At 62.8% G+C, this 455,377-nt stretch carries 400 protein-coding genes, 6 tRNA genes, 1 other RNA gene and 7 pseudogenes (2 of these 414 cut by a window edge); 209 read left to right on the top strand and 205 right to left on the bottom strand.

The window, feature by feature from the left end; all coding sequences use genetic code 11:
* From hflC to CDO35_RS23190, 6 genes and pseudogenes are all read left to right on the top strand, one after another.
* Positions 1–448, top strand: the 3' portion of a protein-coding gene (hflC, locus tag CDO35_RS04210; RefSeq protein WP_099522709.1) for a protease modulator HflC. It extends 422 nt beyond the left edge of the window; only the last 448 of its 870 coding nucleotides appear in the window; its start codon lies off the left edge, out of view; its stop codon occupies positions 446–448.
* Positions 449–553: 105 nt separating this feature from the next.
* Positions 554–739 (top strand): DUF2065 domain-containing protein, encoded by a 186-nt coding sequence (locus CDO35_RS04205; RefSeq protein ID WP_003459207.1) that lies wholly within the window; start codon positions 554–556, stop codon positions 737–739.
* Positions 740–776: 37 nt separating this feature from the next.
* Entirely contained in the window at positions 777–1,964 is a 1,188-nt protein-coding gene (locus CDO35_RS04200) for an ATP phosphoribosyltransferase regulatory subunit (RefSeq protein ID WP_099522708.1), read from the top strand.
* A 56-nt stretch (positions 1,965–2,020) separates the two neighbouring features.
* A complete protein-coding gene (locus CDO35_RS04195; protein ID WP_099522707.1) occupies positions 2,021–3,316 on the top strand; it encodes an adenylosuccinate synthase in 1,296 nt (431 codons plus the stop codon).
* 178 nt (positions 3,317–3,494) lie between these two features.
* Positions 3,495–4,553 (top strand): annotated as a pseudogene (locus tag CDO35_RS23195) (HAMP domain-containing protein); the annotation flags it as partial.
* Positions 4,527–5,411 (top strand): methyl-accepting chemotaxis protein, encoded by an 885-nt coding sequence (locus CDO35_RS23190; RefSeq protein WP_371916930.1) that lies wholly within the window; start codon positions 4,527–4,529, stop codon positions 5,409–5,411. The pseudogene CDO35_RS23195 and the gene CDO35_RS23190, both read left to right, overlap by 27 nt.
* A gap of 112 nt (positions 5,412–5,523) precedes the next feature.
* Here the strand turns inward: CDO35_RS23190 and CDO35_RS04185 are convergent.
* Both CDO35_RS04185 and CDO35_RS04180 read right to left on the bottom strand, forming a co-directional pair.
* A tRNA-Leu gene (locus CDO35_RS04185) sits at positions 5,524–5,610 on the bottom strand.
* An 83-nt stretch (positions 5,611–5,693) separates the two neighbouring features.
* A tRNA-Leu gene (locus tag CDO35_RS04180) sits at positions 5,694–5,780 on the bottom strand.
* 207 nt (positions 5,781–5,987) lie between these two features.
* Between CDO35_RS04180 and rnr the strand changes: the two genes are divergently transcribed.
* The 8 genes from rnr (at position 5,988) to alr (ending at position 14,200) form a co-directional block, all read left to right on the top strand.
* Entirely contained in the window at positions 5,988–8,495 is a 2,508-nt protein-coding gene (rnr, locus tag CDO35_RS04175; protein WP_099522705.1) for a ribonuclease R, read from the top strand.
* Positions 8,492–9,244 carry a 23S rRNA (guanosine(2251)-2'-O)-methyltransferase RlmB gene (rlmB, locus tag CDO35_RS04170; RefSeq protein ID WP_099522704.1) on the top strand — a complete coding sequence of 251 codons (753 nt, stop codon included), beginning with the start codon at positions 8,492–8,494 and terminating at the stop codon, positions 9,242–9,244. The genes rnr and rlmB overlap by 4 nt, the downstream gene beginning before the upstream one ends.
* Positions 9,245–9,418: 174 nt before the next feature.
* A complete protein-coding gene (rpsF, locus tag CDO35_RS04165; RefSeq protein ID WP_099522703.1) occupies positions 9,419–9,841 on the top strand; it encodes a 30S ribosomal protein S6 in 423 nt (140 codons plus the stop codon).
* Between the two features lie 28 nt (positions 9,842–9,869).
* Positions 9,870–10,100, top strand: coding sequence for a 30S ribosomal protein S18 (gene rpsR, locus CDO35_RS04160; protein WP_003246847.1), 231 nt, complete (start codon positions 9,870–9,872; stop codon positions 10,098–10,100).
* Positions 10,101–10,136: 36 nt separating this feature from the next.
* Positions 10,137–11,030 (top strand): YybS family protein, encoded by an 894-nt coding sequence (locus CDO35_RS04155; protein ID WP_099522702.1) that lies wholly within the window; start codon positions 10,137–10,139, stop codon positions 11,028–11,030.
* 21 nt (positions 11,031–11,051) lie between these two features.
* Entirely contained in the window at positions 11,052–11,498 is a 447-nt protein-coding gene (rplI, locus tag CDO35_RS04150) for a 50S ribosomal protein L9 (protein ID WP_017678673.1), read from the top strand.
* Between the two features lie 117 nt (positions 11,499–11,615).
* Positions 11,616–13,010 (top strand): replicative DNA helicase, encoded by a 1,395-nt coding sequence (dnaB, locus tag CDO35_RS04145; protein ID WP_099522701.1) that lies wholly within the window; start codon positions 11,616–11,618, stop codon positions 13,008–13,010.
* 113 nt (positions 13,011–13,123) lie between these two features.
* Positions 13,124–14,200, top strand: a complete 1,077-nt coding sequence (gene alr, locus CDO35_RS04140) for an alanine racemase (RefSeq protein ID WP_099522700.1) — start codon at positions 13,124–13,126, stop codon at positions 14,198–14,200.
* 68 nt (positions 14,201–14,268) lie between these two features.
* Here alr and CDO35_RS04135 read toward each other — a convergent pair whose 3' ends face one another.
* A complete protein-coding gene (locus CDO35_RS04135) occupies positions 14,269–16,176 on the bottom strand; it encodes a diguanylate cyclase (protein ID WP_099522699.1) in 1,908 nt (635 codons plus the stop codon).
* 289 nt (positions 16,177–16,465) lie between these two features.
* Here CDO35_RS04135 and CDO35_RS04130 point away from each other — a divergent pair, with 289 nt between their 5' ends.
* The gene (locus tag CDO35_RS04130; protein ID WP_099522698.1) at positions 16,466–18,763 is read left to right on the top strand and encodes a YgiQ family radical SAM protein; all 2,298 of its coding nucleotides are present in this window, start codon (positions 16,466–16,468) and stop codon (positions 18,761–18,763) included.
* Positions 18,764–18,882: 119 nt separating this feature from the next.
* Here the strand turns inward: CDO35_RS04130 and CDO35_RS04125 are convergent, their stop codons facing one another.
* Complete coding sequence (locus tag CDO35_RS04125) at positions 18,883–19,611, bottom strand: class I SAM-dependent methyltransferase (protein ID WP_099522697.1); 729 nt, start codon at positions 19,609–19,611, stop codon at positions 18,883–18,885.
* A gap of 178 nt (positions 19,612–19,789) precedes the next feature.
* Here CDO35_RS04125 and CDO35_RS04120 point away from each other — a divergent pair, with 178 nt between their 5' ends.
* Positions 19,790–21,031: a parallel beta-helix domain-containing protein gene (locus CDO35_RS04120; protein WP_099522696.1), complete on the top strand. Its 1,242-nt coding sequence runs from the start codon at positions 19,790–19,792 to the stop codon at positions 21,029–21,031.
* A 2-nt stretch (positions 21,032–21,033) separates the two neighbouring features.
* Positions 21,034–22,140, top strand: a complete 1,107-nt coding sequence (locus tag CDO35_RS04115; RefSeq protein WP_099522695.1) for an SO2930 family diheme c-type cytochrome — start codon at positions 21,034–21,036, stop codon at positions 22,138–22,140.
* Positions 22,141–22,144: 4 nt separating this feature from the next.
* On the opposite strand, the gene CDO35_RS04110 is transcribed toward CDO35_RS04115, so the two are convergent.
* From CDO35_RS04110 to CDO35_RS04090, 6 genes and pseudogenes are all read right to left on the bottom strand, one after another.
* Entirely contained in the window at positions 22,145–23,629 is a 1,485-nt protein-coding gene (locus tag CDO35_RS04110) for a TolC family protein (protein WP_099522694.1), read from the bottom strand.
* A 1,172-nt stretch (positions 23,630–24,801) separates the two neighbouring features.
* A pseudogene (locus CDO35_RS23185) lies at positions 24,802–29,139 on the bottom strand (beta strand repeat-containing protein); the annotation flags it as partial.
* A 627-nt stretch (positions 29,140–29,766) separates the two neighbouring features.
* Positions 29,767–30,225: pseudogene (locus CDO35_RS23180) on the bottom strand (DUF4347 domain-containing protein); the annotation flags it as partial.
* 314 nt (positions 30,226–30,539) lie between these two features.
* A complete protein-coding gene (locus CDO35_RS04100; protein ID WP_099522692.1) occupies positions 30,540–32,633 on the bottom strand; it encodes a site-2 protease family protein in 2,094 nt (697 codons plus the stop codon).
* Entirely contained in the window at positions 32,633–33,952 is a 1,320-nt protein-coding gene (locus tag CDO35_RS04095; protein WP_099522691.1) for an efflux RND transporter periplasmic adaptor subunit, read from the bottom strand. The genes CDO35_RS04100 and CDO35_RS04095 overlap by 1 nt, the downstream gene beginning before the upstream one ends.
* Positions 33,949–34,731 (bottom strand): efflux RND transporter periplasmic adaptor subunit, encoded by a 783-nt coding sequence (locus CDO35_RS04090; RefSeq protein ID WP_099522690.1) that lies wholly within the window; start codon positions 34,729–34,731, stop codon positions 33,949–33,951. The genes CDO35_RS04095 and CDO35_RS04090 overlap by 4 nt, the downstream gene beginning before the upstream one ends.
* A 222-nt stretch (positions 34,732–34,953) precedes the next feature.
* On the opposite strand from CDO35_RS04090, the gene CDO35_RS04085 reads away from it, so the two are divergent.
* From CDO35_RS04085 to CDO35_RS04075, 3 genes are all read left to right on the top strand, one after another.
* Complete coding sequence (locus CDO35_RS04085) at positions 34,954–38,247, top strand: transglutaminase family protein (protein WP_099522689.1); 3,294 nt, start codon at positions 34,954–34,956, stop codon at positions 38,245–38,247.
* Positions 38,248–38,354: 107 nt separating this feature from the next.
* Positions 38,355–40,841: a circularly permuted type 2 ATP-grasp protein gene (locus tag CDO35_RS04080; protein ID WP_099522688.1), complete on the top strand. Its 2,487-nt coding sequence runs from the start codon at positions 38,355–38,357 to the stop codon at positions 40,839–40,841.
* Entirely contained in the window at positions 40,838–41,734 is an 897-nt protein-coding gene (locus CDO35_RS04075; RefSeq protein ID WP_099522687.1) for a transglutaminase family protein, read from the top strand. The genes CDO35_RS04080 and CDO35_RS04075 overlap by 4 nt, the downstream gene beginning before the upstream one ends.
* Positions 41,735–42,054: 320 nt before the next feature.
* On the opposite strand, the gene CDO35_RS04070 is transcribed toward CDO35_RS04075, so the two are convergent.
* The 9 genes from CDO35_RS04070 to fabR all read right to left on the bottom strand — a co-directional run bounded on the left by CDO35_RS04070 (position 42,055) and on the right by fabR (position 49,488).
* Positions 42,055–42,990, bottom strand: coding sequence for a DUF808 domain-containing protein (locus CDO35_RS04070; protein WP_099522686.1), 936 nt, complete (start codon positions 42,988–42,990; stop codon positions 42,055–42,057).
* A gap of 207 nt (positions 42,991–43,197) precedes the next feature.
* The gene (locus CDO35_RS04065) at positions 43,198–43,785 is read right to left on the bottom strand and encodes an LOG family protein (RefSeq protein ID WP_041976613.1); all 588 of its coding nucleotides are present in this window, start codon (positions 43,783–43,785) and stop codon (positions 43,198–43,200) included.
* Between the two features lie 236 nt (positions 43,786–44,021).
* On the bottom strand, positions 44,022–44,636 hold the full coding sequence (locus CDO35_RS04060; protein ID WP_099522685.1) for a LysE family transporter: 615 nt from the start codon (positions 44,634–44,636) through the stop codon (positions 44,022–44,024).
* Positions 44,637–45,150: 514 nt separating this feature from the next.
* Positions 45,151–46,065, bottom strand: coding sequence for a glycerophosphodiester phosphodiesterase family protein (locus CDO35_RS04055; RefSeq protein WP_099522684.1), 915 nt, complete (start codon positions 46,063–46,065; stop codon positions 45,151–45,153).
* Between the two features lie 190 nt (positions 46,066–46,255).
* Complete coding sequence (locus CDO35_RS04050; protein WP_099522683.1) at positions 46,256–46,828, bottom strand: HupE/UreJ family protein; 573 nt, start codon at positions 46,826–46,828, stop codon at positions 46,256–46,258.
* Between the two features lie 20 nt (positions 46,829–46,848).
* Complete coding sequence (gene ureG / locus CDO35_RS04045; protein ID WP_013713893.1) at positions 46,849–47,463, bottom strand: urease accessory protein UreG; 615 nt, start codon at positions 47,461–47,463, stop codon at positions 46,849–46,851.
* 16 nt (positions 47,464–47,479) lie between these two features.
* Positions 47,480–48,154 (bottom strand): urease accessory protein UreF, encoded by a 675-nt coding sequence (locus tag CDO35_RS04040; RefSeq protein WP_099522682.1) that lies wholly within the window; start codon positions 48,152–48,154, stop codon positions 47,480–47,482.
* A 34-nt stretch (positions 48,155–48,188) separates the two neighbouring features.
* On the bottom strand, positions 48,189–48,689 hold the full coding sequence (gene ureE, locus CDO35_RS04035; RefSeq protein WP_099522681.1) for an urease accessory protein UreE: 501 nt from the start codon (positions 48,687–48,689) through the stop codon (positions 48,189–48,191).
* A gap of 163 nt (positions 48,690–48,852) precedes the next feature.
* Positions 48,853–49,488 (bottom strand): HTH-type transcriptional repressor FabR, encoded by a 636-nt coding sequence (gene fabR / locus CDO35_RS04030; protein ID WP_099522680.1) that lies wholly within the window; start codon positions 49,486–49,488, stop codon positions 48,853–48,855.
* Between the two features lie 147 nt (positions 49,489–49,635).
* Between fabR and CDO35_RS04025 the strand changes: the two genes are divergently transcribed.
* Together CDO35_RS04025 and CDO35_RS04020 are read left to right on the top strand one after the other, a co-directional pair.
* Complete coding sequence (locus CDO35_RS04025) at positions 49,636–50,721, top strand: ferredoxin reductase (RefSeq protein WP_099522679.1); 1,086 nt, start codon at positions 49,636–49,638, stop codon at positions 50,719–50,721.
* A complete protein-coding gene (locus tag CDO35_RS04020) occupies positions 50,679–51,800 on the top strand; it encodes a fatty acid desaturase family protein (RefSeq protein WP_166432377.1) in 1,122 nt (373 codons plus the stop codon). Before CDO35_RS04025 ends, CDO35_RS04020 begins: the two co-directional genes overlap by 43 nt.
* Positions 51,801–51,887: 87 nt before the next feature.
* Here the strand turns inward: CDO35_RS04020 and CDO35_RS04015 are convergent, their stop codons facing one another.
* On the bottom strand, positions 51,888–52,271 hold the full coding sequence (locus CDO35_RS04015) for a hypothetical protein (protein WP_099522677.1): 384 nt from the start codon (positions 52,269–52,271) through the stop codon (positions 51,888–51,890).
* A 273-nt stretch (positions 52,272–52,544) separates the two neighbouring features.
* On the opposite strand from CDO35_RS04015, the gene CDO35_RS04010 reads away from it, so the two are divergent.
* The 5 genes from CDO35_RS04010 (at position 52,545) to CDO35_RS03990 (ending at position 57,637) form a co-directional block, all read left to right on the top strand.
* Positions 52,545–53,444 (top strand): AEC family transporter, encoded by a 900-nt coding sequence (locus CDO35_RS04010; RefSeq protein WP_099522676.1) that lies wholly within the window; start codon positions 52,545–52,547, stop codon positions 53,442–53,444.
* 92 nt (positions 53,445–53,536) lie between these two features.
* Complete coding sequence (locus tag CDO35_RS04005; protein ID WP_099522675.1) at positions 53,537–54,484, top strand: alpha/beta fold hydrolase; 948 nt, start codon at positions 53,537–53,539, stop codon at positions 54,482–54,484.
* Positions 54,485–54,642: 158 nt separating this feature from the next.
* Positions 54,643–55,149 carry a TRAP transporter small permease subunit gene (locus CDO35_RS04000; RefSeq protein WP_099522674.1) on the top strand — a complete coding sequence of 169 codons (507 nt, stop codon included), beginning with the start codon at positions 54,643–54,645 and terminating at the stop codon, positions 55,147–55,149.
* The gene (locus tag CDO35_RS03995) at positions 55,149–56,474 is read left to right on the top strand and encodes a TRAP transporter large permease (RefSeq protein ID WP_099522673.1); all 1,326 of its coding nucleotides are present in this window, start codon (positions 55,149–55,151) and stop codon (positions 56,472–56,474) included. The genes CDO35_RS04000 and CDO35_RS03995 overlap by 1 nt, the downstream gene beginning before the upstream one ends.
* Positions 56,475–56,599: 125 nt before the next feature.
* Positions 56,600–57,637 carry a TRAP transporter substrate-binding protein gene (locus CDO35_RS03990; RefSeq protein WP_037005790.1) on the top strand — a complete coding sequence of 346 codons (1,038 nt, stop codon included), beginning with the start codon at positions 56,600–56,602 and terminating at the stop codon, positions 57,635–57,637.
* A gap of 29 nt (positions 57,638–57,666) precedes the next feature.
* Here the strand turns inward: CDO35_RS03990 and CDO35_RS03985 are convergent, their stop codons facing one another.
* Positions 57,667–58,584: a LysR substrate-binding domain-containing protein gene (locus CDO35_RS03985; RefSeq protein WP_099522672.1), complete on the bottom strand. Its 918-nt coding sequence runs from the start codon at positions 58,582–58,584 to the stop codon at positions 57,667–57,669.
* Between the two features lie 116 nt (positions 58,585–58,700).
* On the opposite strand from CDO35_RS03985, the gene CDO35_RS03980 reads away from it, so the two are divergent.
* The 5 genes from CDO35_RS03980 (at position 58,701) to CDO35_RS03960 (ending at position 64,072) form a co-directional block, all read left to right on the top strand.
* Positions 58,701–59,030, top strand: a complete 330-nt coding sequence (locus CDO35_RS03980; RefSeq protein ID WP_099522671.1) for a nuclear transport factor 2 family protein — start codon at positions 58,701–58,703, stop codon at positions 59,028–59,030.
* Positions 59,027–59,803, top strand: a complete 777-nt coding sequence (locus CDO35_RS03975) for an SDR family oxidoreductase (protein ID WP_099522670.1) — start codon at positions 59,027–59,029, stop codon at positions 59,801–59,803. Before CDO35_RS03980 ends, CDO35_RS03975 begins: the two co-directional genes overlap by 4 nt.
* Before the next feature lie 231 nt (positions 59,804–60,034).
* Complete coding sequence (locus tag CDO35_RS03970; protein WP_099522669.1) at positions 60,035–61,408, top strand: glutamine synthetase family protein; 1,374 nt, start codon at positions 60,035–60,037, stop codon at positions 61,406–61,408.
* A 95-nt stretch (positions 61,409–61,503) separates the two neighbouring features.
* On the top strand, positions 61,504–62,892 hold the full coding sequence (locus tag CDO35_RS03965) for an aldehyde dehydrogenase family protein (protein WP_099522668.1): 1,389 nt from the start codon (positions 61,504–61,506) through the stop codon (positions 62,890–62,892).
* 10 nt (positions 62,893–62,902) lie between these two features.
* Positions 62,903–64,072: an iron-containing alcohol dehydrogenase gene (locus CDO35_RS03960; RefSeq protein ID WP_099522667.1), complete on the top strand. Its 1,170-nt coding sequence runs from the start codon at positions 62,903–62,905 to the stop codon at positions 64,070–64,072.
* Between the two features lie 75 nt (positions 64,073–64,147).
* Here the strand turns inward: CDO35_RS03960 and CDO35_RS03955 are convergent, their stop codons facing one another.
* From CDO35_RS03955 to CDO35_RS03930, 6 genes are all read right to left on the bottom strand, one after another.
* Positions 64,148–64,567 (bottom strand): bleomycin resistance protein, encoded by a 420-nt coding sequence (locus tag CDO35_RS03955; RefSeq protein ID WP_099522973.1) that lies wholly within the window; start codon positions 64,565–64,567, stop codon positions 64,148–64,150.
* Positions 64,568–64,572: 5 nt separating this feature from the next.
* Entirely contained in the window at positions 64,573–65,106 is a 534-nt protein-coding gene (locus CDO35_RS03950; protein ID WP_099522666.1) for a hypothetical protein, read from the bottom strand.
* A 184-nt stretch (positions 65,107–65,290) separates the two neighbouring features.
* On the bottom strand, positions 65,291–66,556 hold the full coding sequence (locus tag CDO35_RS03945; protein WP_099522665.1) for an Hsp70 family protein: 1,266 nt from the start codon (positions 66,554–66,556) through the stop codon (positions 65,291–65,293).
* 62 nt (positions 66,557–66,618) lie between these two features.
* On the bottom strand, positions 66,619–67,596 hold the full coding sequence (locus CDO35_RS03940) for a lysylphosphatidylglycerol synthase transmembrane domain-containing protein (RefSeq protein WP_099522664.1): 978 nt from the start codon (positions 67,594–67,596) through the stop codon (positions 66,619–66,621).
* Between the two features lie 212 nt (positions 67,597–67,808).
* A complete protein-coding gene (locus CDO35_RS03935; RefSeq protein ID WP_099522972.1) occupies positions 67,809–68,246 on the bottom strand; it encodes a YqaA family protein in 438 nt (145 codons plus the stop codon).
* 33 nt (positions 68,247–68,279) lie between these two features.
* Positions 68,280–69,008, bottom strand: coding sequence for a VC0807 family protein (locus tag CDO35_RS03930; protein WP_099522663.1), 729 nt, complete (start codon positions 69,006–69,008; stop codon positions 68,280–68,282).
* Positions 69,009–69,174: 166 nt separating this feature from the next.
* On the opposite strand from CDO35_RS03930, the gene CDO35_RS03925 reads away from it, so the two are divergent.
* The 8 genes from CDO35_RS03925 (at position 69,175) to CDO35_RS03890 (ending at position 75,311) form a co-directional block, all read left to right on the top strand.
* Positions 69,175–70,074: a substrate-binding domain-containing protein gene (locus tag CDO35_RS03925; protein WP_099522662.1), complete on the top strand. Its 900-nt coding sequence runs from the start codon at positions 69,175–69,177 to the stop codon at positions 70,072–70,074.
* A gap of 88 nt (positions 70,075–70,162) precedes the next feature.
* A complete protein-coding gene (locus CDO35_RS03920) occupies positions 70,163–70,936 on the top strand; it encodes a substrate-binding periplasmic protein (protein ID WP_099522661.1) in 774 nt (257 codons plus the stop codon).
* 53 nt (positions 70,937–70,989) lie between these two features.
* Positions 70,990–71,745, top strand: coding sequence for a substrate-binding periplasmic protein (locus CDO35_RS03915; protein WP_243699040.1), 756 nt, complete (start codon positions 70,990–70,992; stop codon positions 71,743–71,745).
* A gap of 53 nt (positions 71,746–71,798) precedes the next feature.
* Positions 71,799–72,800, top strand: coding sequence for a type II secretion system F family protein (locus CDO35_RS03910; protein WP_099522659.1), 1,002 nt, complete (start codon positions 71,799–71,801; stop codon positions 72,798–72,800).
* Between the two features lie 137 nt (positions 72,801–72,937).
* The gene (locus CDO35_RS03905; RefSeq protein ID WP_099522971.1) at positions 72,938–73,801 is read left to right on the top strand and encodes an isocitrate lyase/PEP mutase family protein; all 864 of its coding nucleotides are present in this window, start codon (positions 72,938–72,940) and stop codon (positions 73,799–73,801) included.
* A gap of 76 nt (positions 73,802–73,877) precedes the next feature.
* Positions 73,878–74,144, top strand: a complete 267-nt coding sequence (locus CDO35_RS03900) for a DksA/TraR family C4-type zinc finger protein (RefSeq protein WP_099522658.1) — start codon at positions 73,878–73,880, stop codon at positions 74,142–74,144.
* Between the two features lie 75 nt (positions 74,145–74,219).
* Positions 74,220–74,663 (top strand): hemerythrin domain-containing protein, encoded by a 444-nt coding sequence (locus CDO35_RS03895; RefSeq protein WP_021487915.1) that lies wholly within the window; start codon positions 74,220–74,222, stop codon positions 74,661–74,663.
* 102 nt (positions 74,664–74,765) lie between these two features.
* Positions 74,766–75,311 (top strand): REP-associated tyrosine transposase, encoded by a 546-nt coding sequence (locus CDO35_RS03890; protein ID WP_099522657.1) that lies wholly within the window; start codon positions 74,766–74,768, stop codon positions 75,309–75,311.
* Positions 75,312–75,421: 110 nt separating this feature from the next.
* On the opposite strand, the gene ureC is transcribed toward CDO35_RS03890, so the two are convergent.
* The 6 genes from ureC to CDO35_RS03860 all read right to left on the bottom strand — a co-directional run bounded on the left by ureC (position 75,422) and on the right by CDO35_RS03860 (position 79,928).
* Positions 75,422–77,122, bottom strand: coding sequence for an urease subunit alpha (gene ureC / locus CDO35_RS03885; protein ID WP_055984174.1), 1,701 nt, complete (start codon positions 77,120–77,122; stop codon positions 75,422–75,424).
* An 87-nt stretch (positions 77,123–77,209) separates the two neighbouring features.
* Positions 77,210–77,515 (bottom strand): urease subunit beta, encoded by a 306-nt coding sequence (locus CDO35_RS03880; RefSeq protein WP_099522656.1) that lies wholly within the window; start codon positions 77,513–77,515, stop codon positions 77,210–77,212.
* Positions 77,512–78,045 carry a GNAT family N-acetyltransferase gene (locus CDO35_RS03875; protein ID WP_099522655.1) on the bottom strand — a complete coding sequence of 178 codons (534 nt, stop codon included), beginning with the start codon at positions 78,043–78,045 and terminating at the stop codon, positions 77,512–77,514. Before CDO35_RS03875 ends, CDO35_RS03880 begins: the two co-directional genes overlap by 4 nt.
* A gap of 4 nt (positions 78,046–78,049) precedes the next feature.
* Positions 78,050–78,559, bottom strand: a complete 510-nt coding sequence (locus CDO35_RS03870; protein WP_099522654.1) for a GNAT family N-acetyltransferase — start codon at positions 78,557–78,559, stop codon at positions 78,050–78,052.
* Positions 78,560–78,706: 147 nt separating this feature from the next.
* Complete coding sequence (gene ureA / locus CDO35_RS03865; RefSeq protein WP_004425162.1) at positions 78,707–79,009, bottom strand: urease subunit gamma; 303 nt, start codon at positions 79,007–79,009, stop codon at positions 78,707–78,709.
* 82 nt (positions 79,010–79,091) lie between these two features.
* Positions 79,092–79,928: an urease accessory protein UreD gene (locus CDO35_RS03860; RefSeq protein ID WP_099522653.1), complete on the bottom strand. Its 837-nt coding sequence runs from the start codon at positions 79,926–79,928 to the stop codon at positions 79,092–79,094.
* A 178-nt stretch (positions 79,929–80,106) separates the two neighbouring features.
* Here CDO35_RS03860 and CDO35_RS03855 point away from each other — a divergent pair, with 178 nt between their 5' ends.
* Positions 80,107–80,817 (top strand): sulfite exporter TauE/SafE family protein, encoded by a 711-nt coding sequence (locus tag CDO35_RS03855; RefSeq protein ID WP_099522652.1) that lies wholly within the window; start codon positions 80,107–80,109, stop codon positions 80,815–80,817.
* Between the two features lie 66 nt (positions 80,818–80,883).
* On the opposite strand, the gene CDO35_RS03850 is transcribed toward CDO35_RS03855, so the two are convergent.
* The 5 genes from CDO35_RS03850 to CDO35_RS03830 form a co-directional block, all read right to left on the bottom strand.
* Positions 80,884–81,642 carry an SDR family NAD(P)-dependent oxidoreductase gene (locus tag CDO35_RS03850; protein WP_099522651.1) on the bottom strand — a complete coding sequence of 253 codons (759 nt, stop codon included), beginning with the start codon at positions 81,640–81,642 and terminating at the stop codon, positions 80,884–80,886.
* Between the two features lie 281 nt (positions 81,643–81,923).
* Entirely contained in the window at positions 81,924–82,682 is a 759-nt protein-coding gene (locus CDO35_RS03845) for an amino acid ABC transporter ATP-binding protein (protein ID WP_099522650.1), read from the bottom strand.
* Positions 82,675–83,337: an amino acid ABC transporter permease gene (locus CDO35_RS03840; RefSeq protein WP_099522649.1), complete on the bottom strand. Its 663-nt coding sequence runs from the start codon at positions 83,335–83,337 to the stop codon at positions 82,675–82,677. The genes CDO35_RS03845 and CDO35_RS03840 overlap by 8 nt, the downstream gene beginning before the upstream one ends.
* A 10-nt stretch (positions 83,338–83,347) precedes the next feature.
* On the bottom strand, positions 83,348–83,989 hold the full coding sequence (locus CDO35_RS03835) for an amino acid ABC transporter permease (protein WP_017678737.1): 642 nt from the start codon (positions 83,987–83,989) through the stop codon (positions 83,348–83,350).
* Between the two features lie 187 nt (positions 83,990–84,176).
* Positions 84,177–85,058 (bottom strand): transporter substrate-binding domain-containing protein, encoded by an 882-nt coding sequence (locus CDO35_RS03830; protein ID WP_208019931.1) that lies wholly within the window; start codon positions 85,056–85,058, stop codon positions 84,177–84,179.
* Between the two features lie 176 nt (positions 85,059–85,234).
* Between CDO35_RS03830 and pdxR (CDO35_RS03825) the strand changes: the two genes are divergently transcribed.
* On the top strand, positions 85,235–86,728 hold the full coding sequence (gene pdxR, locus CDO35_RS03825) for a MocR-like pyridoxine biosynthesis transcription factor PdxR (protein ID WP_099522648.1): 1,494 nt from the start codon (positions 85,235–85,237) through the stop codon (positions 86,726–86,728).
* 74 nt (positions 86,729–86,802) lie between these two features.
* On the opposite strand, the gene CDO35_RS03820 is transcribed toward pdxR (CDO35_RS03825), so the two are convergent.
* On the bottom strand, positions 86,803–88,122 hold the full coding sequence (locus CDO35_RS03820) for an aspartate aminotransferase family protein (protein WP_099522647.1): 1,320 nt from the start codon (positions 88,120–88,122) through the stop codon (positions 86,803–86,805).
* Between the two features lie 182 nt (positions 88,123–88,304).
* Between CDO35_RS03820 and CDO35_RS03815 the strand changes: the two genes are divergently transcribed.
* Entirely contained in the window at positions 88,305–89,090 is a 786-nt protein-coding gene (locus CDO35_RS03815; RefSeq protein WP_099522646.1) for an aldolase, read from the top strand.
* Positions 89,091–89,170: 80 nt separating this feature from the next.
* Here the strand turns inward: CDO35_RS03815 and urtE (CDO35_RS03810) are convergent, their stop codons facing one another.
* The 22 genes from urtE (CDO35_RS03810) to CDO35_RS03705 all read right to left on the bottom strand — a co-directional run bounded on the left by urtE (CDO35_RS03810) (position 89,171) and on the right by CDO35_RS03705 (position 120,148).
* Entirely contained in the window at positions 89,171–89,869 is a 699-nt protein-coding gene (urtE, locus tag CDO35_RS03810; RefSeq protein ID WP_099522645.1) for an urea ABC transporter ATP-binding subunit UrtE, read from the bottom strand.
* A gap of 84 nt (positions 89,870–89,953) precedes the next feature.
* Positions 89,954–90,796, bottom strand: coding sequence for an urea ABC transporter ATP-binding protein UrtD (gene urtD, locus CDO35_RS03805; protein WP_099522644.1), 843 nt, complete (start codon positions 90,794–90,796; stop codon positions 89,954–89,956).
* The gene (gene urtC, locus CDO35_RS03800; protein WP_099522643.1) at positions 90,793–91,884 is read right to left on the bottom strand and encodes an urea ABC transporter permease subunit UrtC; all 1,092 of its coding nucleotides are present in this window, start codon (positions 91,882–91,884) and stop codon (positions 90,793–90,795) included. The genes urtD (CDO35_RS03805) and urtC (CDO35_RS03800) overlap by 4 nt, the downstream gene beginning before the upstream one ends.
* Positions 91,884–93,452, bottom strand: a complete 1,569-nt coding sequence (gene urtB, locus CDO35_RS03795) for an urea ABC transporter permease subunit UrtB (protein WP_099522642.1) — start codon at positions 93,450–93,452, stop codon at positions 91,884–91,886. The genes urtC (CDO35_RS03800) and urtB (CDO35_RS03795) overlap by 1 nt, the downstream gene beginning before the upstream one ends.
* 155 nt (positions 93,453–93,607) lie before the next feature.
* Positions 93,608–94,873, bottom strand: a complete 1,266-nt coding sequence (urtA, locus tag CDO35_RS03790; RefSeq protein WP_037005742.1) for an urea ABC transporter substrate-binding protein — start codon at positions 94,871–94,873, stop codon at positions 93,608–93,610.
* A gap of 75 nt (positions 94,874–94,948) precedes the next feature.
* Positions 94,949–95,671 (bottom strand): GntR family transcriptional regulator, encoded by a 723-nt coding sequence (locus CDO35_RS03785; RefSeq protein ID WP_099522641.1) that lies wholly within the window; start codon positions 95,669–95,671, stop codon positions 94,949–94,951.
* Position 95,672: 1 nt separating this feature from the next.
* Entirely contained in the window at positions 95,673–99,302 is a 3,630-nt protein-coding gene (uca, locus tag CDO35_RS03780; RefSeq protein WP_099522640.1) for an urea carboxylase, read from the bottom strand.
* A 9-nt stretch (positions 99,303–99,311) separates the two neighbouring features.
* Positions 99,312–101,126, bottom strand: coding sequence for an allophanate hydrolase (gene atzF, locus CDO35_RS03775; protein WP_208019930.1), 1,815 nt, complete (start codon positions 101,124–101,126; stop codon positions 99,312–99,314).
* Between the two features lie 251 nt (positions 101,127–101,377).
* Entirely contained in the window at positions 101,378–101,974 is a 597-nt protein-coding gene (locus CDO35_RS03770; protein ID WP_074936284.1) for a MarC family protein, read from the bottom strand.
* A 42-nt stretch (positions 101,975–102,016) separates the two neighbouring features.
* Positions 102,017–104,803 carry a hybrid sensor histidine kinase/response regulator gene (locus tag CDO35_RS03765; RefSeq protein ID WP_099522638.1) on the bottom strand — a complete coding sequence of 929 codons (2,787 nt, stop codon included), beginning with the start codon at positions 104,801–104,803 and terminating at the stop codon, positions 102,017–102,019.
* A gap of 110 nt (positions 104,804–104,913) precedes the next feature.
* Positions 104,914–106,203, bottom strand: a complete 1,290-nt coding sequence (gene purD / locus CDO35_RS03760) for a phosphoribosylamine--glycine ligase (protein WP_099522637.1) — start codon at positions 106,201–106,203, stop codon at positions 104,914–104,916.
* A 128-nt stretch (positions 106,204–106,331) separates the two neighbouring features.
* Positions 106,332–107,939, bottom strand: coding sequence for a bifunctional phosphoribosylaminoimidazolecarboxamide formyltransferase/IMP cyclohydrolase (gene purH / locus CDO35_RS03755; RefSeq protein WP_099522636.1), 1,608 nt, complete (start codon positions 107,937–107,939; stop codon positions 106,332–106,334).
* Between the two features lie 74 nt (positions 107,940–108,013).
* Positions 108,014–108,334, bottom strand: a complete 321-nt coding sequence (gene fis, locus CDO35_RS03750; protein ID WP_003242613.1) for a DNA-binding transcriptional regulator Fis — start codon at positions 108,332–108,334, stop codon at positions 108,014–108,016.
* Positions 108,331–109,329 carry a tRNA dihydrouridine synthase DusB gene (dusB, locus tag CDO35_RS03745; RefSeq protein ID WP_099522635.1) on the bottom strand — a complete coding sequence of 333 codons (999 nt, stop codon included), beginning with the start codon at positions 109,327–109,329 and terminating at the stop codon, positions 108,331–108,333. The genes fis and dusB overlap by 4 nt, the downstream gene beginning before the upstream one ends.
* Positions 109,330–109,558: 229 nt before the next feature.
* On the bottom strand, positions 109,559–110,830 hold the full coding sequence (locus tag CDO35_RS03740) for a DUF3426 domain-containing protein (protein ID WP_099522634.1): 1,272 nt from the start codon (positions 110,828–110,830) through the stop codon (positions 109,559–109,561).
* Positions 110,831–110,883: 53 nt separating this feature from the next.
* Positions 110,884–111,762: a 50S ribosomal protein L11 methyltransferase gene (gene prmA / locus CDO35_RS03735; RefSeq protein WP_099522633.1), complete on the bottom strand. Its 879-nt coding sequence runs from the start codon at positions 111,760–111,762 to the stop codon at positions 110,884–110,886.
* A 255-nt stretch (positions 111,763–112,017) separates the two neighbouring features.
* The gene (gene accC / locus CDO35_RS03730; protein WP_099522632.1) at positions 112,018–113,373 is read right to left on the bottom strand and encodes an acetyl-CoA carboxylase biotin carboxylase subunit; all 1,356 of its coding nucleotides are present in this window, start codon (positions 113,371–113,373) and stop codon (positions 112,018–112,020) included.
* A 17-nt stretch (positions 113,374–113,390) separates the two neighbouring features.
* The gene (gene accB / locus CDO35_RS03725; protein WP_099522631.1) at positions 113,391–113,852 is read right to left on the bottom strand and encodes an acetyl-CoA carboxylase biotin carboxyl carrier protein; all 462 of its coding nucleotides are present in this window, start codon (positions 113,850–113,852) and stop codon (positions 113,391–113,393) included.
* Positions 113,853–113,902: 50 nt separating this feature from the next.
* Entirely contained in the window at positions 113,903–114,349 is a 447-nt protein-coding gene (aroQ, locus tag CDO35_RS03720; RefSeq protein WP_024306841.1) for a type II 3-dehydroquinate dehydratase, read from the bottom strand.
* Positions 114,350–114,517: 168 nt separating this feature from the next.
* The gene (dsbD, locus tag CDO35_RS03715; protein WP_099522630.1) at positions 114,518–116,305 is read right to left on the bottom strand and encodes a protein-disulfide reductase DsbD; all 1,788 of its coding nucleotides are present in this window, start codon (positions 116,303–116,305) and stop codon (positions 114,518–114,520) included.
* 168 nt (positions 116,306–116,473) lie between these two features.
* Positions 116,474–117,517 carry a methyl-accepting chemotaxis protein gene (locus CDO35_RS23175; RefSeq protein ID WP_425048524.1) on the bottom strand — a complete coding sequence of 348 codons (1,044 nt, stop codon included), beginning with the start codon at positions 117,515–117,517 and terminating at the stop codon, positions 116,474–116,476.
* A gap of 1,017 nt (positions 117,518–118,534) precedes the next feature.
* On the bottom strand, positions 118,535–120,148 hold the full coding sequence (locus CDO35_RS03705) for a response regulator (protein WP_099522628.1): 1,614 nt from the start codon (positions 120,146–120,148) through the stop codon (positions 118,535–118,537).
* A 258-nt stretch (positions 120,149–120,406) separates the two neighbouring features.
* On the opposite strand from CDO35_RS03705, the gene CDO35_RS03700 reads away from it, so the two are divergent.
* The 4 genes from CDO35_RS03700 to speA all read left to right on the top strand — a co-directional run bounded on the left by CDO35_RS03700 (position 120,407) and on the right by speA (position 124,767).
* Positions 120,407–121,468, top strand: a complete 1,062-nt coding sequence (locus CDO35_RS03700; protein ID WP_099522627.1) for a DUF2333 family protein — start codon at positions 120,407–120,409, stop codon at positions 121,466–121,468.
* A complete protein-coding gene (locus tag CDO35_RS03695; RefSeq protein ID WP_099522626.1) occupies positions 121,468–122,019 on the top strand; it encodes an NUDIX hydrolase in 552 nt (183 codons plus the stop codon). The genes CDO35_RS03700 and CDO35_RS03695 overlap by 1 nt, the downstream gene beginning before the upstream one ends.
* A gap of 341 nt (positions 122,020–122,360) precedes the next feature.
* The gene (locus CDO35_RS03690) at positions 122,361–122,732 is read left to right on the top strand and encodes a translation initiation factor Sui1 (RefSeq protein ID WP_099522625.1); all 372 of its coding nucleotides are present in this window, start codon (positions 122,361–122,363) and stop codon (positions 122,730–122,732) included.
* 121 nt (positions 122,733–122,853) lie between these two features.
* Positions 122,854–124,767: an arginine decarboxylase gene (speA, locus tag CDO35_RS03685; RefSeq protein ID WP_099522624.1), complete on the top strand. Its 1,914-nt coding sequence runs from the start codon at positions 122,854–122,856 to the stop codon at positions 124,765–124,767.
* 3 nt (positions 124,768–124,770) lie between these two features.
* Here speA and pdxR (CDO35_RS03680) read toward each other — a convergent pair whose 3' ends face one another.
* Positions 124,771–126,183 (bottom strand): MocR-like pyridoxine biosynthesis transcription factor PdxR, encoded by a 1,413-nt coding sequence (gene pdxR / locus CDO35_RS03680; RefSeq protein ID WP_099522969.1) that lies wholly within the window; start codon positions 126,181–126,183, stop codon positions 124,771–124,773.
* A gap of 90 nt (positions 126,184–126,273) precedes the next feature.
* Here pdxR (CDO35_RS03680) and CDO35_RS03675 point away from each other — a divergent pair, with 90 nt between their 5' ends.
* The 3 genes from CDO35_RS03675 to CDO35_RS03665 are packed head-to-tail and all read left to right on the top strand — an operon-like array spanning position 126,274 to position 127,764.
* Positions 126,274–126,711, top strand: a complete 438-nt coding sequence (locus CDO35_RS03675; protein WP_099522623.1) for a GNAT family N-acetyltransferase — start codon at positions 126,274–126,276, stop codon at positions 126,709–126,711.
* A gap of 1 nt (position 126,712) precedes the next feature.
* Positions 126,713–127,336 (top strand): FMN-dependent NADH-azoreductase, encoded by a 624-nt coding sequence (locus CDO35_RS03670; protein ID WP_099522622.1) that lies wholly within the window; start codon positions 126,713–126,715, stop codon positions 127,334–127,336.
* On the top strand, positions 127,333–127,764 hold the full coding sequence (locus tag CDO35_RS03665) for a carboxymuconolactone decarboxylase family protein (RefSeq protein WP_099522621.1): 432 nt from the start codon (positions 127,333–127,335) through the stop codon (positions 127,762–127,764). The genes CDO35_RS03670 and CDO35_RS03665 overlap by 4 nt, the downstream gene beginning before the upstream one ends.
* 3 nt (positions 127,765–127,767) lie before the next feature.
* On the opposite strand, the gene CDO35_RS03660 is transcribed toward CDO35_RS03665, so the two are convergent.
* Genes CDO35_RS03660 through CDO35_RS03650 form a run of 3 tightly spaced genes read right to left on the bottom strand, consistent with a single transcriptional unit; the run spans position 127,768 to position 130,640 of the window.
* On the bottom strand, positions 127,768–128,229 hold the full coding sequence (locus CDO35_RS03660) for a DUF2214 family protein (RefSeq protein ID WP_099522620.1): 462 nt from the start codon (positions 128,227–128,229) through the stop codon (positions 127,768–127,770).
* A 12-nt stretch (positions 128,230–128,241) separates the two neighbouring features.
* Positions 128,242–129,279, bottom strand: a complete 1,038-nt coding sequence (locus CDO35_RS03655) for a GGDEF domain-containing protein (protein WP_099522619.1) — start codon at positions 129,277–129,279, stop codon at positions 128,242–128,244.
* Positions 129,280–129,293: 14 nt separating this feature from the next.
* Positions 129,294–130,640, bottom strand: coding sequence for an MATE family efflux transporter (locus tag CDO35_RS03650; protein WP_099522618.1), 1,347 nt, complete (start codon positions 130,638–130,640; stop codon positions 129,294–129,296).
* Between the two features lie 145 nt (positions 130,641–130,785).
* On the opposite strand from CDO35_RS03650, the gene CDO35_RS03645 reads away from it, so the two are divergent.
* The 5 genes and pseudogenes from CDO35_RS03645 (at position 130,786) to CDO35_RS23165 (ending at position 140,742) form a co-directional block, all read left to right on the top strand.
* Positions 130,786–135,684: an alpha-2-macroglobulin family protein gene (locus CDO35_RS03645; protein WP_099522617.1), complete on the top strand. Its 4,899-nt coding sequence runs from the start codon at positions 130,786–130,788 to the stop codon at positions 135,682–135,684.
* A gap of 176 nt (positions 135,685–135,860) precedes the next feature.
* A complete protein-coding gene (locus CDO35_RS03640; RefSeq protein WP_208019929.1) occupies positions 135,861–136,205 on the top strand; it encodes an endonuclease domain-containing protein in 345 nt (114 codons plus the stop codon).
* An 81-nt stretch (positions 136,206–136,286) separates the two neighbouring features.
* Complete coding sequence (gene pbpC, locus CDO35_RS03635; protein ID WP_099522616.1) at positions 136,287–138,608, top strand: peptidoglycan glycosyltransferase PbpC; 2,322 nt, start codon at positions 136,287–136,289, stop codon at positions 138,606–138,608.
* A 202-nt stretch (positions 138,609–138,810) separates the two neighbouring features.
* Positions 138,811–139,878: pseudogene (locus tag CDO35_RS23170) on the top strand (HAMP domain-containing protein); the annotation flags it as partial.
* A gap of 126 nt (positions 139,879–140,004) precedes the next feature.
* The gene (locus CDO35_RS23165) at positions 140,005–140,742 is read left to right on the top strand and encodes a methyl-accepting chemotaxis protein (protein WP_420713135.1); all 738 of its coding nucleotides are present in this window, start codon (positions 140,005–140,007) and stop codon (positions 140,740–140,742) included.
* 3 nt (positions 140,743–140,745) lie between these two features.
* Here CDO35_RS23165 and CDO35_RS03625 read toward each other — a convergent pair whose 3' ends face one another.
* Entirely contained in the window at positions 140,746–141,873 is a 1,128-nt protein-coding gene (locus tag CDO35_RS03625) for a GGDEF domain-containing protein (RefSeq protein WP_099522614.1), read from the bottom strand.
* Positions 141,874–142,033: 160 nt separating this feature from the next.
* Positions 142,034–142,483 carry a DMT family transporter gene (locus CDO35_RS03620; protein WP_099522613.1) on the bottom strand — a complete coding sequence of 150 codons (450 nt, stop codon included), beginning with the start codon at positions 142,481–142,483 and terminating at the stop codon, positions 142,034–142,036.
* Positions 142,484–142,734: 251 nt separating this feature from the next.
* Here CDO35_RS03620 and CDO35_RS03615 point away from each other — a divergent pair, with 251 nt between their 5' ends.
* Complete coding sequence (locus CDO35_RS03615; protein ID WP_099522612.1) at positions 142,735–143,445, top strand: hypothetical protein; 711 nt, start codon at positions 142,735–142,737, stop codon at positions 143,443–143,445.
* Positions 143,446–143,447: 2 nt separating this feature from the next.
* The gene (locus CDO35_RS03610) at positions 143,448–144,344 is read left to right on the top strand and encodes a hypothetical protein (protein WP_143507302.1); all 897 of its coding nucleotides are present in this window, start codon (positions 143,448–143,450) and stop codon (positions 144,342–144,344) included.
* 33 nt (positions 144,345–144,377) lie between these two features.
* On the opposite strand, the gene CDO35_RS03605 is transcribed toward CDO35_RS03610, so the two are convergent.
* The 6 genes from CDO35_RS03605 to CDO35_RS03580 form a co-directional block, all read right to left on the bottom strand.
* Positions 144,378–144,860, bottom strand: coding sequence for a GNAT family N-acetyltransferase (locus CDO35_RS03605; protein ID WP_099522610.1), 483 nt, complete (start codon positions 144,858–144,860; stop codon positions 144,378–144,380).
* Positions 144,861–144,876: 16 nt separating this feature from the next.
* Complete coding sequence (locus CDO35_RS03600; protein WP_099522609.1) at positions 144,877–145,431, bottom strand: DUF4136 domain-containing protein; 555 nt, start codon at positions 145,429–145,431, stop codon at positions 144,877–144,879.
* 21 nt (positions 145,432–145,452) lie between these two features.
* Positions 145,453–146,034, bottom strand: a complete 582-nt coding sequence (locus tag CDO35_RS03595) for a DUF4136 domain-containing protein (protein ID WP_099522608.1) — start codon at positions 146,032–146,034, stop codon at positions 145,453–145,455.
* A 75-nt stretch (positions 146,035–146,109) separates the two neighbouring features.
* The gene (locus CDO35_RS03590) at positions 146,110–146,859 is read right to left on the bottom strand and encodes a methyltransferase (RefSeq protein WP_099522607.1); all 750 of its coding nucleotides are present in this window, start codon (positions 146,857–146,859) and stop codon (positions 146,110–146,112) included.
* Positions 146,856–147,161, bottom strand: a complete 306-nt coding sequence (locus CDO35_RS03585; protein ID WP_099522606.1) for a nucleotide pyrophosphohydrolase — start codon at positions 147,159–147,161, stop codon at positions 146,856–146,858. The genes CDO35_RS03590 and CDO35_RS03585 overlap by 4 nt, the downstream gene beginning before the upstream one ends.
* A 223-nt stretch (positions 147,162–147,384) precedes the next feature.
* A complete protein-coding gene (locus CDO35_RS03580; RefSeq protein WP_099522605.1) occupies positions 147,385–148,242 on the bottom strand; it encodes a MaoC family dehydratase in 858 nt (285 codons plus the stop codon).
* A gap of 190 nt (positions 148,243–148,432) precedes the next feature.
* Between CDO35_RS03580 and CDO35_RS03575 the strand changes: the two genes are divergently transcribed.
* Positions 148,433–149,425: an AraC family transcriptional regulator gene (locus CDO35_RS03575; protein ID WP_099522604.1), complete on the top strand. Its 993-nt coding sequence runs from the start codon at positions 148,433–148,435 to the stop codon at positions 149,423–149,425.
* A gap of 127 nt (positions 149,426–149,552) precedes the next feature.
* Here the strand turns inward: CDO35_RS03575 and CDO35_RS03570 are convergent, their stop codons facing one another.
* On the bottom strand, positions 149,553–150,908 hold the full coding sequence (locus CDO35_RS03570) for a 3-oxoacyl-ACP reductase (RefSeq protein ID WP_099522603.1): 1,356 nt from the start codon (positions 150,906–150,908) through the stop codon (positions 149,553–149,555).
* A gap of 231 nt (positions 150,909–151,139) precedes the next feature.
* Here CDO35_RS03570 and CDO35_RS03565 point away from each other — a divergent pair, with 231 nt between their 5' ends.
* The 6 genes from CDO35_RS03565 (at position 151,140) to CDO35_RS03540 (ending at position 158,252) form a co-directional block, all read left to right on the top strand.
* Positions 151,140–152,417, top strand: a complete 1,278-nt coding sequence (locus CDO35_RS03565) for an acetyl-CoA C-acetyltransferase (protein WP_099522602.1) — start codon at positions 151,140–151,142, stop codon at positions 152,415–152,417.
* A gap of 393 nt (positions 152,418–152,810) precedes the next feature.
* Positions 152,811–154,250, top strand: coding sequence for a cytochrome ubiquinol oxidase subunit I (locus CDO35_RS03560; protein ID WP_099522601.1), 1,440 nt, complete (start codon positions 152,811–152,813; stop codon positions 154,248–154,250).
* Between the two features lie 2 nt (positions 154,251–154,252).
* Positions 154,253–155,260 carry a cytochrome d ubiquinol oxidase subunit II gene (gene cydB / locus CDO35_RS03555; RefSeq protein WP_099522600.1) on the top strand — a complete coding sequence of 336 codons (1,008 nt, stop codon included), beginning with the start codon at positions 154,253–154,255 and terminating at the stop codon, positions 155,258–155,260.
* Between the two features lie 10 nt (positions 155,261–155,270).
* Positions 155,271–155,420 (top strand): DUF2474 domain-containing protein, encoded by a 150-nt coding sequence (locus CDO35_RS03550; RefSeq protein ID WP_099522599.1) that lies wholly within the window; start codon positions 155,271–155,273, stop codon positions 155,418–155,420.
* A gap of 70 nt (positions 155,421–155,490) precedes the next feature.
* Positions 155,491–156,933 (top strand): TldD/PmbA family protein, encoded by a 1,443-nt coding sequence (locus tag CDO35_RS03545; RefSeq protein ID WP_099522598.1) that lies wholly within the window; start codon positions 155,491–155,493, stop codon positions 156,931–156,933.
* Positions 156,933–158,252, top strand: coding sequence for a TldD/PmbA family protein (locus CDO35_RS03540; protein WP_099522597.1), 1,320 nt, complete (start codon positions 156,933–156,935; stop codon positions 158,250–158,252). The genes CDO35_RS03545 and CDO35_RS03540 overlap by 1 nt, the downstream gene beginning before the upstream one ends.
* Positions 158,253–158,257: 5 nt before the next feature.
* On the opposite strand, the gene CDO35_RS03535 is transcribed toward CDO35_RS03540, so the two are convergent.
* Entirely contained in the window at positions 158,258–159,382 is a 1,125-nt protein-coding gene (locus tag CDO35_RS03535; RefSeq protein WP_099522596.1) for a methyltransferase, read from the bottom strand.
* Between the two features lie 226 nt (positions 159,383–159,608).
* Between CDO35_RS03535 and CDO35_RS03530 the strand changes: the two genes are divergently transcribed.
* The 7 genes from CDO35_RS03530 to CDO35_RS03500 all read left to right on the top strand — a co-directional run bounded on the left by CDO35_RS03530 (position 159,609) and on the right by CDO35_RS03500 (position 165,699).
* The gene (locus CDO35_RS03530) at positions 159,609–160,268 is read left to right on the top strand and encodes a GntR family transcriptional regulator (protein ID WP_243699039.1); all 660 of its coding nucleotides are present in this window, start codon (positions 159,609–159,611) and stop codon (positions 160,266–160,268) included.
* Positions 160,269–160,503: 235 nt separating this feature from the next.
* Complete coding sequence (locus CDO35_RS03525; protein ID WP_099522594.1) at positions 160,504–161,403, top strand: transporter substrate-binding domain-containing protein; 900 nt, start codon at positions 160,504–160,506, stop codon at positions 161,401–161,403.
* A 69-nt stretch (positions 161,404–161,472) separates the two neighbouring features.
* Positions 161,473–162,210, top strand: a complete 738-nt coding sequence (locus tag CDO35_RS03520) for an amino acid ABC transporter permease (RefSeq protein WP_099522593.1) — start codon at positions 161,473–161,475, stop codon at positions 162,208–162,210.
* Between the two features lie 2 nt (positions 162,211–162,212).
* On the top strand, positions 162,213–162,905 hold the full coding sequence (locus CDO35_RS03515; RefSeq protein WP_099522592.1) for an amino acid ABC transporter permease: 693 nt from the start codon (positions 162,213–162,215) through the stop codon (positions 162,903–162,905).
* A gap of 12 nt (positions 162,906–162,917) precedes the next feature.
* Positions 162,918–163,652: an amino acid ABC transporter ATP-binding protein gene (locus CDO35_RS03510; protein ID WP_017361410.1), complete on the top strand. Its 735-nt coding sequence runs from the start codon at positions 162,918–162,920 to the stop codon at positions 163,650–163,652.
* A 15-nt stretch (positions 163,653–163,667) separates the two neighbouring features.
* Positions 163,668–164,846, top strand: coding sequence for a PLP-dependent transferase (locus CDO35_RS03505; protein WP_099522591.1), 1,179 nt, complete (start codon positions 163,668–163,670; stop codon positions 164,844–164,846).
* A 76-nt stretch (positions 164,847–164,922) separates the two neighbouring features.
* On the top strand, positions 164,923–165,699 hold the full coding sequence (locus CDO35_RS03500) for a ferredoxin--NADP reductase (RefSeq protein ID WP_099522590.1): 777 nt from the start codon (positions 164,923–164,925) through the stop codon (positions 165,697–165,699).
* Here the strand turns inward: CDO35_RS03500 and CDO35_RS03495 are convergent, their stop codons facing one another.
* Positions 165,700–166,725 (bottom strand): CNNM domain-containing protein, encoded by a 1,026-nt coding sequence (locus CDO35_RS03495; RefSeq protein ID WP_099522589.1) that lies wholly within the window; start codon positions 166,723–166,725, stop codon positions 165,700–165,702.
* Between the two features lie 196 nt (positions 166,726–166,921).
* Here CDO35_RS03495 and CDO35_RS03490 point away from each other — a divergent pair, with 196 nt between their 5' ends.
* Together CDO35_RS03490 and CDO35_RS03485 are read left to right on the top strand one after the other, a co-directional pair.
* Positions 166,922–167,170 carry an HP1242/YdcH family protein gene (locus tag CDO35_RS03490; RefSeq protein ID WP_099522588.1) on the top strand — a complete coding sequence of 83 codons (249 nt, stop codon included), beginning with the start codon at positions 166,922–166,924 and terminating at the stop codon, positions 167,168–167,170.
* A 68-nt stretch (positions 167,171–167,238) separates the two neighbouring features.
* The gene (locus CDO35_RS03485; RefSeq protein ID WP_099522587.1) at positions 167,239–167,517 is read left to right on the top strand and encodes an HP1242/YdcH family protein; all 279 of its coding nucleotides are present in this window, start codon (positions 167,239–167,241) and stop codon (positions 167,515–167,517) included.
* A 75-nt stretch (positions 167,518–167,592) separates the two neighbouring features.
* Here the strand turns inward: CDO35_RS03485 and CDO35_RS03480 are convergent, their stop codons facing one another.
* Entirely contained in the window at positions 167,593–168,087 is a 495-nt protein-coding gene (locus tag CDO35_RS03480) for a GNAT family N-acetyltransferase (RefSeq protein ID WP_099522586.1), read from the bottom strand.
* A 97-nt stretch (positions 168,088–168,184) separates the two neighbouring features.
* Between CDO35_RS03480 and radA the strand changes: the two genes are divergently transcribed.
* Together radA and CDO35_RS22925 are read left to right on the top strand one after the other, a co-directional pair.
* On the top strand, positions 168,185–169,543 hold the full coding sequence (radA, locus tag CDO35_RS03475; RefSeq protein ID WP_099522585.1) for a DNA repair protein RadA: 1,359 nt from the start codon (positions 168,185–168,187) through the stop codon (positions 169,541–169,543).
* A gap of 183 nt (positions 169,544–169,726) precedes the next feature.
* A complete protein-coding gene (locus CDO35_RS22925) occupies positions 169,727–169,873 on the top strand; it encodes a hypothetical protein (RefSeq protein WP_166432376.1) in 147 nt (48 codons plus the stop codon).
* 161 nt (positions 169,874–170,034) lie between these two features.
* Here CDO35_RS22925 and CDO35_RS03470 read toward each other — a convergent pair whose 3' ends face one another.
* The gene (locus CDO35_RS03470) at positions 170,035–170,406 is read right to left on the bottom strand and encodes a PilZ domain-containing protein (protein ID WP_099522584.1); all 372 of its coding nucleotides are present in this window, start codon (positions 170,404–170,406) and stop codon (positions 170,035–170,037) included.
* 165 nt (positions 170,407–170,571) lie between these two features.
* Between CDO35_RS03470 and CDO35_RS03465 the strand changes: the two genes are divergently transcribed.
* Complete coding sequence (locus tag CDO35_RS03465) at positions 170,572–171,078, top strand: DUF3015 domain-containing protein (protein ID WP_099522583.1); 507 nt, start codon at positions 170,572–170,574, stop codon at positions 171,076–171,078.
* 204 nt (positions 171,079–171,282) lie between these two features.
* Here CDO35_RS03465 and glyA read toward each other — a convergent pair whose 3' ends face one another.
* A complete protein-coding gene (gene glyA / locus CDO35_RS03460; RefSeq protein WP_099522582.1) occupies positions 171,283–172,536 on the bottom strand; it encodes a serine hydroxymethyltransferase in 1,254 nt (417 codons plus the stop codon).
* A gap of 146 nt (positions 172,537–172,682) precedes the next feature.
* Entirely contained in the window at positions 172,683–176,903 is a 4,221-nt protein-coding gene (locus tag CDO35_RS03455) for an EAL domain-containing protein (RefSeq protein WP_208019928.1), read from the bottom strand.
* A gap of 401 nt (positions 176,904–177,304) precedes the next feature.
* Here CDO35_RS03455 and ettA point away from each other — a divergent pair, with 401 nt between their 5' ends.
* A complete protein-coding gene (ettA, locus tag CDO35_RS03450) occupies positions 177,305–178,972 on the top strand; it encodes an energy-dependent translational throttle protein EttA (RefSeq protein ID WP_099522581.1) in 1,668 nt (555 codons plus the stop codon).
* A gap of 64 nt (positions 178,973–179,036) precedes the next feature.
* Here the strand turns inward: ettA and CDO35_RS03445 are convergent, their stop codons facing one another.
* Entirely contained in the window at positions 179,037–179,369 is a 333-nt protein-coding gene (locus CDO35_RS03445) for a PilZ domain-containing protein (protein WP_099522580.1), read from the bottom strand.
* A gap of 9 nt (positions 179,370–179,378) precedes the next feature.
* Positions 179,379–181,703, bottom strand: coding sequence for a DUF1631 domain-containing protein (locus CDO35_RS03440; RefSeq protein ID WP_099522579.1), 2,325 nt, complete (start codon positions 181,701–181,703; stop codon positions 179,379–179,381).
* Positions 181,704–181,909: 206 nt separating this feature from the next.
* Between CDO35_RS03440 and CDO35_RS03435 the strand changes: the two genes are divergently transcribed.
* The 3 genes from CDO35_RS03435 to CDO35_RS03425 all read left to right on the top strand — a co-directional run bounded on the left by CDO35_RS03435 (position 181,910) and on the right by CDO35_RS03425 (position 182,152).
* Positions 181,910–181,985 (top strand) — tRNA-Asn (locus CDO35_RS03435).
* Between the two features lie 9 nt (positions 181,986–181,994).
* Positions 181,995–182,071 (top strand) — tRNA-Pro (locus tag CDO35_RS03430).
* Between the two features lie 5 nt (positions 182,072–182,076).
* A tRNA-Lys gene (locus tag CDO35_RS03425) sits at positions 182,077–182,152 on the top strand.
* A 46-nt stretch (positions 182,153–182,198) separates the two neighbouring features.
* Here the strand turns inward: CDO35_RS03425 and CDO35_RS03420 are convergent.
* From CDO35_RS03420 to CDO35_RS03400, 5 genes are all read right to left on the bottom strand, one after another.
* Positions 182,199–184,079, bottom strand: a complete 1,881-nt coding sequence (locus CDO35_RS03420; protein WP_099522578.1) for a potassium transporter Kup — start codon at positions 184,077–184,079, stop codon at positions 182,199–182,201.
* A 187-nt stretch (positions 184,080–184,266) separates the two neighbouring features.
* Positions 184,267–185,568 carry an NAD(P)/FAD-dependent oxidoreductase gene (locus CDO35_RS03415; protein WP_099522577.1) on the bottom strand — a complete coding sequence of 434 codons (1,302 nt, stop codon included), beginning with the start codon at positions 185,566–185,568 and terminating at the stop codon, positions 184,267–184,269.
* A gap of 63 nt (positions 185,569–185,631) precedes the next feature.
* Entirely contained in the window at positions 185,632–185,805 is a 174-nt protein-coding gene (locus CDO35_RS03410) for a DUF3094 family protein (protein WP_099522576.1), read from the bottom strand.
* 24 nt (positions 185,806–185,829) lie between these two features.
* Entirely contained in the window at positions 185,830–186,378 is a 549-nt protein-coding gene (locus tag CDO35_RS03405; protein ID WP_099522575.1) for an MOSC domain-containing protein, read from the bottom strand.
* Positions 186,375–187,004 (bottom strand): DUF1780 domain-containing protein, encoded by a 630-nt coding sequence (locus CDO35_RS03400; RefSeq protein WP_099522574.1) that lies wholly within the window; start codon positions 187,002–187,004, stop codon positions 186,375–186,377. The genes CDO35_RS03405 and CDO35_RS03400 overlap by 4 nt, the downstream gene beginning before the upstream one ends.
* 197 nt (positions 187,005–187,201) lie before the next feature.
* Between CDO35_RS03400 and CDO35_RS03395 the strand changes: the two genes are divergently transcribed.
* Entirely contained in the window at positions 187,202–187,891 is a 690-nt protein-coding gene (locus CDO35_RS03395; RefSeq protein ID WP_099522573.1) for an energy-coupling factor ABC transporter permease, read from the top strand.
* A gap of 106 nt (positions 187,892–187,997) precedes the next feature.
* Positions 187,998–188,213, top strand: coding sequence for a hypothetical protein (locus CDO35_RS03390; protein ID WP_099522572.1), 216 nt, complete (start codon positions 187,998–188,000; stop codon positions 188,211–188,213).
* Between the two features lie 66 nt (positions 188,214–188,279).
* Here the strand turns inward: CDO35_RS03390 and yacG are convergent, their stop codons facing one another.
* From yacG to pilB, 5 genes are all read right to left on the bottom strand, one after another.
* Positions 188,280–188,474, bottom strand: a complete 195-nt coding sequence (gene yacG, locus CDO35_RS03385) for a DNA gyrase inhibitor YacG (protein ID WP_099522571.1) — start codon at positions 188,472–188,474, stop codon at positions 188,280–188,282.
* Positions 188,471–189,079, bottom strand: coding sequence for a dephospho-CoA kinase (coaE, locus tag CDO35_RS03380; RefSeq protein WP_099522570.1), 609 nt, complete (start codon positions 189,077–189,079; stop codon positions 188,471–188,473). The genes yacG and coaE overlap by 4 nt, the downstream gene beginning before the upstream one ends.
* A 177-nt stretch (positions 189,080–189,256) precedes the next feature.
* Complete coding sequence (locus tag CDO35_RS03375) at positions 189,257–190,126, bottom strand: prepilin peptidase (RefSeq protein WP_143507300.1); 870 nt, start codon at positions 190,124–190,126, stop codon at positions 189,257–189,259.
* Positions 190,127–191,344 (bottom strand): type II secretion system F family protein, encoded by a 1,218-nt coding sequence (locus tag CDO35_RS03370; RefSeq protein WP_099522569.1) that lies wholly within the window; start codon positions 191,342–191,344, stop codon positions 190,127–190,129.
* Between the two features lie 2 nt (positions 191,345–191,346).
* Positions 191,347–193,050 (bottom strand): type IV-A pilus assembly ATPase PilB, encoded by a 1,704-nt coding sequence (gene pilB, locus CDO35_RS03365; RefSeq protein ID WP_099522568.1) that lies wholly within the window; start codon positions 193,048–193,050, stop codon positions 191,347–191,349.
* Between the two features lie 225 nt (positions 193,051–193,275).
* On the opposite strand from pilB, the gene CDO35_RS03360 reads away from it, so the two are divergent.
* Entirely contained in the window at positions 193,276–193,749 is a 474-nt protein-coding gene (locus tag CDO35_RS03360) for a pilin (protein ID WP_099522567.1), read from the top strand.
* A gap of 151 nt (positions 193,750–193,900) precedes the next feature.
* Complete coding sequence (locus tag CDO35_RS23160) at positions 193,901–194,419, top strand: pilin (RefSeq protein ID WP_425048523.1); 519 nt, start codon at positions 193,901–193,903, stop codon at positions 194,417–194,419.
* A gap of 184 nt (positions 194,420–194,603) precedes the next feature.
* Here the strand turns inward: CDO35_RS23160 and nadC are convergent, their stop codons facing one another.
* Positions 194,604–195,452, bottom strand: a complete 849-nt coding sequence (gene nadC, locus CDO35_RS03350) for a carboxylating nicotinate-nucleotide diphosphorylase (RefSeq protein ID WP_099522565.1) — start codon at positions 195,450–195,452, stop codon at positions 194,604–194,606.
* Positions 195,453–195,874: 422 nt separating this feature from the next.
* Here nadC and CDO35_RS03345 point away from each other — a divergent pair, with 422 nt between their 5' ends.
* The 5 genes and pseudogenes from CDO35_RS03345 to CDO35_RS23150 all read left to right on the top strand — a co-directional run bounded on the left by CDO35_RS03345 (position 195,875) and on the right by CDO35_RS23150 (position 202,179).
* Positions 195,875–198,178 carry a DUF1631 domain-containing protein gene (locus CDO35_RS03345; RefSeq protein WP_099522564.1) on the top strand — a complete coding sequence of 768 codons (2,304 nt, stop codon included), beginning with the start codon at positions 195,875–195,877 and terminating at the stop codon, positions 198,176–198,178.
* A gap of 226 nt (positions 198,179–198,404) precedes the next feature.
* Positions 198,405–198,956, top strand: coding sequence for a 1,6-anhydro-N-acetylmuramyl-L-alanine amidase AmpD (gene ampD, locus CDO35_RS03340; RefSeq protein ID WP_099522563.1), 552 nt, complete (start codon positions 198,405–198,407; stop codon positions 198,954–198,956).
* A gap of 2 nt (positions 198,957–198,958) precedes the next feature.
* Positions 198,959–199,792: a regulatory signaling modulator protein AmpE gene (ampE, locus tag CDO35_RS03335; protein WP_099522562.1), complete on the top strand. Its 834-nt coding sequence runs from the start codon at positions 198,959–198,961 to the stop codon at positions 199,790–199,792.
* A 389-nt stretch (positions 199,793–200,181) separates the two neighbouring features.
* Positions 200,182–201,324 (top strand): annotated as a pseudogene (locus CDO35_RS23155) (HAMP domain-containing protein); the annotation flags it as partial.
* 141 nt (positions 201,325–201,465) lie between these two features.
* Positions 201,466–202,179 (top strand): methyl-accepting chemotaxis protein, encoded by a 714-nt coding sequence (locus tag CDO35_RS23150; protein ID WP_372237955.1) that lies wholly within the window; start codon positions 201,466–201,468, stop codon positions 202,177–202,179.
* Positions 202,180–202,260: 81 nt separating this feature from the next.
* On the opposite strand, the gene CDO35_RS03325 is transcribed toward CDO35_RS23150, so the two are convergent.
* The gene (locus CDO35_RS03325) at positions 202,261–203,040 is read right to left on the bottom strand and encodes a TatD family hydrolase (protein ID WP_099522560.1); all 780 of its coding nucleotides are present in this window, start codon (positions 203,038–203,040) and stop codon (positions 202,261–202,263) included.
* Positions 203,041–203,176: 136 nt separating this feature from the next.
* On the opposite strand from CDO35_RS03325, the gene CDO35_RS03320 reads away from it, so the two are divergent.
* The gene (locus CDO35_RS03320; RefSeq protein ID WP_099522559.1) at positions 203,177–205,231 is read left to right on the top strand and encodes an AsmA family protein; all 2,055 of its coding nucleotides are present in this window, start codon (positions 203,177–203,179) and stop codon (positions 205,229–205,231) included.
* Positions 205,232–205,313: 82 nt separating this feature from the next.
* On the opposite strand, the gene cra is transcribed toward CDO35_RS03320, so the two are convergent.
* Entirely contained in the window at positions 205,314–206,300 is a 987-nt protein-coding gene (gene cra, locus CDO35_RS03315) for a catabolite repressor/activator (protein WP_099522558.1), read from the bottom strand.
* A 182-nt stretch (positions 206,301–206,482) separates the two neighbouring features.
* Here cra and ptsP point away from each other — a divergent pair, with 182 nt between their 5' ends.
* From ptsP to CDO35_RS03295, 4 genes are all read left to right on the top strand, one after another.
* The gene (gene ptsP / locus CDO35_RS03310) at positions 206,483–209,344 is read left to right on the top strand and encodes a phosphoenolpyruvate--protein phosphotransferase (protein ID WP_099522557.1); all 2,862 of its coding nucleotides are present in this window, start codon (positions 206,483–206,485) and stop codon (positions 209,342–209,344) included.
* Entirely contained in the window at positions 209,344–210,264 is a 921-nt protein-coding gene (gene pfkB, locus CDO35_RS03305; RefSeq protein WP_099522556.1) for a 1-phosphofructokinase, read from the top strand. Before ptsP ends, pfkB begins: the two co-directional genes overlap by 1 nt.
* 12 nt (positions 210,265–210,276) lie before the next feature.
* On the top strand, positions 210,277–211,998 hold the full coding sequence (locus CDO35_RS03300) for a fructose-specific PTS transporter subunit EIIC (RefSeq protein WP_099522555.1): 1,722 nt from the start codon (positions 210,277–210,279) through the stop codon (positions 211,996–211,998).
* A gap of 146 nt (positions 211,999–212,144) precedes the next feature.
* The gene (locus CDO35_RS03295; protein WP_099522554.1) at positions 212,145–214,325 is read left to right on the top strand and encodes a hypothetical protein; all 2,181 of its coding nucleotides are present in this window, start codon (positions 212,145–212,147) and stop codon (positions 214,323–214,325) included.
* 159 nt (positions 214,326–214,484) lie between these two features.
* Here CDO35_RS03295 and cobB read toward each other — a convergent pair whose 3' ends face one another.
* The 3 genes from cobB to CDO35_RS03280 form a co-directional block, all read right to left on the bottom strand.
* Entirely contained in the window at positions 214,485–215,192 is a 708-nt protein-coding gene (cobB, locus tag CDO35_RS03290) for a Sir2 family NAD+-dependent deacetylase (protein ID WP_099522553.1), read from the bottom strand.
* A 186-nt stretch (positions 215,193–215,378) separates the two neighbouring features.
* Positions 215,379–216,086, bottom strand: a complete 708-nt coding sequence (locus tag CDO35_RS03285) for a response regulator (protein WP_099522552.1) — start codon at positions 216,084–216,086, stop codon at positions 215,379–215,381.
* The gene (locus CDO35_RS03280; RefSeq protein ID WP_099522551.1) at positions 216,061–219,456 is read right to left on the bottom strand and encodes an ATP-binding protein; all 3,396 of its coding nucleotides are present in this window, start codon (positions 219,454–219,456) and stop codon (positions 216,061–216,063) included. Before CDO35_RS03280 ends, CDO35_RS03285 begins: the two co-directional genes overlap by 26 nt.
* A gap of 358 nt (positions 219,457–219,814) precedes the next feature.
* On the opposite strand from CDO35_RS03280, the gene urtA (CDO35_RS03275) reads away from it, so the two are divergent.
* The 10 genes from urtA (CDO35_RS03275) to CDO35_RS03230 all read left to right on the top strand — a co-directional run bounded on the left by urtA (CDO35_RS03275) (position 219,815) and on the right by CDO35_RS03230 (position 231,734).
* Positions 219,815–221,047, top strand: a complete 1,233-nt coding sequence (gene urtA / locus CDO35_RS03275) for an urea ABC transporter substrate-binding protein (RefSeq protein WP_099522550.1) — start codon at positions 219,815–219,817, stop codon at positions 221,045–221,047.
* 98 nt (positions 221,048–221,145) lie between these two features.
* Positions 221,146–222,063: an urea ABC transporter permease subunit UrtB gene (gene urtB / locus CDO35_RS03270; protein ID WP_021488012.1), complete on the top strand. Its 918-nt coding sequence runs from the start codon at positions 221,146–221,148 to the stop codon at positions 222,061–222,063.
* Between the two features lie 95 nt (positions 222,064–222,158).
* A complete protein-coding gene (gene urtC, locus CDO35_RS03265) occupies positions 222,159–223,328 on the top strand; it encodes an urea ABC transporter permease subunit UrtC (protein WP_099522549.1) in 1,170 nt (389 codons plus the stop codon).
* Positions 223,325–224,086, top strand: coding sequence for an urea ABC transporter ATP-binding protein UrtD (gene urtD, locus CDO35_RS03260; protein ID WP_064494018.1), 762 nt, complete (start codon positions 223,325–223,327; stop codon positions 224,084–224,086). Before urtC (CDO35_RS03265) ends, urtD (CDO35_RS03260) begins: the two co-directional genes overlap by 4 nt.
* Positions 224,087–224,183: 97 nt before the next feature.
* Positions 224,184–224,873: an urea ABC transporter ATP-binding subunit UrtE gene (gene urtE / locus CDO35_RS03255; protein WP_099522548.1), complete on the top strand. Its 690-nt coding sequence runs from the start codon at positions 224,184–224,186 to the stop codon at positions 224,871–224,873.
* 275 nt (positions 224,874–225,148) lie between these two features.
* A complete protein-coding gene (gene fmdA, locus CDO35_RS03250) occupies positions 225,149–226,378 on the top strand; it encodes a formamidase (RefSeq protein ID WP_045734081.1) in 1,230 nt (409 codons plus the stop codon).
* 65 nt (positions 226,379–226,443) lie between these two features.
* Entirely contained in the window at positions 226,444–226,791 is a 348-nt protein-coding gene (locus CDO35_RS03245; RefSeq protein ID WP_017678856.1) for an FmdB family zinc ribbon protein, read from the top strand.
* Between the two features lie 205 nt (positions 226,792–226,996).
* A complete protein-coding gene (locus CDO35_RS03240) occupies positions 226,997–228,037 on the top strand; it encodes an aliphatic amidase (RefSeq protein WP_099522547.1) in 1,041 nt (346 codons plus the stop codon).
* Positions 228,038–228,131: 94 nt separating this feature from the next.
* The gene (locus CDO35_RS03235; RefSeq protein ID WP_099522546.1) at positions 228,132–229,154 is read left to right on the top strand and encodes an AAA family ATPase; all 1,023 of its coding nucleotides are present in this window, start codon (positions 228,132–228,134) and stop codon (positions 229,152–229,154) included.
* A gap of 162 nt (positions 229,155–229,316) precedes the next feature.
* A complete protein-coding gene (locus tag CDO35_RS03230) occupies positions 229,317–231,734 on the top strand; it encodes a membrane-bound PQQ-dependent dehydrogenase, glucose/quinate/shikimate family (protein WP_099522545.1) in 2,418 nt (805 codons plus the stop codon).
* Between the two features lie 38 nt (positions 231,735–231,772).
* Here the strand turns inward: CDO35_RS03230 and CDO35_RS03225 are convergent, their stop codons facing one another.
* On the bottom strand, positions 231,773–233,356 hold the full coding sequence (locus CDO35_RS03225; RefSeq protein ID WP_099522544.1) for a peptide chain release factor 3: 1,584 nt from the start codon (positions 233,354–233,356) through the stop codon (positions 231,773–231,775).
* A 237-nt stretch (positions 233,357–233,593) separates the two neighbouring features.
* Between CDO35_RS03225 and CDO35_RS03220 the strand changes: the two genes are divergently transcribed.
* From CDO35_RS03220 to CDO35_RS03200, 5 genes are all read left to right on the top strand, one after another.
* The gene (locus CDO35_RS03220; protein ID WP_099522965.1) at positions 233,594–236,122 is read left to right on the top strand and encodes a PepSY domain-containing protein; all 2,529 of its coding nucleotides are present in this window, start codon (positions 233,594–233,596) and stop codon (positions 236,120–236,122) included.
* Positions 236,123–236,558: 436 nt separating this feature from the next.
* Positions 236,559–237,722, top strand: a complete 1,164-nt coding sequence (locus CDO35_RS03215; protein WP_017678861.1) for a type III PLP-dependent enzyme — start codon at positions 236,559–236,561, stop codon at positions 237,720–237,722.
* Between the two features lie 234 nt (positions 237,723–237,956).
* Complete coding sequence (locus CDO35_RS03210) at positions 237,957–240,260, top strand: TonB-dependent receptor (protein ID WP_099522543.1); 2,304 nt, start codon at positions 237,957–237,959, stop codon at positions 240,258–240,260.
* A 142-nt stretch (positions 240,261–240,402) separates the two neighbouring features.
* On the top strand, positions 240,403–241,071 hold the full coding sequence (locus CDO35_RS03205; RefSeq protein WP_099522542.1) for a Fe2+-dependent dioxygenase: 669 nt from the start codon (positions 240,403–240,405) through the stop codon (positions 241,069–241,071).
* 60 nt (positions 241,072–241,131) lie between these two features.
* Positions 241,132–242,244: an alpha-hydroxy acid oxidase gene (locus CDO35_RS03200; RefSeq protein WP_099522541.1), complete on the top strand. Its 1,113-nt coding sequence runs from the start codon at positions 241,132–241,134 to the stop codon at positions 242,242–242,244.
* Between the two features lie 163 nt (positions 242,245–242,407).
* On the opposite strand, the gene CDO35_RS03195 is transcribed toward CDO35_RS03200, so the two are convergent.
* The gene (locus tag CDO35_RS03195) at positions 242,408–244,639 is read right to left on the bottom strand and encodes a TonB-dependent receptor domain-containing protein (protein ID WP_099522540.1); all 2,232 of its coding nucleotides are present in this window, start codon (positions 244,637–244,639) and stop codon (positions 242,408–242,410) included.
* Positions 244,640–244,867: 228 nt separating this feature from the next.
* On the opposite strand from CDO35_RS03195, the gene CDO35_RS03190 reads away from it, so the two are divergent.
* Positions 244,868–245,611, top strand: coding sequence for a 5-oxoprolinase subunit PxpA (locus CDO35_RS03190; RefSeq protein ID WP_099522539.1), 744 nt, complete (start codon positions 244,868–244,870; stop codon positions 245,609–245,611).
* A gap of 4 nt (positions 245,612–245,615) precedes the next feature.
* On the opposite strand, the gene CDO35_RS03185 is transcribed toward CDO35_RS03190, so the two are convergent.
* Together CDO35_RS03185 and CDO35_RS03180 are read right to left on the bottom strand one after the other, a co-directional pair.
* On the bottom strand, positions 245,616–245,906 hold the full coding sequence (locus tag CDO35_RS03185) for a DUF2218 domain-containing protein (RefSeq protein WP_099522538.1): 291 nt from the start codon (positions 245,904–245,906) through the stop codon (positions 245,616–245,618).
* A 55-nt stretch (positions 245,907–245,961) separates the two neighbouring features.
* The gene (locus tag CDO35_RS03180) at positions 245,962–246,603 is read right to left on the bottom strand and encodes an NAD(P)-dependent oxidoreductase (RefSeq protein ID WP_099522537.1); all 642 of its coding nucleotides are present in this window, start codon (positions 246,601–246,603) and stop codon (positions 245,962–245,964) included.
* A 100-nt stretch (positions 246,604–246,703) separates the two neighbouring features.
* Here CDO35_RS03180 and CDO35_RS03175 point away from each other — a divergent pair, with 100 nt between their 5' ends.
* On the top strand, positions 246,704–247,591 hold the full coding sequence (locus CDO35_RS03175; RefSeq protein WP_099522536.1) for a LysR family transcriptional regulator: 888 nt from the start codon (positions 246,704–246,706) through the stop codon (positions 247,589–247,591).
* Between the two features lie 88 nt (positions 247,592–247,679).
* Complete coding sequence (locus CDO35_RS03170; RefSeq protein WP_099522535.1) at positions 247,680–248,567, top strand: PA4780 family RIO1-like protein kinase; 888 nt, start codon at positions 247,680–247,682, stop codon at positions 248,565–248,567.
* Positions 248,568–248,719: 152 nt separating this feature from the next.
* On the opposite strand, the gene cueR is transcribed toward CDO35_RS03170, so the two are convergent.
* The 7 genes from cueR to CDO35_RS03135 all read right to left on the bottom strand — a co-directional run bounded on the left by cueR (position 248,720) and on the right by CDO35_RS03135 (position 259,219).
* The gene (gene cueR / locus CDO35_RS03165; RefSeq protein WP_099522534.1) at positions 248,720–249,151 is read right to left on the bottom strand and encodes a Cu(I)-responsive transcriptional regulator; all 432 of its coding nucleotides are present in this window, start codon (positions 249,149–249,151) and stop codon (positions 248,720–248,722) included.
* Positions 249,152–249,213: 62 nt separating this feature from the next.
* Positions 249,214–250,188, bottom strand: a complete 975-nt coding sequence (locus CDO35_RS03160; protein WP_099522533.1) for a tetratricopeptide repeat protein — start codon at positions 250,186–250,188, stop codon at positions 249,214–249,216.
* 17 nt (positions 250,189–250,205) lie between these two features.
* Complete coding sequence (locus CDO35_RS03155) at positions 250,206–253,277, bottom strand: hypothetical protein (protein ID WP_143507298.1); 3,072 nt, start codon at positions 253,275–253,277, stop codon at positions 250,206–250,208.
* Positions 253,278–253,411: 134 nt separating this feature from the next.
* On the bottom strand, positions 253,412–254,248 hold the full coding sequence (locus tag CDO35_RS03150; protein ID WP_099522964.1) for a DUF4123 domain-containing protein: 837 nt from the start codon (positions 254,246–254,248) through the stop codon (positions 253,412–253,414).
* Positions 254,233–256,281 (bottom strand): type VI secretion system Vgr family protein, encoded by a 2,049-nt coding sequence (locus CDO35_RS03145; protein ID WP_099522531.1) that lies wholly within the window; start codon positions 256,279–256,281, stop codon positions 254,233–254,235. The genes CDO35_RS03150 and CDO35_RS03145 overlap by 16 nt, the downstream gene beginning before the upstream one ends.
* 108 nt (positions 256,282–256,389) lie before the next feature.
* Positions 256,390–258,762, bottom strand: a complete 2,373-nt coding sequence (locus CDO35_RS03140; protein ID WP_099522530.1) for a heavy metal translocating P-type ATPase — start codon at positions 258,760–258,762, stop codon at positions 256,390–256,392.
* 64 nt (positions 258,763–258,826) lie between these two features.
* Entirely contained in the window at positions 258,827–259,219 is a 393-nt protein-coding gene (locus CDO35_RS03135) for a hypothetical protein (RefSeq protein WP_099522529.1), read from the bottom strand.
* 112 nt (positions 259,220–259,331) lie between these two features.
* Here CDO35_RS03135 and CDO35_RS03130 point away from each other — a divergent pair, with 112 nt between their 5' ends.
* Positions 259,332–259,529 (top strand): heavy-metal-associated domain-containing protein, encoded by a 198-nt coding sequence (locus CDO35_RS03130; RefSeq protein WP_099522528.1) that lies wholly within the window; start codon positions 259,332–259,334, stop codon positions 259,527–259,529.
* 12 nt (positions 259,530–259,541) lie between these two features.
* On the opposite strand, the gene CDO35_RS03125 is transcribed toward CDO35_RS03130, so the two are convergent.
* Complete coding sequence (locus tag CDO35_RS03125) at positions 259,542–260,162, bottom strand: TetR family transcriptional regulator (RefSeq protein WP_099522527.1); 621 nt, start codon at positions 260,160–260,162, stop codon at positions 259,542–259,544.
* A gap of 124 nt (positions 260,163–260,286) precedes the next feature.
* On the opposite strand from CDO35_RS03125, the gene CDO35_RS03120 reads away from it, so the two are divergent.
* The 3 genes and pseudogenes from CDO35_RS03120 (at position 260,287) to CDO35_RS03110 (ending at position 265,844) form a co-directional block, all read left to right on the top strand.
* Entirely contained in the window at positions 260,287–261,438 is a 1,152-nt protein-coding gene (locus CDO35_RS03120; protein WP_099522526.1) for an efflux RND transporter periplasmic adaptor subunit, read from the top strand.
* A 7-nt stretch (positions 261,439–261,445) separates the two neighbouring features.
* On the top strand, positions 261,446–264,583 hold the full coding sequence (locus CDO35_RS03115; protein WP_099522525.1) for an efflux RND transporter permease subunit: 3,138 nt from the start codon (positions 261,446–261,448) through the stop codon (positions 264,581–264,583).
* A 90-nt stretch (positions 264,584–264,673) separates the two neighbouring features.
* Positions 264,674–265,844, top strand: a pseudogene (locus tag CDO35_RS03110) (Bcr/CflA family multidrug efflux MFS transporter).
* A 9-nt stretch (positions 265,845–265,853) separates the two neighbouring features.
* Here CDO35_RS03110 and ypfJ read toward each other — a convergent pair.
* Positions 265,854–266,714, bottom strand: a complete 861-nt coding sequence (gene ypfJ / locus CDO35_RS03105; protein WP_099522524.1) for a KPN_02809 family neutral zinc metallopeptidase — start codon at positions 266,712–266,714, stop codon at positions 265,854–265,856.
* 52 nt (positions 266,715–266,766) lie between these two features.
* On the bottom strand, positions 266,767–267,201 hold the full coding sequence (locus CDO35_RS03100) for a DUF411 domain-containing protein (protein ID WP_099522523.1): 435 nt from the start codon (positions 267,199–267,201) through the stop codon (positions 266,767–266,769).
* Positions 267,202–267,331: 130 nt separating this feature from the next.
* On the opposite strand from CDO35_RS03100, the gene CDO35_RS03095 reads away from it, so the two are divergent.
* The gene (locus tag CDO35_RS03095; protein WP_099522522.1) at positions 267,332–267,715 is read left to right on the top strand and encodes a DUF4345 family protein; all 384 of its coding nucleotides are present in this window, start codon (positions 267,332–267,334) and stop codon (positions 267,713–267,715) included.
* Between the two features lie 24 nt (positions 267,716–267,739).
* Here CDO35_RS03095 and trmA read toward each other — a convergent pair whose 3' ends face one another.
* On the bottom strand, positions 267,740–268,828 hold the full coding sequence (trmA, locus tag CDO35_RS03090) for a tRNA (uridine(54)-C5)-methyltransferase TrmA (RefSeq protein ID WP_099522521.1): 1,089 nt from the start codon (positions 268,826–268,828) through the stop codon (positions 267,740–267,742).
* A gap of 222 nt (positions 268,829–269,050) precedes the next feature.
* The gene (locus tag CDO35_RS03085) at positions 269,051–270,343 is read right to left on the bottom strand and encodes an NCS2 family permease (protein ID WP_099522520.1); all 1,293 of its coding nucleotides are present in this window, start codon (positions 270,341–270,343) and stop codon (positions 269,051–269,053) included.
* A 199-nt stretch (positions 270,344–270,542) separates the two neighbouring features.
* Here CDO35_RS03085 and CDO35_RS03080 point away from each other — a divergent pair, with 199 nt between their 5' ends.
* Positions 270,543–271,094 (top strand): DJ-1 family glyoxalase III, encoded by a 552-nt coding sequence (locus CDO35_RS03080; RefSeq protein WP_099522519.1) that lies wholly within the window; start codon positions 270,543–270,545, stop codon positions 271,092–271,094.
* 62 nt (positions 271,095–271,156) lie between these two features.
* Here the strand turns inward: CDO35_RS03080 and ada are convergent, their stop codons facing one another.
* The gene (gene ada, locus CDO35_RS03075) at positions 271,157–272,179 is read right to left on the bottom strand and encodes a bifunctional DNA-binding transcriptional regulator/O6-methylguanine-DNA methyltransferase Ada (protein ID WP_099522518.1); all 1,023 of its coding nucleotides are present in this window, start codon (positions 272,177–272,179) and stop codon (positions 271,157–271,159) included.
* 171 nt (positions 272,180–272,350) lie between these two features.
* Between ada and CDO35_RS03070 the strand changes: the two genes are divergently transcribed.
* Positions 272,351–273,523: an HD-GYP domain-containing protein gene (locus CDO35_RS03070; RefSeq protein ID WP_099522517.1), complete on the top strand. Its 1,173-nt coding sequence runs from the start codon at positions 272,351–272,353 to the stop codon at positions 273,521–273,523.
* Positions 273,524–273,699: 176 nt separating this feature from the next.
* Here the strand turns inward: CDO35_RS03070 and CDO35_RS03065 are convergent, their stop codons facing one another.
* From CDO35_RS03065 to CDO35_RS03040, 6 genes are all read right to left on the bottom strand, one after another.
* Positions 273,700–274,671 (bottom strand): peptide ABC transporter ATP-binding protein, encoded by a 972-nt coding sequence (locus CDO35_RS03065; RefSeq protein ID WP_099522516.1) that lies wholly within the window; start codon positions 274,669–274,671, stop codon positions 273,700–273,702.
* The gene (locus CDO35_RS03060; protein WP_099522515.1) at positions 274,671–275,627 is read right to left on the bottom strand and encodes an ABC transporter ATP-binding protein; all 957 of its coding nucleotides are present in this window, start codon (positions 275,625–275,627) and stop codon (positions 274,671–274,673) included. Before CDO35_RS03060 ends, CDO35_RS03065 begins: the two co-directional genes overlap by 1 nt.
* Before the next feature lie 10 nt (positions 275,628–275,637).
* Positions 275,638–276,540 carry an ABC transporter permease subunit gene (locus CDO35_RS03055; RefSeq protein ID WP_099522514.1) on the bottom strand — a complete coding sequence of 301 codons (903 nt, stop codon included), beginning with the start codon at positions 276,538–276,540 and terminating at the stop codon, positions 275,638–275,640.
* A gap of 117 nt (positions 276,541–276,657) precedes the next feature.
* Positions 276,658–277,668 (bottom strand): ABC transporter permease subunit, encoded by a 1,011-nt coding sequence (locus tag CDO35_RS03050; RefSeq protein WP_099522513.1) that lies wholly within the window; start codon positions 277,666–277,668, stop codon positions 276,658–276,660.
* Positions 277,669–277,845: 177 nt separating this feature from the next.
* On the bottom strand, positions 277,846–279,435 hold the full coding sequence (locus CDO35_RS03045) for an ABC transporter substrate-binding protein (RefSeq protein WP_425048522.1): 1,590 nt from the start codon (positions 279,433–279,435) through the stop codon (positions 277,846–277,848).
* 177 nt (positions 279,436–279,612) lie between these two features.
* Entirely contained in the window at positions 279,613–280,179 is a 567-nt protein-coding gene (locus tag CDO35_RS03040; protein ID WP_099522511.1) for a cupin domain-containing protein, read from the bottom strand.
* A gap of 188 nt (positions 280,180–280,367) precedes the next feature.
* Here CDO35_RS03040 and CDO35_RS03035 point away from each other — a divergent pair, with 188 nt between their 5' ends.
* Entirely contained in the window at positions 280,368–281,597 is a 1,230-nt protein-coding gene (locus CDO35_RS03035; protein WP_099522510.1) for a M24 family metallopeptidase, read from the top strand.
* A gap of 53 nt (positions 281,598–281,650) precedes the next feature.
* Here CDO35_RS03035 and CDO35_RS03030 read toward each other — a convergent pair whose 3' ends face one another.
* The 3 genes from CDO35_RS03030 to CDO35_RS03020 form a co-directional block, all read right to left on the bottom strand.
* Positions 281,651–283,246 carry an ABC transporter substrate-binding protein gene (locus tag CDO35_RS03030; protein ID WP_099522509.1) on the bottom strand — a complete coding sequence of 532 codons (1,596 nt, stop codon included), beginning with the start codon at positions 283,244–283,246 and terminating at the stop codon, positions 281,651–281,653.
* A 60-nt stretch (positions 283,247–283,306) separates the two neighbouring features.
* Entirely contained in the window at positions 283,307–284,905 is a 1,599-nt protein-coding gene (locus CDO35_RS03025; RefSeq protein WP_099522963.1) for an ABC transporter substrate-binding protein, read from the bottom strand.
* Between the two features lie 225 nt (positions 284,906–285,130).
* Entirely contained in the window at positions 285,131–285,844 is a 714-nt protein-coding gene (locus CDO35_RS03020) for an SIMPL domain-containing protein (RefSeq protein ID WP_099522508.1), read from the bottom strand.
* 197 nt (positions 285,845–286,041) lie between these two features.
* On the opposite strand from CDO35_RS03020, the gene CDO35_RS03015 reads away from it, so the two are divergent.
* From CDO35_RS03015 to CDO35_RS03005, 3 genes are all read left to right on the top strand, one after another.
* Positions 286,042–287,295: an ATP-binding protein gene (locus CDO35_RS03015; RefSeq protein ID WP_099522507.1), complete on the top strand. Its 1,254-nt coding sequence runs from the start codon at positions 286,042–286,044 to the stop codon at positions 287,293–287,295.
* A gap of 15 nt (positions 287,296–287,310) precedes the next feature.
* The gene (locus CDO35_RS03010; RefSeq protein ID WP_099522506.1) at positions 287,311–287,871 is read left to right on the top strand and encodes a response regulator transcription factor; all 561 of its coding nucleotides are present in this window, start codon (positions 287,311–287,313) and stop codon (positions 287,869–287,871) included.
* Positions 287,872–288,010: 139 nt separating this feature from the next.
* A complete protein-coding gene (locus CDO35_RS03005) occupies positions 288,011–288,952 on the top strand; it encodes an AEC family transporter (RefSeq protein ID WP_099522505.1) in 942 nt (313 codons plus the stop codon).
* A gap of 57 nt (positions 288,953–289,009) precedes the next feature.
* Here the strand turns inward: CDO35_RS03005 and CDO35_RS03000 are convergent, their stop codons facing one another.
* The 6 genes from CDO35_RS03000 to gatC form a co-directional block, all read right to left on the bottom strand.
* Entirely contained in the window at positions 289,010–289,396 is a 387-nt protein-coding gene (locus CDO35_RS03000; protein WP_099522504.1) for a carboxymuconolactone decarboxylase family protein, read from the bottom strand.
* A 2-nt stretch (positions 289,397–289,398) separates the two neighbouring features.
* The gene (locus CDO35_RS02995; RefSeq protein WP_099522503.1) at positions 289,399–290,493 is read right to left on the bottom strand and encodes a calcium/sodium antiporter; all 1,095 of its coding nucleotides are present in this window, start codon (positions 290,491–290,493) and stop codon (positions 289,399–289,401) included.
* A gap of 91 nt (positions 290,494–290,584) precedes the next feature.
* Positions 290,585–291,007 carry a septal ring lytic transglycosylase RlpA family protein gene (locus tag CDO35_RS02990; protein WP_099522502.1) on the bottom strand — a complete coding sequence of 141 codons (423 nt, stop codon included), beginning with the start codon at positions 291,005–291,007 and terminating at the stop codon, positions 290,585–290,587.
* Positions 291,008–291,079: 72 nt separating this feature from the next.
* Positions 291,080–292,528 (bottom strand): Asp-tRNA(Asn)/Glu-tRNA(Gln) amidotransferase subunit GatB, encoded by a 1,449-nt coding sequence (gene gatB, locus CDO35_RS02985; RefSeq protein WP_099522501.1) that lies wholly within the window; start codon positions 292,526–292,528, stop codon positions 291,080–291,082.
* Positions 292,529–292,539: 11 nt separating this feature from the next.
* The gene (gene gatA, locus CDO35_RS02980) at positions 292,540–293,991 is read right to left on the bottom strand and encodes an Asp-tRNA(Asn)/Glu-tRNA(Gln) amidotransferase subunit GatA (protein WP_099522500.1); all 1,452 of its coding nucleotides are present in this window, start codon (positions 293,989–293,991) and stop codon (positions 292,540–292,542) included.
* A gap of 16 nt (positions 293,992–294,007) precedes the next feature.
* Positions 294,008–294,295 (bottom strand): Asp-tRNA(Asn)/Glu-tRNA(Gln) amidotransferase subunit GatC, encoded by a 288-nt coding sequence (gene gatC / locus CDO35_RS02975; protein ID WP_021488054.1) that lies wholly within the window; start codon positions 294,293–294,295, stop codon positions 294,008–294,010.
* Between the two features lie 239 nt (positions 294,296–294,534).
* Between gatC and mreB the strand changes: the two genes are divergently transcribed.
* From mreB to tldD, 8 genes are all read left to right on the top strand, one after another.
* A complete protein-coding gene (gene mreB, locus CDO35_RS02970; protein ID WP_013714086.1) occupies positions 294,535–295,572 on the top strand; it encodes a rod shape-determining protein MreB in 1,038 nt (345 codons plus the stop codon).
* A 152-nt stretch (positions 295,573–295,724) separates the two neighbouring features.
* Positions 295,725–296,714, top strand: coding sequence for a rod shape-determining protein MreC (mreC, locus tag CDO35_RS02965; RefSeq protein ID WP_279432776.1), 990 nt, complete (start codon positions 295,725–295,727; stop codon positions 296,712–296,714).
* Positions 296,714–297,202 carry a rod shape-determining protein MreD gene (mreD, locus tag CDO35_RS02960; RefSeq protein WP_099522498.1) on the top strand — a complete coding sequence of 163 codons (489 nt, stop codon included), beginning with the start codon at positions 296,714–296,716 and terminating at the stop codon, positions 297,200–297,202. The genes mreC and mreD overlap by 1 nt, the downstream gene beginning before the upstream one ends.
* A 49-nt stretch (positions 297,203–297,251) precedes the next feature.
* The gene (locus CDO35_RS02955) at positions 297,252–297,854 is read left to right on the top strand and encodes a Maf family protein (protein WP_099522497.1); all 603 of its coding nucleotides are present in this window, start codon (positions 297,252–297,254) and stop codon (positions 297,852–297,854) included.
* A gap of 104 nt (positions 297,855–297,958) precedes the next feature.
* Positions 297,959–299,416 carry a ribonuclease G gene (gene rng / locus CDO35_RS02950; RefSeq protein WP_099522496.1) on the top strand — a complete coding sequence of 486 codons (1,458 nt, stop codon included), beginning with the start codon at positions 297,959–297,961 and terminating at the stop codon, positions 299,414–299,416.
* A 17-nt stretch (positions 299,417–299,433) separates the two neighbouring features.
* Positions 299,434–303,255, top strand: coding sequence for a YhdP family protein (locus CDO35_RS02945; protein WP_099522495.1), 3,822 nt, complete (start codon positions 299,434–299,436; stop codon positions 303,253–303,255).
* A 49-nt stretch (positions 303,256–303,304) separates the two neighbouring features.
* Positions 303,305–304,153, top strand: a complete 849-nt coding sequence (locus tag CDO35_RS02940; RefSeq protein ID WP_099522494.1) for a carbon-nitrogen hydrolase family protein — start codon at positions 303,305–303,307, stop codon at positions 304,151–304,153.
* 2 nt (positions 304,154–304,155) lie between these two features.
* Complete coding sequence (gene tldD, locus CDO35_RS02935) at positions 304,156–305,598, top strand: metalloprotease TldD (protein WP_099522493.1); 1,443 nt, start codon at positions 304,156–304,158, stop codon at positions 305,596–305,598.
* A gap of 12 nt (positions 305,599–305,610) precedes the next feature.
* On the opposite strand, the gene yjgA is transcribed toward tldD, so the two are convergent.
* On the bottom strand, positions 305,611–306,129 hold the full coding sequence (yjgA, locus tag CDO35_RS02930) for a ribosome biogenesis factor YjgA (protein WP_055983985.1): 519 nt from the start codon (positions 306,127–306,129) through the stop codon (positions 305,611–305,613).
* Between the two features lie 129 nt (positions 306,130–306,258).
* Here yjgA and pmbA point away from each other — a divergent pair, with 129 nt between their 5' ends.
* Positions 306,259–307,605, top strand: coding sequence for a metalloprotease PmbA (gene pmbA, locus CDO35_RS02925; RefSeq protein ID WP_099522492.1), 1,347 nt, complete (start codon positions 306,259–306,261; stop codon positions 307,603–307,605).
* Between the two features lie 58 nt (positions 307,606–307,663).
* Here the strand turns inward: pmbA and CDO35_RS02920 are convergent, their stop codons facing one another.
* From CDO35_RS02920 to CDO35_RS02875, 10 genes are all read right to left on the bottom strand, one after another.
* Positions 307,664–307,936, bottom strand: a complete 273-nt coding sequence (locus tag CDO35_RS02920; RefSeq protein ID WP_099522491.1) for an HPr family phosphocarrier protein — start codon at positions 307,934–307,936, stop codon at positions 307,664–307,666.
* 14 nt (positions 307,937–307,950) lie between these two features.
* Positions 307,951–308,808: an RNase adapter RapZ gene (gene rapZ / locus CDO35_RS02915; protein WP_017678919.1), complete on the bottom strand. Its 858-nt coding sequence runs from the start codon at positions 308,806–308,808 to the stop codon at positions 307,951–307,953.
* A 2-nt stretch (positions 308,809–308,810) separates the two neighbouring features.
* Complete coding sequence (gene ptsN / locus CDO35_RS02910) at positions 308,811–309,275, bottom strand: PTS IIA-like nitrogen regulatory protein PtsN (RefSeq protein ID WP_099522490.1); 465 nt, start codon at positions 309,273–309,275, stop codon at positions 308,811–308,813.
* 12 nt (positions 309,276–309,287) lie between these two features.
* Positions 309,288–309,596 (bottom strand): ribosome hibernation-promoting factor, HPF/YfiA family, encoded by a 309-nt coding sequence (gene hpf / locus CDO35_RS02905; RefSeq protein ID WP_003459233.1) that lies wholly within the window; start codon positions 309,594–309,596, stop codon positions 309,288–309,290.
* Positions 309,597–309,689: 93 nt separating this feature from the next.
* Entirely contained in the window at positions 309,690–311,183 is a 1,494-nt protein-coding gene (locus CDO35_RS02900; RefSeq protein ID WP_099522489.1) for an RNA polymerase factor sigma-54, read from the bottom strand.
* 136 nt (positions 311,184–311,319) lie between these two features.
* A complete protein-coding gene (gene lptB, locus CDO35_RS02895) occupies positions 311,320–312,045 on the bottom strand; it encodes an LPS export ABC transporter ATP-binding protein (protein WP_013714100.1) in 726 nt (241 codons plus the stop codon).
* A complete protein-coding gene (gene lptA, locus CDO35_RS02890; protein ID WP_021488070.1) occupies positions 312,045–312,584 on the bottom strand; it encodes a lipopolysaccharide transport periplasmic protein LptA in 540 nt (179 codons plus the stop codon). The genes lptB and lptA overlap by 1 nt, the downstream gene beginning before the upstream one ends.
* Positions 312,571–313,137 carry an LPS export ABC transporter periplasmic protein LptC gene (gene lptC, locus CDO35_RS02885; RefSeq protein ID WP_099522488.1) on the bottom strand — a complete coding sequence of 189 codons (567 nt, stop codon included), beginning with the start codon at positions 313,135–313,137 and terminating at the stop codon, positions 312,571–312,573. The genes lptA and lptC overlap by 14 nt, the downstream gene beginning before the upstream one ends.
* 8 nt (positions 313,138–313,145) lie before the next feature.
* A complete protein-coding gene (locus CDO35_RS02880; protein ID WP_099522487.1) occupies positions 313,146–313,667 on the bottom strand; it encodes a KdsC family phosphatase in 522 nt (173 codons plus the stop codon).
* A complete protein-coding gene (locus CDO35_RS02875) occupies positions 313,667–314,641 on the bottom strand; it encodes a KpsF/GutQ family sugar-phosphate isomerase (RefSeq protein WP_099522486.1) in 975 nt (324 codons plus the stop codon). The genes CDO35_RS02880 and CDO35_RS02875 overlap by 1 nt, the downstream gene beginning before the upstream one ends.
* 243 nt (positions 314,642–314,884) lie before the next feature.
* Between CDO35_RS02875 and CDO35_RS02870 the strand changes: the two genes are divergently transcribed.
* The 10 genes from CDO35_RS02870 to hisC all read left to right on the top strand — a co-directional run bounded on the left by CDO35_RS02870 (position 314,885) and on the right by hisC (position 322,990).
* A complete protein-coding gene (locus CDO35_RS02870) occupies positions 314,885–315,694 on the top strand; it encodes an ATP-binding cassette domain-containing protein (protein ID WP_099522485.1) in 810 nt (269 codons plus the stop codon).
* Complete coding sequence (gene mlaE / locus CDO35_RS02865; RefSeq protein ID WP_099522484.1) at positions 315,694–316,491, top strand: lipid asymmetry maintenance ABC transporter permease subunit MlaE; 798 nt, start codon at positions 315,694–315,696, stop codon at positions 316,489–316,491. Before CDO35_RS02870 ends, mlaE begins: the two co-directional genes overlap by 1 nt.
* A complete protein-coding gene (gene mlaD / locus CDO35_RS02860; RefSeq protein WP_017678927.1) occupies positions 316,491–316,961 on the top strand; it encodes an outer membrane lipid asymmetry maintenance protein MlaD in 471 nt (156 codons plus the stop codon). Before mlaE ends, mlaD begins: the two co-directional genes overlap by 1 nt.
* 14 nt (positions 316,962–316,975) lie before the next feature.
* On the top strand, positions 316,976–317,608 hold the full coding sequence (locus tag CDO35_RS02855) for an MlaC/ttg2D family ABC transporter substrate-binding protein (protein WP_099522483.1): 633 nt from the start codon (positions 316,976–316,978) through the stop codon (positions 317,606–317,608).
* Entirely contained in the window at positions 317,605–317,913 is a 309-nt protein-coding gene (locus CDO35_RS02850; RefSeq protein ID WP_099522482.1) for an STAS domain-containing protein, read from the top strand. Before CDO35_RS02855 ends, CDO35_RS02850 begins: the two co-directional genes overlap by 4 nt.
* A 117-nt stretch (positions 317,914–318,030) precedes the next feature.
* A complete protein-coding gene (locus CDO35_RS02845) occupies positions 318,031–318,270 on the top strand; it encodes a BolA family protein (protein ID WP_003459267.1) in 240 nt (79 codons plus the stop codon).
* A 22-nt stretch (positions 318,271–318,292) separates the two neighbouring features.
* On the top strand, positions 318,293–319,558 hold the full coding sequence (murA, locus tag CDO35_RS02840) for a UDP-N-acetylglucosamine 1-carboxyvinyltransferase (RefSeq protein ID WP_099522481.1): 1,266 nt from the start codon (positions 318,293–318,295) through the stop codon (positions 319,556–319,558).
* A gap of 176 nt (positions 319,559–319,734) precedes the next feature.
* Complete coding sequence (hisG, locus tag CDO35_RS02835) at positions 319,735–320,370, top strand: ATP phosphoribosyltransferase (protein WP_099522480.1); 636 nt, start codon at positions 319,735–319,737, stop codon at positions 320,368–320,370.
* 125 nt (positions 320,371–320,495) lie between these two features.
* Positions 320,496–321,806 carry a histidinol dehydrogenase gene (gene hisD, locus CDO35_RS02830; RefSeq protein ID WP_099522479.1) on the top strand — a complete coding sequence of 437 codons (1,311 nt, stop codon included), beginning with the start codon at positions 320,496–320,498 and terminating at the stop codon, positions 321,804–321,806.
* A gap of 131 nt (positions 321,807–321,937) precedes the next feature.
* Complete coding sequence (hisC, locus tag CDO35_RS02825; RefSeq protein ID WP_099522478.1) at positions 321,938–322,990, top strand: histidinol-phosphate transaminase; 1,053 nt, start codon at positions 321,938–321,940, stop codon at positions 322,988–322,990.
* A 77-nt stretch (positions 322,991–323,067) separates the two neighbouring features.
* Here hisC and CDO35_RS02820 read toward each other — a convergent pair whose 3' ends face one another.
* The 3 genes from CDO35_RS02820 to algW form a co-directional block, all read right to left on the bottom strand.
* On the bottom strand, positions 323,068–323,787 hold the full coding sequence (locus CDO35_RS02820; RefSeq protein WP_099522477.1) for a DUF4198 domain-containing protein: 720 nt from the start codon (positions 323,785–323,787) through the stop codon (positions 323,068–323,070).
* Between the two features lie 13 nt (positions 323,788–323,800).
* Positions 323,801–325,882 carry a TonB-dependent siderophore receptor gene (locus CDO35_RS02815; protein WP_099522476.1) on the bottom strand — a complete coding sequence of 694 codons (2,082 nt, stop codon included), beginning with the start codon at positions 325,880–325,882 and terminating at the stop codon, positions 323,801–323,803.
* 87 nt (positions 325,883–325,969) lie between these two features.
* Positions 325,970–327,112, bottom strand: coding sequence for a Do family serine endopeptidase AlgW (algW, locus tag CDO35_RS02810; RefSeq protein ID WP_099522475.1), 1,143 nt, complete (start codon positions 327,110–327,112; stop codon positions 325,970–325,972).
* A gap of 110 nt (positions 327,113–327,222) precedes the next feature.
* Here algW and CDO35_RS02805 point away from each other — a divergent pair, with 110 nt between their 5' ends.
* From CDO35_RS02805 to cysN, 3 genes are all read left to right on the top strand, one after another.
* Positions 327,223–327,981, top strand: coding sequence for a Nif3-like dinuclear metal center hexameric protein (locus CDO35_RS02805; RefSeq protein ID WP_099522474.1), 759 nt, complete (start codon positions 327,223–327,225; stop codon positions 327,979–327,981).
* A 132-nt stretch (positions 327,982–328,113) separates the two neighbouring features.
* On the top strand, positions 328,114–329,031 hold the full coding sequence (gene cysD, locus CDO35_RS02800; RefSeq protein WP_099522473.1) for a sulfate adenylyltransferase subunit CysD: 918 nt from the start codon (positions 328,114–328,116) through the stop codon (positions 329,029–329,031).
* Positions 329,032–329,043: 12 nt separating this feature from the next.
* The gene (gene cysN / locus CDO35_RS02795; protein ID WP_099522472.1) at positions 329,044–330,939 is read left to right on the top strand and encodes a sulfate adenylyltransferase subunit CysN; all 1,896 of its coding nucleotides are present in this window, start codon (positions 329,044–329,046) and stop codon (positions 330,937–330,939) included.
* A gap of 199 nt (positions 330,940–331,138) precedes the next feature.
* On the opposite strand, the gene CDO35_RS02790 is transcribed toward cysN, so the two are convergent.
* Complete coding sequence (locus CDO35_RS02790) at positions 331,139–331,570, bottom strand: Z-ring associated ZapG family protein (RefSeq protein ID WP_099522471.1); 432 nt, start codon at positions 331,568–331,570, stop codon at positions 331,139–331,141.
* A gap of 121 nt (positions 331,571–331,691) precedes the next feature.
* On the opposite strand from CDO35_RS02790, the gene CDO35_RS02785 reads away from it, so the two are divergent.
* The 3 genes from CDO35_RS02785 (at position 331,692) to zapE (ending at position 334,992) form a co-directional block, all read left to right on the top strand.
* Positions 331,692–332,321 carry an alpha/beta hydrolase gene (locus CDO35_RS02785; RefSeq protein WP_099522470.1) on the top strand — a complete coding sequence of 210 codons (630 nt, stop codon included), beginning with the start codon at positions 331,692–331,694 and terminating at the stop codon, positions 332,319–332,321.
* Between the two features lie 121 nt (positions 332,322–332,442).
* On the top strand, positions 332,443–333,789 hold the full coding sequence (locus CDO35_RS02780) for a tryptophan--tRNA ligase (RefSeq protein ID WP_099522469.1): 1,347 nt from the start codon (positions 332,443–332,445) through the stop codon (positions 333,787–333,789).
* Between the two features lie 108 nt (positions 333,790–333,897).
* A complete protein-coding gene (zapE, locus tag CDO35_RS02775; RefSeq protein ID WP_099522468.1) occupies positions 333,898–334,992 on the top strand; it encodes a cell division protein ZapE in 1,095 nt (364 codons plus the stop codon).
* A gap of 146 nt (positions 334,993–335,138) precedes the next feature.
* On the opposite strand, the gene CDO35_RS02770 is transcribed toward zapE, so the two are convergent.
* A complete protein-coding gene (locus CDO35_RS02770) occupies positions 335,139–336,101 on the bottom strand; it encodes a hypothetical protein (protein WP_099522961.1) in 963 nt (320 codons plus the stop codon).
* A 132-nt stretch (positions 336,102–336,233) separates the two neighbouring features.
* Positions 336,234–337,139, bottom strand: a complete 906-nt coding sequence (locus tag CDO35_RS02765; RefSeq protein ID WP_166432382.1) for a GlxA family transcriptional regulator — start codon at positions 337,137–337,139, stop codon at positions 336,234–336,236.
* Positions 337,140–337,386: 247 nt separating this feature from the next.
* Between CDO35_RS02765 and CDO35_RS02760 the strand changes: the two genes are divergently transcribed.
* Positions 337,387–338,526 carry an acyl-CoA dehydrogenase family protein gene (locus CDO35_RS02760; protein WP_099522466.1) on the top strand — a complete coding sequence of 380 codons (1,140 nt, stop codon included), beginning with the start codon at positions 337,387–337,389 and terminating at the stop codon, positions 338,524–338,526.
* Between the two features lie 59 nt (positions 338,527–338,585).
* On the opposite strand, the gene CDO35_RS02755 is transcribed toward CDO35_RS02760, so the two are convergent.
* Positions 338,586–339,623: an NADP(H)-dependent aldo-keto reductase gene (locus CDO35_RS02755; protein WP_099522465.1), complete on the bottom strand. Its 1,038-nt coding sequence runs from the start codon at positions 339,621–339,623 to the stop codon at positions 338,586–338,588.
* Positions 339,624–339,870: 247 nt separating this feature from the next.
* Here CDO35_RS02755 and rplM point away from each other — a divergent pair, with 247 nt between their 5' ends.
* From rplM to CDO35_RS02720, 7 genes are all read left to right on the top strand, one after another.
* Positions 339,871–340,299 (top strand): 50S ribosomal protein L13, encoded by a 429-nt coding sequence (gene rplM, locus CDO35_RS02750; protein WP_099522464.1) that lies wholly within the window; start codon positions 339,871–339,873, stop codon positions 340,297–340,299.
* 14 nt (positions 340,300–340,313) lie between these two features.
* Positions 340,314–340,706 (top strand): 30S ribosomal protein S9, encoded by a 393-nt coding sequence (gene rpsI, locus CDO35_RS02745; protein WP_003459292.1) that lies wholly within the window; start codon positions 340,314–340,316, stop codon positions 340,704–340,706.
* A gap of 254 nt (positions 340,707–340,960) precedes the next feature.
* Positions 340,961–341,554, top strand: coding sequence for a ubiquinol-cytochrome c reductase iron-sulfur subunit (gene petA, locus CDO35_RS02740; protein ID WP_099522463.1), 594 nt, complete (start codon positions 340,961–340,963; stop codon positions 341,552–341,554).
* A complete protein-coding gene (locus tag CDO35_RS02735) occupies positions 341,554–342,765 on the top strand; it encodes a cytochrome b (protein WP_099522462.1) in 1,212 nt (403 codons plus the stop codon). The genes petA and CDO35_RS02735 overlap by 1 nt, the downstream gene beginning before the upstream one ends.
* A complete protein-coding gene (locus CDO35_RS02730) occupies positions 342,765–343,544 on the top strand; it encodes a cytochrome c1 (protein WP_099522461.1) in 780 nt (259 codons plus the stop codon). The genes CDO35_RS02735 and CDO35_RS02730 overlap by 1 nt, the downstream gene beginning before the upstream one ends.
* 165 nt (positions 343,545–343,709) lie before the next feature.
* Positions 343,710–344,327 carry a glutathione S-transferase N-terminal domain-containing protein gene (locus CDO35_RS02725; protein ID WP_099522460.1) on the top strand — a complete coding sequence of 206 codons (618 nt, stop codon included), beginning with the start codon at positions 343,710–343,712 and terminating at the stop codon, positions 344,325–344,327.
* Positions 344,328–344,340: 13 nt separating this feature from the next.
* On the top strand, positions 344,341–344,754 hold the full coding sequence (locus tag CDO35_RS02720) for a ClpXP protease specificity-enhancing factor (RefSeq protein ID WP_099522459.1): 414 nt from the start codon (positions 344,341–344,343) through the stop codon (positions 344,752–344,754).
* Positions 344,755–344,802: 48 nt separating this feature from the next.
* On the opposite strand, the gene CDO35_RS02715 is transcribed toward CDO35_RS02720, so the two are convergent.
* From CDO35_RS02715 to CDO35_RS02700, 4 genes are read right to left on the bottom strand one after another with little or no spacing between them, the layout of a single operon-like run.
* Entirely contained in the window at positions 344,803–345,336 is a 534-nt protein-coding gene (locus tag CDO35_RS02715) for a BON domain-containing protein (protein WP_099522458.1), read from the bottom strand.
* Positions 345,333–345,926: a phosphoheptose isomerase gene (locus tag CDO35_RS02710; protein WP_099522457.1), complete on the bottom strand. Its 594-nt coding sequence runs from the start codon at positions 345,924–345,926 to the stop codon at positions 345,333–345,335. Before CDO35_RS02710 ends, CDO35_RS02715 begins: the two co-directional genes overlap by 4 nt.
* Before the next feature lie 25 nt (positions 345,927–345,951).
* Positions 345,952–346,311 (bottom strand): YraN family protein, encoded by a 360-nt coding sequence (locus CDO35_RS02705; protein WP_099522456.1) that lies wholly within the window; start codon positions 346,309–346,311, stop codon positions 345,952–345,954.
* Positions 346,308–348,116: a penicillin-binding protein activator gene (locus CDO35_RS02700; RefSeq protein WP_099522455.1), complete on the bottom strand. Its 1,809-nt coding sequence runs from the start codon at positions 348,114–348,116 to the stop codon at positions 346,308–346,310. The genes CDO35_RS02705 and CDO35_RS02700 overlap by 4 nt, the downstream gene beginning before the upstream one ends.
* A gap of 89 nt (positions 348,117–348,205) precedes the next feature.
* Here CDO35_RS02700 and rsmI point away from each other — a divergent pair, with 89 nt between their 5' ends.
* From rsmI to lpxC, 18 genes are all read left to right on the top strand, one after another.
* Positions 348,206–349,105, top strand: a complete 900-nt coding sequence (gene rsmI / locus CDO35_RS02695) for a 16S rRNA (cytidine(1402)-2'-O)-methyltransferase (RefSeq protein ID WP_099522454.1) — start codon at positions 348,206–348,208, stop codon at positions 349,103–349,105.
* A 59-nt stretch (positions 349,106–349,164) separates the two neighbouring features.
* An RNA gene (rnpB, locus tag CDO35_RS02690) (RNase P RNA component class A) lies at positions 349,165–349,512 on the top strand.
* Positions 349,513–349,820: 308 nt separating this feature from the next.
* Positions 349,821–350,276, top strand: a complete 456-nt coding sequence (mraZ, locus tag CDO35_RS02685; protein WP_003459315.1) for a division/cell wall cluster transcriptional repressor MraZ — start codon at positions 349,821–349,823, stop codon at positions 350,274–350,276.
* A 2-nt stretch (positions 350,277–350,278) separates the two neighbouring features.
* Complete coding sequence (gene rsmH / locus CDO35_RS02680; protein ID WP_099522453.1) at positions 350,279–351,223, top strand: 16S rRNA (cytosine(1402)-N(4))-methyltransferase RsmH; 945 nt, start codon at positions 350,279–350,281, stop codon at positions 351,221–351,223.
* A complete protein-coding gene (gene ftsL, locus CDO35_RS02675; RefSeq protein ID WP_099522452.1) occupies positions 351,220–351,513 on the top strand; it encodes a cell division protein FtsL in 294 nt (97 codons plus the stop codon). Before rsmH ends, ftsL begins: the two co-directional genes overlap by 4 nt.
* On the top strand, positions 351,510–353,237 hold the full coding sequence (locus CDO35_RS02670) for a peptidoglycan D,D-transpeptidase FtsI family protein (RefSeq protein WP_099522451.1): 1,728 nt from the start codon (positions 351,510–351,512) through the stop codon (positions 353,235–353,237). Before ftsL ends, CDO35_RS02670 begins: the two co-directional genes overlap by 4 nt.
* On the top strand, positions 353,237–354,700 hold the full coding sequence (locus CDO35_RS02665) for a UDP-N-acetylmuramoyl-L-alanyl-D-glutamate--2,6-diaminopimelate ligase (RefSeq protein WP_099522450.1): 1,464 nt from the start codon (positions 353,237–353,239) through the stop codon (positions 354,698–354,700). Before CDO35_RS02670 ends, CDO35_RS02665 begins: the two co-directional genes overlap by 1 nt.
* Complete coding sequence (locus CDO35_RS02660; RefSeq protein ID WP_099522449.1) at positions 354,693–356,063, top strand: UDP-N-acetylmuramoyl-tripeptide--D-alanyl-D-alanine ligase; 1,371 nt, start codon at positions 354,693–354,695, stop codon at positions 356,061–356,063. The genes CDO35_RS02665 and CDO35_RS02660 overlap by 8 nt, the downstream gene beginning before the upstream one ends.
* Positions 356,064–357,146, top strand: a complete 1,083-nt coding sequence (gene mraY / locus CDO35_RS02655) for a phospho-N-acetylmuramoyl-pentapeptide-transferase (protein ID WP_099522448.1) — start codon at positions 356,064–356,066, stop codon at positions 357,144–357,146.
* Positions 357,147–357,151: 5 nt separating this feature from the next.
* On the top strand, positions 357,152–358,498 hold the full coding sequence (gene murD / locus CDO35_RS02650) for a UDP-N-acetylmuramoyl-L-alanine--D-glutamate ligase (RefSeq protein ID WP_099522960.1): 1,347 nt from the start codon (positions 357,152–357,154) through the stop codon (positions 358,496–358,498).
* On the top strand, positions 358,498–359,715 hold the full coding sequence (gene ftsW, locus CDO35_RS02645) for a putative lipid II flippase FtsW (RefSeq protein ID WP_099522447.1): 1,218 nt from the start codon (positions 358,498–358,500) through the stop codon (positions 359,713–359,715). Before murD ends, ftsW begins: the two co-directional genes overlap by 1 nt.
* Positions 359,705–360,775 (top strand): undecaprenyldiphospho-muramoylpentapeptide beta-N-acetylglucosaminyltransferase, encoded by a 1,071-nt coding sequence (gene murG / locus CDO35_RS02640; RefSeq protein WP_099522446.1) that lies wholly within the window; start codon positions 359,705–359,707, stop codon positions 360,773–360,775. Before ftsW ends, murG begins: the two co-directional genes overlap by 11 nt.
* 34 nt (positions 360,776–360,809) lie before the next feature.
* The gene (murC, locus tag CDO35_RS02635) at positions 360,810–362,210 is read left to right on the top strand and encodes a UDP-N-acetylmuramate--L-alanine ligase (RefSeq protein ID WP_243699048.1); all 1,401 of its coding nucleotides are present in this window, start codon (positions 360,810–360,812) and stop codon (positions 362,208–362,210) included.
* Positions 362,207–363,148 carry a D-alanine--D-alanine ligase gene (locus CDO35_RS02630; protein ID WP_099522444.1) on the top strand — a complete coding sequence of 314 codons (942 nt, stop codon included), beginning with the start codon at positions 362,207–362,209 and terminating at the stop codon, positions 363,146–363,148. The genes murC and CDO35_RS02630 overlap by 4 nt, the downstream gene beginning before the upstream one ends.
* 3 nt (positions 363,149–363,151) lie before the next feature.
* A complete protein-coding gene (locus CDO35_RS02625; protein WP_099522443.1) occupies positions 363,152–364,018 on the top strand; it encodes a cell division protein FtsQ/DivIB in 867 nt (288 codons plus the stop codon).
* Between the two features lie 15 nt (positions 364,019–364,033).
* Positions 364,034–365,281: a cell division protein FtsA gene (gene ftsA / locus CDO35_RS02620; RefSeq protein WP_017678973.1), complete on the top strand. Its 1,248-nt coding sequence runs from the start codon at positions 364,034–364,036 to the stop codon at positions 365,279–365,281.
* Positions 365,282–365,323: 42 nt separating this feature from the next.
* Positions 365,324–366,517 carry a cell division protein FtsZ gene (ftsZ, locus tag CDO35_RS02615; protein WP_021488111.1) on the top strand — a complete coding sequence of 398 codons (1,194 nt, stop codon included), beginning with the start codon at positions 365,324–365,326 and terminating at the stop codon, positions 366,515–366,517.
* Between the two features lie 111 nt (positions 366,518–366,628).
* Positions 366,629–367,540 carry a UDP-3-O-acyl-N-acetylglucosamine deacetylase gene (gene lpxC / locus CDO35_RS02610; protein ID WP_092380093.1) on the top strand — a complete coding sequence of 304 codons (912 nt, stop codon included), beginning with the start codon at positions 366,629–366,631 and terminating at the stop codon, positions 367,538–367,540.
* Between the two features lie 154 nt (positions 367,541–367,694).
* On the opposite strand, the gene CDO35_RS02605 is transcribed toward lpxC, so the two are convergent.
* Positions 367,695–368,150, bottom strand: a complete 456-nt coding sequence (locus CDO35_RS02605) for a DUF721 domain-containing protein (protein ID WP_099522442.1) — start codon at positions 368,148–368,150, stop codon at positions 367,695–367,697.
* Positions 368,151–368,227: 77 nt separating this feature from the next.
* Here CDO35_RS02605 and CDO35_RS02600 point away from each other — a divergent pair, with 77 nt between their 5' ends.
* The 6 genes from CDO35_RS02600 to CDO35_RS02575 all read left to right on the top strand — a co-directional run bounded on the left by CDO35_RS02600 (position 368,228) and on the right by CDO35_RS02575 (position 375,734).
* On the top strand, positions 368,228–369,148 hold the full coding sequence (locus CDO35_RS02600; RefSeq protein ID WP_099522959.1) for a M23 family metallopeptidase: 921 nt from the start codon (positions 368,228–368,230) through the stop codon (positions 369,146–369,148).
* Positions 369,149–369,386: 238 nt separating this feature from the next.
* The gene (gene secA / locus CDO35_RS02595; RefSeq protein ID WP_099522441.1) at positions 369,387–372,122 is read left to right on the top strand and encodes a preprotein translocase subunit SecA; all 2,736 of its coding nucleotides are present in this window, start codon (positions 369,387–369,389) and stop codon (positions 372,120–372,122) included.
* Between the two features lie 140 nt (positions 372,123–372,262).
* Positions 372,263–373,480: a bifunctional glutamate N-acetyltransferase/amino-acid acetyltransferase ArgJ gene (gene argJ, locus CDO35_RS02590; RefSeq protein WP_099522440.1), complete on the top strand. Its 1,218-nt coding sequence runs from the start codon at positions 372,263–372,265 to the stop codon at positions 373,478–373,480.
* A gap of 114 nt (positions 373,481–373,594) precedes the next feature.
* Positions 373,595–374,227 carry a glutathione S-transferase family protein gene (locus CDO35_RS02585; RefSeq protein WP_099522439.1) on the top strand — a complete coding sequence of 211 codons (633 nt, stop codon included), beginning with the start codon at positions 373,595–373,597 and terminating at the stop codon, positions 374,225–374,227.
* Positions 374,224–375,174, top strand: coding sequence for a Nudix family hydrolase (locus CDO35_RS02580; RefSeq protein WP_099522438.1), 951 nt, complete (start codon positions 374,224–374,226; stop codon positions 375,172–375,174). Before CDO35_RS02585 ends, CDO35_RS02580 begins: the two co-directional genes overlap by 4 nt.
* Positions 375,175–375,278: 104 nt before the next feature.
* A complete protein-coding gene (locus CDO35_RS02575) occupies positions 375,279–375,734 on the top strand; it encodes an REP-associated tyrosine transposase (protein ID WP_099522437.1) in 456 nt (151 codons plus the stop codon).
* A gap of 104 nt (positions 375,735–375,838) precedes the next feature.
* On the opposite strand, the gene CDO35_RS02570 is transcribed toward CDO35_RS02575, so the two are convergent.
* From CDO35_RS02570 to CDO35_RS02555, 4 genes and pseudogenes are all read right to left on the bottom strand, one after another.
* The gene (locus CDO35_RS02570) at positions 375,839–376,414 is read right to left on the bottom strand and encodes a cob(I)yrinic acid a,c-diamide adenosyltransferase (RefSeq protein WP_099522436.1); all 576 of its coding nucleotides are present in this window, start codon (positions 376,412–376,414) and stop codon (positions 375,839–375,841) included.
* 3 nt (positions 376,415–376,417) lie between these two features.
* Positions 376,418–378,436 (bottom strand): ATP-binding protein, encoded by a 2,019-nt coding sequence (locus CDO35_RS02565; RefSeq protein ID WP_099522435.1) that lies wholly within the window; start codon positions 378,434–378,436, stop codon positions 376,418–376,420.
* Positions 378,437–378,507: 71 nt separating this feature from the next.
* A complete protein-coding gene (locus tag CDO35_RS02560) occupies positions 378,508–379,419 on the bottom strand; it encodes a putative 2-dehydropantoate 2-reductase (protein ID WP_099522434.1) in 912 nt (303 codons plus the stop codon).
* A pseudogene (locus CDO35_RS02555) lies at positions 379,416–380,381 on the bottom strand (GGDEF domain-containing response regulator); the annotation flags it as partial. The pseudogene CDO35_RS02555 and the gene CDO35_RS02560, both read right to left, overlap by 4 nt.
* A 135-nt stretch (positions 380,382–380,516) precedes the next feature.
* On the opposite strand from CDO35_RS02555, the gene CDO35_RS02550 reads away from it, so the two are divergent.
* Both CDO35_RS02550 and CDO35_RS02545 read left to right on the top strand, forming a co-directional pair.
* Positions 380,517–380,996 carry a YajQ family cyclic di-GMP-binding protein gene (locus tag CDO35_RS02550; protein ID WP_099522432.1) on the top strand — a complete coding sequence of 160 codons (480 nt, stop codon included), beginning with the start codon at positions 380,517–380,519 and terminating at the stop codon, positions 380,994–380,996.
* 103 nt (positions 380,997–381,099) lie between these two features.
* Complete coding sequence (locus CDO35_RS02545; protein ID WP_099522431.1) at positions 381,100–381,927, top strand: mechanosensitive ion channel family protein; 828 nt, start codon at positions 381,100–381,102, stop codon at positions 381,925–381,927.
* A 55-nt stretch (positions 381,928–381,982) separates the two neighbouring features.
* On the opposite strand, the gene CDO35_RS02540 is transcribed toward CDO35_RS02545, so the two are convergent.
* Positions 381,983–383,779, bottom strand: coding sequence for an AmpG family muropeptide MFS transporter (locus tag CDO35_RS02540; RefSeq protein ID WP_099522430.1), 1,797 nt, complete (start codon positions 383,777–383,779; stop codon positions 381,983–381,985).
* Positions 383,780–383,822: 43 nt separating this feature from the next.
* Positions 383,823–384,197, bottom strand: a complete 375-nt coding sequence (locus CDO35_RS02535) for an MGMT family protein (protein ID WP_099522429.1) — start codon at positions 384,195–384,197, stop codon at positions 383,823–383,825.
* A gap of 16 nt (positions 384,198–384,213) precedes the next feature.
* Here CDO35_RS02535 and CDO35_RS02530 point away from each other — a divergent pair, with 16 nt between their 5' ends.
* Both CDO35_RS02530 and CDO35_RS02525 read left to right on the top strand, forming a co-directional pair.
* On the top strand, positions 384,214–385,206 hold the full coding sequence (locus CDO35_RS02530; RefSeq protein ID WP_099522428.1) for a DUF481 domain-containing protein: 993 nt from the start codon (positions 384,214–384,216) through the stop codon (positions 385,204–385,206).
* A gap of 144 nt (positions 385,207–385,350) precedes the next feature.
* Positions 385,351–386,364 (top strand): DUF481 domain-containing protein, encoded by a 1,014-nt coding sequence (locus tag CDO35_RS02525; protein WP_099522427.1) that lies wholly within the window; start codon positions 385,351–385,353, stop codon positions 386,362–386,364.
* Positions 386,365–386,418: 54 nt separating this feature from the next.
* On the opposite strand, the gene CDO35_RS02520 is transcribed toward CDO35_RS02525, so the two are convergent.
* Positions 386,419–387,681 (bottom strand): uracil-xanthine permease family protein, encoded by a 1,263-nt coding sequence (locus CDO35_RS02520; RefSeq protein WP_099522426.1) that lies wholly within the window; start codon positions 387,679–387,681, stop codon positions 386,419–386,421.
* Position 387,682: 1 nt separating this feature from the next.
* Positions 387,683–388,321 carry a uracil phosphoribosyltransferase gene (gene upp / locus CDO35_RS02515; RefSeq protein ID WP_099522425.1) on the bottom strand — a complete coding sequence of 213 codons (639 nt, stop codon included), beginning with the start codon at positions 388,319–388,321 and terminating at the stop codon, positions 387,683–387,685.
* A 238-nt stretch (positions 388,322–388,559) separates the two neighbouring features.
* On the opposite strand from upp, the gene CDO35_RS02510 reads away from it, so the two are divergent.
* The gene (locus CDO35_RS02510) at positions 388,560–389,117 is read left to right on the top strand and encodes a hypoxanthine-guanine phosphoribosyltransferase (RefSeq protein ID WP_092380116.1); all 558 of its coding nucleotides are present in this window, start codon (positions 388,560–388,562) and stop codon (positions 389,115–389,117) included.
* A gap of 60 nt (positions 389,118–389,177) precedes the next feature.
* Here CDO35_RS02510 and dauA read toward each other — a convergent pair whose 3' ends face one another.
* The gene (gene dauA / locus CDO35_RS02505; RefSeq protein ID WP_099522424.1) at positions 389,178–390,917 is read right to left on the bottom strand and encodes a C4-dicarboxylic acid transporter DauA; all 1,740 of its coding nucleotides are present in this window, start codon (positions 390,915–390,917) and stop codon (positions 389,178–389,180) included.
* A 172-nt stretch (positions 390,918–391,089) separates the two neighbouring features.
* Here dauA and CDO35_RS02500 point away from each other — a divergent pair, with 172 nt between their 5' ends.
* Positions 391,090–391,377, top strand: coding sequence for a PA4642 family protein (locus CDO35_RS02500; RefSeq protein WP_092380120.1), 288 nt, complete (start codon positions 391,090–391,092; stop codon positions 391,375–391,377).
* Positions 391,378–391,579: 202 nt separating this feature from the next.
* Here the strand turns inward: CDO35_RS02500 and rpsT are convergent, their stop codons facing one another.
* Positions 391,580–391,858, bottom strand: a complete 279-nt coding sequence (rpsT, locus tag CDO35_RS02490; RefSeq protein WP_003243036.1) for a 30S ribosomal protein S20 — start codon at positions 391,856–391,858, stop codon at positions 391,580–391,582.
* A 191-nt stretch (positions 391,859–392,049) separates the two neighbouring features.
* Here rpsT and murJ point away from each other — a divergent pair, with 191 nt between their 5' ends.
* The 6 genes from murJ (at position 392,050) to ispH (ending at position 399,468) form a co-directional block, all read left to right on the top strand.
* Positions 392,050–393,591 carry a murein biosynthesis integral membrane protein MurJ gene (murJ, locus tag CDO35_RS02485; protein WP_099522422.1) on the top strand — a complete coding sequence of 514 codons (1,542 nt, stop codon included), beginning with the start codon at positions 392,050–392,052 and terminating at the stop codon, positions 393,589–393,591.
* Positions 393,592–393,670: 79 nt separating this feature from the next.
* Positions 393,671–394,621 (top strand): bifunctional riboflavin kinase/FAD synthetase, encoded by a 951-nt coding sequence (gene ribF / locus CDO35_RS02480; protein WP_099522421.1) that lies wholly within the window; start codon positions 393,671–393,673, stop codon positions 394,619–394,621.
* Positions 394,618–397,449, top strand: a complete 2,832-nt coding sequence (ileS, locus tag CDO35_RS02475) for an isoleucine--tRNA ligase (protein WP_099522420.1) — start codon at positions 394,618–394,620, stop codon at positions 397,447–397,449. The genes ribF and ileS overlap by 4 nt, the downstream gene beginning before the upstream one ends.
* Positions 397,442–397,951 (top strand): signal peptidase II, encoded by a 510-nt coding sequence (gene lspA / locus CDO35_RS02470; protein ID WP_099522419.1) that lies wholly within the window; start codon positions 397,442–397,444, stop codon positions 397,949–397,951. The genes ileS and lspA overlap by 8 nt, the downstream gene beginning before the upstream one ends.
* Positions 397,948–398,385: an FKBP-type peptidyl-prolyl cis-trans isomerase gene (locus CDO35_RS02465; protein ID WP_099522418.1), complete on the top strand. Its 438-nt coding sequence runs from the start codon at positions 397,948–397,950 to the stop codon at positions 398,383–398,385. The genes lspA and CDO35_RS02465 overlap by 4 nt, the downstream gene beginning before the upstream one ends.
* Positions 398,386–398,523: 138 nt before the next feature.
* A complete protein-coding gene (gene ispH / locus CDO35_RS02460; protein WP_099522417.1) occupies positions 398,524–399,468 on the top strand; it encodes a 4-hydroxy-3-methylbut-2-enyl diphosphate reductase in 945 nt (314 codons plus the stop codon).
* Between the two features lie 135 nt (positions 399,469–399,603).
* On the opposite strand, the gene CDO35_RS02455 is transcribed toward ispH, so the two are convergent.
* The 7 genes from CDO35_RS02455 to CDO35_RS02425 form a co-directional block, all read right to left on the bottom strand.
* Positions 399,604–400,029 (bottom strand): type IV pilin protein, encoded by a 426-nt coding sequence (locus CDO35_RS02455; RefSeq protein WP_099522416.1) that lies wholly within the window; start codon positions 400,027–400,029, stop codon positions 399,604–399,606.
* 2 nt (positions 400,030–400,031) lie between these two features.
* Positions 400,032–403,706, bottom strand: a complete 3,675-nt coding sequence (locus tag CDO35_RS02450) for a pilus assembly protein (protein ID WP_099522415.1) — start codon at positions 403,704–403,706, stop codon at positions 400,032–400,034.
* An 11-nt stretch (positions 403,707–403,717) separates the two neighbouring features.
* Positions 403,718–404,365, bottom strand: a complete 648-nt coding sequence (locus CDO35_RS02445) for a PilX N-terminal domain-containing pilus assembly protein (RefSeq protein ID WP_099522414.1) — start codon at positions 404,363–404,365, stop codon at positions 403,718–403,720.
* Entirely contained in the window at positions 404,362–405,210 is an 849-nt protein-coding gene (locus tag CDO35_RS02440; RefSeq protein ID WP_099522413.1) for a PilW family protein, read from the bottom strand. Before CDO35_RS02440 ends, CDO35_RS02445 begins: the two co-directional genes overlap by 4 nt.
* Positions 405,207–405,767 carry a type IV pilus modification protein PilV gene (gene pilV, locus CDO35_RS02435; protein ID WP_099522412.1) on the bottom strand — a complete coding sequence of 187 codons (561 nt, stop codon included), beginning with the start codon at positions 405,765–405,767 and terminating at the stop codon, positions 405,207–405,209. Before pilV ends, CDO35_RS02440 begins: the two co-directional genes overlap by 4 nt.
* A gap of 8 nt (positions 405,768–405,775) precedes the next feature.
* Positions 405,776–406,264: a GspH/FimT family pseudopilin gene (locus tag CDO35_RS02430; protein ID WP_099522411.1), complete on the bottom strand. Its 489-nt coding sequence runs from the start codon at positions 406,262–406,264 to the stop codon at positions 405,776–405,778.
* A gap of 141 nt (positions 406,265–406,405) precedes the next feature.
* The gene (locus CDO35_RS02425) at positions 406,406–406,915 is read right to left on the bottom strand and encodes a GspH/FimT family pseudopilin (RefSeq protein ID WP_099522410.1); all 510 of its coding nucleotides are present in this window, start codon (positions 406,913–406,915) and stop codon (positions 406,406–406,408) included.
* Positions 406,916–407,004: 89 nt separating this feature from the next.
* On the opposite strand from CDO35_RS02425, the gene thiO reads away from it, so the two are divergent.
* On the top strand, positions 407,005–408,099 hold the full coding sequence (gene thiO / locus CDO35_RS02420) for a glycine oxidase ThiO (protein ID WP_099522409.1): 1,095 nt from the start codon (positions 407,005–407,007) through the stop codon (positions 408,097–408,099).
* A gap of 101 nt (positions 408,100–408,200) precedes the next feature.
* Here thiO and CDO35_RS02415 read toward each other — a convergent pair whose 3' ends face one another.
* The 4 genes from CDO35_RS02415 to CDO35_RS02400 all read right to left on the bottom strand — a co-directional run bounded on the left by CDO35_RS02415 (position 408,201) and on the right by CDO35_RS02400 (position 412,547).
* Positions 408,201–409,541 (bottom strand): sigma-54-dependent transcriptional regulator, encoded by a 1,341-nt coding sequence (locus tag CDO35_RS02415; RefSeq protein ID WP_099522408.1) that lies wholly within the window; start codon positions 409,539–409,541, stop codon positions 408,201–408,203.
* A gap of 2 nt (positions 409,542–409,543) precedes the next feature.
* On the bottom strand, positions 409,544–411,136 hold the full coding sequence (locus CDO35_RS02410) for a sensor histidine kinase (RefSeq protein WP_099522407.1): 1,593 nt from the start codon (positions 411,134–411,136) through the stop codon (positions 409,544–409,546).
* Complete coding sequence (locus CDO35_RS02405) at positions 411,126–411,362, bottom strand: PP0621 family protein (protein WP_099522406.1); 237 nt, start codon at positions 411,360–411,362, stop codon at positions 411,126–411,128. The genes CDO35_RS02410 and CDO35_RS02405 overlap by 11 nt, the downstream gene beginning before the upstream one ends.
* 192 nt (positions 411,363–411,554) lie before the next feature.
* A complete protein-coding gene (locus tag CDO35_RS02400) occupies positions 411,555–412,547 on the bottom strand; it encodes an outer membrane protein assembly factor BamD (protein WP_099522405.1) in 993 nt (330 codons plus the stop codon).
* Between the two features lie 138 nt (positions 412,548–412,685).
* Between CDO35_RS02400 and rluD the strand changes: the two genes are divergently transcribed.
* From rluD to CDO35_RS02380, 4 genes are all read left to right on the top strand, one after another.
* Positions 412,686–413,660: a 23S rRNA pseudouridine(1911/1915/1917) synthase RluD gene (gene rluD, locus CDO35_RS02395; protein ID WP_099522404.1), complete on the top strand. Its 975-nt coding sequence runs from the start codon at positions 412,686–412,688 to the stop codon at positions 413,658–413,660.
* The gene (pgeF, locus tag CDO35_RS02390; RefSeq protein ID WP_099522403.1) at positions 413,657–414,388 is read left to right on the top strand and encodes a peptidoglycan editing factor PgeF; all 732 of its coding nucleotides are present in this window, start codon (positions 413,657–413,659) and stop codon (positions 414,386–414,388) included. Before rluD ends, pgeF begins: the two co-directional genes overlap by 4 nt.
* Positions 414,389–414,560: 172 nt before the next feature.
* Entirely contained in the window at positions 414,561–415,151 is a 591-nt protein-coding gene (locus CDO35_RS02385) for a TetR/AcrR family transcriptional regulator (protein WP_074675792.1), read from the top strand.
* A 27-nt stretch (positions 415,152–415,178) separates the two neighbouring features.
* A complete protein-coding gene (locus CDO35_RS02380; RefSeq protein ID WP_099522401.1) occupies positions 415,179–416,288 on the top strand; it encodes an NADH:flavin oxidoreductase in 1,110 nt (369 codons plus the stop codon).
* Positions 416,289–416,428: 140 nt separating this feature from the next.
* On the opposite strand, the gene CDO35_RS02375 is transcribed toward CDO35_RS02380, so the two are convergent.
* The gene (locus CDO35_RS02375; RefSeq protein WP_099522400.1) at positions 416,429–417,646 is read right to left on the bottom strand and encodes a glycosyltransferase family 4 protein; all 1,218 of its coding nucleotides are present in this window, start codon (positions 417,644–417,646) and stop codon (positions 416,429–416,431) included.
* Positions 417,647–417,704: 58 nt separating this feature from the next.
* Complete coding sequence (gene bsrA / locus CDO35_RS02370) at positions 417,705–418,607, bottom strand: LysR family transcriptional regulator BsrA (protein WP_099522399.1); 903 nt, start codon at positions 418,605–418,607, stop codon at positions 417,705–417,707.
* A 79-nt stretch (positions 418,608–418,686) separates the two neighbouring features.
* Here bsrA and CDO35_RS02365 point away from each other — a divergent pair, with 79 nt between their 5' ends.
* The gene (locus tag CDO35_RS02365) at positions 418,687–419,796 is read left to right on the top strand and encodes an SRPBCC family protein (protein WP_099522398.1); all 1,110 of its coding nucleotides are present in this window, start codon (positions 418,687–418,689) and stop codon (positions 419,794–419,796) included.
* Here the strand turns inward: CDO35_RS02365 and cysZ are convergent.
* A complete protein-coding gene (gene cysZ, locus CDO35_RS02360; protein WP_099522397.1) occupies positions 419,770–420,534 on the bottom strand; it encodes a sulfate transporter CysZ in 765 nt (254 codons plus the stop codon). The genes CDO35_RS02365 and cysZ overlap by 27 nt on opposite strands.
* Positions 420,535–420,794: 260 nt before the next feature.
* Between cysZ and trxB the strand changes: the two genes are divergently transcribed.
* Positions 420,795–421,742, top strand: coding sequence for a thioredoxin-disulfide reductase (trxB, locus tag CDO35_RS02355; RefSeq protein ID WP_099522396.1), 948 nt, complete (start codon positions 420,795–420,797; stop codon positions 421,740–421,742).
* A 93-nt stretch (positions 421,743–421,835) separates the two neighbouring features.
* On the opposite strand, the gene CDO35_RS02350 is transcribed toward trxB, so the two are convergent.
* From CDO35_RS02350 to yaaA, 17 genes are all read right to left on the bottom strand, one after another.
* Positions 421,836–422,996: an AAA family ATPase gene (locus tag CDO35_RS02350; protein ID WP_099522395.1), complete on the bottom strand. Its 1,161-nt coding sequence runs from the start codon at positions 422,994–422,996 to the stop codon at positions 421,836–421,838.
* Between the two features lie 21 nt (positions 422,997–423,017).
* On the bottom strand, positions 423,018–423,386 hold the full coding sequence (locus tag CDO35_RS02345; protein WP_099522394.1) for a hypothetical protein: 369 nt from the start codon (positions 423,384–423,386) through the stop codon (positions 423,018–423,020).
* Entirely contained in the window at positions 423,383–424,213 is an 831-nt protein-coding gene (locus CDO35_RS02340; protein WP_099522393.1) for an SDR family oxidoreductase, read from the bottom strand. The genes CDO35_RS02345 and CDO35_RS02340 overlap by 4 nt, the downstream gene beginning before the upstream one ends.
* Positions 424,214–424,287: 74 nt before the next feature.
* Positions 424,288–424,752 carry a multidrug transporter gene (locus tag CDO35_RS02335; RefSeq protein ID WP_099522392.1) on the bottom strand — a complete coding sequence of 155 codons (465 nt, stop codon included), beginning with the start codon at positions 424,750–424,752 and terminating at the stop codon, positions 424,288–424,290.
* Between the two features lie 272 nt (positions 424,753–425,024).
* The gene (locus CDO35_RS02330; RefSeq protein ID WP_099522391.1) at positions 425,025–426,461 is read right to left on the bottom strand and encodes a mannose-1-phosphate guanylyltransferase/mannose-6-phosphate isomerase; all 1,437 of its coding nucleotides are present in this window, start codon (positions 426,459–426,461) and stop codon (positions 425,025–425,027) included.
* 97 nt (positions 426,462–426,558) lie between these two features.
* Entirely contained in the window at positions 426,559–427,206 is a 648-nt protein-coding gene (locus CDO35_RS02325; protein WP_099522390.1) for an alginate O-acetyltransferase AlgF, read from the bottom strand.
* A gap of 25 nt (positions 427,207–427,231) precedes the next feature.
* Positions 427,232–428,365, bottom strand: a complete 1,134-nt coding sequence (locus tag CDO35_RS02320; protein WP_099522389.1) for an alginate O-acetyltransferase — start codon at positions 428,363–428,365, stop codon at positions 427,232–427,234.
* Positions 428,366–428,378: 13 nt separating this feature from the next.
* A complete protein-coding gene (locus tag CDO35_RS02315) occupies positions 428,379–429,830 on the bottom strand; it encodes an MBOAT family O-acyltransferase (protein WP_099522388.1) in 1,452 nt (483 codons plus the stop codon).
* Between the two features lie 132 nt (positions 429,831–429,962).
* Positions 429,963–431,036 (bottom strand): mannuronate-specific alginate lyase, encoded by a 1,074-nt coding sequence (locus CDO35_RS02310; RefSeq protein WP_099522387.1) that lies wholly within the window; start codon positions 431,034–431,036, stop codon positions 429,963–429,965.
* A 10-nt stretch (positions 431,037–431,046) separates the two neighbouring features.
* Complete coding sequence (locus CDO35_RS02305; RefSeq protein ID WP_099522386.1) at positions 431,047–432,468, bottom strand: alginate O-acetyltransferase; 1,422 nt, start codon at positions 432,466–432,468, stop codon at positions 431,047–431,049.
* An 11-nt stretch (positions 432,469–432,479) separates the two neighbouring features.
* Positions 432,480–434,015: a mannuronan 5-epimerase AlgG gene (algG, locus tag CDO35_RS02300; RefSeq protein ID WP_099522385.1), complete on the bottom strand. Its 1,536-nt coding sequence runs from the start codon at positions 434,013–434,015 to the stop codon at positions 432,480–432,482.
* Positions 434,016–434,026: 11 nt separating this feature from the next.
* Positions 434,027–435,466: an alginate export family protein gene (locus tag CDO35_RS02295; RefSeq protein WP_099522384.1), complete on the bottom strand. Its 1,440-nt coding sequence runs from the start codon at positions 435,464–435,466 to the stop codon at positions 434,027–434,029.
* Between the two features lie 14 nt (positions 435,467–435,480).
* On the bottom strand, positions 435,481–436,857 hold the full coding sequence (gene algK, locus CDO35_RS02290; RefSeq protein ID WP_099522383.1) for an alginate biosynthesis TPR repeat lipoprotein AlgK: 1,377 nt from the start codon (positions 436,855–436,857) through the stop codon (positions 435,481–435,483).
* Positions 436,858–437,134: 277 nt separating this feature from the next.
* A complete protein-coding gene (locus tag CDO35_RS02285; protein WP_099522382.1) occupies positions 437,135–438,298 on the bottom strand; it encodes an alginate biosynthesis protein Alg44 in 1,164 nt (387 codons plus the stop codon).
* A 26-nt stretch (positions 438,299–438,324) separates the two neighbouring features.
* The gene (gene alg8, locus CDO35_RS02280; RefSeq protein WP_099522381.1) at positions 438,325–439,806 is read right to left on the bottom strand and encodes a mannuronan synthase; all 1,482 of its coding nucleotides are present in this window, start codon (positions 439,804–439,806) and stop codon (positions 438,325–438,327) included.
* 51 nt (positions 439,807–439,857) lie between these two features.
* Complete coding sequence (gene algD / locus CDO35_RS02275) at positions 439,858–441,168, bottom strand: GDP-mannose 6-dehydrogenase (RefSeq protein WP_099522380.1); 1,311 nt, start codon at positions 441,166–441,168, stop codon at positions 439,858–439,860.
* A 707-nt stretch (positions 441,169–441,875) separates the two neighbouring features.
* Positions 441,876–442,655 (bottom strand): peroxide stress protein YaaA, encoded by a 780-nt coding sequence (gene yaaA, locus CDO35_RS02270; RefSeq protein ID WP_099522379.1) that lies wholly within the window; start codon positions 442,653–442,655, stop codon positions 441,876–441,878.
* A gap of 640 nt (positions 442,656–443,295) precedes the next feature.
* On the opposite strand from yaaA, the gene CDO35_RS02265 reads away from it, so the two are divergent.
* The 4 genes from CDO35_RS02265 (at position 443,296) to moaE (ending at position 446,209) form a co-directional block, all read left to right on the top strand.
* On the top strand, positions 443,296–444,687 hold the full coding sequence (locus CDO35_RS02265; RefSeq protein ID WP_037005508.1) for a PhoH family protein: 1,392 nt from the start codon (positions 443,296–443,298) through the stop codon (positions 444,685–444,687).
* Positions 444,688–444,952: 265 nt separating this feature from the next.
* Positions 444,953–445,429, top strand: a complete 477-nt coding sequence (gene moaC, locus CDO35_RS02260) for a cyclic pyranopterin monophosphate synthase MoaC (RefSeq protein ID WP_099522378.1) — start codon at positions 444,953–444,955, stop codon at positions 445,427–445,429.
* Entirely contained in the window at positions 445,426–445,668 is a 243-nt protein-coding gene (locus CDO35_RS02255) for a MoaD/ThiS family protein (protein WP_099522377.1), read from the top strand. Before moaC ends, CDO35_RS02255 begins: the two co-directional genes overlap by 4 nt.
* 85 nt (positions 445,669–445,753) lie before the next feature.
* Positions 445,754–446,209 carry a molybdopterin synthase catalytic subunit MoaE gene (moaE, locus tag CDO35_RS02250; RefSeq protein WP_099522376.1) on the top strand — a complete coding sequence of 152 codons (456 nt, stop codon included), beginning with the start codon at positions 445,754–445,756 and terminating at the stop codon, positions 446,207–446,209.
* A 103-nt stretch (positions 446,210–446,312) separates the two neighbouring features.
* On the opposite strand, the gene CDO35_RS22920 is transcribed toward moaE, so the two are convergent.
* Positions 446,313–446,477 (bottom strand): hypothetical protein, encoded by a 165-nt coding sequence (locus CDO35_RS22920; RefSeq protein WP_003459472.1) that lies wholly within the window; start codon positions 446,475–446,477, stop codon positions 446,313–446,315.
* A gap of 173 nt (positions 446,478–446,650) precedes the next feature.
* Between CDO35_RS22920 and CDO35_RS02245 the strand changes: the two genes are divergently transcribed.
* Both CDO35_RS02245 and CDO35_RS02240 read left to right on the top strand, forming a co-directional pair.
* Positions 446,651–448,576: a bifunctional metallophosphatase/5'-nucleotidase gene (locus CDO35_RS02245; RefSeq protein ID WP_099522375.1), complete on the top strand. Its 1,926-nt coding sequence runs from the start codon at positions 446,651–446,653 to the stop codon at positions 448,574–448,576.
* Between the two features lie 298 nt (positions 448,577–448,874).
* The gene (locus CDO35_RS02240) at positions 448,875–449,789 is read left to right on the top strand and encodes a DMT family transporter (RefSeq protein WP_099522374.1); all 915 of its coding nucleotides are present in this window, start codon (positions 448,875–448,877) and stop codon (positions 449,787–449,789) included.
* A 221-nt stretch (positions 449,790–450,010) separates the two neighbouring features.
* Here CDO35_RS02240 and CDO35_RS02235 read toward each other — a convergent pair whose 3' ends face one another.
* A complete protein-coding gene (locus tag CDO35_RS02235; RefSeq protein WP_099522373.1) occupies positions 450,011–450,457 on the bottom strand; it encodes a hypothetical protein in 447 nt (148 codons plus the stop codon).
* A gap of 25 nt (positions 450,458–450,482) precedes the next feature.
* Complete coding sequence (locus CDO35_RS22915; protein ID WP_099522372.1) at positions 450,483–450,647, bottom strand: hypothetical protein; 165 nt, start codon at positions 450,645–450,647, stop codon at positions 450,483–450,485.
* Positions 450,648–450,783: 136 nt separating this feature from the next.
* Between CDO35_RS22915 and CDO35_RS02225 the strand changes: the two genes are divergently transcribed.
* Entirely contained in the window at positions 450,784–451,140 is a 357-nt protein-coding gene (locus CDO35_RS02225) for an excalibur calcium-binding domain-containing protein (protein WP_099522371.1), read from the top strand.
* A 140-nt stretch (positions 451,141–451,280) separates the two neighbouring features.
* On the opposite strand, the gene CDO35_RS02220 is transcribed toward CDO35_RS02225, so the two are convergent.
* Positions 451,281–451,508, bottom strand: coding sequence for a hypothetical protein (locus CDO35_RS02220; protein WP_099522370.1), 228 nt, complete (start codon positions 451,506–451,508; stop codon positions 451,281–451,283).
* Positions 451,509–451,731: 223 nt separating this feature from the next.
* Between CDO35_RS02220 and CDO35_RS02215 the strand changes: the two genes are divergently transcribed.
* A tRNA-Met gene (locus tag CDO35_RS02215) sits at positions 451,732–451,808 on the top strand.
* A 60-nt stretch (positions 451,809–451,868) separates the two neighbouring features.
* On the opposite strand, the gene CDO35_RS02210 is transcribed toward CDO35_RS02215, so the two are convergent.
* The 7 genes from CDO35_RS02210 to CDO35_RS02175 all read right to left on the bottom strand — a co-directional run bounded on the left by CDO35_RS02210 (position 451,869) and on the right by CDO35_RS02175 (position 454,670).
* Complete coding sequence (locus CDO35_RS02210; RefSeq protein ID WP_099522369.1) at positions 451,869–452,039, bottom strand: YhfG family protein; 171 nt, start codon at positions 452,037–452,039, stop codon at positions 451,869–451,871.
* Positions 452,040–452,077: 38 nt separating this feature from the next.
* Positions 452,078–452,365 (bottom strand): HigA family addiction module antitoxin, encoded by a 288-nt coding sequence (locus tag CDO35_RS02205; RefSeq protein WP_099522368.1) that lies wholly within the window; start codon positions 452,363–452,365, stop codon positions 452,078–452,080.
* Positions 452,366–452,479: 114 nt separating this feature from the next.
* Positions 452,480–452,839 (bottom strand): helix-turn-helix domain-containing protein, encoded by a 360-nt coding sequence (locus CDO35_RS02195; RefSeq protein ID WP_003459491.1) that lies wholly within the window; start codon positions 452,837–452,839, stop codon positions 452,480–452,482.
* The gene (locus tag CDO35_RS02190) at positions 452,839–453,141 is read right to left on the bottom strand and encodes a type II toxin-antitoxin system HigB family toxin (RefSeq protein WP_099522367.1); all 303 of its coding nucleotides are present in this window, start codon (positions 453,139–453,141) and stop codon (positions 452,839–452,841) included. Before CDO35_RS02190 ends, CDO35_RS02195 begins: the two co-directional genes overlap by 1 nt.
* Positions 453,142–453,353: 212 nt before the next feature.
* Entirely contained in the window at positions 453,354–453,668 is a 315-nt protein-coding gene (locus CDO35_RS02185) for a type II toxin-antitoxin system RelE family toxin (protein WP_099522366.1), read from the bottom strand.
* On the bottom strand, positions 453,634–453,906 hold the full coding sequence (locus CDO35_RS02180) for a type II toxin-antitoxin system Phd/YefM family antitoxin (protein WP_208019927.1): 273 nt from the start codon (positions 453,904–453,906) through the stop codon (positions 453,634–453,636). The genes CDO35_RS02185 and CDO35_RS02180 overlap by 35 nt, the downstream gene beginning before the upstream one ends.
* Before the next feature lie 263 nt (positions 453,907–454,169).
* Positions 454,170–454,670 (bottom strand): BRO-N domain-containing protein, encoded by a 501-nt coding sequence (locus CDO35_RS02175; RefSeq protein WP_099522365.1) that lies wholly within the window; start codon positions 454,668–454,670, stop codon positions 454,170–454,172.
* A gap of 251 nt (positions 454,671–454,921) precedes the next feature.
* On the opposite strand from CDO35_RS02175, the gene CDO35_RS02170 reads away from it, so the two are divergent.
* Entirely contained in the window at positions 454,922–455,206 is a 285-nt protein-coding gene (locus CDO35_RS02170) for a DNA-binding protein (RefSeq protein WP_099522364.1), read from the top strand.
* A gap of 57 nt (positions 455,207–455,263) precedes the next feature.
* Positions 455,264–455,377 carry the beginning of a DUF262 domain-containing protein gene (locus CDO35_RS02165; protein WP_099522363.1) on the top strand. The gene runs 939 nt beyond the window's last position, so the window shows 114 of its 1,053 coding nt (coding positions 1–114); the start codon lies at positions 455,264–455,266; the stop codon falls past the right edge of the window.

Raw genomic sequence — 455,377 nt, 5'->3', positions numbered from 1 at the left:
TGCGCTGATGGCCGACGTGACCGCGACCCTCAACCGCGCTGCAGAGCGTGAGCTGGGTATCGAAGTGGTCGACGTGCGGGTCAAGGCTATCGACCTGCCGCGCGAAGTGAATCGCAGCGTGTTCGAGCGGATGAGCACCGAGCGTGAGCGTGAGGCTCGCGAGCATCGCGCCAAGGGTCGCGAGCTGGCCGAAGGTATTCGCGCCGACGCCGATCGTCAGCGCCGCGTACTGCTGGCTGAAGCCTATCGTGAAGCTGAAGAGCTGCGCGGTGACGGTGATGCTCAGGCTGCTTCCATCTATGCCAGCGCCTACGGTCAGGATCAGGAGTTCTACTCCTTCTACCGTAGTCTGCAGGCTTACCGCGAAAGCTTCGCTGACAAGCGTGATGTGCTGGTGCTTGACCCGAGTAGCGATTTCTTCCGCTACCTGGAAAAGTCCAAGCGTTGATCGGTAACCCTGGCGGCGCGATGCGTCGCCAGGGTGACCTCGAAGTAAAACGTGGTATCATGCGGCAGCCGGGAAAATCCCGGCTTTTTTGCGTCTGTGGGAATCATGTGGCAGGAACTCGGCATCGCGTTGTGTCTGGTATTGGTGCTGGAAGGCATCCTGCCCTTCCTCTATCCGCGCCATTGGCGCGGAGCGGTCATGCAGGCAGCTCGTTTGCCCGACCGTCGACTGCGCCTTATGGGGCTGGCCAGCATGCTGCTGGGTACTGCCCTTCTATATCTGCTTCACTGAAGGCTTGTGCCGCCCGGATCGAGAGGGGAATGGCGAAATGGCAACGGTAGACCGCTGGCTGCTGCCAGATGGCATCGAAGAAGTACTGCCGCCGGAAGCGGCACGCATCGAGGCGGCACGCCGTCAGGTGCTGGATCTGTTCCAACGTTGGGGTTACGAGTTCGTCGTCACCCCCCATATCGAGTACCTGGAATCCCTGCTGACTGGCGCCGGCCAGGATCTTGACCTGCGCACTTTCAAGGTCACCGATCCGCTGTCCGGTCGGCAGATGGGCTTTCGTGCAGACATCACCCCGCAGGTGGCGCGTATCGATGCCCACACCTTGCGCCGTGAAGGGCCGAGCCGTCTTTGCTATGCCGGCAGCGTGCTGCATGCGCAGCCGCGTGCCTTGACCACGTCGCGTAGCCCGATCCAGTTGGGCGCCGAGCTCTATGGCGACGCCAGCCCGGCCAGCGATATCGAAGTGATCAGCCTGCTGGTGGAGACCCTCGAGCTGGCTGCGGTGCCGGACGTGCACATGGATCTCGGCCATGTCGGCATCTATCGTGGTCTGGCGCATGCCGCTGGGCTGTCCGGCGAAGCTGAGCAGCAGTTGTTCGATGCGCTGCAGCGCAAGGCGATGGATGAAATCGAAAGCCTGACCGCGGCATTGCCGGCTGGGCTGGGCAGTATGCTGCGCTCGCTTGCCGAGCTATGCGGTGGCCGCGAGGTGCTGGACCTGGCTCAGGCCGTGTTGGTCGAGGCGCCGGATGCGGTGCACGCTGCGCTCGATGAGCTGGTGGCTATCGCCGATGCGCTGGAGCTGCGCTATCCGGAGCTGCCGCTGTACTTCGACCTGGGCGAGTTGCGCGGCTACAACTACCACACCGGTGTGGTGTTCGCGGCGTTCGTACCGGGCGAGGGCGGAGCCATCGCTCAGGGTGGTCGTTACGACGATACCGGCGCGGTATTCGGTCGTGCACGCCCAGCTACTGGCTTCTCTACCGACCTCAAGACCCTGGTAACCCTGGGTGACATGCGTGTGGATGAGACGGTCAGCGGCGTCTGGGCACCGGACAATCATGATCTCTATCTGTGGCAGGCCGTTCGTCGTCTGCGTGGTGAGGGCGAGCGCGTGGTACAGGCGCTGCCCGGGCAGAGCGAGGCCGATGCGCGCGAGGCGGGCTGTGATCGCCTGCTGGCGCTGCGTGATGGACGTTGGCAGGTGGCGCCCCTGGCGTCCTGAATTCATTTTCGCCGGCCCGCGGCCGGCATCGAAGCTTGCGCGAAGAGGACAAGTTTATGGGTAAGAATGTCGTCGTCCTGGGCACCCAGTGGGGTGATGAGGGCAAGGGCAAAATCGTCGACCTGCTCACCGAGCAGGCCGCTGCAGTCGTGCGTTATCAGGGTGGTCACAACGCGGGTCACACCCTGGTGATCAACGGTGAGAAGACCGTCCTGCACCTGATTCCGTCCGGTATCCTGCGTGAAGGCGTCGAGTGCCTGATCGGCAACGGTGTGGTCGTGGCGCCCGACGCCCTGATGCGCGAAATTACCAAGCTGGAAGAGAAGGGTGTGCCGGTGCGTGAGCGCCTGCGTATCAGCCCGGCCTGCCCGCTGATCCTGTCTTACCACGTAGCGCTGGATCAGGCGCGCGAAAAGGCCCGTGGTGACGCCAAGATCGGTACTACCGGTCGCGGTATCGGCCCGGCATACGAAGACAAGGTCGCGCGCCGCGGTCTGCGTGTCGGTGATCTGTTCCATCGCGAGCGTTTCGCCGCCAAGCTGGGCGAGCTGCTGGACTATCACAACTTCCAGCTGGTCAACTTCTACAAAGAGCCGGCCATCGACTTCCAGAAGACCCTGGATGAGTGCATGGAATACGCCGAGCTGCTCAAGCCGATGATGGCTGATGTCACTGCCGTGCTGCATGACCTGCGTCGTGGCGGCAAGGACATCATGTTCGAAGGCGCCCAGGGCTCGCTGCTGGATATCGACCACGGTACTTACCCCTACGTCACCAGCTCCAACACCACTGCTGGCGGTATCGCCACCGGTTCCGGTTTCGGCCCGCTGTACCTGGATTACATCCTCGGCATCACCAAGGCCTACACCACTCGTGTCGGTTCCGGTCCGTTCCCGACCGAACTGTTCGATGACGTCGGTGCCTTCCTGGCCAAGCGTGGTCACGAGTTCGGTGCCACCACTGGCCGCGCCCGCCGTTGCGGCTGGTTCGATGCGGTGATCCTGCGTCGCGCCATCGAGATCAACAGCATCTCCGGCCTGTGCCTGACCAAGCTGGACGTGCTCGACGGCCTGGAAACCATCCGCATCTGCACCGGTTACAAGGATGCCAATGGCCAGGTGCTGGTCGATGCGCCGACCGACGCCGACAGCTACATCGGCCTGCAGCCGGTCTACGAGGAAATGCCGGGCTGGAGCGAATCCACCCTGGGCGCCAAGACCCTGGAAGACTTGCCGGCCGCTGCGCGTGCCTACATCAAGCGTGTGGAAGAGCTGGTCGGTGCGCCGATCGACATCATCTCCACCGGCCCGGACCGCAACGAGACCATCGTGCTGCGTCATCCGTTTGCCTGATCGAGAGATTCTCGAGTCGCATAGGAGCCGCCTTCGGGCGGCTTTTTTGTGCTCGCCCGTACGGGGCTCTGGCAGGGGTGCTGGGCATGCGCTTTGCTTGTATTCAATAAATCCCGGAAGTCGCCGTTATAGCTGTTACGGTCGTTGAGGAGTGTCCCCAGTGTTCGCCATCGTTTCCATGTTGCGTAGCCGTCTGCTGCGTCCGGTGTTCGTTGCGCTTGGTCTGGCCATGTTGGTGCAGGTTGGTTTGGCTGTCTGGCTGATGCGTGCATCGGTCGAGGGCATGGTCGAGGATCTGGCGCAGCGCCTGGGCGGTCAGAGCCAGCGCCTTGGTGAAGAGCTGAACATGGCCGAGCGCGAGATGAGTCAGGGGCTGGCGGCGTTGTCGAGCAGTACCCGCACTCGCCTGGGCGAAGGGCTTTCCACCCAGTTGAAGAGCGAGCAAGCGCAACTGCGCGTGGTGCTCGAGGGTAATCTCAAGCAATCCGGTCAGGCGCTGGCGCAGTTGTTGGCGGGTGTTGCGCCGAAGTCCATCTGGGATCTGGACATTCCTGCGCTGACGGCGCTTACCCGAATCGCCCAGCAGGACCCAGCGGTGCTATTCGCCATCATCTATGACGCCGAAGGCAAGCGCCTGACGCGCAATTTCAATCGCAGTAATGCACAGGTACGCGAGCTGGTCGCTGCCGGGCAGGGTGACTCTCCGCTGGAGAAGCTGGTCGAAGCTGCGTCGCGTGATCCGCGCGTGTACGTGGTTGAGGCGCAAATCAGTCCGATGGGCGCTTCGATCGGCAAGGTGCAGATGGGCCTGTCGCTGGATCTGGTGGAGAAGGAGTTGACTGCGCTGGACGGCCGCTTTGCTGCTTTGGTCAGCGGTGCTGGTGAACTGGTCGATAGCAGTCTGGCCGGCGCTTCCGAAGAGGCGACCGGCGCGCTGCGCGAGCGCCTGCAGTCGGCCGAGCGCTACACCCAGGAAATGGCGCGTAACGGTGGTGAGTCGGTGCGCGTGGCGGCGGATTCGCTGCGTTGGAACATCGCCCTCGGCTTGTTGATCGTGGGGGCGTTGGCAATGGTAATGGTCGCCCTGGTGTTGGGCTGGCGAGTGCTGAGTCGCCTGCGTCTACTCAGTGCCGCGCTCAATGACCTGGCGGCGGGCGAGGGGGACCTGACTCGCCGCGTGAGTATCGACAGTCAGGATGAAGTTGGCGAAATGGCCGATGCGGTCAATCGTTTCATCGCCAAGCTGCAGCCCATCGTGCGTGAGTCTGGCGAGGTGGCGTTGCGCACTGGCGAGCAGATCCGCAGCCTGACTCAGCGCGGGGTGGCGGCCGAGGCCGCTGCTGGTCGTCAGCGCGATGAGGTGGCGGGCAGCCTGCAGGCGTTGGAGCAAATGGCCGACGAGGCGCAGGCGGAAAGCCAGGCCATGCAGGATGCGCTGCAGCGCGTCGACACCATCCGCCAGGCTGCGCATGAAAATGCGGCTATCGCTCAGCGTCTGTCAGTGCTGATCGAAGGCTTGGTGGCGCGGGTGGCCGATGGCTCGGCAGTGATCGAGCGCCTGGCCAAGCAAAGCGAGCAGATCGAGGTGGTGCTGACGGTGATCCAATCAATTGCCGAGCAGACCAACCTGCTCGCGCTCAACGCGGCCATCGAGGCGGCGCGGGCTGGTGAGAGTGGGCGTGGTTTTGCGGTAGTGGCCGACGAGGTGCGGGCGCTGGCGAGCAAGACTCAGCAGTCCACTGGCGATATCCAGACCCATATCGCTGCGCTACAGCGGGGCGCGCAAGAGGCGGTTGCCGCCATCGCCCAGGCAGGCGCGCAAGGCAGTGAAGGGCTGCAGGTGCTGCGTGACAGTGCGCGCCTGCAGCAGTCGGTGCAGCAGTCGGTAGACGAAGTGCATGGTGCCATCAATGCAGCCACTCAGGCGGCGGCACATCAGGCGGACGGTGCGGGAGCGGTACGCGGGCGTGTCGAGACCATTCATGCCGAAGCGCAGCGTGCGGCCGAGGCGGTGACTGCGATTGCCGGCAATGCGCGGGCGTTGGATGAGTTGGCAGCGCAGCTCAAGGCCAGCCTGGGGCAATTCAAGGTGTAGGGTGCGCCGTGCGCACCTCGTCTGGGCGGGTGCGCGTAGCGCGCCCTGCGAGGTGGTCTGCTTTTTTGTGGGCAATAAAAAACCGAGTCGTTCGACTCGGTTTTTTGAATTTTGGTGCCCAGGAGAAGACTCGAACTTCCACGACCGTTAAGTCACTGATACCTGAAACCAGCGCGTCTACCAATTCCGCCACCTGGGCACTGCAGCAATGTTCGTCGTTGCCGACACGGAGCGTTGCATCCGTTTATTTGCAAAGTGGGTTATCAAACCACTTCACGAATTTGGTGCCCAGGAGAAGACTCGAACTTCCACGACCGTTAAGTCACTGATACCTGAAACCAGCGCGTCTACCAATTCCGCCACCTGGGCACAGAAACCGATGAATCATCATCTGCTTCGTGTTACAACGTCTGCTCGACGCTGTGGGCGCGAACTATACGGGCGGGCATTTACCTTGTAAACCCCTGACCCCAAAAAAATTATTGTCACCGGAAAAGCTGCCCCGGATGCCTTTTTCGCGCTTCAATAGGCATATGGCATACACCTTTATACATAAGCACAGGTAATCCTCCTTACATGGCCGATTGGCAATCCCTCGATCCCGAGGCCGCCCGCGAGGCGGAAAAATACGACAACCCCATCCCCAGCCGTGAGCTGATCCTTTCGCACCTGGCCGAGCGCGGCGCGCCTGCCAGTCGTGAACAACTGGTCGAAGAGTTCGGTTTGCATACCGACGATCAGCTCGAAGCGCTGCGCCGCCGTCTGCGCGCCATGGAGCGTGACGGTCAACTCATCTATACCCGCCGCGGCACTTACGCCCCGGTGGACAAGCTCGACCTGATCTGCGGCCGTATCAGTGGTCACCGCGACGGCTTCGGCTTCCTCGTGCCGGATGACGGCAGCGACGACCTGTTCCTCAGCCCGGCGCAGATGCGCCTGGTGTTCGATCGCGATCGCGCGTTGGTGCGGGTCGCGGGCTTCGACCGGCGTGGCCGCCGTGAAGGCGGCATCGTCGAGGTGATCGAACGCGCTCATGAGAGCATCGTTGGCCGTTACTACGAAGAAAACGGCATCGGTTTCGTCGTCGCCGACAATCCCAAGATCCAGCAGGAAGTGCTGGTCACGCCGGGCCGTACTGCCGGTGCGCGCATCGGCCAGTTCGTCGAGATCAAGATCACGCATTGGCCTACCGCGCGCTTCCAGCCGCAGGGCGACATCGTCGAGGTGATCGGCAACTACATGGCGCCGGGCATGGAAATCGACGTGGCGCTGCGCAGCTACGACATCCCGCACGTCTGGCCCGAGGCCGTAGTCAAGGAAGCGCGCAAGCTCAAGCCTGAAGTGGAAGAGAAGGACAAGGAGAAACGCGTCGACCTGCGTCATCTGCCCTTCGTCACCATCGATGGTGAGGACGCGCGTGACTTCGACGACGCCGTTTACTGCGAGAAGAACAGCAGCCGCTGGAAGCTGTTCTCCGGTGGCTGGAAGCTCTACGTGGCCATCGCCGACGTGTCGCACTACGTCAAGGTCGGTTCGGCGCTGGACGCCGAGGCGGTCGAGCGCGGCAACTCGGTGTACTTCCCTGAGCGCGTGGTGCCGATGCTGCCAGAAGAGCTGTCCAACGGCCTGTGCTCGCTCAATCCGCACGTTGATCGCCTGGCCATGGTTTGCGAAATGACCATGTCCAAAAGTGGTCAGATGGTCGACTACAAGTTCTACGAGGCGGTGATCCACTCCCATGCGCGCCTGACCTACAACAAGGTCAGCCTGATGCTGGAAGATCCCAAGAGCAGCGAGGGCAAGTCCCTGCGCAGCGAGTACAAGGAGGTCCTGCCGCACCTCAACCAGCTCTATGCGCTGTACCAGGTGCTGGTCGCTGCTCGTCACGAGCGCGGCGCCATCGATTTCGAAACGCAGGAGACGCGCATCGTCTTCGGTACTGATCGCAAGATCGACGAAATCCGCCCGACCCAGCGTAACGACGCGCACAAGCTGATCGAAGAGTGCATGTTGGCCGCCAACGTGGCCACTGCGCGCTTCATGCAGGATCACGAGATTCCGTCGCTGTACCGCGTGCATGATGGTCCGCCGCTGGAGCGCCTGGAAAAACTCAAGGCCTTCCTCGGCGAGCTGGGGCTTTCGCTGCAGCGCGGCAAGTCCAAGGACGGCCCGTCGCCCAAGGACTATCAGCGACTGCTGGAAAGCATTCGCGAGCGCCCGGACTATCACCTGATCCAGACCGTGATGCTGCGCTCGCTGAGCCAGGCGGTGTACAGCGCGCAGAACGAAGGGCACTTTGGCCTCAATTACGAGGCTTATACTCACTTCACCTCGCCGATCCGTCGCTATCCGGACCTGCTGGTGCACCGCGCCATTCGCAGCGTTGTTCGTTCCAAGCGCGAAACCAAGCACGTCGAGCGTGCAGGTGCGGCGATCATGCCCAAGGCACGCATCTATCCGTACGATGAGGCGACCTTGGAGAAACTCGGCGAGCAGTGCTCGATGACCGAGCGCCGTGCCGATGAGGCGACGCGTGACGTGGTCAACTGGCTCAAGTGCGAGTTCATGCAGGATCGCGTCGGTGAGACCTTCGCCGGTGTGATCACTGCCGTGACCGGTTTCGGCATCTTTGTCGAGCTGCGCGACATCTACGTCGAGGGCCTGGTGCACGTGACCGCGTTGCCGGCCGACTACTACCACTTCGATCCGGTTCACCATCGCCTGTCCGGCGAGCGTAGCGGCCGCAGCTTCCGCCTTGGCGACAGTGTCGAGGTGAAGGTAATGCGCGTCGATCTGGACGAGCGCAAGATCGACTTCGAGCTGAGTCAGGACAAGGCCGGTAAGGGTGATGATGCTCGTCGCGGTGGCAAGCCGAATGGCATGGGCAATACCGACGTGCAGAAAAGCCGGAACGTGAAGAAAGCGTTGTTGGCTGGCGCCAAGGCTGGCAAGGACGCGAGTGGCAAGGGTGCTGCCGGCAAGTCGGCGAGCAAGCCGGCCGGTGGTTCGCGCAAAGGCTCCGGACGAGGCGACAGTGCCCCGCCGCCTGGCGGTAAGCCGCGCAAGCGTAAGGCCAAGTCATGAGTGATCTGGAAAAGATCTACGGCGTACATGCCGTAGAAGCCTTGTTGCGTCATCACCCCAAGCGGGTGAAGCAGGTCTGGCTGGCCGATGGTCGCAGTGATCCTCGAGTGCAACCCTTGCTGGAGCTGGCTGCGCAGTCTCGCGTAAAAGTCGGGCAGTGCGAGCGCCGTGAGATGGATGCCTGGGTCGAGGGCGTGCATCAGGGTGTGATTGCCGACGTCAGCCCCAGCCAGGTCTGGGGCGAGGCGATGCTCGAGGAATTGCTCGATCGCTGCGAAGGCCCGCCTTTGCTATTGGTGCTCGATGGCGTAACCGATCCGCACAACCTGGGGGCCTGCCTGCGTACGGCGGACGCCGCCGGCGCGTTGGCGGTGATCGTGCCCAAGGATAAATCGGCAACCCTCAACGCCACGGTGCGCAAGGTCGCCTGTGGCGCTGCCGAGGTGATTCCGCTGGTGGCGGTGACCAACCTGGCGCGCAGCCTGGAGAAGTTGCAGCAGCGCGGCCTGTGGGTGGTGGGTACGGCCGGCGAGGCCGAGCAGGAGGTCTATGAGCAGGACATGACCGGGCCGACGGTGCTGATCATGGGCGCCGAGGGCAAGGGCATGCGCCGCTTGACCCGAGAGCACTGCGATTATCTGGTCAAGCTGCCCATGGCCGGCAGTGTCAGCAGCCTCAACGTCTCGGTTGCCACTGGGGTCTGCCTGTTCGAAGCGGTGCGCCAGCGTCAGGCCAAGCGCAAGGGCTGACTGCTCAAATAATCGCCAATTCGTCTTGCGTGCGGCAGGGGGCTTCTCTAGAATGGCGCCCCTTGCCGTGACGGCAGGCCTTTTCGCGCCTACCGCCCGGCAAGCTCATCACGAGAAAACCCACTCCTTGCCTGACCACCTTAGTTGGCAGGCTACAACCCGTAAGGAGCATTTATGCGTCATTACGAAATCATCTTTCTGGTTCACCCGGATCAGAGCGAGCAAGTCGGCGGCATGGTCGAGCGTTACACCAAGCTGATCGAAGAAGACGGTGGCAAGATTCACCGCATGGAAGATTGGGGTCGTCGTCAGCTGGCTTACGCCATCAACAACGTCCACAAAGCCCACTACGTGATGCTCAACGTAGAGTGCACCGGCAAGGCCCTGGCCGAGCTGGAAGACAACTTCCGCTACAACGACGCCGTGATCCGTAACCTGGTCATCCGTCGCGACGAGGCCGTCACTGGCCAGTCCGAGATGCTGAAGGCCGAAGAAAACCGCAGTGAGCGCCGCGAGCGTCGTGAACGTCCTGAAAACGCCGAGTCCAACGACGGCGATGACAGCGACAGCAACGACAGCGACAACGCTGACGAGTAATCCACGGATCTATTGAGGAGCCAATCACATGGCACGTTTCTTCCGTCGTCGTAAATTCTGCCGCTTCACCGCTGAAGACGTGAAAGAGATCGATTTCAAAGATCTCAACACCCTGAAAGCCTACATCTCGGAAACCGGCAAAATCGTTCCTAGCCGTATCACCGGTACCAAGGCTCGTTATCAGCGTCAGCTGGCCACCGCTATCAAGCGCGCCCGCTTCCTGGCCCTGCTGCCCTACACCGACAGCCACGGCCGCTGAGACCGGACAGTCGACAAGAGTTAAGGAATAGATCGCATGCGCGCCCTGGCTGAATACATCATGCGCGGCCGTATGCAGGCCACCCTCGTGGTGGTGGGATCGGCAGCAATGCCGCTGTTGTTCTGGTTGAGTGCAGCCGCTGGCAGCCTGGTGCTGCTGCGGCGTGGAGCCAGTGATGCCATCGGCATCCTGGCCTGGGCCCTGCTACCGGCGATTGCCTGGTGGTATTTCGGCGAACCGCGCACCTTGCTGGTGCTGGTCGGTGCGCTGGGGTTGGCGTTGTTGTTGCGCGCCAACTGGACCTGGAACCGCATACTGCTGAGCAGTGTGGCACTGGGCCTGGTGTATGGATTTGTCCTTGGGGCAGTGTTCCGCGAACCCATCGCGGCCATGGCCGGTGAGCTGCAGAAGCTGCTGCCGACCATGTTCGATGGGGCTCACCAGCAGTTGCCGGTGAGTGAACGCGAGCGTCTCGAGGCTTTGATCGCACCGGTGCTGACCGGATTGCTGGCGGCCTTGCTGCAGATTCTGAGCTTGCTGAGCCTGATCCTTGGGCGTTACTGGCAGGCCGTGTTGTACAACCCAGGCGGTTTCGGTCGCGAGTTCCGCGCCCTGAGACTGCCGCTGCCGCAGGCGCTGTTGCTGCTGGCGGGCATGATCCTAGGTCCCAATCTGGGGCCGCAGTTGGCCATGCTCACGCCGCTATGCAGTGTGCCGCTGTTGTTCGCCGGGATCGCCCTGGTGCATGGCTTGGTAGAAAAGGGTGGGCTCGCTCGCTTTTGGCTGGTGGGCATGTACATCACGCTCCTGCTGTTCATGCAGCTGATCTATCCGTTACTGGTGGTCTTGGCCATCGTCGACAGTCTGTTTGATTTTCGCGGTCGCCTGGCGCGCAAGAATGGCCCTGGCTCTGCGAACGGTGAAGGTTAAAAGTTAAGAGGTAAGACCCAAATGGAAGTCATCCTGCTGGAAAAAATCGCCAATCTGGGCAACCTGGGCGACAAAGTGAACGTTAAAGCCGGTTACGGCCGTAACTTCCTGCTGCCGCAAGGCAAAGCCACTGCTGCCACCGAAGCCAACGTTGCTGCTTTCGAAGCACGTCGCGCCGAGCTGGAAAAAGCTGCTGCCGAGAAGAAAGCTTCCGCTGAATCTCGCGCTGCTCAGCTGGCTGAACTGGAAGTCACCATCACCGCCACCGCTGGCGATGAAGGCAAGCTGTTCGGTTCCATCGGCACCCACGACATCGCTGACGCCCTGACCGCCTCCGGCGTTGAAGTGGCCAAGGCTGAAGTTCGTCTGCCGAACGGCACCATTCGCCAGGTTGGCGAATACGACGTAGCTGTGCACCTGCACACCGACGTCGAAGCCACCGTCAAGGTGGTTGTGGTCGCTGCTTAATCAAGTAGCCGCCAAGCGGGCTTGCGCTGTAGCGTAGGTCTGCTGACAATCGGGCACGGTATCGCTCTGCGATCCGTGCCCTTTGTTTTTCTATCGCAGCATTTTCTTCCCGAGCCTATGAACGACATCAGCATTCCCGAGCAATACGACCTGCAGACTGCCGCCCTGAAAGTGCCTCCGCACTCCATCGAGGCGGAACAGTCGGTGCTCGGCGGCCTGATGCTCGACAACAACGCCTGGGAGCGCGTGCTCGATGGTGTGTCGGATGTCGATTTCTATCGCCATGACCACCGGTTGATCTTCCGCGCCATCTTCAAACTGGCCGAGCGTAACGAACCCTTCGACGTGGTGACTCTGTCCGAGCAATTGGACAAGGAAGGGCAGCTGTCGCAAGTCGGTGGCCTGGCTTATCTCGCCGAACTGGCGAAGAACACGCCGTCGGTGGCCAACATCAAGGCCTATGCGCAGATCATTCGTGAGCGCGCCACCTTGCGCAAACTGATCAGCATCAGCAACGACATTGCCGACAGTGCCTACGCCCCAGAGGGGCGCACGGGCGAGGAGATTCTCGACGAAGCCGAGCGTTTGATCTTCCAGATTGCCGAAGACCGCCCCAAGACCGGCGGCCCGGTGGGGATCAACGACATTCTGGTCAAGGCCATCGACCGTATCGACACGCTGTTCAACAACGGCGATGCGATCACCGGTCTGTCGACCGGTTTCGACGATCTGGACAACCTCACCAGCGGCCTGCAGCCGGCCGACATGATCATCGTCGCCGGCCGTCCGTCGATGGGTAAGACCACCTTCGCCATGAACCTGGTGGAAAACGCGCTGATGCGCAGCGACAAGGCGATTCTCGTCTACTCGCTGGAGATGCCGTCGGAGTCCATCGTCATTCGTATGCTCGCCTCGTTGGGGCGCATCGACCAGACCAAGGTACGTGCCGGTCAGCTCGACGACGATGACTGGCCGCGCCTGACCAGTGCGGTCAACCTGCTCAACGATCGCAAGCTGTTCATCGATGATACCGCCGGTATCTCGCCGAGCGAGATGCGTGCGCGTACGCGGCGCCTGGCTCGCGAGCACGGCGAGATCGGCCTGATCATGGTCGACTACCTGCAGCTGATGCAGATTCCTGGCTCCAGCGGCGACAGTCGGGTCAACGAGATTTCCGAGATATCGCGCTCGCTCAAAGGGCTGGCCAAGGAATTCAACTGCCCGGTCATTGCTCTGTCGCAGCTCAACCGTGGCCTGGAGCAGCGCCCGAACAAGCGCCCGATCAACTCCGACCTGCGCGAATCCGGTGCGATCGAGCAGGACGCCGACATCATCCTGTTCGTCTACCGCGATGAGGTGTACCACCCGGAAACCGAGTACAAGGGCGTGGCCGAGATCATCATCGGCAAGCAGCGTAACGGCCCACTGGGTACGGCACGCCTGGCCTTCCTCGGCAAATATTCGCGCTTCGAGAATCTGGCACCGGGTAGCTACCAGTTCGAGGACGAATAGGTCGTTGCTGCGCTCGTCACGGTTTCCAGCGCAACGCGGCAGCGGCACAGATCAATTAAAACGGGCGCCCAGCGGTTAAGATGGGCGCCCGTTTTTCGTTCAGGCCTTCTGTCATGCGTCCGCTTGCCGCCATCGTCGACCTCTCTGCCATCGCTCATAACTACGCCGCGGCCAAGCGTTGTGCGCCCGGGCGCGAGGCCTTTGCCGTGGTCAAGGCCAATGCCTATGGGCATGGCGTGCGTGAGGTAGTCACGGCGTTGCACGAGATTGCCGATGGCTTCGCCGTGGCCTGTCTAGAGGAGGCGGCCGAGGTGCGCGCCATGCACGGTGAGACGCGCATCCTGCTGCTTGAGGGCTGTTTCGAGGCCAGTGAATATGCCATCGCTGCGCAACTGGGGCTGGATCTGGTGTTGCAGAGCGCGGCGCAGGCCGAAGCGCTGATTGCCAGTGAGCTGGTGCGTCCGCTCAACGTCTGGCTCAAGCTCGACTCTGGCATGCACCGCCTCGGTTTCGATGCCGCCAGTCTACGTCAGTGGCATGCGCGGCTCGAAGACGCCGAGCAGGTTGCCGAGCTCAACCTGCTCAGCCATTTCGCCTGTGCCGATGAGCGCGGCCACCCGCTCACCGAACTGCAGGTCGAGCGTTTTCTCGATCTGCTGGATCTGGATTTCAATCATCGTTCCCTGGCCAACTCGGCGGCCGTGCTGACCATTCCCGCTGCGCATATGGATTGGCTGCGCCCCGGCATCATGCTCTACGGCGCCACGCCGTTCGCCGAACTGAGTGCGCGCGAACTGGGGCTGAAACCGGCCATGACCCTGGCTGCGCGGGTGATCGCCGTGCGTGAGGTGGCAGTCGGTGAAAGCGTTGGTTATGGCGCAGCCTGGGTGGCCGAGCGGCCTTCGCGTATTGCCACGGTCAGCTGCGGTTATGCCGATGGTTATCCACGCCATGCTCCCAGTGGTACACCGGTGTTGATCGAGGGGCAGCGCGCCAAGCTGGCGGGCAGGGTGTCGATGGACATGTTGGCGGTGGATATCACGGACCTGCCGGAGGCCGATGTCGACTCGCCGGTGGAGCTGTGGGGCAGCCAGTTGCCGGTGGATGAAGTGGCCACGGCGTGCGGCACCATTGGCTATGAGCTGCTGAGCAAGGTCACTGCTCGAGTGCCGCGGCGCTATATCGGCTAGCAGTATTTCAGGTAGGGTGAGTGCAACCCGCCACCGGTAGCCTGGCGGGTTGCACTCGCCCATGGGGCCTAGGCCAGCCCGCTCGGGACTTTAAGTACGTCCAGCTCCAGGCAGGCCTGTTCGCTCAGTTCGCCATCGTCGCCATGCACGCGTGAACCGGAGCGGCCCAGTTCCTTCACCCGGTAAAGGGCCATGTCTGCCGCCTTGTACAGTCCGGTGAAATTTTTCGCATGGCGCGGATACAGCGCTACGCCGATGCTGATGGTTACGCGCAGGCGCTCGGCGCCGTAGTGCACGGGCTCGGATAGCTCGGCCAGCAAGCGCTCGGCGATCTCTCGAGCCTGGTTTTCGGCATCGCTACCGCAGATCAGTGCGGCGAACTCATCGCCGCCCAGGCGCGCAACCGCATCACCGGCACGAACGTGCTCGCGCAGTCGCATGGCGACTACCTGCAGCATCAAGTCGCCGGCCGCGTGACCGAAACGGTCATTGATCGGCTTGAAATGGTCCAGATCGATCAACAGCAATGCCACGCTTTCATTGTGCCGTTCGGCATGAGCCAGGGCCGACTCGCAGCGCTCGACCAGGTAGCGTCGATTGGGCAGTTCGGTCAGCGAGTCATGGAAGGCGGCATGCTGCAGTTCACGCTCACGTTCACGTAGTTGTTCGTTGGTAGCGGCCAGTTCGGCGGTGCGTGCGGTCACTGCAGCTTGCAGTTCATCGGCACTGGCCTGCAGTTGCGCCAAGCGTGCGGTTTTCTCGCGATCTGCCTGTTGCAAGGCAACGGCGCGCTCCTGCTTGAGGATCTGGATGCGGTAAGCCAGAGCGAAGGAGAACAGGATGGATTCGGCAGCCACTGCCAGAGGGAACACGTAGGCATTCCACTCGGCCGGCTGCAGCACGCCGGTGGTACGCAGCAGCAGAATGGCGACACTGCCCAGGACCAACCCGTAGCCGTACAGATACAGCTGCGCAGGGAAGAAACCCTGGCGCCAGCGGATCACGGCGCTGCCCAGAGCTGCGGGGATGCTGGTCAGCGACAGCAGGGCGATGGCCCAGGCAGCGAGATAGCGCTGGTCGAACAGGGTCAGAGCGATGGCGATCAGGTAGATCACGCAAGCCATGTTCAGCAGGTGATGCGCCCAGCGCACGTAGATACGCGTTTGCAATAGTGTCTGGGTGAAGCGGCTGGCGAACAGGCCCCATAGCGAAGGTAGGGTGATGCGATCGAGCCACGCCGGCACCGCATGGTTTGGCCACAGGTACTGTGCGCCATGGCCGGTCATGCTCATGATGAACAGCAGGGCGAAGGCAGTGGTCAGCACATACCAGAAATAGGCCTTGTCGCGCAGCGAGATGAGGATGAACAGGTTGTACAGCAACAGCGCGAAAACCACGCCATAGATAGCCCCGAGCGCCAGATTCTCGCGGGTGGCCAGTTGCGTGAGGTCTTCGAGTTGCCAGACCCGCAGCGGGAAGGAGTTGCCCGCCGGGTCGAAGGCACGCAAGTAGAAGGTTTTTGGCTGCTCACCCAGGGTCGGTAGGTCGAACACCATGCGGCGGTACGGGTGGTCGCGGTTTTCGCTGAAGGGGACTCGCTCGCCGGACTGACGCAACTGCCAGCCACCCTGGCCGTCAGGGAGATAGAGCTGCAGGTCCAGCTGAGTCACTGAGCCCACCTCCAGTACCCAGTAGGCGGGAGCGTGCATGTCGCGTTGCAGCGTGAGTTTGATCCACCAGGGATTGAGGCTCTGGCCGACACTGGCTCGGCCGTTAGCGGGTTGAAAGCGCGACTGCTGCTCAGGGCTGGCAAGGTCGTCGATAGTCAGGGTGCCCTGGGCGTCTTCCAGCAACTCGATATGCGCATTGAGCGGCATGCCGCTGCTGGCGTCGGTGAGTACCACCGACGCCGCTGCCGGGCCCGTGATCGACAGTCCCAGCAGAAGAGCGAGCAGAAAGGCGAAGCGCTGCGGCATAGATGTCCTGGAGTCGGCTGACCGAGTACTTGAGTATATGCACAGGATTGTTATCGGACGAAAACAAATATGGCGTAAGGCTACTGCAGGAAAATAACTGATTTCTCTATCCTTTCTTTCCCGAGGTCGGCGCTGGGCAAGAGTCAGTAGCCAGGTGAGTGATCTGTGCGCCTGTTTGAGCGTTTGCCGTGGTGCGCGCAGGAGCTATTAAACCCAGCGTATTAGTCTGGTTTGGTCAATTTTTGTGCTATTATCCGCGCCCCTCGTGATAGCCCGCTGATCAAAAAATATGCAAGCCGCCAAGCCGTTGTTCGACTATCCCAAGTATTGGGCCGAGTGTTTCGGGCCTGCACCGTTCCTGCCGATGAGCAGGGAGGAGATGGATCAGCTCGGCTGGGATTCGTGCGACATCATCATCGTCACCGGTGATGCCTACGTCGATCACCCGTCGTTCGGCATGGCGATCATCGGCCGTCTGCTGGAAGCCCAGGGCTTTCGCGTGGGCATCATCGCCCAGCCGAACTGGCAGTCCAAAGACGACTTCATGAAGCTCGGCGAGCCCAACCTGTTCTTCGGCGTGGCGGCCGGCAACATGGACTCGATGATCAACCGTTATACCGCGGACAAGAAGATCCGCTCCGACGACGCCTACACGCCTGGCGGCTTAGCGGGTAAGCGCCCGGACCGCGCCAGCCTGGTGTACAGCCAGCGCTGCAAGGAAGCCTACAGCCACGTGCCGGTGGTGCTTGGCGGCATCGAGGCGTCGCTGCGCCGAATCGCCCACTATGACTACTGGCAGGACAAGGTGCGCCGCTCGATTCTGATGGACGCCACCGCCGACATTCTGCTCTACGGCAACGCCGAGCGCGCGGTGGTCGAAGTGGCTCAGCGTCTGTCCCGCGGCGAGCCGATCGACAGCATCACCGATATTCGCGGCACCGCCTTTATTCGCCGTGACACGCCAGCGGGCTGGTTCGAGCTGGATTCCACGCGCATCGACCGTCCGGGTCGGGTCGACAAGATCATCAACCCCTACGTGAACACCCAGGACACCGAAGCCTGTGCTATCGAGCAGGAAAAGGCTCCCGTCGAAGATCCCAACGAAGCCAAGGTGGTACAGCTGCTGTCGCACCCGCGCCTGGAGCGCGACAAGACGGTGATTCGCCTGCCGTCGTTCGAGAAGGTGCGCAACGATCCGGTGCTCTACGCCCACGCCAACCGCGTGCTGCACCTGGAGACCAACCCGGGCAACGCCCGCGCGCTGGTGCAGAAGCATGGCGAGGTGGACGTGTGGTTCAACCCGCCACCCATTCCCATGACCACCGAGGAGATGGACTACGTGTTCGGCATGCCCTATGCGCGCGTGCCGCATCCGGCGTATGGCAAGGAGAAGATCCCGGCCTACGACATGATCCGTTTCTCGGTGAACATCATGCGTGGCTGCTTCGGCGGCTGCACCTTCTGCTCGATCACCGAGCACGAAGGTCGCATCATCCAGAACCGCTCCCACGAGTCGATCATCCGCGAGATCGAGGAGATGCGCGACAAGGTGCCGGGCTTCACCGGCGTGGTCTCCGACCTCGGCGGGCCGACCGCCAACATGTACCGCATCGCCTGCAAGGACCCGGAGATCGAGAAGCACTGCCGCAAGCCGTCGTGCGTGTTCCCGGGCATCTGCGAGAACCTCAACACCGACCACTCGTCGTTGATCGAGCTGTACCGCAAGGCGCGCGCGCTGCCGGGGGTGAAGAAGATCCTGATCGCTTCGGGCCTGCGCTACGACCTGGCCGTCGAGTCGCCGGAGTACGTCAAGGAGCTGGTCACCCACCACGTCGGTGGCTACCTGAAGATCGCGCCCGAGCACACCGAGCGCGGCCCGCTGGACAAGATGATGAAGCCGGGCATCGGCAGTTACGACACCTTCAAGCGCATGTTCGAGAAGTTCTCGAAGGAAGCGGGCAAGGAGCAGTACCTGATCCCGTACTTCATCGCTGCGCACCCGGGCACCACCGACGAGGACATGATGAACCTCGCTCTGTGGCTCAAGCGCAACGGCTTCCGCGCCGACCAGGTGCAGGCCTTCTACCCGTCGCCGATGGCTACCGCTACGGCCATGTACCACTCGGGCAAGAACCCGCTGCGCAAGGTCACCTACAAGAGCGACGGCGTCGAGATCGTCAAGAGCGAGCAGCAACGTCGCTTGCACAAGGCCTTTCTGCGCTATCACGACCCAAAGGGCTGGCCGCTGCTGCGCGAGGCACTGGAGCGTATGGGGCGCGCCGATCTGATCGGCAACGGCAAGCATCACCTGATCCCGACCTATCAGCCGCAGACCGACGAGTACCAGAGCGCGCGTCGCAAGAACTCGACGCCCGCCGGCAGCAAGAAGGTTGGTAATGCAGGCAAGATCCTGACCCAGCACACCGGCTTGCCGCCTCGCGCCAGCGACGGCAGCAAACCCTGGGACAAGCGCGAGCAGGCCAAAGCAGCGGCCGAGGCGCGTAATCAACAGGCTGCGCGCGAGCGTGCCGGCGCGGGTAAAGGTAAGGGCAAGAAACCGTCGAAGAAGCCAGCAGTACCGCGCTGAATCATCGGTAGCGCTCACGAAAACGCCAGCATTATGCTGGCATTTTCGTTTCAGAGGCTCTGGCCGGTATCTGGTAGGGTGGGCTTCAGCCCACCACTGTCGCGTGAGGTGTGGTCATCTCAGTCAGTGCTGAAACGGCAGGTCAGGTAACGGTTGCTCGGGCCGTAGCGTAGGATCGACCACAAGCGCCTGAACAGATAAAACGGGTGGCTGCGGTAATACGCCAGCACAGTATTGCCGACGCCTTCCGAGCGGTGCTGGCGGGTCTCTTTTTTCTCTGACTTCTTGAACAGCCCCGAGAACTCCCAGCGTTGGATCTGCTCGAAGCGCTCATGCGGGCGCAGGCCATGGCGGCGGAACAGGCGGGCGAAGCTGGCTGGGCTGAAGTCATGCAGGTGATGCGGGTTGCCGTCGAGTGTTGGCGTGGTTGGCACCGAGGCAATGATGCGACCACCTTGGGCCAGCAGTCGTGAGAGGTTGTCTACCAGGCGCACCGGGTCTGGCAGGTGCTCGATGGTCTCCAGGCTGACGATACTGTCGAAGCCTGCGCTGTCGGCGAAGGTTTCGGCGTTGGCGCACTGATAGCGCAGGTTGGGGCGTTGATAATTCGCCTGCGCGTAGGCAACGGCTTCGGGATCGATGTCGATACCGGTGATCTGCTTGTCCGGATGCCGTTCAGCCAACAATGCACTGCCGTAACCACAGCCACACGCCATGTCGAGCACGTGCGAGCCTGCCAGCGAGTCGCTGGCGAATTCATAGCGCTGCATGTGCAGGTCGAGAGTGGCCTGGTCGGCGGCCAGGCGCTCATCCATCTTCAGCGGATAGATGCGTTCGAGGGTGTGCATGGCGGCCTGTCCTTGGGCTATGGGGGAAGAGATGGCCGACGTAGTCTGTTGTTTCCCGGTAAGGGCTGCAAGCGTCTTGCCGGGTTTCATGGCTCGGCTTGTGATGCATGGCGGGCTTGGTTTGTTTTTATATTGGTACTATAGTTCCAGAATATAAAAACAACATCGGAGTCCTACCATGCGCCTTGCTGCTCCCTCTGCCATTGCTCTGTCCTTATTGCTGACTGCATGCGGGGAGAGCGAAGCGCCGCCCGTGGCCAGTCTCGACTTTCAGAAGCAACTGCAGACGCAGCTGATCAAGGCCAAGCCGGGTGAGGTGATCGAGATCCCTGCGGGCACCTGGCAGCTTGACCGTAGCCTGAGTCTCAAGGTCAGTGGTGTGACGTTGCGCGGCGCCGGCATGGATCAGACCATCCTCAACTTCAAAGGGCAGAAGTCGGGGGCCGAAGGGCTGCTGGTGGACGCCTCCGACTTCACTATCGAGGATCTGGCGCTGGAGGACACCAAGGGTGATGCGCTCAAGGTCGTGGGCGGTCAGAACATCATCATCCGCCGCGTACGTACCGAGTGGACCAATGGCCCGGCTACCGAGAATGGTGCCTATGGCATCTACCCGGTGCAGACCGAGAACGTGCTGATCGACGGCGTGGTGGTCATCGGTGCTTCGGACGCCGGCATCTACGTCGGCCAGTCGCGCAACGTAGTGGTGCGCAACAGCCGTGCCGAGCGCAACGTCGCGGGTATCGAAATCGAGAACACCATCGGTGCCGACGTTTACGACAACGTCGCCACTGGCAATACCGGCGGCATCCTGGTGTTCAACATGCCCAATTTGCCGCAGCCAGGTCATACCACACGGGTCTACCGCAACAAGGTCGAGGGCAACAACCACAAGAACTTCGGCCACAAGGGCACGCCGGTCGCCAGTGTGCCGGCGGGCTCTGGCGTGCTGGTCAACTCCAATGACAAGGTGGAAATCTTCGACAACGATATTGGCGACCACCGCACTGCCAACGTCATCGTCAGCAGTTACTTCAGCACCGGTTATACCGATCTTTCCACGACCGATGATTTCGACCCCTACCCGGAAGCCATTCATATCCACGGCAATCGTTTCGGCCCGGGCGGTGACAGCCCTGACAACTTCGAACTCAAGGCCCTGAGGCTGGCCAAGTTCGGGCTCAATGGGCGCCTGCCGGACATCCTCTGGGATGGCTACGTGAACCCTGAAAAACTGGTCGACGGCAACTTGCCGGTGGAGCTGGCCATCTGCATCGACAATGGCGAGGCGGGTATCGTCAATGTCGATGGGCCAGGCGGTTACAAGAACATCAGCACTGATATCGAGCCGCACCGCTGCGAGCTGCCTCGTCTTCCTGCCGTCCAACTGCGTGCAGCCCTGGCCGAGGTTGGTGAGTGAGCATGAAGTACACCTGGCTGTTGATTGCCGCTGTACTGCTCGGCGCCTGTGAGCAGGCACGCACGCCTCTTTATCTGCCCAGCAGCGAGGACTATCCGCAGAAGCTCAGCGCATGGGGTGTGCTGCAGCAGCGTGACGGCCAGTTGCAGCCGGTCGAAGGTGTGCAGCCCTACGATCTGAACACGCCACTGTTCACCGACTACGCGCACAAGCTGCGTACTGTCTGGATGCCCCAGGGTAGCCACGCTCGCTATGCCGAAACACGTTTCGATTACCCCGTTGGCAGCGTGCTGAGCAAAACCTTCTACTACCCGGTCGATGCCGAGGGTCGACTGCTGCGTATCGAGCAGCACAGCGCCGAGGCGGTGGTGCTGAAACGGGTGCGGCTGATCGAGACGCGCATTCTGCTGCACCAGGAGCAGGGCTGGGTCGCATTACCCTATGTCTGGGACGAGGCGCAGCGCGAGGCCACCCTGGAATGGGCAGGCGCCAGTTTCGATCTGCAACTGCATGATGAAGCGGGCGAGGTGCTGTCGGTCGACTATCAGGTGCCCGATGCCAACCAGTGCGCGGGTTGTCACGAGGAGCAAGTGGGCAAGGGTTTACAGCCGCTGGGGCCGAAGGCGCGCCATCTGAACAAGGATTTCGCCTACGCCGATGGTGCGGCCAATCAGTTGCAGCACTGGCAGAAAATCGGCTTCCTGCAAGGTATGCCGGCTGACATGGCAAGCGTGCCACGCAATGCCCTGTGGAGCGCGCCGCGCGAAGGCGAGAGCCTGGAACAACAGGCACGCAGTTATCTGGATGCCAACTGCTCGCACTGCCATAACCCTGAAGGGCCGGGTCGCACCTCGGGTTTGTATCTCGATCCGGCTACGCCGCTCGGCATCGCCTATGGGCTATGTAAACAGCCGGTGGCTGCGGGCAAGGGCTCCGGCGACCGCTTGGTGGACATCCACCCCGGTGCGCCGGAGAAATCGGTGCTGAGCTTCCGCCTGCACAGCACCGATCCCAGCATCATGATGCCCGAGCTTGGGCGCTCAACCTCCCACCGCGAAGGGCTGGAGGTGATCGACCGTTGGATCGCCAGTCTCGATGGCGAGTGCTGACGGGCTAGAGCTGACCCGCCTGCCACTGCGCTTCGCGGCTGGACAGCGCTGCAGCGATGTCCGCAACGCTGTCGGACGCGACGCTCTCCGGCAGTGGGTCGAGGCCGACACTGGCGAATAGCTGGCCATAGCTGTTACGCAGCTCGGCATAGGCCAGGTCACGGCGCAGGTCTGCCTGCAGCGTGTTCAGCTCGCCCTGGATCAGTTCCAGCTCGCCAATGCCCTGGGCCTGGTAGCGATTACGCAGTTGCTCGACGATCTGCCCGTCCAGGCCGGCCAGTTGCTGGCTGGTCTGGAATTGACGTTGGGCTTCGCGGAAGTTGGCGTTGGCAACGTGCAGTTGGGCGAGGATGGCCATCGACATGGCCTGACGCCGCGCATCGGCGACCTCCTGGCCGGCTTTGGCAACATCAATGGCGGCTGGCGCGGAGAGCACGTTGAACAGGTTCCAGGTGACTTTCACGCCGTAGTCTGCCCAGCTCTGGTTCACCAGGAACGAGTTGCTGTCGTAGTGGCCTCCGGCCGAGAACTCCAGGCCAGGTAGCAGGCGGAGCATGGCTTTGCGGGTTTCCGCTGCGCTGATACGTGCCTGATAGTCCTGCTCGCGCAGTTCGGGGCGACTGGCCAGTGCTTCCTGTTCGAGTGTGCCGAGTTCAACCTTGAGCTCCGGCATCTGATAACCGGCATCAGGTGCGAGCTCGACCTGAGTGCCCAGCGGCAGGTTGATCAGAGTGGCCAGTTCGGTCTTGGCCAATGACAGGGCGCGGCGTTGCTCTTCCAGCTGACGGCTCGCCTCGATCAGTGCGCGCTGATAGCTCAGGGCCTGAATCGGGTCGCCGATACGCTGTTCGCTCAGGCGCTGGCTGTTGTCGCGAGCCTGGGCGACGCGTGCCATGAGGCTGTCTATCTGGGTCAATAGACGGTCGGCCGCCACGGCACGCCAGTAGGCGGAGCGCACATCCTGAATGATGGTATGCACTACCTTGCGCCGGCGCTCCTGCACGATCAGCCGCTGGTCGCCCTGTTGCTTGGCGCTGACATAGCTGACACCGAAGTCCAGTACGTTCCACACCATGGTCAGGTCGGCCACGCCGCGATCACGATCCTGCGAGGTGGACGGCTCCAGCGACTGAGTGCCGGTGTTGACGCTCTGGCTGCTGGAGGCGCTGACGTTGTTGCGTCCGGCATAGCCGGCGGACAGCGCCATACGCGGCAGCATGTCGAAGGTCGCCAGGTCGACCTGACGCTGAGCCATGGCTTCTTCCATGACCTTCAGGCGCGCCTCGAGGTTGTACTTCACCGCGCGAGCCATGGCTTCGTGCAAGGTCAGTGGGCCGCTGAGCGGTTCCTGATCCTTGAACATGGTCGCCAGATCCTGCTGCGCGCGTTGTTCGCTTACGCTGCGGTCGATGGGTTGACTGGTCACCGCGCAACCACCAACGGCTAACGCCAGCACACTGATGCTGAAAAATTTCGCTGCTTTGCTCATCCTTGGGCCGCCCCCTAGTACGGCACTCATTCGATTCTTATCTGTTGTGTCGATTACGCTTGTGGCATCTGCAACGGAATTTCTCCCAGCGCCCAGGCAAGGTCTCTTACCTGGCGTTGTTCGCTTTCGCCTATCTCCTGCAGTTGCTGGCTCAGAGTCGGTGCCCCGAGAATTTCTCCCCCACCCAGGCGATTGCCGGTGGAAGTCCCCCAGCGAAGCTGGATTTCGCCTGACTCCAGCGGTACGTCCTTGTTGAACATGCTGGAGAAACTGCTGGTACCGAACACGCCGCCGTCGCCCCCACCAAAGCCGAGGAAACCAATGCCGCTGCCATTGCCGGCACCGCTGTCGCTGCTGGCAAAGACCTGGGCGATGTAGCTGGGCGCCAGCGCACCGTTGTTGATGAAGATGTTGCCCACTGTGGGTACGCCACTACCGAGAGTCGGCTGCTCGAACAGTGGCGGCGGCAACAGTGGCGAGGTGGTGCTGGAGGGTGGCGCGCCGGGCACATTGGGTTGAGGCGGTGCACCAGGCATGGTGGGTACGTTGGGCGTCGGGTTGGCGCGGAACTCCGGGTCACCGGTATTGAGCCCGCCCAGCGTGTAGCCGGCGCTGGAGAAGTTGCTCTGCAAGGTGTTAAAGACGCTATCGACAATGCCGCTGCCAGCGGCCGTGAGCGACAAGCCAAGCGTGCCCTGGCCGGTCACACCGCCGACAGTGATGCGATAGGTGCGTGCATCGATCTGTACCAGCGAGAGGAGGGTACCGCTGGCGCTGCCCGTGGTGGCCAGAGCGAAGTCGGTCAGATCCACGCCGTTGACGTCTTCGCTGAACGTAACGGTGAAGCCGAGGGTGGTATTGGTGGTGGGCGATGTGCCGTCGAGGGCGATGCCGGTCACCTGTGGCGGTGCTGCATCCACCAACACGTCTGCTGTGGAGGGAACGCCATTGAGCGCGGTCTGGGCATCATTGCCGGCGGCATCGCGCAGGGTTGCGCCGTTGCTCTGGAAGTTGGTGCCGACGGCAATGCCGTTGCTGTCCTGCTGGCCATTGGCAACGGTCAGGCGGAACACCAGCGCGTTGCTGCCCGAGCCACTCAGGTAGTTGGCGTAGACGGTGCCGCCGGTATCCAGGGTGATCGCCAGGCGTGGTGTGCCGCCAGTGGTATCAACGGTTACGGCTTCGTCGAAGTTCACCGTGAAGTCGAGGGTGTCACCCGCCGCGTAGGTGCCGTTGGCTGGCGCGCCGACAGAGGTGACGGTCGGTGCCTTGCTGTCGATGGCGTAGTTGTTGGAGTCGGTGGTACCGGTGCCGGTATTGCCGGCGGCATCGGTGTAACCGGTGTTGTCCAGAGTGATCAGGTTGGTTGCGTCGGTGACGTCGGCGTCAGGCGTCAGGGTCGCTGTCCAGGTGATGCCGCCGTCACTACTGCTGAGGTTGCCGAGCGTGCCGTTGGCTACGCTAAAGTCCGCCGTGGTCAGCCCGCTCACCGCCTCGCTGAAGGTGATGGTGACGGTGGTGCCTTGCCCGGCCTTCAGCGCCGTGTCGGTGACCACGATGGTCGCCGTCGGGCGCTGGCTGTCGATGGCGTAGTTGTTGGAGTCGGTGGTGCCGGTGCCGGCGTTGCCGGCAATGTCGGTGTAGCCGGTGTTGTCCAGGGTGATCAGGTTGGTCGGGTCGGTGACGCTGGCGCTCGGCGTGAGGGTCGCGGTCCAGGTGACGCCACCGTCGTTGGAACTGAGGCCGCTCAGGGTGCCGTTGGCCACGCTGAAGTCCGCCGTGGTCAGCCCGCTCACCGCCTCGTTGAAGGTGATGGTGACCGTGGTGGTCTGCCCGGCCTTCAGCAACGTGTCGGTGACCACGACGGTGGCCGTCGGGCGCTGGGTGTCGATGGCGTAGTTACCCGAGTCGGTGGTGCCGCTGCCGACGTTGCCCGCCAGGTCCATCACTCCGGCGTTATTCAGGGTGATGATGTTGGTGGCGTCGCTGACGTTGGCGCTCGGGGTGAAGGTGGCGGTCCAGGTCAGGCCGCCATCGCTGCTGCTCAGGCCCGAGAGCGAGCCGCCGGACACCGTGAAGTCCGCCGTGTCCAGCCCGACCACCCGCTCTGCGAAGGTGATGGTGACGGTGGCGGTCTCGCCGATGCGCAGGGCCGTGTCGCTGAGGGTGATGCTGGTGGCCGCCGGGCGCACGCCGTCCACCACCAGGGCCTTGTTGGCGCCCAGGGAGCCGGCGGCGCCAGGGGCTGCCAGGGTGAGGATGGCGTTCTGGTTGGCGCCGTCCTTGATGGTGCCGCCATTCAGGCTTAGGGCCGAGGTGGAGGTGTAGTCGAGGTCGGCGGAGCTGTCGCCGGCCTGCACGGTGTAGCTGAAGCTCAGGGTGTCGGTGCCCGAGCCGGACACGTAGTTGAGCACCCGGTCGGTGGCGCCGGTCTCCAGGGTCAGGGTCGGGGTGCCGGTCACGTTCACCGCGCTGTCGAAGCGCACGGTGACGGTGATGACGTCGCCGATCTTGTAGGTGCCGTTGGCGGTGCTGGAGGAGACGCTGGTGATGGTCGGGGCGATGGGCGCGGTCAGGGACAGGTCGTTGCCGCTGCCGCCGATGTAGCTGGTGGTCAGCTCGGTGCCGTTGCCGGCGGCGTTGAACTTGCCCCCCTCGCTGACGCCGCTGAAGGTGCCGGTCACGGCATCGGCGGCGTCGTTGACGATCACCGTGTAGCTGTCGCCGCTGCCGGCCGCATAGCCGTGGGTGACCGCCAGGGCGGCGCCGGAGACGTCGACGGTGCCGTTGACCACCACCCGGTCGTAGCCAGTGCCCGCGGTAGCACCGTTGATGTCCAGCGCCAGGGTGCTGCCGAAGTCCAGGGTCAAGTTGCCGTTAATTGTCAGCGTGCCGGCGCCACCGTTGCCTGGGGAGAGGGTGCCGCCGCTCTGTACAGTGACGTCTGAACCCAGGGTGCCGCTGCCGGCCAGCGTCGCGCCGCTGGCCACGGTGGTGGCGCTGTTGGTGCTGCCGTCGACCACCAGGGTGCCGGCGGAAACGGTGGTGGTGCCGAGCTGGGTGTTGCTGCCGGATAGGGTCAGGTTGCTGGCGCCGGTCTTGGTCAGGCTGCCGGTACCACTGATGGTGCTGGACAGGGTAGCGGCGGCGCCGGCATTGACGGTGACCAGGCCGGTCAGCGCCAGGGCGTTGTCGATGGTGGTGGTGCCGGTGATCTGCAGCGTGGTGCCGTTGGCCAGGTTGAGCGCACCGGCGCCCAGGTTGGCGTCGCTGGCGACGCTCAGGGTGCCGGCGTTGACGCTGGTGCTGCCGGTGAAGGTGTTGCTGCCGGTCAGGGTCAGAGTGCTGGCGCCGGATTTGGTCAGGTTGTTGCTGCCACTGATGACGCCGGAGAGCGTGGTGTCGGCACCGGTGTTGACCGTGGCGTTGCCGCTGAGGGTAATGGCGTTGTCGATGGTGGTGGCGCCGGTCACCGCCAGGGTCGAGCCACCGGTCAGGGTAACGGTGCCGCCGCCCAGGTTGCTGTCGCTGGCGACGCTGAGGGTGCCGGCACTGACCGTGGTGGCGCCGTAGGTGTTGGTGCCGGAGAGGGTCAGGGTCGAAGCCCCGGCCTTGGTCAGTGTGAATGCACCGCTGATTACCCCGGACAGGGTGGTGTTGGCCGTCGTGCTGACCGTGGCATCGCCCGCTAGGGCAATGGCGTTGTCGATGGTGGTGGCGCTAGTTACCGCCAGGGTTGTGCCGGCCGCCAGGTTGACGGCACCCGAGCCCAGGTTACCGTCGCTGCTCACGCTCAGGGTGCCGGCATTCACGTAAGTGGCGCCGTAGCTGTTGCTGCCGGACAGGCTCAGGGTGCCGCTGCCGGTTTTCGTCAGGTCGTAGGCACCGCTGATGGCACCGCTGAAGGTGACGGCGTTGCCATTGTCGAGGGTGCTGTTGCCGGTGAGGGTGATGGCATTGTCGATGGTGCTGGTGCCCGAAACATTGAACACGGTGCCATCCGCCAGGTTGACCGCCCCGCTGCCCAGGTTGCTGTCACTGGCAATCGACAGGGCGCCGGCAGAGATGGTGGTGGTGCCGCCATAGGTGTTGCTGCCGGACAGGTTCAGGATGCCGCTGCCCTGCTTGACCAGCGAACCGGTGCCGGAGATGACCCCGGCGACGGTGGCACTCACGTTGTTGCCCCAAGCGGTCAGGGTGTAGCTGCCCAACTGAATGCTGGCATTGGCGTTGTTGCTCGCCAGGCTGCCGATGGTCTGGTTCGACAGCAGCGTCAGGACGCTGTTGCCGTTGACCCGCACGGTGCTGCTGTCGGCCATGGCGGCGTCGCCATTGAGCTTCAGCCAGGCGTAGTTGGCCAGCAGGGTGGCGCCGGTGTAGGTGTTGGTGCCGGAAAACGTGGTCGAGTAGGTGGCGGAACCGCTCTGACTGAACGTCACTCCGCCGGTACCGCTGATGGAGCCGGAGAAGGTGGTGTCCGCCGTCTGGGTGCTGGTCAGGTTGAAGCTGCCCAGGGTCACCGAGCCGGCGCCGGAGAGGTTGCCGAAGGCTTCGTTGCCCGCCAGGGCCAGGGTGGCGCCTGCGGCGACGGATACGTTGGTCGCGGTGGCGAGCGCATCCCCGCCGCTGACCGTCAGGGTGCCCGCACTGATGGTGGTGGCCCCGGAGAAGGTGTTGCCGGCGCCGGCGAGGGTCAGGTTGCCGGCCCCGGTCTTGGTTAGCGCGCCGCTGCCGGCAACGATGCTGTTGATGGCCGCCGTGTCGCCAGCGCCATGGGTGAAGGTCTGGGTGGTGCCACCGCCCAGGGTAATGGTGCCGCCGGTGAGCACCAGGCCGCTAGCCTGGTCCATGTCGAAGGTCAGGCTTTCGTTGATCGACACGGTGTTGAGGTTCAGCGTCTGGCCGGCCAGGTTGCTGGCGAAGACGATGGTCTGGCTGCCGGTGCTGTCGGCCGCGGCGATGGCCACGGCCTCGCTGAAGCTCACGCCGTTGCTGGGGTCGATGGCCGCGGTGTCGATGGCGTTGGTGACGTAGATGGTGTCGCTGGCCACCGTGATGTTTGCGGTGGCACTGCCGCCGGCACCGTCATTGAGGGTGACCTTGACGTTGGCATCGCCGGCCGGCGTGTCGCTGCGGTAGGTGATGCGCTGCGCCACGTCGTTAACCAGCGCCGTGGTGGCGGTGGTAGCGCTGCTGGTGAAGGTGATGGTCAGCACGCCGCCAGTGTTGGTGAAGGTGGCGAAGGTCAGCCCGCCCGACTGCAGGTTGCTGCCGCTGACGGTGAACAGCGCACCGGAGGTATCGAAGCCCAGCACATCGCTGCTCACTGCCGTGCCGTCGCGCTGGATGACGAGGCTGGCACCGGACCAGTTGCCGTTGCCGCCGTTCAGCGCCCCCAGTTCGGCATCGGCCAGGCTGGCGTTGCTGCCCACGTCCAGGCGCACGGTATTACCCACACCAGTCCAGTTGACGCTGTCACCGTTGAGGTTGCCGATAGTGGGCGCTGCATTGGGAAGCACCGCTGGTGCAAAGTTTAGATCGTCAACTGCAACAATGGTGTCATTGCCAGTGATCCTGAATTCATCGATGTATTGCCAGGCACTGGAAAAAGTCAGCGTGCCTCCCGAGCCACCGGGAACAGCATTTTTTGTGTAGGTGATTGAGCCCGTACTGTCTGATGCGCTCGTGTTTACTGTATCGGACGCCACCTCAACGCCATTGAGGTAACCCTTGATTGTCAGGTTCGGACTAGTGCCCATGTTTGTCCCAGTATCGATCTCCATTGATACCAGCTTGAATTCATTGCCATCGGCAGAGGTGATGCGGGCGTCCAGAGGTCCAGGCATGCCTGCATTACCCGTATCCAGATTGAATACGAGGGCTAGGTCATAACCGTAAAGCTTGCCGGGGTCCTGCGGGGTTATGCTGAAATCGTCGGTTGCCGTGATGGTGGAGAAGCCGCCAGCGGGCGATACTAGGGTGTAGGTGACACCATCGATGGTCTGTGAACCAGTAAATGAATACGGAGCGCTACCAGGTGGGGTTTCGAAGTCTTGGTCCACGGGCTCTAACGTATAAAGATAGTTATCCGTTGCTGAGGCTAAAACGGCTGGCGAAGCCTCCACCCTGCCCGTGCTCACTTCTAGAACCCAATTGCCTTGCAAGACACTGTGCCCAGTCAGGTCATTGGAGGCCGCAATGTCGGCATTTGTTGCTGCGGCAAATGCCTGTATGAATTCGGCTCCCGCCCCGTCTACTCCTACGTTGCAGCCGTAAAGCAAAATGTCGCCGTTTTCGCTGAGAGCACTGCCAAGCGCAACGAGCAACTCACTCCGATTTTCGATGCCATTTTTGTCGAGCCAGGTATCACCCAGCAGGATACGGCCGGTATCGCCATGACTGAGTATGTGTATGGCGTCGATGCCCTCTCTGTTTTGCAGATAATCGGCAATCTGCTGCAGCCCATCTTTGTTGCTATCGAGTATGACAATCTCGACGCCTGGCTTTATGCCATCTATCAATAGCTGTTTGTCGCTGACCTTGCCATCGATGAACACAACCTCTTGGCGCTGGTCAGCAGTCGCAGCGAGCGGCATTGGGTTGTCGCTGATTTCGCTCGTACTATGAGCTTGAGTGCCATCGGGGGAGGGCGACGTGTCGGAGGCCGCATCCGAGACAGTTGCCATTACCGCACCGTCGAACAGCATGCGTGGCTCAAGGGAAATGGCTAGCGGTGTTTTGGATGCTGCGATTGGGGAGCTACGCGATGATTCTTTCTTAGTAGTCCAAAACATGGAGTAGCTCCCTTTGATTTCATCATGCCATTATTTGGTCTGGCGGATTAGGACCGCTTCGAGTCTAGCTGTCAATGGTCTCCAGATAGGCGCCTACGGAGCGCTCCGACCAATAACTAAAAACCACTTTCGCGCACACCAAGCGCCGCGATCCGCCGCCAGGCAGCGCCCAGCAGCGACTGCCGCTCTCCGTCCAGTATCACTACGCCGCGCAGAGGATGATCAGGGTGGATGGCGTTATCCAGCAGCGTCAGGCGTACGCCGTACTGTGCTTGCACCGGTTCCGCGCGGCGCTGTGCGTCACGGCGCACGGCGATGGGGCCGCCGTGATCAGAGCTGAGCGCTTCCAGTTCCAGATAGGCGACGCCGGTAGCATCCACTTCGTCCAGGCGCACTTTCACCGCCGGGCGGGCCGGGTCGTCAGTGATGAAGCGTCCTTCGCTACCCGTTTCGATCCGCCAGAGATTTTCTTCGGCCAGATAGCCGCGCAGGCGTAGTCCCGGCTCGACGATGCGTGCAAGTGATTCGGCAGGGTGTAGCCAGCGATTCGCGCTCAGGTCGCGTTGCAGGTCACGTACCACACCGGCCTGCGGTGATCGCAGTTGCAGGCGCTCACGCTGGGCAGCCAGGCCACGGTACTCGGCTACGGCTTCGGCCAGGCGTTGTTCGAGGATGCCCGCATCGGCTGCCGTTTCGCTGCGTGCGGACTGGCGGCGCAGTTGCAGCTGAAGAATTTCGGTCTCGCGCCGGACGATGGCCTGGCGCGAGTCCAGGTCGGGCGAATCCAGCTCCAGCAGCAGATCGCCGGCTGCCACGCTCTGCCCGTCCTGCACATGCACGGCTTTCAAGCGCGCAGCCATTGGCGCATGCAGGGCGCTGGTGCGTGAGGCTTCGAGCACTGCAGGTACTTCCACCGAGCTGCGCCAGGGCACGATCAGCACCAGCATTACCGCGCCAAGGCTCAGGCCGGTGATCAGCACCTTGCGTGAGTCGGCCTGTTCACGGCGTTGCCACCATTCGCCCAGCTCGCGCCAGATGGGTAGGCCAATGAACCAGAGCAGCTCAACCACCATCAGGAAGATGCCGAGTACTTTGAAGAACAGGTGATAGACCGCCAGGGCGATGCCGAGGAACAGGATTGCGCGCCATATCCAGGAGCCGTAGCCCCAGATCAGCAGACGCCGGGTCATGCTGGGTGACCAGGGTTCCGGTGCCTGTTCGCCATAGCCGAACAGGGCTTCGCGCAGGCGCCAGCGGCACAGGGCGAAGGCGCGGTGTTGCAGGTTGTCCACGCCCCACAGGTCGCTGATCAGAAAATAACCATCGAAGCGCATGAAGGGATTGAGGTTGATCACCAACGTGGTGATCCAGGTCGCGCTGGCCAGCATGAAGGCCGAGGTACGCAAGGGGCCGTCCGGCAGCAATGACCAGGCCAGCAATGCCAGCACCGCCAGCAGCAGTTCAGCGAACACGCCGCCTGCACCGATCAGCAGTCGCGAGCGCCGGTCGCGCACGCGCCAGGTATCGCTGACATCGGTGTAGAACATCGGCAGCAGCACCATGAAGGCCAATCCCATGCTCTGTACCCGGCAGCCGGCGCGCTTGGCCATGAAGGCATGGCCGAACTCGTGACAGAGCTTGGCGAAGGTCAGCGCAATACCGAACGCCAGGGCGCCGCCGAGGCTGAACAGATGAGGAAACGTCGAGAGAAAGCGCTGCCAGTCGCGTATCACCAGGAACAAACCCAGCGCGAGGACCAGTGGCAGGCCCCAGCGCAGCAGCCAGGAGCCATGGCGTTCAAGCACAGGCCAGGCGCGATTGAGGAAAGGGTCGGGCCGCCACAGCGGAATGCGAAAGAACAGGTATTGATGCAGTACCCGCTTCCACGGGCTTTGGCGCTGTGCGGCTGCTTTCATCGCGTAGCTGGCACGCTGTTTTTCGTCCAGGGCGGCGATCAGGTCATGGCTGCTGAGAAAGCGCAGCATGTCCTCGAGTTCGGCCGGGCTCAAGGGTACGCCGGGCTCGGCGTTGGCCGCTGCCAGCACCTGTTGCGGCTCACCCAGTGTCCAGTGGCGTAGCAGGCGCACGGCGGCGGCGCCGAGTTTGAAGTAGCGACCGCGTAGTGGGTCGGCCAGCGTCCATTGCGGGGCGCCGTCGAGGCCAGGCGCTGCTGGCGATAGCTGCAGATCGGGGCGCAGGGCGGGCAGCATCAGAAGCCCAGGCTCTGACGTGCCGCCGCCAGGGGCCGGCGCAGTAGGTAATAGGCCAGCGGCGCTCGGTCGCCGAACAGCTTGGCGGTACCACGTAGGCCCACGCGTGGCGGCGCCTCGACGAAGCGCGCATCCAGGCGGTAGGCCAATTGTCCGGCGGCGGTGGTCTGTGCTTCGTAGGCGGAGCGCTCCAACTGGGCTTCATGACGATTGAGCGGGTCGCTGTCGAGAAACAGCGCGACTTCGGCGCCCGGCTGCAGTGTGATGGCGTCACCCACTGGCAGCTCGATGCGCAATTCGGCCTGGCTCGGGTCGGCGATCTGCATCAGCCGCTCACCGGTTTGCACAGGCTTGCCGGTCAGGCGCTCGGCGTCGGCGAAAACGGCGATGCCCGCACGTTCGGCGCGTACCTCGCTGCGCGCCAGCAGTTGCCTGGCATAGTCGCGTTCGGCGCGCTTCTGCTCGACGCGCGCGGCCAGTAGGTCGAGGCGTGCGCTGGACTCTGCATCGGCGAAGGCGCGCTGGCTGTTGGCCTTGAGTTCGGCCTCGGCCACGCCCAGGGCGCGCTCGGCCACATCGGCCTGCGCCTTGAGGCTGGTGGCCTCGAAGCGCACCAGCAGGTCACCGGCGGCGACGCTTTGATTGGGCTTGACCAGAAATTCGGCGATCACGCCATCCAGTGGCGCGGCGACCACCCGGCCGCCCAGGGGGACGACTTCGGCAGGTGCCAGTACTGACTGGCGTACCGGGATCAGCAGCAGGAGCGAGAGCGCCGCCGCGACGGCCAGCAGCTTCTTGCGCGGCCAGCGCATACGCCAGGGCTTGTGCGGTTGCAGCGCCAGCCAGGCGTGAGCATAGGTGTCGGCCAGTTGCCTGAGCAGCGATTGCTCGGCCTCGTTGAAGGGCAGGTCGCGGGCCAGCCATAGACCGCCGAAGGTTTCGCCGCTGCGATTCTTCAGGGGAAGCCAGTAGGCATGTGCCGCGGACAGGTCGTTCATATCGGCGCGCGCCTGTTCGTCCAGATGCGTGGGGTCGACGTTATGACCCTCGTCCAGACGTTCTTGCTTGAGCAAGGTCGCGGTAGCGCGCTCGACGAAGGCGACGAATGGCGCATGCGCTTCCACCACGCTGATACCGGTCAGCGCCTGCACCTTGCCGGCGATCAATAGGGCGGCGTGGCGAAAGCCGAACAGTGCCTGGCCATCATTGACCATGGCGAAGGCCAATTGCTCGGTATTGCCAGCCTTGCGGGCCTGCTGCTCAAGCCCGAGAAAAAGGGCGAAGACTCGCTCGGCTGTTCCGGGCAGTGGTGCGTTCATTCAGTCACCTGGAGTTGCGCAGTACCGCTCATGCCGGCGAGCAGCCCCTTGGTATCGTCCGGCAGGCTGCCGATCAGCAGCAGGGTCTGGCTGCCCTCGTCGATACGCGCACCCAGGCGTTTAACCGTGGCCTTGAGCGGTTTGCCGGTTTCATCGGGAGTGAAATCGAAGGTCTGGCCCGCCTGCAGGCGGCTAAGCCAGTTGGATGGCACCAGCAGGTAGATCTCCAGTGTGCCGTTATCCACGACATCCAGCAGTGGAGTGCCGCTGGCCACGCTTTCGTGGGGTTGGGCGCGGCGCAGAACCACACGGCCATTGAAGGGTGCGGTGACGCTGCAGCGTTTCACCTGCACCTGGTATACCTGGGTTTCCGCCTGGGCTTGAGCCTGCCGGGCCTCGGCCAAAGCTACTTCGAAGCGGCCAACCGAGTTGAGAGCAGCCAGCTGTTTCTTGTGGTTCAGTTCTTCGCGGGTGGCGCGGGTAGCTGCTTGCGCTGCATTGAGTTGCGCTTGATAGGCGCTGCAGTCGAAACGTACCAGAACGTCACCTTTGTTGAAGTCCTGGCCATCGCTGAAGGGCATTTCGATGATGCGGCCAGGCAGTTCACTGGACAGTACGGCCTGATTGCGGGCCCGCAGTACGCCGCGTACCTGGCGCTCGCCGGTTTGCGTGGCGACTGGCGCCAGTGACTCGAGTAACGGGTCGTCGGCCCGTACGAGTGAGCTGAGTGCAAAGATCAGCAGGCCAAAGAGGGAGGGGAGAGGGCTGTGGCGCGGCATGGCATACGTCCTTGCATGGAGTCAGCGCAGTCTACGGTAGAAGTCGATCATGGCAAATTGGCCGTAACGATGCATCGCTATGGTGCATGATGTCGACTCTGGTGCGCGCAAGGCCTGCTTCTGGTGCGCGGGGGTTCATGCCCGCCTAGACGGTGCGTGGTTTGGCCCCTGGCATAAGTCTTGCGCTGCACTGAGTATCGTCCAGGCTAGCAGGAGGCCGCCGTGTCGATTCATGTCGCGCTGCATCATGTCACCCACTACCGCTACGACCGCGCGGTCAATCTCGGGCCGCAGGTCGTGCGCCTGCGCCCGGCACCGCACAGCCGCACGCGCATTCTCTCCTACGCATTGAAAGTCGAGCCGGCCGAATACTTCATCAACTGGCAGCAAGACCCGCAGGGTAATTACCTGGCGCGTCTGGTGTTCCCGGAGAAGACTCGCGAGTTCAAGGTCGAGGTGGACCTGGTCGCCGAGATGGCGGTGTTCAACCCGTTCGACTTCTTCCTTGAGCCCTACGCCGAGCGCATTCCTTTCGCCTACACCGAGGGCGAGCAGCGCGAGCTGGCGCCTTATCTGGTCAAGTTGCCGGCTACGCCGCTGTTCACCAAGTACCTGGCCGGTATTTCTCGCAAACCGGTGCCCAGCATCGATTTTCTGGTCGAGCTGAACCAACGTCTGTCGGCCGACATTCGCTACCTGATCCGCATGGAGCCGGGTGTGCAGACGCCGGAGCAATCGCTCGAACTGGCTGCCGGTTCGTGCCGTGATTCGGCCTGGCTGCTGGTGCAACTGCTGCGTCATCTGGGGCTGGCGGCGCGCTTTGTTTCCGGCTACTTGATCCAGCTCACGGCCGACGTCAAAGCCCTCGACGGGCCCTCCGGTACCGACAAGGACTTCACCGATCTGCATGCCTGGTGCGAGGTGTATTTGCCCGGGGCCGGCTGGGTCGGTCTCGATCCCACTTCAGGCCTGTTCGCCGGCGAAGGCCATATCCCGCTGGCCTGCAGCCCGGAGCCATCCTCGGCGGCGCCGATCACCGGCGGTCTGGACGAGTGCGAGGTGGAATTCGAGCACCTGATGAGCGTCGAGCGTGTGTGGGAAGCACCACGCGTCACCAAGCCCTACAGCGAGGCGCAGTGGCAGGCGATCCAGGCGCTGGGCCAGCAGATCGACGATGACCTGCACAAGCACGACGTGCGGCTGACCATGGGCGGCGAGCCGACCTTCGTCGCTCTCGATTATCCCGATGACGACGAGTGGAACACCGCCGCGCTCGGGCCGAACAAGCGTCGCCTGGCGGCCGACCTGTTCTATCGCCTGCGCAACCACTATGCGCCCAAGGCACTGGTGCATTTCGGTCAGGGCAAGTGGTACCCCGGCGAGCAGTTGCCGCGTTGGTCGCTGAACTGCTTCTGGCGGCGCGATGGTGAACCGCTATGGCACGACCCCAAGCTGCTGGCTGACGAGAAACGTGGCTATGGCGCGACGGCAGAAACTGCCGAGCGTTTCCTGGGGGCGCTGGCTGCGCATCTGGGGGTGGATGCTGGCAACGTTTTCCCAGCCTATGAGGATTGGTTCTATTACCTGTGGCGCGAGCGCAAGCTGCCGGACAACGTCACCCCGGATGACCCGCGCTTGAGTGATCCGCTGGAGCGCGAGCGCCTGCGCAAGGTGTTCGATCAAGGGCTCGACTCGGTGGTTGGCCACGTGTTGCCGTTGGCGCGTCAGGTGGTCGGCGAGGGCTGGCAGAGTGGGCGCTGGTTCCTGCGTGACGAGCATTGCCGTCTGTTGCCTGGCGACTCGGCGCTGGGCTACCGCCTGCCGCTGGATTCCATGCCCTGGGTCAGTCAGGCCGACTACCCCTACGTCAATCCGGTCGACCCTAGCCAGGCGTTGCCGCCGTTGCCCAGCTCGGCGCAGATCCAGCGTCAGCTGCGCGGTGTCTGGCGCGGTGCCAGTGCCGGCCCGCAGAGCGCGCGCCCGGCCAACGGGCAATCGGCTGCCGGCATCGTCCGTACCGCGCTGTGTGCCGAGCCCCGCGACGGCCGCCTGTACCTGTTCATGCCGCCGCTGAGCCATCTCGAAGACTATCTGGAGTTGGTCGCGGCCATCGAGGCCGTGGCTGCCGAGCTTAAATGCCCGGTGCTGCTGGAGGGCTACGAGCCGCCGCTGGACCCGCGCCTGCAGTATTTCCGCGTCACCCCCGACCCGGGCGTGATCGAGGTCAACATCCACCCCGCCGCCAGTTGGGATGAGCTGGTCGAGCGCTGCAAATTTCTCTACGAGGCAGCGCGGCAGTCGCGTCTGTCCAGCGAGAAATTCATGATTGACGGGCGCCACACCGGCACCGGCGGCGGCAACCACTTCGTCCTCGGCGGGGCGACGCCGGCGGATTCACCCTTCCTGCGCCGTCCCGATCTGCTGCGTAGCCTGATCAGCTATTGGCACAACCACCCGTCGCTGTCCTATCTGTTCAGCGGCCTGTTTATCGGCCCGACGTCTCAAGCTCCCAGGGTGGACGAGGCGCGCAACGACGCGCTGTACGAGCTGGAAATCGCCTTCGCGCAGATGCCGGAGCCGGGCCGCGACTGCCCGCCGTGGCTGGTAGATCGTCTGCTGCGCAATCTGCTGGTGGACGTCACCGGCAATACCCACCGCGCCGAGTTCTGCATCGACAAGTTGTACTCGCCAGACTCGGCCACTGGTCGCCTGGGCCTGCTTGAACTGCGCGCCTTCGAGATGCCGCCGCATGCGCAGATGAGCCTGGCTCAACAACTGTTGCTGCGTGCGCTGATCGCCCGCTTCTGGCAGGAGCCCTATCGCCCGGCGAAGCTGGTGCGTTGGGGCACCGAGTTGCACGACCGTTACCTGCTACCGCATTTCATCGAGCAGGACTTCGCCGATGTGTTGCAGGAGCTGGGCGCCTTTGGCTATCGCCTGCGCAGCGAATGGTTCGCCCCGCATCTGGAGTTCCGCTTTCCCAAGGCCGGCGACTTCATGATCAAGGGTATCGACCTGGAAGTGCGCCAGGCACTGGAGCCCTGGCACGTGTTGGGTGAGGAGGGGGCGGTCGGTGGCACTGTACGCTACGTCGACTCGTCCCTGGAGCGGCTGCAGGTGAAGGTGAACGGCATGGCCCCGGATCGCTATGTGTTGACCTGCAACGGCGTGCCGGTGCCGCTGCGGCCGACCGGCAAGGTTGGCGAGTTCGTCGGCGGTGTGCGTTTCCGTGCCTGGCAGCCGGCCAGTTGTCTGCAACCGACCATCGGTGTGCACGCGCCGCTGGTGTTCGACCTGATCGACACCTGGATGCAGCGTTCGCTGGGTGGTTGCCAGTACCATGTCGCGCATCCGGGCGGTCGTAACTACGACAGCCTGCCGGTCAACGCTTACGAGGCGGAAAGCCGGCGTCTGGCGCGCTTCTTCCGCCTGGGTCACAGCCCAGGCAAGCGCCCAGTCACGCAGCCGATAGATAATAATGAACTGCCGATGACCCTGGATCTGCGTCGCGTCTGACGCAATCCAGCAATGTGTGGGAGGCGCTTTAGCGGCGACGGTCGCGGCTAAAGCCCCTCCCACGGTGCTTCAAGGATTTGCACCGCCTTGCCACTGCCGAGCTTGCCATGCACGACCTGTTAGCTGATTATCCGCCTCCTGCCGGGGCCTACCACGAACTGCTCGACGCCAAGGGCAACGTGCGCCCGCATTGGCGCCGCCTTTACGAGCAACTGGCACGCAGCCGCCCGGAACACCTGGCGCAGCGCGAGGCAATGTTGGCGCGGCAGATTCAGGAAAACGGCGTTACCTACAACGTCTACGCCGACCCGGACGGCGCCGACCGCCCGTGGGAACTCGACCTGCTGCCCAATCTGATCCCCGCTGACGAGTGGCAGCAGATCGCCGCTGGCGTGGCCCAGCGCGCGACCTTGCTCAACCGCGTGCTGGCCGATCTGTATGGCCCGCAGAAGCTGATCGCCGAAGGCCTGCTGCCGACCGAACTGGTGTTCGGCCACAACAATTTCCTCTGGCCCTGTCAGGGCATGCAGGCACCGGGTGGTACCTGGCTGCATATGTATGCGGTGGATCTGGCTCGGGCGCCGGACGGGCGCTGGTGGGTCACCGCCGACCGTACCCAGGCGCCCTCCGGTGCCGGTTATGCGCTGGAGAACCGGCAGATCGTCTCGCGCGCCTTCCCCGAGCTGTACCGCGACCTGCGCGTGCAGTACCTGGCCGGTTTCTTCCGCACCCTGCAGGACACCCTGGCTCGTCAGGCCCCGAGTGGCGGCGAGACACCGCTGGTGGTGCTGCTGACGCCGGGGCGCTTCAACGAGAGCTACTTCGAACATCTGTACCTGGCGCGCCAGCTCGGTTATCCACTGGTCGAAGGCAGCGACCTGACCGTGCGCGACGCCACGCTCTACCTCAAGACTCTGGCCGGACTACGCCGCGTACACGCGGTGCTGCGTCGTCTCGACGACGACTACTGCGACCCGCTGGAGCTGCGTACCGATTCCGCCCTTGGCGTACCTGGCCTGCTCGAGGCCGTGCGCCGTGGCCGCGTGCTGGTGGCCAATGCCCTGGGCAGCGGTGTGCTGGAATCCCCCGGCCTGCCTGGCTTTTTGCCGGCGATCAGCGAGCACCTGTTGGGCGAGGAACTGCTGCTGCCATCCATCGCCAGTTGGTGGTGCGGCGAACCGCCGGTGCTGGACGAAGCACTGGAAAAGCTCGACCAGTTGCTGGTGCGTCCGGCCTTCCCCTCGCAGAGCTTCAATCCGGTATTCGGCCGTGATCTGGACGAGGCGCAGCGCGCCAAGCTGGCCGAGCGCCTGCAGGCACGTCCCTACGCCTATGTCGCGCAAGCGCGGGCCAAGCTGTCGCAGGCGCCGGTATGGGACGGCAGCGGTTTGCAGCCGCGGGCCATCGGCATGCGCGTGTTCGCCGTGGCCAGCGCCGATGGCTATCGGGTGATGCCGGGTGGCCTGACTCGCGTGGCCGCCGAGGCCGATGCCGAGGTCGTGTCGATGCAGCGCGGCGGGGCAAGCAAGGATACCTGGGTGCTCGGCACGCGGCAGAGCGGCGGCGAGCCCTGGCAGACGCAACGCACCCTCGGCACCGCCGACCTGGTGCGCAGCGACCCCTTCCTGCCTTCACGCGTGGTGGAGAACCTGTACTGGTTCGGTCGTTACGCCGAGCGCTGCGAGGGCAATGCGCGCCTGCTGCGCATCATGCTGGCGCGCTACGTCGATGACGATGACGACCCACAGGCGCTGCAGAGCGCGCTGGCGCTGGCGCAGGAATTGGGCCTGCTGGCAGAACCCGAAGAGGGCGAGCTGGCGGAGCGTCTGTTGCAGGCGTTGCTCGGCAGCGACTGGCCGGCCAGTCTGCGTTCCAATCTGCAGCGCTTGCAGTGGGCCGCTGGCAGTGTGCGCGGCAAGCTGTCCCAGGCCAACTGGCAGGCGCTGGTGGAACTGCAGTGCGAGGCGCAGTTGCTCGAAGGCCAGCCGGCCGATTTCGGCGAGCTGCTGGATTTTCTCAACCGTCTGCTGATGTCGCTGGCGGCGCTGTCGGGCTTTGCCCTCGATGACATGACGCGCGACGACGGCTGGCGCTTCCTTATGCTCGGTCGTTACATCGAGCGCTTGCAGTTTCTTTGCGATAGTTTCGCCGGCTTCCTGCGTAGCGGCTCGGCCACCGACCAGTCGGCGCTGGAATGGCTGCTGGAACTGGGCAACAGCAGCATCACCTACCGTACTCGTTACCTGGCCTCGGCGCAGTTGATCCCGGTGCTCGACCTGCTGCTGCTCGATGAGCAGAACCCGCACGCCGTGATCTTCCAGATGCGCACCTTGCTGCGCTCACTGGAAGGGCTCAACGAGCGTTTCGAGCTGCCGGCCGAGCGCTACCTGGTCTATCTGGAACAGCAGCTCTCCGCCTTCAGCCTGGCCAGCCTGGAAAACCCGCTGTTTGGCCCTGGCAGCACCCGGGCGGTGCTCGAGGGTCTGGCCGATTTGCTGGTGGCCATCAGCGAAGCTGCCGGCGCGGTCTCCGATCACCTCGGGCTGCGTTTCTTCGCCCATGTCGATGTCAGTCAGCGGACGCAATCCTCATGAGCAGCGCGTTGTATCAGGTTCTCCACGACACCCATTACCGTTACTCGGCGCCGGTTTCCCTGGCCCAGCAACTGGCGCACCTGTGGCCGCGCGAATGCCCCTGGCAGCGCTGTCATGAACAGGAATTGCGTATCGACCCACAGCCCTGCCAGCGTCGTGACGGTCTGGACGTGTTCGGCAACCCCCTGACCCGCCTGGTGTTCGAGCGCCCACATGAGGCGTTGGTCGTCAGCGCTCGGCTGCGCGTCGAAGTGCTGGCGCGGCCAGCGCTGGAGCTGGATGACTCACCAAGCTGGGAGGCTACCAGCGCGGCTCTCAGCTACAGCGGCAAACGGATGGCGCCAGCGTTGCTGGAGGCGGCGCGCTACCGCTTCGAATCGCCCTATGTGCGTCTCAAGCAGGTGTTCGCCGACTACGGCGACGATTGCTTCACGCCGGAGCGCCCGCTGCTACAGGCGTGCCAGGCGCTGATGCAGAAGATCTTCGACGAATTCAGCTTCGATGCTGAAGCCACTCAGGTGGCCACGCCGCTGCTGCAAGTGCTGGAAGAGAAGCGTGGGGTGTGCCAGGACTTCGCCCACCTCATGCTTGCCTGTCTGCGTTCGCGTGGGCTGGCGGCGCGTTACGTCAGCGGCTACCTGCTAACTCAGCCACCGCCCGGCCAGCCTCGGCTGATTGGGGCGGATGCCTCGCATGCCTGGGTCTCGCTGTTTTGCCCGCGTCAGGGCTGGGTGGACTTCGATCCGACCAACAACGTGCGCCCGGCACTGGAGCACATCACCCTGGCTTGGGGGCGGGATTTCTCCGATGTGTCGCCGCTGCGTGGGGTGATTCTGGGGGGCGGCAGCCACGACCCGGAAGTGCAGGTGACCGTGTTGCCGTTGGCGGGATAAATGGTGGCAGCAGTTGTGCACGGAATCTGTGGGTAACTCTGTACACAAATTCTGGAACAACCGCTGCAATCCCGCCGTTTCGGGGCTTTCAGGCCATTGTTCAGCTTTTCGCCAACGCGCTGAAATACACCTATGAACGGTGAAAAACTTCAAGTAAACCAGTGGTTTGCCTTGCGTTGTCACGCATCGATAGTGCGCCCGGAGTGGATTTGGTTTTTATCCCCGAAAAACGTGGAGCAAGCTGTGGATAAGCTTGGGGAGAATCCCCCCCAGGCAGCGCGGGCCAAGGGCCGCAGGCGTTTGCACACGCTTTGATCTTTTCACTCGGCCTTGGCGGGCCGAAGCGACCGCCAGAGGCGACCGCACAGGCTGACCAGCGGCAGCGTCAGCAAGCCAGCGAGGATGCCGAACAGCGCATTGAGCAGGGTGGGGACGAGCAGCGACACTAGGTGCCCGGCATCGCGCGCTACCCAATCCGCTGCATGGTGTACCGCTGCCTCCACCGGCGGCAGGCCGTGGCTGAGAATGCCACCACCGACCATGAACATCGCGGCTGTGCCAACCACTGACAGCGTCTTCATCAACCAGGGCGCCAGGCGCAGGATGCCGCGACCACAGGCCTGGGCGAAGGCACTGGTGCGCTGGCTGAGATAGAGCCCGGCGTCATCCAGTTTGACGATGCCGGCGACCAGCCCATAAACCCCGGCGGTCATCACCAGCGCGATGCCGCTGAGCACCAGCACCTGATTGAGAAAACTGGCAGCGGCGACGGTGCCGAGGGTGATGGCGATGATTTCCGCCGAGAGAATGAAGTCGGTGCGCACGGCGCCACGAATCTTCTCGCGCTCGAATGCCACTAGGTCGACCTCGGGGTCGGCGATGGCATCCAGGTGTGCCTGCTTGTCGTCCTCCCCATGGCGGTGCAGCAGCTTGTGCACCAGTTTCTCGGCGCCCTCGTAGCAGAGGAACAGGCCGCCGAGCATCAGCAGCGGCACAACCAGCCAGGGCGCCACGGCGCTGATCAGCAGGGCGGCCGGCACTAGAATCGCTTTGTTCAGCAGCGAACCCTTGGCGACCGCCCAGACCACCGGTAGCTCGCGGTCTGCACGTACGCCTGTGACCTGCTGGGCATTGAGCGCGAGGTCATCACCGAGCACGCCGGCGGTCTTGCGCGCGGCGATCTTGGTCATGGTGGCGACGTCGTCGAGTACGGTACTGATGTCGTCGATCAGGGCGAGCAGGCTGCTTCCGGCCATGTTGCGGCTTCCGTGGGGGAGAGACCGCAGAGCGTAGCATTGTGTTAGAACCTGTTCACGATCTGCTGCGCGTCGGCCCTACTGCGTTAAAAACAGGCTCGGAATGCTCATTTACAGCTCGTAAACTCCGCTTCCTCGCCTGTGTTTGCCTTGTATGGCTCTAGCTCGCGAGATCGTGAACAGATTCTTACATGTCTGCGTATAGGCTCAGACGGGCGCGCGATCCACCCACTTCGGTGCCGCGCTGGGGCGCCATTCGCTCAGGGCATCGAGCAGGTTTTGCGGGCTATCGGCAATCTGCAGCATCTCGCGGTGCTGAGCACGGACGAAACGCTCGGCAACCAGGTGATCGAGGAAGTCGCCGAGCTTGCTGTAGAAGCCATTCACTTCCAGCAGGCCCAGCGGTTTGGCGTGATAGCCCAATTGGCCCCAGGTCCACACCTCGAACAGTTCTTCCAGGGTGCCGAGGCCGCCGGGCAGGGCGATGAAGGCGTCAGCCAGCTCAGCCATGCGCGCCTTGCGTGCGTGCATGCCATCCACCACTTCCAGGCAGGTCAGACCGCGGTGGCCGATTTCGGCGCGCTCCAGGCTTTGCGGGATGATGCCGATCACTTCGCCACCGGCATTGAGCGCCGCGTCGGCGACCACACCCATCAGGCCGACGGCGCCGCCGCCGTAGATCAGACGAATGCCACGCTCGGCCAGGTGCTGACCCAGCGCTTCGGCGGCTTCGCGGTAGATAGGACTGGCGCCGGGGCTGGCTCCACAGAAGACGCAGACGCTACGCAGGGACATGGACGAACTCCTTGGCTGAATGCGCCAAGGGTAACCAGTCGCTACGCAGCCACCAAGTGTCAGTGCCGCGTATCAATGCCGCAGGTAGCGCAGGCGTAGCTGGCGAGCAGTTGCTTGAGCAGGTCGTTGAGGTACATGGCGCGGCTTCCTGACGCAGGGACATGCTGTTCAGGCTAGTCCCGATGCCGGCGCCGCGCCGTTAGATTGTTTCGATGATGGCGATAGCCGCCGTGCGATCAGACCAGTTCCAGCGCACTCATCCCGGCCAGGCCCAGCAGCACCACGCCGCAGGCTGCATAGGTCAGGCGGTGCCAGAGCAGCGAGGCGGCGCGGCGGAACCAGTCCACCAGGCCGGCGCAGATGAAGCACCAGAGGATCGACGACACCATGAACCCGGCGAAGAACACCGCCAAATGCATGGGTGTTGGCTGGGCGACACCGATGGCGGCCATCGCACCACCCATCGCAGCCCAGTAGACGATGTTCTGCGGGTTGGTCAGCGATAGCGCCGCGCCCGCGGCAAAAGCGCCACCGGCAGCGACCTGGCCATCATCGCTGGGTTGTGGCGGGCGATGGGCGTCGCGTAGCGACTGATAGCCAAGCCAGGCCAGGTAGAGCGCGCTGGCCAGCGTCAGCGGGTAGCGAATCTGTGCGCTGTCGAGCAGCAGCGCCAGGCCGGTGAGGCCGAGTGCGGCCCAGGTGGCGTCGCCCACCAGCGAGCCGATCTGCACCAGCAGCGCAGGTCTGTAGCCGTCACGCAGGCCGCGGCGCAGGGTTTCGCTGAACACGGCACCCGGAGCGGCGTTGAACACGAAACCAAGCAGCATGGCGGCGAGGAAGAAACTGAACATGAAGCGTCCTTACTAGGCAGGGAAACGAAGGCTACTCGCCTAAGCAGGCAGTATGCCAGGTGGGGAAAATAAAGTTTTCCACGAAGCCTGTGGGAATAACTGTGGATAAGCTGGTGGTGCCTGTCTGTGGGGCTTAAATGGCGCCGTTTTCAGGGTGCTGATGAAGATTTGATCAGTGGCATTTTCCCTTTGTACACAGAGACTTGACATGTTTTCGTGAAGCTGTAGCCGAGCTTTGCGTTTGTCCACGAGAGCTGTGGGTGATGTTGTTGATAACTTCTGTAATCCTTGTCGTAGCCCTTTGCTGGCGAAGGCTTCAGCGCTTTGGCGTTTTTTTGATCAGGCCGTTGTGGGCGCCGCGAAGAGGGCAGATTGCGTGCGTTTGTCCAGTGTTTTTTCTGATGATCACTCGCAGGGTGAAGATTATCCCCTGAATCTGTTGATCAGTCTGTGGATAAGCTGGTGATGGCGCGCGCTGGCACACGTCGAGTCAGTGTTTGCCCGCGCTGTGCGCTTAGTCTTCGGTCAACGCACCGAGCTGGGTGGAGCGCCCCAGCAGTTGCAAGGCGCGATCCGGATAGTCGGTGATCAGGCCATTGACGCCCATCTCCAACAGCGCGCGCATGCTGGGTTGCTCGTTGATCGTCCACAGATGTACCTGTAGGCCGCGCGCCTGTGCATTGCGAACCAGCCGCGGTGTCGCCAGGGTCAGGCTGCTGTGCTCGGGCGGTATCTGCAGCACCGGGTAGGAAGGCGACAGCAGGTCGCTCAGTCCCAGCCAGTTGAGCGCCAGTAGCAGGCGCACCGAGACCGGCCCTGCCGCGGTGGCGACCTCCGGGCATAGCTCCCTGAAGCGCTTGAGGCTGCGCTCATGAAAGCTGCCGACAATGACCCGATCGAGTTGGTCGTAAGCCGCCAGCATTTCGCAGAGCACAGCTTCCATACCGACATCGGGCACCTTGATTTCGAGCGCCTTGGGGATCAATGGGAAGCGCTCGAACACCTCTTTCAGTGCGGCAATGCGCGTACCCTGACCACGGTAGGGATAACTCTGACCGCCATCGGCCGTCCATTTGTAGCCGGCATCGAGCGCTTGCAGTTCGGCGAGGCTGAAGTGCGCGACCGGGCCTTGGCCATTGGTGGTGCGTTCCAGGGTGTCATCGTGGATCACCACCAACTTGGCGTCTTGGCTCAGGTGCAGATCCATCTCCAGCATATCGACGCCGAGAGCGGTGGCGCGCTCGAAGGCGAACAGGGTGTTCTCCGGCCACAGCCCCTTGCCACCGCGATGGGCGATCACCAGGGGGCGTTCGCCAAGGTCCTCGAGCACTGCAGGCGTGCTCGCCGGGCGGCTGGTCAGTGTGAGCACCAGCACGACGACGCCGATCAGCAGCAGCGGGACGAGCAGAAATCGGGTGATGCGCAGCATGGGCCGGGTCTCGAAAGCGGTTCGGGACTTTGTGCCCCACTACAGAGGCATTGGCAAGCATTGCGGCTTGCGGGGCGCCGAGCCCATCGCAAGATCCGCAATGGGCAAGCCGGCATCGGTGCGCATGGCGCACCCTACGGGGGTAGGGTGCGCTGCGCGCACCACGGCAGCCGCTATTGGCTGCGGCTCTTCAGCTAGCCAGCAACCAGACACCGGTCGCTGCCGAGGCTGCACCGGCGATACGCACCAACGGCGCCGCCGCTTGCGGCAGGAAGCGCACCAGGGCGAAGCCGATGGCGTGCAGTGCCGCAGTGGCGACGATGAAGCCGATGGCGTAACCGAAGGGGCTGGCCAGATCAGGCAATTCCAGGCCGTGGGCGACGCCGTGGGTGAGGGCGAAGAGCGCGGTCAGGGCAACGGATACCGCCATGGGCAGGCGTGCAGCCACGGCCACCAGCAGGCCGAAGGCCAGAACCGAACCGGCGATGCCGGTCTCCATGAGCGGGATTTCCACACCGGCGAAGCCGAGAAGGCCGCCAACAAGCATGGTGCCAACGAAGGTCACCGGCAGCGCCCAGCGCGCCGCACCACTCTGTTGCGCGGCCCACAGGCCGACGGCGAACATCGCCAGCAGGTGATCCAGGCCAAACACCGGGTGAGCCAGGCCGGCCATCAGCCCGGAGTCGCCGTGCCCGGGGTGAGCAAAGGCCAGCGCCGGGGTGCAGAACAGTGCGATGGCGTAGAGGGTTTTGCGCAGATTCATGAGGTTCTCCTTGAGTGGAATCAGGCCGCGGTGAGCATGCCCTGGCGTTCGATGAAGGCGATGATCTCGTCGAGACCCTGGCCGACTTTCTGGTTGCTGAAGACGAAGGGCTTGTCGCCGCGCATCTTCAGCGTGTCGCGTTCCATTACCTCCAGCGAGGCGCCGACCATGGGCGCGAGGTCGACCTTGTTGATCACCAGCAGGTCGGACTTGCAGATGCCCGGGCCGCCCTTGCGTGGCAGCTTGTCGCCGGCCGATACGTCGATCACGTAGAGGGTCAGGTCGGACAACTCGGGGCTGAAGGTGGCGGACAGGTTGTCACCACCGGATTCGACGATGATCAGGTCCAGGCCGGGGAAACGGCGGTTGAGTTGTTCGACGGCCTCCAGGTTGATCGAGGCGTCTTCGCGGATGGCGGTATGCGGGCAGCCGCCGGTTTCCACGCCGATGATGCGCTCGGGCTCCAGGGCCTCGTTGCGCACCAGGAACTGGGCGTCTTCCTGGGTATAGATGTCGTTGGTGACCACGGCGATGTTGTAGCGCTCGCGCAGGGCGCGGCACAGGGCCAGGGTCAGAGCGGTCTTGCCGGAACCGACCGGGCCGCCGATGCCGACACGCAGGGGTTGGCTGTTCATGTGCTGTTGTTCCTCGTCAGGAGCGGAATAGACGTGAGTACTGGCGCTCGTGCGCCATGCTCGCCAGGGCCAGGCCGAAGGCGGCGCTGCCCCAGTGTTCAGGGGAAAGGTTGGCGGCTTGCTGCTGGGCGGCATCGAGCTGCGGTAGCAGGCGGCTGGTCAGGCGTTGGGCGGCCTGCTGACCCAGCGGCAACACCTTCATCAGCACGGCGAGCTGGTTTTCCAGCCAGCCCCAGAGCCAGGCGGCCAGGGCGTCGTCCGGGCTGATCTGCCAGGCGCGTGCGGCCAGGGCCCAGGCCAGTGCCAGGCCGGGTTCGTCCTGGGCTGCAAGTGCTTCACGCGCCGCCTCGTCCAGTTCGGGCAGGCCTTCGAGCAGTTGCCGCAGCGAGTAACCCATCTGCCTGCTCTCCAGAGCCAGCTCGCGTGTCTCGCGGCTGGCGCGGTGCTGTTCGGCCAGTTGCTGCAGGCACGGCCAGTCGCCCTCGTCGGCGGCGCGGCAGTGAGCCAGTAGCAGCGGTGCTTCGAAGCGGGCGAGGTTGAGCGTCAGTTGATCGGCCAGCCAGCACTCGGCGCTTGCGGCATCAGTGATCAGGCCGCTGTCGATGGCCCATTCCAGGCCTTGCGAGTAGCTGTAGCCGCCAATCGGCAGCTGCGGGCTGGCCAGGCGCAACAATGCCCAGGCAGGTTTCATGGCGTTGCCTTTGTCAGGCTCGATGGGGGCAGCGTCACTTGCGCACCCCGAATTGGTGCAGGCGCGGGCCGTAATTGAATTCTTCATCGCCGTGATGGGAATGGTGATGGCCGCCGCCGTAGGCGCCTTGCTCGGGCTGATAGGGCGCTTCGACGGCTTCGACCGTAGCACCGAGCTGTTCGAGCATGGCCTTGAGCACGTAGTCGTCAGGCAGGCGCAGCCAGCCGTCACCCAGTTGCAGGGCGACATGTCGGTTGCCTAGGTGGTAGGCGGCGCGCATCAGCTCGAAGGGACTGGCGCAGGTAACGTGCAGCAGCGGCTCAGCCTTGGCCCGTACCTTGACGATGCGTCCGTCCTTGGCCAGCAGACACTCACCATCAGCCAGCGCCGGTTGGCCGCGCTCGAGGAACAGGCCTACCTCTTCACCGTCAGTGGTGAAACAGCGCAGGCGGCTCTTGCTGCGGGCTTCGAAGGTCAGTTCCAGTTCAGCGTGGCAGGCGCTCTGCGGCGCGATTCGGGAGTGGATCACCAGCATGCGTATCTATTCCGGGGCAATGTGCCCGGAAATAGTGCAAGTGGCTTGCCAAGGCTGAAGAGTGGCGCAAGGCGGGGCGTTCAAGCCTGTTGTGGATAACTTGGCGAGGCGGTCAGGTTTGATTTGGTGCGTTTTTGTTAGTTATGGGCGATTTTGGTGCGCTCTAGTCGGAGGGCTTGCCCAGCCCCAGCCAATGCTTGCCACCGACCATGATGAAGCGCAGTTGCTGGATGACCTTGGCCTCTGCGGTGAGGTGCGCCGGCAGGGTTTCCGCGGGTGGGTCGATCAGTTCGGGCAGGGTGGCGAATACGGTCTTCACCACCAGGTCCGACACCACGTCGCGCGCTGCATCGTCGAGGTGCGGCATACGGTTCATCAGCTTGAGGTCGGCGGCCAGGTCGCTGGTGATGCGTTCGCGCAGGGCCGCAACGGCCTGGCGCACCGGTTGTGAGCCACCGTACTGCTCGCGGGCGAGGAACAGAAACTGGGCGCGATTGGCGGCCACTTCGGCAAGGAAGATACGCACCGAGGCGTCGATCATGCCGCGCATTTCGAACTCGTGGCGACGCACCTGGCGGATCGCCGCACGGAAGGTTTCACCGACTTCCGCCACCAGCGCCAGACCCAGTTCGTCCATGTCGGCGAAATGGCGATAGAAACCGGTGGGCACGATGCCGGCGACGCGGGTGACCTCGCGCAGGCTCAGGCTGCCAAAGCCGCGCCCGCTCTCCATCAGGGTGAGGGCTGCGTCCATCAGGGACTGGCGAGTCTGCTGCTTCTGTTCGGCGCGTGGCGTCATGCGAAATCGGGTCGTTGAGCGATGCCGCACTCTAGCAAATGCATGGCGCCAGCGTCGAACCGCGCAGATGCAGTTCGGTGAACGACTGTTGACTGAAACACGGGCTATCTGTCAGCCTTGTGCACAAGTGTTCACTGGAATTCTTCGATGGCTTTACTTTCTCTCTCAGGGGCGCGGTGGCTGGCGGCTTACCTACAGCCTCTGCGTCAGCTTTGTGCGAACGGCTGGCTGCGTGAAGCGGATGTCGATCTGTGCCTGCGTCAGTTGCACGCGGCGCTGCGCCTTAATCGTGTGTTCGCTCAGGTCGAGGCGCGCCGCTGGGTCGCCGACGACATGCTGGCACTGCAACTGCGCTGCAATGGCAATGCGCGCGACTGGCGAGCTGGGCAGCATGTCCAGCTGTATCTGGAGCAGGACGGCGTGCGTCACGGACGCAGTTACAGCCTGACTTCGGTGGCAACCGACGGGCACATCGAGATTGCGATCAAACGCCAGCCGGGCGGGCGCCTGTCCAATCTGCTGCTCGATCACCTGGAGGTGGGTGAGGTGATCGAATTGGGTCAGGCATTCGGCGAGTTCGCCTGGCCGCAGAAGCACAACGCCGTGTTGCTACTAGCGGCTGGCAGCGGCATCACCCCGTTGCTCGGCCTGCTGCGTGACGCTCTCGCGCGTGGCTTCGCTGCGCCAGTGACGTTGCTGCATCAGGTTCGTCATCAGGGGCAGCAAGCTTTTGCCGCAGAGCTGCAGGCATTGTCGGCACGTCATGCCAACTTCCAGGTGCAGCGGGTTTTCAGTGGCGAGGGTGATCGCCTGTCGGCCGAACGGCTGGCCGCGTTGCCGGGCGATCACCTGCGGGTCTGTGGCCCGCGTGGTTTTGTCGAGCAGGCGTGTGGCTGGTGGCATGACGCCGAACGCGGCAGCAGCGTGCAATCGGAAAGCTTCAGTCCGCTTCCGCTGCTGGCCGAAACGGAGGCTGGCGAGGTCCGCTTGAGCTTCGCCCGGAGCCGGCAGCAGGTTTCCGGCAGCAGCAACGCGAATCTGCTGGAGCAGGCCGAAGCTGCCGGGCTGCGCCCGGCTCACGGCTGCCGTCAGGGCATCTGTACCAGTTGTACCTGTTTGCTGCTGGCCGGCACGGTGCGTGATCTGCGCAGCGGTGAACTGTTCGCCGAGCCGGGGCAGCCCATCCGTCTATGTGTCAGTGCCCCGCATGGGGATGTGGAGATCGACCTGTGAGCCATCGTCCCGATCGTGAGTTGACCCCTGCCGAGCTCGAAGCCTTCGGCCAGGAGCTGGACGAGTTGCGCCAGCGTACCCTGGCCGACCTGGGCGAGGCCGATGCGCGCTACATTCGCCGTGTGCGTGGGGTGGTGCGCCTGTGCTGCTGGGCTGGCCGTGCGCTGCTGATGTTTGGCTGGTTTCCACCAACCTGGCTGCTCGGTACGTTCTTGCTGGGGCTGGGCAAGATCCTCGAGAACATGGAGCTGGGCCACAACGTGATGCACGGCCAGTACGACTGGATGAACGACCCGGAATTCGCCGGACGCCAGTATGAGTGGGACATCGTCGGCCCCGCGGACTTCTGGCGGCACACCCATAACCATGTGCATCACACCTACACCAACGTGCTGGGCATGGACGATGACGTTGGCTACGGCGTGGTGCGGCTGTTCCCGGAGCAGCGTTGGAAGCCTTTCTACCGCTGGCAGCCGCTGTGGGTGACGATCCAGGCGCTGCTGTTCCAGTACGCGGTGGCGATCCAGCACCTGCGCCTGGACAAACTGGTGAAAGGCCGCATCAGCAAGGAGGAGGTGCGGCCGCTGGCACGTCAGTTCAGTGCCAAGCTGGCGCGGCAGTGGGGCAAGGACTATCTGGCGTTTCCGCTGCTGGCCTTGCTGCTCGGTGCCAATGCCATGGCTGTGCTGACGGGCAATCTGGTGGCCAATCTGCTGCGTAATCTATGGACTTTTCTGGTGATCTTCTGCGGCCATTTCACCGAGAAGGCGGCGGTCTTTGCGCCAGAAATATTGCAAGGGGAGACGCGCGGGCACTGGTATTTGCGGCAACTGCGCGGCTCGAGCAACCTGTCCGGTGGGCCGCTGCTGCATATTCTGACCGGCAACCTCAGCCATCAGATCGAGCATCACCTGTTCCCGGATTTGCCCGCGCGGCGCTATGCCGAACTGGCGCGTGAGGTGCGCCTGATCGCCGAACGTCATGGCCAGCATTACAACTGCGGCACCTTGTGGGGGCAGTTTGCGACTGTGCTGCGACGTATCTGGATCTACCGCTTGCCCTCTGCAGGGACGGCGTGACTCGCAGCGTGCCAGTGCGCGCTCGCCTATAAATCGCAGGCATGAAAAAGCCCGGCCTGTGCCGGGCTTGGGGGGTTGCGATAGCACTTATGCAGTGCGTCCACTTTGCTCGGTCAAGCGATCAGAGCCGCCTTCGGCCAGCTGTACACGCTGTGCGACAGGACTACGTTCGTAACCACCTTCGGCCAACTGAACGCGCTGGGCACCAGGGGTACGCTCATATCCGCCTTCTACCAGCTGGATACGCTGGCTGCCGGGAGTGCGGTCGTAACCATCTTCGGCCAGTTGAATGCGTTGCGCGCCCGGAGTGCGTTCGGAGCCGTTCTCGGCCAGCGGTGCGACGGGTTGTTGTTGGACCTGGCTGTCCTTGGCTTCACCCACCAGAGGGAAGGGCGCGCTGCTCGGGGCGGCGAATACGCTGGTGGTGATCAGACTAAGGGCCAGAGTGGCGAGGGTCAGTTGAGCTTTCATGTCGATGTCTCCTTGAGGAGTAAAAAGTGGCTTCGGAATCAATTCTTAAGGACATGAGCGCAGATAAGAACTTGACTGGCCTGATAGTGAACATCGACCCCCTCAATAATTGATCGAGGGGCTCTATCTCGTGGATTGTGGCCGGGTGTTAAGCGTGGCGGCGAATGTTTGGTGAAGCATCGCGCTGGATGCCGGGCACGCGTATGCTTGGCGCCCTTTGCGGGTCGTGCTCGATCCGTACTCTTTTGCAATTCCCTGGAGGCAGGCTCAGCAATGCTCGCGGCACAGGCAATTTTGCCGATCTTCGCTTTGATCGTTCTCGGCTACGTATTGGGTTGGCGTCAGTGGCTCACCAGCGAGTCGGCGGCTGGCCTGGCCAATATCACCTTCAAGCTGTTCATGCCGACGCTGCTGTTCGCGGGTATCGCCAAGGCATCGCTGGCCGAAGGGCTGTCGCCGATGTTGTTGTTGGCCTATTACCTGCCGGTGCTGCTGGTGTTCGTCGTGGTCAACGCGCTGGCGCACTGGCGGCGCGGTACGGCGACGCCGCTGGGATTGGTGGCGGCGTTCTCCAACAACGTGCTGGTCGGTATCCCGCTGATCGCCAGCCTGATGGGTAATGACGGCCTGCTCTATGTCTTCGCCATTCTGGTGTTTCACAGCCTCACGCTATTTTCCCTGCACAGCTTTTACGCCGCCTTTGGCAGCCAGGAGCGCGTCGACGGCCGTGCACTTCTGAAGAACCTGGCCAACCCGATGATCATCGGTCTGGGCCTGGGGGCCTTGCTTAACCTGTCCGGGTTGCTGGTGCCGGAGAGCCTGTGGCGGGCGATCACTTGGCTGGGCCAGGCTGCGCTGCCCTGCGCGCTGATCGTGCTCGGCGCCAGCCTGTCGCGCTATCGTTTGCGTCCTACCGGTGAAGCCTGGGGTGTGGCGTTGGCCAAACTGCTGCTGCTCCCGGCACTGGTCTGGTGGCTCAGCGGCCAGCTTCCCGGTCTCAACGAGACCGCGCGTAGCGTGCTGGTGTTGCTCGCAGCTTGTCCCAGCGGGGTCAACGTGATGGCGTTTGCCCGTACGGCCGAAGACAGCCGTAGCGTCAGCGCGGCGATTTCCCTGTCCACGCTATTGGCGGCGATTTCCCTGCCGCTGTGGATGCTGCTGGTCGGGTTCTGATTGTTCTGTCTGGCGATTCCCTCTTCCGGGCGATAGGCGCGTTCGCAGTGGCCGACTAGCATCGTGCTTCCGCTGCGTTCAGGACTGCCCAGATGAAACGTCTCGCCCGTGTGCTGCTCGGCCTGTTGCTGGTATTCGGGCTGACTCTCGCCGCTTTCGTCGCCCTCAACTGGGCGCCGGACCGTCCTCTGGACGAGCTCAAGGCCCGCTGGGCGCCACCTCCGTCGCAGTTCGTCGACATCGATGGAATGTCGGTGCACCTTCGTGATCAGGGGCGACGCGATGACCCCGAGCCTATCCTGCTGCTGCACGGAACGTCGGCCAGCCTGCACACCTGGGAAGGCTGGGTGAAGGAACTGGCTCCATGGCGCCGGGTGATTAGTGTGGATCTGCCCGGCTTCGGCCTCACCGGGCCATTCGTCGATGGCGATTACCACGTCGAGCACTACACGGCGTTTCTCCTCGCCCTGCTCGATCATCTACGGGTGAACCGTGTTGTGCTGGTCGGCAACAGTTTCGGTGGCCAGTTGGCCTGGCGCTTTGCCCTGGCCCATCCCGAACGTAGTGCACGTCTGGTGCTGGTGGACGCGGCCGGCTATCCGCGCAACGCCGAGTCTGTACCGATAGGCTTTCGCCTGGCAGGCATCCCGGCCTTGGCGCCGCTGATGAGCCGCTTGTTGCCGCGGAGCATGATCGAGTCGAGCGTGCGCAACGTTTATGGCGATCCGGACAAAGTCGACGATGAACTGGTCGAGCGCTACTACCAACTGACGTTGCGTGAGGGGAACCGCCAGGCCTTGCGCCAGCGCTTCGCTCAGGCCCCCAGCGGCGAGCTGCACGAGCGTATCGGCGAACTGCAATTGCCTACGCTGGTCATCTGGGGCGCGCGTGACCGGCTGATTCCTCCGGACAATGCCGAGCGCTTCGCCGCTGACATCGAGGGCAGCCAGCTGGTGCTGTTCGATGACCTTGGTCATGTGCCCCAAGAAGAGGACGCACAGCGCACCGTTGCAGTGCTGGTTGCCTTTCTGCTGCGCTGAGGCTCTAGCACGGTACTTTCCAAGTGCTTGATTTTGTTCGACGAAAGGCTTGCCGCTAATGGCTGGCGCGTTTCCTGCTATGGCTCGGCGGGGCGGTTGGCTTTGGCGAATCTTCGTCTAGGCTGACGGGATAACGAACAAAAACAGCAGGAAACTGCATGCGCAAGGGCATTAGAGCTTTCGTCCGGGTCGTGGACGCATTCAACCTGAGGGTCGGGCGCTTCGCCATGTACCTGATCTTCGCCATGCTGGCGGTGCTCCTGTACTCCTCCATCAGCAAGACTTTCTTCACGCCATCGATCTGGACCCTGGAAAGCGCCCAATTCCTCATGGTCGCCTATTTCCTGCTCGGCGGTGCCTACTCGATGCAGCTCGACGCCCATGTGCGCATGGACCTGGCCTACAGCAACTGGTCGCCACGCACCCGAGCGGTGGTCGATGCGATCACCGTGTTCATGCTGATCTTCTACCTGGTGATGCTGCTGATCGGTGGCATTTCCTCCACCGAGTACGCCATCGAATACAAGGAGACCAGCTACTCGGCGTGGTCGCCCTACATGGCTCCCATCAAGATCATCATGTGCCTGGGCATTGTCATGATGCTGCTGCAGGCGATCGCCACCTTCTTCAAGGATCTGTACGCGGCCCGTGGGGAGACGCTCTGATGAGCTACGAGCTGATCGCAGTGTTGATGTTCTCCTCGATGATGCTGTTGCTGCTGACCGGTAAGCGGGTCTTCGGCGCCATCGGCTTCGTCGCTGCGGCTGCTGCATTGCTGTTGTGGGGTGATGGCGGCTCGGAGATGGCCTTCAGTGCAGCCATGAAGCTGATGAAGTGGTACCCGCTGCTGACCCTGCCGATGTTCGTGTTCATGGGTTACATGCTCTCCGAGTCGGGCATCGCCGAAGACCTCTACAAGATGTTCCATGTGTGGATGGGTCCGCTGCCGGGCGGCCTGGCCATCGGCACCATCTTTCTCATGGTGGCGATCTCGGCGATGAACGGCCTGAGCGTGGCCGGCATGGCCATCGGCGCCAGCATCGCCTTGCCCGAGCTGCTCAGGCGTGGTTACGACAAGATCATGATCACCGGGGTGATTCAGGCGGGCAGTTCGCTGGGGATTCTGATTCCACCCAGTGTGGTGCTGGTGCTCTACGGCATGATCGCGCGCCAGCCAGTGGGCCAGTTGTGGCTGGCTGGGGCGATTCCCGGACTGATGATGGCCGGCATGTTCATGCTCTACATCGCCATTCGCTGCCGCTTGCAGCCGCAGCTCGGCCCAGCGCTGTCACAGGCCGAGCGCGAGCAGATCAGCATGCAGGAGAAGCTGCGCCTGCTCAGTGCCGGGCTGGTACCGGTGTTCATCTTCCTGTCGATGACCGGGCTGTTCCTGATGGGCTACACCAGCTTGGTGGAAAGCTCGGCAGTCGGCGCAGCGGCAGCGACCCTGGCAGCGCTGTTCAAGGGGCGGCTGAGTGGCAAGGTGATGGAGGAGACGCTGCGCAAGACCCTGGCCATCAGTTGCATGTTCATGTGGATCATTCTCGCCGCGCTGTGCTTCGGCGCGGTGTTCGATGGCCTCGGCGCGGTCAGGGCCATCGAAGGCTTCTTCGTCGACAGCCTGCACCTGGGGCCGTGGCAGATTCTCATCCTGATGCAGATCTCCTTCATCGTGATGGGCATGTTCCTCGACGACACCGCCATGCTGGTGATCGTTGCGCCTCTGTACATTCCGCTGGTCGGTGCCCTGGGCTTCGATCTGATCTGGTACGGCGTGCTCTACACCATCACCTGCCAGATCGCCTACATGACCCCGCCATTCGGCTACAACCTGTTCCTCATGCGGGCCATGGCTCCGCCTGAAGTGTCCCTGCGTGACATCTATGTCTCGGTCATCCCCTTCGTCATCATCATGGTGCTGGCGTTGACCCTGGTGATGGTCTTCCCACAGCTGGCGCTGTGGTTGCCGCAACTGCATTACGGCGGCTGATCAACGGAAATCGGCGCATGCGCGCCAACAGTCGAGCCGGTTCGTCCGGCCACTGGTAAGGCCGTCAGCTCTGGCGGCATTGAGCGGTTGTATTGCATCGGCATCGACACTATGGAGAGACCAGCATGAGTACGAGACGCGATTTCCTGAAAACCGCCGCAGTCGGCACCGCGGCCCTGGGTTCGGCGCATATCTACGCCGCCGAGCCGAAGAAAATCACCTGGCGATTGCAAACCTATGCCGGCGCGGCACTGGCCGAGCACGTGATCAAACCCTCGATCGACGCCTTCAACAAGGCTGCCAATGGCCAGATGGAGATCCAGTTATATTTCGCCGACCAGCTTGTGCCGACCGGCGAGCTATTTCGCGCCATGCAGCGCGGCACTATCGATGCGGTGCAGAGTGATGACGATTCGATTGCCGCGCCTGTGGACGTCTCGGTGTTCGGTGGTTACTTCCCCTTCGCCACCCGCTACAGCCTCGATGTGCCGGTGCTGTTCGAGCAGTACGGGCTCAACGAGATCTGGGCCGAGGCCTACGGTGAGGTCAAGGGCGTTACCTGGCTCGGCGCCGGTGCCTGGGACCCTTGCCACTTCGCCACCGTACAGCCAATCAGAAAGCTCGATGATCTCAAGGGCAAACGCATCTTCACCTTCCCCACCGCCGGCAAATTCCTTTCGCGCTTCGGCGTGATTCCGGTGACCCTGCCCTGGGAGGACGTCGAGGTGGCGATCCAGACCGGCGAGCTGGACGGCATCGCCTGGTCCGGTATCACCGAGGACTACACCGTCGGCTGGGCCAACGTCACCAAGTACTTCCTGACCAACAACATCTCCGGCGCGTGGTGCGGCTCCTACTTCGCCAACTCGGACAAATGGGCCGAGGTACCGGAACATCTCAAGACGTTGTTCAAGCTGTGCATGGACAGCTCAAACTACTACCGCCAGCACTGGTACTGGGGCGGCGAGGCGCAGTTGCGGGTCGAGGGCGGCAAGCTGGAGCTGACCTCAATACCCGCCGAAGAATGGGCCACGGTTGAAGCCGAGGCGCAGAAATTCTGGGACGAAATCGCCAAGACCAGCCCGCGCTGCGCCAAGGTGGTGGATATCTTCAAGAAGTACAACGCATTGATGGCCAAGGCTGGAGCACCTTATCGCGGTTGAGGTCTCCCCCACGACTGCCCGCCCAACGCTCAGCGATGGTGCGGGCAGCGCTGGAGATTCTCTCGGGCCAGGTCAGTGAATGCCTTGAGCGAGGCAGACGGATTGCTCCGACTGGGGTAGTAAAGGCACAGGTCATCTCTGGGTGGCGTCCAGTTCTGCAGCACTCGCAGCAGGTTTCCAGCATCGATCTCCGCTTGGACCTCCTGCTCCAGAAAAAGCCCGAGCGCCACGTTCGCCTGCACGATGGCCTTGGCTACGCTCGGCTCATCCACTGTGAACTGACCCTCGACATCAACCCTGAGCACTTCGCCAGCATGTTCGAAGTACCAGGGATAGATGGCGCCGTTGGGCAGCCGGATGCGTAGGCATTCATGCTGTTTCAGATCGGCAGGTGTTTGCGGCATGCCGTGTTCGGCGAAGTACTTGGCTGTGCCCACCACGGCATAACGCTGTGTCTGGCCGAGTGAGATGGCGATCATGTCACCTGGTATCAGGCTGGATGCGCGCACGCCCAGGTCGAAGCCTTCCGCGACGATGTCCATCAGTCGTTCCTCCGTCACCAGATTGATCTGCACGCGCGGGTAACGGGCGGCAAACTCCAGGACCAGCGGCATGAGTGCTGTGCGTGCCGCGCTGGCAAATGCGTTGATTCTGATCACGCCAGCAGGTTCGGCGTTGTGCGAGCGAACCGTTTCCAGTGCGCCGCGTAGAGCCTGCAGCGTAGGCCCCACCTGCTCCAGATAACGTCGACCTGACTCTGTCAGCGACACGCTGCGTGTGGTGCGATTGAACAGACGCGTCTGCAGCGTCATCTCCAGCTTGGCGATAGTGCTGCTCAGCGCGGTAGTGGAAACATTCAGGTCGATAGCTGCCCGCCGAAACGAGGCACGGCGGGCCACGGCCAGGACGGCCTCCAGCTCATGAAGGGTAAGGCGTGAATCGGACATCGAATAGTCCTGCTATGCGGGATAGGTCATCAGCATTTATCCCAATTGAGCAGATTGTCTCGCGAGAGGCAAGATCGCAGCTCTGCAAGACTGACAACTGTGAGAGGAACTAGCGTATGAGCCTGCAATTGCCGAGTGTCGTTCAAGCCTATTTCGAGATCAGCAACGGCGATGACATCTCACGTATGACGGCGTGTTTCCATGCGGACGCCAGCGTGATCGATGAAAACCGCTGCCATAAGGGGATCGAGGCCATCGAGTCCTGGCAGCAGGCTGCGCGGAAGGCATTCACTTACCGGGTGGAGCCCATCGAGTCGTTTGCCAAGGAGGATCAACTCAGCGTCACGGCAATGGTGAGTGGTGACTTTCCCGGTAGTCCGATTCCACTCAAGCATGTCTTTCGTTTGCGTGACGGGCGGATCAGCTCACTGGAGATTGCGCCATGATGAACCTTGAGTTTGCTGGCAAGCGTGTCCTAGTGACCGGTGGGACCAAAGGTGTGGGACTCGCAGTGGTTCGTCTTTTCCAGGCGGAGGGCGCGCAGGTACTGACCGCTGCGCGACAGGCCGACAGCGCCGTACCGCCAGATCTGTTCGTTCAGGCGGATCTTTGTACCCCAGACGGTTGCGCGGCGCTGGTGGCGGCGACCGAGCAGCGCCTGGGTGGCGTCGACATTCTCGTGCACGTCCTGGGTGGCTCGTCCGCTCCTGGCGGAGGGTTTGCCGCGCTGGATGACGAGCAGTGGCAGCGCGAGCTCGATCTGAACCTGTTCCCTGCGGTTCGCCTCGACCGTGCACTGCTTCCGGGCATGCTGCAGCGTGCAGCGGGCGTGATCATCCATGTGACGTCCATTCAAAGTCGCTTGCCGCTGCCCGAGGCGACCACTGCGTACGCTGCAGCCAAAGCGGCGCTTTCGACTTACAGCAAGAGCCTGTCGAAAGAGGTTTCGCCCAAAGGCGTGCGCGTCGTGAGGGTTGCCCCTGGCTGGATCGAAACCGAGGCATCGGTCGCCTTGGCCAAGCGATTGGCAGAGGAGGCGGGCACCGATTATGACGGAGGCAAGCGCATCATCATGGATGCGCTGGGAGGTATTCCGCTCGGTCGCCCTTCGACGCCGTCGGAAGTCGCTGAACTCATCGCTTTCCTGGCGTCACCTCGGGCGGCCTCCATCACCGGTAGTGAATTCCTGATCGACGGCGGTACGGTGCCGACAGCTTAGTGCGTCGCGGTGGATAGCCTTCGGTTGTCCACCGCCTTGATCGTCATCGCCTATTTTTCTGCCCCGCTCCCTGCCATCCCGGCAATCCTGTACCACACTCTATGAGCCTGAAACGGACGCTGTCACAAGCGTCGTGCTGCGTTCGTGCGTCGTCGGCCTTGCCTGGCCGGTCATGAATGCCCAGCTCTTCGCTTAACCCGCCCGCGATAACAACAAGACACAGGGGTTAGCATGTTCAAACCACGGGATGTAAAGACCCTGGGCGATGCCCGGCGCATCGTCGAGGAGCGTGGCCTGAGCCACGTCAAGGTAGGCCTGTTCGATAACGATGGGGTGATGCGCGGCAAATACATGAGCCGCAGCAAGTTCTTCTCCGCTCTCGAGCACGGCTTTGCCTTCTGCGATGTGGTGCTCGGCTGGGACGTCAAGGATCAGCTCTACGACAATGCCCAGTACACCGGTTGGCACAGCGGCTATCCGGACGCGCCGGTGCGTATCCTGCCGCACACCTGCCGCGAGATTCCCTTCGAGAACGGCATGCTGCTGTTTCTCGCCGAATTCGACCAGCAAGCCGAGGCAGTGTGTCCGCGCGGCACGCTGCGCCGGGTCATCCAGCGCTGCCAGGACATGGGCTTCGAGCCCTTCGCTGCGCTGGAATACGAGTTCTTCATGTTCGATGAAACTCCGGACTCGGCGCGGGCCAAAGGCTTTCGCGATCTCAAGCCGTTCACCCCGGACTGGTTTGGCTACTCGATGATCCGCAACTCGGTGCATGCCGAGCTCTATCACCAGATTCTCGAAATGGGTGAGGCGATGGATTTCCCCATCGAAGGCCTGCACACCGAAACCGGCCCGGGTGTGCTCGAGGCAGCCATTGCCTACGACCATGCCGAAGCCGCAGCGGACAAGGGCGCGCTGTTCAAGACCTTCATGAAGGTACTGGCCCAGCGTAACGGGCTGATGGCCACCTTCATGGCCAAGTGGTCGGGCAAGTACCCAGGGCAGAGCGGTCATATCCATGTGTCGTTGCGTGACCGCAAGACGGACAAGTCGGCGTTCTACGACCCCAGCCAGGCGCACAACATGAGCAAGCTGCAGCGGCATTTTCTCGCCGGGCAGCAGCGTCTGATGCCGGAATTCCTGTGCATGGTGGCGCCGACCCTGAACAGCTATCGCCGTCTTATTCCCGGATTCTGGGCGCCCACCGACGCCACCTGGGGCGTGGAGAACCGCACCGCAGCGCTGCGAGTGATCCCCGGTAGCGACAAGTCGCAGCGCCAGGAGTACCGCCTTGGCGCTGCCGACGGCAATCCGTTCCTGGCGTTGTCGGTGGCCATCGGCTCGGGCCTTTACGGCGTCATGCAGGAGTGGGAACCAACCGATCCTGTCAGCGGCAATGCCTATGCGGTCAAGCACCCCGAGGAGCTGGCGTTACCGCGCACCCTGTGGGACGCCGCGCAACGGCTGAAGGGGTCGCAGGCCGCCCGAGAGATGTTCGGCGATGCCTTCGTCGAGCACTTCGCCGCCAGCCGTGAATGGGAAGAGCGCGAGTACCGTCGCCATGTCAGCGATTGGGAGCTGGATCGCTACTTCGAAATCATCTGATTCCACCGTCCGTAGCCCGGATGCGATCCGGGGCGGTTTCGTCGAGTGTCCCGGATTGCATCCGGGCTACGCGGGCAAGATTTCTGGAGCACCTTATGAGCAAGCTGCAATGCATTTCCCCCATCGACGGCTCGGTCTACGTCGAGCGTCATCTGGCGTCCAATCCTGAAATACTGGTGGCGTTGGCCAAGGCCGAGCTGGCGCAGCAGGCCTGGAAGCAGACGCCACTGCGCGAACGTATCGCCATCGGCCGGCGTGCCATCGAAGCCTTCGCTGCCCGTGAGGCACAGTTGGCCGAAGAGCTGTGCTGGATGATGGGCCGGCCAATCCGTTACGCCGCTGGCGAGATCCGTGGCTTCGTCGAGCGTGCCAGCCATATGGCCGATATCGCCGAGGGCTCGCTGGCCGACATCCGCCTGCCGGAAAAGGCCGGCTTCACCCGTTTCATTCGCCGTGAGCCATTGGGCCTGGCGTTGATCATCGCACCCTGGAACTACCCCTATCTGACCGCCGTCAACGCGGTGATGCCGGCGCTGTTAGCAGGCAATGTGGTGTTGCTCAAGCACTCGGCGCAGACGCCGCTGTGCGCCGAACGCATGGTCGAAGCCTTCGCCGAAGCTGGCCTGCCCGAAGGCGTATTCCAGTACCTGCACCTGAGCCACGGCGAGACCGAAGCCTTGATTCGCTCACCCAGTATCGACCACGTTGCCTTCACCGGTTCGGTGCCCGGCGGAGCCATGGTCGAGCGTGCTGCTGCCGGGCGCTTCATCAGTGTTGGGCTCGAATTGGGTGGCAAGGACCCGGCCTACATCCGTGCTGACGCCGATCTGCAGCACGCGGTGGAAACCGCCATCGACGGCGCCTTTTTCAACTCCGGGCAGTCGTGCTGCGGCATCGAGCGCATCTACGTGCACGCGTCATTGTTCGATGAGTTCGTCGAGCGCGCGGTGGCGCTGGTGCGCCAGTACAAGCTGGGGCGTTCGGATGACCCGGAGACCACCCTGGGCCCGCTGGTGCGCAGCGACGCCGCCGACTTCGTCCGCGCCCAGATCGCCGAGGCGGTCGAGCAGGGTGCCAAGGCACATATCGACCCAGCCGAGTTTCCCCAGGATGCGCCAGGTACGCCTTATCTGGCGCCGCAGGTGCTGACCAACGTCAACCATGAAATGCGCGTGATGACCGAGGAATCCTTCGGCCCGGTGGTGGGCATTCAGAAGGTCGCCAGCGACGAGGAAGCGCTGGCGCTGATGAACGACAGCGAGTTCGGCCTGACCGCAGCCATCTTCAGTCGCGACGTCGACGCCGCCATGGCTTTGGCTGATCGGGTCGAGGCCGGCACGGTGTTTCTCAACCGCTGCGACTACCTCGACCCTGGCCTGGCCTGGACCGGGGTGAAGCACTCCGGGCGCGGCTGCACCCTGTCGCGAGTCGGCTACGAGCAACTGACCCGGCCAAAATCCTTCCACTTCAAGACTCAGCTGTGAGGCGCGCGCCATGGACCTGAATCAGTACCGCATGAACTGGAACTACCCGACCTCGATGCGCGTTGGTGTTGGCCGCATTGCTGAGCTGGCCGAGGCCTGCCGCCTGCTCGGCATGCGCGCGCCGCTGCTGTGCACCGACCCAGGCTTGGCGGCGTTGCCGATGATCGACGCGGCGCTGCGCCAATGTCGTGATGCCGGGCTGAAGGCCGGGCTGTTCTCGGCGATCAAGGGCAACCCCACCAGCAGCAACGTGATGGACGGTGTGGCTGCGTTCAAGGCTGGCGGACATGACGGCGTGATCGCCTTCGGCGGCGGCTCGGCACTGGATGCCGGCAAAGCAATCGCCTTGATGGTCGGTCAGGATCGGCCGCTGTGGGATTTCGAGGACGTCGGCGACAACGCCAGCCGGGTCAAGGTATCCGGCATGGCGCCGGTGGTGGCGGTGCCGACCACTGCCGGCACCGGCTCGGAAGTCGGCCGCGCCTCGGTGATCACCGACGATGCCGCGCATATCAAACGCATCATCTTCCACGCGCGCATGCTGCCTGCTCTGGTGATTCTAGACCCCGAGCTGACCGTCGGCCTGCCGGCGAAAATCACCGCCGCCACTGGCATGGATGCGCTGTCGCACAGCCTGGAGGCGTTCTGCTCGCCACTGTTTCACCCCATGGCCGAGGGCATCGCCCTAGAGGGCATGCGCCTGGTGCAGCAGTACCTGCCGCGTGCGGTGGCGCAGGGCGGTGATGTCGAGGTGCGGCTGCAGATGCTGGTGGCCTCGAGCATGGGCGCCACCGCCTTCCAGCGTGGTCTTGGCGCGATGCATGCGCTGGCCCATCCGCTGGGTGCGCTGTACGACGCTCACCATGGCCTGCTCAACGCGGTTTTGATGCCTTACGTGTTGGTTGCGAACCGCGCCGTGATCGAGCCGCAGATGGAGAAGATGGCGCGCTACCTGGCGCTGCCGGGCGGCGGTTTCGATGCGGTGCTGGAATGGGTGCTGACGCTGCGCAGTGAAGTGGGTATCGCCCACAGCCTGAGCGATATCGGCATCGACGATGCGCGTATCGAGCAGGTCGGGCGTATGGCCGAAGTGGACCCTTCGGCAGGCACCAACCCCATCGCCTATACGGCTGCGCAATACAGCGCATTGTTCGAGAAAGCGTTGCGCGGGACTTTGTAGCCCGGATGTAATCCGGGGGTGGTTGCTGGACTTGCCGAGGATTTTATCCGGGCTACGGGCTGAGCAGTGGGTGCGTCAGCGGTCAAGAACCTGGCTGAAACGCAGCAGGTAACCGTCCGGGTCCTGGACCATCAGCTGGCGCACCCTGATCCAGCTGTCGCCAGTGCGGTACTCCACCGTCTCCGGCGGTAGGCGCAGCGGTACGTCATTGGCGAGCAGTGCCTGGTGCAGCGGTTGCAAATCGACCACGTCGATTTGCAGATTGATGCCGCGCCCCAGCGGGTGATCGAGTGGCAGAATTTTCCAGGGATCGCCTGCTTGTTGATGCGGCTCCATCTGTTCCAGCATCAACGCAGCTTCGCCCAGAGCGATGGCTGCAAAACCATCCTCGGGTCGTTGGTACAGCAGCCTGAAACCCAGCAGCTGTTGGTAGAACCTTAGGCTGGCCTGCAGATCACTGACCTGCAGCTCTGGCGTCAGGGCCGGCAGGCGCATACGGCTCACGCTTGCTCCTGCTCCGCCTGCAAAGCCTCCAGCGCCGGTGCGGCGTAGATGCCCACTTCCACCGCCAGTTCCATCACCCTTGGTAGGTCGCTGGCGTACACGAGCACGGCCTGCAGCTCGTCATCCAGCGGCTCGCTGAAATCTACCAGCACGTAGCCGCCGGTTTCCGGCGACAGCGCCGAGAGCTGCACCTGGATACGGTTGAGTGCTTTCAGTGGCTCGGTCTTGGCCAACTGCTTGGCCTTGAGCACGAACTGCACCTGCGGGCCGAAGGATTCGGTGATGCGCTGGAACAGCTCCTCGTAGCTGTCGGCCTGGAACAGCACCGTTTCCGGCAGGCTGCCGACCACTACCCATTCGCCCAGGGGGATGGGGAATTCGTCGTCGTAGTTGACGTCCGGGTTGGCAGCGAGAAAGGCCGCCGGATCGGCATAGGCCTGCGTGGCCTCGTCAGCGATACGGGCAATCTCGTCCTCGGGCAGGCAGCCGGAGCTTATCTTGGCGATCAGTTCTTCCAGCTGGGCTTTCATTGGGCATGTCCTCGGGGATTAAAGGTTGGCAAGAATATCATCAGGGTGCATGCGGAGCGTTCCGGGTAGGGTGCGCCGTGCGCACGGCGCACCCTACGTTCTTTTGCCGAGAGTTCTTCAGCCGGATTAGTTTGTGCGGGAGGCCAGAATCGCGGCTGAAGCCGCTCCTACAAAAGCGCTGCGCCTAGCCGTAGCGCTTTTTCGCTTCGATGGCCAGGCCGCTGCCGATGCTGCCAAAGGTGTTGCCTTCGACGCTACGCGCATTGGGCAGCATCGCCGCCACGCTCTGGCGCAGCGCCGGTACGCCACTGGAACCGCCGGTGAAGAACAGCGTATCGACCTGGTCGGCCGCCACGCCGGCATCGGCGAGCAATTGCGTGAGGCTGGCACGAATACGTTCGAGCAGGGGCTCGATGGCGTTCTCGAACAAGGGGCGGGTCAGCTCGGCGACCAGGCCCGGCTCGACGCGTGACAGGTCGATGGGACGTGCGTCTTGTTCGCTCAGGGCGATCTTGCTCTCTTCCACCTGCATCGCTAGCCAGTGCCCGGCGCGCTGCTCGATCAGACCGAACAGGCGGTCGATGCCGGTAGCGTCGACGATGTCGTAGCGCATGTTCTGCAGGGCGAGCTGGGTCTTCTGCGCGTACAGCGCGTTGATGGTGTGCCAGGTAGCCAGGTTGAGGTGGTAGCTGGTGGGCATGAAAGCGTCGCTCTTCATCCGGCTGCCATAGCCGAACAACGGCATCACCCCGGCCAGGGACAACTGCTTGTCGAAGTCGGTACCGCCGATATGCACGCCGCCGGTGGCGAGGATGTCGCCCTGGCGCTCGGCCAGGTGATGACGCTCCGGTGCCAGGCGCACCAGGGAGAAGTCCGAGGTACCACCGCCGATGTCGACGATCAGCACCAGTTCCTCGCGATCCAGGTTCGACTCGTAGTCGAAGGCCGCGGCGATGGGCTCGTACTGGAACGACACGTCCTTGAAACCGAGCTTGTGCGCCACGGCTACCAGAGTGTTCTGCGCTTCCTGGTCGGCAGCAGGGTCGTCATCGACGAAGAATACCGGGCGGCCCAGTACCACTTCTTCGAAGGGGCGCTCGGCTTGGGCTTCGGCGCGTTTTTTCAGCTCACCGATGAAGAAGCCGAGCAGATCCTTGAAGGGCAGGGCGCTGCCCAGCACGGTGGTTTCGCTCTTCAGCAGCTTGGAGCCCAGCAGGCTCTTGAGCGAGCGCATCAGGCGGCCTTCGTAGCCTTCCAGGTATTCGTGCAGGGCCAGGCGACCGTAGACCGGGCGGCGCTCCTCTGTGTTGAAGAAGATCACCGAGGGCAGGGTGATCTTGCCGTCTTCGAGTACCAGCAGGCTGTCCTGGCCGGGGCGCAGCCAGCCGACGGTGGAGTTCGAGGTGCCGAAGTCGATGCCGCAGGCGCGGGCGGGAGTGGAGAAAGACATGAAACGCAGGCCATGAAAAACGGCCGCGCATTCTATGTCAGTCGCGCGGCGACGGCGAGCCGTCAGGACGGCAGGTCAAGGCTCTCTTCGCGCTTGCGCTTCCACTGCGTCCATTCGAAGCCCAGCACCACCAGCAGTGACAGTGCGAACGGCAGCAGCAGATAGAACACGCGGAACACGATAAGCGCCGCCAGCACATCGGCAGCGGGAATCTCCGGCAGTGCGGCGAGGAAGGTCACTTCCAGCACGCCCAGGCCGCCAGGTGCATGGGACAGCAGCGCCAGGGAGAAGGAGGCGAGGAACACGCCGAGCACCACCAGATAGCCGGGATGATTGTCGGCCGGCAGGGCGAAATAGATGATCGCCGCGGCGCAGAGCAGTTCCAGTGGCCCGGCCAGCAACTGGCGGCTGACGATGGGCAGGCGTGGATATTCCACATGCAGCTTGCCCAGCGTCCAGGGTTTGAACTGGCGCCAGGAGCCCAGCACGTAGAGGCCGACCAGGCACAGCAAGACACTGCCGATGACTACCGAGGCCAGAGGCGTGACATTGGCGACGCGGTGGATCAGGTCGGGCTGAGCGATCAGCACGCAGCCGCTGGCGAGCAGGGTGCCGAGGGCGAAGGTAAAGGAGCAGAAAACGATGAGGATGCCGATTTCCTGAGGCGTCAGGCCCTTGCTGCGGTAGGCCCGGTAGCGCACCACTGCGCCTGAGAACACCGAGGCGCCGATGTTGTGGGCCAGGGCATAGGTGGTGAAGGAGCACAGGGTGATGAAGCGCCAGGGAATCTTCTTGCCAAGGTGAGCGACGGCGATGCGGTCGTACCAGGCCAGTGCCCAGTACGCGCCGAGGGTGGCCGCTGCGGCAAGCAGCCAGTTCATGTGGGAGATCGCTTCGATGCTGCCCTTGATCTCATCGAGGGAGATATTGCGCAACTCGCGATACAGCAGAAAGCCAGACAGCACCACGGCACTGAGTCCGATCAGCGTCCAGATCAGGTCGCTGCGCTTCAGTTTTGGTTTGGCTTCTACGACAGACACCGCAATTCCTCGCTCGCTGGGCCCCGAGGTAGTGGGGCCGCATGCCTCTGTGGGAGGCTGCTGTTCATCGGCCATCCGGCCATTGTGCAACGGCCGGTGGCGGATCGTGCCCGCGCGGCGCGCTGCGCAGTATCAGGGAGGCGCAGCCTGTACTCAACTGGCAAGCACATTCGCACCCTCTTGTAGTTGTGTCAGCGGTTGTCCTGATACGTTCATATCCATGCCAGCGTCAGCGCCGCCAGCACGGCGTAGCGGCTCGCTTTGGCCAGGGTGACGATGGCCAGAAATACCCACAGGCGCTCGCGCATCACGCCGGCAACCAGCGTCAGTGGGTCGCCAATCACCGGCATCCAGCTCAGCAGCAGCGACCAGCGCCCATAGCGCGCATACCAGCCCTGTGCCTGCTGTAGCCGAGTCTGGCTGACCGGGAACCAGCGGCGCTCGCGATAGTGCTCGATGGAGCGGCCCAGCAGCCAGTTGACCCAGGAGCCCAGCACATTGCCCAGAGTGGCCACCAGCAACAGGGCCCAGAGCGGATGTTGGCCGGCCAGCAGCAAGGCGACCAGCACCGCTTCGGACTGCAGCGGCAACAGCGTCGCCGCGCCAAAGGCGGAGAGAAATAGAGTCGGGTAGGCGGAAAGCCCAAGCATGTTCAGCGCGGCCGACCCGAAGGTCGGCACTGATCAGGGCTTCGACTCCTGACCGGTGTTGGCCATGATTTCTTCCAGGCTCAGGCCGGTCAGGCCGTGAATGGTCTTCCACAGGTAGTAGAAGATGGCCATCAGCATGATCATCGAGGGAATGGCGATCATCGGGTAGCTGAGCAGGGTCATGCGTCCCAGCTCGTCGTTGAACGCCTCGGTACCGGCCGGGCTGACCACAATCCACTTGGCCAGCACATAGTTCATGAATGACGAGAAGAAGAAGGTGCCGCTGAGCCAGTAGGTGGCGCGCATCAGGCGCGTCTCGAAGTGCTCGACATGGCCGCCTTGCTCCAGACGGTCGTGGATCTTGTCGATATTGAGCACGGTCTTGTTGAACAGCAGAGTGCGGATCAGTGGGTAGCGGGTACGGGTCGAAACGAGTACGGCGATGCCGATCAGGCCGGGGATCAGCGCTTCCTTGACTGCCAGCCACTGGGTGTCGAGCTTGAGCAGGCCAATGCCGCCGGTCAACGCGACGCTGATCAGACCGAGCAGGGCGATGAAGTTGAATTTGCGATATTTGATCAGCTCGAACGCGCCCCAGGCCAGCGGGAACGCCAGGGCCAGGATCAGCGCACCATCGGCGCCGAGACGGTGCTCGCCACTGAGCTTCATCAGGATGAACGAGGGAATCAGGATGCTGATGGCCAGATCGATCAGCGGGCGGGGCTTGTGCGTCGGGGTACGGCTGTCAGTAGTGGCGGTCATGGTAGCTGGAGTCTGCGTAGGAAGCCCGATGATCGCCTGCCCGGCGCGTCAGGGCTAGCCCGACCGTCGGTTTTGAATGTGAAAAAGTATGAGTCGACAGCTTGCCGACAGGCGTCGCAGTGCCGCATGGCGATGCTAAAGTGATGGCAGGGGCTGGGAGTTGAACATGCTAAGAATCATCCCTTTCATTTGCCTGTTGCTGACGGCCGCGCCTGCCTGGGCGCGTGACTGCATCGGTATGGTGCCGGCCGGCACGTCGGCGTTCTGGAGCGAACTGGAGGCCGGCGCGAGACGCACCGCTGATGAGCTGCAATTGGAGCTCTACACACGCGCTCCGGTCCAGGAGGGCAGCGTCGAGGTGCAGTTGCAATTGATAGATCGCGTCCTAGCACAGGGTTGCAAAGCGCTGATCATCGCTCCGGCTGGCGACGTTATCGATATTCGGATCACGGCCTTGCGCGCCGAGGGCATCCCCACTGTCTATGTCGACCGCGACATTGCGGGGGACGGCGCTTATGCGTTGGTGGCGACTGACAACTTCCTCGCCGGTCAGTTGGCTGGGCAACAACTGGCCGAGCGTCTCGGGCGAGGTGGCAGAGTTGGGATGTTGCGTTTGCGGCCAGGGCTGCAATCGACCGAGGAGCGTGAGCGCGGCTTTCTGCTGGCGGCGCAGGCGACTGGGTTGCAGGTGGTGTTCGATACCTACTTGGGGGATGACCGCCAGCGCATCGCCGAGGCCCTGAGCCAGCAGTTGCCCAAGCTCGACGGCCTGTTCAGTCCCAATGGCACCAGCAGTCGGGCAACCCTCGCTGCGCTGCGCCAACTGGGCAAGGCCGGTACCTTGGACTTCGTCGGTTTCGACGGTGGCGACCTGCTGTTCGATGCCGTGCGCAAGGGTGAGATTCATGCCCTGTTGCTCCAGCAGCCGCAGGCCATGGGGGATCATGCGGTGCGCCTGGTGCACCGGGCCCTGAGTGGCGAACGCGCCATTTCGCGCCTGCAACTGCTGCTTGAACCGCGTGTAGTGACCGCCAGGGATTTGGCTGAAATGACAGCCCCGCAATAGCCTTGGTGATGGGCCAGGTGCGGGTTTATGATCCTTGTTCTGGCCGTCCTGAATTCGCTGTAGGGCGCGCTCTAGACGGTGGCGTGTGATGAATCTGAAGTGCCCGGTAGCCGTTCTGTTGTTGTTTTGCGGCCTCTGCGCCCATGTGGCGGCTGCCGATTTGCGGCTGTATACCGAAAACTATCGACCCTTCAGCTATCTCGAGAATGGCAAGCCGAGTGGCATGGCTGTGGCCGTGGTCGAGGAGCTGATCCGCCGCACTGGCGAGACGGCGCATATCGAACTGGTGCCCTGGACACGCGGCTATCACCAGGCTCGCCATCAGGCCGACACGGCATTGTTCTCCACCGTACGTACGGCGCAGCGCGAAGCTGAGTTTCAGTGGGTCGGACCGATCGCGCGCGGCTATACGCGTTTCTACACGCACAAGGATGCTGGGCTTCGAGTCGCCAGCCTCGAAGACGTCCGGCGCCTCGGCACCCTGGCGATTCCCAAGCAGTGGTACAGCTACGAACTGTTGCGCGAACAGAACCTGGATAACCTGTATGGCGTGTCGACGCCTCAGGACATGCTGCGCATGTTTCGCCATCGCCGGGTCAAGCTGCTGCTGGCCAACAACCTGACCCTCGACGGCATGCTCGCCGAGCAGGGCATGAATGCCGGGCAGCTGCAGGAGCAGTTCGACCTGATGCCCAACGACTCCTATATCGCCTTTTCCCTGAACACGGATCCGGCGCTGGTGGCACGTTGGCAACAGGCGCTGCAGCAGATGCGCCACGACGGCAGCCTGGAGCGGATCTACCGCCACTGGTTTCCCGCGGCCGATGAGCGCACCTTGGTCGACTTGCTGCGCAGCGAGTGAAGCGGCTGCACGGTGCGCCCCGGCTTGCTAGGCTGCAAGCGGGAGGGGCGATGATGGCCAAGTGTATTGATCGATGGCTATGTGTTCTGCTGCTGGCGCTGTGCGCTCCGGTACAGGCACAGCTGCGTCTGCTCACCGAGGATGCGCCGCCGATGAGCTTCATGCGCGAGGGCGAACCGAGCGGTCTTGCTGTCGAGGTGGTCAGAGCATTGCTGGCGCGTACCGGCGACACTGGACAGATCGAGCTGATGCCCTGGACGCGCGCGCTGTACCTGGCCCAGCAGCAGGAAGATATCGCGCTGTTTTCCACTGTGCGTACAGCCGAGCGTGAGGACCGATTCCAGTGGGTCGGCCCCATTGTGGTCGGCACTACCAGTTTCTACTCGCTCAAGTCCCGCAACCTCGTCATCGACACGTTGGCGCAAGCCGCTGCCAGCGGACCTCTGGCACTGCCCAAGCAGTGGTACACCTTCGAAACCCTCAGCGCGAAGGGCTTCACCAACCTCTATGGCGTACCCAGTTCGAAGCAGATGATGACCATGCTCAAGCATGGCCGGGTCAATCTGATCGCCACTGAGGATTTGACCCTGGCTGGCGAGTTGGCCGCTGTCGACCTCAAGCCGCAGGACGTCACCGCGCACGTGCCGTTCATGCGTTCGGCCTACTACATCGCCTTTTCTCCGCAGACCTCTGTGGTGCGCGTGGTGCGCTGGCAGCGCGCATTACAGCAGATGCATGAGGACGGCAGCCTGGCGGCGATCCTGAAACGCTGGTTGCCGCATGCGCCGATGCCGCCCATCGCTCCGTAGCGCCTCGCGCGGCGACTGGTTAACCTGAGCGCTGCAATCCACCGAGTCTGATCATGTCGCGTCGTCATCTCACCCTCGATCTGCGCAGTCGCGCCGGCTTGTTCGCTCACCTTGGCGCGATGGAGCGGGCGGGCGTGCCCATCGATCGAGCGCTGGCCAGTCTGGATCTCGGTGCGCGCCACGAGGCCGCCGTCAAGCGCCTACGGCAGATGGTCGGCGGCGGACGCGACCTGGCGACTTCCGGCCAGTTGAGTGGCGTGTTCACGCCATTCGAAAGTGGCCTGGTCCGAGCCGCGCAGGAGGCCGGGGCATTGGCGCACATCTACGAGCAATTGGCGCAGCGCTACGACGAACAGGCGCGTTATGCCGCAGAGTTGAAGTCACGTCTGCTGTTGCCGGCCGGGGTTTTGCTGCTGGCGCTGGCGGTCAAACCCTTGCCTGCTTTAGTTGGGGGAAGTCTGAGTGGCGCGGGCTACCTGGCGGCTGTGCTGATGCCGATCTTGTGGTTGTCGGCATTGCTGTTCGGCGTACGAGCGTTGTGGCGACGCTGGCAACAGCGGCGAACCGATCAACCGGGCCCGCTGGACGATCTGCTGCTGGCTCTGCCGGTGTTGGGCAGCCTGCGGCGCCGGGCGGATGTCCGTAATTTCTGCGACAGCCTCGGGCTGCTGCTGGAGGCCGGGATGCCCGTGCTCGACGCCCTGCCGCGCGCCTGCAGTGCAGTGAGCGGCGCGCGGCTGCGGCGGGATTTCGCCAACCTGGCACCACGGGTCGCGGCTGGTCAGTCGTTGGTGCGCGCTTTCGATGGGCTGAGCTTTCACGGCAAAGCCATGCTGATCGGCGTGCTCAATACCGGTGAAGCCACCGGTCGGCCCGGTGAGGCGCTGCTACGTTTCGCCCGCCTGCAGGCGCAACAGCTGGCTGCGAGCCAGCAGATGCTGGCGAGCTGGGCGCCACGCCTGTTCTATTTGGTGGTCGCCATGTGGATGGCATACGGCCTGCTGACCGGTGGTGGCTTCTTCCCGGCGCTGCCGGCGGAGTTGGCTGGCCGATAATTTGCTGGTTATCGACCACGGCGCTTCGTTTGAAAGCTGACAGCAAGTGCCTTGCGCTAGCATTCGTCACGTCTACGCCATTACTAAAAAGAGAAAAAAGCGATTCAACCGACTTTGGAATACGCCCCATGCCCATCCTGCAACGTGCATCCCACCATGAGCTACGCAGCGCCTTTCGTGCCCTGCTGGCTTCCGACCGCTGCTATCACACGGCTTCGGTCTTCGATCCCATGTCCGCCCGCATCGCCGCTGATCTCGACTTCGAGGTCGGTATCCTTGGCGGCTCCGTCGCCTCCCTGCAGGTACTCGGTGCGCCGGACTTCGCCCTGATCACTTTGAGCGAATTCGTCGAGCAGGCGGCGCGTATCGGCCGCGTCTCGCGCTTGCCGGTAATCGCCGATGCCGACCACGGCTACGGCAACGCGCTCAACGTGATGCGCACCGTGGTCGAGCTGGAACGCGCCGGTGTTGCCGCGCTGACCATCGAAGATACCCTGCTGCCGGCCCAGTTCGGCCGCAAGTCCACTGATCTGATTTCCATCGAGGAGGGCGTCGGCAAGATCCTCGCCGCGCTGGAAGCCCGCGTCGATCCGGATCTGGCGATCATCGCCCGTACCCATGCCGGCGTTCTGGAGGTGGACGAAGTGATCCGCCGCACACGCGCCTACGAGGCCGCCGGTGCCGACGGCATCTGCCTGGTCGGGATCAAGGATTTCGCCCACCTGGAGCAGATCGCCGCAGGCCTGAAGGTGCCGCTGATGCTGGTCACCTACGGTAACCCTGAACTGCGCGACAACCAGCGCCTGGCGCGCCTCGGCGTACGCATCGTGGTCAACGGCCACGCTGCCTACTTCGCCGCGATCAAGGCCACCTACGACTGCCTGCGCGAACAGCGCGGTGCGCAGCCGTGCGACCTCAATGCCACCGAGCTGACCCACAAGTACACCATGCCCGAGGACTACATCCTTTGGGCCAAGGAGTTCATGGAAGTCCGCGAGTAGCCTGTGGCGACCGGCTGCACTTGCACTTCGCATTCTCCGGGCGCATATCTGTTCGGAGAGTGCGAGGAGGTCGAATATGGCAGGTGGTTGGGCAAGCGACGACGCAGTGCAGGAACAGATCGACAGCAGCATCGAGGACGCCGTTGCGCGTGCTCGCAGCCAACTGCCGAAAGGCGAGAGCCTGCATCATTGCGAAGAGTGCGACGCGGTGATACCCGAGGCCCGTCGCCAGGCAATTGCTGGTGTGCGCCTGTGCGTGAACTGCCAGGCCGAGCACGACCGCGAAAGCGCGGCGTTCAGCGCCTACAACCGTCGTGGCAGCAAGGACAGTCAGTTGCGCTGAGCAAGCGGTACGGCACCTATTCGCTTCCTGCTGGTCTAGTGCTACTACGACCGTGACTCAGGAAGAGGTGCTTGCATGACGATTTTCGAAGCCTTACGCATCAGCCACGACATCCAGCGCGAACTGGCGCAGAAACTGATCGCTACCCAAGGCGACAGCGCCGAGCGCCACGCCTTGTTCTCTCAGCTCAAGCAGGAACTGGCTGTGCACTCGGTGGCCGAAGAACGCCATTTCTACATTCCCCTGATGCAGCAGGACGCAGGCGTCGACCTGTCGCGCCACGCGATTGCCGAGCATCACCAGATGGACGAAATGATCGAGGACCTGGAAGAGACCGACCCCAGCAGCCCCAGCTGGCTGGCGCAAGCCAAGGCGCTGGCGGAAAAGGTCGAACATCACCTCAAGGAAGAAGAGCACACCTTCTTCCAGATGGCCGGCAAGCTGCTTCGCGACAAGGAGAAGCAGCAACTGGCTGGTGATTACCTGAACGCCTACGACGAGATGAAGCAGGCGTCCTGAATGGGCTAGCCTCAATGGCAACGGCGGGTTTCACCCGCCCTACACATGACCGTAGGGCGGGTGAAACCCGCCACCTATCACATCTGCAACAAGGACGTTGCCATGCCCGACTACCGTCGCGCCGCCATTGCTGGTGGCATCTATTTCTTCACCTTGGTCAGCGAGCGGCGCCAGCCAATCCTCACCCATCCCGATATTCGCCAGGCTTTGCGCGAGGCGATCCAGGTGGTACGCCTGACCCAGCCCTTCGTCATCGACGCCTGGGTATTGTTGCCGGATCACCTGCATGCCATTTGGCGTTTACCGCCCGATGACATGGATTTCTCCAATCGCTGGCGACTGATCAAGCGGCATGTCACCCATGCGTGCGGCAAGACTTACCTACGTGCCGATCTGCTGAGCGAGCGTCGTCAGGCAAAGGGGCAGGGCACGCTTTGGCAGCAACGCTTCTGGGAACACCTGATCCGCGATGAGTGCGACTACGCCCGGCATTTTGATTACCTGCATGGCAACCCGCTCAAGCATGGGTTGGTGACGCGTGTGCAGGATTGGCCCTGGTCGTCGTTTCACCGCTGGGTGAAGCAGGGCGTTTACCCCATCGATTGGGGCGGGGATACGAGCCTTGATGAGCTGGGTGTCGGGGAGTGAACCGGTGAATGAATTGGCGGGTTGCAACCGCCCTACAGGTTTGCGCAGATGATCAATCACCTACCCGTAGGGCGGGTGAAACCCGCCATTTGTCGTTTCAGCCAGGGATGTCAGAACAGGAAATACCGCTGCGCCATCGGTAGCACTTCGGCCGGCTCGCACCAGAGCAACTGGCCGTCGGCCTTGACCTGATAGTTCTGCGGATCGACCTCGATGTTCGGCAGGTAGCCATTGTGGATCAGGTCGGTCTTCTGCACCTCGCGGCAGCCTTTGACCACGCCGATTTTCTTCTGCAGGCCGAGCTGTTCGGGCACGCCCGCTTCGAACGCCGCCTGGCTGATGAAGGTGATACTGGTGGCATGGCGGCTGCCGGCATAGCTGGCGAACATCGGTCGGTAGTGCACCGGTTGCGGCGTCGGGATCGAGGCGTTGGCGTCGCCCATCAGGCTGGCGGCGATGGCGCCACCCTTGAGGATCAGCGTTGGTTTGACGCCGAAGAAGGCCGGGCGCCAGAGCACCAGATCGGCCCACTTGCCTACTTCGATTGAGCCCACTTCATGGCTGATGCCGTGGGTGATCGCCGGGTTGATGGTGTACTTGGCGATGTAGCGCTTGGCGCGGAAGTTGTCGTTACCGGGTACGTCCTCGGGCAGCGGGCCGCGCTGCTGCTTCATCTTGTCAGCGGTCTGCCAGGTACGGGTGATCACCTCGCCGACGCGGCCCATGGCCTGGCTGTCGGAGCTGATCATGGAGAACGCGCCGAGGTCATGCAGGATGTCCTCGGCGGCGATGGTTTCGCGGCGGATACGCGATTCTGCGAAGGCCACGTCCTCGGCGATGCTTGGGTCGAGGTGGTGGCAGACCATGAGCATGTCCAGGTGCTCGTCAATGGTGTTGCGGGTGAACGGGCGTGTCGGGTTGGTCGAGGACGGCAGCACATTGGGGAAGCCGCAGGCCTTGATGATGTCCGGGGCGTGGCCGCCGCCAGCACCCTCGGTGTGATAGGTGTGGATGGTGCGGCCCTTGAACGCGCCGAGGGTGGTTTCGACGAAGCCGGACTCGTTCAGCGTGTCGGTGTGGATCGCCACCTGCACGTCGTACTGGTCGGCCACGGAGAGGCAGTTGTCGATGGCGGCCGGGGTGGTGCCCCAGTCCTCGTGCAGCTTCAGGCCGATGGCGCCGGCCTTGACCTGCTCGATCAGCGGCTCGGGCAGCGAGGCATTGCCCTTGCCGGTAAAGCCCAGGTTCATCGGGAAGGCGTCGGCGGCCTGGAGCATGCGCGCCATGTGCCAGGGCCCGGAGGTGCAGGTGGTGGCGTTGGTGCCGGTGGCCGGCCCGGTGCCGCCGCCGATCATGGTGGTGACGCCGCTCATCAACGCTTCTTCGATCTGCTGCGGGCAGATGAAGTGGATATGGGTGTCGATGCCGCCCGCGGTGAGGATCATGCCTTCACCGGCGATCACCTCGGTGCCCGCGCCGATGGCGATGGTCACGTCCGGCTGGATATCCGGGTTGCCGGCCTTGCCGATGGCAGCGATACGGCCGTCCTTGAGGCCGACGTCGGCTTTGACGATGCCCCAGTGGTCGATGATCAGGGCGTTGGTGATCAGCGTGTCGACCACATCGGCGGCGCACAGCTGGCCCTGGCCCATGCCGTCGCGGATCACCTTGCCGCCGCCGAATTTCACTTCTTCGCCATAGGTGGTGAAGTCCTTCTCCACTTCGATCCACAGGTCGGTGTCGGCCAGGCGCACCTTGTCGCCGACGGTGGGGCCGAACATGTCGGCGTAGGCTTGTCTGCTGATCTTCATTGGCTCGTCCCGTAGGGTGCGCCGTGCGCACCGTCGTTATCCGCGTTGCTCGTGGTGCGCATGGCGCACCCTACGAAAATTTGTATCTCAAAGATCGCCCATTACCCGGCCGGCGAAGCCGAACACCCGGCGCGTGCCGGCCAGATCGACCAGCTCCACGTCACGGCTCTGTCCCGGCTCGAAGCGCACGGCGGTACCAGCCGGGATGTTCAGGCGCATACCGCGAGTGCTGGCGCGGTCGAACAGCAGGGCGTCGTTGGTCTCGAAGAAGTGGTAGTGCGAACCGACCTGGATAGGCCGGTCGCCACTGTTGGCTACGGACAGGGTCAGGGTGCGGCGACCGGCATTGAGCTCGATCTCGCCGTCGGCAATCTGGTATTGGCCGGGAATCATAAGGAAGGCCTCGCAAGCGTCTTGTAGTAGATGGCATTGGCCCGGTAGGTACCGTCTGGGCCGCAGGCGTAATCGGGTAGGCCACCAATGCACTGGTAGCCGAGGTGGCGATAGAGCTGTTCCGCATCGCTGCCGGCCTCGGTGTCGAGGTACAGCAGGCCACGTTTGCGGGCTGCCGCTTCCTGCTCGACGGCTTGCATCAGTAGGCGGGCGACACCCCTGCGACGCGCCGTGCTCAGTACCAGCAGCTTTTGAATCTCTGCGCGATTCAGGCCGTTGGGCTTCTGGCACAGGCTCAGTTGCACGCTGCCCAGTACGCGGCCCTGTTCATGGGCGACCCAGAGCAGCAACGAGCCGTCGGCAATGCCCGCCTGTACCTGAGTGAAATACTCGGCGGCGCCTCGCTCGTCGAGATCGGCGAGAAAGCCCAGCGATGCGCCATCGTTGACCGCATCGAGCAGCAGGACGATCAAGCCTTCGCGGTAGTTGGCGAGGCTGGCGCTGTCGATTCGCTGTAGCGTCACGCTCACTGGGTCACTCCTTGGCGCCGAGGATCAGTTGCATAAAGGTCAGATCCAGCCAGCGGCCGAACTTGCGGCCTACCTGGGGCATCTGCCCGGTGGTGACGAAACCGAGGCGCTGGTGCAGGCGAATCGAGGCGGCATTTTCCGACTCGATGGCGGCGACCATGACGTGCAGGTTGGCGGCGCGGGCGCGCTCGATCAGCGCCTGCATCAGCGCTGGGCCTAGGCCTTGGCCGCGTTGGTCGGTACGTACGTAGACCGAGTGCTCGACGGTCTGACGAAAACCTTCGATGGTGCGCCAGGTGCCGTAGCTGGCGTAGCCGATTACCTCGCCGGCGCCGTCATGGGCGACCAGTACGGGAAAACCCGCTGCAGTGCGCTCGGCCAGCCAGGCGCGGCGGTTTGCGAGATCCACCAGGGTCTCGTTCCAGATTGCCGTTGTGTGCTGCACGGCGTCGTTGTAGATGGCGAGGATGCCGGGCAGGTCGGCTTCACCGGCGTCTTGAATCGAATAGGTCATGACTTGGAGCCTGTTTACGATCTCGCGAGCTAGAGCCATGCAAGGCAAAAGCAGGCGAAAAAGCGGAGTTTACGGGCTGTAAATGAGCATTTTGAGCCTGCTTTTAACGCGGCAGGGCCGACGCGCAGCAGGTCGTAGACGGGTTCCTCAGGCGATCGGTTGGTGTACGGTCACCAGCTTGGTGCCGTCAGGGAAGGTGGCTTCGATCTGGATCTCCGGGATCATCTCCGGTACGCCCTCCATCACCTGGTCGCGGGCCAGCAGGGTGGTGCCGAAATGCATCAATTCGGCGACCGTTTGGCCGTCGCGTGCGCCTTCGAGCAGGGCGGCAGAGATATAGGCCATTGCTTCCGGGTAATTCAGCTTTACTCCGCGCGCAAGGCGGCGCTCGGCGACTAGGCCGGCGGTGAAGATCAGCAGCTTGTCTTTCTCGCGTGGACTCAGATCCATCGTGTTACTCCATTGGGGCGTATGCCTGGCATCGCCGGAATGCGTCGTGGGGTAGGGCGGATGTCACTTTTTACATCCGCCGTCATGTGCTCCAGATACGGGGTGGGCGTGCTTCACGCCCCAGCAACGCCGGGCGCAGTAGGCGCCAGAGCTCGATCAACCAGGCGCGCGCCTTGAGTGCTTCACTGGCCAGGCAGCGCGCTACAAGCAGGCCTGAAATCTGGCTGAGGTCACCGCGTACACCGTCGATCTTCAGCTCCCGGCAGCGTTCCAGTAAATCACTGTCTACATCGGCGCTGATCAGCAGGGTGGCGAATACCGGCTGGCCGTCGAGGCCGATGGGCGAGTCGAGCAGGCCGTCGCCGCCGCTTACGCGCTGGCGTTCGTGCCACAGCAGTTTGCCGTCGCGGCGGATGTCCAGCGCGGCCTGAAAGTGGCCGCTGGTAAAGCGCTCGTCGGCAGCCGGGCGGCCGAGGGCGACGATGTCCCAGTAGAACAGGCGCGCGTCGCCGTGCAACTCGATCTGCGTGTGCAGTTCGGCCTGGGCGCCAGCGTAGATGATGGTTTCCTGCGGCAGCCATTCAAGGGTCGCGCCGGCGTCGACGCGCAGATGCAGATTCTGATGGGCGACGCCCGCGGCGCGATACCACTTGGCTGCGCCTGGGCTGGTGAGTTGCACCCAGGTGTTTTCGCCAGCGTGGGCCGAGATATCCAGAACGTCACCACCGGCAATGCCGCCGGGCGGGTGAACGATGATGTGCTGGCAGACTTCCGGGCCTTCGGCGTACAGGTGCTTCTGCACTCTTAGTGGGCCCAGGTGACGCCTATGCGCTGGGGTGGTGCGTTCGCCGTGGCGCGCGTAGGCCAGCTCCAGCTCGGCAGGCCAGCTTGGCGTGAACAGGGCGGCAGGCAGATTCATGTTGAGGCAGCGGTTCCGCAGGATAGTTGACCGAGTGGGCAAGCAAGAGGCGTGCCCTGAACCAATTCGGTGCGCATTACGCTGGCTGCGACGGTGGCCAGTCGCACTGCCGTATCTGGCTCTGCCTTCTCACACCTGGCCGGCTCTAGAGTGGGGCGTCGATTCGTGCGGAGCACTTATGTTCACCTTTATCGCCTTCGCCGCCGGCCTGGTGCGCGGCTACAGTGGCTTCGGTTTTGCCATGCTGATGGCGCTCGGGCTGATGCTGCGGTTGCCACCTGCGGAAGCGGTGCCGGTGGCGCTGATTCTCGATGTGGCGTGCAGCGTGACACTGTGGTCGGCGGCGTTGCGTGCCGTGCATGGACGCGTGCTGAGGCGTCTGTTGGTCGGCATGCTGCTGGCGGTGCCGCTGGGTGCCTGGCTGCTGCTGTGGCTGCCGGCCCGCATCATGGCGCCGCTGGTGGCGGTGCTTTGTTTGTGCGGGGGCATGCTGGTGTTATGGCGGCCGTCCGTTGCCACACCGGTGAGCCAGGGCATGGCCTGGTTGGCGGGGCTGGCATCCGGCCTGGCGACTACCGTGGCTTCGGCCGGCGGCCCGCCCTTGATGATCTACCTGCTGCGCAGCGGCCTCGACGCGCGCCAGTTGCGCGGCACGGCGGTGCTGTTCTTTCTGGCCAGCAGTTGCGCGGCGCTGATCGGGTTAGGTGTCGCGGGTCTGCTTAGCGGCGCGCAGTGGCGGCTGGCGTTGGAGCTGGCACTGCCGGCATTGGCCGGCAACCTACTCGGACAGTGGCTGCATCCGCGCTGGCAGCCGTTGTCGTTGCGGGTGCTGGTAGGTGGGCTGCTGGTGTTGCTGTCGGTGGGGAGTCTGTTGCGGACGTTGTTGTAGGACGGGGGCATCACCAGACACAAGGGGTCTGGCGGGTTGCACCCGCCCTACGGTGAGTGGCGTCCTTCAATCGCGGTCGATGGCGAAGGGCGACCAGGCCTGGCGGCTGGGCATGATTTCCAGGCGGTTGATGTTGATGTGATCCGGCAGGGTGGCGACGTAGAAGATCTGCTCGGCGATATCTTCGGCGGTCAGCGGAGTGGTGGTGCCGTACAGCGCGTCGGAGGCAGCCTGGTTGCCCTTGGTGCGTACCAGGGTGAACTCGGTTTCGGCCATGCCGGGGGCGATGTCGGTGACGCGCACGCCGGTGGATACCAGGTCGCAACGCAGGTTGAAGCTGAACTGTTTGACGAAGGCCTTGGTGGCGCCGTACACGTGGCCGCCCGGGTAGGGCCATTCGCCTGCCACCGAGCCGATGTTGATGATGCTGGTGCCCTTGCCGATTTCCAGCAGCTTCGGCAGTACCGCATGGGTGACGTTGACCAGGCCGGTGACGTTGGTGTCGATCATGGTGTGCCAGTCTTCCAGGGCAACCTTCTGAGCCGCCTCCGGGGCCAGCGCCAGGCCGGCGTTGTTGACCAGCACGTCGATGCGGTCGAAGGGCGCTTGCAGGCCGTCGACCAGCGCCTTCACCGCCGCCGCATCGCGCACGTCGAGTGCAGCGATGTGTACCGGCACCTTGTCCTGCAGTTCGGCCTTCAGCTCTTCCAGGCGCTCCAGGCGTCGGCCGCTGAGTACCAGCGCCCAGCCGGCCTCAGCGAAACGTCGTGCCGTGGCGCGACCGAAACCGGATGTCGCGCCTGTGATGAATGCCACCTTGCTCATGGATAACCTCGTTTTGCTATCAGGGTTCATGGCCTGCTCCTGCATCCGCTATCGGGGGCAGCTAGAGCAGTCCGATTAGGCGCCTCTAAAAACGTCGGTGAGGCAGTCAGCGCAAGGCAAAAACAGGCGAAAAAGCGCAGTTTACGTGTTGTAAATGAGCATTTTGAGCCTGTTTTAACGCTGCGATGGCAACGCAGGTAGTTTTTAGAGGTGTCCTATTGGGGCTGGGCGCCAGTGTAAGGCGTCCGGCTAAAGGCTTTGCTCCACAGCTAGCCGCGGATTCATGTGGACAGTTCGAGGAACTTGCGCACGCGTTCGGTTTCCGGGTTGGTGAAGAACTTCTCCGGCGCGGATTTCTCGATCAGCAGGCCCTTTTCCAGGAACACCACCTGATCCGACACCGCACGGGCGAATTCCATTTCGTGGGTGACCACGATCATGGTGTAGCCCTCGCTGGAGAGGTTCTTCATCACCGTCAGCACTTCGCCGACCCGCTCCGGGTCGAGTGCCGAGGTCGGCTCGTCGAACAGGATCACCTCCGGGCTCATAGCCAGGGCGCGGGCAATCGCCACGCGCTGCTTCTGTCCACCGGAAAGGGTGTAGGGAAAGGCCTCGGCCTTCTGTTCCATGCCGACTTTTTCCAGCAGCGTTTGGGCGATGGCGCGGGCCTCGTCCTTGCGCATCTTCTTCACCTGCATCGGTGCTTCCATGACGTTCTGCAGCACGTTCAGGTGCGGCCACAGGTTGAAGCTCTGGAACACCATGCCGGTCTTGGCGCGAATCGCCGCCAGGTCGCGATTGTTCATGCGCTTGCCCTGGGCGTCCACGCCGATGCGCTGGCCAGCGATGTGAATACTGCCGCGATCCGGCTCCTCGAGCCAGTTGATGCAGCGCAGCAGGGTGGATTTGCCCGAGCCGGACGAGCCCAGCACGCTGACCACCTCGCCCTTGTTGACGGTCAGCGAGATGTCGCGCAGTACCTCGACGCCGTCGAAGCTCTTGGAAAGATTGTCGATCTGTACCGCAGGTGCCTCAGGCATGTTCGAAACCTCGTTTGGCGCCGAACCGGCTCGCCCACTTGAGCGCCAGTTCCAGGCAGATGCTGATGACCCAGTACAGGGCGATGACCACCACGAACGCCTCGGTGGGGATGAAGTAGGTGGCCTGCACCGAGTTGGCTGCGGCGGTCAGTTCCTGCACGGTGATGATGGTGAGAAAGGCGGTGTCCTTCAGCGCGTAGATCAACTGGTTGCCGAGCAGCGGGCGGGTGCGGATCACCAGTTGCGGCAGGATGATTCGCCAGTACAGCCGACCAGGGCGAAAACCATGGGCCTTGGCCGCCTCCACCTGGCCGAGCGGCAGCACCAGGCGCGCACCGCGCAGAATCTCGGCGAAGTAGGCCGCGTGATAGATGGCCAGCGCCACCAGGCCCGCGCCCCAGGCGCTGGGCTTGATGCCAAGTGCCGGCAGCCCGTAGTAGAGCAGGTAGGCCAGCACCAGGAAGGGCAGCATGCGCATCAGGTTGATCGCCCCGCGCAGCAGGGTCGACAGCCAGTTGCGGCCCTCCAGCAGGTAGACGCTGAAGCAGCCGATGACGAAGGCCGCCAGCACCGACAGGACGAACAGGATCAGCGTGTTGAGTGCGCCGTTGAGGAAGGCGTCGCGCGCCTCCCAGATGATGCTCCATTCGGTCATGGTCGCGTCCTCACATGGCCAGTCGGTTGGCTTTTTTCTCGGCGATGGCCTGCACCTTGAGCAGCACGCCGATGATCAGCATGTACAGCAGGGCAGCGGCGAGAATCGGTGGCAGCGGCTCGTAGGTCACGGCGCTGATGCGGTTGGTCACGCGGGTCAGATCGACGATGCCGATTACCGCGATGGCCGGGCTGCTCTTGATCAGGAAGGACATCTCGTTGACCAGGCCGGGCAGGCTGCTGGTGATCATCTGCGGCAGCATGATGCGGCGGAAGAACACGCCGTTGGTCATGCCGCAGGCCAGCGCCGCTTCCTTCTGCTCGCGGGAAAAACTGATGAAGGCTGTGCGCCACACTTCGGCGTTGAAGGCCGCGGTATTCAGGGTGAGGGCAAGGATCGCTGCCGTGTTGCGATCCATGGCCAGGCCGAAGGTCGGCGCCGAGAGAAAGATGAACAGCACCAGGGTGACCAGCGGTGTGGCGCGCGCAAGGCTCACGTAGAGCACCAGCGCCTGTTCCACGAAGGGAATGCGCGCCATGCGCAGCAGGGCGATACCCAGGCCGATGACGACGCCCAGGGCAATGGCGATCGAGGAGATCCACAGAGTCGTCCAGGCGCCTTCGAGCAGCAATAACCAGGCTTGTCCGTTCATGTCGGGCTCCAGGGAAGGGGATGGGGTGTTGCAAGCAAGGTCAGGGCCAGAGCAGGCCCTGATAGACGGCAGTGCGTTGGCGATGAGCATGTAGGGTGTGCCGTGCGCACCGAGGTGCTGGCACCATTTACGCTGGTGCGCAGCGCACCCTACGCGGCCATGTCAGAGACCTGGCCGCAGCCCGCTGTCACATGCCGGCCAGTTCGTGGAACTGCTCGACCTTGGTGATCGGCTCCTTGGGCATGGCTGGGAAGGCTTCGCCGAACCACTTGGTCTGCAGCTCGGCCAGGCGGCCGCTGTCGCGAACTTCGGTCATGAAGCCGGTGAGGAACTCCAGCAGCTCGGGGCTGTTCTTGGGTACTGGCCAGGCGGCGAAACCATCACCGGACACGGCAATGCCCTTGGCGAAGGTGTCGCCACGGGTCTTGACCAGGTCGTTGACCGAAATCAGCGCGTTGATCACGTAGTCCAGGCGGCCGTTGGCCAGGTCGGCGTAGGCCTCCGGGTAGGACGGGTATTCGGTGACCTTGCCGATCTTGCAACCCTCGGCCTCCATCATCTTCTTCAGCTCCGGCAGGCGCGCGAGCAGAGCGCTGCCGGCCTGCAGGCCGACGGTCTTACCGCACAGGCTGGCGATATCGCTGAGGCTGTCATCGCCTGCGCGCTTGACGTAGAAGTGCTGCGCCGAGGCGAAGGGCGGGGCGAAGTTGAACACGCGCAGGCGGTCGTCGGTGACCAGGGCGCCGGTGAAGGCCATGTCGTACTGGCCGGACGAAACCGAGGCGAGCAGGCCGGTCCAGGGCAGGATTTCCTGCTTCACATCGAAGCCCTGGGCCTTGGCATAGGTCTTCAGGTCTTCGAGCAGCTCCTTGTGGAACCCTTCCGGTTTGCCGTCGACGATGAAGTTGAACGGCGCGTAGTCATCCTCGGTGGCAACAGTCATCACGCCCTTGGACTTGATGTCGTCGAGGTCGGCGTGGGCGCTCAGCGAGGCGCCGACCAGGCAACTGGCCAGGGCCAGCTTGCGCAGCAGGCCGAAGGGTTTGGAATCGGTTTTCGATGGCTTCATGGGCGTGCTCCAGAGGTGTCGACAAGGGTTGTCCAGGCCGCTCGGCGGCGGTTTGGTTTTCACCTTAGAGACGCCTGACGAGCCGGCGATAGGGGCAGTTCCGGCCTTTGTTCTGGCCAGCGACAGTGGCGCGCTACTTGCTACATCACAGGGTTGTTTGGCTGTTGGAGGGCGCCATGATCGATCACTTTTACCATCTTGATTTCGACCGTCAGCGCGGCCTTCAGGAGCAGCTTCGCGAGTCGCTGGTGTCGGCCATTCTTGGCGGCGGTTTCCCGGCCGACGAGCCACTGCCGTCGTGCCGCAAGCTGTCCCAGCAACTGTCGGTCTCGCGCAACACCGTGGCGCTGGTGTATGAGAGCCTGCTCGACAACGGCTACCTGGTCAGCCGCCCGCGCAGCGGCTATTACCTGCACCCCGATTACTGCGGGCAGACCGATGCCGTATTGCGCATGACGCCGCTGCGAAAACCGGAACCGTCCGATGACAGCAGCGCCGCCACTGCCCCGGATTGGGCCGCGCGCTTTCGCATGCAGCCCAGTTTGAAGCACGGCGTGCTGCGCCCAAGTAACTGGAGCCGCTTCACCTACCCCTTCATCTACGGCCAGCCGATCAGCGAGCTGTTCCCACTGGAGCGCTGGCGCGAGGTGTCGCGCAAAAACCTCAGTGGTGAGCGCGACCAGCTGTGGCTGGGCGACCGTTTCGACCGAGACGATGAGCAACTGATCGAGCAGCTGCGCACCCGCGTGCTGCCCAAGCGCGGTATCTGGGCGCGTGCCGACGAAATTCTGGTGACCCTCGGTTCGCAGAACGCGCTCTATCTGCTGGCCAGCCTGCTGATGGCGCGCGGTGTGCGCGTTGGCGTGGAGAACCCTGGCTTTCGCGATGCGGCGAGCATCTTCGACATTCACGGCGCCAAGGTGCACCTGCAGGATGTCGACGATCAGGGCCTGGTGGTGGACCGGCGTCTGGATGACTGCCAGTACCTCTACGTAACGCCGGGGCATCAGGTACCCACCGGCGTGGCGATGAGCGCGGCGCGGCGCGAACAACTGCTGCGGCAGATTCGCGAGCACGACCAGGTGCTGATCGAGGACGACTACGACGCCGAATTCAACCTCGACAACCACCCGCTGCCGGCACTCAAAGCCAGCGACAGCAGCGGCCGGGTGATCTACCTGAGCAGCCTGTCCAAGGCCTTCTCACCTGGGCTGCGGATCGGTTACATGGTGGCCGACGCCGAGCTGATCGACGAACTGCGCGCCCTGCGCCGGCTGATGTACCGCCATCCGCCGTTGAACAACCAGCGCATGCTCGCCGACTTCCTCGCCCAGGGGCATTACGACGCGCACCTGCGGCGCTTTCGCGAGGAACATTGCCGCCGCCGCGAGCTGCTCTACCAGGCGCTGCGCAGTGACCTGAGCGACTGCCAGCCGATGGGCAGCCCAGGTGCCAGCGCCTGCTGGCTGGCCGCGCCACGAGGAGTCGATACTCAGCGCCTGGCCTGGGCGGCGGCGCAGCAGAGCGTGCTGATCGAGTCCGGGGCGCAGTTCTTCCTCGGTGATGGCGAGGCGCCGAAGAATTTCATGCGACTGGGTTTTCACGCCATCGATGCCGAGCGTATTCGGCCGGGCGTGCAGAAGCTGGGGGAGGTATTGGCGGGGTTGTGAAAGACGTTCGCGGCTAGAGCCCCTCGCACAAGTGCTCCGTGACTCTGTGGGAGGGGCTTTAGCCGCGACGGTTATCAGGCAAAGCGCGGCGCGAACAGGGCGAACACTTCATCGAAGATCGCCAGCGCCTCGTTTACCTGCGCGGCGCTGACGATGCACGGTGGCACCACATGGATGCGGTTCTCTACCACGAAGCTGAGCAGCCCGCGCGCGGTCAGCGCCGCCTTCATTTCCTGCATCACTGGCGCCGGCATCGGCGTTTTCTTCTGTACGTCGCTGACGAATTCCAGCGCCCAGAACAGGCCGACGCCACGCGCCTCGCCGATTATCGGGTAGCGCCCGGCCAGCTTCTGCAGGCCCGGGCCGAGTACTTGTGCGCCGATATCACGGGCGTTCTCCACCATACCTTCTTCGCTCATCGCATCCAGGGTGGCGACGATGGCGGCCATGGCCAGCGGGTGCCCGGAGTAGGTCAGGCCGCCGGGGAAGAAGTGGTTGTCGAAGTGCTCGCAGATCGGCTTGGAAATCATCACGCCACCGGCCGGTACGTAGCCGGAGTTGACGCCCTTGGCGAAGACGATCAGGTCCGGCACCACGTCGAAGTGCTCGAGCGCCAACCAACTGCCGGTGCGGCCGAAACCGGCCATCACTTCATCGCAGATCAGCAGAATGCCGAACTCGTCGGCCAACTTGCGCACGCCCTGCATATAGCCCTTTGGCGGTACGAGGATGCCGGCGGTGCCGGGAATGCTCTCCAGCAGGATGGCGGCGATGGCGCCCGGCCCCTCGCATTCGATGACCCGGCGTAGGTGCTGCAGGGCACGCGCGCATTCTTCTTCTTCGTTCGCCGCATTGAACTCGGTGCGGTACAGGTAGGGGTTGAAGAAGTGCACATGGCCACGGGCGTATTCGTTGGGCACACGGCGCGGGTCACCGGTGGCGACGATGGCCGCGCCAGTGCTGCCATGGTAGGAGCGGTAGGCGGAGAGGATCTTGTCGCGACCGGTGTACAGGCGCGCCATGCGCATGGCGTTCTCGTTGGCATCGGCGCCGGCGTTGGTGAAGAACACCTTGGAGAAACCGGCCGGCGCGCGGGCGAGGATGCGCTTGGCCGCTTCGCCACGCATCAGGTTGGCGGTGGCCGGGGCGATGGTCACCAGGCTGCCGGCCTGTTCCTGGATGGCGGCGATCACCTTTGGATGCTGGTGGCCGATGTTGGTGTTGACCAGCTGGCTGCTGAAGTCGAGGTAGCGTTTGCCGTCGTAGTCCCACAGCGTGCAGCCCTCGCCGCCGGCGATCACCAGCGGGTTGAGGGCGCCCTGGGTCGACCAGGAATGGAAGACGTGCTGGCGATCCAGATCGTGGACGTACTGGTTGCTGATCGGTGTGCTCATGATGACCTCGGGCTGGTCGTTGCGGATGGCTGCACCATAGGAACAAAGCGGCCGTGTGCCGTAGGGCCAGATGCCGGAAATGGCCGGGTCAGCGCGTCTGGCTCGCCGACATCGGGCAACTGTCCCTAGGCGCTTGGTGTGTACAGGCTAGGCTGGAGGCATCCGTTTTCAGGAGTGAAACCATGGCCCACGCATTCGAAATCAACACCGCTCCGCTGGCGTCCACAGAGGGCCTGAACAGCGCCGAGATCGTCCAGGCGCGTATCGACCTGGCCGCCTGCTTTCGCATGGCGGCGAGGCTCGGCATGGGCGAGGGCATCTGCAATCATTTTTCCGTGGTGGTGCCGGGGCGGCCGGAGCTGTTTCTGGTCAACCCTTATGGTCTGGCCTTTGCCGAGGTCACGGCCTCGTCGCTGCTGATCTGCGATTTTGACGGGCGCGTGGTGCTGGGCGAGGGCCGCCCGGAGGCCACGGCGTTCTTTATCCACGCCCAGTTGCACCGTCTCAACCCACGCGCCACGGCAGCGTTCCACACCCATATGCCCAACGCCACGGCACTGTGCATGCTGGAGGGCGAGCCCTTCGTCTGGACCGGGCAGACGGCGTTGAAGTTCTATGAGCGTCTGGCGGTGGATGAGGATTATCAGGGCCTTGCCCTGAACTACGCCGAGGGCGAGCGCATCGCCCGTGCGGCAGGTGATGCCGATGTGGTGATGCTGAAGAACCATGGCCCCCTGGTGCTGGGGCCGAGCATTGCCGAAGCTTGGGACGACCTCTACTACCTGGAGCGCGCCGCCGAAGTGCAGCTCAAGGCCATGGCCAGCGGTCGGCCGCTGAAAGCGGTGGCACCGGCGATTGCCAGTGCGGCGTGCCGGCAGATGCTGCAGGGCAACGCCGAAAGTGCGTACCTGCATCTTGAGAGCGTGAAACGCCAGTTGCTGCGCGAGGGTTCGGATTTCGCGGAGTAGGGCAGCGTAGGGTGGGCTTCAGCCCACCAATTGACGCCCCAGGATATTTCTGGCGGGTTACACCCGCCCTACGTTCCGCATCAGATCGCTACCAACCCGCGTACCCCTTCGGTTTCCATGTTCTCGCCACGGCCTTGCTGGACGATCTCGCCACGGCTCATCACCAGGTACTGGTCGGCCAGCTCGGCAGCGAAGTCGTAGAACTGCTCCACCAGCAGGATGGCCATGTCGCCGCGAGCGGCGAGCTTCTTGATCACCACGCCAATCTCCTTGATCACCGAGGGTTGGATACCTTCGGTGGGCTCGTCGAGGATCAACAGGCGCGGCTGGCTGGCCAGGGCGCGACCGATGGCCAGCTGTTGCTGCTGGCCACCGGACAGGTCGCCGCCACGGCGATGCTTCATCTCGCGCAGCACCGGGAACAGCTCGTAGATGAATTCCGGCACGGCCTTGGCCTGGCTGCCGGGAAAACGTGACAGGCCCATCAGCAGGTTCTCTTCCACCGTCAGGCGGCCGAAGATCTCGCGACCCTGGGGCACGTAGGCGATACCAGCGTGTACGCGCTGGTGAGGTTTGAAAGCGGTGATGGGTTTACCTTCCCATTGCACGCTACCGTCCTTGGCCGGAATCAGGCCCATCAGGCATTTGAGTAGAGTGGTCTTGCCCACACCGTTGCGGCCGAGCAAGCAGGTGACTTCGCCGACTTTCACGTCGAACGACAGGCCACGGAGGATGTGGCTGCCGCCGTAATACTGGTGGAGTTGTTGGACTTGTAGCATATCGATGTCCTTAAACATGCGGTGCGCGCGGCGCACCCTACGGGATAAGCCGCGCCGGGTAGGGTGCGCCGTGCGCACCGACTGTCAGCGACCGAGATAAACCTCGATCACCCGCTCGTTGTTCTGTACCTGCTCCAGCGAGCCTTCGGCCAGCACGCCGCCCTGGTGCAGCACGGTGACGTGGTCGGCGATGGAGCCGACGAAGCCCATGTCGTGTTCGACCACCATCAGTGAGTGCTTGCGTGCCAGCGATTTGAACAGCTCGGCGGTGAACTCGGTCTCAGCGTCGGTCATGCCTGCCACTGGCTCGTCGAGCAGCAACAGGTGCGGCTCCTGCATCAGCAGCATGCCGATCTCGAGGAACTGCTTCTGGCCGTGGGAGAGCAGGCCAGCCGGGCGGTTGCGCGAGGCTTCCAGGCGAATGGTGGTCAGCACTTCCTCGATACGATCCTTCTGCTCGCCGTTGAGTCTGGCGCGCAGGCTGGCCCATACCGACTTGTTGGTCTTCTGCGCCAGCTCCAGGTTTTCGAACACCGTCAGCGCTTCGAACACCGTCGGCTTCTGGAACTTGCGGCCAATCCCGGCCTGGGCGATCTGCACTTCGCTCATGGCGGTCAGGTCGTACTGCTCGCCGAAGTAGGCCACGCCGTTGTCCGGGCGGGTCTTGCCGGTGATCACGTCCATCATGGTGGTCTTGCCGGCGCCGTTGGGGCCGATGATGCAGCGCAGCTCACCGACGCCGATGTAAAGGGTCAGGTTGGTCAGCGCCTTGAAGCCGTCGAAGCTGACGTTGATATCTTCCAGCGTGAGGATGGTGCCATGGCGGACGTTGACGCCCTTGCCGACGTTCTTGCCGGTGTCCAGCGCCAGGCCGGTGGGGTCGAAAGCGGCTTCGAGCATGGTTTCAGGTACCGGAGTGGCTTTCATTGATCCTTCTCCTTGCGCAGCAGGCCAACCACGCCGCGTGGCAGGAACAGGGTGACGACGATGAATAGCGCGCCCAGGGCGAACAGCCAGTATTCCGGGAAGGCCACGGTGAACCAGCTCTTCATGCCATTCACCAGCCCGGCACCAAGCAGCGGGCCGATCAGCGTGCCGCGACCGCCCAGGGCGACCCACACGGCGGCTTCGATGGACTGCGTCGGTGCCATTTCGCTGGGGTTGATGATGCCCACCTGCGGCACGTACAGCGCGCCGGCCAGGCCGCACAGCACTGCGCTCAGCACCCAGATGAACAGCTTGTAACCGCGTGGGTCGTAACCGCAGAACATCAGGCGGTTCTCGGCGTCACGCAGGGCCGTGAGCACGCGGCCAAACTTGCTGCGTGCCAGGCGAAAGCCCAGGTACAGGCTGCCCACCAGCAACACCACGGTGGCGAAGAACAGCGCCGCGCGAGTGCTCTGCGCGGTGATGTCGAAGCCGAGGATGCGGGTGAAGCCGGTAAAGCCGTTGTTGCCGCCGAAGCCGGTTTCGTTGCGGAAGAACAGGAGCATGCCGGCGAAGGTCAGCGCCTGGGTCATGATCGAGAAGTACACGCCCTTGATCCGCGAGCGGAAGGCGAAGAAGCCGAACACCAGGGCCAGCAGGCCGGGCGCCAGCACCACCAGGCACATCGCCCAGAGGAAGCTGGAGGTGCCGTACCAGTACCAGGGCAATTCGCTCCAGGCGAGGAAGCTCATGAACGCTGGCAGGCCGTCACCCGCCGACTGGCGCATCAGGTACATGCCCATGGCGTAGCCGCCGAGGGCGAAGAATAGGCCGTGGCCCAGCGACAGCATGCCGGCGTAGCCCCAGACCAGATCCAGCGCCAGGGCGACGATGGCGTAGCAGAGGATCTTGCCCACCAGGGTCAGCGAATAGGCCGAGACGTGCAGGGCATGGTCGGCCGGCAACAGGTGCAGCAGCGGCATGGCCAGCAGCACGGCCAGCACCAGCAGGCCGATGGCCAGCGAAACCTGCGGGCCGAGCTTGGCGCTGGCGCGGGCCAGCAACGTTTGATTGAGTGGCATGGTCATCAGTCGATCACCCGTCCTTTGAGAGCGAAGAGGCCTTGCGGGCGTTTCTGGATGAACAGAATGATCAGCGCGAGGATGAGGATCTTGCCGAGTACGGCACCGATCTGCGGCTCGAGGAATTTGTTCACCACGCCCAGGCCGAAGGCGGCCAGCACGCTACCGGCCAGTTGCCCGACGCCGCCGAGTACCACCACCAGGAAGGAGTCGATGATGTAGCTCTGACCGAGGTCCGGGCCGACGTTGCCGATCTGGCTCAGGGCCACGCCGCCGAGGCCGGCGATGCCCGAGCCGAGACCGAAGGCCATCATGTCCACGCGCCCGGTGGGCACGCCGCAGCAGGCGGCCATGTTGCGGTTCTGGGTTACCGCGCGCACGTTCAGGCCCAGGCGCGTCTTGTTCAACAGCAGCCAGGTCAGGACCACGACGAACAAGGCGAAGCCGATGATGACGATGCGGTTGTACGGCAGCACCAGGTTCGGCAGCACCTGCATGCCGCCAGACAGCCAGGCCGGGTTGGCCACTTCGACGTTCTGCGCACCGAAGGTGACGCGTACCAGCTGGATCAGGATCAGGCTGATTCCCCAGGTGGCCAGCAGGGTTTCCAGCGGGCGACCGTAGAGATGGCGGATCACCGTGCGCTCCAGCGCCATGCCGATGCAGGCGGTGACCAGAAAGGCGATCGGCAACGCAGCCAGTGGGTAGAGCGTGAGGTATTCGGGCGCCAGGCGTTGGAAGCTCAGCTGCACCACGTAGGTGGTGTAGGCGCCCAGCATCAGCATTTCGCCGTGGGCCATGTTGATCACCCCGAGCAAGCCGAAGGTGATGGCCAGGCCCAGCGCTGCGAGCAGCAGGATCGAGCCAAGCGACAGGCCGCTGAAGGCCTGGCCGAGCAGTTCGCCGATCAGCAGTTTGTTCTTCACCTGGGCCAGGCTCTGCTCGGCAGCGGCGCGCACGGTAGCATCGCTTTCTTCGCCATCGAGCAGGCTTTGCAGGCGCGTGCGGGACAGCGGGTCGCCGGTCTTGCCCAGGCGCTCCACGGCAGCCAGGCGCACGGCTGGGTCGCTGGCCTCCAGCTGCAGATTGGCCAGGGCCAGGGTAATGGCGTCACGCACGTTCTCGTCGGCTTCCATGCTCAGGCGGCTTTCCAGCAAGGGCAGCAACGCTGGCGGCGTGTTGCGTTGCAGTTGCTTGGCGGCAGCGAGGCGTACGGCGGCGTCGTGATCGAGCAACTGATGGCTGGCCACGGCGAAGGTGACCAAGCCGCGCAGGCGGTTGTTCAGGCGCAGTTTGCGTGGCGTGCCGTTGGCTTCGGCAGTGCCATCAGCGGCTTGCCAGGTGCCGTCCTGTTCGATGAAGGCACGTTTGTCGGCATCGCTGCCGACGCGGCCCTGCTGCAGAGCTTGCAGCAGTGGCATGCGTTCGGTGCTGGGCGTGGCGGCCCAGTCCTGCAGCAGTTTGGCCTGTTTGCTGGCGTTGGCAGCGACGAAGTCGTCGGCCTCGCCAGCCTGTGCTGCCAGTGGCAGCAACAGCAGCAGGCTCAGGAGAATTCGGGTAAGGGCAGTGGGCATAAGGGTGTCCTTGGCGTAGCGGTCTTCCCGGATTACATCCGGGCCACGGCTGCCCTATCCCCCGCCCCTCTCCCGCAAGCGGGAGAGGGGAGACAAGCGGCACTGCAACTCATTGACGAGCTGTGGTTACCGCATGCGGGAGAGGGGCTTTTGCCTTAGTTCGACTTAACCGGGGTATCGGCTTTCTTGTCGTTGCCTTCGATGTACGGGCTCCACGGCTGGGCGCGGATCGGGCCGTCGGTTTCCCAGACCACGGAGAACTGACCGTCATCCTGAATCTCGCCGATCATTACCGGCTTGTGCAGGTGGTGGTTCTTCTCGTCCATCTTCAGGGTGAAGCCGCTCGGCGCCGCGAATTCCTGGCCAGCCATGGCTTCACGGACCTTGTCGACGTCGGTGGTGCCGGCTTTCTCGACCGCCTGCGCCCACATGTGGATGCCCACGTAGGTGGCTTCCATCGGGTCGTTGGTTACCACGGTGTCGGCGTTCGGCAGCTTCTTGGCCTTGGCGTAGGCTTTCCAGTCGGCGACGAACTTCTCGTTGACCGGGTTCTCCACGGACTGGAAGTAGTTCCAGGCCGCCAGGTGGCCGACCAGCGGCTTGGTGTCGATGCCGCGCAGTTCTTCTTCACCCACGGAGAAGGCCACTACCGGCACTTCGGTGGCTTCCAGGCCTTGGTTGGCCAGTTCCTTGTAGAACGGTACGTTGGAGTCGCCGTTCACAGTGGAGACCACAGCAGTCTTGCCGCCAGCGGAGAATTTCTTGATGTTGGCGACGATGGTTTGATAGTCGCTATGACCGAAGGGGGTGTAGACCTCTTCGATGTCCTTGTCGGCGATGCCCTTGCTGTTGAGGAAGGCGCGCAGGATCTTGTTGGTGGTGCGCGGGTAGACGTAGTCGGTGCCTAGCAGGAAGAAACGCTTGGCGGCGCCGCCGTCTTCGCTGAGCAGGTACTCCACCGCCGGGATCGCCTGCTGGTTTGGCGCTGCACCGGTGTAGAACACGTTCGGCGACATCTCTTCGCCTTCGTACTGCACTGGATAGAACAGCAGGCCGTTGAGCTCTTCATAGACCGGCAGCACGGATTTGCGCGATACCGAGGTCCAGCAGCCGAAGGTCACCGCGACCTTGTCCTGGGTCAGCAACTGACGGCCACGCTCGGCGAACAGAGGCCAGTTCGAAGCCGGGTCGACCACCACTGCTTCGAGTTGCTTGCCGAGTACACCGCCTTTGGCGTTGATCTCGTCGATGGTCATCAGCGCCATGTCTTTCAGCGAAGTTTCGGAAATGGCCATGGTGCCGGACAGCGAGTGCAGGACGCCGACCTTGATGGTCTCGGCGGCCTGGATGGACCAGCTCAGGCCCATGGCGGCGATGGAAGCGGAAAGGGTAAAGGCCTTGATCAGGCTGCGACGTTGCATGGTGCGATCTCCATTCACAATCGTGATTAAGTGGACAGCGTTTTTATTGGTGGCAGTGATTCAAAGGTCATTACGTCACCCTTGCGCCGGCAGTGCCCGTTGCCGGGCGCTGTGCAGCATGTGCAGGGTGATCTTGCGCACTTCCGCTTTGCTGACCTCTATATGGATCTTGAGCAATAGCTGTGCCTCTTCGCAGCGACGCGACAGGATCGCGCCGAGGATGCGTGCGTGTTCCTCATAGGTGAGCTTCACGCGCGGCCCCTGGGTGAAGTCCAGGCGCCTGATAATTCGGATCTTTTCGCTGACTTCGGCATGCAGGCGGGCCATCTCGCGATTGCCGGCGGCTTCCACCAGTTGGCAGTGAAAACGTTCATCCAGACGCGAGACTTCGCGACCGTCCTGCAGGCGCTCCTCCGGTTGCACCATCCAGGTGCGGCGCAGCTGTTCCAGTGCATCCGGCAGCTCCTCATTGGGGCGCTCGCACAGGCGCTTGACCGCCTCCAGTTCGAGGACGATGCGTACCTCGTACAGCTCCTCGAAGTGGGCGAAGTCGAACGGCTTGACCTGCCAGCCACTGCGGAAATACACCTCCAGATAGCCCTCGCGCTCCAGGCGATACAGCGCCTGGCGCACCGGCGTGCGGCTGGCGGCCATGCGCTCGGCGATCTCGCCCTCGCTGAAGCGATCACCGGGCAGCAGGCGGAACTCGAAGATGTCGTCCTTGAGCTGCAGGTAGATGCGCTCGGCGAGATTCTCCGGGCGCTCCTTTCCGCGCTTGGCCGGGCTGACCAGTTGCATCTCAAGCCGCCTCGCTCGGGGTCAGCAGAAGCAGAGCATCGCCCGGCGTCACCGCCTTGCCGGGGGCGCAACGCAGCGACTTGACCGTGCCAGCCACCGGCGCAGTCACCGCCAGCTCCATCTTCATCGCCTCGACCACCAACAGCGGGGTGCCGGCCTCAACATGCTGGCCGGGCTCGACCAGCACCTTCCACACGCTGCCGCTCATCTCGGCGGCGACCAGGTGGCCGTCCAGATCGGCGTCGTCGTCAGCCTTGGCGCTCAGTGCCTGTGCGGCGCTCGGATCGTCGTCCTTCCACAGCTCGACTTCGGTGTCGAAGGCGGCTTTCTGCCGGCTCTGGAAGGCTTCGATATCAGCGGCGTTGTCGGCGATGAAACGGTTGTAGGCGGCAAAGTCGAACTCGCTTTGCTCGATGCGAATCTGCGCGCGGCCCTCGCGGAAGGCTTCGCGGAATTCATCCAGCTCGGCCTCGCTAACCGGATAGAAGCGCACCTGATCGAAGAAGCGCAGCAGCCAGGGCTGGCCATTTTCGAACTGGGCGTTCTTCACGTACTTGTTCCAGATCGGCAGGGTGCGACCGACCAGTTGATAACCGCCGGGCGAGTCCATGCCGTAGATGCACATGTACATGCCGCCGATGCCCACGGTGCCCTCGGCGGTGAAGGTACGCGCCGGGTTGTACTTGGAGCTGAGCAGGCGATGGCGCGGGTCCAGCGGCACGGCGCAGGGCGCGTCGAGGTAGACGTCGCCGAGGCCGAGGATCAGATAGCTGGCGTCGAACAGGATGTCGCGAACTTCCTCGCGGCTTTCCAGGCCATTGGCGCGCTGGATGAAGTCGACGTTATTCGGCAGCCAGGGCGCCTCGCTGCGTACGGTTTCGCGGTAGCGTTCGACGGCGGCCAGCGTTGCGCTGTCCTCGAAGGCCATGGGCAGATGGACGATCCGGGTCGGCACCTTGAGCTCGGCGACATCACCGAGCTGGCGCTCCAGGCGCAGCAGGTGGTCGAGCAGGGTGCGCTGGTGCAGCACGCGGCTGTCGTAGCGCAGTTGCAGCGAACGCACGCCGGGGGCGAGCTCTTCCAGGCCGCGCAGCGGCTCGGCCTTGAGTGCCTCCATCAGCAGATGCACGCGCAGTCGCAGGGCCAGATCCAGCACGTTGTCGCCATATTCCAGCAGGATGTAGGCGTCGCCGGCCTGGCGATACACCGCACGCGGGCGGCTGCCTGCAGCGGACAGCTCGGCCAGCACGGTGGCGGAAACGGTGGCGTCCGGTTGCAGCGACGGCGCCGGCAGGGTCACTGCGCTGATCGCCGCCAGTGCCTCGATGCTGCCCAGTTGCGCCTGCTCCAGGCTCTGCGCCTGCTGGAAACCGATGGGGTGAAAGCGCAGCTTGTCGCCAGGCTTGACCTGACCGACCTTCCACAGCTCGGCTTTGGCGATAGTCACCGGGCAGACGAAGCCGCCGAGGCTGGGGCCGTCCTTGGTCAGGATCACCGGGAAGTCGCCGGTGAAGTTGATCGCACCGATGGCGTATTCGCAGTCATGCACGTTGGACGGATGCAGGCCGGCTTCGCCGCCGTCGGCCCGCGCCCAGCTCGGTTTCGGGCCGCTCAGGCGCACGCCGAGGCGGTTGGAGTTGTAGTGCACCTCCCACTCTGCAGCGAAGAATTCCTCGATGGCGTCAGCGGTGAAGAAGTCCGGTGCGCCGTGCGGGCCATACAGCACGCCGATGTTCCAGGTGGTGCCGTAGCTGGGGATCAGGCTCGGGTGCGCCGCCTGTGGCGGGGCGACCGGCGCAGGCGTGGTGCAGGCCGGCAACTCGGGCTGGGAGATGGCCAGCATGTCGGCGGTACGCAGGGTGCGCCCGGCATGCCCGCCGAACTGGCCGAGGGCGAAGGTGGAGCGGCTGCCCAGGTACAGCGGCACGTCCAGGCCATTGCGCACGGCCAGATAAGTGCGGCAGCCGCTGACGGCGCGGCTCAGCTTGAGCACCTGGCCAGCCTTGACCTCGATTGGTTGCCAGTAGGCCACCGGCGCATCGTCCAGGGTGGCCGGGCAATCGGCGCCGGTCAGGGCGATCAGCGCGTCGCTGTGAAAGCGCAGCGTCGGGCCTTGCAGGGTAAATTCCAGGCCGGCGGCCTCGGCCGCGTTACCGACGATACGGTTGGCCAGGCGGAAGGCGAAATCATCCATCGGCCCGGACGGCGGCACGCCGATATCCCAGTAACCGAGGCGACCAGGATAGTCCTGCACGCTGGAGTAGGTGCCGGGCTCCAGCACTTCGATGACGCTGGCCTTGAAGGTGAAGCTGTCGAGCAGGCGCGTCCACACTTCGCCTTTGGCGAAACGCTCGTCGGCCACCACCTGGCGCAGGTAATCGAGGTTGCTGGCGATGCCGTGCAGGCGGGTTTCGCCCAGGGCTTTCTGCAGCTTGGAGATGGCCTCAGCGCGAGTGCCCGCATGCACGATCAGCTTGGCGATCATCGGGTCGTAGAACGCCGAGACCTCGCTGCCGGTGCTGACCCAGCCGTCGACGCGCACGTCGTCCGGGAAGTGCACGTCGGTGAGCACGCCCGGGCTGGGCTGGAAGTTCTTCAGCGGATCTTCGGCATAGATCCGCACTTCGATGGCGGCGCCTTGCGGGGCGCGGTCGAGCGCGGGCCAATCCAGCGCATCGCCTGCGGCCACGCGCAGCATGCACTCGATCAGATCGAGACCGGTGACCATCTCGGTGACCGGGTGCTCGACCTGCAGGCGGGTGTTCACTTCGAGGAAGTAGAAGTCGTCGCGGGCGGCGTCGTAGATGAATTCCACGGTGCCGGCGCTGCGGTATTTAACCGACTCGCCCAACTGCACGGCTGCGGCGTGCAAGCGTTCGCGGGTGGCCTGCGGCAGGTTCGGCGCTGGGGTTTCCTCGACTACCTTCTGGTTGCGCCGCTGCAGCGAACAGTCGCGCTCGCCGAGGGCGGCAACGCGGCCCTGGCCGTCGCCGAAAATCTGCACCTCGACATGGCGCGCTTGATCGACGAAACGCTCGAGGAATACGCCTGCATCGCTGAAGAACTGCTCGCCCATGCGCTTGACGCTTTCATAGGCGCTTGCCAGGGCGGCGGCGTCGCTGCAGCGGGTCAGGCCGATGCCGCCACCGCCAGCGGTGGTCTTGAGCATCACCGGGTAGCCGATGCTGTCGGCGGCGCTCAGCGCTTCGTCCAGGCTTTGCAGCAGGCCGGTGCCCGGCGCCATCGGCACCTGGGCCTGGGCGGCCAGTTCACGAGCACGGTGCTTGAGGCCGAACTCCCGGATCTGCTCGCCGGTCGGGCCGACGAAGGCGATGCCGGCTGCCTCGCAGGCATCGGCGAACTCGGCGCTTTCCGAGAGAAAACCGTAACCGGGGTAGATCGCCTGGGCGCCGGTTTCTTGCGCGGCCGCAAGAATCTTGTCGATACGCAGGTAGCTGTCGGCCGGCTTGTCGCCGCCCAGGGCAATGGCGATATCGGCGTCGCGTACGTGCTGGGCATTGCGGTCGGCGTCGGAGTAGACGGCCACGCTTTTCACGCCCAGGCGCTTGAGCGTGCGGATGGCGCGGACGGCGATCTCGCCACGGTTGGCGATCAGTACGGTAGCAAACATGCTCTCTCCTTAAGCCTTAGCTGCGTTGGCGTTCTGTGCAGCGATAAACGCCCGCCAACCACCAAAACTGGTGATGTCACGCGCGCCATCCAGCGCGTAGGGCTCGCAGATAAAGCCCTTGACCCAGCGGCCGTCGGCCAGCTCCAGATTGCCGATGCCCAGTGGTGGCGGGATCTCGGCGACGAACTCGCCGAAGCGCGCCTGCGGTACATCCCACAGCTCGACGATGATCGCCGCGCCGTCCTCGGCGACACGCGCCAGGCCTGGCTTGGGCGGCACGGTGCCGGGCAGGGCATAGAGGCGGTAATGCGCGGCGCTGGTGGTCTGCTCCACCAGCACCGCATCGCGAGTGGTGAGCTGGAAGTTCAGCGGCATACCGGTCAGGTGTGCGCCGACCACGGCGACACGGATGCAGCCGGGTGCCGGTTTGTCGCTCGCTGCTTGAGCCGGGAGCGGCTTGCCGGTGGCGCCCAGCGACAGATTGACGGCCTGCTGCCAGCGTTGACCGAAGGCGGCCAGTGCCTGGTCATGCCAGGCCGGGGCGAGCAGGGTGATGCCGGCCGGTAGACCGTCGGCACGCAGCCCTGCCGGCACGGCGAGGGCAGACAGGTCGGCAAGGTTGGTGAAGTTGGTGTAGGTGCCGAACTGGCTGTTGAACAGCACCGGTTCGGCCTCCATCTCGGCCAGGGTGCGGATGGTTGGCGAAGTCGGCACCACCATGGCGTCGAAGCCGGCCAGGGCGTCGTTGATCACGCGGCTCAGCTCGGCGCGAATGTACTCGGCCTTGTAGGCGTCGCAGGCGCTGTACTTGTGGCCGTTTTCGACGATGCCACGCACCACCGGGTTGATGTGTTCGGGGTTCACGCCTTCCACCGCGACGGTGCGTTCGGCGACCCAGGGGCCGTAGTAAAGCTGCTCGGCCAGTTGCTGGAAGGGCGCGAAATCAATCTCCACCAGCTCGGCGCCCAGTTCGCGCAGTTTGCCCAGTGCCGCCTCATAGACGGCCTGGTTCTGGCTGTCGCCGAAGAACTCGGGGTTGGCCGGCACGGCCAGGCGCGGCTTGGCCGGCATGCCGACCTTGGCGCTGTTCGGGTTTTTGCGGCTGTAGGCGTCGGCGGCGTCATAGCCACCGGCGATATTGGCCACGGTCAGGGCGTCGCTGACGGTCAGGGCGAACACCGAGATGCAGTCGATGGTGCGGCAGGCCGGCACCAGGCCGGTATTGGGCAGCCGGCCCTTGGTCGGCTTGAGCCCGACGATATTGTTGAAACCAGCCGGCACTCGGCCCGAACCGGCGGTGTCGGTGCCCAGCGAGAAGGGCACCAGACCGCGCGCGACCACGCTGGCCGAACCGGAGCTGGAACCGCCGCTGACGTAAGCCGGGTTGAAGCTGTTGGGCACCGCGCCGTGAGGCGAACGGGTGCCGACCAGGCCGGTGGCGAACTGGTCGAGGTTGGTCTTGCCGATCAGGATGGCGCCGGCGGCGCGCAGGCGCGCGACCACGGTGGCGTCGACTTCGGCGCTGTAGGAGAACTCGGGGCAGGCGGCCGTGGTAGGCCAGCCGGCGGCGTCGATATTGTCCTTGATGGCGAAGGGCACGCCGTACAGCGGCAGCTTGTTCAGATCACCTGCTGCACTTTCCAGCGCGTTGGCCAGGGCATCGAGCTGGGCATCGAGTTGAGCTTCGCTGGCCAGGGCGATCCAGGCGCTGTCATCGGTGCGCAGTTCCCGGCGCAGGGCGTGCAGCAGCTCGGCAGGGGATTGGCCGTCGCGGTAGGCCTGTTGCCACCGCGCGAGGGTGAAAGCGATAGGTGCGTTGGACATGCTTAGAGATTCCATCTTGTATCCAAGTTGGAATCGCTAGAGCAATGACGGTGCCAGTTTTGCGCAGGCCTTTATTTTCGGGGATTTCAGGGCAGCGGCAGGGGCTTTGGCGAGAGGCGTTGCACCGAGGTGGGGCTGACCTGCAAGCGAATGGTGCAGGCTCTTCGGCGCCGGCGGTGCGCACAGCGCACCCTACGGTATCGAGAGGGGTAGGGTGCGCTGTGCGCACTGAGGGCTCGAAGCTCGGTGTCTTAAGGCACCAGGTAGTTCTTCACCCCGGTGAAGATGATCTGCGCGGCTAGGGCGCAGACGAACAGGCCCATCAAACGGCTGACGATCTGCAGCCCCTGGTCGCCGAGCAGACGCTCGAACTGGTTGGACAGGTACAGCACCACGCCCACGGTGAGGCTGGCGAGGAAGATCGCCGCCACGGCCACCAGCTTGTCGTCCCAGTGCGGCTGGCTGGCGCCCATCAGCAGCAGGGCGCCGATGGTGCCGGGGCCGACGGTCAGGGGGATGGTCAGCGGCACGATGGTCACGTCCTGCTGCACGTTGTCTGTCTGCACCGCCGACTTGCCCTGGGCCATGCCGAGGGCGGAGATGAACAGCACCGATCCCGCGCCGATGCGGAAGGCGTCGATGGTGATGCCGAACAGGGTGAAGATGTGTTTGCCGAACAGGTACAGCAGCACGCTGGCGATCAGCGTCGCCAGCGCCACCTTCCAGGCCAGGCGCTTGCGTTCCTTGAGGGTATAACCGCGGCTGAGGCCGATGAAACAGGAGAGGACGAAGAAGGGGCTGTAGAGCACCAGCATCTTCAGGTACAGACTGAACAACTCGGACGCCATGGTGGCAGGCTCGCAGAAAGGCAGTGAAGGTAAAGAAGACTATCAGTGTGGCAGCGCATCACGCTGGCGACGCAGCTCGCGCTCGGCGATCCAGTGCTCGATCAGCTCGCGCAGTTGCGACAGCTCCACCGGCTTGGACATATGGCCGTCCATGCCGACGGCACGCGCGCGTTCCTTGTGTTCGCTGAGGATATGCGCGGTCAGTGCTACCACCGGTGTACGCGGGCGTTTCTCGCTCTTTTCCCAGGCGCGCAGCTGTTCGGTGGCGGAGAAACCGTCGAGCACCGGCATCTCGCAGTCCATCAGCACCAGGTCGTAAGGCTGCGCCTTCATCGCGCTGAGGGCTTCCTCGCCGTTGCTGGCGGTGTCCGGCTTGAGGTTGAGCTTGCCGAGCATGCCGCGAATCACCTTGGTGGAGATGCTGTTGTCTTCGGCCACCAGAATGCGGAAGTCGGCCGGCACGTTCAGCGGCGTACTGACCGGAGTTGGCGCTGCTTGGGCGGGAGTGTCGTTGGGGCGCTGGGCCAGTTCATCGGCCAGGGTGGTCTTGAGCGTGTAGCCGGCCACCGGCTTGGCCAGGATGCGCTTGATCCCGGCGTTGCGTGCAATCACCTTGCTCGGCGCGTTGCTGATGCCGGTGAGCATGATGATCAGGATGTCGTGGTTGAGGCTCGGATCTTCCTTGATCTTGGCGGCCAGCTGCATGCCGGTCATGCCGGGCATGTCCTGGTCGAGCAGCACCGCATCGAAGTACTCGCGCATGTGCGCCTTGGTGCGCAGCAGGGCCAGAGCCTCCTTGCCGGAGGGCACGGCGCTGACCTGCATGCCCCAGGCGTTGCATTGCTGCATCAGCACCTTGCGGCAGGTGTCGTTGTCGTCCACTACCAGCAGGCGCGCGCCCTGTAGCGGGCTGTCGAGGTCGGCTTCCGGTTGTTCCAGGCGGGCGGCGTCCAGCGGCAGGGTCAGCCATAGGGTTGTGCCCTGGTTGCCGCTGCCCTGGATGCCGAACTCGCCGCCCATCAGACGTACCAACTGGCGCGCGATGATCAGGCCGAGGCGCCCGCCCAGGCGGGTGGCGGAGAGGAAGTCGCGGCTCTGCAGTTCGGCGTTGAGCAGGGCGTCGCGTTCCTCTGGTAGCAGCGGACGACCGCTGTCCTGTACGGCGACGCGCAGACGATGTTGACCGTCGCTGCTGTCGAGGGCGGCGACCAGCAGGATCTCGCCCTCGTCGGTCTGCTTGAAGGCGTTGTCCAGAAGGCTCAGCAATGCCTGACGCAGACGCGTTGGGTCACCGCTGATCACCCGTGGCACCTGTGGCTGGATGAAACTGATCAGCTCCACGCGCTGTTGTTCGGCCTTGGCGCGGAAAATGTCGAGGCAGTCTTCGATCAGCGCGCCGAGGTCGAACTGCACGTCGTCCAGTTCGATCTGCCCGGACTCGAGCTTGGATATGTCGAGGATTTCGTTGATCAGGGTGAGCAGCTCATTGCCCGAGCTGTGGATGGTCTGCACGTAGTCACGCTGCTTGGCCGACAGCGGCGTGCCCAGCAGCAACTCGGTCATACCCAGCACGCCGTTCATCGGCGTACGGATCTCGTGGCTGATCTTGGCCAGGAACTCGGCCTTGGCCTTCAGCTCGGCACTGCTGGCAGCCAGGGCGGTGCTTTCCTGCAGGGTGTCGCGCTGGATCTGCCGCTGCCGCTCGGTCAGCGACACGCTGAGGATCAGGCCGGCCAGAGTGGCAACGCTGAATACGCCCAGCACCAGCCAGCCCGGATTGAGCTGATCGAAGCCGAGCAGCACCGGCACGAAGAAACCGAAGCCCATGTTGAACACCAGCATGCCCAAGGCGATCAGGCGTGCCGGCTGGTAACCGGCGCGCCAGTGCAGGCCGCTCACCAGCAGCAGGTTGATCGCGCTCAGGGCCACTAGCAGGTAGACCAGCGAGCTGTACCAGAACAGACCGGTGACGACGATGCACAGCGCATAGGTAAGGAGCAGTAGGGCATTACCCCGCAGCAGACGGTTCAGGGGGCTGTGCTGTACTGGCGTGCCGTGCATGAAGCTCAGGCCAAAAGCCAGCGCGCTGAAGGCGGCGAACAGGGCAGAGAGGTCGGCGATCAGGGACTGGTTGTAGCCCAGGCTGGGCAGCCATTGGGCGAAGATGCCGAGGTTGGCCGAGGAGCACACGGCCAGGCCGATGTTAACCCCGGCCAGCCACAGACCACTGGCGCTGCGGCTGTAGATGAAGCGAATGAGGTTGTACAGGGTCAGCAGCAGCAGGGCGCCGAACAGCATGCCATAGAGGTAGGCGGGCTTTTCCAGGCTGACCAGCTCGGCCTGATCCATGACCTTGAACCAGGTCATCAGCGGGTGGTTGGAGGTCAGGCGGACATAGGCGACGCGGGCCTGGCCGTCATTCGGCAACGGCATCAGGTAGAAGCGCGACGGCAGCGGTCGCGAATCCAGCGGCATGGCCTCGCCGGTGTGCAGGTTCTGCTCCAGCACACCGTCTCTCAGCAGGTAGTAATCGAGGTACTGCACCCGTGGTGAAAAGATCCACAGCCAGGCAGGTTGCTGCTGCGGTGCTAACTCCGCACGAAGCCAGACAGCGTGATCACTGGGCGGGAAAGTAAAGGACTGTTTGCTGAGGGGTTTGAACTGTTGGCGCTGGGCGCGGACTTCTTCGAGGCCCAGGCGGGCGCTGGCGTCGACCAGATAGGACCAGCTGTGCGTGCCGGTAGGGGCTGTGTTCGCCGTGGCTGTCAGGGCAAGGCCAAGCAACAGCAAGCTGGCGAGTAGTCCGATGGCAATCCTGAGCCGGCGCACGGGCAAAATCCTTCTAAATGAGTGGCCGGATTATAGCCAAGCATTTGCTCGAGCGAATACGGCACAAACAGCGATTTTGCCTTGTTTGTGCCGCATTTTCGCTCAAACGATCAGCTCTCGCCGCGCTCGCGGGCGATGGCCCGATAGCCGATGTCGTTGCGATGGAACATGCCATTCCAACGAATCTTCTCGGCCAGGCGGTAGGCCTGCTGCTGGGCATCGGCGACGCTGGCGCCGATGGCGGTGGCGCACAGAACCCGGCCGCCGGCGGTGACGATCTGGCCGTCCTTCAGCGCGGTGCCGGCGTGGAATACCTTGCCGTCGAGCTTGGCGGCTTCATCCAGGCCTTCGATCACGTCGCCCTTGGCGTAGTCGCCCGGGTAGCCACCGGCAGCCAGTACCACGCCCACGGTCGGACGTGGGTCCCAGGTGGCTTCGACCTTGTCCAGGGCCTTGGCCAGTGCGGCCTCGACCAGCAGCACCAGGGAGCTTTCCAGGCGGCACATGATCGGCTGGGTTTCCGGGTCGCCGAAGCGGCAGTTGAACTCGATGACCTTGGGCTTGCCGGCCTTGTCGATCATCAGACCGGCATAGAGGAAGCCGGTGTAGACGTTGCCTTCGCTGGCCATGCCGCGCACGGTCGGGTAGATCACCTCGTCCATCACCCGCTTGTGCACCTCGGCGGTGACCACCGGCGCAGGCGAGTACGCGCCCATGCCGCCGGTGTTCGGGCCGCTGTCGCCGTCGCCGACGCGCTTGTGGTCCTGGCTGGTGGCCATCGGCAGTACGTTCTCGCCGTCGACCATGACGATGAAGCTGGCTTCTTCGCCGTCGAGGAACTCCTCGATCACCACACGCGAGCCGGCTTCACCGAAGGCGTTACCGGCGAGCATATCGCGCACGGCGTCTTCGGCTTCCTGCAGGGTCATGGCGACGATCACGCCCTTGCCTGCAGCCAGGCCGTCGGCCTTGATCACGATCGGTGCGCCTTTCTCGCGCAGGTAAGCCAGCGCCGGCTCGATTTCGGTGAAGTTCTGGTAGTCAGCGGTGGGGATCTGCTGGCGCGCCAGGAAGTCCTTGGTGAAGGCCTTGGAACCTTCCAGCTGGGCAGCGGCGGCGGTAGGGCCGAAGATGTCCAGTTTGCGGCTACGGAACAGGTCGACCACGCCTTTGACCAACGGCGCTTCCGGGCCGACGATGGTCAGTTGCACGTTCTGCTCGGCGAAGTCGGCCAGCGCCTCGATATTCAGCACGTCGATGGCGACGTTTTCGCATTTGTCTTCAACGGCGGTGCCGGCGTTGCCCGGGGCGACGAAGACTTTCTCGACGCGCTTGTCCTGCGCCACTTTCCAGGCCAGGGCGTGTTCACGACCGCCGCTGCCGATGATCAATACGTTCATGGGGTTCTCCTGAGCGTAGCCCGGATGCAATCCGGGGCTTTCGAATGAGGGCGTTCCCGGATTGCATCCGGGCTACGTTGCCAGCAATGCCGAGCGTGGGTGGATGGCCGAAGCCATCCACCAGCCAATCAATGACGGAAATGGCGCATGCCGGTGAACACCATGGCAATGCCCGCTTCGTCGGCGGCGGCGATCACTTCGTTGTCGCGCATCGAACCGCCCGGCTGGATCACCGCGGTGATGCCGGCCTTGGCAGCGTTGTCGATGCCGTCGCGGAACGGGAAGAAGGCGTCCGAGGCCATCACTGCGCCCGGTACCGGCAGGCCAGCGTGCTCGGCCTTGATGCCAGCGATGCGGGCGGAGTTGACGCGGCTCATCTGGCCGGCGCCGACGCCGACGGTCTGACGGTTCTTGGCGTAGACGATGGCGTTGGATTTGACGAACTTGGCCACTTTCCAGGCGAAGATCAGGTCGTGGATTTCCTGCTCGCTCGGCGCGCGCTGGGTGACGATCTTCAGGTCTTCTGCCTTGATCATGCCGATGTCGCGGCTCTGTACCAGCAGACCGCCATTGACGCGCTTGAAGTCCCAGCCCGCAGCGCGTTCGGCCGGCCATTCGCCGCATTCGAGCAGTCGCACGTTGGCCTTGGCAGCCACCACTTCACGAGCGGCAGCGCTGATTTTCGGGGCGATGATCACTTCGACGAACTGACGCTCGACGATGGCCTGAGCGGTTTCACCGTCCAGTTCGCGGTTGAAGGCGATGATGCCGCCGAACGCCGATTCGGTGTCAGTGGCGTAGGCCAGGTCGTAGGCTTTGCGGATGCCGCCTTCGTCTTCCGGTACCACGGCCACGCCGCACGGGTTGGCGTGCTTGACGATCACGCAGGCCGGCTTGACGAAGCTCTTCACGCATTCCAGCGCGGCGTCGGTATCGGCGACGTTGTTGAACGACAGCTCCTTGCCCTGCAGCTGGATGGCGGTGGAAACGCTGGCCTCACCCTTCTTCGCCTCGACGTAGAACGCCGCGCTCTGGTGCGGGTTCTCGCCGTAACGCATTTCCTGCGCCTTGACGAACTGGCTGTTGAAGGTACGCGGGAAGGCGCCGCGGCCTTCGGTGGACAGGGTGCCAGCCGCCTGGTCGATGGTGCCCAGGTAGTTGGCGATCATGCCGTCATAGGCGGCGGTGTGTTCGAAGGCCTTCAGGGCCAGGTCGAAGCGCTGGGCGTAGCTCAGGCCGCCGGCCTTGAGGGAGGCGACGATACCGGCGTAGTCGCCGGTGTTGACCACGATGGCCACGTCTTTGTGGTTCTTCGCCGCGCTGCGGACCATGGTCGGGCCGCCAATGTCGATGTTCTCGATGGCGTCGGCCAGGTCGCAATCAGGCTTGGCCACGGTGGCTTCGAAGGGATAGAGGTTGACTGCCACCAGGTCGATCGGCTTGATGCCGTGCTCGTCCATCACCGCGCCGTCCAGGGCGCGACGGCCGAGGATGCCGCCGTGAATCTTCGGGTGCAGAGTCTTCACGCGGCCGTCCATCATCTCCGGGAAACCGGTGTAGTCAGCCACTTCCACTGCGGCCACGCCGTTGTCCTTGAGCAGCTTGTAGGTACCACCGGTGGAGAGAATCTCGACACCGAGGGCGGCCAGTTCGCGGGCGAATTCGAGGACGCCAGTCTTGTCGGAAACGCTGATCAGCGCGCGGCGCACGGGCAGAAGGGTGGTCTGGTCGGTCATTTCACTATCCATCAGAGCGGGGATATCAGCAAAAAAGGCGGCTCATGCGGGCCGCCCTTTTCGGGAGTTCGGGGTTACAGCAGATCGTACTGCTTGAGCTTCTTACGCAGCGTGCCACGGTTCAGGCCGAGCAGCTCGGAAGCCTTGGTCTGGTTACCTTTCACGTGATTCATGACGGTTTCCAGCAGCGGCGCTTCGACTTCGGTGAGCACCAGGTTGTACACGTCGGTGACGTCCGCGCCCTCGAGGTGGGCGAAGTAGTTGTGCAGCGCCTTCTCCACGGCGCCGCGCAGGGTCTGACCCTCTTCGCTCGGCGTGTTCAGGTGCTGTTTAAGGCTGGTGTTGTCACTCACGGGTGCAATTCCACTCACTAGGGTCTCTGTCATCAACGTCATGCGGCCACCTCGTTTCCATCGTTATGCCGTTCGCTGAAGAACTCGCGAACGTTGGCGCACTGTGCGTCCGTACTGTCCAGACGGTTGAACTGGGCGCGAAACTCCCTGGCGCCCGGCAGGGTTGCGAGATACCAGCCGACATGCTTGCGGGCGATGCGTACGCCCATCAATTCGCCGTAGAAGGCGTGCAGTGCGGCCAGGTGTTCCAGCAGGATGCGTTCCACTTCGAGCACGCTCGGTGCCGGCAGGGTTTCGCCGGTACGCAGGTAGTGCTCGATTTCACGGAATATCCATGGCCGCCCCTGGGCGGCACGGCCAATCAGCAGGGCGTCGGCGCCGGTGGCGTCGAGCACGGCCTTGGCTTTTTGTGGGGAGTCGATGTCGCCGTTGGCGAACACCGGAATCGATATCGCCTGCTTGATGGCGGCGATGGTGTCGTACTCGGCTTCGCCGGTATACAGGTCGGCGCGGGTACGACCGTGGACGGAAAGCGCAGCAATGCCAGCATCTTCGGCGATCTTCGCTACAGTGATGCCGTTCTTGTTCTGCCGATCCCAGCCAGTGCGAATCTTCAGGGTCACCGGTACGTCCACCGCACCGACTACCGCATCGAGGATTTCACGTACCAGCGGCTCGTCACGCAGCAGCGCGGAGCCGGCGGCCTTGTTGCAGACCTTCTTGGCCGGGCAACCCATGTTGATATCGATGATCTGCGCGCCCAACTCGACGTTCTTGCGCGCCGCGTCGGCCATCATCTGCGGGTCGCCGCCGGCGATCTGTACTGAACGCGGCTCGGGATCACCGGCGTGCATCAAACGCAGGCTGGACTTGCGGCTATTCCACAGGCGCACATCGCTGGTGACCATCTCCGACACCACCAGGCCAGCGCCGAGACGGCGGCACAGCTGGCGGAACGGGCGATCGGTGACGCCGGCCATGGGAGCCAGGATCAACCGATTGGGCAATGTGTAAGGGCCAATACGTGGGGCCGACATGGGGCGTCCCTGCTTGTTGGTGCGCAGTTGAGACAAAGGGCGATCGACACCTGGCCTCCACTGTGTCCTCAGGGGAAACGATGGTGGTTCGGTGCTCGCGAAAGGGTGGGCATGATACCCGCTCTGGATGACCGGATAAAGGTCGTTTTGAACAAATTCTGAACAGCTATGGGCTTATCGCCAGTAGTTAGATAAAGGGCCTGCGACCACGGGTCGCGGCCCCTTCAGGCTACTCGGGGGAATGGAAGCTGAGGCTGTAGTTAACCGCGCGCGTGCCCGGGTCGAGGATGTCCAGGGAGATGTGAATGGGCGTCTGCGGCGGCATTTCGCTCTGCCCGGCCAGCTCGCCAGCAAGGTACTCGCTGGGTTTGAAGCGACGACTGGCGACCAGTTGGCCGCCCAGGTCGGCGAAGCGCATCTCCAGCAGCGGGAAGGGCTGGGCGAAGGAGGCGCGGTTATAGAGGATGGCGTCGACGATCAGCGCGCCGGAGAACTCCGGGTGGCTGCGCACTACCAGGTTGCTGCTGCGAATCTGGCTGATGTCGACTTTCGACGGCAGGCTGCAACCGATGTTCGGGCACAGCTGTTCGAACCAGGGGCGATAACGGTCCTGGCGTGCCAGTTCGTCGAAGTTGTAGGCCGCGTACTGCGCCAGCAGGCCGCCCACCGCCAGCAGATTGAGCAGGCCCCAGCCGAACAGGCGACCCCAGGACGTGCCCTGTGGCTGGCGCCAGTCGAGTTGCAAGGGCTCGTCGTCCAGTTCGAACAGGCGCTCCTCGCGCAGACCCGGCTCGTTACGCGCTACCTTGGGGGCTTCACTTTTCGTGCGCTGATCTTCGTCTTGTCGCTCGGGCTCGTCCTGCTCGTCATCGAGATCACCCAGGCGCGGCTCGTCGGCTTCGTCGAGGTCGTCGGCGATGGGCTGCTGCTTGCGGGGTGTGACGGGGGTGAATTCAATGGCGGCTTTGGGCTCCGGTGCAACTGCGGGCTCTGGCTGTTCCTCGGTAGGCTGCAGTTCGAAGCTGTCGCGCTCGCGCTTGACTGGTTCGTCGCGCAGCAGGGCTTCGGCCCAGGCTTCGTCGTGCGCATCCTCGCGTTCATCTGTCGCGCGGCTGCCGAAGTTCTCGGCATAGCGCGGCGCCTGTTCCAGCGCGAGGAACTGTTGTGACAGCTGTTGTTCCTGCTCTTCCAGTCTGGCCAGTTCCTCATCGAGGTCGAGGCTGTCCAGGTCGAGGTCGTCATGGATCCACAGGGTATCGTCGGCGGGCTTGGTCGCTGGCTGCTTGCTGGTGTCGGGTTGGGTCTTGAGCGGAGCACTTGCCACGTTGGCTGCCGCTGGTGCAGGTGTGCTCGCACGGGGGCCAAACAGTTGCTCGGCAGCGTTGAACACGTGCAGGCAGGCGCCGCAGCGTACGGCACCATGGGCAGCAGCCAGCTGCGCCTGACTGACGCGGAAGCTGGTACGGCAATTGGGGCACTGGGTGACGTGGCTTTCGCTCATGCGCGGGTCCGGAAAATCCAAGCAGCTAGTCTAACGCAACGACTGCGCGCGGTTCAGTGCTTGACGCCGCTGATGCGCACCCAGCCGTCCTTGACGGCCGTTGGGTCGAGGTCGAACGCACCTGTATAGGCGGCGCGGACTTCCTCGGCCTGTTCGGCGAGAATGCCCGACAGCGCCAGGCGTCCACCGCCTTTGACCAGCGCGGTGATCTGAGGTGCCAGGGAAACCAGCGGGCCGGCGAGGATGTTGGCGACGACCACGTCGGCGGGTTGTTGCGGCATGTCGGCGGGCAGATAGACCGGGAAGCGGGTCGGGTCGATACCGTTGCGCGAGGCGTTGTCGCGCGAGGCTTCCAGGGCCTGCGGGTCGATATCGGTACCGACCGCCTGCGGGGCGCCGAGCAACAGGGCTGCGATGGCGAGGATGCCCGAGCCGCAACCGAAGTCGATCACGCTGCAGTTATCTAGTGTCTGGCCGTCGAGCCATTCCAGGCACAGTGCGGTGGTCGGGTGAGTGCCGGTGCCGAAGGCCAGGCCCGGATCGAGCAGCAGGTTCACCGCATCCGGTTCCGGGGCAGCGTGCCAGCTCGGTACGATCCACAGGCGCTGGCCAAAGCGCATCGGCTGGAAGCCATCCATCCAGCTGCGCTCCCAGTCCTGATCCTCGATACGCTCGACATGATGCTCCGGCAGTGCGCCACCACACAGCAGTTGCAGGTGGGCAAGCAGCGCGGTTTCGTCGGTATCAGCTTCGAACAGGGCCAGCAGATGGGTGTTCGACCACAGCGGCGTGGTGCCCAGATCCGGCTCGAAGATCGGCTGATCTTCGGCATCCATGAAGGTTACCGACACGGCGCCGACTTCCAGCAGGGCGTCCTCGTAGGTTTCTGCCTGCTCAGGTGTGATGGCGAGACGGACTTGTAACCAGGGCATGAGAAACCTCGAAAGCATGTGGAACGGTTTGGCCGCGCAGCTTACTTGAACGGATGGCCGGCCGGCCAGTTCGGCTATCGGCCGGAAACGACAAGGGCCGCCCGAGGGCAGCCCTTGTGTAGCACTTCAGTCATGACCTCGCGAGCTAGAGCGAGACAAGGCAAAAACGGTCGAGGGAGCGGAGCTTACATTTGTAAGTGAGCATTCCGAGATCGTTTTTAACGCCGTATCGCCGACGCGCAGCAGGTCATGGACTCAGTGCTTGTCCATACCCAGTTTCTTTTCCAGGTAATGGATGTTGACGCCACCTTTGACGAAACCCTTGTCGCGGGTCAGGTCGCGGTGCAGTGGCACGTTGGTCTTGATGCCGTCGACCACGATCTCGTCCAGGGCATTGCGCATGCGCGCCATGGCTTCGTCGCGGTCCTTGCCGAAGGTGATCAGCTTGCCGATCAGCGAGTCGTAGTGCGGCGGGACGCTGTAGCCGCTGTACAGGTGCGAGTCGACGCGAACGCCATTACCGCCCGGAGCATGGAAATGCTTGACCTTGCCGGGGCTGGGCATGAAGTTGTCCGGGTCTTCGGCGTTGATCCGGCACTCGACCGAGTGACCAAGGATCTTCACGTCTTCCTGCTTGATCGACAGCGGGTTGCCAGCGGCGATGCTGAGCATCTCCTTGACGATGTCGATGCCAGTGACCATCTCGGTGACCGGATGCTCCACCTGTACGCGGGTGTTCATCTCGATGAAGTAGAAACGACCGTCTTCATAGAGGAACTCGAAGGTGCCGGCGCCACGGTAGCCGATCTCGACGCAGGCATCGACGCAGCGCTTGAGCACTTCGGCGCGGGCCTTCTCGTCGATCAGCGGGGCCGGAGCCTCTTCGATCACCTTCTGGTGGCGACGCTGCAGCGAGCAGTCGCGATCGTACAGGTGAATCGCGTTGCCCTGGCCGTCGGACAGCACCTGGACTTCCACGTGACGCGGGTTGCCGAGGAATTTTTCCAGATAGACCATCGGGTTGCCGAACGCTGCACCGGCTTCGGTGCGGGTCAGCTTGGCCGATTTGATCAGGTCTTCTTCCTTGTGTACCACACGCATGCCGCGACCACCGCCGCCGCCAGCGGCCTTGATGATCACCGGGTAGCCCACTTCACGGGCGATGCGCAGGGCTTCTTCCTCGTCTTCCGGCAGCGGACCGTCGGAGCCGGGAACCACCGGTACGCCGGACTTGATCATGGCGTTCTTGGCCGACACCTTGTCGCCCATCAGGCGGATCACGCTGGCGGTCGGGCCGATGAAGGCGAAACCGGAGTTCTCCACCTGTTCGGCGAAGTCGGCGTTCTCAGCGAGGAAGCCGTAGCCCGGGTGGATGCCCGTGGCACCAGTCAGCTCGGCGGCGCTGATGATTGCCGGGATGTTCAGGTAGGACTGTGCCCCAGGTGCCGGGCCAATGCAGACGGACTCGTCGGCCAGGCCCAGGTGCATCAGTTCGCGGTCGGCGGTGGAGTGCACGGCCACCGTCTTGATACCCAGCTCCTTGCAGGCGCGCAGGATACGCAGGGCGATTTCGCCACGGTTGGCGATAAGGACTTTTTCCAGCTTCTGCATTGCAGGCTCCCCGTGCATCAAACGATGGTGAACAGGGGTTGGTCGTACTCAACCGGCTGGCCGTTTTCCACCAGGATAGATTCGATCACACCGCTGGCTTCGGCTTCGATGTGGTTCATCATCTTCATCGCTTCGACGATGCAGAGGATGTCGCCTTTCTTCACGGTCTGACCGACTTCGACGAAGTTGGCAGAGGTCGGCGAAGCGGCGCGGTAGAAGGTGCCGACCATCGGCGAGCGAGCAACGGTGCCGTTCAGCTTCGGTGCGCCGGCCGGAGCGGCTTCAGCGCCCGGAGCGGCTGCGGCGACAGGCGCTGCTACCGGAGCTGGTGCTGGTGCGTACATCGGCTGCGGGGCATAGGCCGGTTGTTTGCTGTGACGGCTGATGCGTACGGACTCTTCGCCCTCTTTGATCTCCAGCTCGTCGATACCGGACTCTTCCAGCAGCTCGATCAGTTTCTTGACTTTACGGATATCCATGAATGGTCAACTCCCAGAGGTGAGGTAGGACTTGTCTACCAGGCTACGCGTCAGGCGCGCCCGGTCAGTTGTTCGAGTGCCGCTTCCAGGGCCAGCCGATAACCGCTGGCGCCAAGGCCGCAGATCACCCCTACTGCAACGTCGGAGAAGTAGGAGTGATGGCGGAAAGGTTCACGCTTGTGCACGTTGGACAGGTGCACTTCGATGAATGGGATGCTCACCGCCAGCAATGCGTCACGTAATGCGACGCTTGTATGGGTAAAAGCGGCAGGATTGATCAGGATAAAGTCGACGCCTTCACCCTTTGCGGCGTGAATGCGGTCGATCAGTTCGTATTCGGCATTGCTCTGCAGGTACAGCAGATGATGGCCAGCCTCGCGTGCGCGCTGCTCCAGATCCTGGTTGATTTCGGCGAGGGTGGTGGCGCCATATTTGTCGGGCTCGCGGGTGCCCAGCAGATTCAGATTGGGGCCGTGTAGCACCAGTAGGGTGGCCATGGTCGCGTTCCTTGTTGTTCGGGCTGCGCAGGACTATGCCGCAGCTGCGCGATGTCAGCAATAGTCGACACGATGCCTGCTGTTTGCGGCAGAAATATGACTATAGCGTTGGTTTCGGTCGTTGCCGGAGCATTTGCAAAGAACGGGCGAGGATCGTGTTGCCAGCGTTCAACGACCTGCCTGGCGGTTGCTGGCCTGATCCAGGCGCCCTGCGAAGGTGGCGGCATTGACCTCACCTACGACACGCAGATCGAGTAATTCGTCACCATTGCCGGCGAACAGCTGGATGGCTGGCGGACCAAACAGCTTGTAACGGTCCAGCAGGGCGCGCTGGGCGGCGTTGCTTTCGGTGATATCGAAGCGGATCAGGCGCCAGCCGGCCAGTTTGCTGCCGACTTCGGCATTGCCGAATACCTCGCGCTCGATGACCTTGCAGCTGATGCACCAGTCGGCATACCAGTCCAGCAGCAGCGGCTGGCCGTTTGCTTTGGCCTCGGCCAGTGCGGCGTCCAGTTCGGCGGGGCTGCTCAGGGATTGCCAGGCACCGCTCTTGGCGCTGCTCTGGCTCGCGCCGGCCTGCAACTGGCCGAGCGGCTTGAGCGGATCGGTCGCACCCTGCAATGCACCTACCCAGGCGGCCAGGGCGTAAACCAACAGTGCCAGGCCCGCGATCTGGCTGAGCTTCTGCCGATGCGTCTTGGGCCCAAACTCCAGCGCCCCGAGGAACACCGCCACGCCGCCCGCCAGCAGACCCCACAGGGCTAGGCTGAGGCTGCCCGGCAGCACGCGTTCGAGCAGCCATACCGAAACGGCCAGCAGCAGTACGCCGAAGGCATTGCGTACCGTGACCATCCAGGTGCCGGTTTTCGGCAGTAGCGCACCACCGCCCACGGCGAACAGCACCAGCGGCGTACCCATACCGAGGCCGAGCGCGAGCAACTTCAGGCCGCCACCCAAGGCATCACCACTGGCGCTTATATAGAGCAGGGCGCCGGCCAGTGGCGCCGAGACGCAGGGGCTGACCAACAGACTCGATAGCACCCCGAGCAAGGCTGCATTCAGATGCGAACCACCGTGAGTCTTGCCGGCCAGACGATCCAGCGGTTCGCTGAGGAAACGGGGCAGACGCAGTTCGAACAGGCCGAACATGGCCAGGGCGAAGAACGCGAAGAAGGCGGCGAAAGGCACCAGTACCCAGGCCGACTGCAGGCGCGCCTGCAGATTGAGACCGGCACCGAACAGGCCCATCAGCGTGCCGAGAATGGCGAAGCAGGCGGCCATCGGCAGGACATAGGCCAGTGACAGGGTCAGGCTGCGTACACCCCCCAGTTGGCCGCGCAGTACTACCCCGGAAAGAATCGGCAGCATTGGCAGGACGCAAGGCGTGAAGGTCAGCGCCAGGCCGCCGAGGAAGAACAATGCCAGCTCTTTCCAGCTCCAGCCGGCTGCCACCGATGCCGCATCGCTGCTGTTGGCAGCAGGCATATCACCGATCTCGATGAACTCTGTTTCTGGCGGGTAGCACAGGCCCTTGTCGGCGCAGCCCTGGTAGCCGACCTGCAGGCGCAGCGGGCGGTTGTCCGGGTTCTCCAGCGGCAGGCGGATATCCAGCACGCCGTAGTACACCTCGACATCGCCGAAGAACTCATCGTGCTTGGCCTCGCCTGGCGGCAATTCGGCGTCGCCAAGCGCCAGATCGGCCGGCTCGACGCTGAAGTTGAGGCGGTGGCGATAAAGGTAATAGCCCTCGGTCGCGACGAAGCGCAGCGTCACTGCCTGTGCATCGCTGCTCACCAGGCTCAGCTTGAAGGCTTCGCGCACCGGTAGGAAGTCGCTGCTGTTATTCAGCGGCGCGCCAAGCGGCGAGGCGGCCGGGCGCTTATCGAAGAGGTTGGCGCTGGCGGGTAGGCTCAGGCAGAGCAGAAGCAGGGGAAGCAGCAGTCGACGCAGTGACATCGGGCGAATATCTCGGCGATAGGTGGCGGCATGATACCGGAAAGCGCCCACCCGCATCGCCGTCGCTGCGCCGGAGCGTCGAATGCCTGGGATGAGCGGAACCTTGGAGACAGCCGGCCTTGTCGAGTTCCCGGGCGGTTGCTGCCTGCGCTGCCATGTCGCAGCCTGCTAAACGCGAAACGCCTGTACGGCGCTATGCAGTTGGCTGCCCAGGTGCAGCAGGCGCTCGCTTTCGTTGCGTCCGCTGGCGATCAGGCCGAGGTTGTCGTCGCCCAGTTGGTGAATGCGTTCACCGTGCTCGCGAATCTCGCTGACCGCATCGCTCTGCTGCGCGGTAGCCTCGGCGATGCGCTCGGCCATGCTGGCGATGGTGCGAATGGCGCTGACGATCTCGTCCAGCGCACCATCCGCGGCCTCGGCCTTGCCTGCGGTCGCTTCGGCATGTTCGACCTGGGCGCGCATGGCCTGTACCGACTGATGCGCAGCCTGTTGCAGGCGACCAATGACGTCCTGGATTTCCGCCGTGGCACTGCCGGTGCGCTGCGACAGTGAGCGCACTTCGTCGGCGACCACGGCGAAGCCACGGCCGGCCTCACCGGCACGAGCGGCCTCGATGGCGGCGTTGAGGGCGAGCAGGTTGGTCTGTTCGGCAATACCGCGAATCACCGTCAGTACACCGCCAATGGTGGCCGTTTCGTCGGCCAGGCGTTCGATGGCCTGGGCGTTGCCCTGAACCTCGGTGACCAGCGCGTGCAACCCCTGTAGGCTCTGGCCGATGACTTGCTGGCCCTGGGCCAGGGCGCGGTCGGCGTCGCGGCTGGCGTCGGCTGTCTGACTGGCGTCCTGGGCGACTTGGCCGATGGTCGCTTCCAGCTCGCCCAGTGCGTCGCGGATCAGCGCGGTATCGCCGGCCTGGCGTTCGGCACCGCCGTGCAGGCCGCCGCTGAGGTCGGCCAGGGTGCGGCTTGAGCCGGCGACATGCTCGGCATGGCCGCGGATGCTGGCGACCAGCTCTACCAGATAGCCGCGCAGGTGATTGAGCGAGTCTTCGATGTCGCGCAACTCGCGGGTGCGGGAGTGGATGCTGATCGGCGTCGCGAAATCACCGCTCGCCCATTGCGACAGCGCCGGTACCAGACGTTCGAGCACCTGTGCCAGGCGCCTTTGGATGCGGTCGATAACCAGGGCGATCAGCAGGATCAGGCCGATCATCAGGCCCTGAATCAGCCTTACCTCGCCCTGAATACGCGCGTACTCACCTTTTACCAGCGGCTCCAGCGCCGCCAGTGCCTGCTGCACCTGGGTCACGCGCTCGGTCGTGGTCACGGCCAATTGCTGGCGTTGCTCAACCAGCTCGCGGGTGCGTTGCAGTTCGCTGGGGTAGCGGCGCACCAGCGTGCCCAGTTCACGTTTCAGGTCGATGCCGCGATCCTGCGCCTGTTGCTCCTGTTGTGCATCATCCAGCCCGAGCAGCGCGGCGAAGCCGACGCTGGCAGAACTGTCGGTTTGTGGCACGCCAAGTAGCGGCAGCTTATCCAGCGTCTCGACCTGCTGAGCAAGGGCCTTGAGTTCGCGCTCGACATCGCCGAGCAGTTCACTGCGCCCCTGGCTGATGAAGCGTTCACGGGCGTGAGCAAGCTTCAGCAGGCGCGAGCTCGCGTCCTGCAGCGGCTGGCGATAGTCGCTGGCTGCCGGGCCGCTGCCGCTGGCTGCGTACTGGTTGAGCTGTTCCAAAGCGGCGAGCATCTCGCGCTCGGCTTGCAGCAGCAGACCCTGCGGATCGCCAGCCAGCTTGCCTGCGGCCAGCAATTGATTGGCGCTGAAGTCGCGCAGTTGTTCCAGGCTGGGACGCAGTTCGGCGGTCAGTTGTTGCGGCAGTTGTTCAATGGATTCGTCGAAGGCGTCGATGGCCTGGGTTGCGGCGCTGTGTTGCATGGCATTGCCGCTGGCCAGATAGGCTTGGATGTTGTCGGCCACCTCGCGCTGAAACTGCTGGGATAGCGTCAGGTAGCGCTCCATCAATTGCACCGGTTGCTGCAGTGCGCGCTGCGACCACCACAAGGTTGCCGCCAGGGCGACACAAACGGTGACCAGCAACAGGGTATTGAGGTTGGTAAGCAGCTTGAGGCGCATGGCAGGCTCGATCGACAACTGAACGATGCCCGCGAGCGTATTGCGATTTGGTTACACCCTGATGACGCCGTGAACGGCGTCACGTTTGGCGGCGCTTTATTCGTCGTCGTACAGCTCTACGCGGTTACGACCACCATGTTTGGCCTTGTACAGCGCTTCGTCGGCGCGTTTGGAGAGTGCGTTGCCGTCCAGGCCAGGTTGCAGCATGGCGATGCCGCAACTGAAGGTGCAGGACAGGTCCTGCGGCTGGGCTGGGTAATGGATTTCGGCGAAGCGCTGGCGAATTTCCTCCAGTACCTTGAGCGCCGATTGTTCGTCAGTGTCGGGCAGCACCACGGCGAATTCCTCGCCGCCATAACGGCCGATATGGTCGGTCTTGCGCAGGCGTTGCTTGAGGAACAGCGCCAGGCTCTTGATCACTCGGTCGCCCATGGGGTGGCCGTAGGTGTCGTTGACCTTCTTGAAGTGGTCGATGTCGAGCATGGCGAAAGCCAGCGGTTGCTCTTCGCGGCGTGCGCGGAAGCAGGCGTCGTCGAGCAGTTGCAGGGTGTGAGTGTGGTTGTACAGGCCGGTCAGGCTGTCACGCACCATGCGCGCCTTGAGGTTGCGCGCACGTGCCGCGCGGTTGCGTACGGTGGCGATCAGGTGGCGTGGTTTGATCGGCTTGGTGAGGAAGTCATCGCCGCCCTCGCTCATGGCATCGAGCTGCTTGTCGAGGTCGTCCTCGGCCGACAGATAGATGATCGGCACGCTGACGTAGCGGTCGTTGTGGCGGATCACCTTGGCCAGTTCGGTGCCGTTGCACTCGGGCATGTACATGTCGAGGATGATCAGATCCGGCTGGAGCTCGGTCAGCGCATCCATCGCCAGGATAGGCTCGGTGAGGGTGTGGGTGAGGATGCCGGCACTGTTGAGTACGCGTTCGGTATGGGTCGCCTGGGCTTTTGAGTCATCGACGATCAGCACCTTGTACGGGTCGTATTGCGAGACGTGAGTCAGCACTTCGATGCGTTCGAGCAGGCTGGATGCATCCAGCGAGCCAGTGAAGAACTCCTGGCCGCCGGCGCGTACGGCGGCCAGGCGTGTCGGGGTGTCGGTGTCGCAGTGGCTGAAGAACAGCAGCGGGATCTTCTGCTCCAAGCCTTCCTGCACCGAGCCTGCCAGCTCCAGCCCGGCGCCGGCGAAGTCGACGTCCATGACGATGGCGGCGGGGTGGCGTTCGGTGATGGCGGCGCGGAAAGCACGTTCATCGCTCAGTGCCTGCGCGGCCAGGCCGAAGAACTCCAGTTGCTGGGCCAGGCGCTCGGCGCGTTGGGCGTCCTGCAGGGCGAGATACACCGGTTTGCGCAGCGGTGGCAGGAAGGTTTGCTCGAAGGCGTCGCTATGGCGCAGGCCGGTACGTGAAAGGCGTTGCATGGCCTGATTGAGGCGAGCGATCAGCGTACTGTTGAGACGGCCGTGATTTTCCACGACCTCGTCGAGGCTGGTGCCAATGCTTTGCGCCAGTTGCGCGTGCTCGATCTGCTCGAAGCGCTCGGCGTAACGCAGCAGGCGCAGGTTGGCTTCGGTCAGCTCGGCCATGCCGGCATCGTTCCATTCGCTGCGCTGCAGGCGCTGCCATACTTCCAGCACCTGGCGCGCCTGATGAATCACGCGCTGGGCGAAGTGATGCTTGAGGCGATCGCGACTGGGGTCCGGGTGCTCGGTCATGGGCCGACTTCTATAGGTGGTTAAGTCAGTGGTGGCTTGATGCTATCACTTGCTGCGGGCGCTGGCATTGCCGTCGATCAATTGACGGCCGTATTTCTGTCGAATAAGCGACAGAAATGTAGTTTTCCCGTACCAGCGGTAAGTTTGCGCCTGCGCCCTGCGTTTTGCAGTGGGCTTGCCTTATAGTGCGGAACAGGTCGCAACCCGTTGGCAAGGTTGTGGTCGAACACTCGAATTCGCTTAAAAAGGGACACTGTCATGCTGGACTGGAAGAATCGCTCGACGAACTCGCAGGGCAGCGCCGATAAGGCCTCAGGGCGCGACCGCAGCGGTGGCAACCTGATCGCTCGATCACTGGGCGGCCTGATCGGTGTCTATCTGCTGATCGCCCTGGTGGTTGGCTGGTACTGGAGTCAGGAGCCGTCTGCGTTTCAGGTGCAGCAGCATGCTCAGAGCGCGGCGCAGCAGGCGCAGCGCCAGATGGTGACCGGTTACACCACGGTGGAAACCCTCAAACAGGTCGCCAGCACGCTGCTCGACAAGCCGGGCGGCTACCTGTCCAACGACCTCGCGCCGCCCGGCCTGTGGCTGGACAACATGCCGAGCTGGGAATACGGCGTACTGGTGCAGGTGCGTGATTTCTCCCGTGCGCTGCGCAAGGATTTCGCCCGCTCGCAGTCGCAGTCGACCGAAGACCCGGACCTGGCCAAGGCCGAGCCGCGTTTCCACTTCGATAACAAGAGCTGGGCATTGCCGGCCTCCGAGTCTGAATACCGCGAGGGCATCAAGTCGCTGGATCGCTACCTGGCTCGTCTGTCTGATACTGGGCAGAAGAATGCGCAGTTCTATGCCCGTGCCGACAACCTCAACAACTGGCTGGGCGATGCCGGCACTCGTCTCGGCTCGCTGTCGCAGCGCCTGTCGGCCAGCGTCGGCCAGGTGCGCCTGAACGAGAACCTGCAGGTGGGCAACGACGCCGAAGAGTCCGGACTGGTAGGGCGAGATGGCGTGTACGAGACGCCGTGGCTGCAGATCGACAACGTGTTCTACGAAGCTCGCGGTCAGGCCTGGGCGCTGGCTCACCTGCTGCGCGCGATCGAGGTCGACTTCGCCGACGTGCTGGCGAAGAAGAACGCCACTGTCAGCGTGCGTCAGATCATTCGTGAGCTGGAAGCAGCGCAAGCCACTCTGTGGAGCCCGATGATCCTCAACGGCAGTGGCTACGGCATCCTCGCCAACCATTCGCTGGTGATGGCCAACTACATCTCCCGTGCCAATGCCGGCATGATCGATCTGCGTCAACTGCTGAGCCAGGGTTGATGGTCGCGATTTCGGCAGCGGAAGCGGCGCATCGCGTCGCTTCCGATCAGGAGCGGGTGGCCTGGGTCGATGAGCATGATCAGCCACTGGGTGGTGTTTCCCGGGCCGAGCTACGCGAGCAGCGCCTGATCGGACGCGGCACCTACATCCTGTTGTTCAATTCGGCTGGGCTGCTGTGCGTGCACCGGCGCACCCTGAGCAAGGCGCTGTATCCCGGCTATTGGGACGTAGCGGCCGGCGGCATGGTACTCGAAGGTGAGGACTATCGGCTCTCTGCCGAGCGTGAGCTGGCCGAGGAGTTGGGTATCGTCGATGCCGAACTGATCGAGCATGCGCACTTTCTTTATGACGCACCGGAAAGCCGTCTGTGGTGCATGGCCTATTCGGCGGTGTCCGATGCACCACTGCAGCTGCAGCCGGAAGAAGTGCTGGAGGCGCGCTTCATCAGCATTGAGCAGGCGCTGGAGGAAACTCACCGCTTACCTTACTGCCCGGACTCGTTGGCGGCGCTGGAACGCTATATGAGCCGGCCGCTTACGGCCTTCCGATGACCCTCTCCCATTTATGGGAGAGGGTGCCCGAAGGGCGGGAGAGGGTGGTTGTATCGAGTTCGTAGGGTGCGCTGTGCGCACCGAAGCTCCGACTCAGATGTAAAGGCGGTGCGCACCCTACGGCGTCGTTGATTCCGAGCGCTCCGTGCACGATGACGAACAGCGTCGCCAAAGTACCGAACAATGACGCAAATTTGGTCTTAGCAAGCCCGGCCTTTGTCGTTAAACTGCGCGGCCTTTTCGGCGGACGTCTGTCCGCCTGCGCTGCCCCTGCCTGAGTGGGGCTTCGCGGCTGAATCCGTTCAGCCAGTCGCTATCCTGACCCCTACGAGGACAAGCCGGTGGTCAAGAAAGCCTCTTCATTCTCCGCCCTGAGCGGTCTCGTCTATTCCACCGATGGTGGTCGCCATTGCCCGGATTGCAACCAGGCGGTGGATGCCTGCATCTGCAAACAGACGCGCATTCCCGATGGCGACGGTATTGCCCGTGTGCGCCGGGAAACCAAGGGCCGTGGCGGCAAGACCGTCACCACCGTCAGCGGCGTGCCGCTGGCCGAGGAGCCGCTCAAGGAGCTGGCCAGCGCGCTGAAGAAGCGTTGTGGCACCGGCGGCGCGCTCAAGGATGGGGTGATCGAGATCCAGGGTGATCACGTCGAGCTGTTGTTGGCCGAGCTGAGTAAGCGCGGGTTTACCGCGAAGAAGTCCGGCGGCTGATAAGCCCTTTTCTAAACTTCGATGACATTACTACGGTCAACCGCCGAGCAAACGTCATCTTGCTTTCATCATTTCTAAACTGGCCGCCAGCAAGGTCAGGCTTTTCTCATGGGAGAACCCGATGTCCGCACGACGCACCCGCAAAGACGACGGCAGCCAATGGACCGTAGCCGATAGCCGCAGTGTCTACGGCATTCGCCACTGGGGCGCCGGCTATTTCTCGATCAACGACGCCGGGCGTATCGAAGTGCGTCCCAACGGCCCGGACAGCCAGCCCATCGATCTCTATCAGCAGGTCGACGAGCTGCGTCAGAGCGGTCTGTCGCTGCCGCTGTTGGTGCGCTTCCCGGACATTCTGCAAGATCGCGTGCGCCGTCTGACCGGAGCCTTCGACGCCAGTATCGAACGCCTGGAATACCAGAGCCGCTACACCGCGCTGTACCCGATCAAGGTCAACCAGCAGGAGGCGGTGATCGAGAACATCATCGCCACGCAGAATGTCTCCATCGGCCTCGAAGCGGGCTCCAAGCCCGAGCTGCTGGCGGTGCTGGCGCTGGCGCCGAAGGGCGGCACCATCGTCTGCAACGGCTACAAGGACCGCGAGTTCATCCGTCTGGCACTGATGGGGCAGAAGCTCGGCCACAACGTATTCATCGTCATCGAGAAGGAATCGGAAGTCGCCCTAGTGATCGAGGAGGCGGCCGAGCTCAAGGTCGCGCCGCAGATTGGCTTGCGCGTGCGCCTGTCCTCGCTGGCGTCCTCGAAGTGGGCCGACACCGGTGGCGAGAAGTCCAAGTTCGGCCTGTCTGCGGCGCAGATCCTTTCGGTGGTCGAGCGTTTCCGCGCGGCCGGGCTGGACCAGGGCATCCGCCTGCTGCACTTCCATATGGGCTCGCAGATCGCCAACATCGCCGACTACCGCAAGGGCTTCCGTGAGGCCATCCGCTACTACGGCGAGCTGCGCGCCATGGGCCTACCGGTCGATCACATCGACGTCGGTGGCGGCCTCGGTGTGGACTACGACGGCACCCACTCGCGTAACGCCAGCTCGATCAACTACGACATGCAGGACTACGCCGATGCCGTGGTCGACATGCTCAAGGAATTCTGCGACCGCCAGGAAATCCCCCATCCGCACATCTTCTCCGAGAGCGGCCGGGCGATGACTGCGCACCACGCCGTGCTGCTGGTGCAGGTGACCGACGTCGAGCGTCACAACGACAAGGTGCCGGAGATCGACGCCAGCGTCGAACAGCCGGAAATCCTCCAGGTGCTGATCGAACTGCTCGACGACAGCGACCCGGAAATGGTCGCGGAAACCTACTGGCGCGCCACCCACTACATCGAGGAAGTGGCGGCTCAGTATTCGTCCGGCAAGCTCAGCCTGGCGCAGAAGGCGCTGGCCGAGCAGTGCTACTTCGCGATCTGCCGCCGCCTGCACAACCAGCTCAAGGCCCGCCAGCGCTCGCACCGTGCTGTGCTCGACGAGCTCAACGACAAGCTCGCCGACAAGTACATCTGTAACTTCTCGGTGTTCCAGAGCCTGCCGGACACCTGGGCCATCGGTCAGATCCTGCCGATCCTGCCGCTGTCGCGCCTGGACGAAGAGCCGCTGCGCCGCGCCGTGCTGCAGGACCTGACCTGCGACTCCGACGGCAAGATCCGTCAGTACGTCGACGAGCAGTCCATCGAGACCAGCCTGCCGGTGCATGAGCTGCGCGAAGGCGAGGATTACGTGCTGGGCATTTTCCTGGTTGGCGCGTACCAGGAGATCCTCGGTGACATGCACAATCTGTTCGGCGACACCGATTCGGTGAATATCTACCAGGCCGCCGATGGCAGCGTGGTGCACGCCGGTATCGAGACCCATGACACCATCGAGGACATGCTGCGCTACGTGCACCTGTCGCCCGAGGAGCTGATGACCCACTACCGCGACAAGGTCGCCAGTGCCAAGATCAGCGCGCGTGAGCGCACGCAGTTCCTCGACGCGTTGCGTCTGGGCCTGACGCGCTCGTCCTACTTGGCGTCCTGATCCTCAGTTGACCGCTGTCGCCAATCGCCGAGCCAGGTGCAACGCCTGCTCGGCGCTGGCGATATTGGTGAAGCCCAGCAGCAGCCCGCTGCCACACGGTTGCTGGCGTGCCCACTGCGACAACGCCATTACAGCCAGCCCCGCGCCTTGTGCGCGGGCCGCCAGGTCGACGTCATTTTCTGATTCGTCGAGCCGCGCCAGCAGGTGAATGCCGCCGGCCTGCAACTCCACCTGCAAACGCGAACCGAATACCGCCTCCAGCGCCGCAGCCAGAAAGCCTCGACGCTGCGCATAGAGCGCGCGCATGCGTTTGAGGTGACGGGCGAAGTGGCCCTGATCGAGAAAGTCTGCGGTGATGGCCTGCGCCAGTGCGGGGCAGCCATGATCGAAGGTGCGCGCGCAGGCGGCGAAGCGTTCCACTTGCGCCGGCGGCACCACCAGGTAGGCAAGGCGCACGCCGGGGAACAGCACCTTGCTGAAGGTGCCGCAGTACAGCACGCGACCGTGGTGATCGAGGCTTTTCAGCGCCGGTAGCGGTCGCCCGACGTAGCGGTATTCGCTGTCGTAATCGTCCTCGACGATCCAGGCCTGGCTGGCTCGAGCCCATTCCAACAGCGCCAGGCGCCGTGGAAGGCTCAGGGACACGCCGAGCGGGCTCTGGTGTGAAGGCGTGACCAGTGCACAACGGGCATCGGTAGCGAGCCTACGTCCTTCGTCCACGCGTAGGCCCTGGTCATCCACCGGCACTGGAATCAGCTGTAGATCGGCACCTTCGAGCGCCTCGCGCGCCTTGAAATAACCCGGGTCTTCGAACCAGCAGGAGTCGCCCGTCTGCAGCAGTGCGTGACGAATCAGCAGCAGTGCGCTGCGATAGCCGGCGGTGATGAACACCTGCTGCGGCTCGCAGGTGATCCCGCGTGATACGCCCAGGTAGCGCACCAGGCTGCGGCGCAAGGCGAGCAGGCCTTGTGGGGCGGGGTAGTCGAGGTCGGCACAGGTCAGCTGGCGCAGATGACGGGCACCGAGACGACTCCACAGCTTGCGTGGGAAGGCGTCCAGCGCCGGCAGGCCGAGCTGGAAGGGTAAAGCATCGGGTGTTCGCCCCTCGCCAGGACGTGACGATTGCTGGGGCATGGCGGCAACGGCCGCACCGCCTGGCGCGTGGGGTAGTTGTGGCGAAACCACGGTACCCGCCGGACCGCGCGGCAGCAGATAACCCTCACCGATCAGCAATTGATAGGCCGCCTCCACCGTGCCGCGCGCCAGATTCAGCTCGCTGGCCAGCGCGCGTACCGACGGCACGCGCTCACCGGGTTGCAGGCGGCCTTCGCCAATGGCTTCGCGCAGGCGCCGGTAGAGCTGCAGATAGATAGGCGTGGCCTGATCGCGCTCGGGCGCGAGGCGAATGCTGTGCATGCTCATGTCCTAGTCGATTGTTAAGGTCTTGGCTCTATCGACTATGCCATGTTCTACCTAGAGTGACGGCATCTTCGCTGGAGAACCGCCATGACCACTACTGACTGTCGTTACGACTGGCTCGCCGCCCCGGACGAGTTACGCGCCTGCTTCCCCCTGATGCGTGTTCTGCGCCCACACCTGAACGACGCCGATGATTTCCTTCAGCGCCTGCAACGTCAGGCCAAGCAAGGTTATCGACTGCTGGCGGCGCGGGTCGGTGATGAGGTGCTGGGCCTGGCCGGCTGCCGCTTGCAGGAGAACCTGCTGCATGGGCGCTTCTTCTATGTTGATGACCTGATCACCCGTGAGGATCTGCGCAGCCAGGGCATTGGTGAACGACTGCTGGCCGAGGCGCGTACAGAAGCATTGCGCCTCGGCTGCGCCAACCTCGTATTGGATACCGCATTGGGTAACGCACGCGGGCAGCGTTTCTACTACCGTCAGGGCTTGCTGGGTATTGGCATGCATTTTCGTCAGGAGCTTTGAGATGCAGCGAATTCTGTTGTTGGAGTGCGGCCCTTATGGGCAGCAGAGTCGTGGTAGTCGCCTGGCTCAGGAGTTGGTCGAGCGTTTGCGTCAGCGTCATCCCGCTGTGCAGGTACTGGAGCGTGACCTGGCCCGCGAGCCCTTGCCGGCGCTGACGGCGGACTATGCCGGAGCGCTGGTGGCGCTAGCGCCGAACGATGATCCGGCGCTGGATATCTCCGAGCGCCTGATCCAGGAGCTGGAAAACAGCGATTGCCTGGTGATCGCTACACCAATGCACAATTTCACGGTGCCGGCCGCGCTCAAGCTGTGGATCGACTACGTGCTGCGCATCGGTCGCAGTTTTGCCGCCACCGAGGCTGGCAAGGTTGGGCTGCTGGCGGATCGACCGACCTTCGTTGTGGTCAGTTCGGGTGGCTACTACCGTGGCGAGCTGGCTCGCCAGCCGGATTTTCTCACCGCCTACCTGCGCCATGTGCTGAGCACTATTGGCATTCACGATCTGGAGTTCATTCACCTGCAAGGACTGGTGCGGGGGCAGGAGCATGCCGAAACGATGCTGGCGCAGGCGCGCGAGCAACTGGCTTTTAACCTCCATCTCGCGCCTCAAGGAGAAGCGTCATGAGCGCATTGCGTCAGCCCTATTACGAATTATCCGCCGAGGCGATGCAGGGCCTGCTTGCCACCAAGGCGGCGCTGGAGCGTGGCCCGCTGGGCAAGGCGCTGGTTGAGTTGCTCTACCTGCGTGTATCGCAGGTCAACGGCTGCGCCTATTGCCTGGAGAAACACAGTGAGTCGCTGCGTGAGGAGGGTGTGCCACAGATCAAGCTGGACAGCCTGGCAGGGTGGCGTGTGAGTCGTCATTTCGACGCGCGGGAGAAGGCGGCACTGGCCTGGGCCGAATCGCTGAGCGAGATCGCCAGCAGCCACGCCGGCGATGATGATTACCGGCCGTTGGAGGCGCACTTTTCGCCCCGGGAAATCTCCGATCTGACCATCGCCGTCGCCCTGATGAGCGGGTTGAACCGGTTGGCCATCGGCATGCGTCTTTGAGCGCTAACCCGTTGCGATCACGCCATAGCCGCGCGCCATCAGCGCGGCTAGCAATGGAATGAACAGCAGCGCCAAGAGTTCCAGGCGAATGCTCCAGGTCACCAGGCGAAGCTGCCGAGCGCTTGGCTCGGGTACCTGGCCAGCTTTCACGGCGCTACGCCATTTGATGAATACCAGCGTGGGCAGGATCGATAGCAGGCCGACAAGGACGAAAAGCCCGACCTTGGCATGGAACAGGCTGTTGCCCATGTAGTAGGCGGCGCCCTTGCCGAACCACAGCACGCGGGCAACACCGGTGGCCAGCACCAGAACGGCGCAGATGCCATAGGCCAGGTCGGTGATCATCAGACTGCGCGCACAGGACAGATCCAGCGGCGTCTTGAACAGCACGTGCTCGATGCTGAGCAAGGCGAACAGGGCGAAGATCGACAGGTAGTGCAGATAGGCGACGAGCGCGGCAGCCATACGTACTTCCTCTCAATGGGGGCAGGGCGCGAACTCGGTGCGATTGCGGCCGCCGTGCTTGGCCCGGTAGAGCGCCTGATCGGCACGCTTGAGCGCATCCGCGCTGCTCTCGTCGGGGCCCTGCAGGGCACAGCCGAGGCTGGCGGTCTGCTGCAGTTGGGCCTGCTCCAGCTGCATGGGCTGGCTGGCGATGGCCAGGCGGATGCGCTCGGCAATCTGCAGCAGTTCCTGCTCATCGTGCACCCGGGTGAGGATGACGAATTCCTCACCGCCATTGCGGGTCACTACATCCTGCGGACGCACCGCACCGCTCATGCGCCGTGCACTCTCCCACAGCACGTGGTCGCCGCCATCGTGGCCATGGGTATCGTTGACCCGCTTGAAATGATCCAGGTCGCAATAGATCAGGCCCAGGCGTAGCTGGCTACGCTCGGCCGCGGCCTGCTCCAGCGGCAGAAAGTGCAGCAGCCCGGCGCGGTTCCAGAGCTGCGTCAGTGGATCGAGCATGCCCTTGCGCTGCTCGCGGCTGAGGGCGTCACGCAGGTCATCGAGCTGCTGCGAGTTCTGCTGCAGTTGCAGGTAGCCTTCGGTCAAGTAGGCCAGGTCGCGCAATTGGGATTTCTCTCGCTCGCTCAACTGGCGTGCTTCAGGGTCGGCCAAACACAGGGTGCCCAGCGGGATACCCTCTGCATCGTGCAGCGGCCAGCCGGCGTAGAAGCGCGCGCCAGGATTGCGCAAGGCCAGCTCGGTACCGGCAAAGCGCACGTCGACGTGGCTGTCCTCGATAAACAGGGGCTCGTCCTGCATCACGGCATGGGAACAGTAGGAGAGGCTACGTGGTGTTTCGGCCAGGTCCAGGCCTTGGCGGCTCTTGAACCACTGGCGGTCACGGTCGACCAGGGTGACCAGCGCCGTTCTGACGCCGAACAGGTCGTGCGCCAGGCGAGTCAGTGTGTCCAGATAAGGGTCGGCAGGGGTGTCGAGTAGTTCCAAGCGATCGAGCGCCTGTTGGCGCAGGGTCTCGTTAACGGGACTCGGGGTATCGAGCATGGGGCGATCTCTCCTTAAGCAGGGGAAGGGAACCACAGGTCGCGACGGCTCAGTTGCCAAGCATAGACAGCCAACACCAGACTGCGCAGCCCCATGAATGCCAGAAATGCCAACCACAGCCCGTGGTTGCCCAGGCTTTGCAGCCACCATGCCAGCGGCAACGCCAGGGCCAGCGCGATGAGCATGGCGTCGCGCATCTCACGGGCGCGTGTAGCGCCTATGAACAGACCGTCGAGCAGGTAACTCCACACCGCCAGCAGCGGCAGCACGGCCAGGTACGGCAGGAAGGTCAGCGCCAGTTCACGTACTTCGGCGATGTTGGTGAGCATGCCGACGAACCAGTGGCCGCCAAACAGGAAGAACAGCGCAAAAACGGCGCTCGCCAACAGCGACCAGCTTCCGGCCACCAGCAGCGAACGGCGCAGCGCATCGCGGTCACGCGCGCCCAGCGCATGGCCGCAAAGGGCCTCGACGGCATGTGCCAGGCCGTCGAGGGCGTAGGCAGTCAGCGTCAGGCCATTGAGCAGCAGTGCGTTGGCCGCCACCGTGGTATCGCCCAGGCGCGTGCCTTTCACGGTGATCAGAAAGAACACCAGTTGCAGTGCCAGGGTGCGGATGAAGATATCGCGGTTGACGGCCAGCAATGGGCGCCAGTTGCTCCAGCGTTTCAGCACGCTGCTGTCGAGGCGGCCGGGATAGCGTGCCAGCGCGCCGCGGGCCAGCCACAGGCCGAGCAGAGCGCCGCTCCACTCGGCAATTACCGAGGCCCAGGCCGCGCCGGCTACGCCCCATTCGAGGCCGAGTACGAATAACAGGTCTAGCGCCACGTTGATCAGGTTGGCAGTCAGCAGAATGGCCAGCGGGCCTCGCGCACTCTGCGTGCCCAGCAGCCAGCCGATCAGGGCATAAGTCGCCAGACTGGCGGGAAGGCCGAACAGGCGGATATGGAAATACTGGCGCGCGAGCTGGTCCAGCTCGGCGGAGGGTTGCATCAGGCTCAGCGCCACACCGCTCAACGGCAGTGCGAGCAGGCCCAGCAGCAAGGCCATGAACACGCCCAGCCCGAGCCCCTGCACCAGCACCTGGCGCAGGGCGCTGCCGTCCTCGCGACCTGCGGCCTGGGCCGCGAAGCCGGTACTGCCCATGCGCAGAAAACCCATCGCCCAGGTCAGCAGGGTATAGAGGCTGCCGCCTACCGCTACGGCCGCCAACTGGTGGGCATGCGGCAAGTGGCCGACCACGGCGGTATCGACCAGCGCCACCATGGGCACTGACAGGTTGGAGAGAATCATCGGGGCGGCCAGGGCCCAGACCTTTCTCTGGGTCGGCGCGTGGCGCCAGGCTTCGAACAGGGTGTACATGGGGGCTTCCGTTCCAGCAAAGCGCCAATTATAGGCACAGGGTGGACTGTGCGCAGCTTGGCGGATTTCGTCGCTTCGCCTCGTCGGCGCTGTAGCCGCTCGGCTATAGTATCGGCCTTCGCGCCCCCACTCTCCGGAGCCCGCAATGCCGAACAAAGGACTGCTTCTGGCCTTGGTGCTGAGCCTGCTCAGCGCTTGTGATTCTTCTGAACCCCCTGCCACGGTGACCCCCGCCGCTCCTGCTGCGCAGCAGCCGCAGGCGCCCAAACCAGCAGTCGATCGCGACGCGCTGGCCAAGCGCTATGCCGGACGCGAGCTGGAAGTGGTCGACGTTTCCGAGGTGCAGCTCGACGGCGCCAGTGCACTGTCGGTGACCTTCTCCATCCCATTGGACCCCGACCAGCCCTTTGCCGAACGCTTGCATCTGGTCGACAGCACTGCCGGCAAGGTCGACGGCGCCTGGGAGCTGACCGACAACCTCAGCGAGCTGCGCCTGCGTCACCTGGAGCCGCAGCGCAAGCTGGTGCTGACCATCGATGCCGGCCTGAAATCGATCAATGGCGGCAAGCTCGCCAAAGAGCAGGTCAGCCGCTTCGAAACCCGCGATCTGCAGGCCAGCGTCGGTTTCGCCAGCCGTGGCTCGCTGCTGCCGACCCGACTGGCCGAAGGCCTGCCGGTGATCGCGCTGAACGTCGACAAGGTCAACGTCGAATTCTTCCGCATCAAGCCCGAGGCGCTGCCGCGCTTCCTGTCCCGCTGGGGCCGGGCCAGCAATCTGGATACCTGGGAGGCGCGCGAACTGCTGCCGATGGCCGATCTGGTCTATGGCGGACGCTTCGACCTCAATCCGGCGCGCAATACCCGTGAAACCTTGCTGCTGCCCATCGCCGGCCTGGAGCCGTTCAAGCAGCCGGGCGTGTACCTGGCAGTGATGCGTGAGGCCGGCAGCTACAGCTATTCGCAGCCGGCGACGCTGTTCTCCCTGAGTGATATCGGCTTGTCCGCGCATCGTTATCGCGACCGTCTCGACGTGTTCACCCAGGCGCTCGAAGGTGGCAAGGCGCAGTCCGGCGTGCAGCTCGAGCTGCTCGATGGTGAAGGCGCGCTGCTGGCTGAAGGCAAGACCGATTCGGCTGGCCATGCACAGCTGCCCTTGCCGGAAAAGGCTCAGGTGCTGGTGGCCAAGCAGGACGAGCAGACCAGCCTGCTGCGCCTGAACACACCGGCGCTGGACCTGGCCGAATTCGACATCACCGGGCCCAAGGCACATGCCCTGCAATTCTTCGTGTTCGGCCCGCGCGATCTGTATCGCCCTGGCGAAACCGTGCTGCTCAATGGCCTGCTGCGTGACGCCGACGGCAGCCCGGTCAAGGCTCAGCCGGTCAGCGTCGAGGTGCGTCGCCCGGATGAGCAGATCAGCCGCAAGTTCGTCTGGAATGCCGGTGATGACGGTCTCTATCAGTATCAGCTGCCACTCGCCGAAGAGGCCCCGACAGGCCGCTGGCAACTGTTGCTCGACCTGGGTGACGGCAACCCGCAGCTCTACGAATTCCTCGTCGAGGACTTCCTGCCCGAGCGCATGGCCCTGGAGCTCAAGGGCCAGGAGCAGCCTTACGCGCCTAGCGACAGTGCCGAGTTCGCCGTGACCGGCCGCTACCTATACGGTGCACCGGCCGCTGGCAACCGCCTGACCGGGCAGCTCTACGTGCGTCCGCTGCGGGAGGCGGTTGCCAGCTTGCCGGGCTATCAGTTCGGCGACATCACCGAGGCCGACCTGAGCCAGGACCAGGAGCTCGACGAGCAGAATCTGGATGACCAGGGCCGCGCCGTGCTGCGCCCGGAAAATCGCTGGAGCGACGCCAAGTCGCCGCTGCGCCTGATCCTCCAGGCCAGCCTGCAAGAGTCCGGTGGCCGCCCGATCACCCGCCGCATCATCCAGCCGGTATGGCCGGCCGAGCGTTTGCCGGGTCTGCGTGGGCTGTTCGACGGCGAGGAAGTCGACGCCGACAGCCTGGCCGAGTTCGAAATCCTCGTGGCCGACGCCGCCGGCAACAAGCTGGCGGCCGACAACCTCAAGGTGCGCCTGGTGCGTGAGCGCCGCGATTACTTCTGGAGCTTCTCCGACGGTGAAGGCTGGCGTAACAACTACAACGAGAAATTCCTCACCCTCAGCGACGAGCCGCTGAAGATCGCTGCCGGTGGGACTGCCAAGGTCAGCTTCCCGGTGGAGTGGGGCCCATACCGGGTCGAGGTTGTAGACAGCCAGACCGGCCTGGTAAGCAGCCTGCGTTTCTGGGCCGGCTACCGCTGGCAAGACAACGCCGACGGCGGCGCAGTGCGCCCGGACCAGGTCAAACTGGCGCTGGACAAGCCTGCCTACGCCGCGGGCGAGGTGGCCAAGATCACCGTCACCCCGCCGGCTGCCGGCAATGGCTACCTGCTGGTCGAGTCCAGCGAGGGGCCGCTGTGGTGGCAGGAAATCAGCGTGCCGGCCGAGGGTAAGACCTTCGAACTGCCCATCGACAAGAAATGGGCGCGTCATGATCTCTATCTCAGTGCTTTGGTAGTTCGCCCCGGCGAGCGCAAGGCACAGGTCACGCCCAAGCGTGCCGTCGGCCTGCTGCACCTGCCGCTGGAGCGCGCTCCGCGCAAGCTGGCAGTCAGCCTGGAAGCACCGGAGAAAATGCGTCCCAAGCAGCCGCTGAAGGTCAAGGTCAGCGCACGCAATGCCGACGGCAGCATCCCTGACAAGGTGCATGTGCTGGTTGCTGCGGTCGACGTGGGCATCCTCAATATCACCAGTTACGCCACCCCCGATCCTTTCGCCACTTTCTTCGGGCGCAAGGCCTATGGCGCTGACCAGCTGGACATCTATGGCCAACTAATCGAAGCGCAGGGGCGTGTCGCCAGCTTGGCCTTCGGCGGTGACGCCGGCCTCGCCGCCGGTGGCAAACGTCCGGATACCAGTGTGCTGATCGTCGCCCTGCAGAGCGATGCGCTGAAGCTGAACGACAAGGGCGAGGGCGAAGTCAGCCTGGATATCCCCGACTTCAACGGTGAGCTGCGCCTGATGGCGCAGGCCTGGACTGACGAGCGCTTCGGCATGGCCGAGGCCAAGACGGTGGTGGCCGCGCCGCTGATCGCCGAACTGTCGATGCCGCGCTTCCTTGCCGGTGGTGACGAAACCACGCTGGCGCTGGATCTGACCAACCTGTCTGGCAGCGAGCAGAAGCTCGACGTACAACTGGGCGTGGAGGGCCAGCTGCGCCTGCTCGGCAAGGGTGAGTCGCCGATCAGTCTGAAGGATGGCCAGCGCACTACCTTGCGCATTCCGGTGCGCGCCGAAGGTGGCTTGGGCCAGGGTCGTATCCATGTCGAGGTGCAGGGCCTGGCTCTGCCGAACGAGGATCTGGCTGACTTCAGCCGCGATTGGACGCTGGGTATTCGCCCGGCCTATCCGGCGCAGCTGCAGCACTTCCGTGCGGTACTGGGGGAGGGAGAGCCGTGGAGCATGCCGGCGGGCACTCTCAATCAGTTCGAACCTGCCGGGCTGGAGGCCGTGCTGGCGCTGTCGAGCCGACCGCCGCTGAACCTCGGTGAGCAGATTCGTGCGCTCAAGGCATACCCCTACGGCTGTCTGGAACAGACCACCAGCGGCCTGTATCCGTCGCTCTACGCTGACGCCGCGAGCCTCAAGCGCCTCGGCCTGGAAGGCGAGCCGGACGAGCAACGGCGCAAGAGCATCGAGCTGGGTATCGAGCGACTGCTCGGCATGCAGCGTCACAGTGGCGGCTTCGGCCTGTGGAGCGCCGAGAGCGAAGAGGAATACTGGCTCACCGCCTATGTCACCGACTTCCTCCTGCGTGCTCGCGAGCAGGGTTTCGGCGTACCGCCAGATGCCCTGAAGAAGGCCAACGACCGCCTGCTGCGCTACCTGCAGCAAAGCAGCCTGATCGAAGCCAGCTACAGCCAGGACTTCGCCCACACCCGCTTCGCCGTGCAGGCCTACGCCGGCTACGTGTTGGCGCGCAGCCAACAGGCGCCGCTGGGTGCCCTGCGCAGCCTGTTCGACCGTCGTAACGACGCCCGTTCCGGTCTACCGCTGGTGCAACTGGCCGCCGCATTGAAGCTGATGGGCGATGCACCGCGTGCCGAGCAGGCGTTGAACCAAGGCTTGATCCAACAACGCGATGGCGAACGCTGGATGGCTGACTATGGCAGCCCGCTACGTGATCAGGCGCTGATTCTCGCCCTGCTGGAAGAGCACGATCTGGCGGCTGGCCAGCGCGAGCAGCGTCTGTTCAACCTGGCGGATGAGCTGGCCGGTCAGCGCTGGTTGTCGACCCAGGAGCGCAACTCGCTGTTCCTCGCCGGTCGCGGCATTCTCGGCAAACCCGAGCAAAGCTGGAGCGCCAAGCTGGCCAGCGGCGCCTTCCAGTTCGACCTGAGCAACCAGCAGCCCGGCATCAAGCTGGAGCGTGGCGAGCTGGCCGAACCGCTGATCGTGAGCAAGGCCGGCAGCGCCACGCTGTATCAGCAGCTGACCCTGTCCGGTTACCCGAGCCAGGCGCCGCGTGCCGGTGGTGAGAACCTCAGCATCGAGCGCGAGTACCTCGGTATGGATGGTCGCCCGCTCGATCTGCAGCGCCTGGGCAGCGGCGAGCTGGTGCTGGTGCACCTGGCCGTGCGGGCCAAGCAGCGCGTGCCGGACGCCCTGGTCGTCGACCTGCTCCCGGCTGGCCTGGAGCTGGAGAACCAGAACCTGGCGCAAAGCGCGGCGAGCCTCGATGACGCTGGCAGCAACGTCAAGGAATGGCGCCGCTCCATGCAGAACGCGCGGATCAAACACCAGGAATATCGTGGCGACCGCTACGTGGCCGCCGTGGATGTGGAGGAGTACGGCACCACCCATCTGCTCTACCTGGCCCGTGCGGTGACGCCGGGCAGCTACCGCGTACCGCCACCGCAGGTCGAATCCATGTACCGGCCGAGCTGGCAGGCACTGGGTAGTGCGCCATCTTCACTGGTGGTGAGGGGGCGTTAAAAGCGGCCTTCTCCCCAACCCTCTCCCATAAATGGGAGAGGGGGCCGATCGTGCCAGCTGTCAGATACGCGTCAGACCGCTTGTAAGGCAGGACGTACTCAGTATCAGGCTTACCTCATATCGCTCCCCTCTCCCGCTTGCGGGAGAGGGGCTGAGGAAAGGTTCAAGGAGGAACCATGGCCTTGCTCGACAACGCCAAACGCCTGCGCCGGCAGATGACCGACGCGGAACAAAGACTCTGGTACTACCTGCGCGCTCATCGCTTCCTAGGCCTGAAGTTCAAACGGCAGAAACCCATTGGCCCCTATATCGTCGACTTCATCTGCACCGAGCGCTGGCTGGTCATCGAGCTGGACGGTGGTCAACATCAGCGGCAGACGGAATACGACCAGAAACGTGAGCATTATCTGGAGAGTCGAGGCTATCGTGTGCTGCGTTTCTGGAATCATCAGGTGCTGGCTGAAACGGAGGCGGTACTTGAACGGGTTCGTCTTGAAATTGGCGAGCAAGATGGGCGGTGAACGTAGCCACAAGTCTTGGCAAAACGCTGATCGGCTCCGCTCTCCCATTTATGGGAGAGGGGCTGGGGGAGAGGGTCTTGCATGCCCCGCCTAACTCGCCGTTGGCTCCTTATCCTCCTGCTCCCCCTGCCCCTGCTCTGGCTAGCCGACCAACTCTTTCCACTACCTCTGCCCGAGGATGATCTGGCGCGGGTGGTGCTGGCCGAGGACGGCACGCCGTTGTGGCGCTTCGCTGACCGTGATGGCGTATGGCGCTATCCGGTGACGCCCGAAGAGGTCTCGCCCTATTACCTGGAAGCGTTGCTGACCTACGAGGACCGCTGGTTTCGCCAGCATCCTGGGGTCAACCCGCTGGCGTTGGGGCGTGCGGCCTGGCAGAACCTCACGGGCGGGCGCGTGGTGTCCGGCGGCAGTACGCTGTCGATGCAGGTGGCGCGGCTGCTCGATCCTCACGGACGCGACCTGCCCGGCAAGCTCAAGCAACTGTGGCGCACGGCGCAGCTGGAGTGGCACCTGTCCAAGGACGAAATCCTCACCCTGTACCTGAACCGTGCGCCTTTCGGTGGCACCCTCGAGGGCGTGGCGGCGGCCAGCTGGAGTTACCTGGGCAAGCCGCCGAGCCAACTGACCCGTGCCGATGCCGCGTTGCTCGCGGTGCTGCCGCAGGCGCCCAGCCGCTTGCGTCCGGACCGCCATCCTGAGCGCGCCCAAGCCGCGCGGGACAAGGTGCTGCGGCGCCTGGGCGAGTTTCAGGTTTGGCCCCAGTCCCAAGTAGAAGAAGCGCTGGAGGAGCCGGTGTTTCTCGCGCCGCGCCGTGAGCCAAGCCTCGCGCCCTTGCTGGCGCGGCGGCTGAACCGTGCCGGCAGCCCGCCGCTGATTCGCACCACCCTCGATGCCGGCTTGCAGCTGCGCCTGGAAGACCTGCTGCTGGGCTGGCGCGCGCGCCTGCCCGAGCGCACTTCGGCTGCGATTCTGGTGGTCGAGCATGAGAGCATGGCGGTGCGTGCCTACCTTGGATCGGTGGATATCGCTGATACCTCGCGCTTCGGTCATGTCGACATGGTCCGCGCCCTGCGTTCGCCCGGCTCGACGCTCAAGCCTTTTCTCTACGGCATGGCCCTGGATAGCGGCCTGATCCATTCCGAGTCGCTGCTGCAGGATGTGCCGCGACACTATGGCAACTACCGGCCCGGCAACTTCGCCGCCGGCTTCATCGGCCCGGTATCAGCCAGCGAGGCGCTGGCCACCTCGCTCAATTTGCCGGCCGTGCAGTTGCTCGAAGCCTACGGGCCGAAACGTTTTGCCGGTGAGCTGCGCAGTGCCGGTGTGCCTATTCGCCTGCCTGCGCTGGCCGAGCCGAACCTGGCACTGATCCTCGGTGGCGGTGGCTCGCGCCTGGAGTCGGTGGTGGCAGGCTACAGCGCCTTCGCGCGCGGTGGCATGGCGGCCAAGCCGCGCCTGCAGCCGAGTGATGAATTGCGCGAGCGGCGCCTGCTGTCACCCGGCTCGGCCTGGATCATCAGGCGCATTCTCAGCGGTCAGGCGCGCCCTGATCGTGACCCGCGCGCCTACCTGGCGCAGCGCCCGACCCTGGCCTGGAAAACCGGCACCAGCTACGGCTTTCGCGATGCCTGGGCCATCGGCGTCGGCCCGCGTCACCTGATCGGTATCTGGATCGGTCGCCCGGACGGCACGCCGGTGCCTGGCCAGTTCGGACTGGCCTCCGCCGCGCCGATGTTGCTGCAGGTTCACGATCTGCTGGTCAACCGCGACAGCCAGCGCGGCATTGCCACACCGCCCGATCCACAACCTGCCGAGGTGGGTGTGGCGGCCATCTGCTGGCCATTGGGGCAGCCGATGAGCAAGGACGACCCCAACTGCCGGCGCCTACGCTTCGCCTGGACGCTCGAAGGCACCACGCCACCCACGCTGCTGGCAGCCGATCAGCCACTGGGGAGCGGTTTGCGCGAGCGCTATTGGGTCAATGCCCAAGGGCTGCGCGTCGGTTCCGGTTGTGCCGGGGCCGAAGCGCGTGAACTGGCCTTGTGGCCGGCACCGCTGGAGCCCTGGTTGCCGCGCCGGGAGCGGCGTACCGCGCGCTTGCCACATATCGATGCGAGCTGCCCGCCACCACAGAGCAGTCAGGTGTCACCGCTGTCCATCGTCGGTGTGCGCAATGGTGATCGCTTGCGTCGGCCGCAAGGCAGTCACGAACCGCTAAGGCTCAATCTTTCGGCCCTGGGCGGCAGCGGTCGGCGCTGGTGGTTCCTCGATGGCCAACCTATTGGGGAGAGCACTCAGGATGCCCCCTTCAACCACGCGTTCGCCAGTGGCCGGCATCAACTGAGTGTGCTCGACGAAGGCGGCCAGACCGCTCGTCTGGAATTCAGCGTCGGGCCCTGAAGGCAATTGGCTACCACTCTGCAGGCGCCGGCAGCTCTGGGCTGAGGGCCTGATCATGGCTACGAATGATCCTTGCTGGAGGTAATAAAGCTTGGCCGTGATCCGCCGATATGAAATCTGGCGGTAACCTGATTGCAATTTGTGTACATTTTTGTATCCAATTGCCTGGCCAAACTCCACACCACCACCAGGAGAAGCCTCCATGCGCCTCTGGCAACGCAGTATTCAGTGGCAATTGATCCTCAGCATGGGCGCCGCCCTGCTGGCCAGCATTCTGATCGTCGTCGGCATCTACTCGGCGGTGGTCAATCGCCTGACCGAGCGCTACCTGATCGAAGAAGCGCTGCCAGCGCGGGTGCTGGCTATCCGTAACGATCTGGAGCGGGTGCTGACTGCGCCGATTACCGCCAACGCCTCGATTGCCGAGAACCGCCTGGTGCAGGACTGGCTGGCCGCTGGTGAGGATGCGGCCCGGCGTGATGAGTTCGCGCGCTACCTGGAAGGCGTGCGTGCCCAGCAGAACGCCATGACCACCTCCATCGTCGCCCTGACCAGTGGCAACTACACCACCGGTGAAGGGCTGATGCGCACCCTCGACCGCAGCCAGGCGGAGAACCAGTGGTTCTACCGCCTGGTCGACAGCGACCGTGACCGAGTGCTGGAAATCGACATCGACAAGACTACGCGGCTGCCCACGCTGTTCATCAACCAACGCATCAAGCAGGGCGGCAAGACCCTTGGTGTGGCCGGGCTAGGCTACAACCTGGCGGATATGTCGAAGATGATCAGCGAGTTCCGTTTCGGCGAGCGCGGCCAGGTGTTTCTCATCGACAGCCAGGGCAACGTCAAGGTGCATCCGCGTTCGGAGCTGAGCGGCACTGGCAAGCTCGGCGAGCTCTTCGGCGCCGATGCCAGCCGTCAGGTGCTTGTGGGCGATAGCCGGGCAGTACGTTTCGAGCGCGATGGCGAGACCTTTCTCGCGGTGGCGCAGAAATTCGCCAGTATCGACTGGCTGCTGGTCAGCGAAGTGCCCGAGGCTGAAGTCTATGCCGAGGCGCGCCAGGCGCTGCTGATGACCAGCCTGATTGGCGTCGCCGTGGCGCTGTTGTTCCTTGGCCTGGTAGTGCTGCTGGCTCGCGGTCTGGTGCGACCGATCCGTCAGGTGACTCAGGCACTGGTGGAAATCGGTGGCGGCGGTGGTGACCTGACGCGCCGTCTGGATGAATCGCGAGCCGATGAATTAGGCGACCTGGCGCGAGGCTTCAACCGTTTTCTCGCCAGTCAGCGCGACCTGATCGGCGATGTGCTGGCCACCAGTGAGCGGCTACGTACGGCGGTCGTTCAGGTAGCGCGGGTGGTGGAAAACACCGCAGGGCGCGCCGGCCAGCAGCAGGAAATGACCGATATGGTGGCCACCGCCGTGCACGAGATGGGCCTGACCGTGCAGGAGATCGCGCGTAACGCCAGCAACGCCGCGCAGTCCTCGCGCAGTGCGCGCGAAGAGGCGCAAACGGCGCGCCAGGTGGTGGGCCAGTCCATCGCCCACATAGAACGCATGTCTGCCGATATTGGCAGCGCGGCCGGAGCGGTGACCGAGCTGGCCGAGCAAGTCGCTTCCATCGACCAGGTGCTGGCGGTGATTCGCGGTATCTCCGAGCAGACCAACCTGCTGGCGCTCAATGCGGCCATCGAGGCCGCACGCGCCGGGGAGATGGGCCGCGGCTTCGCCGTGGTCGCCGATGAGGTGCGTACGCTGGCCAGTCGTACTCAGGCATCGACGGACGAGATCCAGCAGATGATTCAGCGCCTCAAACAGGGCGCGGAAACGGCCGTCAGCTCCATGCACGCGGGGCAGTCGGCCACCGGCACTGGCGTCGAATCCAGTCAGCGCACCGGGCAGTCGCTCGGCGCGATTACCGAGCAGATCGAGCGTATCAGTGACATGAACACTCAAGTGGCTTCGGCGACCGAAGAGCAGAGTTCGGTGACCGAGGAGATCAACCGCAATGTGCAGGGTATCGCCGATCTGGCCCACGCCACGGCCGGCGAGGTGCGCGCCTGCCGTGAGGATTGTCAGACCTTGAGCCGTCTGGCCGATGATCTGGCTGGGCAGATGGGCAAGTTCCGGCTGTAATCCTCAGTGATCTGCCGCAACCAGACGGTTGCGGCCTTCGCGCTTGGCGCGGTATAGCGCACTGTCGACGCGCTTGAAGAAGGCGTCGGCATCAGCGTCATGGCTGTTGCTGAAGCAACCGATGCCAAGACTGGTGGTCAGCTCCAGACGCTGATCGTCCAACTGCAGGCCTTCCACCTCCAGCTCCTGACGAAAGTGCTCGGCCAGATCCCAGGCCTGGGCCAGTGTGGTGCCCGGCAGCAGTACGCCGAACTCCTCGCCACCCAGGCGTAGCAGTGCGTCGGCATCGCGGCGAAACACCTTGCGCATGTGTTCGGCGAAGGCGCTCAGGCAGGCATCGCCACCGGCGTGGCCGTGTTCATCGTTGACCTTCTTGAAGAAGTCGATGTCCATCAGTACCAGCGACAGCGGCTCGCCCTGGCGCACTGCATTGGCCACCAGGCTGGGAAACAGGTTATTGAATTGATAGCGGTTGCCGAGCTGGGTCAGGCTGTCGGTGCGACTGAGTAGATCGAGCTGACGCTGCTGCTCCAGCAGCTTCAGTTCCAGTTCGAGGGTGGCGCGGTACTCACGATGGTTGCGCCCCAACACCAGCACCAGATAGCTGAGGTAGAAGATCAGGGTGACCAGTATCGTGTGTTTCTGCTGCCAGTTCAGCGCCATCACTGCCAGGCCCGGCAGATAGAGCAGGGCCAGCGCCAGGAGTGCGCGGCCGCGGCGCATGGCGAAGTTAAAGGTCATCGCCGTGGCGAAGGCCACCGTGGCCAGGGTGGCGATCATTTCCGAGTCGTTGTAGGCGTTGCTGTATACCGCCAGCGCATGGGCCTGGCCCCAGCACAGCGAGGTCAGGAGAATCAGGCCCCAGTGACGGTCGAGCCAGCGCTGCAACTGCTCGGGGCTTTCGAGGCCATCAGGGCGGTGCAGCAGTCGCGCGGCCAGCAGTGCGGCGAACAGCAGGCAGCCCAGCACCCCGCTGAACATCAGGCTGCCGGGTGCTGCGCTGAAGACCCAGGTCAGCAACCAGGCCAGAAAATAGAAGAAGCCACCCAGGCGCGTGCGGATGCGGGTGTCATCCACTTCACGCCACAGGGCGAAGGTATTGGGTTGGCGCGGTACTTCGGCGTCGGTCATCGTTTTCGGCCTGCCACCGCTGGCGGCCACCTCCGGGCCGTCGCAGGCGACGTCAGAACCTTCTCCAGGGGGCTTTTGTGATCACAGAAACGGCATGCCTGAGCATAGCGCCTTTTCGTGAGCCTTGAAGTGTCCATTTGCCAGTATTTGCGGCCACCCGTCAGCCGCGGCGAATCATCCAGATGCCGGCGACGATCAAGAGCAAGCCTGCCACCTTGCCGACGGTGATAGGGGACTCGCGAAAACCGGCCCATCCGAAATGATCGAGGGTAATGGCCATGGCCAGTTGTCCGGCGATTACCAGCACCATGAACAGCAATGCCCCGACGCGCGGCCCGGCGAAGGCCGCGGTCGCGATGAAGAAAGCACCGAGCAGGCCGCCGCTCCAGTGCCACCAGGTCAATTCCTTGAGCGCACCGAGGCCAGGCATTTCACGCTGGCTCAGGGTCATCAGCAGTAACGCCAGGCTGCCAACAGCAAAGGAAATCAGTGCGGCGGCGAAGACACTGGAGAGGTGACGGGCAAGCTGGCCATTGATCCCGGCCTGCAGAGGCAGCACCGCGCCGGCAAGGAAGGGCAGGGCCAGCAGCCAGCCGCTGATGTGGTTCATGGTGAGCTCCGAGGACTACTAAAGAGCGTAATTATGCGGCGCTCTGTTGCAGGGTGCAGCTGACAACTCTCGGGTATGTCCAGTGACTCTGATTACTACCATCCAGAATTGGCTACTGCAGCACGTATGTGAAAACCATTTGGATTCTGTGTGATGTGTCTGCTTTGCATGGTGGCCAAATAGCATTATCCTTGCGCGCCTCTCTTTGGCCCTTAGCGCCAGGCTCACTTACACAAACATGGATGAACACTATGAAAGGAATTCGTGCCGGTCTGGCTGTTGTATTCGTTGCACTGGCTGCATTGACCGGTTGTGCCACTCCTCAGCCGCCGGTTGCCATGGATCAAGCTTTCTGGGCTGAGAAGCAGGATCGCATCGGCATCGCCATCACCGAGATTCCAGCCCCTTCGGTGCAGATGACCGGGCAGCAGGGGCTGCTGGACGTTGCCGTCAACAAGGGTATGGCCTCAGGACTGACCAAGAAGGTCGAAAGTTGGGACTCCACCAGTCTGCGCGGCTTGCAGCAGAAGGTCGCCGAGCGCCTGCAAGATCAGGGCTATACCGTCAAGCTGCTGGACAAGCCCCACGACTTCAAGAACTTCAAGAAGGCCGAACGCAAGCTCGGGTATGCCGAGCTCGACATGACGCCGCTCAAGGCTCAGGAAGGGATCGATAAAGTGGTGCTGCTCATGCTGGGCGTTAACGGTACGACTCGCAGCTATTACGGCATGATCCCGACCAGCGATCCTGTGTCTGTGGTGACGATGGTTACCACCATTGTCGACCTGGATGACAACCGCCTGATCTACTTCCAGCCCTCGGCTGTAAGTCGTGCAGCGGAAGGCGAGTGGGATGAGTCGCCTGAGTATCCCAATCTGACCAATGCGTTCTACAAGGCGTTGGACGAAGCCGAGCAAAAGATGCTGCTGCCTTTTGACGCGCAGCAGCTATCCAGTAACTAATCGTGCGGCTTGGACTGCTCGGCGCAGGTCTGTTGGGGCTTGCGCTGTCAGGCTGTGCGACCGATGCAAACCTCTCTCCTGCTCGCAGCGACACATTGGAAATGCAGTTGGCACAGGGCTTTCAGCTGGTCATCGAAGCCCCGGAAGATGGTTGGTTGAATGCGGATGTAGTGATCGATGGTTCTCGGCTTTCCGAGGCTGGTGAGCAAACCTCCAGGCACCTCAGCGGTACCATGCAGGGCGTCGCGAACTCCGGTGCTGGAGTGGGTGGTGGTGCAGCCGTCGCAGGCACGGTCATTGGCTCGATGCTACTGGCCAATCTGTCGCAGTCGGCGATCGAGCGGGACGCTCGTCGGGCCGCCAAGGGCCAGATCGATCCTGTTGACCAGGCCCTGAGTGGTCACGACTGGGCCGACTATTACCACCTTGCGTACAGCCGAGAGTTGAGTAAGCAAGGCTATGCGCCGTCCCTGGCCGCAGATATAAGCCTGCGAATCGTCCCACGCGTGCGTTTCAGCGACAGCATGCAGGTGTTGCGTCTGGTGACTGAAGCTAGGCTGACCCAAGGCAACAAAGTTCTCTATGCCGGGCGCATCGAGTCGTTTGCCGAACCGATGCAATGTGAAGATTGCCTGAGCCTTTGGCTGGCGCAGGACGCGGCCCATTTGCATGCCGCTGCCAATGCTGGCGTGGATGACAGCGCCGCATTGTTGGCAAGCGACTGGCGCACGAGCAGATTCTCCGGTATCGCTAGTCAGGAGCAGACGCTGCGCTATCAGCTTGGTACGGCTCGTCATGTCGAACGCGGCCGTTTACTAGCGCTGGGAAACTCCCGCTCGGTTTTTCTTGATCTGCGCGGATGGCTGAAATCCATGCCGGTTGCTGTCGATGCCCGCTAACGAGCCGCCAGCAGGGCAAACCGCCGGCGAGCTCTAGAGTCGTTTTTCCAGCTGCACCAGGGCGACGCGGCTGCCATCTGGGGCGCGGCGTTCGACGATACCGACGGTCTGATAGCCAATACGGGTGTAGAGCAGCAGGCCGCCAGCGTTGGCGTTGAAACAGGACACCTTCATCAGCGGCGCCCTGTAGCGCTCGCGGGCGATCTGCTCCATCACTTCCACCATGTGTTGAGCCACGCCCTGGCTGCGCGCCCAGGGCGCCACCATCAGGTTGCCGAGGGCGCAGAATTCGCCGTGCTGCCATTGGTAGAAATTGGCGAAGCCGGCGACTTTCCCAGCCGTTTCCACCACGGTGCTTTCACGCCGCTCGGCAATGGCGGCAGCGAGCTGGCCAACATTGAGTGGCCAGATGGCCTTGGGGTAGCAGAAGAACAGTTCATCGATGTTCTGCGGGAAGCCGACCACGTCACCGAGGTCGGTGGCCGTGGCCGGGCGGTATTGCAGGTTTGCGTTCAAACGGGGCGGTCCTTGTTCAGCGCGGGGGATACTGAGAGAGCACCTGGGTGACGGTTTCGCGGATCGCCCGTTCGCGCTCTGCCGGTGTCGGTGGCTGGCTGCGCATCACCTGTTCACCGCTGCCGCGCCAGACCAGTTTGCCGTCTTTGCCGTCGTACAGGTCGATCTGCAGCGTCGCGACCTTGTAGTCCACACGGCGCGTTTCGGTGAAGGCCGGGCCGCCCCAGTAACCTCCCCAATAGCCGCCCCAGCCACCGCCGTACTGGGTGGTGATCTGGTCCTGACGCTCGTCGACGATCAGCACGCTCTGCACTTTCAGGTCGCCCTTGCCGTCAGCTGCTTGGCGCAGGCCGCGTTGCTCGAGCTGCTCGGCGACGGCCTGGCTGATTCGCGCTTCGGTGATATCGCTCTTCAGGCGTGCGTCGTCGGGTTGGTAGGCGAGCTTGTCGTCCATCCAGCTCCAGCTGCGGTAGGCGCCGAAGTCGCGACTGGGGTCGAAGTCGCGCTCCAGGCTGACGTTGGCGCAGCCGCTCAGGAGCAGCGCCGCGATCAGGTAGGACAGGTTACGCATGGTGCTCTCCAGGGCTGTCGATCAATAGGGTGGGTAGCCGTTCAGCGCGCTGCGGATGGCCGCACGCATGGCATCGGCCTGCGCCGCCTGGTCCTTGCCGGCCACGGCTTCGCCGCTGCCTGACCAGACCACCTGGCGGTCGCGTGGGTCGATCAGTTCGATGCGCACCACGGCCACTTTCTGTTCGTAGGTGCGCACGATGGGGACGCTGCCGTAGGCGCCGTAGCGGCGGTCCCAGTGGCTGCCGGTGCCGTAGTAGCCACCGACGTTGTCTTGGTATTGGCGCAGACGGGTTTCCTGGCTGATACGGGCGCTGACCAGCACGTCGCCTGGGCCATTGAGCGCCGGGCGCAGGCCATACTGGTCGAGGCCGGCGCTGACGCTGTCGGCCAACTGATCGCCGCCAGGCGCGCGGCCATCCAGCCAGCTCCAGCTGCGGTAGCGGCCGTAGTCACGCGGCGCGGCTGGGTAGGCGCTGCGGTCGAAGGTAGTGGCCGCTTCGGGCGGCGCCGGTGGCATGGGTAGCGACTCGGCCTGGTAAGGGTTCTTGCTCTGACAGGCGGCCAGCAGCGGCAAGATGAATAGGGCTATGGCGGTGCGCATGGTCGTCTCCGTGGTCGCGTGCGGCATCCCCGATGGTTTCAGGCTACGCCGGCCTGCCAGCTTCGTCCAACGCGCTCAGCGTGGTCGGCAGATCCAGTGCAGGTAGCGGCCGAGCCCCTCGAAGCTGGGATGGCGGCGGTGCGCCAGCTCCATTTCCAGCAGGTCGATCAGTTCGGCCTTGGCCTGGAATTGCTGCGGCATGTAATCGTGGAATACGCGTACGCCGCTACGGCTTTCGACCTGCCAGTCGGCGGCGAGTTGCGTGCTCAGCTCGCGCGGGTCGACCGGTTGCTGTGGCGTCAGGCTCTGTTTCTCACCGGCGAAGTGTTCCTTGCGCAGTTTGCGGAAATGCCCCTTGAGCAGGTTGCGGTAGATCAGCGCGTCCTTGTTGTAGAAGGCCAGCGACAGCCAACCGTTCTTGGCCGTCAGCTGGTGGAGCACCGGCAGGATGGCCGCCGGCTCGGCCAGCCATTCCAGCACGGCATGGCACAGCACCAGATCGAAGGGCTCCTGCAACTGGCCGAGCAGATCCTGCCAGGGTGCCTGGAGGAAAGTGGCATTCTGGCCTGCCTCGGCGAAGCGCTGGCGAGCACCTTCTAGCATGGGTTCGGCCGGCTCGGCCAGGGTGATCTGATGGCCACGTTGGGCCAGCCACAGGCTCATGTGGCCCAGGCCGGCGCCGACGTCCAGCACGCGCAGCGGGCGATCCGGTAGCGCTTCAGCGAGGTCAGCCTGCAGCACGGCGAGGCGGATGGCACCCTTGGCGCCGCCGTAGATCTTTTCGGCGAAACGGGTGGCGAGTTCGTCGAAGTGGCGGTCGCTCATTTGAGGAAGCGCCGTTCGTTATCGGCGAGCTTGTCCAGCACCGCCTGATTCATGTCGATACCCAGTTCACTGCACAGCTGCACGAGATACAGCACTACGTCGGCTACTTCCTGCCCGGCGTGGGCGAGCTGGTCGGCAGGCAGCTGGCGCGACTGCTCTTCGCTCAGCCACTGGAAGATCTCCACCAGCTCGGCCATTTCCACGCTGGCGGCCATGGCCAGGTTCTTCGGGCTCTGGTAACGGCGCCAATCGTTGTGATCGCGAATGGCGTGCATGCGGGCGGTGAGTTCAGCGAGGTTCATGGTGTGGCTCCGTTCGAGCCGCATAGCTTCGGCTCGAAAGGAGGCGACCGCAAGTCGTTGGCGGGAAGAGGTCGGCAAAGCAGCGACTTTTGTGGGAGCGAGCTCTGCTCGCGAAGCTTTTCCGCTGGCCAGGTTCGCGAGCAGAGCTCGCTCCTACGGCAACGCAGGATGCAATCCGGGGCGGATGTTCTCGACATAAGCTCCTGGATGACATCGGGCTACGTCAGACAGTCAACGGCTGCCAGCTCCCAGCCATATGCGGGGTGTCACCTTCGCCGATCAGGCGGAACTGGCCGCTGGCGCCAGGCTCGCTGGCTTGCAGGGCAACGTGGGTGGGCAGCAGCACGGGCTTCTGGAAGCGTACGTCCACCACGTAGCCGGCCTGCGGCAGGTGGGCGTGCAAGGCCGCGAGGCTGCGCGCCTTGTTCCACAGACCATGAGCGATGGCGCGCGGGAAGCCGAACAGACGTGCCGTTACGGCGTAGAGGTGGATCGGGTTGTAGTCGCCGGCCACGCGCGCGTAACGCCGGCCTGTATCGGCAGGGGCGGCCCAGTCGGCCAGTGGCGCCAGCTCCAGCGCCGGCTGTTCGGCGCGTAGCGGCGCCTGGCCGTCGAGACGCAGGGCGCGGCAGAGAATGCGGCTGTCACCTTCCCAGAGCAGGCCGAGCTGATCTTCCAGGCGGGTGATCAGGCTGAACGTGGCGCCTTTGTCATGCGGCTGCAGGTCGGTCACCTGCACGCTGATCTGGAACGGTCCGAGCCCGCCCATTGGGCGCAATACGCGGATACGGTTCTCCAGATGTACCAGGCCCAGCAGCGGGAACGGAAAGCGGCGGTCGGTGAGCAATTGCATCTGCAGACCGAAAGCCAGCACATGCGGATAGACCGGTGGCAGGTAGGGACTGTCTGCGATGGCGCAGACCTGGCGATAGCGAGCCAGGTGCTTCGGGTCCACGTCCACGCGGCAGCGCAGGCCGATATTGGGTAGCTGGCGGCCGGTCACCTTGCGACGCAGGGCCGCGCGCAGGAACAGGCCGGGCAGGGCCGGAGGTGTATCGAGGTCGAGCCAGTCGATGGCCATTGGCGAACTCCTTGGCGAATGAATGACAGCAGCTTAACCCTCAGACCTACACTGGCATTGGCTGTTCTGCCCAGCTTGTGTGCAGGCCAGTCAATCCGACCTGCGACGCGGTTTGCGCGCGGTGGCTCGCTGACCCTAAGATGGCGCCGCTCACGAAAAATGCTCACTAATAAGAAGAACAGCAGGAATCATGCGTGATCTGACCGACGATGTGGCGCTGATGCGCCCGGTAATCGATGCCCTGCGTGCCAGCGGAACCGATCCTGACCGCGTGCTGGTGCGCGTTGGCCTGCCTCCTGGTGGGCTGCCGGCTGGCCGCTTTCCTCACGCCGCCCAGGCGCCATTCTGGAAGGCCGCCAGCGAAGAGTGTGGCGAGGAGCATGTCGGCCTGTACCTGGCGCAGCACCTGCCCGCCTTCCATGGCCTGCTGCTGGAATACCTGTTTCTCTCCAGCGAAACCTTTGGCGTTGGCCTGCGCCACGCGCTGCGCTATGTGCGCCTGCTCTCCGACACCCTCAGCGCGCGCCTGGACGTGGAAGGCGACGTGGCCGTGCTGACCCTGGGACTGGAGGCCGATACGCCGCGGCACTTTCCGGAGATGCTGGCAGGGGCGGTGATCCGCCTGTTCGCGGCACTGACCGAAAACGATTTCCGCCCACGTGAAGTGCGCTTCATGCATGCCGAGGGCGCGCCCGCTGAGCGCTACCAGGCGGTCTATGGTTGCCCGGTACGTCTGGGCGCCGAGGACTGTGCACTGCTGTTCGATGCTGCAGTGCTGGACAAGGCCTCGCGCCACGCAGCCCCGGAATTGCTGCGCATGCACGAGTCGCTGGCGCGGCGGCAGTTGGCGGAAGTGGAGAGGCTGGACCTGGTGCGCCAGGTGCGAGAGCTGATTGCCGAACTGCTGGTCGATGGCGGCGCCACCCTGGAACAGGTGGCGGCGCGCTTGAACATGCCGGCGCGGCGCCTGCGTGAGCGTCTGGCCATGGCCGGGGTGCGTTTCAACGACCTGATAACCGATTACCGCTGCCGCCTGGCCAAGGAGCTGTTGCTCAAGACCGACGAGCGTATCGAAGTGATCGTCGAGCGTACCGGCTTCTCCGAACCGAGCACCTTTTACCGCGCGTTCAAGCGCTGGGTCGGGGAAACGCCGGTGGAATTTCGCAAGCGCGGCAAAGCTTGATGCCATCCCGTGGGAGGGGCTTTAGCCGCGAGCGTCGCCGCTAAAGCGCCTCCCACAGATAGTCACTCGCCCATGACCCTAGGGTGGGCCGGGCGGCGATCCGCTTCAGCCCACCCTCGCAACGGTCTCAAGCCCCCAACAAACTTTGCCCGCACACGCGCAGCACCTGCGCAGTCACTGCGCCGGAACCCGGCTGGGCGAACCAGGCCACGGCCTCGGCGACGTCCTGCGGCAGGCCACCCTGACTCATCGAGTTCATCCGTCGCCCGGCCTCGCGGATGCCCAGCGGAATGGCGGCGGTCATCTGGGTTTCGATGAAGCCAGGGGCCACCGCGTTGATGCTGATACCTTTCTTCGCCAGGGCCGGCGCCCAGGCCTGAGCCAGACCGATCACGCCGGCCTTGCTCACCGCGTAGTTGGTTTGACCCATATTGCCGGCGATGCCGCTGATCGAGGCGATCAGCACCACGCGGCCATTGTCGTGCAGCTTGTCGGCGTCCAGCAACGCCTGAGTCAGTACCTGCGGCGCCTTGAGGTTGACGTCGATCACCGAGTTCCAGAACGCGTCGCTCATCTTCGCCAGGGTCTTGTCGCGGGTGATACCGGCGTTGTGCACGACGATGTCGAGGCCGTCGGGCAAGGCTTCGACCAGGCGCTGCGGCGCATCGTCGGCGCAGATATCCAGGGTCACGGCGCGTCCACCCAGGCGCGCCGCCAGCGCCTGCAGCGCATCGGCCGCCTGTGGTACATCGAGCAGCACCACCTCGGCGCCGTCACGGGCGAGCACTTCTGCGATAGAGGCGCCGATGCCGCGCGAGGCGCCGGTGACCAGCGCTTTCTTGCCGGCCAGCGGGCGCGTCCAGTCCCTGACTTGTTCACTGCAGGCGCCGAGCCGCAGCACCTGGCCGGAAACGTAAGCGCTCTTCGGCGAGAGGAAGAAGCGCAGCGCGCCTTCCAGTTGCTGCTCGCCACCCTTGCCGACATACAGCAACTGCACGCTCCCGCCGCGACGAATTTCCTTGCCCAGCGAGCGGGTAAAACCTTCCAGTGAGCGCTGCACGCTGGCGGCGGTTGGGTCTTTGAGCGACTCGGGCGCACGCCCCAGCACTACCACACGAGGGCTGTTGGCCAGCCCCTTGAAGGCGGGCTGGAAGAAGTCGCGTAGCTCGATCAACTGCTCGAAACGGGTCAGGTGGCTGGCGTCGAAGACCAGCGCCTTGAGCTTGGGGCCGTGCTCGGCGGTCCAGCGGGGCAGGTCGCGCTGGCCGTCGCGCGCGGCGAACAACTGATCCGTGAGCTTGCTGGCAAAAGGCTGGATGGCCTTGACCAGGTCGCCTTCACCGCCGAACAGCAGGGCGCCATCGATCGGTCGTACGCGGCCGGCCATCCAGCGTTCCAGGCGCACAGGCGCCGGCAGACCGAGGGCGCCAACCAAACGGCGGCCGGTGGAGGAGTTGGCGAAGGCGAGGTAACGATCAGACATGAAGGGCTCCTGCGGGCGAATCGAAAGTCGTGTCACTGTACGCGGCAGTCGGCAAAGCGCAATTGACTCTGTTGCCTCACGCGCCGGCGAGGCGGCCAATGTTCGCGGCTATTCAAGGTTTAGCCTGTACGACCATAGGGCTAAAGTGTATGTCTCATGTTTCTGGGAGCCGGCTGACGGGCAATAGTTCGCCACAGGCTTCTTCGATTTCTCGACCAGCAAGGAGTCCACATGACCCAGTTGCGCCGGGTCGCCATCGTAGGCGGCAACCGTATTCCGTTCGCCCGTTCCAACACCGTCTACGCCAGGGCGAGCAATCAGGAGATGCTGACCAGCGCCCTCGAAGGGCTGGTGGAGCGCTTCAATCTGCATGGCGAGCGCCTCGGTGAGGTGGTGGCCGGGGCCGTGCTCAAGCACTCGCGGGACTTCAACCTGACCCGTGAATGCGTGCTGGGCTCGCGCCTGGCGCCGGAGACTCCGGCTTACGACCTGCAGCAGGCCTGCGGCACCGGCCTGGAAGCGGCGATTCTGGTGGCCAACAAGATCGCCCTCGGGCAGATCGACTGCGGTATCGCCGGCGGTGTCGACACCACCTCCGATGCGCCCATCGGCGTCAACGAGGGGCTGCGGCAGATCCTGCTGGAGGCCAATCGCAGCAAGAGCACCGGCGACAAGATCAAGAGCCTGCTGAAGATTCGCCCGCGCCACCTGGCTCCGCACATTCCACGCAATGGCGAGCCGCGCACCGGTTTGTCGATGGGCGAGCATTGCGAGCTGATGGCGCAGCGCTGGGCCATCCCGCGTGACGAGCAGGACCAACTGGCGCTGGCCAGTCACCAGAATCTCGCGGCGGCCTACGCCGAGGGTTGGCACGATGACCTGATGACGCCGTTTCTCGGTCTGACTCGCGACCAGAATCTGCGCCCGGACATCAGCGCCGAGAAACTCGCGACCCTCAAACCCTGCTTCGAACGCGGACCGCGCGGCACGCTGACCCCGGCCAACTCCACGCCGCTGACCGATGGCGCCTCGCTGGTGCTGCTGGCCAGCGAGGAATGGGCCAAGGCCCGCGGCCTGCCGGTGCTGGCCTACCTGCGCGATGGTGAAGCGGCAGCGGTGGATTTCGTCCAGGGCAAGGAGGGGCTGCTGATGGCACCGGTCTATGCGGTACCGCGCCTGCTGGCGCGCAACGGCCTGACCCTGCAGGATTTCGACTACTACGAGATTCACGAGGCCTTTGCCGCCCAGGTGCTGTGCACCCTCAAAGCGTGGGAGGACGCCGACTACTGCAAGGAGCGCCTGGGCCTGGACGCGCCGCTGGGCTCCATCGACCGCAGCAAGATGAACGTCAAGGGCAGTTCGCTGGCTGCCGGTCACCCTTTTGCGGCCACCGGCGGGCGTATCGTCGCCAACCTGGCCAAGCTGCTGTCGGTGGCCGGTGAGGGGCGCGGCCTGATCTCCATCTGCGCGGCCGGCGGTCAGGGTGTGACCGCAATCCTCGAGCGGTAATCCAATACGGGTGGTCGTAAGTCATCGCGACCACCCGATGTAAGCAACTCCGTGATTCGAGCGGCCCGTGTAGCGCGTGGCCGCTCTTTTTTGCGCGCCGAACGGCTGTGGGAGGGGCTTCAGCCGCGACAAGCACTCGCAGCGTGCTGTTCTCTGCGAACGCTGCGGTGGCCTGTCGCGCGGCAAATCACCACAGCGCCAGTTATGCCTTTAGCGGCTAGTCTTTTAGTGCGCATTGATCCAGATCAATACGTCTTTTCGCGCTTTACTCAGCAGCTTCTCGGCTGCAGACCACTTCCATAAGAACAATTTCAGCTCGTTTGACTCCAACACCTGGAGTCTATGGATCGGCTTGCGTGCTGGGGCCGAAATAACCCTGAATGAGGATGTGACATGTTCGGCCTAGAGGCGCTCGATCTCGCCCGAATCCAGTTTGCCTTCACCATTTCCTTCCACATCGTCTTCCCGGCCATCACCATCGGTCTGGCCAGTTACCTGGCGGTGCTCGAAGGTCTGTGGCTGAAGAGCGGAAATACCCTGTACCGTGATCTCTACCACTTCTGGTCGAAGATCTTCGCGGTCAACTTCGGCATGGGCGTGGTCTCCGGCCTGGTCATGGCCTATCAGTTCGGCACCAACTGGAGCGCCTTCTCCGACTTTGCCGGGGCGGTCACCGGGCCGCTACTGACCTACGAGGTGCTCACCGCGTTCTTCCTCGAAGCGGGGTTCCTCGGCGTCATGCTGTTCGGCTGGAACCGCGTCGGGCCTGGCCTGCACTTCTTCTCCACGGTGATGGTGGCCATCGGCACGCTGATCTCGACCTTCTGGATTCTCGCCTCCAACAGCTGGATGCATACGCCGCAGGGCTTTGAGATCATCGATGGCCGGGTGATCCCGGTGGACTGGTTCGCCGTGGTGTTCAACCCATCGTTCCCTTATCGCCTGGCGCATATGGCGACCGCGGCGTTTCTCGCCACCGCCTTCTTCGTGGGGGCTTCGGCGGCCTGGCACCTGCTGCGCGGGCGTGACAACCCGGCTATCCGCAAGATGCTCTCGATGGCGCTGTGGATGGCCCTGCTGGTGGCGCCGATACAGGCTTTCATCGGTGACCTGCATGGCCTCAACACCCTCAAGTACCAACCGGCGAAGATCGCCGCCATTGAAGGGCACTGGGAAAACGTCGGTGACGAGCCGACTCCGCTGATCCTCTTCGGCTGGCCGGACATGCAGCGTGAGGAAACCCGTTTCAAGGTGGAAATCCCCGCGCTCGGTAGCCTGATCCTGACCCACAGTCTGGACAAGCAGGTGCCGGCCCTGAAGGACTTCCCGCCGGAAGACCGCGCCAATTCCACCATCGTGTTCTGGACTTTCCGCGTCATGGTCGCCATGGGCCTGATGATGATCCTCACCGGTCTGTGGGGCACCTGGCTGCGCCGCGGCGAGCGGCTGTACACCTGCAGGCCGTTCCTGCATCTGGCGGTATGGATGGGCCCCAGCGGCATCATCGCCATCCTTGCCGGCTGGTACACCACCGAGATCGGTCGTCAGCCGTGGATCATCCATGGGCTGATGCGTACCGCCGATGCTTCGTCAGGGCATAGCGCGGCGCAGTTGGGCTTTACCCTGGCGCTGTTCGTGGTGGTTTATTTCGTGCTGTTCGGTGCGGGGATCGGCTACATGCTGCGCCTGGTGCGCAAGGGGCCGAAGATCGACGAGGGCAAGGAAGCGTCCGAAGGCGGGCCAGGCCAGCCGCGTACGCCAGCGCGTCCGCTGTCGGCGGCTGAAGAAGGCCTGGAAGATGGTGAAACCGACACCTTGCCGGAGAGGAGCTGAACATGGGTATCGACCTTCCGCTGATCTGGGCGGTGATCATCGCCTTTGGCGTAATGATGTACGTGGTGATGGATGGCTTCGACCTGGGTATCGGCATCCTCTTTCCCTTCGTCCGTGACGACGGCGAGCGCGACGTGATGATGAACACTGTCGCGCCGGTCTGGGACGGCAACGAGACCTGGCTGGTACTCGGCGGTGCCGGCCTGTTCGGCGCCTTCCCGCTGGCCTATGCGGTGGTACTCGACGCGCTTTATCTGCCGCTGATCCTGATGTTGCTGGGGCTGATCTTCCGTGGTGTGGCCTTCGAGTTTCGCTTCAAGGCCAAGGCCGCCAAGCGCCATCTGTGGGATAAGGCCTTCATCGGCGGCTCGCTGACTGCCACCTTCTTCCAGGGCGTGGCACTGGGTGCCTATATCGACGGTTTCGAGGTGGTCAATCGCAGTTTCGCCGGCGGTGCGTTCGATTGGCTGACACCCTTCTCGGTGTTCTGCGGCCTGGCGCTGATCGTGGCCTATGCGTTGCTCGGCTGCACCTGGCTGATCATGAAAACCGAAGGTCGCTTGCAACAGCAGATGCATGACATGGCGCGGCCACTGGTGTTCGTGGTGCTGGCGGTGACCGGCATCGTCAGTCTGTGGACGCCGTTCGAGCACCCGGCGATCGCCGAGCGCTGGTTCAGCCTGCCGAACCTGTTCTGGTTTATGCCGGTGCCAGTACTGGTGCTGCTGTGCACATACGCACTGCTGCGTTCGGTGGCCAACAACCGTAACTACTCGCCATTTTTGCTCACCCTGGCGCTGATCTTCCTCGGCTACAGCGGTCTGGGCATCAGCCTGTGGCCGAACGTGATTCCGCCATCGATCAGTATCTGGGAGGCCTCCGCACCGCCGCAGAGTCAGGGCTTCATGCTGGTGGGCGCGTTGTTCATCATTCCCTTCATTCTCATGTACACCGCCTGGAGCTATTACGTGTTCCGCGGCAAGGTGACGGTGGATGATGGCTACCACTGAGGGGCGTGAAATGACCAAGGTCGAGCAGGATAAAAAGCCGCTGTGGCAGCGTTTGGGTTGGCTGGTGCTGATCTGGGCCTGCAGCGTCACCGCGCTGGGCATCGTGGCCTGGCTGTTGCGCCAGTTCATGAGCGCGGCGGGGTTGGGGACGCCGGGCTGAGCACGCGGTTGATCCCGGCGCGTGCTTGTTCCCATACTGGCCTCCTTTCTTCGCACGCCAAGGAGGCCCGATGTTCGCCCTCAGCGACACCCTCAAACGCCGCTTCGCCGCGCTGAAATCGACTGCCGACTACTGGTCTCTGCGCCATGTGCGCGAGAGCAGGGAGTCCTACTGGGTGCGGCGGCGTGTGGCGCAGGCGCCTTCCTTCGTCGACGATGCTGGCGCCATGTTGACCGTACGTATCGCCGGTGTCGAAGCCTATGCGGCCACCAGCGATCTCAGTCAGACTGGCTTGCAGGCTGCACTGGAGCGCGCCGAGCAGATGGCACGTACCTTGGCTGGGCATAACCTGCTGGATCTCGGCAGTCTGCCGTACCCCACCGAACACAACGACGATGTGATGCCAGGCTACGAGCAGCCGCTGGCGGGCGCTGCCCACTGGTTCGAGCTGTTGATGGCAGAGTCGGCATTGATTCCCCAGGATGCGCGTCTGGTCGATAGCCACGTCGGGCTGACGTTCACCTGCCATGAGCAGATATTTCTCAACAGCGCGGGCGCCTGCCTGCGGCGCGCCCAGCGCTATGTATTCCCGCAGGTGGGCGTTACCGCCAGCGACGAACACGACAGCCAGAGTCGCAGCTTCGGCGGCACGCATCTGGCGCGCCAGGGCGGCGCCGAGGTGTTGCAGCAGTTGGGTGTGATCGGCAGCGCTGCGCGCATCGCCGATGAGGCCTTGCAACTGCTGCTGGCGCCCAACACCCCGAACAGTTCGCGCGATCTGTTGCTGATGCCAGACCAGATGATCCTGCAGATTCACGAGTCTATCGGCCATCCGCTGGAGCTGGACCGCATCCTCGGCGATGAGCGCAATTTCGCCGGTACCAGCTTTATCCGTCAGAGCGATTTCGGGCATTACCAATATGGCTCGCCGCTGCTCAATGTCAGCTTCGATCCGGCCGTGCCTGGAGAGTTGTCCAGCTACCGCCATGACGATGACGGCACGCCGGCCGAACGGCAGCTACTGATCCGAGACGGCATCCTTCAGCGTCCGCTCGGCGGCGCGCTGTCGCAATGGCGCAGCGGCTTGCCAGGGGTGGCTAACAGCCGCGCCTGCAGCTGGAACCGGCCGCCCATCGACCGTATGGCCAATCTCAATCTGGAGCCAGGCGATCAGCCGCTGGCCGAACTGATCGGCGGTATCGAACGCGGGATTCTGATGAGCAACAACCGCTCCTGGTCGATCGACGACGCGCGCAACAAATTCCAGTTCGGCTGCGAGTGGGGCCAACTGATCGAAAACGGCGAACTCAAGGACGTGGTGAAGAACCCTAACTACCGAGGCATCAGCTCGCGGTTCTGGCGCAACCTGCGTGCGGTAGGGGACACCAGCACCTTCGAGGTGATGGGCACACCCTATTGCGGCAAGGGTGAACCCAACCAGGTGATTCGCGTGGGGCACGCCTCGCCGGCCTGCGTATTCGCCGATATCGACGTTTTCGGAGGGGCGGTCTGATGGATGCACGTCAGCATTTCAGCGCGTTGTTCGAGCATCTGCAGGCGCAAGTCTTGGGCGAGGAGGGTTTCACCCTGGCCTATGGCGCCGAGGTATCCAGCTTCATCCGGTTCAATCAGGGGCAAGTGCGCCAGGCCGGCGATGTGCAGCAGGTCTACGTCACCCTGTCTCTGTACCTGGGGCAGCGCCATGCCGAGAGCAAACTGGCACTCAGCGGTGTGCTCGATGAGGATTTGCCGCGTCTGCAGCAGATAGTGCAGCGCCTGCGAGGCGTGCTGCCAACCTTGAGTGATGACCCTTATCTGCGCTTGAACCGTGAGGCTTGGCGCAGCGAGGTGGCGAGTGAAGCAGGTTCGCTCGACAGTGCGGTCATGGCGCAGCAGATCGTCGCTGCGGCTGCTGGTCTGGATCTGGTTGGCTTTCTGGCCGTGGGGCCTCAGTACCAGGGCTTCGCCAGTTCCTGGGGCGCATTCGGCTGGTACGCCGCGAGCAGTTTCAACTTCGAATTCAGCCTGTTTCACGGCAACGGCCAGGCAGTGAAAAGCGCCTATGCCGGTGAGCAGTGGGACGCCCAGGCGTTCGCCCGCAAGCTGGACCGCGCGCGGCTACAACTGGAGTTTCTCGGCCGGCCGGCGAAGTCGCTGCTGCCGGGGGGGTATCGCGCATACCTGGCACCGGCTGCGCTGGAAGAACTGGTCAGCCTGTGCTGCTGGGGCTTCGGCGCCCAGGCGCTGGCGTCGGGTGGCAGCCCTTTGCAGCGGCTGTTCAACGGTAAATCCGAACTCAGCTCGTTGGTGACCATGGACGAGCGCATCGACGGCGGCCTGGCGCCGGCCTTTACCGCAGAAGGGCCGCGTCGGCCGTTGCGCCTGATCAGCCAGGGGCGACCCGGCGAGCGCCTGGTCAGCTCGCGCAGTGCCGCGGAATATGGCCTGATCACCAATGGCGCGTGCAGCGGCGAATACCCGCTGTCCTTGGAGATGCATGGTGGTGAGCTGGACGAGCAGGACGCGCTGCAACAGCTCGGCACCGGGCTGTATATCGGCAACCTGTGGTACGGCAATTTCTCCGACCTGCCCGCCGCACGCCTGACCGGCATGACCCGTTTTGCCACCTTCTGGGTCGAGGATGGGCAGATCCAGGCGCCGGTCGACACCATGCGTTTTGACGATTCGCTGTTCGACTTCCTCGGCCTGCAGCTGGAAGCCCTGACCCGCGAGCCGGAGCTGCTGCTGCCGGGCGGGACCTACGGCGCCAGGCAGACCGGCTCGATGGCGTTGCCGGGCGCGCTGCTGTCGCGGTTTACTCTGACCTTGTAGAGAACCTATTTTCTCGCCTTGAGCACCACGAACTTCGGATTGGCCGCCACCTGTTCGACACCGCGGAACAGCCGGGCCAGCTTGGCGTGGTAGCCCAGGTGGCGGTTGCCGACTATCCACAGCTCACCACCGGTGACCAACGCCGCGCGGGCCTGCTGGAACATGCGCCAGGCGAGGAAGTCACCGACCACCTGCTGCTGGTGGAAGGGCGGATTGCACAGCACCAGATCCAGCGAGTCAGCTGGCTGCTCGGCCAGGCCATCGCCAGCGCGTATGGTCACTGGCCGATCACCGAGTGCCGCCCGCCAGTTTTCCTGCGCTGATTGCACGGCCATGTACGACTCGTCCACCAGCGTCAGCTCCGCTTGTGGGCTGCCCAAAGCATAGGCGATGCCGAGCACGCCGTTACCACAACCCAGATCGGCGACGCGGACGCGGCCGAGGTGGCGTGGCAGATGCGGAAGAAAGGCGCGGGTACCGATATCCAGGCCGTCGCGGCAGAACACATTGGCGTGGTTGATCAACTCCAGCGCCGGTTTATCCAGGTTGTAGCGAGTGGGGTAGGGCGAGTGCGGCGGCGCCTTGGTTTCAGGCGTGGCTACGAGCAGCCGGGCTTTCTTCACCGCCAGCGAGGCTTGCACCGGGCCGATGTATTGTTCCAGCAGATCACCGGCAGCGCGCGGCAGGTGTTTGATCATTGCCCCAGCCACCACACGGGCATTCGGCGCCAACTGGTCGTGCAGACGGATCAGTTGTTCCTCGAGCAGCGCCAGGGTCTTCGGCACGCGGATCAGTACCCAGTCGAACGGCCCCTGCGGCGTTTCGCTGGACGTCACAAAGCGGACCGCCTCCACCGCCACACCATTGCGCGCCAGGTTCTTCTGCAATGCCAGATGGCCGAGGTGCGAGTCGCCGCTGCTGGTCACCTGGCAGAGTGTGGCCAGCGAGCAGGCGAGGGCGCCGAAGCCATCGTTGAGCACCAGCACCCGGCTCGTGGCGTCGATGCCCTGCTCGTGCACATGACTCAACAGGTATTCGTCGGCAGCATCGAAGGCCTGCAGAGGTTCGTTCTGCTGTTCGGGCTGGCGAATCAGGTCGAGGTCGGCGAATGGGGTGACGAGTGACGGCATGGCAGGCGTTTTCCGGAGGCGTGTGGAGCTGGCGCATCATAGCCGCTGGCGTCGCTGCACCCCAACATTCCTGAAGGCAGCCTCATGTGCTGCTGGACAAGTGTGTGCGCCAGTGGCTAAGTCTCACCCAGCGGTCTGGCGGGCGATCTGCCGGCAGGCCTTGGTAAGGCATGAGCGAGAGACAAGATTGAGCGTTTCCGAAGCAAGACCCATCCGGCGCCGAACGTTGCACAGTGAAATCGTCGACCATCTGCGTGAGCTGATCGTCAGCGGCGAGCTGGAGCCGGGTCAGAAAATCCCCGAGAAAGCCCTGTGTGAACGCTTCGATATCTCGCGCACCCCGCTGCGTGAAGCGCTCAAGGCGCTAGCGGCCGAAGGCATGATCGAACTGTTGCCGCAGCGTGGGGCCCGCGTGGTCACCATCACCGATGAGGAGTTGCAGGAGCTGTTCCCGATCATCGCCAGCATCGAGGCGCTGGCTGGCGAGCTGGCCTGCGAGAAGATCAGCGACGCGCAGATCGACGCCATCCGCCAGATGCACGAGGACATGATCGAAGCCTATCGGGCGTCACGCTCGTTGGAGTATTCGCGGCTCAATCGAGCCATTCACTTCGCCATTTTCGAGGCGGCCGACAATGCGTCGTTGCTGGCGCTGTACCGCAACCTGGAACTGCGCATTCGCAACATCCGTCACACCGTGCGCCAGGCCCCGCGGGATTGGAAAGAGGCGGTGACCGACCACGAAAAGATCCTTCAGGCCGTCGCTGCCCGTGATGGCAGTCGGCTCGGCAAGATCATGCGTCAGCACGTGATGAACACCGCGCGTACGGTGCGTCATTCCATCGACGAGTTGCAGGACTCGGCGCTCGTCAGCGATCAAGAATAGTCGCTCACCTTCTGCATAAATCCCTCTCTTGCTGGGCTTTTTACGCCCGATATTCGAGCATCTGCGCGAAAAATTGCTCTATCTTCGTGCAATTAAAATGAATTCATTATTTATTATTCTTTTTTGTTGACGGTGCCCTTTACCGTCCCGCAGAGTGGCCTGGCGATGCTTGCTAGGGCACGCCGGCACCACATGAAAGGGAGCCGTTGCGCGATAACAAAACAGGGGGCAAACCATGAAGAAGATTTTTGCGGCTTCGTCGATGATGCTGATGTTCGCAGCAGCGGGAGTGTCGGCACAGGAAGGCACACTGGCTAAGATTGCCGAGCTGGGAGAGATCAGCGTCGGCCACCGTGATGGGGCTGTGCCCTTTTCCTACTACGACGATCAGCAGCGCCCCATCGGCTATGCCATGGACCTGTGCGCGAAGGTCGTCGATGCGATCAAGCTCAAACTCGACGAGCCGGAGCTGAAGGTCAGCTACCTGCCCGTGACCGGCGCCACCCGCATGCCGTTGCTGGCCAACGGCACCATCGACATGGAGTGCGGCACCACCACCAATAATGCCGAGCGCCAGCGTCAGGTGAGTTTCTCCAACACCTATTTCGTTGCTGGCGTACGCATCCTCTCCAAGAAGAGCGCTCCGATCGAAACCATGGCCGATGCCCAGGGCAAGACCGTGGTCACCCTGGCCGGCACTACCAGCGTCAAGGTCATCAGTGAGATCAATGCCGCGCAGAACCTCGGCCTCAACGTGTTGAGCGTGAAGGACCTGGCCGAAGGCATGCTCACCCTGCAGACCGAACGCGCCGTGGCGCTGATCTTCGACGATGTGTCCATTGCTGGCGCCGCCGCGACCTCGAAGAACCCCGGAGACTTCGTCATGTCCGCTGAGCCGCTGTCGGTCGAGCCATACGGCATCATGCTGCGCCGTGGTGACGATGACTTCAAGGAACTGGTCAACGCCACCCTCGACGAGCTGTACGCCAGCGGTGAAATCAACGCCATCTACGACAAGTGGTTCGTTCAGGCGATTCCGCCGCGTGGCATCAACATGAACTTCCCGATGTCCGGCCAGCTGAAGAAGGTCATTGCCGAGCCCACCGACGATCCGAACCCAGAGCTGTATCGCTGATCGAGCGTCGCCGAACCCGGCCGGCATTCGCGCTGGCCGGGCCATGACATGCACTGGATGGGCTAGGCCATGAGCTACAACTGGAACTGGTGGATCTTCTTCGAGCCTTCGCTCGATGGCACCAATACCTACCTGATGACGCTTATCTGGGGCGCCTGCTGGACGGTCGCCACGGCCATCGGCGCTTTCACCATCGCCCTGGTGCTTGGCTCACTGGTCGGCGTGGCACGGACCTCGCCGCTGGCCTGGATGCGCGCGCTGGGCACCGGATTCGTCGAGCTGTTTCGTAACATTCCGCTGCTGGTACAGATGTTCCTCTGGTACTTCGTGCTGCCGGAGCTGCTGCCCACCGACCTGGGGCGCTGGTTCAAGCAACTGCCCAACGCCGCGTTCTACACGGCGGTGATCTGCCTGGGCTGCTACCACGCCGCGCGAATGGCCGAAGTGGTGCGTGCCGGGCTCGAGAGTCTGTCCCGTGGGCAACGCATGGCCGGGCTGGCCATGGGCCTGACGCTGGTGCAGACCTACCGTTATGTGCTGTTGCCAATGGCCTATCGCATCGTCGTGCCGGCCATCACCTCCGAATTTCTCAGTTGCACCAAGAACACCTCCGTCGCCCTGGCCATTGGCCTGATGGAGCTGACCGGCAGCGCCCGTGCGATGCAGGAAAACAGCTTCCAGACGTTCGAGGCGTTCACTGCGGCAACCACCCTGTATCTGGTGCTCAACCTGATCATCGTCTTCGCCATGCGTGCCGTCGAGCGCAAGGCCGCTGTGCCGGGCTACGGCCTGCGGAAGGAGAGCTGAACATGTTTGGCAGTTTCGACCTGGGAGTGGTGGTCGACTCGCTCCCCTATCTGTTCTACACCGGCATGAGCTTCACCCTGACGCTCACGCTGTTCGCCACCATTGGCGGCATCTTCTTCGGCTCGCTGTTAGCGATCATGCGTCTGTCGCGTTACCGCGCGCTGTCGATGTTCGCCGGTGGCTACGTCAACCTGCTGCGTTCGCTGCCGCTGGTGCTGGTGATCTTCTGGTTCTACTTCATGGTGCCCTTCGTGGTGCAGTGGATCACCGGCGCGCCGCGCCCGGTACGCATCGACCCGTTCTGGTCGTCGGTGATCACCTTCACCCTGTTCGAGGCCTGCTACTTCTGCGAGATCATCCGCTCCGGTATTCAGTCGCTGCCCAAGGGCCAGACCCAGGCGTCGATGGCGCTGGGCCTGACCAATCGCCAGAGCCTGTTCTACGTGGTCTTGCCACAAGCACTGCGTAACATGCTGCCGCTGATGCTCACGCAGACCATCGTCTTGTTCCAGGACACCTCGCTGGTCTACATCCTCTCGATCACCGACTTCCTCGGCGCCGCGGCGAAGATCGCCCAGCGTGACGGTCGCCTGCTGGAGATGTACGTCTTCGCTGCGCTCGTCTACTTCGTGATCTCCCTGCTCGCCTCCTATGCCGTACGCCGCCTGCAAAAGCGCGTCGCCATCATTCGTTAAGGGCCCTTCGTCATGATTACGATCAGCGATGTCTGCAAATCCTACGGATCGTTTCAGGTGCTGACGCACTGCTCGACCACCGTTGCCAAGGGCGAGGTGGTAGTGGTGTGCGGGCCTTCCGGTTCCGGAAAGTCCACCTTGATCAAGACGGTCAACGCGCTGGAGCCCATCGACAGCGGTGAAATCACCGTCGATGGCATCAGCGTCACGGCCAAGGACACCAATCTGCCCAAGCTGCGTTCGCGCGTCGGCATGGTGTTCCAGCACTTCGAGCTGTTTCCGCACCTGTCCATCATGGAGAACCTGATGCTGGCGCAGATCAAGGTGCTCGGTCGCAGCAAGGCCGAGGCCGAGAAGAAAGGCCTGCAACTGCTCGAGCGTGTCGGCCTCAAGGAGCACGCGCACAAGCATCCCGGCCAGCTCTCGGGTGGCCAGCAACAGCGCGTCGCCATCGCCCGTGCGCTGGCCATGGATCCGGTGGTGATGCTGTTCGACGAGCCGACTTCGGCGCTCGACCCGGAGATGGTCAACGAGGTGCTCGACGTGATGGTGCAGCTCGCCCACGAGGGCATGACCATGATGTGCGTGACCCACGAGATGGGCTTCGCGCGCAAGGTCGCCGACCGGGTGATCTTCATGGACGCCGGGCAGATCGTCGAGGACTGCCCGAAGGAAGAGTTCTTCGGCGACATCAACGCCCGCTCTGATCGCGCCCAGCAGTTCCTGTCGAAAATTCTCTCTCACTAACGCCGGACGAAAATCATGGAAATGCCCAACGAGCAGCAATTGCTGGCGATGGCGGCTGCGCGCGGCGCGGCGCTGCGTGATGGCCGCGTGGTGCTTTACGCCGGTGCCAACCTGCCCAGCGCCGAGTCGCAGCAGGCCTATGCGCCCGAGCTGAGCGCCTACCCGGCGATGGGACCGAGCTACGCCAAGGAACAGCCGGATACCGATCTGGTCTCTGGCCTCGAAGTGGCCGTGCGCGAGCGCATCTGCAGCCTGTTCGGCGCCGCCTGGGCCGAGCCACGGCTGCCCAGCTGCACCATCGCCAACCTGGCCGTGTTCCACGCCTTCAGCCGGCCGGGTGATCTGCTGCTGGCGCCTGCTGCGGCTCATGGCGGGCACCTGAGCCAGCGCCGTGGCGGTACGCCGGAACTGGCCGGACTACGCGTGGCCGAGCTGCCATTCGACAGCCGCGCCTGCCGTCTGGACGCACAGGCTGCAGCCGAGCAGGTGCGCACATTGCGGCCGAATCTGGTGATGCTCGGTCGTTCGGTGATCATCACCCCCGACGACATCGAGCCGGTGGTAGCTGCTGCCCGCGAAGTGGGCGCCAAGACCATTTTCGATGCGTCGCATGTATCGGGTCTGATCGCCGGAGGCACCTTCCCCAATCCGCTGGCGCTGGGGGTCGACATTCTCACCAGCTCCACCTACAAGACTCTGCCAGGGCGTCCGCACAGCCTGATTGCCGGGCGCAAGGCAGAGGACGGTGAGCGTCTGGCGCGTTTCATCGACCGCGCATTGTTGGCCAACTACGACGCTGGCAAGTTGCCGTCCTTTCTGGTCACCTTGCAGCAGGCCGAAGCCGATGGCGGCGCCTATGCACGGCGCGTCTGCGCGGCCAGCCAGACCTTCGCCAAGGTGTTGCGTGAGCTGAACGTGGCGGTGATTGCGCCGAACCCGGGCGAGGTTTTCACCCATCAGGTGCTGGTGCCGATGAGCGCGGTGAGGGATGCACCTGCCACGATCAAGGCGCTGGAGCAGGAGGGCATTCTGGTCGGCACCTGCAACGACCCGACCACGCCTGGCGGCTATGCCCTGCGTGTTGGTACCCAGTTCATCGCTGCCCAAGGCCAGGACGAGCAAGTGGATAACATCGCCCGCTGGCTGGCCGCTGCCCTGCGTCGTGAGCCGGATGGACGCATGACCGTGGTCTGATGCCCCTGCGATCTGCCGGTTTTTGTCTCACGGCTTTTGCGCGACACTGCCGGCATCATTCGCTCAGGAGCTGCACATGACCATCAGCGATGACAAGTTCACGCGCGAGAGCCTGCTCGACGTACAGACACTGACAGCAAGCCTGTTCACCTTGCGTACCACCCGTGATGCCGGTTTTCGTTTTCGCGCCGGGCAGTTCGTGCGTCTGGGGGTGGAAAAGGCAGACGGTTCGGTGGTCTGGCGGCCCTATTCGCTGGTTTCGGCGCCACATGACGAGTTTCTCGAGTTCTTCTCCATCGTGGTGCCGGATGGCGAGTTCACCAGCGAGTTGAGTCGGCTGCGTGTTGGCGACAGCTTGCTGGTGGAGAAGATGGCTACCGGCTACCTGACCCTGGATCGTTTCGTCGACGGCCGCGAACTCTGGTTGCTCGGCAGCGGCACCGGCATCGCGCCGTTCCTGTCGATCCTGCAGGACTTCGAGGTGTGGCAGCGCTTCGAGCGCATCGTGCTGGTGTACAGCGCAAGAACCTCTGCCGAGCTGGCTTACCAGCCGCTGATCCGGGGGCTTGCCGAGCTGGAGCACCTCGCCGAGTTCGCCGACAAGCTCACCTACCTGCCGGTGGTCACCCGTGAGCAGGCGCCGGATTGCCTGAGCGCGCGCATCACCGATTTGCTCGACAGTGGCGAGCTGGAGCGGGCCGCCGGGCTTGAGCTGACGCCTGAGCATTCGCGAGTGATGATCTGCGGCAACCCACAGATGATCGACGACATTCGCCAACGCCTGAAGGCGCGCGGTCTGAACCTGAGCCTGACCCGGCGCCCGGGTCAGGTGGCAGTCGAAAACTACTGGTGATCAGTCTTCGCGGATCGCCTTGAGTCGGTGCTCCCAGCGGCGCTTGGCAAAGCGGCGCATGTTGGGGATGTCGTCGGTCTCGTCGAGGATCGGCTTGCCGATGATGGTTTCCATGATGTCTTCCAGCGTCACCAGGCCGCGCCAGCTACCGAATTCGTCGTACACCAGGCACATGTGCTGGCGCTCCTGCATCAGCAGGGTCATCAGGTTTTCCACGTTCATGCTTTCCGGCACGACCTTGAGCGGCTTCATGATCTGGGTGATCGGTTCGGCGTCGTTCTCGGCGGCCAGGGCGTCATAACGGAACACCACGCCCAGCGGCGACTCGTCCTCGCCGATCACCGGGTAGCGGGAGAACTGGCTCTCGCGGGCACGGGTTTTGAACGCGGCGATCGATTCATCCGGTGCGGCCGACTCGCAGACGATGCGCGGCGTCATGATGTCGCGCAGGCGAATCTCGTGCAGGTCGAGGATGTTGCTGATCACTCGATGCTCGTCTTCGTCGAGCTTACCCACCTCGCGGCCGAGCAGGGTCAGCGCTTTGATTTCCTGGCGAATGTCGTGCTCCGGCTCCTTGCCGCCAAACAGGCGCATGATCAGGTCAGATAGCACGATGAACGGCTTGAGCAGCAGGATCATCGCCCGCAGCAGGCTCGGCAGGAAGGGGGCCAGGGCGCGCCAGTAACGGGCGCCGATGGTCTTCGGCAGAATCTCCGAGAGCACCAGAATCAGCAGGGTCATGACCGCCGAGGCGATACCCAGGTAACCGTCGCCGAAGACGATTGCCACCTGCGCACCGACACCAGTCGCACCAACGGTGTGCGCCACGGTATTGAGAGTCAGGATGGCCGCCAGCGGCTGGTCGATCTTGTCTTTGAGCTCTTTCAGCCTTTCGTACAGCTGAGGTTTTTCGACCTTCTGCTGAGCGATGTAACTGGGCGTGAGGGAGAGCAGGGCGGCTTCGAGGATGGAGCAGATGAACGAAACCAGAATGGAGAGGACAGCGAACGCTATCAGGAGTGTCATGTAGGGGGATAAGTAGCCAAGGGCCGATGAATTTAGCGCAAGAGCGGTAGGAAAAGCAGAAAAGCTGCAACATTTCATTTCGAAGTGCGGGCACAGGTAGTGCTCGTCGACTGACGGCTGGCTTCCTGATCGCTCATTGGCGGCACGCGGCCCAGCTTCGACTAGGCTAAAGGGACACTCTTTGGGGAGGTCCGCCATGCCGCTTGAACATCACCCGTTGACCCGCGAATTCCCTCAGCAAGGCGATACCATGCGCAAGCTGATGCAAAGTGACCCACACTTCCCTCGCCTGGCTGGAGAGTACGAGGCACTGGACAAGCGCATCTACGAAATAGAGGACGGCCGTGAGGCTGCCGACGACCTGACATTGCAGGGGCTAAAGCTGCAGCGTGTGGGCCTGAAGGACGAGATTGCCGATCTGCTGCGTAAGGCGGGCAGTGCTTGATCCGGATCAAATGAACGGTCGACGTGCAGCGCTAGGCTGGAGCCATCTTTCTTGTCAGAGGCTTCATCATGCACGTCGACCACCATCCGTTGGTTCATGACTTCCCCGAACTGCGCAACGAACTGCAGCGCCTGCGCCAGAGCGACGAACAGTTCTCTCGCCAGGCCGAAGAGTACGAAGCGCTGGACAAGCGCATCTGCCGGATAGAAGACGGTATCGAGTTGCTCGATGACGTCACCCTCAGCGCGCTGAAACTCAACCGTGTTGCGCTCAAGGACGAACTTGCTCGTCAGCTCAAGCGTGCCTCCGGGCAGTGCTGTGGCTGTGGCAACGGTTGCAAGGGTTGAGTGTAGGCGCCGGCTTGCCAGCGATATTTGTGAACGGTTGATCGCCCGCAAGCGGGCTCCTACGGCCAAACTCTTTCAATGCACGGGCGGGTTGATCAGATAAGTCAGCAGCCCCTCTGCCTCATCTTTCGTCCAGACCGCTCTCGGCGGTCTTGGCAACTCGCTCATCAACTGTTGCCAGAAAGCCAGGGCCACCTCGTCCTGGCGGTAGAAGCGCAACAACCAGGTGCTGCCGTCGCCCATCGCCTGTTGCACTAGTGCACGGCCGATACCCAGTCGGCGGTAGCGCTTGAGGATGAACAGATCGGCGAATTCCGGTGCATCGATGGCGGGCAGTTCGCTGCGCTCGACCAGCAGAAAACCGGCAATGAACCCATCAGCCAGGATCAGGCTGGCGCTCCAACCCGGCTCCTGCCAATAGCGCTGCAGGTGCTCCTCATGGATGTAGAAACGACCGTCGACCTCGACGTCCTCCTGCTCCCAGTCCGAGCTGTCGTAGGAGTAGAACTGATAAAGATTGCGGATCAGCGGTAATTGCTCGGCGGTGGTGGGTAGCAGTTCGATCTGCATGGTGTTCCCTGGTGAAGGTCTGTGTCGGTGGTCTGTAAATCTATCCAGTAGTTCGGTATCGTTCCAGCCTTCGCTCAACAGGCAGGACGATTTCCCCATGGCCAAGGCAAAACGCATGTACGGCTGCACCGAGTGTGGCGCCACTTTCCCCAAGTGGGCCGGGCAGTGTGGCGAGTGCGGCGCCTGGAATACCCTGGTGGAAACTGTGATCGAGGGCGCCACGCCCAGCGGTCGCACCGGCTGGGCCGGCGACAAGGCCAATATCAAGACTCTGGCTGAGGTCAGTGTCGAGGAAATTCCGCGTTTTTCCACCGCTTCCGGTGAGCTGGATAGGGTACTTGGCGGTGGCCTGGTCGATGGCTCTGTGGTGCTGATCGGTGGTGACCCAGGCATTGGCAAGTCGACCATCCTGCTGCAGACCCTGTGCAATATCGCCACGCGTTTTCCCGCCCTCTACGTCACCGGCGAGGAGTCGCAGCAGCAGGTGGCGATGCGTGCACGGCGGCTGGACCTGCCGCAGGACAAGCTCAAGGTCATGACCGAGACCTGCATCGAGACGATCATCGCCACCGCGCGCCAGGAAAAACCCAAGGTGATGGTGATCGACTCGATTCAGACCATCTTCACCGAGCAGCTGCAGTCGGCGCCAGGCGGTGTCGCCCAGGTGCGCGAGAGTGCGGCGCTGCTGGTGCGTTTCGCCAAACAGAGCGGTACGGCGATCTTTCTCGTCGGCCACGTGACCAAGGAAGGCGCGCTGGCCGGCCCGCGCGTGCTGGAGCACATGGTCGATACTGTGCTGTATTTCGAGGGTGAGTCCGACGGTCGTCTGCGCCTGCTGCGGGCGGTGAAGAACCGTTTCGGCGCGGTTAACGAGTTGGGTGTGTTCGGCATGACCGACAAGGGCCTGAAGGAAGTCTCCAACCCCTCGGCGATCTTCCTCACTCGTGCTCAGGAGGCGGTGCCCGGCAGTGTGGTGATGGCCACCTGGGAAGGCTCGCGGCCAATGCTGGTGGAGGTGCAGGCGCTGGTCGACACCAGCCATCTGGGCAACCCGCGCCGCGTCACCCTGGGCCTCGATCAGAACCGTCTGGCCATGCTCCTGGCGGTCTTGCATCGCCACGGCGGCATCCCGACCTATGACCAGGACGTGTTTCTCAACGTGGTTGGTGGGGTCAAGGTGCTGGAAACGGCTTCTGACCTGGCGCTGATGGCGGCGGTGATATCCAGCCTGCGCAACCGACCACTTGAGCACGATCTGCTGGTGTTCGGCGAGATCGGCCTGTCTGGCGAGATCCGCCCGGTGCCGAGTGGTCAGGAGCGCCTGAAAGAGGCGGCCAAGCACGGTTTCAAGCGTGCCATCGTGCCCAAGGGCAACGCGCCTAAAGAAGCGCCGCCAGGGCTGCAGGTCGTCGCTGTCACGCGGCTGGAACAGGCGCTGGATGCGCTGTTCGAATAAGCAAATTCGCGGCTAAAACCTTTACCACAGGCGCCATGAATCGGCTGTGGGAGGGGCTACAGCCGCGATCCACGCATGCGGCGTTCTGCCGCGAGTGGGGCGGGGCGAAAACTGACCGAGATCAATAGGTAGCAGGCTATCGGCGCGCAGCATGAAGGCGTATCCACTGAAGGAGATGCCATCATGTTCCTGTTCTTCGATTTCTTTTCCCGGGCTTTCAACTTCGACGCCAAAGCAGTCGAGTCGCGCGATGCACGTCGTGAGGCGCAGCGTATTCAGGTGCGTCGCCAGCGCCGTGAGCAGGCAGAAGCGGCCTGCCTGCGTCACTGACCACTAGGCTCGGTACGAAAAGTGCCTGCGCTCGGTGATGCTTCGCTAAAAACCGGTTCGGAATGCTCATTTACCACTCGTGAACTCGAGTGCGAGCCCAGTCCGTTCCTCACCGGTTTTTGCCTCGCTTGACCTTCGCTCGACGACTTTTCGTATAGAACCTAGTCGTCTTCGCCCAGCGCTGCCAGTTCGCGTTCCAGAAGCTGTTCATCGCCAAGGTTGAGTTCGACCAGGCGGCGCAGGTGGCTGATGGAGTCCAGATCGATATGGCGGCAGACGAAGCCGAGGGACTGCGGCTGGGTGCGCGTCAGCACCACTTCCATCTTTACCTTGGCTTCGTCTCCCAGTTCGATAAGGGCTTCGAAGGGCTGGTTCGGGTCACCGTTCCAGTCACGCGGGGTCTTGATCAGCAGGCCCTTGAGTGAAACATCGTGCAGAGCTGCCGACCATTGCCGCTCACCTTGAGCGATGACGGTGGGGGCGTCGAAGGCGATGCGCTGAAAGCGCCGACGCTCGTTGGCTGATTCACTCATGCCCATACTCCTGAAGGATTTACATCACTATAGCCAAGGCTAGTGAGCCTGTGCCGTATAGCTGTGTCGTGGCGCACAACTGAGCTACATCAGTTTGACAGGTGACCAAGTCTCACCAAAGCTCCTTATGCGGTTTTAATTACTCGATATTGCGGAGTGACAGATATGAGCAAGCGACTGCTAGGCAAAGGTTTGGTCTTTGGCCTGTTGAGCATGGCCAGTGTTGGCGCATTTGCCGACGCTGCGGGTGGCAATGGCTGCGGCTGGGGCAACATGTTGTTCGAAGGGCAGCGTGGCATAGCCCCGCATTTTCTGGCCACCACCACCAATGGTACCTCGGGTAACGCCACCTTCGGCATGACGTCGGGTACCAACGGTTGCGACACCAGCGGCGCTCTGGGCTACAACGGCCGCTCCATGCTGGCGATGAACGGTATGCTCGATTCCATCGCCGAAGACATGGCCATGGGCCAGGGTGAAGCGCTGGACGCCTACGCCACCTTGCTGGGTGTAGAGGCCAAGGATCGTGCGCACTTCGCCAAGGTCACCCACGATAACTTCGGCAGCATCTTCAGCCAAGCCGACGCCACCAGCGAGCAGGTGCTGGCCGCTACCCTCGACGTGATGAGTCGTGATGCGCAACTGGCGCGCTATGTGAAACAACCGGCCTGAGGCAAATCCCAGGCAAAAAGAAGCCCGCCAATTGGCGGGCTTCTTTGTTTCAGGCTGAGCCTTAGAACCTGTTCACGATCTGCTGCGCGTCGGCGCTACTGCGTTAAAAACAAGCTCGGAATGCTCATTTACCACTTGTAAACTCCGCTTCCTCGCTTGTTTTTGCCTTGTATCGCTCTAGCTCGCTAGATCGTGAATAGGTTCTTAGTTGCCGTAAACCGGGAACTGGGCGCACAGGGCTTTGACCTGCTCACGCACGCGGCCTTCGACTTCATCGTTGCCGATGTTGGCCAGTACGTCGCAGATCCAGCCTGCCAGTTGACGGCACTCGTCTTCCTTGAAGCCGCGAGTGGTGACTGCAGGGGTACCGATACGCAGGCCGGAGGTGACGAACGGCGAACGCGGATCGTTCGGGACGCTGTTCTTGTTCACGGTGATGAAGGCGCGGCCCAGGGCTGCGTCGGCATCCTTACCGGTGATGTCCTGCTTGATCAGCGAGAGCAGGAATAGGTGGTTCTCGGTGCCACCGGAAACCACGTCGTAGCCGTTTTGGATGAACACCTGGGCCATGGTCTGGGCGTTCTTGATCACCTGCGCCTGGTAGGTCTTGAACTCAGGCTGCAGCGCTTCCTTGAAGCACACGGCTTTGGCAGCAATGACGTGCTCCAGCGGGCCGCCCTGGCCACCCGGGAATACCGCGGAGTTGAACTTCTTCTCCAGCTCTTCGTTCTTGCGCGCCAGGATCAGGCCGCCGCGCGGGCCGCGCAGGGTCTTGTGCGTGGTGGTGGTAACGACGTCGGCGAACGGCACCGGGTTCGGGTACAGACCGGCGGCGACCAGGCCGGCCACGTGAGCCATGTCGACGAACAGGTAGGCGCCGACCTTGTCAGCGATGGCGCGGAAACGCGGGAAGTCGAGCACCTGCGAGTAGGCGCTGAAGCCGGCGATGATCATCTTCGGCTTGTGCTCGACGGCCAGGCGCTCGACTTCGTCGTAGTCGATCAGGCCTTGATCATTGATGCCGTACTGCACGGCGTTGTAGATCTTGCCGGAGAAGCTGACGCTGGCACCGTGGGTCAGGTGGCCGCCGTGGGCCAGGCTCATGCCCAGTACGGTATCGCCGGCGTTGAGCAGGGCCATGTATACAGCGCTGTTGGCCTGGCTGCCGGAGTGCGGCTGGACGTTGGCGTAGTCGGCGCCGAACAGTTCCTTGGCGCGGTCGATGGCGAGTTGCTCGACCACGTCGACGTACTCGCAGCCACCGTAGTAACGCTTGCCCGGATAGCCTTCAGCGTACTTGTTGGTCAGCACGCTGCCCTGGGCTTCCATCACCGCCGGGCTGGTGTAGTTTTCCGAGGCGATCAGCTCGATGTGCTCTTCCTGGCGCTGAGCTTCTTGCTCCATCGCGGCAAAGAGTTCGGCGTCATAACGAGCGAGGTTCAAATCACGGCTGAACATGGCAATCCCCTGAAAACCAGTTGGGCGGAAGAAATAGGCGGCGGATTCTACCGCAAAGGTCGCATTCAGGCATATGAAGGTCGGTCATGAGCCTGACAAATGGCCTTCATGCTGAGTCGGGCGCAGGGCCTGCTGGTGTTCGCCAGTCAGCTGAGCATGAACAGCGCTGCGCCGCTGAACTGGGCGGTGAGCTGCCGAGCAGGCATCGGTCTACCCAGCAGGTAGCCCTGCACTTCGTCGCAGTCGTGTTCGCGCAGGAAGTCCAGTTGTGCCTGGCTCTCCACGCCCTCGGCGATCACCATCATGTTCAGGCTGTGCGCCATGGCGATGATAGCGCGAGCGATCTGCGCGTCCTGCTCACCATCGGGCAGGCCGTCGACGAAGCTGCGATCAATCTTCAAGACGTCGATGGGGAACTGCTTGAGGTAGTTCAGCGACGAGTAGCCGGTGCCGAAGTCATCCACCGCAATGCACAGTCCCAAACGCTTGAGGTTGCCGAGCGTTTGCATGGCGCTGGCGACGTCACGCATCAATATGCTTTCAGTCAGCTCCAGCTCCAGACAGGCCGGAGCCACGCCGGTTCTGTCCAGAATAGTGGCGATCCGTGCGCTCAGATCACCCTCGGCGAACTGACGGGCCGACAGGTTGACCGAGATCTTGGGGATACGTATCTGCTCTTCTTGCCATGCCTTGAACTGGCGGCAGGCTTCCTCCAGTACCCATTCGCCGACCTGGACCACCAGACCGAGCTCTTCCAGCACCGGAATGAACTCGGTGGGTGATACCAGGCCGCGGCTCGGGTGGTTCCAGCGCAGCAGTGCTTCGGCCCCGGTCAGGCGACTGCCGTCGCCGGAGAACTGCGGCTGATAATGCAGGACGAACTGGCCCTGCTCCTGGGCGTGGCGCAGATCGCTTTCCAGCTCCAGACGCTCCAGGGCGCTGGCGTTCATGTCGGCCTGGTAGAACTGGAAGTTGTTCTTGCCGCGCTCCTTGGCGTGATACATCGCAGTGTCGGCGTTCTTCATCAGTTGGCTCAGTTCGCTACCGTCCTGCGGGGCGAGGGCAATGCCGATACTGGCGGTGACGAAGAACTCGCGGCCTTCGAGCACGAAGGGGCGGGCCAGGCTGCAGAGAATCTGCTCAGCGACATGAATGGCGCGATTCAGTGCGCCCTCGCGGGTGGCGCGCGGCTGCAGCAGCAGGGTGAATTCGTCGCCGCCCATGCGCGCCACGGTGTCGTCGCCATCGACGCAGGCCGACAGGCGCACGGCCACATCCTTGAGCATACGGTCGCCGGCAGCGTGGCCGAGCGAGTCGTTGATCGGCTTGAAGCGGTCGAGGTCGAGGAACATCAACACCACCCATTCATCATGCCGGTCCGCATGTTGCAGGGCATTGTGCAGGCGATCCTGGAACAGGGTGCGGTTGGGCAGGTGGGTCAGGGCGTCGTAGTAGGCCAGGCGGTGGATGCGCTGTTCGCTGGCCTTGCGTTCGCTGATGTCGCTGAAGAAGCACACATAGCTGACCAGGTCACCTTCTTCGTCATGTACCGCGGTGATGCCGACCCAGGCAGGGAAGTTCTCGCCACCCTTGCGCTTGAGCCACACCTCGCCCTCCCAGCTGCCACGCTGGTTGAGTTGGCCGAGGATGTACTGCAGGTGCGCCGCCTGCTGGCGATCGGCGGTGAGCATGCCTGGAAGCTGGTCGAGCACTTGCCCGGCGGAATAACCACTGACGCGGCTGAAGGCCTTGTTGACTTGTACGATGTAACCGGCCGGGTCGGTCACCAGAATCGCTGCGGTGGAGTGTTCGAATACCGTGGCAGCCATGCGCAGGTCTTTTTCCGCGCGACGTTGCTGGCTGACGTCGCGGCCAACGCCGAGGATGCCCTCGAAGCGACCGTTCTCGTCCCACATCAATACCAGGCGCAGTTCCACCGGGATCTTGTGGCCATCGGCGCGCAGGCAGTCGAAGACGAACAGCTGGTCTGGCAGTTCATCGCGCAAGCGGTTGAGTCGATCCTGCTCGCCGAGTGAGTCGCGAATCCGCTCGAGCAGCAGGTAGAGGCTGGCGAGCTGCTGCGGGTTGGCCGCGAGGCCTTGCAGGCCGTTGGTTGTCACCCATTCGGCGTCGTAACCGAGCATGGCTTCGACCGACGGACTGACGTAGTTCAGGTTCAGGCTGTCGTCGGTGGAGACGATCACGTCGCTGATGCTTTCCGCCAGCAGACGGTAGCGTTGCTCGCTGTCACGCAGCGATTGGTTGCGCTCGATCTGCTCGGTAATGTCCTTGGCCACGCCGATCAGGCGGCTGACGCGCCCGCGATCATCGCGCGCCAGGGCCTGTTCGCGGATGCTGAACCAGCGCCACTGGCCGTTGCGGTGACGCCAGCGCAGCACTGATTCGAGCAGCAAACCGTTGCCGACCACTTTCTGCAGGTTGCGGATGCGCCAGTAGTATTCGCTGTCGTCCGGGTGCAGTACCTGCTCCCAGAAGTCCCTGCTCATCGCCTTGAGCTCGCTGACGCTATAGCCCAGCTGCAATCCGAGGCTGTGGTTGCTGAACAGCACCTGCTTGTTCTGCATGTCATGCACGTAGAGCAAGTCGGGAACCGAGCGAACCACTTCGGACCAGAAACGCTCACGCTCAATCAGCGACAGCTCAATGCGCTTGCGGCTTGTGATGTCGCTGATGCTCAGGGTGACTGCCTGATAGTCCTGGAGCATTTCCGGCAGGCGCAGCACCAGCCAGACGTGACGCTGCAAGCCTTGTGCGGTGACCAGCTGGGTTTCCAGCTCCATCAGATTGGGGCCTTCGAGTACGGCCACAGCCAGGCGGTAACACAGGTCGTCCGGCTGTACCGGGCCGTTGTCGATCAGCTGTTGCCAGGCCTGTTCGGTTGACTTCACCCCGAGCAGGTTGAGCGCCACCTGGTTGGCCTCGGTAATGCGCAGTTGCTCGATCAGCAGTTGCTGATGCTCGGCATCGGCTTGCAACCAGCGTTGCAAACCCGCCGCATCGCGCAACTTGTGCTGCAGCAACAGGCTGCGCAGGCCGGAGAGATCGAGCACGCACAGAGCCACGCCGGTGCCATCGAAGATGTCCTGGTAGCGCCTGCGGGTTTCCTGCAGCACGCGCATGGCCTGCTGTTCATCGGTCACATCGCGCAGCACCCAGACATAACCGGCATGGCGCCCGACCTCGCTGATATCGCTACGGGTCACGGCGAACAGGCGCTCGCGCCCCTCGCTTTCGACTCTGATCAGCTCCGCTCCCAGATCACTGCTCAGTTGTGGGCTGTTGAGCAGCAGGGGGTCGAGATCGGGCAGTAGATCAAGCAAATGGAGTTCCCTGGCCACGCCGCTAGGAACCCCGAACAACGCTTCGGCCTGTGGGTTCAGGTAGCGCACTTTGCCGTCGGCCTGAGTAACCAGAATGCGCTCTTCGACGGCGCCCAGGGCACTGGCGGCCTGGCGAAGCGAACGGCGTGTTTCGGTATTCAGGCGCTGCAGACTGCGTTGCTCGCGTTGCAGGCCGTACAGAACCAGTAGGGTAAGCAGGCTGCACAGTGCGAACAGCAAGAACTTGCCGGCCAGGGTCGGCATCAGCTCGTTACCGGCGCGCTCTGCATCGAACAGGGCGCGCAGTTGCCAGTCACTGCCGGGCAGGGTGATCAGCTCCAGGCTCTGCGCCTGTTCTGCCGCGGTAACCGGGGCGATGATGCTGCCTGCCTGTTGCAGGTCGTCGGCGCGCGCTATCACGCGGTGGCTGAGCAGATCTTCAAGTAACCAGTCGTACTCGCTCTGGTGCTGCTCGCGCAGCCAGCCGCGCAGCGCACTGGTGCGCATGCGCAATACTCGGTGACTGTCGTCAGGCTGACGCAGCAGCAAGTAGAGAGCGCCGCCGTCCAGTGCGCTAAACGCGAAGTGATAGGGCTCCGTACCGCTGCGTTGCTGCTGGTTGCGAATGAAACTGAGGTCGCGTGACTCACTGGCGCTGTCGGCCAGCAACTGCCCGTTGGCATCGAGCCAGGCCACGCTGTCGAGGGTCGGGAAAATGCTGCGCAATGAGGCGACCAACGCGCTGCCGTCGCCAGCTCGTGCCGGACTGCCTTGCAATATCGCCTGGCCCGCCTGCGCCTTGAGGCGCATGTTCAGGCTCAGGTGCTTGGCCAGTTGGATGCTGTAACCCTGGCTCAGCTGCTTCTGGCTATCGAGCAACTGTCGATATTCCTGGGTCAGTTGCCAGGACAGCAATCCCAGGATCGACAGCACCAACACGACCAGTGCGCGCCTCAGCGCCATGCGGCTCTTCGGTGCGCGCGACTCGCCCGGGGAGAAGGAAGGCAGGGATGAGGGAGTCGACACGTTCTGAGAACCTGCAGCCAGTGCTGGGCTATTTTAAGCGTTGGGACGCGCGAGCATGCCTGCGCTCGCGAGAGCCGGCTAGCATGCCTGCAAACGTGGCCAAGTGCCAGCTATGCCGACGAACGTAGGTTTGCCCTGTCACGCACATTCCGGTAGTTTTGCGCCGCGCGCGTGAACTGTCCGCGCGGTACTTGGCGTTCGCCTCCGCAGGGGCTAAGGTCTCTGCAAACGCCTCGCTGCAGGCTTGGTAAAACCGGCCTGCAGCCGGTAATACGGCGGCCTGGCCGGTATGCGTCAGATGGTCAGACTGCAGGCGTTGCCGGTTTCGTCACTCGCAACGTTCTCGCAGTGCCTGCAAGGCCCGCCATTTTCAGCCCTCATTCTCACCAGTCAGGTTCTCCATGGCTCAGTACGTCTACAGCATGCATCGGGTCAGCAAGGTCGTCCCGCCGAAGCGTGAAATTCTCAAGGACATCTCCCTGTCATTCTTCCCAGGCGCCAAGATCGGCGTGCTGGGCCTCAATGGTGCCGGTAAGTCCACGCTGCTGCGCATCATGGCCGGTGTCGATACCGAGATCGACGGTGAAGCCCGTCCGATGCCGGGTATCAAGGTCGGCTACCTGCCGCAGGAGCCGCAGCTCGACCCGAGCAAGACGGTACGCGACATCGTCGAAGAGGCCGTAGGCGAGATCAAGCAGGCCCAGGCCCGTCTCGACGAGGTCTACGCCGCCTATGCCGAGCCGGACGCCGACTTCGACGCCCTGGCTGCCGAGCAGGCCAAACTCGAAGCCATTTTGCAGGCTTCCGATGGCCACAACCTGGAGCGCCAGCTGGAAGTCGCCGCCGACGCTCTGCGTCTGCCGGCCTGGGACGCCAAGATCGAGCACCTGTCCGGTGGTGAGAAGCGCCGCGTGGCGCTGTGCCGCCTGCTGCTGTCGGCCCCCGACATGCTGTTGCTGGACGAGCCGACCAACCACCTGGACGCCGACTCGGTGGCCTGGTTGGAGCGCTTCCTGCACGACTTCCCTGGCACCGTGGTGGCAATCACCCACGACCGTTACTTCCTCGACAATGTCGCCGGCTGGATTCTCGAACTCGACCGCGGCCACGGTATTCCCTACGAGGGCAATTACTCCGGCTGGCTGGAGTCCAAGGCCAACCGCCTGGCCCAGGAAGCCAAGGCCGAGGCGTCGCACGCCAAGGCCATGAAGGCCGAACTGGAATGGGTACGCCAGGGTGCCAAGGCGCGCCAGTCGAAATCCAAGGCACGTCTGCAGCGTTTCGAGGAGATGCAATCGCAGGAATTCCAGAAGCGTAGCGAGACCAACGAGATCTACATCCCGGCTGGCCCGCGTCTGGGCGACAAGGTCATCGACTTCGTCAACGTGTCGAAGTCCTTCGGTGACCGTGTGCTGATCGATGGCCTGTCCTTCAGCATCCCCAAAGGCGCCATCGTCGGCGTGATCGGCGGCAACGGTGCGGGTAAGTCGACCCTGCTGCGCATGATCACCGGCAAGGAGCAACCGGACGCCGGCAGCATCGAAATCGGTGAAACCGTGCAGATCGCCAGCGTCGAGCAGAGCCGTGAGGCGCTCGAAGGCAACAAGACCGTATGGGAGCAGATTTCCGACGGTTTCGACATGATCAAGGTCGGCAACTATGAAGTGCCGTCGCGCGGTTATGTCGGTCGCTTCAACTTCAAGGGCGCCGACCAGCAGAAGTTCGTCAAGGACCTCTCCGGTGGTGAGCGCGGTCGTCTGCACATGGCGCTGACCCTGAAGCAGGGCGGCAACGTGCTGCTGCTCGACGAACCGTCCAACGACCTCGACGTGGAAACCCTGCGTGCGCTGGAAGAGGCGCTGCTGGACTTCCCGGGCGCCGCGGTAGTGATTTCCCACGATCGCTGGTTCCTCGACCGTATTGCCACGCATATCCTCTCCTACGAGGACGATGGCAAGGTCAACTTCTTCGAAGGCAACTACACCGAGTTCGAAGCCGATCGCAAGAAACGCCTGGGCGATGCCGCCGCGCAGCCGCACCGCGTGCGTTACAAGAAGCTGGCGCAGTAAGTTCGCCAGATGAAAAAACGGAGCCTTCGGGCTCCGTTTTTCGTTGTGCTGGCGCGTGGCTGGTTCAGAGCCTGGCCAGCAGGCTCTCCAGCGCTTTGGCCTGGTCCTCGGCCAGATCGATGATGTGAAAGCCCGCCCAGCAATGCTGGCCGTCAGCGCCGGGGCGGCTCCACAGGCAATCGGCGCCCAGATGTACTTCCTGTACCGCATCGCTACCTGTGGTGCACACCAGGCGGCATTCCAGCACCGCATCAGCGGTGTGGGGGGTGTCGCTGAACAGCATGAAGCCATCGGCAGACAGGTCGACGATGCGGCCCAGGCGCTGCCCGCTGTTCAGGTCGAAGACCTCCAGCTGCATCTCGGTGCCATGGCGGCTGTGTTGACGACGCTCTTCCATGGAAATTCCTCAGCGGGGTTCGGCTGTGCGCCCAGTGAAGCGCTGCAGCACACGGTAGATGGCAGTCAGCGCGCGATCAACCAGTGGTGTCGCGCGTTCGGGTGTCACGATACGGGCCAGGCCCTTTTCCATCTCACTGGCCAGCAGGGTTAGAGGCTTGATCGCCACGCGCTGGCCACTGTGGTCGACGAACATGTAGTTGTGCGTGGTCGGGCTAAACCAGGAAAGCTTGAGTACGCGGCTCTTGCTGCCATCGACGAACTCGAACCAGGTGCCGAATTCGACGGTGGCCAGTTCCTTGGCCAGGGCTTGTGCGCGCGCCGAGAGCTTGCTGCGCGAAGGTGCCTGGCGAGCCAGGTCGGCATCCTCGCCGAGCATGGCGCCCAACGGACTTTCTGGCAGGGTGGGTTTGAGCTGGGCGGCCAACTGCGGTTGTTTGGCTTGCACCGCATGCTGGCAGGCCACCAGGTCCTGCAGTAGACGACGGATACCGTCTTCGTGATAGCCGCCGAGCAATTCCAGGCCCTTGCGCAGGTCGCTGAGCATCGGCACGCGCTGCTCCTGCAACTGCAGCGCCTCGGTCTCGTTCAGCGGGGTGCCGCTCCAGGCCAACTGCTCGGCCACTTCGCAGGAGCGCTTCCACTCCGTGCTCTGCTCGCCATGGCGCAGCAGGACGAAAACCAGCACATCGGCCCAGGTCAGCTCGAGGAAATTGCGGATGATTGTCGGTAGGTTGCGCTGCCCGATGCAGCGCTGAATCACCTCGAGTGCCTGCTCGCGAGCCCCCAGTAGGCGATCACGGCCCTTGGCTGCCTCGACTGCGCGGCGTTCGCGCAGCTCGACCTTGTGGCGCAGGGTTTCGACGTATTCGTTGAACTCCTCGATCAGGCTGTCAAACAGCCCCAGATCGCCGTTGAAACCGTGAATCACCCGTTCGACCACCCACTGCATCTTGGCCAGCAGGCCGCGTTCGTCGCCCTCGTTGCCATACAGCACGCCGGCTTGGGCCATGGTGTTGAGCAGGCGCCGCGCCGGATGGTGGTGCTGGGTAAACAGCGCCTTGTCTTGCAGCGCGATTTTCAGATAGGGCGTGTGCAGGTGCGACAGCGCTGTCTTGCAGGCGTCCGGCAGGTTCTCGTCATCGAGGATGAAGTCGAACAGCATGCCAACCAGGTCGATCACGTCGGCTTCCTGGTCGGACACCTTGCTATCGCCGGGCAGGCTGCTGTGTGATTCCAGCTGCTGCTGCAGGTCGGCTTTGAGGCCTTCAACGGCCTGCGGTTGATGCAGGCGCTGGGCCAGTTCGTGGGCTGACTGCTGTTGCATGCGGTTGAGCGCAGCGAGCAGTTCGCTGGCGCTGTAGGTGCGGCTGGCCTCACGCGGGGAAAAGCTGATGATGCTTCGTGTGCCACCGAGTAGTGGGGCATCAGGTTGGCTCTGACGGTGCTCGCCGAGCAGGCTGGACAAGCCGCTGAACAACGCGCCCGGCTCGCTGGGCGGTGGTGCGCTGAGGTCCAGGTCGAGCAGTGCCGGCTCTGCGAGCGCAGGGTTTTTACCCGGTCTGCCTGATGTTTGCTGTTGGGGCGTCGGGGCTTCTTTCGTTGGGGCGTCGGGGCGGCTGACGCTTTGAGTGATCTGTGCGCTGTACTTGAGGTTGGGCAGCACGCCGGCATCGATCAGGCGCTGGTTGAGCGCGCCATAGAGTGAATCGAGGCTTTGCATCACATGGCGATCGAAGAGCATGTAGAGGATGGTCTTGATCTGCAGCGGGAAGGGGCAGGGCGCCAGCGCATCGCGAAACGCCTGGGCAATGGCCTGTGGGCCGAAGGGGTTGCTGTCCTCGCCGAGCTTCTGACCGTTGTTGAGCAGTGCCAGGCGCTGCTCCAGGGCAAATAGTGGCTGGGTGCAGCGTGCCTTGACCCGGCTGACCATATTGGTGACCTGCAGGGTTTCTTCGTAATCCTCGTTCTGCACCAGGGCCAATTGCTCGGGGTCGAGTGTGGCCGGTGTCTGGTCCTGCAACTTGCCGTCGAGGAAATCGGAAAAATTGTTGGCGATGGTCTGGTGGTAGCTGCGCTCGATCTGCGGGCGCTGGCGGCGGATCTCGCGCATGTTGTCGAAGAACAGCGTCTGCACCTTGTTGTTCTCGGCCTTCTCGGCGCATTCGAACAGGGTGTCATCGACCTGGCCGAATACACCACTCAGATGCTCCGCCAGGCGATTCATCACCAGTTTGCGGCAGGCTTGTACCAGGTCGCTGAAGCGCGGCTGTATGCCGCGGCTGGCGAGGCTGACCACCTTGGGATGAATGGGGGGCTTGTCCTGGTTGCTCATGGACTGTCCTGGCTGGCGTCTTCGGCTGGCGCGTCCTGCGTCGTGCCACAGTTCGATGAAACATATAGTAGTCCATGGCTTGCCTGCAAAGCATTGTCGTAAAAGCAGTTTGCAGGGGTTGACAGGGAAATTTTGCTACGTAAAATGGCGCGCCTCTGAAGCGGTAAAGCGAAAGCCAAAGCGCAGAAGAGCTGGAAGACCGAAGTTCCGCGATAGCTCAGTCGGTAGAGCAAATGACTGTTAATCATTGGGTCCCTGGTTCGAGTCCAGGTCGCGGAGCCAACTTCCTATCGGGGTATAGCGCAGTCCGGTAGCGCGCTTGCTTTGGGAGCAAGATGTCGGGAGTTCGAATCCCCCTACCCCGACCATTTTTGGGTCGTTAGCTCAGTTGGTAGAGCAGTTGGCTTTTAACCAATTGGTCGTAGGTTCGAATCCTACACGACCCACCATACAACGACGAAGCCCGCCAAGTGCGGGCTTCGTCGTTTCTGCGTTTCAGATTTCCACCTGAGTACCCAGTTCGATCACGCGGTTGAGCGGCAGGTTGAAAAAGCGCAGGCTGCTGTTGGCGTTCTTCAGCATGAAGGAGAAGATCATCTCGCGCCAACGGGCCATGCCAATGCGGCGGGTCGAAACCACCGTTTCCCGGCTGATGAAGTAGGTGGTGTGCATCGGCTCGAAACTCAGCCCGGGAACCTGGCATTGGCTGAGCGCCAACGGCACGTCAGGACGTTCGCTGAAGCCGAAATGCAGCAGAACGCGGTAGAAGCCTTCGCCATGCTCCTGAATTTGCACGCGCTTGCTGGCGGCAACGCGTGGGCTGTCCTCGCTAATCACCGTCAGCAACACCACATGCTCATGCAGCACCTGGTTGTGCAGCAGGTTGTGCAACAGCGCATGCGGCACGCTGTCGGTGCGTGCGGTCAGAAACACCGCAGTGCCTTTGACGCGATGTGGGGGCTGGCGGGCGATGCTGTCGCTGAACACATCGAGTGGTAGGGCATTCTCGCCCAAGCGCTCGAAGACGATCTCCTTGCCGCGCTTCCAGGTGGTCATCAATACGAACAGGACGATCCCGGCGACCAGCGGGAAAGCGCCTCCGGCCAGCACCTTGGGCAGGTTGGCGATGAAGAACAGGCTATCGACCAGCAGGAAACCACCGAGTATCGGCAGGGAAAGCCACTTGGGCAGGTTCCACAACAGCAGCATCACGGCAGCGGCCAGCAGCGTGGTGATCAGCATGGTGCCGGTCACCGCCACGCCATAGGCCGAGGCGAGGGCACTGGATGAGCCGAAACCGAGCACCAGCAGCACGACGCCGATCATCAGCATCCAGTTCACCGTACCGATGTAGATCTGCCCCTGTTCGGTATCCGAAGTGTGCTGGATGAACATGCGCGGGATATAGCCCAGCAGGATGGCCTGGTGGGTCAGCGAGAACGCGCCGGAGATCACAGCCTGGGAGGCGATCACCGTGGCCAGGGTGGACAGGGCCACCATCGGCAGCAGCGCCCAGCCCGGAGTCAGCAGGAAGAAAGGATTGTGTGCGGCGGCCGGGTTGGCGAGGATCAGCGCACCCTGTCCCAGGTAGTTGAGCAACAGGCCCGGCAGCACCAGAAAGAACCAGGCGCGAGCGATGGGCTTGCGACCGAAGTGGCCCATGTCGGCATACAGCGCCTCGGCTCCGGTCAGTGCCAGCACCACGGCGCCAAGGATGGCCAGGCCGATGCCGGGGTGGACGATGAAGAAGTGAATGCACCAGTAAGGGTTCAGCGCCTTGAGCACTTCCGGGTACTGGCTGATGCCATGGACGCCCAGCACTGCAAGCACGCTGAACCAGAGCAGCATGACCGGCCCGAAAAGAATGCCAAGGCGTGCTGTACCGTGTTTCTGGATCAGGAACAGGCTGACCAGGATCACCAGTGCCAGTGGCACGACCCAGCGTTCGATACCGTCGAAGGCGACCTGCAGACCTTCGACCGCCGACAGCACCGAGATTGCCGGGGTGATCATGCTGTCGCCGAAGAACAGCGCCGCGCCGAACAGACCGATCAGCAGCAGCACCTTGCGCAGACGTGGGTAGTTGCGTGCGGCACGTTGAGCCAGCGAGGTCAGGGCCATGACGCCGCCTTCGCCGTCGTTGTCCGCGCGCAGAATGAACAGTACGTACTTGACCGATACCACCCAGATCAATGACCAGATGATCAGCGAGAGAATGCCCAGTACGCCCTCATGGTTGGGCGCTACGCCGTAATTGAACACTTCCTTCAGGGTGTACAGCGGGCTGGTGCCGATGTCGCCGTAGACCACGCCGGTAGCGGCGATCAGCAGTGCAATGGCCGAGGGTTTGGCGGCAGTCGTATTGCTTGGGTGCATCTGCGATGCTCCGTTGCAGGCGGATTCTGGAGTGGGGATGTCAGGTAGTTGCCGAACCTGTGGCGCGGCTGAAGGCGGGGCGTTGCCGTGTCATTGCGTATTCATGCGCGATGCCTCGAATGGGCAGATGTTGGCGAGCAGGACGCTCGCCAACGACTGGGGCGTCCGTGCCCCAGTATAGACAGCTTCAGTGCAGCTTGAGACGTGGCTCGGTACTGCGTCCGATGCGGTCGCTGAGCATCAGCAGCAGGGTACGTGGGACGCCATACAGAGCCATCTGGTGCATGCGGTAGAGCGACACGTAGAACACTCGCGCCAGCCAGCCTTCGAGCATGACGCTGCCGGTCAGGTTGCCCATCAGGTTGCCGACTGCAGAGAAACTCGACAGCGAGATCAGCGAGCCGTAGTCGCGATAGCGGTATTCCGGCAGCGGCTGGGCGCTGATCTTCAAACGTAGCGATTTGGCCAGCAGCGACGCCTGTTGGTGTGCGGCCTGGGCGCGGGGCGGCACGTTGCGGCCCTCGGTGCCCGGCTGCGGGCAGGCTGCGCAGTCGCCAAAGGCGAATACGTCGTCATCGAGGGTCGTTTGCAGGGTCGGACGCACCTGCAGCTGATTGATACGGTTGCTCTCCAGTCCGTCGAGCTCCTTGAGAAAACCGGGGGCGCGAATGCCGGCCGCCCAGACTTTCAGACTGGCCGGGATGAAGTTGCCGTCGGCGGTTTTCAGGCCTTGGGCAGTCACTTCACTGACGGCGGCGCCGGTCAGTACGGTGACGCCGAGCTTCTCCAGGGTCTGATGTACCGGCCGTGCGATGCGCTCGGGCAGGGCTGGCAGTACACGCGGCCCGGCCTCGATCAGGGTGATGCGCATGTCTTCGGGGCGAATGCGATTGAGGCCATAGGCAGCCAGTTGTTTGGCAGCGTGGTGCAGTTCTGCAGCCAGCTCGACACCAGTGGCACCGGCACCGACGATAGCGATATCGATCTTCGAGCCGTCTTCGCTCTCGCTGGCATGCGCGCGCAGGTAGTGGCTGAGCATGCGCCGGTGGAAGCGTTCGGCCTGCGCGCGGGTGTCGAGGAAAATGCAGTGCTCAGCGGCGCCGGGCGTGCCGAAGTCATTGGTGGTGCTGCCGACAGCGATCACCAGGCTGTCATAACTGATGCTGCGCTCAGGCATCAGCACCTGGCCGTCGTCATCCAGCGTCGGTGCCAGGGTGATGCTCTTGCCGGCGCGGTCCAGGCCGGACATGCGGCCGAGCTGAAACTCGAAATGGTTCCACTTGGCCTGGGCCACGTAGTTCAGTTCGTCTTCCGAGGAGTTCAGCGAGCCGGCGGCCACTTCGTGCAGCAGGGGCTTCCAGATGTGGGTGAGGTTGGCGTCGACCAGAATGATCCGGGCAGCGCCACTCTTGCCCAGTTTTCTACCAAGGCGGGTGGCCAGCTCCAAACCGCCGGCGCCGCCGCCGACAATCACGATGCGATGGGACATGGATATTGCTCACAAGGCTTTGAAAAATGCGGTGTGAGTGCGAGAGGGCGAGCGCAAGGCAGCTCATAGCACCAGTCGACTCAGAAGGCGGCTCAGCAGGCCCAGGCCAATGGTCACGACCAGGACCACCGCCAGCAGACGCCAAACACGAAACGGTTGACGTTCGACCTGATGCTGCGGTGCGCTCAGGTATTGGTCGACTTTCTGTTGGTCTTCGGGGCTCAGGCGACTGGTCATGGGTGGGCCTCTGATTGAATGCGGCTATTCTAGGCGTGCCCGCCAGCCTTGGCGAGCGTCGTTGTCCTGCGGGTCAGATATCGTTTCGAGGGTTTCCACGCTCACGGCGTCCTCCAGGCGGATGATGCCGCCCTCGATCACGCGAGCGGTGATACCGCCATGGCCACGCATGGCCTGGAAGGTGCCGCGCCCGAGACGCTCCTCAAGACGGGTGCAGGGTTGGCACCAGCCGGTGGTCTCCAGCAGTGCCGGGCCGATGCGAAAACGCCGGCCCTTGAGGCTGAACAGATTGATGCCGGCAACCGCGATATTGCGGCGCAGCTCGCTGGGTAGCATGGGCGCGTCGCGGCCGAGCAGGGCGGCAACCACGGCCAGGTGCTCCCACTGAATCAGCGTGACCTGCCGCGCATTGCGTGGCCCGGGGCGGCTGTGATCACCCGTCAGGCCGGCGTCGCGTCGGGCTTCCACGGCGTCGACTTCGAGCATCGCCTCGCGCGCCTTGGGGCGAACCCCTATCCAGCGTACCTGGCCGACCTGCGGCACCTCGGCGAGCAATTCCTGCAAGGGGCTCATAGACCGATTCCTATGTCGAACAGCAGGCTGCGCCCGAGGTTGTGCCGCAGAAAATCCGGCGCGTCCGGGTGAGCGAACAGCACGCGGGCGAAGCGCGGGCCAACCAGCGACAGCGAGCGCCAGCCCTGGCGCAGATATTCGGTGGGCGGCGGGAAGTGGCTGTTGCAGTCGAGCACGGAGCGCTTGAGGCTGACGAAGGCGACCAGATCGAGTTCGCCGAGGTCGATGCCACGCTCGCGATAGTTATGCGCCTTCTTGCGCAAGGTCGGCGCCAGACGCGCCTGCATTTCGCTGGCGGGAATGCGTTTGGGGCGCGCTTCGCGGCGTACCAGCTGGCTCAGGGAAAAGGCGCTGCGGCGACGCTCCAGTTCGGCGCGCCACTCGTCATTGAGGCGCCGGCCTTCATCGAGCACGAAAAACACTTCGAAATTGGCATCGCGAAACAGCACGTCCGGTGGCTCCTGGCCACTGGGTGTAAAGTCGTCGCTGTGATGGCGCACGTTCAAGGCCTGCAGCAGGCGCTGACAAACCCAGCGCTCACGCTCCCATTTCTTCGCGTTGGAGAGGAAGGCATTGGCCTGTTCGGCCTGGTGCGTGAGTAAGCGCAGATAATCGGAATCGTCCATGACCACAGCTTAGCCGTAGCGCTTACCCGCATGCCAGTGCTGCAACTCCAGTCGTTCCAGTGAGCGTGGAAATCCAGCAGGGTTTCGTTGGCTGTTGTCGATCAATGGCAGGGCAACTGCTCTGCCGGCAAAATCAAATCCGAGTACCGGTGTAGACTGCCGGGCATGGCGATGAATGAAGGAGAGGGTGTTCGCGCATGATCGCTTCCAACCTGCTGGCGTTCTCCACCTTGTTGGTCGGCTGGCTGGTCTACGGGCTAGCTCTGCTCTGGGCGGTGGCGCGGGCGCCCTGGGTCGAGCTGTTCAGTGATCTACGCCGCCAGCATCTGCTGTTCGGCACCATGCTCGCGCTGTTCCTGCTTTGGCTGGTGCGCCGCGATTTCGACTCCGGGCTTTCCTATCACTTCATCGGTATGACTGCCGTGACCCTGCTACTCGACTGGCCACTTGCCGTGCTGGCCGGCCTGGCGGCGCAGCTTGGCCTGCTGGCTATCGGCCGTATGGACCTGGCTTCGCTCGGCGTCAACGGCGTGTTGCTGGTGCTGACCCCCATCCTGATTACCGAGCTGTGCGCGCTGCGTGTGGAGCGCGCGCAGCCGCGCAACCTGTTCGTCTACATCTTCTTCTGCGGGTTCTTCCCGGCAGCATTGGCGACCCTGATGACCTTGCTCGGCGGTCTCGCGCTGTTGTGGATGGACGGGCTGTTCCCCATGCCGCCCTGGCTGGACGACTTTGCCGGCTACCTGTGGCTGGTGGCGTTCCCCGAAGCCTTCATCAACGGCACCATCGTCACCGCGTTGGTGGTGTTCTACCCGGACTGGTTGGAAACCTTCAACCGCAGCCGCTACCTGCAGGTGCCCTGGAAGGAGAGTGATCGTGGCGAGTGAATGACGCCGTATTGGCCGATTGAATGGCGGCGAGCGGATTGATCCCCGTCAATATCCGAAACGGGCCTGCCGCCATGCTGTGAGAAACGCCTCCGAGGGACTCGATATGAGTGTTCACAGCTGGGCAAGAAACGTTGTTCAGGACGACTTGCATGACGCCGAAGTGCAGGGTCATGAGCCTATCGTGGCATTGCGCGCGCTGCTGTCGGAGGTCGTGCAGCGGAGCAGGGCGCTGCGTGATCCCCAAGAGCTGGCGCACGAACTGCAGTTTCTCGCCGACAACCTCGATGATGACCGCGACTACGCTTTTATGCGCCCCTGAGAACCGTAGGGTGCGCTATGCGTTTCCAGGCGTGACTGCAGGAGCGGCTTTAGCTGCGATTGCTCGTCAATGCGGCCGCGTTGGCAGATCGCCACTGAACATCTCGTCTTCCAGGTCATTGCCGGGAATCGCATGTTCTTCGGCGGCCCAGGCACCCAGGTCGATCAGCTTGCAACGCTCGCAGCAGAACGGACGATAGATGCTCTCGGTTTTCCACTCGACGGGCGCACCGCAGGTGGGACATTGAACGGTCGTGGTCATGGTTGGCCTCCGCGCAGGGTCAGATAGAAGTTGTGCAGGCGCTCGACCTCCGCGTCCAGCCAAACCCTGTCTCGATCATTGACCAGTACGTCGTGGGCATGGCGCAGGCGCTCTTCGCGGCTGGCCTGAGCCTGCATGATGGCGCGAACCTGTTCTTCCGAACTCTGGTCGCGTGCGATGGTGCGCTGCACCTGCAACTCGGCCGGTGTGTCGACGACCAATATACGTTGGGTCATCTGCCGTTGACCGGACTCGACCAGCAGTGGCGACACCAGAATCGCATAGGGCGATTCTGCGCGCGCCAACACCTGCACGATCTCCTGGCCGATCAGTGGGTGCAGCAGGCTTTCCAGCCAGCGGCGCTGCTCGGGGGCGGCAAATATCAGCTTGCGCAGCGCGGCGCGGTCCAGCTCGCCGTTGGCTTGCAGTACACCTGCACCGAAGTGCTCGACGATCCTGGTCAGCGCTGGTCGGCCTGGCTCAACCACCCAGCGCGCAGCATGATCGGCGTCCACCACGTGCACGCCGCGCTCGATAAAGCCTTGCGCCACCGCGCTCTTGCCGCTGCCAATGCCGCCAGTCAGGCCGAGTATCCAGGGTTTCATGACGCCAATGCAGCCTCGTTATTGCTCAAGGCCGCGATTGTAGGGGGGATTGCTGGATGATGCGAACCGCGTGTGCCGCGATCCGTCATCCCCGCGAAGGTGGGGACCCAGCTCGTGGAGTCAGGATAACTCCTGGACTCCCGCCTTCGCGGCAGTGACGAGTGTCGCTGGATTAGCTCAAAACCCAGCGAACTTCAGATAACTGCCGGTAATCACATCGCCCCACAGCAGGGCGATCCACCCGGCAATCGCCAGATAAGGGCCGAAGGGAATCGGTGTGCCGGAATCACTGCCACGCATGCGCAGCATGATTACCCCCAGCACCGCCCCGACCAGCGACGACAGCAGAATGGTCAACGGCAGAATCTGCCAGCCACCCCAGGCACCGAGCATCGCTAGCAGCTTGAAGTCGCCATAACCCATGCCCTCCTTGCCGGTGATCAGCTTGAACAGCCAATACACCGACCACAGGCTCAAATAGCCGGCAATCGCCCCCCACAGGGCATCTTCCAGGCTGGTGAACAACCCTAAGTAATTGACGATCAAGCCCAGCCAAAGCAACGGCAGCACCAGCACATCCGGCAGGATCTGGTGGTCGGCATCGATCAAGCTCATCGCCAGCAGTCCCCAAGCCAGCACCAGCATCGCCCCGGCCTGCCAGGTGAAACCGAAATGCCAGGCGACGTAAGCGGAAAGCAGGCCACAGGCCAGTTCGACGATGGGGTAACGTTTGCTGATAGGGGTTTTGCAGTTCGAACACTTGCCGCGCAGGAACAGATAGCTCATGACTGGGATGTTCTCCCAAGGGCGAATCTCATGGCCACATTGCGGGCAGCAAGAATTGGGCAGGAAAAGGTTGAAGGTTTCTGCTGCTGGTGCTGGCGGCAACTCCAGCACCTCGCGAGCCTGGTTCTGCCAGTCGCGTTGCAGCATCAGAGGTAGACGGTAAACCACGACGTTGAGGAAGCTGCCCACCAGCAAACCTAGCAACAAAGCACACAAAACAAAGGCCAGCACATGGCTGGCCAGAAAGTCGAACGCAAGCATTTAGACGACGGCGCCCAATTGGAAGATTGGCAGGTACATGGCGATGATCAGGCCGCCGACCAGTACGCCCAGAACGGACATGATGATGGGCTCCATCAGGCTGGTTAGGCCGTCGACCATATTGTCCACTTCTTCTTCGTAGAAGCTGGCGACTTTGTCCAGCATCTCATCCAATGAGCCGGACTCTTCACCAATGGCAGTCATTTGTATTGCCATCGACGGGAAGGTGCCCGTGGTGCGCATTGAAAAATTTAGTTGCATGCCGGTAGATACATCGGCCTTGATCTTGTTGGTTGCGTTCTTGAACACTACGTTGCCGGTAGCGCCGGATACCGAGTCGAGAGCGTCTACCAGCGGTACGCCGGCAGCGAACGTTGTTGACAGAGTACGCGCAAAACGGGCTACGGCGGACTTATACAAAATATCGCCGACTATCGGCAGCTTCAGAACTCCACGATCAACCGCATCCCTGAACTTTTGCGAACGCTTAAGGCCTTCCTTGAAGGAGAAACCGATCACCAGCAGAGCGACTAGCACAACAAACCACCATGTCTGAAGTGCTTGTGAAATACCGATAACCATTTGTGTAAAGGCTGGTAGTTCGGCTCCAAAACTGGCAAAGACAGATTCGAATTGCGGAACCACCTTAATCAGCAAAATTGCAGACACGATAACTGCTACCACGATTACCGCGATGGGGTAATTCATCGCTTTCTTGATCTTGGCCTTCAGTGCTTCGGTTTTTTCTTTATAGGTAGCGATCCGGTCCAGTAGGTTTTCCAGGGCGCCGGCTTGCTCGCCGGACTCCACCAGATTGCAGTAGAGCTCATCGAAGTATTCCGGCTTCTTGCGCAGCGAGGTGGCGAAGCTGTTACCTGCTGCCACTTCCTGTTTAACCTCATCGACCAGTTTGCGCATATTGGGGTTGTCAAAGCCCTCGCCGATGATGTCGAAGGACTGTAGTAGCGGTACACCGGCCTTCATCATGGTCGCCATCTGCCGGGTAAACAGGGCGATATCCATGGGCTTGATCTTTTTGCCTTTGCCAAAGGACAGTGAAGACTGCTTGCGTACTTTGGTCGGGTTAATGCCCTGTTTGCGCAGTTGCGCTTTGATCAGCGCCGGGTTTTGCCCATTGATCACGCCGGAGACGACCGCACCGCGTCTGTCTTTACCTTCCCATTTGAATGCGCTGGTTTTTAGAGCTTTTTCGGCCATGGTTAATCCTTGGTCACGCGGTTGACTTCCTCAAGGCTGGTAACCCCTTGCATGGCCTTGAGCAAAGCGGAGGTGCGCAGGTCATTAAAGCCGTCTTTACGCATCTGCGCGGAAATATCGATGGAGTTGCCTTCTTCCATGATAATCCGCTGCAGGTTAGGCGTGTTTTTAACCACTTCATAAATACCGACGCGGCCCTTGTAACCGCCCTTGCAATTTTCACAGCCCACCGGACCATAAATCTTGAAGTTGCCGATCTTGTCTTCGGGGAAGCCTTCGGCCAGCAAGGTCTCACGCGGTACGTTGACTTCCTTCTTGCAACTGCTGCACAGCTTGCGCGCCAGGCGCTGGGCGATGATCAGGTTGACCGAGGTGGCGATGTTGAAGGATGGCACACCCATATTGCGCAGGCGGGTCAGGGTTTCCGCGGCGCTGTTGGTGTGAAGGGTGGACATCACCATATGCCCGGTCTGCGCGGCCTTGACGGCAATGGAGGCCGTGTCCAGGTCTCGGATCTCACCGACCATGATGATATCCGGGTCCTGACGCAGAAAGGCGCGCAGCGCCTGGGTGAAATCCATGCCCTGCTTGGGGTTGACGTTGACCTGGTTGATGCCCTCCAGGTTGATCTCCACCGGGTCTTCCGCGGTGGAGATATTCACATCAGGTGTATTGAGAATGTTAAGGCCGGTATAGAGCGATACGGTTTTGCCCGAGCCGGTGGGGCCTGTGACGAGAATCATGCCCTGGGGCTGTTTGAGGGCAGACATATACAGTTCTTTCTGTTCCTCCTCGTAGCCCAGTGCGTCGATGCCCATCTGGGCGCTGGTAGGGTCGAGAATTCGCATCACGATCTTCTCGCCCCACAGCGTGGGCAGGGTGTTGACGCGAAAATCGATGGCCTTGGTCTTGGAGATCTTCATCTTGATCCGGCCGTCCTGCGGCTTGCGCCGCTCGGAGATATCCAATGCAGCCATGACCTTGAGGCGGGCGGAAATTCTTGGGGCGAGCTGGATGGGAGGGCGTGCCGCCTCATGCAGAATGCCGTCGGTGCGAAAACGCACTCGATAGTTCTTTTCGTAGGGTTCGAAGTGCAGGTCCGATGAGCCTCCCTTGATGGCATCCAGCAGCATCTTGTTGACGAAACGCACTACAGGCGCATCGTCAGCATCGGCGCCACCATCTCCGGTGGGCTTGTCATCGTCCACGGCCTGCACATCCAGGCCGTCGAGATCAACATCGGCCAGGTCTTCCATGCCGCTATTGGCCGAGTCGAAGAACTTGTCGATAGCATCGCCGAGTTTGTCGTCTTCGACCAAGATTGCTTCTGTGGTCAGGCCGGTGCTGAACTGCACATCGGTTACAGCTTGGTGGTTGGAGGGGTCGGAGAGGCCGACGAACAGCTTGTTGCCACGGCGCCATAGCGGCAGCACACGGTGCTGCCTTACCAGTTTCTCGCTGATCAGATCACGTGGCTGGCTTTCCTTGTCGAGGGTGTTGAGGTCGAGAAAGGAAACGCCGAACTGCTCCGAGGCCAGTTCTGCCAGGGCACGGCTCTTTACCAGCTTGTTCTGCACCAGGTAAGTAACCAGCGACAGTTTGTTGCGCTGGGCCTGTAGTTGCGCTTGTTGAGCTGCTTTTTCGTCCAGCAACTCGGCCAGTACCATCTGCTTGGCCAGGCCGGAGAGGGATACGCTTTCGTTCATCGGGGGCTCCACACACAATGCCTGCCTTATAGCCTAGATGCTGTCGCGTGCCAAACCGCGTTTTTTCAGGTGACGAAAAAGGTCAGTTTGTGTCGGTGTAGGTTGTGATCGGGATGACGTTGGTTCGTTGAGTGGCGCTATCTGGTTGGATTGAAAAGGTTGGCACGCTGGCTGCATTGTAGCTCTCAGGTCGCTGGACCTATCCATTTCTAGGAGAGTTAACGAATGAAAGCTCAAGCACAAAAGGGTTTTACCCTGATCGAACTGATGATCGTGGTCGCCATCATCGGTATCCTGGCTGCCATCGCCATCCCGCAGTACCAAACCTACACCGCCAAGTCCCAGGTTTCCCGTGTAATGTCCGAGTCGGGTCAGCTGCGTACCGCTATCGAGGCGTGCATCAATGACGGCCGTCTGACCGTGGGTGATGGTCCGGGTGAGTGTGACCCGGGTGCGACTGGTTCTAACCTGCTGACCGGTGGCAACAGCCAAGTTTCTGGTACTCCGGCTACTGGTACTGGTACCCCGACAGTGCCGGGAACTCTGACTACTACATCGACTATTGAGGCTGAATTCGGCAACAACGCGGCTGCAGCTCTGACCGGTGCTACTCTTACTTGGACTCGTACCGCTGATGGTTCGTGGACTTGCGCGACTGACGTCGAAGATAACTTCAAGCCCGCAGGTTGCACCAACTAATTACAGCTGGGCCCTGTTGCACTGTAGGGATTTGCCCCTAGTGTAAATTCGGGTTTGTGTGTATTTATATAAGGCACCCCGATTTATTCGGGGTGTTTTATTATGTGGTCCTGGTTTTATGAAATAGTGCTTTGGTTTTTTGCTGCTGGTCGTGGTTTGTCAAGAGTGCTCATGGTTGGTGGTGCGCTGCTGCGTTAATTGGTGTTGGTTCGTGGCGGGCGTGAGGAGGTGGGGTGTGAAATGCAGTAAGGGTTTTACTCTCATAGAGGTTATGATTGTTGTTGCGATAATTGGTGTGCTCGCGGCAATAGCAATTCCTCAATATCAAGAGTACGTAATTGGTACTCAAGTGCGAAGGGCATATACAGAGGTGGCGGCTTACAAAGCGCCAGTAGAGGAGTCGTTGGTGCGAGGGCGGAGTATTATAACTAATGCGCAGTTGGGGTATGCGCAGTCAAACCTTACTGAGGCGGCCGTTGGCGATATAGCCAGCTTCTTGGCCGATGGTTCGGGTGTGATTGAGGTGACTCTAGGTGGGAATGTAAATCCTAGAGTGGCGGGGGCGCGCATTTCTATTTTTCGAAGCGCTGAAGGGACGTGGGCTTGTGCGATAGATGGCGCGGCGGCCAGTGGGTGGAAAAATACATATATGCCGCCAGGTTGTTACTAGTTATATATATGTTGTGACTGCTGTTCTGGTTTCATGTGTCATTATTTAATTCGATGGTGCCTTCTTTGGATTTGGATTAACGGATTAAGTGAGTGATTTTCTCTCTTGTGCTGCGGGTGCTTAGTTTAAGAGTGTTTCGCTCAATTTAAATTTTACTAGGGCGAAATTTCGGTCGAGTTGTAGCTTACAACGCCAACCGCATCGACAAATCCACCGCCTTCACATCCTTGGTCAGCGTCCCTAGCGAGATGTAATCCACGCCGGTCTCAGCTATCACACGCAAGGTGCTGTCATTGATCCCGCCCGAGGCTTCGAGCTTGGCGCGGCCGGCGGTGAGTCTTACGGCTTCGCGCATGTCTTCCAGTGATAGTTCGTCGAGCATGACGATATCGGCTCCTGCTTCCAGTGCTTGGCGCAGTTCTTCCAGGCTTTCCACTTCGACTTCCACTGGCTTGCCCGGGGCGATCTGGTGGGCGGTGCTGATGGCCTGGGCGATGCCGCCGCACGCGGCGATGTGGTTTTCCTTTATAAGGAAGGCGTCGTACAAACCGATACGGTGGTTATGGCATCCGCCGCAGGTCACTGCATATTTCTGCGCCAGGCGCAGACCGGGTAGAGTCTTGCGGGTGTCGAGCAGTTTGACCTGGGTGCCTTCCACAATATCGGCGTAGTGGCGGCAGCGGGTCGCGACGGCTGACAGGGTCTGCAGAAAGTTCAGTGCGCTGCGCTCGCCGCTGAGCAGGGCGCGAGCCGGGCCTTCGAGGCGGAACAGGGTCTGGTCGGCGCTGACCTTGTCGCCATCCTTTACCTGCCAATGCACCGCGACACGCGGGTCGAGTTGGCGAAATACCGCATCGACCCATGCCGTGCCGCAGATAACCGCCGCCTCGCGGGTGATGATCCGGGCGCTGGCCAGGCGCTCGGCCGGAATCAGCTGGGCCGTGATGTCGCCGCTGCCAATGTCTTCGGCCAGGGCGCGGCGGACGTTGGCTTCGATTTCACTGCTGAGGTCGGCGAGGGTCAGGTTGGGCATGGTCGGCTCCGGTGTAGTCGAGCCGCGATTATAGAGGCAGGTGGTTGCAGGGCAATGCTCCATCGCGGCGCTGGGCCTTTTGTCGTTCTGCAGAATTGATCAGGCACTTTTATATGTTGCCGCTGCTCTTAATGACGAGAGTGCCCCCTTGGCCCGACTATCGGTGCAGCGCCGAAGGCCTGTCAGAGTTAGGCTGTGGGGGTGCGAATGTGGTGTATTGGTCGTCGTCCGAAGATGGCGTGTGGCTATCTGTGATCTGGGTCATGTCTGTGGGAAAAATTGGCTTGGTATGGCGCGCAGCCTCCCTATAATGGCTTTACTTTTTTCATTATTGACGCCAGGCCTTTGACGTTAGGGACGACGCTCGGTTGACGCTGTGCAGACCAGGAAGCTCGGGTTCGAGCAGTCTGCGGGAGACTAGAATGAAGACCGACGCGAACGTGGTGCACCTGAACAAGGCCACCGCAGAGCAATCGCCAACTTCGCCGGTAGGAAGACTGCCCGTGGCGCTGATTCAGGTGCGTGACAAAGCGGCGCAACAGCTCAAGCAGAACCTGCAGAGCCTGTTCGACAATGCTGACGATACCCTCTTCGAGATGGCGGATCGGGCGACCAGTAATGCCGAGCAGAATGCTTTCTTCGAGGCCATGCGCGACCTGCGGCTCAAGCGTAAGAACATCGAGCGCGGCTTTCTGCAGAAGGTGTTCGAGTCTTTCTCCAATCTCAACCAGTACGAAATTGGCAAACCTCAGCCCACGCTGGATGCCGTGTCGTTCGATAGCCTGAGCCTGGTGCAGAACGACGAACTGGAAGAAACCGTGGCGCTGGACGCCATGGTGGCCAAGGTGATGAGCCGAGACGCTGTTGCGTTGGGCCATCTCACCACACGCCTCAATGCGGTGATCAGCAAGAAGCTGGACGACAAGAGCAACCCGCTCGGCCCGACCCTGCTCAGTGAATACTTCCTCGACGCCTGCAGCAGCCTGGGCGTGGAGATCAAGGTCAAGCTGATCATCCTCAAACTGTTCGAAAAGTACGTGCTCGGCAGCTGCGACATGCTTTATGCCGAGGCCAATCAGGCGCTGGTCAGCGCGGGCGTGTTGCCTGAGCTGAAGTCCGCGCCGCCGCGTCGTCAACAGCGCCCGGCAGCTTCCGCTTACAGCCAGTCCTCCGGCGAGGAAGGCATGCCGTTGCTCGAAGGCGCCGATCAGGGCGTGCAGGAAGTGTTCGGTGCGCTGCAGGATCTGCTCTCGCAAGTACGCGGCACATCAATGCCGCGCCGCACTCAGACAGCCGATGCGCTGCCGATCACCAGCAACGACCTGATGCGCCTGCTATCGCACATGCAGCAGCGTGCTCCGGCACAGGTCAACGTCGAAGATTTCGATCTCCGTGACCAGCTCGAACGATTGCTCGAACGTGCCAGTGCCAAAAGTGGCAAGGCGCGAGTGGTTGGTGAGGTCGATGAAGATGTGATCAATCTGGTGTCGATGCTGTTCGAGTTCATTCTCGATGATCGCACCCTGCCGGATTCGCTCAAGGCACTGATTGGCCGTCTGCAGATCCCGATGCTCAAGGTTGCGGTGCTGGACAAGACTTTCTTCAGCCGTGGCAGCCATCCGGCTCGTCGCTTGCTCAACGAGATCGCCTCTGCCGCGTTGGGTTGGGTCGATCAGGACGATGCCCAGCGTGACAGCCTCTATCAGAAGATCGAGCAGGTGGTTCAGCGCCTGCTGAACGATTTCGCCGATGATCCGGCGATCTTCTCCGAACTGCTGGCCGAGTTCATGGCGTTCACCGGCGATGAGCGCCGTCGCAGCGAGTTGCTCGAACAGCGTACCCGCGATGCCGAGGAAGGCAGCGCTAAGGCCGAGCTGGCCCGCCGCCAGGTCGAGCAGGCACTGAATGAGCGTTTGCTTGGCAAGACGCTGCCGGAAGTGGTGGTGCGGCTGCTGCAGGAAGCCTGGAGCAAGGTGCTGATGCTGACCTGCCTCAAGCACGGCGTGGACTCGGACGAGTGGCAGGCTGCGTTGCAGACCATGGATGATCTGGTCTGGAGTGTCGCCCCGCATGAAGATCCAGAGGCGCGTCTGCGTTTGCTGGAGTTGGTGCCTGGCTTGCTCAAGGCACTGCGCGAAGGCATGGCCAGTGCGGCGTTCGATCCGTTCTCTACCAGCGAATTCTTCAGCCAATTGGAAGTGCTGCATGTACAGGCCTTCCAGCGCTTCAAACGCGCGGCCCCTGAAGCCGAAACGGCCGTGCCCGAAGATGTTGCGCACACCGATCTGAGTGAAGCGGGCGTCGAGTTGCCGCTGCTGGAGCTGCCGGCAGCCGAAGAGAAGGTCGAGGATGCCCCGGCGATGGTCGAGGTGGTCGAAGAGATCATTCTGCTCGCGCCCGGTCAGACCCGTCCGCAGGAGCCGGACGTGGTGCTCCCGGACGACGACGAGGCGCTGCTGCAGGTGGACAGCCTGCGTGTGGGTAGCTGGGTGGAAATTCAGGAAGATGAAGAGCACAAGTTGCGCTGCAAGCTGGCGGCCATCATCAAGCCCACTGGCAAGTACGTGTTCGTCAATCGCACTGGCATGAAGGTGCTGGAGAAGACGCGCAACGCGCTGGCGGTGGAATTCCGCCGCAACGCTGTGCGCCTGCTCGACGATGCGTTGCTGTTCGACCGTGCCCTGGAGTCGGTCATCGGTAACTTGCGCAAGCTCAAGCACAGCTGATTCGTTGCCAGGAGCGTTCGCCCCTGGCAACGGCTTGATTTGTAGGAGCCCCGCCCCGGGGCGAAGCTTTACAAGTCTTCCGATGTGTTCGCTATCGATTCGCCGTGAGGCGCGACTCCTACAGTCGTGATTCTCGATTTTCCCGCCTTTGCACATCCTGTTGCGGCCTCGCGCTTGGCCGCCGTAGCCACCTGCTCTAGAGTGGTGGCTCGTTCAGGAGCATTCCATGCAGCTCGACCCCTCAACCGGCTGGTTTCAGGGCATCCCTCACTGCCCATCGCCGAATTTCAATGTTCGCCCCAGTGGCGAAATTTCCCTGTTGGTGGTGCACAACATCAGCCTGCCACCCGGGCAGTTCGGTACTGGTAAGGTGCAGGCGTTCTTTCAGAACCGCTTGCCGGTGGATGAACATCCTTTCTTCGCCGAGATCGCGTCCTTACAGGTTTCCGCGCATTTCTTCATCGAGCGTGATGGCGGGCTGACGCAGTTCGTCTCCTGTCTGGATCGTGCCTGGCACGCCGGGGTTTCCTGGTTCGAGGGGCGCGACAACTGCAACGATTTTTCGCTGGGTGTGGAGCTGGAAGGGACGGATGATCTGCCTTATACCGACGCTCAATACGCCAGGTTGGCCGAGCTGACGCGGCAGTTGCTGGACGCTTACCCCGCGCTGTCGACGCAGCGCATCCGCGGCCACAACGATATCGCGCCTGGGCGCAAGACTGATCCGGGGGCCGCGTTCGACTGGGCGCGTCTGCACGCCGAATTGAAGGAGAGGTAGCAATGAGTTTTCTGGTGATTCTGCTGGTGCTGTGGGTCGAGAAGTTTTCCGCCTGGCGTCTGCGCATCCAGCAGGACGGCCCCTGGTTGGCGCAACTGCAGCGCCTGCAGCAAGGCGGCCTTCAGCAGGCTCCGTGGCTGTGCTTGGCCGTTCTGGTGCTGTTGCCGGTGTTGGCGTTGGGCCTGGTATTGCTGATCCTCAAACCGCTGGCATACGGCTGGCTGGCTTTGCCGGTGCATTTGCTGGTGCTGATTTACAGCCTGGGGCGTGGTGATCTGCTCGCAGCCCTGGGGCCGTTTCGCGACGCCTGGCGGCGCGGTGATGGTCAGGCCGCTTACCACGTGGCCGAACGTGACCTTTCGTTGCAGCCGGAGGAGGGCACCGAGCTACTGCAACAGGTCCAGGGGCATCTGCTGTGGCAGGCCTATCAAAGCTTCTTTGCGGTGATCTTCTGGTATCTGCTGTTGGGCCCCATGGCCGCGCTGGCCTATCGCCTGTTGGCGATGAGTGCAGAGCATGCGCAGCAACCGGCTCTGCGTGAGCGCGCCGTGCAACTGCGCCACGCTTTCGATTGGCTGCCGGCGCGGGTGCTGGCTTCCAGTTTCGCCCTAGTCGGCAATTTTGTCGCTGTCAGCCGCGCCTTGCTGCATGAGCTGCTGAGCTGGGACATTTCTGCCGCGCAACTGGTGGTCAAGGCTGGGCGAGCCGCTGGTGAGATGCCGCCGCCAGTGATGGGTGAGGAGGGTGTCGATACCCTGGATCAGCTGTGGCAACTGCTGATCCGCGCTGCGGTGGTCTGGTATGCCGGTTACGCGGTTTGGGTGTTATTCATCTAGAGATCGTACCCACGCGGTTTACAGGGCGGGGGCAACCTGCTGTCACGCACAGTGGCGGGTTGCTCCCGCCCTTTGTCCTTCTGTAATTCCAGTGACGAACTACGCTTACTCTTGAGCAGGGAGTTAAGGGTGCTGCGCGCGTTTAACCTTAAGTTACAGAGACGCGTGTCGATAAGGCGTATAAGGAGGCGGTAGTCGACCCTGTTTGGTGATTTTCGTCACATTTGTCTGCCTGTATTTGCCGCATAGCTCGGCGAACCCAGGTCGGTCGACACAGGGCGCCGTGATCAGTCCGTAAGAGGCTCGGCGGCGATCCAAGCAATACCTATAACAATAATGGCAACTGGAGACGTCTAGTGAAGACCGTGTTGTATCCGGCCATCGCGCTGATGAATCGCCTCAGCTTCGGTATGAAGTTCAGCCTGATCAGCGTTCTATTCTTCCTGCCCATGCTCGTCACCAACTTCTATCTGGTGCGCGACTCCTATCGACAGTTCGTTGGTACCCAGACCGCCCTGGAAAGCCTCGAGCTACTTGGCAGCAGCTTGCAGCTGCGGCGTGATCTTGAAAGCCTCAATGATCTGGTCCAGATCAACTCGATGATTGGTCAGTCCGGTCAGGCGGGGGATCTGGAGGGGCGTATAGATCAATTGCAGCAGTCGCTCAGTGCCGGCCTGCAAGGACTGCAGCCAGTGACCAGCGATGCCGAGCAGGAAGCGGAGTTCATCGCCAAGCGCGACGAATTGCTGGCCGAGCTGAAGAGCGCAGAGGCCGAGACTTCTTTGCAGAGCAAGACGGTCATCGTCGAGAAGCTGCTGGGCTCGTCCCAGGTCTTCATCAAGCTGGTGGCCAGCCAGGCGGGACTAAGCCAGGACCCGCAGCGTCAGGTGCGGCAGATTACCGAGCTGATCACCAACGTCACCCCGCAGGTCACCGATGTGCTCAGTCAAGGCCGTGCTATCGGCGCCTATTCCCTGGGGCAGGGGTTTCTCAACTCGGCAGCCAGCACCAAGTTCGATGACCTGTTGTTGCAACTGGAGAAGCTACACGCCGAGTACGGCTTGAGCCTGCAGGAGGCATTGGCCGGTAACGTTGCCGCGCAGAACGGCCTGGGTGGCCTTGCCGAAGCCAGTCGCCAGAGCCTGAAGGACAGTGGCGTGCTGTTCGAGGATCAGGTGATCATCGCCGACAGTCTGGATACGCCCTGGGCGCAGTTCTACGATCAGGTCAGCCAGGAAATGGCCAAGACCTACGCCTTCAACGACGGCCTGCTGGCCTTCCTCGATAGCCAGCTGAGCGAGCGTCTGACCGAGAACCGTGCGCAGATGGTGTTGCTGGTGGTGGCGCTGGTCGTGGTGTTCCTGTTGATCGTCTACCTCTACAGCGGCTTCTACGTGTCCACCCGCTCGACCCTGAAAACCTTGGGTCAGGTGATGGACAGGGTTGCCTCAGGCGATATGACGGTCAACTTCCAGGCGCAGAGCCGCGATGAGCTGGGCGAACTGGGGCAGGTGTTCAACCAGACCGTGGTGCGCATCCATGACCTGATCGAGCGCGTTGGGCAGACGGTGGGCGAGGTCGGTGGGCAGGCTGATCGTGTCGAGCTGGTTTCGGGCGAGAGCAATCAGGCGGTGGCCGGGCAGCGTGCACAGATCGAGCAGGTGGCAACGGCGATGAACCAGATGTCCGCCACTGCCCAGGAGGTGGCGCGCAGTGCCGCTGCTGCGGTGGGTAGCGCGCAGAGCGTGAATCAGGAGACGGTCAGTGGCCGCGCGTTGGTCGAGCAGCAGGTCGGTGCAATCCAGCGTCTTGCCGGAGAAATCGACCAGTCGGTGGCGGTGATCAACCAGCTGGCCAGCGACAGTGCGGCGATCAGCCAAGTGCTCGATGTAATCAAGGGCATCGCCGAGCAGACCAACCTGTTGGCGCTCAATGCTGCCATCGAGGCGGCGCGGGCCGGCGAGCAGGGTCGTGGTTTCGCCGTGGTGGCTGATGAGGTGCGCAACCTGGCCAAGCGTACGCAGCAGTCCACCGAAGAGATCGAAGCGATGATCGCCAAGCTGCAAGGTGGCGTGGGGGCGGCGGTGAAGGCGATGAACGCCAGTCACCAGATGGCCGATGGCACGGTCAGTCAGTCGGCCAAGGTGCAGCAGGCGTTGGAGAACATCCTCGGCGCGGTGGGCATGATCGTCGATCAGAACCAGCAGATCGCTGCAGCGGCCGAGCAGCAGACGGCGGTGGCGCACGATATCGACCAGAATATCGTCGAGATCAACTATGCGGGGGAGCGTACCGCTGCCGGCGCCAGCCAGACCGAGCAGGCGAGCCGCGAGCTGAGCGAGCTGGTTACGCGTCTCAAGCAGTTGATCGGCGCGTTTCGCGTCTGATCGCTCCGTGGGAGGCGCTTCAGCGGCGGTGCTGTTGCAGTCGTCGCGGCTGAAGCCCCTCCTACAGGGGGCGGCCTGGCTTTAGTTCCAGCCGAACAACTCATCCGCATTACGGCTGCTGGCCGCCGCCAGTTCCTCGGCCGTCATACCGCGCAACGCTGCCAGCTCGGCACAGATTTCAGCCAGATATTCCGGGCTGTTGCGCTGGTTGGGGTGCATGGCCGGGGCCATGTCCGGCGAGTCGGTTTCCAGCACGATGGCCTCCACTGGCAACTGCGCCACCACCTTGCGCAGGCGATTGGCCTGCGGCCAGGTAGCGGCGCCGCCAAGACCGAGGCGAAAACCCAGCTTGATGTACTCGCGCGCTTCCTCGTAGCTACCGGCGAAGGCGTGGATGATGCCGCCGCGGGCCAGACGAAAGCGCTTGAGGGTGGCGATGGTCGCGGCATGGGCGCGGCGCACGTGCAGCAGAGCCGGCAGTTTGAAGTCGGCAGCAAGTTGTAGCTGCACTTCGAACAGCGCCTGCTGGCGCTGTCGATCCAACTGTTCCAGGTAATAGTCCAGACCGAACTCACCGACGGCGCACAACTTGTGGTGCCCAGCCAGTTTGCTCAGCCAGTCGCGCAGCTCAAGGAGATCCTGCGGACGATGTTCGTCCAGATAGACCGGATGCAGGCCGAAGGCTGCGTACAGGCTTTCATCTTCCTCGACCAGTTGCCACAGTCGCTGCCAGTTGGCCTGGTAGACGCCGAGCACCACCAGACGCTGCACGCCCAGTGCGCGGCTGCGTGTGAGCACTTCGTCGCGATCTGCGTCGAAGTCGGGGAAGTCGAGGTGGGTGTGGGTGTCGATCAGGCGCATCGGTCAGCTCACGATTGGGCGTTCAGAGTCGGCTATTTTCCCCTTTCCTGCCAGAGCGAGGGAGCGTTGGCTAATCTTTTCAGTCGTATGGATATGGACGAGTTTCACTCGGGCAGTGAAATAAGGAGGTCGCTGGGTGCACCAGTTACGCAAGCTGTTGGGCGCGTTGCTCGCCGTTTTTCTGCTGTTGGTGGCGGCACTGATGCTGTTTCTGGTGTTGTTCGACTGGAACCGGGCGCGGCCGCTGATCAACGAACAGGTTTCTGCGGCCTTGAACCGGCCGTTCGCCATCGAGGGTGACCTGCGTGTGGTTTGGCAGCGTGAGGCCGGACAACAGGGTTTGAGCGCTTGGGTGCCCTGGCCGCATTTTTCCGCCGAGCAGCTGCGCCTGGGTAATCCCGATTGGGCGCAGGGCGATACCTTCGTCAGCCTCGATAGCGTGCGCTTTCGCCTGTCTCCGCTACCGCTTCTATGGAAGACAGTGAGCATCCCCAGTATCGAACTTGGCGCGCCGGTCGCCGATCTGCAGCGCCTGGCAGATGGCCGCGCCAACTGGGTGTTCGACCTGGGTAAGGAGGAGGCCGACGATACTGATCAGCCCAGTCCCTGGACGTTGGATATCGGCACCATCGGCTTTGATCAGGGGCAGGTGAAGCTCGACGACAAGGTCAGCAATTCCCGGCTGGAGGCGATTATCCAGCCGCTGGGCGAGCCTGTTCCATTTGCCGATATCGTCGGCAAGAGCACAGCCGAGCGTCTGGCTGAGAGCAATGGCAATGCCCAGGATTACGCATTCGCCTGGCAGACCAAGGGCAGTTTCCGTGGTCAGCCACTGACCGGCAACGGCAAGGTGGGTGGCCTGCTGGCGCTGCATGACGCGTCGCAACCTTTCCCGCTGCAAGCCGACCTGCGCATTGGCGCGACTCGCATCGTACTGGCCGGCAGCCTGACCGATCCACAGAATCTAGGCGCTCTGGATCTGCGTTTGCGTCTGTCTGGCGCCAGCCTCGGTCACCTGTATCCGCTTACCGGCGTGACCTTACCGGATACTCCGCCGTACAGCACCGACGGTCGTTTGCAGGCCGACCTGCACGATGCCGATGGGGCAATCTTTCGCTACCTTGGTTTCAATGGCCAGATCGGTGACAGCGATATTCACGGTGATCTGACATTCGTGGCTCGCGAGCCGCGGCCGAAACTGTCCGGCCGGCTGACCTCCAACCAACTGCTGTTCAGTGACCTTGCACCCCTGATCGGCGCAGACTCCAGCGAGGACAAGCGCGAACGGGGCGAGCGGGACGTGCAGCCGGCGAACAAGGCGTTACCGGTTTCCGAGTTTCGTACCGACCGCTGGCGCGCGATGGACGCCGATGTGCGTTTCGTCGGTAAGCGCATCGTGCACAGCGAGCAGTTGCCGATCACTGATCTCGACACCCATGTGGTGCTCAATGATGGCGCGCTGAGTCTGGAGCCACTGCGTTTCGGCATGGCCGGCGGTGTGCTCGATTCGCAAATCCGCCTGAATGGCGCGACCACGCCGCTGCAGGGCCAGATGCGTCTACGTGCGCGAGATCTCAAGCTCAAGCAGTTGTTCCCCACCTTTGCGCCGATGCAGACCAGCTTCGGTGAGCTCAACGGTGATGCGCGCATCAGCGGTCGTGGCAATTCGGTGGCGGCGTTGCTTGGCGGTGCCGATGGCGAGCTGAAGATGTTGATCAATGATGGCGCGGTGAGTCGCGGGCTGATGGAAATCGCTGGTCTGAACGTCGGCAATTACCTGATAGGGCGGCTGTTCGGCGACGAGGATGTGAAGATCCATTGTGCGGCGGCCGATCTCGGCATCAAGCAGGGGCTGATGAGCACGCGACTGTTCGTCGTCGATACCGACAATGCGGTGATCAAGGTCGACGGCAGCGCCAACTTCGCCAGCGAGCGACTGGATTTCACCATCACGCCGTCGACCAAGGGCTTTCGTGTTTTTTCCCTGCGTTCGCCGCTCTATGTACGCGGCACGTTCAAGGAACCGTCGCCAGGTGTGCAGGCCACGCCGCTGGCGCTTCGTGGCGTTGGCCTGGTGGCGTTGGGTGTAGCGGTGGCGCCTGCGGCAGGGTTGTTGGCGCTGATAGCGCCCAGCTCGGGCGATGAGCCGAGCCAGTGCGAGCCGCTGCTGCAGAAGATTCAGGGTGGTTAGCAGACGGCATCGAAGCCAGAGGTAGGGTGCGCCGTGCGCACCGGTTTTTTCCGACAGTCGGTGCGTATGGCGCACCCTACTATCAGGTTCGGGCCTTGAAGCTGCGGCCGATGGCCTCGATGCCGGGCTGATAGTCGTTGTGTTCCACCGCCCGTAGTGCCCAGGTCAGTACGCGCTCGGCGATGCGTTCGTGCTGCTGGCTCATGGCATTGACCCGCAGTGGCAGAAAATCCAGCAACTGAGTGTCACCGAAGGTGGCCAGACGCACCGCGGGCCATTGCTCGCTGCCCTGTTCACGCAGGGCATCGAACACGCCTTCGAGCAGTACGTAGGCAGTGGTCAGCAAGGCATCCGGTGGGCCAACTTCATCCATCAGAGTCTTCATTTGCCGGTAGCCGCAGGCACGGCTGAACAGCTCGCCGTGGTAGACGCTGATGTGCCCGTCGAAACCCTTCAGTGCCGAATGAAAGCCGCGTTCGCGCGCCTGGCTGATGACCAGCTCTGCGCGGGCGCCGAGCAGGGCGATGTGCCTGGGTTTGGGTGTCAGCAGGCTTTCGGTCAGGGTACGTCCGGCCTGCTCATCATCGCTGACCACCGAGCGGATGTAGGTGGGCGATAGCGCGCGGTCCACGGCCACGACAGGCAGGCCGGCGGCGACGATGGTCGGATACAGCGGGTCGTCTGGTGGCAGGCAACTGGCGACGATCAGCGCCTCGCAGCGGCGTGAACGGAACAACTCGAGCAACTGCCGCTCGCTGTTCGGGTCGTCGTCGGAGCTGGCGATCAATAACTGGTAGCCGGCGGCGCGGGCTTTCTGTTCGAGCAGCTTGGCCAGGCGCGCATAACTGGGGTTCTCCAGGTCCGGCAGGATGAACCCCAGGCAGCGGCTTTGCCCGCGGCGCAGGCTGGCTGCCTGCTGGTCCGGGCGATAACCATGCTCCTCGACGACTGCCAAGACCTTGGCCACGGTCGCAGGGCTGATGCGCCGACGTTCGGCCTGACCGTTGATCACGTAGCTGGCGGTGGTCACCGAGACCTGAGCCAGGCGGGCGATGTCGCTGAGTTTCACGGGCGCAGCACCATACAGGTAAGGGATTTCGAGCGTGCAAGCGCGGCGAGTCTACACCGACTCGACGACGACCGGGCTTCAAGGATTACCCATTATCGGATAAGGTGCCAGCGTTTGATGAAACGTTTCAGCAATTCGTTTCATCGACTAGTCTTAGCCAAAACAATAAGTCGGAGACCACCATGCTCGAACTCGATGCCAGCCAAATCCAGATGGGCCGGGCAGCGGCGGACAAGGGCGAAGCCCTGGCCATGCTTGGCGATGCGCTGGCCAGTGCCGGCCTGGCTACTGCGGCTTACCTCGAAGGCCTGCAGGCGCGCGAGGCGCAGGGTTCGACCTACCTCGGCCAAGGCATCGCTATCCCCCATGGCACGCCACAGACCCGCGATCAGGTACTGCGCACCGGCGTCAGCCTGATCCAGTTTCCGGCTGGAGTGGATTGGGGCAACGGCCAGCAGGTGTACCTGGCCATCGCCATTGCCGCCCAATCCGACGAACACTTGCACCTGCTGCAACTGCTGACCCGCGCCCTAGGCGAGGGCGATCTGAGTCAGGCGCTGCGTGAAGCCAGCGAGCCGGCGCAGATACTCGAGCTGCTGCAGGGCGCACCGCAGGCGCTGGCACTGGACGGCCAACTGGTGGCGCTGGCGCAGCCGGCTGAAGACTTCGATGAATTGCTTTGGCAGGGGGCGCGCCTGCTGCGCAAGGCAGGTTGCGCACGCAGCGGTTTTGCCCTCGGGCTGGCGCGTGGCGAGCCGCTACCGCTGGGCGATGGCCTGTGGTGGCTGCACAGCGAGACCAGCGTCGAGCGGCCCGGGCTGGCCTTCGTCACCCCGGCGCAAGCGCTGACTTTTCGTGGCGAAGCGTTGCGCGGTCTGTTCTGCCTGGCCAGCCAGGGCGAGGCGCATCGTCAGGCGCTGGAGCGTCTGTGCGATGTGCTGATCGGTGGCCGCGCGGCGGCGTTCAGTGAAGCCAGCGACAGCCGCCAGGTGATCGAGGCGTTGGGCGGTGAAGTGCCGCCGGACTGGCCCAGCCTCAGCGTGCCGCTGCTCAATGCCCATGGCCTGCATGCGCGACCGGCCAAGGCGCTGAGCGAGCTGGCGCAGGGTTTTGCCGGTGACATCCGTGTGCGCCTGCTCGGCGACACGGGCGCCGGGGTCTCGGCCAAGAGCCTCAGCCGCCTGCTGGCGCTGGGTGCGCGGCGTGGTCAGATGCTCGAATTCAGCGCCGAACCGGCGATTGCCGACAGTGCGCTGCCTGCCATTCGCGCTGCACTGGAAAGTGGTCTGGGGGAAACGGTCGAGCCGTTGAGCGAAGCGCTGCCCGAAGTGGCGGCGCAGCTGGAGCCAGTCGAGGCCGTTGCTCCTGTCGCCGGAAGCCGTTTGCTGGCGGTCGGTGCCTCGCCCGGCATCGCCATCGGCCCGGCGCTGGTGCGCACGCCGCCGATCTTTGATTTCGCCGAGCAGGGCCAGGGCGTCGAGCAGGAACGCGGGCGACTGGATTCAGCTCTGGCGACTGTCTCTGCGCAGATCCAGCGCCTGGTCGATGGCGCCGGCGTGGCGAGCATTCGGGAAATCTTCAGTGCCCACCTGGCGATGCTCGCTGACCCTGCGCTGCGCGAGGATGTCGACGCCCGCCTGGCTGAGGGCGCGAGCGCCGAAGCGGCCTGGCAGGTCGAGGTCGAGGCGGCGGCCAAGCGTCAGGAAGCGCTGCATGATGCGCTGCTGGCCGAGCGCGCAGCGGATCTGCGTGATATCGGTAATCGTGTGCTGGCGCATCTGTGCGGTATCGAGTTGCCCAGCGAGCCGAATGAACCCTACATATTGGTGATGGCCGAAGTCGTACCGTCGGATGTCGCTGGTCTAGACCGCCAGCGTGTCGCCGGCATCCTGACTGCACGTGGTGGCGCCACCGCGCACAGTGCGATCATCGCTCGTGCCCTGGGAATTCCCGCCGTGGTTGGTGCCGGCGATGGTGTGCTGGCGTTGGCGCAAGGCACGCCGCTGCTGCTAGATGGCGACAGCGGCCTGCTGCGCATCGCCCCGGATGCGGCAGAGTGCGACCAGGCGCTAAATGAGCGCGAGGCCGCACAGCAGCGTCGCGAGCAGGCGCATGCCGCCCGCTTTGACGGCGCGCAGACTCAGGACGGCGTGCGCGTGGAAGTGGCGGCCAATATCGGCGCCAGCGGTGAAACCGCCGATGCGGTGGAGTTGGGTGCGGAAGCGGTGGGCCTGCTGCGCACAGAGCTGGTGTTCATGGAGCATGCCCAGGCGCCGGATCACGCCGCGCAGGAGCGCGAGTACCGGCGCGTACTCGATGCGCTGGCCGGTCGCCCGCTGGTGGTGCGCACCCTGGATGTCGGCGGTGATAAACCCCTACCGTACTGGCCGATGCCGGCCGAGGAGAATCCCTTCCTCGGCGTGCGTGGTATTCGCCTGAGCCTGCAGCGCCCCGAGATTCTGGAAACCCAGCTGCGCGCCTTGCTCGCCTCGGCCGATGGCCGCCCGCTGCGCATCATGTTCCCCATGGTCGGGTCGGTGGAAGAGTGGCGCGCGGCACGCGACATGGTGCAGCGCCTGCGCGAAGAGATCGACGTGCGCGACCTGCAGGTCGGCATCATGATCGAAGTGCCCTCGGCCGCGCTGCTGGCGCCGGTGCTGGCGGGCGAGGTGGACTTCTTCAGCATCGGCACCAATGACCTGACCCAGTACTGCCTGGCCATCGACCGTGGCCATCCGCAGCTATCGGCGCAGGCTGACGGCCTGCACCCGGCGGTGTTGCGCCTGATCGAGATGACCGTGACCGCAGCCCATGCTCAAGGCAAGTGGGTCGGTGTCTGTGGGGAGCTGGCCAGCGACCGCCTGGCCGTGCCGCTATTGGTCGGTCTGGGCGTGGACGAGCTGAGCGTGACACCGCGTTCGATTGCCCTGGTCAAAGCGCGCGTGCGCGAGTTGGACAGCCGCCAGGCGCGAACCCTGGCTGACCGTGCCCTGACCCTGGACAGTGCCAGCGCCGTGCGTGCGCTGGTGGCGGAGATGCACTGATGGCCCGAATTCTGACCCTGACCCTGAACCCGGCGCTGGACCTGACCCTGCGCCTAGATCGCCTGCAGCCCGGCGCAATCAACCGCTGTCATGAGCTGCGCAGCCACGCCGCCGGCAAGGGCCTGAACGTCGCCCAGGTGCTGGCCGACCTTGGACACAGCCTGAGCGTCGGCGGCTTTCTCGGCCGCGCCAATGCCGCGCCGTTCGAGAGCCTGATGCACAAGCGCGGGTTTCACGACCTGTTCGTCCGTGTGCCGGGCGAGACGCGCAGCAACATCAAGCTGGCTGAAGCCGATGGTTGCATCACCGATCTCAACGGCCCCGGCCCACAGGTCGAGACCGAGCACCTGCAACGTCTTGAGGCCGAGCTGGAGCCGCTGTTGGCCGGGTATGACGCCGTGGTGGTGGCCGGCAGCCTGCCGCGTGGCGTGACGCCTGAGTGGTTCGCCAGCCTGCTGCGGCGGATCAAGGCCAGCGGCGTGCCGCTGGCGGTCGATAGCAGTGGCGCGGCCCTGCAAGCGGCCCTGGGCGCCGCCCCCTGGCTGATCAAACCCAACGAAGAAGAACTGGCCGACGTGTGCGGCAGTGACCTGTCTGCCGCCGTGCAGACACTGCGTGCGCAGGGTATCGAGCACGTGCTGTTGTCGCGTGGCGCAGACGGTGTCGACTGGCACGGCCCGGACATCGCCCTGCGCGCCGTACCGCCGCGTGTCGAGGTCGCCAGCACGGTCGGTGCCGGTGACTCACTGCTGGCGGCCACCCTGCACGGCCTGCTCGAAGGCTGGCCGGCCGAGCGTACGTTGCGCCTGGCCACGGCGGTGGCGGCGCAAGCGGTCACTCAGATCGGCTTCGGTATCCATGATCGCGAGCAACTGGCCCGCTTCGAAGCGGCCGTGCAATTGCACCCTTTAGAAAAATAAGAGGCACCCACCATGAATGTGCTGATCGTCACCGCCTGCCCCAATGGCCAGGTTACCAGCGTGCTGTGTTCGCGCCTGCTGCAGGCCGCCGCCGAGCGGCTGGGCTGGCAAACCCGTGTCGAGGTGCATGACGCACGCGCGATTGGCTCGCCGTTGAGCGCGGCCGAGATCGCCGCTGCCGACTGGGTATTGGTGGTCAAGACCGGTGAGCTGCCGCTGAGCCGCTTCGCCGGCAAACGCTTGCTGCAGGCCACCCCGGCCGAGGCGCTGGCCGACCCGCAGCGTTTCCTGCAGGACGCCGCCGAGCGCGCCCAGCCTCATGCTGACAGCACCGAGGCGGTGCCCAGTGGTCGTCGCCGCCTAGTCGCAGTCACCGCCTGCCCGACCGGGGTGGCGCACACCTTCATGGCTGCCGAAGCGCTACAGCAGGCAGCGCTGCGTATGGGCCTTGACCTGCAGGTGGAAACCCGCGGTTCGGTCGGTGCGCGCAACCTGCTCGATGATGCCGTCATCGCGGCTGCCGATGCCGTGCTGCTGGCCACCGATATCGAGGTGGATACCAGCCGCTTTGCCGGCAAGAAGGTCTACCGCTGTGGCACCGGGGTGGCGCTAAAGCAGCCGCAGCAGACGCTGGAAAAGGCCTTGAGCGAGGCGCGACCATTGAGCGAGGCCGCGCCTGCCGAAGGCAATGCGGCCAGCAGCGAGAAATCTGGCCCTTACAAGCACCTGCTCACCGGCGTGTCCTACATGCTGCCGATGGTGGTGGCGGGCGGCTTGCTGATCGCCCTGTCGTTCGTCTTCGGTATCGAGGCGTTCAAGGAGGAGGGCACCCTGGCCGCTGCGCTGATGAAGATCGGCGGCGAGACCGCGTTCCAGCTGATGGTGCCGCTGCTGGCCGGCTACATCGCCTATTCCATCGCCGATCGTCCTGGCCTGGCGCCAGGGATGATCGGTGGGTTGCTCGCCAGCTCGCTGGGCGCCGGTTTTATCGGCGGTATCGTCGCTGGCTTCATCGCCGGCTATTCAGCCAAGGCCATTGCCCGCTGGGTGCGCTTGCCGGACAGTCTGGAGGCGCTCAAGCCGATTCTGATCATCCCGCTGCTGGCCAGCCTGATCACCGGCCTGGTGATGATCTACGTCGTCGGCAGTCCTGTGGCTGATGTGTTGCAGTCGCTCACCCAGTTCCTCGACAGTATGGGCAGCACCAATGCCATCCTGCTTGGCGCATTGCTCGGCGGCATGATGTGCGTGGATCTCGGCGGGCCGATCAACAAGGCGGCCTATGCCTTCTCGGTCGGTCTGTTGGCGTCGAGCAGCTATGCGCCGATGGCTGCGACCATGGCCGGCGGCATGGTGCCGCCGATCGCCATGGCCATCGCCACTGTGCTGGCACGACGCAAGTTCGCCCAGAGCGAGCGCCAGGCCGGCAAGGCGGCCGGGGTGCTGGGGCTGTGCTTCATCTCCGAGGGAGCGATTCCGTTCGCCGCGAAGGACCCGCTGAGGGTGATCCCGGCCAGCATTGCCGGTGGTGCGCTGACCGGCGCACTGTCGATGTACTTCGGCTGCAAGCTGATGGCGCCGCACGGCGGGCTGTTCGTGCTGCTGATTCCCAACGCCATCAACCATGCGCTGCTGTACCTGCTGGCCATCGTCGCCGGCAGCCTGCTCACCGGCGTGCTGTATGCGCTGATCAAGCAGCCCGAGGCGCAGCCGCTGGCGGTTGGGGCGCAATAAGCGCAGGGTCCGTTGCCTCGGTTACACTGAGTTGAACGGCGCCCGGGAAGTAGGAGTCTGTTGAATGGTCCGTGCGCCTATGCGCAGCGACGGATCTCGCTGGCTTCGTGGCGCAGTCGCCCTCATAAAGAAAGGATCTTTTGTCGATGACCCAAGCTCTCGCGCATCGCTGGCGCTTCTTCCGTGCCGGTGGCTTCGATCAGGTGCAACTTGAAACCCCGGCGGATCTCGTCGCCCTGCGCGGCCTGGACCAGAAACTCTGGGCCAGCCTGGCCTGCCCGGTGAACAACCTGGAGCTGGACCGGCGCATGCTGCAATACATTGACCTGAACAAGGACGGTCGTATCCGTGCTCCGGAAATTCTCGATGTGGTGGATTGGACGCTGGCACGCCTGCGTGATCCGGCCGTGCTGTTCCAGGAGGGACCGCTGCAGTTGTCGTCGCTCACCGACGACGCCGTAGGCACACGCCTGGGGCTGGCGGCGCGGCGCCTGCTGGGCGTGCTCGGGCGGTCCGATGCCGAGAGCCTGACGCCGGCTGACACCGCGGATCTGGCGAAGTTGTTCCCGCCACACGAATCCAATGGCGACGGCCTGGTACCGGCCAGCATGACCGATGATGCCGAGCTCAAGGCCGCCATCACCGACATCATCGCCTGCCTGGGGGCAAAGACCGATCGCAGTGGCGAGCCCGCCATCGGCGCCGAGCAGATCACCTCTTTCTTCGATCAGGCGCGTCAACTGCATGCCTGGCACGCACGTGCTGCCGAACAGGGGCTGGATGCATTCGGTGAAGGCACGGTTGCGGCGGTTGAAGCGCTGAGCGCCGTGCGCGCCAAGATCGACGATTACTTCACCCGCGTGGCCATGGCCGAGTTCGATCCGCGCGCCGCCGCCTTGATGAATGCCAAGGAAGAGGAGCTGGTGCGTCTGGCATCGCTGTCGCTGGCAAATGCCGGCGAGGTAGCGGGCTTGCCGTTGGCAACGGTGCAGCATGGTGACGAGCTGCCGCTGAGCAAGGGGCTCAACCCGGCGTGGCAGGGCGCAATCGATGAATTCCGCCAACGTGTGGTGGTGCCGGTGTATGGCGAGCAGGACAGCCTGTCGCGCGAGCAGTGGCAGCATCTGGTCGCATTGTGTGGCAACTACCTGGCCTGGCGCGCCGATACGCCGAAGGTGGCGATTGCCGAGGTTCTCGAACGCGGCCGTATTCTCGAGCTGGTGGAGCAGGGTGCCGAAGCGCGCCTGCTGGCGCTGGTGGAAGAGGACAAGACCGTGGCCGAAGCGGCGGACGGGTTGGTCGAGCTGGACAAGCTGATTCGCCTGCGTCATGGCCTGGTCACACTGCTGCGCAATTTCGTGTCCTTCCAGACGTTCTATTCGCGTCACGAGAAGGCCGTGTTCCAGGCCGGGGTTCTGTATATCGACGGCAAGAGCTGCGAGTTGGTGGTGGAGGTCGAGAATGTCGAAGCCCACGCCAAGGTGGCAGCGGCCAGTGATTGCTTCCTGCTCTACTGCGCCTGCACCCGTCGCGGTGAGCCGGTGCGCGGCAAGGAAAGCCTGAATATCGTGGTGGCGGTGACTGCCGGCAGCGAGGGTGATTTGCAGGCGGGGCGCCACGGACTGTTCTACGACCGCGATGGTAACGACTGGGATGCCACGGTGGTCAAGGTGGTACAGCACGCGATCAGTATTCGCGAGGCGTTCTGGTCGCCGTATCGACGTATTTCCAAGCTGGTTTCCGATCAGGTGCAGAAGCTTGCAGCCAGTCGTGACGCCGACATGGTCAGCAAGACCGCCGCCAAGGTCGGTGAAACCGGTGCAGCGCCAGCCGCCACGCCTACCCCGGCATTCGATATCGCCAAATTTGCCGGTATCTTCGCGGCCATCGGCCTGGCGGTCGGTGCCCTGGGCACGGCGCTGGCGGCAGTGGTCACGGGGATTCTGTCGCTGGTCTGGTGGCAGGTTCCATTGCTGTTTATCTGTGTGCTGCTGGCCATCTCCGGGCCGGCCATGCTGCTGGCCTGGTTCAAGTTGCGCCGCCGCAGTCTGGGGCCGATTCTCGATGGTAACGGCTGGGCGGTGAATGCTCAGGCACGCATCAGCATTCCCTTCGGCACCGCGCTCACGCAAATGGCGACAATACCCAAGGGTAGCGACCGCGCACTGCGCGATCCCTATGCCAACAAGCCGGTGGTGTGGCCCTGGATCATCGCGCTGTTGCTCGTGCTGGGCGTGGGGTATTACGCCTGGAGCAATGGGGTGTTCAGCCCGGAGCCGCAGGTGCCGGCTGAGGCAGTAGCGCCTGTTCAGGACGCTGCCGGTTAGAGGGTCCTGCCGGGCGTTGGGCCCTTTGTAGGAGCGGTTGGGCGGCATTCCGCTTCAGCCGCGAAAGCTGTTCGCGGCTGAAGCCGCTCCTACGAGTTGGAATGCGCTGTCGGCCAGCCATTTGCGTATTGGCGGGTTTCACCCGCGCTACGTTCTCTCTCAGCCGGCTAACAGCTCCGCCACCCAGCGGGGCAATTGCTCGGTGGCCGGGCCATAGCGTTTCTCGGTGAACAGCGAATGGCCCTGGCTCGGCTCCAGATTTATTTCCAGCGTATGCGCTCCGGCCTGGCGTGCCTGTTCGACGAAGCCCGCCGCCGGGTAGACATGGCCCGAGGTGCCGATGCTGACGAACAGCTCGCACTGCTCCAGCGCGTCATAGATGCGCTCCATGTGATAGGGCATCTCGCCGAACCAGACGATATCCGGCCGCAGCGTGCCCTTCAGGCCGCAGCAGGCGCACGCCTGGCTGACCGGCATGTCGTCCAGCAGCGGAAAACGCTGCTGGCTATTGCTGCACAGCATCGACTGCAACTCACCGTGCATGTGCAGCAGGCGTTTGGAGCCGGCGCGTTCGTGCAGGTTGTCGACGTTCTGCGTGACCAGCAGAAACTCGCCCTGCCAGGCAGCCTCCAGCTCCGCCAGGGCCAGGTGCCCGGCATTCGGCGCGATGGCCGGATCGCGCAACTGCGCGCGGCGCATGTCATAGAAGCGCTGTACCAGTGCCGGATCGCGGGCAAAGCCTTCTGGTGTGGCCACTTCTTCGATGCGGTGGTCTTCCCAGAGGCCGTCAGCGGCGCGGAAGGTGCGGATGCCGCTCTCGGCGGAGATACCGGCGCCGGTGAGAATGACGATATTGGGATGGGGCATGGCGGCTCCGAAGACAGGTGCATTGCTGCAACTCTAAGCCAAATTGCCAATCCGTAGGGTGTGCTGCGCGCACCAGCGCCTTTGCCCAGGTGCGCACGGCGCACCCTACGGGTGTTCACTTATCCTGTAGGGCGGGTGAAACCCGCCGGTTTGGCAATGGCGGGTTGCACCCGCCCTACGCGGAGATCATCCCCGTTCGCTCATCGCTGCCAGCGCCACCGAGGCGGCGGCGGTGCGGGTTTCTACGCCGAGCTTCACGTAGACATGCTCGAGGTGCTTGTTCACCGTGCGCGGGCTGAGGCCGAGGATGTCGCCGATATCGCGGTTGGTCTTGCCGCAGGCGACCCAGCGCAGCACCTGCACCTCGCGCTCGGTGAGTTGGAAGCGCGCTGATAGTTTGGCATGCGCCGGGGCGTCGTCGAGGCTGAGGCTGACGGGTTTCGATGCAGCACGCGCGGCCTGGAGTATGCGCGCGGTGCGCAGGTGCGAGGCGACGCGGGCGAGCACTTCCTCGGGGTTGATCGGCTTGGTCACGTAGTCGATGCCGCCGGCTTCGAAGCCCTGCACCACGTGCTCGCTGTCGGTCAGGGCGGTCATGAACAGCACGGGGATATCGGCGCTGCTCGGCTCGGCCTTGATACGCCTGCAGGTCTCGAAACCGTCCAGCCCCGGCATCATCGCATCGAGCAGGATCAGGTCTGGCCTGCGCCGCTGGATGCGCCCCAGCGCGCTGGCACCGTCCAGCGCCACCAGTACCATGTAGCCGGCATCGTCGAGCGCGTCGGAAAGCAGCGCGAGGTTGTCTGGCGTGTCGTCGACGATGAGGATGATGCCGCGCTCGGCCGACAGGCTGGCGGGCGAGCACGACTCAGGCTGGGGGAACGGCGCATTCATGTTCGGCCTCCTTCAGTTGGCGGTTGAATTCGTCGAGCTGGAAGTTCTTCACCAGCAGACGCAAGGTGGCGGTGAAGCTGGCGCAGGCCGGGTCACGCTGGTCGATGTCGTCCAGGCGTTGCTGGATGCCGCGCACGTAGCCCAGGGCACCCAGTTCGCGCAGTGCCTGCAGATCGTCGCTGCCCGGCAATGTCATGGCCGCGGGCCGCGGCGGTTGTTCCTGGGTGCGGCGCAGCCAGCTCAGGCTGAGCTGATGCTGGATGCGTTCGAGCAACTGTGGGGTGTACACCGGTTTGGCCAGGTAGTCGTCGCAGGCCGCGGCGATGCTGCGTTCGCGGTCGTCGGTGAAGGCGTTGGCGGAGATAACGATAATTGGCGCCCGGCACTGCGTGTTACGGCGGATCAGGCGACTGGTTTCCCAACCGTCCATCTGCGGCATGGACAGGTCCATCAGGATAAGTGCCGGGTTATGCAGCGCTACCTGGCGAATTGCCTCCTGGCCGCTGGCGGCCTGAATCACCTCGAAGCCCAGCGGCTCGAGCATGCCAGCGAGCACGCGGCGATGTTCGAGGTGATCGTCCACCACCAGAATCAGACGGCGCTCGCCCTGGTAGCCGGTGATGTCGTGTTCGACGTGCACCACCGCCTGCGGTACGCGCACCTCGGAAAGGAACAGGCGCACCTGAAAGCGCGTGCCCTGACCGGGTTCGCTGTGCACCGAGAGCTCGCCGCCCATCAACGAGGTGAGCATGCGGGTGATGGTCAGGCCGAGGCCGACACCGTTGTCCTGGCGCATCAGGTCGCCGCGTTCGAAGGGCTGGAAGATGCGTTCGATCTGCTCCGCAGCGATGCCGATACCGGTGTCGATGATTTCGAAGGTGGCTGTCTCGCGCATGTAGCCGACGCGCAGGCATACCTCGCCGCGCTCGGTGAAACGCACTGCATTGCCCAGCAGATTGATCAGGATCTGCCGCACGCGCTTCTCGTCGCCGCGCACTACTGCCGGCATGCGGCCGATGCATTCGAGGCGAAAGCGCAGGCCTTTCTCGGCTGCCTGTGGGGTGAACATGCGTTCTAGCTGGTCGATGAATTCCGGGAAGGGAATTTCTGCCAGTTCCAGGTGCAGCTTGCCGGCTTCGATCTTGGCCACGTCGAGCAGGCCATCGATCAGCGACAGCAGGTGCGAGCCGCTGCGCAGGATGGTCGCCAGGGCATCCTTGTGCCGGATCGGCATGGCCGCGTCGCGCTGCAGTATCTGGGTGTAGCCGAGGATGCTGTTGAGCGGTGTACGCAGCTCGTGGGACAGCCCGGTGACGTAGCGGCTCTTCGCCGCATTGGCCGATTCGGCGGCTTCCTTGGCCTGCTGCAGGGCTTCGTCGGTCTTGCGGTGGGCTTCGATTTCCTGCATCAGCAGCAGGGTCTGACGGTCCGATTCCTCTTGCGCCACGCGCCGGCTTTCGCGGGTCAGCACCAGCCACCAGGCGAGCATGGCGGCGAATAGCGAGAGGGTGAGGAAGGCTTTGAGGAAGGCCTGGAACAGCGTCTGGCGCATTTCCGGCTCCTGCGTCGGCAGGCCCAGCGAGACCTGGCTGTAGATCAGCGCCAACGCGCCGAACAGCATCAGCACCAGCAGGCCCAGCAATCCCAGGTACTGCGCCAGGCGGCTGTGCAGGCGCGGGATGGACGCGCGCGGGAACAGCCAGCCGATGAAGTCGTCGAGCTGATCACTCAGGCGGGCTCTGGGTTTGCAGCGATCCTCGCAGCGCGCGTCGAGCGAGCAGCATAGTGAGCAGATCGGTGCGCCGTAGGCGGGGCAGTGCGCGGTGTCCGGCTCCTCGAAACGGTTGTTGCACAGGCAGCATTGCACCTGCCCGGCTTCGGTGTAGGGGTAGAGCAGGTGCGGCTGACGCTCGCGAGCGATGTAGTAGCGCCCGCCGGTGAGCCAGGCCAGCAGCGGCGCCAGCAGAAATGCCGAACCCAGCGCCACGGCCGGGGATGCCGCCTGGGCCAGGGCGCCGAACAGGCCGCCGTGGGCGAGCACCGAGAGCAGCGAGGCGATCAGCATGGCGCCGACGCCCACCGGGTTGATGTCGTAGAGGTGTGCTCGCTTGAATTCGATGTACTTCGGCGACAGGCCCAGCGGCTTGTTGATCACAAGGTCGGCCACCAGCGCGCCGATCCAGGCGATGGCGATATTGGCGTAGAGGCCGAGCACTTCCTCGATCGCCTCGAACACGCCCAACTCCATCAGCATCAGCGCGATGGCCACGTTGAACACCAGCCACACCACGCGGCCAGGGTGGCTGTGGGTGATGCGCGCGAAGAAATTCGACCAGGCCAGCGAGCCAGCGTAGGCGTTGGTGACATTGATTTTTACCTGGCTGACGATGACGAACAGCACCATGGCCGCCAGTGCCCATTGCGGCGAGGCGAACACGTAGTTGAAGGCCACCAGGTACATCTGCGTCGGCTCGGCGGCGCGCTCCATGGGGATTTCATGCTGCAGGGCGAGAAAGGCGAGGAAGGCGCCGGCGAGCATCTTCAGCGCGCCGGGGATGATCCAGCCGGGGCCGGCCAGCAGCAGTGCGGTCCACCAGCGCACGCGGTTGGCGCGGGTTTTCTCAGGCAAAAAACGCAGGTAGTCGACCTGCTCGCCGATCTGTGTGATCAGGGCCAGGGCGACGGTGCAGGCGGCGCCGAAGTGCAGCAGGTTGAAGCTGCCGGGGTCGCCCTCGCGGCCGGCGAAGCTGGTCCAGTCCGATAGTGCTTCGGGGTTCTTGGCGATGACGAACACGTAGGGCAGCACCAGCAGGAACAGCCACACGGGCTGCGTCCACATCTGCAGGCGGTTGATCAGGGTGATGCCGTAGGCCACCAGCGGAATGATGATGATCGAACAGATCACATAAGCCAGGGCCAGCGGGATGTTGAAGTACAGCTCCAGGGCCAGCGCCATGATCGCCGCTTCGAGGGCGAAGAACAGGAAAGTGAAGCTGGCGTAGATCAGCGAGGTGATGGTCGAGCCGATGTAGCCGAAGCCGGCACCACGGGTCAGCAGGTCCATGTCCAGGCCGGAGCGGGCGGCGTAGTAGCTGATCGGCAGGCCGGTCAGGAAGATCACCAGGCTGACCGCGAGGATTGCCCACAGGGTGTTGGTGAAACCGTAGGACAGCGCCAGTGCACCGCCGATGGCTTCCAGGGCGAGGAACGACACGGCGCCGAGCGCGGTGTTGGCGATGCGCAGCTCCGACCACTTGCGGAACGACCTGGGCGTGAAGCGCAGGGCGTAATCCTCCATGGTCTCGTCGGCGACCCAGGCGTTGTAGTCGCGGCGAATCTTGATGATGCGCTGGGTGCCGGTTGGTTGCACGGGCGAAGTCCTGCTGGCGTTATCGGGTAAGACCGTCCCTGTCGCGCGTCCCTGTAGGAGCCGGCTTGCCGGCGATCAGCAGGGCTGAAAGGGGCGAATCGCCCGCAAGCGGGCTCCTACGGCACGTTGAAATAGCAACTTCCATGCCCCGGCCCAGCGAGGCCTCTGCCGCGCGCGCGGGCTTCTGTCTGCCTGGTTTTTCTGCGCCCAGCTTGCACCAGGCTGGAGCAGGGCGCTGTACGTCAGATGACGTATGCCCTTACGTCATGCTGCGTATACCCCGCTCGGTGGGGGCAAACGCATCCTAGCTGCGAAGCCGGCGTGGTTCGGCACGAATAACCAGCACAGGAGCACGACCATGGACTCTCAACCGATTCGACTTCTTCCCCGCCGGCTGGCGGTGGGGGCCGCAGCGCTCTCGCTGCTGGCCGGCAGTCTGTTCAGCCATGTGGCCAGCGCCGAGGTGAACACCACCGGCCTGGCGGTGACCGACAGCGAGGTCACGGTCGGCATTCTGCATTCGGCCACCGGCACCATGGCCATTTCCGAAACTGGTTCGATCCAGGCCGAACGCCTGGCCATCGAGCAGATCAACGCCAGTGGCGGTGTGCTCGGCCGGCAGATCAAGGTCATTCAGGAAGATGGGGCTTCCGACTGGCCGACCTTCGCCGAGAAGGCGCGCAAACTGCTGGTTGGTGACAAGGTCGCCACCGTGTTCGGCTGCTGGACCTCGGCTTCGCGCAAGGCGGTGCTGCCGGTGTTCGAGAAGGAAAACGGCCTGCTCTACTACCCGACCTTCTACGAAGGCCTGGAGCAGTCGAAGAACGTCATCTACACCGGCCAGGAAGCGACTCAGCAAATCCTCGCGGGCCTGGACTGGGTCGCCAAGGAGAAGGGCGCCAAGACCTTCTATCTGCTGGGCTCTGACTACATCTGGCCGCGCACCTCGATGAAGATCGCGCGCAAGCACATCGAGAACGTGCTCGGCGGCAAGGTGGTCGGTGAAGAGTACTACCCGCTGGGCAACACCCAGTTCGGCTCGCTGATCAACAAGATCAAGCTGCGCAAGCCTGATGTGGTCTTCGCTGCCGTGGTCGGGGGCTCCAACGTCGCCTTCTACAAGCAGATGAAGGCCGCTGGCGTCACCGCCGACAAGCAGACCCTGCTGACCCTGTCGGTCACCGAAGACGAGCTGCTGGGTATCGGCGGCGAGAACATGGCTGGCTTCTACGCCTCGATGAAGTACTTCCAAAGCCTGGACAACCCGAACAACGCCGCCTTCGTCGAAGCCTTCAAGGCCAAGTACGGCAAGGACGCGGTGATCGGTGACGTGACCCAGGCTGCCTACCTCGGCCCATGGCTGTGGAAAGCTGCGGTGGAGAAAGCCGGCAGCTTCGACATCGACAAGGTCGTCGCCGCTTCCCCGGGCATCGAGCTGGACACCGCGCCGGAAGGCTACGTCAAGGTGCACGACAACCATCACCTGTGGAGCAAGACCCGCATCGGTGAAGTGCAGAAAGACGGTCAGTTCAAGGTGGTATTCGAGTCCGACCTGATCGAGCCGAACCCCTTCCCGGAAGGCTACCAGTAAGCAACACCCTCTCGTAGGAGCCAGCTTTCTGGCGATCAATGAATCGCCGGCAAGCCGGCTCCTACCGGCTTTTCTCTTTTCTTCTGGAGACCATCGACATGGAATGGCTATCGGAATTCGGCGCCATCGCAGCCATGCAGGGGTTCAACGGCTTGTCCGTGTTCTGCGTGCTGCTGCTGATGGCTCTGGGGCTGGCGATCATCTTCGGCCAGATGGGCGTGATAAACATGGCCCATGGCGAGTTTCTCACCATCGGCGCCTACACCACCTTCGTGGTGTCTTCGCTGACGTCCAGCTACGCACCGGCCTTCGGGCCTTACTACTTCTTCCTCGCGATCATCCTCTCGTTCTTCATCGCCGGCGCCATTGGCTGGCTGGTTGAGTGGGCGATGATCAGCAAGCTCTACCAGCGTCCGCTGGACACTCTGTTGGCCACCTGGGGCCTGTCCCTGGTGATGCAGCAGGGCTTTCGTTCGATCTTCGGCGCGCGTGAAGTCAGCGCCACGCTGCCGGACTGGCTGATGGGTTCGTGGAACCCGACCGAGGCCATCGACATTCCGCGCAACGGCCTGTTCGTCATGGGCCTGACCCTGCTGCTCACCGCGCTGCTGTTTCTGATGATCTATCGCTCGCGCTGGGGGCTGCAGGTGCGCGCGACCATGCAGAACCGGGTGATGGCGCGCTCCGTGGGTATCAACACCAAGCGCGTCGACCGCATGACCTTCGCCCTCGGCTGCGGCGTCGCCGGCGTTGCGGGCGCGGCCTTCACCACCATCGGTTCGACCGGGCCGACAGCAGGTTCGCTGTACATCGTCGATACCTTCCTGGTGGTGGTGTTCGGCGGTGCGTCCAGCTTGCTCGGCACCATCGCCTCGGCCTTCAGCATCGCCCAGGCGCAATCGCTGCTTGAGTTCTTCACCAGCGGTTCGATGGCCAAGGTGTTCACCCTGTCCGCCGTGGTGCTGATTCTGATGCTGCGTCCGCAGGGGCTGTTCTCGGCCAAGGTGCGCAAATGAACGGTCACTTTCAACCTACTGTGCGCCCCATCTGCGGCGGCGCGCGGTGCTCGCTACGGTTCAACGCGACTTTTTGTATGCAGGGGGATTAACTGATGAAAAACGCATACGAAAGCCTACTCGGCGGCAAGCATGGCGCCATCGGCCTGGCGCTGCTCGCCGCGCTGATTCTGGTGGTGTTTCCGCTGGCGCTGGATGCCTTCCGCCTGAACATGGTGGGCAAGTACCTGACCTACGCCTTCGTCGCCGTTGGCCTGGTGCTGTGCTGGGGCTATGGCGGCATCCTGAGTCTGGGCCAGGGCATCTTCTTTGGCCTCGGCGGCTACTGCATGGCGATGTTCCTCAAGCTCGAGGCATCCGACCCGGAGAGCACCAAGATCCAGTCCACGCCGGGTATCCCGGATTTCATGGACTGGAACCAGATCACCGAACTGCCGTTGTTCTGGGAACCCTTCCACAGCCTGAGCTTCACCCTGATCGCGGTGGTGGCGGTGCCGGTGTTGCTGGCTTTGGTGATCGGTATCGCGATGTTCAAGCGCCGCGTCGGCGACGTGTATTTCTCCATCGTCACCCAGGCTATCGCGCTGATCCTCACCGTGCTGATCATCGGCCAGCAGGGCCTGACGGGTGGGGTCAACGGTATTACCGACCTGCGCACGCTCAAGGGCTGGGATATCCGCACGGACGAAGCCAAGCTGATCCTCTATTTCGTCAGTGCGGTGCTGCTGCTTGGCTGCATTCTGATCGCGCGTTTCATCGTCGCCTCCAAGCTTGGCCGGCTGCTGCTGGCGATGCGCGACAAGGAAGAGCGGGTGCGCTTCTCCGGCTACGACGTGGCCAGCTTCAAGATCTTCGTGTTCTGCGTCGGCGCAGCGTTCGCCGGTATCGGTGGGGCGATGTTCACCCTGCAGGTGGGCTTCATGTCGCCGAGCTTCGTCGGCATCGTACCGTCGATCGAAATGGTCATCTTCGCCGCGGTCGGCGGGCGCCTGTCGCTGCTCGGCGCGGTGTATGGCGCGCTGCTGGTCAACTTCGGCAAGACCTACTTCTCCGAAAGCTTCCCCGAGTTGTGGCTGTACCTGATGGGCGGCCTGTTCATCGTCGTGGTCATGTACTTCCCCAATGGCCTGGCGGGGCTGTGGGACAGCCACGGCAAGCGTTGGCTGGCCCGCTTGCAGCGCAAGCCACAGGTGGCCGCTGCGCCAAAGCCCGTTGCCGTTGCTCCCAGCAAGCGCCCAACCCCTGAACTGGAGACCACGCCATGAACAGCCCCGCAGGCTTCCAGGCCGCCAAGCCGGTACTGGCCATCGAGGGGCTGACCGTGTCCTTCGACGGCTTCAAGGCGGTCAACGACCTCAACCTCTACGTCGACCGCAACGAAGTGCATGTGGTGATCGGCCCCAACGGCGCCGGCAAGACCACGGTGCTCGACCTGATCTGCGGCAAGACCCGCGCCACCGCCGGCAGTATCGATTTCGATGGACGCGAGCTGACCAAGATGCGCGAGTTCGACATCGTGCGAGCAGGTGTCGGGCGCAAGTTTCAGAATCCGTCGATCTACGAAAATCTGACGGTGTTCGAGAACCTGGAGATGTCCTACCCGGCCGGGCGCAAGGTGTTCGGCGCGCTGTTCTTCAAGCGCACGCAAGAGGTGATCGAGCGGGTCGAACAGGTGGCGCAGGAAATCATGCTCGGCGATCACCTGCACCGTCAGGCCGACCTGCTCTCGCATGGGCAGAAGCAGTGGCTGGAGATCGGCATGCTGCTGATGCAGGACCCGCAGTTGCTGATGCTCGACGAGCCAGTGGCCGGCATGAGCGTCAGCGAGCGAGTGGCCACGGCCGATCTGCTCAACCGCATCAGCCAGGGCCGCTCGGTGCTGGTCATCGAGCACGACATGGAGTTCGTGAAAAGCATCGCCCACCGCGTCACCGTGCTGCACCAGGGCAAGGTGCTGGCCGAGGGCAGCATGGAGGCGGTGCAGAGCAACCCGAAGGTGATCGAGGTGTACCTGGGGCATTGATGGCCATGGCTACGAAACGGTGCGCGCGGCGCACCCTACACCCGGGTATCAGACCGTAGGGTGCGCCGTGCGCACCGTCTATGTTGGAGTGACAAGCATGTTCCAGATCAGCAACCTCGCTTCTGGCTACGGCCAGAGCCAGATCCTCCACGAGCTCAACCTCGACGTGGCGAAGAAAGAAATCGTCGCGGTGATGGGCCGCAACGGTATGGGCAAGACCACCTTGTTCAAGAGCCTGATGGGCATCCTGCCGCAGTGGGGCGGGCAGATTCGCGTGGACGGCAAGGACGTGTCGAAACTGGAAACCCATCAGCGGGTGGAAAGCGGCATCGCTTACGTGCCGCAGGGGCGGATGATTTTCTCGCACATGACCGTGCTGGAAAATATTCAGACCGGACTGCCGGCCTCCGCCGGGGGCAAGGTGCCGGACGACCTCTATGCGCTGTTCCCTGTGTTGCATGACATGCGCCACCGCAAGGGCGGCAACCTCTCCGGTGGTCAGCAGCAACAGCTGGCCATCGCCCGCGCGCTGGCCACCAACCCCAAGGTGCTGTTGCTCGATGAGCCGACCGAGGGCATCCAGCCGTCGATCATCAAGGACATCGCCCGCAGCCTGAAGGAGATTCGCAATATGCGCGACCTGACCATCGTGGTGTCCGAGCAGGTGCTGTCGTTCACCATGGAAATCGCCGACCGCTTCCTGGTCATCGAGAAGGGTAAGTTCGTCGTCGAGGAAACCCGCGACAAGGTCGATGAGGCTAGCATCAGCCGTTATTTGTCGGTGTGACGCAATCTGTAGGAGCCCGCTTGCGGGCGATGCTGTCGTTGGCAATCAATCGCCGGCAAGCCGGCTCCTACAGGTACAGATTCCCGTTTTACGGCCGCTGTGTTCTCCATGCATCGGCCGCTTTTTCGCGCATGCGAAAAATGCCTGCAGGCCCATGAATCCTGCAACGCAGGCATACGTCATCCAACGTATTTGCCGATTTCACCACGCGCCCGAGACTGACTCCGTACCCCGGCACAGGCCGGCATTCCTAACAGGTCTTATGGAGCTCAGTCATGACCGATACCCTGATCAAGGTCGACCTCAACCAGGCTGCTACCGATAACGAACAGGTACACAACCGCTGGCACCCGGACATTCCCATGGCCTGCTGGGTCAACCCGGGCGATGACTTCATCCTCGAGACCTACGACTGGACCGGCGGTGCAATCAAGAACAACGACGACGCCAGCGACGTGCGTGACGTCGACCTGTCCACCGTGCATTACCTGTCCGGCCCGGTAGGCGTGAAAGGCGCTCAGCCGGGCGACCTGCTGATCGTCGAACTGCTCGATATCGGCGCCAAGCAGGACATGCTCTGGGGCTTCAACGGCTTCTTCTCGAAGAACAACGGTGGTGGTTTTCTCACCGACCATTTCCCCTCGGCGCAGAAGTCGATCTGGGACTTCGAGGGCATGTTCACCAAGAGCCGGCACATTCCCGGCGTGCGTTTCGCCGGCCTGATCCACCCGGGGCTGATCGGCTGCCTGCCGGATCACAAGATGCTCGCCGACTGGAACAAGCGCGAGCAGGCACTGATCGACACCAACCCGACCCGCGTGCCGCCGCTGGCCAACCCGCCGTTCGCCAGCACCGCACACATGGGCAAGATGAAGGGCGAGGCCCGTGACCTGGCGGCCGCTACCGGCGCGCGCACCGTGCCGCCGCGTGAGCATGGCGGCAACTGCGACATCAAGGATCTGTCGCGCGGTTCGAAGATCTTCTTCCCGGTCTACGTCGACGGCGCCGGCCTGTCGGTGGGCGACCTGCACTTCAGTCAGGGCGACGGCGAGATCACCTTCTGTGGCGCCATCGAGATGGCCGGCTGGGTGCACATGAAGGTCGAGCTGATCAAGGGTGGCATGGCCAAGTACGGCATCAAGAACCCGATCTTCAAGCCCAGCCCGATCGTACCGACCTACAACAACTACCTGATCTTCGAAGGCATCTCGGTCGACGACGATGGCAAACAGCACTACCTGGACGTCAACCTGGCCTACAAGCAGGCCTGCCTCAACGCCATCAACTACCTGACCAAGTTCGGCTACTCGCCTGCCCAGGGCTACTCGCTGCTCGGCTCGGCGCCGGTGCAGGGGCATATCAGCGGCGTGGTCGACATCCCCAACGCCTGCGCCACGCTGTGGCTGCCGACCGATATCTTCGAGTTCGACATCAACCCCAGCGCCAGCGGCCCGAGCAAGTTCCTCGACGGCAGCATCGACCTGCCCATCGCCTACGACAAGTGATGCTCGCGCGCACGGCCACCGTAGGGTGCGCCGTGCGCACCGTCTTCCCCCCGAGGAGCGCTCCGATGCCCATCTACGAATACGACTGCCCGAGCTGTGGCGATTTCACCGTACTGCGGCCGATGGCCGAGCGTGACGCCGCCTGCGCTTGTCCCTACTGCGACACACCGAGCGAGCGGGTGATCCTCAGTGCGCCGGGCCTGACCAGCATGGCCGGCAGCCAGCGCCGCGCCCATGAAACCAACGAGCGCAGTGCCCACGCGCCGCAAAGCCTCGAAGAGTACAAGGCCAACCGCAAGCACCCGGCCGGCTGCAGTTGCTGCGGCCCGAGCAAACCGGTCGAACGCACCAAGGCCAACCCCCACGGCCTCAAGGCCAGCCCATCGGCACGACCGTGGATGATCAGCCACTGAGGCTGTTTATTGGCTCCCCGCCTGCGCGGGGATGACGTGGTTTTTCACCGTCATTCCCGCGAAGGCGGGAATCCAGTTTGCAGAACGTTCCTGTAGGAGCGGCTGGGCGGCATTGCGCTTCAGCCGCGATAACCAGCGACACATAGAGCATTTCGCGGCTGAAGCCGCTCCCACAAACAAGCAGTCAACCGGAGGACATACAGCCATGCGCCACGGCGATATTTCCAGCAGCCCTGACACCGTCGGCGTCGCCGTCGTCAATTACAAGATGCCGCGCCTGCACACCAAGGCCGAAGTGCTCGATAACGCGCGCAAGATCGCCGAGATGATCAAGGGCATGAAGCTCGGCCTGCCCGGCATGGACCTGGTGGTGTTCCCCGAGTACAGCACCATGGGCATCATGTACGACAAGGACGAGATGATGGCCACTGCCGCGACCATCCCCGGCGAGGAAACGGCGATCTTCTCCGCCGCCTGCCGCGAGGCCAAGACCTGGGGCATCTTCTCGCTCACCGGCGAACGCCATGAAGAGCACCCGCACAAGGCGCCGTACAACACGCTCATCCTGATCAACGACCAGGGCGAGATCGTTCAGCGCTACCGCAAGTGCATTCCCTGGTGTCCCATCGAGGGCTGGTATCCGGGCGACCGCACCTATGTGTCCGAAGGCCCCAAGGGCATGAAGATCAGCCTGATCATCTGCGACGACGGCAACTACCCGGAAATCTGGCGTGACTGCGCGATGAAGGGCGCCGAGCTGATCGTGCGCTGCCAGGGCTACATGTACCCGGCCAAGGATCAGCAGGTGCTGATGGCCAAGACCATGGCCTGGGCCAACAATTGCTACGTGGCGGTGGCCAACGCCACCGGCTTCGACGGCGTGTACAGCTACTTCGGCCACTCGGCTGTGATCGGCTTCGACGGCCGCACACTGGGCGAGTGTGGCGAGGAGGAAATGGGCATCCAGTACGCCCAGCTGTCGGTGTCGCAGATCCGCGATGCGCGCGCCAACGACCAATCGCAGAACCACCTGTTCAAGCTGCTCCATCGCGGCTACACCGGCGTCTACAACTCCGGTGATGGCGACAAGGGCGTGGCCGATTGCCCGTTCGAGTTCTACCGCACCTGGGTGCTGGATGCGCAGAAGGCCCAGGAGGACGTGGAGAAACTCACCCGCTCGACCATCGGTGTGGCTGACTGCCCGGTGGGTGAATTGCCGCATCCGGGCAAGGAACGCACGGCCTGAACCTTCGTATGTCGCGGCTAAAGCCCCTCCCACGGGATACCACTGTAGTAGGAGGGGCTTTAGCCGCGAGCTTTTCAAGCACCTGAGGCGGTCTATGCCCTTCGCCAACGACCTGATCGACAGCAACCGCGAGCGCCTGGAGCAGCAGGGCGTTACCCGGCTGCAATCACGCTTCCTCTTCGAGCCCGTTACCGTGATGGCCTTGCTGCGTTCGCGCATCGTCGGCCAGGACGTGGTGCTGGCGCAGGTCGAGGCCATGCTCAAGGTGGTCAAGGCCGATATCGGCGAGCGCGAGCGGCCACTGGCGGTCAACCTGTTCATGGGCCCGACCGGCGTTGGCAAGACCGAGATCGTGCGCCTGTTGGCGCAGGCCATCCATGGTCGCGCCGATGCCCTGTGCCGCATCGATATGCACACCCTGGCCCAGGAGCACTACGCCGCAGCTTTGACCGGTGCGCCGCCCGGTTACGTTGGTAGCAAGGAAGGCACCACGCTGTTCGATGCCGAAGCCATCGCAGGCAGTTTCGGCCGGCCCGGCATCGTGTTGTTCGACGAACTGGAGAAGGCCAGCCCCGAAGTGCTGCGCAGCCTGCTCGGCATTCTCGAACATGGCCGCCTGACCCTGACCGCCGGTAGCCGCACCCTAGACTTCCGCAACAGCCTGATCTTCATGACCAGCAACGTCGGTGCGCAGCAGGCGCAGCGCTACCGCGAGCGCTTCGCTCGTGGTTGGCGACGCTGGCTGGGGCTTGCGCCCAAGGGCGAGGGTGCATTGCTGGAGCAGGTGCTGCACGAGCGTTTCGAGCCGGAATGGCTCAATCGCCTCGACCGCATTCTGGTGTTCGAGCGTGTCGACGAGCAGTGGCTCGATGCCTTGCTGAGCATCGAACTGGACAAGCTCAATCAGCGCCTGGGCCGTCAGGGCCGCTCATTACAGGTGGAGCAGAGTGCTCGCGCCAGGCTGTGTCGCGAACATGACGTGCGTTTCGGCGCTCGCGCGCTGGCGCGTCGTATCCGCACCGAGCTGGAGCCGGCAATTGCTGAACGGCTATTGGCGCAACCGGATCTGCTCCGCTTGTCCTGCACAGCTAAAGATGGCCACCTGTTGATCAATTAGCAGCCGGTTTTTTTACACTCAGTAGAGCGTTGGGTGGCGACATGTCCAGCATACGGCTTTGCAAGTGCAGCCTTACTCGCAGAATCGCTGAACTCTCTCCCTCACTTCGCATCCACAGATCACGGCCCCGATCTCCGGGGGCAGCGTTTCGGGGAGCGAGCAATGACAGACAACAACAAGGCGCAGCTCCTGCGCATCACGCTTACGGTTTGGGCGACAGTCGTTCTGGGCGCGCTGCTGGCGCTCGGTGGCGCTTATCTGCTTTGGCTGGGCGGTTCCTGGTACTACCTGCTGGCTGGCCTCGGCCTGCTGTTGGTGGGCATGCTGATTCATCGCCGTCAGCGCGCGGCGCTATGGCTGTATGCCCTGGTGTTGCTGGCGAGCCTGGCCTGGACAATCTACGAGGTGGGTTTCGACTGGTGGCAGATGGCGCCGCGCATCGACCTGTGGTGCGTGCTCGGCCTGTGGCTACTGCTGCCCTGGATCAACCGGCATATCGCGCCTGGGCAACCCTGGCGTGACGGTGCCAGCGTGATGCTGGGTATCGGCCTGCTGCTGGGAGCGGGCATGGCTGGTTATTCGTTGACGCAGGACTATCATCGCTTGCCCGGCCGCTTCGACGAGCCGCGTATGGCCGCTGCCGGTGTGGCGACAGCCAGTCGTTCGGCCAGCGAATGGACTGCCTACGGCGGCTCGTCGCGTGGCGAACGCTATGCCAGTGCCGAGCAGATCACCACGGCCAACGTCGGGCGGCTGAAGAAAGCCTGGGAATTCCACACGAGGGATCTGCCCGGTGAGGGCGACCCCGGCGAGATTACCAATCAGGTGACGCCGCTCAAGGTCGGTGACAACCTGTTCATCTGCACGCCGCACAGCATCGCCATCGCAGTGGATGCCGACACCGGCGAGGAGCGCTGGCGCTTCGACCCAGCGATCAACCGCCAGGCCGAGTATTACCAGCACATGACCTGCCGTGGTCTGGCTTACCACGATGCGACAGCCTATCGCGGCCCACTGATTGCCGCCCGAGATGGCGCGGCGCCGGAGCCTTCACCAGCGGCAACGGCGCGCTGCACCCAGCGACTGTTCCTGCCGACCAACGATGCCACGCTGTACGCGCTCGATGTGCATGACGGCAAGCCGTGCGAGGACTTTGGCGAGGCCGGCATGGTCGACCTCAAGGTTGGCCTGGGCGACGATGCGTTGGGCATCTACCTGCCTACCTCGCCGCCGGTGGTCACCGAGAAACTGGTCATCGTCGGTGGTTCGGTGACCGACAACGGCTCGGTGGATTCGCCGGGTGGGGTGATCCGTGCCTACGACGTACGCACCGGCGCGCTGGTGTGGAACTTCGACCCCGGGCGCCCCGATGCCACCGAGCCGCTGCCGGCCGGTGAGACCTACGTGCGCAGCACGCCAAATTCCTGGACCATCGCCGCGGCGGACGAGGCACTGGGCCTGGTGTACATCCCCATGGGCAACCAGACGCCAGATCAGTGGGGTGTGCAACGCAGCGCCGAGGCCGAACGTTTCACTGCGGCGCTGGTGGCGCTGGACGTGGAAACCGGCAAGGTGCGTTGGGAATTCCGCACCGTGCATCATGACCTCTGGGACCGCGACCTGCCGTCTCAGCCCACGCTGATAGATATCGACGGCGCTGATGGGCCGGTGCCGGCGATCATCCAGCCGACCAAGCGCGGCGACCTCTATGTGCTTGACCGGCGCAACGGTGAGCCCATCGTGCCGGTCAGCGAGCATCCAGTGCCGCAGGGTACGGTGGAGGGCGACTTCACCGCGCCGACCCAGCCGGCATCAAAACTCAGCTATGCCCCTGACGAGCCGCTGCGCGAACGCGACATGTGGGGCGGTACGCCCTTCGATCAGTTGATGTGCCGCATCCAGTTCCACCGTCTGCGTTACGAGGGCGACTTCACTCCGCCATCGGAGCAGGGATCGTTGATCTACCCGGGCAACGTCGGCGTATTCAACTGGCCATCGGTGGCGGTCGACCCGCAGCGGCAGATTCTGTTTGGCGCGCCCAACTATCTGGCGTTCGTGTCGCGTCTGGTCAAACGCGAGAAGGCGCAGGATGTTCGTTATGGCAGTGGCGAAACCGGTCTGCAACCCAATCGTGGCGCGCCTTACATGGTTAGCCTGAAGCCGTTTCTTTCGGTCCTCGGTCTGCCTTGCCAGGCGCCGCCATGGGGCACTGTCACGGCGGTGGACCTGCGAAGCATGGACAAGGTCTGGCAGCGCAAGAATGGCACCAGCCGCGACAGTGCCCCGCTGGGCATTCCCCTGACCGTCGGCGTGCCGAACCTCGGCGGCCCGTTGGTCACTGCTGGTGGTCTGGGCTTTCTCAGCGGCACGCTGGACTACTACCTGCGCGCCTACGACATGCGCACCGGCGAGGAGTTGTGGAAGGACAGGCTGCCGGCCGGCGGCCAGGCCACGCCTATCAGCTACGTGTCGGAGAAGACCGGCAAGCAATATGTGGTGGTAATGGCCGGCGGGCACGGCTCGTTCGGTACGCGCCTGGGTGATTCTCTGGTGGCCTGGACGCTGGATGAGAATGAGTAGACAGCACAAGGCCCGCAGAGCGGGCCTTGTTCGATGGATCAGTGATGCTCGCGCGTCGCGCGGAATTTCACCTCCGGCCAACGCTCTTCCATCAGGCTGAGGTTGACGCGAGTCGGGGCCAGGTAGGTGAGGTGGCCACCGCCGTCGACGGCGAGGTTCTCATAGGCCTTGTCCTTGAACTCCTTGAGCTTCTTCTCGTCGCTGCATTCGATCCAGCGCGCCGACCAGACGTTGATCGCCTCGTAGGCGCACTCCACCTTGTATTCCTCCTTCAGGCGGCTGGCGACCACGTCGAACTGCAGCACACCGACCGCGCCGAGCACGATGTCGTTGTTGCGCTCGGGGAAGAACACCTGGGTGGCGCCTTCCTCGGCCAGTTCCTGCAGGCCCTGGCGCAGCTGCTTGGATTTCAGCGGATCTTTCAGGCGCACGCGGCGGAACAGTTCCGGGGCGAAGTGCGGGATGCCGGTGAAACCCAGGTTCTCGCCCTCGGTGAAGGTGTCGCCGATCTGGATGGTGCCGTGGTTGTGCAGGCCGATGATGTCGCCGGCGTAGGCTTCTTCCAGGTGCTCACGCTCGCTGGAGAAGAAGGTCAGCGCGTCGCCGACGCGCACATCCTTGCCCAGGCGCGCGTGGCGCATCTTCATGCCCTGGGTGTACTTGCCCGAGCAGATGCGCATGAAGGCGATGCGGTCCCTATGCTTCGGGTCCATGTTCGCCTGGATCTTGAACACGAAGCCGGAGAACTTCTCCTCGGTCGGCTCCACGTTGCGCTCGTTGGCGGCGCGCGGCAGCGGGCGCGGCGCCCAGTCGACCACGGCGTCGAGCACATGATCGACGCCGAAGTTGCCCAGTGCGGTGCCGAAGAATACCGGGGTCATCGCGCCCTTGAGGAAGGCGTCGGGTTCGAACGCGTGGCAGGCACCCTGTACCAGTTCCAGCTCTTCGACGAAACGCTCGTACATGTCGCCGAGGTGGTTGCGGGCTTCGTCGGAATCCAGCTTCTGGATGATCTTGGCTTCGGTGCGCTCGTGGCCGTGACCGGGGGTGTAGACGATGATGTAGTCGCCGGTCAGGTGGTAGACGCCCTTGAAGTCCTTGTAGCAGCCGATCGGCCAGGTGATCGGCGCGGCCTTGATGTTGAGCACCGCCTCGATTTCGTCGAGCAGCTCGATTGGGTCGCGGATGTCGCGGTCGAGCTTGTTGATGAAGCTGACGATGGGGGTGTCGCGCAGGCGGCAGACGTCCATCAGGGCGATGGTACGTGGCTCGACGCCCTTACCGCCGTCAAGCACCATCAGCGCGCTGTCCACCGCGGTCAGGGTGCGGTAGGTGTCTTCCGAGAAGTCTTCGTGGCCGGGGGTGTCGAGCAGGTTGATCATGTGCTCACGGTAGGGGAACTGCATCACCGAGGTGGTGATGGAGATGCCGCGCTGCTTCTCCATCTCCATCCAGTCGGAGGTGGCGTGGCGATCGGATTTACGCGACTTCACGGTGCCGGCCACTTCGATGGCCTTGCCCATCAGCAGCAGCTTTTCGGTGATGGTGGTCTTACCGGCGTCCGGGTGGGAAATGATGGCGAAAGTACGGCGCTTGGCGACTTCGGCGGCCTGGGTGGTCATGGATGCGTGCCTGGCTGGAATCGATTGAGGGGGCGGCGGCGCCCGGAAAACTGCCGATTATACCGATAACTGCGGGTGCTGGCCGAGGTACGGCCATCGGCTTTCAGGTTAGCGCTGGGATAGGCGCTTCGAGCCTTGGGCAAATGCGTAAAAATCGCGTAAATGAATGGTTATGAAAATTATTACCATATAGAGTAGCCGCCCGTCGCAGTGGGTCAGGGTAAGGGTGGCTCCGTCGTGTTCAAGAAAATCATCTTCCAGCTGCACTGGTTCTTCGGCATCAGCGCCGGCCTGGTGTTGGCGATCATGGGTATCACCGGCGCCCTTTATAGCTTTGAAGGCGAGATAACCCGGGCGCTGAATGCCGAGCGCTGGCAGATCCAGCCCAGCGCACAGGGGCATCTCACGCCAGGCGAGCTGGCTGCGAAGATCGAGGCCGCTACCGCTGATCGTGTTACTGCGTTGTGGGTTGACGGTCGCCATGACGGGCCTGGCACTGCTTTTCTTTTGCCACCGCCGGGCGAGCGCCGCGGGCCGCGCATCCCTTTCGACCCCTACACCGGGGAGGTGCTGGCCGAGCCCATTGGGCAGGATTTCTTCCACCTGATGCTGATGCTGCATCGCTTTCTATCAATGGGCGAAGTAGGCAAGCAGATCACGGCTGCCAGTACCGTGGCGCTACTGTTCTTCTGCTTCTCCGGCCTGTATCTACGGTGGCCGCGCAAGGCCCTGAACTGGCGCACCTGGCTGACCCTGGACTGGAAGAAGAAAGGCCGCAGCTTCAATTGGGACTTGCACGCTGTCGCCGGCACCTGGGCGCTGTTGTTCTACCTCTGCGCCGGGTTGACGGGGCTGTATTGGTCTTATGACTGGTACCGCGAGGGGCTGACACGCATGCTCTCCGATACTCCGCCCGAGCAGCGTGGTGAGCGTGGCCGGGGCGGACGTCAGGTGCCCAGCGGTCCCGCGCCGGAAGTTGACTACGACGCTGTATGGCAGAGCATCCAACAGACTGCCGGCTCCGGGCTGGTTGCCTGGAACCTGCGCTTGCCGCCGGTGGCCGGGCAGCCGGCGACGGTCTTCTATGTGCTCGATGGCGCCGAGCATGTGCGCGCCTTGAACCAGTTCCAGATCGATCCGAAAAGTGGCGAAGTCAGCCGCCATGAACGCTACGCCGACAAGAGCTTCAAGGCGCAGCTGCTGGCGAGCATTTATGCGCTGCACGTCGGCGAGTACTTCGGCATGCCAGGGCGCATCCTGATGATGCTGGCCACCGGGGCCATGCCGCTGTTTTTCGTTACCGGCTGGCTGCTGTATCTGGACCGTCGGCGCAAGAAGCGCGCGGCGCTGGCTGCGCGTGTTGCCTTGAAAGGTGGCGATTCAGGCGAGGGTTGGCTGGTCGGTTTCGCCAGCCAGAGTGGCTTCGCCGAGCAACTGGCCTGGCAGAGCGCAGGGCAGTTGCAGGCTGCGGGTATCCCGGTGCGGGTCGAGCCGCTCTCGCGCCTCGACGCTGACAGCCTGAGCCGCACGCAGAAGGCGCTGTTCGTGGTCAGCACCTTTGGTGATGGCGAGGCGCCGGATGCCGCGCAGGGCTTCGAGCGCAAGGTACTGGGTGGTTCGCTGCCGCTGGGGCAGTTGAGCTATGCGGTGCTGGCGCTGGGGGATCGGCAGTACGAGCATTTCTGCGGTTTCGCCCGCCGCATCAACGACTGGCTGGGGTTGCAGGGTGCGCATCGCCTGTTCGATAGCGTCGAGGTCGACGGCGACGACCAGGCAGCCCTGCAGCACTGGCAGCAGCAACTGAGCGAGCTGACCGGCGCCGCGCCGATTCGCTTCGAGGAGATGCCGTGGCAGAACTGGCCGTTGGTCGAGCGACGTCTGCTCAATCCAGGCAGTCAGGGTGCTGCGGTGTTCTTCATCAGCCTCACACCGCCTGCTCAGAGCACTTGGCAAGCCGGCGATATCCTGGAGATTCGCCCTCGTCATGCGCATGAGCGGGTGCAAACCTGGTTGCAGCACTCCGGTTTCGACGGTTTTGAGCCGGTAGCGCTTGATGGCCAGACGATGAGCCTGAGCGAAGCCTTGGCCGAACGACAATTGCCGGATAGCTTCGCTCACCTGGTTGGCTTGCATGCTCAGGCGTTGATAGATGCGCTGGTACCGCTGGGCACGCGGGAATATTCCATCGCCTCGGTCGCCGCCGATGGCGTGCTGCAACTGATCGTGCGTCAGGCCGTGCAGGCCGACGGCAGTCTGGGCCTTGGCTCCGGCTGGCTGACCGAGTACCTGTCCGAGGGCGGTCAGGTACTGGCGCGGGTACGACGCAATAGCGGCTTCCACCTGCCTGAGGATGACCGCCCGTTGATCCTGATCGGCAACGGCACCGGTCTGGCCGGCCTGCGCTCGCTGCTACGGGCGCGCACCTTGGCAGGGCAGGCACGCAACTGGCTGCTGTTCGGCGAGCGTAACCGCGCCCAGGATTTCTTCTGTGGCGAGGAGATGGAAGCTGCACTGAGCAGGGGCGAGCTGCAGCACCTGGATCTGGCGTTCTCCCGCGACCAGGCCGAGAAACGCTATGTGCAGGACCTGCTGCGCGAGCAGCACGAGCGTCTGCAAGCCTGGCTGGCCGAAGGGGCGACGATTTACGTCTGCGGCAGCCTGCAAGGTATGGCCGGCGGTGTCGATGCGGTGCTACGTGAGCTGCTTGGCGATGAGACAGTGGACGATCTGGTCGAGGAAGGGCGCTATCGGCGCGACGTGTATTGAGCCGGTGGGCGAGCGGTGCAAGCCGCTCGCCGTGAGGTGCTGCAATGGCACTGAAACACGGCTGCGCCAAACTGGCTGAAAGCCCCGCCTGTTCAGCATTTCAGAACGTTTTGTGTGATATCTGGAACGAGATGAAATTAGCAGGAATTTCCGGTTGATCTGAGGGGCGCATGGTCTTAAAGTCCGCGCCCGAACGTCCATGCTGGAAACGATCCATCCGGCTCAAGTACTGACGACGAGAGGTTGCCGGCCGGCTTATGGTCGGTACCGGTGATGCTCGGCGACATGCCTTGGGAAGTAGGCGAACCAAAGTGGGGAAACTGTCAGACGTTCAGGCCAGCGTTTAGCGCGGCCAGCCCCGACACGTAGCGGAACCTGTAAGCGGTTCTGCTGCCCGAATCAATGTGTTCCCGGTTTTGCCATTGGAGTCCCCAGCATGTCGATCAAGGTCGAAGACTATTACGCACCCGCCACTTTCCAGCGCATGAAGGCGTTCGCCGATCAGCACGAAACTCCGTTCGTGGTGATCGACCGTCAGATCATCGCCGATGCCTACGATCAGCTGGGCAACTGCTTCCCGTTCGCCAAGATCTACTACGCGGTCAAAGCCAACCCGGCCACCGAGATCATCGAGTTGCTGCGCGACAAGGGTTCGAGCTTCGACATCGCCTCGATTTACGAACTGGACAAGGTCATGGCCACCGGTGTCGGCCCGGAGCGCATCAGCTACGGCAACACCATCAAGAAATCCCGCGATATTCGTTACTTCTTCGACAAGGGCGTGCGCCTGTTCGCCACCGACTCCGAAGCCGACCTGCGCAACATCGCCAAGGCCGCGCCGGGTTCGAAGATCTATGTGCGCATTCTCACTGAAGGCTCGACCAGCGCCGACTGGCCGCTGAGCCGCAAGTTCGGCTGCCAGCCGGACATGGCCCTGGACCTGCTGATCCTGGCCAAGCAACTGGGCCTGGTGCCCTACGGCATCTCCTTCCACGTCGGTTCGCAGCAGCGCGACATCGATGTCTGGGACGCCGCCATCGCCAAGGTCAAGGTGATCTTCGAGCGCCTCAAGGAAGAAGACGGCATTACCCTGCAGATGATCAACATGGGCGGCGGCTTCCCGGCCAACTACATCCAGCGCACCAATGACCTGGAAACCTACGCCGAGGAAATCACCCGCTTCCTCAAGGAAGACTTCGGTGATGAGCTGCCGGAGATCATCCTCGAGCCGGGCCGCTCGCTGATCGCCAACGCAGGTGTGCTGGTATCGGAAGTGGTGCTGGTGGCGCGCAAGTCGCGCACCGCCGTCGAGCGCTGGGTGTATGCCGACGTGGGCAAGTTCAGCGGTCTGATCGAAACCATGGACGAAGCCATCAAGTTTCCCATCTGGACCGAGAAGAAGGGCGAGATGGAAGAGGTGGTGATCGCCGGGCCGACCTGCGACAGCGCCGACATCATGTACGAGAACTACAAGTATGGCCTGCCGCTGAACCTGGCCAGTGGCGACCGCCTGTACTGGCTGTCCACCGGTGCCTACACCACCAGCTACAGCGCGGTGGAATTCAATGGCTTCCCGCCGTTGAAGTCTTACTACCTGTAAGCGCCACTGCAGGTCATGAACGCCCACCTTGTGTGGGCGTTTGCATTTCTGGCGTCATATTTTCGCAAGTTCCTATATTTAAAAGGGAAATGCCGGATTAGAGCGCTTCGCTGGTTACCTGCAGATTGCGCTGACATTTTTGTTACAAAGAAGTTCATGTAAATCATTCGTAAAGATTGATTAAGATTGAATCTCAAATACTATCGCGCGCAGTTTTCATCTGGAGTGACTCTCGTGAGCGATAAACACAACAAGCGTGCACCTTTCCCCCAGCGTCGTCTGCTGGCCTCGGCCGTCAGTCTGGCCCTGCTATCGGGTTTCGCCGTAGCCCAGGAGCCGGCAGTCGAACTGGACGACGTAACTGTCCAGGGGCAGCAGGACAAGGGGTTCAAGGTCGATAAAGCATCTTCGCCGAAACAGACCGCTGCACTGCTCGATACACCGCAGACGGTCAACGTCATTCCGGAAACCCTGTTCCGTCAGCAGAACGCCCGCACTCTGACTGATGTGCTGCGCAATACTCCCGGGATCAGCTTCGAGGCTGGCGAAAACGGTTTCGCCACCGGCACCAACAACTTCAGCCTGCGTGGTTTCAACACCAGCGGCAGCCTGTTCATCGACGGTGCGCGTGACAACGGCAGCTACACCCGCGACGTGTTCAACGTCGAGCAGGTCGAGGTGTTCAAGGGGCCGGCAGCCGACAATGGCCGCGGTGGTGCCGGTGGTTACGTCAATCAGGTGACCAAGACGCCGACCCTGGAAAGCTTCATCGCTGGCGGCGCCAGCTTCGGCTTCGATCAGTACGACTCCGAGCCGCGCCGCCGTGCCACGCTCGACACCAACCAGATCATCAACGACAGCAGCGCTTTCCGTCTCAACCTGCTGGTCGAGGACAGCGGCGTCGCAGGCCGTGAGCACGCTGAGAAGAACAGCTGGGGTATCGCTCCGTCTGTGGCCTTCGGTCTGGGCACCGACACTCGCGCCATCGTTGCGTACGAGCACGTCGAGATGAACGACCGCCCGGATCTGGGGGTGGCCGGCGTGACCCTGCGTGACAAGCTCAAAGGAGCCAACACCCCGCTCGACTCCTCGGTTTGGTCGGCTGATCGTGACAAGTACTTCGGCCTCAAGTCCGACTTCGACGACACCACCAGCGATGCGCTGATGTTTCGCCTCGAACATGATCTGTCCGCTGGCGTCACCATCAGCAATCAGACGCGTCTGGCCCGCGTTGATCGCCAGGCGCGCTACACCCACGTGCTGGACGACGACAACAACGCCAATGCCGCACTGGTCAACGTACAGCGCCAGCAGTATGACCGCGTCAACACCTCGCTGAGCAACCTCACCAACCTGTCCACACAGTTCTATACCGCTGGTTTGCATCACAACCTGTCGGCGGGGCTCGAACTGAGCCGCGAGAAGTCCGAATCACTGGGCTTCGCGTCGCAGACGCTGCCGGATCTGGTCAGCGTCTTCGACCCGGACTGGGAACGCAGCGTACCGGCGGCTCTGGCCCCGCGTGATCGCACCAAGGTCGACGTCGATACCGCCGCGCTCTATGTCTACGACACTATCGAGATCAACCCACAATGGCAGGTGACCGGTGGTCTGCGCCTGGAGCAGTACGAGGCGAGCATCAGCAACAAGCGTCTTGATGGCAGTGCCGCACCGGGTGATGACTTCAACGATACCGAGCTGAGCCTGGGCGGCAAGCTGGGCGTGGTGTACAAGCCGCTGCCCAACGGCAGCGTCTACGCGGCCTACGGTGTATCCACCCAACCGCCGGGTTCCTACCTGTCCAACTCGGATATCTCGCGTACCGACCAGGGTCTGCCGGCGCTGATCAAGGGCGCCGATCCGGTGCGTGCGCACAGCTACGAGATTGGCACCAAGTGGGACTTCTTCGACCGCCGTCTGTCGACCACCGCTGCGCTGTTCTATACCGAGAAAAAGAAGGTCGCGATTACCGGTCTTGATGTCGGGCAAACAGGCGCCGCTACGCTCAAGGGCTATGGCGCGCAAGTGGTCAAAGGCCTGGAGCTGGGCGCCAGTGGCAAGATCACCGATAACTGGGATGTCTTCGCTGGCATCGTGTTCATGGACAGCGAGCGCAAGCACAGCGCCTATCTGGATGACGTGCGCCGTCGTGCCAATAGTGGCGACTACGGCAATGAGCTGCGCACCGATGGTGACGAGCTGGCCTTCACGCCCAAGGTCTCCGGCAACCTGTGGACGACCTACCGCCTGCCCGTCGGCCTGACCCTGGGCCTGGGCGCCCAGCACGTTGGTTCGTCCTACCTGGGGCGTCCGGATGACGTCGAGCGTATTGTCGCCAATGGTCGCTACGGGCGTGTGCCGAGCTACACCACCTTTGCCGCGATGGCCAGCTATGAGGTCAATGCCAATGTGGACGTGCGCCTGAACATCGACAACCTCACCAATGAGGAATACGTCAGTTCGGCCAACTGGCAGGGACGCCGTGCATTGCTGGGTGATCCGCGTACCTTCACTCTGAGCACCAACTTCCACTTCTAAGCTCGCTTGAGTGGTACAACGCCCTGATTGTCACGCAGTCGGGGTGTTTTCATTCTTGTGGTAGCAGCATATCGGGCTTCTTTCCGGGTACTGCAGCCCTTTAGAATCATTCGCAACGCGATTGGCCTGGAGAACCCCGAACATGATGCTGCGCATTCCCGACGTGCTGAATGCCGAACAGCTGCAGCAGTGCCGCACCGCGCTCGCAGGCGGCAACTGGCAGGATGGCCGGCTGACGGCTGGGCACCAGGCGGTGAACGTCAAGGCCAACCAGCAGCTCGCTCAGGATGATCCACTGACGCAGCAGCTGGGCGATTTCATCCTGGCCTGCCTGGCCCAGCATCCGCGTTTCATGGCCGCCGCGTTGCCGCTGAAAGTGGTGCCGCCGCGCTTCAATCGCTATGCCGAGGGCGGCACCTACGGCGACCATATCGACAATGCGGTATTCAGCGTGCCGGGCACGCCGCATCGTATTCGTGCCGACTTGTCGGCCACTCTGTTTTTCAGCGAACCGGACGAGTACGAGGGCGGTGAACTGGTGGTACAGGACCAGCGCATCAAGCTGCCGGCCGGCCATCTGGTTCTCTATTCCAGCGGCAGCCTGCATCGGGTCGAACCGGTGACCCGCGGTGCGCGTCTGGCCTCGTTCTTCTGGGTGCAGAGCCTGGTGCGCCAGGACGAGCAGCGCAACGTGCTGTTGGAACTCGATGACAGCATTCAGGCGCTGCGCCAGCAGGTGCCAGACAGCCCAGAGCTAGTGCGCTTGACCGGGATTTACCACAACCTGCTGCGGCAATGGACGCAGACCTGAGCGCTGGACCATTGTCCTGATCGAACGTTTTCCTCCACGCTCCGATTGTCGAGAAACAGCATGTCCTTGCCCAAGCTACAGCAGATTCCGCCCACCATCGCCGCCGTCGTCGACTACGAGCCCTACGCCCGCGAACGCATGAGCGAACAGGCTTGGGCCTACCTGGCTGGCGGCGCTGCGGATGAGTTGACCCTGGCGGATAACCGGGCGGCGTTCGAGCGTCTGCGCCTGCGTAGCCGGGTGCTGCAAGACCTTAGCGGCGGCAATACGCGACTGCGCCTGTTCAGCCAGGATTTTGCCCACCCGATAGTTCTCGCGCCGGTGGCTTACCAGAAGCTCGCCCATCCCGATGGCGAGTTGGCCAGCGTACTTGCGGCGGCTGCACTTGGCACGGGCATGGTCGTCAGCACTCAGGCCAGTGTCGAGCTGGAAATCATCGCGTCGCAGGCGCAGGCGCCGCTGTGGTTCCAGCTGTATATCCAGCCTGATCGCGAGTTCACTGCGTCCTTGATCCGCCGTGCAGAAAGCGCCGGCTACCAGGCGCTGGTGCTGACGGTGGATGCACCCGTCAACGGTGCGCGTAATCGTGAGCAGCGCGCCGGCTTCGCACTGCCGGCGGGTGTCGAGGCGGTCAACCTGCGTGGTATGCGGCCCTTGCAGGCGCAAGTCGACTCGCAGAACAGCAGCCTGCTCCTGGGCGGGCCGTTGCTGGCGGCGGCACCGACTTGGGCCGACCTTACCTGGCTGCGCGAGCAGACGCGTTTGCCGATTCTGCTCAAGGGCATCATGAGCGGCATCGATGCCGAACGGGCGCTGGCGGCTGGCATGGATGGTCTGATCGTCTCCAACCATGGCGGGCGTACGCTGGACGGTCTGCCGGCTACCATCGATGTATTGCCCGAAATCGCCGCTGCTGTGCAGGGCAGGGTGCCGCTATTGCTCGACGGAGGCATTCGTCGTGGCAGCGATATCCTCAAGGCGCTAGCCCTTGGCGCGAACGCTGTACTCGTGGGCAGGCCCTACGTCTTTGGCCTGGCCGCAGCCGGTGCGATAGGTGTAGCGCACGTGCTGCAACTGCTGCGCGCTGAGCTGGAGGTGGCTATGGCCCTGACGGGGTGCACCGACCTGGCCAGCGTCGGCCCGGATGTGATCTGGCGCCCTGTGGTTCGCTAGAGGGCCATTATCTCGCACGGCCAATGTCTGCGTTTCCATGGCTGACGATGCGATGATCTGTCGCTTATGCGTGCAGTGATACAGCGTCCCACCTGCAGGCCGACAGTCGCTAAAAAGCAAAACGCCAGCCCAAGGGCTGGCGTTTTGCTTTGCGCGGTTGTGGTCAGAACTCGATGACCGTCGACAGCCACAGGCGTCGACCTTCTTCGAGGGTACCGCTGGTGGACTGCGCGATCTGCGTATAGTCGGACGCCCAGCCAGTGGTGCCGGTGTTGGTGGTGTAGTAGCTGCCGCTGGTGAAATCCTTGTCGAACAGGTTGTAGATCGTGGCGCTGAAGGTCACGTTCTCCGATGCCTTGAACGAGCCACCGAGGTGGAAGACTTCATAGGCCTTCAGGTCGCCGGCGGCGTCGTACAGGGCTTTGTTCGCCGCCGTCAGATTTTCGTAGCGGTCGGTAAAGCGAGCACGTTCGCCGCGGTATTCACCCTTGAACCACAGTGTCAGGCGATCATTGGCTGCCCAGCTCAGGCGTGCGTGAGCCATATGCTCCGGTGTATTGGTCAGTGGCGCGCCCTTGTTGATGCCACTCTTCTGCTCGCTGTCGGTGTATGTGTAGTTGACTGCCAGTGCCCAGGCCGGGGCGAACGCCCATCGGCCTGCAACCTCGATACCCTTGGTGACGGCTTCGCCGATGTTCACGCTCTGAGCGAAGTTCTCCTGAGTGAAGCCCGCGCCATAGCTGACACAGCCTGGCTGGTTCGGATTCGCAGTGTAGAAGCAGTTGGCCAACGGCGTGCCGTCGTCGATCTTGTCCTTGAACTTGTTATGGAACAGGGTGACGTTGGCGTTGAAGTCAGAGAGGTTGTCGTAGTACGCGCCGATCTCGGTGTTGGTGGTGATTTCCGGATCCAGGTCGGGGCTGCCGATGGTGATGGTCGAGCCTTGGCCGGTCACGCCGTTGATGCCGCTGTGCAACTGGTTGAGTGTCGGGGTCTTGTAACCACGGCTTACGCCGCCTTTCAGAGTCCAGGTGTCGGTGGTGTTCCACACCAGGTAGGCGCGTGGGCTGACATGGCCACCAAAGGCTTCATGATCTTCGTAGCGGGCTCCCAGGGTCAGTGCCAGGTCGTCACGCAGGCGCCACTCATCTTCGGCGAACAGCGCCCAGGATGTCTGCTGGAAATCCTCATCGGCGATGCCGTCGGTGACCTTGGCGTCCCACCACTGTGCACCAACCGTTGCGATGTGGGATTCGCCCACGGGAGCGACCAACTTGGTATCTACGACCAGATCGGTCGACTTCAGCTTGCGGTCGTCGCCGATGACGATCGATGGGAAACCTGTGTACGAGTTGCCAATCGGGTTGCCTGGAATGGTACGGCCGAAGGTTTCCGTGGTGTTGTGGGTGATGCTGCTTTCCAGCGTACCGAAGCTCAAACGTCCGGTATGGCTGAGGGCGATCTGGTCACGCTCGAAGCGCAGTTCATCCTTGTAGCCGTTGGCACGCAACGGGGCGTTGGTGGTGCAGCCATCGGTGGCGCTGCCGCCATTCTTGCCGTCGAGGTTGCCCAGTTGGCAGTCGTCATTGTTGTAGACCTGGCGGCCTCGCTCGAAATCGAGGGCGAAGTCGTGAGCGTCGTTCGGGGTCAGTGTCAGGCGGCTACCGAAGGTGGTGTTGCGTCCTTCGACGGGAGAGGCGCCGCGCTTGCTGACGGTGCTGTCGTTGTCGAACTGCAGGTCCGATTCGCCGCGGTCGTACAGGCTGCCACGTACGGCGAGACCCAGTAGGCCCTCGATCAGCGGGCCGCTGGCGTAGAGGCTGGTATTGCTGGCTTCACCGTAATCGCGGTTTTCCTGGAAGGTATGGTCAAGGCTCAAGCTGGCACCCCATTGCTTGGCCACCTTGCGGGTGATGATGTTGACCACGCCGCCCATGGCGTCGGAGCCGTAGAGCGTGGACATCGGCCCGCGAATCACTTCGATGCGCTCAATCGCGGACATCGGCGGCATGAAACTGGTGGCAGTTTCGTTGAAGCCGTTGGGGGTGACGTTGCCTGCGGTGTTCTGACGGCGGCCGTCGATCAGGATCAGGGTGTAGTCGCTCGGCATGCCGCGAATGCTGATATTCAGGCCGCCGGTCTTACCGGTGCCCTGACGTACATCAATGCCTTCCACGTCTTCCAGTGCCTGCGCCAGGTTGCTATAGCGCTTCTGCTGCAGTTCTTCGCGGCTGATCACGCTGATGCTGGCTGGGGCTTCGGTGATCTTCTGCTCAAAGCCGGAGGCGCTGACGACCACGTCGCCCAGAGCGATGGGCTCGTTGGCCTGGGCGCCGAAGCTGGCGGCCAAGGCAATGGCGCTGGCCAAGGCGGTACGGGAATTAAGGGCGGACATCGATCTACTCCTGGCGGTAAGAGAGTGCAGTCGTAACGGTTGCAGACGGCCGGGATGATAGTGATTTGCATATAAGGTTCAATTGCAGATGATGTTGATGTCCATGCCATCAGGCTGGAGAGGCCGTGGCGACTGGGCTGCAGGCAGGTGTAAATTTTGTAAATGCGATTAATTCTCGAGTGTCGGGCGGGCTTTACGCATGCTTTTCTGGCGTTCTAAGCTGCTGGAATGAACCGTATTCTTCTCAACTGCGACATGGGCGAGGGCTTCGGCGCCTGGCGCATGGGCGACGATGAACTAGCCATGCCGCTGATCGATCAGGCTAACCTGGCGTGCGGCTTCCATGCAGGCGATCCGCTGATCATGGCGCGTTGCGTCGAGCTGGCCGTGGCGCACGGCGTGAGCATTGGCGCGCACCCGTCCTATCCGGATCTGCAAGGCTTTGGTCGGCGTCATCTGCAATGCTCGCCGGAGGAGGTCCGCGCACTGGTGCTGTATCAGGTGGGAGCACTGGATGCCTTTTGCCGAGCGCGTGGTTGCCAGCTGGCCTACGTCAAACCGCATGGCGCGCTGTACAACGATCTGGTGCGTGACGATGCGTTGCTGATGGCGGTGCTGGATGCCTGTGCCAGCTACCGCAAGGGTTTGCCGTTGATGGTATTGGCGCTGGCTGACAATGACAGGGAGCTGCGTCTGGCCGACGAGGCCGATGTTCCGCTGATGTTCGAGGCGTTCGCCGATCGTGCCTATCTGTCAGATGGGCAGCTGGCGCCACGCCGGCTCAGCGGCGCGGTGCATCAGGAGCCCGAGCGTATCCTTGGCCAGGCGCTGGCCATTGCCAGCGGCGAGCCGTTTGCCGATATCGATGGCAAGCCGCTGCGGTTGCGGGCCGACAGCCTCTGCGTGCATGGCGACAATCCCGAGTCCCTGGCGGTGCTGCGCCGCTTGCGTGCGCGGCTGGATGCGCTCTGAGCAATCAGTCGGGCTGCCAGTCCAGGGTCAACTCTTCCTGCCAGGCAAAGCGCTCGAAGTGACTGCCGACGACGCCTTCCAGGCGATGCAGGTCCTCGCTGTTGGCGCTTTCAACCAGCAGGCGCAGGCCCTGGTTTTCCGCTTTCAGGGTCGCCAGGCCAGCGCCGAACTCGATGCGCCCCTGTTGTTCATCGAAGCTGACCGGAATCTTGTGTGCGAAGTGCTTGCACAGCCGGCTGATATAGCGCGCCGGGGTGTCGGTTGCGACGAAGGCACTGCTGCTGAATGGAGTCATGGACATTCCTCTGGTTTATTGGCGTTCGGAGCGGCTGCCCGCGTCAGCGCTCGGTTCAGTACGCCAAGGTAAAACGCTGGCGGATATGCTGTGGTCGCTCGGTTTCATCGATCAGCGCCACGGCGAGGTCGGCAACCGAAATGCTGCCCGGCTCATCGCCATTCATCAGCAGCTCGTCGTGGCCCAGACGAAATTTGCCTGTGCGCGGCCCCGGAGCGAGCAGGGCGGCGGGCGATAGAAAGGTCCACTCCAACTGAGCCTCCTCGTGCAGCATGTTCAGCGCCTGGCGTGCGCCCTCGGCGCCTTCCTTGTACTCGGCAGGAAAGTCCGGAGTGTCGATCAGTTGCACGCCAGGGGCGACGTACAGGCTGCCGGCACCGCCGACAACCAGCAGGCGTTTGACGCCAGCCTGCTTGCTGGCCGCGATGATCGAGCGGCTGCCGGCGATGAACTGTTCACGAATCTCTGCCACGCCCCAGCCCGGATTGAAAGCGCTGATCACTGCGTCATGTCCACGCAACTGCTCGGCCAGCGCTGCGCTGTCGTGAACGTCCGCCTCAATGGCGTTCAGTTGCGGATGCGCGCTCAGCTTTTGCGGATGGCGCACCAGTGCGGTGACCTGATGACCGCGGTTCAATGCCTCTTGCAGCAGCGGTGCGCCCACATAACCAGTGGCGCCGATCAGTGCGATCTTCATGAAGTAATCCTTGGTAGGTGATGGTTGATACATGATCACCGCTGGATAAATCCTGGAAAAAGTGGCCTGATGCACTTGGATAATTAAGCAGGGCTTCATAATGGAGCAGCTCAAACGCATGGCGTTGTTCGCTACCGTGGTGCAGAAGGGCTCGATGGTGGCAGCTGCCGAAGCCATGGGCATGACGGCTTCGGCGGTCAGTCAGCAGGTGCGCCGGCTGGAGGAGGCCACTGGCGTCACGCTGCTGCACCGCACCACACGCAAGCTGACCCTTACCGAGGCCGGCGCGCAGTTCTATGAAAGCTGCCGGCAGATAGTCGAACTGGCCGAGCGAGCCGAGCAGCGCTTGGCCGAGCAGCGTGATGCTCCAGTGGGCGAGTTACGTGTCGCCGCCCCGGTCGGTTTTTCCGGGCCGTTGCTGAGCGAAGCGTTGGCGCCGTTGCTCAGTGCCCATCCAGGGTTGAGCCTGAGCCTGTTCTTTCACGATGAGCAGATCGACCTGATCGAATCACGTATCGACCTGGCCATCCGTGTCGGCCGCCAGGAGGACTCCAGCCTGGTGGCCCGTTACGTGACCGACTGGCGCATGATCCTGTGCGCCGCTCCGGCCTACCTGGCCCGCGTCGGCTTACCCGTCGAGCCGTCGCAATTGCTCAAGCTCGACTGGATCGGCCTGCATCTGGAACGCAGCCAGCACCTGACCTTGCATGGCCCCGGTGATGTGCAGCAGCGCCTGCGGCTGGAGACGCGCATCAGCTGCAACAACATCCTGGCCGCGCGCCAGTTCACCCTGGCGGGTATGGGCGTGTCGTTGCAGCCTGAGCCGGAAATCCGTGAGCTGCTGGCTCGCGGCGAGCTGTTGCCGCTGTTGCCGGATTGGCAGCTCGACCCCATCGGCCTGCATATCGTCACCCCTCGACGCGACGCCCAACCGGCCAAAGTACGCTACGCCATCGAGGCGCTCAGGCGTCATCTGGTCAGTGCCTGAACAGGGGGAGTCGGCATCTGCCCCGCGCTGTGAGAGGATGGCCCCTGAAAGTCCGCCTCTGGCCAAAAAGGACCCGTGATCCACACCGATGAAGACGCCCAAACGTATTGAACCCCTGGTCGAAGATGGCCTGGTGGACGAGGTGCTGCGACCGCTCATGAGCGGCAAGGAAGCAGCGGTTTATGTGGTGCGCTGCGGCGACGAGCTGCGCTGCGCCAAGGTCTACAAGGAAGCCAACAAGCGTAGCTTTCGCCAGGCTTCCGAGTATCAGGAAGGCCGCAAGGTGCGTGGCAGCCGTCAGGCGCGGGCCATGGCCAAGGGCAGCAAGTACGGGCGCAAGGAGCAGGAAAGCGCATGGCAGAACGCCGAAGTCGCCGCGTTGTTCCGTTTGGCCAATGCTGGTGTGCGAGTCCCCAAACCTTACGACTTTCTCGACGGCGTACTGCTGATGGAGTTGGTGGACGACGGCGAGGGCGATGTCGCGCCGCGGCTCAATGACGTCGACCTGCACCCGGATGACGCGCGTGAATTCCACGCCTTCATGATCCAGGAAATCGTAAAGATGCTCTGCGCCGGCCTGGTGCACGGCGACTTGTCGGAATTCAACGTGCTCCTCGGCCCCGAAGGCCCGGTGATCATCGATCTGCCACAAGCCGTGGACGCCGCCGCCAACAACCACGCCTTCAGCATGCTCGAGCGCGATGTGCGCAACATGGCCGAGTATTTTGGCCAGTTCGCACCGGAGCTCAAGTACACCAAGTACGCCAAGGAAATGTGGGCGCTCTACGAGGCCGGCAAACTGCTGCCCGATACGCAGCTGACCGGCGAATTCGCCGAGCCCGAGGACGCCGCCGACATCGACGCGGTAATGCGCGAGATCAAGGCCGCCCTGGCCGAGGAAGCGAAGAAGCAGGCCCTGCTCAACGCCGAAGACGAACCCAAGGACGCCGAACCGATCCCGCCCTGGATGCGCTGATAAAGCTTTTGCCGGGCTCTGCTCCGTAGGGTGCGCCGTGCGCAAATCCTCACGCTGCGCCCGGTGCCATGGGAGGGGCTTTAGAACTGGCGGCGCCACTGACGTAGGGCGGGTGCAACCCGCCGTTGTCGGTCTGGCGGGTTTCACCCGCCCTACGGCTGACGGTGCGACGAGCATCCCGCCGCGCCGCTACTCACTCCTTCCTCCAGGCCCTGCAGAATCGGACAATCCGGCCGGCTATCGCCCTGGCAACTGTTCGCCAGCTCCACCAGCGTATCGCGCAAGGCGCTCATCTCGGCAATCTTGCGTGAAAGCGTGGCGATATGCTCCTCGGCCAGCGCCTTCACATCGGCACTGGCGCGCTGCTTGTCCTGCCACAGCGCCAGCAGCTTGCCAACTTCCTCCAGCGAAAACCCCAGGTCCCGTGCCCGCTTGATGAATGCCAGGCGGTGCAGGTCGCTGCTGCTGTACTGCCGATAGCCACTCTCCGAGCGCCCGGCATGGGGCAGCAGGTCGATGGACTCGTAGTAGCGAATCATCTTGGCGCTAAGGCCGGTGTGCTTGGCGGCTTGGCCGATGTTCATGGATGCAGTCTTCTTGTCGGCAGAAACTCCGCATGACTATGCCAGAGGGTTGAGCCCGAGTGTTAGAAGCCTAATTTGGGTGGGAAGAAGGAAAGTGGCGGATGGGTAGCCTTCCATTTCGCTGCAAAAACTTTGGCTTCTTCGATTTGTTCGGGTGTCATTTTTGAAGCGACTTTGGGGAGCTTATACTCTACATTTTCTTGCATGCCGCCCCCTCCGTCCAAATCTTTAAGCATGTAGATAAAGCCATATGCTTTAATTGGATCTAAAGGGAATCCATATTGTTCTGGCTCATGGGCTAAAAAGGCACCATAACCATAAATTGCCTCTGCTGACCCTAGGCTGACGGCTTTTTCTGTCCAGTATCGTATAGCGGTATCATCACCTTTCAAGAATTGTTGATATAGAAAAATTCCTGCTACAAAGTCGCCTTCTGCGGATTTTTTGGCCAGCTCCTCAACTTTCTCTGAGCGCTTCCAGGGGGGGAAAAAAAAGCCTTTTCCTTCCTGATAACGGCTTGCCAATAGGTATTGCGCGGGGGCGTAGCCCGCATCGGCAGATTTTTCTAACCACTCAAGATCATTTGTTCCTAAGTACATAATGTACATGGCTTCCGAGTCCCCGGCGTCGGCACGGGCTTTACCAATTTCACGTGCTTGCTTGAGCCAGTCCCAGGCCGTTTTGGAGTCAGAAGGGCAGTTACTCATGGCCGAACATAGATCGCTACCGCTGCGGGAAAGCCTGAGCATGGCATATAGATCACCTTGGTCAGCAGCGGCTATAAACCACTTTTGAGCTTCTTCTGTCATAAAGCGATTGTTCATTCGCAGCGCTTCGCCTAGATAATATTGGGCTTCCCTGTCTCCTGCCTTGGCTGCGACCTCTAAATAGGGTTCTGCCGACATTGCTTTATATTGGTTGTACAAGGCAATGCCCTTTTCTTTGGCCTCTTGCTGTTCCGGTGTCAGCTGACTTGCCCAAGCTGAAAAGCACAGCAGGGTTGTTAGTGTGCTGGCAATGAGGTATCTAAAATACATTATATAGTTCCAATGGCTTATTCGTTGGGTCCTGTATATGTAGCACGGCCGCCTGGGACAAATGTATGGCCGTAGTAATCGCTGCGCCGGCAGTAACTGTCTCTTAGTTGCCCCAAGGTTTTGACATGTTCTTTGTAGCGAGCCCGCAAATCATCACCCATCGGCCCTTGAGGGCCGATACGCATAACTCCTTCAGCCATAAACCTATCCATTCGCATCCGGTTGGTGCAGTAGGCCTGTCCTGGTTGCGGCTCTTTGGTACCAAAGCGATTCATCCGTGAACAGGCTTCGTCGAACTGACGTTGTGCATTGCTGACTGTGCCTGTGCGCTCGGCATTACGTAACAGCCAGCCAAGGATTCTTTCGATAGCCCGTTGTTGCAGTAGATGGCACGCTGGTTCCGAATAGGGTGTGATCTGTTCTTGAGGATTACCGTTATCGTCAAACGCTATATCCACTGCATCGAATGCCTCCGGCCTGAACAGCAGCGTCATCAACATCGGCCCCAGGGCTTCCGGAGTGGCATCGACAAACCACCGTTCCAGTTCGGCCTGGTCTTCGTAGCCCATGATCGCATGAGCGATTGGCCCGCCCTTGCCGCCACTGGTCAGGGCTTCGTAGAGATTCATAACAATGTCGGCGTTACGCAGGCTCAGCATGTAGACCATGCCGACATCGATACCCACAGCGCCCAGTACGTTGAGCTTGCTGATGAAGTCGAAGGCGGAACCTTCTACCCACTCCAGATTGTGATATTGGTTTTCGCGCAGTTCGCGGCGCATCAGGTTGATCAGTTCGATGATGGCTTCATAGCCCACGGCAAAAGCGAGAGTACCGGAGACGCCGGGGCCGGCGATTAGCGCCGCCTTGATGCGCAGGATCAGGCAGCCTTTGTCCAAGGAGAGGGTCACCTCTCCCTTGGCGCCGACTCCGATCGCGGCAGCCAGTTCGCCTTCAAGGCGGGCGAGGCTGAGCCAGCCGTCGTTGGGGGCTTGCCCGTCGGTATAGGCGGGCAGGGCACGTAGGTCCGCCAGTTGCTTGGGAGGTGCCCAATTCAGAGCACCAGTGAGCTTGATCCCGACCTGGACGCCGGCGAACAGGTTGAAGCTGGCCGATGCTCCGTCCTCGATTTGGGCCTTGGCGCCTTGTCCCGTTACCACCTGCCCAGTGCGCGCATTGCCGGCTGCGCTGGCGCTATTGGCCTCACGTTCGGCCGGCTCTACGGGATCGAGGGTGGCGCCGTAGCCGGTATTGCCAGGCGACAGCTCCAGTTCGGCGGCGAGCATCATGGCTACCCCGGTGTAGCCCCAGGCGCGGGCGCCCAGGTGCACCGAAAAGCGGCCCAGGTTCATCGTCGCCAGTTGTTGTTGGTAGTTGATATAGGTGGCCTGTACATCCGTGGCGGCGGAGCGTTCCGGCAGATCGATTTTCCCCAGTTCGATTTCGCCCCTGGCCAAGTCGATATTGAAATGCGCCCGAGCGCCGGCGGTTACCCCTTCGTGCAGGGCGAAGGACGGCCCGTCGACCGAGGCGCCGCCATGAATGCTTGGTTGCGGTGGCGTAAGGCAGCGCACCAGTTGCGCTTGGGGCGTGGGATCGAACAGGCGCAGCTGACGGACAGCATCGTCTTGAAACAGCACCTGGCGCAGGCGTTCGCCCCATTCCTGGCGAGTGCCAGCATCCTGCAGGGCGTCGACCCGGTAGCCTTTGCGCTGGCTGACATATTGGTAGAAGCGCTCGACATCGAACCAGCCTTCAGCGTCGAACCAAGGGCCTTCCTGGTCCTTGATTTCGATGCTGCCCATGCCCTTGAGCCAGTCACTGAAGTCGCTGGCGGCGTGATCTTCGCCTTGCTGGCCGCTGCTGTTACCGGCGAAGCTCGCGCTGCGCTTTGTTGCTGGTTTCAGCAGGCTTTTGAGCACCTTCAGGCTCAGGTGACGCAGCGGTTGGCCGGGCGTGTCGGGCAGGCTGACCTCGCGCAAGGGAAAACCGACCTTGACCAGGCGATCGACCGGCTTGGGCTCGAACTGTTCCGGCTCCCAGAGCAGGTGGCGACGTGGCTGGGTGTTGGATACGACCCATTGCGCACGCCAGCGAATCTGCAGTTTTTGATCTTCCAGCGCGCTCCAGGCCTGTTTTTCCGCTTTCAGCAATCCGGCGGGAGCCTGGAGATTCTCGCCGCTTGCCCGAATCCAGCCTTGATATCGCTCCTCCATCTTTTGTTCCAGGCGACGCTGTGCATCGATGAGGCCAAGGTATTCCTTGAAGCTCTCGATGCCGCTGACCACACCGGAGTGCTCGTCGCTGATCAGGGCGAATTCAGGCAGGGCTAGGCCGTAGTCGGCAGCCTTGAGAATGGCATCAATGTACTGCGCATAATCGAAAGCGCTTTGCTGCTGCTCCTTCCACACCTGGTAGCTTCTGAACTGAGCTCTGCAGTTGACGGTGCAGTCGATGGCATCGTCATAGCGACGCTTGGCCTCCTGCATCAGTTCGGCGATCTCTTGCAGCGTATAGGTTGGTAGCTCACCTTGTTCGAGTAGCGCGTTGCGAGCCTCTAGGTAGGCCTGTACGGCATTGCGGGCCGCTACTGCCTGCGGGCTGAATAGCCGGCCATCCTGATAGTCATAGCCCTGGCGATGCGCTTCGGAGATAGCACTGTTGTAGAGCCCAAGCCATTGATTCAGGGTATCCAGGCGCTCCTTGTTTCTGTGAAAGGCCAGGTTACGTGGGTCGGTGAGCAAATCCCGGCGCTCATTGATATAGCGACCATTGGAAAAACGATTCTCCGACTCGAAACGCTGCATCCAGGCCTGTTCTTCGCCTTCTAGAAAGAAGCTCAGGCGTGGTTCCAGAAAGTGTTCCAGCAGGCCGTTGGCATCGAGACCCTTCTTGCGATCCTCGGCGCTTTTGTCCGGGGAAATGTCCTGCTCTAAACGTTGTGCCGCCTCCTTGATGGCGTCGGCTGCACGCTCCGGCAGTAGCCAGAAGGCTTTTTCTTCCGTGGCGTAGATGACATTGGCAAAGCGGGGCGAGCAGGCCGGAGTCTGCGTCTTGTCGAAGCAGTCCGCTTCGGTCGGTTCTATCACTGGCTCTGCCGGCAATTGCAAGATCTGCTGCGGACGCGTAGCTGCTTCGGCCGATGTCGAGTGAGGTGTAGGTTGGGTATCGCCACGTGGGGCGGAAGGCGTGATAGGGAACATAGGCTTCCATTCCAATTGTGCTAGAGATTCTGCGCCAATATTTGATCGACTTTGATGAAGGGGTCGGCCTTACCGCGCAGAATGGCCATGACAGGTTCCTGCTCCTCGAGCCGTGTCCGGCTGACCAGATCAGCCAGTCTCACTAGCCAGCGTCCTTCGCTAATGCCGTGGTCCACCAGCAACTCCAGGTTATCGATGATCGCGGGTAGTTGTTGGCCGTGGGGAGCGTTGAATTTCGTGTAGTGCCTGTCGATCCAGTAGACCCAGCGCAGGGTACGCTGGGTCAGTTGGGTAGATGCTGCCAGGCTGTAATGCTTCTGTACGGTGTTTGGCGAATAGTCGAGCGGCGCATGCCAGCCGATCCAATGTTGCGGTCTAGCGCCAAGTGCACGCGGTGCCGGGCTATAAACCGCGGACCAAGGGGCAAATAGCTGTTCTGATGAGGTCAAGGCCATCGCCGCCCATATGTCGGGGCGGTAATAGTTGATCAGGCTCTGACCACCGGAACCATCGTTGACCGTCAGCAGCCAGCACGCATGAGCGATGGCCGCGTCGCGGTCTGCTGCGCAGAGCGCAATACCAGCGCAATGCTGCTGGCAAAGGGATTCCCCCAGCTGTTGCAGCGCACTGCCGGCCTCAGCACTGAACCAAAGTGGGCCCTGATCGGCCAGGTGATGAAAATCAGTCCTCTGGAACAAGAGGATCTGTTCTGCAGGTTCATCAATGGCGAACACCTTGGCTTGGGCATCCGGCACGGTTTGTTGGTCAATGATGAAGTGCCATGTCGGTTGATCAGCCGGTAGTGTAGGTATGGATTGCTCCAGCTTGGCAATGAAGTTGTTCAGCCCTTCATGCATGGACAATCTCCCCGGCTACAGGCACCGTTGCTCTGTTTGCCGCACAGCGGGCCGAAAGATAAGACCGGCTGTGGTCTGGGCGGTGCCAAGAGGGAACCGGGACGGTCACGGTCTGCAGCATTGGGTAGCGTCGGCGCCAGAATCTTCAACCCCGACCCACTACCCGGCCCACCCCCCGAATTCATCTTGATCGTCGCCCCGCTCAGCGTGACGCCGCTGGGGTCGAGCTTGAGGAAGCTGCCGCCGCCTGCGGCGGTGAGTTCCATGCCTGCATCAATCACCACTTTGCTACCGGCGTTGTAGTGAATCTCGTTGCCAGCTTCGATAAACAGGCCGGTGCCGACTTTCACGTGCTGAGTGGTGCCTACGGTGAGATGGTCGTTGGCGCGCACTTCCACCTTGCGGTCGAGGTCGGTGGTACGGTGTTCCTCGGCGCGTAGTTCCGTATGGGTATTGGCTTCGACGGTGTCGTGGCGCTCGTTGCCGACGCGGATCTTCTGGTTGTTTTCGATGTTTTCGTCCCAGTCGCGCTGGGCGTGGATGTAGATCTGCTCGGCGCCTTTGCGGTCTTCGATGCGGAATTCGTTGTAACCGCCGCCACCGGGGCTGCTCAGGGTCTTGAACAGACTGCGGGTCTTGTTTGCCGGCAGGTCGTAGGGCACCACGTGCTCGGCGTGATACAGGCAGCCGGTGACCAAGGGCTGGTCGGGGTCGCCTTCGAGGAAGGTGACCAGCACTTCCATACCCACCCGTGGAATAGCCACACCGCCATAGGCCTTGCCGGCCCAGTTGGAGGCTACGCGCAGCCAGCAACTGGTGGTGTCGTTGCCCAGGCCTTCGCGATCCCAGTGGAACTGCACTTTCACCCGGCCGTATTGGTCGCAGTGGATTTCCTCGCCGGCCGGGCCCGTGACGACGGCGGTCTGGCTACCGAGTACCTTGGGCTTGGGATGTTCGAACGCGGGGCGGTAGGGGATGTCCCAGGGGGTGGCGCTGAAGCTGTTGCGGTAGCCCTGCTGGAACCCGTCGCCCGGCTGGGTGTTGCTGGTCACCGACTCTTCCAGCACCTGTGGCTGCTTGCCTTCATGGATGACTTCATTGAGTAGCCAGAGGTCGTTCCACTGTGCTCGCGGATGACCAGCCAGGGCAAGGAAGTGGCCGCAGATCAGGTAGGCGTCGCTCTGGCCTTCGGCCAGCTCATAGTCGCTGCGCAGGCGTTCCAGGCTGCGCTTGGCCAGGTGCTTGCCGCGTGTGCGGTCGGTGAAGCGACCAGGGTAGTCGTAGACCTCCAGTGCCGGGCTGAACTCGCTGCGGTAGTCCGCCTCCATCTGCAGCTTGGGCTGCTCGAAGTCATAGTCGCGCCAGGTGGCCTGGGTGCTGCGGGTTTCCAGGCGCACGCCGAAGGCGCGTACCACCTCGTTGTCAGCGGAAAGGCCGCTGTCTTGCTGGTAATTCAGCGGATCGAGTTTGGGGAAGACGCTGGCGTCGTCGCCAAACACCAGACGATGGCTGTCTTCGCTGTGTTGGAAGTGGAAGCTGATGCCTTCTTCCTCGCACAGGCGCTGGATGAAGTGCAGGTCGCTTTCGTCGTACTGCACGCAGTAGTCGCGTTCGGGGTAGATATAACCGAGCTGGAATTGATAGGCGTCGCTCTGGATGCCGTGATCTTCGAGTATCTGCCCGATGATCTGCGGCACCGTCAGGTGCTGGAAGATGCGCTGGTTGTAGCGGTGAGCCAGGTAGGCGAGCTGTGGGCGCAGGCTGATGCGGTAGCGCGTCAGGCGCTTACCCGAGTCGCCTTGCTCGATGGCGTAGACCACACCGTGAACGCCTTTGCCGGAGGGGCCGAAGGCCAGGTAGGCGGTCTGGTTGATCAGAGCGTCGAGATCGAGGTCGGCGCTCTGGCTGACCAGTTCGATTTCGAAGCAGTAGGGCTTGTTGAGCGTTTCGCGCCCCTCGAAGCTCAGAACCTGCAGGTCGTTCTCGACCGCAGGAATGGCGAGGGTGATATGCGCCTGATTGGCATCCAGCATGCCTTGGCCTCCATCCATGAGTTGGGCGAAGCCTGAAGGGTGCCGGACACCGGGCGCAGCTTCAATGATGGCATTCCCATACCATGCGCCGGTTCAAGAAAATGCCGGCTACGATCCTTTCGGTCTCCAGCGATTGAGCAGCAACGCGTTGCTCACCACGCTGACGCTGGACAGGGCCATGGCGGCGCCAGCGAACATCGGGTTGAGCAGGCCGGCGGCGGCCAGCGGGATGCCGATCAGGTTGTAGATGAAGGCCCAGAACAGGTTCTGGCGGATCTTGGCGTAAGTGCGCCGGCTGATGTCCAGCGCGGCCGGCACCAGGCGAGGGTCGCCGCGCATCAGGGTGATGCCAGCGGCATGCATGGCTGCATCGGTGCCGCCACCCATGGCGATGCCGACGTCGGCTGCGGCCAGTGCTGGGGCGTCGTTGATGCCGTCGCCGACCATGGCCACGGTGCCGTGCTGGCGCAGTTCGCCGATCAGCCGCGCCTTGTCCGCTGGCAGCACCTGCGCATGAGGTTGGTCGATGCCCAGCACGCTGGCCACCGCCGCGACGCTGCCCTGGTTATCGCCGCTGATCAGGTGGCTGGTGATGCCCTGTTCGCGCAGTTCGGCGATGGAGTCGGCCGCACCTTCCTTGAGTTGATCACCGAAGGCCAGCAGGCCGAGCAGGCGAGGGATGTTGCCGGTTTCGAGCAGCCAGGACAGCGTGCGGCCCTCGGCTTCCCAGGTGCGGGCGGATTCGGCCAGCGCTCCCTCCTGCAATTGGTTTTCCTCCAGCAGGCGGCTACTGCCCAGTTGCAGGCTGCGGCCCTCGACATTGCCAGCGATCCCACGACCGGCCAGCGCGCGGCTGTCGCTCAGTGCCGGCAGTGCGATGTGCTGTTCGGCGCAGCCCTGCAGCACGGCCTTGGCCAGCGGGTGTTCGCTGCCTTGTTGCAGGCTACCAGCCAGGCGCAGCAGTTCGTCCTCGTCTGCTTCGCCCAGGCCGATATGGACGATGCGCGGTTTACCTTCGGTGAGGGTGCCGGTCTTGTCGAAGGCGATGTGCTGCACCGCATGCGCCACTTCCAGTGCTTCGGCGTCCTTGATCAGGATGCCGTGGCGCGCGGCGACGCCGGTGCCGGCCATGATAGCGGTCGGTGTGGCCAGGCCCAGCGCGCAGGGACAGGCGATCACTAGCACGGCGACGGCATTGAGCAGGGCACTTTCCAACGGCGCGCCGAATGCCAGCCAGCCGAGCAGCGTGGCCAGGGCGATCAGCAGCACGGTTGGGACGAAGATCTGACTGACCTTGTCCACCAGCTTCTGGATCGGCGCCTTCGCCGCCTGGGCGTCTTCTACCAGGCGGATGATCCGCGACAGCACGGTCTCTGCACCCAAGGCGGTGGTCTCGACCAGTAGGCGGCCTTCGCCGTTGATGGCGCCGGCGGTGACCTTGTCGCCCGGCTGCTTGGCCACCGGCAGGCTTTCACCGCTGATCAGTGCCTCGTCCGCATGGCTGTGACCCTCCAGTACCTGGCCGTCGACCGGGAAGCGCTCGCCCGGCTTGACCAGGATGCGATCGCCCAGCACCAGGGCTTCAAGGCCGACGCGCTCCTCGCGCCCCTCCACCAGGCGCACCGCGTGGTCCGGGCGCAATGCCTGCAACGCGCGAATGGCACTGGCGGTCTGGCGCTTGGCGCGGCTCTCAAGGTACTTGCCAAGTAGGATCAGGCTGATGATCACCGCCGAGGCCTCGAAGTACAGGTGCGGCATCTGCCCGGTCGGGGTCACGGTCCACTGATACAGACTCAGACCGTAGCCGGCGCTGGTGCCGATCGCCACCAGTTGATCCATGTTGCCGGCGCGAGCCTTCAGCGCCTGCCAGGCCGCGCGATAGAAGCGCGCGCCGAAGATGAACTGCACCGGCGTGGCCAGCAGGAACTGCACCCAGGCTGGCAGCATCCAGTGCAGGCCGAACGGCTCGACGAGCATCGGCAGCACCAGCGGCAGGGTCAGGACGATGGCTGCCAGCAAGGTCAGACGTTCACGGCGTAGTCGGTGCTGGGCATCATCCGTCGTGGGGTGATCATCGAGCAGGCTGGCTTTGTAGCCGGCGGCAGCTACCGCCTTCAGCGCCTGTTGCGGGTCGAAACCAGCGAGCACCTGCAGGCGCGCCTTCTCATCGGCAAGATTGACGGCGACCTTGCTCACACCCGGCAGCTTGCCCAGGGCGCGTTCGATACGACCGACGCAGCTGGCGCAGGTCATGCCTTCGATGCTCAGTTCCAGTGGCTGGCTGGGCACGCTGTAACCGGCGCCCTCGATGGCGGTGATCAGTTGCGGCAGGCTGTCGGTCGGCGCTTCGATACGCGCCTGCTCATTGGCCAGGTTGACGCTAGCGCTGCTCACCTCCGGAATTTTGCGTAACGCGCGCTCTACACGACCGGCGCAACTGGCGCAGGTCATGCCTCGGATCGGCAGGTCGAAGGTGGTCATGGTTCGGCTCCCTGTAGCTGGATGGCTACAGGATCAACCTTGACCCCATGGCAAGGTCAAGCCTTCAGTTCAGTGTTGGTGCGGTATGCAGTCGCAGGCCATCGCTGCCCATGGCGATGCGGTAGCGGCGCACCTCGCCCGCTTGCAGTTCCAGCGACTGGCCGGCGAGCTGGTTGATACCGTCCTGACAGGAACCGGTGCCGGTCAGGCCGAGGCGCAGCGAGACCTTGCCCGGCGGCAGGTTGAAGGACACCGACTGGCCCTGGTGCAAGCGTGCGGCCATCTGGTCATGCAGGTACAGCGCAACCTCGCAGGTGGTGGCCACTTCCAGGCGTTCGCGCGAGACGATCAGCACCGCATAACCTTCGCCCTGGCTGGTCGACGGCAGCGGGGCCAGCGGTTCGGCCTGGGCCAGAGGCGCCAGCAGCAGGGCAAGGGCGGAGCAGAGCAGACGCATTGTGATGACCCTCGTACGGGAACGCGGCAAATGACATGACGCAAGGGCTTGACCTTGCCATTGTGGCAAGGTCGAGACTACTCCCATCGACCACTGATTCAAGGAGCCAGTTATGCAACAGTTCAAAGTTAGCGGAATGTCCTGCGGTCATTGCGTACGCGCCGTCACCCAGGCGATCCAGGCGCTGGACCAGGCAGCCAGCGTCGAAGTCGATCTGGCCGCTGGGCTGGTACGAGTGCAGGGCAACCTGGACGCTGCGCAGATCCAGGCCGCCATCCGTGAAGAGGGTTACGAGGTTGCACCCGCATAGAACTCGGATCTGCTATGGCCACTGCCGCAGCAGGCCGCGAAAGCAGCTGTCGATCATCGCTGGAGTGTCGGTCTGGGCGTCGAACAGATTTGGATCGCGCAGCCAATCGCTGAACAGGCCGACGATCAGCGCGTGCAGCGTGCGCGAGGCCAGGCGCGGGGTGATGCCGGGGTGCAGGTGCGGTTGCACCTCTGGCAGGGCGAACTGTTGTTCGCACAGGTCGATGAACTGATTGACGAAGGTTTCGTGACGCTCCTCGGCCTCGCGCAGTTCTTCGGTGAACTCGCAGCGGCGCAGCAGCACGGTGAGGATGCGCCGGCGTTGCTCGTCGAGTACCAGATTGGCCATGGCTTCTATGCACAGGTCGCGCAGCAACTGTAGCGATGACAGGCCATCGACTGCGGCCAACTGCTCGGCCAGTGGCTCCAGCGGCAGGCGTACCTGATTGAGCATTTCGTGGAACAGGTGGGCCTTGTTCTGGAAATGCCAATAGACCGCGCCGCGCGTGACCCCAGCATGCCGGGCGATATGCTCCAGGCTGGTATGGGCGACCCCGCGCTCGAGGAACAACTGTTCCGCAGCAGCGAGGATGGCGCAGCGGGTTTTCTCCGCATCTTCTTTGGTTCTACGCATGGCGATCCGGTTAATTGGAACTAGGCTCAGATTGTGCCGAGTTTACCGATTTTGCCCCGCCTGCTGGTGGCGGGCTTGGTTGTCCTGCTTCTGTCCCGTGTCTAGCCAAGGAGAGGAATGCCTCATGCCCTTCGTTCGTCTGGTCGGTGTCTGCCTGCCCTTCAGCCTGGTCCTGCTGGCCGCGAGCGTCGAGGCCGCCGAGGCGCCACCGACGGCGGTGACGGTCGAGCAGGTCAAGGCCGGCGAACTACCTATCGTGCTGGAGTATCCGGCGCGAACCGCTGGTTACCGCGAAGTGCAGGTTCGAGCGCAGGTCGGTGGCATCCTGCAGGAGCGCACCTACCAGGAGGGTAGTCGGGTACAGAAGGATCAGGTGCTGTTTCGCATCGATTCGCGTCCCTACGAGGCGGCTCTGGCCCGTGCCAAGGGCGCGCTGGCGCAGGAGCAGGCGCGTTTTCGCCAGACCGATCGTGACCTCAAACGCATCCGCGAATTGCAGAAGAAGGGCTTCGCCAGCGAGAGTGAGCTGGACAACGCCATCTCCAACTTCGAACAGAGCAAGGCCAATATCGAGGCGGCCCAGGCCGAGGTGCAGTCGCGCCAGATCGACCTCGACTACACCACGGTCAAGGCGCCGATCACCGGCATCACCAGCAAGGAAAGCGTTTCCGAAGGCAGCCTGATCGTCGCCGGTGATCCCAGTGCCAGCCTGCTGACGCAGATCACCCAGCTCGACCCTATCTTCGTCAACTTCGCCTACCCGGATGCCGAGGCCGAGCGTCTGCGTCGCGAAGTGTCCGAAGGCAGCCTGGCTCTACCGGCCAGCGGCAAACTCAGCGTGGAAGTGCATTTTGGTGATGGCTCGGCCTATCCGACAGCGGGCGAAGTGGACTTCACCGACAGCCTGATCGACCGCGGTACCGGCACCGTCAGCGCCCGTGGCGTGGTGCCGAACCCCGATCAGAAACTGTTGCCCGGGCAGTTCGTGCGCGTGCAGGTCAAGGGGTTGACCCGTCCCAACGCCATCACCGTACCGGAGCGCGCCGTCGCTCAGGGCCCGCGCGGGACCTTCGTCTACGTGGTGGACGAGCAGGGCCTCGCGCGCATGCGCCAGGTCACCACCGGTGATACGGCCAGCGGACGCTGGGTGATTCTGGCTGGCGTCAGCGATGGTGAGCGGGTGATCGTCGACGGCCTGGCCAAGGTGCGACCGGACAGCCCGGTCAAGGTCGAGGAGGCGAAGGCAGCCACGCCAGCCAGCCCGGCGCAGGAGTAACACGGCCATGATCTCGCGCTTTTTCATCGACCGCCCGGTATTTGCCACCGTCATTTCCATCGTCATCGTGCTCGCCGGCTTGGCGGCGATGCGCGCGCTGCCCATCGCTCAGTACCCGGAAATCCTACCGCCGCAGGTATCGGTCAGCGCCGCATACCCCGGTGCCAGCTCGCAGGTCATAGCCGAAACCGTGGCGGCGCCGCTGGAGCAGGAGATCAACGGCGTCGAGAACATGATCTACCAGCTGTCCAACTCCTCCAGCAGTGGGGCGATGAGCCTGACGGTGTACTTCGCGGTCGGCACCGACCCGGACCAGGCCACCATCAACGTCAACAACAAGGTGCAGGCAGCGTTGGCCAAGCTGCCGGAAGAAGTGCGCCGCCAGGGTGTGAAGGTGGAGAAGAAGTCTTCCGACATCCTCCAGGTGATCACCCTCTATTCGCCGGATGGTTCGCGCGACCCGATCTTCATCAGCAACTACGCGCTGATCAACGTCATCGACGAACTCAAGCGTCTCAAGGGCGTTGGCGATGCCAGCCAGTTCGGTTCCAAGGACTATTCCATGCGTATCTGGCTGCGCCCGGACAAGCTGGCGCAGTACAACCTCACGCCCACCGACGTGGTCAATGCCATTCGTGAGCAGAACTCGCAGTTTGCCGCTGGCAGCTTCGGCCAGCAGCCGTTGAAGGAGCCGCAGGACTTCACCTATACCGTCACCACGCAAGGGCGTTTCACCGACCCGAAGGAGTTCGAGAGCGTCATCCTGCGTACCGACGATACCGGTGCCAGCCTCCTGCTCAAGGATGTGGCTCGGGTCGAGCTGGGCGCCCAGGACTATTCGCTGGTCACCACCCTCAATGGCCAGCAGAACGCTGCCTTCGGCATCTACCTGCAACCCGGCGCCAACGCCCTGGACACCGCCGAGGCGGTCGAGCGCACCATGCAGCGTCTGGCCAAGCGCTTCCCCGAGGGCATCGCCTACAAGATCCCCTACGACACCACCAAGTTCGTTCAGGTCTCGATCACAGAGGTGATCCACACCTTCTTCGAGGCGCTGGTGCTGGTGGTGTTGGTGGTGTTCATCTTCCTGCAGAACTGGCGCGCCACGCTGATTCCGGTGCTGGCCATTCCGGTATCGCTGGTCGGCACCTTTGCCGGCATGTACCTGCTGGGTTTTTCCATCAACCTGCTGACGCTGTTCGGCATGGTGCTGGCCATCGGCATCGTGGTGGACGACGCCATCGTGGTGATCGAGAACGTCGAGCGGGTGATGCGTACCCAGGGGCTGAATGCGCGAGATGCTTCGATCAAGGCGATGGAGGAGGTTACCGGGCCGATCATCGCCATCGTGCTGGTGCTGTGCGCGGTGTTCGTGCCGGTGGGCTTTCTCGGCGGCCTGGCGGGGCAGATGTACAAGCAGTTCGCGATCACGATCGCGGTGTCGGTGGTGATTTCCGGCATCGTCGCGCTGACGCTTTCCCCTGCGCTCTGCGCGCTGTTGCTCAAGCCAGGCCATCACGAACCGGCAGCACCATTCCGTGTATTCAACCGTTTCTTCGACAAGGCCACCGCGGGCTATGGCGCCGGGGTGCGCTTCTTCCTCAAGCGTTCGTTGGTCGGCCTGCTGCTGTTCGGCGGCATGATCGCGCTGATCATGCTGCTGTTCTCTCGGGTGCCCGGCTCGCTGGTGCCCGATGAGGATCAGGGCTACGTGATCAATGCCTACTACCTGCCGCCGGCCGCTTCGCTCAATCGCACCGAGGCGCTGAGCGGGGCGGTGAGCCAGCAGTTGATGGAGCATCCGGCAGTGGCGGATGTGGTGACCTTCGCCGGTTTCGATGTGCTCACCTTCGGCGTGCGCAGCAACGCCGGGGTGTCCTTCGTGCCGCTCAAGGACTGGAGCGAACGCACCACGGACGAGCTCGATGCACGCAATCTGACGCGCGAGTTCATGGGTATGGGCGCTGCGCAGAAGGATGGCCTGGTGTTGTCGTTCAACCCACCGCCGATCACCGGCATGAGCACCACCGGTGGCTTCGAATCCTTCATTCAGGACCGCTCCGGCGGCAGCGTCGAGCAGCTCGGCGAGAAGGTCCAGGCCTTCGTCGCGGCCGCCAGCAAGCGACCGGAGCTGGCCGGCATCCAGAGCACCTTCAGCGCCAACGTGCCGCAGTACTACATCGACCTGGATCGCACCAAGACGCGGGCGCTGGGCGTCAGCGTCAGCGATGTGTTCACCGCGATGCAGGCGACCTTCGGCAGTTATTACGTCAACGATTTCACCCTCTACGGGCGTACCTGGCAGGTCAGCCTGCAGTCCGAGTCGGAGTTCCGCCGCAAGCCGGAAGACCTTGGTCAGGTCTATGTACGCTCCAGCAGTGGCGATCTGGTGCCGCTATCGACGCTGCTGCGGGTGCGGCGCATCCTCGGGCCGGATTCCTATGACCGTTTCAACGTCTATCCCTCGGCCAAGGTGCTTGGTGGTCCAGCGCCCGGTTACAGCTCCGGGCAGGCACTGGCGGCGATGCAGGAGGTGGCCGATGAAGTATTGGGCGAGGACTACAGCCTCGGCTGGATCGGCTCTGCGTATCAAGAGCTGGCGACTCAGGGTTCGGGCACCCAGGCCTTCGTCTTCGGCCTGATTCTGGTGTTCCTGATTCTCGCCGCGCAGTACGAGCGCTGGACGCTGCCGTTGGCAGTGGTCACCGCCGTGCCGTTCGCAGTGTTCGGCGCGATTCTCGCGGTGTGGCTGCGCGGCATTCAGAACGACGTGTACTTCCAGGTCGGCCTGGTCACTCTGATCGGTCTGGCGGCGAAGAACGCCATCCTTATCGTCGAGTTCGCCGTGTTGCTACGTGCCGAGGGCAAGAGCATCTTCGAGTCGGCGTTGGAGGCGGCCAAGCTGCGTTTCCGTCCCATCGTGATGACTTCGCTGGCGTTCATTCTCGGCTGCGTACCGCTGGCCATCAGCTCCGGTGCCGGCTCCGCCAGTCGTCATTCCATCGGCACCGGGGTGATCGGCGGCATGCTCGCGGCGACCCTGCTGGCCACGTTCGTCATCCCGATGTTCTATCTGCTGGTGGAAACGGCAGCGCAACGGGTGAGCCGGCGCGGCAAGGCCAGAGAGGAAGAACAACCGCATTGAGTCATCCGGGCCGCCCCTCGGCGGCCCAAGCTTTCGCAAGCTGCCCGGTCGATGAGATGATTAGCCGGCTAATAATTCTCCGGATCATTCATGAACCTGCGAACCCTCCTGATTCTGGGCGCGCTCAGCGCTTTCGGCCCCCTGGCCATCGATTTCTACCTGCCGAGTTTCCCTACCCTGGCGCAGCAGTTCGGCACCGATGTCGAGCATATTCAGCTGTCGCTGGCGGCTTATTTCGTCGGCATCGCCATCGGCCAACTGTTCTACGGGCCACTGGCGGATCGTTTCGGGCGCCGCGTGCCGCTGCTGGTCGGGGTGACCCTGTTCACCCTGGCATCGCTGACCTGCGCCCTGGCTCCCAGTCTGGAATGGCTGGTGGCCGCGCGCTTCGTGCAGGCCCTCGGTGGTTGCGCCGGCATGGTCATCACCCGCGCGGTAGTGCGCGATCTGTGCGACCCACTGGCCTCGGCCAAGGTGTTCTCGCAACTGGTGCTGGTGATGGGGCTGGCGCCGATTCTCGCGCCCCTGGGGGGCGGACTGCTGCTCAATACCTTGGGCTGGCCGTCGATCTTCCACAGCCTGGCAATCTTTGCCGGGTTGTGCCTGCTGGCCGTGCTGTTGTGGTTGCCGGAGACGCGCCCACAGCATCTGCCACCGGCCCCGCTGAATGGTGCCTTCGGCCAATACCGCGCGCTGTTGGGCAATGCGCCGTTCATGGGCTACAGCCTGGCGGGTGGTGTGGCGATGGCTGGCATGTTCGCCTATATCGCCGGCTCGCCCTTCGTGTTCATCGAGCTGTACGGTGTGCCGCCCGAGCACTATGGCTGGCTGTTCGGCAGCAACGCCGCAGGTTTCGTGATCATGGCGCAGGTCAATGCGCGTCTGGTGCGCAGTGGTGGCCCGGCGCTGTGGCTGCGGCGCATGGTGCTGGTGTACCTGGCCAGTGGCCTGTGCCTGCTGGTGCTGGCGTTGTGGCAACCGGCGCAGCTGTGGCCGCTGATGATTCCGCTGTTCATTTGCGTGGCCAGCCTCGGCTGCGTGCTGCCCAATGCCACGGCTTGCGCCATGGCTGGGCAGGGCCGCCATGCCGGCAAGCGCATCCGGGTTGCTGGGCAGCATGCAGTTCAGCGTGGCTGCTAGCGCTTCGGCTTTGGTGGCCTTCCTGCATGATGGTTCGGCCATGCCCATGGCACTGGTGATCGTCCTGTGCGGCGCTGCCGCCTGCGGCTTTGCCTGGTGGAGCAAGCGCTTCGTGGTGTGAGCCGGCGTGTTACAGGCGCGCCGCCTTGAATGTGTCGCAACGCCCCGGCTGACCGCTCTCGAAACCGCTGCTGAACCAGCGCACGCGCTGCTCTGAGGTGCCATGGGTGAAGGCGTCCGGCACCACTTGGCCACGCGCCTGTTTTTGCAGGCGGTCATCGCCGATGGCGCTGGCGGCGTTCAGCGCCTCTTCCAGGTCACCCGCCTCCAGCCAGTCATGCCGGCGTTGCGCGTGATGCGCCCAGACCCCGGCCAGGCAGTCGGCCTGCAGTTCCTGGCGCACCAGCAGGCCGCCATCACCCTCGACGCGTTCGCCACGTTGGCGCGCCGCATTGACCTTGGCCGAGACACCGAGCAGCGTCTGCACGTGGTGGCCGACTTCGTGGGCGATCACGTAGGCCTGGGCGAAGTCGCCGGCAGCGGAGAAACGCTGCTCCATCTCGCGAAAGAACGCCATGTCCAGATATACGCGCTGATCGCCAGGGCAGTAGAAGGGGCCGACCGCCGAGCTGGCGAAACCACAGGCCGAATTGACGCCGCCGGAGAACAGCACCAACTGCGGATCGCGATACTGCTGGCCGGCCTGCTGGAACAGCTCGCGCCAGGTGTCTTCGGTGTCGCCGAGAATGGCGCGGACGAACTCGCTCTGTTGGTCGTTGGCCGGTGGTGCGCTCTGTGTCTGGGCGACCTGCGGCTGGGTGGCCTGGCCGGCGATCTGGCCAAGAATCTGCAGCGGGTCCTGGCCCATCAGCAGGCCGACGATGACGATCACCGCCACGCCACCGAGGCTCAGGCCACCACCGATGCGTCTGCCGGAACGGCCGCGCGCATCCACCACGTTGTCACTGCGTCTACCGCGTTGCCAGCGCATGGCTGCACTCCCTGGTTGCTTATCGCAGCAGTGTAGCTGCGTCCGTGCCGGCTCAGTTGGCGGGATAGTCGCTCAGCAGTTGATCCTTGCGTTCGTTATCCAGGCCGATGACCTGATAGGCGTCGACACGACCGCCGTACTCCATGCCTGGCGAGCCCATGGGCATACCGGGTACGGCAGCGCCGATCAGATCGGGACGTTGACGCAGCTTGAGAATGTCGGCCGCCGGCACGTGGCCTTCGACGAATTTGCCGTCGATCACGCCGGTGTGGCAGGAAGCGAGGCGCGGCGGAACGCCAAGGCGCTGTTTGACCGCACTCATGTCGGCCTCGACATGGTCGTTGACGGTGAAACCATTGTCCTGCAGATGGCTGATCCAGGCCTTGCAGCAGCCACAATTGGCATCGCGGTGCACATCGATGGTCAGGGGCTCGCTGGCGTGAGCCAGACCGGAGACGAGGAAGAGGGCGAGCAAGGAACTACGCATGGCAAGGCTCCAGATGATCGAGCGCTCAGCATAGCGCCGACATCACGACTGCCCAAGCCATTGCGACTATGCGTCGCGACCAGTGGCTGCCTATGCTAGTGGCAGCCACTCCTTGCCCGGAAATCTGCCGATGCTGTTTGCTCGAATCGTCCTGTCGATCCAGATCGCTGCCCTGCTCGTGTTGGGGCTGGCCTACTTTATTCGTCCCGAGGAAATGGCCAGCTTCAGTGGCGCATTGCTGATGGGCAGCGCCGCCGTGACTGAAGTGCGTGCCTATTACGGCGGCCTGCAACTGGGGCTGGCGGCTTACCTGGCGATGGCACTGCTGCGCCAGGATCTGCTGCGGCCGGCGCTGATTCTGCTGGTGCTGTTGTACAGCGTGCTGGCGTTGGCACGCGCAGCTGGGTTATGGCTGGACGGCAGTGCGCAGCAGACCTTCAACCTCTACGCGCTGCTGCTCGAAGTGGCATCGGCCGCGCTGGCCTGGTGGGCGTTGCGCGGTTTGTCTCGCTGAGTCGGGCCAAGGGCGAAAAGCGACTCAGCGCCGCTCCAGCAGCACACCCGCTTCCATGTGGTGGGTGTAGGGAAACTGGTCGAACAGTGCGCTGCGCGTCACTTTGTGAGTGTCGCTCAACTGGGCGATGTTGGCGGCCAGTGTCTCCGGGTTGCAGGAGATGTACAGGATGCGCTCGAAGCGGCGGGTCAGTTCGCAGGTGTCCGGGTCCATGCCGGCGCGCGGCGGGTCGACGAAGACGCTGCCGAACTCATAGCTCTTGAGATCGATACCGGCCAGACGGCGGAACGGGCGCACCTCGTTCAGCGCCTGGGTCAGCTCCTCGGCGGACAGGCGCACCAGCTCGACGTTGTTCACGCCGTTGTCAGCCAGGTTGGCCAAGGCGGCGTTGACTGAGGTCTTGCTGATCTCGGTCGCCAGGGCCTTGCGCACGCGTGTGGCCAGCGGCAGGGTGAAGTTGCCGTTGCCGCAGTACAGCTCCAGCAGGTCGTCGTCACGCTGGCCAAGGGCGTCATGGGCCCAGTTCAGCATCTTCTCGCAGACCTTGCCGTTGGGCTGGGTGAAGGCGCCTTCCGGTTGGCGATAGCGAAAGCTGCGCCCGGCCACGGTCAATTCTTCTTCCACATAGTCGCGACCGATCACCAGGCGCTGACCGCGGGAGCGGCCGACCAGGCTGACGTTCAGCTCGGCGGCCAGCTTTTCCGCCTCGGCTTGCCAGGCCTCGTCGAGTGGGCGGTGGTAGGCCAGGGTGATCAGCGCATCACCGGCCAGGGTGGTGAGGAACTCGACCTGGAACAGTTTGAACGACAAGGCTTCGCTGGCCTGCCAGGCAGCGCGCAGGCGCGGCATCAACTCGTTGATGCGCAGGCTGGCGATGGGGAAGTCGTCAAGCAGGATCGGCGTGTGCTTGTCACCCGGCGCGAACATCGCGTAGTGGCGCTGGCCGTCTTCACGCCACAGGCGAAATTCGGCGCGCATGCGGTAGTGCTCGCGCGGTGAGTCGAACACTGCAGGCTCCGGCGCGGCGAAGGGCGCCAGCAGTTCGACCAGGCGGGCCTTCTTCTCGGCGAGTTGGGCGTCGTAGGTGGCAGGGTCGAATGCGGGGCGGCTCATCGGTCACTCATGGGGCAGGAAAACGGGGCGCCATTGTAGCGACTCCGTTGCCGATGTGCCGTTGTCGTCGATCATTGGTGGCGCTGGACGCGGAGCGTCCCGGGGAGGCGTACCCACGCGGAGCGTGGGTACGATCAAGAGCTGTGGTGTTTGGTGTGGTGGGCTAAAGCCCACCTTACGGGATAACGGCTGCCGCCTGTTGCCACCGACCTTGTACGTTGGTCAGGCGAAGTAGGCCAGCTTGACCACGAACAGGGCCGAGAGCACCCACATCGCCGGGTTCAGTTCGCGCCAGCGGCCGGCCAGTACCTTGACCGCGGTCCAGGCGATGAAGCCAAAGGCGATGCCGTTGGCGATGGAGAAGGTCAGCGGCATGGCCAGGGCGGCGACCACCACCGGGGCGGCGACAGTCAGGTCGTCCCAGTCGATCTGCGCCAGGCTGCTCATCATCAGCACGGCGACGAACAGCAGCGCAGGCGCGGTGGCATAGGCCGGAACGGCACCAGCCAGCGGTGCGAAGAACAGGGCCAGGAGGAACAGCGCGGCGACCACGCAGGCAGTCAGGCCGGTACGTCCACCGGCACTGATGCCAGCGGCGGATTCGATGTAGCTGGTAGTGGTGCTGGTGCCCAGCGCGGCGCCGGCCATGGTCGCGGTGCTGTCGGCCATCAGGGCACGGCCCAGGCGTGGCATCTTACCGTCCTTGTCCAGCAGGTTGGCCTTCTGAGCCACACCGACCAGGGTGCCGGAGGTGTCGAACAGGTCGACGAACAGGAAGGCGAAGATCACGCTGATCAAACCGATATCCAGCGCGCCGGCAATGTCCAGCTGCAGCAGGGTAGGCATCAGCGACGGTGGCATCGACATCACGCCTTGCAGCTCGGACAGGCCGAGGGCAATGGACAGGCCGGTGACCAGCAGGATTCCGATCATCACCGCGCCGGTGACCTTGCGATAGGCCAGTGCGGCGATGACGAAGAAGCCCAGGCAGGCCAGCAGTGCGCCGCCCTTGCTCATATCGCCGAGGCCGACCAGGGTGGCCGGGTGATCGACCACGATGCCTGCGTTCTTCAGTGCGATGATCGCCAGGAACAGGCCGATACCGGCGGCGATACCGGCACGCAGTGCCAATGGAATGCTGTTGATGATCCACTCGCGGATCTTGAAGATCGACAGCAGGAAGAAGATTGCACCAGAGAGGAACACCGCGCCCAGAGCGGTCTGCCAGCTGTAGCCCATGGTCATCACCACGGTGTAGGTGAAGAAGGCGTTGAGGCCCATGCCGGGCGCCAGGGCGATCGGGTAGTTGGCCAGCAGGCCCATGACCAGTGAGCCGATGGCGCCAGCCAGGCAGGTGGCGACGAATACCGCGCCGTGGTCCATGCCGGTCTTGGCGAGCATTTCCGGGTTTACGAAGAGAATGTAGGCCATGGTCAGGAAGGTGGTGATCCCGGCCAGTACCTCGGTGCGCACCGTGGTGTTGTGGGCTTTGAGTTGGAACAGTCTTTCCAGCATGGTGGCTCCCCGAGGCGCAAGCGCGCCTGAATTGATCTGCACAAAGCAAAGCACATCCGTCCACGCAGGCCGGAAAATTGCTCGATTTCGCAAAAGCCGCGCATCATAACAGCAAGGTTTTGCCGGGTGAATTCAAGGTCTGCCGTGTCCTTTTATGACCAGGTGGACAGTTTCATTTTCTGTCTGAAGGAGTAGTGAGATGAGCAAGCGAGCACTGATTACAGTCGCTGATGGTGTCGAAGATCTCGAATGCGTGACCCTGATCGATGTGCTGCGCCGCGCCGATGTCGAGGTACTGGTGGCGAGTATCGAAGAGCGCAGGATGATCACCTGCGCCCGCGGTACCCGGCTGACCGCTGATGCCATGTTGGTGGACGTGCTGGCACAGGATTTCGACCTGATCGTCCTGCCCGGTGGGATGCCTGGTGCGCAGCGCCTGGCCGACTTCGAACCACTGGCCGAACGTGTGCGCAAGCAGGCTAAGGCGGGCGAGCTGTTCGCCGCGATATGCGCCGCGCCTGCGTTGGCCCTGCAGCAGTACGGGGTGCTCAGGCAGCGACGGATGACCTGCTATCCGGCGTTCAGTGATCGACTGAGTGGCTGCACCTTCGTCGATGAGGCAGTGGTGGTCGATGGCAATTGCATCACCAGCCAGGGCCCGGGAACGGCACTGGCCTTTGCTCTGACGCTTGTAGAGCAGCTGGTCGGGCGCGGCACGCGCACCGAGGTGGCCAAGGCGATGCTGGCCTAGAGGCCGATGAGAGGGCTGGTGCGCATGGCGCACCCTACGGGTGCCAGCGCGCACCGACAGCGCTACGACTGCTCCTGCTCCAGCAACCGCCGTTTGCGTTGCAACCCCCAGCGATAGCCGCTGAGGCTGCCATCGCTGGCCACGACGCGATGGCAGGGTAGCAACAGGCCTATGGCGTTGCTGGCACAGGCGCGGGCAATCGCCCGTGGATGACTGTGCAGCTGTCCGGCCAGGTCGGCGTAGCTGCGGGTTTCGCCGCTGGGAATATGCTGCAGCGCCTGCCAGACGCGTTGCTGAAAGGCCGTGCCGCGAATATCCAGGGGCAGATGGGCGGCGCGCTCCGGCTCCTGTAATTGCGCCAACACTTGCTGCAGCCAGTTGCGCAGACCTTGTTGATCTTCTTCGAGCTGGGCGGCGCCGAAGCGTTGTTGCAACTCGTCACGCAAGGCAGTCGGCTCGTCGCCGAACAGCAATGCACAAACACCCTTGTCACTCGTTGCCAGCAGCACCTGGCCGAGCGGGCAGGGGGCGATGCTGTAGCGCAGTCGTTCGCCCGCACCACGTTGGCGGCGCTGCGCCGGGCTCATGGCCTGGGGCTTTTCATACAGCGCGCGGGTGCCGGAATAGCCAGCGGCCAGGGCCGCCTCGAGCACGTTATCTGCCTGTGGCAACTCGGCGTCCAGGCGCTGGCGGCGTTGCGCCGCCGCCCAGGCATTGGGCGTCATCCCGGTACGCGCCTTGAACGCACGGGCCAGGTGTGACGGCGACAAGCCGATGCGGGCTGCCAGTTGCGGCAGCGTCAGGCGCTGTTCACCGCGCAGAAGATCACAGGCGGCCGCAACCAGTGCGTCGAGCTGCTGCGCCGGGCTTTGCCCATGTGGCGAGCAGCGCTTGCACGGGCGAAAGCCAGCTGCCTCGGCACTGGCTGCATCGGCATAGAAGCTGACATTGTCGCGCCGTGGCCGCCGCGCAGGGCAGTTCGGCCGACAATAGATACCGGTGCTGCGTACGGTGAAAACGAAGCGTCCGTCGAACGCCCCATCACGTTCGCAAACGGCCTGCCAACAGCGTTCCGGGTCGAGCATGGCGCAGCCCTTCTGGTCACGGTTTTGCTGACGATTGTCGGCTGCTCAGGTTGCGCTGCCAATCCGCATTGCACTTTCAAACCGCTGCCGAGGTCATTTGTATGTCGGCCTGAGCGCAAATACAGCCCAGCGCCTTTAATGATGACTAGGCAGGTGCCAGTGGAGGTCGCCATGCGCGGGATGCTCGATAGGCCGGAGCAGGAACTGATTCTGGTGGTGGACGATGCGGTGGACGCGCGCCAGCGTTTGGGGGCGCTATTGGTCGACCGCTACCAGGTGCGCCTGGTCGGCAGTGATGAAGCGTTACGCGCTGCCAGGTCGCGACCGCAACCGGACCTGATTCTGCTCGACTGGCAGGATGACTACGCGCTGTGCCGTCGCTTCAGGACCGATCCGCAGACCCGACATATCCCGTTGATCCTGGTCACTGGTCGCAGCGATCCGGCTGACGAGCAGTTGGGCTTCGACCTCGGCGCCGCCGACTACATCACTAAACCAGTCAGCCCGCCCATCGTGCTCTCCCGCGTGCGGGCACAATTGCAACTCAAGGCTGCCACCGATTATCTGCGCGACAAGAGCGAATACCTGGAGCTTGAGGTCAAGCACCGTACTCGCGATATCCAGCGCTTGCAGGACGTCACCATCGAGGCCATGGCCAGCGTTGCCGTCATGCGTGACAACCCGAGCAGCCGTCGCCTGGAGCGTATCGAGCGCTACATGACCTGCCTGACCGCTGCACTGGCGCGGCAGCAGCCGGCCTTGTCCGAGTCTCTGAACGAGGAGCGTATCGCCCAGCTGGGCAAGTCGGCCATGTTGCATGTGATCGACCGGTTGACCCTGCCGGATCGTGTGCTGCTCAGCCACGGTGAACCGGATGAAAATGATCTGCGACTGCTGAGCGAGGGCGTGATCGCCGGACGCGATGCGCTCGAACGCGCCGAGCGCAAGCTGGGCAGCATCACCGACTTTCTCTCCGATGCCAAAGACATCGTCTATGGCCAGCACGAGCGCTGGGACGGCAAAGGCTATCCGCAAGGTCTGCATGGCGAGCAGATTCCGCTGTCGGCGCGGCTGATGGCGCTGGTGGGGCACTTCGAAGAACTGAGCTGTCGGCATCCTTACCTGCCGCCGACCAGCCCGGCACAGGCGGTGGCGCAGATCAGCGCGGCCAGCGGCACACGCTTCGATCCCATGGTGGTGTTGGCCTTCGTCGAAGCCACGACGGAGTTTCTGCATATCGCCGAAACCCTGGCCGACGACGCTGTTGCGGTTGGCGTCGAGCTACAGCGGCTGGAGGACTCGCTGGCCGAAAGCATCGAGCTGACCTTGCCGCCGCTGCCTTGAGGCGGTTCTGTGGCAGCCGACAAGCCGCCAGTGTCACGACGCGGATCACATGCCGGCATGTGCTCAGGTGCGTTGGGTAGGGTGGGCCGTGCGCACCGCGAATACCACGGTGCTTGCCCGGTGCGCACAGCACACCCTACAAAGGTCGCCCGACCGACCAGTTGGTCGGAGGGGCGCTAGCCGGCGATGCGCTCCACATGGTGACAGGCCACCTGCCGTGCATCGATCAGGCGCAGCTCCGGGCGCTCGCTACGGCAGCGCTCGTCGGCATGCGGGCAGCGTTTGTGGAAGGCACAGCCGGAGGGTGGATTCAGCGGATTGGGCAACTCACCGCTGATCTTCATCCGTGGCTTGTCCGGATCGGGATGAATCGCCGGCGTCGCCGACAGCAGGGCGCGGGTGTAGGGGTGCAGCGGGCGGGTGTAGAGCGCCTCGGCCGGGCCCATTTCCACCGGACGGCCTAGGTACATCACCAGCACGTCGTCGGCGACATGACGCACCACCGAGAGGTTGTGCGAGATGAACACGTAGCCGGTCTGGTACTGCTCCTGCAGGTCCATGAACAGGTTCAGCACCTGGGCCTGGATCGACACGTCCAGCGCTGAGGTCGGTTCGTCCGCTACCAGCACCTGCGGCTGCAGCATCATGGCGCGGGCCAGGGCGATGCGCTGGCGCTGGCCGCCGGAGAACATGTGCGGATAGCGCTGATAATGCTCAGGGCGCAGGCCCACCTGCTGCATCATCGCTTGCACTTTCTCGCGGCATTCGGCACGCGACAGACGGGTGTTGATCAGCAGCGGTTCGGCCAACTGATCACCGATCTTCTGTCGCGGGTTGAGTGAGGCGTAGGGGTTCTGGAACACCATCTGCACATCGCGGCGCAGTTGCTTGCGCTCGGCATGGCTGGCGCCGGCCACTTCGTGCCCGGCGATCTGCAGGCTACCGGAACTGGGTGTTTCGATCAGCGTCAGGGCGCGGGCCAGGGTGGACTTGCCGCAGCCGGACTCGCCGACCACGGCCAGGGTCCTGCCGGACTGTAGGCTGAAGGACACGCCATTGAGCGCCTGGACCGTGGCCGCCGGCTTGAACAGGCCGCGCGAGACACTGTAGTGACGGGTCAGCGCACGGGCTTCGAGTACGGTACTCATCAGGCCACCTCCAGCGGGAAGAAGCAGCGCGCGGCGCCACGGTCATGTGGTTCCAGGGCTGGGCGTTGCTGGTGGCAGCGCTCCTGGACGTAGGGGCAGCGGGGTGACAGCAGGCAGCCCAGCGGGCGGTCATAGCGGCCGGGCACGATGCCGGGCAGGGTGGCCAGGCGGCTGGCACCGGCGCTGTGCTCGGGGATGGCCTTGAGCAAGGCTTCGGTATAGGGATGGCTGGGCGCGTCGAACAGAGCCGGCACATGACCCAGCTCCACCGCTTGCCCGGCGTACATCACGCAGACGCGCTGGGCGGTTTCGGCGACCACGGCCAGGTCGTGAGTGATCAACACCAGAGCCATGCCCTGATCGCGCTGCAGGTCGAGCAGCAATTCCATGATCTGCGCCTGAATGGTCACATCCAGCGCCGTTGTCGGTTCGTCGGCGATCAGCAGCTTGGGTTCGGCGGCAATCGCCATGGCGATCGCCACACGCTGGCTCATGCCCCCGGACAGCTGATGCGGATAGGCGTCGAGGCGACTGGCGGCACCAGGGATTTCCACCCGTTCCAGCAGTTCGAGGGCGCGGGCCCGCGCCGCCTTGCCTTTCAGGCCGAGGTGCTGCTGCAGCACTTCCTCGATCTGGAAACCCACGGTATAGCTGGGGTTGAGCGCGGTCATCGGGTCCTGGAACACCATGGCCAGGTCCTTGCCGACGATGTGCCGGCGTTGGCGGCCCTTGAGGCGCAGCATGTCGGTGCCGTCGAACTGCAGACAGTCGGCCTGGACGATGCCGGGGGCGTCGATCAGGCCCATCAGCGCCATCATGGTCACGGACTTGCCGGAACCCGATTCGCCGACGATGGCCAGCACTTCGCCCTGCTCGACGCTGAGATCGAGGCCATCGACCACCGGCATGGCGGGGCCGAAGCGTACGGAGAGATTGCGGATATTCAGCAGGCTCATTCCGGGTTCCTCACTGCGCATTCTTCAATTTCGGGTCGAGCGCATCGCGCAGGCCGTCACCCATCAGGTTGATCGCCAGCACGCTGAGCAGAATCGCCAGGCCGGGCAGGCTCACCACCCACCAGGCGCGCTCGATGTAGTCGCGCGCCGAGGCCAGCATGGTGCCCCACTCGGGCGTCGGCGGTTGCACGCCGAGGCCGAGAAAGCCCAGTGCGGCTGCGTCGAGAATCGCCGAGGAAAAGCTCAGGGTGGCCTGCACGATCAACGGCGCCATGCAGTTGGGCAGCACGGTGACGAACATCAGCCGTGGCAGGTTGGCGCCGGCCAGCTGCGCAGCGGTGACGTAGTCTCGGTTCAGTTCACCCATCACCGCCGCGCGGGTCAGGCGCACATAGGAAGGCAGCGAGACGATGGCGATGGCGAAGATGGTGTTGATCAGCCCTGGGCCGAGGATGGCGACGATGGCCACCGCCAGCAGCAGCGAGGGCAGCGCCAGCATGATGTCCATCAGGCGCATGATGCCGGGGCCGAGCAGGCGCGGGAAAAAGCCTGCGACCAGGCCCAGCAGGATGCCGGGAATCAGCGACAACACCACCGATGCCAGGCCGATCAGCAGCGACAGTCGTGCACCGTGGATCAGACGCGAGAGCAGGTCGCGGCCCAGTTCGTCGGTGCCGAGCAAAAACTGCCATTGGCCGCCGTCCAGCCACACCGGCGGGGTGAGCAGGAAGTCGCGGTACTGCTCGCTAGGGTCGTGCGGCGCGACCCAGGGGGCGAACAGTGCGCAGAACACCAGCAGGATCATGAACGCCAGGCCGCCGAGGGCGCCGGTATTGTGGGCGAAGGCTTGCCAGAACTCTTTCAGCGGCGAGGGGTAGAGCAGGCTCTGGTCGAGTGGGGTGGAGGTGGTCATGGGCGCACCTCTTGTAGGGTGGACGACGCTTCACCCGTCCACCGACGTGTTTTCACGGTGGATGAAAAGCGCGTCATCCACCCTACGCAAACGATGTGGCTATGCATGGCGCCTTCCTTACTTCTGATGGCGAATACGTGGATTGGCCAGGCCATAGAGGATGTCCACGGTGAAGTTGACCAGGATCACCAGGCAGGCGATCAGCAGAATGCCGTTTTGCACCACCGGGTAGTCGCGGGCACCGATGGCCTCGATCAACCACTTGCCGATGCCCGGCCAGGAGAAGATGGTTTCGGTCAGCACGGCACCGGCCAGCAGGGTGCCGACCTGCAGGCCGAACACGGTCAGCACCGGGATCAACGCATTGCGCAGGCCATGCACGAAGACCACGCGCGTCGGCGACAGGCCTTTGGCCCGCGCGGTGCGGATGTAGTCCTCGCGCAGCACTTCGAGCATGGCCGAGCGGGTCATCCGCGCGATCACCGCCAATGGGATGGTGCCGAGCACGATGGCCGGCAGGATCAGGTGGCGCAGGGCGTCGACGAAGGCGCCTGGCTCGTCGGAAAGCAGTGTGTCGATCAGCATGAAGCCGGTGACCGGCGGGATGTCGTAGAGCAGATCGATACGTCCTGAAACCGGTGTCCAGCCCAGGCCCACCGAGAAGAACATGATCAGCAGCAGGCCCCACCAGAAGATCGGCATGGAGTAGCCGGTCAGGGCAATGCTCATCACTCCATGATCCAGCGGTGTGCCGCGCTTGAGTGCGGCGACCACCCCGGCGATCAGGCCCAGGGTGCCGGCGAACAGCAAGGCGGCCAGGGCCAGTTCGACGGTGGCGGGAAACAGGGTGAGAAATTCGTTCCACACGCTTTCACGCGAGCGCAGCGATTCGCCGAGGTTGCCGCTGGCGAGTTGCCCGATGTAGTCGAAGTACTGCTGGTACAACGGCTTGTTCAGCCCCAGACGCTCCATGGCCTGGGCGTGCATTTCCGGGTCGACGCGGCGTTCGCCCATCATCACTTCCACCGGGTCACCGGGGATCAGGCGGATCAGTGCGAAGGTCAGCAGGGTGACGCCGAAGAAGGTGGGGATCAGCAAGCCCAAGCGGCGTGCAATGAAGCTCAGCATGGCGGTGGGTAACTCCTAATCAGAACGGTATCGAGCAGCCCGGAATTCTGGCGATTCCTTCGCACATGTTGCAGGTTAGCTGTTCGACCACGACGTGCCCCGGGCATTTGCCTGGGGCGTCGTTCGAGGGCGGTCGCGTAACGGCAGTCGGCGCAGCGGCGATCGCGCAAAGGGCTATCAGTCGTTGCTGACACCGATGAAGCTGTTGCGGCCGAAGGGGCTGATCTGGAAGCCTTTGACGCTGCTGCGCATCGGTTGGTAGACCGTGGAGTGAGCGATCGGCGTGATTGGTACTTCGCGCTTGAGTACGACCTGGGCCTGACGATACAGCTCGCTGCGTTGTTCCTGATCGGTCACGCGCTTGGCGGCGACCACCAGCTTGTCGTATTCGCTGTCGCACCACTTGGAGAAGTTGTTGCCGTCTACCGAGGCGCAGCCGTACAGGGTGCCGAGCCAGTTGTCCGGGTCACCGTTGTCGCCGGTCCAGCCGATCAGCATGGCGTCGTGCTCGCCGGCATGGGCACGCTTGATGTATTCGCCCCACTCGTAGCTGACGATGCGCGCCTTGATGCCGACCTTGGCCCAGTCGTTTTGCAGCATTTCGGCCATCAGCCGCGCGTTGGGGTTGTAGGGGCGCTGCACGGGCATGGCCCACAGGGTGATCTCGGTGCCTTCCTTTACGCCGGCAGCCTTGAGCAGTTCCTTGGCTTTTTCGGGGTCGTAGGCCGCATCCTTGATCGACTCGTCATAGGACCATTGAGTCGGCGGCATGCCGTTCACAGCCAACTGACCAGCGCCCTGGTATACGGCGTCGATGATCGCGGCCTTGTTCACCGCCATGTCCAGCGCCTGACGCACTTCGCGCTTGTCGAACGGCGCGCGGGTGACGTTGTAGGCGATGTAGCCGACGTTGTAGCCAGGCTCGGTCGGTACATTGAGATTCTTGTCGGCCTGCAGACTCTGCAGGTCGGCAGGGCGCGGGTTGAGGGTGACGTGGCATTCACCGGCGCGCAGTTTCTGTGCACGTACCGAGGCGTCGGTATTGATGGAAAAGATCAGGTTGTCGATCTTCACCTGCTCCGGGGCCCAGTACTGCGTGTTGCCCTTGAAGCGGATCACCGCGTCCTTCTGATAGCGGCTGAACACGAACGGGCCGGTGCCGATGGGCTTCTGGTTGATCTCGGCGGCCTTGCCGGCCTTGAGCAATTGGTCGGCGTATTCGGCCGAATGTATTGCGGCAAAGCTCATCGCCAGGTTCTGCACGAAGGCGGCGTCGACGGCATTGAGGGTGAAGACCACGGTCATGTCGTCGGTCTTCTCGATCTTGGCGATGTTCTTGTCCAGTCCCATGTCCGTGAAGTAGGGAAACTCGCTGGGGTAGGCCTGGCGGAACGGGTGGTTGCGATCGAGCATGCGCTGGTAAGTGAACAGCACATCGTCAGCGTTGAAGTCGCGAGTCGGCTTGAAGTAGTCGGTGCTGTGGAACTTGACCCCTTCGCGCAAGTGGAAGGTGTAGGTCAGGCCGTCTTCGCTGATGTCCCAGGAGCTGGCCAGCGACGGTTGTGCCTTGGTGCCGCCGCGCTCGAATTCGGCGAGGCGGTTGAAGATGGTTTCCGAGGCTGCATCGAAGTCGGTGCCGGTGGTGTACTGGCCGGGGTCGAAGCCACCCGGGCTGCCTTCGGAGCAATACACCAGGTTGTTGGCGTGGGCGAACGAAGCACTGGTGAGCAGGCCGGCGGTGAGCAGTGCCTTGCACAGGGGGGACATACGCATGCGAACCTCTTTTTCTTTTTGTTCGCGCCTGGGTATGGCGCGAGCTCGGAATGCGGTGAAGGCGGGTAGCCCACCGGGTCGGGCTCGAAATTAAGTCATGCTGAAATTGCGGTCAACAAAAATTAAGCAGCACTAACATTGCGCATATTCGCCCTGAATTGGGGCGAAAAATCACTCGCTGGCGGGGTGATCGCCGAAAAGCGCCATGGTGGTCATGGTCAGCACTTCGGCCGGTGCATCGGCGTTATTGGCCAGGCGATGCAGCTTGCCGGCATCGAAATGCACCGAGTCGCCGGGACCAAGGGGGTAGTCGCGACCCTCGATGGTGTAGACGATCTGCCCGCTGAGCACGTAGGAAAATTCCACGCCTTCATGCGCGATCAGTTCAGACTGATAGCCCGCCGGAATGTTCATCTTCACCGCGTTGATCGAGTTGCCGGGAAATGAACTGGACAGGCGCTCGTAGGCCAGCAACTGGCCGCCTACGGTGTAGCGCACCCGCTCGTTGACGTGGGAATCCGGCTGCGCCTGAGCGGGTTGGTCGAACAACACATTGAGCGGTACATCCAGTGACTTGGCGATGCTCGCCAGCGACGACAGCGATACGCCAGTCAGGTTGCGCTCTGCCTGGGACAGGAAGCTGGCGGTCAGACCAGCGTCTGCCGCTACCTGATTGAGGGTCTTGCCGGCGGCGCGCCGGTAGCGGCGCAAGCGTTCGCCAATGCGATCTGCGGTCATGGAGGTGGCTCGCTGTTCGGGTCCGCGCAGTATACCCATGAGGTGCATGGACTTCAGCCCGGTGCGGGCGCGCTTTTTAAGTCCAACTGAAAAAAGTTTTGACCAAAATTTAAGTTGCACTTAAATTTTGCCGCAATCGAATTGCCCGGTGACGATGGTCGTCGTGGGCGCCAGACGAGGATGTGCAGATGACACTGGGAGTGGGCGGCAGCACGCCGGAGCAGGCCTTGGCGCGCCTGCAGAACATGATGGCCGGCGTGGAGCCGATCACAGAGGCGCAATACCAGGCGCGCATCACCCGTGCTCAGGCGCTGATGCGCGAGCAGGATATCGCCGCGCTGTTTCTGGCTGCCGGCAGCAACCTGCAGTACTTCACCGGCGTGCAGTGGCATCCCAGCGAGCGCATGGTCGGGGCGATTCTGCCGGCCAGCGGTATGCTGGAGTACCTGGCGCCGGCGTTCGAGGAGGGCACGGTGCGCGACTTTCAGGTCGTGCCTGGCGTGATCAATACCTGGCAAGAGCACGAAAGCCCCTATGCACTGTTTCTGAACTGCCTGAAGCGTTTGGCGGAATTGCCCAAAGATGGTGCGCAACCCAAGGTAGGTCTTTGTTCTTCTTTGCCTTTTTTCATGTTTGAAGGCATTCGCCAGCTGACCAGCGGTTATCGCTTCGTCGATGCCGGCAGCGTCACCACGGTCTGTCGCCAATCCAAATCGCCAGCCGAAATCGCCCTGATGCAGCGCGCCAAGGACATGACCCTGGAAGTGCACAAGGCGGCTGCGAGCATCCTCCATGAAGGTATCAGCACCACTGAAGTTGCCGAGTTCATCCATCAGGCGCACCGCCGGGTCGGAACGCCCGGCTCGACCTTCTGCATCGTGCTGTTCGGTGCCGCCAGTGCCTTTCCGCATGGGGTCAAGCACGCGCAGCGGCTCAAGGACGGCGACATGGTACTGATCGACACCGGCTGCAAGGTTCACGGTTACCTGTCGGACATCACCCGCAGCTACGTTTTCGGCACGCCCAGCACGCGTCAGCGCGAATTCTGGGACAAGGAGAAAGCCGCTCAGCAAGCCGCCTTCGAAGCCGCCGTGCTCGGCGCGCCCTGTTCGTCGGTGGACGCGGCGGCCCGGCTTAGCCTGGAGGCGGCAGGGCTTGGGCCTGGCTACAACTTGCCAGGTTTGCCGCACCGTACGGGGCACGGCATCGGCCTGGACATTCACGAAGGGCCGTATCTGGTCGGCGGTGATGACACCCCGTTGGCAGAGGGCATGTGCTTCAGCAATGAGCCGATGATTTGCGTGCCGGGCGAGTTCGGCATCCGCCTCGAAGATCACTTCTACATGACCGCCGCTGGCCCGCGCTGGTTTACCCAGCCCAGTCATTCGGTGGACGACCCCTTCGGCCTAGGCGTTTAACCACGCCTAGGTCGGGTTCGTAGACGCTTTGATCAGGCTCAGGCCATGGCTGCTCATGGCACGCTCACCTTGGAAAAGTTGTTCGAGCCCATCGGGCTGAGTACGAAGCCTTCGACGCCCTTGCGCAACGCTGCGAACTGTTTCGGGTGGGCCAGGGCGATCCACGGCGCCTGCTCATGGAAGATCGTCAGGGCCTGGCGATACAGCGCGGCGCGTTTGCTTTGCTCGGGTTCGCGGCGTGCCTGGGTGATCAGGGCATCGAAGGTCTTGTCGCACCACCCGGCCTGGTTCTCGCCACTCTCGGCCGCGGCGCAGGACAGGTTGGGGGTGAGGAAGTTGTCCGGGTCACCGTTGTCACCGGCCCAGCCCATGAATACCAGGTCGTGCTCACCGTTCTTGGCGCGCTTGATCAGCTCGCCCCACTCGAACACGCGAATATCGCTGCGAATGCCGATGGCGGCGAGATCGGCCTGCAGCATCTGTGCGCCGATACCCGGGTTTGGATTGGTTGGCCCGCCACCGGGGCGGGTCCAGATCGACAGGGCGAAGCCGTCAGCATGACCGGCCTCGGCCAGCAACTGGCGGGCGCGTTCGGGATCGTGTGGCCAGTCCTGCAGCGTGTCGTCGTGGCCCCACAGGGTAGCCGGGTAGGGCGCCACGGCCGGAGTGGCATTGCCTTCGCCATACTGCGCGCGAATGTAGGCTGCCTTGTCGAAGGCCAGGTTCAGCGCCTGGCGCACGCGCACGTCGTCCAGCGGTGGATGACGGGTGTTGATGCCGATATAGGCGGTGAGCAGCGAATCCAGCTCCAGCACCTGCAGTTTCGGGTCGGCCTTCATGGCCGGGATGTCGACTGGGCGTGGGAACAGGGTGATCTGGCAGTCGCCGGCCTTTAGCCTTTGCTGGCGCACGTTGGGCTCGGGGGTGATGGCCAGTATCAGGCGCTCGACCTGCGGTGCGCCATTCCAGTAATCCGGGTTGCCGCGAAAGCGTACCTGGGCGTCCTTGGCATAGCGCTCGAACACGAAAGGCCCGGTGCCGATGGGGGCATTATTCAGGCGTTCGGAGGTGTTCGTTGCGAGCAGGTGCTCGGCATACTCGGCCGAATAGATCGAGGCGAAGCCCATGGCCAGGTTGGCCAGGAAGGGCGCTTCCGGGTGTTTGAGAACGAAGCGCACGCGATGCTCGTCGAGCTTGTCGATGCGCTCGATCAGCTGCGCCAGGCCCATGGCCTCGGCATAGGGAAAACCACGCAGCGACAGCTTGTGCCAGGGATGTGCCGGGTCGAGCTGGCGCTGGAAACTCCATAGCACATCATCGGCATTGAGCTCGCGAGTCGGGCTGAAGCCCTGGTTAGCATGGAATTTCACTCCCTGGCGCAGGGTGAAGGTGTAGCTCAGACCGTCATCGGCTATTTCCCAGCTTTCTGCCAATGCCGGGACGATTTCGGTACTGCCGGGGGCGAAGTCCACCAAGCGTTCGAACAGGGTTTCCGCCGTTGCATCGGCGGTAGTGGCTGCTGTGTATTGAACGATGTCGAACCCTTCCGGGCTGGCTTCGCTGCAGACCACCAGGTTGGCCGCCTGGGCCTGAGCGGCGAGCAGCGCGACAAACAGCAGACTGCCGCGCAGAAGGGGAAAGGTAGGCATGCTGGCTCCTGGTTGAACGTCCTGCAATCGGCGCCCCTTCAAGGGCGCCGATGCAGATTGTTACTTGCCGATACCTACACCATAGAACGAGTTGATGCCGAACGGGCTGATACGGAAGTCCTGCACTTCCTTGCGCATCGGCTGGTACACGGTGGAGTGGGCCAGCGGAGTGATCGGCACCTCGCGCTTGAGGATCACCTGCGCCTGTTTGTACAGCTCGGTGCGTTCGGCTACGTCGGTGGTGCGTTTGGCGGCCTTGACCAGCTTGTCGTAGTCCTCGAAGCACCATTTGGAGAAGTTGTTGCCGTCGACCGCGTCGCAGCCATAAAGGGTGCCGAGCCAGTTGTCGGGATCACCGTTGTCGCCGCTCCAGCCAATCAGCATGGCGTCGTGCTCGCCGGCCTTGGCGCGCTTGAGATATTCGCCCCATTCGTAGGTGACGATGCGTGCCTTGATGCCGATCTTGGCCCAGTCGGCCTGCAGGATCTCGGCGATCTGCTTGGCGTTGGGGTTGTACGGGCGCTGTACCGGCATGGCCCACAAGGTGATCTCGGTACCTTCCTTGACGCCTGCAGCTGTGAGCAGCTCCTTGGCTTTTTTCGGATCGAAGGCCGGGTCCTTGATGTCTTCGTTATACGACCACTGGGTCGGCGGCATGCCGTTGACCGCGAGCTGCCCGGCATTCTGGTAAACGGCGTCGAGAATCGCCTGCTTGTTTACCGCCATATCCAGCGCCTGGCGCACTTCCAGTTTGTCGAACGGTGGGTGGGTAACGTTGTAGGCGATGTAGCCGACGTTGAAGCCGGCCTGCTCGGGCATCTTCAGCTTGGCGTCCTGCTGCAGCGAGGCGATGTCGGCCGGGCGGGGGAACAGGGTGACATGGCATTCGCCGGCACGCAGTTTCTGCATGCGCACCGACGAGTCGGTATTGATGGCGAAGATCAGGTTATCGACCTTCACATCCTCGGGCTTCCAGTAGTCCTGATTACCCTTGTAACGGATCACCGCATCTTTCTGGTAGCGGCTGAACACGAAGGGGCCGGTGCCGATGGGTTTCTGGTTGATGTCAGCTGCCTTGCCAGCTTTGAGCAACTGGTCGGCGTACTCGGCGGACTGGATCGAGGCAAAGCTCATCGCCAGGTTCTGCACGAAGGCGGCGTCCACTTCGTTGAGGGTGATGCGCACGGTCATGTCGTCGAGCTTCTCCAGCTTGGCGATGTTGCTGTCCATGCCCATGTCGGTGAAGTAGGGAAACTCGGTGGGGTACGCCTTGCGGAACGGGTGGTCCTTGTCGAGCATGCGGCCAAAGGTGAATAGCACGTCGTCGGCATTGAACTCGCGGCTGGGCTTGAAGTACTCGGTGGTGTGGAATTTCACCCCGGGGCGCAGCTTGAAGGTGTAGGTCAGGCCGTCGTCGGACACTTCCCAGCTTTGCGCCAGGCCGGGCTCGACCTTGGTGCCGCCGCGCTCGAACTGGGTCAGGCGGTTGAAGATGGTTTCCGCGGCGGCGTCGAAATCGGTTCCGGTGGTGTACAGGCCTGGGTCGAAACCGGCCGGGCTACCTTCGGAACAGAACACCAGGTTGGCGGCGCTGGCGAGGGGGGCGCTGGCGATCAGCCCAGCGGTAAGTAAAGCCTGGATAACGGCGTTCTTGCGCATCTTGACCTCATCGTTGTTGTGGTTGTGGTCCTTGAGGAGTCTCTTGTAGAAACCACCAACGAAACTATGCAGGCCTTGTGCCTGAGGCAAGAGGGGCTCCGTGTGGAAAATGGTTAGCGCTACAGCGCTGTAATTTGCTGTCGCATTTATGAAAAAGTTGCAGAGAAAAGATGGCAAAACGCCGTTATCTGGCGATAACGGCGCTGCTTTGTTGCGGAGCGTGGTTCAGGGCATCTGCACTTCGATGACGCCATCGGCGCTGACCGTGACCTGGCTGGTGCCGGCTTCGATTTGCGGTGTGGGGGCTGAGTCCATCATCGCCATGCCCTTGGCTTCGAAGTTGCGCATGGCCATTGGCGGCTGGAAGCCACCGGTGTTGAGGTTCAGGCTGACCAGTTTGTAGCCCTTGCCGCCAAGCGCTTCGGTGGCCAGTTGCGCGCGCGCCTTGAAGGCATTCACGGCGTCTTTGAGCATGGCATCTTCACGGGTTTTGCGGGTGTCGGTGGCGATGCTGAAATCCATGCCGGCCATCTTCATCGATTGCAGCAATTCACCGGTGAGGGTGGACAAGCGGGCGAAGTCAGCGCTTTCTAGGCGCACCTCGGCGCGCTCGCGCCAGGCGGTGATCTTCTGGCCCTTGTCGTCATACACCGGGTAGCTGTTGCGGCTGCCAAGTTTGACCGCCACGCCCTTGACCTGACGCACCTGCTCCAGCGTCTTGTTGAGGGTGGTGGTGATCTCGGCGGCCAGTTTGGCCGGGTCGCTGTGCTGCGCTTCGGTATAGAGGGTGACGTGCATCAGATCGTGCGCCACTTCCTGATTGACCTCGGCGCGCAGGGCGATCTGGTTGTAACGCGCCTCGGCGGCCAGCAGACCGGTGCTGGCCAGGCTGGCGGCGGTGAGGGCGAGGGCGGTGGCGATACGGGTCATGGTGCGCATGGTGCGGTTCCTTTTTCGATGGCCTTGTGGCCGTTTCCCGAGGTTAGACGAAGGCGAGTCGTGATCCGGGTTAATGCCGTGCAATTTTTTTCATCCTGCCCACCGAGCGGGCAGCTGCGAAGTGTGCGTCCGGTTGCCGCAGCGGCGGAAGGCCGCGTCGGGCTTGGTTATACTCGCTCCCAGTCAAGGGAGTTTTCATGCTCGAACCCGTGCAGTTATTGTCCGCCAGTCGCCAGAATCTCTGGCGTCTGACCCTTATCCGTATTCTGGTACTGGCAGCTCAGGCGGGCTCGGTCGGTCTCGCCTACAAGTCGGGCATGCTACCGCTACCCTGGTTGCAATTGTCGGTCACCCTCGGCGTTTCTCTGCTGTTGTGCCTGGGCACGGCCTTGCGCTTGCGCGGCCCCTGGCCGGTGACCGAGGTCGAGTACGCCGTGCAGCTGGGCTGCGACCTGATCATCCACAGCGTGCTGCTGTATTACTCGGGCGGTTCGACCAACCCCTTCGTGTCCTATTACCTGGTGCCACTGACCATTGCCGCCGCAACGCTGCCGTGGATGTTCACCATCGTCCTGGCCGGTATGGCGCTGGCCGGCTACACATTGCTGCTGGTGTGGACGCATCCACTCGAGTTGCCGGCGGCGCGCGAGAGCCTGTTGGTCTATGGCATGTGGCTGAGTTTTGCCCTGTCTGCCGCGTTGATCACGTTCTTCGTTGCCAAGATGGCCGAGGAACTGCGCCGCCAGGACGAGTTGCGCGCCGAACGCCGCGAGGAAAGTCTGCGCGACCAGCAACTGCTGGCCGTGGCCACTCAGGCCGCTGGCGCCGCGCATGAGCTGGGTACGCCGCTGGGCACTATGAGCGTGCTGCTCAAGGAACTGCGCCAGGAATACCGTGACAAGCCGGCGCTGCAGGACGACCTGGCTTTACTGCAAGAGCAGGTCAAATTGTGCAAGTACACCCTGCAGCAACTGGTGCGTGCTGCCGAGAATGATCGGCGTCAGGCAGTGGTCGAGCAGTCCTGTGTCGAATGGTTGGAAACCACCCTCAATCGCTGGCACCTGATGCGCCCGGAAGCCAGCTACCGCTATCAGTGCCTGGGCCGTGGTACGCCGCCGCGCATCATGCCACCGGCCGATCTCACTCAGGCGCTGCTCAACCTGCTCAACAACGCTGCCGATGCCTGCCCGGACAAGCTCGATATCCGCCTGGACTGGGATCATCAGTGGCTGCGCCTGAGCATTCGCGATCATGGTGCCGGCGTACCGCTGGCCATCGCCGAGCAGCTTGGTCGCCCCTTCTTCACCACCAAGGGCAAGGGCTTCGGTCTTGGACTGTTCCTCAGCCAGGCCAGTGTGACGCGTGCCGGTGGGACGGTTAAGTTGTATAACCATGAAGAAGGCGGCACCCTCACCGAATTGAAGTTGCCGCGAGCCTATGGCGCGGCCTGACAAGGAATACCCAGCATGAGCGACGAGTCCCTGTTCGAAGGTGAAGAGCAACCCCATCTGCTCCTGGTCGACGACGACCCCACCTTTACCCGCGTGATGGCGCGCGCCATGAGCCGCCGCGGTTTGCGCGTATCCACCGCCTCCAGCGCCGAAGAAGGCCTGGCGCTGGCCAAGGACGACCTGCCGGATTACGCCGTGGTCGACCTGAAGATGGAGGGCGATTCCGGTTTGGTGCTGCTGCCCAAGCTGCTGGAGCTGGACGCGGAGATGCGCGTCGTGATCCTCACCGGGTATTCGAGCATCGCCACCGCCGTCGAGGCGATCAAGCGCGGCGCGGCCAATTACCTGTGCAAACCGGCCGATGCCGACGATGTGCTGACCGCGCTGCTGTCTCAGCATGCCGACCTGGATAGCCTGGTGCCGGAAAATCCGATGTCGGTGGACCGTCTGCAGTGGGAGCACATTCAGCGCGTGCTGGCCGAGCATGAAGGCAACATCTCCGCCACTGCCCGTGCCCTGGGCATGCACCGCCGGACTCTGCAGCGCAAGTTGCAGAAGCGCCCGGTTCGCCGCTGAACCTTGGCATGCCTGGTCCGTAGGGTGGGCCGGGCGGCGATCCGCTTCAGCCCACCAGCGGTGCGGCGCGGCTTTTGCCCGTGGCGGATAAATGCTTAGCCAGCTAACATAGGTCGTCAGACAACCTGCTGGTGTCGCCATGTTCGCCGTCGCTGCACAAACCCTCGCCATCACCGCGCCCGTGTTCGCCATGCTGTTTCTCGGCGTGGTACTCAAGCGCCTGCGCTGGATCGATACGCCTTTCATCGATACCGCTTCAAGCCTGGTATTTCGTGGCACCATGCCGGCTCTGCTGTTTCTCGGCGTGGTCAAGGCCGATCTGGATGCCGCCCTGCAGCCGCAGTTGCTGACCTACTTCTTCGTGGCCACCGTGGCGTCATTCTTCGTCGCCTGGGCTTGGGCGAGCTGGCGGGTACCGTTCGAGGATCGGGGCATCTACACCCAGGGCGCGTTTCGCGGCAACAACGGCATCGTTGGCCTGGCGCTGGCCACCAGCATGTACGGCGACTACGGCCTGTCGGTCGGTTCGCTGCTCGCCGCACTGGTGATCCTTTGCTACAACCCGCTCTCGGCGGTGGTGCTGGCCATTTACAGTCCGGGCGTGAAGCCAGGCGCCAAGGCCATCGCGCGCAGCATCGTGACCAACCCGATGATCATTGGCGTGTTGCTGGCGGCACCGATTGCCTACTGGAAAATCCCTCTACCGCAGTGGTTTCTGACCTCGGCCGAATACTTCGCGCAGATGACCCTGCCACTGGCGTTGATCTGTATCGGTGGCACCCTGAGCCTGGCCTCGTTGCGCCGCAGCAGTGGCACGGCCATCGGTTCGGGCATGATGAAGATGGTCTGGCTGCCGCTGCTGAGCACCTTCGGCGCCTGGCTGTTCGGCTTTCGCGGGGCGGATCTGGCGATCCTGTTTCTTTACTTCGCCAGCCCGACGGCGGCGGCCAGCTTCGTCATGGCCCGCGCTATGGGCGCCAACCATGAGCTGGCGGCGGCGATCATCGTCATCACCACCCTGGCGGCAGTGGTCGCCACCAACATCGGTTTGTTGCTGTTGCAGTGGGGTGGCTGGATCTAGAGGAAACGGTCGCCAGTCAATGTAGGGTGCGCACCGATGGCGTGCGCACGGCACACCCTACGAACTGGTGTTGTTCTGCCACTCGTCGATCACTTCCTGCGCCGCGCGGAAGGCATCAATGCTGGCTGGTACGCCAGCGTAAACCGCGCAGTGCAGCAGAGTTTCGCGAATTTCCTCGACGGTGCAGCCGTTGTTCAGCGCGCCACGCACATGGCCTTTGAGTTCCTGCGGACATTTCAGCGCGGTCAGCGCAGCCAGGGTGATCAGGCTACGTGTCGCGCGTGGCAGACCGCTGCGTGTCCAGACGCCACCCCAGGCATGTTCGTTGACGAAGTCCTGCAATGGCTGGGTAAGCTCGGTGGCATTGTTCAGGGCGCGATCGACGAATGCATCGCCCATCACTTCACGACGTACCTGCAGACCGCGGTCATGGTTTTCGCTCATGTTCACACCTGCTCGCCGCGTTGTTTGTGCCAGGCGCGCCCGGCGATGATCACCAGGGTGATGGCGGTAAGTGGCAGTGCGTAGCCAATCATCGCGTCACCGAAGGTTTCCGCCTGCGGGCGGCCCGTGCTGAACATCACCAGATAGAAGGTGTAGGCCACGTAGTAGCCCACGAACAGCAGACCTTCCCAGCGGTTGATACGGTAGCCGCTGAAGAAAATCGGCAGGCAGGCCACTGCCACCGCGATCATCACCGGGAAGTCGAAGGCCAGTGCATTAGCGGCTACCGGAATGGCGGTCGGGGACACCAGCGAGGCCAGGCCCAATACGCAGAGCAGGTTGAAGATGTTGCTACCGACGATATTGCCCACGGCGATATCGCGCTCACCTTTAAAGGCGGCGATGATCGAGGTGGCCAGCTCCGGCAGTGAGGTGCCGATGGCGATCACGGTCAGGCCGATGACCAGTTCCGACAGTCCCAAGGCGCGCGCCAGTTGTACGGCGCCTTCGACCAGGAAGTTGGAACCCACCACCAATAGCACCAGGCCGGCGATGATCAGCCCCAGATTGATCGCCCAGGCATAGGGCTTGGGCGCTTCGTCGAGACCGAACTCCTTGGCGAATTCGTCATCATCGCCGCCCTTGTCCTTGCGCGCGCTGTAGATCAGGAAACCGGTGTAGGCCAGCACACCACCGAACAGCAGAGTGCCGTCGAGGCGACTCAGTTCGCCGTCCCAGGCCAGGCCAAAGGTGACCAGGCTGGCGCCGATCATGATCGGCACGTCGAGGCGGATCAGCTGGCGCGAGACGACCAGCGGTGCGACCAGGGCAGTCACGCCGAGAATCAGCAGGACGTTGGCGATATTGCTGCCGATCACGTTGCCGATGGCCAGATCGCCACTGCCGTTGAAGGCCGATTGCACGCTGACTGCCGTTTCCGGCGCGCTGGTGCCGAAGGCCACCACGGTCAGGCCAATAACCAGCGGCGGAATGCCGAACTGTGCGGCCAGCTTGGCGGCGCCGCGTACCAATACCTCGGCGCCGGCAACCAGCAGCACCAGGCCGGCGATCAGGTAGACATAGGTCATCAGGGTCATTGCAGGGTAGCTCCGAAAAAAGTGCGGCTAGTGTAGCGATGGCATTATTGGCCGCTAGATGCGCCAGAAAGATTTTGTTGCCAATTGTTCCTCAGTCCAGTGCTTCGACCCTGACCGGCACCACGCCTGCGCGCAGCATATCGAGGCGCACGGCAGCGGCGCGGGAAACGTCGATGACGCGACCGCGCACGAAGGGCCCGCGGTCGTTGATGCGCAACACCACGCTGCGCTCGTTGTTCAGGTTGGTCACCCGTACCCGCGTGCCGAAGGGCAGGGTGCGATGCGCGGCGGTCAGCGCGTTCTGATCGAAACGTTCGCCGCTGGCGGTGCGCTGGCCGTGGTGGCGGTCACCGTAATAGGAGGCTTTGCCGGTTTCGCTGCTGCCTGAGCCGCCGCCGAAGGTGGAGCAGCCGCCGAGCAGGGCGAGTGCCCCGAGCAGGGCAAGGGTCTGTAGCCTGGATAAAATCCGGGGCAGTGAAGGTTCCCGGATTGCATCCGGGCTACGGATCATCATGTTCATGGACTCCATAAAAAACGCCGGGAGAGCCCGGCGTCGTTGCAGCTAGCGTAAGCGAGCCGGTCCGGCTCAGCCTTCGAGCTTCTTCTTCAGCAGTTCGTTCACTTGCCCCGGGTTGGCCTTGCCCTTGGAGGCTTTCATGGCCTGGCCGACGAAGAAGCCGAACATCTTGCCGCGCTTGGCTTCGTCGCTGGCGCGGTACTGTTCGACCTGTTCGGCGTTGGCGGCCAGCACTTCGTCCAGCATCTTCTCGATGGCGCCAGAGTCGGTGACCTGCTTGAGACCCTTCTTCTCGATCACTTCATCAGCCGTTGCGCCTTCACCGGCAGCCAGGGCTTCGAAGACCATCTTGGCGATCTTGCCGCTGATGGTGTTGTCCTTGATGCGCAGGATCATGCCGCCCAGTTGCTCGGCGGACACCGGCGACTGGTCGATCTCCAGGTTGTCCTTGTTGAGCAGGCTGGACAGCTCGCCCATCACCCAGTTGGCGGCCAGCTTGGCATCGCCACAGGTCTTGGCGACCACTTCGAAGTAGTCGGCCAGCTCGCGGCTGGCGCTCAATACACTGGCATCGTAGGCCGACAGCGCGTACTGGTTCTCGAAACGCTCGCGCTTCTGCGGCGGCAGCTCGGGCAGGGCCGCGCGCAGTTCGTCGAGGAAGCTGCGCTCTATGACCACCGGCAGCAGGTCCGGGCAGGGGAAGTAACGGTAATCGTTGGCTTCTTCCTTGCTGCGCATGGAGCGGGTCTGATCCTTGTTCGGATCGTACAGACGGGTTTCCTGCACCACCTTGCCGCCGTCCTCGATCAGCTCGATCTGACGCTGAACTTCGTGGTTGATGGCTTTCTCGATGAAGCGGAACGAGTTGACGTTCTTGATCTCGGCGCGGGTGCCGAACTCGGCCTGGCCCTTGGGGCGTACCGACACGTTGCAGTCGCAGCGCAGCGAGCCTTCGGCCATGTTGCCGTCGCAGATACCCAGATAGCGCACCAGAGCGTGGATGGCCTTGACGTAGGCGACCGCTTCTTTGGCCGAACGGATGTCCGGCTCGGAGACGATTTCCAGCAACGGCGTGCCGGCGCGGTTCAGGTCGATGCCGCTCATACCCTGGAAGTCTTCGTGCAGGCTCTTGCCGGCGTCTTCTTCCAGGTGCGCACGGGTGATGCCGATGCGCTTGACGGTGCCGTCTTCCAGGGCGATGTCGAGGAAACCCTTGCCGACGATGGGGTGATCCATCTGGCTGGTCTGGTAGCCCTTGGGCAGGTCCGGGTAGAAGTAGTTCTTGCGCGCGAAGATATTACGCTCGGCGATCTCGGCGTCGATGGCCAGGCCGAACTGGCAGGCCATGCGCACGGCTTCGGCGTTGAGCACCGGCAGGGTGCCGGGCATGCCGAGGTCAACCAGGCTGGCCTGGGTGTTGGGCTCAGCACCAAAGGTGGTGGCGCTAGCCGAGAAAATCTTCGATTGGGTGCTGAGCTGAGCGTGAATCTCGAGCCCGATGACTGTTTCCCACTGCATCTTTATCGTCCTCAGAAGCCGCTCGGTACTTGTTTGTGCCAGTCACTGACCTGCTGGTACTGGTGTGCGACATTGAGCAGGCGGCCTTCCTGGAAGTAGTTGCCGAGCAACTGCACGCCTACTGGCAGACCATCGACGAAGCCGGCCGGCATCGACAGGCCGGGGATGCCGGCGAGGTTGGCGGTGATGGTGTAGATGTCTTCCAGATAGGCGGAAACAGGATCGGCGTTCTTTTCGCCGAGTTTCCAGGCCAGGTTCGGCGTGGTCGGACCGAGGATCACGTCGACCTCCTTGAAGGCCGCGACGAAGTCGTTCTTGATCAACCGGCGGATCTGCTGGGCCTTGATGTAGTAGGCATCGTAGTAACCGGCGGACAGCGCATAGGTGCCAACCATGATGCGGCGCTTCACTTCGGCGCCGAAGCCTTCCTCACGCGAGCGCTTGTACAGGTCCTGCAGGTCTTTGGGGTTTTCGCAGCGATAGCCGAAGCGCACGCCGTCGAACCGCGACAGGTTGGAGCTGGCTTCTGCTGGCGCGATCACGTAATAGGCCGGGATCGCGTGCTGCATGTTCGGCAGGCTGATGTCCTTGACGGTGGCACCGAGCTTTTTCAGCTCCTCGACCACAGCCATCACCTTCTCACCGATGCGCGCATCGAGGCCAGCGCCGAAGTATTCCTTGGGCAGGCCGATACGCAGGCCGGCCAGCGGCTGGGCGAGGGCGGCGAGGTAGTCATCGACCGGCTGATCGACGCTGGTGGAGTCCTTGGCATCGAAGCCGGCCATGGCGCCGAGCAGCAGTGCGCAGTCTTCGGCGGTGCGGGCCAGCGGGCCACCCTGATCGAGGCTGGAAGCATAGGCGATCATGCCCCAGCGCGAGACGCGGCCGTAGGTCGGTTTGATGCCGGTAAGGTTGGTCAGCGCGGCTGGCTGGCGAATCGAGCCGCCAGTGTCGGTGCCGGTAGCGGCTGGCAGCAGGCGCGCGGCAACGGCGGCGGCCGAACCACCCGAGGAGCCGCCCGGCACGCGGCTGGTATCCCAAGGGTTCTTCACCGGGCCGTAGTGGCTGGATTCGTTGGCCGAGCCCATGGCGAACTCGTCCATGTTCAGCTTGCCCAGGGTGACAGTGCCGGCGGCGCCCAGCTTCTCGACCACGGTGGCGTCATAGGGCGCCTTGAAGCCGGTGAGAATTTTCGAACCGCAGGAGGTCAGCACGCCGTTGGTGCAGAACAGATCCTTGTGCGCGATCGGCGCGCCGAGCAGTGGACTGTTTTCACCGGCGGCGCGGCGGGCGTCAGCGGCCTTGGCCTGTTCGATGGCCAAATCTTCGGTGACGGTGATGAAGCTGTTGAGCTGCGGGTCGAGTTGCGCGATGCGCGCCAGCAAGCTGCGGCTCAGCTCTTCGGCGGAGAATTGCTTGGCGGCGAGGCCTTGGGCAATCTCGGCGAGGGTCAGTTGATGCATGGGAACCCTTTTCCTTTTATTCGATGACTTTCGGCACGAGGTACAGACCGCTTTCCACGGCCGGGGCGATGGCCTGGTAGGCGTCGCGCTGGTTGCTCTCGGTGACCACGTCGGCACGCAAGCGCTGGGTGGCTTCCAGCGGGTGGGCCAAGGGTTCGATACCCTGGGTGTCGACCGCCTGCATCTGGTCGATCAGGCCGAGAATGCTGTTCAGGGTCTCGGTGGTTTGCGGAATATCGCCTTCATTCAGACCCAGGCGGGCCAGGTGGGCGATTTTTTCCACCTCGGAGCGTTCAAGCGCCATCGGGGGTTCTCCAGTGGAAGTGTGACAGAGAGGGCATCGGTAAGCGGCTGCAGGGAACGGATGTCGCGAGCCAGCAGTCAAAGGCCGCGATGTGCAGCCACAAGGCCCGGAAAAACAGGCAATCTACCATATTGCCGCCTTGCTCAAAATCCCTGCCGTTGTTAGAGTTTGCCGCACTTTTTACCTGCGCGTTTTCCGCGCCTGGCCTTCACCCACGCGTTGCCTAGGGTCCCTTCCTAATGTTCAAGAAACTGCGTGGCATGTTTTCCAGCGATCTGTCGATCGACCTGGGCACTGCCAATACCCTTATTTATGTGCGCGAGCGCGGTATCGTCCTGAATGAGCCGTCCGTGGTCGCCATTCGTACCCACGGCAACCAGAAGAGCGTCGTGGCTGTCGGCACCGAGGCCAAGCGTATGCTCGGCCGTACGCCGGGCAACATCTCCGCGATTCGCCCGATGAAGGATGGCGTGATCGCCGACTTCAGCGTCTGCGAGAAGATGCTGCAGTACTTCATCAACAAAGTTCACGAGAATAGCTTCCTGCAGCCGTCGCCGCGCGTGCTGATCTGCGTGCCGTGCAAATCGACCCAGGTCGAGCGTCGCGCCATTCGTGAATCGGCTCTGGGCGCCGGTGCCCGCGAAGTGTTCCTGATCGAAGAGCCGATGGCAGCTGCCATCGGTGCCGGCTTGCCGGTCGAAGAGGCGCGCGGTTCGATGGTCGTCGATATCGGTGGTGGTACCACCGAGATCGCCCTGATTTCCCTCAACGGTGTGGTCTATGCCGAGTCCGTGCGTGTCGGTGGCGACCGCTTCGACGAAGCCATCATCACCTACGTGCGTCGTAACTACGGCTCGCTGATCGGTGAAGGCACCGCCGAGCGCATCAAGCAGGAAATCGGCACCGCCTACCCGGGCGGCGAGATTCGTGAAGTCGACGTACGCGGCCGCAACCTGGCCGAGGGCGTACCGCGCAGCTTTACCCTCAACTCCAATGAAGTGCTCGAAGCGCTGCAGGAATCCCTGGCGACCATCGTCCAGGCGGTCAAGAGCGCGCTGGAGCAATCGCCGCCCGAGCTGGCCTCGGACATCGCCGAGCGTGGCCTGGTGCTGACCGGTGGTGGCGCGCTGCTGCGTGATCTGGACAAACTGCTGAGCCAGGAAACCGGTCTGCCGGTGATCGTCGCCGAAGACCCGCTGACCTGCGTCGCCCGCGGCGGCGGCAAGGCCCTTGAAATGATGGATCGCCATGCCATGGACCTGCTCTCTACCGAGTGAGTCCCACGGCTGTGGACGCTTGCCGTGCCGCCTCCGGGCGGCACGCGCATATTCGAGCATTGCAGTACACTCGGCCCAACCTTCGCCAGACCGGTTCGTCCTTCGCATGAATTCGCGCGCTTTTCGCCCTCGTGGCGCACAAGGAGCAGCTCATTAAGCCGCTCTTCGCCAAAGGTCCCTCGCTGGGCATTCGCATGCTGGTATTTGCCGTCCTGTCGGCAGTGCTGATGGTGGTCGATGCCCGCTTCGATGCGCTCAAACCTGTGCGTAGCATGATGGGTATGGTGCTGACGCCTTTGTACGAGTTGGCCGAAATGCCCGTGCGGGCCTGGGAAGGCGCGACCCAGCAAATCTCTTCGCGCAGCGAACTGATGGCCGAAAACGAAAAGCTCAAGGCCGAAGCCCTGTTACTGCAGCGCCGCCTGCAGAAGCTGGCGACCCTCACCGAGCAGAACGTGCGCCTGCGCGAGCTGCTCAACTCCGCCGCGCTGGTGGACGAGGAGGTGCTGGTCAGCGAGCTGATCGGCGTCGACCCCAACCCCTACACGCACCGCATCCTGATCGACAAGGGTGAGAAGGACTGCGTCGACGAGAGCAAGAAAAACTGCGTGTTCCTCGGTCAGCCGGTGCTCGATGCCCGCGGTCTGATGGGGCAGGTGGTGGAAGTCATGCCCTATACCTCGCGCGTACTGCTGCTTACCGACAACACCCACAGCATTCCGGTGCAGGTCAACCGTAACGGCCTGCGCGCCATCGCTGTCGGCACCGGCAACCCGGAGAGCCTCGAACTGCGTCACGTCGCCGATACCGCCGATATCAAGGAAGGCGATCTGCTGGTCAGCTCCGGCATGGGCCAGCGTTTCCCGGCTGGCTACCCGGTCGCCACGGTCAAGGAGGTCATCCATGACTCCGGCCAGCCATTCGCCATCGTTCGCGCCACGCCGACCGCGGCGCTCAATCGCAGCCGTTACTTGCTGCTGGTGTTCTCCGACCGTCGCAGTCCCGAGCAGCGTGCCACCGATTCGGCCCAGGCTCAGGAGGCCGCCGACCGCGAGGCTGAACAGGAACGTACCCAAGGTGAGCAGGCGCCAGAGTCGAGCGTCGCTCCGGCCGCGGACACGCCCGCACAGGAGGCGAACTGATGGTCGGTGTAAGGTCCCGTAATGGCTGGGTGATCTGGCTGACCCTGGCCTTCGCGCTGCTGCTCAGCGTGGCGCCGATGCTCGAGTTCATGCAGGTCGGCCGTCCGCTGTGTGTCGCCTTGATTCTCACCTACTGGGTGCTGGCGCTGCCGCACCGGGTTGGCCTGACCACTGCCTGGGTGCTTGGTTTGGCGCAGGATGTGCTGCTCGGCACGCTGCTTGGGCAAAACGCGTTGATCCTCACCCTGATCACCTTCCTGGTGCTGAGCCTGCATCAGCGCCTGCGCATGTTTCCCATGTGGCAGCAGAGCATGGTGCTGATGGTGGTGTTCGGTCTCGCCCAGTTGGTTCAACTGTGGCTCAACGCCTTGACCGGCAGCCGTCCACCAACCCTGGCCTTCGTCCTGCCGGCACTGGTCAGTGCCCTGCTGTGGCCCTGGATCTGCGTCATCCTGCGTGGATTGCACCTGCGCCTCAACGTCAACTGAACGCGGCCTGCCGCACGGCTGGCCGCGGTTCGCCAAGGGAGATACCCGTATGGCCGAGCTGTTTCTGGCCTCCGCCTCGCCCCGTCGTCGTGAATTGCTGGCTCAGATCGCTGTGCCTTGCGTCACGCAAATCGCTTCGATAGACGAAACCCCATTGCCAGATGAGCCGCCAGCAGCCTATGTAGAGCGCTTGGCGCGTGAGAAAGCGCGCGCCGGTCTGCTCGCCTTGGGCGAACGCAAGGATGCCGTGGTGCTGGGCGCCGATACCGCTGTGGTGCTCGATGGACGCATTCTGGGTAAACCAGCGGATTTCGCCGAGTCACGTGCGATGCTGCAGGCCCTGTCGGGGCGTAGCCATCAGGTGATGACGGCCGTGGCGCTGGTCGGTGGCGATCGTGAGGTGGCGCGAGTGGTCAGCAGTGAGGTGAGCTTTCGTCCTATCAGCGAGGCGGAAATCGAAGCGTACTGGGCCAGCGGCGAGCCATGTGACAAAGCGGGAAGTTATGGTATCCAGGGGTTGGCGGCCGTGTTCGTCAACCGATTGCAGGGCAGCTATTCAGCAGTGGTCGGTCTGCCGCTGTGCGAAACTGCGGAGCTGCTTGGCGAATTCGGTATTGCCTGCTGGCAGTTGCCGGCGAAAGGGCCGCGCTAAGAACCCAGGCGGTGGCAGCATAGAGTAGTTTTTGGACGTGCCCGAAAGCTTGAGTCCGCGGGGCGGTGCAGTAGCCCGGCCGGCATGATCACCAGGATGGATGCATGAGCGAAGAGATTCTGATCAATATCACGCCGATGGAGTCGCGCGTGGCGGTGGTGGAAAACGGCGTGCTGCAGGAAGTGCACGTCGAGCGTACACAGAAGCGCGGCATCGTCGGCAACATCTACAAGGGCAAAGTGGTGCGCGTGCTGCCCGGCATGCAGGCGGCCTTCGTCGATATTGGCCTGGAGCGTGCGGCCTTCATTCATGCTTCCGAGATTTCCACCCGCGAAGGAGCGGCGGTGGAGCCGATCAGCGCCCTGGTTCACGAAGGGCAGAGCCTGGTGGTGCAAGTCACCAAGGACCCCATCGGCAGCAAGGGCGCGCGCCTGACCACGCAGTTGTCCATCCCTTCGCGCTATCTGGTGTACATGCCACGCACCAGTCATGTCGGTATTTCCCTGAAGATCGAAGATGAAGCCGAGCGCGAGCGCCTCAAGCAGGTAGTCGCCGATTGCGTCGCCGCCGAAGGCATCGAGGAAGCCGGTGGCTTTATCCTGCGCACCGCAGCCGAGGGTGCTGGCGCTGATGAAATTCTGATCGACATCCGTTATTTGCGTCGCCTCTGGGATCAGATCGGCGCGCAGATCCAGAACGCCAAGGCGCCTGTGGTGATCTACGAGGATCTGTCCCTGGCGCTGCGTACCTTGCGTGACCTGGTCAGCCCACGTACCGAGAAAATTCGCGTGGACTCGCGGGAAACCTTCCAGAAAATCACCCAGTTCGTTGCCGAGCTGATGCCGGAGATTGCCGACCGCCTCGAGCATTACCCCGGTGAGCGGCCGATCTTCGATCTGTACGGTGTCGAGGATGAAATCCAGCGCGCACTGGAGCGCAAGGTGCCACTGAAGTCCGGCGGCTATCTGGTGGTCGACCCTGCCGAGGCGATGAGCACCATCGACGTCAACACTGGCGCCTTCGTCGGCCATCGCACGCTCGAGGAAACCATCTTCAAGACCAACCTCGAGGCCGCTACCGCGATTGCCCGTCAGCTACGCCTGCGCAACCTGGGTGGCATCATCATCATCGATTTCATCGACATGGAGGATGAAGAGCATCAGCGCCAGGTGCTGCGCACCCTGGAAAAGCAGCTCGAGCGTGATCACGCCAAGACCAACATCATCGGCATCACCGAACTCGGCCTGGTGCAGATGACCCGCAAGCGCACGCGCGAAAGTCTCGAGCAGATTCTCTGCGAGCCCTGCAGCGCCTGTCAGGGGCGCGGCAAGTTGAAGACGCCGGAGACCATCTGCTACGAGATTTTCCGCGAGATTCTGCGCGAGGCCCGTGCCTACCAGGCGGAAAGTTACCGAGTGCTGGCCAATCAGAAGGTGGTCGATCGCCTGCTCGATGAAGAGTCGGGCAACGTCGCCGATCTGGAAGCCTTCATCGGACGTACCATCAAGTTCCAGGTGGAAACCATGTATTCCCAGGAACAGTACGACGTGGTGCTGCTCTGAGCGCGGGGACTGCCGAGGTGAGCGCCCTGGCGCGCCTCTTTTCGGCGCTGCTGCGCTGGGGCCTCGGTCTATGCGCCGCTGGTCTGGTGCTGGCGGCGCTGTACGTCAGCCTGGGCCGTGAGCTGGTGCCGTTAGTAGCCGAATATCGGCTCGAGCTGGAAGACCGTGCCACGGCCCAGTTGGGTGTACCGGTGCGCATCGGTCGCCTCGAAGGCCGTTGGCAGGGTTTTGCCCCTGTGCTGGAGGCGCATGATGTGCGTCTGGGTAGCGACGAGGAAGGCTTGAGCCTGGAGCGGGTACAACTGGTGCCGGACGTGGGCGGTAGCCTGCTGGCACGCCAGCCGCGCATCGCCCACCTGCAGTTCGACGGTCTGCAGCTGAACGTACAGCAGAACGCCGAAGGTGGCTGGCAGTTACAAGGGGTGCCGCAGCGCAGCGGTCCCGAGGTGAATGTCGAGCAGCTACTGGAACAGTTGCAAATCGTGCATCGCATCAGTCTGCTCGACAGCCGTGTGGTGGTGCAGCCGCTGGATCAGGAGCCGCTGCTGCTCAGCTACGTCAATCTGAGCCTGCGCTATGGCAACAACACTCAGCGTCTCGACGGCCGCCTGCTGCTGCCTGATGGGCAACCGGTGGCGCTGCGTTTGCGCACGCGCATGCAGCCCGAGAGTTGGCGCGAGGCACAATCCGAGCTTTATCTAAGCCTGCCGCAGAGCGACTGGGCTGCCTGGCTGCCGAAATCGCTGCTCGGTGACTGGCAGTTACAGCGTCTGCAGGCTGGTGGAGAGCTGTGGCTGGAGGGCCATGGCCTGGCCCTGGACAAGGGCGCCTTGCGCCTGCATGCCCCCGAGCTGGTCGGCGGCCAGGCCAAGCATGAAGCGGTGACGCTCAAGGACCTGGCTTTCAATGCCTTCTTCGCTCAAGACAAGCAGGGCGTGCGGGCGCAGATCGACTCCCTGGCCCTGACCAATGGTGAGCAGCGCATCGGCGAATTGCACCTGAACCTGAAGCAAAAGGATGTGGGCGAGGCTGACGAGCGCTGGGCACTGACTGCTGATCGTCTTGATCTTGCGGCCTGGGCGCCGCTGGTGCAGGCGCTGGTGCCGATGCCCGACAAAGCCCGCGATGTCCTGGACGAGCTGGCGCCGGTTGGTGCGATCAACAACCTGCTACTCGATTACTACCCTCGGCGTGAAGGCGCCGAACGCCTGCAGTTCGCCGCCAATCTGGACAAGGTGGGCATTCAGGCCTATCACGGCGCGCCGGCCGCCGAGAACGTCACTGGCAGTGCCTCGGGCAATATGTTCCAGGGCGAGCTGCGCCTGAACAGCGAAAATTTCGCCCTGCACCTGGATCAGCTGTTTCCCAAGCCCTGGCGCTACCGCCATGCTCAGGCCCGGTTGAGTTGGGACTGGAGTGAAACCGGCCTGACCTTGTACAGCCCCTACATGCGTGTGGATGGCGAGGAGGGGCAGGTCGCTGGAGACATGCTGATCCGCCTGTTGCATGACCCCGAGGCCGAGGACTACATGGACCTGCGCGTCGGTATGCGCGACGGCGATGCGTCCTACACTGAGAAGTACCTGCCGAGCCGCGCGCCCGGCATGAGCGCCGAGCTCGATCATTGGCTGAAGACGGCCATCCGTGCGGGCCACGTCGAAGAAGGCTACTTCCAGTATCAGGGCTCGCTGAACAAGGGGGCGCCATTGGGCGCGCGCAGCCTCAGTCTGTTCTTCAAGGTCAGGGATGCCGAGCTGGCCTTCCAGCCCGGTTGGCCTGCGTTGCGCGAGGGCGTGGGTGAGGTGCTGATCGAAGACGATGCAGTGCGCGTGCGCCTGCAGAGCGGGCGCTTGCAGGAAAGCCAGGTCAGCGATGTCGTGGCCAATATTCCGCTGTTGCACGACGGCAAACCACCACGTCTGCAGCTCGACGGCAAGGTGCAGAGCAGCCTGGGTGACGCCATCAAACTGTTGCAGGAAGCGCCTCTGGGGACCGCAGAAATCTTCGACGGTTGGCAAGGTGAGGGGCCTCTGGCCGGTCGTCTGCAGTTGGATATTCCGCTGCAGAAAGGGCAGCCGCCTGGTGTGGTGGTGGACTTCGCCACCGAGGGCGCAAGCCTCAAGTTGGCCAATCCCGATCTGCAACTGAGCAAGGTTCAAGGCGCATTTCGCTTCGACAGCGCTGCCGGGCTGAGCGCGCCGGATGTTCGCGCCGAGGTCTTCGGGCGTCAGGTGCGCGGCAAGATCAGCGCCGAGGGTGCACGTGGGCTGGCGCGTACGGTTTTCGATCTGCGTGGACAGGTCCAAGTCGATACCCTCAGCCAGTGGCTGGGCGGGCCGCAGAAGCTGCCGGTCAGCGGACTGCTGCCCTATCGCCTGCGCCTTACCCTGGATGGTGATGACAGCAAGCTGCGCGTCGACTCCAACCTGCGCGGTGTGGCGGTCGACCTGCCCGCGCCTTTCGGTAAGACGGCGCAGCAGGAGCGGGATACCGATTGGCGCATGACCCTCTCCGGGCGTGAGCGCCGTTACTGGGCGAACTATGGCGAGCTTGCCAGTCTGAGTCTGGCCGCCCCTCCGGGAGCGCTGGCTGACGGCCGCGGTGAAGTGGTGCTCGGCGGCGGTGCCGCAGGGCTGCCTCCAGGCCAGGGCTTGCGTGTGCGTGGGCATCTGGATGAGCTGGATCTGGACGCCTGGAAGCAGCTCGGCAGCAATCATCCGGTCAAGGTGGATGCCGACAGCCAGCGCCTGTTTCGCAGTGCGCGACTGGATATCGGGCGTTTCCGCGGCTTTGGCCAAGAAGTCGAACAGCTGACCCTTGGTCTGGCGCGAGAAGGCCAGGGCTGGGCCTTGCAACTCGACAGCGAGCTGGCGGCCGGACGTGTGCTGTTGGCCGATGCCGAGGGTGTGCCTATACGTATCGATCTGCAGCACGTGCGGTTGCCGGCGCCAGATACTGAGGCGACCAAGGCCAGCGATACGCCTGATCCTATGGCCGATATCGACCCTCGACAGATTCCGGCGCTGGATATCGCCATCCAACGCGTGCAGCGCGGTGACAAGGTACTGGGCGCCTGGTCGCTCAAGGTACGCCCGGAAGCGCAGGGCGTGCGTTTCGATGAGCTCGACCTTGACCTGCAGGGGCTGAAAATCGGCGGTAGCGCCGGTTGGCGAGGCACGCCAGGCAACACGCAGAGCTGGTACAAGGGGCGCCTACAGGGCAAGGATCTCAGCGATATTCTCAAGGCCTGGGATTTTGCCCCCAGCGTCACCAGTGAAAACTTCCGGGTGGATGCCGACGGTAACTGGCCTGGTTCGCCGGCCTGGTTCTCGCTCAAGCGTTTCTCTGGCAACCTCGACCCCTCGCTGCGCAAGGGCCAGTTCGTCGAAGTGCAGGGCTCGGCTCAGGCGCTACGCGTGTTCGGCCTGCTCAACTTCAATTCCATCGGCCGCCGTCTGCGTCTGGATTTCTCCGACCTACTGGGCAAGGGGCTGAGTTACGACCGGGTCAAGGGTAACCTGCAGGCAACCAATGGTCTGTTCGTGACGCAGGAACCCATCACCATGACCGGGCCTTCGAGCAACCTGGAGCTCAATGGCAATCTCGACATGCGCAACGAACGTATCGACGCCAAGCTGTTGGTGACCCTGCCGGTGACCAACAACCTGCCGCTGGCGGCGTTGATCGTCGGCGCTCCGGCGATTGGTGGGGCGCTGTTCGTGGTGGACAAATTGCTCGGCGACAAGGTCGCCCGCTTTGCCAGTGTGCAGTACGACGTCAAGGGCCCGCTGCAGGACCCGGAGATCAGCTTCGACAAGCCCTTCGAAAAACCGCAATGAGGTTACGTCTTGGCGTAGGCTGTTACATCAAGCCGCATAGAGTGTCGCCATGAATCTCGCCGTAATCCAGATGGTCAGCCAGGACGACGTGCAAACCAATCTGCGCCTGGCTCGTCGCCTGCTGGAGCGTGCCGCGCAGGGTGGTGCGCGCCTCGCCGTGCTGCCAGAGAACTTCGCGGCCATGGGGCGCCGCGACCTGGCTGCCATCGGGCGTGCCGAGGCATTGGGCGAGGGGCCGATACTGCCCTGGTTGAAACGCGCTGCGCGTGACCTCAGTTTATGGATAGTGGCCGGCACTTTGCCGCTGCCCCCGGACGATGATGCCGACGGCAAACCGCGCGCCTGCTCGCTGTTGATCGATGATCAGGGCGAGCGTGCCGCTCGTTACGACAAACTGCATCTGTTCGATGTCGATGTGGCCGACAATCGTGGGCGTTATCGCGAGTCGGATGATTTTGCCCATGGCCAGCGTGTCGTGGTGGCGGATACGCCGGTGGGGCGCCTGGGGCTGACCGTGTGCTACGACCTGCGCTTCCCTGAGCTGTTCAGTGCGCTTCGCGAGGCCGGCGCCGAGCTGATCAGCGTGCCGGCGGCGTTCACTGCGGTGACCGGTGCGGCGCACTGGCAGGTCTTGACCCGCGCTCGCGCCATCGAAACCCAGTGCTATGTGCTGGCAGCCGGGCAAGGCGGTGAACACCCTGGTCAGCGTTTGACGTTCGGCCATTCGGCGATCATCGACCCATGGGGTCAGGTATTGGCCGAGCAGGCTCAGGGGGATGGGGCCTTGCTGGCTCCTCGCGATGCCGCCGAGCAGGCGAGCATTCGCCAACGTATGCCGGTGCAGCAGCACCGCCGTTTTTTCTTGTCGGACGTACCGCGTCCGATCGTTGTGGAGTGACCATGAATACGATGTTGCAATCCGTCAGCGAGCATCTGCTTGCACCCGGTAACCTGACTTTCGACAGCCTCAGCAGCGTGCTGGGCGACGTCGCAGGGCCTGGCATCGATGCCGCCGATCTGTACTTTCAAAGCCAGGTCTCGGAAACCTGGGTGCTGGAGGATGGCATCGTCAAGGAAGGCAGTTTCAACCTCGATCAGGGGGTTGGGGTGCGTGCCCAGTCCGGTGAGAAAACCGGCTTCGCCTACAGCAATGCCATCAGCTTCGATGCGCTGACGCAAGCCGCCCAGGCCGCACGTTCGATCTCGCGCGCCGGCCAGCAGGGCCGCGTGCAGGCTTTCGTCAGCCCGCAAGTGACCCAGCTGTATGCCGAGGGCAACCCGCTGGACGTCATGGGCCGGGCCGAGAAGGTCGAGCTACTGCAGCGTATCGACCGCGCCACGCGTGCGCTCGACCCGCGTATCAAACAGGTTACCGTGAGCCTGGCTGGAGTCTGGGATCGTATTCTGGTGGCGGCGCATGACGGCAGCCTGAGTGCCGATATCCGCCCGCTGGTGCGTTTCAACGTCAGCGTCATCGTCGAGCAGAACGGTCGTCGCGAGCGCGGGGGGCATGGCGGTGGCGGACGCACCGACTACCGCTATTTCCTGGAAGAAGACCGCGCCATGGGCTACGCCCGCGAGGCGCTGCGCCAGGCGCTGGTCAACCTGGAGGCCATCGCTGCGCCTGCCGGCAGCATGCCAGTGGTGATGGGTGCGGGTTGGTCCGGCGTCCTGTTGCATGAAGCGGTCGGTCATGGCCTGGAAGGCGACTTCAACCGCAAAGGCAGTTCGGCCTACAGCGGCCAGGTCGGCCAAAAGGTCGCCTCCAGCCTGTGCACCATCGTCGACGACGGCACCCTGGCTGGGCGTCGCGGTTCGCTCAGCGTCGATGACGAAGGCACGCCAACCCAGTGCACCACGCTGATCGAGAACGGTGTTCTCAAGGGCTACATGCAGGACAAACTCAACGCGCGCTTGATGGGTGTGGCCGCTACCGGAAACGGTCGTCGCGAGTCCTACGCGCACCTGCCGATGCCGCGCATGACCAACACCTACATGCTGGCCGGCGAGAGCGATCCGGAGGAAATCATCCGCTCGGTGAAGAAGGGCATCTACTGCGCCAATCTGGGTGGCGGCCAGGTCGATATCACCAGCGGCAAGTTCGTGTTCTCCACCAGCGAGGCCTACCTGATCGAGGACGGCAAGATCACCGCGCCGGTCAAGGGCGCCACTCTGATTGGCAATGGTCCGGAGGCGATGAGCCGTGTGTCCATGGTCGGCAATGATCTGGCGCTGGACAGCGGCGTCGGTACTTGCGGCAAGGACGGTCAGTCGGTGCCGGTGGGCGTCGGGCAGCCAACGCTGAAGATCGACGCGATCACCGTAGGCGGCACCGGTGCCTGATGCGATGCAGGCTCAACGCAAGCCGCGGTGGATTTCATCGAGCTCGCGGATGTACTTGAACACCTTGCGCGCCGCAGCCGGCGGCTTGTTGCGCGCAGCTTCGTGTTGCGCGTGACGAACCAGGCCGCGCAGATGCTGGACGTCAGCGTCAGGGTAGAGCTCGACGAAGCTCTCCAGCGCGCTGTCGCCTTCGGCGATCAGGCGGTCGCGCCAGCGTTCGAGAGCGTGGAAGCGCTCGTTGTACTCGCGGGTGGAGCTGTCCACCTGGTCGAGCATGGCAACGATCGCGTCGACATCCTGTTCACGCATCAGCTTGCCGATGAACTGGATGTGGCGTTTGCGCGCGGCATTGGCGGTATGTTTCGGCGCTTCGGCAAGCGCGCGGCGTAAGGCATCGGTCAGCGGCATCTTGGCCAGCAGATCCGCCTTGAGCGTGGTCAGTCGCTCGCCAAGGTCCTGCAGGGCATGCAGTTCGCGTTTGACTTGGGATTTGCTCTTCTCCAGGGAGAAGTCGTCGTAGGAATCAGACATGGGGTGGGTCCAGAGGGAAACGCCGCCATGATAGCAGTAACCGTGACTGCCGGCCCGTGGGCGGGGAGTCGAGAGCAGGCCTTGGGTTTCGCATAAAGAGTGCCTGCGCCAAGAGAATCGGGAGTGGTTATGAGTGAAGTAGAACGTATCGGGCCGCAGGCCTTGCCAGTGCTGCAAGAGCAGGTCGAGGCCATTCTCGCCGAAGCCAGGCGCCAGGGCGCCAGTGCCTGCGAGGTGGCGGTTTCGGCTGGTCAGGGGCTGTCTACCACGGTGCGTCAGGGCGAGGTGGAGACCGTCGAGTTCAATCGCGACCAGGGTTTCGGCATCACCCTGTACGTAGGCCAGCGCAAGGGCTCGGCCAGCACCTCTGCCACCGGTATCGAGGCCATTCGTGAGACTGTGGCAGCGGCCCTGGCGATTGCCAAACATACCAGCGAGGACGAGTGCTCCGGCCTCGCCGATGCTGCGCTGATGGCGCGCGAGCTGCCTGAACTGGATCTCTATCACCCCTGGTCGATCACTCCAGAGCAGGCGGTGGAGCAGGCGCTCACCTGTGAGGCTGCGGCTTTCGCGGCAGACAAACGGATCAAGAATGCTGACGGCACCAGCCTCAATACCCACCAGGGCTGCCGTGTGTATGGCAACAGTCACGGTTTCGTCGGCGGTTACGCCAGCACCCGTCACAGCCTTAGCTGCGTGATGATCGCCGAGGGCGATGGGCAGATGCAGCGCGACTACTGGTATGACGTCAATCGTCAGGGCGAACTGTTGGCCGATGCCAAGGGTATCGGCCAGCGCGCCGCCGAGCGTGCGGTCAGCCGTCTTGGTGCGCGCCCGGTACCGACCTGCGAAGTGCCGGTGCTGTTCGCCGCCGAGCTGGCCGGTGGGCTGTTCAGCCACCTGCTGGCGGCGATTTCGGGTGGCAACCTGTATCGCCAGTCCTCCTTCCTCGAAGGTGCCCTCGGCCAGCGCTTGTTCCCCGAGTGGCTGAGCCTCGACGAACGTCCGCATCTGCCGCGCGCACTGGGCAGTGCCACCTTCGATGGTGACGGCCTGGCCACCTACGCCAAACCGTTCGTGGAAAAGGGCGAGCTGGTGTCCTACGTGCTCGGCACCTATTCCGGGCGCAAGCTGGGTTTGCCGAGTACCGCCAACTCCGGTGGCGTACACAACCTGTTCGTCACCCATGGCGATGAGGATCAGCAAGCGCTGATTCGCCGCATGGATCGTGGCTTACTGGTTACCGAGCTGATGGGCCAGGGGCTGAATCTGGTGACGGGCGATTACTCGCGGGGTGCGGCAGGCTTCTGGGTCGAGAACGGCGAAATCCAGTTCCCGGTACAGGAGGTAACCATCGCCGGTAATCTGCGCGACATGTTCCGTCAGGTCGTTGCAGTCGGTCGTGACCTCGAACGCCGCGGCAATATCTGCACCGGCTCGGTACTGATCGAGAAAATGACCGTCGCCGGCAGTTGAGTCGGCAGAAACGACAAGGCCACCTGCGGGTGGCCTTGTCGTTTTTGTCAGGAGGGGGTTACTCGCCTTCGTCGAAGTAGTTGTCGATCAGAGCGACCAGAGCGTCCAGGGCTGGTTCGTCCTGCTCGCCCTCGGTGTACAGATGCACAGGGGTGCCCTTGCCGGCTGCCAGCATCATCACCGCCATGATGCTCTTGCCGTCTACCAGGCTGTCGGCGCTGCGGCCGATGCGCACCTGGCAGGGGTAGGTGCTTGCCACGCCGACGAACTTCGCTGCGGCGCGGGCATGCAGGCCAAGTTTGTTGATGATGGTAATTTCACGTGCTGGCATCGCGGCAGGATTCCTTAGCTGAGGTCGCGGTGACGCACCTGGACGTTCTTCAGCGAGTCTTTGAGTGCCTGGCTCAGGCGGTTGGCCAGGTACACCGAACGGTGGTGGCCACCGGTGCAGCCAATGGCAATGGTGACATAGGCGCGGTTGCTGGCGGCGAAGCGTGGTAGCCATTTTTCCAGGTAGGCGAGGATGTCTTGATACATCTCTTCGACCTCCGGTTGCGCGGCCAGATAGTCGATCACCGGTTGATCCAGCCCGGAATGGTCGCGCAGCTCAGGTTTCCAGTAAGGATTGGGCAAGCAGCGCGCATCGAACACCAAATCGGCGTCCACTGGCATGCCACGTTTGAAACCGAAGGATTCGACGAGAAAGGCGGTGCCGGTCTGGGTCTGGCCCAGCAGGCGGAGTTTGAGGGTGTCACGCAACTGATAGAGATTCAGCCGGGTGGTATCGATCTTCAGGTCGGCACGATCAGTGATCGGAGCCAGCAGCTGGCTCTCGTAAGCAATGGCCTCGGCCAGCGAGCGGTTGTCGTTGGTCAGCGGGTGGCGCCTACGGGTCTCGGAAAACCGCTTGAGCAGGGTTTCGTCTTCGGCGTCGAGATAGAGCACATCGCAACGGATGTTGCGTTTGCGCACTTCGTCGAGCAGTTCCGGGAAGCGCTTGAGCTGGCTCAGCAGGTTGCGCGCATCGATGGAGACGGCCACCTGCGGCAGCAACATGTCGCTATGCGGCAGGAAGCGCTCGGCAAGATCCGGCAGCAGGCCGGCTGGCAGGTTGTCGATGCAGTAGAAACCGTTGTCCTCAAGTACATCGAGGGCGGTGCTCTTGCCCGAGCCCGAGCGACCGCTGACGATGATCAGGCGCATGTTTATTGACCGTTCTGAATGTCCACGACGACCTGAAAGAGATCTTCGCCGCTGTTGGCTTGGCGCAGACGTTCACGTACATCCTGGCGATCGAGCATGCTGGCGATCTGGCGCAGCAGTTCGAGGTGCGCATCGGTTGCCGCCTCCGGCACCAGAAGTACGAACAGCAGATCGACCGGCACGCCGTCGATGGCGTCGAAGTCGACTGCCGTCTCCAGGTGCAGGACTGCACTGATTGGGGCACTGCAGCCAGCCAGGCGGCAGTGGGGAATGGCAATGCCGTTACCGAAGCCGGTGGAGCCAAGCTTCTCGCGGGCGATGAGGCTTTCGAAGATGTCCTGGGCATCCAGGTCGGGCAGATCGCGTGCAACCAGATTGGCGATCTGTTCGAGCACACGTTTTTTGCTGCCGCCCGGCACGTTCACCAGGGAACGGCCGGGGGTCAGGATATTTTCAAGTCGGATCATGGATAGGGAATGTCAGCGGGCCGTGGCGCCTTGCAGGCGTTCGAGCTGCTTTTCCTTGTGCTTGATGAGTTGACGGTCGAGTTTATCGGCCAACAGGTCGATGGCAGCGTACATGTCCTGATGTTCGGCGTTGGCGACGACTTCGCCGCCGGCGATGTGCAGGGTGGCTTCGATCTTCTGCTTGAGTTTTTCGACCTCCATGGTCACCTGTACGTTGGTGATCTTGTCGAAGTGGCGTTCCAGTCGGCCCAGTTTCTCGCCGATATAGTCACGCAGGGCGTCGGTCACATCCAGCTGATGTCCACTGATGTTGACTTGCATACCGCTTTCTCCTTGTTGCCTTGTGTAAGAGACGGACTCCATGAGAATCCGCCACCGGAACACGTTGGCTTGGAGGCAGGTCGCCTCCTTGGCCTACATCAGTCGCTTGCGTTCGCTGGAGGGCGCTATACCGAGGGATTCACGGTATTTGGCAACCGTCCTGCGGGCGACTTGGATGCCTTGTGCCTCCAGTAAACCAGCGATCTTGCTGTCGCTCAACGGCTTTTTCGCGTTTTCTGCTGCGACCAGTTTTTTGATGATCGCGCGGATCGCGGTGGACGAGCATTCGCCGCCTTCGGAGGTGCTGACGTGGCTGGAGAAGAAATATTTCAGCTCGTAAATACCACGCGGAGTGTGCATGAATTTCTGCGTGGTAACGCGTGAAATGGTCGACTCGTGCATACCCACCGCCTCGGCGATGTCATGCAATACCAGAGGCTTCATCGCCTCGTCGCCGTAGTCGAGGAAGCCACGCTGGTGCTCGACGATCTGCGTGGCTACCTTCATCAGCGTTTCGTTGCGGCTCTGCAGGCTCTTGATGAACCAGCGGGCCTCTTGCAACTGGTTGCGCATGAAGGTGTTATCGGCACTGGAATCGGCGCGTTTGACGAAGCCGGCATACTGCGGGTTGACGCGCAGGCGCGGCATCGCCTCCTGATTCAGTTCCACCAGCCAGCGTTCGTTGTGCTTGCGCACGATCACGTCGGGCACGACGTATTCCGGCTCACTGGATTCGATCTGCGAACCCGGACGCGGATTCAGGCGCTGGATCAGGTCGATGACCTGGCGCAGTTCGTCTTCCTTGAGTTTGGTGCGCCGCATCAGTTGGGCGTAATCGCGGCTGCCAAGCAGTTCCAGGTAATCACCGACCACGCGCTGGGTTTCGTTCAGCCAGGGGGTGTTGGCGGGCAGCTGACGCAGTTGCAGGAGCAGGCACTCGCGCAGATCACGGGCGCCGATACCCGCAGGTTCGAACTGCTGGATGCGGTGCAGCACCACTTCCACTTCGTCCAGTTCGATATCCAGCTCGGGGTCGAAGGACTCGGTCACTTCCTCGAGGGTTTCTTCGAGGTAGCCGTCGTTGTTGATGCAGTCGATCAGGGTGGCCGCGATCAGGCGATCCTTGTCCGACATGGGCGCCAGGTTCAGTTGCCAGAGCAGGTGGCTGTGCAGACTTTCGCCGCTGGAGGTGCGGGTGGTGAAGTCCCACTCGTCATCATCGTTGCTGGGCAAGCTGCTAGCGCTGGTCTGGTAGATGTCTTCCCAGGCGGTGTCGACTGGCAGCTCGTTGGGAATGCGCTCGCCCCAGTCGCCTTCTTCCAGGTTATCCACAGTCGGGGTGGTTTCCTGGTAGCTCTCTTCCTTGTTCGGGGTCGGAGTGGCGCTTTCGGCGCCATCAGCCATTGGATCGCTGTTGTCGAAGTCGTCGCCTTCTTCCTGGCGCTCGAGCATGGGATTGGACTCCAGCGCCTCCTGGATTTCCTGTTGCAGGTCCAGAGTAGACAGTTGGAGGAGGCGGATAGCCTGTTGCAGCTGCGGGGTCATCGTCAGCTGCTGGCCCATCTTGAGGACTAGCGATGGTTTCATTGCAGACCTTAATTTACTGGCGAGTTACGCCTTCCACATCAGGGCGCCGAAGCGCCGCCAGGAAGCAAATTATATGCCTGAATTTCTCGTTTTTGCCTAGGGGTTGCAATATTTCTGTAGCGAAATAGCGGGCGACCTACAGGCGGAACTCGTGGCCCAGGTATACCTCTTTCACCGTCTGGTTGGCGAGGATGGTCTCGGCGTCACCTTCGGCGATCAGTTGCCCATCGTTGACGATGTAGGCGGTTTCGCAGATGTCCAGGGTTTCGCGCACGTTGTGATCGGTGATCAGAATGCCGATGCCCTTGGTCTTGAGGTGATGGATGATCTGCTTGATGTCGCCAACCGAAATCGGGTCGACACCGGCAAAGGGTTCGTCGAGCAGAATGAACTTGGGGTTGGTCGCCAGGGCTCTGGCAATCTCTACGCGACGTCGCTCACCGCCGGATAGGCTCATGCCGAGGCTGTCGGCGATATGGTGGATATGGAATTCCTGCAGCAGGTTTTCCAGCTCCGCCTGGCGTCCGGCGCGGTCCAGGTCCTTGCGCGTTTCGAGAATGGCCATGATGTTGTCGGCCACCGACAGTTTGCGGAAGATCGACGCTTCCTGCGGCAGGTAGCCGATGCCCGCGCGAGCGCGGCCATGCATGGGCTGATGACTGACATCGAGGTCGTCGATAAGCACGCGGCCTTGGTCGGCGCGCACCAGGCCGACAATCATGTAGAAGCAGGTAGTCTTGCCGGCACCATTGGGGCCGAGCAGGCCAACGATCTGACCGCTTTCGATGCTCAGGCTGACGTCACGCACGACCTGGCGGCTCTTGTAACTTTTCGCCAGGTGTTGGGCTTTGAGAATGGCCATTACTGCTGCTGATCCGCGGGTTTGTTCTTCGGTTGGATGACCATGTCGATACGCGGGCGCGGTGTGCTGACGTTGCCGCCTGTAGCGCGACCGGCGTTTACGATCTGGCGGCGGGTGTCGTAGACGATCTTCTCGCCTTCGAAGGTATTGCCCTCCTGAATCACCTTGGCCTGGTCAATCAGTACGATGCGCTCATTGCTGGCGAAGTACTGGATGGTCTTGCCGTAGGCCTTGACGATGTCCTTGTCCACAGCCGGCTTCTGCTCGTAGTAGGCCAGGTTGCCGACCGATGTGAAGACGTCGATGTCGCCACTGGCGGTCTGGGTGATGGTGACAGTGTCGCCCGTGATCTTCAGGGTGCCCTGAGTGATGATCACATCGCCGCGGTAGACGGCTACACCTTGTCGGTCATCCAGTTCTGCGCTGTCGGCCTGGATGCGAATCGGTTGATCGCGATCCGATGGCAGTGCCCAGGCAGCCGCGCTTCCCAATGCGGCGCCGAGGCTGAGAATCAGGGGGAGGGTATTAACGAACCTCATGCTGGCCTCTTACGTTGGACTGCAGGAGCATCCTGCCGTCATTCAAGTACGCTTTCATTCCTTGTGCCGTGGTTACCCCGTTGGCCGCGACGATTCTAACGGCTTGCTCGGTCTGCGCATATTCCTTGTCAGGAATAACGGTCATGCGGCTGCTGGTGATGATGGTTGGACGGTTCTTGGCGTCGGTGCGGGCGATGCGCACGTCGTCGATCAGTTCTACCTCGACGCCGCCGGGCGAGACTTCGGCACGCTGACTGGTGACTTCCCAGGGCAACTCGGTGCCGCGATATAGCTTCAGCTTGGGGGTATCGACCAGGGTGATATCGGTGCTTTTGATGTGTTCGAGCTTGTCCGCGGTCATGCGGTAGTGCAGTTTGCCGTCATCCTGGAACTGCACGGTACGCGCGCCTACCGCATAGAAGTCGACGACGTTGTCATCGCTGGCCTGCTGGGTCAGGCGCGCGCTGTCCGGGGCAAGGTTCCAGTAACCGAGTGCGGCCACGACGACTGCAATCAGAGCAAAGATCAGGGTATTGAGGATTTTACGCGGCATGCTGTTCTCTACAGGTAGGCGGCATGGGCCGCATCCAGTGTGCCTTGGGCACGCATGATCAGTTCGCAGAATTCCCGCGCCGCACCATCACCGCCGCGCGCCTGGGTTACGCCGTGGGCATGCTGGCGGACGAAGCTGTCGGCGCTGGCCACGGCCATGCCCAATCCGACACGGCGAATCACCGGAAGGTCCGGCAGGTCGTCACCAAGATAGGCGACCTGTTCATAGCTTAGGCCGAGTTCGGCGAGCAGGCCGTCGAGTACCACGAGTTTGTCTTCACGACCCTGGAACAGGTGCTGGATGCCCAGGTTGTTGGCGCGGCGCTCCACCACTGGTGTCTTGCGGCCGCTGATGATGGCCGTGCGCACGCCCGAGTTGATCAGCATCTTGATACCGTGGCCGTCGAGTGTGTTGAAGGTCTTGAACTCGCTGCCGTCTTCGAGAAAGTACAGGCGGCCGTCAGTCAACACGCCATCGACGTCGAAGATCGCCAGTTTCACGGCGCGTGCGCGTTGCAGTAGTTCGTTCATTACATCACTCCCGCGCGCAGCAGATCGCCGAGGTTGAACGCGCCGATCGGGCGATCATTGCCGTCGACTACCACCAGGGCGCTGATCTTGTTGTCTTCCATGATCTTCAGGGCTTCGGCGGCGAGCATCTCGGCGCGAATGGTCTTGCCATGCAGCGTCATCACGTCATCGATCCGGGCGTCGCGTACATCGATGCCCTTGTCCAGTGCGCGGCGCAGGTCGCCATCGGTGAAGATCCCGGCCAGATGGCCATCAGCCTCCAGGACGGTGGTCATGCCCAAGCCTTTCTGGGTCATTTCCAGCAGGGCGTCACGCAGGCTGGTGCCGCGGGTGACTTGAGGCAGGCTTTCGCCGCTGTGCATCACGTTCTCTACCTTGAGCAGCAGGCGCCGGCCAAGGGCGCCGCCCGGATGGGAGAAGGCGAAGTCTTCGGCGGTGAAGCCGCGCGCTTCGAGCAGGGCGATAGCCAGGGCGTCGCCCAGTACCAGGCTGGCAGTGGTCGAGGAAGTGGGGGCCAGGTTCAACGGGCAGGCCTCCTGCGAGACGCGTGCATCCAGATTGACCTCGGCGGCCTTGGCCAGCGGCGACTCAGGGTTACCGGTCATGCTGATCAGGCGGATACCGAGGCGCTTGATCAGTGGCAGCAGGGTAACGATCTCGGCGGTCGAGCCAGAGTTCGACAGTGCCAGAACGATGTCGTCCTTGGTGATCATACCCATGTCGCCATGGCTGGCTTCTGCCGGGTGGACAAAGAACGACGTGGTACCGGTGCTGGCCAGAGTTGCAGCGATCTTGTTGCCGATATGCCCGGACTTGCCCATGCCAACCACGACCACGCGGCCCTTGCAGCTGAGAATCAGCTCGCAGGCCTTGATGAAGTCGGCATTGATACGGGGCAATAGCTCCTGCACCGCTTCAATTTCGAGGCGGATGGTGCGCTGCGCGGAATCAATCAGGTCGCGGGTCTGGTTCATTGAGTAAGGCTGTCGGGCGAAAAAAGACGGGGATTATAAACGGAAAAGCTTCCCGCGCTCACCCTCGGTGCAACGAGCCAACGTCGAAACTGTCGCAAGTCTGAACGCCGCTTTGGGGCGCTATTGGGCGGCATGTTCGGCAAATGCTATAGTTCGCGGCCATTTTGGCCCTCTCTGGATGGTGCGTGTCTTCGCTTCTGGAGGCGGCGTCTGCCAGGAAGGCCTTATTTTCAAGGAGTTCAGATGAGCGCCGAGCACGAGTACGCGATCGAGTTGCAGGGCGTCAGCTTTCAGCGTGGCGCGCGATCGATTTTCGACAAGGTCGATATCCGCATTCCGCGCGGCAAGGTCACCGGCATCATGGGCCCCTCCGGCTGCGGCAAGACCACGCTGCTGCGCCTGATCGCTGCCGAGCTACGTCCTTCTGCAGGCGATGTTCGCGTCGACGGCGTCAGTCTGCCGAAGCTCTCGCGCGACGAACTGTTCGATATGCGCAAGCAGATGGGCGTCCTGTTCCAGAGCGGCGCGCTGTTCACCGATCTCGATGTGTTCGAGAACGTGGCATTCCCTCTGCGCGTACACACCAAGCTTCCTGAAGAAATGATCCGCGACATCGTCCTGATGAAACTGCAGGCCGTTGGCTTGCGCGGGGCGCTGGATCTGATGCCGGACGAGCTATCTGGCGGCATGAAGCGCCGTGTCGCGCTGGCTCGAGCCATCGCTCTGGATCCGCAGATTCTGCTGTATGACGAGCCGTTTGTCGGCCAGGATCCCATCGCCATGGGTGTTCTGGTGCGCCTGATCCGCCTGCTCAACGATGCACTGGGGATCACCAGCGTGGTGGTGTCTCACGACCTTGCAGAAACGGCCAGCATCGCCGACTACATCTATGTCGTCGGTGATGCTCAGGTGTTGGGGCAGGGCACTCCGGCCGAGTTGATGGAGTCGGATAATCCACGTATTCGTCAGTTCATGAAGGGCATTCCGGATGGGCCGGTGCCGTTTCATTTTCCAGCGCTGGACTATCGCGAAGATCTGTTGGGGAGAGGTTGATGCGCAGAAATTCACCGCTCGAACGGCTGCGGCTGTTCGGTCGTGCGGGTATCGATGTGGTCGCGACGCTGGGGCGCTCTGTCCTGTTTCTGGTCAGTGCGCTGTTCGGGCGCAGCCGTGCCGGCAAGCCTTTGCAGCTGTTGATCAAGCAACTGTTCGCGGTTGGCGTCATGTCGCTGGCGATCATCGTTGTGTCCGGCATCTTCATCGGCATGGTGTTGGCCCTGCAGGGCTACAACATTCTGGTCAGCTATGGCTCCGAACAGGCTGTTGGGCAGATGGTCGCCCTGACTCTGCTGCGTGAACTTGGCCCGGTGGTGACCGCGCTGCTGTTCGCCGGCCGCGCTGGCTCGGCGCTGACTGCCGAAATCGGCAACATGAAGTCCACCGAGCAGCTCTCCAGCCTGGAGATGATTGGCGTCGACCCGCTCAAGTACATCGTCGCGCCGCGGCTGTGGGCCGGCTTCGTCTCGATGCCGCTGCTGGCGATGATCTTCTGCGTGGTCGGCATCTGGGGTGCGGCCATGGTCGCCGTGGATTGGCTGGGCGTTTACGAGGGCTCGTTCTGGTCGAACATGCAGAACAGTGTTTCCTTTTATGACGACGTGCTCAACGGGGTGATCAAGAGCATCGTCTTCGCCTTCGTGGTGACCTGGATCGCCGTATTCCAGGGCTACGACTGTGAACCCACTTCCGAAGGCATCAGCCGTGCGACCACGCGCACCGTGGTGTACGCCTCGCTGGCCGTGCTTGGCCTGGATTTCATTCTGACCGCTTTGATGTTTGGAGATTTCTGATGCAAAACCGCACGCTGGAGATTGGTGTCGGCCTGTTCCTCATGGCCGGTGTGCTGGCCCTGCTGTTGCTGGCCCTGCGCGTCAGCGGCCTGAGCGTCGGCAGTGCTGGCGATACCTACAAGGTCTACGCCTATTTCGACAACATCGCCGGGCTGACCGTGCGCGCCAAGGTCACCATGGCCGGCGTGAGCATCGGCAAGGTCACTGCGATCGATCTGGATCGTGATAGCTACATGGGCCGGGTGACCCTGGAGCTCGATGGTGGCGTCAATAACCTGCCTGAGGATTCCACTGCGTCGATCCTGACTGCGGGGCTACTCGGTGAGAAATACATCGGCATCAGCGTTGGTGGTGACGAGGAGGTGCTCAAGGACGGCAGCACCATTCACGACACGCAGTCCTCGCTGGTGCTGGAAGACCTGATTGGCAAATTCCTGCTCAATTCGGTCAATAAAGATGAAGCCAATTGATGAGGGCTCCTGACATGTTCAAAATCGTGCGTAATTCCCTGCTGGTGTTGCTGGCTACCATGCCGCTGCTGGCCACCGCTGCGCCAAGCGCCCATGAAGTGGTGCAGCAAACCACCGACACCCTGCTGGCTGACCTCAAGGCCAACAAGGAGCAGTACCGCAGCAATCCCAATGCCTTCTACGACTCGCTCAACGAGATTCTCGGCCCAGTGGTGGATGTCGATGGCATCGCCCGTGGCGTGATGACCGTGCGCTACTCGCGCCAGGCCTCGCCTGAGCAGATGAGCCGCTTTCAGGAGAACTTCAAGCGCAGCCTGATGCAGTTCTATGGCAATGCCTTGCTCGAGTACAACAATCAGGACATTCGCGTGCTGCCGGCCAGCGGCAGAGCCGAAGGCGAGCGCACCTCGGTCGGCATGGAGATTCGCGATGGCAAGGGCGTGGTCTACCCGCTGTCCTACACCATGGTGTCGATGGATGGCGGCTGGAAGTTGCGTAACGTGGTGATCAACGGCATCAACGTCGGCAAGTTGTTCCGCGATCAGTTCGCTCAGTCGATGCAGAACAACCGCAACGATCTCGACAAGGTCATCGACACCTGGGCCGATACCGTGGCCAGGGCTCGTCAGGCTCGGGGCGAGTCGTGAGTCAGGCGACCATCAGCGAGCGCGCTGCCGGGCAATTGCAGCTCAGTGGCGTGCTCGATTACAGCACCGGCCCGCTGCTGCGTGAGCAGGGCGCGCGCCTGATCGCCGCCAGCAGTGCTAAAAGCCTGGCGCTCGATTGCAGCGCGGTGGAAAAGTCCAGCAGCGTCGGTCTGGCGCTGTTGCTGGCGTTCATGCGTGATGCACGCAAGGCAGGGCGTGAGCTGACAATCAGTGCGCTGCCCGACGACATGCGTGAGATCGCTCAGGTCAGCGGCCTGCTGGAGTTGCTACCGCTGCAAGCGTGAAGCGCTTCCCGTCGTTCCGTCAGCACCGGTGTTGGCGGGGTTCGCAGGCGGGAGGCTTTTTTGTATCATGGCCGACCCGCGGGCTCAGGTGCCCGAATGCGTCAGTCGAGGTCGAGCATGCAGGCTGCAGAAGTAAAAAGCCTCCTAGAGGAAAAACTCCCGAATACCCAGGTGGAAGTCGAAGGCGAAGGCTGCAACTTCCAGCTCAACCTGATCAGCGACGAACTGGCCGCCCTCAGCCCGGTCAAGCGTCAGCAGCAGATCTATGCCCACCTCAATGCCTGGATCGCTGATGGCAGCATCCACGCCGTGACCATGAAATTCTTCAGCCAGGCCGATTGGGCCGCGCGTTCCTGAGCCTGCGGGCGACGAGATTCCTATGGATAAACTGATCATTACCGGCGGCGCTCGCCTCGATGGCGAAATCCGCATTTCCGGTGCGAAAAACTCTGCTCTGCCGATTCTGGCGGCCACCCTGCTGGGCGACGCCCCCGTCACCATCTGCAACCTGCCGCACCTGCACGACATCACCACCATGATCGAGCTGTTCGGCCGTATGGGCATCGAGCCGGTGATCGACGAGAAGCTGGCGGTGGAAGTTGATGCGCGTGCGATCAAGACCCTGGTCGCGCCTTACGAGCTGGTAAAAACCATGCGCGCCTCGATTCTGGTGCTCGGCCCCATGGTCGCCCGTTTCGGTGAGGCCGAGGTGGCGCTGCCCGGTGGTTGCGCGATCGGTTCGCGTCCGGTCGATCTGCACATCCGTGGCCTCGAGGCCATGGGCGCGATCATCGATGTCGAAGGTGGCTACATCAAGGCCAAGGCCCCGGAGGGCGGCTTGCGCGGGGCGCATTTCTTCTTCGACGTAGTCAGCGTGACCGGTACCGAGAACATCATGATGGCCGCGACCCTGGCCAAGGGCCGCAGCGTGCTGGAAAACGCCGCGCGTGAGCCTGAGGTGGTCGACCTGGCCAACTGCCTGATCGCCATGGGCGCGAAGATCCAGGGCGCCGGCACCGATACCATCATCATCGACGGCGTCGAGCGCCTGCACGGTGCACGTTTCAACGTCATGCCCGACCGTATCGAAACTGGCACCTACCTGGTCGCCGCCGCCGTTACCGGTGGTCGGGTCAAGGTCAAGGACGCCGACCCTTCGACGCTGGAGGCCGTGCTGGCCAAGCTGCAGGAGGCTGGCGCCGAAGTCACTACCGGCCCGGACTGGATCGAGCTGGACATGAAGGGCAAGCGCCCGAAAGCCGTCAACCTGCGCACCGCTCCCTATCCGGCGTTCCCCACCGACATGCAGGCGCAGTTCATCGCCCTGAACGCGGTGGCCGAAGGCACTGGTACCATCATCGAAACCGTGTTCGAAAACCGTTTCATGCACGTCTACGAGATGCTGCGCATGGGCGCCAACATCCTGGTCGAAGGCAATACGGCCGTGGTTACCGGGGTCGACAAGCTCAAGGGCGCACCTGTGATGGCGACCGACCTGCGCGCCTCGGCGAGCCTGGTGCTGGCCGCGCTGGTGGCTGACGGCGATACGCTGATCGACCGCATTTACCACATCGACCGTGGTTACGAGTGCATCGAAGAGAAGCTGCAACTGCTCGGCGCCAAGATCCGCCGCGTTCCGGGTTGATGGCGATCTGCTGCGCGTCGGTCCTGCTGCGTTAAAAACAGGCTCGGAATGCTCATTTACAACTTGTAAACTCCGCTTCCTCGCCTGTTTTTGCCTTGCATGACTCTAGCTCGCGAGATCGCAGATAGTGTGGCCACCCCTCTCGGGAGGCCGCTTCCGCTCAAGGAAACCGTTTCATGTTGACCATCGCCCTGTCCAAAGGCCGCATTCTCGATGACACCCTGCCGTTGCTGGCCGCCGCGGGCATCGAGCCGACCGAGAATCCGGACAAGAGCCGCAAGCTGATCATCCCGACCACTCAGGATGACGTGCGCCTGCTGATCGTGCGTGCCACCGATGTGCCGACCTACGTCGAGCATGGTGCGGCCGACCTCGGTGTGGCGGGCAAGGACGTGCTGATGGAGTACGGCGGCCAGGGCATCTACGAGCCGCTGGATCTGCAGATCGCCAAGTGCAAGCTGATGACGGCTGGCAAGGTCGGTGCGCCGGAGCCGAAAGGCCGCCTGCGCGTGGCCACCAAGTTCGTCAACGTCGCCAAGCGTTACTACGCCGAGCAGGGCCGTCAGGTCGACATCATCAAACTGTACGGCTCGATGGAACTGGCGCCGCTGGTGGGCCTGGCCGACAAGATCATCGACGTGGTCGACACCGGCAACACCCTGTGTGCCAACGGCCTGGAACCGCAGGAACTGATCGCCACCATCAGCTCGCGGTTGATCGTCAACAAGGCCTCGATGAAGATGCAGCACGCGCGCATCCAGGCCCTGATCGATACCCTGCGTGGCGCCATCGAGGCGCGACACCAAGGCTGATTCCTCACCGCGACTTCTGGTCGCGGCAGCCTATCCGTGTCATAGCCATTTTTCTTGGGTGCCCGCACGGTGGGCTTGCTACATTACGGGCGCCCGAGAACACGCCATTTAATGAGGCTTTCGCTATGACCGCACCCGTTGCCATCCGCCGACTCAACGCTGCCGACACGGACTTTGCGCGTCATCTGGATCATCTGCTGTCCTGGGAAAGTGTCTCCGACGATGGCGTCAACCAGCGCGTGCTGGAAATCATCCAGGCCGTGCGTGAGCGCGGCGATGCCGCCCTGGTCGAATACACCCAGCGTTTCGATGGTCTGCAGGTCGCTTCCATGGCCGACCTGATCCTGCCGCGCGAGCGCCTGGAACTGGCCCTGACCCGAATCAGTGCCGAGCAGCGCCAGGCACTGGAAGTGGCCGCCGAGCGGGTGCGCAGCTACCACGAGAAGCAGAAGCAGGACTCCTGGCGCTACACCGAAGCCGACGGCACGGTGTTGGGGCAGAAGGTCACCCCGCTGGATCGCGCCGGCCTCTACGTGCCGGGCGGCAAGGCGTCCTACCCGTCCTCGGTGCTGATGAACGCCATTCCGGCCAAGGTCGCCGGCGTGCCGGAAGTGGTAATGGTGGTGCCGACCCCGCGCGGTGAGATCAACGAGATCGTTCTCGCTGCTGCCGCCATCGCCGGCGTCGATCGTGTGTTTACCATCGGTGGCGCCCAGGCTGTGGCCGCGTTGGCCTACGGCACCGAGAGCGTGCCGCCGGTGGACAAGATCGTCGGTCCGGGCAATATCTATGTGGCCACCGCCAAGCGCCATGTGTTCGGCAAGGTGGGCATCGACATGATCGCCGGCCCGTCGGAGATCCTCGTGGTCTGTGACGGCCAGACCGATCCGGACTGGATCGCCATGGATCTGTTCTCCCAGGCCGAGCACGATGAGGACGCCCAGTCGATTCTGGTCAGCCCGGATGCCGCCTTCCTCGACCGCGTCGCTGAAAGCATCGCCAAGCTACTGCCGACCATGGAGCGGGCCGAGATCATCCGTACTTCGCTGGAGGGGCGCGGTGCCTTGATCCAGGTGGCGGACATGGAGCAGGCCATCGAGGTGGCCAACCGTATCGCGCCCGAGCACCTGGAGCTGTCGGTCGCCGACCCGGAAGCCTGGCTGCCCGAGATTCGCCACGCCGGTGCGATCTTCATGGGCCGCTACACAGCAGAAGCCCTGGGCGACTACGTGGCGGGCCCGAATCACGTGCTGCCGACATCTGGCACCGCGCGGTTCTCCTCGCCGCTGGGTGTGTATGACTTCCAGAAGCGCTCGTCGATCATCTTCTGTTCGCCGGATGGTGCGTCGGAGCTGGGCAAGAGCGCCTCGGTGCTGGCCCGTGGCGAGTCGCTGACCGCGCATGCGCGTAGCGCCGAGTACCGTATCAAGCCCTGAGCGTAGGGTGCGCCGTGCGCACCTTGTGAATGTTTTGGTGCGCACGGCGCACCTTACGGGATCGCGCTTTGCAGGTTGAACGAAGCGTTATCCATCGCCCCATGCAACGTATTTCGAGGAGAGAAGGGCAGATGAGCAAATTCTGGAGCCCCTTCGTCAAAGACCTGGTGCCCTATGTACCAGGTGAGCAGCCCAAGCTGAGCAAGCTGGTGAAGCTCAATACCAACGAGAACCCTTATGGCCCGTCGCCCAAGGCCATTGCGGCGATGCAGGCCGAGGTCAACGACAACCTGCGTTTGTACCCGGACCCCAACAGCGATCGCCTGAAGCAGGCAGTGGCTGACTACTATGGCGTGCAGACCAACCAGGTGTTCGTCGGCAACGGCTCTGACGAGGTGCTGGCGCACGCGTTCCATGGCCTGTTCCAGCATGACGCGCCTTTGCTGTTCCCGGATATCAGCTACAGCTTCTATCCGGTTTATTGCGGCCTGTACGGTATCGAGCAGCAGCAGGTGCCGCTGGACGAGCAGTTCCAGATCCGCGTGGAGGATTACGCCAGGCCGAACGCTGGCATCATCTTCCCCAACCCCAATGCTCCGACGGGTTGCCTGCTGCCGCTCGACGCCATTGAGCGCTTGCTGCAAGGCAGCCCGGATTCGGTAGTGCTGGTTGATGAGGCCTATATCGACTTCGGTGGGCAGACGGCCATCGCCCTGGTCGACAAGTACCCGAATCTGCTAGTCACCCAGACCCTGTCCAAGTCGCGCTCGCTAGCTGGGCTACGCGTCGGCATTGCAGTCGGCCACCCGGATCTGATCGAAGCGCTGGAGCGAATCAAGAACAGCTTCAACTCCTACCCGCTCGATCGCATGGCCATCGCCGGTGCAGCCGCAGCGTTCGAGGACCGTGATTATTTCGAGAAAACCTGCCAGCAGGTGATCGAGAGCCGTGAGGCAGTTGTCGCCGGTTTGCAGGGGCTGGGTTTCGAGGTGCTGCCTTCGGCGGCGAACTTCGTCTTCGCCCGTCATCCGGGCAAGGATGCAGCGACTTTGGCCGCGGGCCTGCGTGAGCAGGGCGTGATCGTGCGTCACTTCAAGCAACAGCGCATCGCCCAGTTCCTGCGTATCACCATCGGTACGCCGGAGCAGAACCAGGCACTGCTGGATGCGCTGCGTGGGCTGTAATCGATACGAGCCATAGCAAGGCCGGTGACGCGTGAGCGTCACCGGCTTTTTTCATGGCACGGTGCACGGCGTTGCGGTTACTCGTGGTGCGGCTGGCCGAGGAAGGTCAGTGAGGTGAACAGACCACGGCTCTCGATATTTAGGTCGTTCTCTACCGGTACGTAGACCGAGGCGCTGATGATGTTCAGTGCCTCGTTGCGCACCGTTATCTGGGCGCGACCCTCGGCATCGGTTACCGCGCTGACCTGATGCGGTGCGCCGCGATAGTCGCCGACCAGCTCTACGCCTGCCATCGGCTTGCCGTCCACCAGCACGCGCACCGGCAGCGGCTTGCCTGGGCCGACCTTGAGCGGGTCGGTTTCCGGCACTATGACCATCTTCAGGTGTTCGAGCGCAGGCAGCTTGGCGTCTTCTGAGTAGATCGCCAGGCTGTATTTGTAGGTGTGCAGCGACTGGGTCGAGTTCGCCACCTGGCTGCGGCCCAGGTTGATCCATTGGCCTTCCGGGGTCTTCGACCAGGCGCCATTGTCCAGCGCGACACCGAGTACGGCGGGTTTCTTCAAAGGTTGCAGGCGGGCGTGGTCGGCCAGACGTTCGACGGTCACCGGAATCATTCGACCCGCTGCGTCATAGGCCCAGGCGCCGCTGATCTTTTCCGCCTTGAAGGCATCATCCTCGGCACCGTGGCCGTAGACGACTTCGATATTGCCGCGGCGCTCCTCGGTCCAGAGGCCGTGAGCGAGAGCGCTGCTGCTGGCGAACAGGCCGGCGAGAAGCAGGTAGGCAGGAATACGCATGTGAATCTCCGATTCAAAGGTTGAGGGTCAGGCTGACGCTGAGATTGCGAGGGTCGCCGGGCATTACCCAGACGTTGTTGAACGAGCGCTCGTAGTACTTGCGATCGAACAGGTTGTTGAGGTTCAGGCCCAGGTTCAGGTCCTTGGTGGCCTGCCAGCGCGCCAGCAGATCGACCGTGGTATAGGCCGGCAGCTCGAAATCGCTGCCGGTCTGCCCGGAGCGATCACCGACGTAGTTGACTGCTGCGCCGAGTTCCGAGCCCTGCAGCGAGCCACCCTGGAACTGGTAGACGCTCATCAAACTGGCGCTGTTGCGGGCGATGCCGAGCAGGTCACTTCCTTCGGGAATGCTGTTGTCCTTGGTCACCTCAGCATCGATGTAGGCGTAGGCGCCGATCACACGTAGGGCATCGGTGAGCTGGCCGCTGACCTGCAGGTCCAGACCCTGGCTGCGCGCCTTGCCGGCGGCGATGCTGTCGCCGGGGTTGTTCGGGTCGGCAGTCAGCACGTTTTCCTTGTCGATATGGAACAGTGCCACGGTGGCGCCGAGGCGGCTGTCGAGCAGGTCGAGCTTGAGGCCGGTTTCATAGCCGAGGCCCTTCTCTGGTTTGAACACCTGGCCCTGAGCGCCGATGGCATTGGGTTTGAACGACATCGAGGCATTGGCGAACACGCCGACCTCTGGCGTCAGCTGATAGAGCACGCCCGCGCGCGGGGTAGCGACATCCTTGCTCTGCTCGTTACTGACACGGGTACTGCGGTTCAGTGCGGTTTGCTCGAAACGCTCCAGACGCACGCCGAGCAGGCCGCTCCAGCGCTCGTTGAAGCTGATTTGATCCTGCAGGTTGAGGGCGAAGCTTTCGGTGTGCTCGTGGAAATCGTTGGGATTGACGATAGGCGGCTTGGGCTGACCATAGATCGGGTTGTAGATGTCCTGGCCATAGCCCAGGCCGGTAACGCTTTGCGGGTACTTCTGGCTGTTGCGATAGTTCTCGTATTCCAGCCCAAGTAGCGTCTGATGTTGCCAACCGGTCAGTTCGAACTGCCCATGCAGCTCGGCCTGGGTGATGCTGTCATTCCATTCGAAGTTGCGCTCGCGATAGAAGCGCGTGACCTGATCGCCAACCAGGCGCGATGGTTCGGAGCTGTTGCCGTCCAGCGTGCCCTGGCTGTAATGGCTGGCCAGGCGCAGTTTCCAGGCATCGTTCAGAAAATGCTCAAGGCTGATCTGCAGTAGCTGGTTGTCGTTGCGGATCTTGCCGTCGTTGGGCTCGCCGAGAAAGGTCGAGTGCTTGACCGCGCCCATCTTGCCGTCGACGGCGGGAATGCCGCGGTCGAACACCGAGTCGGTGCGGGAAAATTCGCTGTCGATCATCAGCAGGGTGTCGGGCGACAGCTGCCAACTGAAGGTCGGGTTGATGATCTGTCGCTGGTTGCCAACGTGATCGCGAAAACTGCCGTTGTCTTCGACTGCCAGGTTGACCCGCGAAAGCAGGGTGCCGTCCTCGTTCAGCGGTGTGTTGACGTCGAGACTGCTGCGGTAGCGATCCCAGCGCCCGGCGCTGGCTTTGAATTGAGTGAAGGGCTCCAGTTGCGGGCGCTTGGTGACGATGTTGACCAGCCCGCCGGGATCGCCGCGGCCGTAGAGGGCGGCGGCCGGTCCTTTGAGCACTTCCAGACGCTCGATGGCTGATGCGTCCGGCGAGCTGTAGCTGCCGCGGTTGATGGCGAAGCCATTGCGATACAGCTCGCCGGTGGTGAAGCCACGCACGCTGTAGTTGAGAAATGTCAGGCCGCCGAAATTGTTCTGCCGGGAGACGCCGCCTGCGAAATCCAGGGCGCGGTCGATACGGCCGCTGCCGAGATCGTCCAGCACCTGGGCGGGGACTACGCTGATGGCCTGGGGAATCTCGCTGATTGGGGTGTCGGTGCGAGTGGCGCTGGATGAACGCTTGGCGCGGTAGCCCTGCACCGGCCCGTCGGCTTGTTCACCGGACGCGCTGATGATGCTGTCAGCCAGTTGGGCGGGAGATTCGGCGGCGAGAGCGCAGGGTGTTAACAGGCTGCCGGCAAGCAAGGCGGTAGTGACGCGCAAGGGGGAGTCTCCGGATGATTGCAGTTAATGTAATAACATTACAATAACCTCAATCGAGAAAAGTTCCCACTTGAAAATGCTCGCCGATCAGTTGCCGTTAACGGGAGGGCGAATGCCGATCTCGGCGCTCAGCTCCAGCGATTTGCCGTTGCGCAGCACCTCGATGCGAATCTTGTCGCCAGGCTTGGTGCGCGCGACCTGGTTCATCGAACGCCGGCCGTCGCTGGCCGCTTCGCCGTCGATGCTGAGAATCAGGTCGCCAGGCTGCAGGCCGGCTTTCTGTGCCGGGCCGTCGCGATAGACCCCGGCTACGACAATGCCGGGGCGGCCATCGAGGCCGAAGGACTCGGCCAGTTCCGGCGTCAGTGGTTGCACCTCGACACCCAGGTAGCCGCGAATCACCTGACCATGTTCGATGATCGCCTGCATCACTTCCATCGCCAGTTTCACCGGTATGGCGAAGCCGATGCCCTGCGAGCCGCCGGACTTGGAGAAGATCGCGGTGTTGATGCCAACCAGATTGCCGTGGGCATCGACCAACGCACCGCCGGAGTTGCCCGGGTTGATTGCCGCATCGGTCTGGATGAAGTCTTCGTAGGTGTTGAGGCCCAGCTGGTTGCGCCCGGTGGCGCTGATGATGCCCATGGTCACGGTCTGGCCGACGCCGAAGGGGTTGCCGATGGCCAGGGTGACATCGCCGATGCGAATCCTGTCGGAGCGCCCGAGGGTGATCGCCGGGAGATTGGGCAGGTCGATCTTCAAGACTGCGAGGTCGGTTTCCGGGTCGTTGCCGATCACCCGGGCCAGGGTTTCGCGGCCATCCTTGAGGGCGACGACGATCTGGTCGGCACCGCTGACCACGTGATTGTTGGTCAGCAGGTAGCCTTCACGGCTCATCAGCACGGCCGAACCCAGGCTCGATTCCATGCGCTGCTGACGGGGCAGGTTGTCACCGAAGAAGCGGCGGAAGGTCGGGTCTTCGAACAGCGGATGGGTTGGTTTGCTCACCAGCTTGGTGGTGTACAGGTTGGCCACTGCAGGCGAGGCGGTGTCGACGGCTTCGGCGTAGGATACCGGGCCTTCCTGCAGGCGGCTGTAGAGCGGGGCCTGCACCAGTTGCACTTCCTGGCGTGGCAAACCGACCCATTCCGGGTAGCGCTGGATCAGCAGGAGTGCGAGCAGCACGCCAACCAGCAGGGGCCAACCGAGAAAACGCAGTGCCTGGGGCATCGAGACAATCCTGAGGGTTGCGGGGGCCAAATCCGGCCCTTAAGGTGGCGCATTATAATGAGGTGCTCGCCAATTAGGCAGCGGCCCGCAACAGCTTGTGAGGAATCTTCATGGCCATTGCCCTGACCACGCTAGTGGAAGAAGCTGACGCTTTTCTTAATGCGTCGCGCATCAGTGATTACTGCCCCAATGGCCTGCAGGTCGAGGGTCGCCCGCAGGTCCGCCGCATCGTTAGCGGCGTTACCGCCAGTCAGGCGCTGATCGAGGCTGCGATCGAGGCCGAAGCCGATGTGCTGCTGGTGCATCACGGCTATTTCTGGAAGGGTGAGAACCCCTGTGTCACTGGCATGAAGCAGCGTCGCCTGAAAGCGCTGCTGGCCAACGACATCAGCCTGCTGGCCTATCACCTGCCATTGGATGTGCACCCCGAGGTGGGCAACAACGTGCAGCTCGCACGGCAGCTGGGCATCGTCGTCGAAGGGCCGTTGGAGCCGGAAAATCCGCGTACCGTTGGCCTCGTCGGCTCGCTGACCGAGCCCATGAGCGCCGTCGATTTCGCCCGCCACGTGCAGCAGGTGCTCGGGCGTGAGCCGCTGCTGGTGGAGGGCGAAGGGCTGATCCGTCGCGTCGGCTGGTGCACCGGTGGTGGGCAGGGCTACATCGACCAGGCTGTGGCGGCCGGGGTCGACCTGTACTTGACCGGCGAAGCCTCGGAGCAGACCTTCCACAGTGCGCGCGAGAATGGCGTGAGCTTCATAGCCGCGGGCCATCATGCCACCGAGCGCTATGGCGTGCAGGCACTGGGCGATTATCTGGCGCGTCGCTTCGCCCTCGAGCACCTGTTCATCGACTGCCCCAATCCGGTCTGAATCATCCAGACGGGCAGGCATAACACTAGAACGTTTCGATCTAACCGGCGCCCTGAGTATAAGCAGGTGCTGTGGTAGAGTGCGCGCTCGTCCACGGCCCGCCGGCCCCATAACAGCAATCCGTGAGTAGCCATGCTCGACAAATTGACCCATCTCAAGCAGCTGGAGGCGGAAAGCATCCACATCATTCGTGAAGTGGCCGCCGAATTCGATAATCCGGTGATGCTCTATTCCATCGGTAAGGATTCAGCCGTGATGCTGCATCTGGCCCGTAAGGCATTCTTCCCAGGCAAGCTGCCGTTTCCGGTGATGCACGTCGACACCCGCTGGAAATTCCAGGAGATGTACAGCTTCCGCGACAAGATGGTCAGCGAGATGGGCCTGGACCTGATCACCCACATCAACCCCGATGGTGTGGCGCAGGACATGAACCCCTTCACCTACGGCAGTGCCAAGCACACCGACGTGATGAAGACCGAAGGCCTCAAGCAGGCGCTGGATAAGTACGGTTTCGACGCCGCCTTCGGTGGCGCGCGCCGCGACGAAGAAAAGTCGCGCGCCAAGGAGCGCGTGTACTCCTTCCGTGACAGCAAGCACCGCTGGGACCCGAAGAACCAGCGCCCGGAGCTGTGGAACGTATACAACGGCAAGGTCAAGAAGGGCGAGTCGATCCGCGTCTTCCCGCTGTCGAACTGGACCGAACTGGACATCTGGCAGTACATCTATCTGGAGCAGATTCCAATCGTGCCGCTGTACTTCGCTGCCGAGCGCGAAGTGATCGAGAAGAACGGCACGCTGATCATGATCGACGACGAGCGCATCCTCGAGCACCTGTCCGATGAGGAGAAGGCGCGCATCACCAAGAAGATGGTGCGTTTCCGTACCCTCGGCTGCTACCCGCTGACCGGCGCGGTGGAGTCCACGGCACTGACTTTGCCCGAAATCATCCAGGAGATGCTCCTGACCCGTACTTCCGAGCGCCAGGGCCGCGTGATCGATCACGACGCCGCCGGGTCGATGGAAGAAAAGAAACGTCAGGGCTATTTCTGAGGATCGCGCACCATGAGTCACCAATCCGATTTGATCGGCCAGGACATTCTCGCTTACCTGGCCCAGCACGAGCGCAAGGAACTGCTGCGCTTTCTTACCTGTGGCAACGTCGACGACGGCAAGAGCACGCTGATCGGCCGCCTGCTGCATGACTCCAAGATGATCTACGAGGATCATCTGGAAGCCATCACCAAGGATTCGAAGAAAGTCGGTACTACCGGCGATGACATCGACCTGGCACTGCTGGTCGATGGCCTGCAGGCCGAGCGCGAGCAGGGCATCACCATCGATGTGGCTTACCGCTATTTCTCTACCGCCAAGCGCAAGTTCATCATCGCCGACACTCCCGGCCATGAGCAGTACACGCGCAACATGGCCACCGGCGCCTCGACGTGCGACCTGGCGATCATCCTGATCGACGCCCGCTACGGCGTGCAGACCCAGACCAAGCGCCACAGCTTCATTGCCTCCCTGTTGGGCATCAAGCACATCGTCGTGGCCGTCAACAAGATGGATCTGAAGGACTTCGATCAGGGCGTGTTCGAGCAGATCAAGGCCGACTACCTGGCCTTCGCCGAGAAGATCGACCTGCGTCCGACCACCCTCGAGTTCGTGCCGATGTCGGCGCTCAAGGGCGACAACGTGGTCAACAAGTCCGAGCGCTCGCCGTGGTACACCGGCCAGTCGCTGATGGAAATCCTCGAGACCGTCGAAGTCGCTGGCGACCGCAACTTCGATGACCTGCGCTTCCCGGTACAGTACGTCAACCGTCCGAACCTGAACTTCCGTGGCTTCGCCGGTACCCTGGCCAGCGGCATCGTGCGCAAGGGCGACGAGGTACTGGCCTTGCCGTCGGGCAAGAGCAGCCGGGTCAAATCCATCGTCACCTTCGAGGGCGAACTGGAACATGCCGGGCCGGGCCAGGCCATCACCCTGACCCTGGAAGACGAGATCGACGTGTCGCGCGGCGACATGCTGGTGCATGCCGACAACCGTCCGCAGGTCACAGACAGCTTCGAGGCCATGCTGGTATGGATGGGCGAGGAACCGATGCTGCCGGGCAAGAAATACGACATCAAACGCGCCACCAGTTATGTGCCGGGCTCGATCCCGAGCATCGTTCATCGCGTCGATGTGAACACCTTGGAGCAGGGCGCGGCCAGCGAGCTCAAACTCAACGAAATCGGCCGGGTCAAGGTGGCGCTGGATGCACCGATCGCCCTGGACGGTTACGAATACAACCGCACCACGGGTGCCTTCATCATCATCGACCGCCTGACCAACGGTACCGTCGGTGCCGGCATGATCATCGCCGCTCCGGTCGCTCATGGTGGTGGTCAGCATGGCCGTCTGGCGCACGTGTCGACCGAGGAGCGTGCTTCGCGCTTCGGCCAGCAACCGGCCACCGTGCTGTTCACGGGCCTCTCCGGTGCCGGCAAGAGCACCCTGGCCTATGCCGTGGAGCGCAAGCTGTTCGACATGGGGCGCGCGGTGTACGTGCTCGATGGCCAGAACCTGCGCCACGATCTCAATAAGGGTCTGCCGCAGGATCGCGCCGGCCGCGCCGAGAACTGGCGTCGTGCCGCGCATGTGGCGCGTCAGTTCAACGAAGCCGGGATGATTGCCCTGGCCGCCTTCGTCGCCCCGGATGCAGAAGGGCGTGAGCAGGCCAAGGTGCTGATCGGTCGTGAGCGTGCGCTGACCGTTTATGTGCAGGCGTCGCCGCAGATTTGTGCCGAACGTGATCCGCAGGGGCTGTACGCGGCCGGTGGTGACAATATCCCAGGCGAGGGCTTCCCTTACGACGTGCCGCTGGATGCCGATCTGGTGATCGACACCCAGTCGCAATCGGTCGACGAGGGCGTCAAGGCGGTGCTGGATCTGCTGCGTAGTCGCGGCGCGATCTGACATTCGCGATGCTGCATGATGAGCCCCGCTTATTAGCGGGGCTCATCGTTTGTGGGGTGCCTTTTTTAGGAGCGAATTCATTCGCGATATGGGCTTACGATGATCGCGAATGAATTCGCTCCTACCGTCCCGCGTAGCCCACAACCGCGCCCAATAAAAAGCCCCGCAATCGCGGGGCTCGGTGTTTCTGGCTGGCGGGTTACTTCTTAAGCCCGTAGCTCTCATCCAGCATGCCGGGGCCGTCGCTTTTCGGCGCGTAGTCCTTGGGCATTTCGTGGTTCTTCGGCGGGGTCAGGCGCTCGCGCTTCTCGCCTGTCTCGGTGCTATTCAGGGTGGCCAGCAGGCGTTGACGAGTCAGCTCGTCCAGGGCCAGGCGGTTGGCGCCGTCGGACAGGTGCTCCTGCACGTCCTGATAGCTCTGGGTGAGTTTCTTCACCAGGCTGGCGGTGGTGTTGAAGTGGGTCACCACTTCGCTCTGGTAGGCCTCGAAGCGTGCCTGCATTTCATCCATCTGCCGCTGCGTACGGCCCGGTGCAGCATTGGGGGCCAGGCGGGCGAGCAGAAAGCCCACGGCGATGCCGACCACCAGGGTCAGGGCGGGTATCAACCAGGCTGTAACGGTCTGTTCCACGAGTCCTTCCTCTCAAAACGGCTTTGCTTTACGTTAGCGGCTCGAACCTGCGCTGTATACGTTTACCTCGCAGGCAGTTTGCTAGACGAGTCGACCCGTTGCGGGGTCACGGAGTTCAGTGTTGCTCAGTCGCGAAACCCCTCTTTTCATTCAAGGCCCCGTGGGTCAACTCGAAGCCCTTCTGCTGGAGGTGCCGGACGCCCGAGGCGTGGCGCTGGTCTGCCATCCCAATCCGGTGCAGGGCGGTACCATGCTCAACAAGGTGGTGAGCACGCTGCAGCGCACCGCGCGTGACTGTGGTTATCACACATTGCGATTCAATTATCGCGGCGTCGGCGCCAGTGCCGGTAGCCATGACATGAGCATCGGCGAGGTCGACGATGCCGATGCCGTCGCCGCCTGGCTCAAGGAGGAATACCCGAACCTGCCTGTCACGCTGCTGGGTTTCTCCTTCGGCGGCTTCGTCGCCGCAGCGCTTGGCGCGCGTCTTGAGGCGCAAGGCCAGGTGCCGAGCAAGTTGTTCATGGTGGCGCCGGCGGTGCATCGTCTGACTGCCGAGGCACCGCCGGCTAGCCAGTGCCCGCTGGTGGTGATCCAGCCTGATGCCGACGAGGTGGTCGAGCCACAGGCAGTGTACGACTGGTCGGCCAATCTCGGGCGTGCCCACGAGCTGCTGAAAGTGGCAGAATGCGGTCACTTTTTTCACGGCAAGCTGACGGACTTGAAGGACATCCTTCTGCCGCGTTTATAAAAAACCGTCATTCCCGCGCAGGCGGTAACCCAGAAGGCCGCAGCACCCAGGCTCCCGCCTTCGCGGGAGTGACGGCAAATGAAGGCCTACCACGTCATTGCAGCAAGACAAGCGAATTACTATGACCACCCGTATCCTTACCGGTATCACCACCACCGGCACGCCGCACCTGGGCAATTATGCCGGCGCCATCCGTCCGGCCATCGTCGCCAGCCGCGATCCGCAGATGGACTCTTTCTACTTCCTCGCCGACTACCACGCGCTGATCAAGTGCGATGACCCGGCGCGCATCCAGCGTTCGCGTCTGGAAATCGCGGCCACCTGGCTGGCATTGGGTCTGGATACCGACAAGGCGACCTTCTACCGCCAGTCCGACATCCCCGAGATTCCCGAGCTGTGCTGGCTGCTCACCTGCGTCGCCGGCAAGGGCCTGCTCAACCGCGCCCACGCTTACAAGGCTTCGGTGGACAAGAACGTTGAAGCTGGTGAGGACCCGGACGCCGGCGTGACCATGGGCCTGTTCAGCTACCCGGTGCTAATGGCCGCGGATATCCTGATGTTCAACGCGCAGAAGGTGCCGGTCGGTCGTGACCAGATTCAGCATGTGGAGATGGCGCGCGACATCGGCCAGCGCTTCAATCACCTGTTCGGCAAGGGCAAGGACCTGTTCGTCCTGCCCGAGGTGGTGATCGAGGAGGAAGTGGCGACTCTGCCAGGCCTCGACGGGCGCAAGATGAGCAAGAGCTACGACAACACCATCCCGCTGTTCGGCACAGCCAAGCAGCTCAAGGACGCCGTGGCGCGCATCGTCACCGACTCCAAGCTACCCGGTGAGCCCAAGGATGCCGAGGGTTCGCACCTGTTCACTCTGTACCAGGCCTTCGCCAGCCACGCGCAGCAGGCCGAATTCCGGGCCGAGCTGGAAGGCGGCCTGGCCTGGGGCGAGGCGAAGAATCGCCTGTACCAGCTGCTCGAAGACACCCTGGGCGAGGCGCGCGAGCGCTACAACGCGCTGATCGCTCGGCCGGCCGACCTGGAAGATATTCTCCTTGCCGGAGCCGCCAAGGCGCGCAAGATCGCCACGCCGTTCCTTGGCGAGCTGCGCGAGGCGGTGGGCCTGCGTTCGTTCCGCGAGCAGGTGCAAGTCGCTACTGGCGAGAAGAAGAAAGCCGCCAAGAGTGCACGCTTCGTCAGCTTCCGCGATGAGGATGGCAGCTTCCGCTTCCGTCTGCTGGATGCCGATGGCGAGCAACTGCTGCTGTCGAAATCCTTCGCCGATGGCAAGTCGGCCGGCATGATCAACAAACGCCTGCAAGCCGGCGAGCCGCTGGATGTGCGCGTCGAAGGCCAGGTGTTCGCGGTATGGATCGATGGCCAGAGCGTGGCCAGCAGCCCTGAGTTCGCTGATGGTCAGGCGCTGGAAGATGCCATCGCCCGTCTGCGTGAGGCTTTAGCGCCGCAGGAGTGAGACAGCCGCTTCATACCGGGCGGCGGTTGCCGCCCACGGCAAGATTGCCAATCAACGGGGGCGTCGCTAAAGTGACGCCCCCGTTTTTACTTGCCCGGCTAACGAATCATGACCCCCTTAGAGCGTTATCAGGCCGATCTCAAGCGGCCCGACTTCTTCCATGATGCGGCCCAGGAAAATGCTGTCCGCCATCTGCAGCGTCTGTACGACGAGCTGATTGCGCGCGACCAGAGCAAATCCGGGTTGATGGGCAAGCTGTTCGGCAAGAAGCCGCAGGGGCCGGTCAAGGGCCTGTATTTCTGGGGTGGCGTCGGACGCGGCAAGACCTACCTGGTCGATACCTTCTTCGATGCGCTGCCGTTCGAGCAGAAGATGCGCACTCACTTCCACCGCTTCATGAAGCGCGTACACGAGGAGATGAAGACCCTCAAAGGTGAGAAGAACCCGCTGACCATCATCGGCAAGCGTTTCGCCGACGAGGCACGGGTGATCTGCTTCGACGAGTTCTTCGTCAGCGACATCACCGATGCCATGATTCTCGCCACGCTGATGGAAGAGCTGTTCAAGAACGGCGTTTCCCTGGTCGCTACGTCCAACATCGTGCCGGACGGCCTTTACAAGGACGGCCTGCAGCGCGCGCGCTTCCTGCCGGCCATCGCCCTACTCAAGCAGCATACCGACATCGTCAACGTCGACAGCGGCGTCGACTACCGTCTGCGCGCGCTGGAGCAGGCTGAGTTGTTCCACTTCCCGCTCGGCCCGGCTGCCGAGGAGAGTCTGCTGACCAGCTTCCGCAGCCTGCTACCGGACTGCACCCACATGGTGGAGAACGAGGCGCTGATGATCGAGAACCGCGCGATCCACGCCGTGCGGGTCTGCGAGGACGTGGCTTGGTTCGAATTCCGTGAGCTGTGCGATGGCCCGCGCAGCCAGAACGACTACATCGAACTGGGCAAGATCTTCCATGCGGTGATCCTGGCCAACGTCGAGCAGATGAGCGTGGCCAAGGACGACATGGCGCGACGCTTCATCAACCTGGTGGACGAGTTCTACGACCGTAACGTCAAGCTGATCATCTCTGCCGAGGTGGAGCTCAAGGATCTCTACACCGGCGGTCGCCTGAGTTTCGAGTTCCAGCGCACGCTGAGCCGCCTGCTGGAAATGCAATCGCACGAATTCCTCTCGCGCCCACACCGGCCCTGACGGAAGGCGATATGAAAAAGGCGACCCACAAGGTCGCCTTTTTCATTTGGTGCGACTCCCCGTGGGGGGGGGGGGCGCCATGCGCACCGCAACCTTGGATGTTCGCGGCTCGTTCGGTGCGCGCGTTGCAGTCTGCGGTCGGCCTTTCAGTTCTTCGCCAGTTTCAGTTGGTGCTGGGCGAGGATCTTCTGCGCATGCGCCACTTCCAGCGCCTCCATGGCACTGATCGGTTTTATCGCCACGGCGCGCTTGAGATGTTCGATGACCTTGTCTTCTTCGTCATCGCCGTACACGTAGGTCAGTGCATTGGCATATTCGTAATGGCCGATGGGCAAGTCATCGCGGGCCTGGAAGCTGCGCTGGAAGTACTTCTCCATGTTGTCCGCACTGACGCCGTAGGTCATCTTGCCCACCAGTTTGCCGACCTTGCGGATCACCCCGGCTTCATAGCCGCCGTACAGCGCCAGGGCGAAGGGTTGCTTGGGCTGTTTGGCGAGCAGGGCAGCGAGCTCCTGGGGAATCTGCGAGGTGTAGCCACGCTTGAGCACCACGGGCACTGACAATTCTTCACCCAGGCGTGCCTTGGCGTAGACGCGGCCGAACTGCGCGACGATGTCGGCCTGGATCAGTTCGCCTGCGTCGTCGGTATGGACAATCACCTCTTCGAGCAGGCGATGTTTCTCGGTTTGATCGGGCACCAGGAACATGGCGTAGATCACCTGGGCGAACATCGCCGGTATCTGGCCGCCAACGCCTAGTGCCATACCCTGTTCCTTGGCCTGGGCGAAGTCACCGCGGAACAGCAGGCGCCAGACTTCCTGCAGTTTCTGCGCATAGGCTTCGGCCTCCTCAGGCTTGCCGCTAAAGCCGGTGCCGGCCGCCACGGTTTTCCCTAGGGTTTGTGGATGTTGGCTGGCCATGCTCACCACCCAGCCGGCGTCAGGGAAGGGATAGTCACCGAAGCCGCGTGTCAGCTGCGGCCAGGCCTGGCGCAGCTTGTCGCCGCTGTAGTCATAGGCGCTCTGGTCGAGGGGAAAGGGTTTCCAGTTATCGGCCGCCACAGCGCTGAGGCTGCAGGTGGCAAGCAGGGCAATCAATAAACGGCGCATGGCGGTGAACCTGTTGTTTTTATGTTCACCGTCGATCATAGGGCGCTGCGGCAGGGCGCCAACCTAACCAAGGGTGGGCTGGCGCTGTGCCGGTCGGGTGAAATCCTGCGGTCTTGCCCGTTCGCGGCGACCTCAGGCTTGGTTGTCTTTCTGCTGGAACTGGCGGCGGTACTGGTTGGGTGACAATTCGGTGTGCTGACGGAACAGGCGGGCGAAGAAGCTCGCATCGTCGTAGCCCACTTCGTAGCTGATGGTCTTGATGCTCTTGCGTGTGGAGGAGAGCAGGCTCTTGGCTGTTTCGATACGCAGGCGCTGCAGGTAGTGCAGGGGTTTGTCGCCGGTGGCGCCCTGAAAGCGGCGCATGAAGTTGCGGATGCTCATGCCGTGTTCGCGCGCCACGTCCTCGAAGCGGAACTTGTCGGCGTAGTGTTCTTCCAGCCAGTGCTGGATCTGCAGCACGGTGACGTCCTGGTGCAGCTTCTGCCCACCAAAGCCTATGCGCCCGGGGGTGTAGCTGCGCTGCACTTCGTAGAGGATGTCACGTGCCACGCCCTGGGCCACGCCGGCCCCGCAGTAACGCTCGATCAGATAAATATAGAGGTCGCAGGCCGAGGTGACGCCGCCGGCGCAGTACAGGTTGTCGGCGTCGGACAGGTGTTTTTCCTGATTGAGCAGCACCTTGGGAAAGCGCTCGGCGAATTCGCGGAAGAAGCGCCAGTAGGTAGTAGCCTCCTTGCCATCGAGCAGGCCGGCTTCGGCCATCCAGAATACGCCGCTGGCCTCGCCGCAAATCGCCGTGCCATCGGTGTGCTGACGCTTGAGCCAGTCCAGTACCTGCGGGTAGCGCTTGCACAGGGCGTCGAAGTCGTCCCAGAAGGCGGGCAGGATAATCACGTCGCAGCTGTCGAGGCCGCCGTCCACCGGCAGGCGGACATTGCTGAAGCTGTTCACGGGCAGGCCGTCCGGGCTGACCAGGTGGATATCGAACGGCGGCGCAAAGCCAAGCCCCTGTTGCTTGGCATAACGGATGCCCGCCATATGGAAGAAGTCCTTGGCCTGCATCAGGGTGGAAGCGAAGACGCCATCGGTGGCGAGAATGCTGACACGACGCAAGGTCGTACGCGGCTGCGGGATAACCATAGGTATTTGTTCTTATTCAAGGCTAAGTGGTCATGCGACGGCTGGATCGTCTTATTTTTTGGCGTTTGTGTCCAGTGTGACCAAGCGGTTGCTTGGCTAAAGTCGAGGCCTTGTTTTTCTCTTCGCCTCGGATACAGGTAGCGCCATGATCCCCAGAACGATATTCAGCTCCGACCATGAATTGTTTCGCGACAGCGTGCGCAAGTTTCTCGAGCAGGAGGCCGTTCCCTATCATCATCAGTGGGAGAAAGACGGTCATGTCGATCGCGCGCTGTGGAACAAGGCGGGTGAGGCCGGCATGCTCTGCTCGCATATCCCCGAAGAGTACGGCGGCATGGCGGCCGATTTCCTCTACAGCACCGTGGTGATCGAGGAGATAGGGCGCCTGGGGCTGACCGGCATTGGCTTCTCCCTGCACTCGGATATCGTCGCGCCCTACATCCTGCATTACGGCAGTGAAGCGCAGAAGCAGCATTACCTGCCCAAGCTGGTCAGCGGCGAGATGGTTACTGCTATCGCCATGACAGAGCCGGGCGCCGGTTCCGACTTGCAGGGCGTGAAGACCACTGCCGTGCTCGATGGCGACGAATATGTGATCAACGGCTCGAAGACCTTCATCACCAACGGCTGGCTGGCCGATCTGGTGATCGTCGTGGCCAAGACCGACCCAAAGGCAGGCGCCAAGGGCACCAGTCTGTTCCTGGTCGAGGCCAACACGCCCGGGTTCTCAAAGGGCAAGCGCCTGGAGAAGGTGGGCATGAAGGCGCAGGACACCTCCGAGCTGTTCTTCCAGGATGTGCGCGTACCCAAGGAAAACCTCCTGGGTCAGCCGGGCATGGGCTTCGCTTATCTGATGCAGGAATTGCCGCAGGAACGCTTGACCGTGGGCATCGGCGCCCTGGCTTCGGCGGAGGCGGCGCTGCAGTGGACGCTCGATTACACCCGGGAGCGCAAGGCCTTCGGCAAGGCGGTGTCGGACTTCCAGAACACCCGCTTCAAGCTGGCCGAAATGGCGACGGAAATTCAGGTCGGCCGGGTATTCGTCGACCGCTGTCTGGTGCTGCACCTGAACGGCAAGCTCGATGTGCCCACCGCCGCGATGCTCAAGTACTGGGGGACCGACCTGCAATGCAAGGTGCTCGACGAGTGCGTGCAGCTACACGGTGGCTACGGCTACATGTGGGAGTACCCGGTGGCGCGGGCCTGGGCCGATGCACGGGTGCAGCGCATCTACGCCGGGACCAACGAGATCATGAAGGAGATCATCGCTCGCTCCCTGGTCTGAGGGTGGTTGATGGCAATAAAAAGCCCGGCATTGTGCCGGGCTTTTTATTGCGCGCTGGATCAGGGCGCCGGGTTGGGCTGCGCCTTGTGAATTGCCTCGATACCGGCGATCACTTCATCGGAGAGCTTCAGCTCGGCGCTGGCCAGGTTGCTGTCCAGTTGCTCCAGGCTGGTGGCGCCGATGATGTTGCTGGTCACGAACGGCTGCGCGGTGACGAAGGCCAGGGCCATTTGCGCTGGGTCCAGGCCGTGCTCGCGGGCCAGGGCGACGTAGCGCGAGCAGGCTGCCTCCGACTGTGGGTTGGTGTAGCGGGCGAAGCGGCTGAACAGGCTGATGCGTGCGCCAGCCGGACGGGCGCCTCCTTCGTACTTGCCGCTGAGCATGCCAAAGGCCAGTGGCGAGTAGGCCAGCAGGCCGCATTGTTCGCGAATCGCCACTTCCGCCAGACCCACTTCGAAGGCGCGGTTGAGCAGGTTGTAGGGGTTCTGGATCGACACGGCACGCGGCCAGCCACGGCTTTCGGCCAGCTGCAGGAACTTCATGGTGCCCCACGGGGTTTCGTTGGACAGACCGATATGACGGATCTTGCCGGCTTTGACCTGCTCGTCGAGCACTTCCAGGGTTTCTTCCAGTGGCGTGAATTCAGCGTCCTTGTGCTTGTAGTCGAGCTGGCCGAAGAAGTTGGTCGGACGCTCCGGCCAGTGCAACTGATAGAGGTCGATCCAATCGGTCTGCAGGCGTTTGAGGCTGGCATCCAGGGCGGTGACGATGTGCTGGCGGTTGAATTTCAGCTGGCCGTCGCGGATATGGCTGATGCCATTGCCGGGGCCGGCGATCTTGCTGGCCAGAATCCAGTCGGCGCGGTCGCCACGCTGTTTGAAATAGCTGCCGATGATCTGCTCGGTCTTGCTGTAGGTTTCGGCGCGCGGCGGTACCGGATACATCTCGGCGGTGTCGATGAAGTTGATGCCGCTGGCCTTGGCCCGCTCGATCTGGGCATGGCCTTCGCTCTCGCTGTTCTGCTCGCCCCAGGTCATGGTGCCCAGGCACAGTGCGCTGACATCGAGATCGGTTCGGCCTAGCTTGCGGTATTCCATGAGGTGCTCCTTCGGCAAAAGAGTCATACAAGCAGGTTGAAATTTTTTTCGCAATCAGGATAATCCGGCACCTCTTTCTGCGGTGGAAGTGATGCGCCGCCTGCCGAAGAATCTTGCCGTATTGTGGACGCGCTGACCCGAGCCCCCGATAGCTTCCGTATGCGGCTGCCTTTGACTTGTCAAAGTACGCACTATCCAGTAAGATCCGCCGTCTATTTTTGCTGGGCGGCCCCTGAGGCTATAAAGAATGAAAACTTTTACTGCTAAACCGGAAACAGTAAAACGCGATTGGTTCGTCGTTGATGCTGCTGGCAAGACCCTGGGTCGTCTGGCCACCGAAATCGCGAGCCGTCTGCGTGGCAAGCACAAGCCTGAGTACACTCCTCACGTTGATACCGGCGACTACGTCGTCGTAATCAATGCCGAGCAGGTGCGTGTGACTGGTGCCAAAACCAGCGACAAGATGTACTACTCCCACTCCGGCTTCCCGGGCGGCATCAAAGAGATCAACTTCGAGAAGCTGATCGCTCGTGCTCCTGAGCGCGTGATCGAGACTGCGGTCAAAGGCATGCTGCCGAAGAACCCGCTGGGTCGCGACATGTATCGTAAGCTGAAGGTGTACAAGGGTGCTGTTCACCCGCACACCGCTCAGCAGCCCCAAGAACTGAAGATTTAACGGAATAGTTCATTATGTCGGCGACTCAAAATTACGGCACTGGCCGTCGCAAGACTGCAACCGCGCGCGTTTTCCTGCGTCCGGGTACTGGTAACATCTCGATCAACAATCGCACCCTGGACACCTTCTTCGGTCGCGAAACCGCTCGCATGGTCGTGCGTCAGCCGCTGGAGCTGACCGAGACCGTCGAGAAGTTCGACATCTTCGTCACCGTTGCTGGTGGTGGTGTCAGTGGTCAAGCTGGTGCTATCCGTCACGGCATCACTCGCGCTCTGATCGAGTACGACGAAACCCTGCGCAGCCCGCTGCGTAAAGCCGGTTACGTTACTCGCGACGCCCGTGAAGTCGAGCGTAAGAAAGTCGGTCTGCGTAAAGCGCGTAAGCGTCCGCAGTACTCGAAGCGTTAATCGCGACTACGCTTCCAAAAGCGCCCAGTTTCCTTACGGAGCTGGGCGTTTTTTATGGGCATGGCAAAATGCTGCGACAACGTGCCGCATACGCGTAAGCCGCATCCTCCAAGGCTTTCGCCGCCCTCTTCGGGGGTAATTACCTTGTCAGAAAAGGGGCTTTTCTTTACCATTTGGCGAATTTTTTGCGCGGCCCGATTTTTACTTAGTAGAGGCCTGAACAACAGGCCACAAAGCTGATGGGAGACGACTGAATGAGCAATGACGGCGTGAATGCAGGCCGGCGTCGCTTCCTGGTTGCAGCCACCTCCGTGGTGGGTGCTGCAGGGGCGGTAGGTGCTGCGACTCCGTTCGTGGGGTCATGGTTCCCCAGTGCAAGGGCCAAGGCGGCCGGTGCACCGGTGAAGGTGAACGTCAGCAAGATCGAGGCGGGTCAGCAGATGGTTGCTGAGTGGCGCGGTCAGCCGGTATTCATCGTGCGCCGTACCGAGGAGATCCTGGCCAACCTGACCAAGATCGAAGGTAGCGTGGCTGACCCCGAATCCGCTGCCTCCGTGCAGCCGGAGTACGTGGACAAAAAGACCCGTTCGATCAAGCCCGAACTGCTGGTCCTGGTTGGCCTGTGCACCCACCTGGGCTGCTCGCCGTCCTTCCGTCCGGAAGTGGCACCGGCCGATATGGGGCCGGATTGGGTTGGCGGTTATTTCTGCCCCTGCCATGGTTCCCGTTACGACCTCGCCGGTCGCGTGTACAAGGCGCAGCCGGCGCCGTTGAACCTGCCGGTGCCGCCATACAGCTACGAGACGGATGACATCATCGTCGTCGGTGTGGACCAGGAGAAGGCCTGATGAGCAAATTCATGGAATGGGTGGATGCGCGCTTCCCCGCCACCAAGATGTGGGAAGATCATCTCTCCAAGTACTACGCACCGAAGAACTTCAACTTCTTCTACTTCTTTGGCTCGCTGGCACTGCTGGTGCTGGTCAACCAGATCGTTACCGGTATCTGGCTGACCATGAGCTTCGAGCCTTCGGCTGAGGGTGCTTTCGCCTCCGTCGAATACATCATGCGTGACGTCGAGTACGGCTGGATCCTGCGCTACCTGCACTCCACCGGCGCTTCGGCGTTCTTCGTGGTGGTCTACCTGCACATGTTCCGTGGCCTGCTCTATGGTTCCTACCAGAAGCCACGTGAGCTGGTGTGGATCTTCGGCATGCTGATCTATCTGGTGCTGATGGCCGAAGCCTTCATGGGCTACCTGCTGCCGTGGGGCCAGATGTCCTACTGGGGCGCCCAGGTGATCATCTCGCTGTTCGGTGCCATTCCGGTGATTGGCGATGACCTGACTCAGTGGATCCGTGGTGACTACCTGATTTCCGGCATCACCCTGAACCGCTTCTTCGCCCTGCACGTGATCGCGCTGCCGATCGTCCTGCTCGGCCTGGTCGTGCTGCACATCCTGGCGTTGCACGAAGTAGGTTCGAACAACCCGGACGGTGTCGACATCAAGAAATTCAAGGACGAGAACGGTGTACCGCTCGACGGCATCGCCTTCCACCCTTACTACACCGTGAAAGATATCGTCGGCGTAGTGGTGTTCCTGTTCGTGTTCTGCTTCGTGGTGTTCTTCTTCCCGGAAATGGGCGGTTACTTCCTCGAGAAGCCGAACTTCGAAGCGGCCAACCCGTTCAAGACACCTGATCACATCGCACCGGTTTGGTACTTCACCCCGTTCTACGCGATCCTGCGTGCGGTACCGGACAAGCTGCTCGGCGTTATTGCCATGGGCGCTGCCATCGCGGTGCTGTTCGTGCTGCCCTGGCTCGACCGTAGCCCGGTCAAATCCATGCGCTACAAGGGGTGGCTGAGCAAGATCTGGCTGGTGGTGTTCTGCATTTCCTTCGTCATCCTCGGCGTACTGGGTGTGCTGGCTCCGACCCCGGGTCGTACTCTGCTGTCGCAGGTGTGCACCTTCCTGTACTTCGCGTACTTCATCCTGATGCCGTTCTACACCAGGATGGAGAAGACCAAACCGGTTCCGGAAAGGGTGACTGGCTGATGAAAAAGCTCTTCGCTGCATTTGTTTTCGCTGCGCTGCCGGCTCTGGCCATGGGCGCTGCCAGCAACTACCCGCTGGACAAGGTCGACATCGATCTGGCCGACAAGGCTGCCATGCAGGACGGCGCGCGTACCTTCGCCAACTACTGCATGGGCTGCCACTCGGCCCAGTACCAGCGTTACGAGCGTGTTGCCGATGACCTCGGCATCCCGCACGAAATCATGCTGGACAACCTGGTGTTCAACGACGCCAAGATCGGCGACCACATGAAGATCGGCATGAAGCCGGACGACGCCAAAGCCTGGTTCGGTGCTGCTCCGCCCGACCTGACCCTGGTTGCTCGTGTGCGTGGTAACGACTGGCTGTACACCTACCTGCGCACCTTCTACGCAGACCCGAGCCGTCCGCTGGGCGCTAACAACAAGGTGTTCCCGAACGTCGGTATGCCCAACGTATTGGTTGGCTTGCAAGGCAATCAGGTCATCGGTTGCAAGCAGGTTCAGGTCGTCACCGACGGCAAGAAGCAGTTCGACCCGCTGACCGGTGCACCGATCACGCACGAGGCCTGTGATCAGTTGACCGTCGAGGCGAACACCGGCACGCTGAGCGAGGCCGAGTTCGACGAGAAGGTGAAGAACCTGGTGACCTTCCTGGCCTATTCGGCCAACCCGGTCAAGCTGAAGTCCCAGCGTATCGGCACCTATGTGCTGTTGTACCTGGCGTTCTTCTTCGTGTTCGCCTACTTGCTCAAGCGTGAGTACTGGAAGGACGTGCATTAAACCGTTGCGGTTCTCTGCATATACCTGCGCGCCCTTATGGGCGCGCAGGTTTTTGTGCCCTGTCATTCCGGGTGGCCACCTTGCGGTGTGTCACTTGCAACTTCAAGAATTGCCCTTGGCAATTTTCGTGTTTCTACAAAATCAAAAAAAGCGAGGAGGATCGCCATGGCGGTGACCAATAGGTTGACCTGCTACTCCGACCCCGCCGACCACTATTCCCATCGCGTGCGTCTGGTGCTCGCCGAGAAAGGTGTCAGCGTCGAGATCATCGATGTCGAGCAGGGCCATTGTCCGCCCAAGCTTGCCGAGGTCAATCCCTACGGCAGCGTGCCTACGCTGGTTGATCGTGACCTGGCGCTGTACGAATCGTCCGTGGTGATGGAGTATCTGGACGAGCGCTACCCGCATCCACCACTGCTGCCGGTCTATCCGGTTGCTCGCGCCAACAGTCGTCTGCTGATGCATCGTATCCAGCGTGACTGGTGTGTGCTGGTCGACCGTATTCTCGACAAGCGCAGCAAGGAGGCCGAGTGTCAGTTGGCGCGCAAGGAGCTGCGCGAAAGCTTGACCGGTGTATCGCCGCTATTCGCAGACAAGGCATTCTTTCTCAGTGAAGAGCTGAGTCTGGTGGATTGCTGTCTGTTACCCATTCTCTGGCGTCTGCCTGTTCTGGGTATCGAACTGCCGCGTCCGGCTAAGCCGCTGCTCGACTATATGGAGCGTCAGTTCGCTCGTGAGGCCTTTCAGGCCAGTCTTTCCGCTGCCGAGCGCGCGATGCGCTAAGAAGGAGGAAACCATGAATTCCAGTCGTCCCTATCTGGTTCGCGCCCTCTATGAGTGGATCGTCGACAACGATTGCACGCCGCATCTTCTGGTCAATGCCGAGTATCCGGGGGTGCAGGTGCCGTCGGGCTTCGCCAGCGACGGCCAGATCGTGCTCAATGCATCGCCCAGTGCGGTGCGTCACCTGCACATGGACAATCAGGCGGTGAGTTTCGAAGGTCGCTTCGGCGGCGTTGCGCACAGCCTTTACATTCCGGCGGCGGCGATTCTGGCGATCTATGCGCGAGAGAATGGCCAGGGCATGGTTTTCGACATGGAGCCGTCGATGGCGGGCAGCCCTGAGGAATCGGGGCCTGACGATGATGGTCCGTCTGATGACGAGCCGCCGCGTCCCAGTGGCCGGCCGAGCCTGAAAGTGGTCAAGTAAACAATGAAAAGGGCGCCCATGGGCGCCCTTGTCGTTTCTGCGTTTGGATCAGTTGGTGTATTCGAACAGGCGCACGACCCGCTGCACACCCGACACACTCTGTACCACGCGGGTGGCGGCGTTGGCTTCTTCGCGGGTGACCAGGCCGAGCATGTAGACGATGCCGTTCTCGGTGACGACCTTGACTCGTGCGCTCGGTACGCTGCTGTCGGCCAGCATTTGCGTCTTGATCTTGGTGGTCAGCAGCGAATCGTTGCTGCGTGCCAGCAGGGAGGCGGGTTGCTGCACCTGCAGTTCGTTGTAGACCTTCTTCACGCCCTGCACGTTGCGGGCTGTCTGCGCAGCGCGATCCTTGAGTTCGCTACGCGGGGTTTGCCCGGCAAGCAGTATCACGCCGTTATAGCTGGTGACCACGATGCGCGAGGTCGGGGTGGACAGGTCGGCGTGCGCATTGCTGATGCGCGATGCGACTTCCGGACCGAGGAACTGGTCATCGATCTTGTTGCCGATGCTGCGACTGCCGCAGCCTGCCAGGGTCAGGGTAACGGCCAGAGCGGCCAGAATCAGGGCGGAACGCTTCATTCTTCACTCCCAAACAATTGACTATCGATCAGGTCGCACAGGCAGTGGATCGTCAGCAGGTGGACTTCCTGAATGCGTGCGGTGACTTTGGCTGGAACACGGATTTCGACGTCCTCCGGTAGCAACAGCGAGGCCATGCCGCCGCCGTCGCGGCCGGTGAGGGCGACCACGGTCATCTCGCGATCATGTGCAGCTTGAATGGCCTGGATGACATTCGCTGAGTTGCCGCTGGTGGATATCGCCAACAGCACATCGCCGGGTTGGCCGAGTGCGCGGATCTGCTTGGAGAATATCTCGTTGTAGCTGTAGTCGTTGGCGATCGAGGTAATGGTCGAGCTGTCGGTGGTCAGAGCGATGGCCGGCAGGCTCGGACGTTCACGCTCGAAGCGGTTGAGCAGCTCGGAGGAGAAATGTTGGGCATCACCGGCAGAGCCGCCGTTGCCGCAGGTGAGAATCTTGCCCTCGTTGAGCAGGGCCTGGACCATCACCAGGCTGGCGTGCTCGATATAGGGTGCCAGGACGTCCATGGCCTGTTGCTTGGTGTCGATGCTGGCTTGGAACAGCTGGCGGATTCGGGATTGCATGTCCATCGGTTAAACCTTGAATGTACGGCCGTCAAGCATCGAAGGCGTTTTTGATCCAGTCGAGGCGAGTGGCGCCGCCAGTGCTGATGGCGACCACATCGAAGCGGCAGGGGTAGCGGGCCCAGCGTGAGTGTTGCTGAAGGAAGAGTTCGGCGGCGATGACCAGCTTGCCACGCTTGCGCGCATCGATGCTCTCCAGGGCGCCGCCCCAGGCGCTGTGGCGACGGGCGCGGACCTCGACGAATACTACTGTATCGCCGTCGAGCATGACCAGATCGAGCTCGCCACGCCGACAGCTCCAGTTCTGTTCGATCAGTTGCAGGCCGTTACGTTCCAGATGCTGGCGAGCCGCCTGTTCGGCGGCTCGTCCCAGATCGTTGTGTGCGCTCAATTGATGCTGTCGGGGAGGCGTTGCACCTGGCCGCCACGGAACTCGGCCCAGGGCAGCTGGCGCTCGATGCGCTGGGTGGCGTTCAGGCTGAGGCTGCCGGACAGGCCGTCGATACGCGACTCCGGCAGTGCCTTGAGTTGGCCCAGGCGTGGTGCCAGGCGGTAGGCGTCGGCACCCATGGCGTAGAGGCGGCCGAGGCTGCCGCCGGCCTGCGGCCACTGGTTGCTGACCTCCTGACGCAGTGGTGCGTGGGTATCCAGCAGCCAGGGGGTTTCGCAGAAGCGGATGCCTTCCAGGTCCTGATATTGGGCCTGGCTATGAGCGCCGGTGAACAGGTGCGAGGTGGCGTAGACCGGCACGTCGCCGGCGTACTGGAAGGCCAGGGTCGGTTTGATCTGCTGGGCCTGTTGCGGGGTGGCGGCGAGGAAGATGAAATCGATGTCCTGGCGGCGCGCCGGCTGTGCATCCAGGCTGGTGCCCAGGGTGTTCTGCAGGCGGCGGGCGCGGGCTTCGCTTTCACGCAGCTGGAACAGGTCGGCGATCTGGCGGGCCAGCTCGACCGGTTGATCGACGTGCTCGGCGGCGATCAGGGTGCCGCCCTGCGCCTGCCAGCTCTGGCGGAAGGCATCCAGCACTCGGTCACCCCAGTCGCCGCGCGGCACCAGTGCCACTGCACGGCGCATGCCGTCGTTCCAGGCACGGCGAGCCACTTCGCGGGCTTCGTCCTCGGCGGCCAGGCCAAACTGGAACAGCTGTGCCGGGCCTTCCTGGCCTGCATCGCTGTAGTTCAGGGCAAGGGTGGTGATTGGCAGTTGTTCGCGGTCGCTGAGCTGCTTGACCAGCGGTTTTTCCAGCGGGCCGACTACCAGCTGCACGCCGTCGGCTTGTGCCTGCTGGTAGAAAGCGTCCAGCGAGCCGATGCGGGAGCTGTCGTACAGTTTGATGTCTGGCGGATTCTGTCCAGCTTGCTGGGCTTCGTAATGCGCGGCGAGAAAGCCGTCACGCAGGGCGCGGGCAACGCTGGCCAGTTGGCCTTCCTGTGGCAGCAGCAGGGCGATGCGGGTCAGTGGCTGGCTGGCCAGTTCGCGCAGTTTGCCGAGGGCCTCGGGCAGTTGTTCGGCAGCCGGGTGCTGCGGGTTCTGTGCTACCCACTGGTCGATGGCTGCTTGCTGCTGCTCCAGTGTGGCGCTGCTTTTAGTCACTTGGGCCAGCTCCAGCCAGCCAGCCAGGTCACTGTCGGCCCCGGCGGAGGTTTGCGCCGGCAGGGTGGAGACCAGAGCCCAGATATTCTCGTGGTTGTCGTGGGCGGCCTGGCCGCTCAGCAGGGGGGCGATGAATACGCGTTCGCGGGCGGCGGCCAGGGTCTGACCGTCGGCTTCGAGGGCGCGGGCACGGACCAACTGTGTGCGGATCTGCTGCTCGACCGGCAGCTCTGCCAAGCGTTCGAAGCTGGAGTGTTGCAGGGCTTTCAGCGCGCTCTTGGGTTGCTTGCGGGCCATCGCCAGCTCGGCCTTGAGGGTGCTGGCGAAGATCTGTTGAGCGGGTTGCAGGTTGGCGATGTCGACCTGCTCGAGAATACGGGTGGCGCGCGCCACGTCATTCTGCTGGTAACTCTGGTCAGCTGCCGACAGGCGTAGCAGGGCAGCCTGCTCCGGTTTGCTCTCGGCGGCTTGCTGAAGCATCTGCTCGATGCTGGCTTGTGGCGTGCGCGGAAGTTGGCCCAGATTGTTGGAGGGCGAGCTGGCGCAGGCGGCGAGCAGGCCGGCCAGAAAAAGAGCAGACAGAGGGCGCAGGCTAGCGATCATCGGGTCATCCTGATACTTGAGCAAAACGAGCGGCGATTGTACCCAAGGGGCGACATCCGTGCGATGCCACTGGGGCGGAACCGGCTAGAATGAGCGCTCTTTCAATTAACGAGGTGTTTCCAGTGAGTCAGCCCGCAGTCGCAAGCGTCCAGCCAGGCAGCCTATATGTGGTCGCCACGCCCATTGGCAATCTGGATGACATCAGCGCGCGGGCCTTGCGGATTCTGCGTGAGGTGGCGCTGATCGCGGCGGAGGACACTCGGCACTCGGCGCGCCTGCTGCAGCATTTCGGCATCGAGACGCCTCTGGCTGCCTGTCATGAGCACAACGAACGCGATCAGGGTGGCCGCTTTCTGGCGCGGCTGCAGGCAGGCGAGGATGTGGCGTTGATTTCCGATGCGGGCACGCCGTTGATCTCCGATCCCGGTTATCACCTGGTGCGTCAGGCGCGTGCCGCAGGCGTCGCGGTGGTGCCGGTACCCGGTGCCTGTGCCTTGATCGCGGCCCTGTCGGCCGCTGGTCTGCCGTCGGATCGCTTCATCTTCGAGGGCTTTCTGCCAGCCAAGGCTGCGGGGCGCCGTGCGCGTCTGGAGCAAGTGCGGGAAGAGCCACGTACGCTGATCTTCTATGAGGCGCCGCACCGTATTCTCGAATGTCTGCAGGATATGCGTGATGTATTTGGCGGTGATCGCCCTGCACTGCTGGCACGTGAGCTGACCAAAACCTTCGAGACCCTGCAGGGGCTGCCGCTGGCCGAGCTGAGCGAGTGGGTGGCTGCAGACAGCAATCAGCAGCGCGGCGAATGCGTGGTGCTGGTGGCAGGCTGGCAGGCGCCGGAGGGCGAGGAAGCTGTCAGCGCCGAAGCCTTGCGCGTGCTCGATCTGCTGATGGCGGAAATGCCGCTCAAACGCGCGGCAGCGCTGGCGGCGGAGATCACCGGAGTGCGCAAGAATCTGCTTTACCAAGTCGCCTTGGAGCGCAAGGCCTAGCGCGTTCGCCATCGGTCTAGCTTGCAGCTTGCCATCACGCCCGGTACCCTTGCCGGCGGAGAGTCGATCGGACAGTCGCTGCCTTCGCAAGAAGGGGGAGGAAAGTCCGGGCTCCATAGGGCGGAGTGCCAGGTAACGCCTGGGGGGCGTGAGCCTACGGAAAGTGCCACAGAAAATAACCGCCTAAGTGCTTCGGCGCCGGTAAGGGTGAAAAGGTGCGGTAAGAGCGCACCGCACGGCTGGCAACAGTCCGTGGCTAGGTAAACCCCACTCGGAGCAAGACCAAATAGGGTTCCATCGGCGTGGCCCGCGCTGGAACCGGGTAGGTTGCTAAAGGCGTGCAGTGATGTACGTCGTAGAGGAATGACTGTCCTCGACAGAACCCGGCTTACAGATCGACTCTCCTCCTTCCTTTCTCGTGTTGTGCTTCTATCTCCCTCCTGTTTGATACCGAAAAATTCTTACTCTTAATAAATTACTTTAAGTTCGAATTTCAGCTGGCTGGAATGGTTGAGGTTTATCTGCAAAAAGCCGGTTCCGGCATCCCTTTTCCCCTCGCTTTTGTTCGCTAAATCTCCGTCCCGTAAGGATTTTTCCCTCTTGGAGCGCCTTGACGGTGGGGCGTGCGCGTTCCTATAGTGTGCGCAAGTGGTAAGAAGTGGCACGAAGTGGGTTTTTTTGGGCATGGAAAGCTAATTACAGGGGAAGCGCAGCCGTGTTTCGCGGAGCTAACGCCATCAGTCTCGACGCCAAAGGGCGCCTCGCGATGCCGAGTCGGTATCGTGACGAGCTCGTTGCGCGTTGCAGTGGCCAGCTCATCGTGACCATTGATGCCGTTGACCCCTGTCTTTGCGTTTATCCGCTGGCCGAGTGGGAGCTGATCGAGAACAAGCTGCGTGAGCTGGCTTCCTTTCGTGAAGAGAACCGCCGTCTGCAGCGTCTGCTGATCGGTAATGCCGTCGATCTCGAGCTGGATGCTAGTGGCCGCTTTCTGGTGCCGCCGCGTTTGCGTGAATACGCCAAGCTGGACAAGCGAGCGATGCTCGTCGGTCAGCTGAACAAGTTTCAACTCTGGGATGAAGATTCCTGGAATGCCGTAGCTGAAGCCGACCTCGCTGCCATCAAACAGCCGGGCGCCCTTTCCGATGACCTGCGTGACCTGATCCTGTGACCATGACCGATAGCAACTTCCGCCATATCACCGTGCTGCTCGACGAAGCCGTCGAGGGGCTGGCTGTGCGCGGTGATGGTCGTTATATGGATGGCACCTTCGGCCGTGGCGGGCACAGTCGGCTGATCCTGCAGAAGCTCGGGCCAGATGGGCGGCTCTTGGGGTTCGATAAGGATCCCCTGGCGATAGCCACCGGGGAAGCATTGGCGGCCGAAGACGGCCGCTTTGTCGTTGTGCAGCGCAGTTTTGCGGAACTTGGCGAGGAAGCTGTTGTCCGCGGCATCAGTGGTCAGGTCTCCGGCATTCTTCTCGATCTCGGTGTGTCGTCGCCGCAACTGGATGACCCTGAGCGTGGCTTCAGCTTTCTTAATGACGGCCCGCTGGACATGCGCATGAATCCGGACGTCGGCGTCAGCGCCGCTGACTGGATCGCCACGGCGGACGAAGACGAAATCGCCCGTGTGCTCAAGGATTACGGCGAGGAACGCTTCGCCAAGCGTATGGCGCGTGCCGTGGTGCAGCGCCGCGCCGAGCAGCCATTCACCCGCACCGCTGATCTGGCGCAGGTGCTGACCGTTGCCAATCCGGCCTGGGAAAAGGGCAAGAATCCAGCCACTCGCGCCTTCCAGGGCATCCGCATATACGTCAACAACGAGCTCGGTGATCTCGAGCGCGGCCTCGAAGCAGCGCTCGAGACGCTGGAAGTAGGCGGCCGTCTGGTGGTGATCAGCTTCCACTCGCTGGAAGATCGCATCGTCAAACAGTTCATGAAGCGTCAGGCCAAGGGCGAGGCGGACAAGCTGCCGCGTGACCTGCCAATCATTCCGAAAGCCTTCGAGCCGCGTCTGAAGCTGATCGGCAAGCCGGTCTACGCCGCTGAGGCCGAACTCAAAGCCAATCCGCGCTCGCGCAGCGCGGTGATGCGCATCGCGGAGAAGTTGCGGTGAGCCGTCGGCTGATCAAGTCCATGCCCAACGGCAGCTTCCTGATGCTGCTGTTGTTCATCGCCATCCTGGTTTCCGCAGTGGCGGTGTCGTACAGCGCGCATTGGAATCGTCAGCTGCTCAATGATCTGTACGGCGAGCTGAGCGTGCGCGATAAGACTCAGGCCGAGTGGGGCCGACTGATTCTCGAACAAAGTACCTGGACCGCACACAACCGCATCGAAGCGCTGGCCAGCGAGCAGCTGAAAATGCACATCCCTGACCCTGCCGCCGTGCGCATGGTGCGTCCATGATCGGGCTCGAAGGCGCACTCTACCCGTGGCGCTTCCGTCTGGTGCTGGTGTTGCTGGCGCTGATGGTCGGCGCCATCGCCTGGCGCATGCTCGATCTGCAGGTGCTCGATCATGACTTCCTCAAAGCGCATGGCGATGCCCGCAGCGTCCGGCATATCCCGATTCCTGCGCACCGCGGCCTGATCACCGACCGCAATGGTGAACCGTTGGCCGTCAGTACCCCTGTCACCACGCTCTGGGCCAATGGCAAGGAACTGCAGGCTGGTCGTGAGCAGTGGCCAGCGTTGGCTGCTGCCCTGGGGCAGGACCCGGCCAACTTCGCCGCACGTCTGGAGCAGAACAAAGAGCGCGAGTTCATGTATCTGGTGCGTGGCCTGACCCCGGAAAACGGTCAGCGCGTGCTGGACCTGAAAGTGCCAGGCGTCTATGCCATCGAAGAATTCCGCCGCTTCTATCCGGCTGGCGAAGTGGCGGCTCATGTCGTCGGCTTCACTGATATCGATGATCGCGGTCGTGAAGGCATGGAGCTGGCCTACGAAGACTGGTTGGCCGGTGTGCCAGGCAAGCGTCAGGTGCTCAAGGATCGCCGTGGCAAGTTGATCAAGGATGTCCAGGTTGCGCAGAACGCCAAGGCTGGCAAAGCCTTGGCGTTGTCCATTGACCTGCGTTTGCAGTATCTGGCCCATCGTGAGCTGCGCAATGCGCTGCTGGAAAACGATGCCAAGGCCGGCAGTCTGGTGATGGTCGATGTGAAGACCGGCGAAGTGCTGGCGATGGTCAACCATCCCACCTACAACCCGAACAATCGCCGCAACCTGACCCCGGCTGCCATGCGCAACCGCGCCATGATCGACGTGTTCGAGCCTGGTTCTACCATCAAGCCGTTGTCGATGTCCGCTGCGCTGGAGACCGGTCGCTGGAAACCCAGCGACATCGTTCAGGTCGGCAACGGCACTCTGCAGATCGGTCGCTACAGCATTCGCGACGTTTCCCGCACGCAAGGCCCTGCGTTGGACCTGACCGGTATCCTGATCAACTCCAGCAACGTCGGCATGAGCAAGATCGCGTTCGACGTGGGGGGCGAGAATATCCATCACGTGCTGAGCAATCTGGGTTTCGGTCGCGATACCGGCCTGGGTTTCCCGGGTGAACGTGTCGGCAATCTGCCCAATCATCGCAAATGGCGTGAGGCGGAGACCGCCACGCTGTCCTATGGCTACGGCCTCTCGGTGACTGCCGTGCAGTTGGCGCACGCCTACGCGGCGCTGGCCAATGGCGGCGGCATGACGCCGCTGTCGATGATTCGCGTGGACAGTAAGCCGAGCACCATGCAGGTCATGTCGCCCAACGTGGCCAAGACCCTGCAGGGCATGCTGCAGCAGGTGGTCGAGGCGCCGCGCGGCGTGTTCCGCGCCCAGGTGCCGGGTTACCACGTGGCCGGTAAGAGTGGTACCGCGCGTAAGACCAATGCTGGTGCCAAGGGCTACCAGAGCAATTCCTACCGGTCTCTGTTCGCCGGCTTCGCCCCAGCGCAGGATCCGCGCATTGCTCTGGTCGTTGTCATCGATGAGCCCGGCAAGGGCGCTTACTACGGCGGCCTGATTTCCGCGCCAGTGTTCAGCCGGGTGATGGCGGGTTCGCTGCGCCTGATGAACATTGCGCCAGACAATCTGCCGCCACCCGAGCAGAAGATGGCCGTTGTTGGCCAGGGAGGGCGCAACTGATGCCCATGCCGCTCAATCAATTGTTGCCAGCTGCCGAGGGCAGCGTGCTGATTCGTGAACTGACCCTGGACAGCCGCAAGGTGCGCCCGGGCGATTTGTTCCTGGCTGTGCCGGGCACCCAGCAGGATGGCCGCGTACACATCGCCGATGCCATCGCCCGCGGTGCGGCGGCAGTAGCCTTCGAGGCCGAAGGCGCTGCGCCCATGCATGCCGATAGTGCGGTGCTGGTGCCGGTCAAGGGTCTCGCTGGACAGCTGTCTGCCATCGCCGGGCGCTTCTATGGCGAACCGAGCCGTGCCCTGCATCTGGTCGGCGTTACCGGCACCAATGGCAAGACCAGCGTCAGCCAATTGCTGGCCCAGGCGCTGGATCTGCTCGGTCAGCCCTGCGGCATCGTCGGTACCCTGGGTACTGGCTTTAATGGCGCGCTGGAGCAGGGCAAGCACACCACCCCTGATCCGGTCGGCGTGCAGGCCACCCTGGCCTCGCTCAAGCAGGCCGGCGCTCGCGCTGTAGCGATGGAAGTTTCTTCTCATGGTCTGGACCAGGGCCGTGTCGCGGCGCTGGAATTCGATATTGCGGTGTTCACCAATCTGTCGCGTGATCACCTCGATTATCACGGCAGCATGGAGGCTTATGGCGCGGCCAAGGCCAAGCTGTTCGCCTGGCCAAATCTGCGTTGCCGGGTGATCAACCTCGATGACGCCTTCGGTCGTGAGTTGGCCGGGCAAGCGCACGAGTCGCGCCTGATCGGCTACAGCCTGAATGATGCCGGCGCCTTCCTTTATTGCAGCGAAGCGCACTTCGACGATCACGGCGTACGCGCACGTCTGGTGACGCCGCGTGGCGAAGGCGTGCTGCGCAGCAATCTGCTCGGCCGCTTCAACCTCAGTAATCTGTTGGCAGTGGTCGGTGCGCTGCTGGGCCTGGATTACGGCCTCGACGAGATTCTCAAGGTTCTGCCGCAACTGCAGGGGCCGGCTGGCCGCATGCAACGCCTTGGTGGCGGCGACAAGCCCTTGGTGGTGGTCGACTACGCGCACACCCCGGATGCGCTGGAAAAAGTTCTCGAAGCCATGCGCCCACATGTCGAAGGTCGCCTGGTCTGCCTGTTCGGTTGCGGCGGTGATCGCGACCGCGGCAAGCGTCCGCTGATGGCCGCGGTTGCCGAGCGGTTGGCCGATGTGGTGTGGGTGACCGATGACAACCCGCGTACGGAAGAGCCGGCGCAGATCGTTGCCGATATTCGCGCAGGCTTCGCCGCGCCGGAACAGGTGCAATTCATTCACGGCCGTGGCGATGCCATCGCACGGCTGATCGCCCAGGCTGAAGTCGCCGACGTGCTGGTGTTGGCTGGTAAGGGCCACGAGGATTACCAGGAAATCATGGGTGTGCGTCAGCCGTTCTCCGACCTGATCGAAGCGAACAAGGCTCTGACGGCCTGGGAGGCGACTCATGCTTAAGCCTTGGCTGCTCAGCGAAGTCGCCGCCGACCTGAGCGCGCGCGTGATCGGCGCCGATGTGGCGTTCTCCGCCGTTGGTAGCGACAGTCGCACCATCGCTGCGGGTCAGTTGTTCGTGGCGTTGACCGGTCCACGCTTCGACGGTCATGACTATCTGGCCGAAGTCGCTGCCAAGGGCGCGGTCGCCGCGCTGGTCGAGCGTGAAGTGGCGAATGCCCCGTTGCCACAATTGCTGGTGGCCGACACCCGCCTGGCGCTCGGTCAACTGGGGGCGTTGAATCGTCAGGCTTTCAGCGGCCCGCTGGCTGCCGTAACGGGTTCCAGTGGCAAGACCAGCGTGAAGGAAATGCTCGCCGCCATCCTGCGTGCCGGCTTGAACGGTGCGGTACTGGCCACTCGCGGCAACCTCAACAACGATCTTGGTGCGCCATTGACTCTGTTGGAGTTGGCGCCGGAGCATCGCGCCGGGATGATCGAACTGGGCGCCAACCATGTGGGTGAAATCGCCTACACCGTGAGCCTCACCCGGCCGCAGGTAGCGATCATCACCAATGCCGGTAATGCCCACGTCGGCGAGTTCGGCGGCCCGGAAAAGATCGTCGAGGCCAAGGGCGAGATCCTTGAAGGCCTGCCGAACGATGGCGTGGCCGTGCTCAACCTGGACGACAAGGCCTTCGTCACCTGGCAGCGCCGCGCAGCCGGACGCAAGGTGCTGAGTTTTGCCTTGCGCGACACCCGCGCGGACTTCCACGGCAGCGATCTGGCCCGCGACGAGCGTGGCTGCCAGGGCTTCACTCTGCGTAGCCCGGCCGGTAGCGCGCGCATTCAACTCAACCTGCTGGGCGAGCATAACGTGGCCAATGCGCTGGCAGCCTGTGCTGCCGCTCATGCCCTGGGTATGCCGTTGGTCGCCATGGTCGAGGGCCTGGAAAACCTGCAGCCGGTCAAAGGCCGCGCGGTAGCGCAGCTGGCGCCGAACGGCGTGCGAGTCATCGATGACAGTTACAACGCCAACCCGGTGTCCATGTGTGCGGCGGTGGATATACTCGCCGGCTTCTCCGGTCGCACCGTTCTGGTGCTGGGAGACATGGGCGAGCTGGGCGAGTGGGCTGAACAGGGCCATCGCGATGTCGGTCGCCATGCTGCGGGCAAGGTCGATGCACTGTATGCCGTCGGCCCGCTGATGCGTTTTGCGGTCGAGGAGTTTGGCTCAAAAGGCCGTCACTTCGTCGATCAAGCCGAGCTGATCGAAGCGCTTCGCGCCGAGCAGGCCGGCAGCACACTACTAATCAAGGGTTCACGCAGCGCTGCCATGGACAAGGTCGTGGCGGCGCTGTGTGGCGTATCTGGGGAGATTCACTAAATGCTGCTGCTGCTGGCGGAGTACCTGCAACAGTTTCACAAGGGCTTCGCGGTCTTTCAGTACCTGACTCTGCGCGGCATCCTCGGCGTGCTCACCGCCCTGGCGCTGTCGCTGTGGCTCGGTCCGTGGATGATCCGTACCCTGCAGGTGCGTCAGATCGGTCAGTCCGTGCGCAACGATGGCCCGCAGTCACACCTGTCGAAGAAAGGCACGCCGACCATGGGCGGCGCGCTGATTCTCACCGCCATCGCCGTCAGTACCCTGCTCTGGGCCGACCTGTCCAACCGCTATGTGTGGGTGGTGCTGGCCGTGACGTTGGCGTTTGGTGCCATTGGCTGGGTCGACGACTACCGCAAGGTGATCGAGAAGAACTCGCGTGGCCTGCCGAGCCGCTGGAAGTATTTCTGGCAGTCGGTGTTTGGCCTCGCGGCGGCCGTCTTCCTTTATATGACTGCGCAGAGCCCGGTGGAGACCACCCTGATCCTGCCGCTGCTCAAGGATGTCGCCATTCCCCTGGGCGCCGGCTTCGTGGTGTTGACCTACTTCGTTATCGTCGGCACCAGCAATGCGGTGAACCTCACTGACGGTCTCGATGGTCTGGCCATTCTGCCGACCGTGATGGTCGGCGGTGCGCTGGGGATCTTCTGCTACCTGTCGGGCAACGTGAACTTCGCCGAATACCTGCTGATTCCGTACGTTCCGGGTTCCGGTGAGTTGATCGTGTTCTGCGCCGCGCTGGTCGGTGCCGGTCTGGGCTTTCTGTGGTTCAACACCTACCCGGCGCAGGTGTTCATGGGCGACGTGGGTGCGCTGGCGCTTGGTGCTGCGCTGGGCACCATCGCCGTGATCGTTCGCCAGGAAGTCGTGCTGTTCATCATGGGCGGCGTGTTCGTGATGGAAACCCTCTCGGTGATCATCCAGGTCGCCAGCTTCAAGCTGACCGGCAAGCGCGTGTTCCGCATGGCGCCGATTCATCACCATTTCGAACTCAAGGGCTGGCCTGAGCCGCGCGTGATCGTCCGTTTCTGGATCATCACCGTGATTCTCGTGCTGATCGGCCTGGCCACCCTGAAACTGAGGTAATGAGCGTGTCATTGATCGCTTCCGACCAGTTCCGCATCGTTGTCGGCCTCGGCAAGAGCGGCATGTCCCTGGTGCGCTTCCTTGCGCAGCAGGGCGTGCGCTTTGCCGTGGCCGATACGCGCGCGAACCCGCCGGAGCTGGAGACGCTCAAGCGTGATTACCCGCAGGTGGAAGTACGTTGCGGCGAGCTGGATGTGGACTTCCTCTGCCGCGCCTCGGAGCTGTACGTGAGTCCGGGCCTGGCCGTATCGACCCCGGCGCTGGCGGCTGCAGCGGCGCGCGGCGTGAAGCTTTCCGGCGATATCGACCTGTTCGCGCGTTACGCTAAGGCACCGATCATCGCTATCACCGGTTCCAACGCCAAGAGCACCGTCACCACCCTGGTCGGCGAGATGGCGGCTGCGGCTGGCAAGCGCGTGGCGGTGGGCGGCAATCTCGGTACGCCGGCGCTGGACCTGCTGGCGAACGACGTCGAACTGTATGTGCTGGAGCTGTCCAGCTTCCAGCTGGAAACCACCGATCAGCTCAACGCTGAAGTGGCGACTTGCCTGAACATCAGCGAAGACCACATGGACCGCTACAGCGGTCTGCCTGCCTATCACCTGGCCAAGCATCGAATCTTCCGCGGCGCCCGTCAGGTGGTGATCAACCGTGACGACGCACTGTCGCGTCCGCTGATCGCCGACCAAGTGACCTGCTGGGAATTCGGCCTGGGTAAACCGGACTTCAAGCGCTTCGGCCTGCTCGAAGAGAACGGAGAGAAGTCCCTGGCGTTTCGCTTCGATGCATTGCTGCTGGTGAGCGAGCTGAAGATCCGTGGCGCGCACAATCAGTCCAACTCCCTGGCGGCGCTGGCGCTCGGTCATGCCGTCGGCCTGCCGATGGAGGCGATGCTCGCCACTCTGCGCCAGTTCGCTGGTTTGCCGCACCGCTGCCAGTGGGTCGGTGAGCGCGGCGGCGTGAGTTACTACGACGACTCCAAGGCCACCAACGTCGGTGCAGCGCTGGCAGCCATCGAAGGCCTGGGTGCGGATATCGCCGGTAAGCTGGTACTGATCGCTGGCGGTGACGGTAAAGGCGCCGACTTCTCGGCGCTGAAAAATCCGGTCGCGCGCTTCTGCCGTGCGGTGGTGCTGCTCGGTCGTGATGCCGGGCGCCTTGCCGATGCGTTGGGCGATGCGGCGCCGCTGGTGCGGGTCGAGACGCTCGACGAGGCCGTGCAGCGTTGCAGCGAATTGGCAGAGGCCGGCGACGCCGTGCTGTTGTCGCCAGCGTGCGCCAGCCTCGACATGTTCAAGAATTTCGAAGAACGCGGGCGTCTGTTCGCCCAGGCCGTGGGAGGGCTTCGCTGATGCTCGGCTTCCTGCGCGTGCGTCCCTCGCCGCTGTTCGGTCGCGGTTTAGATGTCGATTTTCCAATGCTCGCGGGCTGCCTCGGCCTGCTCGGCCTGGGCCTGGTGATGATCACCTCGGCGTCGTCGGAAGTCGCAGCGGCGCTGTCCGGCAACCCGCTGTATCACATGATTCGCCACCTGATTTATCTGGTCATTGGTCTTGGTGCCGCCGGCATCGTGCTGATGATTCCTATGAGCTTCTGGCAGCGCTATGGCTGGATGCTGCTGCTGGCGGCGTTCGGTTTGCTGGTGTTGGTGCTGATCCCCGGCATTGGTCGCGAGGTCAACGGTGCGCGGCGCTGGATCGGCTTTGGTGCGTTCAACGTGCAGCCTTCGGAAATCGCCAAGGTCTTCGTCGTCGTCTACCTGGCCGGCTACCTGGTGCGCCGTCAGGAAGAGGTGCGTGAGAGCTGGATGGGCTTCTTCAAGCCGTTCGTGGTACTGCTGCCGATGGCTGGTCTGCTGCTGCTGGAGCCGGACTTCGGCGCCACCGTGGTGATGATGGGCTCGGCCATGGCCATGCTGTTTCTCGGCGGTGTCGGCATGCTGCGCTTCGGCCTGATGGTGGCCCTGGCAGTCGGCGCCGTGTTCGTCCTGGTGCAGACTCAGGAATATCGCCTGCAGCGTCTGATCACCTTCACCGATCCCTGGGCCGACCAGTATGGCTCGGGCTACCAGCTGACTCAGGCGCTGATCGCCTTCGGTCGTGGCGAGTGGTTCGGCGTGGGCTTGGGTAACAGCATCCAGAAGCAGTTCTATCTGCCCGAAGCGCACACCGACTTCGTCTTCTCGGTCCTGGCCGAGGAGCTGGGCTTCGTCGGTGCACTGGCGACCCTGGCACTGTTCGTCTTCGTCTGCGTGCGCGGCCTGTACATCGGCCTGTGGGCCGAGAAGGCCAAGCAGTTCTTCTCCGCCTACGTGGCCTACGGCCTGTCCTTCCTGTGGATCGGCCAGTTCCTGATCAACATCGGCGTGAACACCGGCCTGCTGCCAACCAAGGGTCTGACCCTGCCGTTCCTCAGCTACGGCGGCTCGTCGCTGGTGATCTGCTGCGTCAGCCTGGCAGTCCTGCTACGTATCGAGTGGGAGCGGCGCAACGTACTGGGCAACGAGGATATCGAGTTCAGCGAAGAGGATTTCGCCGAGCCGAACAAGGAGGTCGCCCATGCGCGGTAATGTCCTGATCATGGCTGGCGGCACCGGCGGCCACGTGTTCCCGGCTCTGGCCTGTGCTCGTGAGTTCCAGGCGCGTGGTTACAGCGTGCATTGGCTGGGTACGCCGCGCGGCATCGAGAACGAGCTGGTACCGCAAGCCGGTCTGCCCCTGCACCTGATCAACGTCAGCGGTCTGCGTGGCAAGAGCAAGCTGGCGCTGCTCAAGGCGCCGTTCCAGCTGTTGCGTTCGCTGCTGCAGGCGCGCCGCATCGTACGTGAGTTGCAGCCGGTGTGCGTACTGGGCATGGGCGGTTACGTCACTGGCCCTGGCGGCCTGGCTGCGCGTCTGGCCGGCGTACCGCTGGTGATCCACGAGCAGAACGCCGTGGCCGGTACCGCCAACCGCCTGCTGTCGCGTATCGCCGTGCGCATCTGCGAAGCCTTCCCGAATACCTTCGGTGCATCCGACAAGCGGCGCACCACCGGTAATCCGGTGCGTGAAGAGCTGTTCCTGGAAACCCCGCGCGAGCCGCTGGTAGGCCGCAAGCCGAAACTGCTGGTGCTGGGCGGTAGCCTGGGCGCCGAGCCGCTGAACAAATTGCTGCCGGCTGCACTGGAGAAAATCCCCGCCGACGTACGTCCGCAGGTGTTTCACCAGGCCGGTAAACAACATGCCGAAATCACTGCGGAGCGTTATCGCGATGCCGCGGTCGAAGCCGAGGTCGCGCCCTTCATCAAGGACATGGCACGTGCCTATGGCTGGGCCGATCTGGTGGTGTGCCGCGCTGGCGCGCTTACCGTCAGCGAACTGGCGGCAGCAGGTCTGCCATCGTTCCTCGTGCCGTTGCCGCACGCGATCGACGACCACCAGAGCCGCAATGCCGAATATCTGGCGAAGGAGGGCGCCGCTGTCCTTCTTGCGCAACATGCCACTGACGCGGATACGCTTGCCGCGCAGCTCACCGAGGTTCTGATGCACCTGGAAAAACTCAATGTCATGGGCGCCACCGCGCGTCGCCTGGCCAAGCCCGATGCCACCCGCACGGTGGTCGACATCTGCCAGGAGGTGATGCGTGGCTAAGTCTCCTGCTGCGGTCAAGGCTGAAGTACGCCGTATGCGTCGTATCCGCCGCATCCACTTCGTCGGTATCGGCGGCGTGGGCATGTGCGGTATCGCCGAGGTGCTGCTGAACCTGGGTTACGAAGTGTCCGGCTCCGATCTCAAGGCGTCGGCCGTGACCGAGCGCCTGGAAAACTTCGGGGCGACCATTTTCATCGGTCACCGCGCGGAAAACGCCGAGCAAGCCGATGTGCTGGTGGTATCCAGCGCCGTCAACACCAGCAACCCGGAGGTCGCCACTGCGCTGGAACGGCGTATTCCGGTGGTGCCGCGTGCCGAGATGCTCGCCGAGCTGATGCGCTACCGTCACGGCATCGCCGTCGCCGGCACCCACGGCAAGACCACTACTACCAGCCTGCTGGCATCCGTGTTCGCCGCTGGCGGCCTGGATCCGACCTTCGTCATCGGCGGTCGCCTGAATGCTGCCGGTACCAATGCCCAGCTCGGCTCCAGCCGCTTCCTGATTGCCGAGGCCGACGAGAGCGACGCCAGCTTCCTGCATCTGCAGCCGATGGTTTCGGTGGTCACCAACATCGATGCCGACCATATGAGCACCTATGGCGGTGACTTCAACAAGCTGAAGAAGACCTTCATCGAGTTCCTGCACAACCTGCCGTTCTATGGCCTGGCCGTACTCTGCGTGGACGATCCGGTGGTGCGCGAGCTGCTGCCGCAGGTCGGCCGCCCGACCATGACTTACGGCTTCGCCGAAGACGCCGACGTACGTGCGATCAACGTGCGCCAGGAAGGTATGCGCACCTACTTCACCGTGCTGCGCCCTGACTGCGAGCCGCTCGACGTGTCGGTCAACATGCCGGGTAACCACAACGTTCTCAATGCGCTGGCAACCATCGCCATTGCTACCGACGAAGGCATCGATGATGCAGCCATCGTCAGCGGCCTGGCGGGCTTCCAGGGCGTCGGTCGACGCTTCCAGGTCTACGGCGAACTGCCGGTGGATGGCGGCAGCGTGATGCTGGTCGACGACTACGGCCATCACCCGCGTGAAGTGGCTGCGGTGATCAAGGCTGTGCGCGGTGGTTGGCGGGAGCGTCGCCTGGTGATGGTCTATCAGCCGCACCGTTACAGCCGCACCCGCGACCTCTACGACGATTTCGTGCAGGTGCTCGGCGAGGCCAATGTGCTGCTGCTGGTCGAGGTCTATCCGGCTGGCGAGGAGCCGATTCCCGGTGCCGACAGCCGTCAGCTGTGCCACAGCATCCGTCAGCGCGGCCAGCTTGACCCGATCTATGTCGAGCGTGGCGCCGACCTGGCGCCGCTGCTCAAACCGCTGCTACGCGCTGGCGACATCCTGCTGTGCCAGGGCGCAGGTGATATTGGTGCAGTAGCGCCGCAACTGATCAAGCACCCACTGTTCGTGGGGGAGTCGAAATGAGTTTGCACAATACCCTCGATCCCAAGGCTTTCGGTCGCGTCGCCGTGCTGTTCGGCGGCAAGAGCGCCGAGCGTGAGGTGTCGCTGAAATCCGGCAATGCCGTGCTCAGCGCCCTGCAGGCGGGCGGTGTGGACGCCTTTGGCATCGATGTGGGAGATGATTTCCTGCTGCGCCTGAACAACGAGAAGATCGACCGCGCCTTCATCGTGCTGCACGGCCGTGGTGGCGAGGACGGCTCCATGCAGGGCCTGCTCGAGTGCGCCGGCATTCCCTACACCGGCAGCGGCATCCTCGCCTCGGCGCTGGCCATGGACAAGCTACGTACCAAGCAGGTCTGGCACAGCCTCGGCCTGCCGACGCCGCGCCATGCCGTGCTGACCTCGCAGGCTGATTGCGAAGCTGCTGCCGCCGAGCTGGGCTTCCCGCTGATCGTCAAACCAGCCCATGAAGGCTCGAGCATCGGCATGGCCAAGGTCGAAAGCGTCGAGGCGCTGATCGCTGCCTGGCAGGATGCCGCGCGCTACGACAGCCAGGTGCTGGTCGAACAGTGGATCGCTGGCCCCGAGTACACCATCGCCGTGCTGCGTGGTGAAGTGCTGCCGCCCATTGGGCTCGGCACCCCGCACACTTTCTACGACTACGACGCCAAGTACCTGGCCGATGACACCCAGTACCGCATTCCCTGCGGCCTGTCTCCTGAGAAGGAAGCAGAGCTGAAAGCGCTGACCGCACGCGCTTGCGAGGCCGTGGGCACTCAGGGCTGGGCACGCGCTGACGTGATGCAGGATGCCAACGGCCAGTTCTGGCTGCTGGAAGTGAACACCGTACCGGGCATGACCGATCACAGCCTGGTGCCAATGGCCGCGCGTGCTGCTGGCCTGGATTTCCAGCAACTGGTGCTGGCAATCCTGGCTGACAGCGTCGAGGCGAGGGGTTAAGCGATGAGCATCGCTCTGCGCCATCAAGACTCGCTGAGGGCTCCGCAACGCGGCAAGCCCGCGCCGCGTGGCGCCAGCCGTCTGGTGACCAAGGAGCCGATGCGCCTGAGTCTGCCCAAGCCGGACTTCTCCTGGGTGGGCCGCCTGCTCTGGCCGCTGGCGCTGGTCGGTCTGGGCTTTGCTGCCTACGAAGGTGCACAGCGTCTGCTGCCCTACGCCGATCGCCCGATCGCGCGCATCAGCGTGCAGGGCGATCTGGCTTACGTCAGCCAGCAGGCGGTACAGCGACGGATCGCGCCGTTCATCGAGGCGAACTTCTTCAGCGCTGATCTGCGCGGCATGCGCGAAGAACTCGAACGCATGCCCTGGATCGCTCATGCCGAAGTGCGTCGCGTCTGGCCAGATCAGATCGACGTGCGCCTCGAAGAGCAGCTGCCTATCGCCCGCTGGGGTGACGAAGCGCTGCTCAACAACCAGGGCCAGGCGTTCGCGCCGCAGGAGCTGGACAACTATCAGCATCTACCGCAGCTGTCCGGCCCGAAGCGGGCGCAGCCGAAGGTGATGCAGCAGTATCAGATGCTCAGCCAATTGCTGCGGCCGATGGGCTTCACCGTGGTCGGACTGCAGTTGCGCGAGCGCGGCAGCTGGTTCCTCTCGGCCACCGAGAACGCCAGCGGGCAGCGTATCGACATCCTGCTGGGACGTGATCACGTGGTGGAAAAAATGCGTCGCTTCGCCGCCATCTATGAGCGGGAACTGAAAGAACAGAGCGCGAACATCGCGCGCATCGACCTGCGTTATGCCAACGGCCTGGCCGTGGCCTGGCGTGAGCCGGTGGAGCCGGCTGCGGCCGAGCAGAAAGTGAATTGAGGAGAGGCAGGACTAATGAATAGCGCGCAGAGCGGCAAGATGATCGTTGGCCTGGACATCGGCACCTCCAAGGTGGTGGCGCTGGTGGGTGAGGTGACGGCCGACGGCCAGCTGGAAATCGTCGGTATCGGCACTCATCCGTCGCGCGGGCTGAAGAAGGGTGTGGTGGTCAATATCGAGTCCACCGTGGCCTCGATTCAGCGCGCCGTGGAAGAGGCGCAACTGATGGCGGGCTGCCGTATCCACTCGGCGTTCGTCGGTGTGGCCGGCAATCACATCCGTAGCCTGAACAGCCACGGCATCGTTGCCATCCGTGATCGCGAAGTGAGCCCGGCCGATATCGAGCGCGTGCTCGACGCCGCGCAGGCCGTGGCCATTCCGGCGGACCAGCGCGTGCTGCACACCCTGGCGCAGGATTACGTGATCGACAACCAGGAAGGCGTGCGCGAGCCGTTGGGCATGTCCGGCGTACGCCTGGAAGCCAAGGTGCACGTGGTTACCTGCGCCGTGAACGCCGCGCAGAACATCGAGAAGTGCGTGCGTCGCTGCGGTCTGGAAGTCGACGACATCATCCTCGAGCAGCTGGCATCCGCGTATTCGGTACTGACCGAAGACGAGAAGGAGCTGGGCGTGTGCCTGGTGGATATCGGCGGTGGCACCACCGATATCGCCATCTTCACCGAAGGCGCGATTCGTCACACCGCGGTGATTCCGATTGCTGGTGACCAGGTTACCAACGACATCGCCATGGCCCTGCGTACGCCGACCCAGTACGCCGAAGAAATCAAGATTCGCTATGCCTGCGCCCTGGCCAAGCTGGCCGGTGCTGGCGAAACCATCAAGGTGCCGAGCGTCGGTGATCGTCCGCCGCGCGACCTCTCGCGTCAGTCCCTGGCCGAAGTGGTCGAGCCGCGTTACGACGAGCTGTTCACCTTGGTTCAGGCCGAGCTGCGCCGCAGCGGCTACGAAGATCTGATTCCCGCCGGCATCGTCATGACCGGCGGCACGGCGAAGATGGAAGGCGCAGTAGAACTCGCCGAGGAGATCTTCCACATGCCGGTGCGCTTGGGCGTGCCACATAGCGTCAAGGGCATGGGCGATGTGGTGCGCAACCCGATTTATTCCACCGGTGTGGGCTTGCTGTTGTATGGGCTGCAGAAGCAGAACGACGGCATTTCCATGTCGGTGGGCAGTCCTTACCAGGACGAAAACAAAACCCCGGTACTCGAACGCATCAAGCGTTGGGTGCAAGGCAATTTCTAAATTTGCAGTAGGCGTTACAACTAGAAAGGAAGGAGAGGGATCATGTTCGAACTAGTAGATAACATTCCGCAAAGCGCGGTTATCAAAGTAATCGGTGTCGGTGGTGGCGGCGGTAACGCAGTCAATCACATGGCGGTCAGCAACATCGAGGGCGTCGAGTTCATCTGCGCCAACACCGATGCGCAGGCGCTGAAGAACATCGGCGCACGTACCGTGCTGCAGCTCGGCCCGGGCGTGACCAAAGGTCTGGGCGCTGGCGCCAATCCGGAAGTCGGTCGTCAGGCCGCGCTGGAAGATCGCGAGCGCATCGCTGAAGTGCTGCAAGGCACCGACATGGTGTTCATCACCACCGGCATGGGTGGCGGTACTGGTACCGGTGCTGCGCCGGTCATCGCCGAGGTGGCCAAGGAGCTGGGCATCCTCACCGTGGCTGTGGTCACCCGCCCGTTCCCGTTCGAAGGCAAGAAGCGCATGGTCATCGCCGATGAGGGCATTCGCGCGCTGTCCGAGAGCGTCGACTCGCTGATCACCATCCCCAACGAAAAGCTGCTGACCATCCTCGGCAAGGATGCCAGCCTGCTGTCCGCCTTCGCCAAGGCTGACGATGTGCTGGCTGGTGCCGTGCGCGGTATTTCCGACATCATCAAGCGTCCGGGCATGATCAACGTCGACTTCGCCGACGTGAAAACCGTGATGAGCGAAATGGGCATGGCCATGATGGGCACTGGCTGCGCCAGCGGTCCGAACCGTGCGCGTGAAGCAACCGAAGCGGCCATCCGCAACCCGCTGCTCGAAGACGTCAACCTGCAGGGTGCGCGCGGCATTCTGGTAAACATCACTGCCGGTCCGGACCTGTCGCTGGGTGAGTACTCCGATGTGGGTAACATCATCGAACAGTTCGCTTCCGAGCACGCCACCGTCAAGGTCGGGACCGTGATCGACGCCGACATGCGCGACGAACTGCACGTCACCGTGGTCGCTACCGGCCTCGGCGCGCGCATGGAGAAGCCGGTCAAGGTGGTCGACAACACCGTTCAGGTCGCCGTCAGCCAGCCGGTTGCCCAGCAGCCTGCCGCGCAGCCGCGCAGCGAGCAGTCGGTCAACTACAAGGACTACGAGCGTCCGACCGTGCAGCGCCAGAGCCACGGTGGCGCCGCCACTGCAGCCAAGCTCAATACCCAGGATGATCTCGATTACCTGGATATCCCGGCTTTCCTGCGTCGCCAGGCTGATTGATGGAATTTATCAGGAGCATATGGGTGATTGGTGTTCAGCAAAGGTCGGTTCTGCTATTATTCCCGACCATTGTTGAAAACAATTCGCAACTAGCGATATAGCGGCCAAGCCATGATCAGACAACGCACCCTGAAAAACATCATCCGTGCCACCGGCGTTGGCCTGCATTCGGGGGAGAAGGTTTACCTGACCCTGAAGCCGGCTCCGGTGGATACCGGTATCGTGTTTCGTCGTACCGACCTCGACCCCGTGGTGGAAATCCGCGCGCTGGCCGGGAATGTCGGTGAAACCACCATGTCGACCACGTTGATCAATGGTGATGTCAAGGTGGATACGGTAGAGCACCTGCTTTCGGCCATGGCAGGCCTGGGCATCGATAACGCCTACGTCGAGCTCTCCGCGTCCGAAGTACCGATCATGGATGGCAGTGCTGGTCCCTTTGTGTTCCTGATTCAATCCGCTGGCCTGCAGGAGCAGGAGGCGCCGAAGAAGTTCATCCGCATCCTGCGTGAGGTAACTGTGGAGGAGGGCGACAAGCGCGCCACCTTCGTACCTTTCGACGGGTTCAAGGTGAGCTTCGAGATCGACTTCGATCACCCCGTGTTCCGCAATCGCACGCAGAGCGCCAGTGTGGATTTCTCCAGCACGTCTTTCGTCAAGGAAGTCAGCCGGGCCCGCACCTTCGGTTTCATGCGTGACATCGAGTTTCTGCGTTCGCAGAACCTGGCGCTCGGTGGCAGTGTGGAGAACGCCATCGTGGTCGACGAACATCGTGTGCTCAATGAAGACGGCCTGCGTTACGAGGACGAATTCGTCAAACACAAGATTCTCGATGCCATCGGTGACCTGTACCTGCTGGGTAACAGCCTGATCGGCGAGTTCAAGGGCTTCAAGTCTGGTCACGCGCTCAACAATCGTTTGCTGCGCACGTTGATCGAACAGACCGATGCCTGGGAAATGGTGACCTTCGAGGACGCCAAACTCGCACCGATCTCTTACATGCGCCCGGTTGCGGCGGTGTAAACACACTCTCTTTCCAGCTTCAATTGAGGCCACCTTCGGGTGGCCTTTTTTATGGCGCGTGGTTGAGTCGGTGGTGAGTGCCGCAACGATTCATGGCGCCAATCATCTGGCGAAAGCGGCAAAAAAGACGTTTACCGACGAACGGAATTAGGGGTCATTCGTCTTTCTGCGTATGGCTGGCCAGGCGCTCAAGCGCGGCGCGTAGCCTGGGATCGCTGATGCCTTCGGCTGTCGCCTGGATGCTTTGTGCGGCGCTATTGGACAAGTGCAGGGTGCGACCGGTTCCACGATTCTGGCCGCCTTGAGGTTGCACCTTGAACATGATTTTCGTTAAGGTCGCGAATTCTTCGAGTGCCTGTAGTTGTCGTTGCAGTCTTCTTTGCTGATAACGCAGGCGTGTTGCCCAGTGGCCATCGGTCACTATCAATAGCAAGCAGCCGTCTCGCCAGGACGCTAAATGACAGTGTTCCCGGGCGGCAGGCTGTAGCTGGCTATCGACAAGACGCTGTAGGTGAGTAAGGCGTTGCGCCTGACCGAACAGCGCTTTCAGGGGCTTGGCTTCGCGTAACAGCTTAGCGGGTGCCTGAGCCGGCGAGGGACGAAACGTCATGGCAGGAAGCCTTAAGTTGCAGAGCCGTCATGGTAGCAGAGCGTGCTGCCGGCCTGTGCTCTGCGAAAGGGGAAGCCATGCATATCATTCTGCTAAATAGCCGTCACGGTTCGGCGCGAACGATCAATCTGGACCTGCGCTGGTTGCTGCTGTCGGCTGTCCTGCTGCTGGTCCTGAGCCTGGGTGCCGGTGCGGCAATGGGCGCCAAGTGGTTGACCGCCGAGCCGGTGGTCGACACCTCGCTGGCCGAAGCACTCGATCTGCAGCGTGAACAGGTTGGCGTGGTACGCCAGGACGCACAACGTCAGCTCGACGCCTTTGCCGTGCATGTCGCGGAACTGCAGGCGCGCCTCACGCGGCTCGATGCTCTGGGCGAGCGCCTGACCGAATTAGCGGAGCTGGACGCAGGCGAGTTCGACTTTTCCCTCAGTGTCGGGCAGGGCGGCGCGGAAGATGCGCTGGGCGCTTCGGCCTATGCACCGCCACCTTTCATGAGTGCGCTTGATGACCTGGCGCTGCGAGTGGAAAGCCGCGAGCAGCAGTTGGAAGTGCTGGAGCAACTGCTTGGCGAGCGTCGCCTGAGTGAAGCTGAGACACTTTCAGGTCGTCCGGTTTTGCAAGGTTATGTGTCGTCGCCTTTCGGGCGTCGCGTGCACCCGCTTACCGGTCGCGTGAGTGTCCACAAGGGCGTCGACTTCGCCGCCAAACCGGGGAGCGATGTGGTGTCGGTGGCGGCGGGTATCGTCACCTTCTCCGGCAAGAAGAATGGTTATGGCAACGTGGTCGAGATCAGTCATGCCGATGGCTACGTCACCCTCTACGCCCACAACCAGAGCAATACTGTACAGATCGGTGATCTGGTGCAGCGCGGCGAGACCATCGCCAAGGTCGGTCGCAGTGGTCGCTCCACCGGTTATCACGTGCATTTCGAAGTCAGCAAGGATGGCCGACAGGTCAATCCTGCCCTTTATATCGCGCGCGCCAACGGCGTCGAGTGAGTCAGGGCAACAGGCTGACCTTGAATTGCCAGCATTCATCCCCATATAAAGTTTCACGCCGCGCCCCTGGCTGACCGGGGATGCGTGGCCTGCGCCATTATGCGGCAGCAACGGGCTGACAACGTCACTTTCCTCCCTGAGTTTTCCGGGTAGAATGCCCCCTTCGCCCGCAGCCATGCTGGCTGCCAGGTCGCGATTTGCGCCGACCTCCATCCATTCGCCGGAAGATCCTGTCGATATGTTTGCGCCTCTGTTTAAAAAACTTTTCGGAAGCAAGAATGAGCGTGAAGTCAAACGCTTGGTCAAGGCGGTGCAGTCCGTCAATGTCCTCGAAGAGCAGATGATTGCTCTGTCGGACGAGCAACTGCGTAGCAAGACCGAAGAGTTCAAGGGCCGTCTGGCTCAGGGCGAAACCCTCGACAAGCTGCTGCCCGAAGCCTTCGCTGTGGCCCGTGAGGCCGGTAAGCGAGTGATGGGCATGCGCCACTTCGATGTGCAGCTGATCGGCGGCATGGCTCTGCATGAAGGCAAGATTGCCGAGATGCGTACCGGTGAGGGCAAGACCCTGGTGGGTACCCTGGCGGTCTACCTCAACGCGCTGTCCGGCAAGGGCGTGCACGTGGTCACGGTCAACGAATACCTGGCCCGCCGCGACGCCAACTGGATGCGTCCGCTGTATGAATTCCTGGGCTTGTCGGTGGGCATCGTTACCCCCTTCCAGCCGCCGGAAGAGAAGCGTGCTGCTTACGCCGCCGACATCACCTATGGCACCAACAACGAATTCGGTTTCGACTATCTGCGTGACAACATGGCCTTCAGCCTGGAAGACAAATTCCAGCGCGAGCTGAATTTCGCCGTGATCGACGAAGTCGACTCCATTCTCATCGACGAAGCCCGTACCCCGCTGATCATCTCTGGTCAGGCTGAAGACAGCTCCAAGCTGTATATCGAGATCAACAAGCTGATTCCGCGCCTCAAGCAGCACATCGAGGAAGAGGAAGGTGTGGTGACTCAGGAAGGTCACTACAAGGTCGACGAGAAAACCCGCCAGGTCGAGCTCAACGAAGCTGGTCACCAGTATGTCGAAGAGATGCTTACCGCGGCCGGCCTGCTGGCTGAAGGCGAGAGCCTCTATTCCGCGCACAACCTTGGCTTGCTGACCCATGTTTACGCCGGCCTGCGTGCGCACAAGCTGTTCAACCGCAACGTCGAGTACATCGTGCAGAACGGTCAGGTGATCCTGATCGACGAGCACACCGGCCGTACCATGCCGGGTCGCCGCCTCTCCGAGGGCCTGCACCAGGCCATCGAGGCGAAGGAGGGGGTGAACATTCAGGCCGAGAGCCAGACTCTGGCCTCGACCACCTTCCAGAACTACTTCCGCCTCTACAACAAGCTGTCCGGCATGACCGGTACCGCCGATACCGAGGCCTTCGAGTTCCGTCAGATCTACGGTCTGGACGTGATGGTCATCCCGACCAACAAGCCGATTGCGCGTAAGGACTTCAACGACCTGGTCTATCTGACCCAGGAAGAGAAGTACCAGGCGATCATCGCCGATATCAAGGATTGCCAGGCCCAGGGCCGGCCGATCCTGGTGGGTACCGCCACCATCGAGACCTCCGAGTACGTCAGTCAGTTGCTGAATCAGGCAGGCATCGAGCACAAGGTCCTCAACGCCAAGTTCCACGACAAGGAAGCCGAGATCATCGCCCAGGCCGGTCGTCCGGGCGCACTGACCATTGCCACCAACATGGCGGGTCGTGGTACCGACATTCTTCTCGGCGGTAACTGGGAAGTGGAAGTGGCGGCGCTGGAAAACCCCACCGACGAGCAAATCGCGCAGATCAAGAGCGAGTGGCAGAAGCGTCACCAGCAGGTGATCGAAGCCGGCGGCCTGCACGTGATCGCCTCCGAGCGCCACGAATCGCGTCGTATCGACAACCAGTTGCGTGGTCGTGCCGGTCGTCAGGGTGACCCGGGCTCCAGCCGCTTCTACCTGTCGCTGGAAGACAACCTGATGCGTATCTTCGCCTCGGATCGGGTGAAGAATTTCATGAAGGCCCTCGGCATGCAGTCCGGCGAGGCCATCGAGCACCGCATGGTCACCAACGCCATCGAGAAGGCCCAGCGCAAGGTCGAGGGGCGTAACTTCGACATGCGTAAGCAACTGCTCGAATTCGACGACGTGGCCAACGAGCAGCGCAAGGTGATCTACCACATGCGCAACAGCCTGCTGGCTGCCGAGAGCGTTGGCGACACCATCGCCGAGTTCCGCGAGGAAGTGCTGACCACCGCAGTCAACAACCATATTCCGCCGCAGTCGATGCCGGAGCAGTGGGACGTCGCCGGTCTGGAGTCTACCCTGCAGAGCGATTTTGGCATCAAGCTGCCGATCCAGCAGTGGCTGGATGAAGACGACAAACTGTACGAAGAAACCCTGCGTGAGCGCATCCTTGCCGAACTGCTGGCTGCCTACAACGAGAAGGAAACCCAGGCCAGCGCCGAGGCTCTGCGTACCTTCGAGAAGCAGATTCTGCTGCGCGTGCTGGACGACCTGTGGAAAGACCACCTGTCGACCATGGATCACCTGCGTCACGGGATTCACCTGCGTGGCTACGCGCAGAAGAACCCCAAGCAGGAATACAAGCGCGAGTCCTTCGCCCTGTTCCAGGAGCTGCTGGAGTCGATCAAGCGCGATGCCATCCGCGTGCTCAGCCACGTTCAGGTGCGTCGCGAAGATCCGGCCGAAGAAGAAGCCCGGCTGCGCCGCGAGGCAGAAGCCATGGCCGAGCGCATGCAGTTCCAGCACGCCGATGCCTCGGCGCTGGCCGCTGAAGAGAACGATGGCGGAGAAGGCGACGTTGCCATGGCCGCCGCTCCGGTACGTGCCGAGCAGAAGGTTGGCCGTAACGAGCCGTGCCCTTGCGGTTCGGGTAAGAAGTACAAGCACTGCCACGGTCAGATCGGCTGATCGGACCGCTTGCAGTGGCGGGCGCTTCGGCTATGCTGCCAGCGCCCTGACAACGCCGCGAACGGCCCAGCCGCTCGCGGCGTTTTACCATCTCATTCGGTCGCCGACGCGATCACCCTATATCTGAAGGAGCGCATCTCATGGCTGTTGGTCTTGGCCCGCTGTCTACCCTGCACCCGGTTCCTGGTTTCGAGCTGGGTATCGCCTCGGCCGGCATCAAGCGTCCAGGGCGCAAGGATGTGGTGGTGATGCGCTGTGCCGAAGGTTCGCGTATCGCCGGGGTGACCACCACCAACGCCTTTTGCGCGGCCCCTGTGCTGATCACGCGCGAGCGTCTGGGCGGCGAAGTGCGTTACCTGCTGACCAATACCGGCAATGCCAACGCTGGTACCGGCGCCGATGGCCTGGCCCGTGCGCGTCGCTCCTGTGTGCGCCTGGCTGAGCTGACCGGTGTTGCCGAAAGCGCCGTGCTGCCATTCTCCACCGGTGTGATCGGCGAGCCGCTGCCGGTCGAGAAGATCGAGTCCGCGTTGCAGGCCGCGCTGGATGACCTCAAGGCTGACAACTGGGAAGCTGCCGCCACCGGCATCATGACCACCGACACCCTGCCCAAGGGCGCCAGCCGTCAGTTCCAGCATGATGGCGTGACCATCACCGTGACCGGCATCTCCAAGGGCGCTGGCATGATCCGCCCGAACATGGCCACCATGCTTGGCTACATCGCCACCGACGCCAAGGTTGCCCAGGGCGTGCTGCAGGATCTGGTGCGCGACGCGGCGAACAAATCGTTCAACCGCATCACCATCGACGGTGACACCTCCACCAACGACTGCTGCATGCTGATCGCTACCGGCCAGGCCGCACTGCCTGAGATCAGCGACGCCTCCGGTGAGCTGTTCGCCAAGCTCAAGCAGGCGGTGTTCGAGGTGTTCATGGAAGTGGCGCAGGCCATCGTCCGTGACGGTGAAGGCGCGACCAAGTTCGTTACCGTGCAGGTCAACGGCGGCGGTACTCATCAGGAGTGCCTGGACGTGGCTTATGCCGTCGCTCACTCGCCGCTGATCAAGACCGCGCTGTTCGCCTCCGACCCCAACTGGGGGCGTATCCTCGCGGCTGTCGGCTATGCCGGTGTGCCACAGCTGGACGTGAGCAAGATCGATGTATTCCTCGGTGAGGTCTGCATCGCCAGCAAGGGTTGCCGTGCGGCCACCTACACCGAAGAGCAGGGCGCGGCGGTGATGGCACGTGAGGAGATCACCATCCGCATCGAGCTGGGTCGCGGCAGTTGCAGCGAGACCATCTGGACCACCGACCTGTCCCACGAGTACGTCAAGATCAACGCCGAATACCGCACCTGATCAGTCCCGGCCGTACACTATTCCCGCGCCTCATGACCCCATGACGCGCGGGAATTTGCTATTCGGTGGTCGGCCTTTTAACGTCGAGCGACTTCATTCCCGAGGACACGCGAGATGGCACTGCAACTGGTGATTGGCGACAAGAACTATTCCTCCTGGTCTCTACGTGGGGCGCTCGTGGTCGATCTGGCCGGTGCCGACTGCGAAGAGCTGCGGGTACGTTTGTTTCAGCCTGACAGCCGCGCACAACTGTTGCGCTATTCGCCCACCGGCAAGGTTCCTGTTCTGCTGACCGAACAGGGGGCGGTGTGGGACTCCCTGGCGATTGCCGAGTACCTGGCCGAGTGCTATCCAGAGGCGCAGCTGTGGCCGCAGGACTGTCAGGCTCGCGCGCTGGCGCGCAGTATCTGTGCAGAGATGCACAGCGGCTTCACTGCGCTGCGCAGTCATATGCCCATGGATCTGGCACGGGACAAGGCACTGGCCGAACTCCCTGACGAGGTACAGGCCGATATCGATCGTATCTGCGCGATCTGGGCCGGCTGCCGTGAGCGTTACGCCAGTACCGGCAACTACCTGTTTGGCCAGGTCAGCATTGCCGATGCCTTCTTCTCGCCGGTCGCCGCGCGACTGCGCAGCTATCGTGTGGCGCTACCGACAGCGGCAGCGGCCTATGTCGAAACCATCTATCGTTGGCCGGCGTTCCAACGCTGGTATCAGGCAGCATTGCAGGAGGTGAAGGGGTGAAGCGTGTGCATGTCGCCGCAGCGGTGATTCGGGGGGGCGATGGACGCATCCTGATTGCCAAGCGCCCGCAGGATAAGCACCAGGGTGGTCTGTGGGAGTTTCCCGGCGGCAAGGTGGAAGAAGGCGAGGCAGTGCACGTCGCCCTCGACCGTGAGTTGCAGGAAGAGCTTGGCATCCGTCCGCAAGCGGCGCGTGCGTTGATTCAGATTCGCCACGATTACCCGGACAAGCAGGTGTTGCTGGATGTCTGGGAAGTCTCGACCTTCAGCGGTGAGCCGCATGGCGCAGAAGGCCAGCCGCTGGCCTGGGTCAGCGAGCGGCAACTGCTGGAGTACGAGTTTCCCGCTGCCAACAAGCCCATCGTCGCCGCCGCGCGCCTGCCAGATCGTTACCTGATCACCCCGGACGGCCTTGAACCGAGCGAGCTGCTAGCCGGCATCCGCAGTGCCCTGGCGCAAGGTGCCCGGTTGATTCAGCTGCGTGCGCCGAACATGTTCGACCCGCAGTACCGCGACCTGGCTGTCGACGTGCAGGGCCTGTGCGCCGGCAAGGCGCAACTGATGCTCAAGGGACCGCTGGAATGGCTGGGCGACTTTCCGGCGGCAGGCTGGCACCTGACTGCCGAGCAACTGCGCAAGCATGCCGCTGGCGGCCGGCCTTTCCCGGAGCATCGCTGGCTGGCAGCGTCCTGCCACAATGCCGAGGAGCTGGCGTTGGCAGCGCAGATGGGTGTGGATTTCGTCACCTTGTCGCCGCTGCAGGCGACCGCAACGCATCCCGAAGCGCTGCCGCTGGGCTGGGAGGCAGCAAGCGAGATGCTGACCCATTTCAACCTGCCGGCTTACCTGTTGGGCGGCATTGGCCCGGCCGATATCGAGCGCGCCTGGCAGATTGGCGCCCAGGGCGTTGCGGGCATCCGCGCATTCTGGCCGGCCAATGGGGTGTAGGAGCGAGCTCTGCTCGCGAACATTGGAGAGGATTAAGAAGCTTCGCGAGCAGAGCTCGCTCCTACGGTCTATACCTGAGGTGGCATGCAAACAGGAGGCAGGGAATGCCCCATTACCATACGTCTCATCTGCGAAACGGTCGCTTTTCTGAGCCTGGCCGCATCTATGCGATTACAGCCGTTACCCACTGTCGAAAAGCTTTGTTTCACGACTTTTTCGTGGGGCGGCTTCTGATCGACGAATTACGCCTCGCTGAGGCGCAAGGCCTCGTCACCTCGTTGTGTTGGGTTGTTATGCCGGATCACTTTCACTGGTTGTTTCAACTAGGACAGTGCGACTTGGAGAGGTTATTGCGGCAGGTAAAGTCGCGTAGTGCCAAGGCAATCAACCAACGCTTGCAGCGGAGCGGTAGGGTCTGGCAATCCGGCTACCACGACCGGGCTTTACGCCGAGAGGATGACGTACTTGATTTCGCTCGGTATATCGTCGCCAACCCTTTGCGGGCCGGTTTGGTAAAGCAACTCGCCGATTATCCGTTGTGGGACGCCGTATTTCTGTAGGAGCGAGCTCTGCTCGCGAACATCGGCGAGTCTAAGAAGCTTCGTGATTAGAGAACTAGGAGTCCCCCTCGCTCCTACCCTCCGTCTACATGTGAGGTCGCGATTTACGGCTTGTCCGCAGCTTTCCACAGAACTTCGGCTATGCCCTGGCGCTTGGCGATCAGGCGGGCGGCGACGAACAGCAGATCAGAGAGGCGATTGACGTAGGCCAGGCCCTCGGCGCGTAGCGGCTCGACGGCATTGAGGTGTTGGCAGCGGCGCTCACTGCTGCGCGCGAGGCTGCGGCACACGTGGGCCTGGGCGATCAGCCTCGAGCCGCCAGGCAGGATGAAGTTCTCAAGAGGCCCGACTTCTTCGTTCCAGCTGTCGATGGCGGCCTCCAGGCGCTGCACTTCCCCTTGTTGCAGTGCCTGATACTCGGGCATCGCCAGTTCGCCACCGAGGTCGAACAGGCGGTGCTGGCAGGGGCTCAGCACTTCGCTGATTTCCTTGAGCCCTGGCCAGGTCGTGGCCGCCTCGTCGAGCTCGGCGAGTAGCAGGCCGAGCTGACTGTTGAGTGTGTCCAGCTCGCCGATGGCCTCGATACGTGGGTGGTCCTTGCCGACCCGGCGGCCGTCGGCCAGACCGGTTTCACCCTTGTCTCCGGTGCGGGTATAGATCTTCGAGAGGCGAAAGCCCATGGCTCAGAGTCCTGTGTGGGCGGGCAGCGAGGCGAGTGGCAGGCGCAGGGTGAAACAGGTGCCCTGGCCTGGCGTGGAGTGCACCTCCATCTGCCCTTTGTGATTGTTGGTGATGATGAAGTAGGAGACAGCCAGACCGAGCCCGGTGCCCTGACCGACTTCCTTGGTGGTGAAGAACGGCTCGAAGATGCGCTTGCGTACCGCCTCGCTCATGCCGGTGCCGTTGTCCTCCACCTGCACTTCTGCCCAACTGCCGACCTGCCTCGTGCGCAGGGTGATGCGGCCGGATTCGGCACCCTCATCGCGCTGGTGAATGGCCTGGGCAGCGTTCTTCAGCAGGTTGAGCAGTACTTGCTCGAGCTCGTTGGCGGTGCCTGCCACCGGGCCTAGCAACGGGTCGAACTGACGCACGATCTCCAGGGTCTTGAAGTCGAAGCTGTCGGTCAGATCGAAGTCATTGCCGGCGATCTCCAGTGCCTGATCGATCAGTGCCGGCAGATCGCAAGGCGAAAGCTGGCGGTCGCTACGGCGGCTGAAACTGAGCATGTGGCTGACGATCTTGGCCGCACGCTGGCCGGCCTGCTGGATGCCGTCGAGCAGGCGTGGAACCTCGCGCGCCTCCATGTAATGCTCAATCGCAGGCAAGCTGACGCCGGCCTGCTCGGCCTGTTCGAGGTTCTTCTCCAGGCCCGGCGACAGGCGTCGACGAATGTTCTGCACGTTATGCAGGATGGCGCCAAGCGGGTTGTTGATTTCATGCGCCATCCCAGCCGCCAGGCCGCCGACCGAGAGCATTTTCTCCGACTGCACCATCATTTCCTCCAGCGCCAGGCGCTGGGTGATGTCGTCGATGCGGATCACCACGCCCCGGCCGGCGCCGCCCATCAGCGGGTAGAAGGTCAGGGCGTAGTGGTGAGGCTCTTCGTCCTTGTGCCAGGTGACGCGCTCGATTTTCTCCACGCGATGCTGCTCGGCGGTGCGTTTGAGCTGCGCGAGAAAGGGCTTCAGCGGCGGGAAAGCGAGAAATACCGGCTGATTCAGCGCTTCTTCCAGGCGTGTCCCGGAAAGGGCGCTGGCTTCCTGATTCCACTGCGTCACGTAGAGCTGTTCGTCGAGGGCGATCAGCGCCGAAGGCATGGAGTCGATGATGCTGTTGAGGTAGTTCTGAAAGCCGGTGAGTTTTTTCTCGATCTTGCTGCGTACCTGCACTTCCAGCTCCAGCTTGCGGTTGGAGTGACGGGTTTCCTCGGCCAGGCTCTGCGCCTGATCGAAGGCCTGCTGGGCGTCGTCGCGGGCACGTTTGAGCTGTTGTTCGCGAGCTTCCATGCGCATCAGCATGGTATTGAACGCATCGGCCAGGCTGCCGATTTCATCCTGGTTGCCGCGATTGGCGCGTAGCGCATAGTTCTCTTCGCGGGTGACCTGGCGTGACAGCTCTTCCAGCCGGCGAATGGGCTTGGTCACCAGGCGTTTGATCTGCCTGGCTACCAGCATCCACAGCAACACGCTGAACGCCAGAATGACCAGGCTGGCTGTCAGCGTTCCGGTATAGAACGCGCCAGGCAATTCGCTGGAAGCCACCAGCAGCAGGGCTCCGGGATGACCGCTGGGGTGCGGCAGGTCGACCAGCAGGTTGGTGCGAAAGGCCGTTTCGCGCCAGTGTGGCAGTTGGCTGAGCTCTTGCGGCAGCTGCAATTTTTCGCCGCGCTGCAGTTGTGCCAGGCTGTCGCCGTTGCTGTCGTAGATCACCGCGGCACGCAATGGCGCGTATTCATCCAGGCGCTTGAGCAGGGCCTGGGCCGAGGCTGGTGAGTTCAGTGCCTCTTTACTGAGCGTCGGGCTGGCGATGAGTCGACCGAGGGTGTGCAGAGCCTGCGGCGCCATGCTCTCCTGGGTGATCCAGTAGGCTGCGCTGATGAAGGCCAGGTTGGCCACCAGCATCACAGCGGCGAGCAATACCAGCAGCGCAGCGAGCAGTTTGCGGCCTACTGGCAGATTTTCGAGGCGCTGACGCAGTCTCATGAGGGTATCGTTGTGGCGGGTGAAGACGGCAGGTTAGCGCGCCAGGGCAGTCATTGCCACGGCCAGGGCCGCTAACTCAGGGGCAAGCCGCGCTCGTCGAGATGTCTGAGTAGGCGCTGTTGCAGATGTTGCAGGTGCGGCACATGCAGTTGATGACGCTGCGCGGCGGCGCAGGCATAGCCAAGCAGGTAGCTGATCTCGGTACGACGTCCCTGCGCTACGTCCTGGTGCATGGACGAGTAGTTAGCCGCGGTGGCGAGGATCACGCGCTGGACTTCCTCATGCAGATTCTCCGCCGCCGCCGGTTGGCCGCAGAGCTGTAGCAGTTCGCCGAGCTCGGCGCACAGGGTGGCAACTTCGGCCGGATGTTCGCTCAGGCCTCCATTGCGGCAGTCGTGCAATACGCTGAGCGGGTTGATTGCGCAGTTCAGCGCCAGCTTGCGCCACAGACGCGTGAGGATATCCGGGCTCCACTGGTGAGCGATGCCCGCGCGCTGCAGCTCGTCCAGCCAGGCTGGCGGCTGGGGATTGGTCGGGTCGCCCAGCCAGTTGTAGCCATTGCCGGCGAACACCACCTGAAAGTCGGCAGGGCGAAAGGCCCCTTCGGTGCTGGAGACGAACAGGCAACGCTGTCTGGGTAGGCGTTGGGCTACTTCATCCTGGCTGCCCAGGCCGTTCTGTAACAGCAGAAGTTCGGCGCCCGGCGCCAGACGCTCGGCGATGGTCGCCACCGCGCTTTGCGCGTCATAGGCCTTGCAAGCCAGCAGCAGGCGATGGATGGGGGCGTCGGCTTGTGGCAACTCTGCGGCAATGGCGTACTGCTGGGCCTGGCCTGCTTCGATCAGAGTCAGGCCGCCGGCCTGCTGGTAGGCCGCGAGGCGTTGCGGGTTGCGCAGAATCAACCTGACCGGCAGGCCGGCACGGGCCAGGCGTGTGGCCCAAAGGCTGCCGAGGCTACCGGCGCCGAGGATGTGCCAGGTCACGGCAGAGGCAGGCGCATGGCTGCGACCCGGCCGCTGACGTAAGACTCTGGCAGCAGATTTTGCGCATGCTGAATCAGTTGTTCCGGGGTGGTGGGCAGTGCCTTGGCGTCCAGGCCGACCAGGCTGATGCCGGCTTTCAGCGTAATGAACCCTTCGCTGGTCTTGAAGGCCTTGAAGTTGAGCCCTTCGTGCAGGCGCTTGAAGCTGCTAGGCGAGCACTCGTGCAGGTCTTCGAGCAGGGTGATCAGGCCGAAGTGGTTGTCATCCAGGCGGGTCAGCACGTCCAGTGGTCTGACGAGCTGTTGCAGGCGTCGTGCGACGCCATGTAGCAGTTCGTTGAAGAAGCGGTCGCCGTACTGGCTGCGCAACTGACTGGCGTCCTGCAAGCCGATCAACAGGTAGCACACGGCACCGCCACGTGATTCGATCTGACGCAGGCTGTCGGTGAGCTTCTGCTGCAGGTAGCGCGGGTTGCCCAGGCCGGTGAGCGGATCGACCAGGTTACGCCGCTCCAGGCTGGCGATGTTGTGCGTGAGCATGCGGTTTTCGTGTAGCAGGCGCTGCAGGGTGTTGCACAGGCGATCAGCGGCATACACACGAGGCACCAGCTGTTCGTTCATCGCTGCCTTGCTGATGAAATCATCGACACCGCGGTCGAAGGCTTCGCCCAGAACGTTTTCGCCTTCCTTGCCGGTCAGCAGGATGATGTAGGTGTAGTGATCGGCGGTTTCGTCCAACTGGCGCACCCGCGCGGTCAGTTCCAGGCCGTCGATCTCGGGCATCAGCCAGTCGGCCAGCAGCACGCTGGCAGGGCGCTGCTCGAGCAACTGCAAGGCTTCGCTGGCGCTACTGGCGAAGCGCACATCCTGGTAGCCGGCCTGGCTCAGTGCACGGCCTATCATGGCACTGGAGAACTTGGCGTCATCCACCACCAGGATGCTGAGATGGGGGTTGGGCATGGGGCAGGCTCGCAGACAGAGAGGAAGGACGCCAAACGGCGCGTATCAGTCTGGATATAATGGGCTCGCCATAGTTATCGTCAAGTCAGGCGCGCTCACTCCGTGAAGAGGATCGCGCCGTCTATCAGGAGCCCACTCATGCCTTCGTTCGACATCGTGTCTGAACTGGACAAACACGAACTGACCAATGCGGTCGACAATGCCATCAAGGAGCTCGACCGTCGGTTCGACCTGCGTGGCAAATGCAGCATCGAGAGCAAGGACAAGGCGCTGACCTTGACTGCTGAGGCCGAGTTCATGCTCGAGCAGATGCTCGACATCGTGCGCAGCAGCCTGATCAAGCGCAAGATCGACTGCCAGTGTATGGAAACCAAGGAACCCTACGCATCGGGCAAGGTGATGAAGCAGGAGGTCACTTTCCGCGAAGGCATCGACAAGGAGCTGGCGAAAAAGATCGTCGCGCACATCAAGGAAGCCAAGCTCAAGGTCCAGGCTGCCATCCAGGGCGAACAGGTGCGCGTCACTGGCAAGAAGCGTGACGACCTGCAGGAAGCCATCGCGCTGCTGCGGGGTCACGAGTTCGGCATGCCGCTGCAGTACAACAACTTCCGCGATTGAACCTTTTTGGCGCCAAGGCGTCGCACCCTAGGCTGATAGCACTTTGACCGCCATGGCCTGCCATGGCGGTTTCGTTTCATGTACAGGAAAACGGGAGCACCCTATGGAAATGAACGTCGACGAACTGGTCAAACTGTCGGAAGCCTGGCTGCCGGTGGTGCTGGAGTACAGCGGCAAGTTGACTCTGGCGGTGATCACGCTGCTGATCGGTTGGTGGCTGATCAGCAAGCTCACCTCCAGCATCGGGCGCATGCTCGAGGCGCGCAAGGTGGACCGTGCGCTGAGCAGCTTCATCGGCAGCCTGGTCAGCATTGTGCTGCGTATTTTGCTGTTGATCAGCGTGGCGTCGATGATCGGTGTGGAAACCACCTCCTTCATCGCCATGATCGGTGCTGCGGGTCTGGCCATCGGCCTGGCGTTGCAGGGCAGCCTGGCCAACTTCGCCGGTGGCGTGCTGATCATGCTGTTCCGTCCGTTTCGGGCTGGTGATTGGATCGAGGCACAGGGTGTCTCCGGTAGCGTCGACAGCATCCAGATCTTCCATACCACGCTGAAGACCGGCGATAACAAGGTCGTCATCGTGCCCAACGGCAGCCTGTCCAACGGCCACATCACCAACTACTCGCGTGAGCCGCGTCGGCGTGCCGACATCAATATCGGTATCGATTACTCCAGCGACATCAAAAAAGCGCGCGAGGTGCTGCTGGAAATTGCCCAGGACCCGCGCGTACATGTCGATCCTGCGCCGGTGGTGTTCGTGACCGGGCTGGGTGACAGTGCGGTGAACCTGTCGCTGCGTGTGTGGGTGGCTACCGGCGACTTCTGGCCGGTGACCTTCTCCTTTACCGAGCAGGCCAAGGAGCGTTTGACCGAGGCGGGCATCGGTATTCCGTTCCCGCAGCGTGTGGTGCATTTGGCCAAGGCCGAGTGAGGCGCGCTGAAATGAAAAAGCCCCGGTCGATCCGGGGCTTTTTTCTGTCTGCCAATCAGACCTTGTCGAGCGCAGGTGGCGTCGCATCCGGCAGTGGCTGGCGCTTGTCACGACGCCACTGGACGATGATCAGCAGCAGTGTCGGTATACCCATCAGTGCTGTGGCCAGGAAGAAGTGGGCGTAGCCGAGGCTTTCCACCATCACGCCGGAATAGCCGCCGATCAGACGCGGCAGCAACAGCATGATGGAGCTGAGCAGGGCGTACTGGGTAGCGGAGAACTTCAGGTTGGTCAGACTCGACAGATAGGCCACGAACGCCGAGGTAGCCAGGCCGGCGCTGAAATTGTCGCAGCTGATGGTGACGATCAGCATGTTCAGGTGCGGACCCATGCCCACCAACAGCATGAACATCAAGTTGGTGGCCGCCGATGCGGCAGCACCGATCAGCAGAATCGGCATGATGCCGAAGCGCACGATCAACAGACCGCCGACACCGGCGCCGAGCAAGGTCATCACCAGGCCGAAAACCTTGCTGACGCTGGCGATCTGTTCCTTGGTGAAGCCCTGGTCGATGTAGAAAACGTTGGCCATCACACCCATCACAGTATCGGACAGGCGATAGGTGGCGATCAGGCTGAGCAGCAGCAGCGCCTGCCAGCGATAGCGCACGATGAAGTCGTTGATCGGCGTGAGCACCGGGGCCATGCCGCCCCAGAACAGGCTGGAGACCGACAGGCTGGTGAGCAGGGTATAGAGCAGTGCACGCAGGAAGGCGCGGTCGTAGTAGAGCAGCTCCTGCAGGCTTATCTGACCCTGGAACACTAGCATCAGGTCACTTTCGTAGAACTGGGTGACCATGGCCGGGATGGCGATCAGGAGAATGATCAGCAGCAGTACGGAAAGCAGCTGGTGGAAGAACCCGTACCTGGCGGCAGCCGTTTTAAGGACCGGTGCCAGCCCGCCCCAGAACAGCCCGGATGCGCAGACGCAGGCCAGAGTGCTGTAGAGCAGGGCGCGCAGGAAGGCGCGGTCGTTGTAGAGCAACTCGTGCATGCTGACGTCGCCGAGCAGCATGAGCATCAGATCGCTCTGATAGAACTGGATGAACATGGTCGGCACGGCGATGATCAGCACGATCACCGCGCTGATCGCCAGCAGTTGGTGGAAGAAGCCATGCTTGGGTGGCGCGACATTGATGTGCGGAGGTGCTGGTGGCTCGCGCATCCAGATGGAGGTGAGCAAGCCAGGCAGCATCAGCAGGGCGAAGACCATGTAGGTGCCGGTCCAGGCGCTGAATTGGTAGTCCTTGGCGGTCGAGCCGAAGCCTTCGGCGAAATACAGCGCACCGGCGGTGGCCAGCAGCGCGGCAACCCGGTAGCCGGTCATGTAGGCGGCAGCCAGTGCAGCCTGATGCTCGTCGCCGAGAATTTCCAGGCGATAGGCATCGATGGCGATGTCCTGAGTGGCCGAGGCGAAGGCCACCAGCACGGCGAGGGCGATCAGCGAGGACAGGTGCGTCTGCGGATCGTAATAGGCCATGCCGATCAGACCGATGGCAACCAGCGCCTGTGACAGCACCAGCCAGGAGCGGCGACGGCCAAGTTTGCCCAGCAGCGGCAGGCGCCACTGGTCGAGCATTGGCGCCCACACCCATTTGAAGGCGTAGGCCAGGCCTATGAGGCTGGCGAAACCGATGGTTTCGCGCGCTACTCCGGCTTCGCGCAGCCATACCGAAAGGGTCGAGAACACCAGCATGTAGGGCAGGCCGGCGGCGAAGCCCAGAAGCAGCAGAGCCAGGGTGGCGGGATTGGCGTAGGTCGCGAGGGCTTCTCGCCAGGATTTGCGTGGCATCAGGCTCGAATCTGGGCAGGGGGGAGTCTTGGTAGGGCGCACTCTAACTGCTGTGCTCCATCGGGCGCCAGCCGTGGCGACGTATATCCACACGTTCGTTCAGGATGCTGATGCCCTCCGCGCGCAGACGTGCCCGTTGTTCGGCACCGGAAGGCCTGCCGGCGGCCAGGCTGAGGCGCCCGCCTGCGGCGATAACCCGGTGCCAGGGGAGTGTGGTGCCATCCGGCAACTGGCTTAGCGTGCGGCCGACCCAGCGCGCGGCGCGGCCCAGGCCGGCCAGTTGCGCCAGTTCACCATAGCTGACGACCTTGCCCTCAGGCACCTGTGCCAATACCAGATACAGCGCCTCGCGACGCGCCTCCACGCTTGCCGGTGGTGGTGCCGGCCATGCAGACTCTGGCGGTTTCGTCTTGCCCATAGGGTTCGTCCTTATCATGCGTGTACTAATCGCCTTATTCCTTTTTACCCTGGCAGCCCCGATCTGGGCCGATACCGTCTGGCTGGACAACGGTGATCGCCTCAGCGGTGAAATCATTCTGCTCGATGGCGGCAAGTTGGCGCTCAAGACCAAATACGCCGGCCAGGTGCTTATCGACTGGAAGGATATCGATACCCTCAGCTCGGACAAACCCCTGCTGGTGCGCCGCAGCGGTTTCGACAACGAACGTAGCGAAAGGTTGGCGGCCGCCGGTAGCGGCATGGTGCGGGTGGAGGGTGAGCGCGAGTACACCCTGCCGCTGGCGCAGATCAAGCGCCTGGTGCCGCCGCGGCCACTGCTGGAGGATCGTCTCTGGGAGGGCAACCTCGACGCCAAGCTGGACATGAAGCGCAACCAGAACGACGTCGACGAGTGGAAGCTCAAGGGCAATACCCGTGTCGAACATGGGCACTGGCGCCATGTACTCAGTGGCGAGCTGGAGCGTGAAACCAAGAACGACAGGAAGGTCGAGGACAACTGGGAACTGGAGTACGACCTTGACCGTTTTCTCACCGAGCACTGGTTCTGGCGTGTGGGAGCACAGCAGGCCGAGGATGAGTTCGAAACCATCGACCGTCAGCGCATCGTCGGCACTGGCCCCGGTTATCGTTTCTGGGATGACGAGCTGGGGCGTTTCGACCTGATTGGCCAGTTCAACCGCGTGCGTCTGGAGTCGGATGTGGCCGACCTGGCGTTCAACACCACCTCACTGGAACTGGATTACAAACGCTTGCTATGGGGCACGAGGCTTGAGTTCTACGCCAACGCCGAGCTACAGATCCCGCACATAGACGAGATCGATTACGTGCTCGATAGTGAGTTCGGCCTGCGTTATCGCCTCAACCAGTGGGCACGTCTGTCGCTGCTCTATGAACTGGATCAACTGCGCGCGCAGGGCCAGACCGTGTCGGATCGGCATTACCTGATCGGTGTTGGCGTCGGTTGGTGATGCTCGCCGACGGATCGCCGCCCGACGGAACGCCGCCCGACAGAAAAAGCTGAACTCTGCGTATCCTGGTCGGTCAGCTGTTGCTCTGGCGCCGGGGTTGCGGATAATGCCCGGCTTTCGTCCACCAACGCCATTACCCAACTTATGTCGCGCTCTACATCGCTGTCCCTGCTAGGCCTGAGCATCGCTCTGTGCAGTTCCGCCGCCTTCGCCGATACCGTCTGGCTGAAGAACGGAGACCGTCTCTCCGGCACCATCCGCTTCTTCGACGGCAGCAAGCTGCTGCTGGAAACCGACTATGGCGGCTCCATTCCGCTGGACTGGAAGAAAATCGCCACCCTGGAAAGTGATCACGAACTGCTGGTCAAACTAGGCCCGGTGGATGGCGAGCGCGCCAAGTCGCTGCTGGCTGCCGAGCCGGGCAAGGTGACCCTGGCCAATGGCGAAACACCGAAGACCATCGAGCTGACGCAGATCGAGCAGATCATGAAGCCCAAACCGCTGGTGGAGGATTTCACCTGGAAGGGCAACGTCGACCTCGGTCTCGACTACAAGCGCGGCGAGCGTGACTCCGACGACTACGACGTCGATATCAAGACTCAGGCCCGCCATGGACGTTGGCGGCACAACGCGATTGCCGACTACAACCGCGAGCTGAAGAACGACGTCGTCAGCACCGACAACTGGAGCGCCGAATATGCGCTCGACCGCTTCCTCACGGAAAAGTGGTTCTGGCAGGGGCGCTTCGAGTACAAGCGCGACCGCATCGAGGAAGTGGAGCGTCAGCGCACCCTCGGTACCGGTCCCGGTTACCAGTTCTGGGATGACGAGCTGGGCGCGTTCTCCATCGCCACCCTGGCCAACCGCAGCGATTATCGGTACAGCAACGGTGAGCAGGACCGTTTCTACGCCATGAGCGTGAAATGGGACTACAACCGCTATCTGATCGGCAAGACCGTCGAGCTGTTCACTGTCGGTGAGATCGGTCGTCCACTGAGTGGCGCGGCGGACTACAGCCTCGATGCTGAAGTCGGCCTGCGTTACAAGGTGACCGACTGGGCGTCGCTGAACATGAAGGCCGAGAAAGATATCGTCAGCGGTGCCGAGGGCGATCTGAACGAAACCCGCTACACCCTGGGGTTCGGCGTCGGCTGGTAAGCCGGTACCAAAAAAAGCCCGCGATCATCGCGGGCTTTTTGTTGGGCAGCTGAATCAGGCGTCTTCAGCGTCCCGTTTCTTCCAGCCGGCGCCACCTGGCAGCACCAGGTTGAGCAGCAGCGCGCTGATGGCGCACAGGGAAATCCCCGACAGAGCGAATTCCTTGCCGCCGATGACCATGCCGCCGATGCCGAATACCAGGGTCACCGAGACGATGATCAGGTTGCGCGCTTCGGAGAGGTCGACCTGGTGGCGAATCAGGGTGTTGAGGCCGACTACGGCGATGGAGCCGAACAGCAGGCAGAGAATGCCGCCCATTACCGGTACCGGAATACTCTGCAGGGCCACGCCGAACTTGCCGATGAAGGCCAGGGCGATGGCGAATACCGCAGCCCAGGTCATGATCTTCGGGTTGTAGCTCTTGGTCAGCATTACCGCACCGGTGACTTCGGCGTAGGTGGTGTTGGGTGGACCACCGAACAGACCGGCTGCCGACGTGGCCAGGCCGTCGCCGAGCAGGGTGCGATGCAGGCCGGGCTTCTTGACGAAGTTCTTGCCGGTGACGTTACCGATCGCCACCACGCCGCCGATGTGCTCGATGGCTGGCGCCAGCGCTACCGGCACCATGTACAGAATGGCGCCCCAGTGCAGTTCCGGGGTGACGAAGGCGGGTACGGCGAGCCAGGCGGCTTGTTCAACGGCGCTGGTGTCGATCACCCCGAGCACTGCAGCGATGGCGCAGCCGACCGCGATGCCGGCGAGGATCGGTACCAGGCGGAAGATGCCGCGGCCCAGCACGGCCACCAGCAGGGTGGTGATCAGTGCCGGCATCGAAATCATCATCGCCGTGCTGTAAGGCACCAGCTCGATGCTGCCGTCACCGGCCTTGCCCATGGCCATGTTCACCGCCACCGGCGAGAGCGCCAGACCGATGGAAATGATCACCGGGGCGATCACCACCGGCGGCAGCAGGCGGTCGATAAAGCTGGGGCCGCGCAGTTTGACCAGTGCCGAGAGCAGGATGTAGACCAGACCGGCGGCGATCACGCCTCCCATCACGGCGGGTAGGCCGAATTCGCCCTTGGCTGCCAGGATCGGTGCGATGAAGGCGAAGCTGGAGGCCAGGAACACCGGGACCTGACGTTTGGTCACCAGTTGGAACAGCAGCGTGCCGATACCGGCGGTGAACAGCGCGACGTTGGGGTCCATGCCGGTGATCAGCGGCATCAGCACCAGGGCGCCGAAAGCCACGAACAACATCTGCGCACCGGAGATACCCTGACGCCATAGCGGATCGTTGAATTCCGTCTGCGACATGTCAGGCGTCCTTCTGCTTGGTGCCGAAGATCTTGTCACCGGCATCGCCCAGGCCGGGAATGATGTAGCCATGTTCGTTCAGGCACTGATCAATGGAGGCGGTGAAGATGGTCACGTCCGGGTGGGCCTTCTCGACGGCCTGGATGCCTTCGGGAGCGGCGACCAGGACCATGGCGCGAATATCCTTGCAGCCAGCTTTTTTCAGCAGGTCGATGGTGGCGACCATCGAACCGCCGGTGGCCAGCATCGGGTCGATGATCAGCGCCAGGCGCGAGTCGATTTCCGGCGCCAGCTTTTCCAGGTAAGTGTGCGCTTCCAGGGTTTCCTCGTTGCGCGCGACGCCCACGGCGCTGACCTTGGCGCCGGGGATCAGGCTGAGCACTCCGTCGAGCATGCCGATGCCTGCGCGCAGGATGGGCACCACGGTGATTTTCTTGCCGGCGATCTTCTCCACCTGCACGGTGCCCGCCCAGCCTTCGATGTCGTAGGTTTCCAGCGGCAGGTCGTTGGTGGCCTCATAAGTCAGCAGGGCGCCCACTTCCTGGGCCAGCTCACGGAAATTCTTGGTGCTGATATCGGCGCGGCGCATCAGGCCGATCTTGTGACGGATCAGCGGGTGGCGGATCTCGCGAGTGGGCATGGGCTGGGATCTCCAACGGGGCTCTGGGAAAAATCGCGTTAGATTAAAGCATTGCTCATGCCAAGTGGTGGGTGACTGATGAGTCACGATGCCCTGCGCTGTGCGTCGGCTACGCTGGTCAGTCGATACTTGGCAAGCGCTGCACGGGTCTGTACCTTTGCCCGCTTTTATTTGACGGCTCGATCAGCTTTCAGGCTGTTCGCCGCCATTCATCAGTCCGATCAAGAGAGAGCACACCATGTCCGCCGATCTCGCGCACATTCGCCAAATCATGGCGGAAGCCGACTGCCTGTTCACCGAAGCCGAGGTGGAAGCGGCCATCGACAAGGTCGCCAGCCAGATCAACGCCGAGCTGGCCGAGCGCAACCCAGTGGTGTTCTGCGTAATGAACGGCGGCCTGATCTTCTCCGGCAAGCTGTTGACCAAGCTGAACTTCCCGCTCGAGGCGTCCTACCTGCACGCCACGCGTTATCGCAATGAAACCAGCGGGGGCGAGCTGTTCTGGAAGGCCAAGCCGGAAGTCTCGTTCATCGACCGTGATGTGCTGATCATCGACGACATCCTCGACGAAGGGCACACCCTGGGCGCGATCATCGATTTCTGCCGCCATGCTGGCGCGCGCGCCGTGCATACCGCGGTGCTGATCGACAAGGAGCACGAGCGCAAGGCGCGTCCTGATCTGAAGGCTAACTATGTCGGCTTGCAGTGCATCGACCGTTACATCTTCGGTTACGGCATGGACTACAAGGGCTACTGGCGCAATGCCGCAGGCATTTTCGCGGTCAAGGGGCTGTAAGCGCTTGTACCGCGTAGGGTGCGCTGCGCGCACCGGCTTTCCTCGGTGCGCAAGGCGAACCTATTCGGCTAGCGGCTTTGGCGCTGTGTCATCCAGCCAGCGCAAGGCTCTCTCCCGCGCTTGTGGTAGATCGTGCACGTAGGCCAATTGCCCGGCGCGTCGGTGAATGCCGGCGCGGCGTAGTTGCAGCCGTACCTGCGCGGTGGGCCCGCTGAGGATCAGCGCCACACCCTGCTGGCGGTAGTCGCGCAGCACGTTGTCCAGCGCGGCAATGGCCGTCATGTCCAGCAGTGGCACGGCGCTGATGTCGACGATGACTATCTTCACCTCCGGCGTGAAACGCCGCAGCACGCTCAACGCCTTTTCTGCCGCGCCAAAGAACAGCGGGCCGCGAATGGCGTAAGCCAACACGTGCTCGGGCAGATCCAGCAAGGCCTGACGTTGCTGTCGGCTCAGCGCTGCGGTATCGGTCAGCTCGCTCATGCGCTTGATGAACAGCCCAGCCGCCAGCAGCAGGCCGACGCCGACAGCCAGCACCATGTCGAACAGCACCGTCAGTACCAGGCAGGTCAGCAGCACCAGCACATCGCTGCGTGGAGCGATGCGCAGGGTGTGGACGACGTGGTGGGGCTCGCTCATGTTCCACGCCACCATCAGCAGCAGCGCTGCCAGGGCGGCCATGGGCAGATAGCTGAACAGCGGCGCGAGCAACAGAATCGCCGCCAGCACCACGCCCGCGTGAATCAATGCTGCCAGCGGTGAAAAGGCGCCGGCGCGGACGTTGGCGGCGGTGCGGGCGATGGCAGCAGTAGCGGTGATGCCGCCAAAGAACGGCGCGGCCAGGTTGCCGAGGCCCTGGCCGATCAGTTCGGCATTAGGGTCATGCTTGCTGCCGGTCATGCCGTCGGCCACTACCGCGCACAGCAGTGACTCGATGGCGCCGAGCATGGCGATAGCGAATGCCGGTGCCAGCAGTTGGCGGATCAGTTCGAATGACAGCACCAGTGGCTGGCCGTCGGCACCCGGTAGGTTCCATGGTAAGGCCAGGTCCGGCAGGAAGGGCGGGATACCGGGATATTCGATGCCGTCGAGCTGATAGCTGAAGCGCTCGCCCAATGTCGCCACGGGTAGCCCCAGGCGTTCCAGGGCCAGGGCCAGCAACGCGCCAATCGCCAGGGCGACCAGGTGTGCAGGAATCTTCGGTATCAGGCGTGGCCAGATCAGCAGTGTCGCCAGGCACGCGGCGCCCACCAGGCTGTCGCCGAGTTGCAGGCTGGGCAAGGCGCGGATCAGCAGGTTCACCTGCTCCAGAAGATGCTGGGGTGTGCCGGCCAGGTGCAGGCCGAACAGATCCTTGATCTGCAGAACGGCAATGACAATGCCAATGCCGGCGGTAAAGCCCAGTGTTACCGGATAAGGCACAAACTCGATCAGGCGTCCGGCGCGCAGCAGCCCCAGGGTGATCAGGATCACGCCAGCCATCAGCGTGCACAGCAGCAAGCCGCCGAGACCGTACTGCTGGGTGATCGGCAGCAGGATCACCACAAAGGCTGCGGTGGGGCCGGAAATATTGAAGCGCGAGCCGCCGCACAGGGCGATCAGCGGTGCGGCGATCAGCACGGTATAAAGGCCGTGCTGCGGCGCCACACCCACGGCGATGGCCAGCGCCATGGCCAGTGGAATGGCAATGATGCCCACCGTCAGGCCGGCGCTCAGGTCGCCGCGTAGGGCCTTCCAGGAGTAGCCCGCGCGCAGGGTCTGGCGCCAGGCGGCGAACAGCGGCAACGATAGACGTGACATGCTGGCTCCCTAGTGGCTTGGCGCATTATAGGGTCCAGTTTGCGCCGTACGGCATGACCTAGGTCGGCTGTTGTGTCGATTGATCGCGTGTTAGCCTGCCCGGCTGCGCGTTGAGCCGCGCGCGGCTCGGCGGTACACTGCCGGCCCTCTGTAATGCTGGCGGGAGCGGGCTATGCGTAAAGACAAGAAGCAGGTGATTGGCGAAGAAATCAGCGACGACTCGATCAAGCTGTTCCTTGCGGTGGAGCCAGCGGACGCCACGCCGCCTTCGCTGCACAAGCTGGTCAAGGCTTATCGCGGTCTGCGTATCGATGACTTCGAGCGTTTCGTGGGTTTCTTCGTTGCTGAAGGCTACGATCTCTCGGCCACCGATGCACAGGGTAATGATTTCATCGCGCTGATTCAGGATCAGCGCAATGCCGAGCCTTACATCGAAGTGATCAAGGCTGCTCGCGGCTGATCTTTGCTGTTTTCGAGAAATGCCCGCATTCCGCAAGGAGGCGGGCATTTTTTATGGCCTGCCATCCCTGGCGGCCACCCTGCGGGCCGTCGCTGCGCGACGTTAAAAATGGCTCCCGGCCATTTTTTATGGGCTGCAGAGACTGAATTACGGGCAATAAAAAACCGGCCACCAGGGCCGGTTTTTCAAGAACCTGTCGCGATTAAGCGGCAGCAGCTTCGCCCAGCGCCTTGATGTGCGCGTTCAGGCGGCTCTTGTGACGAGCGGCTTTGTTCTTGTGGATGATGCCTTTGTCAGCCATGCGGTCGATGACCGGAACGGCTGCAGTGTAAGCGGTTTTGGCAAGCTCGAGATCTTTGGCAGCAATAGCCTTGACTACGTTCTTGATGTAAGTACGAACCATCGAGCGCAGGCTGGCGTTATGGCTACGGCGCTTCTCAGCCTGTTTGGCGCGTTTTTTGGCAGAAGGTGAGTTGGCCACCGTCAAGCTCCTCGAAAACTGGGGGGTTACGACAAATAAGGCCGCGAATCATGCCGATCCATCTGCCTGCTGTCAAGTCTGATGACGCTTTCCTGTGCTGGCCTGACCAGTGGTGGCTCGCTACACTCGACGCCTTCGTTGGGCGGCGGATTGTCCGCTACTGCACCTCTTTATGGAAGCCGAAATACCCCATGAATCTCCTCAAGTCTCTGGCTGCCGTCAGTTCACTGACCATGGTTTCGCGCGTGCTGGGGTTCGTGCGCGACACCATCATCGCCCGCACCTTCGGGGCCGGAGTGGCGTCGGACGCCTTCGTGGTGGCCTTCAAGCTGCCCAACCTGCTGCGCCGTATTTTTGCCGAAGGGGCGTTCTCTCAAGCCTTCGTACCGATTCTGGCCGAGTACAAGATGCAGCAGGGCGAGGAAGCTGCGCGCACCTTCATTGCCTACGTATCAGGGTTGCTGACCTTGGTGCTGGCGCTGGTCACGGCCATCGGCGTGCTCGCAGCGCCCTGGATCGTCTGGGCCACGGCGCCGGGTTTTGCCGATGAGGCCGAGCGCTTCGAGCTGACCGTCGATCTGCTGCGGGTGACCTTTCCTTATATATTGCTGATCTCCCTGTCATCGCTGGCGGGAGCCATTCTCAACACCTGGAACCGTTTTTCGGTGCCGGCGTTCGTGCCGACGCTGCTCAACGTCAGCATGATCGTCTTCGCGTTGTTTCTGACGCCCTATTTCGACCCGCCGATCATGGCGCTGGGCTGGGCGGTGCTGGTCGGCGGCCTGGCCCAACTGCTCTGGCAACTGCCGCACCTTAAAAAGATCGGCATGCTGGTGCTGCCGCGCCTGAGTTTCGGTGATCTGGGCGTCTGGCGCGTGCTCAAGCAGATGGGGCCGGCGATCTTCGGTGTCTCGGTGAGCCAGATTTCGCTGATCATCAACACGATATTCGCCTCCTTCCTGGTGGCTGGCTCGGTGTCCTGGATGTATTACGCCGACCGCCTGATGGAGCTGCCCTCGGGTGTGCTGGGCGTGGCGCTGGGCACCATCTTGCTGCCGGCACTCTCCAAGACCTATGCCAGCAAGAATCGCGACGAGTACCGCCGTCTGCTCGATTGGGGGCTGCGCCTGTGCTTTCTGTTGGTACTGCCCTGCACGTTGGCGCTGGCGATTCTCGCCGAGCCGCTGGTGGTGTCGCTGTTCCAGTACGGCAAGTTCGGTGCAGAGGATGCGTTGATGACCCAGCGGGCGCTGGTGGCCTACTCGGTCGGCCTGCTGGCGTTGATTCTGATCAAGATCCTCGCGCCAGGCTTTTATGCCCAGCAGAACATCAAGACGCCAGTGCGCATTGCCATTATCAGCCTGCTGGCGACCCAGGTGATGAATGCGCTGTTCGTGTTTGGCCTGGAGATGGCGCACGTCGGCCTGGCGCTGGCGATCAGTCTGGCGGCCTGCCTGAATGCCGGCCTGTTGTACTGGCAACTGCGCCGCGCCGATATCTTCCAGCCGCTGCCGGGCTGGGGGCTGTTTTTGTTCAAACTGGTGGTTGCGGTGGCGGTGATGGTCGCTGTGCTGCTGGGGCTGCTGCAGGTCATGCCTGTCTGGGCAGAAGGGGAGATGCTCGTGCGCCTGCTGCGTCTCGGTGCGTTGGTGGTCGCTGGGCTGGTTGCTTACTTCGGCATGCTGCTCATATTGGGCTTCCGTCCGCGCGATTTTGCCCGGCGGGCGTTGTAGCGGTTTCCCCCATCGCGATGCCTGTTGTGCATGGCGTGCTGTGCGTATAATCGGCCACTTTGTGAACAAGAAGCGTGTTATGCAGCTGGTTCGAGGTCTTCATAACCTGCAGCCCCAGGCGCGGGGCTGTGTGGTCACCATCGGTAATTTCGACGGCGTTCATCGTGGGCACCAGGCCATCCTGGCGCGCTTGCGCGAGCGTGCCGCGGAGTTGGCCGTGCCCAGCTGTGTGGTGATCTTCGAACCGCAGCCGCGTGAATTCTTCGGTCCGGACACCGCGCCGGCGCGTCTGACCCGCCTGCGTGACAAGCTCGCCCTGTTGGCCGCCGAAGGCGTCGACATGGTGCTGTGCCTGGCCTTCAACCGCCGCCTGCGCGAGCTGTCGGCTGCCGAGTTCGTCCAGCGTGTGCTGGTTGACGGCCTTGGTGTGAAGGATCTGGAAATCGGCGACGATTTCCGCTTCGGCTGCGACCGCGCCGGCGATTTCGAATTTCTCAAGGCCGCCGGCCAGCGTCACGGTTTCAGTGTCGATGCCTCTACCACTGTCGAAGTGCTGGGCGGCCGGGTCAGCAGCACGCGCGTGCGCCAGGCCCTGGCCGATGGCGATTTCGAACTGGCCGAAGCCTTGCTCGGGCGGCCGTTCCGCATCGCCGGGCGGGTGTTGCATGGGCAGAAGCTCGGTCGCCAGCTCAATGCGCCGACTGCCAATATCCAGCTCAAACGGCGCAAGGTGCCGCTGACCGGCGTTTATCTGGTGAGCTGTGAAATCGATGGCGTTATTCAACCGGGCGTCGCCAATATCGGCGTGCGCCCCAGTGTTGCCGGTGACGGCAGCGCCCATCTGGAAGTGCATCTTCTGGATTTTGCCGGTGATCTGTATGGCCGGCGTCTCTCGGTGGCTTTCCACCACAAGCTGCGTGATGAGCAGCGTTTCGCCTCGCTGGAGGCCCTGAAGGCGGCGATTGCCGCTGATATCGCCGCTGCCCGTGAATATTGGCAGAGCCACCCGCTGATGAAGAGCCCGAAATGACCGACTACAAAGCTACGCTGAACCTGCCCGATACCCAGTTCCCGATGAAGGCCGGCCTGCCGCAACGCGAGCCGCAGACCCTGCAGCGCTGGAACGAGATTGGTCTGTATAGCAAGCTGCGCAAGATTGGCGAAGATCGGCCGAAGTTCGTCCTGCACGACGGCCCTCCCTATGCCAACGGCAGCATCCATATCGGTCATGCGGTGAACAAGATCCTCAAGGACATCATCACCCGCTCCAAGACCCTGGCCGGTTTCGACGCACCCTATGTCCCAGGCTGGGACTGCCATGGCCTGCCGATCGAGCACAAGGTCGAAACCACCTTCGGCAAGAATCAGCCGGCGGATCTGACCCGCGAGCGTTGCCGCACCTATGCCGGCGAGCAGATCGAAGGGCAGAAGGCCGACTTCATCCGCCTCGGCGTGCTGGGTGACTGGGACAACCCCTACAAGACCATGGATTTCGCCAACGAGGCTGGCGAGATCCGCGCCCTGGCCGAGATGGTCAAACAGGGCTTCGTGTTCAAGGGCCTGAAGCCGGTGAACTGGTGCTTCGACTGTGGCTCGGCGCTGGCCGAGGCCGAGGTGGAGTATCAGGACAAGAAGTCCGATGCCATCGACGTTGCCTTCCCAATCGAAGATGCAGACAAGCTGGCCGCCGCCTTCGGCCTCAGCGAGCTGAGCAAGCCGGCCGCCATCGTCATCTGGACCACTACGCCCTGGACCATCCCGGCCAACCAGGCGCTCAACGTGCATCCGGAGTTCACCTACGCCCTGGTCGACACCGGCGAGCGTCTCCTGCTGCTGGCCGAGGAGCTGGTCGAGTCCTGCCTGCAGCGTTACGACCTGCAAGGTCAGGTAATTGCCACCGCTCCCGGCGCGGCGCTGGAACTGATCCGTTTCCGTCATCCGTTCTACGAGCGTTTCTCGCCGGTGTACCTGGCCGAATACGTCGAGCTGGGCGCCGGTACCGGTATCGTCCACTCGGCGCCGGCTTACGGTGAGGACGACTTCCGCACCTGCAAAGCCTATGGCATGAGCAACGACGACATTCTCAGCCCGGTGCAGAGCAACGGCGTCTACACCCCGGACCTGCCGTTCTTCGGCGGCCAGTTCATCTGGAAGGCCAACCCGGCCATCGTCGAGAAGCTGGCCGAGGTCGGTGCGCTGCTCAAGCATCAGCCGATCCAGCACAGCTACATGCACTGCTGGCGCCACAAGACGCCGCTGATCTACCGCGCCACCGCACAATGGTTCGTCGGCATGGATACTCAGCCGAAGCAAGGTGCGCCTCTGCGTGAGCGTGCGCTGGCAGCCATCGAGCAGACTCAGTTCGTCCCGGCCTGGGGCCAGGCGCGCCTGCACAGCATGATCGCCGGTCGTCCCGACTGGTGCATCTCGCGTCAGCGCAACTGGGGCGTACCGATCCCGTTCTTCCTGCACAAGGCCACTGGCGAGCTGCACCCGCGCACCGTCGAACTGATGGAGGAGGTCGCCAAGCGCGTCGAGCAAGAGGGCATCGAAGCCTGGTTCAAACTCGACGGCGCCGAGCTGCTTGGCGCTGAAGCCGCTGACTACGACAAGATCAACGATACCCTCGATGTGTGGTTCGACTCCGGTACCACGCACTGGCATGTGCTGCGCGGCTCGCACGATATGGGCCACACCGACGGCCCGCGTGCTGATCTGTACCTCGAAGGTTCGGATCAGCATCGCGGCTGGTTCCACTCGTCCCTGCTGACGGGCAGCGCCATCGATGGTCACGCGCCTTACAAGGCGCTGCTGACTCACGGCTTCGTGGTCGACGAGAACGGCCGCAAGATGTCCAAGTCGCTCGGCAATGTGGTCGCTCCGCAGGAGGTCAACGACAGCCTGGGCGCCGACATCATGCGCCTGTGGGTTGCGTCCACCGACTACTCCGGTGAGATGGCCGTGTCCAAGGTGATCCTGCAGCGCAGTGCCGATGCCTACCGCCGTATCCGCAACACCGCGCGCTTCATGTTGGCCAACCTCAACGGTTTCGATCCGGCCAAGGACCTGCTGCAGCCCGAGCAGATGCTCGACCTCGACCGCTGGGCCGTGGACGCAGCCCTGCGTTTGCAGGAAGAAATCATCGAGGCGTACGCCGACTACCGGTTCTGGAACGTCTACTCCAAGGTGCACAACTTCTGCGTGCAGGAGCTGGGCGGCTTCTACCTAGACATCATCAAGGACCGCCAGTACACCACCGCCGCCGACAGCGTGGCGCGTCGCTCCTGCCAGAGCGCACTGTTCCACATCAGCGAGGCGCTGGTGCGCTGGATCGCACCGATCCTGGCCTTCACCGCCGAGGAAATCTGGCAGTTCCTGCCGGGCGAGCGCAACGAGTCGGTGATGCTCAATACCTGGTACGCCGGCCTGGAGCGCCTGCCGGAAGGCTTCGAGCTGGATCGTGCCTACTGGGATCGCGTCATGGCGGTCAAGGCGGCAGTCAACAAAGAGCTGGAGAACCTGCGTACGGCCAAGGCCATCGGTGCCAGCCTGCAGGCCGAGGTCACCCTGTTCTGCGATGAGGCCAAGCAAGCTGACCTGGTCAAGCTCGGCGACGAGCTGCGTTTCGCCCTGATCACCTCGGCGGCGCAGACCGCACCGCTGGCCGATGCACCGGCCGATGCGGTAGTGACCGAGGTTGAAGGTCTGAAGCTGAAGATCCTCAAGTCCGCACACGCCAAGTGTGGCCGTTGCTGGCACTTCCGTGCGGATGTCGGCAGCCATGCTGCGCATCCGGAGCTGTGCGGCCGCTGCGTGAGCAACATCGAAGGCGAAGGTGAGGTGCGCAAGCATGCCTGAGTCCTCGCGTTTCGGGCATCTGCCCTGGCTGCTGTTGAGCGTGCTGATCCTGGTCGTCGATCGGGTGACCAAGGACATCTTCGAGGGCGGGCTGAGCATGTATCAGCGCATCGAAGTCATCCCGGGTTACTTCGACTGGACCCTGGCATACAACACTGGCGCGGCGTTCAGCTTCCTGGCCGACGCGGCCGGCTGGCAACGCTGGTTCTTCGCTGCCATCGCTATCGTCGTCAGCGTCGTGCTGGTGGTCTGGCTCAAGCGTCTCAAACGTCATGAAACCCTGCTGGCCGTGGCATTGGCCATGGTGCTGGGCGGCGCGTTGGGCAACCTGTATGACCGTGTGGTGCTTGGCCATGTGGTCGACTTCATTCTGGTGCACTGGCAGAGTCGCTGGTTCTTCCCGGCGTTCAACCTGGCCGACACCTTCATCACCATCGGCGCGATCCTGCTGGCGCTGGATATGTTCAAGAGCGACAAGTCCGCGAAGGAGGCTGCGCAATGACAGACGTACGCATCGGTCCGGACAGGGAAGTGACCCTGCACTTTGCCCTCAAGCTGGAAAACGGCGATGTGGTCGACAGCACGTTCGACAAACAGCCGGCGACCTTCAGGGTCGGTGATGGCAACCTGCTGCCTGGTTTCGAACAGGCACTGTACGGCTTCAAAGCCGGCGACAAGCGCAGCGTGCAGGTGCAGCCGGAGCAGGGCTTCGGCCAGCCGAACCCGCAGAACGTGCAGATCATGCCGCGCGGCCAGTTCGAGGGCATGGAGCTGTCCGAAGGCCTGCTGGTGATCTTCAACGATGCCGCCAATACCGAGCTGCCAGGCGTGGTCAAGGCGTTCGATGACAAGCAGGTCACCATCGACTTCAACCACCCACTGGCCGGCAAGGTGCTGGATTTCGATGTGGAAATCATCGAGGTCAAGGCGCTCTAAATAGTAGTGCCGACCCTGTAGGAGCGGCTTTAGCCGCTAGCTCTTCTTGCAGCCTGCACGCATTGCGCGCAGGCTTCGACTTTCGGGATCGCTCAACAGCTTTGGGCCGATCCCTCGAATTATCGCGAGACGTCTTGCATGCATATCAAACTCGCCAACCCCCGCGGCTTCTGCGCCGGTGTCGATCGCGCCATCGAAATCGTCAACCGCGCCCTGGAAGTGTTCGGCCCACCGATCTACGTGCGCCATGAGGTGGTGCATAACAAATTCGTGGTCGAAGACCTGCGTGCACGCGGCGCGGTATTCGTCGAAGAGCTGGACCAGGTGCCGGACGACGTCATCGTCATCTTCAGTGCTCACGGCGTCTCCAAGGCCGTACGCGACGAGGCCGACCGCCGCGGCCTCAAGGTCTTCGACGCCACCTGCCCGCTGGTGACCAAGGTGCATATGGAAGTGGTGCGTTACAGCCGCGAAGGGCGCGAGTGCATCCTCATCGGTCACGAAGGTCACCCGGAAGTCGAAGGCACGATGGGCCAGTACGACGCCAGCAATGGCGGCGCCATCTACCTGGTCGAGGATGAGGCCGATGTCGCCGAACTGCAGGTGCGCAACCCCGAGAACCTGGCATTCGTTACCCAGACCACCTTGTCCATGGATGACACCAGCAAAGTGATCGACGCCCTACGCGCCAAGTTTCCCGCCATTGGCGGCCCGCGCAAGGACGACATCTGCTACGCCACCCAGAACCGCCAGGATGCGGTCAAACAACTGGCCAGCGAGTGCGATGTACTGCTAGTGGTCGGCAGCCCGAACAGCTCCAACTCCAACCGCCTGCGTGAGCTGGCCGAACGCATGGGCACTCCAGCCTACCTGATCGACGGCGCCGAAGACCTCAAGAGCGAATGGTTCGAAGGAGTCGGTGGTGTGGGCATTACCGCAGGCGCTTCTGCGCCGGAAGTGCTGGTGCGTGGAGTGGTAGAGCAGTTGCGCGCCTGGGGGGCGGTGGGGGAGACGGAGTTGGATGGGCGGCCGGAAAACATTACGTTTTCGATGCCGAAGGAGCTTAGGGTTAAGGCGCTCTGAGTGGTGACGATTAAGCCTCATACACTGGTCTAATCGGAATGCTAAGCGCTGCTTGTTTCTGCTTCGGTAAAATCAGCGAATTAAAATAAAAACGCCCCAGCTTTCACAAAAGCCGGGGCGTTTTTCTACGTTACGTCAACGCCAGCAATCAGCAGTACTCATGCCGTTTCCACTGCTGCCTCTGACGCCGCGAGCATTCAGGGTCAGATTCCCGCACTTGGTGTCGTTGAACTGCTGATTAGCGGTTAGGGTATAGCCGCCATCATTGTCGACCTTGCTAAGAGCTAATTCATATTTGCTCGTTTCTGACTTATTTCCATTCTTCAACGCGAGCTTGGCAACATCGGCGTCATTGGTGATGTAAGCGTTATTCTGCGAGAAATAACGCTCCTGGCGTGCAGAGACGTCATTGAGGAATGCCTGGCCCTCGCTGCGGTTACCGCGTTTAACGTATTCGCTGTAGTTCGGATACGCGATGGCAGCCAATATGCCTATCACCAGTACCACGATCATTACTTCTATCAGGGTGAAACCCTGTTGTCGTTTTAACTGCTTGTTCATATTTAGTCCTCAGTCTCCACACGGCGCCAGGTCTGACGACCGATGCTGGATGGATCGGGGTAGATGTCCGTGCAGGTCTGACCAGTGCAGTACTGGAAGCCGCCGTCGGAGTTCTGCGAAATGGTACCGCCACCTTCGCCGTCCTGACGAATTGCCGATATGTTGGTGCTCTCCGCATCTCCCGTAGGCGTGTAGCTAAAAGAGTTCTGAGGAGTTCGTCCGCCAGTAAATGGGTTGAGTGCATACGTCCAGTTGGCTGCACCGTCACCACACGGATCGTCATTGGGTACCAGTGACTGCATGAAAATGGTCCGGCCCAGTTGCGACATGTTCTCCACGACCATTTCACCATCATTCTGTACCAAGTTCAGGTACCAACCGTTCTGCGTGCTCCAGTCCAAGGAGTTGTTACTGATAATGCGGCCCTGGCGAGTGCTGCCGTCTGCGGCGCTTACAGTGGTCTGCTCGCTGATGCTTTGCTGTTGCAGGCTGCTGCGGTTGATCCCAGGGTTGCTGGAAGGCTGGCCCCGGGTTTGTTTGTCCCAGATACCATAGACCGTCTGTGCAATGTTCTTGTTACCTTCCTTGTCACCCGTTTCGAAAAACTTTCCAGTACCGAAGACAACGAGATAGCCAGTGCCGGTGGGGTGTAATACCAGGCTCGGCGCCGAGGTAATGGGTTGGGGAGTGCTGTTGAATGTGGCAGTGAAAAGTGGGTTGCCGCCATAAGCGACCTTGAAGTCGGAGATCGCCGTTTCACCGTCATCTCCACGAGTAAAGGGTGTGTCTTCGCTACGGCCGCTGCGCAGAAGATCGAAACGCCACACATTGCCTTGCAGGTCTCCTGCATAGGCATAGTCGGCTACTCCGTCAGCATTGAAATCGCCAAGCTTGGCTGTAGAAAGACCGTTGGGGACGCCGACGGTGCCTTGCACTTCAAGGCTCTTGAGCAGTTCGCCCTCCAGGGCGTCGATGACGAACAGGGCGGCTTTACCGCTGGTATTGCCCTCGCTTTCATAACCGTTGCCGATTACCACTGCCCACTTGCCAGTGTGCAGACGTGCGATCGTCGGTTGCGCAAAGCTGAAGCCCATCTTCACGGTCGCTTCGCTGAGCTTGCTGTCGTCAAATTCCCACAGCAGTTTTTCTTCGCCGGGAGTCGTGATATCGAGGGCAAAAATGGACTTTCCTCCTGCCTTGAGCGTACCGACCAGAATGGTGCGCCATTCGGTGCCGGTAAATACATCGCCCACTACGGGAGTGCCTTCTACATAGAACTCATGGCTGTAGTTGCTGCCGGTGAGTTTATTCAGTTTGTTGAATACTGCGCTGGGGATGAAGGCGAACTCCTCCACGCCGGTTTTGGCATTGAAAGCATGCAGCATGCCGTCGTTGCCGCCGACATAGACTCGGGGGGTACGGTCGGCGGCGTTGGCAGCGAAGGCGCTGTAGGTGGTGGTGTTCTCGAGCGCATTGGTCACGTTCACCAGGTAGCGTGCCCCACTTACCACTGCGGGTGTAGATGAATAGAAATCGCCCAGTACGCCGCTGCGCTGGCGGAAGGTGGTGCCTTCGCCACTGCGGTTGCCACGCAGGTATTCCAGACGCCGCTCCGCTCGATTGTCGACGACGTTACTGTTTTCCGGGTCGCGATTGAGCCAGTAGGCGAGCGTGCCTACGGTGCTGGCGGAGCCTGCGTTGGCCCAAGTGAAATTCACCAAGCCATTGTTGTTGTCGCCGGCGATCTTGATATTACGGCTGGCCCACGGCGGTACCTGGGACTCTGCACTCCAGACTTGAGCAGTTTCGAAAGCATTGTTTACTGCGTTCCAGGACTTCTCGAAACGCTTCACATCACCCGACCAGTTGTCGTCACTGGCGTAGGAGGTCTGGTACGAAACGGTGATGACCTTGCCCTCATCGTTTTCGTCTGCACTGACCTGTCCAGAGTTGATCGCAGGGCGTGCCGCGGTCGATTTACGGTCGGCGATACGTTTGAGGATGTCATCGAAGGCCTGGACCATGGCTTCGGGGCTGTCCACGCTGAAGAACTCGCCGCGTGAGTTGATCGCCGCATGCCAAAGATCGTAGACGTTGTTGGCGCTGCCACTAGAGGCCGCTGGCCAGTTGGCTGCACCTGATACCAGATTGTTGTAGCCAGTGCCGGCAAAGGTGCTGCCAGCCCATGGCACATTGGTGTTGTTGAGCGACTGGGTCAGGCCCAGCCCCATGACGAAGTTGGTCATGTGTTGCCAGGTGGCCGGGTCGTTGCGTGGGTCCCAATAGTCGGTAGTGGTATCGCCACTCTTAAAAGGAGTATAGGCGGGGATGCGATTGGCCAGGTTGGGATTGAGGTCCGTGGCCCAGTAGTGCATGGCTAGGTCGGCCAGGGTCTTTTCAGTCGTGTCGTAGTAGGGGCGGCGCTGGCTGTAGCTGCGGCCATCCGGCAAGTTAAAGGTTTCTGCATCGTGCCGGAAATCGCTGGGCATGCTGGTGGTTTCGTTCCACTGCCCATCCGTCATCAGAATGTGGTAGCTGGCGCGGCAGGAATAGGTGTTCTGCGTGGTATTGCCGCTGCCATTAGGGTTTTTCTGCCAGGGTGTGGCGGTGGTAAGGAACTCGCCGGCACGTTTCAGCGCTGCCGGCAGCGGAGTGCCTTGGTTGAAGTTGATATCCTGTAGCCAGGCATACAGCTGGCCTTTGTGAGCGGGAGAGTATTCCTTGAATGCGTTGTTGTAGCAGTTGCTTGTATCACTACCGTTAAACGTGGTGCAGTTACCCAGGCCTTGCCAGCTCATGCGTACAGAGGACGAAAGGTCATAGAACGCCAGGGCGGCTGCAGAAACCGTCGCCAGGGCGCGGTTGCGATAGAAGGAATACCAGTTGGCGAAGTTTTGCTCTTGGTCTGCGCTGACAAAGTTCAGCCTGTAGCAGTCGTCATTGGTTGTGGTGCAGTTATTGGCTAACGAGGGGTCGTAGGTGTAGTAGTAAGCAGGAACTCCCGCTTGTGCCCAGCCGCCAGTGTAGCGCCCAGTACTACTGTTATAACTACAGGTGCCGTTTGTCCAGCCGCTTGCTGAAACGGTGCATCCAGTACCACTGTTATTACGCCTAATACTGACTGTTGTGCCGGCGCTTGTACAAGTCTTCGTTTGGCCGTTGTTCAATGTTGTTACGAAGCAATTCGGGAAGTCAGCGGAAGGGTTTTCCCCTAGACGGTTGGACGTATTGCTGTAACCGTAGGCAGTGGCCTGGGTGCTTCGCAGGTCGTAACTCCAAGTGAACCTGTAGTTGCTGCGCAGATCAATGCCGCCGTATGTGCTCTTGAAACCATTCAATAGCGCGTTACTGTAGCTGGTGGATAACTGTTGCTCGACGCCAGCAGTGGTGAACACAGTCGGGGCGCGATAGGTGATATTGGGGTTGAAATACAGCGGGTTGAAGGCGCTCGACTTGGCTCGACGGGTTGCATGCGTGCCGTTGACATTATCGGGGGCGAAAGCCCAGCGCATACTGCCTGAGTCGTCGAGTGTCACCAGCATGTTTGGCGGCACGCCAACGGTAAGACTAAGCGGTGTCTGGGATACATCGGCATAGCTGTTCGCCGCACTGAGCAGGACGATGCCGGACAGGGTGCTAGCCAGGGTCTTGGCGCGGATGTCACGAATGGCGTTCATGTTGGCTTATCTCAGTTATTGAGGCCGAGGTAGATATTGGCGTGGCTCGACTGCACATAAGTTACGACGCCGCTTTGGCCTTCATTCGGGGTGGCCTTGGCGTTGTTCAGATAGAAGTAAGTACCTTGCCCTTCAAGGGCCATGCCGTACTCGGCATTGACTGCCGCTGTCTCGCTTTGTCCAGCCAGCATGCTGTTCCATTGGGCTGTGTGGCTGCCGCTGGGGGCGGTGGTGTTTGCTGGGTCCGTCCCCCGATAAGGCATCCATACCAACCCGCCACTTGAGCCGGAGTCCAGGAAGCTGTTGTTTATCTCTTGAGGCGTTTCCACGAAATCCTGCAATTTGGTGTTAACGATTGCTAACAGGCAGGGTTTATTTAAGCCGTTGGCCTTCAAAGTATTATTCGTGTTGCAGTTGGCGGGGTTGGCGTTGAGCTTGTCGGCCAGGTTGCCTGGGCCGTAAAAGCGGAACTCCGCTTCACGCAGGCCAGCCTCGGCGATATTGACCAGTTGTACGCTTTGCGCGCGATTAGCGGTGATGCGCGTTTCCAGGGTGACGCTGCGCATGCTGCTGACTGCCAGTAGAGTCAGTACCAGAAGCATGACCAGAGCGACGAGCAGAACGGCGCCGTTTTGACGGTGGCTTGGGAGTGCTGTCATGGCATTAGATTCCTGAGGTTTTGCGTGCTACTGGCAATCTGGTAAATGCGACGTTCATCTGCGTTCTGTAGGCGCGTCTTGCTGGCTTCAGGTGCCCCCTCAAGCCACTTGTCCAGTACCAACGAATCATCGCTATCGCGCATTTTTGCGCGACTACTCAGTAGCAGGTTGTAGCGAATGCTGCGGATGGCGCCGGAGTCCGCTGTCCAGTCTTTTTGCGAAATAAAGGTGCTCACTTCCTTGTCCAGTGCATCGTTGTTGCCTACACCAAACTCCAAACGTATATCGGCAATGCCACTCAAGAGCTCACTGTATTGGGGGGCAGTAGCATTGAGGTTCTTGCACAGCAATCTTCCCTTCTCCAGATCGGTGTTGCCGCCAGACTCATATTTGAATGCAAGAATAACTTGGTCGGCGCTGGATAAATCACCGGGGAAGGCTTCGGTGTAATTGACACTGCTACTGCTACCTTGGCAATCCAGCTCACCGCTTACTTGCGGCTGGTAGCGGATGCAGAATCCGTCACCAACGTCGGGGTTAAGGCCTGTTGCAGTGTGTCCAAGTTTGAACTCAAGGCAGTCGCCTCCGGCTGCTCGGCTAGGGAAACTGGTTTCGATGAGCGCTGCGGGATTGCGCCGATAACCAGCCTTGCCTAGGTACTGGTCGATCACCAGAGCGGCAAAACGGCTGCCTTCGAGGTTGCCCATCTGGTTTAGCTGGAAAACTTGGTTGCGCTTGTTGTCGATGTAGACCTGAGTGATACCGAGGATCAGGAAGCTACTGATCGCGAGGCTGATCAGCAGCTCAATCATTGATAGGCCGTTCTGGCGTTGGCTGCTTTTCATGGCTGGACCCGCACGGTGTAGGTACAAATGGTGGCTTGGGGATCACTTGCATCTAGGCACGCGCCTGCACGAACTTGCCAGGCCAGACGAATTTCAAGCATCGAGCCTTGGTTGTTGTTGCATTGTCCAGGTGTGGCGCTGCGGCAGATGTACATATCGCTGGTGAACAGCTCACTGCCGCCGGGAAGCATCTGCTCCACACGGTCAGCCCAGCAATCTCGTAGCTCTGTGGCTGTTTTCGCGAGTTCGGTGGCGCTTGCGACACAGTCTTCGCGGTTGCTGAAATCCTCGGTCTTGGCCTTGTAAAAAGCTGAAGCACTACGCATGCCGCTGTTCATGGGGAATGTCGGCGGCACGTTATTGAACATCAGTTGAGGATTGGCGCGGATGATCTCGATCAGGTCGTTGGCCAGTTCCACCGCAGTGTTGCGCTGTACCGAGTCTTGGGTGTACTGAATGCTGCGGCCTTGCAGTGCAACCATGCCGAGCACGCCAACGGTGGTGAGTAGCAGCGCCATAAGCACTTCGATCAGGCTGAAGCCTTTTGCGGTTGTCATCATCTTCCTCACAGAGTGCAGCTGTTCAGATCGTTGCCATCAGCGTTCTTCCCCGCCTGGCTCAGCGTGATAGCGCCGCTGGCCTGAATTTGCAGGGAGAACCCCCGACCGGTGTCACCGTCCTTGCAAACGACGAAGTTGGCTGCGTTTGCGGTGCCGTTGCTTCTGAAACGTAATTCGTCAACGCTGGAATCTATCTGCACCAGTTCGGGGTTCTGGGTGAGCTGGCGGATGACTTCGCCTGAGCTGCGCTTGGCTACCCACAAGTCATCTGCGTCCTCGTCCAGGGCCACCGTGATGCTGGTGTTGCGGCTCACTGCTTCGCCGCGTGCATACAAAAGGAAGGCCTGTAGCTCTTGCGCCTGTGTCTGAATGCGGTTGCGCTCGATGAAATCCATGAAATTCGGTACCGCGATAAAGGAGACGATGGCCAGCAACGCCAGAACGATCATCAGCTCTATCAGGGTAAAACCACGGCTTGTCACTGGGCCTGACATGGTGAGCTCCACTATGAATGTCAGGTTAATGCTCGCCGATATGAACGTTGGGGTCGCCTGTCGAGAGATAACTGGCGCAAGTGACAGGACGACCGGCGGGTGGTGCGTGGAATATTTGCGCCAGTTCACGACTTCTTGCGGCTAGATGCAGCGGTGGGCCTCGCTCAGATTTTCCTTGGCGGTGGCCGGGCGGGCGCGCCCTTGTCTGTTGATGATCAGTTGCCACAAGAGCTTGCCATCGTCATCACAGAGAATGAAACGGCCGTTGCTCAGGGGCGTTTGGCCGTTACTGCGAAATACAAGCTGATCTCTGGCACCCTTCCAGCGTAGCGGTAAGTCGACTTGGGATAATTGTTCGACAGCCAGGATTTCCTTGTTGGCAGCAGCACGTAGAATCCATCCTTTGTGCCAATTGCCGTCACAATCGAGGGCATCCGCCGATCCGCAGAACTCCATGGCGCGGTTCTTTAATACTGCCTGAGTTCTTGCCATTTGCAGGCTGTGGAGGAGCTTCTCGCGCAGGGTTTGTTGTTTATTGCTGGCAACCCAAATAGCGAAGCTCGGTACGGCGTAGGCACTGAGTAGCGTCAGCAGTGCGAGGGTAATAAGGAGTTCAGGGAGGGTTATAGCTCGTTGCCGCGAGTTGCGCATAATCGGTGTCCCTACAGTAGTGAGTGCCTTCCTGGCTCTTAAAAGGTGTAGACCGCTGCTATTAATCTGGCAAGTGTGGAGTTGATAGGGTGAAAAAGGTGGTTGTGGTTGGTGGCGGAGCTATTGGTCTGCTGACCAGCCTGCTGTTGGCGCGCGCGGGTGTCACGGTGGTGCTGATTGAGTCGTCCTTTGTCGGCCGCGAATCCTCTTGGGCCGGGGGCGGTATCGTTTCTCCGCTCTATCCCTGGCGTTACAGCGCGGCGGTGACGGCGTTGGCGCATTGGTCGCAGGATTTCTATCCGGGCTTCGGTCAGCGTTTGCTGGAGGACACCGGCGTCGATCCCGAGGTGCATGTCACGGGGCTGTATTGGCTCGATCTGGATGACGAGGCTGAGGCGCTGGCATGGGCTGCGCGCGAGGGGCGTGCGCTGTTGCCAGTGGATATTGCTGAGGCTTATCAGCAGGTGCCCGTTCTGGGTGGTGGTTTCCAGAGCGCCATTCATATGCCGGGTGTGGCCAATGTGCGTAATCCCCGGTTGGTCAAAGCGCTGCGGGCGGCTTTGGCGGCCATGCCGAACGTGGAGCTGCGTGAGCATTGCCCGGTCACTGGTTTCATTCACGAGAATGGGCAGATTCGTGGAGTGACTACCGCTGGTGGCGAGATTCGTGCCGAGCGCGTGGTCCTGGCGGCCGGCGCCTGGAGTGGTGAGTTGCTCAAGACGCTTGGGCTGGAGTTGCCGGTCGAGCCGGTGAAAGGGCAGATGATCCTCTACAAGTGCGCGGATGATTTCCTACCGAGTATGGTGTTGGCCAAGGGGCGTTATGCGATTCCGCGGCGTGATGGCCATATCCTGATTGGCAGCACGCTGGAATACGCAGGGTTCGACAAGACGCCGACCGATAACGCGTTGGAAAGCCTGAAAGCATCGGCCGAGGAATTGTTGCCTGCACTCAAGGACGCCGATGTGGTTGGGCATTGGGCAGGCTTGCGGCCCGGCTCGCCGGAAGGCATTCCCTTTATCGGGGAAGTGCCCTCGTATCCAGGTCTATGGCTGAACTGCGGGCATTTCCGCAATGGGTTGGTGCTGGCGCCAGCTTCCTGCCAGTTGCTGGCTGATCTGATGCTGGGGCGTGAGCCGATCATCGATCCGGCGCCTTATGCGCCAGCGGGGCGGTTGCATTAGTAGGCCGTCAGCCCCGCATCAAAGGGTTGCGGGACTTGAAACCGCGATTGTAATCGCCGGCAAGCCGGCTCCTACACCCCCGTGATTCGTGATCGCAGGGATCAGTCGATACCCAGCTTCTTCAGTCGATAGCGCATCGAGCGGAAGGTCAGGCCCAGACGCTGGGCCGCCGCCGTGCGGTTCCAGCGCGTTTCTTCCAGCGCCTGCATGATCAGCTTGCGTTCGATGTCTTCGAGGTAGTCCTCGAGGTTGTCGATCTGCGCCAGGCTGGCTTCGCCGCCTTCGTTGCTGGGGCCACTGGCATCGGCCAGGCGCAGGTCGCCGGGCGTGATCTGATCGTCTTCGCACAGGGTGTAGGCGCGTTCGAGCATGTTTTCCAGCTCGCGCACGTTGCCAGGGAAGCGATAGCTCTTCAGCTTTTCCAGTGCGTCGGGGTGCAGTTTGGCGGCGGCCAGACCGGTGCCATCGGCCAGGCGCGCGAGCATCACGTCAGCCAGCTGGGCGATATCTTCGCGACGCTCACGCAGCGGCGGAACGCGCAACTCGATGACGTTGAGGCGGTAGTAGAGGTCCTGACGGAAGCGGCCAGCAGCGACTTCAGCGGCAAGGTCCTTGTGGGTGGCGCAGAGGATGCGCACATCGACCACCACTTCCTGCTGGCCGCCGACGGCGCGCACGGCTTTTTCCTGAATCGCACGCAGCAGTTTCACCTGCATTGGCAGCGGCAGGTCGGCGACCTCATCGAGGAACAGGGTGCCGCCATTGGCAGCCTGGAACAGCCCCTGCTTGTCTTCGATGGCGCCGGTGAAGCTGCCTTTCTTATGGCCGAAGAACTCGCTCTCCATCAGCTCCGAGGGTATCGCGCCGCAGTTGACCGGCACGAACGGCTGTTCGATGCGTGGGCCCTGCTCATGGATCAGGCGGGCAACCAGCTCCTTGCCACTGCCCGATTCGCCGCTGATATAGACCGGTGCCTGACTGCGCGAAAGCTTCAGGATCTGCTTGCGCAGCGACTTCATCGGTGGCGAGTCGCCGAGCAGGCGACTGTCGACCGGTGTTTCCTCACCTTCGGGCGCGCGAATGCGCAGGGCGGTCGCCACCAGTTCGCGCAGACGACCAAGGTCCACCGGTTTGGTAAGGAAGTCGAAGGCGCCGGCCTTGAGCGAGTTGATCGCGGTATCCAGGCTGCCGTAAGCGGTGATCATCGCCACCGGAACTTGTGGATGACGCTGCTGGATGTGTTGCACCAGATCCAGGCCGGTGCCGTCGGGCAGGCGCATGTCGGTTAGGCACAGGTCGAACGGCTCGCGCGCCAGCCATTCGCGCGCTTCCTTGACGTTGCGGGCGCTGCGCGTGTCCAGCTTCATGCGTCCGAGGGTGATTTCCAGCAGCTCGCGGATATCGGGCTCGTCGTCGACGATCAGGGCTCTCTGACGGTTCATGCTCAGCTCAGTTTGCGCGGATGGGCGAAGGTGATGCGGAAGCAACTGCCGCCACCTTCACGAGGTTTATAGTCGAGGCGGGCCTGGTTGCCCTGGCACAGCTCGCGAGAAATATACAGGCCGAGGCCGGTGCCCTTGTTCTCGGTGGTGTAGAAGGGCTCGAAGATGTGCTGCTCCTGCTCGGGCGGCACACCGGGGCCGTCGTCGAGGATTTCCAGCACTGGCAGATCGCTGCTCTCGTCGCGGAACAGGCGCAGCCAGACCTGGCCGAGTCGGTGTTTCTGCGCGCTGTAGCGCAGGCCATTTTGCACCAGATTGGTCAGCACCTGGGTCAACTGGTGTGGGTCCATGCGTGTTTGCAGGCTGCCGCCCTGGGTTTCCAGATGGATCTGTCGATCCGCCGGTGCCGAGCTGCGGAATTCGCTGGCGAAGCGGTGCAGCCAGTATTTCAGGTCGAGCAGTTGCGGCTCGGCCTGGCGCCTGCGCGACAGTTGCAGGACGTTCTCGATCACCATGTTCATGCGCTTGGAGTGGTCCTGGATGATCTGCGCCAGGCGCTGATCCGGGCCGTGCAAATCCTCCGATTCCTGCAGTAGCTGCGCTGCGTGGCTGATGGCGCCGAGCGGATTGCGAATTTCGTGAGCGATGCCAGCGGTCAGACGGCCGAGCGAGGCCAGCTTGAGCTGTTGCGCCTGCTGAGCGATCTGCGAGATGTCATCGAGAAACACCAGGGTGTGCTGCTGATCGCCGCGTTGCAGGGAGATGAAACTGGGCTGTAGCACCGGCCCGTCGACCTGTGCCTGCAGGCTGTCCGGGCGTAGGGTCGGGTTATGCAGCCATTGTTGGAGGCGTTTGACCAGTTCTGGGCAGTGCGGGTCGATGATCTTGCCGCTGAGTTCACCTCGCCCGAGCAGCTGCGTCGCGCCCTGATTGGCCAGCAGTACGCGATGTTGGGTGTCGAGGACCAGAATGCCGGTGCGCATGCGCTGCAGGATCTGCTCGTTGAGTTCTTCCAGACTGGCGACGTCGGCTGCGCGTTGTTCGGCCAGGCTTTCGCTGACCTGCAGGCGGCGGGTGATGCCCTGGATGAACAAGGCGCCGGCGAAGCACAGCGCGCCGAGGGCCCCGGCCTGGACGTATTGTGCGGCAGCAGCGGGGCGGCTGAGGCTGAGGTAGAAGGTCAGGTAGATCAGCGCCATCGCGGCAATGGCGGCGATCAGCAGGCCGATGCGGCCGCGCAGCAGGATGTTAGCGATGGCCACGGCGACCACCAGCAGGTTGCCGATGCCGCTGGGCGTGCCGCCGGCTGCGTAGAACAGGGCCGAGAGAAAGATCACGTCGACCAGTGCCAGGCTGAACAGCTGCACCAAGTGCTTGGGCTTTTGCACCAGCACGGCGATGAAGATGTTGAGGATCAGGTAAACCCAACTGCCGGTGCGAAACAGTTCGATATGCACGACATCCAGCAACTGCTCGTCGAGGTTGCTGGAAACTAGCAGGATCAGCGCCAGGCCGATGCTCAGGCGATAGAAGTGGTAGAGCCTGAGGATGCGCTGCCCTTGTTTGCTGTTCTGTACGCTGGTGTCAGCGATCACCGGTGTGTGGGCCTTGCTCAAGGTGTTTCTGGCTGCAGTACCAGCGCTGATCCTGGCTCAGTGCCTGGGTCTTGGGAATATGCACACCGCAGTTCTCGCATCGCACCATGGGGGCTGCGGCGTCCTCGGTGGGGCGAGTAGGTTTGGCTTTGCTGATGAAACGACGCCAGATCCAGATTGCGGCGAAGATCACTGCAACCCAGAACAGCAGGCGGAACAGGCCCATGGTGTGCTCTTTTATCCGGTTAAAGCCGGCAGTTTAGCCAAGCTGAGACCATCGGCACAGAGGGGCGGTGGCAGGCTGTGAGCTGATTCCGAGGCTGCGAGCTGCAAGTCAGAGCGGCGGCACTGAGCCTGGATGAAATGCGCAGGCACAAAAAAGGGAGGCCGAGGCCTCCCTTGTTCTGTCATGCATCGATCAGTCGAACAGACCGAAGGTCAGGTAGCTCCAGATCGAACGCTTCTTGGCGGTTTCGCCGGTCTTGGCGTCCTGCTGCAGTTCGCGCGGAATCTGCTGTGCGGCGTCTTCGTATTGACGGATCACGTCCTGGCTAGCGCGGGTTTCGCCCGGCGGCAGTGGCGTGTCGGTTTCGATCAGGCCCAGGGTGGCCTTGGCCAGCCAGGAGCGGTTGTCGGCTTCTTCTTCGAGCGGGACGAATTCGCCGCTTTCCAGGCTCGGGTGGTCAGGGTAGTTGAGCTTGAGGGTTTCCAGGCTGGTGGCAGCCAGGTCGTCCAGGGACAGACGCTGATAAGCCTCGGTCATGATCGCCAGGCCATCGCCGACCGACGGGGTTTCCTGGAAGTTTTCCACCACATAGCGGCCACGGTTGCCGGCAGCGACGTAGGCTTGGCGGGTCAGGTAGTAGTGGGCTACGTGGATTTCATAGGCGGCCAGCAGGTTGCGCAGGTAAATCATGCGCTGTTTGGCATCCGGGGCGTAACGGCTGGTCGGGTAACGGCTGGTGAGCTGGGCGAACTCGTTGTAGGAGTCGCGTGCGGCGCCCGGGTCGCGCTTGGTCATGTCCAGCGGCAGGAAGCGAGCCAGCAGGCCGCGGTCCTGGTCGAACGAGGCCAGGCCCTTCAGGTAGTAGGCGTAGTCGACGTTGGCGTGCTGCGGGTGCAGGCGGATGAAGCGCTCGGCGGAGGACTTGGCGGCTTCCGGCTCGGCATTCTTGTAGTAGGCGTAGATCAGTTCCAGCTGCGCCTGCTCGGCGTAGCGCCCGAACGGATAGCGCGACTCCAGCGCCTTCAGTTTGGCGATGGCCTGGGTGTAGCTGCGGTTGTCCAGGTCGGCCTGGGCCTGCTGGTACAGCTCCACCTCGCTGAGGTTTTCATCGACCTCCGGCTGCTTGGAAGAGCAGGCGGCGGTAAGGGCGAGGATGGCGATCAGCAGCAGGTGTTTCACTTGCATGGCGGCTTGCGTCCCTGTGACGGCCGCGCGGCCGTCCTGTTATGATGAGCGCCCCCGGAAACCCCTGGGGCAAAGACGCCGTATTTAACCACAAGCCTGTCGCCGAAACCAAAGGCCAGGCTCCCGCCGTTGCCGAAGATGACTTCTATAAACAAGCAGCTGATTCAACTCCAAGCCGTCGTCCCCTTTGAACAGGGCGGTCAACGTCTCGACCAGGTGGCTGCGCAGCTGTTTGGCGAGTTCTCCCGTTCGCGCCTTTCCACCTGGATCAAGGAAGGTCGCCTGACTGTCGATGGCGCCGTGGCGCGCCCGCGCGATACCGTGCATGCCGGCTCGACGCTGGTGCTCGATGCCGAGCAGGAAGCTCAGGGCGAGTGGATCGCGCAGGACATCGAACTGAACATCGTCTATGAGGACGAACACCTGCTGGTGATCGACAAACCCGCAGGTCTGGTGGTGCACCCGGCTGCCGGACATGCCGACGGCACCTTGCTCAATGCCTTGCTGCATCACGTGCCGGATATCGTCAACGTACCGCGCGCCGGCATCGTCCATCGTCTGGACAAGGACACCACTGGCCTGATGGTGGTGGCCAAGACCCTGCAGGCGCAGACCAATCTGGTCGAGCAACTGCAGAAGCGTTCTGTCAGCCGCATCTATGAATGCATCAGCATCGGTGTGATCACTGCTGGCGGCACCATCGATGCGCCGATTGGGCGCAGCTCCAGCCAGCGTCAGCGCATGGCGGTGACCGATGGCGGCAAGCCAGCGATCAGTCACTACCGCGTGCTCGAGCGCTACCGCTCGCACACCCATGTGCGCGTCAAGCTGGAAACCGGGCGTACCCACCAGATTCGCGTACACATGACCCACGTTGGCTATCCGCTGGTGGGTGACCCTGTCTATGCCGGCCGTTTCCGCATTCCGCCAGCGGCCAGCCCGACTCTGGTGCAGAGCCTCAAGGAGTTTCCGCGTCAGGCCCTGCATGCGCGTTTCCTCGAGCTGGATCACCCGGCTACCGGCAAACGCATGAAGTGGGAGTCGGCGCTGCCGGATGATCTGGTGTGGCTGTTGACCCTGCTGCGTCAGGATCGCGAGGCCTTCGTCGGGTGAGTGCCCACGACTGGCTGACGCCCGACTGGCCTGCGCCAGCCAATGTACGTGCTTGCATCACCACGCGCAGTGGCGGTGTCAGCGCCGCGCCGTTCGATACCTTCAATCTGGGCGATCATGTAGAGGACGACCCGATTGCAGTGGCGAGCAATCGTCAGCATCTGGTTGATGCCCTGGGTTGCCAGCCAGCCTGGTTGCGCCAGGTGCATGGCATCGTGGTGGCCGAAGCCGATCCGGCGACAGTCATCGAAGCCGATGGCAACTGGACGGCCACGCCGGGTATAGCCTGCACGGCGATGACCGCCGATTGCCTGCCAGCGTTGTTCTGCGACCGCGCCGGTACCCGCGTGGCAGCGGCTCATGCCGGTTGGCGCGGGCTGGCTGGTGGTGTGCTGGAGGCGACCGTCAAGGCGCTGAACGTTGCACCGCAGGAGCTGCTGGTCTGGCTCGGCCCGGCCATCGGTCCGGCTGCGTTCGAGGTGGGGGCTGAAGTGCGTGAAGCCTTTGTGCAACAGCATGCCGAGGCTGCCAATGCATTTGTGCCTGGTGCCAACGCGGGCAAGTTCATGGCTGATATCTACCAGTTGGCGCGTATTCGCCTGGCTGCTCTCGGTGTGACTGCCGTCAGCGGTGGCGGGCTTTGTACTTACAACGATGCGCGCTTCTATTCCTACCGTCGCAGTGCTCGCACCGGGCGTTTCGCCTCGCTGATCTGGCTGCAGCCCTGAGTTGATCTGTGGGAGCGAGCTCTGCTCGCGAATCCTATAACCCAAAGGCTTCGCGAGCAGAGCTCGCTCCTACCTGTTCTGTCGTGGGCATTCGTCTTGTGTTTTCTAATCCTTAATCACCAATATCAATAGTGCTGTCGCGAGCGAGACGACCGGTCATATGCTCGGCGCCATGAACAGCATTCGACTCGACAAGCGCGACCTGATCCTGAGCAAAGGCTCGGCGGTGATGACGCGTCGCGGCTACCACGGCACCGGCGTGCTGGAGATCGTCCAGGCGGCCGGGATTCCCAAGGGCAGCTTCTATCACTACTTCGCCAGCAAGGAAGACTTCGCCCTGCAGGCGCTGGCCTTCATCTATCGGCCGCGGCTGGCGCGCTATGCCCAGGCACTGAATGATCCGGCGCTGAGCCCACGTGCACGCATCCTCGCTTATTACCGTGACCTGCTGGCGCACTTCGCTCGCCAGGAGACGCCGCAGTACCACTGCTTCATCGGTAGCCTGAGTTTCGAGATGAGCGAGATGCTGCCGGCGATCGGTGCCGAGGTCGCGGCCATCCAGCAGGCGTCGGTGGAGATCCTGCGCGATTGCCTGGAGCAGGCGCAGGCCGCCGGTGAACTGCCCGCCGACGAGGACTGCGGCAACCTCGCTACCTTTATCAGCGACGCCTGGCAGGGCGTGTTGGCTCGCCTCAAGGTGGGCCGCAACCTGCAGCCGCTGGAAGCTTTCGTCACTCGCCTGGAGCGTTTGCTGCAGGCCTGATTACCGTTCGACCCCAGAGGAAAGATGATGAACGCACCCGTTCAAGCCCTGTTCGCCCCGTTCCGCCTCGGTAACCTGGAGCTGCCGACCCGTGTGGTCATGGCGCCGATGACCCGCTCCTTCTCGCCCGGTGGCGTGCCCAACGCCAAAGTCGTCGAGTACTACCGTCGCCGCGCTGCCGCGGGTGTGGGCCTGATCGTCACCGAGGGCACCACGGTCGGCCACAAGGCCTCCAACGGCTACCCGAACGTACCGCGTTTCTACGGCGAAGACGCCCTGGCTGGCTGGAAGCAGGTGGTCGACGCCGTGCATGCCGAAGGCGGCAAGATCGTCCCGCAGCTCTGGCACGTGGGTAACGTGCGCAAGTTGGGCACCGAGCCGGATGCCAGCGTTCCTGGCTTTGGCCCGATGGAGAAGGTCAAGGACGGCCAGGTGGTGGTGCATGGCATGACCCAGGCCGATATCGACGAGGTGATCGCCGCCTTCGCCCAGGCTGCGCGCGATGCCAAGGCTATCGGCATGGATGGCGTGGAGATCCATGGCGCCCACGGTTACCTGATCGACCAGTTCTTCTGGGAAGGCAGCAACCAGCGCACTGACCAGTACGGTGGCGACCTGGCAGCGCGTTCGCGCTTCGCCATCGAGCTGATCCAGGCTGTGCGCGCGGCGGTCGGCCCGGATTTCCCGATCATCCTGCGGTTCTCGCAGTGGAAGCAGCAGGATTACACCGCGCGCCTGGTGCAGAGCCCGGAGCAGCTGGAGGCCTTCCTCAAGCCGCTGTCCGACGCTGGCGTGGATATCTTCCATTGCTCGACCCGCCGCTTCTGGGAGCCGGAGTTCGAAGGCAGCGACCTCAACCTGGCCGGCTGGACGCGCAAGCTCACCGGCAAGCCGACCATCACCGTCGGCAGCGTCGGCCTGGATGGCGAGTTCCTGCAGTTCATGGTCAAGACCGACAAGGTGGCCGAGCCGGCCAGCCTGGAAAACCTGCTCGAGCGCCTGAGCAAGGAAGAGTTCGACCTGGTCGCCGTGGGCCGCGCGCTGCTGGTCGACCCGGACTGGGCGCTGAAGGTGCGTGAAGGCCGCGAGCAGGACATCCTGCCGTTCAGCCGCGATGCGCTGACCACACTGGTCTGAGTCCGTTTCTATCGGGCGTCGCGATCCGGCGCCCCGTTCTCAGCCCCGGCACATCGGGGCTTTTTTACGCCTGCTGTTTGATGGAGCGCCGCACGAACCAGTTCGGCATCGCGTCAGGTTCGCATTGCGCACGGCGCACCCTACGGGGAATCTGAGGTTTTGCTCGGGATCGCCACCGGGGTGTCGAGGTGCACCGGCTGTGTCCGTTCGGGCACCGGCTGCATGGCACTGCGCAGGTGCTGTTCGAACAGCGCGACGATGTCGTCCCAGCTCAGATGGCTGGCATGTCGGCGGGCGTTGAGGCGGATATGCCGCAGTACCTCCGCATCACCCAGTAATTCACAGGCGGCTTCGCAAAAGCCTGCCTCGTCACCGGGACGGGCGAGCAGGCCGTTGTGGCCGTGATGGATATGTTGGGCGGCCGCTGCTTGGTCGAACGCCACCACACCGAGACTCGAGGCCAGGGCTTCCAGCACCACGTTGCCGAAGGTTTCCGACAGGCTGGGAAACAGAAAAAGGTCACCTGACGCGTAGTGCTCGGCCAGCGTTTCACCGCGCTGCAGACCGCAGAACAGCGCTTCCGGTAGCTGCGCCTGCAGGCTGGTGCGCAGTGGTCCGTCGCCAACCAGAATCAGGCGCATACGGCGGTGCGGGTGGGCCGTCTGCAAGGTGCGGAAGGCCTTGACCAGCAGGCCTAGGTTCTTTTCCGCCGCGAGGCGACCGACATGCAGCACCGCCAGGTCATCCGGCCCCAGGCCCCAGCTTTCGCGCAGGGCGTCGCTGCGCCGGCGTGGATGGAACAGCTGGCTGTCGACGCCGCGGGCGAGCAGGGCCAGGCGTTCGAAGTCGCGGCGTTCGAGGTCGACCTTCTGGCCAATGCTCGGCACCAGCGTCAGTTGCGTGCGGTTGTGGAACCAGCGCAGGTAGTTGGTCATCGCCCGGGTCAGCAGGCCGATGCCGTAGTGCCCGGTGTACTGCTGGAAGTTGGTGTGAAAACCGCTGACCACCGGGATCGCCAGGCGTCTGGCAGCGCGCAAGGCGGACAGGCCCAGCGGGCCTTCGGTGGCGATGTAAAGCACGTCCGGGCGTTGCCGCTGCCAGCGCCTGAGCAGCTTGTGCAGCGACGACTGGCCCCATTGCAGGCCGGGGTAGCCAGGTAACGGCCAGCCGCGGGTCAGCAGCAGGTCATCGTCGGCGTCCTGCGCGTGGTCGATGTCCTGGCGCGGCCGTATCAGTTGCACGCGGTGGCCGCGGCCAAGCAGGCCTTCGACCAGGCGGCCGAGGGTGTTGGCCACGCCGTTGATTTCCGGCGGGAAGGTTTCGCTGATCAGCGCGATATGCAGAGACGGTGCGTTCATAAGCCCAGTCTCTGCCTGGGTCATGTAGTGCGCATGACGTTTTGATTGCGGTTATGTGTCAGGCGAGCAGGCCGTGCAGTTGTTCGCGTAGCCAGGCATGTGCCGGGTCGTGGTGCTGCTGGCGATGCCAGATCAGGCTGATCTGCACGGCGGGCATGTCGAAGGGCAATGGTGCGACCTGCAGGGCGAACAGCGGTGCGAAGGCTTCGGCCAGGCGCGCGGGTATGGTGCCGAGTAGGTCTGTGTGGGCGACGATGGCCGGAATCGGCAGGTAGTTGGGCAGGTGCAGCGCAGCCTGGCGCCGAACCTTGGCCGAGCCCAGGACGATTTCCAGTGGTGAGCCACGTCCTGCTCGCGGCGTCACGATCACGTGGCGAGCCTGTTGGTAATCCTTGAGGTTCAGGCCGCCGACGAAGGCTGGATGATCCTTGCGCCCGATCACCACCAACGCCTCCTCGCGCAGTGGCGCGTAATGCAGGTCGGGCGAATCGACATGCAGATAATCGATGGCCAGGTCCAGGGCACCGCTCTCCAGGCGCGGCAGCAGGTTGTCGGCGTCGTCGCTGTGCGCGACAACCTCCACCTGCGGGGCGACACGGGCCAGATGCGCCTGCAGCATCGGCAGCAGCGCGGCCTGGGCGTAGTCGTTGAGCGACAGGCTGAACACGTGTGGCGCCTGCACATCGAAAGGCTCTGCCGGGCCGAGGCCGGCCTGCAGCAAGTGCAGCGCCTGACGCACGGGTGGGTAAAGCACCAGAGCGCGCGCGGTCGGCGTCATGCCGCGCGCGGTGCGCTGGAACAACTCCTCGCCCAGTTGCTGACGCAGACGGGCGAGGGCGTTGCTGACCGTCGACTGGCTCAGGTGCAGACGCTGTGCCGCGCGGGTCAGATTGCCCTCCTGCATCAGCGCATCGAAGACCAGCAGCAGGTTGAGGTCGAGCTGACGTAAATTCGTTATCACGGATAATGCTCTTTTCAAATATCCATTATTCGAATGATTTGGCCGGGCCTAGACTGCTGTCAATCCACAGGAGAGCGCCATGGCCTACAACAACGACAATGCCCAGGCTTTTCGCAGCGACTACCGGGCTGCCATCCATCCGCGGTACAACCCCTGGCTGCACGCTGCGTTCGTGCTGGCCTACGGGCTGCTCTGTATCGGCTGGCTCGGGAGCACGCTGGAGGCCGTGGCGCCCTGGCAGTGGCTGCTGGTGCCGGTAACGCTGGTGTTCTTCAGTTGGGGTGAATACCAGGTGCACAAACGGCTCGGCCACAACAAGACGCGTTTCGGCAAACTCTTCTACAAGCGCCATACCGGCGATCACCACAGCTTCTTCGTCGAGACGCTGATGCCTTACGAAACGGCGCGCGACTGGCGGGTGATTCTGTTTCCTTCCTGGCTCATCGTACTGTTCAGCCTGCCTACTTTCGCCACCTGGTGGCTGCTGTCTCAGCTCGACGGCAACTTCGCCGCGCTGTTCGCCGGCAGCATGTTGCTGGGTTACATGACTTACGAAGTGGTGCATGCCTGCGAGCACCTGCCGGCGGAGCATCCTGTGTCACGCTTGCCGTGGATTCGTCAGATGCGCCGTCTGCATGCGCTGCACCATCGCCGCGAGCTGATGCATTCGCGCAACTTCGGCATCGTCCACCCGCTGATGGACTGGCTGTACGGCACCCTGCACTGGGAGCCGGAGACGATTCATCAACAGAACCGCCAGCAGCACCGTATTCGTATCAGCCAACCTGCCGATCGCGTGCTGGCCTACGCCGCAACGCCTAGCCACTGGCCGCAGTGGCATCCGTCGTCACTGCGTATCTACGGTCGCGAGGGGACGCTGCTCGCGGGCGAGCGATTCGAGGAAGACATTCATGCAGGCGGCCGCGCCGGGCATCTATGCTGGGACGTGCTCGACTATCAGCCGGCCCAGCGTTGGCAGGCCAGTGCGCGTGGCGATCATGGCCTGCACCTGCTGTTGACATACGAGTGCGTGGCGGTCGAGGGCGGCTGCGAGTTCGTGCGCACCCTCGAATACGGTTTCGCCGGCTGGCCGATGCGCCTGGCCAATGGCCTGTTCATGCGCAGGCGCATCGAACGCGAGTCGCAGGCCTCGATGCAGGCGTTACACGATGTCCTTGCGCGAACCTAGCGCCTGCTCACCGCGCTCGCGCACCCAGAACAAAGTGGCGCCGGCCACGGCGGCTGGCATCATCAGGATGTTCAGCCCCGGCACCAGCAGCGCGGCGTAGGTGATGCCGCCGAAACTCAGGCTCTGCCAGCGCTTCTCGCGCAGCCAGGCGAGCATGTCCTGCCAGCTCATCTTGTTGTTGTCCGCCGGGTAGTCGATGTACTGCACGGCCATCATCCACACGCCGAACAGCAGCCACAGCGGCGCGGCTACCAGGTTCACCACCGGGATGAAGCTGAGAATCAGCAGGCCGATGGCGCGTGGCAGGAAGTAACCCAGCTTGCGCATCTCGCGGCCCATGGTGCGCGGCACCATGGCCACCAGCTCGCCCCAACTGAATGGTGGGAAGTGATCCTCGCCGCGCGCCACCACCTCGACTTTCTCCGCGAGAAACCCGTTGAACGGCGCGGCGATGATGTTGGCTAGCATCGTGAAGGTGAAGAACACCATCAGCACTACCAGCACCACGAACAGCGGCCAGAGGATGTACTGCAGAAAGCTCAGCCAGCTCGGCAGAGTGGGCATGAAGGTGTCGACCCAACCGCTGAACTGCTGCACGGCAAAGCTGATCATGGTGACGAACAGAATCAGATTGACCGCTAGCGGCAGCAGCACGAACAGGCGCAGGCCAGGGCTGAGTACCAGCCTCAGGCCTTCTCGCAGGTATTGCGGGCCGGACAGGACGGGAGCGGCGGGCATGGCGGTCTCCTGAGTGGTTGATGCGCGCGACCATACCGACTTCGTCGCCGAGGCGAAAGTTCAGAGGGGCGCCTCGCAGCCATAGTCGGATTCTATTCGCGGAATTGGTAATGGATATTTCCGCTGGCCCGGCGGCCTGGATAGCCTTGCGCACAGTTTCGCTTTTGCGGGGCTCTCATTCTTCCAAGCCTTCCCCTAGTGCTTCGAGAGTCCCTTTTTATTCTGGCCTGCCGGCCCTATGGGCCTGCGAGGAGTTAGCGATGTCCGCCGTTCGTCATGCCCGCGTCATTATCCTGGGTTCAGGCCCTGCTGGTTACAGCGCGGCGGTGTATGCCGCGCGCGCCAATCTGAAGCCGCTGCTGATCACCGGTATCCAGGCCGGCGGTCAACTGACCACCACCACCGAAGTGGACAACTGGCCGGGCGACCCGCACGGCCTGACCGGCCCGGCGCTGATGCAGCGTATGCAAGAGCATGCCGAGCGCTTCGAGACCGAGATCGTTTTCGACCACATCAACGCCGTGGATCTGGCCGGCAAGCCATTCACCCTAGTCGGCGATAGCGGCACCTATAGTTGCGACGCGTTGATCATCGCCACTGGTGCCAGCGCGCGTTACCTGGGGTTGCCCAGTGAAGAGGCGTTCATGGGGCGCGGCATTTCGGCGTGCGCGACCTGCGACGGCTTCTTCTATCGCGGCCGTGAGGTGGCAGTGGTCGGCGGCGGCAATACGGCGGTGGAAGAGGCGCTGTACCTGGCCAACATCGCCAGCAAGGTCACGCTGGTCCATCGCCGTGAGACCTTCCGTGCCGAGAAGATCCTGCAGGACAAGCTGCATGCGCGTATTGCCGAGGGCAAGATCGAGCTGCAGCTCAATGCCGAGGTGGACGAGGTGCTGGGTGATGCCACCGGCGTTACCGGCGTGCGTTTGAAACAATATGGCGGCGCCTACCGCGAGCTGAGTGTCGAAGGGCTGTTCGTCGCCATCGGTCATACGCCCAATACCAGCCTGTTCGAAGGCCAGCTGGCGCTGAAGGATGGCTATCTGGTGGTCAATGGCGGTCGCGAGGGCAATGCCACCGCGACCAGCATTCCCGGTGTGTTCGCCGCCGGTGATGTGGCCGACTCGGTCTATCGCCAGGCGATCACTTCGGCCGGTGCCGGCTGCATGGCGGCGCTGGATGTCGAGCGCTATCTCGACGGGCTGTGAGAACACGTAGGGTGCGCTATGCGCACCGCGCTTCACGGGACCGTAGCTGATTGCGATTAGAAGCCGGTACGCGCGGCGCAGCCTACGGACGTCTTAATCCGGCCAATGCCAGGGTGGCTCGTCGAGCATGCCCTGGCCGCGAATGCAGGTCTGGCCGAGCTGTTTGTCCAGCTCCAGGGTGTTGCAGTCGGGGCTTTCCTTGAGCGTGGCGATCAGGCGGCTGGCGTGGGAGACGACCCACACCTGGGTCTGCTTCGAGGCGGCGATGATCAGGCGACCGAGTGCAGGCAACAGATCCGGGTGCAGGCTGGTTTCCGGCTCGTTGAGCACCATCAATGAGGGCGGTCGCGGCGTGAGCAGGGCGGCGACCAGCAGCAGGTAGCGCAACGTACCGTCGGACAGTTCTGCAGCGCTCAGCGGGCGCAGCAAGCCTTCCTGGCGCAGCTCCACGGCGAAGCGCCCGCCCGCTTGAAAGTCGATATGCAGACGGCTGCCGGGAAAGGCGTCGTCGATGGCGGCGTCCAGTGCGGCGCGGTCGCCTATCTCGCGGATGGTCTGCAGCGCGGCAGCCAGGTCGCGGCCATCGTGATGCAGCACTGGCGTACGCGTGCCCAGTTGCGGTTGGCGCGCGGGCGCCTCGGCATCGCTGCGAAAGTGATCGTAGAAGCGCCAGCGGCGGATGGTTTCGCGTAGCTGGAAGACTTCCGGGCAATTCGGGTCGTTGCCGATCTGGTCGAACAGGCTGTCGTAGTTCGGCACATGCTGGGCCAATACCTGCCAACTGCGACCTTCACGCATGCGCACCATGGGCCCGGCGCGATCCACCAGCAGCGAAGCGGGGCGATAGCTGGGGCCGGCCCAGATGCATTCACGCTTGATCTCCGGGTCGAGGGCGAAGGCCGAACTGCTTGGCTCGGGTAGACCAAGGGCGATGGCATAGCCGAAATCATCACCGGCAAACCCCAGACGTAGACGCATCACGTTCTGCCGTGGGCCGCCCTGTACGGGCACCTCGCCGCTGCGCATGCGCCGAGAAATTTTCTCTGGCCCGGCCCAGAAACTCGACTCCAGCCCACCTTCGCGCGCCAGCGCGTTGACCACGCCACCTTGTGCGGTTTCCGCCAGCAGGCGCAGGGCGCGGTAGAGGTTGGACTTGCCGCTGCCGTTGGCGCCCGTGATCAGGTTGAGCCGGCCCAGCGGCAGGATCAGGCTGTTGATCGAGCGGTAGTTGGCGACGGCGAGGGTATGCAGCATGCAGATGGTTTCCTGGCGGAATCAGCGGCCATAACGTGGCGAAAACGCCAGCCAGGCCAGCACTGGATAGCAGAGGTAGTGCAGGCTGAACAGAAACAGGCCCATGGGGCTGGGCGTGTCCTGCAGGTACATCATGCCCAGCAGGCCCAGATAGAGCAGCCCGAGCACGCCGCCATAGAGCAAGGTGATGCGCCAGCGCTCGGCGTTGCTCGGTGCGCGCCCGGTTCGCCAGTGAAATACCAGCGCCAGACTGGCGGCGATGGCGGCGGCGATCAGCAGGGTGGTGAACACGCCGCCGAGGCGCACGAAGGTGCGCAGCAGCAGGTTCAGCAGCACGGCGGCGATCACCCCCGCAACGGCGTAGTAGCGCACGGGCAGGCTCTGGCTCACAGCTGCTGCGCCAGGCCGAAGCGTTTGCGCAGAACCCGTTCCAGCAGCGCCTTGGGCAACAGTGTGGCAAGCAGCGGCAGGGCGCGACTGCCGTTGCCCAGGCGCAGCAGGCGCGGGCGTGTGTCGCGCTGCACCGCGGCCAGCAGTTGCGTGGCAAAGTCGTTGGCCGGGGTCGGGTTGTCCTGCGAGGCCTTGGCGCGGGCGCGGATGCCGTCGCGTAGCGGCCACCAGGGCGAATCCCCGCGGATCAGCGCCTCGGCCTGCTGGCTGGCATTGGCGCCGAAACTGGAGGCGATGGCGCCTGGCTGCACTTCCATCACCTCGATGGAGAAGGGCGCCAGCTCCATGCGCAGGGCGTCGCTCAAGGCATGCACCGCTGCCTTGGAGGCGCAGTAGGCGCCAGCGAAAGGCGTTACCAGCACCGACGACACGCTGCCGATATTGACCACCAGGCCCCGGTTACGGCGCAGCAGCGGGAAGAACGCGCGGGTCACGCCAACGATTGAGAACACGTTGGTTTCGAACTGTCGCTGCATGGCTTCCACGCCGCCGTCGAGCAGCGGGCCCATGGCGCCATAGCCAGCGTTGTTGATCAGCACATCGAGGCCGCCGATCTCCTCGCTCAGGCGTGTGGCTAGCTGCTGCAGCGCGCTGCCATCGTTGACGTCGAGTTGCACTGCGTGGAACCCCGCCTGCTCGAGCGCCGCAAGGTCACCGTCCTTGCGTGCCGTGGCCCATACCGCATAGCCAGCCGCCTTGAAGGCGTCGGCCAGGGCGCGACCGATGCCGCTGGAGCAACCAGTGATGAGAACGCTGGGTTGAGGCATGCGCGGGTTTCCTTGGGTAGGGTGCGCTGTGCGCACCATTGTGCCGAATCATTGGTGCGCACGGCGCACCCTACTTAGCGAATGAACTTGCCTTGCAGGCGCTCGGCGCGAAACTCCAGCGTAGCCGGGCGATAGCCGCTACGCAGGTCGGGCAGGGGCATGCAGTCGTTCCAGCTGGCGTCCGGCAGCAGCTCGCCGGGGCCGCTGTAGCGTGGCGACTCGTAAAGGCGCTGGGCCAGGTTGGTGGCGTTGCCTGGGCGGTAGGCGGCGACTTCCCAGCGCAGCTCCAGCAGGGCGGCATCGCTGCCGTTCTTCAGGTCGATGGCCAGCGGGCGATCGGCGGGGCAGCGCTGCGGGTCGTAGCTCAGGCGCAGCTCGAGATGGGCGAGGTAACGCTCGTCCTGACTTTCCTGCCAGAGCACCCAGGTCGCCACCAGGCCGAGACCGACCAGTGCGGCCATGGACACCGGCAGGGCCTTGGTCGGGTAGCGAATCAGCAGGATCAGCCAGGTGATGACGAGTACGACACCGAACAGCATGAGGGCAGCCTTTTTGCGAAGTCTGCGTTCATCCTACACAAGGTGCTTTGTCAGGGTAACCGCGTGGGCTGTCGCAGGGTGTGACAGTGAGGGAAAGGGGACGGGGAAGAGATAGCCACGAGTGACGTGGGTGTCTTCTGCCCTCTCCCCCAACCCCTCTCCCATGAATGGGAGAGGGGAGCTCACTGCGTATGCCGCGGATGAACAAGGGTGTAGCCCGGATGCAATCCGGGGCCGATATCGACCTGGATTGCATCCGGGCTACGAACAGCTCAGTGTGCGGCGCCGACGGCTACCGCATCGCTGCGACCGTACACATCTTCCAGGCGCTCGATATCGTCCTCACCGAGGTAGGTGCCGGATTGCACTTCGATGATCTCCAGCGGGATCTTGCCCGGGTTGGAGAGGCGGTGTACCGAGGTCATCGGGATGTAGGTGGACTGGTTCTCGGTGAGCAGGAACTCTTTATCGTCGCAGGTCACCTTGGCGGTACCGGACACCACGATCCAGTGCTCGGCACGGTGGTGGTGCATCTGCAAGGAGAGCTGCGCGCCCGGTTTGACGGTAATGTGCTTGACCTGGAAGCGGCCTCCCATGTCCACCGAGTCGTACGAGCCCCAAGGGCGGTAGACCTCGCAGTGGTTCTGAGTCTCGCAGCGACCCTGCTCGTCGAGCTTGCCAACCAGTTTCTTGACGTCCTGCACGCGGTCCTTGTGCGCCACCATCATGGCGTCCTTGGTTTCCACCACGACGATGTCGTCCAGGCCGAGCACTGAGACCAGCTTGCCATTGCCATGGATCAGGCAGTTGCGGCTGTCCTCGATCACCACGTCGCCCTTGGTCACGTTACCGGCGTCGTCCTTGTCGTGTACTTCCCAGATCGACGACCAGCTGCCGACATCGTTCCAGCCGGCGGCCAGCGGTACCACGCAGGCGCGGCTGGTCTTCTCCATCACCGCGTAGTCGATGGAGTTGTCCGGGCAGCAGGCGAAGGTAGCCGGGTCGATGGCGACCTGCGTGCCGTCGCGTTGGCTGCGTTCCAGTGCCAGCAGGCAGGTGTCGTAGATGTCCACGTCGTGGTGCTTGAGCTCTTCGAGGAAGCGGCTGGCGCGGAACAGGAACATGCCGCTGTTCCAGTAGTAATCGCCGCTCTTCACGTACTCGGTGGCGCGCTGGGCATCGGGTTTCTCGACGAAGCTGGCGACACGCGCCACGCCGTCGGGCAGGCTGCCGTCAGCCTGGCCGCGGATGTAGCCGTAGCCGGTCTCCGGTCGGTCGGCCGGCACGCCGAACAGCACCATCTCGCCTTTTTCGGCGGCCACGGTTGCCAGCGCCAGGGCCTGGCGGAAGGCTTGCTGATCGTCCAGCACATGGTCGGCCGGCAGCACCAGCATCAGCTCGTCACGGCCTTCGGCGATCAGTTGCAGGGCCGCCATGGCCACAGCCGGTGCCGTGTTGCGGCCGAAGGGTTCGAGCAGGAGCATTTGCGCCTGCAGGTCGATCTGCTCCAGCTGCTCGAGCACGATGAAACGGTGCTCCTGATTGGCCACCAGCACGGGCGGCTGCATGCCCTCGATGGAAAGGCGCTGCAGGGTCTGCTGGAACAACGTCTGCTCACCGGTCAGGGCGAGGAACTGCTTGGGATAGAGCTTGCGCGAAAGAGGCCAGAGTCGCGAGCCGCTGCCACCGGAAAGGATGATGGGGGTCATGGTTGTGTCTCTCCTGAGCGATTGATCAAGTGGTTTGCCCGTGTCGTGTCGGTGCGACGTGTACCCGCCGTTTTCCTTGTTCTAGAAACGCACTGCCTTAACCGTCGATGGGGCGCTTGACCCATACCGGCGACAACTTGCCCTGACCGCCAGTGACGAACAGGCTGACGACTTCGCCGCGCCCGAGGGTGACCGGTTTCAGGTCGGCGACCTTGCGCTCGCCGTCGAACAGCGCCAGGCCAACCTTCACCGGGTTGATCTCGCGGTCGCCACGGCCGTCGGGTTTGACGTCGGCGACCACGGCGGTCTTGCCGTCGGCAGTCTTCAGGCTGAGGGTGCTGTCAGTCAGGTTCTGGACACGCAGCAGCGCTTTCTGGCGGCTGGTGAAGGGCGGCTCCTCGACCAGGCGCGGCTCGGCGCCGGTCTGGCTGACCAGGGTGTAGTAACGCGCGGCCTGCAGATCCACCGCCATCTGCGCGTTACCGACCTGGGCCTGATAGCTGCCGGCCGGAAGGAACTTGAAGTCGCTGGAGCCCAGCGGCGAGATCTGCTTGAGCTGGGTCTGGCCGACGCTGACATCGAGTTCGGCGCTGCTGGCGTTGTAGGCGCGGACGAAGGCCGAGCCCTTGGGCGCTTTGGGTCCATAGAGAGCGCCGTCATCGGCCTGTGCCTGGAACATGCCGAGACCGAGGGCCAGGGCGCAGGCGCCCAGGGTGAAGCGGCGTAGGGTGGTTTGAGTTGTCATCGGATAGTCCTCCTTGGGGGATGAATCAGTGACTGGCAGCAGCCAGCCCCTGGCGCTCGCCGCCGTCTTTGAGTGCGGCGAGCCATTGCGGGTCGAAATCGGTGAAATCGCTGGCCATCGGCAAATAACGCTCGGGGAATTCCCAGATCACCAGCTGTGGCGGGTGGTCCTCGAGCTCGTCGCTTTGCAGGTACTTGAGCATCGGTACCAGCGGGCCGCCGCCTTCCTCGGCGTGGTTGGCCAGGTCGCGCTGCAGGTGCTCACGCAGGGCGCCTGCGAAGTTCCAGGCCGGGTTGGCGCTGTAGCTGGTGCCGACCAGCGTCACCGGCAGGTCGCTGTCGCCGAACAGGTCGTCGCTACTGCTTTCGGCGGCTTGGGTCTCACGCTGCTGCAAGCGGTCGGCCTGCGGCATCAGGTTTTCGAACAGCGGTGCCAGCGGCAGAAAGCGAGTCAGGTCGCCTTCGTGCGTGCGGGTTTCCACGGTTTCGGTGACGAACTGCTGTGGCTCGCCACGCAGTTGCATGGCGCTGTGCACCACGTCGCTCAGCGCCTTGGCAGTGACGTCGGCGCCTTCCGGGGTCCAGTGGGTGTCGGTACGCAGGAACACCGGGGCGTCGGCTTTGGCTACCTGCAGCGGTGCGAGCAGATCCGGTGCGGCGATCCCGGCGTTGCGCACCGCGCGGTGAAAACGCGGGTACAGGCTGCGCTGCAGAGCGCTGGGGCGATGGCTACCGGTGTGCTCCGGGTACAGACGCGTCTTGGCCGGGACGATGGCCAGAATCAGTTGGATATCGCGTTCCTCGAGCTGACGCTGTACACCACGGATCAGCGCCAGGTTGTCGCGCAGCTGACGCTGACCGTCGACCACTGGATCGAACTCTTCGTCCGAGTACAGCCAGCCGTCTTCGCCGATCACCAGGCCACTGCGGCCCTCGCCGAATGCCAGGTATTCCACGGCGGCCCAGAGGTTGATGCCGGCCTGCTTGAGCGGGAAGTTCTCGTCGTAGTGACGCTCGAAGCTCTTGGCCAGGCCGCCGTCGAGCACACTCGGTTGCGCTGGCATGTGGTAGTCGGCGAGCTTGGTCAGGGCGAGCAGGCTGGCCGGCAACAGCAGCAGGGCGAACAGCGTGACATACAGGGTCTTGATGGGGCGATTCATTGTCGGCCTCCGCTCAGAACTGGAAGTACAGGAAGGGGGAGTAGCTCTGCGCCGAGAGCTTGAGCAGCGAGACGCAGAACAACAGCAGCAGGGCGCCGCGCATGGCCACCAGGCGCAGGTCGACGGCTTGCAGGGCGATGCCGGCGCTGGCCAGGGTCAGGCCCGGCTCATGGTTGCGGCTGGCGAGGAACTGGCGGGCGCCGTTGACGGCGATCACTACCCAGGCCAGCACCAGCGTGACCATCTGCAGCCCGGTGATGCGCGCCAGGGTCAGCTCGCTCAATTGCCAGTCACCGAAGGGCAGCAGCGCGGCATACATGCGCCCGGCCACCTCCAGATTCTCGGCGCGGAAGATCACCCAGCCGAGCATTACCAGCAGCAGGGTGAAGGCCCATTTCAGCGGGTTGAACACAATCGGTGCGGCTTTCACGCCGAGGGCGCGTTCGATGGCCAGCCACATGCCGTGCCAGGCGCCCCAGATCAGGAAGGTCCAGTTGGCGCCGTGCCAGAAGCCGCCCAGCAGCATGGTCAGGAACAGGTTGCGATAGGTGTTGAACGTGCCATGACGGTTACCGCCCAGCGGTACGTACAGGTAGTCACGCAGCCAGGTGGACAGGCTGATGTGCCAGCGCCGCCAGAACTCGGTGATCGACTGGCTGATATAGGGCTGGTTGAAGTTCTCCATGAAGCGGAAACCCATCATCAGGCCCAGGCCGATGGCCATGTCGCTATAGCCGGAGAAGTCGAAGTAAAGCTGCGCGGTGTAGGCGATCATGCCCAGCCAGGCATCGCCGGTGCTGGGGTTTTCCAGGGCGAAGCAGTGGTCCACCAGCGGTGCCAGGCTGTCGGCGATGAATACCTTCTTGACGAAGCCCTGCATGAAGCGCGTGGCGCCTTCACTGAACTTGTCGAGGCTGTGGCTGCGGTCGGTGAACTGGTCGGCCAGGTCCTTGTAGCGCAGCACGGGGCCGGCGATCAGTTGCGGGAACAGGGCAATGAAGGCCGCGAAGTTGATCAGGTTGCGCGTTGGCTCGGTATCGCGGCGGTACACGTCAATCAGGTAGCTGATCGACTGGAAGATGTAGAAGGAGATACCGATCGGCAGGATCACCGCAGTGAGGACGAAGGGTTCCATCCCCATCGATTCGAGCACGGCGTTGATATTGGCCACACCGAAGTTGGCGTACTTGAAGTAGCCCAGCGTGGCCAGGTTGCCGACTACACCCGCTACCACCCAGCGGCGCGCCGCCTCTGTGCCGGCATGCGCCTGGATGCGCAGGCCGAAGATGTAGTTCCACAGCGTTACCGCAGCGAACAGCAGGAGGAAATCCACCCGCCACCACGCATAGAAGGCGTAGCTGCCAATCAGGATCAGCAGGTTGCGCCCGCGATTCGGGCACAGGTAGTACAGGCCGAGAAAGATCGGCAGAAACAGGAACAAAAAGACGTTGGATGAAAAGACCATCCGTGCTTCTCCGTGAACAGCCGGGGCAGCGCCCCCCTTTCCCCCCGCGAGCGGAGGGTTTGTTTTGTTACGTCCGGTAGGAGCTGGCTTGCCAGCGATCAGCTTTTAAAGGCATCGCCGGCAAGCCGGCTCCTACGGTTTTTCGAACACCTGGGTCACCTCGCCACCGAGGCGGAAGCTGTTGAACGGCCCCATCTCCTGGTTCAGTTCGCGGGTCTCTTCACTGCAGGCGTAGAGGCTGCAGTAAGGCGCCAGCCAGGCGTACTTGAAGTCCTTGCGCAGCTCGCTCATGTCCTGCTTGGAGCCGGTGCGCTGGGCGAACGCAGCCGGGTCGCGCGCACCTTGCAGTACGCGTTCGGCCAGGCGCTGCAGGGCGCCATGGTTCTCGCCGCGCAGGTCGACTGCATTGGCCTCGGCGAACGCGGCGATCATCGCCAGCGGCGGCAGGGCGTAGTTGTGGTAGGCCAGGGCGCGCTGGCTACGGCGCATCTCGTTGGCCAGGTAGCCTTCGTCATCGACCTGATTGGCGGCGATGCGGAATTGACTGACGGACCAGTCGAACAGGTCGCGGCGATCATCGATGACCGCCACCGCCATCACCGACCAGGCGGCCCAGTAGCTGTGGTTGTTGATCTTGCGCAGCGGCAGGTCGCTCCACTCGCGTACCGTGTGTTCGGCCAGGCGGGTGAACCAGGCCTCGATGCGTGCGCTTTGCTGCGGGTAGGCGGCCAGTGGCTGCGACTCGGAAAACTTCAGGCGCAGCCAGGCGCCGGCCAGGCTGCCGAGCGCCCATTTGCGCATCGACTTGCCGGTGTGGTTGAACTGCTCGGACTCCAGCGCATCGGCACTGGCCCACTGGTCGAGCCATTCGATGGCGCATTCCAGGCGCTCCGGCTGACCGGTGCGCATGTAGCTGGTGATCATCCGCCCGCCTTCCTTCTCCAGGCGGACGATGCCCTCGGTCTGCTTGCGGAAGTTCTTCTCCGCCTGGCGGTTGAGCGTGGCGCGCGCCTTGTCGGAGCCCTCGTACTTGCTGGTGAACTGCAGCTCTCCGGTATACGGCTGCGGCACCGCCGGGCAGGCGGGCGCCTTGCCGTCGCGCTGGCCGACGGCGGCGTAGTAGCCCGCGGGCGGTTGCAGTTCGGCAAAGGCCGGGCCGCTGAGCAGCACGGCCATCAGGGTCAAGGGAGCGAGTCGTATGGGCATGGTGGCCTCCTCAGTCGTGCCGCGCGACTTGCTGGCTAGTGCCGCTCGGGCGCTGGCACAGGCTGGCCTGGACTTTCAGGTCGTCGGCGCTGTCTTCGGGCTTCTGGATTTCCAGGGCGAAGAAGTTCTGTTCACCCCAGCCCGGCTCGTCGCGCAACTCGACGGTGAAACGCCCGTCGGTATCGACGGTGTTGGGTTTCTCCAGCTTGAGCTGTTCGCGGCGGCCGTTGAGGTACCAGATGGTGGCGTCGACGCGCTTGACCGCAGGGTCGCTGAAGCGCAGGTCGAGCTGGTGGCGATTGCCGGCCAGGGTCAGCAGCTTGTTCTCGCCATTGACGAGGATTTCGTTGCTGCCCGGATGCAGGCGCTTCTCGCTGGCGAGCACCTCGGTCTGGCCGCTGCAGCCGTTGCTCAGGCTGGCCATCAGCTGGCGGTGGATACGGTCGGAAGCCAGGTCGTAGAGCGGCGAGAACTCCCAGATCAGAACCTGCGGTGGGTCGTTCTGGAAGGCATCGCTGGCCAGATACTCGAGCATCGCGCCTTCCAGGCCGCCGCCTGGGAAGGCAGCGTTGAGCACGTCGGTGCCCAGGTACTCTTCGAGAAAACCGCCGAAGTTGTAGTTCTTGCCGCTGTGGCTGGTGCCGACCAGGGTGATCTTCGGGCTGCTCTCGTCGCCGAACAGCGCGTCGCCATCGCTGGCGTCCTTCGGTTCGGTGATGAACTGATCGACGTATTGCACCGCGTAGCCGGTGCCGCACAGCTGGCTGGCGACGTTCTGCATGGTGCCGGTCTTGCCCATCAGGCCGATGCGTTCGGTGACGAATTCCTTCTGCGGAATATCTTCGAAACCGGGGATGCGCTTGACCGTCTCTGCCACCAGGCGTGCGGTGCGCTCGGCGCCGTAGGGCGTCCAGTGCTGGTCGCGGCGGAAGTAGAACTCTTTGTCGCTGTCTTCGTCGGTCAGCGGCGTCAGGTCCGGCACCCAGATACCCAGCTGTTCGAAGCGGCTCAGCGCCTGGCGGTAGTTGCGCAGCGCCTTGTCGTAGTCGAAGCGCTGGTAGTCGGCGGGCGACAGCTTGTTGCGATTGACCAGGCCGCGGGTCGGTTGGTAGACCACCACCAGCTCCACGCCGCGTTGTTTGAGGCCGTCACGCAGCTCCTTGAGGCGCTGGTAGCCGACTTCACTGGTGCCGAATTCGGTGCGCAGGTCTTCGACGCTTCGAAACAGCCAGCCTTCCTCGGCATCGAGCAGGGTGACGAAGTTCTTCATGTAGTTGGTGGTGTAGCGGCTGGCGTCGTGCGCAGCCGGGCACAGCGAGCAGCAGTCTTCGACCTGATACTGCGGCGCCTGGCGCTCTTGCGCCTGCAGTGCGGTGCTGGCCAGGGCACAGGCCACGGCCAGGGAAAGGGATTTGAAGGGTGATGGGATCATCGTTGGCCTCATCAATTGGTCAGTTTCTCGGGCTCGATCGGATCGATCAGCACGGGTAGGCGCTGGCGCACCATGAGGTCGAGGATTTCGTCCTGTTTTTCGCCGAGGATGCCGGCGAGCTGGATGCCGCTGCTCTTGCGCGGGGCAAGCATCTTCACGCGGTACAGCTCGACCGATAGCGGCGAGTCGATGTTGATCGGGCTGGAGCCGTTGCCGGCCAGGGTGCCGCCGACGATGATCATCGAGATCTTGGTATCGAACGGGTCGAGGTCCAGGTCGCGGTCGGTGTCGGACAGGTCCTTGATGTGGCCGTACACGCCGGTCAGTTGGTTCATCGCCGAGAGGTTGTCGTACAGGCGAATGTTCTCGCTGTTGCGGATGCGGATGCCATGGCGCTGGTTGCGCAGCACCTGGTTGCCCCACAGCAGGTTGTCGCCGCTTTCGTACAGGGTGATGCCGTCGGCATGGTTGCCGTGCACGCGGTTGTAAGCGATCAGGTTGTGCTCGCTGCTACGGTCGATAACGATGCCGGAGAGCTTGTTGTCGTAGCTCTCGTTATTGATGATCCAGCTGTCGTTGACCTCGCGCGAGATGATGATGCCGTGCTTCTTCTTGGTACCGAACACGGTGTTCTCAGCGATGATCAGACCGTGCGAGCGGTCGTGCGGGTCGATGCCGTAGATGATGTTGTCGCGGTAGGTGTTGCCCTTGATCACCACGTTCTGCGCTTCGTAGCAGTAGAAGCCGTACCAGTGATCGACGAACTCGGAATCGATCAGCCAGCCGGTCGGCTCTTCACGTTGCAGGCGCTCGTGCATGCTCGGTGTGTACTGGGTGATCGACACGCCGTAGGACTTGGAATTGTCGTAGCCCAGGCTGGTCAGCACGCTGCTGGCGATATACAGCTCGCTGCCGCCCCAGGACACCAGAAACGGGCGGAACTCCTTGCCGTTGTCGCGCATGGTCGCCGGGCCGTTGTCGGCCTCGCGCCAGGCGGTGACGCGGGTGTCGGTGAGGAACATCTGGCCATCGTTGACCAGGAACGAACCGCGCTCCTGCGACAGGCGCAGCTCGCGGGTTTCCTTGCCCACGTGCAGCGTCGCGCCCTCGGCGACGACGATGGGCAGGCGAGCGATGTACACGCCCGGCTCCTGCTCGGCGAACTGGCTGTCAGGCAGCGCCTTGGCCAGATCCTGAGCGGTGACCAGGCCACCCTCGATGAAGATCGCCTGGGGCATGCCCTGCTGGCGTTTGATCCACTCGCGCAGGCGCTCGTTGCCACCGGTGAAATCCTTCAGCGCGTCCTGGCGCAGCATGCGCCGCACCACCACCTGACCGCGTTGTTCACGCGGAATCTTGGCCAGCACGGCCTCCTTGGTGTAGCCGGACAGGTCCGGCAGTTTGGGCGCTTCCATATGCAGTTCGTCCGCCGGGGCGCTGCGCACGCGGTAGTCGAACTGGTGCTGTGTCGGGTTGGCCTGGGCCAGGGGCGCGGTGAGGCACAGCGCGCCGAGCAGCAGGGGTAGGGCTAAGCCGTTGGGTTGCATGGTCCGATCCCTCAGAAGCGCCAGATGAAGTCGACGAAGGCGCGGTGCATCACCGAATCGGTGCCGCTGCCGTAGGCGTCGCCCGGCAGGAACACGCCGGCGCGCAGGCGTACCAGGGCCGAGCGATCATCCAGTTGTTCGGCGACGGTAGCCGGCAGCAGGCCCTGCTTGAAGTAGCGGGTCAGCACCAGGTCGACTTCCTGGCCGATGTCTTTCTCGCCCGCTACCAGCGGTGCGGTGATGCCGCTGTCGCCGACGTCCTGATCGCCATCGACACGCCAGAAACGGTGATAGACGACGCTGGCGTCGTAGTCCTCGCCCAACTGCCAGGAGCTGAACGCACTGGCCACCTGCAGGTTCGACAGTTCACCGCGGAAGGCCTCGCCGTAACGGTGCAGGCGCGATTCGACGCCGGTGAAGTTGGCGCGGTTGCTGTGCAGGCCGGTCTGCATGAACTGGCGCGACTTGCCTTCATCGCCGCCACCGCTGCCACGGGCATAGGCGGCGCCGATCTTCCAGTTGTCGTCGAGGCTGTAGCGCAGGCCAAGGTCCATCGCCCAGGCGTCGACATCCTGGCTACGCGAGCCGGTGGCGATGCGGTCGTTGCCGACCACTTCCTGCTGCAACTGCTCGGTATCGCCCTGCAGCCAGGTCAGCTGCGCCCAGTAGTTGAGGCGATTGCGCGAATTGCGCTCGAAGAAGCCACCGTCGGCATGCAGGCCGAACCAGGTCAGGTCGCCGGTGTAGCGCTTGCTCAGTTCGTCGACACGCTCGCCAGGATTGGCCAGACGGCCGTCGTCGCGGCTGTGGTGCAGCTTGGCGCCGATGCGGTGGCCGGGCGTCCACTGGTAGTCGAGGCCGGCGAAGAAGTGCTGGCGATCTTCGTCTTCGGGCGCCAGGTCGTCGAGATCGGTGCGGTAGTCGGAGAAGCGCTCGGCAACGCCGACCGTGGCTTGCAGCAGGGTGGTGTCGAAGCGCCAGTTGACCGCTTCGATGTTGGTGTCCCACCAGGTGCCTTCGTCACTGCGCAGGCGCTGACGACCGACGCGCAGGTGCTCGCCGGGGTAGGCGGTGAGGCCGGCGTAGTCGACCCAGAACTCGCGCATGGCCAGGTAGCTCTTGTCCGGCTGGCGTGCGTCGCTGCGTTGTTCGCTGCCTTCGCCGTCGTCCTGCAGCGGGTCGGTTTCGATGGTGTCGGTGGCGGTAACCGCCTGGCCCATGGCGAAGGCGCTCCAGTCGCCACGTTCGCCGTAGACCCAGGGGCGCAGGTCGAGGCCGAGACCGTTGACGTCGCCACCCTCACGGGTGCCGAGGTCGCGGTCGTCTTCCGATTGCGCGGTGATCTTCACATCCAGGCCGAAATTCTTCGGCGCATCCGCCGCCCAGGCAGCGCTCGCGGCCAGCAGACTGGCGCTCAGACCCAGCTGGCTGACGATTTTGTTCAACTGCATGCGTGCATCCTTGTTCATGGCTGGCTGACCTGCAGGGCGGCCTGCTGCTGCAGGACGATGCCGCGGGCATCACGCTCCTCGCGCAGCAGGCGTTGGCCCTCGGCCAGTTGTGCCGGGGTCAGGCTCTCGGCCACTTCATGCGCCAGCTCGAAGGTCGGCGGCGTGTTGCGCGGCAGGGCCAGTTGACTGAATACGTAGGCGTTGACCGGGTTGGGCTTGACCCCACGGCCCTGGCTGAACATCTGCGCGAGGACGAAGTCGGCGCTGAGCTGGCCGGCGCGGGCAGCGCTGAGCAGGTGGTCGAGCGCCTGCTGGGCGTAGACCTCGCCGAGGTAGCCGCGCAGGTAGATCTGCCCCAGGTAGTAATTGGCGCTGGGTTCGCTGGGCGCGGCCTTGCGCAGGTGTTCTTCGGCTTTCTTCGGCTCCTGCGGCAGTAGCTTGCCTTCGTAGTACAGGCGTCCGAGCAGCAGCTCGGCGCGCGGCAGGGCTGCGGCACGGCCCTTGTCCAGATAACCAAGCAGGGTTTCGGTATCGCCCTGGCCCGGATAGTCGTAGAGCAGACGCGCGAGGCTGACCCAGGCGGCGGGATAGTCCGGCGCGATGGCTTCGAGCAGGTCCTGGGCGAGCTGGGGTTGCGGCTGGCCGAGCTCAGGGTCGCTGAGTACCTGGGCCACGGAGTCGACCTGGTTGGGCGAAACAGTGCCGGCGCGATAACCCGCCAGCAGTTGCTCGATCAGCGCCTGACGGTCGTCTTCGCGGTTCTGCTTCTGGTACACGGTGGCCAGCTCGGCGTAGCAGGCGTCGTTGCTGGCCAGGCGTGCCTGGCAGATACGCTCGATCTCGCCCAGGTGCTGATCGTAGGTGCCATCGGTGCGGTACAGAAGAATCTGCGCCAGTTCTGCCTGGGGCAGACCCTGCTGGCGCCAGTCTTGGATACGTTGCGCAAGGTTCATGGCGGGGAAGTCCTGTGGGTAGAACAGGTAGAGTTCGGTCAGCGGCAGCAGCGCACTGGGCTCGTGAGCCTGCGCTGCGCTCTCCAGCAGCTCGGCGGCCTCCTGGCGCTCGGCCAGGCTGCTGCCGGGCTTGCGCGCCAGCAGCTTGCCGAGGCGCGCCTTGGCGCGCGGTGAGCCGTCGAGGGCCTGACGGTAGATACGCTCGGCCTCATCCAGATCCTGGGTCTGGCCATTGGCGGCGTAGATGTCGGCCAGGCCGATCTGCGCGTCGCTGTAGCCCATTTCGGCGAGCTGGCGGAAATGCCATTCGGCCGTCTGCTGGTCGCCGCTCTGCAGGGCTTCGCGCGCCAGGCGCTCATCCGGCAGACCGGCGCAACCGGCCAGCGTGGCGCTGACGGCGAGGCCGAGCAGGGCAGGGCGAAGAAGGGGCATGCTCACGGCGATCTCCGTAGGGTCTGTTGATGTTTCATCGCGAGTCGCGTTGCTGCGCCAAATGTCGCCAGGCAAGGCGTGGAGCGCCGGTAATGGTCGTCCCCTTGCCAAGCTCCGCAACGCAGCCTGGCGACATTTGCCGCGCAACCCGTAAGGGCCGGGCCAGTTTTTGCGCGGCGCTGTGTTATTCGTCGTTCATTTGGAATAACCAAACTTCTCTCCTCATGCCTTGCTCCGCGCAAAAACTGGCTCCGGCGCGGCCGCGATTAAACGTCAACAGACCCTATCGACCTGCCGCGACAGCGCGGTCGACCAGCCAGCCCAGCGACGGGCCACGGTCGATCACCACATCCACCGGCTGACCGGCGAGGCTGGCCGGCAGGGTGTCCTGCGGCTTGATCACCACGCGGATGTCCGAGCTCAGGCCGCCGTCATGCAGTGCGCTGCTGACGATCTCGCCGCGACGCGACTGGTCTTCGCCGGCCACCTTGAAGGTCACCGGGGTGCCGGGACGAGCCTGCTCCAGGTGGCGATAAGGGAAGCTGGCGGCGACGGTTGCCACGCCATCCTGCGGCACCAGTTCGAAGATAACGTCGCCCTTGCTGGCGAACTGACCGTCGGCCACCAGTTGGCGGGAGATCTTGCAGTTGCACGGGCTGGTCAGGGTGCCCTGCATCTCGCGGGCGAACAGCGCTTCGATCTGGCTCGGCTCGAGCTGATCGTCGCCCAGGTGGCCCTTGAGCATTTCCAGCATGCTGGTGGTGAAGGTGGCGATCGGTGCGCCTTTCTCGACGATGCCATCGGGCTGCGCCAGGCTCTGCACGCTGCCCTCGCGTGGCATGGTCACCTGCAGCGCCGGCAGGCTGATCTGCGCCGATTGCGCGTGGGTGACGAAGTACAGGCCGTAGATCGACTTGCCGATGTAACCGAAGGCGGCCAGGCCGACGAGGAAGATCGCACCGCTGAAAGTCACGGCGCGCAGGCGGCCGAACATGCCCATGCCTCCGGCTGCGCCACTCTTGCGTGCCTTGGTGAAGTTGTCGCGCTGCAGGATGTGCAGCACCTCACCGACATTGACCAGCTCACCGGCCAGGTGCGCGCTGATCAGATGGCGCAGGGCTGCAGCTTCACGCGCACCGATGTTGTGGAACTGGCAGCCAACGCGGTTTTGCTCGGACTGCACGGCATTGACCTGGAATTCCACGTCCAGCCCCAGCACCAGGCTGTCGAGCTGGAACTGCAACTGGCCGCGATGAAAATCACCGACCTTGTGCGTGGTCTTCTCGTTGGTGAAGCTGAAGCCGCCGGCAGAGACATCCTGCAGGCGTGCGTCGATGCGTTCGCCCTTGGCATTGGTAAAGCGCAAGCGTCCTGGCAGCTTGACACGGGCATGCTGGCGCTGGGCCTCGGACTCATGGACGACGTTGTGATTGGCGACGGAGTTCATGGTGGCTAATTCCTATTCGAGTACGGTCACACCAGCGCCAGCAGCGCGGCGATGAAGACAGAGGCGGCAGAGAAGGTCATGGCACGCGACGACCAGCTGTTGAACCAGTTGGCGAAGCTGGACAGGCCGCGGTTGAGCTTGGTGTTTTGGCGCGTCCAGGATTGCTGGTCGAGGCGGAAGAACACGTAGATCTTCACCAGCGCGCCAACGATCTGGTTGTAATAGAGCAGCACCGGGTAGGCCGGGCCGATGCGGTGGCCGGAGCACATCAGCAGCAGCGTCAAGATCAGCCGCGTGCTGCCGATCCACAGCAGGTAGATCAGCAGGTACATCAGGCTGTACTTGATGCTGGCGATGATCGCTACGGATAGGCCCAGCAGGCAGGTCCACATCGACACACGCTGGTCGAACAGCACCAGACTGGTGAAGGCGCCGAGGCGGCCCATGCCCAGACGCAGGGCGCGCGAGTTCTGCCGCAGGTTGTTGCCGTACCAGCGGAACATCAGCTTGCGGCTGGCCTTGATGAAACTCTTCTCCGGCGGGTGCTCGACCGTGTTGATCGCCGCATCCGGCACGTAGAAGGTGTCGTAGCCCAGGCGCATCAGGCTGTACCAGCTGGACTTGTCGTCACCGGTGAGGAACTGGAAGCGCCCCAGGCGCCAGTGTTCCAGGTGATCGCTTTCCACATCGCGGATGAACTCGGGGTCGGTCACCACGCTGGCGCGGAATACCGACATGCGCCCGGTCATGGTCAGCACGCGTTTGGAGAGCGCCATCGAGCACATGTTGAGGTGGCGCTGAGCGAAGCGCAGCTTGTGCCACTCGCTCATCAGGTAGCTGCCGCGTACCTCGCAGAACTCGTTGGTGGTCAGCCCGCCGACGTTGGGGAAGAGCTTGAACCAGGGCACGGTCTTGATCACCACGCCCGGCTCGAGCACGGTATCGCCGTCGATAACCGCCACCACCGCATCCCGGTCCGGCATCTGCCGGGAAATGGCGCGGAAACCATAGGCCAGACCATCACGCTTGCCGGTGCCGGGGATGCGTACGATGTCCAGGGTGACATGCGCCGGCGGCTCGGCCTGAGCCCAGAGGTTCTTGATCAGCAACTCGTCGGAGAGCTCGACGATCGAGCACACCACGGTGCAGGAATACCCGCAGTCGATGGCTTCGCGAATCACCGAGCGGTAGACCATGGCGGTGGTCAGTGCCTCGATGCGAAAGCTGGTGACCAGCAGGAACACATGAGAGGGGTCGGCGTCCTTGCCGAGTTTTGTAACCTTGCGGCGATACCAGGGGTACACCAGGTAAAGGAACAGGCAGCCGCGCACGAAGTGCATGGCGCCCATGGAATAGCGCCAGATGCCGACGATGCCGATGAGCAGGATGAAGTCCCGCGCTTCGGGGTCGAACACCGTGCGTGGCAGGGCCAGTGCCAGCAGCATCAGCAGGCTGAGATAGAGCATCCAGCCGCTGGCTTGGTTGAGGCCGTTCTTGAGCTTGTCCATATGCGTCTCCGAGTACCTGCGCGCGCTGGGCGCGCAGGTCCGTTCGGGTCCTTACCAGCAGATGCCTTCGGCCACGCCATTGCTGGCGTGGGGCATGAAGCCGACCAGGTCGATCACCCGCTTGCCGCTCGGCGCCTGCTCAGCCAGCTTGGCGAAACGCTCGTCGCTGTTGCCCAGGACGATGATGTCGGCCTTGGCCACGACGTCTTCGAGGTCGCTGTTGAGCAGCGAGGAAACGTGCGGGATCTTCGACTCGATGTATTCCTTGTTGGCCCCGTGGACACGGGCGTATTCGACGTTGCGGTCGTAGATGCTCAGGTCGAAACCCTTGCCGATGAGCATTTCCGCCAGTTCCACCTGCGGGCTTTCACGCAGGTCATCGGTGCCGGCCTTGAAGCTCAGGCCGAGCAGGGCGACCTTGCGCGAATCCTGGCTGGCGATGATGTCGAAGGCCTTCTGCACCTGGGCGGCGTTGCTGCGCATCAGCGAGCCGATCAGCGGGGCTTCCACGTCCAGGCTGCCGGCGCGGTAGTTCAGCGCGCGTACGTCCTTGGGCAGGCAGGAGCCGCCAAAGGCGAAGCCGGGCTTCATGTAGTACTTGGAGAGGTTCAGCTTGTGGTCCTGGCAGACCACGTCCATCACCTCGCGGCCATCGACGCCGACGGCCTTGGCGATGTTGCCGATCTCGTTGGCGAAGGTGACCTTGGCGGCGTGCCAGACGTTGCAGGTGTACTTGATCATCTCGGCGACTTCGATGTCCTTGCGGATGATCGGCGCGTCGAGCTCGCTGTAGATGCTTTCCAGCAGGTCGCCGGAGGCTTTGTCCAGCTCACCGATGACGGTCATCGGGGGGAAATCGTAGTCCTTGATCGCGGTGCTCTCGCGCAGGAACTCGGGGTTCACCGCCAGGCCGAAGTCGACGCCAGCCTTCTTGCCCGAGCAGTCTTCGAGAATCGGCAGTACCACGTTCTTCGCGGTGCCCGGCAGTACGGTGCTGCGAACCACTACGGTGTGGCGCTCTTTCTTGTCGCGCATGGCGAAACCGATCTCGCGGCACACGCCTTCGATGTAGTTCAGTTCAAGGTCGCCGTTCTTCTTGCTCGGCGTACCGACGCAGATGAACGACACATCGCTTTCCAGAACGGCAGCGGCAACGTCGGTGGTGCCACGCAGGCGGCCCTGACGCAGACCTTGTTGCAGCAGTTCTTCCAGGCCCGGTTCAACGATGGGCGATTTGCCGTTATTGATCAGGTCGATCTTGTTCGCGGAGATATCCACGCCAATCACGTCGTGACCTCGTGCCGACAAACAGCCGGCACAAACGGCACCTACATAACCCAAACCAAAGATACTGATTCGCATGGTATTAACCTCGTCCGTTTGATGCAGTTTTAAATACTGGCCTTATGGCCAAAACTCGTCCGTGAACTCACCGTTTTAATAGGTTTGAGTTCATTCAGGCATAAGTAGAGTGGGCGCCGGAAGTGGCACCAAGTGCGGGCCTTTATATTGAAGGCTGGCCCTTTGATGTTGTCGCTGTCGCCTCGCTTGAGGCCTCTATATCGGTACTGTGGCGGGTTGCCATCTCTCCCTTTGACGCGCACAAACTTTCTTTTGGGTGAAACTGTTCGGCGAAAATTAATTCGCTATCTGGCAGGTTCAAGTGTTCAGAAAGTTATGTATTGAAATGTGTTACGGGCTGTATGAGTGGCTGCCCTTTCGGATAGTTCCTACCGTTCGTCCTGAAGCTGAACCGGAGCTGAACGGCTAATTTGATTGCAATATAATGGCAAGTTGCAAAATGCATGATGGCAATATGTTCATTAATATGCTTGAAACTATCGGATAACTAAGCCGTGCAATAAGTTCTCAAAGAGGTGCAGTTGCGCTGAAAGTGTGACGCCAAACAGGTTTTCAGGTGCAGGCCTGTGGTCGCAGGAACCACGGGCAAGCGCAACGCTCGCGCTGCAGCGAAGCGGCAGGCGAGAGAGAGGCGGGAGTGAGCAAGCGCAGCGGCCAAGCCCATGCGACAACCGATGAGCGGTGCATGGGCTTGGCTGGAGGAGGGGTCAGTCTTGCGGCTGGTCGCGCAGGAAAACCAGGCTGTCGGCCTTGGAGTGCTCGGCCGAATAACGGTAGCCCTGATAGTTGAAGTCCTTCAGGCCTTCAGGGTTGGTCAGGCGCTCCTTGATCACGTAGCGCGCCATCAGGCCGCGGGCCTTCTTGGCGTAGAAGCTGATGATCTTGTACTGGCCGTTCTTCAGGTCCTTGAACTCGGTGTCGATGAGACGTGCGTTCAGCGCCTTGCGTTTGACCGCGCCGAAGTACTCATTCGAAGCCAGGTTGAGCAGCACGTCATCGCCTTGGGCCGCCAGCGCTTCGTTGAGCCAGCCGCTGATGCGCTCGCCCCAGAAGGCGTACAGATCCTTGCCGCGGCCGTTGGCCAGTTTGGTGCCCATTTCCAGGCGGTAGGCCTGCATCAGGTCCAGCGGGCGCAGCACACCGTACAGGCCGGAAAGCATGCGCAGGTGGCTCTGGGCGAAATCGAAGTCGTCCTCGGAAAAATCCTCGGCGTTCAGGCCGGTGTAGACGTCGCCCTTGAACGCCAACAGCGCCTGCTTGGCGTTGGACGGGTTGAACGGCCGCTCCCAGCTACCGAAGCGCGCGGCGTTGAGGCCGGCGAGCTTGTCCGACAGGCCCATCAGTTCGGCGATCTGCGCAGGGCTGAAATCGCGCAGTTGGGCGATCAGTTCCTGGGCGTGGTCGAGGTGTTCGGGTTGGGTGAAGCGCGGGGTGGCGGGTGGCGTCTCGTAGTCGAGGGTCTTGGCCGGTGAAATCACCATCAGCATGTGCGGAATCTCCAGAAAGCGTGACGGCGATTCTAGCAGGCCGTTGAAAAACGTAGGCGAGGCAGCCAGTGCAAGGCAAAAACAGGCGAAAAAGCGGAGTTTACGAGTTGTAAATGAGCATTTTGAGCCTGTTTTTAACGCAGTAATGGCAACGCAGGTAGTTTTTCAACAGCCTGCTAGAGGGCAGGGAAGCGGCAAGACCACTTATCGGGACGATTGAGAGGAACCGAGGCGCTGCCGTTGTAGGAGCGAGCTCTGCTCGCGAAGCGGTTGCCAGCAATGAGCAGGGGCGAAGCGTTACCTGCACCTGATTGGCGCGGCATGCTGCAAGAGGGGGCGGGTAAGAGAGGGGAGTTGCAGCAGGTAGGACTTCGGACTGTAACGGGGTGCTGGCGGCTCGCCAAGCACTATCTGTCGCGTCTGCAAATAAACCTGCATGACGATAAAAAAACGTTTTTCTGTCATGTGAATTGGAGTAATAAAAAAGCAAGACCGCCGAAACCTGCATACAGGTGGCGGCCATTGGCCCTCACCTTGCTTGCCACCTTTCGGCCCCGACCTGAAAAAGTCGGCGGTCTCTGTCCGGCGCAGCACCGCCCAGGTATTGCGTCGCCTGGCTACTACAAGAAGGTGACCGAGTATGGATGACCACGGACGCTCCAAGCCCACCGCTCCAACCCTCTACGCCCTCGACACCAATGTTCTGATCCACGATCCCAACGCCTTGCTCAACTTCGAAGAACACCACGTCGCCATCCCGATGACGGTGTTGGAGGAACTCGACAAACTGAAATCCGGCAAGCATGGCGTTGCCGCCGAATGTCGCCAGGCCATCCGCCTGATCGATCAGATTCTCGCCGGTGCCGAACCTGAGGACGTCGAGTACGGGGTACCCATCCAGCGCGGCAAGAGCGGCCCCTGCGGTCGTCTTTCCATCCTTATGAGTAAAAGTGCGGCGCCGGTGACCTGGCTGCCGGAAAACCTCAACGACAACAAGATCATCAACCAGTTGGTGGAGCTGAAGTCGCGCAACCCCGGCCTGTCCGTGGTGCTGGTGACCAAGGACATCAACATGCGCCTGAAGGCGCGCGCTTGCGGGATCGACGCCGAGGACTATCACACCGACCAACTGGTCGATGACGTCTCGCTGCTGTCGAAGGGGTATCACGACATGCCCGGCTCGTTCTGGGATCGCGTGAGCAAGGTCGACACCCGTCAGGACCATGGCCGTACCTGGCACCGCGTGCAACTGACCGACAACCTGCCTGCGGTGCACGTCAACGAGTTCATCCTCGATGAACAGGGCTTCGTCGGCTGGATCAAGGCGATCAAGGGCGATGAACTGGTGATTCTCGACATGCACCAGGAACCGCTGCTGCACCAGGAAGCCTGGGGCCTCAAGCCGCGCGACATCCATCAGGCGCTGGCGCTATTCGCGCTGCTCGATCCGGACATTCACCTGGTCAACCTATCCGGCGCCGCCGGCTCGGGCAAAACCATACTGGCGCTGGCCGCGGCCATCGAGCAGACCATGGTCAGCAAGCGCTACCGCAGGATCATCGCCACCCGCAGCGTGCAGGGGCTGGATCAGGAGATCGGCTTTCTGCCCGGCACCGAGGCGGAGAAGATGGAGCCCTGGCTCGGCGCGATTACCGACAACCTCGAAGCGCTGCATATGGAGGATGAGAGCACCCACGGCAGCGTCGACTACATCCTGCAAAAAGTGCCGCTGCAATTTAAGTCGCTGAACTACATCCGTGGGCGCAGCTTCCAGCAGAGCCTGATCCTCATCGATGAATGCCAGAACCTCACCCCGCACCAGATGAAGACCATCATCACCCGCGCCGGCAACGGCTCGAAGGTGGTGTGCCTGGGTAACCTGGCGCAGATCGACACCCCTTACCTATCCGCGCCCAGCTCGGGTCTGACCTATCTCACCGAACGCTTCAAGGACTTCCCGCACGGCGTGCACATCACCCTGCAAGGCGTACCGCGCTCGATCCTCGCGGAGTACGCGGAAACCCATATGTAACCCTACAGCTGTTAAACACTGGCGCCCCTGCTCGCAAGAGCAGGGGCGTTTTAGTCTGCATCAACGAATTTCTGCAGGTCCCGTGGGAGCGGCTTCAGCCGCGATGATCGCGGATAAATCCGCTGCTGCAGTTGTGTAGCCGAATCTAGTCAGTAGCCCGGATGAAATCCGGGGCGTTTTGCCGCTCTGGTCTTGGATTTCATCCGGGCTACGAAATCCTGACCTGCAGGTTTACAATCGGCCGATTCCCGCCAGGAGCTTTCCCGTGCTGACCCACCTCGATTCCCAAGGCCGCGCGCACATGGTCGACGTCACCGACAAGGCGACCACCTTCCGCGAAGCCACCGCAGAAGCGCGCGTGCGCATGCTACCCGCCACCCTGCAGATGATCGTTGCCGGTGAGCACCCCAAGGGCGACGTATTCGCCGTGGCACGTATCGCCGGCATCCAGGCCGCGAAGAAAACCAGCGACCTGATCCCCCTTTGCCACCCGCTGATGCTCACCGGCGTAAGGGTCGAGCTGCGCGCCGAAGGCGACGACAGCGTGCATATCACTGCCCGTTGCAAACTGTCCGGGCAAACCGGTGTCGAGATGGAAGCACTGACTGCCGCCAGCGTCGCCGCGCTGACCATCTATGACATGTGCAAGGCCGTGGATCGCGGCATGGTCATCGAGCAGGTACGCCTGCTGGAAAAGCTCGGCGGCAAGAGCGGTCACTACAAGCTGGAGGAACAAGCATGATCCGCGTGCAATACTTCGCCCGCTACCGTGAAGCCCTGGGCCGTGACGATGAACAACTGAGCGGCGACTTCGCCACCCTCGACGACGTGCGCCTGCATCTGGTGGCCCGTGGCGGCGAATGGGAAGTGCTGGGTGAGCAGAACCTGATGTGCGCGCGTAACCAGGAACTGTGCAGCCTCGACGAGCCGCTGACCGAAGGCGATGAAGTCGCCTTCTTCCCCACCGTCACCGGCGGTTGATGCAGGTACCGTAGGGTGGGCTTCAGCCCACCAATCTCTCCAAGCCGCCTGCTCTTGACCAGCGTCCTTTGCAAACGAGATCCCCATGACCATCCGCGTCCAAGCCCAACCCTTCGACCCCGGCAGCGAGCTCAACGCCCTGCATGCCGCCAACCTTGGCATCGGCGCGGTGGTCACCTTCGTCGGCTACGTGCGCGATTTCAATGATGGCCGCGAAGTCGGTGGCATGTTTCTCGAGCACTTTCCCGGCATGACCGAAAAGGCTCTGGGCAAGATCGCCGATGAGGCGCGCGAGCGCTGGCCGCTGCTGGGCATCGAGATCATCCATCGCATCGGTCGTCTGGAGCCTGGCGAACCCATCGTCTTCGTCGGCACCAGCAGCGCCCACCGCCAGGCGTCGTTCGATGCCTGCAATTTCATCATGGATTACTTGAAAACCCGCGCGCCGTTCTGGAAGAAGGAAGACACCAGCCAAGGCCCGCGCTGGGTCGAAGGCCGCTGCAGCGACCAGAGCGCCGCCGAGCGTTGGCAGCGCCCGTAGGGTGCGCCGCGCGCACCGGCCCTTCGCTACACCGCGCTCGAATAGACAACGACATCATCAACATCGCTCGATGCGCATGGCGCACCCTACGGTGCCCTGAGCTCTACGCCAACGCCAGATGCACCCGCAACGCAATCGGCACCAGCATCAGCAATACGCCCAGGCCCAGCACGCGCACGCCCCATTCGTGCTCGCGGAAGTTGAAGCCGACGCCCAACAGCAGAAAGCCACCGATCAGTAGCATCAGCATCAGGTGATAGTGGTCCATGGCGCTTCTCCACGTTGCAGTCCTGATTACAGCTTAGTCTCGCCGCCTGGCTTGGGGGCTGATCTGGGGCAATGAATGCCTGACTCGATTGGCGACAAAGGGCGTCTCGATTGGTCGCTGTCTGGCGCCAGGGCCTGCCCCATACTGTGCGCAGTCATCGTCAAGGATCGTCCATGCGCCTGTTCCCCTCACTCCTGCTCGCCGGCCTGCTGGCCGCCACGCCGCTGGCCGCTGCCGAGCGCAGCTTCACCATCCTGCACAGCAACGACTGGCAGTCGCGCCTGCTCGGTTTCGGCCCCAACAACGAATACACCCCGGCGACGGTGAACGATGACGACACTGTTGGCGGCGTCGCGCGCCTGGCCACATTGTTGAACGAGCGCCGCGCGGCAGCCGGCGAAGAGCCTCTGTTGCTGCTCGACGGCGGCGACTTCACCATGGGTACTCTGTTTCACACCATCGCCCGCGAGATGGGCAGCGAACTGCGCCTGATGAGTGAGCTGGGCTACGACGCCGCAGTGATCGGCAACCACGAATTCGACTTCCGTCCGGCCGGGCTCGCCGCGATGATCAGCGCCGCGCACAAGGCCAAGGGCGATGCGCTGGTGCCGCTGTTATCGAGCAACATGCGTTTCGATCCGACCAGCAAGGCCGATGACAGCCTCCAGGCGCACGCCGACGCCGGACGCATCCTGCCGTACAAGCTGATCGAGCGCGGTGGCATCCGCTTCGGCCTGTTTGGCCTGCTCGGCAACGATGCCGTGGCCGTCAGCCCGATGATCAAGCCGCTGACCTTCGCCGACCCGGTCGCCACCGCCAGGGATACCGTGGCCAAGCTGCGCGAGGAGGGCGCCGAGGTGGTCATCCTGCTGTCGCATATGGGCGTTACCCAGCAGGCCGATGGCAGCTGGCGCGGCGAGGAAGTGGAGCTGGTCGAGCAGGTGCCGGGCATTGATATCGTCGTCGGCGGCCACTCGCACGTGGCCCTGCCGCAGCCGGTGCTGGTCAACGGACACACCCCGGTGGTGCAGGCCGGTTCGGAAATCCAGTACCTCGGCGAACTGCGCATGACCCTCGGCGACGACGGCGTGCCGCGTGTACGCGACTACCGCCTGCATCCGGTCAACGACAGCATCGCCGGCGATGCCGCCATCACCGCCAAGGTGGAAGACTTCAAGCAGGTGGTCAGCGAGCGCATGCTCACGCCCAAGGGCTACCGATTCGACCAGCCGCTGGCCAAAGTCGACCAGAGTCTGGGCCGTGATTTCACCGATCAGACCCTGGCCAACCTGGTGACCGATGCGCTGCGTCATGCCGTCGATGCCGACCTGGCGTTCACCGGCAACGGCACCATCCGCGATGACCTGCTCAAGGGCCGCAACGGCGTGCAGGACGTCTCCGACCTGTTTCGCATCGCCCCGCTGGGCATCGGCGAGTTCGACGACGAGCCCGGCTACCCGATGATCAAGGCCTATGTCAGCGCGCGCGAAATCAAGTCGCTGCTGGAAGTGCTGCTACTCGCCTATCAACTGCGTGACAGCCAGAGCTATTACCCGCGCGTTTCCGGCGTGCGCTTTACCTACAATCCCTGGCGCGTGCCGTTCGACCGCGTCAGCCGCATCGAGATCGGTGATGCGGTCAAGGGTTACCGCGACCTGGATCTCGACGACACGCGTCTCTACAGCATCGGCGCCACCAGCTACGTTGGCAGTTTCACCTGGCTGGTGCCGGAGTTGACCAAGGGCCTGCTCGACGTCATCCCCAAGGACGCCGAGGGCCGCCCATTGCCGCGTATCGAGGACGCCATCGTCGACCAGGACCCGGATAAAGAAGGCGTGCAGGAACTCAAGGAATGGCAGGTGTTGCTCGACCATATCCGCAGCCTGCCGGATCTCGACGGTGACGGCCTGGCCGACATTCCCACTACCGGCGCCGCGGCCGAAGCGCGCATGATCCGCGCGCCGAGCCTGCATCCGGCCGATATGTTCCGCCTGGCCGGGCCGATGCAATGGGGCACCAGTGCCGTGGTCCTGGCCGGCGTGCTGCTGATTCTCTGGCTGCTGAGCCGCCCGCTGCGCCGCCGCCGCAGTCAGCGTTGACGACCCTAGGGGGCGCCGCGCGTACCGGGAACGACGCGCTACTCGGCCTTCACACTCGCGCAACGCGCCCATAGTTTCCGGGTGCGCCGGCCTGAATGTCATGACTCCGTTGGCTTGGTGCGCATGGCGCACCCTAGGGTCCGCCACCTTGCCAAGCCTTGCGTGCCTCCGTATGGTGCAAAGCTGCCTGATTCGGAAGCTACGCAATGATCGCTCAGCACTGCCTGCTCGGTGACCGTGCTCAACCGTCCAACCCTCGCCCGGATAAAGGCCGCGCCACTGGTGCGGTGCTCGCCTTATGAACACACTCAATCATTCGCGCCCGCTGGCGCTGTTCGGCCTGCTGCTGGCCAACCTTTGCTGGTCCGGCAACGCCCTGGTGGCGCGCGCCTTTGCCGGTGAAATCGCGCCGTTCACCCTGTCGTTCTGGCGCTGGTGCCTGGCGTTGGTATTGCTGCTGCCCTTCGTCGCTATGCCGCTATGGCGTCACCGCGCAGCCCTCCGTCATGCCGGCTGGCGCCTGCTGGTGCTCGGGGCGCTGGGCATCGCCGGCTACAACTCACTGCTCTACTGCGCTGCACAGACCACGGCGGCGATCAACATCTCGCTGGTCAACACCTGCCTGCCGCTGGTGACCTTCATCGGCGCCGGGCTATTGCTCAACGAATGGCCGGCGCGCCGTGCCTGGTGGGGCATGCTGGTGGCCGTCGCAGGGCTGGCGGTGTTGATCAGCCAGGGGCAATGGAGCCGCCTGGCCAGCCTATCGTTCAATCAGGGCGACCTGATCATGCTGCTGGCCGTGGTCGACTGGGCGTTGTATTCGCTGCTGCTGCGGCGCTGGGCGGCATATCTGCAGCCGATTCCACCGCTGGCGCTATTGGGAGCATTCATCCTGCTCGGCGTGCCGCTGATCCTGCCGTTCTACCTCTACGAGCTGAGCCAGGGCGCGCACCTGGCGTTCAACGTCGCCAACCTCTCGGCCATCACTTACACCGCTGTGTTCGCCTCGCTGCTGGCCTACCTGGCCTGGAACCACGGTATCCGCGTGATCGGTGCGGCCAAGGCGGCGCTGACCAACTACGTCATGCCGGTATTCACCGCATTGCTGGGCTGGGTGCTGTTGAACGAGAGCCTGCAGGTCTACCACTGGCTGGGCGCCGCGATGATCTTCGGCGGCCTGCTGCTGGCCACGCGACCAGGCAAAACACTGTAGGAGCGGCGGGGTTACACAAACGCAGCGGGCACTGCATCACTCTGTAGGAGCCGCGCCTCGCGGCGAATCGCATGAACACCGCGAAAGCAAAAGCTTCGCCCCGGGGCGGGGCTCCTACGCAGAGCTGTACCGCTTGTTAGCTGCGGGTGGATCACGCTTCACCGATCCACCTTTCAGCGGCGGCGGATGAAAAAGGCCTCATCCGCCCTACGGCGACCCCCTCATTCCGGCTTCAGCATGACGAAGGCCTCACCACCTTCGCGATCATGCATCAGGATGAACGGCTGCCCGGCGATCATCAGCTTCACCGGCACCTTGCGCGGCACCGTGGTGCCGGCGTTGATCGCCGCCGCGCTGAGCAACTGGCGAGTCAGGGTGTCATCCTCCTGCGCCTCACTGGTCACCACGCATTCATGGCTGACCTTCACCTGAATGCTCAGGCTCTTGTCCGCATTGAAGCCGATGGTGGCGAAGCCCATGTCGGTCATCTCGTTGACGCCATACTGCCGCGCCACGCGATGCGCCTCGGCAAAGCTCGGCGCCGTCTGCAGGCAGATATCGCGAAAGGCCTGCACCACCGGCGAAGTGACCGGCACCGGAGGTTGCGAACCCAGGTTGGCGCAAGCGCCGAGAAGGCCAAGGCTGACAAGCAAGGCGAACTGTTTCATCACATCATTCCTTAATGACGGTTGTTCAGGGTTGCTGGCAAAGATCATGCCCCAGCAACTGCGAAGCCAACCCTTTGGCGAGATAGGTTTCAACCACGCGGCCATCGCTGCATTCGGTCTTGTGGCCGATGGCGAAACCGATGGAAAGCACAACGAATAGCGCCAGGCCGAGATTCTGGATGGGCGTCATGACAGGGCTCGCTGGGTAAACAATGGGGCAGGATGAAGAGCCGGGCAGGGGATGGCAAGTGCCAATGCTTCGCGCTGGATTTGTCCGCGCGGCGAGCCAATACTGGCAGCCACCGAAACCGGCAAGGGACTGTGCAATGAAGAAGCTGATCATCATTCTGCTGCTGGGCGCCGCCTTCTGGCAGTTCTACCTGAGCAAGCCTGGCAGCCCGATCATCAGCAATATCGCCAGCGATGGCTCGGTGATGGACAACCCTGTGGTCACTCAGCCCGGCTCGTCCAGCTTCTCGCTGGACAGCCTGCGTCCTTCACCCTCGATCAGCCAACCCGCAACCCAGGTCGCCAGCAAGCAATATCGCTGCGATGGCCGCACCCACTGCTCGCAGATGACCTCCTGCGCCGAAGCCACCTTCTTCCTGCGCCACTGCCCCGGCACCAAAATGGACGGTGACAACGATGGCGTGCCCTGTGAAGGGCAATGGTGCGGGCGCTAGCAGGCCGTTGAAAAACGTAGGCGAGGTAGGCAAGACAAGGCAAAAACGACCGAAAAAGCGGAGTTTACGTGCTGTAAATGAGCATTTTGAGGGCGTTTTTAACGCAGTATTGCCAACGTAGGTAGTTTTTCAACAGCCTGTCAGGGCAGGGTGATCGACATACCATTCAGCGCAACCTGGGCGACAAGCATCCAGGCAACTGCGCTGAGTATGCCCAACACGCTGTAGCCAACGACGATGCCAACCGCGATCTGCTTCCACAGCCCTGCATGGCGGTTGGGTTCGTTGCGGTAATGCGTCGGCATATCACGCTCCGCCCGCAGATCGTCGAAGTCGTCTCTTGCTCTCAAGGTGCTCTCCTGGTTCATGGGCCAGCGCGCGACGGCGCTGCAGCCTGCTGGAGGCGGATTTTCCGGCATCGCCCAACAGCCCCGCAAGCACCGTCCGAGCGGTTGAGGGGCGAGCCGCAGGCTCAGAAACCAGCGATTCAGCGAGTCGCCACCTGCGAAGCCTAACCGCTTGATAAAACGTAAATTTATCGATGATCTGGGGTTGACAGCGATAGGCGAGACGCGGACAATGCGCGCCGTTGGCTACATAGCTCAGTTGGTTAGAGCGCAGCATTCATAATGCTGATGTCCCAGGTTCAAGTCCCGGTGTAGCCACCATAAATTTCAAGGGGTTAGCGTAAGCTAACCCCTTTTTATTTGCCCCGCTTTTTGTCCCTTTCAGTCGCCCTTGGAGCGAAGCTGGCTCAATACCGCTTCGCGTGAAGGTAATGGGCGTTCCACATCGGCAGGCGTGACCTGAAAGCCCGCCAAGCGCAGGCTGGCGATGTAGTTGGAACGACGCACCCTGGCGGAGTAGGCCTTTTTGATCTGCAAAGATGGGGGCGACATGACGCTACCTCTATCGACGGTGACAATCGCTTCAGCAATCAGGCGAACGCCAGTTTACCAACCTGTTTGAGGTCTACGTGCTGACGTGCGATCCACAGATCATAAGCGTCCTGCATGGCCAGCCAGCTTTCCGGCGAGCGCCCCAGTGCTACTGACAGGCGCAGGGCCATTTCCGGCGTTACACGGCTGCAGCCTTTGAGTACACGACTCAGTGTCGAGGGTGCTACGCCTAGCTTCTCGGCCAACTCACGGCCGCTAATGCCGTTGGGCTCCAGGTAGATATCGGTGATGAACTCACCGGGATGGGGTGGGTTGTGCATGTTCATCAGTGGTAATCCTCATAGTCCAGGACATGAGCGTTTCCGTCGCGAAGCTCGAACGTCAGCCGCCAGTGGCCGTTCACTGTGAAAGAGCTGATGAAAATCCTTCACCCCTAGCCTTCAGGCCACGTCTGCCAGCAAACTTTCATAGGGGATACGTAGGCCGTCATGCAGGCGTCTGATCATCGCCAGGCTCAATTTTCGCTTGCGGTTCAATACTTCGGAAACTCTGCCACTGGAGCCAATGAACGGCTCTAGGTCGCGCGGCGTCAGGCCTTGCTGATCCATACGAAATTTGATGGCTTCGATAGGGTCGGACGGCGGCATCGGGGCGTGCTCGTCTTCGTATTTGCTCACAAGTAGAGCCAGCACTTCGAGTTCATCACCTTCAGGCGTACCAATCTCTGCGCCCCACAGCTCGTCAATGCGCGCCATCGACGCTGTGTAGTCTTGCTCGTTGCGAATGGGCTTGATGTTCATCAGACAGTCTCCGCGTCAACTTGGTCGTACTGGGCATGAGTGCCAACGAAGCGCACCTTGGCCAATTGTCGTTGATAGTCAATGGCAAGAATTATCCGGTACTTGTTTCCCGCAATGTTGAACACCACTCGACTCCCCTTGAGAATGCTGGCTGTGCGCAATTCGGCCTTCAGCTCCTGTTGCGTGCGGTATGTAGCCTTCTCCATATGCCTGTAACACTCGACCATGGGTGACTGAGCATCGGCATAAGCAGGGCTGCTCTCCCAGAATCTTCGGAGTGTCCCTCTCGAAATAACATGCACTAGCTTTCTCCCGTTTTGGGAGATGTTGGGTTGTTCGCGCTGCAAGGGCAAGTCCCGCAAAATTCAGGCGTGAAGGCCGGTGGGCTTAATTGCTGGTGCATGAGTGCTTCGCGCAGCATCTGCCGTACTTCTTCTGTCATCGCGCGGCCGTTGCGGGATGCTTGACCCTCATGAACGGAAGCCCAGTTTTTACAGGCATCCGGCCGGGTTTCTTACAAGCGGTTGGCAGCGCTGCCGTAGACCTTGCTGCGCTCGCGCTTACCTACGGCGATCACGGTAACTACCAGGCGGCTGTCGATCACTTCATAGACCAAGCGATAACCGATGGAGCGCAGCTTGATCTTGTAGCAGTTGGGCATGTCCCGGAGCTTGTCGGCCTCGATCCGAGGATTTTCAAGGCGTTCCTTGAGCTTCTTGGCGAACTGCAACTGTATGGTTTTGCCCAGCTTGCCCCACTCCTTGAGTGCTTGGGCGTTGAACTCCAGGGCGTACTTAGTCGGCTCCGCCGGCTTGCGCGATGAGGTCATCGATATCTACTCGTACAGTAGGTTCACCAGCCCGAGCGCGTACGGTTTCAGCCAGTTGTAGATCGTCAATCAGCTCCAGCATGGCTTCATAGCGTGCGGGGGGCACAGCATAGAATGCAGGCTCGTTTCGATTGAGGATCACAACGGTTTCACCGCCGCCTTCGCGGATGGTTCCCATAGGATCTTTTTTGAGCTCTGTAACTGACGCGGCAACGTCAGCCAAAACCGTATAAGTCATCGCCATATCCACCTGTTCTCTGCTATCTGCAATTCATCGTGCCTGAGCTCTATCTCTAAGGGCCGAACCTTCAAGCTTCACTGAGCTGATCTTGGTTCTTTCGCTATGGGCCGAGCTATCTCTATTCAGGTCTTTTCTTCATAAGGTCATTTGTGCGAACACGGGGTAAGCGTTCGTAGGCTAGCACTCATAAAGATACCTTTAAAGGTATTTTTAGATGTCTTTATGCGGGGTGTCGTCCATGCGGATGGTCCGGCTGGCCATCAGCGCCACCAGCGATTGAGCAGGGTGCGCAGCGAGTGTTCGCCGGGAGTGGGTGGCGGGGCGAAGCGGGGCATATCGCGCAGGGCGATCCACAGGTCGCCTTGCCATTCCAGCAGGCTAATGCGCTGGCGATCCCAGGCCATCAGCGTGCGTTTTGGTTCCTGCGCGCGATGCTCCCAGGCGTCGCGCAGGGCGGGCAGGGCTTCGTGAGTGAGCCAGCGGCGCAGTTGGCGATTTTCGGGATGGCTGAAACGGCACAAGGCGCGGTACAGCGCGGATTCGCTGAGCACCTGCACAGGCTCCGCATCGCCCTGATGAGTACGGAAGATCACCGTGCGCACCTGGTCGTCATCCATCAGCCGGCAGATCCGCTCCGGGTGACGGTGTCCCATCAACAGGCCGAACTCCTTGGCGCAGACCCAGGGCTGACGGTCGATCATCACACCGCGCAGCGGGCGGTTATGCCGCATCAGCAGCAAGGGGATATAGCTTTCTTCCATAAAGGCCTCCGTGGATTCAGGCAGGCGCGCGTCTTAGCTGATTGATCCATGTTGAGCCAGCATGAATTTCTGCCGAGTGGCGCCTTGCGGAAACCCGCTACAGGCAGGGCGCACACCAGAACAGGCATGTTCCATGCGATTACTCCTATAATCGGGCCACCAACAGCGACGCGCTTTAGGTGTACTAGGTACACATGCGAATAATACATGTCGCTCGCTAAATGTACATAGAACATTTATGGTTTTTTCTAATGAGCGAAGGGATTACCGATAGAGGTCTTAGATTGCTGGAAATTGCCAGCATCAAGGCCTTGGCTGAAGCGGGAAGCACTGCCTATGTACGCTGGCAGAACATAAAGAGAGGCAAAGCCCGCATCGGGGCGAACGAGATCGAGATTCTCGGGCGAGTATTTCCTAGCTATAGGTGGTGGTTGTTGACTGGCGAAGCGATGCCGGAACATGGCCAGACGAGCCCTGATTACGACGAAGCCAACCGGAACCAGAGCGACCCAAACGTAGAGTCGGACAGAAAATAAATCTGCCCCCTTTTTTCCTAAATTACGGCATTTAAAACTGATTGGATTGGTGAAGGCATGAAAGTCGAAGAAGGGAAATATTCAGTAGCAGAGTTGGTGGATTGGTATAAAAGTAAAATTCTAGTTGTGAATCCAGAATATCAGCGTGGTGGAGGCCTTTGGCCTACAGCA

It is taken from the genome of Pseudomonas sediminis (assembly GCF_002741105.1).
Taxonomy (GTDB): domain Bacteria; phylum Pseudomonadota; class Gammaproteobacteria; order Pseudomonadales; family Pseudomonadaceae; genus Aquipseudomonas; species Aquipseudomonas sediminis.
This window is presented reverse-complemented; position numbering and strand designations above follow the sequence as displayed.

What these genes read in the sequence shown, in the direction of transcription:
- speA (WP_099522624.1), top strand. Translation starts at nt 122,854, where the DNA reads ATGTCCGCACGACGCACCCGCAAAGACGACGGCAGCCAATGGACCGTA.
- dsbD (WP_099522630.1), bottom strand. Translation starts at nt 116,305, where the DNA reads ATGTCACTGCGTCGACTGCTGCTTCCCCTGCTTCTGCTCTGCCTGAGC.
- rplI (WP_017678673.1), top strand. Translation starts at nt 11,052, where the DNA reads ATGGAAGTCATCCTGCTGGAAAAAATCGCCAATCTGGGCAACCTGGGC.
- CDO35_RS03655 (WP_099522619.1), bottom strand. Translation starts at nt 129,279, where the DNA reads ATGCTCGATACCCCGAGTCCCGTTAACGAGACCCTGCGCCAACAGGCG.
- CDO35_RS02325 (WP_099522390.1), bottom strand. Translation starts at nt 427,206, where the DNA reads ATGACAACTCAAACCACCCTACGCCGCTTCACCCTGGGCGCCTGCGCC.
- urtB (WP_099522642.1), bottom strand. Translation starts at nt 93,452, where the DNA reads ATGCCCACTGCCCTTACCCGAATTCTCCTGAGCCTGCTGCTGTTGCTG.
- hisD (WP_099522479.1), top strand. Translation starts at nt 320,496, where the DNA reads ATGACCGCACCCGTTGCCATCCGCCGACTCAACGCTGCCGACACGGAC.
- CDO35_RS03900 (WP_099522658.1), top strand. Translation starts at nt 73,878, where the DNA reads ATGGCAGGTGGTTGGGCAAGCGACGACGCAGTGCAGGAACAGATCGAC.
- CDO35_RS02660 (WP_099522449.1), top strand. Translation starts at nt 354,693, where the DNA reads ATGCTTAAGCCTTGGCTGCTCAGCGAAGTCGCCGCCGACCTGAGCGCG.
- rluD (WP_099522404.1), top strand. Translation starts at nt 412,686, where the DNA reads ATGACTTCTATAAACAAGCAGCTGATTCAACTCCAAGCCGTCGTCCCC.
- CDO35_RS02340 (WP_099522393.1), bottom strand. Translation starts at nt 424,213, where the DNA reads ATGCCTCAACCCAGCGTTCTCATCACTGGTTGCTCCAGCGGCATCGGT.
- CDO35_RS04065 (WP_041976613.1), bottom strand. Translation starts at nt 43,785, where the DNA reads ATGTCCCTGCGTAGCGTCTGCGTCTTCTGTGGAGCCAGCCCCGGCGCC.
- mlaD (WP_017678927.1), top strand. Translation starts at nt 316,491, where the DNA reads ATGCAAAACCGCACGCTGGAGATTGGTGTCGGCCTGTTCCTCATGGCC.
- CDO35_RS02445 (WP_099522414.1), bottom strand. Translation starts at nt 404,365, where the DNA reads ATGACAGCACTCCCAAGCCACCGTCAAAACGGCGCCGTTCTGCTCGTC.
- CDO35_RS03325 (WP_099522560.1), bottom strand. Translation starts at nt 203,040, where the DNA reads ATGCGCCTGATCGACACCCACACCCACCTCGACTTCCCCGACTTCGAC.
- CDO35_RS02315 (WP_099522388.1), bottom strand. Translation starts at nt 429,830, where the DNA reads ATGGTCTTTTCATCCAACGTCTTTTTGTTCCTGTTTCTGCCGATCTTT.
- CDO35_RS02240 (WP_099522374.1), top strand. Translation starts at nt 448,875, where the DNA reads ATGAACACACTCAATCATTCGCGCCCGCTGGCGCTGTTCGGCCTGCTG.
- CDO35_RS03500 (WP_099522590.1), top strand. Translation starts at nt 164,923, where the DNA reads ATGACCATCAGCGATGACAAGTTCACGCGCGAGAGCCTGCTCGACGTA.
- CDO35_RS04095 (WP_099522691.1), bottom strand. Translation starts at nt 33,952, where the DNA reads ATGAACGCACCACTGCCCGGAACAGCCGAGCGAGTCTTCGCCCTTTTT.
- cueR (WP_099522534.1), bottom strand. Translation starts at nt 249,151, where the DNA reads ATGAACATCGGCCAAGCCGCCAAGCACACCGGCCTTAGCGCCAAGATG.
- CDO35_RS03950 (WP_099522666.1), bottom strand. Translation starts at nt 65,106, where the DNA reads ATGAAAGCCCAGCTGGAAGAACTGATCGCCAAGATAAGCTCCGGCTGC.
- rnr (WP_099522705.1), top strand. Translation starts at nt 5,988, where the DNA reads ATGGCCGATTGGCAATCCCTCGATCCCGAGGCCGCCCGCGAGGCGGAA.
- CDO35_RS02670 (WP_099522451.1), top strand. Translation starts at nt 351,510, where the DNA reads ATGATCGGGCTCGAAGGCGCACTCTACCCGTGGCGCTTCCGTCTGGTG.
- CDO35_RS03785 (WP_099522641.1), bottom strand. Translation starts at nt 95,671, where the DNA reads ATGCAACTGGTCAGCCCGGCCAAGCGCGGAAAGGAGCGCCCGGAGAAT.
- pfkB (WP_099522556.1), top strand. Translation starts at nt 209,344, where the DNA reads ATGGCCCGAATTCTGACCCTGACCCTGAACCCGGCGCTGGACCTGACC.
- aroQ (WP_024306841.1), bottom strand. Translation starts at nt 114,349, where the DNA reads ATGGCCACCCTACTGGTGCTACACGGCCCCAATCTGAATCTGCTGGGC.
- CDO35_RS02205 (WP_099522368.1), bottom strand. Translation starts at nt 452,365, where the DNA reads ATGAACATGCACAACCCACCCCATCCCGGTGAGTTCATCACCGATATC.
- accB (WP_099522631.1), bottom strand. Translation starts at nt 113,852, where the DNA reads ATGGATATCCGTAAAGTCAAGAAACTGATCGAGCTGCTGGAAGAGTCC.
- CDO35_RS02375 (WP_099522400.1), bottom strand. Translation starts at nt 417,646, where the DNA reads ATGAACGCACCGTCTCTGCATATCGCGCTGATCAGCGAAACCTTCCCG.
- CDO35_RS03705 (WP_099522628.1), bottom strand. Translation starts at nt 120,148, where the DNA reads ATGACCGAGCACCCGGACCCCAGTCGCGATCGCCTCAAGCATCACTTC.
- CDO35_RS02255 (WP_099522377.1), top strand. Translation starts at nt 445,426, where the DNA reads ATGATCCGCGTGCAATACTTCGCCCGCTACCGTGAAGCCCTGGGCCGT.
- lspA (WP_099522419.1), top strand. Translation starts at nt 397,442, where the DNA reads ATGCCTGAGTCCTCGCGTTTCGGGCATCTGCCCTGGCTGCTGTTGAGC.
- hisG (WP_099522480.1), top strand. Translation starts at nt 319,735, where the DNA reads ATGTTGACCATCGCCCTGTCCAAAGGCCGCATTCTCGATGACACCCTG.
- CDO35_RS02570 (WP_099522436.1), bottom strand. Translation starts at nt 376,414, where the DNA reads ATGGGCTTTCGCCTCTCGAAGATCTATACCCGCACCGGAGACAAGGGT.
- rplM (WP_099522464.1), top strand. Translation starts at nt 339,871, where the DNA reads ATGAAAACTTTTACTGCTAAACCGGAAACAGTAAAACGCGATTGGTTC.
- CDO35_RS02235 (WP_099522373.1), bottom strand. Translation starts at nt 450,457, where the DNA reads ATGAAACAGTTCGCCTTGCTTGTCAGCCTTGGCCTTCTCGGCGCTTGC.
- CDO35_RS03240 (WP_099522547.1), top strand. Translation starts at nt 226,997, where the DNA reads ATGCGCCACGGCGATATTTCCAGCAGCCCTGACACCGTCGGCGTCGCC.
- CDO35_RS02600 (WP_099522959.1), top strand. Translation starts at nt 368,228, where the DNA reads ATGCATATCATTCTGCTAAATAGCCGTCACGGTTCGGCGCGAACGATC.
- mreD (WP_099522498.1), top strand. Translation starts at nt 296,714, where the DNA reads ATGGTCGGTGTAAGGTCCCGTAATGGCTGGGTGATCTGGCTGACCCTG.
- cydB (WP_099522600.1), top strand. Translation starts at nt 154,253, where the DNA reads ATGGGTATCGACCTTCCGCTGATCTGGGCGGTGATCATCGCCTTTGGC.
- algW (WP_099522475.1), bottom strand. Translation starts at nt 327,112, where the DNA reads ATGCCCCAGGCACTGCGTTTTCTCGGTTGGCCCCTGCTGGTTGGCGTG.
- CDO35_RS03980 (WP_099522671.1), top strand. Translation starts at nt 58,701, where the DNA reads ATGAGCCTGCAATTGCCGAGTGTCGTTCAAGCCTATTTCGAGATCAGC.
- ribF (WP_099522421.1), top strand. Translation starts at nt 393,671, where the DNA reads ATGCAGCTGGTTCGAGGTCTTCATAACCTGCAGCCCCAGGCGCGGGGC.
- CDO35_RS03045 (WP_425048522.1), bottom strand. Translation starts at nt 279,435, where the DNA reads ATGTCCCCCCTGTGCAAGGCACTGCTCACCGCCGGCCTGCTCACCAGT.
- CDO35_RS03245 (WP_017678856.1), top strand. Translation starts at nt 226,444, where the DNA reads ATGCCCATCTACGAATACGACTGCCCGAGCTGTGGCGATTTCACCGTA.
- ptsP (WP_099522557.1), top strand. Translation starts at nt 206,483, where the DNA reads ATGCTCGAACTCGATGCCAGCCAAATCCAGATGGGCCGGGCAGCGGCG.
- CDO35_RS03520 (WP_099522593.1), top strand. Translation starts at nt 161,473, where the DNA reads ATGAGCTACAACTGGAACTGGTGGATCTTCTTCGAGCCTTCGCTCGAT.
- CDO35_RS03985 (WP_099522672.1), bottom strand. Translation starts at nt 58,584, where the DNA reads ATGTCCGATTCACGCCTTACCCTTCATGAGCTGGAGGCCGTCCTGGCC.
- rpsI (WP_003459292.1), top strand. Translation starts at nt 340,314, where the DNA reads ATGTCGGCGACTCAAAATTACGGCACTGGCCGTCGCAAGACTGCAACC.
- ptsN (WP_099522490.1), bottom strand. Translation starts at nt 309,275, where the DNA reads ATGATCCGACTTGAAAATATCCTGACCCCCGGCCGTTCCCTGGTGAAC.
- CDO35_RS03030 (WP_099522509.1), bottom strand. Translation starts at nt 283,246, where the DNA reads ATGCCTACCTTTCCCCTTCTGCGCGGCAGTCTGCTGTTTGTCGCGCTG.
- CDO35_RS02285 (WP_099522382.1), bottom strand. Translation starts at nt 438,298, where the DNA reads ATGAACTCCGTCGCCAATCACAACGTCGTCCATGAGTCCGAGGCCCAG.
- CDO35_RS03620 (WP_099522613.1), bottom strand. Translation starts at nt 142,483, where the DNA reads ATGAACCACATCAGCGGCTGGCTGCTGGCCCTGCCCTTCCTTGCCGGC.
- ureC (WP_055984174.1), bottom strand. Translation starts at nt 77,122, where the DNA reads ATGAAGATCAGCAGACAAGCCTACGCCGACATGTTCGGCCCCACCGTC.
- CDO35_RS04130 (WP_099522698.1), top strand. Translation starts at nt 16,466, where the DNA reads ATGCAAGCCGCCAAGCCGTTGTTCGACTATCCCAAGTATTGGGCCGAG.
- CDO35_RS02510 (WP_092380116.1), top strand. Translation starts at nt 388,560, where the DNA reads ATGTCCGCCGATCTCGCGCACATTCGCCAAATCATGGCGGAAGCCGAC.
- CDO35_RS03225 (WP_099522544.1), bottom strand. Translation starts at nt 233,356, where the DNA reads ATGACCACCCAGGCCGCCGAAGTCGCCAAGCGCCGTACTTTCGCCATC.
- glyA (WP_099522582.1), bottom strand. Translation starts at nt 172,536, where the DNA reads ATGTTCAGCCGTGATTTGAACCTCGCTCGTTATGACGCCGAACTCTTT.
- CDO35_RS02855 (WP_099522483.1), top strand. Translation starts at nt 316,976, where the DNA reads ATGTTCAAAATCGTGCGTAATTCCCTGCTGGTGTTGCTGGCTACCATG.
- murA (WP_099522481.1), top strand. Translation starts at nt 318,293, where the DNA reads ATGGATAAACTGATCATTACCGGCGGCGCTCGCCTCGATGGCGAAATC.
- CDO35_RS02880 (WP_099522487.1), bottom strand. Translation starts at nt 313,667, where the DNA reads ATGAACGAACTACTGCAACGCGCACGCGCCGTGAAACTGGCGATCTTC.
- mreB (WP_013714086.1), top strand. Translation starts at nt 294,535, where the DNA reads ATGTTCAAGAAACTGCGTGGCATGTTTTCCAGCGATCTGTCGATCGAC.
- upp (WP_099522425.1), bottom strand. Translation starts at nt 388,321, where the DNA reads ATGCCCACTCGCGAGATCCGCCACCCGCTGATCCGTCACAAGATCGGC.
- CDO35_RS03065 (WP_099522516.1), bottom strand. Translation starts at nt 274,671, where the DNA reads ATGAGTACCGTACTCGAAGCCCGTGCGCTGACCCGTCACTACAGTGTC.
- CDO35_RS03120 (WP_099522526.1), top strand. Translation starts at nt 260,287, where the DNA reads ATGCCCTTCGTTCGTCTGGTCGGTGTCTGCCTGCCCTTCAGCCTGGTC.
- moaE (WP_099522376.1), top strand. Translation starts at nt 445,754, where the DNA reads ATGACCATCCGCGTCCAAGCCCAACCCTTCGACCCCGGCAGCGAGCTC.
- rpsF (WP_099522703.1), top strand. Translation starts at nt 9,419, where the DNA reads ATGCGTCATTACGAAATCATCTTTCTGGTTCACCCGGATCAGAGCGAG.
- CDO35_RS03880 (WP_099522656.1), bottom strand. Translation starts at nt 77,515, where the DNA reads ATGATTCCCGGCCAATACCAGATTGCCGACGGCGAGATCGAGCTCAAT.
- CDO35_RS03160 (WP_099522533.1), bottom strand. Translation starts at nt 250,188, where the DNA reads ATGTATTTTAGATACCTCATTGCCAGCACACTAACAACCCTGCTGTGC.
- CDO35_RS03815 (WP_099522646.1), top strand. Translation starts at nt 88,305, where the DNA reads ATGGCCCACGCATTCGAAATCAACACCGCTCCGCTGGCGTCCACAGAG.
- CDO35_RS03660 (WP_099522620.1), bottom strand. Translation starts at nt 128,229, where the DNA reads ATGGCTGCCGCGCTCGTCGCCTATCTGCACTACCTGTCGATCTTCGCC.
- ftsW (WP_099522447.1), top strand. Translation starts at nt 358,498, where the DNA reads ATGCTCGGCTTCCTGCGCGTGCGTCCCTCGCCGCTGTTCGGTCGCGGT.
- CDO35_RS03945 (WP_099522665.1), bottom strand. Translation starts at nt 66,556, where the DNA reads ATGTCTTTCTCCACTCCCGCCCGCGCCTGCGGCATCGACTTCGGCACC.
- CDO35_RS03855 (WP_099522652.1), top strand. Translation starts at nt 80,107, where the DNA reads ATGTTCACCTTTATCGCCTTCGCCGCCGGCCTGGTGCGCGGCTACAGT.
- CDO35_RS02195 (WP_003459491.1), bottom strand. Translation starts at nt 452,839, where the DNA reads ATGAACATCAAGCCCATTCGCAACGAGCAAGACTACACAGCGTCGATG.
- CDO35_RS04135 (WP_099522699.1), bottom strand. Translation starts at nt 16,176, where the DNA reads ATGCCGCAGCGCTTCGCCTTTCTGCTCGCTCTTCTGCTGGGACTGTCG.
- CDO35_RS03050 (WP_099522513.1), bottom strand. Translation starts at nt 277,668, where the DNA reads ATGCTGAGCTTCATTGCACGCCGCTTGGGCTTGCTGATCCCCACCTTC.
- CDO35_RS02180 (WP_208019927.1), bottom strand. Translation starts at nt 453,906, where the DNA reads ATGACTTATACGGTTTTGGCTGACGTTGCCGCGTCAGTTACAGAGCTC.
- CDO35_RS03175 (WP_099522536.1), top strand. Translation starts at nt 246,704, where the DNA reads ATGGAGCAGCTCAAACGCATGGCGTTGTTCGCTACCGTGGTGCAGAAG.
- CDO35_RS02175 (WP_099522365.1), bottom strand. Translation starts at nt 454,670, where the DNA reads ATGGAAGAAAGCTATATCCCCTTGCTGCTGATGCGGCATAACCGCCCG.
- CDO35_RS02625 (WP_099522443.1), top strand. Translation starts at nt 363,152, where the DNA reads ATGAGCATCGCTCTGCGCCATCAAGACTCGCTGAGGGCTCCGCAACGC.
- CDO35_RS03665 (WP_099522621.1), top strand. Translation starts at nt 127,333, where the DNA reads ATGAGCGCATTGCGTCAGCCCTATTACGAATTATCCGCCGAGGCGATG.
- CDO35_RS03565 (WP_099522602.1), top strand. Translation starts at nt 151,140, where the DNA reads ATGACCCAGTTGCGCCGGGTCGCCATCGTAGGCGGCAACCGTATTCCG.
- CDO35_RS03845 (WP_099522650.1), bottom strand. Translation starts at nt 82,682, where the DNA reads ATGCCTGAGGCACCTGCGGTACAGATCGACAATCTTTCCAAGAGCTTC.
- CDO35_RS04155 (WP_099522702.1), top strand. Translation starts at nt 10,137, where the DNA reads ATGCGCGCCCTGGCTGAATACATCATGCGCGGCCGTATGCAGGCCACC.
- pbpC (WP_099522616.1), top strand. Translation starts at nt 136,287, where the DNA reads ATGCCCCGCCTAACTCGCCGTTGGCTCCTTATCCTCCTGCTCCCCCTG.
- alg8 (WP_099522381.1), bottom strand. Translation starts at nt 439,806, where the DNA reads ATGGACAAGCTCAAGAACGGCCTCAACCAAGCCAGCGGCTGGATGCTC.
- lptC (WP_099522488.1), bottom strand. Translation starts at nt 313,137, where the DNA reads ATGCCGCGTAAAATCCTCAATACCCTGATCTTTGCTCTGATTGCAGTC.
- CDO35_RS02185 (WP_099522366.1), bottom strand. Translation starts at nt 453,668, where the DNA reads ATGACCTCATCGCGCAAGCCGGCGGAGCCGACTAAGTACGCCCTGGAG.
- CDO35_RS03465 (WP_099522583.1), top strand. Translation starts at nt 170,572, where the DNA reads ATGAGCAAGCGACTGCTAGGCAAAGGTTTGGTCTTTGGCCTGTTGAGC.
- CDO35_RS02565 (WP_099522435.1), bottom strand. Translation starts at nt 378,436, where the DNA reads ATGAGACTGCGTCAGCGCCTCGAAAATCTGCCAGTAGGCCGCAAACTG.
- CDO35_RS03990 (WP_037005790.1), top strand. Translation starts at nt 56,600, where the DNA reads ATGAGTACGAGACGCGATTTCCTGAAAACCGCCGCAGTCGGCACCGCG.
- CDO35_RS02995 (WP_099522503.1), bottom strand. Translation starts at nt 290,493, where the DNA reads ATGACCCTGATGACCTATGTCTACCTGATCGCCGGCCTGGTGCTGCTG.
- CDO35_RS04080 (WP_099522688.1), top strand. Translation starts at nt 38,355, where the DNA reads ATGCACGACCTGTTAGCTGATTATCCGCCTCCTGCCGGGGCCTACCAC.
- CDO35_RS02425 (WP_099522410.1), bottom strand. Translation starts at nt 406,915, where the DNA reads ATGCGCAACTCGCGGCAACGAGCTATAACCCTCCCTGAACTCCTTATT.
- CDO35_RS03020 (WP_099522508.1), bottom strand. Translation starts at nt 285,844, where the DNA reads ATGCGCACCATGACCCGTATCGCCACCGCCCTCGCCCTCACCGCCGCC.
- pdxR (WP_099522969.1), bottom strand. Translation starts at nt 126,183, where the DNA reads ATGCACAGCATTCGCCTCGCGCCCGAGCGCGATCAGGCCACGCCTATC.
- cysZ (WP_099522397.1), bottom strand. Translation starts at nt 420,534, where the DNA reads ATGCCCGCCGCTCCCGTCCTGTCCGGCCCGCAATACCTGCGAGAAGGC.
- CDO35_RS02170 (WP_099522364.1), top strand. Translation starts at nt 454,922, where the DNA reads ATGAGCGAAGGGATTACCGATAGAGGTCTTAGATTGCTGGAAATTGCC.
- fabR (WP_099522680.1), bottom strand. Translation starts at nt 49,488, where the DNA reads ATGACGCCACGCGCCGAACAGAAGCAGCAGACTCGCCAGTCCCTGATG.
- CDO35_RS03205 (WP_099522542.1), top strand. Translation starts at nt 240,403, where the DNA reads ATGATGCTGCGCATTCCCGACGTGCTGAATGCCGAACAGCTGCAGCAG.
- lptA (WP_021488070.1), bottom strand. Translation starts at nt 312,584, where the DNA reads ATGAGGTTCGTTAATACCCTCCCCCTGATTCTCAGCCTCGGCGCCGCA.
- CDO35_RS03490 (WP_099522588.1), top strand. Translation starts at nt 166,922, where the DNA reads ATGCCGCTTGAACATCACCCGTTGACCCGCGAATTCCCTCAGCAAGGC.
- CDO35_RS03390 (WP_099522572.1), top strand. Translation starts at nt 187,998, where the DNA reads ATGAGTGTTCACAGCTGGGCAAGAAACGTTGTTCAGGACGACTTGCAT.
- CDO35_RS04075 (WP_099522687.1), top strand. Translation starts at nt 40,838, where the DNA reads ATGAGCAGCGCGTTGTATCAGGTTCTCCACGACACCCATTACCGTTAC.
- CDO35_RS03955 (WP_099522973.1), bottom strand. Translation starts at nt 64,567, where the DNA reads ATGCGCCTGCCGGCCCTGACGCCAGAGCTGCAGGTCAGTGATCTGCAG.
- CDO35_RS02715 (WP_099522458.1), bottom strand. Translation starts at nt 345,336, where the DNA reads ATGAAGCGTTCCGCCCTGATTCTGGCCGCTCTGGCCGTTACCCTGACC.
- urtE (WP_099522548.1), top strand. Translation starts at nt 224,184, where the DNA reads ATGTTCCAGATCAGCAACCTCGCTTCTGGCTACGGCCAGAGCCAGATC.
- CDO35_RS03235 (WP_099522546.1), top strand. Translation starts at nt 228,132, where the DNA reads ATGCCCTTCGCCAACGACCTGATCGACAGCAACCGCGAGCGCCTGGAG.
- ureG (WP_013713893.1), bottom strand. Translation starts at nt 47,463, where the DNA reads ATGAACAGCCAACCCCTGCGTGTCGGCATCGGCGGCCCGGTCGGTTCC.
- CDO35_RS03285 (WP_099522552.1), bottom strand. Translation starts at nt 216,086, where the DNA reads ATGAATGCGCCGTTCCCCCAGCCTGAGTCGTGCTCGCCCGCCAGCCTG.
- CDO35_RS03580 (WP_099522605.1), bottom strand. Translation starts at nt 148,242, where the DNA reads ATGGCCATCGACTGGCTCGACCTCGATACACCTCCGGCCCTGCCCGGC.
- CDO35_RS03860 (WP_099522653.1), bottom strand. Translation starts at nt 79,928, where the DNA reads ATGAATCTGCCTGCCGCCCTGTTCACGCCAAGCTGGCCTGCCGAGCTG.
- CDO35_RS03010 (WP_099522506.1), top strand. Translation starts at nt 287,311, where the DNA reads ATGAGCGACGAGTCCCTGTTCGAAGGTGAAGAGCAACCCCATCTGCTC.
- CDO35_RS02700 (WP_099522455.1), bottom strand. Translation starts at nt 348,116, where the DNA reads ATGATCGCTAGCCTGCGCCCTCTGTCTGCTCTTTTTCTGGCCGGCCTG.
- pilB (WP_099522568.1), bottom strand. Translation starts at nt 193,050, where the DNA reads ATGAACGAAAGCGTATCCCTCTCCGGCCTGGCCAAGCAGATGGTACTG.
- CDO35_RS03375 (WP_143507300.1), bottom strand. Translation starts at nt 190,126, where the DNA reads ATGCTTGCGTTCGACTTTCTGGCCAGCCATGTGCTGGCCTTTGTTTTG.
- CDO35_RS02630 (WP_099522444.1), top strand. Translation starts at nt 362,207, where the DNA reads ATGAGTTTGCACAATACCCTCGATCCCAAGGCTTTCGGTCGCGTCGCC.
- CDO35_RS03400 (WP_099522574.1), bottom strand. Translation starts at nt 187,004, where the DNA reads ATGGACGATTCCGATTATCTGCGCTTACTCACGCACCAGGCCGAACAG.
- CDO35_RS02780 (WP_099522469.1), top strand. Translation starts at nt 332,443, where the DNA reads ATGACCACCCGTATCCTTACCGGTATCACCACCACCGGCACGCCGCAC.
- CDO35_RS02525 (WP_099522427.1), top strand. Translation starts at nt 385,351, where the DNA reads ATGTCGCGCTCTACATCGCTGTCCCTGCTAGGCCTGAGCATCGCTCTG.
- CDO35_RS03930 (WP_099522663.1), bottom strand. Translation starts at nt 69,008, where the DNA reads ATGACCGCCACTACTGACAGCCGTACCCCGACGCACAAGCCCCGCCCG.
- CDO35_RS03150 (WP_099522964.1), bottom strand. Translation starts at nt 254,248, where the DNA reads ATGCATGAAGGGCTGAACAACTTCATTGCCAAGCTGGAGCAATCCATA.
- lpxC (WP_092380093.1), top strand. Translation starts at nt 366,629, where the DNA reads ATGATCAGACAACGCACCCTGAAAAACATCATCCGTGCCACCGGCGTT.
- urtA (WP_037005742.1), bottom strand. Translation starts at nt 94,873, where the DNA reads ATGCAACGTCGCAGCCTGATCAAGGCCTTTACCCTTTCCGCTTCCATC.
- CDO35_RS02385 (WP_074675792.1), top strand. Translation starts at nt 414,561, where the DNA reads ATGAACAGCATTCGACTCGACAAGCGCGACCTGATCCTGAGCAAAGGC.
- CDO35_RS02920 (WP_099522491.1), bottom strand. Translation starts at nt 307,936, where the DNA reads ATGCCAGCACGTGAAATTACCATCATCAACAAACTTGGCCTGCATGCC.
- CDO35_RS03140 (WP_099522530.1), bottom strand. Translation starts at nt 258,762, where the DNA reads ATGACCACCTTCGACCTGCCGATCCGAGGCATGACCTGCGCCAGTTGC.
- rsmI (WP_099522454.1), top strand. Translation starts at nt 348,206, where the DNA reads ATGAGCGCTCTTTCAATTAACGAGGTGTTTCCAGTGAGTCAGCCCGCA.
- algG (WP_099522385.1), bottom strand. Translation starts at nt 434,015, where the DNA reads ATGCAACCCAACGGCTTAGCCCTACCCCTGCTGCTCGGCGCGCTGTGC.
- CDO35_RS03480 (WP_099522586.1), bottom strand. Translation starts at nt 168,087, where the DNA reads ATGCAGATCGAACTGCTACCCACCACCGCCGAGCAATTACCGCTGATC.
- rapZ (WP_017678919.1), bottom strand. Translation starts at nt 308,808, where the DNA reads ATGCGCCTGATCATCGTCAGCGGTCGCTCGGGCTCGGGCAAGAGCACC.
- CDO35_RS03085 (WP_099522520.1), bottom strand. Translation starts at nt 270,343, where the DNA reads ATGCTGGAAAGACTGTTCCAACTCAAAGCCCACAACACCACGGTGCGC.
- CDO35_RS03820 (WP_099522647.1), bottom strand. Translation starts at nt 88,122, where the DNA reads ATGAGCACACCGATCAGCAACCAGTACGTCCACGATCTGGATCGCCAG.
- yacG (WP_099522571.1), bottom strand. Translation starts at nt 188,474, where the DNA reads ATGACCACGACCGTTCAATGTCCCACCTGCGGTGCGCCCGTCGAGTGG.
- CDO35_RS04200 (WP_099522708.1), top strand. Translation starts at nt 777, where the DNA reads ATGGCAACGGTAGACCGCTGGCTGCTGCCAGATGGCATCGAAGAAGTA.
- CDO35_RS03625 (WP_099522614.1), bottom strand. Translation starts at nt 141,873, where the DNA reads ATGACCGACGCCGAAGTACCGCGCCAACCCAATACCTTCGCCCTGTGG.
- CDO35_RS04060 (WP_099522685.1), bottom strand. Translation starts at nt 44,636, where the DNA reads ATGTTCAGTTTCTTCCTCGCCGCCATGCTGCTTGGTTTCGTGTTCAAC.
- CDO35_RS03125 (WP_099522527.1), bottom strand. Translation starts at nt 260,162, where the DNA reads ATGCGTAGAACCAAAGAAGATGCGGAGAAAACCCGCTGCGCCATCCTC.
- CDO35_RS02310 (WP_099522387.1), bottom strand. Translation starts at nt 431,036, where the DNA reads ATGCCCATACGACTCGCTCCCTTGACCCTGATGGCCGTGCTGCTCAGC.
- CDO35_RS03925 (WP_099522662.1), top strand. Translation starts at nt 69,175, where the DNA reads ATGCTAAGAATCATCCCTTTCATTTGCCTGTTGCTGACGGCCGCGCCT.
- CDO35_RS04040 (WP_099522682.1), bottom strand. Translation starts at nt 48,154, where the DNA reads ATGAAACCTGCCTGGGCATTGTTGCGCCTGGCCAGCCCGCAGCTGCCG.
- CDO35_RS04110 (WP_099522694.1), bottom strand. Translation starts at nt 23,629, where the DNA reads ATGAGCAAAGCAGCGAAATTTTTCAGCATCAGTGTGCTGGCGTTAGCC.
- CDO35_RS23150 (WP_372237955.1), top strand. Translation starts at nt 201,466, where the DNA reads ATGAACCAGATGTCCGCCACTGCCCAGGAGGTGGCGCGCAGTGCCGCT.
- gatB (WP_099522501.1), bottom strand. Translation starts at nt 292,528, where the DNA reads ATGCAGTGGGAAACAGTCATCGGGCTCGAGATTCACGCTCAGCTCAGC.
- CDO35_RS02350 (WP_099522395.1), bottom strand. Translation starts at nt 422,996, where the DNA reads ATGCTGCATACCCTCGCCGTCGCCAACTACCGCTCGATCAACAGCCTG.
- ypfJ (WP_099522524.1), bottom strand. Translation starts at nt 266,714, where the DNA reads ATGCGCTGGCAACGCGGTAGACGCAGTGACAACGTGGTGGATGCGCGC.
- CDO35_RS03295 (WP_099522554.1), top strand. Translation starts at nt 212,145, where the DNA reads ATGACCCAAGCTCTCGCGCATCGCTGGCGCTTCTTCCGTGCCGGTGGC.
- CDO35_RS02605 (WP_099522442.1), bottom strand. Translation starts at nt 368,150, where the DNA reads ATGACGTTTCGTCCCTCGCCGGCTCAGGCACCCGCTAAGCTGTTACGC.
- murJ (WP_099522422.1), top strand. Translation starts at nt 392,050, where the DNA reads ATGAATCTCCTCAAGTCTCTGGCTGCCGTCAGTTCACTGACCATGGTT.
- CDO35_RS02720 (WP_099522459.1), top strand. Translation starts at nt 344,341, where the DNA reads ATGAATTCCAGTCGTCCCTATCTGGTTCGCGCCCTCTATGAGTGGATC.
- CDO35_RS03640 (WP_208019929.1), top strand. Translation starts at nt 135,861, where the DNA reads ATGGCCTTGCTCGACAACGCCAAACGCCTGCGCCGGCAGATGACCGAC.
- CDO35_RS03025 (WP_099522963.1), bottom strand. Translation starts at nt 284,905, where the DNA reads ATGCGCAAGAACGCCGTTATCCAGGCTTTACTTACCGCTGGGCTGATC.
- CDO35_RS03960 (WP_099522667.1), top strand. Translation starts at nt 62,903, where the DNA reads ATGGACCTGAATCAGTACCGCATGAACTGGAACTACCCGACCTCGATG.
- CDO35_RS04005 (WP_099522675.1), top strand. Translation starts at nt 53,537, where the DNA reads ATGAAACGTCTCGCCCGTGTGCTGCTCGGCCTGTTGCTGGTATTCGGG.
- murC (WP_243699048.1), top strand. Translation starts at nt 360,810, where the DNA reads ATGCGTCGTATCCGCCGCATCCACTTCGTCGGTATCGGCGGCGTGGGC.
- CDO35_RS02540 (WP_099522430.1), bottom strand. Translation starts at nt 383,779, where the DNA reads ATGCCACGCAAATCCTGGCGAGAAGCCCTCGCGACCTACGCCAATCCC.
- CDO35_RS23165 (WP_420713135.1), top strand. Translation starts at nt 140,005, where the DNA reads ATGACCGATATGGTGGCCACCGCCGTGCACGAGATGGGCCTGACCGTG.
- CDO35_RS03445 (WP_099522580.1), bottom strand. Translation starts at nt 179,369, where the DNA reads ATGGAAGAGCGTCGTCAACACAGCCGCCATGGCACCGAGATGCAGCTG.
- rng (WP_099522496.1), top strand. Translation starts at nt 297,959, where the DNA reads ATGAGCGAAGAGATTCTGATCAATATCACGCCGATGGAGTCGCGCGTG.
- CDO35_RS03535 (WP_099522596.1), bottom strand. Translation starts at nt 159,382, where the DNA reads ATGCCGTCACTCGTCACCCCATTCGCCGACCTCGACCTGATTCGCCAG.
- CDO35_RS03695 (WP_099522626.1), top strand. Translation starts at nt 121,468, where the DNA reads ATGGTCGCGATTTCGGCAGCGGAAGCGGCGCATCGCGTCGCTTCCGAT.
- CDO35_RS03975 (WP_099522670.1), top strand. Translation starts at nt 59,027, where the DNA reads ATGATGAACCTTGAGTTTGCTGGCAAGCGTGTCCTAGTGACCGGTGGG.
- CDO35_RS02335 (WP_099522392.1), bottom strand. Translation starts at nt 424,752, where the DNA reads ATGCTGTTCGGTGTCGTACTCGTCATCACCTGGCTGATCCTGCTGATT.
- CDO35_RS03080 (WP_099522519.1), top strand. Translation starts at nt 270,543, where the DNA reads ATGAGCAAGCGAGCACTGATTACAGTCGCTGATGGTGTCGAAGATCTC.
- CDO35_RS03740 (WP_099522634.1), bottom strand. Translation starts at nt 110,830, where the DNA reads ATGAGCGAAAGCCACGTCACCCAGTGCCCCAATTGCCGTACCAGCTTC.
- CDO35_RS03870 (WP_099522654.1), bottom strand. Translation starts at nt 78,559, where the DNA reads ATGACCTATTCGATTCAAGACGCCGGTGAAGCCGACCTGCCCGGCATC.
- CDO35_RS03470 (WP_099522584.1), bottom strand. Translation starts at nt 170,406, where the DNA reads ATGAGTGAATCAGCCAACGAGCGTCGGCGCTTTCAGCGCATCGCCTTC.
- ileS (WP_099522420.1), top strand. Translation starts at nt 394,618, where the DNA reads ATGACCGACTACAAAGCTACGCTGAACCTGCCCGATACCCAGTTCCCG.
- CDO35_RS03420 (WP_099522578.1), bottom strand. Translation starts at nt 184,079, where the DNA reads ATGCACCCAAGCAATACGACTGCCGCCAAACCCTCGGCCATTGCACTG.
- CDO35_RS02530 (WP_099522428.1), top strand. Translation starts at nt 384,214, where the DNA reads ATGCGTGTACTAATCGCCTTATTCCTTTTTACCCTGGCAGCCCCGATC.
- CDO35_RS03040 (WP_099522511.1), bottom strand. Translation starts at nt 280,179, where the DNA reads ATGACCGCAGATCGCATTGGCGAACGCTTGCGCCGCTACCGGCGCGCC.
- CDO35_RS02955 (WP_099522497.1), top strand. Translation starts at nt 297,252, where the DNA reads ATGGCCGAGCTGTTTCTGGCCTCCGCCTCGCCCCGTCGTCGTGAATTG.
- urtB (WP_021488012.1), top strand. Translation starts at nt 221,146, where the DNA reads ATGGAATGGCTATCGGAATTCGGCGCCATCGCAGCCATGCAGGGGTTC.
- fmdA (WP_045734081.1), top strand. Translation starts at nt 225,149, where the DNA reads ATGACCGATACCCTGATCAAGGTCGACCTCAACCAGGCTGCTACCGAT.
- CDO35_RS02550 (WP_099522432.1), top strand. Translation starts at nt 380,517, where the DNA reads ATGCCTTCGTTCGACATCGTGTCTGAACTGGACAAACACGAACTGACC.
- cysD (WP_099522473.1), top strand. Translation starts at nt 328,114, where the DNA reads ATGCTCGACAAATTGACCCATCTCAAGCAGCTGGAGGCGGAAAGCATC.
- CDO35_RS02440 (WP_099522413.1), bottom strand. Translation starts at nt 405,210, where the DNA reads ATGAAAAGCAGCCAACGCCAGAACGGCCTATCAATGATTGAGCTGCTG.
- CDO35_RS03440 (WP_099522579.1), bottom strand. Translation starts at nt 181,703, where the DNA reads ATGAGCAACCAGGACAAGCCCCCCATTCATCCCAAGGTGGTCAGCCTC.
- CDO35_RS03005 (WP_099522505.1), top strand. Translation starts at nt 288,011, where the DNA reads ATGTTCGCCGTCGCTGCACAAACCCTCGCCATCACCGCGCCCGTGTTC.
- CDO35_RS02710 (WP_099522457.1), bottom strand. Translation starts at nt 345,926, where the DNA reads ATGGACATGCAATCCCGAATCCGCCAGCTGTTCCAAGCCAGCATCGAC.
- CDO35_RS03410 (WP_099522576.1), bottom strand. Translation starts at nt 185,805, where the DNA reads ATGACCAGTCGCCTGAGCCCCGAAGACCAACAGAAAGTCGACCAATAC.
- CDO35_RS03650 (WP_099522618.1), bottom strand. Translation starts at nt 130,640, where the DNA reads ATGTACACCCTGTTCGAAGCCTGGCGCCACGCGCCGACCCAGAGAAAG.
- CDO35_RS02330 (WP_099522391.1), bottom strand. Translation starts at nt 426,461, where the DNA reads ATGACCCCCATCATCCTTTCCGGTGGCAGCGGCTCGCGACTCTGGCCT.
- lptB (WP_013714100.1), bottom strand. Translation starts at nt 312,045, where the DNA reads ATGGCCATTCTCAAAGCCCAACACCTGGCGAAAAGTTACAAGAGCCGC.
- CDO35_RS02380 (WP_099522401.1), top strand. Translation starts at nt 415,179, where the DNA reads ATGAACGCACCCGTTCAAGCCCTGTTCGCCCCGTTCCGCCTCGGTAAC.
- yaaA (WP_099522379.1), bottom strand. Translation starts at nt 442,655, where the DNA reads ATGCTGATGGTGATTTCACCGGCCAAGACCCTCGACTACGAGACGCCA.
- dusB (WP_099522635.1), bottom strand. Translation starts at nt 109,329, where the DNA reads ATGTCGGCCCCACGTATTGGCCCTTACACATTGCCCAATCGGTTGATC.
- CDO35_RS02450 (WP_099522415.1), bottom strand. Translation starts at nt 403,706, where the DNA reads ATGAACGCCATTCGTGACATCCGCGCCAAGACCCTGGCTAGCACCCTG.
- fis (WP_003242613.1), bottom strand. Translation starts at nt 108,334, where the DNA reads ATGACGTTGATGACAGAGACCCTAGTGAGTGGAATTGCACCCGTGAGT.
- urtC (WP_099522549.1), top strand. Translation starts at nt 222,159, where the DNA reads ATGAAAAACGCATACGAAAGCCTACTCGGCGGCAAGCATGGCGCCATC.
- CDO35_RS02210 (WP_099522369.1), bottom strand. Translation starts at nt 452,039, where the DNA reads ATGTCGCCCCCATCTTTGCAGATCAAAAAGGCCTACTCCGCCAGGGTG.
- urtD (WP_099522644.1), bottom strand. Translation starts at nt 90,796, where the DNA reads ATGAAAGCCACTCCGGTACCTGAAACCATGCTCGAAGCCGCTTTCGAC.
- CDO35_RS02900 (WP_099522489.1), bottom strand. Translation starts at nt 311,183, where the DNA reads ATGAAACCATCGCTAGTCCTCAAGATGGGCCAGCAGCTGACGATGACC.
- CDO35_RS22925 (WP_166432376.1), top strand. Translation starts at nt 169,727, where the DNA reads ATGTTCCTGTTCTTCGATTTCTTTTCCCGGGCTTTCAACTTCGACGCC.
- CDO35_RS02940 (WP_099522494.1), top strand. Translation starts at nt 303,305, where the DNA reads ATGAATCTCGCCGTAATCCAGATGGTCAGCCAGGACGACGTGCAAACC.
- CDO35_RS03095 (WP_099522522.1), top strand. Translation starts at nt 267,332, where the DNA reads ATGCTGTTTGCTCGAATCGTCCTGTCGATCCAGATCGCTGCCCTGCTC.
- CDO35_RS03145 (WP_099522531.1), bottom strand. Translation starts at nt 256,281, where the DNA reads ATGCTGGATGCCAATCAGGCGCATATCACCCTCGCCATTCCTGCGGTC.
- uca (WP_099522640.1), bottom strand. Translation starts at nt 99,302, where the DNA reads ATGTTTGCTACCGTACTGATCGCCAACCGTGGCGAGATCGCCGTCCGC.
- CDO35_RS02430 (WP_099522411.1), bottom strand. Translation starts at nt 406,264, where the DNA reads ATGTCAGGCCCAGTGACAAGCCGTGGTTTTACCCTGATAGAGCTGATG.
- tldD (WP_099522493.1), top strand. Translation starts at nt 304,156, where the DNA reads ATGAATACGATGTTGCAATCCGTCAGCGAGCATCTGCTTGCACCCGGT.
- CDO35_RS03190 (WP_099522539.1), top strand. Translation starts at nt 244,868, where the DNA reads ATGAACCGTATTCTTCTCAACTGCGACATGGGCGAGGGCTTCGGCGCC.
- CDO35_RS02220 (WP_099522370.1), bottom strand. Translation starts at nt 451,508, where the DNA reads ATGAACCAGGAGAGCACCTTGAGAGCAAGAGACGACTTCGACGATCTG.
- CDO35_RS03415 (WP_099522577.1), bottom strand. Translation starts at nt 185,568, where the DNA reads ATGTCCCATCGCATCGTGATTGTCGGCGGCGGCGCCGGCGGTTTGGAG.
- CDO35_RS03935 (WP_099522972.1), bottom strand. Translation starts at nt 68,246, where the DNA reads ATGCTTGGGCTTTCCGCCTACCCGACTCTATTTCTCTCCGCCTTTGGC.
- CDO35_RS02455 (WP_099522416.1), bottom strand. Translation starts at nt 400,029, where the DNA reads ATGAACAAGCAGTTAAAACGACAACAGGGTTTCACCCTGATAGAAGTA.
- urtC (WP_099522643.1), bottom strand. Translation starts at nt 91,884, where the DNA reads ATGACCATGCCACTCAATCAAACGTTGCTGGCCCGCGCCAGCGCCAAG.
- CDO35_RS03170 (WP_099522535.1), top strand. Translation starts at nt 247,680, where the DNA reads ATGAAGACGCCCAAACGTATTGAACCCCTGGTCGAAGATGGCCTGGTG.
- CDO35_RS02320 (WP_099522389.1), bottom strand. Translation starts at nt 428,365, where the DNA reads ATGAATCGCCCCATCAAGACCCTGTATGTCACGCTGTTCGCCCTGCTG.
- CDO35_RS03670 (WP_099522622.1), top strand. Translation starts at nt 126,713, where the DNA reads ATGCAGCGAATTCTGTTGTTGGAGTGCGGCCCTTATGGGCAGCAGAGT.
- CDO35_RS03300 (WP_099522555.1), top strand. Translation starts at nt 210,277, where the DNA reads ATGAATGTGCTGATCGTCACCGCCTGCCCCAATGGCCAGGTTACCAGC.
- CDO35_RS03215 (WP_017678861.1), top strand. Translation starts at nt 236,559, where the DNA reads ATGTCGATCAAGGTCGAAGACTATTACGCACCCGCCACTTTCCAGCGC.
- CDO35_RS03675 (WP_099522623.1), top strand. Translation starts at nt 126,274, where the DNA reads ATGACCACTACTGACTGTCGTTACGACTGGCTCGCCGCCCCGGACGAG.
- rpsR (WP_003246847.1), top strand. Translation starts at nt 9,870, where the DNA reads ATGGCACGTTTCTTCCGTCGTCGTAAATTCTGCCGCTTCACCGCTGAA.
- ampD (WP_099522563.1), top strand. Translation starts at nt 198,405, where the DNA reads ATGCAGCTCGACCCCTCAACCGGCTGGTTTCAGGGCATCCCTCACTGC.
- ureA (WP_004425162.1), bottom strand. Translation starts at nt 79,009, where the DNA reads ATGGATCTGAGTCCACGCGAGAAAGACAAGCTGCTGATCTTCACCGCC.
- gatC (WP_021488054.1), bottom strand. Translation starts at nt 294,295, where the DNA reads ATGGCGCTTGAACGCTCCGAGGTGGAAAAAATCGCCCACCTGGCCCGC.
- CDO35_RS02265 (WP_037005508.1), top strand. Translation starts at nt 443,296, where the DNA reads ATGGATGACCACGGACGCTCCAAGCCCACCGCTCCAACCCTCTACGCC.
- zapE (WP_099522468.1), top strand. Translation starts at nt 333,898, where the DNA reads ATGACCCCCTTAGAGCGTTATCAGGCCGATCTCAAGCGGCCCGACTTC.
- CDO35_RS03970 (WP_099522669.1), top strand. Translation starts at nt 60,035, where the DNA reads ATGTTCAAACCACGGGATGTAAAGACCCTGGGCGATGCCCGGCGCATC.
- CDO35_RS02520 (WP_099522426.1), bottom strand. Translation starts at nt 387,681, where the DNA reads ATGTCGCAGACGGAATTCAACGATCCGCTATGGCGTCAGGGTATCTCC.
- rlmB (WP_099522704.1), top strand. Translation starts at nt 8,492, where the DNA reads ATGAGTGATCTGGAAAAGATCTACGGCGTACATGCCGTAGAAGCCTTG.
- murG (WP_099522446.1), top strand. Translation starts at nt 359,705, where the DNA reads ATGCGCGGTAATGTCCTGATCATGGCTGGCGGCACCGGCGGCCACGTG.
- CDO35_RS03595 (WP_099522608.1), bottom strand. Translation starts at nt 146,034, where the DNA reads ATGCGCACCGCCATAGCCCTATTCATCTTGCCGCTGCTGGCCGCCTGT.
- CDO35_RS02805 (WP_099522474.1), top strand. Translation starts at nt 327,223, where the DNA reads ATGGCCATTGCCCTGACCACGCTAGTGGAAGAAGCTGACGCTTTTCTT.
- CDO35_RS03965 (WP_099522668.1), top strand. Translation starts at nt 61,504, where the DNA reads ATGAGCAAGCTGCAATGCATTTCCCCCATCGACGGCTCGGTCTACGTC.
- CDO35_RS03070 (WP_099522517.1), top strand. Translation starts at nt 272,351, where the DNA reads ATGCGCGGGATGCTCGATAGGCCGGAGCAGGAACTGATTCTGGTGGTG.
- CDO35_RS02820 (WP_099522477.1), bottom strand. Translation starts at nt 323,787, where the DNA reads ATGCGTATTCCTGCCTACCTGCTTCTCGCCGGCCTGTTCGCCAGCAGC.
- alr (WP_099522700.1), top strand. Translation starts at nt 13,124, where the DNA reads ATGCGTCCGCTTGCCGCCATCGTCGACCTCTCTGCCATCGCTCATAAC.
- CDO35_RS04090 (WP_099522690.1), bottom strand. Translation starts at nt 34,731, where the DNA reads ATGCCGCGCCACAGCCCTCTCCCCTCCCTCTTTGGCCTGCTGATCTTT.
- radA (WP_099522585.1), top strand. Translation starts at nt 168,185, where the DNA reads ATGGCCAAGGCAAAACGCATGTACGGCTGCACCGAGTGTGGCGCCACT.
- gatA (WP_099522500.1), bottom strand. Translation starts at nt 293,991, where the DNA reads ATGCATCAACTGACCCTCGCCGAGATTGCCCAAGGCCTCGCCGCCAAG.
- ampE (WP_099522562.1), top strand. Translation starts at nt 198,959, where the DNA reads ATGAGTTTTCTGGTGATTCTGCTGGTGCTGTGGGTCGAGAAGTTTTCC.
- CDO35_RS03180 (WP_099522537.1), bottom strand. Translation starts at nt 246,603, where the DNA reads ATGAAGATCGCACTGATCGGCGCCACTGGTTATGTGGGCGCACCGCTG.
- CDO35_RS03405 (WP_099522575.1), bottom strand. Translation starts at nt 186,378, where the DNA reads ATGAGCCCCTTGCAGGAATTGCTCGCCGAGGTGCCGCAGGTCGGCCAG.
- CDO35_RS03115 (WP_099522525.1), top strand. Translation starts at nt 261,446, where the DNA reads ATGATCTCGCGCTTTTTCATCGACCGCCCGGTATTTGCCACCGTCATT.
- petA (WP_099522463.1), top strand. Translation starts at nt 340,961, where the DNA reads ATGAGCAATGACGGCGTGAATGCAGGCCGGCGTCGCTTCCTGGTTGCA.
- CDO35_RS02725 (WP_099522460.1), top strand. Translation starts at nt 343,710, where the DNA reads ATGGCGGTGACCAATAGGTTGACCTGCTACTCCGACCCCGCCGACCAC.
- CDO35_RS03615 (WP_099522612.1), top strand. Translation starts at nt 142,735, where the DNA reads ATGAAAGGAATTCGTGCCGGTCTGGCTGTTGTATTCGTTGCACTGGCT.
- CDO35_RS02585 (WP_099522439.1), top strand. Translation starts at nt 373,595, where the DNA reads ATGGCACTGCAACTGGTGATTGGCGACAAGAACTATTCCTCCTGGTCT.
- CDO35_RS02305 (WP_099522386.1), bottom strand. Translation starts at nt 432,468, where the DNA reads ATGATCCCATCACCCTTCAAATCCCTTTCCCTGGCCGTGGCCTGTGCC.
- ada (WP_099522518.1), bottom strand. Translation starts at nt 272,179, where the DNA reads ATGCTCGACCCGGAACGCTGTTGGCAGGCCGTTTGCGAACGTGATGGG.
- CDO35_RS03545 (WP_099522598.1), top strand. Translation starts at nt 155,491, where the DNA reads ATGTTCGCCCTCAGCGACACCCTCAAACGCCGCTTCGCCGCGCTGAAA.
- trmA (WP_099522521.1), bottom strand. Translation starts at nt 268,828, where the DNA reads ATGAGCCGCCCCGCATTCGACCCTGCCACCTACGACGCCCAACTCGCC.
- yjgA (WP_055983985.1), bottom strand. Translation starts at nt 306,129, where the DNA reads ATGTCTGATTCCTACGACGACTTCTCCCTGGAGAAGAGCAAATCCCAA.
- CDO35_RS02415 (WP_099522408.1), bottom strand. Translation starts at nt 409,541, where the DNA reads ATGAACCGTCAGAGAGCCCTGATCGTCGACGACGAGCCCGATATCCGC.
- CDO35_RS03560 (WP_099522601.1), top strand. Translation starts at nt 152,811, where the DNA reads ATGTTCGGCCTAGAGGCGCTCGATCTCGCCCGAATCCAGTTTGCCTTC.
- CDO35_RS03015 (WP_099522507.1), top strand. Translation starts at nt 286,042, where the DNA reads ATGCTCGAACCCGTGCAGTTATTGTCCGCCAGTCGCCAGAATCTCTGG.
- CDO35_RS03645 (WP_099522617.1), top strand. Translation starts at nt 130,786, where the DNA reads ATGCCGAACAAAGGACTGCTTCTGGCCTTGGTGCTGAGCCTGCTCAGC.
- CDO35_RS02400 (WP_099522405.1), bottom strand. Translation starts at nt 412,547, where the DNA reads ATGCAAGTGAAACACCTGCTGCTGATCGCCATCCTCGCCCTTACCGCC.
- CDO35_RS03830 (WP_208019931.1), bottom strand. Translation starts at nt 85,058, where the DNA reads ATGAAGCCATCGAAAACCGATTCCAAACCCTTCGGCCTGCTGCGCAAG.
- CDO35_RS02735 (WP_099522462.1), top strand. Translation starts at nt 341,554, where the DNA reads ATGAGCAAATTCATGGAATGGGTGGATGCGCGCTTCCCCGCCACCAAG.
- rsmH (WP_099522453.1), top strand. Translation starts at nt 350,279, where the DNA reads ATGACCGATAGCAACTTCCGCCATATCACCGTGCTGCTCGACGAAGCC.
- CDO35_RS03345 (WP_099522564.1), top strand. Translation starts at nt 195,875, where the DNA reads ATGAAGACCGACGCGAACGTGGTGCACCTGAACAAGGCCACCGCAGAG.
- CDO35_RS03515 (WP_099522592.1), top strand. Translation starts at nt 162,213, where the DNA reads ATGTTTGGCAGTTTCGACCTGGGAGTGGTGGTCGACTCGCTCCCCTAT.
- CDO35_RS03485 (WP_099522587.1), top strand. Translation starts at nt 167,239, where the DNA reads ATGCACGTCGACCACCATCCGTTGGTTCATGACTTCCCCGAACTGCGC.
- CDO35_RS02545 (WP_099522431.1), top strand. Translation starts at nt 381,100, where the DNA reads ATGGAAATGAACGTCGACGAACTGGTCAAACTGTCGGAAGCCTGGCTG.
- CDO35_RS03910 (WP_099522659.1), top strand. Translation starts at nt 71,799, where the DNA reads ATGTCGCGTCGTCATCTCACCCTCGATCTGCGCAGTCGCGCCGGCTTG.
- nadC (WP_099522565.1), bottom strand. Translation starts at nt 195,452, where the DNA reads ATGCCCAACCTGACCCTCGCCGACCTCAGCAGTGAAATCGAAGCCAAC.
- CDO35_RS22920 (WP_003459472.1), bottom strand. Translation starts at nt 446,477, where the DNA reads ATGGACCACTATCACCTGATGCTGATGCTACTGATCGGTGGCTTTCTG.
- CDO35_RS23190 (WP_371916930.1), top strand. Translation starts at nt 4,527, where the DNA reads ATGGCCGATGCGGTCAATCGTTTCATCGCCAAGCTGCAGCCCATCGTG.
- CDO35_RS02295 (WP_099522384.1), bottom strand. Translation starts at nt 435,466, where the DNA reads ATGCAGTTGAACAAAATCGTCAGCCAGCTGGGTCTGAGCGCCAGTCTG.
- CDO35_RS03585 (WP_099522606.1), bottom strand. Translation starts at nt 147,161, where the DNA reads ATGAACCTCGCTGAACTCACCGCCCGCATGCACGCCATTCGCGATCAC.
- CDO35_RS04115 (WP_099522695.1), top strand. Translation starts at nt 21,034, where the DNA reads ATGAAGTACACCTGGCTGTTGATTGCCGCTGTACTGCTCGGCGCCTGT.
- CDO35_RS02575 (WP_099522437.1), top strand. Translation starts at nt 375,279, where the DNA reads ATGCCCCATTACCATACGTCTCATCTGCGAAACGGTCGCTTTTCTGAG.
- CDO35_RS03995 (WP_099522673.1), top strand. Translation starts at nt 55,149, where the DNA reads ATGAGCTACGAGCTGATCGCAGTGTTGATGTTCTCCTCGATGATGCTG.
- CDO35_RS02875 (WP_099522486.1), bottom strand. Translation starts at nt 314,641, where the DNA reads ATGAACCAGACCCGCGACCTGATTGATTCCGCGCAGCGCACCATCCGC.
- CDO35_RS03395 (WP_099522573.1), top strand. Translation starts at nt 187,202, where the DNA reads ATGATCGCTTCCAACCTGCTGGCGTTCTCCACCTTGTTGGTCGGCTGG.
- dnaB (WP_099522701.1), top strand. Translation starts at nt 11,616, where the DNA reads ATGAACGACATCAGCATTCCCGAGCAATACGACCTGCAGACTGCCGCC.
- CDO35_RS03060 (WP_099522515.1), bottom strand. Translation starts at nt 275,627, where the DNA reads ATGAGCCTGCTGAATATCCGCAATCTCTCCGTACGCTTCGGCCCCGCC.
- CDO35_RS03850 (WP_099522651.1), bottom strand. Translation starts at nt 81,642, where the DNA reads ATGAGCAAGGTGGCATTCATCACAGGCGCGACATCCGGTTTCGGTCGC.
- accC (WP_099522632.1), bottom strand. Translation starts at nt 113,373, where the DNA reads ATGCAGAAGCTGGAAAAAGTCCTTATCGCCAACCGTGGCGAAATCGCC.
- CDO35_RS03920 (WP_099522661.1), top strand. Translation starts at nt 70,163, where the DNA reads ATGAATCTGAAGTGCCCGGTAGCCGTTCTGTTGTTGTTTTGCGGCCTC.
- CDO35_RS03575 (WP_099522604.1), top strand. Translation starts at nt 148,433, where the DNA reads ATGCGTGATCTGACCGACGATGTGGCGCTGATGCGCCCGGTAATCGAT.
- CDO35_RS03570 (WP_099522603.1), bottom strand. Translation starts at nt 150,908, where the DNA reads ATGTCTGATCGTTACCTCGCCTTCGCCAACTCCTCCACCGGCCGCCGT.
- ftsA (WP_017678973.1), top strand. Translation starts at nt 364,034, where the DNA reads ATGAATAGCGCGCAGAGCGGCAAGATGATCGTTGGCCTGGACATCGGC.
- CDO35_RS04100 (WP_099522692.1), bottom strand. Translation starts at nt 32,633, where the DNA reads ATGCTGCCCGCCCTGCGCCCCGATCTGCAGCTATCGCCAGCAGCGCCT.
- CDO35_RS04070 (WP_099522686.1), bottom strand. Translation starts at nt 42,990, where the DNA reads ATGGCCGGAAGCAGCCTGCTCGCCCTGATCGACGACATCAGTACCGTA.
- CDO35_RS03200 (WP_099522541.1), top strand. Translation starts at nt 241,132, where the DNA reads ATGTCCTTGCCCAAGCTACAGCAGATTCCGCCCACCATCGCCGCCGTC.
- pilV (WP_099522412.1), bottom strand. Translation starts at nt 405,767, where the DNA reads ATGACAACCGCAAAAGGCTTCAGCCTGATCGAAGTGCTTATGGCGCTG.
- CDO35_RS03370 (WP_099522569.1), bottom strand. Translation starts at nt 191,344, where the DNA reads ATGGCCGAAAAAGCTCTAAAAACCAGCGCATTCAAATGGGAAGGTAAA.
- atzF (WP_208019930.1), bottom strand. Translation starts at nt 101,126, where the DNA reads ATGTCCAACGCACCTATCGCTTTCACCCTCGCGCGGTGGCAACAGGCC.
- CDO35_RS23175 (WP_425048524.1), bottom strand. Translation starts at nt 117,517, where the DNA reads ATGATCGGCCTGATCCTGCTGATCGCCCTGGTTATCGACCGCATCCAA.
- ureE (WP_099522681.1), bottom strand. Translation starts at nt 48,689, where the DNA reads ATGCTGGTGATCCACTCCCGAATCGCGCCGCAGAGCGCCTGCCACGCT.
- hisC (WP_099522478.1), top strand. Translation starts at nt 321,938, where the DNA reads ATGAGCAAATTCTGGAGCCCCTTCGTCAAAGACCTGGTGCCCTATGTA.
- CDO35_RS02500 (WP_092380120.1), top strand. Translation starts at nt 391,090, where the DNA reads ATGCGTAAAGACAAGAAGCAGGTGATTGGCGAAGAAATCAGCGACGAC.
- purH (WP_099522636.1), bottom strand. Translation starts at nt 107,939, where the DNA reads ATGACCGACCAGACCACCCTTCTGCCCGTGCGCCGCGCGCTGATCAGC.
- CDO35_RS02845 (WP_003459267.1), top strand. Translation starts at nt 318,031, where the DNA reads ATGCAGGCTGCAGAAGTAAAAAGCCTCCTAGAGGAAAAACTCCCGAAT.
- coaE (WP_099522570.1), bottom strand. Translation starts at nt 189,079, where the DNA reads ATGAAACCCTGGATACTCGGCCTGACTGGCGGCATTGGCAGCGGCAAG.
- CDO35_RS03550 (WP_099522599.1), top strand. Translation starts at nt 155,271, where the DNA reads ATGACCAAGGTCGAGCAGGATAAAAAGCCGCTGTGGCAGCGTTTGGGT.
- CDO35_RS03230 (WP_099522545.1), top strand. Translation starts at nt 229,317, where the DNA reads ATGACAGACAACAACAAGGCGCAGCTCCTGCGCATCACGCTTACGGTT.
- CDO35_RS22915 (WP_099522372.1), bottom strand. Translation starts at nt 450,647, where the DNA reads ATGACGCCCATCCAGAATCTCGGCCTGGCGCTATTCGTTGTGCTTTCC.
- CDO35_RS04020 (WP_166432377.1), top strand. Translation starts at nt 50,679, where the DNA reads ATGTGTCAGTGCCCCGCATGGGGATGTGGAGATCGACCTGTGAGCCAT.
- CDO35_RS02365 (WP_099522398.1), top strand. Translation starts at nt 418,687, where the DNA reads ATGGCCTACAACAACGACAATGCCCAGGCTTTTCGCAGCGACTACCGG.
- CDO35_RS02755 (WP_099522465.1), bottom strand. Translation starts at nt 339,623, where the DNA reads ATGGAATACCGCAAGCTAGGCCGAACCGATCTCGATGTCAGCGCACTG.
- CDO35_RS03510 (WP_017361410.1), top strand. Translation starts at nt 162,918, where the DNA reads ATGATTACGATCAGCGATGTCTGCAAATCCTACGGATCGTTTCAGGTG.
- algD (WP_099522380.1), bottom strand. Translation starts at nt 441,168, where the DNA reads ATGCGAATCAGTATCTTTGGTTTGGGTTATGTAGGTGCCGTTTGTGCC.
- CDO35_RS02870 (WP_099522485.1), top strand. Translation starts at nt 314,885, where the DNA reads ATGAGCGCCGAGCACGAGTACGCGATCGAGTTGCAGGGCGTCAGCTTT.
- CDO35_RS03915 (WP_243699040.1), top strand. Translation starts at nt 70,990, where the DNA reads ATGGCCAAGTGTATTGATCGATGGCTATGTGTTCTGCTGCTGGCGCTG.
- CDO35_RS04050 (WP_099522683.1), bottom strand. Translation starts at nt 46,828, where the DNA reads ATGAATCTGCGCAAAACCCTCTACGCCATCGCACTGTTCTGCACCCCG.
- hpf (WP_003459233.1), bottom strand. Translation starts at nt 309,596, where the DNA reads ATGCAAGTCAACATCAGTGGACATCAGCTGGATGTGACCGACGCCCTG.
- pdxR (WP_099522648.1), top strand. Translation starts at nt 85,235, where the DNA reads ATGATCGATCACTTTTACCATCTTGATTTCGACCGTCAGCGCGGCCTT.
- ispH (WP_099522417.1), top strand. Translation starts at nt 398,524, where the DNA reads ATGCATATCAAACTCGCCAACCCCCGCGGCTTCTGCGCCGGTGTCGAT.
- CDO35_RS02535 (WP_099522429.1), bottom strand. Translation starts at nt 384,197, where the DNA reads ATGGGCAAGACGAAACCGCCAGAGTCTGCATGGCCGGCACCACCACCG.
- CDO35_RS02665 (WP_099522450.1), top strand. Translation starts at nt 353,237, where the DNA reads ATGCCCATGCCGCTCAATCAATTGTTGCCAGCTGCCGAGGGCAGCGTG.
- CDO35_RS02770 (WP_099522961.1), bottom strand. Translation starts at nt 336,101, where the DNA reads ATGCGCCGTTTATTGATTGCCCTGCTTGCCACCTGCAGCCTCAGCGCT.
- mraY (WP_099522448.1), top strand. Translation starts at nt 356,064, where the DNA reads ATGCTGCTGCTGCTGGCGGAGTACCTGCAACAGTTTCACAAGGGCTTC.
- purD (WP_099522637.1), bottom strand. Translation starts at nt 106,203, where the DNA reads ATGAACGTATTGATCATCGGCAGCGGCGGTCGTGAACACGCCCTGGCC.
- ettA (WP_099522581.1), top strand. Translation starts at nt 177,305, where the DNA reads ATGGCTCAGTACGTCTACAGCATGCATCGGGTCAGCAAGGTCGTCCCG.
- CDO35_RS03185 (WP_099522538.1), bottom strand. Translation starts at nt 245,906, where the DNA reads ATGACTCCATTCAGCAGCAGTGCCTTCGTCGCAACCGACACCCCGGCG.
- cysN (WP_099522472.1), top strand. Translation starts at nt 329,044, where the DNA reads ATGAGTCACCAATCCGATTTGATCGGCCAGGACATTCTCGCTTACCTG.
- CDO35_RS03835 (WP_017678737.1), bottom strand. Translation starts at nt 83,989, where the DNA reads ATGAACGGACAAGCCTGGTTATTGCTGCTCGAAGGCGCCTGGACGACT.
- CDO35_RS03895 (WP_021487915.1), top strand. Translation starts at nt 74,220, where the DNA reads ATGACGATTTTCGAAGCCTTACGCATCAGCCACGACATCCAGCGCGAA.
- CDO35_RS03540 (WP_099522597.1), top strand. Translation starts at nt 156,933, where the DNA reads ATGGATGCACGTCAGCATTTCAGCGCGTTGTTCGAGCATCTGCAGGCG.
- CDO35_RS03525 (WP_099522594.1), top strand. Translation starts at nt 160,504, where the DNA reads ATGAAGAAGATTTTTGCGGCTTCGTCGATGATGCTGATGTTCGCAGCA.
- prmA (WP_099522633.1), bottom strand. Translation starts at nt 111,762, where the DNA reads ATGCCCTGGTTACAAGTCCGTCTCGCCATCACACCTGAGCAGGCAGAA.
- CDO35_RS03135 (WP_099522529.1), bottom strand. Translation starts at nt 259,219, where the DNA reads ATGCGTCTGCTCTGCTCCGCCCTTGCCCTGCTGCTGGCGCCTCTGGCC.
- urtD (WP_064494018.1), top strand. Translation starts at nt 223,325, where the DNA reads ATGAACAGCCCCGCAGGCTTCCAGGCCGCCAAGCCGGTACTGGCCATC.
- argJ (WP_099522440.1), top strand. Translation starts at nt 372,263, where the DNA reads ATGGCTGTTGGTCTTGGCCCGCTGTCTACCCTGCACCCGGTTCCTGGT.
- CDO35_RS03100 (WP_099522523.1), bottom strand. Translation starts at nt 267,201, where the DNA reads ATGCGTAGTTCCTTGCTCGCCCTCTTCCTCGTCTCCGGTCTGGCTCAC.
- CDO35_RS03590 (WP_099522607.1), bottom strand. Translation starts at nt 146,859, where the DNA reads ATGAGCGACCGCCACTTCGACGAACTCGCCACCCGTTTCGCCGAAAAG.
- CDO35_RS04025 (WP_099522679.1), top strand. Translation starts at nt 49,636, where the DNA reads ATGGCTTTACTTTCTCTCTCAGGGGCGCGGTGGCTGGCGGCTTACCTA.
- CDO35_RS03600 (WP_099522609.1), bottom strand. Translation starts at nt 145,431, where the DNA reads ATGCGTAACCTGTCCTACCTGATCGCGGCGCTGCTCCTGAGCGGCTGC.
- CDO35_RS03130 (WP_099522528.1), top strand. Translation starts at nt 259,332, where the DNA reads ATGCAACAGTTCAAAGTTAGCGGAATGTCCTGCGGTCATTGCGTACGC.
- CDO35_RS02225 (WP_099522371.1), top strand. Translation starts at nt 450,784, where the DNA reads ATGAAGAAGCTGATCATCATTCTGCTGCTGGGCGCCGCCTTCTGGCAG.
- CDO35_RS03505 (WP_099522591.1), top strand. Translation starts at nt 163,668, where the DNA reads ATGGAAATGCCCAACGAGCAGCAATTGCTGGCGATGGCGGCTGCGCGC.
- CDO35_RS03890 (WP_099522657.1), top strand. Translation starts at nt 74,766, where the DNA reads ATGCCCGACTACCGTCGCGCCGCCATTGCTGGTGGCATCTATTTCTTC.
- CDO35_RS04205 (WP_003459207.1), top strand. Translation starts at nt 554, where the DNA reads ATGTGGCAGGAACTCGGCATCGCGTTGTGTCTGGTATTGGTGCTGGAA.
- CDO35_RS03055 (WP_099522514.1), bottom strand. Translation starts at nt 276,540, where the DNA reads ATGACCACCTCCACCCCACTCGACCAGAGCCTGCTCTACCCCTCGCCG.
- CDO35_RS03700 (WP_099522627.1), top strand. Translation starts at nt 120,407, where the DNA reads ATGCTGGACTGGAAGAATCGCTCGACGAACTCGCAGGGCAGCGCCGAT.
- CDO35_RS03035 (WP_099522510.1), top strand. Translation starts at nt 280,368, where the DNA reads ATGACACTGGGAGTGGGCGGCAGCACGCCGGAGCAGGCCTTGGCGCGC.
- CDO35_RS02760 (WP_099522466.1), top strand. Translation starts at nt 337,387, where the DNA reads ATGATCCCCAGAACGATATTCAGCTCCGACCATGAATTGTTTCGCGAC.
- CDO35_RS03495 (WP_099522589.1), bottom strand. Translation starts at nt 166,725, where the DNA reads ATGACACTCCTGATAGCGTTCGCTGTCCTCTCCATTCTGGTTTCGTTC.
- ftsZ (WP_021488111.1), top strand. Translation starts at nt 365,324, where the DNA reads ATGTTCGAACTAGTAGATAACATTCCGCAAAGCGCGGTTATCAAAGTA.
- CDO35_RS04055 (WP_099522684.1), bottom strand. Translation starts at nt 46,065, where the DNA reads ATGCTGCGCATCACCCGATTTCTGCTCGTCCCGCTGCTGCTGATCGGC.
- CDO35_RS03840 (WP_099522649.1), bottom strand. Translation starts at nt 83,337, where the DNA reads ATGACCGAATGGAGCATCATCTGGGAGGCGCGCGACGCCTTCCTCAAC.
- pmbA (WP_099522492.1), top strand. Translation starts at nt 306,259, where the DNA reads ATGAGTGAAGTAGAACGTATCGGGCCGCAGGCCTTGCCAGTGCTGCAA.
- CDO35_RS03000 (WP_099522504.1), bottom strand. Translation starts at nt 289,396, where the DNA reads ATGAGCGAAAACCATGACCGCGGTCTGCAGGTACGTCGTGAAGTGATG.
- trxB (WP_099522396.1), top strand. Translation starts at nt 420,795, where the DNA reads ATGTCCGCCGTTCGTCATGCCCGCGTCATTATCCTGGGTTCAGGCCCT.
- CDO35_RS03770 (WP_074936284.1), bottom strand. Translation starts at nt 101,974, where the DNA reads ATGGCGTCCGAGTTGTTCAGTCTGTACCTGAAGATGCTGGTGCTCTAC.
- urtE (WP_099522645.1), bottom strand. Translation starts at nt 89,869, where the DNA reads ATGCTACAAGTCCAACAACTCCACCAGTATTACGGCGGCAGCCACATC.
- cobB (WP_099522553.1), bottom strand. Translation starts at nt 215,192, where the DNA reads ATGCCCCATCCCAATATCGTCATTCTCACCGGCGCCGGTATCTCCGCC.
- CDO35_RS03195 (WP_099522540.1), bottom strand. Translation starts at nt 244,639, where the DNA reads ATGTCCGCCCTTAATTCCCGTACCGCCTTGGCCAGCGCCATTGCCTTG.
- CDO35_RS02405 (WP_099522406.1), bottom strand. Translation starts at nt 411,362, where the DNA reads ATGGGCCTGTTCCGCCTGCTGTTCTGGGTTGCAGTGATCTTCGCCGCA.
- CDO35_RS02245 (WP_099522375.1), top strand. Translation starts at nt 446,651, where the DNA reads ATGCGCCTGTTCCCCTCACTCCTGCTCGCCGGCCTGCTGGCCGCCACG.
- urtA (WP_099522550.1), top strand. Translation starts at nt 219,815, where the DNA reads ATGGACTCTCAACCGATTCGACTTCTTCCCCGCCGGCTGGCGGTGGGG.
- CDO35_RS04010 (WP_099522676.1), top strand. Translation starts at nt 52,545, where the DNA reads ATGCTCGCGGCACAGGCAATTTTGCCGATCTTCGCTTTGATCGTTCTC.
- CDO35_RS02730 (WP_099522461.1), top strand. Translation starts at nt 342,765, where the DNA reads ATGAAAAAGCTCTTCGCTGCATTTGTTTTCGCTGCGCTGCCGGCTCTG.
- CDO35_RS04195 (WP_099522707.1), top strand. Translation starts at nt 2,021, where the DNA reads ATGGGTAAGAATGTCGTCGTCCTGGGCACCCAGTGGGGTGATGAGGGC.
- CDO35_RS03360 (WP_099522567.1), top strand. Translation starts at nt 193,276, where the DNA reads ATGAAAGCTCAAGCACAAAAGGGTTTTACCCTGATCGAACTGATGATC.
- CDO35_RS04000 (WP_099522674.1), top strand. Translation starts at nt 54,643, where the DNA reads ATGCGCAAGGGCATTAGAGCTTTCGTCCGGGTCGTGGACGCATTCAAC.
- mlaE (WP_099522484.1), top strand. Translation starts at nt 315,694, where the DNA reads ATGCGCAGAAATTCACCGCTCGAACGGCTGCGGCTGTTCGGTCGTGCG.
- dauA (WP_099522424.1), bottom strand. Translation starts at nt 390,917, where the DNA reads ATGTCACGTCTATCGTTGCCGCTGTTCGCCGCCTGGCGCCAGACCCTG.
- CDO35_RS02990 (WP_099522502.1), bottom strand. Translation starts at nt 291,007, where the DNA reads ATGATGATCCGTAGCCCGGATGCAATCCGGGAACCTTCACTGCCCCGG.
- CDO35_RS02465 (WP_099522418.1), top strand. Translation starts at nt 397,948, where the DNA reads ATGACAGACGTACGCATCGGTCCGGACAGGGAAGTGACCCTGCACTTT.
- CDO35_RS04120 (WP_099522696.1), top strand. Translation starts at nt 19,790, where the DNA reads ATGCGCCTTGCTGCTCCCTCTGCCATTGCTCTGTCCTTATTGCTGACT.
- secA (WP_099522441.1), top strand. Translation starts at nt 369,387, where the DNA reads ATGTTTGCGCCTCTGTTTAAAAAACTTTTCGGAAGCAAGAATGAGCGT.
- CDO35_RS04125 (WP_099522697.1), bottom strand. Translation starts at nt 19,611, where the DNA reads ATGCACACCCTCGAACGCATCTATCCGCTGAAGATGGATGAGCGCCTG.
- CDO35_RS04015 (WP_099522677.1), bottom strand. Translation starts at nt 52,271, where the DNA reads ATGAAAGCTCAACTGACCCTCGCCACTCTGGCCCTTAGTCTGATCACC.
- CDO35_RS02765 (WP_166432382.1), bottom strand. Translation starts at nt 337,139, where the DNA reads ATGGCGGGCATCCGTTATGCCAAGCAACAGGGGCTTGGCTTTGCGCCG.